At 58.9% G+C, this 390444-nt stretch carries 358 protein-coding genes, 3 tRNA genes, 1 other RNA gene and 5 pseudogenes (1 of these 367 only partly in view); 184 read left to right on the forward strand and 183 right to left on the reverse strand.

Translation table 11 applies throughout. The features are described from left to right. The 3 genes from rimM to ffh form a co-directional block, all read right to left on the reverse strand. Window positions 1–294, reverse strand: the 5' portion of a protein-coding gene (gene rimM / locus J2X66_RS09580) for a ribosome maturation factor RimM (RefSeq protein WP_008014731.1). The gene continues 243 nt to the left of window position 1, outside the view; 294 of the gene's 537 nt are visible here — the first part of the coding sequence; its start codon is at window positions 292–294; its stop codon lies off the left edge, out of view. 5 nt (window positions 295–299) lie between these two features. Further along, a complete protein-coding gene (rpsP, locus tag J2X66_RS09585; RefSeq protein WP_007944872.1) occupies window positions 300–551 on the reverse strand; it encodes a 30S ribosomal protein S16 in 252 nt (83 codons plus the stop codon). Between the two features lie 250 nt (window positions 552–801). After that, window positions 802–2178 (reverse strand): signal recognition particle protein, encoded by a 1377-nt coding sequence (gene ffh / locus J2X66_RS09590; RefSeq protein WP_027924907.1) that lies wholly within the window; start codon window positions 2176–2178, stop codon window positions 802–804. A 195-nt stretch (window positions 2179–2373) separates the two neighbouring features. Here ffh and J2X66_RS09595 point away from each other — a divergent pair, with 195 nt between their 5' ends. Next, window positions 2374–3186 carry a cytochrome c biogenesis protein CcsA gene (locus J2X66_RS09595; protein ID WP_310263493.1) on the forward strand — a complete coding sequence of 271 codons (813 nt, stop codon included), beginning with the start codon at window positions 2374–2376 and terminating at the stop codon, window positions 3184–3186. A 12-nt stretch (window positions 3187–3198) separates the two neighbouring features. After that, a complete protein-coding gene (locus tag J2X66_RS09600) occupies window positions 3199–4428 on the forward strand; it encodes a transporter associated domain-containing protein (RefSeq protein ID WP_310263496.1) in 1230 nt (409 codons plus the stop codon). Between the two features lie 119 nt (window positions 4429–4547). Here the strand turns inward: J2X66_RS09600 and J2X66_RS09605 are convergent, their stop codons facing one another. Genes J2X66_RS09605 through J2X66_RS09640 form a run of 8 tightly spaced genes read right to left on the reverse strand, consistent with a single transcriptional unit; the run spans window position 4548 to window position 9912 of the window. After that, complete coding sequence (locus J2X66_RS09605; RefSeq protein WP_310263498.1) at window positions 4548–4910, reverse strand: Mor transcription activator family protein; 363 nt, start codon at window positions 4908–4910, stop codon at window positions 4548–4550. Window positions 4911–4937: 27 nt separating this feature from the next. Next, window positions 4938–5255, reverse strand: coding sequence for a hypothetical protein (locus tag J2X66_RS09610; RefSeq protein WP_310263500.1), 318 nt, complete (start codon window positions 5253–5255; stop codon window positions 4938–4940). Between the two features lies 1 nt (window position 5256). Next, window positions 5257–6438: an AAA family ATPase gene (locus tag J2X66_RS09615; protein WP_310263502.1), complete on the reverse strand. Its 1182-nt coding sequence runs from the start codon at window positions 6436–6438 to the stop codon at window positions 5257–5259. Next, window positions 6438–8213, reverse strand: coding sequence for a DDE-type integrase/transposase/recombinase (locus J2X66_RS09620; protein ID WP_310263504.1), 1776 nt, complete (start codon window positions 8211–8213; stop codon window positions 6438–6440). The genes J2X66_RS09615 and J2X66_RS09620 overlap by 1 nt, the downstream gene beginning before the upstream one ends. 3 nt (window positions 8214–8216) lie before the next feature. Further along, the gene (locus J2X66_RS09625) at window positions 8217–9146 is read right to left on the reverse strand and encodes a hypothetical protein (protein ID WP_310263506.1); all 930 of its coding nucleotides are present in this window, start codon (window positions 9144–9146) and stop codon (window positions 8217–8219) included. 9 nt (window positions 9147–9155) lie between these two features. Next, entirely contained in the window at window positions 9156–9458 is a 303-nt protein-coding gene (locus J2X66_RS09630; RefSeq protein WP_310263508.1) for a helix-turn-helix domain-containing protein, read from the reverse strand. Then, window positions 9455–9667, reverse strand: a complete 213-nt coding sequence (locus tag J2X66_RS09635; RefSeq protein WP_310263510.1) for a hypothetical protein — start codon at window positions 9665–9667, stop codon at window positions 9455–9457. The genes J2X66_RS09630 and J2X66_RS09635 overlap by 4 nt, the downstream gene beginning before the upstream one ends. Before the next feature lie 8 nt (window positions 9668–9675). After that, complete coding sequence (locus J2X66_RS09640; protein WP_310263511.1) at window positions 9676–9912, reverse strand: DNA-binding protein; 237 nt, start codon at window positions 9910–9912, stop codon at window positions 9676–9678. 122 nt (window positions 9913–10034) lie between these two features. Between J2X66_RS09640 and J2X66_RS09645 the strand changes: the two genes are divergently transcribed. From J2X66_RS09645 to J2X66_RS09710, 14 genes are all read left to right on the forward strand, one after another. Continuing rightward, the gene (locus J2X66_RS09645; RefSeq protein WP_310263513.1) at window positions 10035–10454 is read left to right on the forward strand and encodes a helix-turn-helix transcriptional regulator; all 420 of its coding nucleotides are present in this window, start codon (window positions 10035–10037) and stop codon (window positions 10452–10454) included. A 16-nt stretch (window positions 10455–10470) separates the two neighbouring features. Then, window positions 10471–10956: a hypothetical protein gene (locus J2X66_RS09650; RefSeq protein ID WP_310263516.1), complete on the forward strand. Its 486-nt coding sequence runs from the start codon at window positions 10471–10473 to the stop codon at window positions 10954–10956. A 78-nt stretch (window positions 10957–11034) separates the two neighbouring features. Continuing rightward, a complete protein-coding gene (locus tag J2X66_RS09655; protein ID WP_310263518.1) occupies window positions 11035–11517 on the forward strand; it encodes a hypothetical protein in 483 nt (160 codons plus the stop codon). A 343-nt stretch (window positions 11518–11860) separates the two neighbouring features. Next, entirely contained in the window at window positions 11861–12424 is a 564-nt protein-coding gene (locus J2X66_RS09660; RefSeq protein WP_310263520.1) for a hypothetical protein, read from the forward strand. A gap of 100 nt (window positions 12425–12524) precedes the next feature. After that, window positions 12525–13031, forward strand: coding sequence for a structural protein (locus tag J2X66_RS09665; protein WP_310263523.1), 507 nt, complete (start codon window positions 12525–12527; stop codon window positions 13029–13031). Further along, window positions 13022–13240, forward strand: a complete 219-nt coding sequence (locus tag J2X66_RS09670) for a hypothetical protein (RefSeq protein ID WP_310263525.1) — start codon at window positions 13022–13024, stop codon at window positions 13238–13240. The genes J2X66_RS09665 and J2X66_RS09670 overlap by 10 nt, the downstream gene beginning before the upstream one ends. A gap of 25 nt (window positions 13241–13265) precedes the next feature. Beyond that, window positions 13266–13571 carry a DUF2730 domain-containing protein gene (locus J2X66_RS09675; protein WP_149420536.1) on the forward strand — a complete coding sequence of 102 codons (306 nt, stop codon included), beginning with the start codon at window positions 13266–13268 and terminating at the stop codon, window positions 13569–13571. Further along, entirely contained in the window at window positions 13568–13861 is a 294-nt protein-coding gene (locus J2X66_RS09680) for a hypothetical protein (RefSeq protein ID WP_046056673.1), read from the forward strand. Before J2X66_RS09675 ends, J2X66_RS09680 begins: the two co-directional genes overlap by 4 nt. A 2-nt stretch (window positions 13862–13863) precedes the next feature. Continuing rightward, entirely contained in the window at window positions 13864–14415 is a 552-nt protein-coding gene (locus tag J2X66_RS09685) for a phage protein Gp27 family protein (RefSeq protein ID WP_310263527.1), read from the forward strand. Beyond that, window positions 14412–16016: a hypothetical protein gene (locus tag J2X66_RS09690; RefSeq protein WP_310263529.1), complete on the forward strand. Its 1605-nt coding sequence runs from the start codon at window positions 14412–14414 to the stop codon at window positions 16014–16016. Before J2X66_RS09685 ends, J2X66_RS09690 begins: the two co-directional genes overlap by 4 nt. Further along, on the forward strand, window positions 16013–17461 hold the full coding sequence (locus J2X66_RS09695) for a DUF935 family protein (RefSeq protein WP_310263531.1): 1449 nt from the start codon (window positions 16013–16015) through the stop codon (window positions 17459–17461). Before J2X66_RS09690 ends, J2X66_RS09695 begins: the two co-directional genes overlap by 4 nt. Before the next feature lies 1 nt (window position 17462). Further along, the gene (locus J2X66_RS09700) at window positions 17463–18293 is read left to right on the forward strand and encodes a phage minor head protein (protein WP_310263534.1); all 831 of its coding nucleotides are present in this window, start codon (window positions 17463–17465) and stop codon (window positions 18291–18293) included. A 212-nt stretch (window positions 18294–18505) separates the two neighbouring features. Beyond that, on the forward strand, window positions 18506–18982 hold the full coding sequence (locus J2X66_RS09705; RefSeq protein WP_310263536.1) for a phage virion morphogenesis protein: 477 nt from the start codon (window positions 18506–18508) through the stop codon (window positions 18980–18982). Between the two features lie 109 nt (window positions 18983–19091). Next, entirely contained in the window at window positions 19092–20588 is a 1497-nt protein-coding gene (locus J2X66_RS09710; protein ID WP_310263538.1) for an alpha/beta hydrolase, read from the forward strand. A gap of 259 nt (window positions 20589–20847) precedes the next feature. On the opposite strand, the gene J2X66_RS09715 is transcribed toward J2X66_RS09710, so the two are convergent. From J2X66_RS09715 to J2X66_RS09730, 4 genes are all read right to left on the reverse strand, one after another. Next, a complete protein-coding gene (locus J2X66_RS09715) occupies window positions 20848–21345 on the reverse strand; it encodes an RES domain-containing protein (RefSeq protein WP_310263540.1) in 498 nt (165 codons plus the stop codon). After that, window positions 21345–21917: an antitoxin Xre/MbcA/ParS toxin-binding domain-containing protein gene (locus J2X66_RS09720; protein ID WP_310263542.1), complete on the reverse strand. Its 573-nt coding sequence runs from the start codon at window positions 21915–21917 to the stop codon at window positions 21345–21347. The genes J2X66_RS09715 and J2X66_RS09720 overlap by 1 nt, the downstream gene beginning before the upstream one ends. A 288-nt stretch (window positions 21918–22205) precedes the next feature. Next, window positions 22206–22565: a DUF6124 family protein gene (locus J2X66_RS09725; RefSeq protein WP_310263544.1), complete on the reverse strand. Its 360-nt coding sequence runs from the start codon at window positions 22563–22565 to the stop codon at window positions 22206–22208. Window positions 22566–22969: 404 nt separating this feature from the next. Continuing rightward, the gene (locus J2X66_RS09730) at window positions 22970–24037 is read right to left on the reverse strand and encodes a putative phage abortive infection protein (protein ID WP_310263546.1); all 1068 of its coding nucleotides are present in this window, start codon (window positions 24035–24037) and stop codon (window positions 22970–22972) included. A 249-nt stretch (window positions 24038–24286) separates the two neighbouring features. Here J2X66_RS09730 and J2X66_RS09735 point away from each other — a divergent pair, with 249 nt between their 5' ends. Then, on the forward strand, window positions 24287–24820 hold the full coding sequence (locus tag J2X66_RS09735; protein WP_310263548.1) for a hypothetical protein: 534 nt from the start codon (window positions 24287–24289) through the stop codon (window positions 24818–24820). Window positions 24821–24956: 136 nt separating this feature from the next. Here J2X66_RS09735 and J2X66_RS09740 read toward each other — a convergent pair whose 3' ends face one another. Together J2X66_RS09740 and J2X66_RS09745 are read right to left on the reverse strand one after the other, a co-directional pair. Beyond that, entirely contained in the window at window positions 24957–25781 is an 825-nt protein-coding gene (locus J2X66_RS09740) for a hypothetical protein (protein WP_310263550.1), read from the reverse strand. Further along, a complete protein-coding gene (locus J2X66_RS09745) occupies window positions 25781–26455 on the reverse strand; it encodes a hypothetical protein (RefSeq protein ID WP_310263552.1) in 675 nt (224 codons plus the stop codon). The genes J2X66_RS09740 and J2X66_RS09745 overlap by 1 nt, the downstream gene beginning before the upstream one ends. A 396-nt stretch (window positions 26456–26851) precedes the next feature. Between J2X66_RS09745 and J2X66_RS09750 the strand changes: the two genes are divergently transcribed. The 9 genes from J2X66_RS09750 to J2X66_RS09790 all read left to right on the forward strand — a co-directional run bounded on the left by J2X66_RS09750 (window position 26852) and on the right by J2X66_RS09790 (window position 33365). Further along, complete coding sequence (locus tag J2X66_RS09750; RefSeq protein WP_310263554.1) at window positions 26852–27853, forward strand: hypothetical protein; 1002 nt, start codon at window positions 26852–26854, stop codon at window positions 27851–27853. Window positions 27854–28010: 157 nt separating this feature from the next. Then, window positions 28011–28889 carry a phage protease gene (locus J2X66_RS09755; protein WP_310263556.1) on the forward strand — a complete coding sequence of 293 codons (879 nt, stop codon included), beginning with the start codon at window positions 28011–28013 and terminating at the stop codon, window positions 28887–28889. Window positions 28890–28898: 9 nt separating this feature from the next. Next, window positions 28899–29267 (forward strand): head decoration protein, encoded by a 369-nt coding sequence (locus J2X66_RS09760; protein ID WP_310263558.1) that lies wholly within the window; start codon window positions 28899–28901, stop codon window positions 29265–29267. Between the two features lie 11 nt (window positions 29268–29278). After that, a complete protein-coding gene (locus tag J2X66_RS09765; protein WP_310263560.1) occupies window positions 29279–30259 on the forward strand; it encodes a major capsid protein in 981 nt (326 codons plus the stop codon). Between the two features lie 3 nt (window positions 30260–30262). Beyond that, a complete protein-coding gene (locus tag J2X66_RS09770; protein WP_310263562.1) occupies window positions 30263–30697 on the forward strand; it encodes a DUF1320 domain-containing protein in 435 nt (144 codons plus the stop codon). Further along, window positions 30694–31182: a Gp37 family protein gene (locus J2X66_RS09775; protein WP_310263564.1), complete on the forward strand. Its 489-nt coding sequence runs from the start codon at window positions 30694–30696 to the stop codon at window positions 31180–31182. Before J2X66_RS09770 ends, J2X66_RS09775 begins: the two co-directional genes overlap by 4 nt. Then, window positions 31179–31412 (forward strand): hypothetical protein, encoded by a 234-nt coding sequence (locus J2X66_RS09780; protein ID WP_310263566.1) that lies wholly within the window; start codon window positions 31179–31181, stop codon window positions 31410–31412. Before J2X66_RS09775 ends, J2X66_RS09780 begins: the two co-directional genes overlap by 4 nt. 6 nt (window positions 31413–31418) lie before the next feature. Then, window positions 31419–32840: a phage tail sheath subtilisin-like domain-containing protein gene (locus tag J2X66_RS09785; RefSeq protein ID WP_310263568.1), complete on the forward strand. Its 1422-nt coding sequence runs from the start codon at window positions 31419–31421 to the stop codon at window positions 32838–32840. Then, a complete protein-coding gene (locus tag J2X66_RS09790; protein ID WP_310263570.1) occupies window positions 32841–33365 on the forward strand; it encodes a phage major tail tube protein in 525 nt (174 codons plus the stop codon). It begins immediately after the preceding gene. A 214-nt stretch (window positions 33366–33579) separates the two neighbouring features. Here J2X66_RS09790 and J2X66_RS09795 read toward each other — a convergent pair whose 3' ends face one another. Beyond that, on the reverse strand, window positions 33580–34101 hold the full coding sequence (locus J2X66_RS09795; RefSeq protein ID WP_310263572.1) for a hypothetical protein: 522 nt from the start codon (window positions 34099–34101) through the stop codon (window positions 33580–33582). A gap of 205 nt (window positions 34102–34306) precedes the next feature. On the opposite strand from J2X66_RS09795, the gene J2X66_RS09800 reads away from it, so the two are divergent. Further along, window positions 34307–34675 carry a hypothetical protein gene (locus J2X66_RS09800; protein ID WP_310263574.1) on the forward strand — a complete coding sequence of 123 codons (369 nt, stop codon included), beginning with the start codon at window positions 34307–34309 and terminating at the stop codon, window positions 34673–34675. A 125-nt stretch (window positions 34676–34800) separates the two neighbouring features. Here J2X66_RS09800 and J2X66_RS09805 read toward each other — a convergent pair whose 3' ends face one another. Together J2X66_RS09805 and J2X66_RS09810 are read right to left on the reverse strand one after the other, a co-directional pair. Further along, window positions 34801–35577, reverse strand: coding sequence for a hypothetical protein (locus J2X66_RS09805; protein WP_310263575.1), 777 nt, complete (start codon window positions 35575–35577; stop codon window positions 34801–34803). Window positions 35578–35657: 80 nt separating this feature from the next. Further along, entirely contained in the window at window positions 35658–37262 is a 1605-nt protein-coding gene (locus tag J2X66_RS09810; protein WP_310263578.1) for a hypothetical protein, read from the reverse strand. Window positions 37263–38036: 774 nt separating this feature from the next. On the opposite strand from J2X66_RS09810, the gene J2X66_RS09815 reads away from it, so the two are divergent. Beyond that, complete coding sequence (locus J2X66_RS09815; protein WP_310263580.1) at window positions 38037–38669, forward strand: hypothetical protein; 633 nt, start codon at window positions 38037–38039, stop codon at window positions 38667–38669. A 556-nt stretch (window positions 38670–39225) separates the two neighbouring features. Here the strand turns inward: J2X66_RS09815 and J2X66_RS09820 are convergent. Both J2X66_RS09820 and J2X66_RS09825 read right to left on the reverse strand, forming a co-directional pair. After that, window positions 39226–39495, reverse strand: coding sequence for a type II toxin-antitoxin system RelE/ParE family toxin (locus J2X66_RS09820; protein WP_083376335.1), 270 nt, complete (start codon window positions 39493–39495; stop codon window positions 39226–39228). Further along, on the reverse strand, window positions 39485–39676 hold the full coding sequence (locus J2X66_RS09825) for an antitoxin (protein ID WP_083376334.1): 192 nt from the start codon (window positions 39674–39676) through the stop codon (window positions 39485–39487). Before J2X66_RS09825 ends, J2X66_RS09820 begins: the two co-directional genes overlap by 11 nt. Before the next feature lie 562 nt (window positions 39677–40238). Between J2X66_RS09825 and J2X66_RS09830 the strand changes: the two genes are divergently transcribed. After that, complete coding sequence (locus J2X66_RS09830; RefSeq protein WP_310263584.1) at window positions 40239–40601, forward strand: DUF6124 family protein; 363 nt, start codon at window positions 40239–40241, stop codon at window positions 40599–40601. A gap of 109 nt (window positions 40602–40710) precedes the next feature. Here the strand turns inward: J2X66_RS09830 and J2X66_RS09835 are convergent, their stop codons facing one another. Beyond that, complete coding sequence (locus J2X66_RS09835) at window positions 40711–41034, reverse strand: hypothetical protein (protein ID WP_310263586.1); 324 nt, start codon at window positions 41032–41034, stop codon at window positions 40711–40713. A 159-nt stretch (window positions 41035–41193) separates the two neighbouring features. On the opposite strand from J2X66_RS09835, the gene J2X66_RS09840 reads away from it, so the two are divergent. Further along, on the forward strand, window positions 41194–41508 hold the full coding sequence (locus tag J2X66_RS09840; RefSeq protein ID WP_310263589.1) for a phage tail assembly protein: 315 nt from the start codon (window positions 41194–41196) through the stop codon (window positions 41506–41508). Between the two features lie 59 nt (window positions 41509–41567). Here J2X66_RS09840 and J2X66_RS09845 read toward each other — a convergent pair whose 3' ends face one another. Next, entirely contained in the window at window positions 41568–41828 is a 261-nt protein-coding gene (locus J2X66_RS09845) for a hypothetical protein (RefSeq protein WP_310263591.1), read from the reverse strand. A gap of 18 nt (window positions 41829–41846) precedes the next feature. On the opposite strand from J2X66_RS09845, the gene J2X66_RS09850 reads away from it, so the two are divergent. The 5 genes from J2X66_RS09850 to J2X66_RS09870 all read left to right on the forward strand — a co-directional run bounded on the left by J2X66_RS09850 (window position 41847) and on the right by J2X66_RS09870 (window position 47186). Beyond that, window positions 41847–44435 (forward strand): phage tail tape measure protein, encoded by a 2589-nt coding sequence (locus J2X66_RS09850; protein WP_310263593.1) that lies wholly within the window; start codon window positions 41847–41849, stop codon window positions 44433–44435. Then, window positions 44435–45316 carry a phage tail protein gene (locus tag J2X66_RS09855; protein ID WP_310263595.1) on the forward strand — a complete coding sequence of 294 codons (882 nt, stop codon included), beginning with the start codon at window positions 44435–44437 and terminating at the stop codon, window positions 45314–45316. Before J2X66_RS09850 ends, J2X66_RS09855 begins: the two co-directional genes overlap by 1 nt. Next, the gene (locus J2X66_RS09860) at window positions 45316–45522 is read left to right on the forward strand and encodes a tail protein X (protein WP_310263597.1); all 207 of its coding nucleotides are present in this window, start codon (window positions 45316–45318) and stop codon (window positions 45520–45522) included. The genes J2X66_RS09855 and J2X66_RS09860 overlap by 1 nt, the downstream gene beginning before the upstream one ends. Then, on the forward strand, window positions 45510–46544 hold the full coding sequence (locus tag J2X66_RS09865) for a late control protein D (protein WP_310263599.1): 1035 nt from the start codon (window positions 45510–45512) through the stop codon (window positions 46542–46544). Before J2X66_RS09860 ends, J2X66_RS09865 begins: the two co-directional genes overlap by 13 nt. A 90-nt stretch (window positions 46545–46634) precedes the next feature. Then, on the forward strand, window positions 46635–47186 hold the full coding sequence (locus J2X66_RS09870; RefSeq protein ID WP_310263600.1) for a phage baseplate assembly protein V: 552 nt from the start codon (window positions 46635–46637) through the stop codon (window positions 47184–47186). Between the two features lie 35 nt (window positions 47187–47221). Here the strand turns inward: J2X66_RS09870 and J2X66_RS09875 are convergent, their stop codons facing one another. Further along, window positions 47222–48181 carry a hypothetical protein gene (locus J2X66_RS09875; protein ID WP_310263602.1) on the reverse strand — a complete coding sequence of 320 codons (960 nt, stop codon included), beginning with the start codon at window positions 48179–48181 and terminating at the stop codon, window positions 47222–47224. Window positions 48182–48292: 111 nt separating this feature from the next. Here J2X66_RS09875 and J2X66_RS09880 point away from each other — a divergent pair, with 111 nt between their 5' ends. From J2X66_RS09880 to J2X66_RS09915, 8 genes are all read left to right on the forward strand, one after another. Beyond that, a complete protein-coding gene (locus J2X66_RS09880) occupies window positions 48293–48670 on the forward strand; it encodes a GPW/gp25 family protein (protein ID WP_310263605.1) in 378 nt (125 codons plus the stop codon). After that, the gene (locus J2X66_RS09885; RefSeq protein ID WP_310263607.1) at window positions 48654–49775 is read left to right on the forward strand and encodes a baseplate J/gp47 family protein; all 1122 of its coding nucleotides are present in this window, start codon (window positions 48654–48656) and stop codon (window positions 49773–49775) included. The genes J2X66_RS09880 and J2X66_RS09885 overlap by 17 nt, the downstream gene beginning before the upstream one ends. Then, window positions 49768–50307, forward strand: coding sequence for a phage tail protein (locus J2X66_RS09890; protein ID WP_310263609.1), 540 nt, complete (start codon window positions 49768–49770; stop codon window positions 50305–50307). Before J2X66_RS09885 ends, J2X66_RS09890 begins: the two co-directional genes overlap by 8 nt. Further along, a complete protein-coding gene (locus J2X66_RS09895) occupies window positions 50307–51476 on the forward strand; it encodes a glycine-rich domain-containing protein (protein ID WP_310263612.1) in 1170 nt (389 codons plus the stop codon). Before J2X66_RS09890 ends, J2X66_RS09895 begins: the two co-directional genes overlap by 1 nt. A gap of 119 nt (window positions 51477–51595) precedes the next feature. After that, on the forward strand, window positions 51596–51979 hold the full coding sequence (locus J2X66_RS09900; RefSeq protein WP_310263614.1) for a DUF4376 domain-containing protein: 384 nt from the start codon (window positions 51596–51598) through the stop codon (window positions 51977–51979). A gap of 2 nt (window positions 51980–51981) precedes the next feature. Beyond that, window positions 51982–52182 (forward strand): Com family DNA-binding transcriptional regulator, encoded by a 201-nt coding sequence (locus J2X66_RS09905; protein ID WP_310263617.1) that lies wholly within the window; start codon window positions 51982–51984, stop codon window positions 52180–52182. After that, entirely contained in the window at window positions 52143–52994 is an 852-nt protein-coding gene (locus tag J2X66_RS09910) for a DNA cytosine methyltransferase (protein ID WP_310263619.1), read from the forward strand. The genes J2X66_RS09905 and J2X66_RS09910 overlap by 40 nt, the downstream gene beginning before the upstream one ends. Before the next feature lie 378 nt (window positions 52995–53372). Beyond that, window positions 53373–54689, forward strand: coding sequence for an MFS transporter (locus J2X66_RS09915; protein ID WP_310263622.1), 1317 nt, complete (start codon window positions 53373–53375; stop codon window positions 54687–54689). 86 nt (window positions 54690–54775) lie between these two features. On the opposite strand, the gene purT is transcribed toward J2X66_RS09915, so the two are convergent. The 5 genes from purT to J2X66_RS09940 form a co-directional block, all read right to left on the reverse strand. Next, the gene (gene purT / locus J2X66_RS09920; RefSeq protein ID WP_140666515.1) at window positions 54776–55957 is read right to left on the reverse strand and encodes a formate-dependent phosphoribosylglycinamide formyltransferase; all 1182 of its coding nucleotides are present in this window, start codon (window positions 55955–55957) and stop codon (window positions 54776–54778) included. Window positions 55958–56056: 99 nt separating this feature from the next. Continuing rightward, on the reverse strand, window positions 56057–56524 hold the full coding sequence (locus J2X66_RS09925; RefSeq protein ID WP_310263625.1) for a VUT family protein: 468 nt from the start codon (window positions 56522–56524) through the stop codon (window positions 56057–56059). A gap of 86 nt (window positions 56525–56610) precedes the next feature. Continuing rightward, window positions 56611–56826, reverse strand: a complete 216-nt coding sequence (locus tag J2X66_RS09930; RefSeq protein ID WP_310263628.1) for a DUF1289 domain-containing protein — start codon at window positions 56824–56826, stop codon at window positions 56611–56613. Continuing rightward, entirely contained in the window at window positions 56823–57347 is a 525-nt protein-coding gene (locus tag J2X66_RS09935) for a gamma carbonic anhydrase family protein (RefSeq protein ID WP_027924900.1), read from the reverse strand. Before J2X66_RS09935 ends, J2X66_RS09930 begins: the two co-directional genes overlap by 4 nt. Window positions 57348–57400: 53 nt before the next feature. Further along, entirely contained in the window at window positions 57401–58000 is a 600-nt protein-coding gene (locus J2X66_RS09940) for a CoA pyrophosphatase (RefSeq protein WP_027924899.1), read from the reverse strand. A 146-nt stretch (window positions 58001–58146) separates the two neighbouring features. Here J2X66_RS09940 and J2X66_RS09945 point away from each other — a divergent pair, with 146 nt between their 5' ends. The 7 genes from J2X66_RS09945 to nagE all read left to right on the forward strand — a co-directional run bounded on the left by J2X66_RS09945 (window position 58147) and on the right by nagE (window position 66739). Next, the gene (locus tag J2X66_RS09945; protein WP_310263632.1) at window positions 58147–58698 is read left to right on the forward strand and encodes an NUDIX hydrolase; all 552 of its coding nucleotides are present in this window, start codon (window positions 58147–58149) and stop codon (window positions 58696–58698) included. 46 nt (window positions 58699–58744) lie between these two features. Beyond that, window positions 58745–59248: a murein L,D-transpeptidase family protein gene (locus J2X66_RS09950; RefSeq protein ID WP_027924897.1), complete on the forward strand. Its 504-nt coding sequence runs from the start codon at window positions 58745–58747 to the stop codon at window positions 59246–59248. A gap of 312 nt (window positions 59249–59560) precedes the next feature. After that, the gene (locus tag J2X66_RS09955) at window positions 59561–60292 is read left to right on the forward strand and encodes a GntR family transcriptional regulator (protein WP_027924896.1); all 732 of its coding nucleotides are present in this window, start codon (window positions 59561–59563) and stop codon (window positions 60290–60292) included. 23 nt (window positions 60293–60315) lie between these two features. Beyond that, window positions 60316–61422, forward strand: a complete 1107-nt coding sequence (gene nagA, locus J2X66_RS09960; protein WP_310263636.1) for an N-acetylglucosamine-6-phosphate deacetylase — start codon at window positions 60316–60318, stop codon at window positions 61420–61422. After that, the gene (locus tag J2X66_RS09965; protein WP_310263638.1) at window positions 61403–62425 is read left to right on the forward strand and encodes an SIS domain-containing protein; all 1023 of its coding nucleotides are present in this window, start codon (window positions 61403–61405) and stop codon (window positions 62423–62425) included. The genes nagA and J2X66_RS09965 overlap by 20 nt, the downstream gene beginning before the upstream one ends. Before the next feature lie 35 nt (window positions 62426–62460). Beyond that, window positions 62461–64977 carry a phosphoenolpyruvate--protein phosphotransferase gene (gene ptsP, locus J2X66_RS09970; protein WP_310263640.1) on the forward strand — a complete coding sequence of 839 codons (2517 nt, stop codon included), beginning with the start codon at window positions 62461–62463 and terminating at the stop codon, window positions 64975–64977. 46 nt (window positions 64978–65023) lie between these two features. Then, entirely contained in the window at window positions 65024–66739 is a 1716-nt protein-coding gene (gene nagE, locus J2X66_RS09975; RefSeq protein WP_310263642.1) for an N-acetylglucosamine-specific PTS transporter subunit IIBC, read from the forward strand. A gap of 162 nt (window positions 66740–66901) precedes the next feature. Here nagE and J2X66_RS09980 read toward each other — a convergent pair whose 3' ends face one another. Both J2X66_RS09980 and purL read right to left on the reverse strand, forming a co-directional pair. Beyond that, window positions 66902–67213 carry a YqfO family protein gene (locus tag J2X66_RS09980; protein ID WP_310263644.1) on the reverse strand — a complete coding sequence of 104 codons (312 nt, stop codon included), beginning with the start codon at window positions 67211–67213 and terminating at the stop codon, window positions 66902–66904. Between the two features lie 5 nt (window positions 67214–67218). Then, complete coding sequence (purL, locus tag J2X66_RS09985) at window positions 67219–71115, reverse strand: phosphoribosylformylglycinamidine synthase (protein ID WP_310263647.1); 3897 nt, start codon at window positions 71113–71115, stop codon at window positions 67219–67221. Between the two features lie 273 nt (window positions 71116–71388). Between purL and mltF the strand changes: the two genes are divergently transcribed. After that, window positions 71389–72849, forward strand: a complete 1461-nt coding sequence (mltF, locus tag J2X66_RS09990) for a membrane-bound lytic murein transglycosylase MltF (RefSeq protein ID WP_310263650.1) — start codon at window positions 71389–71391, stop codon at window positions 72847–72849. Window positions 72850–72909: 60 nt separating this feature from the next. Here the strand turns inward: mltF and pdxJ are convergent, their stop codons facing one another. The 8 genes from pdxJ to lptF all read right to left on the reverse strand — a co-directional run bounded on the left by pdxJ (window position 72910) and on the right by lptF (window position 81323). Continuing rightward, entirely contained in the window at window positions 72910–73653 is a 744-nt protein-coding gene (gene pdxJ / locus J2X66_RS09995; RefSeq protein WP_310263652.1) for a pyridoxine 5'-phosphate synthase, read from the reverse strand. A gap of 47 nt (window positions 73654–73700) precedes the next feature. Then, the gene (recO, locus tag J2X66_RS10000) at window positions 73701–74384 is read right to left on the reverse strand and encodes a DNA repair protein RecO (protein ID WP_310263654.1); all 684 of its coding nucleotides are present in this window, start codon (window positions 74382–74384) and stop codon (window positions 73701–73703) included. Window positions 74385–74551: 167 nt separating this feature from the next. Then, entirely contained in the window at window positions 74552–75454 is a 903-nt protein-coding gene (era, locus tag J2X66_RS10005) for a GTPase Era (RefSeq protein ID WP_027924886.1), read from the reverse strand. After that, complete coding sequence (rnc, locus tag J2X66_RS10010; protein WP_027924885.1) at window positions 75447–76136, reverse strand: ribonuclease III; 690 nt, start codon at window positions 76134–76136, stop codon at window positions 75447–75449. Before rnc ends, era begins: the two co-directional genes overlap by 8 nt. A gap of 184 nt (window positions 76137–76320) precedes the next feature. Then, a complete protein-coding gene (gene lepB / locus J2X66_RS10015; protein ID WP_310263658.1) occupies window positions 76321–77175 on the reverse strand; it encodes a signal peptidase I in 855 nt (284 codons plus the stop codon). A gap of 5 nt (window positions 77176–77180) precedes the next feature. Further along, window positions 77181–78980, reverse strand: coding sequence for a translation elongation factor 4 (gene lepA, locus J2X66_RS10020; RefSeq protein ID WP_027924883.1), 1800 nt, complete (start codon window positions 78978–78980; stop codon window positions 77181–77183). A 170-nt stretch (window positions 78981–79150) separates the two neighbouring features. After that, complete coding sequence (gene lptG, locus J2X66_RS10025) at window positions 79151–80212, reverse strand: LPS export ABC transporter permease LptG (protein ID WP_310263660.1); 1062 nt, start codon at window positions 80210–80212, stop codon at window positions 79151–79153. Further along, complete coding sequence (gene lptF, locus J2X66_RS10030) at window positions 80205–81323, reverse strand: LPS export ABC transporter permease LptF (RefSeq protein WP_027924881.1); 1119 nt, start codon at window positions 81321–81323, stop codon at window positions 80205–80207. Before lptF ends, lptG begins: the two co-directional genes overlap by 8 nt. Window positions 81324–81631: 308 nt before the next feature. Here lptF and J2X66_RS10035 point away from each other — a divergent pair, with 308 nt between their 5' ends. From J2X66_RS10035 to rlmF, 5 genes are all read left to right on the forward strand, one after another. Then, entirely contained in the window at window positions 81632–83122 is a 1491-nt protein-coding gene (locus J2X66_RS10035) for a leucyl aminopeptidase (RefSeq protein WP_310263664.1), read from the forward strand. Window positions 83123–83182: 60 nt separating this feature from the next. Next, the gene (locus J2X66_RS10040; protein WP_310263666.1) at window positions 83183–83611 is read left to right on the forward strand and encodes a DNA polymerase III subunit chi; all 429 of its coding nucleotides are present in this window, start codon (window positions 83183–83185) and stop codon (window positions 83609–83611) included. A gap of 8 nt (window positions 83612–83619) precedes the next feature. Continuing rightward, on the forward strand, window positions 83620–84009 hold the full coding sequence (locus J2X66_RS10045) for a DNA polymerase III subunit chi (RefSeq protein ID WP_310263668.1): 390 nt from the start codon (window positions 83620–83622) through the stop codon (window positions 84007–84009). 224 nt (window positions 84010–84233) lie between these two features. Next, window positions 84234–87080, forward strand: a complete 2847-nt coding sequence (locus J2X66_RS10050) for a valine--tRNA ligase (protein WP_310263671.1) — start codon at window positions 84234–84236, stop codon at window positions 87078–87080. 243 nt (window positions 87081–87323) lie between these two features. Next, window positions 87324–88346, forward strand: coding sequence for a 23S rRNA (adenine(1618)-N(6))-methyltransferase RlmF (gene rlmF, locus J2X66_RS10055; protein ID WP_310263673.1), 1023 nt, complete (start codon window positions 87324–87326; stop codon window positions 88344–88346). Window positions 88347–88486: 140 nt separating this feature from the next. Here rlmF and J2X66_RS10060 read toward each other — a convergent pair whose 3' ends face one another. After that, on the reverse strand, window positions 88487–88768 hold the full coding sequence (locus tag J2X66_RS10060) for an HU family DNA-binding protein (RefSeq protein ID WP_007905514.1): 282 nt from the start codon (window positions 88766–88768) through the stop codon (window positions 88487–88489). A gap of 394 nt (window positions 88769–89162) precedes the next feature. Here J2X66_RS10060 and yejK point away from each other — a divergent pair, with 394 nt between their 5' ends. Further along, complete coding sequence (gene yejK / locus J2X66_RS10065) at window positions 89163–90167, forward strand: nucleoid-associated protein YejK (RefSeq protein WP_007944833.1); 1005 nt, start codon at window positions 89163–89165, stop codon at window positions 90165–90167. Continuing rightward, entirely contained in the window at window positions 90167–90517 is a 351-nt protein-coding gene (locus J2X66_RS10070; protein WP_310263675.1) for a glutaredoxin family protein, read from the forward strand. Before yejK ends, J2X66_RS10070 begins: the two co-directional genes overlap by 1 nt. A gap of 56 nt (window positions 90518–90573) precedes the next feature. Here J2X66_RS10070 and J2X66_RS10075 read toward each other — a convergent pair whose 3' ends face one another. The 4 genes from J2X66_RS10075 to J2X66_RS10090 form a co-directional block, all read right to left on the reverse strand. Beyond that, window positions 90574–91509 (reverse strand): glutathione S-transferase family protein, encoded by a 936-nt coding sequence (locus J2X66_RS10075; RefSeq protein ID WP_310263678.1) that lies wholly within the window; start codon window positions 91507–91509, stop codon window positions 90574–90576. A gap of 88 nt (window positions 91510–91597) precedes the next feature. Continuing rightward, the gene (locus J2X66_RS10080; RefSeq protein ID WP_310263680.1) at window positions 91598–91918 is read right to left on the reverse strand and encodes a GIY-YIG nuclease family protein; all 321 of its coding nucleotides are present in this window, start codon (window positions 91916–91918) and stop codon (window positions 91598–91600) included. A 39-nt stretch (window positions 91919–91957) separates the two neighbouring features. Continuing rightward, window positions 91958–92428 carry a nuclear transport factor 2 family protein gene (locus tag J2X66_RS10085; protein WP_310263682.1) on the reverse strand — a complete coding sequence of 157 codons (471 nt, stop codon included), beginning with the start codon at window positions 92426–92428 and terminating at the stop codon, window positions 91958–91960. A gap of 157 nt (window positions 92429–92585) precedes the next feature. After that, window positions 92586–93218, reverse strand: coding sequence for a response regulator transcription factor (locus tag J2X66_RS10090; protein WP_310263683.1), 633 nt, complete (start codon window positions 93216–93218; stop codon window positions 92586–92588). 352 nt (window positions 93219–93570) lie between these two features. Between J2X66_RS10090 and J2X66_RS10095 the strand changes: the two genes are divergently transcribed. From J2X66_RS10095 to J2X66_RS10125, 7 genes are all read left to right on the forward strand, one after another. Beyond that, on the forward strand, window positions 93571–94200 hold the full coding sequence (locus tag J2X66_RS10095) for a DUF1120 domain-containing protein (RefSeq protein ID WP_310263685.1): 630 nt from the start codon (window positions 93571–93573) through the stop codon (window positions 94198–94200). A gap of 66 nt (window positions 94201–94266) precedes the next feature. Beyond that, window positions 94267–94887 (forward strand): DUF1120 domain-containing protein, encoded by a 621-nt coding sequence (locus J2X66_RS10100; RefSeq protein ID WP_310263687.1) that lies wholly within the window; start codon window positions 94267–94269, stop codon window positions 94885–94887. Between the two features lie 49 nt (window positions 94888–94936). After that, window positions 94937–95653 (forward strand): fimbria/pilus chaperone family protein, encoded by a 717-nt coding sequence (locus J2X66_RS10105; protein ID WP_310263689.1) that lies wholly within the window; start codon window positions 94937–94939, stop codon window positions 95651–95653. A 117-nt stretch (window positions 95654–95770) separates the two neighbouring features. After that, window positions 95771–98236 (forward strand): fimbria/pilus outer membrane usher protein, encoded by a 2466-nt coding sequence (locus tag J2X66_RS10110; RefSeq protein WP_310263691.1) that lies wholly within the window; start codon window positions 95771–95773, stop codon window positions 98234–98236. A gap of 10 nt (window positions 98237–98246) precedes the next feature. Then, a complete protein-coding gene (locus tag J2X66_RS10115) occupies window positions 98247–99383 on the forward strand; it encodes a DUF1120 domain-containing protein (protein WP_310263693.1) in 1137 nt (378 codons plus the stop codon). A gap of 82 nt (window positions 99384–99465) precedes the next feature. After that, window positions 99466–100089, forward strand: a complete 624-nt coding sequence (locus J2X66_RS10120; RefSeq protein WP_310263694.1) for a DUF1120 domain-containing protein — start codon at window positions 99466–99468, stop codon at window positions 100087–100089. 78 nt (window positions 100090–100167) lie between these two features. Further along, entirely contained in the window at window positions 100168–100818 is a 651-nt protein-coding gene (locus J2X66_RS10125) for a DUF1120 domain-containing protein (RefSeq protein ID WP_405046764.1), read from the forward strand. Window position 100819: 1 nt separating this feature from the next. Here J2X66_RS10125 and J2X66_RS10130 read toward each other — a convergent pair whose 3' ends face one another. Beyond that, window positions 100820–102130 (reverse strand): CynX/NimT family MFS transporter, encoded by a 1311-nt coding sequence (locus tag J2X66_RS10130; RefSeq protein WP_310263697.1) that lies wholly within the window; start codon window positions 102128–102130, stop codon window positions 100820–100822. Continuing rightward, window positions 102120–102779: a FadR/GntR family transcriptional regulator gene (locus J2X66_RS10135; RefSeq protein WP_310263698.1), complete on the reverse strand. Its 660-nt coding sequence runs from the start codon at window positions 102777–102779 to the stop codon at window positions 102120–102122. Before J2X66_RS10135 ends, J2X66_RS10130 begins: the two co-directional genes overlap by 11 nt. Before the next feature lie 211 nt (window positions 102780–102990). Here J2X66_RS10135 and J2X66_RS10140 point away from each other — a divergent pair. Next, window positions 102991–103346 (forward strand): annotated as a pseudogene (locus J2X66_RS10140) (transposase). A gap of 142 nt (window positions 103347–103488) precedes the next feature. On the opposite strand, the gene J2X66_RS10145 reads toward J2X66_RS10140, so the two are convergent. From J2X66_RS10145 to J2X66_RS10160, 4 genes are all read right to left on the reverse strand, one after another. Continuing rightward, window positions 103489–104253: an amino acid ABC transporter ATP-binding protein gene (locus J2X66_RS10145; RefSeq protein ID WP_310263701.1), complete on the reverse strand. Its 765-nt coding sequence runs from the start codon at window positions 104251–104253 to the stop codon at window positions 103489–103491. A gap of 10 nt (window positions 104254–104263) precedes the next feature. After that, a complete protein-coding gene (locus J2X66_RS10150) occupies window positions 104264–105361 on the reverse strand; it encodes an amino acid ABC transporter permease (protein ID WP_310263702.1) in 1098 nt (365 codons plus the stop codon). Window positions 105362–105371: 10 nt separating this feature from the next. Further along, window positions 105372–106553, reverse strand: a complete 1182-nt coding sequence (locus tag J2X66_RS10155; protein ID WP_310263704.1) for an amino acid ABC transporter permease — start codon at window positions 106551–106553, stop codon at window positions 105372–105374. A 65-nt stretch (window positions 106554–106618) separates the two neighbouring features. After that, on the reverse strand, window positions 106619–107650 hold the full coding sequence (locus tag J2X66_RS10160; protein WP_027924859.1) for an amino acid ABC transporter substrate-binding protein: 1032 nt from the start codon (window positions 107648–107650) through the stop codon (window positions 106619–106621). A 467-nt stretch (window positions 107651–108117) separates the two neighbouring features. On the opposite strand from J2X66_RS10160, the gene J2X66_RS10165 reads away from it, so the two are divergent. The 5 genes from J2X66_RS10165 (at window position 108118) to J2X66_RS10185 (ending at window position 113356) form a co-directional block, all read left to right on the forward strand. Next, on the forward strand, window positions 108118–108774 hold the full coding sequence (locus J2X66_RS10165) for an alpha/beta hydrolase (protein ID WP_310263706.1): 657 nt from the start codon (window positions 108118–108120) through the stop codon (window positions 108772–108774). 84 nt (window positions 108775–108858) lie between these two features. Continuing rightward, a complete protein-coding gene (gene rhlB / locus J2X66_RS10170; protein WP_310263709.1) occupies window positions 108859–110346 on the forward strand; it encodes an ATP-dependent RNA helicase RhlB in 1488 nt (495 codons plus the stop codon). 138 nt (window positions 110347–110484) lie between these two features. Next, entirely contained in the window at window positions 110485–111432 is a 948-nt protein-coding gene (locus J2X66_RS10175) for an ornithine cyclodeaminase family protein (protein ID WP_310263712.1), read from the forward strand. 79 nt (window positions 111433–111511) lie between these two features. Beyond that, window positions 111512–112639 (forward strand): FAD-binding oxidoreductase, encoded by a 1128-nt coding sequence (locus J2X66_RS10180; protein WP_310263715.1) that lies wholly within the window; start codon window positions 111512–111514, stop codon window positions 112637–112639. Window positions 112640–112729: 90 nt separating this feature from the next. Next, window positions 112730–113356, forward strand: a complete 627-nt coding sequence (locus tag J2X66_RS10185) for a transcriptional regulator (RefSeq protein ID WP_027924854.1) — start codon at window positions 112730–112732, stop codon at window positions 113354–113356. Window positions 113357–113473: 117 nt separating this feature from the next. Here the strand turns inward: J2X66_RS10185 and J2X66_RS10190 are convergent, their stop codons facing one another. The 6 genes from J2X66_RS10190 to J2X66_RS10215 all read right to left on the reverse strand — a co-directional run bounded on the left by J2X66_RS10190 (window position 113474) and on the right by J2X66_RS10215 (window position 118663). After that, window positions 113474–114250: an ABC transporter substrate-binding protein gene (locus J2X66_RS10190; protein WP_310263720.1), complete on the reverse strand. Its 777-nt coding sequence runs from the start codon at window positions 114248–114250 to the stop codon at window positions 113474–113476. A 234-nt stretch (window positions 114251–114484) separates the two neighbouring features. Then, complete coding sequence (moaE, locus tag J2X66_RS10195) at window positions 114485–114937, reverse strand: molybdopterin synthase catalytic subunit MoaE (RefSeq protein WP_054049707.1); 453 nt, start codon at window positions 114935–114937, stop codon at window positions 114485–114487. A 3-nt stretch (window positions 114938–114940) separates the two neighbouring features. Further along, complete coding sequence (gene moaD, locus J2X66_RS10200; protein ID WP_149628750.1) at window positions 114941–115183, reverse strand: molybdopterin converting factor subunit 1; 243 nt, start codon at window positions 115181–115183, stop codon at window positions 114941–114943. Beyond that, window positions 115180–115653: a cyclic pyranopterin monophosphate synthase MoaC gene (moaC, locus tag J2X66_RS10205; protein ID WP_310263728.1), complete on the reverse strand. Its 474-nt coding sequence runs from the start codon at window positions 115651–115653 to the stop codon at window positions 115180–115182. Before moaC ends, moaD begins: the two co-directional genes overlap by 4 nt. A 145-nt stretch (window positions 115654–115798) precedes the next feature. Then, a complete protein-coding gene (locus tag J2X66_RS10210) occupies window positions 115799–117193 on the reverse strand; it encodes a PhoH family protein (protein ID WP_310263730.1) in 1395 nt (464 codons plus the stop codon). A 345-nt stretch (window positions 117194–117538) separates the two neighbouring features. Further along, window positions 117539–118663, reverse strand: coding sequence for a polysaccharide deacetylase family protein (locus tag J2X66_RS10215; RefSeq protein ID WP_310263732.1), 1125 nt, complete (start codon window positions 118661–118663; stop codon window positions 117539–117541). 168 nt (window positions 118664–118831) lie between these two features. Here J2X66_RS10215 and yaaA point away from each other — a divergent pair, with 168 nt between their 5' ends. The 13 genes from yaaA to J2X66_RS10280 all read left to right on the forward strand — a co-directional run bounded on the left by yaaA (window position 118832) and on the right by J2X66_RS10280 (window position 136969). Further along, window positions 118832–119611 carry a peroxide stress protein YaaA gene (gene yaaA / locus J2X66_RS10220; RefSeq protein WP_027924847.1) on the forward strand — a complete coding sequence of 260 codons (780 nt, stop codon included), beginning with the start codon at window positions 118832–118834 and terminating at the stop codon, window positions 119609–119611. 825 nt (window positions 119612–120436) lie between these two features. Beyond that, a complete protein-coding gene (locus J2X66_RS10225; protein WP_310263734.1) occupies window positions 120437–121753 on the forward strand; it encodes a nucleotide sugar dehydrogenase in 1317 nt (438 codons plus the stop codon). Between the two features lie 151 nt (window positions 121754–121904). Continuing rightward, complete coding sequence (gene alg8, locus J2X66_RS10230) at window positions 121905–123386, forward strand: mannuronan synthase (protein WP_032833612.1); 1482 nt, start codon at window positions 121905–121907, stop codon at window positions 123384–123386. A 35-nt stretch (window positions 123387–123421) separates the two neighbouring features. Continuing rightward, the gene (locus tag J2X66_RS10235; protein ID WP_310263737.1) at window positions 123422–124591 is read left to right on the forward strand and encodes an alginate biosynthesis protein Alg44; all 1170 of its coding nucleotides are present in this window, start codon (window positions 123422–123424) and stop codon (window positions 124589–124591) included. A gap of 9 nt (window positions 124592–124600) precedes the next feature. Next, entirely contained in the window at window positions 124601–126112 is a 1512-nt protein-coding gene (gene algK / locus J2X66_RS10240) for an alginate biosynthesis TPR repeat lipoprotein AlgK (RefSeq protein WP_310263739.1), read from the forward strand. Beyond that, the gene (locus tag J2X66_RS10245) at window positions 126109–127596 is read left to right on the forward strand and encodes an alginate export family protein (protein WP_310263741.1); all 1488 of its coding nucleotides are present in this window, start codon (window positions 126109–126111) and stop codon (window positions 127594–127596) included. The genes algK and J2X66_RS10245 overlap by 4 nt, the downstream gene beginning before the upstream one ends. A gap of 26 nt (window positions 127597–127622) precedes the next feature. Then, window positions 127623–129212, forward strand: coding sequence for a mannuronan 5-epimerase AlgG (gene algG, locus J2X66_RS10250; RefSeq protein ID WP_310263743.1), 1590 nt, complete (start codon window positions 127623–127625; stop codon window positions 129210–129212). A 10-nt stretch (window positions 129213–129222) separates the two neighbouring features. Further along, entirely contained in the window at window positions 129223–130671 is a 1449-nt protein-coding gene (locus J2X66_RS10255; RefSeq protein WP_310263745.1) for an alginate O-acetyltransferase, read from the forward strand. Window positions 130672–130679: 8 nt separating this feature from the next. Beyond that, a complete protein-coding gene (locus tag J2X66_RS10260; protein WP_310263748.1) occupies window positions 130680–131804 on the forward strand; it encodes a mannuronate-specific alginate lyase in 1125 nt (374 codons plus the stop codon). Between the two features lie 149 nt (window positions 131805–131953). Beyond that, window positions 131954–133519, forward strand: coding sequence for an MBOAT family protein (locus J2X66_RS10265; protein ID WP_310263750.1), 1566 nt, complete (start codon window positions 131954–131956; stop codon window positions 133517–133519). An 11-nt stretch (window positions 133520–133530) separates the two neighbouring features. Next, complete coding sequence (locus J2X66_RS10270; RefSeq protein ID WP_310263753.1) at window positions 133531–134706, forward strand: alginate O-acetyltransferase; 1176 nt, start codon at window positions 133531–133533, stop codon at window positions 134704–134706. A gap of 17 nt (window positions 134707–134723) precedes the next feature. Further along, window positions 134724–135392 carry an alginate O-acetyltransferase AlgF gene (locus J2X66_RS10275; RefSeq protein ID WP_310263755.1) on the forward strand — a complete coding sequence of 223 codons (669 nt, stop codon included), beginning with the start codon at window positions 134724–134726 and terminating at the stop codon, window positions 135390–135392. 125 nt (window positions 135393–135517) lie between these two features. Further along, window positions 135518–136969: a mannose-1-phosphate guanylyltransferase/mannose-6-phosphate isomerase gene (locus J2X66_RS10280; RefSeq protein WP_310263756.1), complete on the forward strand. Its 1452-nt coding sequence runs from the start codon at window positions 135518–135520 to the stop codon at window positions 136967–136969. A gap of 92 nt (window positions 136970–137061) precedes the next feature. On the opposite strand, the gene J2X66_RS10285 is transcribed toward J2X66_RS10280, so the two are convergent. Then, window positions 137062–139884 (reverse strand): RHS repeat-associated core domain-containing protein, encoded by a 2823-nt coding sequence (locus J2X66_RS10285; RefSeq protein ID WP_310263759.1) that lies wholly within the window; start codon window positions 139882–139884, stop codon window positions 137062–137064. A 221-nt stretch (window positions 139885–140105) separates the two neighbouring features. Then, entirely contained in the window at window positions 140106–142934 is a 2829-nt protein-coding gene (locus tag J2X66_RS10290) for an RHS repeat-associated core domain-containing protein (RefSeq protein ID WP_310263761.1), read from the reverse strand. 166 nt (window positions 142935–143100) lie between these two features. Here J2X66_RS10290 and J2X66_RS10295 point away from each other — a divergent pair, with 166 nt between their 5' ends. Genes J2X66_RS10295 through J2X66_RS10305 form a run of 3 tightly spaced genes read left to right on the forward strand, consistent with a single transcriptional unit; the run spans window position 143101 to window position 144874 of the window. Then, on the forward strand, window positions 143101–143565 hold the full coding sequence (locus tag J2X66_RS10295; protein ID WP_310263763.1) for a multidrug transporter: 465 nt from the start codon (window positions 143101–143103) through the stop codon (window positions 143563–143565). A 32-nt stretch (window positions 143566–143597) separates the two neighbouring features. Beyond that, window positions 143598–144422: an SDR family oxidoreductase gene (locus J2X66_RS10300; RefSeq protein ID WP_310263766.1), complete on the forward strand. Its 825-nt coding sequence runs from the start codon at window positions 143598–143600 to the stop codon at window positions 144420–144422. A gap of 53 nt (window positions 144423–144475) precedes the next feature. Further along, window positions 144476–144874, forward strand: coding sequence for a DUF4440 domain-containing protein (locus J2X66_RS10305; RefSeq protein WP_310263768.1), 399 nt, complete (start codon window positions 144476–144478; stop codon window positions 144872–144874). A gap of 48 nt (window positions 144875–144922) precedes the next feature. Here J2X66_RS10305 and J2X66_RS10310 read toward each other — a convergent pair whose 3' ends face one another. The 4 genes from J2X66_RS10310 to J2X66_RS10325 all read right to left on the reverse strand — a co-directional run bounded on the left by J2X66_RS10310 (window position 144923) and on the right by J2X66_RS10325 (window position 149833). Continuing rightward, window positions 144923–145786 carry an HlyD family secretion protein gene (locus J2X66_RS10310; protein WP_027924601.1) on the reverse strand — a complete coding sequence of 288 codons (864 nt, stop codon included), beginning with the start codon at window positions 145784–145786 and terminating at the stop codon, window positions 144923–144925. A gap of 25 nt (window positions 145787–145811) precedes the next feature. Then, entirely contained in the window at window positions 145812–146012 is a 201-nt protein-coding gene (locus J2X66_RS10315) for a DUF1656 domain-containing protein (protein ID WP_008153498.1), read from the reverse strand. Continuing rightward, a complete protein-coding gene (locus J2X66_RS10320; RefSeq protein WP_310263773.1) occupies window positions 146002–148194 on the reverse strand; it encodes an FUSC family protein in 2193 nt (730 codons plus the stop codon). Before J2X66_RS10320 ends, J2X66_RS10315 begins: the two co-directional genes overlap by 11 nt. 139 nt (window positions 148195–148333) lie before the next feature. Then, complete coding sequence (locus tag J2X66_RS10325; RefSeq protein ID WP_310263775.1) at window positions 148334–149833, reverse strand: efflux transporter outer membrane subunit; 1500 nt, start codon at window positions 149831–149833, stop codon at window positions 148334–148336. A 180-nt stretch (window positions 149834–150013) separates the two neighbouring features. Here J2X66_RS10325 and J2X66_RS10330 point away from each other — a divergent pair, with 180 nt between their 5' ends. The 3 genes from J2X66_RS10330 (at window position 150014) to J2X66_RS10340 (ending at window position 153371) form a co-directional block, all read left to right on the forward strand. Beyond that, window positions 150014–150982, forward strand: coding sequence for a LysR family transcriptional regulator (locus tag J2X66_RS10330; protein WP_310263776.1), 969 nt, complete (start codon window positions 150014–150016; stop codon window positions 150980–150982). A 333-nt stretch (window positions 150983–151315) separates the two neighbouring features. After that, the gene (locus J2X66_RS10335; RefSeq protein WP_310263779.1) at window positions 151316–151693 is read left to right on the forward strand and encodes a DUF6124 family protein; all 378 of its coding nucleotides are present in this window, start codon (window positions 151316–151318) and stop codon (window positions 151691–151693) included. A 703-nt stretch (window positions 151694–152396) separates the two neighbouring features. Next, window positions 152397–153371: a D-glycerate dehydrogenase gene (locus tag J2X66_RS10340; RefSeq protein WP_310263781.1), complete on the forward strand. Its 975-nt coding sequence runs from the start codon at window positions 152397–152399 to the stop codon at window positions 153369–153371. Window positions 153372–153410: 39 nt separating this feature from the next. Here the strand turns inward: J2X66_RS10340 and J2X66_RS10345 are convergent, their stop codons facing one another. Next, window positions 153411–154313 carry a DMT family transporter gene (locus J2X66_RS10345; RefSeq protein ID WP_310263782.1) on the reverse strand — a complete coding sequence of 301 codons (903 nt, stop codon included), beginning with the start codon at window positions 154311–154313 and terminating at the stop codon, window positions 153411–153413. Window positions 154314–154451: 138 nt separating this feature from the next. Here J2X66_RS10345 and J2X66_RS10350 point away from each other — a divergent pair, with 138 nt between their 5' ends. Further along, a complete protein-coding gene (locus J2X66_RS10350; protein WP_310263784.1) occupies window positions 154452–155327 on the forward strand; it encodes an AraC family transcriptional regulator in 876 nt (291 codons plus the stop codon). 51 nt (window positions 155328–155378) lie between these two features. On the opposite strand, the gene J2X66_RS10355 is transcribed toward J2X66_RS10350, so the two are convergent. From J2X66_RS10355 to J2X66_RS10375, 5 genes are all read right to left on the reverse strand, one after another. Beyond that, on the reverse strand, window positions 155379–157808 hold the full coding sequence (locus tag J2X66_RS10355; protein WP_310263786.1) for a TonB-dependent receptor: 2430 nt from the start codon (window positions 157806–157808) through the stop codon (window positions 155379–155381). A gap of 153 nt (window positions 157809–157961) precedes the next feature. Beyond that, a complete protein-coding gene (locus J2X66_RS10360) occupies window positions 157962–158951 on the reverse strand; it encodes a FecR family protein (RefSeq protein ID WP_310263788.1) in 990 nt (329 codons plus the stop codon). Beyond that, the gene (locus J2X66_RS10365; RefSeq protein WP_310263791.1) at window positions 158948–159511 is read right to left on the reverse strand and encodes an RNA polymerase sigma factor; all 564 of its coding nucleotides are present in this window, start codon (window positions 159509–159511) and stop codon (window positions 158948–158950) included. The genes J2X66_RS10360 and J2X66_RS10365 overlap by 4 nt, the downstream gene beginning before the upstream one ends. 320 nt (window positions 159512–159831) lie before the next feature. Beyond that, window positions 159832–160239, reverse strand: coding sequence for an HPF/RaiA family ribosome-associated protein (locus J2X66_RS10370; RefSeq protein WP_027924590.1), 408 nt, complete (start codon window positions 160237–160239; stop codon window positions 159832–159834). Window positions 160240–160452: 213 nt separating this feature from the next. Further along, a complete protein-coding gene (locus J2X66_RS10375; RefSeq protein WP_310263794.1) occupies window positions 160453–161400 on the reverse strand; it encodes a LysR substrate-binding domain-containing protein in 948 nt (315 codons plus the stop codon). Between the two features lie 135 nt (window positions 161401–161535). Between J2X66_RS10375 and J2X66_RS10380 the strand changes: the two genes are divergently transcribed. Together J2X66_RS10380 and J2X66_RS10385 are read left to right on the forward strand one after the other, a co-directional pair. Then, window positions 161536–162912 (forward strand): L-serine ammonia-lyase, encoded by a 1377-nt coding sequence (locus J2X66_RS10380; protein ID WP_310263796.1) that lies wholly within the window; start codon window positions 161536–161538, stop codon window positions 162910–162912. A gap of 264 nt (window positions 162913–163176) precedes the next feature. Next, the gene (locus J2X66_RS10385; protein ID WP_310263797.1) at window positions 163177–163494 is read left to right on the forward strand and encodes a DUF3509 domain-containing protein; all 318 of its coding nucleotides are present in this window, start codon (window positions 163177–163179) and stop codon (window positions 163492–163494) included. Here J2X66_RS10385 and J2X66_RS10390 read toward each other — a convergent pair. Further along, on the reverse strand, window positions 163491–163991 hold the full coding sequence (locus J2X66_RS10390) for a phosphate-starvation-inducible protein PsiE (protein WP_027924586.1): 501 nt from the start codon (window positions 163989–163991) through the stop codon (window positions 163491–163493). The two genes, J2X66_RS10385 and J2X66_RS10390, sit on opposite strands and share 4 nt — an antisense overlap. 347 nt (window positions 163992–164338) lie before the next feature. Here J2X66_RS10390 and J2X66_RS10395 point away from each other — a divergent pair. After that, window positions 164339–164578: pseudogene (locus J2X66_RS10395) on the forward strand (YebG family protein); the annotation flags it as partial. A gap of 180 nt (window positions 164579–164758) precedes the next feature. Here J2X66_RS10395 and J2X66_RS10400 read toward each other — a convergent pair. Continuing rightward, on the reverse strand, window positions 164759–165778 hold the full coding sequence (locus J2X66_RS10400) for a Glu/Leu/Phe/Val dehydrogenase dimerization domain-containing protein (RefSeq protein WP_027924584.1): 1020 nt from the start codon (window positions 165776–165778) through the stop codon (window positions 164759–164761). A gap of 183 nt (window positions 165779–165961) precedes the next feature. Between J2X66_RS10400 and J2X66_RS10405 the strand changes: the two genes are divergently transcribed. Continuing rightward, window positions 165962–166765: a transglutaminase family protein gene (locus J2X66_RS10405; RefSeq protein ID WP_310263801.1), complete on the forward strand. Its 804-nt coding sequence runs from the start codon at window positions 165962–165964 to the stop codon at window positions 166763–166765. Between the two features lie 167 nt (window positions 166766–166932). Here J2X66_RS10405 and maiA read toward each other — a convergent pair whose 3' ends face one another. Genes maiA through hmgA form a run of 3 tightly spaced genes read right to left on the reverse strand, consistent with a single transcriptional unit; the run spans window position 166933 to window position 170193 of the window. Continuing rightward, on the reverse strand, window positions 166933–167568 hold the full coding sequence (maiA, locus tag J2X66_RS10410; RefSeq protein ID WP_310263803.1) for a maleylacetoacetate isomerase: 636 nt from the start codon (window positions 167566–167568) through the stop codon (window positions 166933–166935). A gap of 12 nt (window positions 167569–167580) precedes the next feature. Next, window positions 167581–168885 carry a fumarylacetoacetase gene (fahA, locus tag J2X66_RS10415; protein WP_310263804.1) on the reverse strand — a complete coding sequence of 435 codons (1305 nt, stop codon included), beginning with the start codon at window positions 168883–168885 and terminating at the stop codon, window positions 167581–167583. Between the two features lie 3 nt (window positions 168886–168888). Continuing rightward, complete coding sequence (gene hmgA / locus J2X66_RS10420) at window positions 168889–170193, reverse strand: homogentisate 1,2-dioxygenase (protein WP_310263807.1); 1305 nt, start codon at window positions 170191–170193, stop codon at window positions 168889–168891. Window positions 170194–170357: 164 nt separating this feature from the next. Between hmgA and J2X66_RS10425 the strand changes: the two genes are divergently transcribed. After that, window positions 170358–171161 (forward strand): IclR family transcriptional regulator, encoded by an 804-nt coding sequence (locus tag J2X66_RS10425; RefSeq protein WP_027924579.1) that lies wholly within the window; start codon window positions 170358–170360, stop codon window positions 171159–171161. A 51-nt stretch (window positions 171162–171212) separates the two neighbouring features. Here the strand turns inward: J2X66_RS10425 and J2X66_RS10430 are convergent, their stop codons facing one another. The 4 genes from J2X66_RS10430 to J2X66_RS10445 form a co-directional block, all read right to left on the reverse strand. After that, window positions 171213–174710, reverse strand: coding sequence for a dermonecrotic toxin domain-containing protein (locus J2X66_RS10430; RefSeq protein WP_310263810.1), 3498 nt, complete (start codon window positions 174708–174710; stop codon window positions 171213–171215). Between the two features lie 388 nt (window positions 174711–175098). Next, window positions 175099–177654 (reverse strand): LuxR C-terminal-related transcriptional regulator, encoded by a 2556-nt coding sequence (locus J2X66_RS10435; RefSeq protein ID WP_310263812.1) that lies wholly within the window; start codon window positions 177652–177654, stop codon window positions 175099–175101. Between the two features lie 139 nt (window positions 177655–177793). Then, complete coding sequence (locus J2X66_RS10440) at window positions 177794–179161, reverse strand: DUF1329 domain-containing protein (RefSeq protein WP_310263814.1); 1368 nt, start codon at window positions 179159–179161, stop codon at window positions 177794–177796. A 23-nt stretch (window positions 179162–179184) separates the two neighbouring features. Further along, window positions 179185–180978, reverse strand: coding sequence for a DUF1302 domain-containing protein (locus J2X66_RS10445; protein ID WP_310263816.1), 1794 nt, complete (start codon window positions 180976–180978; stop codon window positions 179185–179187). Window positions 180979–181636: 658 nt separating this feature from the next. Here J2X66_RS10445 and J2X66_RS10450 point away from each other — a divergent pair. The 5 genes and pseudogenes from J2X66_RS10450 to J2X66_RS10465 all read left to right on the forward strand — a co-directional run bounded on the left by J2X66_RS10450 (window position 181637) and on the right by J2X66_RS10465 (window position 185032). Continuing rightward, a complete protein-coding gene (locus tag J2X66_RS10450) occupies window positions 181637–182995 on the forward strand; it encodes a hypothetical protein (protein WP_310263818.1) in 1359 nt (452 codons plus the stop codon). A gap of 15 nt (window positions 182996–183010) precedes the next feature. Next, window positions 183011–183370, forward strand: a pseudogene (locus tag J2X66_RS30170) (S-type pyocin domain-containing protein); the annotation flags it as partial. Between the two features lie 39 nt (window positions 183371–183409). Continuing rightward, window positions 183410–183790: an HNH endonuclease gene (locus tag J2X66_RS30175; RefSeq protein ID WP_405046765.1), complete on the forward strand. Its 381-nt coding sequence runs from the start codon at window positions 183410–183412 to the stop codon at window positions 183788–183790. A 1-nt stretch (window position 183791) separates the two neighbouring features. After that, the gene (locus J2X66_RS10460) at window positions 183792–184052 is read left to right on the forward strand and encodes a bacteriocin immunity protein (protein WP_310263822.1); all 261 of its coding nucleotides are present in this window, start codon (window positions 183792–183794) and stop codon (window positions 184050–184052) included. A 212-nt stretch (window positions 184053–184264) separates the two neighbouring features. Then, complete coding sequence (locus J2X66_RS10465; RefSeq protein ID WP_310263824.1) at window positions 184265–185032, forward strand: N-acetylmuramoyl-L-alanine amidase; 768 nt, start codon at window positions 184265–184267, stop codon at window positions 185030–185032. Window positions 185033–185097: 65 nt separating this feature from the next. Here the strand turns inward: J2X66_RS10465 and J2X66_RS10470 are convergent, their stop codons facing one another. The 4 genes from J2X66_RS10470 to J2X66_RS10485 all read right to left on the reverse strand — a co-directional run bounded on the left by J2X66_RS10470 (window position 185098) and on the right by J2X66_RS10485 (window position 188463). Then, a complete protein-coding gene (locus tag J2X66_RS10470; protein ID WP_059181601.1) occupies window positions 185098–186009 on the reverse strand; it encodes an SDR family oxidoreductase in 912 nt (303 codons plus the stop codon). Window positions 186010–186120: 111 nt separating this feature from the next. After that, complete coding sequence (locus J2X66_RS10475; RefSeq protein WP_310263827.1) at window positions 186121–187023, reverse strand: alpha/beta fold hydrolase; 903 nt, start codon at window positions 187021–187023, stop codon at window positions 186121–186123. Beyond that, window positions 187023–187805 (reverse strand): class II aldolase/adducin family protein, encoded by a 783-nt coding sequence (locus J2X66_RS10480; protein ID WP_310263829.1) that lies wholly within the window; start codon window positions 187803–187805, stop codon window positions 187023–187025. Before J2X66_RS10480 ends, J2X66_RS10475 begins: the two co-directional genes overlap by 1 nt. Before the next feature lie 205 nt (window positions 187806–188010). After that, window positions 188011–188463 (reverse strand): flavodoxin, encoded by a 453-nt coding sequence (locus J2X66_RS10485; RefSeq protein WP_310263832.1) that lies wholly within the window; start codon window positions 188461–188463, stop codon window positions 188011–188013. Between the two features lie 101 nt (window positions 188464–188564). Here J2X66_RS10485 and J2X66_RS10490 point away from each other — a divergent pair, with 101 nt between their 5' ends. After that, window positions 188565–189041, forward strand: a complete 477-nt coding sequence (locus J2X66_RS10490; RefSeq protein ID WP_310263833.1) for a PAS domain-containing protein — start codon at window positions 188565–188567, stop codon at window positions 189039–189041. 54 nt (window positions 189042–189095) lie between these two features. After that, window positions 189096–189701: a hypothetical protein gene (locus J2X66_RS10495; protein WP_027924568.1), complete on the forward strand. Its 606-nt coding sequence runs from the start codon at window positions 189096–189098 to the stop codon at window positions 189699–189701. 3 nt (window positions 189702–189704) lie between these two features. Here J2X66_RS10495 and J2X66_RS10500 read toward each other — a convergent pair whose 3' ends face one another. Further along, on the reverse strand, window positions 189705–190664 hold the full coding sequence (locus tag J2X66_RS10500; RefSeq protein WP_310263836.1) for a MerR family transcriptional regulator: 960 nt from the start codon (window positions 190662–190664) through the stop codon (window positions 189705–189707). Between the two features lie 209 nt (window positions 190665–190873). On the opposite strand from J2X66_RS10500, the gene J2X66_RS10505 reads away from it, so the two are divergent. From J2X66_RS10505 to J2X66_RS10555, 11 genes are all read left to right on the forward strand, one after another. Next, window positions 190874–191443 carry an antibiotic biosynthesis monooxygenase gene (locus tag J2X66_RS10505; RefSeq protein WP_310263838.1) on the forward strand — a complete coding sequence of 190 codons (570 nt, stop codon included), beginning with the start codon at window positions 190874–190876 and terminating at the stop codon, window positions 191441–191443. Window positions 191444–191514: 71 nt separating this feature from the next. Next, window positions 191515–192225: a dihydromonapterin reductase gene (gene folM, locus J2X66_RS10510; protein ID WP_310263840.1), complete on the forward strand. Its 711-nt coding sequence runs from the start codon at window positions 191515–191517 to the stop codon at window positions 192223–192225. A gap of 21 nt (window positions 192226–192246) precedes the next feature. Further along, window positions 192247–192825, forward strand: a complete 579-nt coding sequence (gene folE, locus J2X66_RS10515) for a GTP cyclohydrolase I FolE (RefSeq protein ID WP_310263842.1) — start codon at window positions 192247–192249, stop codon at window positions 192823–192825. Next, complete coding sequence (folX, locus tag J2X66_RS10520; protein ID WP_027924563.1) at window positions 192825–193196, forward strand: dihydroneopterin triphosphate 2'-epimerase; 372 nt, start codon at window positions 192825–192827, stop codon at window positions 193194–193196. The genes folE and folX overlap by 1 nt, the downstream gene beginning before the upstream one ends. Before the next feature lie 68 nt (window positions 193197–193264). After that, window positions 193265–193561, forward strand: coding sequence for a DUF1244 domain-containing protein (locus J2X66_RS10525; protein ID WP_310263844.1), 297 nt, complete (start codon window positions 193265–193267; stop codon window positions 193559–193561). Next, entirely contained in the window at window positions 193554–193892 is a 339-nt protein-coding gene (locus J2X66_RS10530) for a HopJ type III effector protein (protein WP_310263846.1), read from the forward strand. The genes J2X66_RS10525 and J2X66_RS10530 overlap by 8 nt, the downstream gene beginning before the upstream one ends. 121 nt (window positions 193893–194013) lie before the next feature. Further along, on the forward strand, window positions 194014–195264 hold the full coding sequence (locus J2X66_RS10535) for an aspartate aminotransferase family protein (protein ID WP_310263848.1): 1251 nt from the start codon (window positions 194014–194016) through the stop codon (window positions 195262–195264). Between the two features lie 128 nt (window positions 195265–195392). Beyond that, on the forward strand, window positions 195393–196367 hold the full coding sequence (locus tag J2X66_RS10540) for an amino acid ABC transporter permease (RefSeq protein WP_310263851.1): 975 nt from the start codon (window positions 195393–195395) through the stop codon (window positions 196365–196367). A gap of 69 nt (window positions 196368–196436) precedes the next feature. Further along, complete coding sequence (locus tag J2X66_RS10545; protein ID WP_405046766.1) at window positions 196437–197165, forward strand: amino acid ABC transporter ATP-binding protein; 729 nt, start codon at window positions 196437–196439, stop codon at window positions 197163–197165. Between the two features lie 47 nt (window positions 197166–197212). Further along, window positions 197213–198046, forward strand: a complete 834-nt coding sequence (locus tag J2X66_RS10550; RefSeq protein ID WP_310263856.1) for a transporter substrate-binding domain-containing protein — start codon at window positions 197213–197215, stop codon at window positions 198044–198046. Between the two features lie 66 nt (window positions 198047–198112). After that, window positions 198113–199396, forward strand: coding sequence for an FAD-binding oxidoreductase (locus tag J2X66_RS10555; protein ID WP_310263858.1), 1284 nt, complete (start codon window positions 198113–198115; stop codon window positions 199394–199396). Window positions 199397–199489: 93 nt separating this feature from the next. Here J2X66_RS10555 and trxB read toward each other — a convergent pair whose 3' ends face one another. Beyond that, complete coding sequence (trxB, locus tag J2X66_RS10560) at window positions 199490–200452, reverse strand: thioredoxin-disulfide reductase (protein ID WP_027924556.1); 963 nt, start codon at window positions 200450–200452, stop codon at window positions 199490–199492. A 313-nt stretch (window positions 200453–200765) separates the two neighbouring features. Between trxB and cysZ the strand changes: the two genes are divergently transcribed. Next, window positions 200766–201518, forward strand: coding sequence for a sulfate transporter CysZ (gene cysZ / locus J2X66_RS10565; protein WP_310263861.1), 753 nt, complete (start codon window positions 200766–200768; stop codon window positions 201516–201518). 40 nt (window positions 201519–201558) lie between these two features. After that, window positions 201559–202758 (forward strand): glycosyltransferase family 1 protein, encoded by a 1200-nt coding sequence (locus J2X66_RS10570; protein ID WP_310263863.1) that lies wholly within the window; start codon window positions 201559–201561, stop codon window positions 202756–202758. Between the two features lie 116 nt (window positions 202759–202874). On the opposite strand, the gene J2X66_RS10575 is transcribed toward J2X66_RS10570, so the two are convergent. The 3 genes from J2X66_RS10575 to J2X66_RS10585 all read right to left on the reverse strand — a co-directional run bounded on the left by J2X66_RS10575 (window position 202875) and on the right by J2X66_RS10585 (window position 205226). After that, entirely contained in the window at window positions 202875–203978 is a 1104-nt protein-coding gene (locus tag J2X66_RS10575; protein ID WP_310263865.1) for an NADH:flavin oxidoreductase, read from the reverse strand. Between the two features lie 156 nt (window positions 203979–204134). Further along, complete coding sequence (locus J2X66_RS10580; protein WP_027924552.1) at window positions 204135–204617, reverse strand: glutathione peroxidase; 483 nt, start codon at window positions 204615–204617, stop codon at window positions 204135–204137. Between the two features lie 123 nt (window positions 204618–204740). Then, the gene (locus J2X66_RS10585; RefSeq protein WP_140666744.1) at window positions 204741–205226 is read right to left on the reverse strand and encodes a peptidylprolyl isomerase; all 486 of its coding nucleotides are present in this window, start codon (window positions 205224–205226) and stop codon (window positions 204741–204743) included. On the opposite strand from J2X66_RS10585, the gene J2X66_RS10590 reads away from it, so the two are divergent. Genes J2X66_RS10590 through J2X66_RS10600 form a run of 3 tightly spaced genes read left to right on the forward strand, consistent with a single transcriptional unit; the run spans window position 205195 to window position 208596 of the window. Continuing rightward, entirely contained in the window at window positions 205195–205533 is a 339-nt protein-coding gene (locus tag J2X66_RS10590; protein WP_310263869.1) for a DUF3565 domain-containing protein, read from the forward strand. The two genes, J2X66_RS10585 and J2X66_RS10590, sit on opposite strands and share 32 nt — an antisense overlap. A gap of 60 nt (window positions 205534–205593) precedes the next feature. After that, window positions 205594–207693 (forward strand): phosphate acetyltransferase, encoded by a 2100-nt coding sequence (gene pta, locus J2X66_RS10595; protein ID WP_310263871.1) that lies wholly within the window; start codon window positions 205594–205596, stop codon window positions 207691–207693. Next, window positions 207694–208596 carry an acyltransferase gene (locus J2X66_RS10600; protein ID WP_310263872.1) on the forward strand — a complete coding sequence of 301 codons (903 nt, stop codon included), beginning with the start codon at window positions 207694–207696 and terminating at the stop codon, window positions 208594–208596. It abuts the gene before it with no gap. Between the two features lie 66 nt (window positions 208597–208662). On the opposite strand, the gene cysN is transcribed toward J2X66_RS10600, so the two are convergent. From cysN to J2X66_RS10615, 3 genes are all read right to left on the reverse strand, one after another. Beyond that, window positions 208663–210561 carry a sulfate adenylyltransferase subunit CysN gene (cysN, locus tag J2X66_RS10605; RefSeq protein WP_310263874.1) on the reverse strand — a complete coding sequence of 633 codons (1899 nt, stop codon included), beginning with the start codon at window positions 210559–210561 and terminating at the stop codon, window positions 208663–208665. 9 nt (window positions 210562–210570) lie between these two features. After that, window positions 210571–211488 (reverse strand): sulfate adenylyltransferase subunit CysD, encoded by a 918-nt coding sequence (cysD, locus tag J2X66_RS10610; protein WP_010463281.1) that lies wholly within the window; start codon window positions 211486–211488, stop codon window positions 210571–210573. A 206-nt stretch (window positions 211489–211694) separates the two neighbouring features. After that, entirely contained in the window at window positions 211695–212453 is a 759-nt protein-coding gene (locus J2X66_RS10615; RefSeq protein WP_310263876.1) for a Nif3-like dinuclear metal center hexameric protein, read from the reverse strand. A 102-nt stretch (window positions 212454–212555) separates the two neighbouring features. On the opposite strand from J2X66_RS10615, the gene algW reads away from it, so the two are divergent. After that, window positions 212556–213716, forward strand: coding sequence for a Do family serine endopeptidase AlgW (gene algW, locus J2X66_RS10620; RefSeq protein ID WP_310263878.1), 1161 nt, complete (start codon window positions 212556–212558; stop codon window positions 213714–213716). Between the two features lie 121 nt (window positions 213717–213837). On the opposite strand, the gene hisC is transcribed toward algW, so the two are convergent. The 10 genes from hisC to J2X66_RS10670 all read right to left on the reverse strand — a co-directional run bounded on the left by hisC (window position 213838) and on the right by J2X66_RS10670 (window position 221775). Further along, window positions 213838–214890 carry a histidinol-phosphate transaminase gene (gene hisC, locus J2X66_RS10625; protein WP_310263880.1) on the reverse strand — a complete coding sequence of 351 codons (1053 nt, stop codon included), beginning with the start codon at window positions 214888–214890 and terminating at the stop codon, window positions 213838–213840. Between the two features lie 2 nt (window positions 214891–214892). Then, window positions 214893–216218 (reverse strand): histidinol dehydrogenase, encoded by a 1326-nt coding sequence (gene hisD / locus J2X66_RS10630; RefSeq protein ID WP_027924543.1) that lies wholly within the window; start codon window positions 216216–216218, stop codon window positions 214893–214895. 125 nt (window positions 216219–216343) lie between these two features. Next, complete coding sequence (gene hisG / locus J2X66_RS10635) at window positions 216344–216979, reverse strand: ATP phosphoribosyltransferase (RefSeq protein WP_007942738.1); 636 nt, start codon at window positions 216977–216979, stop codon at window positions 216344–216346. Window positions 216980–217105: 126 nt separating this feature from the next. After that, window positions 217106–218371: a UDP-N-acetylglucosamine 1-carboxyvinyltransferase gene (gene murA, locus J2X66_RS10640; protein ID WP_027924542.1), complete on the reverse strand. Its 1266-nt coding sequence runs from the start codon at window positions 218369–218371 to the stop codon at window positions 217106–217108. A gap of 22 nt (window positions 218372–218393) precedes the next feature. Beyond that, window positions 218394–218633 carry a BolA family protein gene (locus J2X66_RS10645; RefSeq protein WP_310263882.1) on the reverse strand — a complete coding sequence of 80 codons (240 nt, stop codon included), beginning with the start codon at window positions 218631–218633 and terminating at the stop codon, window positions 218394–218396. A 113-nt stretch (window positions 218634–218746) separates the two neighbouring features. Beyond that, a complete protein-coding gene (locus J2X66_RS10650) occupies window positions 218747–219052 on the reverse strand; it encodes an STAS domain-containing protein (protein WP_310263884.1) in 306 nt (101 codons plus the stop codon). After that, window positions 219049–219690: an ABC transporter substrate-binding protein gene (locus tag J2X66_RS10655; protein ID WP_310263886.1), complete on the reverse strand. Its 642-nt coding sequence runs from the start codon at window positions 219688–219690 to the stop codon at window positions 219049–219051. Before J2X66_RS10655 ends, J2X66_RS10650 begins: the two co-directional genes overlap by 4 nt. A gap of 11 nt (window positions 219691–219701) precedes the next feature. Next, window positions 219702–220169, reverse strand: a complete 468-nt coding sequence (gene mlaD, locus J2X66_RS10660) for an outer membrane lipid asymmetry maintenance protein MlaD (RefSeq protein WP_310263888.1) — start codon at window positions 220167–220169, stop codon at window positions 219702–219704. Then, a complete protein-coding gene (gene mlaE, locus J2X66_RS10665) occupies window positions 220169–220966 on the reverse strand; it encodes a lipid asymmetry maintenance ABC transporter permease subunit MlaE (RefSeq protein ID WP_123435318.1) in 798 nt (265 codons plus the stop codon). Before mlaE ends, mlaD begins: the two co-directional genes overlap by 1 nt. Beyond that, window positions 220966–221775 carry an ATP-binding cassette domain-containing protein gene (locus tag J2X66_RS10670; RefSeq protein ID WP_214380689.1) on the reverse strand — a complete coding sequence of 270 codons (810 nt, stop codon included), beginning with the start codon at window positions 221773–221775 and terminating at the stop codon, window positions 220966–220968. Before J2X66_RS10670 ends, mlaE begins: the two co-directional genes overlap by 1 nt. Before the next feature lie 277 nt (window positions 221776–222052). On the opposite strand from J2X66_RS10670, the gene J2X66_RS10675 reads away from it, so the two are divergent. The 10 genes from J2X66_RS10675 (at window position 222053) to J2X66_RS10720 (ending at window position 229079) form a co-directional block, all read left to right on the forward strand. Further along, a complete protein-coding gene (locus tag J2X66_RS10675; protein ID WP_310263894.1) occupies window positions 222053–223027 on the forward strand; it encodes a KpsF/GutQ family sugar-phosphate isomerase in 975 nt (324 codons plus the stop codon). Then, complete coding sequence (locus tag J2X66_RS10680; protein WP_027924535.1) at window positions 223027–223551, forward strand: HAD family hydrolase; 525 nt, start codon at window positions 223027–223029, stop codon at window positions 223549–223551. Before J2X66_RS10675 ends, J2X66_RS10680 begins: the two co-directional genes overlap by 1 nt. A 7-nt stretch (window positions 223552–223558) precedes the next feature. After that, complete coding sequence (gene lptC, locus J2X66_RS10685) at window positions 223559–224131, forward strand: LPS export ABC transporter periplasmic protein LptC (RefSeq protein WP_310263896.1); 573 nt, start codon at window positions 223559–223561, stop codon at window positions 224129–224131. Next, a complete protein-coding gene (gene lptA / locus J2X66_RS10690; RefSeq protein WP_027924533.1) occupies window positions 224118–224666 on the forward strand; it encodes a lipopolysaccharide transport periplasmic protein LptA in 549 nt (182 codons plus the stop codon). The genes lptC and lptA overlap by 14 nt, the downstream gene beginning before the upstream one ends. Continuing rightward, window positions 224666–225391: an LPS export ABC transporter ATP-binding protein gene (gene lptB / locus J2X66_RS10695; protein ID WP_027924532.1), complete on the forward strand. Its 726-nt coding sequence runs from the start codon at window positions 224666–224668 to the stop codon at window positions 225389–225391. Before lptA ends, lptB begins: the two co-directional genes overlap by 1 nt. A 183-nt stretch (window positions 225392–225574) precedes the next feature. Beyond that, window positions 225575–227068 carry an RNA polymerase factor sigma-54 gene (locus tag J2X66_RS10700; protein ID WP_310263900.1) on the forward strand — a complete coding sequence of 498 codons (1494 nt, stop codon included), beginning with the start codon at window positions 225575–225577 and terminating at the stop codon, window positions 227066–227068. Window positions 227069–227142: 74 nt separating this feature from the next. Further along, window positions 227143–227451, forward strand: coding sequence for a ribosome hibernation-promoting factor, HPF/YfiA family (gene hpf, locus J2X66_RS10705; RefSeq protein ID WP_310263903.1), 309 nt, complete (start codon window positions 227143–227145; stop codon window positions 227449–227451). 12 nt (window positions 227452–227463) lie between these two features. Continuing rightward, a complete protein-coding gene (ptsN, locus tag J2X66_RS10710) occupies window positions 227464–227928 on the forward strand; it encodes a PTS IIA-like nitrogen regulatory protein PtsN (protein ID WP_310263904.1) in 465 nt (154 codons plus the stop codon). 2 nt (window positions 227929–227930) lie between these two features. Next, a complete protein-coding gene (rapZ, locus tag J2X66_RS10715) occupies window positions 227931–228788 on the forward strand; it encodes an RNase adapter RapZ (RefSeq protein ID WP_027924528.1) in 858 nt (285 codons plus the stop codon). A 15-nt stretch (window positions 228789–228803) separates the two neighbouring features. After that, on the forward strand, window positions 228804–229079 hold the full coding sequence (locus tag J2X66_RS10720) for an HPr family phosphocarrier protein (RefSeq protein WP_310263906.1): 276 nt from the start codon (window positions 228804–228806) through the stop codon (window positions 229077–229079). A gap of 90 nt (window positions 229080–229169) precedes the next feature. Here the strand turns inward: J2X66_RS10720 and pmbA are convergent, their stop codons facing one another. Further along, window positions 229170–230516: a metalloprotease PmbA gene (gene pmbA, locus J2X66_RS10725; RefSeq protein WP_310263910.1), complete on the reverse strand. Its 1347-nt coding sequence runs from the start codon at window positions 230514–230516 to the stop codon at window positions 229170–229172. Between the two features lie 107 nt (window positions 230517–230623). Between pmbA and yjgA the strand changes: the two genes are divergently transcribed. After that, window positions 230624–231148, forward strand: a complete 525-nt coding sequence (yjgA, locus tag J2X66_RS10730; RefSeq protein ID WP_027924525.1) for a ribosome biogenesis factor YjgA — start codon at window positions 230624–230626, stop codon at window positions 231146–231148. Window positions 231149–231198: 50 nt separating this feature from the next. Here yjgA and tldD read toward each other — a convergent pair whose 3' ends face one another. From tldD to mreB, 8 genes are all read right to left on the reverse strand, one after another. After that, on the reverse strand, window positions 231199–232641 hold the full coding sequence (gene tldD / locus J2X66_RS10735) for a metalloprotease TldD (protein ID WP_123435310.1): 1443 nt from the start codon (window positions 232639–232641) through the stop codon (window positions 231199–231201). A gap of 18 nt (window positions 232642–232659) precedes the next feature. Continuing rightward, window positions 232660–233508 carry a carbon-nitrogen hydrolase family protein gene (locus J2X66_RS10740; RefSeq protein ID WP_310263913.1) on the reverse strand — a complete coding sequence of 283 codons (849 nt, stop codon included), beginning with the start codon at window positions 233506–233508 and terminating at the stop codon, window positions 232660–232662. A 79-nt stretch (window positions 233509–233587) separates the two neighbouring features. Continuing rightward, window positions 233588–237391: a YhdP family protein gene (locus J2X66_RS10745; RefSeq protein ID WP_310263915.1), complete on the reverse strand. Its 3804-nt coding sequence runs from the start codon at window positions 237389–237391 to the stop codon at window positions 233588–233590. A 75-nt stretch (window positions 237392–237466) separates the two neighbouring features. Then, complete coding sequence (gene rng, locus J2X66_RS10750; protein ID WP_027924521.1) at window positions 237467–238924, reverse strand: ribonuclease G; 1458 nt, start codon at window positions 238922–238924, stop codon at window positions 237467–237469. Window positions 238925–238981: 57 nt separating this feature from the next. Next, window positions 238982–239578 (reverse strand): Maf family protein, encoded by a 597-nt coding sequence (locus J2X66_RS10755; RefSeq protein ID WP_310263918.1) that lies wholly within the window; start codon window positions 239576–239578, stop codon window positions 238982–238984. A 42-nt stretch (window positions 239579–239620) separates the two neighbouring features. Next, a complete protein-coding gene (mreD, locus tag J2X66_RS10760) occupies window positions 239621–240112 on the reverse strand; it encodes a rod shape-determining protein MreD (RefSeq protein ID WP_310263920.1) in 492 nt (163 codons plus the stop codon). Next, on the reverse strand, window positions 240112–241233 hold the full coding sequence (gene mreC, locus J2X66_RS10765) for a rod shape-determining protein MreC (RefSeq protein WP_310264175.1): 1122 nt from the start codon (window positions 241231–241233) through the stop codon (window positions 240112–240114). The genes mreD and mreC overlap by 1 nt, the downstream gene beginning before the upstream one ends. Before the next feature lie 143 nt (window positions 241234–241376). Further along, window positions 241377–242414, reverse strand: coding sequence for a rod shape-determining protein MreB (gene mreB, locus J2X66_RS10770; protein WP_002555108.1), 1038 nt, complete (start codon window positions 242412–242414; stop codon window positions 241377–241379). 211 nt (window positions 242415–242625) lie between these two features. Here mreB and gatC point away from each other — a divergent pair, with 211 nt between their 5' ends. The 6 genes from gatC (at window position 242626) to J2X66_RS10800 (ending at window position 247828) form a co-directional block, all read left to right on the forward strand. Next, window positions 242626–242913 carry an Asp-tRNA(Asn)/Glu-tRNA(Gln) amidotransferase subunit GatC gene (gene gatC, locus J2X66_RS10775; protein ID WP_310263922.1) on the forward strand — a complete coding sequence of 96 codons (288 nt, stop codon included), beginning with the start codon at window positions 242626–242628 and terminating at the stop codon, window positions 242911–242913. Window positions 242914–242929: 16 nt separating this feature from the next. Beyond that, on the forward strand, window positions 242930–244381 hold the full coding sequence (gatA, locus tag J2X66_RS10780; protein WP_310263924.1) for an Asp-tRNA(Asn)/Glu-tRNA(Gln) amidotransferase subunit GatA: 1452 nt from the start codon (window positions 242930–242932) through the stop codon (window positions 244379–244381). Window positions 244382–244391: 10 nt separating this feature from the next. Then, window positions 244392–245837, forward strand: coding sequence for an Asp-tRNA(Asn)/Glu-tRNA(Gln) amidotransferase subunit GatB (gene gatB, locus J2X66_RS10785; RefSeq protein WP_310263925.1), 1446 nt, complete (start codon window positions 244392–244394; stop codon window positions 245835–245837). A gap of 127 nt (window positions 245838–245964) precedes the next feature. Then, the gene (locus tag J2X66_RS10790; RefSeq protein ID WP_027924515.1) at window positions 245965–246339 is read left to right on the forward strand and encodes a septal ring lytic transglycosylase RlpA family protein; all 375 of its coding nucleotides are present in this window, start codon (window positions 245965–245967) and stop codon (window positions 246337–246339) included. Window positions 246340–246389: 50 nt separating this feature from the next. Next, window positions 246390–247451 (forward strand): calcium/sodium antiporter, encoded by a 1062-nt coding sequence (locus tag J2X66_RS10795; RefSeq protein ID WP_027924514.1) that lies wholly within the window; start codon window positions 246390–246392, stop codon window positions 247449–247451. Further along, window positions 247448–247828, forward strand: a complete 381-nt coding sequence (locus J2X66_RS10800) for a carboxymuconolactone decarboxylase family protein (RefSeq protein WP_027924513.1) — start codon at window positions 247448–247450, stop codon at window positions 247826–247828. Before J2X66_RS10795 ends, J2X66_RS10800 begins: the two co-directional genes overlap by 4 nt. A 73-nt stretch (window positions 247829–247901) precedes the next feature. Here the strand turns inward: J2X66_RS10800 and J2X66_RS10805 are convergent, their stop codons facing one another. The 5 genes from J2X66_RS10805 to kdgD form a co-directional block, all read right to left on the reverse strand. Further along, window positions 247902–248843 (reverse strand): AEC family transporter, encoded by a 942-nt coding sequence (locus J2X66_RS10805; RefSeq protein WP_310263930.1) that lies wholly within the window; start codon window positions 248841–248843, stop codon window positions 247902–247904. Between the two features lie 167 nt (window positions 248844–249010). Continuing rightward, window positions 249011–250564 (reverse strand): galactarate dehydratase, encoded by a 1554-nt coding sequence (gene garD, locus J2X66_RS10810; protein WP_310263931.1) that lies wholly within the window; start codon window positions 250562–250564, stop codon window positions 249011–249013. Window positions 250565–250575: 11 nt separating this feature from the next. Continuing rightward, window positions 250576–251955, reverse strand: coding sequence for an MFS transporter (locus J2X66_RS10815; protein ID WP_310263934.1), 1380 nt, complete (start codon window positions 251953–251955; stop codon window positions 250576–250578). Between the two features lie 99 nt (window positions 251956–252054). Continuing rightward, window positions 252055–253500, reverse strand: coding sequence for an aldehyde dehydrogenase family protein (locus tag J2X66_RS10820; protein ID WP_123435297.1), 1446 nt, complete (start codon window positions 253498–253500; stop codon window positions 252055–252057). Window positions 253501–253560: 60 nt separating this feature from the next. Then, window positions 253561–254472: a 5-dehydro-4-deoxyglucarate dehydratase gene (gene kdgD, locus J2X66_RS10825; RefSeq protein WP_310263940.1), complete on the reverse strand. Its 912-nt coding sequence runs from the start codon at window positions 254470–254472 to the stop codon at window positions 253561–253563. Window positions 254473–254708: 236 nt separating this feature from the next. Here kdgD and J2X66_RS10830 point away from each other — a divergent pair, with 236 nt between their 5' ends. Then, window positions 254709–256013, forward strand: coding sequence for a phospholipase (locus J2X66_RS10830; RefSeq protein WP_310263943.1), 1305 nt, complete (start codon window positions 254709–254711; stop codon window positions 256011–256013). Between the two features lie 14 nt (window positions 256014–256027). After that, on the forward strand, window positions 256028–256219 hold the full coding sequence (locus J2X66_RS10835) for a hypothetical protein (RefSeq protein ID WP_310263946.1): 192 nt from the start codon (window positions 256028–256030) through the stop codon (window positions 256217–256219). 129 nt (window positions 256220–256348) lie between these two features. Here J2X66_RS10835 and J2X66_RS10840 read toward each other — a convergent pair whose 3' ends face one another. From J2X66_RS10840 to J2X66_RS10855, 4 genes are all read right to left on the reverse strand, one after another. Further along, window positions 256349–257098: a FadR/GntR family transcriptional regulator gene (locus J2X66_RS10840; protein ID WP_027924505.1), complete on the reverse strand. Its 750-nt coding sequence runs from the start codon at window positions 257096–257098 to the stop codon at window positions 256349–256351. Window positions 257099–257228: 130 nt separating this feature from the next. After that, window positions 257229–258956 carry an ABC transporter ATP-binding protein/permease gene (locus tag J2X66_RS10845; RefSeq protein ID WP_027924504.1) on the reverse strand — a complete coding sequence of 576 codons (1728 nt, stop codon included), beginning with the start codon at window positions 258954–258956 and terminating at the stop codon, window positions 257229–257231. Between the two features lie 96 nt (window positions 258957–259052). Beyond that, window positions 259053–259613 (reverse strand): response regulator transcription factor, encoded by a 561-nt coding sequence (locus J2X66_RS10850; protein ID WP_027924503.1) that lies wholly within the window; start codon window positions 259611–259613, stop codon window positions 259053–259055. Next, window positions 259606–260868 carry an ATP-binding protein gene (locus J2X66_RS10855; RefSeq protein ID WP_310263952.1) on the reverse strand — a complete coding sequence of 421 codons (1263 nt, stop codon included), beginning with the start codon at window positions 260866–260868 and terminating at the stop codon, window positions 259606–259608. Before J2X66_RS10855 ends, J2X66_RS10850 begins: the two co-directional genes overlap by 8 nt. 318 nt (window positions 260869–261186) lie before the next feature. Here J2X66_RS10855 and J2X66_RS10860 point away from each other — a divergent pair, with 318 nt between their 5' ends. After that, window positions 261187–261903: an SIMPL domain-containing protein gene (locus J2X66_RS10860; RefSeq protein ID WP_310263954.1), complete on the forward strand. Its 717-nt coding sequence runs from the start codon at window positions 261187–261189 to the stop codon at window positions 261901–261903. Window positions 261904–261931: 28 nt separating this feature from the next. Here the strand turns inward: J2X66_RS10860 and J2X66_RS10865 are convergent, their stop codons facing one another. Further along, a complete protein-coding gene (locus J2X66_RS10865; RefSeq protein WP_310263957.1) occupies window positions 261932–262324 on the reverse strand; it encodes a DUF6124 family protein in 393 nt (130 codons plus the stop codon). Between the two features lie 1381 nt (window positions 262325–263705). On the opposite strand from J2X66_RS10865, the gene J2X66_RS10870 reads away from it, so the two are divergent. The 8 genes from J2X66_RS10870 to J2X66_RS10905 all read left to right on the forward strand — a co-directional run bounded on the left by J2X66_RS10870 (window position 263706) and on the right by J2X66_RS10905 (window position 274472). Then, the gene (locus J2X66_RS10870) at window positions 263706–265331 is read left to right on the forward strand and encodes an ABC transporter substrate-binding protein (protein ID WP_310263960.1); all 1626 of its coding nucleotides are present in this window, start codon (window positions 263706–263708) and stop codon (window positions 265329–265331) included. A gap of 307 nt (window positions 265332–265638) precedes the next feature. Continuing rightward, entirely contained in the window at window positions 265639–267237 is a 1599-nt protein-coding gene (locus J2X66_RS10875; protein WP_027924497.1) for an ABC transporter substrate-binding protein, read from the forward strand. 170 nt (window positions 267238–267407) lie between these two features. Beyond that, a complete protein-coding gene (locus J2X66_RS10880; protein WP_027924496.1) occupies window positions 267408–268820 on the forward strand; it encodes an OprD family porin in 1413 nt (470 codons plus the stop codon). 78 nt (window positions 268821–268898) lie between these two features. Continuing rightward, entirely contained in the window at window positions 268899–270494 is a 1596-nt protein-coding gene (locus J2X66_RS10885) for an ABC transporter substrate-binding protein (protein ID WP_310263964.1), read from the forward strand. A gap of 74 nt (window positions 270495–270568) precedes the next feature. Then, a complete protein-coding gene (locus tag J2X66_RS10890) occupies window positions 270569–271579 on the forward strand; it encodes an ABC transporter permease subunit (RefSeq protein ID WP_027924494.1) in 1011 nt (336 codons plus the stop codon). 10 nt (window positions 271580–271589) lie between these two features. Then, the gene (locus J2X66_RS10895) at window positions 271590–272513 is read left to right on the forward strand and encodes an ABC transporter permease subunit (protein WP_310263967.1); all 924 of its coding nucleotides are present in this window, start codon (window positions 271590–271592) and stop codon (window positions 272511–272513) included. Between the two features lie 10 nt (window positions 272514–272523). Further along, on the forward strand, window positions 272524–273492 hold the full coding sequence (locus tag J2X66_RS10900; RefSeq protein WP_027924492.1) for an ABC transporter ATP-binding protein: 969 nt from the start codon (window positions 272524–272526) through the stop codon (window positions 273490–273492). Next, a complete protein-coding gene (locus J2X66_RS10905; RefSeq protein ID WP_059181621.1) occupies window positions 273492–274472 on the forward strand; it encodes a peptide ABC transporter ATP-binding protein in 981 nt (326 codons plus the stop codon). The genes J2X66_RS10900 and J2X66_RS10905 overlap by 1 nt, the downstream gene beginning before the upstream one ends. A gap of 97 nt (window positions 274473–274569) precedes the next feature. Here the strand turns inward: J2X66_RS10905 and J2X66_RS10910 are convergent, their stop codons facing one another. Then, on the reverse strand, window positions 274570–274824 hold the full coding sequence (locus J2X66_RS10910; protein WP_310263970.1) for a hypothetical protein: 255 nt from the start codon (window positions 274822–274824) through the stop codon (window positions 274570–274572). Between the two features lie 244 nt (window positions 274825–275068). Then, entirely contained in the window at window positions 275069–276652 is a 1584-nt protein-coding gene (locus J2X66_RS10915) for a peptide chain release factor 3 (protein WP_027924489.1), read from the reverse strand. Between the two features lie 365 nt (window positions 276653–277017). Between J2X66_RS10915 and J2X66_RS10920 the strand changes: the two genes are divergently transcribed. The 5 genes from J2X66_RS10920 (at window position 277018) to J2X66_RS10940 (ending at window position 282362) form a co-directional block, all read left to right on the forward strand. Further along, complete coding sequence (locus J2X66_RS10920) at window positions 277018–277734, forward strand: ABC transporter permease (RefSeq protein WP_027924488.1); 717 nt, start codon at window positions 277018–277020, stop codon at window positions 277732–277734. A gap of 20 nt (window positions 277735–277754) precedes the next feature. Next, window positions 277755–278648 (forward strand): glycine betaine ABC transporter substrate-binding protein, encoded by an 894-nt coding sequence (locus J2X66_RS10925; protein WP_310263974.1) that lies wholly within the window; start codon window positions 277755–277757, stop codon window positions 278646–278648. A 12-nt stretch (window positions 278649–278660) separates the two neighbouring features. Further along, on the forward strand, window positions 278661–279314 hold the full coding sequence (locus J2X66_RS10930) for an ABC transporter permease (RefSeq protein ID WP_310263977.1): 654 nt from the start codon (window positions 278661–278663) through the stop codon (window positions 279312–279314). Continuing rightward, window positions 279311–280468, forward strand: coding sequence for a betaine/proline/choline family ABC transporter ATP-binding protein (locus J2X66_RS10935; protein WP_008148962.1), 1158 nt, complete (start codon window positions 279311–279313; stop codon window positions 280466–280468). The genes J2X66_RS10930 and J2X66_RS10935 overlap by 4 nt, the downstream gene beginning before the upstream one ends. A 730-nt stretch (window positions 280469–281198) precedes the next feature. Further along, a complete protein-coding gene (locus J2X66_RS10940; protein ID WP_027924486.1) occupies window positions 281199–282362 on the forward strand; it encodes a type III PLP-dependent enzyme in 1164 nt (387 codons plus the stop codon). A gap of 58 nt (window positions 282363–282420) precedes the next feature. Here J2X66_RS10940 and J2X66_RS10945 read toward each other — a convergent pair whose 3' ends face one another. After that, window positions 282421–283188: a tetratricopeptide repeat protein gene (locus J2X66_RS10945; protein ID WP_310263981.1), complete on the reverse strand. Its 768-nt coding sequence runs from the start codon at window positions 283186–283188 to the stop codon at window positions 282421–282423. Further along, window positions 283185–283865, reverse strand: coding sequence for a Fe2+-dependent dioxygenase (locus tag J2X66_RS10950; protein ID WP_310263984.1), 681 nt, complete (start codon window positions 283863–283865; stop codon window positions 283185–283187). Before J2X66_RS10950 ends, J2X66_RS10945 begins: the two co-directional genes overlap by 4 nt. A gap of 207 nt (window positions 283866–284072) precedes the next feature. Here J2X66_RS10950 and J2X66_RS10955 point away from each other — a divergent pair, with 207 nt between their 5' ends. Together J2X66_RS10955 and J2X66_RS10960 are read left to right on the forward strand one after the other, a co-directional pair. Beyond that, window positions 284073–286391 carry a TonB-dependent siderophore receptor gene (locus J2X66_RS10955; RefSeq protein WP_310263987.1) on the forward strand — a complete coding sequence of 773 codons (2319 nt, stop codon included), beginning with the start codon at window positions 284073–284075 and terminating at the stop codon, window positions 286389–286391. Window positions 286392–286583: 192 nt separating this feature from the next. Further along, window positions 286584–289112 (forward strand): sulfite reductase flavoprotein subunit alpha, encoded by a 2529-nt coding sequence (locus J2X66_RS10960; RefSeq protein ID WP_310263989.1) that lies wholly within the window; start codon window positions 286584–286586, stop codon window positions 289110–289112. A 123-nt stretch (window positions 289113–289235) separates the two neighbouring features. Here J2X66_RS10960 and J2X66_RS10965 read toward each other — a convergent pair whose 3' ends face one another. From J2X66_RS10965 to ptsP (J2X66_RS10980), 4 genes are all read right to left on the reverse strand, one after another. Continuing rightward, window positions 289236–290777: an alkaline phosphatase D family protein gene (locus tag J2X66_RS10965; protein ID WP_310263993.1), complete on the reverse strand. Its 1542-nt coding sequence runs from the start codon at window positions 290775–290777 to the stop codon at window positions 289236–289238. An 82-nt stretch (window positions 290778–290859) separates the two neighbouring features. Further along, window positions 290860–292599, reverse strand: coding sequence for a PTS fructose-like transporter subunit IIB (locus tag J2X66_RS10970; protein WP_310263996.1), 1740 nt, complete (start codon window positions 292597–292599; stop codon window positions 290860–290862). A gap of 11 nt (window positions 292600–292610) precedes the next feature. Then, entirely contained in the window at window positions 292611–293552 is a 942-nt protein-coding gene (gene pfkB, locus J2X66_RS10975; RefSeq protein WP_310263998.1) for a 1-phosphofructokinase, read from the reverse strand. Beyond that, window positions 293552–296413 (reverse strand): phosphoenolpyruvate--protein phosphotransferase, encoded by a 2862-nt coding sequence (ptsP, locus tag J2X66_RS10980; RefSeq protein WP_310264001.1) that lies wholly within the window; start codon window positions 296411–296413, stop codon window positions 293552–293554. Before ptsP (J2X66_RS10980) ends, pfkB begins: the two co-directional genes overlap by 1 nt. Window positions 296414–296694: 281 nt before the next feature. Between ptsP (J2X66_RS10980) and cra the strand changes: the two genes are divergently transcribed. Beyond that, window positions 296695–297690 carry a catabolite repressor/activator gene (cra, locus tag J2X66_RS10985; protein WP_027924475.1) on the forward strand — a complete coding sequence of 332 codons (996 nt, stop codon included), beginning with the start codon at window positions 296695–296697 and terminating at the stop codon, window positions 297688–297690. Between the two features lie 3 nt (window positions 297691–297693). Further along, window positions 297694–298470 (forward strand): TatD family hydrolase, encoded by a 777-nt coding sequence (locus J2X66_RS10990; RefSeq protein ID WP_310264009.1) that lies wholly within the window; start codon window positions 297694–297696, stop codon window positions 298468–298470. Here J2X66_RS10990 and J2X66_RS10995 read toward each other — a convergent pair whose 3' ends face one another. The 6 genes and pseudogenes from J2X66_RS10995 to J2X66_RS11015 form a co-directional block, all read right to left on the reverse strand. Then, a complete protein-coding gene (locus tag J2X66_RS10995) occupies window positions 298471–298860 on the reverse strand; it encodes a hypothetical protein (protein ID WP_027924473.1) in 390 nt (129 codons plus the stop codon). 228 nt (window positions 298861–299088) lie between these two features. Next, window positions 299089–300018, reverse strand: coding sequence for a methyl-accepting chemotaxis protein (locus J2X66_RS30180; protein ID WP_405046767.1), 930 nt, complete (start codon window positions 300016–300018; stop codon window positions 299089–299091). After that, window positions 299995–301086, reverse strand: a pseudogene (locus J2X66_RS30185) (methyl-accepting chemotaxis protein); the annotation flags it as partial. The gene J2X66_RS30180 and the pseudogene J2X66_RS30185, both read right to left, overlap by 24 nt. A gap of 220 nt (window positions 301087–301306) precedes the next feature. After that, a complete protein-coding gene (gene ampE / locus J2X66_RS11005) occupies window positions 301307–302143 on the reverse strand; it encodes a regulatory signaling modulator protein AmpE (RefSeq protein ID WP_194940817.1) in 837 nt (278 codons plus the stop codon). Further along, window positions 302140–302700: a 1,6-anhydro-N-acetylmuramyl-L-alanine amidase AmpD gene (gene ampD, locus J2X66_RS11010; protein ID WP_310264015.1), complete on the reverse strand. Its 561-nt coding sequence runs from the start codon at window positions 302698–302700 to the stop codon at window positions 302140–302142. Before ampD ends, ampE begins: the two co-directional genes overlap by 4 nt. Before the next feature lie 64 nt (window positions 302701–302764). Then, complete coding sequence (locus J2X66_RS11015) at window positions 302765–304957, reverse strand: DUF1631 domain-containing protein (protein WP_310264019.1); 2193 nt, start codon at window positions 304955–304957, stop codon at window positions 302765–302767. A 273-nt stretch (window positions 304958–305230) separates the two neighbouring features. On the opposite strand from J2X66_RS11015, the gene nadC reads away from it, so the two are divergent. Further along, window positions 305231–306079, forward strand: a complete 849-nt coding sequence (gene nadC / locus J2X66_RS11020) for a carboxylating nicotinate-nucleotide diphosphorylase (RefSeq protein WP_310264021.1) — start codon at window positions 305231–305233, stop codon at window positions 306077–306079. An 83-nt stretch (window positions 306080–306162) separates the two neighbouring features. Here nadC and J2X66_RS11025 read toward each other — a convergent pair whose 3' ends face one another. After that, window positions 306163–306468: a DUF6388 family protein gene (locus J2X66_RS11025; RefSeq protein ID WP_310264023.1), complete on the reverse strand. Its 306-nt coding sequence runs from the start codon at window positions 306466–306468 to the stop codon at window positions 306163–306165. Between the two features lie 316 nt (window positions 306469–306784). Here J2X66_RS11025 and J2X66_RS11030 point away from each other — a divergent pair, with 316 nt between their 5' ends. Further along, window positions 306785–307261, forward strand: coding sequence for a hypothetical protein (locus J2X66_RS11030; protein WP_310264179.1), 477 nt, complete (start codon window positions 306785–306787; stop codon window positions 307259–307261). 9 nt (window positions 307262–307270) lie between these two features. On the opposite strand, the gene J2X66_RS11035 is transcribed toward J2X66_RS11030, so the two are convergent. From J2X66_RS11035 to rlmE, 16 genes are all read right to left on the reverse strand, one after another. Beyond that, window positions 307271–307346 (reverse strand) — tRNA-Thr (locus J2X66_RS11035). A gap of 131 nt (window positions 307347–307477) precedes the next feature. Continuing rightward, the gene (pnp, locus tag J2X66_RS11040) at window positions 307478–309583 is read right to left on the reverse strand and encodes a polyribonucleotide nucleotidyltransferase (protein ID WP_310264025.1); all 2106 of its coding nucleotides are present in this window, start codon (window positions 309581–309583) and stop codon (window positions 307478–307480) included. A 195-nt stretch (window positions 309584–309778) separates the two neighbouring features. Beyond that, window positions 309779–310048, reverse strand: coding sequence for a 30S ribosomal protein S15 (gene rpsO / locus J2X66_RS11045; RefSeq protein WP_003176135.1), 270 nt, complete (start codon window positions 310046–310048; stop codon window positions 309779–309781). 117 nt (window positions 310049–310165) lie between these two features. Continuing rightward, a complete protein-coding gene (truB, locus tag J2X66_RS11050; RefSeq protein WP_310264027.1) occupies window positions 310166–311083 on the reverse strand; it encodes a tRNA pseudouridine(55) synthase TruB in 918 nt (305 codons plus the stop codon). A gap of 3 nt (window positions 311084–311086) precedes the next feature. After that, entirely contained in the window at window positions 311087–311488 is a 402-nt protein-coding gene (rbfA, locus tag J2X66_RS11055; protein ID WP_007942872.1) for a 30S ribosome-binding factor RbfA, read from the reverse strand. A 159-nt stretch (window positions 311489–311647) separates the two neighbouring features. After that, the gene (gene infB, locus J2X66_RS11060) at window positions 311648–314176 is read right to left on the reverse strand and encodes a translation initiation factor IF-2 (protein ID WP_027924463.1); all 2529 of its coding nucleotides are present in this window, start codon (window positions 314174–314176) and stop codon (window positions 311648–311650) included. Window positions 314177–314203: 27 nt separating this feature from the next. Next, window positions 314204–315685, reverse strand: a complete 1482-nt coding sequence (gene nusA / locus J2X66_RS11065) for a transcription termination factor NusA (protein ID WP_007900474.1) — start codon at window positions 315683–315685, stop codon at window positions 314204–314206. Between the two features lie 47 nt (window positions 315686–315732). Beyond that, on the reverse strand, window positions 315733–316191 hold the full coding sequence (gene rimP / locus J2X66_RS11070) for a ribosome maturation factor RimP (RefSeq protein WP_010463487.1): 459 nt from the start codon (window positions 316189–316191) through the stop codon (window positions 315733–315735). 138 nt (window positions 316192–316329) lie between these two features. Then, window positions 316330–316406, reverse strand: a tRNA-Met gene (locus J2X66_RS11075). 96 nt (window positions 316407–316502) lie between these two features. Next, window positions 316503–316588, reverse strand: a tRNA-Leu gene (locus J2X66_RS11080). Window positions 316589–316610: 22 nt separating this feature from the next. Continuing rightward, entirely contained in the window at window positions 316611–316994 is a 384-nt protein-coding gene (gene secG, locus J2X66_RS11085; RefSeq protein WP_017336473.1) for a preprotein translocase subunit SecG, read from the reverse strand. A gap of 4 nt (window positions 316995–316998) precedes the next feature. Next, window positions 316999–317754: a triose-phosphate isomerase gene (gene tpiA / locus J2X66_RS11090; RefSeq protein WP_310264030.1), complete on the reverse strand. Its 756-nt coding sequence runs from the start codon at window positions 317752–317754 to the stop codon at window positions 316999–317001. A gap of 66 nt (window positions 317755–317820) precedes the next feature. Continuing rightward, window positions 317821–319158 carry a phosphoglucosamine mutase gene (glmM, locus tag J2X66_RS11095; protein WP_310264032.1) on the reverse strand — a complete coding sequence of 446 codons (1338 nt, stop codon included), beginning with the start codon at window positions 319156–319158 and terminating at the stop codon, window positions 317821–317823. Window positions 319159–319174: 16 nt separating this feature from the next. After that, window positions 319175–320026 carry a dihydropteroate synthase gene (gene folP, locus J2X66_RS11100; protein ID WP_059181636.1) on the reverse strand — a complete coding sequence of 284 codons (852 nt, stop codon included), beginning with the start codon at window positions 320024–320026 and terminating at the stop codon, window positions 319175–319177. An 8-nt stretch (window positions 320027–320034) separates the two neighbouring features. Then, complete coding sequence (gene ftsH, locus J2X66_RS11105) at window positions 320035–321945, reverse strand: ATP-dependent zinc metalloprotease FtsH (RefSeq protein WP_032833566.1); 1911 nt, start codon at window positions 321943–321945, stop codon at window positions 320035–320037. A 202-nt stretch (window positions 321946–322147) separates the two neighbouring features. Then, window positions 322148–322777 carry a 23S rRNA (uridine(2552)-2'-O)-methyltransferase RlmE gene (rlmE, locus tag J2X66_RS11110; protein WP_310264037.1) on the reverse strand — a complete coding sequence of 210 codons (630 nt, stop codon included), beginning with the start codon at window positions 322775–322777 and terminating at the stop codon, window positions 322148–322150. Between the two features lie 101 nt (window positions 322778–322878). Here rlmE and J2X66_RS11115 point away from each other — a divergent pair, with 101 nt between their 5' ends. Continuing rightward, complete coding sequence (locus tag J2X66_RS11115) at window positions 322879–323187, forward strand: YhbY family RNA-binding protein (RefSeq protein ID WP_007942889.1); 309 nt, start codon at window positions 322879–322881, stop codon at window positions 323185–323187. A gap of 9 nt (window positions 323188–323196) precedes the next feature. On the opposite strand, the gene J2X66_RS11120 is transcribed toward J2X66_RS11115, so the two are convergent. From J2X66_RS11120 to grpE, 8 genes are all read right to left on the reverse strand, one after another. Continuing rightward, window positions 323197–323601: an MFS transporter gene (locus J2X66_RS11120; protein ID WP_310264181.1), complete on the reverse strand. Its 405-nt coding sequence runs from the start codon at window positions 323599–323601 to the stop codon at window positions 323197–323199. A 28-nt stretch (window positions 323602–323629) separates the two neighbouring features. Continuing rightward, window positions 323630–324106, reverse strand: a complete 477-nt coding sequence (gene greA, locus J2X66_RS11125; protein ID WP_310264040.1) for a transcription elongation factor GreA — start codon at window positions 324104–324106, stop codon at window positions 323630–323632. Further along, window positions 324103–327324 carry a carbamoyl-phosphate synthase large subunit gene (carB, locus tag J2X66_RS11130; protein WP_310264043.1) on the reverse strand — a complete coding sequence of 1074 codons (3222 nt, stop codon included), beginning with the start codon at window positions 327322–327324 and terminating at the stop codon, window positions 324103–324105. Before carB ends, greA begins: the two co-directional genes overlap by 4 nt. Before the next feature lie 118 nt (window positions 327325–327442). After that, entirely contained in the window at window positions 327443–328579 is a 1137-nt protein-coding gene (carA, locus tag J2X66_RS11135; protein WP_123435250.1) for a glutamine-hydrolyzing carbamoyl-phosphate synthase small subunit, read from the reverse strand. Between the two features lie 259 nt (window positions 328580–328838). Further along, window positions 328839–329645: a 4-hydroxy-tetrahydrodipicolinate reductase gene (gene dapB, locus J2X66_RS11140; RefSeq protein ID WP_310264047.1), complete on the reverse strand. Its 807-nt coding sequence runs from the start codon at window positions 329643–329645 to the stop codon at window positions 328839–328841. A 9-nt stretch (window positions 329646–329654) separates the two neighbouring features. Beyond that, window positions 329655–330779, reverse strand: coding sequence for a molecular chaperone DnaJ (gene dnaJ, locus J2X66_RS11145; protein WP_310264049.1), 1125 nt, complete (start codon window positions 330777–330779; stop codon window positions 329655–329657). A 297-nt stretch (window positions 330780–331076) separates the two neighbouring features. Continuing rightward, the gene (gene dnaK / locus J2X66_RS11150; RefSeq protein WP_310264052.1) at window positions 331077–332993 is read right to left on the reverse strand and encodes a molecular chaperone DnaK; all 1917 of its coding nucleotides are present in this window, start codon (window positions 332991–332993) and stop codon (window positions 331077–331079) included. A gap of 102 nt (window positions 332994–333095) precedes the next feature. Beyond that, window positions 333096–333662 (reverse strand): nucleotide exchange factor GrpE, encoded by a 567-nt coding sequence (gene grpE, locus J2X66_RS11155; RefSeq protein WP_027924450.1) that lies wholly within the window; start codon window positions 333660–333662, stop codon window positions 333096–333098. Window positions 333663–333902: 240 nt separating this feature from the next. Here grpE and recN point away from each other — a divergent pair, with 240 nt between their 5' ends. After that, window positions 333903–335576: a DNA repair protein RecN gene (gene recN, locus J2X66_RS11160; protein WP_310264058.1), complete on the forward strand. Its 1674-nt coding sequence runs from the start codon at window positions 333903–333905 to the stop codon at window positions 335574–335576. 75 nt (window positions 335577–335651) lie between these two features. On the opposite strand, the gene fur is transcribed toward recN, so the two are convergent. Then, window positions 335652–336056 (reverse strand): ferric iron uptake transcriptional regulator, encoded by a 405-nt coding sequence (gene fur / locus J2X66_RS11165; RefSeq protein WP_003197684.1) that lies wholly within the window; start codon window positions 336054–336056, stop codon window positions 335652–335654. Between the two features lie 97 nt (window positions 336057–336153). On the opposite strand from fur, the gene J2X66_RS11170 reads away from it, so the two are divergent. After that, window positions 336154–336681, forward strand: coding sequence for an outer membrane protein assembly factor BamE (locus J2X66_RS11170; RefSeq protein WP_027924448.1), 528 nt, complete (start codon window positions 336154–336156; stop codon window positions 336679–336681). A gap of 59 nt (window positions 336682–336740) precedes the next feature. On the opposite strand, the gene J2X66_RS11175 is transcribed toward J2X66_RS11170, so the two are convergent. The 3 genes from J2X66_RS11175 to J2X66_RS11185 are packed head-to-tail and all read right to left on the reverse strand — an operon-like array spanning window position 336741 to window position 338893. Next, window positions 336741–337055 (reverse strand): RnfH family protein, encoded by a 315-nt coding sequence (locus J2X66_RS11175; RefSeq protein ID WP_310264063.1) that lies wholly within the window; start codon window positions 337053–337055, stop codon window positions 336741–336743. Continuing rightward, entirely contained in the window at window positions 337048–337482 is a 435-nt protein-coding gene (locus tag J2X66_RS11180; RefSeq protein ID WP_027924446.1) for a type II toxin-antitoxin system RatA family toxin, read from the reverse strand. Before J2X66_RS11180 ends, J2X66_RS11175 begins: the two co-directional genes overlap by 8 nt. 7 nt (window positions 337483–337489) lie before the next feature. Next, complete coding sequence (locus J2X66_RS11185; RefSeq protein ID WP_310264066.1) at window positions 337490–338893, reverse strand: sodium-dependent transporter; 1404 nt, start codon at window positions 338891–338893, stop codon at window positions 337490–337492. A gap of 118 nt (window positions 338894–339011) precedes the next feature. Between J2X66_RS11185 and smpB the strand changes: the two genes are divergently transcribed. Continuing rightward, entirely contained in the window at window positions 339012–339494 is a 483-nt protein-coding gene (gene smpB / locus J2X66_RS11190) for an SsrA-binding protein SmpB (protein ID WP_027924444.1), read from the forward strand. 51 nt (window positions 339495–339545) lie between these two features. Here smpB and J2X66_RS11195 read toward each other — a convergent pair whose 3' ends face one another. After that, window positions 339546–340313, reverse strand: coding sequence for a GntR family transcriptional regulator (locus tag J2X66_RS11195; protein ID WP_027924443.1), 768 nt, complete (start codon window positions 340311–340313; stop codon window positions 339546–339548). Window positions 340314–340576: 263 nt separating this feature from the next. Here J2X66_RS11195 and J2X66_RS11200 point away from each other — a divergent pair, with 263 nt between their 5' ends. The 17 genes from J2X66_RS11200 to J2X66_RS11280 all read left to right on the forward strand — a co-directional run bounded on the left by J2X66_RS11200 (window position 340577) and on the right by J2X66_RS11280 (window position 356716). Continuing rightward, window positions 340577–342271 (forward strand): lactate permease LctP family transporter, encoded by a 1695-nt coding sequence (locus tag J2X66_RS11200; protein WP_310264070.1) that lies wholly within the window; start codon window positions 340577–340579, stop codon window positions 342269–342271. A gap of 151 nt (window positions 342272–342422) precedes the next feature. Then, window positions 342423–343247, forward strand: a complete 825-nt coding sequence (locus J2X66_RS11205; protein ID WP_310264073.1) for a (Fe-S)-binding protein — start codon at window positions 342423–342425, stop codon at window positions 343245–343247. Continuing rightward, window positions 343244–344698 carry a LutB/LldF family L-lactate oxidation iron-sulfur protein gene (locus tag J2X66_RS11210; RefSeq protein WP_310264076.1) on the forward strand — a complete coding sequence of 485 codons (1455 nt, stop codon included), beginning with the start codon at window positions 343244–343246 and terminating at the stop codon, window positions 344696–344698. The genes J2X66_RS11205 and J2X66_RS11210 overlap by 4 nt, the downstream gene beginning before the upstream one ends. Beyond that, window positions 344698–345369, forward strand: coding sequence for a lactate utilization protein (locus J2X66_RS11215; protein WP_310264079.1), 672 nt, complete (start codon window positions 344698–344700; stop codon window positions 345367–345369). The genes J2X66_RS11210 and J2X66_RS11215 overlap by 1 nt, the downstream gene beginning before the upstream one ends. Then, window positions 345366–348176 (forward strand): FAD-binding and (Fe-S)-binding domain-containing protein, encoded by a 2811-nt coding sequence (locus J2X66_RS11220; RefSeq protein ID WP_310264082.1) that lies wholly within the window; start codon window positions 345366–345368, stop codon window positions 348174–348176. Before J2X66_RS11215 ends, J2X66_RS11220 begins: the two co-directional genes overlap by 4 nt. 197 nt (window positions 348177–348373) lie before the next feature. Then, complete coding sequence (locus J2X66_RS11225) at window positions 348374–348649, forward strand: hypothetical protein (RefSeq protein ID WP_310264084.1); 276 nt, start codon at window positions 348374–348376, stop codon at window positions 348647–348649. 281 nt (window positions 348650–348930) lie between these two features. Further along, window positions 348931–349182, forward strand: a complete 252-nt coding sequence (locus J2X66_RS11230) for a hypothetical protein (RefSeq protein WP_310264086.1) — start codon at window positions 348931–348933, stop codon at window positions 349180–349182. 114 nt (window positions 349183–349296) lie between these two features. After that, window positions 349297–349694, forward strand: a transfer-messenger RNA (tmRNA) gene (gene ssrA / locus J2X66_RS11235). Between the two features lie 166 nt (window positions 349695–349860). Beyond that, the gene (locus J2X66_RS11240) at window positions 349861–351072 is read left to right on the forward strand and encodes a phage integrase central domain-containing protein (protein ID WP_310264088.1); all 1212 of its coding nucleotides are present in this window, start codon (window positions 349861–349863) and stop codon (window positions 351070–351072) included. Window positions 351073–351267: 195 nt separating this feature from the next. Further along, window positions 351268–351987: a hypothetical protein gene (locus tag J2X66_RS11245; RefSeq protein WP_310264091.1), complete on the forward strand. Its 720-nt coding sequence runs from the start codon at window positions 351268–351270 to the stop codon at window positions 351985–351987. Between the two features lie 194 nt (window positions 351988–352181). Further along, window positions 352182–352373, forward strand: a complete 192-nt coding sequence (locus J2X66_RS11250) for a helix-turn-helix transcriptional regulator (protein WP_405046768.1) — start codon at window positions 352182–352184, stop codon at window positions 352371–352373. 1 nt (window position 352374) lies between these two features. Beyond that, the gene (locus J2X66_RS11255; RefSeq protein WP_310264093.1) at window positions 352375–352899 is read left to right on the forward strand and encodes a Rha family transcriptional regulator; all 525 of its coding nucleotides are present in this window, start codon (window positions 352375–352377) and stop codon (window positions 352897–352899) included. A gap of 299 nt (window positions 352900–353198) precedes the next feature. Further along, a complete protein-coding gene (locus tag J2X66_RS11260; protein ID WP_310264095.1) occupies window positions 353199–353414 on the forward strand; it encodes a hypothetical protein in 216 nt (71 codons plus the stop codon). Further along, window positions 353411–353653: a hypothetical protein gene (locus tag J2X66_RS11265; RefSeq protein ID WP_310264098.1), complete on the forward strand. Its 243-nt coding sequence runs from the start codon at window positions 353411–353413 to the stop codon at window positions 353651–353653. The genes J2X66_RS11260 and J2X66_RS11265 overlap by 4 nt, the downstream gene beginning before the upstream one ends. Then, window positions 353650–353958: a hypothetical protein gene (locus J2X66_RS11270; RefSeq protein ID WP_310264100.1), complete on the forward strand. Its 309-nt coding sequence runs from the start codon at window positions 353650–353652 to the stop codon at window positions 353956–353958. Before J2X66_RS11265 ends, J2X66_RS11270 begins: the two co-directional genes overlap by 4 nt. Before the next feature lie 3 nt (window positions 353959–353961). After that, window positions 353962–354924 (forward strand): toprim domain-containing protein, encoded by a 963-nt coding sequence (locus J2X66_RS11275; protein WP_310264102.1) that lies wholly within the window; start codon window positions 353962–353964, stop codon window positions 354922–354924. Then, window positions 354911–356716, forward strand: coding sequence for a DUF927 domain-containing protein (locus tag J2X66_RS11280; RefSeq protein WP_310264105.1), 1806 nt, complete (start codon window positions 354911–354913; stop codon window positions 356714–356716). The genes J2X66_RS11275 and J2X66_RS11280 overlap by 14 nt, the downstream gene beginning before the upstream one ends. Window positions 356717–357365: 649 nt before the next feature. On the opposite strand, the gene J2X66_RS11285 is transcribed toward J2X66_RS11280, so the two are convergent. The 16 genes from J2X66_RS11285 to J2X66_RS11360 all read right to left on the reverse strand — a co-directional run bounded on the left by J2X66_RS11285 (window position 357366) and on the right by J2X66_RS11360 (window position 380012). Further along, window positions 357366–357452, reverse strand: a complete 87-nt coding sequence (locus J2X66_RS11285) for a DUF2252 family protein (RefSeq protein WP_310264185.1) — start codon at window positions 357450–357452, stop codon at window positions 357366–357368. 350 nt (window positions 357453–357802) lie between these two features. Beyond that, a complete protein-coding gene (locus J2X66_RS11290; RefSeq protein WP_310264108.1) occupies window positions 357803–360229 on the reverse strand; it encodes an efflux RND transporter permease subunit in 2427 nt (808 codons plus the stop codon). A 7-nt stretch (window positions 360230–360236) separates the two neighbouring features. Beyond that, the gene (locus J2X66_RS11295; RefSeq protein WP_007973362.1) at window positions 360237–361193 is read right to left on the reverse strand and encodes a YCF48-related protein; all 957 of its coding nucleotides are present in this window, start codon (window positions 361191–361193) and stop codon (window positions 360237–360239) included. Between the two features lie 68 nt (window positions 361194–361261). Then, on the reverse strand, window positions 361262–362620 hold the full coding sequence (locus J2X66_RS11300) for a DUF1329 domain-containing protein (RefSeq protein WP_008055072.1): 1359 nt from the start codon (window positions 362618–362620) through the stop codon (window positions 361262–361264). Window positions 362621–362633: 13 nt separating this feature from the next. Continuing rightward, a complete protein-coding gene (locus tag J2X66_RS11305) occupies window positions 362634–364508 on the reverse strand; it encodes a DUF1302 domain-containing protein (protein WP_310264114.1) in 1875 nt (624 codons plus the stop codon). 379 nt (window positions 364509–364887) lie between these two features. Further along, window positions 364888–366447: a long-chain fatty acid--CoA ligase gene (locus J2X66_RS11310; RefSeq protein ID WP_310264116.1), complete on the reverse strand. Its 1560-nt coding sequence runs from the start codon at window positions 366445–366447 to the stop codon at window positions 364888–364890. A 268-nt stretch (window positions 366448–366715) separates the two neighbouring features. Then, a complete protein-coding gene (locus tag J2X66_RS11315) occupies window positions 366716–369436 on the reverse strand; it encodes a LuxR C-terminal-related transcriptional regulator (protein ID WP_310264119.1) in 2721 nt (906 codons plus the stop codon). A gap of 29 nt (window positions 369437–369465) precedes the next feature. Then, window positions 369466–370302, reverse strand: coding sequence for a poly(3-hydroxyalkanoate) depolymerase (gene phaZ, locus J2X66_RS11320; RefSeq protein WP_310264122.1), 837 nt, complete (start codon window positions 370300–370302; stop codon window positions 369466–369468). Between the two features lie 87 nt (window positions 370303–370389). Then, window positions 370390–372066 carry a class II poly(R)-hydroxyalkanoic acid synthase gene (gene phaC, locus J2X66_RS11325; protein ID WP_310264124.1) on the reverse strand — a complete coding sequence of 559 codons (1677 nt, stop codon included), beginning with the start codon at window positions 372064–372066 and terminating at the stop codon, window positions 370390–370392. An 85-nt stretch (window positions 372067–372151) separates the two neighbouring features. Then, on the reverse strand, window positions 372152–373768 hold the full coding sequence (locus J2X66_RS11330; protein WP_310264126.1) for a GMC family oxidoreductase N-terminal domain-containing protein: 1617 nt from the start codon (window positions 373766–373768) through the stop codon (window positions 372152–372154). An 11-nt stretch (window positions 373769–373779) separates the two neighbouring features. Next, window positions 373780–375213, reverse strand: a complete 1434-nt coding sequence (locus tag J2X66_RS11335; protein WP_102699722.1) for a coniferyl aldehyde dehydrogenase — start codon at window positions 375211–375213, stop codon at window positions 373780–373782. Between the two features lie 225 nt (window positions 375214–375438). Further along, window positions 375439–377019: an arylsulfatase gene (locus J2X66_RS11340; RefSeq protein WP_310264129.1), complete on the reverse strand. Its 1581-nt coding sequence runs from the start codon at window positions 377017–377019 to the stop codon at window positions 375439–375441. Between the two features lie 56 nt (window positions 377020–377075). Further along, window positions 377076–377909 carry an SDR family NAD(P)-dependent oxidoreductase gene (locus J2X66_RS11345; protein ID WP_008059174.1) on the reverse strand — a complete coding sequence of 278 codons (834 nt, stop codon included), beginning with the start codon at window positions 377907–377909 and terminating at the stop codon, window positions 377076–377078. A gap of 32 nt (window positions 377910–377941) precedes the next feature. Continuing rightward, on the reverse strand, window positions 377942–378364 hold the full coding sequence (locus J2X66_RS11350; RefSeq protein ID WP_095967153.1) for a MaoC family dehydratase: 423 nt from the start codon (window positions 378362–378364) through the stop codon (window positions 377942–377944). A 12-nt stretch (window positions 378365–378376) separates the two neighbouring features. Further along, window positions 378377–378817, reverse strand: coding sequence for a MaoC family dehydratase N-terminal domain-containing protein (locus tag J2X66_RS11355; protein ID WP_310264134.1), 441 nt, complete (start codon window positions 378815–378817; stop codon window positions 378377–378379). 10 nt (window positions 378818–378827) lie between these two features. Next, window positions 378828–380012 (reverse strand): lipid-transfer protein, encoded by a 1185-nt coding sequence (locus J2X66_RS11360; protein WP_310264136.1) that lies wholly within the window; start codon window positions 380010–380012, stop codon window positions 378828–378830. Between the two features lie 114 nt (window positions 380013–380126). Here J2X66_RS11360 and J2X66_RS11365 point away from each other — a divergent pair, with 114 nt between their 5' ends. Continuing rightward, window positions 380127–381140 carry an AraC family transcriptional regulator ligand-binding domain-containing protein gene (locus tag J2X66_RS11365; protein ID WP_310264138.1) on the forward strand — a complete coding sequence of 338 codons (1014 nt, stop codon included), beginning with the start codon at window positions 380127–380129 and terminating at the stop codon, window positions 381138–381140. 125 nt (window positions 381141–381265) lie between these two features. Then, the gene (locus J2X66_RS11370) at window positions 381266–382408 is read left to right on the forward strand and encodes an acyl-CoA dehydrogenase family protein (protein WP_095967156.1); all 1143 of its coding nucleotides are present in this window, start codon (window positions 381266–381268) and stop codon (window positions 382406–382408) included. A gap of 132 nt (window positions 382409–382540) precedes the next feature. On the opposite strand, the gene J2X66_RS11375 is transcribed toward J2X66_RS11370, so the two are convergent. Both J2X66_RS11375 and J2X66_RS11380 read right to left on the reverse strand, forming a co-directional pair. Next, on the reverse strand, window positions 382541–383662 hold the full coding sequence (locus J2X66_RS11375) for a CaiB/BaiF CoA-transferase family protein (protein WP_310264143.1): 1122 nt from the start codon (window positions 383660–383662) through the stop codon (window positions 382541–382543). A 429-nt stretch (window positions 383663–384091) separates the two neighbouring features. Beyond that, window positions 384092–384580, reverse strand: a pseudogene (locus tag J2X66_RS11380) (transposase); the annotation flags it as partial. Between the two features lie 1384 nt (window positions 384581–385964). On the opposite strand from J2X66_RS11380, the gene J2X66_RS11385 reads away from it, so the two are divergent. Continuing rightward, window positions 385965–387098 carry a polymorphic toxin type 44 domain-containing protein gene (locus J2X66_RS11385; RefSeq protein ID WP_310264146.1) on the forward strand — a complete coding sequence of 378 codons (1134 nt, stop codon included), beginning with the start codon at window positions 385965–385967 and terminating at the stop codon, window positions 387096–387098. Beyond that, a complete protein-coding gene (locus J2X66_RS11390) occupies window positions 387079–387471 on the forward strand; it encodes a hypothetical protein (RefSeq protein ID WP_310264149.1) in 393 nt (130 codons plus the stop codon). The genes J2X66_RS11385 and J2X66_RS11390 overlap by 20 nt, the downstream gene beginning before the upstream one ends. Window positions 387472–387832: 361 nt before the next feature. Here J2X66_RS11390 and J2X66_RS11395 read toward each other — a convergent pair whose 3' ends face one another. Further along, the gene (locus J2X66_RS11395) at window positions 387833–388324 is read right to left on the reverse strand and encodes a cysteine hydrolase family protein (RefSeq protein ID WP_310264151.1); all 492 of its coding nucleotides are present in this window, start codon (window positions 388322–388324) and stop codon (window positions 387833–387835) included. Between the two features lie 1306 nt (window positions 388325–389630). Further along, window positions 389631–390444: sulfatase-like hydrolase/transferase (locus J2X66_RS11400; protein WP_310264154.1), on the reverse strand; the 814-nt coding region annotated here is incomplete at its 5' end.

Consider the following 390444-nt stretch of genomic DNA (forward strand, 5'->3'; position numbering starts at 1 on the left):
TTCAGGGAACAGGTTGCGCGGCACACAGATCTCGTAACCGGCCAGAAGACGAGCTTCTTCACGATCATCAAGACCCTTGAGCTTCGCGACCAGGAACTTGTCGTTCCCACGTCCGCTGACCAGCTCGACCTGTTTCACATTACCTTCGCGCTTGAGCGTCCAGGTTTTGTACTGCAACAGGTTTTCTGTCGGATCAGTAAAGGAATACACCTTCACTTCGCCGCGAACGCCATGAACCGAATAAATTTTGCCGATAACGATCAAATCATCAGCAACAGCTGGCGTCGCGTTCATATTGCTCAGGCCGCAGCCTTAGCCGCGTCCTTCAACAACTGAGCAACACGCTCAGAAGGTTGTGCACCAACGCTCAGCCAGTAGGCTACGCGCTCTTGGTTCACGGACAGACGGACTTCTTGACCACGAGCAACAGGGTTGAAGAAACCAACCTGTTCCTTGTGCGAACCGTCGCGCGGGTTGCGGCTGTCGGTTACGGTCAAGTGGTAAAACGGGCGCTTTTTGGAGCCGCCAAGGGCAAGACGGATTGTTAGCATGTGAACATCGTTCCTGTAGTCGGTGCTGCAAATCTAAAGGCACAGCGGGCATAGGTGCCCGAAAGGCCGCATATTCTAAGGAATATCCGGACTTTTGCAAATGACTTTTTCCGGCGGCCTATCGGACGCCATCCAGATTTGCTATAGAGCCGTCGTTGAAAACGGCCAGTCAGCTCCCGCCAAGTGCGGGTTTGCTGGAGATCCCACTTCCGTGTGGGGTTGCGCCGACATGACTGCCGGCGCGAATTCTTTACATCTTGGGCATGCCGCCGCCGGGCAACATACCGCCCATGCCGCGCATCATTTTGGCCATTCCGCCTTTCGCGGAGAATTTCTTCATCATTTTCTGCATCTGCTTGTGCTGCTTGATCAAGCGACCGATGTCCTGCACCTGAGTGCCGGAACCCATGGCAATCCGGCGCTTGCGCGAACCGCTGATCATCTCAGGGTCGCGGCGCTCGGCCGGGGTCATGGAGTTGATGATGGCTTCCATCTGCTTGAATTGCTTTTCTGCCGCACCCTGGGCATTGCCCATCTGCGCCAGGTTCACACCGCCGATGTTCGGCAGTTTGTCCATGAGGCCGCCGAGGCCGCCCATGTTTTTCATTTGTTGCAGCTGATCGCGGAAGTCTTCGAGGTCGAAGCCTTTGCCCTTCTTCAGTTTCTTGGCCAGTTTGTCGGCCTTGTCCTTGTCGAGGGTGGCTTCGGCCTGTTCGATCAGGCTGAGCACGTCGCCCATGCCGAGGATGCGCGAAGCAATACGCTCAGGGTGGAACGGATCGAGCGCGTCGCTCTTCTCGCCCATACCGATGAACTTGATCGGCTTGCCGGTGATGGCGCGAACCGACAGCGCGGCACCGCCACGGGCATCACCGTCGACCTTGGTCAGGATCACGCCGGTCAGCGGCAGTGCATCACCAAACGCCTTGGCGGTGTTGGCGGCGTCCTGGCCGGTCATGGCGTCAACCACGAACAGGGTTTCGACCGGGTTGATCGCGGCGTGCAGCGCCTTGATCTCGCCCATCATCTCTTCGTCGATGTGCAGACGACCGGCGGTGTCGACGATGACCACGTCGATGAATTTCAGTTTTGCTTCTTTAATAGCCGCTTGCGCGATGTCGACCGGCTTCTGGCTCAGGTCGGACGGGAAGAAGGTCACACCGACTTCACCGGCAAGCATTTCCAGTTGTTTGATCGCCGCTGGACGGTAAACGTCCGCAGACACGACCATGACCGACTTCTTCTTGCGCTCTTTAAGGAAGCGCGCCAGCTTGCCGGCGGTGGTGGTTTTACCCGCGCCCTGCAAACCGGCCATCAGGATCACGGCAGGTGGAACGGCGCTCAGGTTCAGGTCTTCGTTGGCCGCGCCCATCAGGCTTTCGAGCTCGGCCTGGACGATCTTCACAAAAGCCTGGCCCGGCGTCAGGCTGCGCGACACCTCAGTGCCGACAGCGCGCTCCTTGACCGAATTGACGAAGTCTTTGACCACTGGCAAGGCGACGTCGGCTTCGAGCAATGCCATGCGCACTTCGCGCAAGGTGTCTTTGATGTTGTCCTCGGTCAGCTTGGCCTTGCCGGTGACATGGCGCAGCGTCTGCGAGAGACGGTCGGTTAAGTTTTCAAACATTGCGCGATCCTTTCAGGCCCTGTGTAGACCGGGATAATGGCGGCCCAGACCGGAATAAACATGTGCTCGGCGAGCCTGCGGCGTGGGCAGGTCGCGGATTATAGCGAAGACTGCGTCTGGCGGACACCTCACACTTTCGTGCGACGGGGGTTCTATGCCAAACTCAGCGCCTTTCGGGCTTGCCTAACAGGATTTATGCTCCCCTTGTCACCCAGTTTGCTTACCACCCTCGCCGCCGCCTGCTTATATGCCGCTGCGACTCTATATCAGGGCTCTCGTCTGGCCGCCGGCGCCAAGGCGAACAAGCGCCTGCTGGTCACGCTCGGCGTGCTGGCCGTACTGGCCCACAGCGCCAGCCTGTTCACCCACCTTCTGACGCCAATCGGCCTGGGCCTGGACTTTTTCAGCGCCGCCAGCCTGATTGCCGCGGCGGTCATTGCATTGACCCTGCTGGCCTGCTCACGAATCCCGGTGGAAAACCTGCTCATATTGCTGTTCCCGCTTGGGGCCGCGACCGTATTACTGGCGCAGTTCGCCCCGGCCGGCACCGTGCAGGTCATCGACGAAGAACCGGGCATCCTCGCCCATATCCTCTTGTCGATCCTCGCTTACGGCATGTTCACCATCGCGGTGTTCCAGGCGTTGCTGCTGCTGGTTCAAGACCACCAGCTCAAGCACAAGCCCCCCTCAGGGCTGATCAAGAACTTCCCGCCGCTGCAAACCATGGAAAGCCTGTTGTTCGGCTTCCTGTGGGCCGGCTGGACCCTGCTATCGTTGTCATTGATCTCCGGCTGGCTGTTTGTCGACAACCTGTTCGCCCAGCATCTGGTGCATAAAACCTTGCTGGCGTGCCTGGCCTGGATTGTCTTCAGCGTGCTGCTGTGGGGCCGTAACCGACTCGGCTGGCGTGGACACAAGGCGATTCGCTGGACCCTCGCCGGTTTCTGCCTGCTGATGCTGGCGTATTTCGGCAGCAAGCTGGTTCGTGAATACATCCTGCACATCTGACGAGCGGCATTAATGGACGACTTGCCCATAGGGCCGATGCTCGCGGTATTGGCCCTGCTGATTTTATGGTCGGGGCTGTTTACCGCCATCGAAGTGGCACAACAGCATTTGCTGGCCCAGCGCACCGCCTCGCGTTCGAGCGACAAACCGGTGGCGAAGCTGAGCTTCCCGCTCAATAGTCTGATTTTCTGCAATACCCTGTGTCGCGCGCTGGTCATGGTCATCAGCACCTTGCTCGCGATTTTCACCTGGTCGGCCAATGGTCCCTGGGCTGCCTGCATCGGCGCCGGCGCCGCACTGCTGATATTCGCCGACTACCTGCCGCGCACCTTCGCCACTCGCTACCCTGACGCCGTGCTGAACCTGGGCAACACCTTGCTCGGTGTTCCTCTGAAAATCATTTACCCGGCCGCCTGGCTGCTCAACGCCATCAGCCAGTTACTGATGCGACCGTTCGCCCGCAAAGTCAAAGTGGTACAGCAGAGCGAAGATGAAATACCCGGGGATCGCCACGACGATCACGACCACAGTGTCTGCCGCCCGCACCCGCTGTCCGGCATCCATGCGCTGGACAACATTACGGTCAACGACATTCTGGTACCGCGCAGTGACGTCGACGGCATCAACCTCGACGACCCGATCGAGGAAATCATCGAGCAATTGCGCCACAACAAGCGTACGCGCCTGCCGGTCTTCCACAGCGACATCAACCAGGTCGAAGCGGTGCTCAATACCCGGCACATTCGTCATTTGCTGCCGGATGCCAGCCTGACCATGGAAGCGCTGATGGCGGCCAGCCATGACCCTTATTTCGTCCCGGAAAGCACCCCGCTGCAGCTGCAATTGCTGAATTTCCACAAGCAGCAGCGCCGCTTGGGCATGGTGGTCGACGAGTACGGCGAAGTGCTTGGCATCGTCACCCTGGAAGACATTCTGGAAGAAATCGTCGGCGAGTTCGAAAGCCAGCACAGCCTCGACAATCCGCACATCCATCCGCAGACCGACGGGCGCCTGGTGATCGATGGTGCGGCGTCGATTCGCGATCTGAACAAGAGCCTCGGCTGGCATCTGCCTAGCGACGGTCCGAAAACCCTTAACGGGTTGGTGACCGAAGCGCTGGAAACCATTCCGGACAGCGCGGTCTGCCTGAAGATCGGTCGCTATCGCCTGGAGATTCTGGAAACCGAAGATAACCGCGTCACGCGGGTGCTGATCTGGCATACCAGCTCGGTGCCTGTTTAGGCCTGAGATAAATCCCAACGAGTAAGCGAGATAACTCCGGTCCATTCCGGGATAGGCGGGCACAAATCGGGACACCCTATGCAATACCCTTGCACCCCACGCAACATAAAAAGCCCCGCTCAGTCATCACCTGACGGGGCAAACATATCGACCTGGCGACGCGCAATCTCATCCTTGCGCACCGCCTTCACAATCTTATAAATCCACTGAAGCGACACCCCCCACTTACGCGCCAGATCGCTTTGATTGGTGCCGTTGAACTCCTCGTAGATCAGCCGATCCCGCCGACTCAACTTACTCGCCAGCCCCATCGGAAAATACACATTCTGCCCACCCCAATGCGCCGCCATACGATCGGCGACCTCCTTGGCCACATGGCGGGCGGAACCCTCATCCATCGACACCAACTCCCTCAGCGAAGCCGCAACGTGTTCAGTCAGATCAACCAGCAACTCCGGCCCCTTGCTTCGGAAGTCACTCATACATCCACCACCGCAGCAGGGCCAGACTCATAAATCCTGCTCCTTTACCGACGAAAACCAAGCCACATCAACGTCCCGAACCGTTACGGTATTGCAGGTAAATTGCCCCGCAGGCACATAGCGAATCCCCCGCAACTGATACCCAAACCTCTCCATAAACAGCTCGACACTGTCCTCTTCGATAAAAATCTTGTTATCCAGCAGCACCAAAAGCCTGATCGAAATACCGGCCTCACGGATTTCGCGAGTCAACTCATTAAAAGCGGAAAGCCTCGCCGGGAACGCCTCAGTCAAAATGCTCAACGGCTCACCCACGGATGCACCCACCAGATTCAAAGCATCCATCTCACACCCCCTTAACGACATCGGCAGTCACCATCGGCACCCCAAGCTGAACAGCCAGATTCATCGCCGCGATAACCAAATTGCCGATCGCCAAGGGGTAAAGCAGCGACACAGTCACGTCCCGCCCTCCATGACGTGCTGGCTGCGACAGCCGCGCAGCAATCGCCTGAATACCACCCTCATCAATAACCTCGCCGAGCGCTTTGCCCGCCCGGTCAAAACGGAACGTCAAAAACTCCTTTAGCCGCGAATGATCAACTGGCGTCAGCGTGACCCGCTCACACCGCTGCACCACCTCACGCACATCCGCATTACGCTCACTCAACTTCACCCCCAGCTCAGGCTGGCCAATCATGATAATGCTCACCAACTTAGTGAACCCGACCTCCAACTCCAGGATGCGCTTAAGGTGCTTCAGCGTCGGGACCGGCAAACTATGAGCCTCCTCAATCACCAAACAATGGCGATACCCGGCCGCATGCGACTCCTTCAACGCCTTATGCAACTGAGCGAACCGCGCCTCAGGACTGCTCTTGGGCTTAGCCAATGGAGCGACGGCCGCCATCATCGACTCGGCAATATGCGTGCTCTTCAGCGATTTACCCTTAACGTCATTGTCCTCGGACGCCAACACATACGGCTCAATGATCATCACCGGGTCATTATTCTCGGCAATGCGATTCACCAAATCCCGGCGAAGCGTACTTTTGCCAGCCCCCGATTCCCCTTCAACCGCCAGGAAACCACCATGGCGAGCCGTCTGATACATCACCTCACGCACATACCGAATATCCGGGCTCACCCACATATCCTGCGCACACTGCAACTCGTCAAACGGGTCCCGAAACAAACCAAAAGCCTTACGAGTCATCGCCTGTAACGTCTGCTTTGGCAGCAACATCAAATCGTCCTCCCCGGACGGCTCTTTCAAAAGGGCCGGACCGGCCGTGTCAGCGCACGGCGGTTCCACATCATCAAACGCATGGGCGACAGCGGCATCATTGGCCCCTGACTCAGTCAAAAACACCCGAATACGCCCCTGTAACTCGGCACAGTCCAGGCTGCGCGGCCAATACCCGTGATTCACCAACTGCGCAACCGTCGCACCGCTCAAGCGCAGAGACTTGGCCAACGCCGATTGAGGCTGGCCCACCGCCTGCAAAACCTTCTTCAGCTTCAACATCACTCACCCCCAACCGCCGCCCGAACCAGGCTGAACGGTGTACGCAAGACCTCAACGGGTCGATTCAGCTCGGCCTCAACGGCGTCCAGCTGCTCCTCAAAAACACCTTCCGGATACCGCTGCTGCAGCCAGCCAAACGTCTCGGCCGTCCAAAGATGGCCAAGGCGCGGGCGCAACAACTTCGCAGCCTCAACATGACTGAGCGGTACAAACTCAACGGAAGGTGCATCAACATTAAGCGCAGTGCCGCGCCGAGGCAGATAAGCCGGCAGCACCGTATCGTTCACATGTTTATGTGGATCAATCAGCCCACCGAACGGCACGGCCTTCGCCTTACGAGCAGCCTGCGCATCGGCCAGACTTGTCGTGCCAGTCGCCATTTGCTCCAACACCTTACGCGACACCTGGGCCGGCGTTTCGGCATGACGCTTGTACTGCTCACCGATCATCGCGGCCGACTCGGCAAACCCAAACGCATCCACCCCAATGCGCTCAATCACGTGATACCGCTCACGCCCGTCATCACCCACCAACACCGCAATCGCTGAATCCTTATCCCGCCAGCAATTGCGAGTGATCAGCAGCTTTTCGCCCACCATCACCCCGGGCACCGAACTCACATCAAACTGAGCACCCCGGAACGAAACCCGCAGCAAATTGCTCACTTTGCGGTCCTCCGGCGTACTCACCGCCAACTCGCGACACACCTCAACACCCGGTGCCAGACGCAACTGCTCCGGCGTAATCAACTGCCAAACCCCATAGCGAGTCCGCCGCGTGCGGGTATGAATAGACGTCGCATTGAAATACCGCATCCACTGGCCAGCCCACGCATTAATCTGCTCCAGACTATTCGCCGCCTGAAACTTCAAAGCACTTTCAAACTCCCGCTCAACAAGATTGTGCGCCTGTTCAACCTGACCCTTGGCCCGCGCATTACCGACCCGATTAATAATCAAATCAATCGACAAAACACGGCATAAATTTCTGAAAATGCCACTCGTCATCGCCGCCCCGGGATCCGTCATCAACACCCAAGGCACCCCATGAAAAGGGTCAGACTCACTGCGTTTCTGCATCGCATTAATCAACACACCGCACAGATTTTCAGCCGACTCCGCGCCCAACACATACTCCACATACAGCGTGCCGCTGGTGTGATCCGTAATCACATAGCGCCACAGCCGCTGGCGCTCGATCTTCTTCAAATTGGCGGGCTTACCGTCGTAAAACTCAGCCATATTCATCACCCGAGCGCCGTCATCGGCCAGATAAAACTGCGTCGAAATCGACGCATCAATCTGCCAAACATGATTAGGATGCTGGCTGGCCAACGACACCGCCGGCGCGTCTTGCAGCAACTGTTCGGGGTGCAACTTATAAGCACGCAACGCCCGGCTAATCGCGCTGCGGCTCAACGGCCGAAACTCCCCCGTCTCCTCATCCAACCGGCCAGCCTTCACCAAGTGATTACTGCGCAAGCGCTCAACGGCCCGCACAATCGTCGACAACTGCTTATTGTTGGCCCGGATCGACTCCATCAACACCGCCGAAATCAACCGCGCCTCCTCAAGCGGCAACGCACTACACCCCGAATCACTGCGACGTTTACGCGGCTTAGCCACACGCACCGTCTTCAAATGGCGTTGCAAGGTTGAAATAGAAACGCCCATCGCCATCGCACCGGCCTGATAGATAGCGGTACGCTCACCATGCGAAGCCGCATCAATGCGCTGTGCCACCTGCATCAACAACTGAATGTGGATCGGACTCATCAATCAGGCCTCCGCAGGCATCAGCCAGACCGCTGCGCCATCCACCTGATCAACCAAATTGAACTCACTTCGAACCGTCCCCAACGTGACCTCCAACTGCCGAATCAAACCGGACTTAAAAGCACGGTGATCCTCGCCGTCGACAGCCAACGCCCCAAGCTTGGCAAACCCCTCACGCAACGGCCCCAACACACTGGCCTCCGCCTCATAAGCAATCGCCGCCACTTCCCCACGTAAAGCCTTCGCCGCCTCATCCGCCGGCATCGCCTGAATCCGCTTACGTGTTAACTCCAACTCCCGCCGGGCCTTATCCAAATCAACAGTCTTCTTCGCCATCACCTCACTTTGCGCGGCGTAATCAGCACTCGACTCATCAAGGCGCCGACCCAGTGCCTCCTTCTCCTTGGCGTGCCGGGCAATAATCTCCTCGGCCAGCTCAACAAACGCCTCCTTATCACCGGCCTTCGCTACCTCAATCAGCGCCGCCTGCTGGTCCTGCGGCAAACGCCGATACTGACCCAACTCCCGGTAACCAATCCCCATCCGCGACATCGACTCCAAAGCCTCCTCACCGAAGGCCCGCAAATTCGCGATATCACGATCCACCTGATCAACCGAACGGCCCAACAACCCACAAAACTCAACCCACGTACCGCTCAGCAACCCTGCACCGTGCGGACTCTTACGCCCGGCCATCCCCCGATACAGCTTGTTCTCCTTCACAAACGCCACCTTCGAAGTCCGCACCGTGCGGGAAAACGCCTCAAACGCGCCTGCCATCTGCGCCTGGCCCAACAACTGATTCACCATGTCCCGCTCATCACTGTGCGAGGCATGAAGCACCGCCATAGCGTTCTGATCAGCCGTCAACATCGCCCCATTCAAAGCAGGCAACGCCAATGCCTCGACGGGAATGCTCTTCGTCCGTGCCATACAACCTCCTTAAACGATCGACCCAGCGGCAATCCGCTGATTGATTTCCTGCATACGCCCCGTCAAACGAACCATGTGCTCGGCATGTGCCTGCGCGATCTGCAACACACCCACCGAATGCGCAAAGCGCCCGTTATCCAGCTTCACCGCCAGACCTTCCTCAATCAGCGTCTGCATCGCTCGCGTGATATTGCTGGGGCTGTCCTGCGTCAGAAAAGCCAGCTCCGAATTACTCAAACCCGTCACCGTGTGGCCCTTCAACGCCTTCAACACGCGCAACACCCGCGCAGCTGCGGACACCGTGCGATTCATAAGCTCGCCTCCGACCCAAACATTTCAGGTAAATTGACACCCTCAATACCAATGGCATTAACCAGCGAACGGGTTAGGCCAGTATTGAAAACACCGAAAACGGTGTGGGTTCGTGGGTTTTTTGTAGGAAGTTTCTTTTTTTGCCCTGCACACCCACACAGCAGGGGTTTTAAAGCGGTAGATTCCAAATAACCGATATCATTTTTCATCGTGAGCCTCACGCCACACAGCAGGTCAGCTCAAGGGCCGTCGCCGGGTCATTACAAATTTCGCCGGCCTTAAGACCTAACTTGATCGCAATCTCGTGGGCCTGACCCCGCACACATTTCTTGCGTCCACCCAACACCTCGAACACCAGGTTGGGCGAAAAACGATTAGCGATTGCCCACTGGGTAATCGAAACACCTTTGGCCTTGAGCTCAGCTCGGGCCTGATCTGCTGTACGTAGCTCCATGGGTTCACTCCGGGGGGCTGCTGGCGCCGCTAAGGTGCCGATTAAATTGCCGTTCGTGGTCGGACGGTGTGAACCCATGATGGAACCAATCGGTTCCTTTTAAAAGGCTTTTTGGTAACCGAATGGTTTCTTTTTGTGAACGGCTGCGCGCAGAACGCACACGACTGGGCCTCAACCAGACCGACTTCGCGGCACTGGCCGGCGTGACCAAGAAAACGCAAATGCTCTACGAAGCAGACGAACGCGTGCCCGACGCTAACTACATGGCCGCCATCGCCAAAGGTGGCGCCGACCTGTACTTCATCATCACCGGGCAAAAAATCGCCGTCCCGCCACCAGCCGCGGCATGGGCCCCCATCGACAGCGAAAAACTCGGTCGAATCATCGAAATGCTAGAGGCCGCAGCCAAACAAGCCGGACGGCGCTGGCCGTCCAAAAAATTGGCCGAAGTCGCCGCAGAGGTCTACAACGCGCTAGGTGAAGATCAAGGGTTTGATGAACCACGCGTTGAGCGAATATTGAAGTTGGTAGTAAATCGCTAAATAGAAAAGGAGTTGTATGCCAAGCGAGGATGAAGACCTGGTAAAAAATCTGTCAGCCAGGCTTTCTGAGGAAATCGAAAATCTCCCCAGGGATGGAAAAGATCACGAACTCACCATCAAAATCAAAGGCAACCGGGGGCACATCAACCTTGGCCACCAGACCTTTGACATAAAAACCGCCAAAGAACCCCCACCAGAAGGCAGCGACCGCGCCCGAGAATGCCCGCAATGTCACCGCGGCACCTGGCGCTACACCCAACTGTGCATGCACTGCGATTACAACCTGCACCGCCACGACGAAGTCGCTGAACACGAAAAAGAACAGGCGCGCAAAGATCGAAACAACCTACAAATGTTGAAGATCTGCGTCACCTGCGTAGGCATCGCCGTGCTGAGCTTTTTCGTCAGAGATTTTCTGCCTGAAACGTTAAAACCTTGGGCCGTAGGCCTGACAGGCGTCTTTGGCTTCTTTGCATTCATGATCATGACCTCACACAAATAAAAAGGCGGCAGACAGCGCTGTAAACGCCGCCGAGTACACGGTCAAGGACGACCAAAGACACCCTAAAAGGAAGTTTTAATGACCGAGAAAAAACAGACCACGCCTTGGAAAGAGCGGCACACCGCCGAAAAAACCACACTGATCGTCGGCTGGTGTCTCATCGCAGTCCTCATGGTCTACGGGTTCCTACCGAGTAAACCCGAACCGACCGAACCCTCACAAACCCTCGTATCTGAAGCAGCACCTCCCACAGCCTTGCACACCATCGCCAGTGCAGAGGCCCTGACCAGCGCAACCCACTACCTGTCGCACTGGACAGCGCCATGGCTGAAGGCATACACCTACTCAAGGCCAACCAACTCCCTGAACTGGCTGCTCACAGCCGAGCATTCAAAGCCTTGCTTGAAGCCGGCCACGTCCAGTTTGGTCGTTCCGTGTTTCAACCGCTGGGCACGTGCAGCTCAGCGGCCGTCTTTGCCAACAGCTGGTGGCACGCGCAACTCATTGCTGCACGCCAAGGGGGGAACGAGTCTATTCCCGGCGCCATCCAAAGCAGCCTAAATGAGTACAAACTTAACCAAACCGAATGCCTGAAGCAGGCAGATCCTTCGACAAACGCTGCGTCGGTAAAATAAAAAAACAAACAGCGAGAAAGCGCTCTAGAGTGCTGACTTAAATAAAAGGCCATCAGGCAGCTACTTACTGAATAACCACAAAAGCATGGAGTCAGCGAATTGAAAAAAAATAATGATGACAATAATCGTCCATCCAAGGAACAGGGCAGCACCAACAAATCCGATCAGACAAATCGCAGACCATTCACGGATGAGCAAAGACGGCGAGGAAATAATGAAGTGGTAGACACTCTCTCCCCACCACCACGGCCTGGCAGAGGGAAATAAGGATGGGAGCGACAACCGATGATCTGGCCGACCGTTGGCACAACACGCTTTTCAGCGTGCGTCGCTCTATCCGTTATCACCAACGCCGTCGTGGGTTCTATGACAGGCTGGATAAAACATCCAATATGCTGTCCTTGATCTTCGGGTCCACCGCGATTTACGGCATCCTTCAGACGAACACCAAAACTTTGGCGCTCATTGCTTCCGCCGCAGTGACCGTTTTCGCATCCATTAACCTGGTAATTGGCAGTGCACAACGCGGCCGCGATCACACGGACTTCATGCGCAAGTATGTAGAACTGGAAAAACGCATGCTCGGCATCGAATCCGAAGAGCGGCTACTAGAAGTTGCTGCGGCGCGATTGAGTATCGAGGCAGAAGAGCCTCCAGTCCTGCATGTTTTAAATGCCATCTGCCACAACGAAACGATGCGGGCCATGGGATACCCAAAAGAGGATTTGCCAAAAATAGGTATCTGCCAAGCTTGGGTATCTCAAGTTTTTGATTTTTGCGAGAGCAGTATCCAAAACCCGAAGCGTGAAAGCGAACCCCAGCCCACTCCTTAAACCCGATTAAAAGCCCCTCCAGCCCACGCCGCCCACCATAGCGGCGTGTGCATATCCAGCGCCCCAAACCCCAGGGCGCCACGACCGGAGGCGTCCCCCCATGCGACCCGAACAACCCCGCGGCATCCGCAACTACAACCCCGGCAACATCCGCCACACCAACGGCACCCGCTGGCAAGGCATGGCCACCGTTCAGCAAGACAACCAATTCGTCCAATACCTAAACCCCCACTGGGGCATCCGCGCCATGGCCCGCGTCCTCATCACCTACCAAGACAAACGCCTCGCCACCAACGGCACCCGCATCGACACCGTGCGCGAAATCGTCGAACGCTGGGCGCCGCCCACAGAAAACAACACCGACGCCTACGTCATCAGCGTGGCCCGCGCCCTAGGCCTCGATCCCGAAGTCGACAGCGTCGACGTCTACGACTTCGACGTCATGCAGGCCTTAGTCACCGTCATCATCCGCCACGAAAACGGCGCGGGCCCGTTGCCAGGCGGCCGCTGGTACGGCGACGCCATCATCGCCGAAGGCCTGGCACTGGCCGGCATCGAACGCGGCACCACCCACGGCCAGACCATGGGAGCCACCGCATGCCACTGATCAACAACTGGCGCCGCAGCCACAGGCTCTACAGCATTCAGATCAGCCTGGTCATCGCCCTGGTCGCGCTCGCCCAACTGGACCTGTTGCCCCTCTGGCAACCCCAACTGTCATCCAAAGCCTACGCCGCCCTCAACAGCGCACTGGCCATCCTCCTGTTCGTCGCACGCCTGATCAAACAAGGCCCCGACCAACCAGCCCTGCGCTAAACCGCAAACCCACAGGCGGTGTTGAATGAACCTGAACGACCTCAACTTCGGCTTCCAGACCGTCCAGTGGCTGATCCTCACCGTACTGGGCGCCTACACCTTCATGACCAAACGCCAGGCCGCCAGCGCCCAGGAACTGCTCGAACTGCGCACCCGCATCGTCGCCCTCGAAGAACACATCCGGCACCTGCCAGACCCAACCGCCGTCACCGACCTATTGGGCGACATGAAAGCCGTACGCGCCGAACTGTCCGGCGTCAAAGACGCCCTCGGCCCCTTAGCCCGATCGCTCGACCGCATCAACGACTACCTGCTGCGAGAAAAAACATGACCCACTACGCCGACTTCCTACGCCAAGACATGCGCCTGGTCATCCTGCGGCTACTGGTCGAAATGCCCGGCTACCGCGCCAACAGCTCCGTCCTCAACACCGCCCTCGACAACTTCGGCCATACCGCCAGCCGCGACCAAGTCAAAACCGAACTGCACTGGCTCGCCGAACAAGGCGCCATGACCCTCGCCGACGTAGGCCCCGTACTCGTCGCCACCCTCACCGAACGCGGCCAAGACATCGCCGCCGGCCGCGCTCGCGTGCCCGGCATCAAACGGCCGGGGGCCTGACCATGGCCGGCAAATCCTCCATCAACCGCCTGCCGTCGGTGGTCAAGGCCTACATCCAAAAGCTCTTGCGCGAAGACCGCCTGACCCTCGACGCCATGCTCGCCGACCTCCAGGCACGCTTCCCCCAAGAAAAAGCCCCCAGCCGCAGCGCCCTGGGCCGCTTCAAAGTCGGCTTCGACGAACTCATCGACAAAGCCCGCCAACAACGCGAAATGGCCGAAGCCTTCGTCGGCGCTTTCGGCGAAGACGCCACCGACAAAACCGGCGCCTTACTCGTCGAAGCCATCTCAACCCTGACCTACCAAGCCGCCATGGGCGCCCACGAAAAAGACGACGTCACCATCGCCGAAGTCTCCGCCTTGGCCCGCGCCGCCAAAGCCACCATGGAAGCGCGAACCCTCAGCGTCAAAGAGCGCCAGGCCATTGAAAAAGCCACCCGCGAACGCCTGCTCCAAGAACAAGCCGCCGAACTCGACAACGCCGTCAAAGCCCAAGGCATGACCGAAGACCAGGCCCTGTTCTGGCGCCAGAAATTCCTCGGCGTCAAACCATGAAACCCTCATCCAGCACACTGCGCGTCATCGAATGGGACGAACTGCCGCCCAGCGTCCGGCAGATCCCCGAAGGCTACAACCCACTGCTCGAAGGCATCCTCATGGCCCACCAGTCCGATTGGCTGGCCATCGATGCGCACATCAAACTCTGTGAAAAAGGCCGCCGCACCGGCATCACCTTCGCCGAAGCACTCGACTCGGTCATCACCGCTGCCTCGCAAAAAATCGCCGGCGGCATGGACTGCTTCTACATCGGCGACACCAAAGAAAAAGGCCTGGAATTCATCGGCTACTGCGCCAAATTCAGCCGCGTCATCGCCGAAGCCCAGGCCTCGGGCGTCAGCCAAATCGAAGAATTCCTCTTCCAAGACCAAGACGACGCCGGCAACACCCGCCAGATCAACGCCTACCGCATCCGCTACGCCTCGGGCTTCAAAATCGTCGCACTGTCCAGCAACCCGGCCGGCGTACGGGGCTTGCAGGGCAAAGTCATCATCGACGAAGCCGCCTTCCACCGCGACGTCTCCGCCGTGCTCGACGCTGCCACGGCGCTGCTGATCTGGGGCGGGCGCATCGTCATCATCAGCACCCACAACGGCAAGGCCAACGCCTTCAACCAAATGGTCAGCGACATCCGCGACCAGCGCTACGGCAGCAGCGCCAAGGTCTTCCGCGCCACCTTCGACGACGCCGTCGCCAACGGTTTGTATGAGCGGGTGTGCTTCATGGCCGGCAAAGTCGCCACACCAGAAGGCAAGGAAGCCTGGTACAAACAAATCCGCAACGCCTACGGCCCACGCAAAGCGCAAATGCGCGAAGAGCTCGACGCCATTCCCCGCGACGGCAACGGCGTCTGCATCCCCGGTATCTGGATCGATGAAGCCATGCGCCCCGGTCGCACCGTCCTGCGCCTGGCACTGGACGACGACTTCACCCAACAGCCGGTCTACCGGCGCGAGGCCTACGTCAACGACTGGATCGAGCGCTACCTGGCACAATTGCTACAGCCGTTAAACCCCCAGCTGCGCCACTTCCTCGGCATGGACTACGCCCGGCACCGTGACTTCTCCATCATCTGCCCGATGTCCGTCGACCAGACGCGGCATCGCGACGTGCCGTTCGTGGTCGAGATGCACAAAGTGCCCACCCGGCAACAGCAGCAGATCCTGTTCTACATCCTGCGCCGGCTGCCGCGTTTTGTCGGTGCCGCACTCGACGCCACCGGCAGTGGCGAAACACTCGCCGAAGACACCGCCGATGAGTTCGGCCACAACCGCATCCAACAAGTAAAAATCACCCGCGCCTGGTACGGCGCCTGGATGCCCAAGTTCGTGCAACTGTTCGAAGACGGCACCGTCACGCTGCCCAAAGACGACTCCCTGCACCAGGACATCCGCGCCATCGAAACCGTCGACGGCATCCCCATGATCGTCAAAGCCCGCAAACAAGACCTCAAAGACCCCGACCTCTACCGCCACGGCGACTTCGCTGGCGCAGGCGCCTTGGCCAACTTCGCCACACTCGAAGTCGCCAGCGGTCCGGTCAACGTTAAATCTCGCCGCCCACGCCAAGGCCAACACATCACCCAGGGGTACGCATGAACACCAACGGCCTGTGGGTCAGCCCCACCGAATTCATAAGCTTCGCCGAAGCCAAACGCAGCACCAGGCTCAACCACCACATCGCCACCCGTGGCCGCGCCGAAACGGGCAGCGTCAGCGGCGCTAATCTGCCCAACCCAGACCCCATCCTCAAAGCCCAAGGCAAAGACATCACCGTCTACCGCGACCTGCGCAGTTCAGCCCTGGTCGGCGGCAACATCCGCCGCCGCAAGGCCGCGGTACTGCCCCTGGAACGCGGCCTGAAACGCGGCGAGGCACCGCCGAATGTCGAGCGCTTCATCACAGATTGGCTCACCGACCTCGACCTGGACCGCATCATTCGCGAGCTGCTCGATGCTCCGTTGTTCGGCTACCAACCCATCGAACTCATGTGGCAACCGCTCGGCCTGCACCAAGTGCCACAAGACCTGCTCGGCAAACCGTCCGAATGGTTCTTCTACGACAAAGACAACGCACTGCGCTTTCGCGCCAAAGACGCCGGCCAAGACGGCGAACTCTGCGACCCGCGACGCTTCATCGTCGCCCGCCAAGACGCCACCTACGCCAACCCCTACGGTTTCCCGGATCTGAGCATGTGCTTCTGGCCGGCCACCTTCATGAAAGGCGGGCTCAAGTTCTGGGTGCAATTCACCGAAAAATACGGCAGCCCCTGGGTCATCGGCAAACACCCACGCGGCGCCACCGACGGCGAAACTGAGCTGCTACTCAACAGCCTCGAAGCCATGGTCCAAGACGCCGTCGCCGCCATCCCGGATGATGCCAGCGTGCAAATCATCGAAGCCGCCGGCAAAGCCGGCAGCGCCGAGGTCTACCGCCAACTGCTGGAGTACTGCCGCAGCGAAATCAACGTCGCCATGCTCGGGCAAAACCAGACCACCGAAAAAGACAGCAACCACGCCAGCGCAACAGCCGGTGCCGAAGTCACCAAAGACATCCGCGACGGCGACGCCGCCATCGTCGCCACCGCGCTAAACGCCTGCATCCGCCAAGTCGTCGACATCAACTTCGGCACCGACGTCGTCGCACCGCTGTATGCGCTGTGGCAACAGGAAGAAATCGACAAAAGCCTGGCCCAGCGAGACAAGGCCCTGACCGACTCCGGCGTCAAATTCACCAACGCCTACTGGCAGCGCACCTACAACCTGCAAGACGGCGACCTGCAAAACGCACCAGGCACCACCGACTCAGCCGAATTCGCCGAGCCAGCCCTACGGCCGTTACTGGATCAACGTGCACTCGACCAAGCCATCGACAGCCTGCCCGCCGAAGTGCTCCAACAACACAGCGAACAAACCCTCAACGCAGTGTTGGCCGAAGCCTCGCCACAACACGAAGACCAGGCACCCGAACAACCGCTCGCGAACCTCTTGTTCATGGCCGACACCTGGGGCCGCCTCAGCGCCAACGCCGACCGGGAAGACTGACATGACCATCCCCGCGAAACGCCTCAACCCAGCCGACCTCAAAGCCATCTTCGGCCTCGAACCCGCCAACGCCATCGCCTATCTCAAGCAAAAGGGCTACGCCATCACCTGGCACTGGCAAGACATGCTCGACCAAGCCCACGACCAAGCCTTCACGGTCACCAAAGCCATGCGTCTGGACCTGCTGTCCGACATCCGCGTCGCACTGGAAACAGCCCTGCAACAAGGCCACACCCTCAAACAATTCACCGCAAACCTAACACCCATCCTCCAAGCCCAAGGCTGGTGGGGTAAACAAATCATCGTGGACAGCCAAGGCACCGCCGAACACGTCCAACTCGGCAGCCCACGCCGCCTCAAAACCATCTACCAAACCAACCTGCAAAGCGCCTACATGGCCGGACGCAAAGCCAGCATGGAACACACCACCAACACCCACCCATACTGGATGCTCATCGCCATCCTCGACGGCAAAACCCGCCCCAGCCATCGGGCACTCCACGGCCAAGTCTTCCGCCACGACGACCCCATCTGGTCCGCCATCTACCCACCCAACGGCTTCAACTGCCGATGCCGCGTCATCGCCCTAAGCGAAGCCGCCGTCAAACGCCGCGGGCTAGCTGTAATTTTCAGCCAAGGAAAGACATTCACCGAAACCATAGAAACCGGCACCAACAAACACACCGGCGAAATCAGAACCGCCACCGTCACAGGCATCCGCCTCACTAATCCCCAAGGCCACACCACCACATTCCGCACTGACCCCGGCTTCAACCACGCCCCCGGCACCGGCGTGGCTAACGCCCTAAAACACGAACAATCCAGCACCTAACCCATGCCAAATCCTACCCATACCCCCGTGTGCGAGCCTGCTCGCGAAAGCGCCAGTCCAACCAACACAGCCCCAAAACCCCAGCACCCACCGGCACCACACACCTGTGGCGAGGGGGCTTGCCCCCGTTGGGCTGCGCAGCAGCCCCAAATCTCTTCCCCACACCCATCCCATCTGACACACCTAAAACCCAAGGATCGAGCAGCCGCCCCATGTTCACCATCGAACTAGAAAACCACCAACTGCAACAAACCCTAAACAAAGTGGAAGAGACCATTGGCGACCTCGCGCCACTCATGTGCAGCATCGCCGCCGAACTCGCCAGCCAGACCGAAGATAATTTTGAAAATGAAGGCCGCCCCGGATGGGCCGAACTGTCAGACACCACCATCGAGAACCGCGCCAAACACGGCCACTGGCCTGGCAAGATCCTTCAAGTCAGTGCCGCCGGCCTGGCCGCCTCGATCACCACCCATGCCACCGATAGCTCGGCACTGGTTGGCAGCAACAAACCGTATGCAGCAATGATGCAATTCGGTGGGGAGCGGGCAGACTTTCCTCGTCTGTGGGGAGATGTTCCGGGGCGTTTATACCTGCCAATGAGTACCGACGGCGAATTACAACCCGAAACGGAAGAAGCAATTCTAGGGTTGGCGATGAATCATTTCGAAAAAGCGGTACGTTTCTAACACCTTCACGCCAGGTCCGAAACGCCAATATGGGTATAGCCGTGGCAGAATTTAATTTCTTTGCTAGTCTCCAACCAACATGTAGATTTTGAGATTCAAGGTGATCGCTATGAAGCTTAAAAAGCTATTCAAGCGGCTCTGGTTATTAAAGTCATTAAGAATAGCTACGATAATCGCAGTAACAATATCAATGGCTGTATCAGTAATGATATCAATACCTTCAGTGGTGGAGTTTTTAGCCCCGCCGATGCTTATTCCAAGTGTAGCTTCAACGCCAACGCCAACGCCAACGCCAACTTCACCGCCGATACCGAAACCCCTATCGATTCCAGAACCCAAATCATCGATAGGGAAAAAATCTAATTCGTCGATAGTCACTGATAGCCGGTATATTATTTTCAATGACAGCACAAAACGTTTCGGCACTCCCACCGATAAGTGGAGTGTCGATAGTGGGAAAATTGAAAATACCACCGCACTAAAAAATGAAAAACCCTACAACACTTATGCTATCCGCCCAAAACTTGACTTCTCTACCATCGATGTAGTTTCTCGCACAGATTCGCCCGTCACCAATACACTCCAACAATGGCAAGATCCACGTGAAGTAGACACCTCAGGCTATCATGGTGTACGAGTTAACTTCGCCACAGATCGGCAATACACCACTAACGACAACAACATAACCTTCACCTCAGAACCAGGGCGACTCAGTTATGGCTATTGCTATGTAAGTATCCCACCGCATCATAAAACTGGGGCTATCGAATCCCCATCCATTCTTAGACTTGAATTTGACGAAGACCCGCAAAAACACGTCATGATTCTGAAGACAGAACTACTATCACACGATATGTTCACTCGAGATATTGGATGGCTAGCACAAGTTTCAAAATCGGGAAGTGCCTTCGTTTTCATTCATGGCTTCAACGTTGGTTTCGATGATGCTGCGAAGCGGACAGCACAAATGGCTTACGATCTTAATTTTGACGGCGTTCCAATATTCTATAGTTGGCCATCTAGAAATTCAGCATCCTTGACCGCCTATGAGGCGGACGAAAGAAACATTGAGCTTTCGGAAGGTAAAATCAAGGATTTTTTGGTTGAGATTCTTTCAGATGCTAGATTTTCAAACGTTTTCGTTGTAGGCCACAGTATGGGAACGCGTGGGCTTGCCAAGGCGATTGGTGCAATAGCAGTAGAAAAACCGGAAGTCATTGGAAAATTGAAGGCAATAGTTCTTGCAGCTCCTGACATTGACGCTGAATTATTCAAGCAGCAAATTGCACCAAGACTTTTGAAGGCAGAGCGAAATATCACGCTGTACGCATCATCCAACGACAAAGCATTAGTTGCATCGCAAAAACTTCATGGGTACCCACGCGCAGGCGATAGTGGCTCTGGGCTGGTGATATTAAAGGGGATGGATACTATCGACGCATCCAACGTTGACACCAGCTTACTTGGCCACTCGTACTATGGGGACGTGCGCTCGATAATTGACGACATGCATTACATCATCCAAGAGTCTCTTCCCGTTAATAAAAGAGCCGGGTTGAGCCCTACAGGAAGCGCCCCTAACAAATACTGGCTATTCAAACCCTAGATTTCAGCCTGGATGATAGTCTGATTATCGGCAGCGAATAACTGGCGCGAGCGCCTCTCAGGACTACAGTCAGTTGCTCAGTGCATTGACTAGGCTGTACAACCCAAATGTCAGTCGGTAATCAAAGAAAGCACCACTGAACATTGTGACGAGAAAGCTGATTCCCACTGGGATGCGTAACAACCTAATGCCAAAAGGCAGAAGCCATCGGGTGATTCGACAGCTAGGCGGACACAGATCCATAGGGGCAAAACCGTCTTCAGGACAACGGCTTATTAAGCCGCCCATCCAGGGCAAAGGGTTCTTGCAGTACCAGCTCATACAACCCATCCGCGAGAGGTGGATTCATCAACAAATTCCAGCTATGCGGCGAAACACTAGAAGGCACCAACACAAACGGGTACTGCTTCAGCAACTCAGCACCGAACTGCTGCTGGCTACGGCTTGGGGTACCCGGTACCAGCCAATTAGGGTTGGCAATGCTCTCGGGCTGCACCACGTAAATCCTGGAGGTGTCCAGCACGCGCGCTTGCGTAAGACGATGGGGTTTACAATCCAGCGCATCGAAATCCTTATGCACCGCCACCTCAAGGATCGCCGTAGAAGCATCCAGTGCAGCATAAACCGTGGCCATCCCTTTAGGGTTCCAGCGCCCACCCACCTTTTCAGCCCCCACACCCGAATTCCAGGTGGCGGCATATTCAGCAGGATCAAGGCGCCAGAAGTGAATCTCACTGCTCAAAGGGTCTTTAGCCATCAATAGACCCCGTACTCGATGCGCGTCAGAAAGTCAGTCACCAACTCATACCCGACCGAATTCGAAATCAGGTCGATAGGCGTCTCACCATCCAGCCCCCGCGCAGGCTTGACCATCCACTGCTCGGCAAGCTCACGCGAACCCAACACATCCGTTGCCTTTTCCAACACCTCGGCATAATTAAGCGCGCGCGTGCTTTGCTCCGGGGTCAACACTTCATCGGGCGTTTTCAGTCGCCGCGCAAGCGTGCGATCAGAGGCGCCAACGATCTTCGACAACACACCGAATTGCTTATACACAGTGCTGTTGTCGATCATGTCCAGCACCGACTGCAGCGGAAAACCGTGCTTAACGGCCCTGTAGATCTCCATACGATCATCGCTGGTTTTGCCAGCAAGCAAGACTGCAACCATCGATGGCACGCGACTTGAACCCGCCAGGGTCACCGTCACCGTATGCTCGCCTCGGCTCATCACGACGACAGGCTGCGAAGTGCGTGGTTTGACCTTGCCTGTGTGGCTGTTAACTTTGACAAACTCACCACCTGCAACATCTTTTTTCTTGGCGCTCATGGCAGCCTCCGTCGCTGCGACATTTGGCATTTACTATAGTGCCAAGTGGCAGAAAATCCTAATCCAACAACGCGAGCCTAAAACACACCTTGGTAGGAGCAAAGCTTGCTCGCGATGAACGATTACGCGGTATCTCGGGCCTGACACAAAAACCAATCACCAGCCAGTAGCACCGAGAAACCTGTGGCGAGGGGGCTTGCCCCCGCTGGACTGCGCAGCAGGCCCATTTGTTGGGACCACTTCGCTGCCCAGCGGGACGCGACAAACTCCCTCTCTACAGGCCAGCGACTACTTAGGTGGCTCAACTTTATCCAACACCCCGTTCGCCGTGATCTCCGCCACCATGATGCTGTTGGAAATCCCCAGCAGCGCATAGCGTGACTCACCCTCCAGATGATCCACCAACTGATGAATCATCACATCGACAGCCGCCAGCGTCTCGACCAAAAAAACCGCCAGGGTTTCAGCCGTGGCCGTGGGGTCCACGGAAAACAGGGTACTGCGCGTTCGCTTGGTGGCTTTGATGTCGGCGTTCGACGGGAAGTGGAAGTTCAGAGCTCGCTCGGCGGCCTCATTGAGCTTCTTTGAATCGGGTTCGTACGGAGAAACCGGATCGGTATCCGGAGGATTCGGAGAAGGCTTGATCATTTTCTGAGTTTTCCTAAAGGTGTGCCAACCCTCTAGCGACTAACGAAAGGGGAGGCAGCTGCACGCAGGTTAGTCGACCGGCAAACTCAGAAATCCGGCGCGCCCAAGGGCGCCCTACGTACAGCCACCATCAAGTGCAGGCAATGAAAAACCTGCATGACAGATGCATGCACAACTGAGTTAACACGGGCGACTAAACCCGATCACTGATGGGCAGTGACACGAATTAAGTTACCGAGTGGCCCCAAAGCGCACAAGCCGGCGGATTCTGGCGCAGCTGTAGGCAACGGCGCAAGGTTTTGTAGCTTTCAGGACGTAACTTTGAGGTCGCTTAAACAAGCAACCTCCGATGAGGTTTAACAAAAGGTGAATACCTACGCACAAATCAAAATACTGCCCCGTGACTAGCTTTTCTTTCTGATCGCAGACGTATTTCGATTTACTCGATCCACCCTCATTTTCATTAGTTCATCGACATCAATATGTTCCAATCCTAAAAACGCCATGCCATTGAATTTTTGAGACATGTAACTTGCCCATGAACCAAAGTAGCTTTTTCCCAGCGGCTTTAGTAGCGAGTATTTTTCTACGTAGTATTTGAGATCCTCACCGTAGGGACCTAAACAGTTTATTTGCAGCATCGCCATTTCTGATTCGCTAAGCTGCGCGCGTACAATATTTGTGTAATTTCTTTTACGAAGATAATCCATGTAAAATTTTCTTTTGCCGGAAGTAAAAGAATCGTCTCTGACATCCGACTGTACGTCTTGACTGGTATCTATCATTTTCATGATCCAGTAAAGATTACGAAAATAATGACCAACGACACTTACATTATTGCTGCAAAACTGTTTGATTTCGCTTCGTATACTCTCATCTGTTGCGAGAGCTGGATTTAAACTTCCAGCTCTATAGGAGTTGGAGTGTTTGAATTTTTTCACAAACATATCAATTGCATCTCGCCCTTCGCTAATCTTTCCTTGCAGGCCAACGCTTTTGATATCCCCTAATATCTTCGCATGTACATCAAGCATACCAAACAAAGTTGATTCAAACATTTGTTTTGAATAGACAGCTGTTTGTTGCCTTTGCTCTTGTGTGGCAGTTTTAGCCTCAAGTTGGGCAGCTTTCATCTCGGCCCGCTGCAAAGACATCGTTTTCAGAACGGCCATCAACGCTAGAAAACTCAAAAGAGGATTCAAAAACCCACCCGCAAAATCCCCTAGCTGCCCCCAATAGCTTGCGGTTGCACTATTCACGACCACTAATTTTGGGATATCAATCCCCTCAAAAAAGTGGAAATACAAAGCGCCAAACACGCTCCCGCAAGCAATGACCGCAAGAAATGAAACGCCAACAAAGAAAAGGTTCTTCTTTACATAGCTAGCAGGGGGAGTTAAGGCATCAACGAACGTTGACGTAATTTTTTCCAAAACACCAACACAAGCCTTTAATACTTCCTTAAACGTCATACTCACTCCACAGAATCCAGCAAAAATAATCCGCCTACCCTGATTATCTAGGGTGCGCATCAGGGGGGGGGATTTTCAGATAATGGCACATAGCCAAGATTAACAAAAATTGTTCTTCTGGATAAATATTTCTCTCTTTGATGACCGCACCGCACGCCCGACATCGTATTTCGGCGACTCGTCATCAATCCCAGACATCTATGCTAGCCTAGCGACATCACTCAAGGTCGAAACATAGGAACAAATACAATGGAACTTCCCAACCTCAACTGGGGATCAGTAGCTGACTGGGCTGCGGCGTTCGGATCAGTATTCGCAGCGTTGGTGGCTCTCCATTTGGGACGGCAAGCAGGTCGAATCAAGCTCTCAGCTTTCTGTGGAATTAGGGTTATAGTTTCCGGAAGCAAGCAAGATCGTCTCGTCTCAATCATGGTCACGAATGTAGGGGACCGACCAGTACGAATTTCTACGATCGGCCTTAGCCATGGACTGTTTAGGAGGACCCACGGAATAATCAAGATTGGGGCGCCTACAGAATTCTGCGAAAGCCTCCTGCGCGTCCTCAACGACGGCGACCAAGCCCATTTTGGCTTTGCCTTAGACTCTGATACCAACTGGATCGCGTTTCAGGGGAGGGAGTTTCGTAACTGGATCGATCTTGCGACTTTCCGCGTGATGATTTATTGCACCAACGGGCAAAGTATAAAGGTCAAGCCAGAGTGCCAGTTGCTCGATGAAATCAGGACGCGAATGAAACAGCACGCGATGCAATCGCGTGCGTAAATTTGACGTAGCCTCAGATGGAACGATATCTAGGTTGCGACAGAATGGGCAATCAGTCGACGCTCTCGACCAAGCACGTACGACTGATTGCGGTTTCGCAATTAAGTTAAGCGCGTTTTCAACGCTCTTCGATCTGCTATATCGTTTTGAACCAAAACAGACCGATGCATACGACCAAAGTCAGCCCGATGGTGAAGCGGCCTGTTTTCTGGGGGCAGCAACGTCTAAAGGCCCAGCACAACGGACAGGCCTCTGCTTTTTTCTTCTCTGCTCTCAAATACGTATAAGCTTCGTTAAGGGCTGAAAACTTCGATTGCGAAGACTCTACTGCGTCCAAACGCTCCGCCAAGTAGTCAAACATCCTGTGCTCGAAGATATTACTCTTCCACGTCTCTACGACGGATAACGCCCGAACCTGCATCGGAAGTGAGACGCCTTCACGCTGGCCAGGATCAAAGTAATCAAATATAAAACCGAACTGTTCGTAAAACCGGTTACGTCGCGCCTTATTGTCACCGCGTGCCTGTCCAGTTAGCAGCTTGATGGGGTTAACCTCAGCGTCAGGCCACTGCTTTACCCATTCAACGATCACGTTCATCAAGTAGGTGCCAACCCGTTGCCCATACAACTCGGGCAAACCAAGAAAAACAGCACCGTTGGTCACCGAAGACGAGGTTAGAGAAACGGTATTCAGAAGACGCGAATAGCTGCCGTCAAATTGGCCATGGCCACTCTCGTAGGACGAGTGCCTGGCCGTGATTCTTTGATACGACAAACGGATTGACGCCTCGCAGATTTGACCGTCTAGAGGATCGCGCACATACACTTCTTCGCGCTCGACGACGATCCAACCAAGCGGCGACTCGTCAACGCGCTCTTTATCTCTGATCTCCAGAACCAAAATGCGTGGTTTCATACCTTTTCGCTCAGGCCAAGCCCTATCAAAAGAAGGCAGTGCCATCAGTTCGTCCGTTGCTGGTTGTCGGAAAGTGGGAAAAAAAGCTCATCTACTTTTGTAGTGATGCGTCCCACAATAGGCGCCAGCTCTTGCGCGAGCGATCTAATCGCATCAGCGGTATCGCCCATGCCTAGTTGGCCGGCCATGAACGCTACACCGTCGTTAAACAGCTGGTCGTGTTTCTCATCAGAGAACTCTTCACCGTCCTTCTGCGCACGCTCTGCATTGCTGATCAAAAGTACTCGAGCATGTTGGAGGGTTTGCTCATAATCGCGGTTGTTCATTTCGATCGCTGCGATTAAGCCCTTTGCGCGCATATAGAAGTGAACGACATCCTTTGCCAGTTCCCGCGGCAGAAGGTTTAGTGCTGGCGGCCCCGAGTCGAAAATAGGGAACGGATTTTTCCCAATTGGCAATATATTCAAGAAAGGTGTGCCCTCAGCGTGCGTCGACAACTCATCGCCGCATTCTTCTTTGAACAGCTCCCATGCACTGGCAATCTCTGTACGCAAGAGCATTAACGTCGTAATCATTCTCTCCCTGTCCGCCGCTTCCTCCTTCTTCAACGCCAATTCATGAGCATTAGTCGCCCCCTTCAACGTAAAGAAACCGCCAATAAATGCCCCTACAAGGCCTGAAACCATACTGATGTAAGCATCAGGGCTTCCCAAATCCATACGTTTCTTGCTCCAGTATTTTCATGCATAGGGTGCCGATTGCAGGAGCTCATCCTCGCTGCGTTCACCGGTTGTCCCCACGTCGAGTCGCGCTGAAACAGTCAGCAAGTCGTAAACGCTTTATAAAACCTGACAATAGCATTGCGCATCAATAGATCCCCTCGCAATGCCAAGCCGACCTCCTTCGGCCAATAATTCGGTCATCTCACTAGGCCTGCTAGAACCCAATCCAGCCACGTTCCACAACTGCGCATACCAGCGACCGAGGATGGCAGCCATCAAGATTCACCGAGTAAAGCCGACACAGAGGGATCAAAAAACACTTCCCTCGCAAGGAAGCGACCACAAAACTACGGCTTGGCAAACAAGCGTCTGGCCAACAAGGAGCTTTACCCAATGCTAGACCTCATCTACATCGTGGAAGAACCAACCACATCCAACCCAACCCAGGGCAGTGGCACCAGCTCCTCAGTAAATTTCACAATGCCTGGTCGTGACGGCAACATCGGTGGCATAACGGGTGGCGCGGCTCTCGCCGGTGTTACAGGCGCAGCAGCATTTGCAACCGGTGCGAGGTTACTCGTCGGCCCGATACTGCCAGCCGCCTTGATGGCCTCCGCATTGATTAGTGTTCCGAGTTTGCTGCCTTCGCTCACAAAGGAGCGCAGCGCAAAAAGCGAAGAGATAGAAGCAGCGAAGCTAGAAGAGGCACGTTTACTCGCCGCGTATGTACAACAACACTCATTGTCCCGCAGCCAAGCTAAGGCCGCAGGCTACCGCTTCCAGCCGGGCCATCCTGTCGTTGGCAAGACTTATCGGAAACACCCGCTGACCGACTACCCGAATCCGGATAACGGGAGTCTCTACATCCCAAGCGATAGCTACGATGCCATCCTTCTGGAAGAGCGCGAGTCGGAACTGATCAAGCTATTGGTTCACCTCGGGGCCACCAAAATCAGCATCACTAAAAAAGCTTCCGATAAAACCCGCAGCACCGTCACTGCTGAAGCATCGGTTCAAGTCGGCCCTATGGGTGGTGGCGACGTCAGTTACACAGGTAAGACCGAACGCGACACCGACACATTAGATACCCGTGAATTCTCACTAACCGGCAGGCCTTGGAAAGCCGACAGCAAAGTCGAACGTGAAAACTTCTTTTGGCTCTCCTATGAGCCCTCCTGGAAAGCCGTAGTGTTTGCCCGCGAAGTCGGCGGCTGCCTGACAGCCTCTCTGGAAATTAAAGAAAACACGTCATTTTCCACGGACAAAAACCTGGAACTGTCGGTCAAGGCAAAACTAGTTGAGGTCGGCGCGCAGGCAGGTATTTCGAATCTCGGGGCAGAAGAAAAAACATACTTCGTCAGGGCGGAATTCGCGCCGATAAACCATAGCGTTTGACCAAGAATCTAGCCGCTCAGGAGTGGCCTCGATAGAAGCCACTCCGTTCTTTTCTCGGGCGATTGCTCACTGCCACAACCTCTCTAAACTCGATTAAAAGCCCCACCACAAACGCCACCCCAAGCTGTGCGCACCATCTCCACCAAAGCGCACCTCGATGAACCCACTCCACATCTTCAAACCCGGCACCCACACCGCCCAATGCGGCACCACCCTCAACTTCACCGAAACCGACCTAGCGGCCACCGTCGCCGCTTACAACCCAGCCCTTCACGAAGCCCCACTGGTCATCGGTCACCCGCAACACAACGCACCCGCGGCCGGCTGGGTCAAATCTCTGTCCGCCACCGCCCACGGCCTCATCGCCGAGCCCCAACAAATCGACGCTACCTTCGCTGAGCAAATTGCCAAGGGCAGCTACAAAAAAATCTCCGCCTCCTTCTACCACCCAACCGCACCCAACAACCCGGTGCCCGGTGTTTACTACCTGCGTCACGTCGGTTTCCTCGGCGCCCAACCGCCGGCGGTCAAAGGCCTACGTCCCATCGAACTGGCCGAAGGCGAGCCCGGCGTTATTCAGTTCAGTGAAGCTTCGCTGCAAGCGCCATCGCCTAAACCGACCGGCGCAGTGCTCTCCGTAACGGACCCGCACACCATCGCACTCCAAGCGGAAAACAAGCGCCTCAAAGCAGAAATCGCCCAGCGCGATAACGCAGCTCGCATCGCCGCGCAAAGCGCCATCCACACCGCCAGCGTCGACTACGCCGAGAAGCTCGTGGCCGCAGGCATGAAGCCCGTCCACGCACCCACCATCATTGCCGCACTGGATTACGCAGAGTCGAGTGATAAGTCCCTGGAATTCGGCGAAGCCGACGCCCGCCAACCCTTAAGCGAAGGCCTCAAGTCCCTCTTCAATGACCTCGCCGGCGCCATCAGCTTCACCGAAGTCGCCACCAAAACCCGCGCCGACAACACCAACACCCCAACCACCGAAAACCCCTTACTCGCCGACGCCGAAGCCCGCGCCCAACGATAGGAGTCGCCCATGGCCACATTCACCCAACCCAAAGACTTGGGCGATTTACTGCTGATCGAAGTCTGCCCCGGCTGGACCAGAAGCCAAGCCACGCTAATGGCCGGTACCGACTACCTCCTAGGCCAGGTGCTGGCCAAAGTCGCCGGCAAATACCAAGCGCTCGATCTCGCCGGAACAGGCCCAGCCAAGAAAGCCACCGCCGTGCTGGCCGACCCCATCGACGCCACTGCAGCCGACCAGCCCGCCATCGTCATTGCCCGCGGCGCCGTCCTCGCCTTGGCCGAACTCATCTGGCCCGCAGGCATCACCGACGCTCAAAAAACCACCGCCCTCGACGAACTCAACGCCCAAGGCATCGTCGCCCGCGCCACCCTCTAACGGAGCCCACCATGAACCTGCAAGACCTGTTCAGCGTCGCCAACCTCACCGCCGCCGTGAACAAACTCCCGGTCATGCCCGGCAAGGTCGGCGCCATGGGGCTGTTCGACGAAAAAGGCGTCACCAGCACCACCGTCATCATCGACGAACGCGAAGGCCGGCTGGTGCTCGTGCCCAACACCTCGCGCAACGACGACCCGGCCCCCGTCAAAGGCAACAAACGCAAACGCCGCACCTTCGAAACCCTGCACCTGCCCATCAACCGGCCGCTGCTGCCCAGCCAATTGCAAGGCATCGCCGCCTTCGGCCAGGAAAGCGCCACCGCGCCCATGGCCACCGTCATCAACGACCACCTGCAAGACCTCAAAAACAGCATCGAAGCCACCCGCGAATTCCAGCGCGTCGGCGCACTGCGCGGACAACTGCTCGACGCCGACGGTTCGTTGTTGTTCGACCTGTTTGACGAATTCGACGTCAAACAGAAGAAGGTCACCGTGCCCCTCAGCAACCCCGAGACCAACGTGCGCAAGACCTGTCTCGACGCCAAACGCCACGCCGAGTCCAAGCTCGGCGGCGTCATGGTCACCGGCTTCCGCGCCTTCTGTGGGCCGGACTGGTTCGACGCTTTCACCGACCACGCCAAGGTCAAAGCCGCGTTCGCCAACTACCAGGAAGCCCAAGACCGCCTCGGCGGCGACCTGCGCACCGGCTTCACCTTTGGCGGCATCGAGTTCATCGAATACGACGTCACCGTCAGCGGCCAGCGCTTTATCCCGGCCGACATCGCCCAGGTCTTTCCCATGGCCCGCGGCGTCTTCCGTCTGTTCAACGCCCCGGCCAACTACAACGAAACCGTCAACACCCTGGGCCAACCGTTCTACAGCAAGGCCGAGCCACGCAAGATGGGCAAAGGCTGGGACCTCGAAGCCCAAGCCAACCCCTTGGCCATGTGCTTGTTCCCCGAAGCCCTGGTCGAACTGAAGGTGGGTTGACCCATGCGCTACTGCACCCGCGCCGACCTCGGCCACGCCATCCCGCAGATGACGCTCATTCAGCTCTCCAACGACGACCCGGCCGCCACGCAGCCCAACGACAGCGTCATCGACGACGGCCTGCGCCACGCGCAAGAACTGGTCGATGGCTACCTGCGTGGGCGCTACCACCTACCACTCGACCCGGTGCCCACCATGCTGCGCGACGCCGTGGTCTACCTGACGCGGCACTGGCTGTACCAGCGCCGCCCCGAAGGCGCGTTGCCCGATGCCGTCAAAGACAGCCGCAAAGACACCCTCAAACTGCTGGAAAACATCCGCGACGGCGTCGTCACCCTGGGCCTGCCCACCGGCCACGCCGCGCCAGAACCCGGCGAGATCCGCGTGCGCGCACGCCCTCAACAATTCACCACCGACACCTGGGGGCGCTACGGATGACACCGGCAATCCCCAAAACCCAAACCGAGCAACTGCTAGACGCCACGCTCGCCAAGCTGCAGCACGACGTCGGCCACGAACTGATGGTCGAGCTGTTCCCAGAAAACCCGCTGCAGTACCGCCTCAACCACCCACGCGGTGCCGTCTTGCTGGCCTACGGCAAGTCCACCTTTGGCGTCTCGGAGAGCACCGATGCGACCTTTCAAGCCCGCAACGTGGTGCTGCGCCTCACGCTGATCTTCCGCCAGCTCAACGGCACAACCGGCGTGGTCAGCTACCTCGACCGCATCCGCGCCTGCCTCACCGGCTGGTACGCGCCAAACACTGATCAGGCCTGTCGACCACTGTCCGAGCAGTTCATCGGCCACCAAAACGGCGTCTGGCAGTACGCCCAGGACTTCGCCATCCGCGCCACGCAACTGCAATTCATGCCTCCCGAACACGGGCCGCTGCTCAAACACGCTGCATTCGAGGAACACCCATGAACCTGACCCGTTATCGCTATACCGGCCCGCAAAGTGCCGCCTCCCTGCACGTGGGCGATACCGCCGAGCCACTCGACGTCCAGCTGCTGCCAAACAAGCCCGTCGAGCTGCCAGCCGATCACGAATACACCGTCGTGCTGTTAGCGCTCAAACACCTGACACCGCTACCGGCCCACACAAAGCCGGCCAACAAAACCGCTCTCGCGTCTCTAAAACCAGAGAAGGAATAAACGCCCATGCCAGCCAACTATCTACACGGCATAGAAACCACCGAAGTCGAGCGCGGGCCTCGTCCTGTGCGGGTAGTTAAATCGGCGGTCATCGCCTTGGTCGGCACCGCGCCGGCCGGGCCCGTCAACGAACTCACCCTGTGCCTCAACGACACCCACGCCGCCCAGTTCGGCACCCACCAAAACGGCTTCAGCATCCCCGAAGCCCTGCAAGGCATCTACGACTTTGGCACCGGCACCGTGCTGGTGGTCAACGTACTCGACCCGGCCATCCACAACGCCAAGGTCACCGACCAGCCCCAGCAATTTGCCGACAACGACCTGTTGCAACTGGCGCACGGCGCGTTGCAAACGTTGCAACTAAAGTCCGCCGACGGCTCAGTCACCCACGGGCAAGGCACCGACTACACCGTGAATTTACTCACCGGCCAAGTCAGACGCCTGGCCACCGGCAGCATCGCTGCCAACGCCCACATCAAAGCCGACTACACCTACGCCGACCCCAGCCAAGTCACCCCGGCCGACATCATCGGCGGCATCACCCTGGCCGGGCGGCGCACCGGGTTGAAGGCTTTTCAAGACAGCTACAACCAGTTGGGTTTCTTCCCCAAACTCTTCATCGCCCCAGGCTTCAGCACCTTAAAAGCAGTGACCGCCGACCTGGCCATCGCGGCCGGCCAGGTCGGCGGCGTCGCCTACGTCGACGCGCCCATCGGCGCCACCGTGCAACAAGTGCTCGCCGGGCGCGGGCCGTCCGGCGCCATCAACTTCAACACCAGCAGCGATCGAGTCCGCCTGTGCTACCCGCACGTCAAGGTCTACGACGCCACCCTAGGTGAACGCCTGCAACCGCTGTCCATCCGCGCCGCCGGCCTGCGCGCCAAAGTCGACCACGACCACGGCTACTGGTGGAGCAGCTCCAACCAACCGCTGCTGGGCGTCATCGGCCTGGAACGGCCACTCACCGCACGCATCGACGACGCCACCAGCGAGGTCAACCTGCTCAACGAAAACGGCATCACCACCGTCTTCAATTCCTTCGGCAGTGGCCTGCGCCTATGGGGCAACCGCACTGCGGCGTGGCCCTCCGTCACCCACATGCGCAACTTCGAAAACGTGCGCCGCACCAAAGACGTCGTCGACGAATCCATCCGCTACAGCGCGCTGCAATACGTCGACCAACCCATCACCACCTCACTCATCACCAGCCTCACCGAAAGCGTCAACCTGTTCCTGCGCAAACTCATCGGCGACGGCGCCTTACTCGGCGGCGAATGCTGGTACGACCCGGCGCGCAACCCGCACACCGAACTGGAACAGGGCCACGCACTGTTCAACTACAAACTCACCGTGCCGCTGCCGTTTGAGCGCGGCACCTTCGAAACCGAAATCACCGGGGAATACCTGGTCAACCTGGGGAACGCATAAATGGCAGGCTTTAGCGCACACCGTATTTCCAACGCCAACATCTACCTGGATGGCAGCAGCTTCTTTGGCAAGTGTGAAGAGATTGACTTGGGCACTATCAAAACCGTGATGAGTGACTTTCAGGGGCTGGGCATGGTCGGCCTGATCGAGCTGCCGGATGGCATCGACAAGCTGGAAGGGAAAATCACGTGGAACAGCCTGTATTTTGGGGCGGCCAGAAAGCTGGTTTCGCCGTTCAAAAGCGTGCAGTTGCAATGCCGGTCTAATGTGCAGGTGTTCAATAATGGCGGGCTGGTGGATGAGATTCCGCTGGTGACGACCATGACCATGACCGGGAAGGAGTACCAGTTGGGTACTCATAAACCGCGCGATCCGACCAAGTATGAGACGCCGTTTTCGGCGACCTACGTGCGGCAGATGATCAATGGGGATGAGGTGGTGTTGTTGGATTATTTGGCGAATATTTTTCGGGTTGGGGGTGAAGATCAGTTGGCGAGGTACAGCAGGAATCTTGGGATTTCTTGATAGCGCCCACAAAAAAGGCCGCTTGTGAAAGCGGCCTTTTGCGGTCAGAAAAACGGAAGGCAACGCTTATCGCGCGCGGCATCATCGCTCCCTAGGAGGATTACGATGTGATGGCGGCGGTGGTCGATCACTAGGTCTAGGGACATCGTGTCGAATGTTTCGCATCGGCGGTGGTGGCGGCGGTGGCGGCTTCGGCGGCTCAGACATATATCACCTAAGGGTGGTTAGCGATAAAAAACGGAATAAATGAAAGGATAGCAAGCACCGCGCATAGTGCTACGTATTTTGAAAGATGATCAATCTCTTGCGAGCGCTCATCATTATTTGTGGCGTTGATAGTGGCTCCTTCAACGTAGTAATCGTAGATCACTTTCTCGAAATAGCTATTCAAACCGTCTCTATCGATACCAAAGTAAGGCTTTAAATTATCCTGAAAATGCTCTTCCAGCCGTTTTAGAACAGGTAAAACATAGTCGAACCCACCCCGTATCCAAGCTTTCCGAAAATGCCACAAGGCCATCACAAACGAGATAAAAGCGCAGTCGTACAAGGCCCAAAAGAAAACATACGGCCAACCGTCGCCGGAGGGCGGCTTGCTCAGAAGAAACCCGAAAAAAGTCAGTAACCCAACAATCATCGCAAGCGGCAAATTTAGCCTCGTCAGTAACTTGTCCTTACGGTCAAGTTCGTGAAAGTACAGCTTTTCGTACAGGTCGAACCTTCCTTGATCGTCCATATCGTCGTCAAATCCTTGGGTTAGAGAGGTTTTTTCTCTGTCCACGCTATGTGGCAGTTATGCCGCGCTCGCCTTATGCCTTGAATACTCTACATTTAGGATCCAAAAAGACCTTCCCTTCGCACCATCTCCCAGATAGCCTACAGGCAGTGCTGGCACTCTGCCCAGACAATGGCGAAATATTGTATAGAAAGGGAATTTTGTAATGGATTTAAAAGTTATTGAAGTGAGAGCGCAAGGCGACGAAACGAAAGAGGTTGTCGTCATGCGAGCTCTAAAGGACTGCAATCTCAAGGGTTATATGATTTTTGATGAGACATTCAAGAGTGATGGTAGCACTAGTAATGTACATCGACATGTGTTCATTTTCCCCGGCTGGAAAGTAGAGAAGGACGACTATGTTTTCCTTAGTACAAGAGCTGGGACAAATAGAAAGGGAGCGACAACGGAAGGCTCGGCCGCACACTATTTTCACTGGAATCTGAATAGCCCAGTTTGGAATGAAAAGGGAGACAAGGTGCACCTTATTAATGTCGAAAACGCCATCACTTTTAAGGTTCCTAGCGTTGCATAGTTTTTCGTAGTGTTGTTAAGAAGCGCTCCGAACTCTGGGGCTTTTTCCACATACCTTTGCAGCAAAGCTAGCCCGCATTGGCATTCCGCTGTGGGTTACTTTCGTTTGCTTTGGAGTGGGGCTTCTCAACTCTTGGGCTTCAGCGGCACCGGGATTTCTTTGGCTAATGATGTGGCAACGCCGGGAGCAGTCGTGAGCAATCTTCCGCCATCGGCCGTTGTCTTGTTTCTATCATCCGAAAGGATCTCACGCATTAGTCTATTGGGGTCTGCGATCTCGCGTTTTAAGCGCTGCCATTCTTCCTTAAGGATGATCTTGGTGTTCTCCGCTGTTAAGTCTAGAGTCACTGCTATGGACTTGAATAGATCCTGATTGGAGTAAGTACCCCTTAGTGCGGCCATTGCTAGGTCTGCCATATGGACACGCAACTCATCCAGCGACGCCATCAACTTCTGATGCGCTTCTTCCTCGTTGTTCAAGCGCAATATGATGCGCATGTAAAGCTGATGGTGCTCGCTGTCACGAGCAGCGTTCTCGCCAAGGAAATGAATGCGAAACGATTCGCACACATTTAGCACTTCCGGACCATGATTGGGATGGTCGTCGTACTCTTTCCCGCACTTCCAATACAGCTGTTTCCATGCCTCCGCAGTTTCCAATGACAATGACATGTATCTGGATGCATCGTTGCGTAAATCGTCTATCCACTTCTGGCGCTTTTCGGCGATGAAGGTAGAGGCCGACCGAGCATTTGACAGGCACTGCACGTCTAGTGATCTGCGTGTATTCCAAAGGCTAACAAGCGCCGCAATTAGGGCAGCCAATAAACTGCCAATCACGGCCCATCCAGCTACCGGAATTCCTACGATGACTTGCCAACAGTCCATGAAAAAATTATTCAATTTTCAGTTCCTAAGCCAGGGTTCAGTTGCAGCAAAGAAGACTTTGACCTTGAGGGGATTTCCAAAAATATACTCCACCTTTATGCAGCGTTTAGAGCGAGATCAAAACTCTCAACATCATGCCTAAGAGCATGATCAAGATTTTTGTATATTCGACGAAGCTCTTGGTGGTAGCCCTCTTTAAGATACCCGTTTCCGAAGATCATCGAGTTGATGAATGCATGCGCCACGGTATCTGCATCTTTTCGGCTTTGAAATCTCCTAAATTTCTCAAGGATGATCTCAAGGACGTAACCCTTGAATCGATCATCGATCTTTGGAGACATGAGGATACTTTGAATGATGGTCCCCAGCGCTTCGGCAGCTTGCTTGGATATGTACTGACTGTCGAAGCCCTCCGCTTTACTGACCTGATCTGATATTAAAGCTTCCTTGACCTCAATACAGTCATCGACCCAGTTTGAAGTTATTGTGACGATCTCGCAGATCAAAAAATGAAACGGTGTGGGCCACTCATGGTTCAAGTCGTCAGTCTGCTGATCACGTAGCTGTTTCAATATCTTGTCAGTGAAATGAGTAAAGTAAAACAGCCAGAGATGATCCTGCATTCCCTGGTGGATGCCTTCATGAATCATGATCTCGAAAAGTTTGACCGCCGCATAGACTGGGCAACGGTATTTTCCTGATTGGTCGTAATAGCCCAATGACAGGTTATAAGCATCGATTAGCTTGAGGTCTTCATCAATGCACCTACACACGCTTTCTCCGATGGGTTTATACAAGGCCAGGCGCTCAGCAGTTGTTATATCGTTAAATAGAAAGTAAACAATACGATTCGAGGTCGGCAGAGCGAGTCGGTGACGGCCATTCAAGTTTTGATTGTTCTTCAATTCGCTGTACAAAAGACTATTGTTGTCAGCAATGAGCGCCGCGACGAACAGATCTGTAAAATCTTCCCGGATAACCTCGGGGATCGCCAAAATCCTCAAACAAAAATGGGGATGACTCACGCTTAGGTAGGCAACGAACTTAGGTTGATTAAGAACACTTTTTAAAACATCCCGAGCCCTGTCTGCAAGACACCCACGAGCAGCAAGCTTCGACTCAAGTTTGGTAATCGCCGAACGAAAAGTCGCTTGAATCAGGCCCTCGTTCACCGACCGAAAAATCGGGTTGCCATTCTCAATTTCCAACGTCAGTTTAAAAGGTGCAGGGCGTATTTTTTTGATCAATCGGACAAGTAAAGACCGGTGCTTAGCGAGTTTAAACAGCTTGAATAGGTGAGGTTCGATGAGGGTGAAAAGCTCGTCGTACCGCTTCGTCAGCAGGAAAGTGTTGACCAGTTCCTCGAAAGTTCCGAGTTTTCCTGTTGCCAGCTTTGGTGTTCGCGCGCGCAAAAGTATGTAGAGGCCTAACCCGAGTAGCAGAAGGTAGACTGCACTTCCCTTGTCTAATCCCCACTTCCAGGGCCCAAAACTGTAGTACAGGCCGATGGAACGAAGAAACTGCTCAAAGACAAGATAGTGGATAAGTAGGAATGCCCCGATAGCGACACCCCAGTCGAACCATGACATGCTCAGCCGAAAACGCAGGCGGTTACTGGCCGGGACAACGGCCCAGACAGCGGCCATCAAGCCCAATATTGTGATCAGAACGCTGGTGTCTATCGCAGAATTGTTTGGCATGGAAGCGCTAATTCAGTGAAGAAGATGGTGTGCATTGAACCATGCTGGACCGTAACTCGCGACGATAAAAATTAGGATCAATCAGCTAGGAGTCCTCATGGATTGGGAAAGAGTAAACGTCTGGACAAACACGCTTTACACGCTAATTCACTCATTGCACATGGCCAAGGAGGTCGCGTTTGGCGACCTTTCGACCATAGATGGACGCGCGAGAGATTCCGCAGACTGGGTATCACCGGACTGCTCGTATGCGTCCACTCTTCTAGCCCACCAGAGCCATGGGAAAACGTTAACGTTTCGGCGAGACCCAAATACGCATTTCAAACAGATATCTGAACAAGTAATTAAAATGTTAATCCAAGATCTTGTCGTGATTCTTGACGCTATGATGGATGAGGCGCTGATAGGACACGAAGAGACTGCAGGAAATTTTCCACAGTCTAAGGTGCAAAAATTGGCCACTCACCTTGATCCAAGGTACCAATGGTCGGCGTATGGATGCTACGAGTTGATCGCGGCAAGAAACGTTTTATGTCACGCCGGCGGAAAATGGAATGATAGATCTATCGCTATAGTTGCCCCCTTCGTCAGCCCTCCGCCTTCGGAAGGAGACGACCTGACTGTGGGCTACACGATGTTATTTAATTATCGTAAGGCTATGAGAACTTTTTTGAACCAAGTGTCCCCAGCAAAGAAGGTGACGTGAATCAGGCAGGCCGTGTTAACAAAACAACACCTATAGAGCCAATTAATTGATACGAAGGGGAGCCATTCATGACGCCAGAGCAGCTAGTTGAGAAGACTGGGGTGATCATAGCCCTGCTGGATAAAGTGCCCAAGCAGGAAGGTCAAATGCATTTTTTTGGCGCTCTTTCCGCGGCACGTGAGTTTCTACGAACCTACGCTGGACAGGAAAGCGACTTCTACAAGCAAGTAGGTAACTTTGATAAATACAGCACGGATTCGGGTATTCGAGGAGCAAGGGCAGTACTCAATGCATTCATTGTTTACGTGGAAGCAGGGCTCCATGACGTGTTGTCGCCCAAGAGACAGGCGGAAATCGATGTGGTTTCGGATTTTCTGCAGCAGGCACACGCGTTACTGGACAAATCCGAATGCCACCCTGCAGCCGCGGCTGTGTTGGTTGGTGCGACGCTGGAAGAGTTTCTCCGCACGTGGGTTGAGGACAAGCGGATAGACCTAAATGGCAAGAAACCAAGTATTAGCGGTTACGCACAGGCGCTTCGTGCATCCGAACTGATATCAAAACAAGATATGAAGGATATTGAGTCTTGGGGTGGGGTTCGCAATGCTGCAGCCCATGGCACATGGGATGAGGTGAGCGATCGGAAGCGAGTTTCGCTCATGCTTGAGGGAGTGAATCTGTTTATTAGGCAGCATAGCTAACTGCCAGGATTAGCCGCTTTGAGAGCACGCGGTGTGAATTCGTGAAGGCTACAACCCCTAACGCCATTACCTACAACCACAACAGAATCGCCCGGCTGACGCCCCAAGCGCCCATCGATACAGTATGTCCCGTCACCACCCGCAGTGACCGAGCGCAGCAGCTCGTAGCACGTTAGCTCATACGTGCGCCTTCAAAGGGACAGGCAGTCCATGCCTGACATTGATGGTCACTGTACGCCGGGTGCCTTCGGGCAACCGGGATTGCGAAGCTCCCCCAACCGGCTCCTTTCCCGGCGTACAGTGACCATCCTTTTTCAAGCCCGCACGGCCCCCAACCAAGAAGCGACACCACCTCAGCGTCATCCCCATCCGCCGGTGACCAACCCGGCATCGCCTACCAAAACCTCAGCCCAAAAAACACCACGTCATCGCGCATGCCATACATGATTGCAGGCGGACGGCGGATGTGGGCGCGCCGCGCCCGACAAAATGTCGGACGCTTCCTATTGGTTGGAAAACGTGCGCACGCCCCCTGGCAAACAGCCCTGATTGGGGGTCAGGGGTATTCCTGCCTGGCATGCAAAACGGTCACGATCTCGATTCGATCCGTCACCCGGTAGACCACCAGGTAATTGGGGTGCACAACAATTTCCCGCGTGCCGGGCACACGACCAAATCGATAAAGGTAGGGATGTTGCGGCAGGGCCGTAGTAGCGGCCTCAATGGCTTGGTACAGCTCGCTGGCGGCTACAACGTGTCGGTCGCCAATATAATCAAGGATTTGCCAGAGTTCAGCCCGCGCTTCGGGCCGCCACTCAACCAGCATCGCGCTTAGTGCGCTTGGATTCGATAAGGGCTCGCATATCAGCCATCACCTGATCGTGAGGGACATTCGGGCGTGGATCATCGAGCGACGCCTGCACTTTGGCACGGAACCAACGGTCGTAGCTGGCGGCCTGCTCTTCGGTTTCAAACTCTGAAACGATGGGGGAAAGTTCGGCGCTCATAGTGACCTCCGGGATCAATACCTAGCAGTCTAATCGGTATGTGGCTCGCTGTCGTGGCTGTAGAGATGAAGTGCAGCTCTGCAAGCGCCAGGCGCCCCCTCTCTCTACCAGACGGCAGCAACCACACTAAACCTCTCGCTTCCGACAGCCAACCCTAAAAAAATGTCAGACGTTTCGTCGATTTTTTTGAAAACTTTCACGCGTTTAGTAACGCGTGTTTAAAGACACTCGGTGTTACGTCCCGAAGGCTACAAGACCTTGCGCCGTTGCCTACGGTTCAGACAGAATCCGCCGGCTTGTGCGGCTATCGGGTGGGCTATATCGTTTCCCTGTCACTGAAAAACAGTGATCGGGTTTGGTAGCCCGCTACGAAACAGTCGCATGGCGACACCTATGCAGTCTCTTATTTGGGACTCGGCTTTATATGGTGGGCATGCGTGGGGCTCCTTTGCGAGCGCCGGGTTTCCTGTTTCGACCGGTCTACCAACCCGCGTATGGCCGCCACCCGTCGTTTGGTAGCGAGGGTGATGGCTCCTCAATATTCGAAACCGGAGTTCCATCTATGTTCAAAGTTACACCCAATCCGCCGGGCGCCGATCCGGCATCCCCATATGAGTCTGTCGACTCAAAAAAACTCAACGAGGCCGCCGAGCGCGCCCTTGATTTCTACCTCAATCCGGCAGCGCTCATGAACAATACTCCTCGCACACCCAGCACTATTTTTATGATCGCCCCAGACATCGACCACGAAACCTTGCTGGTCCAAACCTGTGAGAATCTGGCCTCGGCCAGTGTCATGGCCGGCGACGTGGCGGCACTGGTGGAAGGCCCTCACCGGCATACCCTGTTGGCGCTTCAACAGGTCATCATGCTGGGGGAACTGGCGGCGAACCGCATGCTGGATGCCTACGTCCCACCTAAGTAGTCACCCAATCTATAGCGAGGGGCTTGGCCCCTCGCTATAGAGGATTCGACGGTGTCGGCTTTAGACCAAGCCACAATTCACAAGCAGGCAGGACATCAGGGAGCTTTTCTCACTGAAGGGCGTTTGGAATCTCGCCGCGCAATGTCAGAGTCTGCAGGGTCGCTACATAGTGATCTGCATGTTCACCCGCTCTAATGAACCCCTCCGCTGCGAGCCACCCCAATGTGCTATTCAGCAGCTCTTCCTCAGGGGTTTCATTGTAGGAGCCCACAAAACCAATGAAACCACTAGGTGCAGGGCTGCTATCAAAAGCCCCTTTGGGAAGTCCAAACGTCTCGACGGTTATCTCGACTGGCACAGGGCATGCCGCTGCTAACGTATCCAGAATCTTTGAAACCAATCCGTTGAATTGCTGTTTTTTTGCATCACTCATATCAACCATCTCCTTTGGGCTGAGCCGCGTCATGGGCTTAGTATCTTAGGTCAGTTCCCCGGCAAACGCTGTCTCTTTAAATTCGATTAAAAGTCAGCACCACGGCCAGGTGCGATGCTCAGGGCTCTTGAACAACAGCCCGCCTTGGAGCATCAACAAATGGCCGACGTACTCAGCTTCACCCTCAAATTCCCCTTCAAAAGCGCCAGCGGCGACACCCTCACCACGCGGCCGATCACGCGCCTAAAACGCAAAGACATCAGCGCCGCCCAGGCCGTGACCAAAGACGAAGGCGTGATGGAAGATATGCTCGTGGCCAAGATGCTGGGCATTACCCTGGAAGACCTCGCCGAGTTCGACATCGCCGACTCCAAGTTAGCCACCGAGGTGTTGCGGGAAATGGCAGCCGCAGGCGACGTTGCTGCACGCCTGGGACGAGGCGCTGTTGCTGGTGCTGCGAATGCAGCCGTCTGAAATTGCCGGGCTCGACATGGTCGAGTACTGGCGCTGGGTAGACGTGTGCAGGCGTGAGATCAGTCGTCGGCTCGAACTCGCCGAGCAAGGCAGTAGCTGACCACCGTGACCAGGCCCACCGCCAACCCGGCCAACAACGCGCCGCCCGCCGCAATCGGGGCGGCCGCCAGGGCAAGCAGCGGCAGCGTCAAACAAAACACCAGCACCGCCGCCCACACCGGCAAGTGAACCAGGCACAGCCAGGCAAGCCCGATCACACCGGCGCCGATGGCCAGTGCATAAAGAATCTTGGCGGTGCGTAAAGCGGCTTTTTCAAACATGCCCAAAGCGTAGCAACTATGGCTAACGAAGTCCTCGTCGGGTTAAAAATTGGAGCAGTTGTCTCTGGCAGCCTGAATGCCGCCTTCGGTTCGGCCAAGTCGACCGTGCAGCAACTGGGCCGCGCCCTTGATGGCCTCACGGCCAAGCAGCAGCTGATGGGCCATGAGCTGTCGGCGTCGTTGGCCCGTGGCGGCACGGGTGTCGAGCGTTTGCGCCGGCAATACGATGCGGTGGGCCGAACCCTCGACCAGCTCAAGGTCAAACAGAACAGCCTCACCGCCAGCATCGCCCGTGGTGAAGCCCTCAAAACCAAACGCGGCGACCTGCGCAGCCAGGCCATGGAAGTCGCCGGCACTGGCGCGGCACTGGGCGCGCCGATTGTTCAGTCGATGAAAACCGCCATCGACTTTCAAGACCAGACCCGTGACATCGCCATCACCGGCGGCTTCGATCCAGCAGAGGAAGCCCGCCTCAGTACGGTGATGCGCGGTGCCGCGCTGAAGTGGAACCAGACCCAAACCGAAGTGGCCAACGGCACCGCCATTTTGATCGCGGGCGGCATTGCCAGTGCCAAAGAGCTGGCCGAGTACGCCCCTGTCATGGCCAAAACCGCCACCGCCACCCGTGCCAGCATGAACAACCTGGGCTCGGTGGCCATCGCCCTCAACGACAACTTGGGCATTGGCGCGGCGGGGCTGGAACGGTCGATGAACATGCTGGCGTTCGCCGGCAAAAGCGGCCAGTTCGAGCTCGCCGACATGGCCAAGTGGCTGCCGCAATTAACGCCTCAGTTGGCCGCCTTGGGCATTACCGGGGAGCGTGCGGTGGCCGAGATCGGCGCATCGCTACAGATCGCCCGGCGTGGTGCCGGCAGCAATGACGAGGCCGCCAACAACTTCAAAAACTTCCTGTCGAAGATTACCGCGCCCGACACGCTCAAGGCGTTCGAGAAGGCCGGCATTGATCTCAAGGGCAGCATGAAAGACCTGGTCAGCGAAGGGCTTTCCCCCGCAGAATCGATGATCAAAATCCTCACCACGCACTTGGGCACCAAGGCCCCGGCGGCCGCCGCCGAGTACGGCAAGGCGCTGCACATCAAGGATGAGCAAGAGCGGCAGACGGCCCTGGACCGGCTCGACGAGGCCTACAAACTCGGCGAGCTGTTCGCCGACCAGCAAGTGCTGTCCTTTGTCCGGCCGGCATTGGCCAACCAGCAAGACCTGAGCGGCATCAAGCAAGGCAGCAAGGCGGCCGCCGACAAAGGCGTGCTGGATGAGGACTGGACCAAGCGCATGGGCAGTTCTAAAGAACAACTGAAGGAACTGCGCATCAACCTGGCCGACATTGGCATCTCGGTCGGCAACGCGTTGTTGCCCGCGATTGTCGACGTCAGCCGCGCCGTCGTTCCGCTGATGCGTTCTTTCTCCGCGTGGGCAGGTGAACACCCGGCATTGATCAAAGGCGTGGTGGGGTTGGTTGGCGGTCTGTTGCTCGGAAAAATGGCCTTCATTGGCGTGGCGTACGGTGCCAATCTGGTGATGGCACCGTTCGTGGCCATGAGCACCGCCGTCAACACCTTGTCCGCCAAGTTCACCTTGCTGCGCGGCCTGTGGCAGATGGGCAAGTTCTCGCCCCTGATCACTGGTTTAAAACGTGCCGGTGGCGGGTTTCGTACGGTGGCGAAATACGGCGGCGCGTTTCTGCGCGGAGTGGCGTTGGCCTTGAGTAGCCCGCTGCGGGTCATCGCTCGCGGCGGTCTGTTCTTGGGCAAGGTCTTGGGCGGTACGTTGCTGTATGGGTTGAAGCTCGCCGGGCAGGCCGTGCTCTGGCTCGGCAGGGCCTTGATGATGAACCCCATCGGGTTATTGATCACCGGCATCGCCCTGGCAGCGTATGTGATCTATCGCCACTGGGCGCCGATCAAAGCGTTTTTCACCGGGCTGTGGGACGAGGTGAAAACCGGCTTCAGTGGCGGGCTGTTGGGTATCGTCGGGTTGCTGGTCAACTTCTCACCGGTCGGCTGGTTCTATCGCGCCTTTGCCGGCGTCATGACGTACTTCGGTGTTGAGTTGCCGGGTACGTTCACCGAGTTCGGCGGCATGCTCGTTACCGGCCTGGTCAACGGGATCAGCCAAATGGCCGGTGCGCTGAAAGACAGCGTCGTAGGCATTGGCTCATCCGTTAAGGGCTGGTTCACCGAAACCCTCGGCATCGAATCGCCCAGCCGGGTGTTCATCGGTTATGGCGCCAACATCAGCGAAGGCGCGGCCCTCGGCATCAGCGCCCAATCAGGCTTGGTCCGTGAGGCGGCATTGGGCATGGCGGCACAAAGCGCGGTCGACTTGGCGCCGCCTAATCCCGCGCAGGTGTCCAGGGCCAGCCTGATGGGCGCCGCTGGCGCAAGGTCAGCCGCAGGGGGCCAAGAAGCCGCGGGCCAAATGACCTTCCATTTTTCGCCGCAGATCCACCTGCCAGCCGGCGCCGGCATGGAGCAAATCAACCAAGGTCTGCACGCCAGTTACAGCGAATGGGTGCGGTTGATGGAACGCTACCTGCACGACAAGCGCCGCCGCAGTTACGGCCCCGCCGATGAGGTGACCGCCTGATGTTTGCCATCCTGGGCGATATCGAATTCACCGTCGCAGGCGGCATCACCGCCATGGCGCACAGCGGCTCCGCCAACTGGGCCGAACATGCGCGCATCCAAGGCAAGCCACTACTGGAATGGATGGGCGAAGGCCTGGATGAATGCAACCTGACCCTTGAATTACACCCCGTGCTCGGTGACCCCGAAGCTCGGCTGCGCGCATTGCACCAGGCCAAAAGCCAACACCAACCGTTGGCCTTCGTCATGGGCAGCGGCGAATACCTGGGCGCCTACGTCATCAAAACCCTCAACAACTCGCTGCGGCGCACCACGGCCACCGGGCAGATCAAAGCGGCCACCGTGCAGCTCAGCCTGACGGAATACACCGGCAGCTTCACCCGTAAAGTCGTGCGCCCCGGCCTACACGACGCCGCCCTGAGCGGGACATCCGCCGCCACCAGCGGCTCACCCGGATTGATCTCGCGCCTGATGCCATCGCCCAGCACCACGCAACAGGTGATCGCCCATGCGAGAACCGCCGGCAACATCCTCAAGGCAGGGCAACAGCTTTACCACGCGGTAAAAAACGAAACGCCCGACATGATCCTTAGCCAAGTGCCGCAATTACTCGGCATCACGGCACGGGCCATCGAGCCGTTGCAAGGCTTGGCCACCGTGGCGGGCTTACTCGACACAGGCGCCGATTTATCACGCCTGGGGGAGCGGGTACTGGGCAGCGTCATGGGCGCGCGCGCCAGTCTGACCCCCGTCCGCCTGGGCAACATCGCCAGCCGCTTTTCCGCCTCCCGCGAAGCCCTCGACCACGCCGTCAGCGCCATGGACGGGGCCAACACCCGCCTGGCCGGTTTGGCCGCGCACGTCTTGACCCGGAGGGCCTGATGTTCATCGTCCACACCACCACCGAAGGCGAGCGTTGGGACCAGTTGGCCTGGCGGTACTACGGCGACGCCCACCGTTATTTACCGATCGTCCAGGCCAACCCCCACGTGCCCATCAGCGCCACCTTGCCCGCGGGTTTGACCCTCGCCATCCCTGTACTGCAACCGCTGCCCACCACAGAAGACCTGCCTCCATGGATACGATGACGCCCAGCCAAGTGCCACACGCGCGCTTCGTGCTCACCTACCAACAGCGCAACATCACCCGCAACGTCAGCCAGCACCTGCTGTCCTTGTCCTACACCGATTTCCTCACCGGCCAGGCCGACAGCCTGGCGGTCGAACTCGAAGACACCGCAGGCAAATGGCGTGATCAATGGTACCCGGGCCACGGCGACAGCCTGGCCCTGTCCATCGGCTGGGAAGGCCAGCCCCTTCGTCAACTCGGCCATTTCGAAATCGATGAGGTCGAACTCAACGGCCCACCCTCGACCATCACCCTCCATGGTCTGGCCACCGGCATCAAAGCGGCCTTAAGAACGACCGAACACCACGCCTACGAGAACACCACCCTGGCCGCCATCGCCCAACAGATCGCCACCCGCCAGGGCCTGCAACTGATCGGCACCATCCAACCCATCCCACTCGACCGCCTGACCCAGCAAGACGCCGACCTGACCTTCCTGCGCAACCTGGCCACCGAGTACGACTACGCCTTCAAAGTCACCGGCCAACACCTGGTCTTCCACGCCATCAGTGAACTGGCCAACGCCGCACCGGTGGCAACGCTCGTCCTCCAAGACCTCAGCAACGTCAACCTGCGCGACCAAATCAAAAACGTCCCCCAATCCATCGAACTCAAACACAAAGACCCCGCCACCAAACACCTGCACACCGTCACACTCAACAACGATCAAACCACCGCAGCCCCCAGCAGCCTCAGCCAAATCACCACCAGCGGCGACACCCAAAAAACCCGCAAACGCAGCGCCTCCACCGACGCCGCCAACGCCAAAGCCCACGCCCAACTCGCCCAAGCCAACCGCGAACGCACCACCGGCAGCTGGGCCGCCATCGGCCGCCCAAACCTGCTCAGCGGCAACGTCATCACCCTGGCCGCCGCCGGCCAACTCGGCGGCCGTTACCTCATCACCTCATCCCAACACCGCATCACCCGCAACGGCGGCTACACCACCAACCAACACGTCTGCCGTATCCGCCCCCATTAACCCAACCCACCACAATCCCTGTGGGAGCGAGCCTGCTCGCGATGAGGCCAGCAAATTCACACCTCATTCACCAGACCAAAATGAGCCCCCATGCCTACCCAACTCGAATACGGCGAAGTCACCGCCCTAGACCACAAAACCTGCCGCCTGCGAGTCCGCCTAGCCGACCGCGACGGCCTCCAGACCTACTGGCTCAACGTCCCCCAGCGCAACACCCAAGGCACAAAACGCCGCCCACTCATGCCCGAACTGGGCGAACAAGTAGCGGTCCTGCTCGATGCAGAGGGCGTGGACGGCATCTATCTGGGCGGCCTCTACTCAACCGACGAACCCCCACCGGTGGTGGATGCGGACAAAGACTATGTGCGGTTCAGCGATGGGACGGTGTCGACTTACGACCGTGCGGCCGGGGTGATGACACTGGATTGCGTGGGGGCTTTGGTGGTGAAGTGCGGGCGCAACATCACGGTTGAGTCGGGTGAAGCGGTGGTGGTGAAAGCGCCTTCGGTGACGTTGGAGATTGCGCAGGTCACGTTGAATGGTGACCTGCAGATGGAAGGAAACCTAAGTGTGGGTGGCAACGTCGATGTGAAAGGTACTGTCATGGACGTTGGCGGGAACTCGAATCATCACGATCATTGAGTTCCTGTTCCGTGGATCGCCGAAATGGCAATGCCTCATGCTCTACCAAGCTTTCCATCAACTGAAAGCAATAAATCTCCTTCAAGATCAAGTCGCAAGGTATTCAATTCCGGCGTTTCTGGGTTGAAGCCCACATCGAAAAGTGAGGCATCGCAATAATCTATGGCGCGCAAGCCTGACTGAAATATCGGATACGAGATTTGTAGAGGGGTTCCGTTGGGACGAGTCAAGCTAACGGTTCCTTTTACCTGAATCAGTCCAGCTTCCGGCCCTGCCTGTTCGAGCGGTGTATCTTTGTTTATTACTGCTTCCTCTACCGTCACCCGACATTCAGCAGTCGCACCGTGAGCGAGCACAAATCGCGCCTCATGCATAAGTAGCATTACGCAGAGGAGGATGATTGGTTTTTGCGCAACTATCGCTTGCTCGTCGAAGCTCAACGCGTTCAACCGCAGAACGGCAAGCAAGTCATTTAACAACTGATCCCCGGTGAAAGCTGGATAGCTTACGATAAAGCTGACTAGATACTGGAAGGGAGCAAAGCCATCTTTACCGAGCTTAAAGAGTTGCAGCTGCGTGGTCTGGCTTTTCTTATCGTCTTTGAAGAACGTATCGATACGCGATTTGAGTCTTTCAGGGGTTACGTTGAATTTCTCTTTGAGGTCCTCAGGCTTACATTTGTCCACCTGATAGATCATGAGTTTTTTGATGTAAATAGGAATCGGGTTGGAAACATTCAACCCTTGCGCATCTGGCATCGCGTATTCCAAAAAGTATTTGAAGCTTAGGTAAATATTCTCCAGAGATTCGTTCAGTAAGCCTCGGTCTCTTGCGTCATTGTGAGCCACAAAATCTGCTGCTTCGCGAAAGACCCGGTGCCCCGCAGAGTAGGCACGCAGGCGCATGAAGAGGTTGTCGATATCATTCTCATCAAAATTACCGACTTGGATTTTATCGACCACCTTTTGAGCTTTTATTCTTTCGCTAGCCTTCATTATTTTCCTAATCCATCTCGTCCATACATCGAGTCTGCCATGCGGTAGGTCCGCTCGCATCTTTAAACCTGATTAAAAGCTGCAGGGCGTTAGCAGCATCATCATGGGCCCATGACAACGCCCATCCCCCACACCAGCATCACCGCCACCCACTGGCAGCCCGCCCTCGGTACCTCCGGCGAGGTGGTCGAGGGCCTGCGCGATATCGACCAGGCCATCCGCATCATCCTCAGCACGCCAAAGGACAGCGATCCCCATCGCCCAACATTTGGCAGCGACCTGCACCTGTACCTCGACTGGCCCACTAACCGCGTCACGCCCCACTTGGTGCGCGAGGCCGTCGACGCGATTCGACTGTGGGAACCCCGCGTCGCCGTGGTCCAGGTGCACATCCAGATCAATACCGCGCAGATCACCGTGCGGGTGCAATGGCGTGTCGCCGGCCAAGTACCCCAGTCGACCGAGGTGCCCTATGCGCGAACTGCCTAAACCCGAATTCATTAAAATCGACCCCGCCGCCCTAGAGGCCCATTTAATCGCCCGCTACGAGCAGAAGTCGGGCAAAACCCTGTACCCGGCCCAGATCGAGCGGCTGTACATCGACCAGATTGCCTACGCCGTGTCCCGGTTGCAGATGAGCATCCAGAACGCCGGCGAACAACTGCTGGTGCGCTTCGCCCGCGGCCCAATCCTCGACTACCTCGGCGAACTGGTGGCCACCCCCAGGCTGCTGGCCCAGGCCGCCCGTTGCACCCTACGTTTCACCATACCCGCAGCCGTGACCCGGCCGCTGCTGATCCCGATCGGCACTCGGGTCAGCACCCAAGACACCAAGCTCACCTTCATCACCGATCACGACGTGGTGATGGCCGTTAATCAAACCCACGTCACCGTCACCGCCACCTCCCTGATCACCGGAATACAAGGCAACGGCTGGACCGCCGGCCAGATCAGCGCCCTTGGCAACCCGCCCGCGGCAGGCCTGACCGCCAGCAACATCACGCTCACCACCCAAGGTGCCGAGGATGAAGACGACGACCGCTACCGCGAGCGCATCATCCTGGCCCCCGAGGCCTTCAGCAACGCCGGCAGCCGCGCCGCATATCGCTACCACACACTGGCGGTGCACCAGTCCATCATCGACGTCGCCGTGCATGGCCCAGACGAAGGCCAGCCCGACGGCCACGTCGCCCTGTTCCCGCTGACCACCCACGGCCTGCCCACGGACGATCTACTACAGCGCATAGAACACCAGGTCAGTGGCGAAAAACTTCGCCCGCTGTGCGACACGGTCAGCGCACAGTCACCCACCGAGGTCGTCTACCAGATCAAGGCAAACATCACCTTCTACGCCAACGCGGACCGCGGCGTCACCATGGCGGCCGCCCATACCGCCGCACAGACCTATGCCAATAAATGCCGCGCCGCACTCGGCCGCGATCTGGTGCCAGAACAACTCACCGCCGCGCTTCAAGTTCCCGGCGTGTACCGCGCCTACCTGCAACTGCCCACAGGCCTTCGCGAGCTAGAGGGCGATCAGTGGGCCAACTGCACCGCCATCCAATTGATCGATGCCGGGGTGGCCTATGACTGATCAGCCGCTGCCCCCCGCATTGGCCGGCGATGAACGTTTCGCGCTGCTCTGTGAATTACTTGATCAAGCATTGGCCGACCTGGACCTCAACGCCATGCTGGTCTACCTGATCGACCTGGCGAAGCCCACGCTACTCTCGACCCTGGCGGATCAGTTCTCCCTGCTCGACGAGGCGGCCTGGGGCTTGGCCGAATCCGAAGAAACCAAGCGCAACCTCATTAAAAACGCCGTTGAACTGCACCGTTTCAAGGGCACCCCATGGGCCATCCGCGAGGTCATCCGGTTGTTGGGCTTTGGCGAAGTCACCCTAAAGGAAGGGGCCGACGCTCAACCAGGTGCACAAGCGTGGCCGCTGTATCGGGTCGTTCTAAAACGCGTCGTCACCAACGATCAGGCGGTGCTGTTGCGCCGCCTGCTGCTGTCCATCGCCCCGGCACGCTGCCGCCTCGTGTCACTCGACTACCAGACCGTCGCCATCCGCTACAACGCCGTCGCGAGTTACGACGGCCAATACAACCATGGGAGCAGCTAATGGCTGACTTACGCGAATCAAAAGACTGGGCAAGCGGCATCTACCAGCTCGAAACCTCCGACCCCGTACTCGGCGGCCCGGAAGGCGTTTCCAATCAGCAGGCCAAACAACTGGCCAGCCGCACGCGGTGGCTCAGGATGAAAGTGGACGCCTTCATAGAGGGCTCGCTCGCCGTTGGAAAGGCCGTGCAACTGGCCACGGCCCGGACGATTTCCATCTCCGGTGCCGCCACCGGCAGGGTCACCTTTGACGGCAGTGCCCACGCCAACATCCCATTGATATTAAAAGACAGCGGCGTCACCGCAGGCACCTACACAAAGGTACTCGTCGACACCAAAGGCACCGTCACTTCAGGTTCAACACCCACCCATTTAGCCGACCTTGGCATTCCCTTCGCCACCCAGCGTGAAGCCGAGGTAGGCGCAGACACCAACAAACCGATGAATGCACTCAGGGTGTTCCAGGCCATCGCCATCAAGGTCGTTCAGGCGACAGCGAGCGCGCCGGGTATTGCGCGGCTGGCGACGCAATCGATGGTCAAGTCGGGCACCGACAACAGCGCCATGGTGACGTCTGAAACACTCGCCGCTCTGTTCCCGTTCCGTGGCCGAGCCGTCTACGAGACGCCAGGGGTGTTCACCTGGGAGGTTCCCGACGGCGTGACTAAGGCGTGGGTGGTGGTCATTGGAGGCGGTGGCGGCGGATCTTTATCCGCCTTTTACCCCGGCCCTGCGGGTGGCTCCGCTGGTGGTATTGCCAAAAAACTGATCAACCTTGCCGGCGTCAAGACGTTGATGGTCACGGTGGGGGCAGGCGGCATAGGCGCTTCGGTTAAGGGCGCTGGCGGCACCAACGGCGGCACATCGTCGATCGGCACCCTCATGTACGCAACAGGTGGCCACGGCGGAAGGGTCAATAGCGCTTCACACACCGCGGGCCATGGCTACGGTGGCGATGAAAATCACAGTATCGAACAGATTGGCCAGGTTCTTGGCCCATACAACTTCGCCGCTCATCGTGAGGGCGGCGAAAGCCAGTGGTTCTCACACACGTGGACCGACTCCCGAAAGCCGCGAAGGCCGGGGTATGGGGGCAACGGAGTGGGCGCGCGTAGTGGTAATGGCACTGCATCGGATGGTGCAGATGGTCAGGTAACGATCCAATGGTGATGAACATGTGGGCACGAATAGAAGGCACAACGGTGGTGGAAGTGACAAACGTCGATCCCCAAGGCAGGTTCCATCCCTCTTTAATATGGGTGGCGTGCGCAAAGGACACTCAGTCAGGCATGCAGTACGCCGATGGGCTGTTCACCGTGCCCCCCATCACGTTTGAAGGTCATGCCGCACACATTGCAAACGTGCGTTTTGAGCACGAAACAGCCGGCATCACCGTTAACGGCGTGAGCATTGATACCAACCGCGAAAGCCAGGCATTGATCACAGCAGCGGCACTGTCGGCGGTCATTGACCCGACTTACGTGTGCATCTGGAAGGCGCTAAGCGGTCCGGTCGAGCTGACGGCAACACAGCTGATTGCCGTCGCGACTGCCGTGCGTGCCCATGTCCAGGCCTGCTTTGATCGCGAATGTCAGTTACTTGAAGCATTGGCCGAAGGGACCTACACAGTCGACATGCTCGATCATGGCTGGCCAGCCGCACAAGGGGCATAACCATGCAGGAAATCCGCTGTGGCGAATGCCACCGCAAACTCGCCGCCGTGCGCGGCTTCATCGAACTACAAATCAAGTGCCCGCGCTGCCGGACACTCAATCACCTGAAGGCCCCGAGCCTCCTATCCGAATGCCCTGAGCATCTGCCCATAGAAGCGCAGAAATGCCCCAGCCCACCATTGGAAGCCTGTTCGCAGGCATAGGAGGTTTTGATGTCGGATTCGAAAACGCAGGCTACCGCACCGCCTGGCAAGTGGAACTCAACCCCATCAACCGGGCTGTCCTTGCCGATCGATTTCCACGCGCCACCCAATTCGAAGACGTGCGCCACTGCGGTGCCCACAACCTCAGCCCCGTTGACGTCATCACCGGCGGCTTTCCCTGCCAAGACATCAGCCTGGCCGGCGCCAGACCCAGCAATAAAGAAACCCGAGGCCTGCGTGGCCAACGCAGCGGCCTGTTCTGGGAAGTCATACGAATCCTCAAAGAGACACAACCTCGCTGGGTGGTGCTTGAGAATGTCGTTAACCTGCTCGCTATCAACGATAGCCAAGACTTTGAAACAGTCATCCGGGCCCTTGCGGACTGCGGGTATGTGGGATTTTGGCGAGTGCTTAATGCTCAATATTTCGGAGTCCCCCAGCAACGTCGTCGCGTATTCCTGGTCGCAGGTCATCGACAAATGCCCCCCCTCGAGCTGCTGGCTGACGCCGCGCCAGTGGAAGCAATACCTCCAGCGTCTAGCAAGATCGCGTGGCCACGCCCCGCGGATGCATGGGCTGCCAATACTCTATTGGCAAACAAAGCCGGCTCCCAAATCGCTATGGGCTGTACCACTTTCATCGCTCAACCGAACGGATGGCATCAGATGGCTGAGCGGCAGCGAGCGTCTGAAAATGATGGGCTTTGCCTCGGACTGGATGCGTCCAACCTTGCAGAGGCTTTCGCTGCCGGAAACGCCGTCGTTACGCAAATCGCGCAATGGATCGCCGAAAAACTAATTAAGGCACACTAAAAACAAAGGCAGCAGAGACCACCATCTCCGCTGCCTTCTCAGCAACTCAGTATTCGCAATTCCCTTGCACCACACGCAACAAACCTAAACTCCATTTACCTCGCCCTCGAGCCCGAGTTTTTCGCGCTCGGCATCAGGTGCCTGCCATCCTCTAATCACCCCGCCCTCCCCCTGTAGCAGCTGCCGGACGCGGCCTTCGGCAACGGCTACAAGAATTTGCGCTTGTTCGATCGTTAGGCGCCTTCCTATAATCGGGGCGCTTACCCAAGCCCCGCCTCACCCCAGTGCTACCCGCACTCCGCATCAAAACCCACATCCCTGGGTGTTCGACCATAATAATTCGCTCCACTGGGGCACATGACTGTCAGGGATAACCGCATGACGACCAGCACGACTTATACCGAAACCACGCCTGCGCAACCGACGAACTCCGCCACTCGGGTAGCCACCGCGAGCTTCATCGGCACCGCCATCGAGTTTTACGACTTCTACGTCTATGCCACTGCGGCCGCACTGGTGATCGGGCCGGTGTTTTTCCCGCAGACCTCCGGCACCGCGCAAATGCTGTCGGCGTTCCTCACCTTCGGCATCGCCTTTCTTGCGCGACCGCTGGGGTCAGCGTTGTTCGGCCATTTCGGTGACCGTATCGGGCGAAAATCCACCCTCGTGGCCTCGCTGCTGCTGATGGGCGTCTGCACCACGTTGATCGGCGTGTTGCCGGGTTACGACAGCATTGGCGCCTGGGCGCCGATCCTGTTGTGCGTGCTGCGCTTTGGCCAGGGTCTGGGACTGGGCGGCGAATGGGGCGGTGCGGCGTTGCTGGCGACGGAGAATGCACCCAAGGGCAAACGCGCCTGGTTCGGTATGTTCCCGCAGCTTGGCCCCTCGATTGGTTTTCTGGCGGCAAACGGGCTATTCCTGACCCTGGCCATGACCCTGAATGACGAACAATTCCGTTCGTGGGGCTGGCGGATTCCCTTCCTGCTCAGCGCCGTCCTGGTGATGGTCGGGTTGTACGTGCGTCTCAAGCTCCACGAAACCCCGGTATTCGCCAATGCCATGGCCCGTCAGGAACGGGTGAAAATCCCGCTGGTCGAGCTGTTCAGCCAATATTGGGCGCCGATGCTGCTGGGCGCCGGGTCGATGGTGGTGTGCTACGCGTTGTTCTACATCTCGACGGTGTTTTCGCTGAGTTATGGCGTATCGACCCTCGGCTATACCCGTGAAACCTTCCTCGCCTTACTGTGCTTCGCCGTGCTGTTCATGGCCGCAGCAACGCCGCTGTCGGCATGGGCCAGCGACCGTTACGGACGCAAACCGGTACTGATCATCGGTGGCGTGTTGGCGATTCTGTCCGGGTTCTTGATGGAACCGCTGCTGACCCACGGCTCGACCTGGGGTGTAGCGCTGTTCCTGTGCATCGAACTGTTTCTGATGGGTGTGACGTTTGCGCCGATGGGTGCGTTGCTGCCGGAGCTGTTCCCAACTCACGTTCGCTATACCGGTGCGTCGGCTGCCTACAACCTGGGCGGGATCGTCGGGGCCTCGGCGGCGCCGTTCTTTGCGCAGAAACTGGTAGCGATGGGTGGTTTGAGTTATGTCGGAGGGTATGTATCGGGGGCGGCGGTGCTGAGCTTGATTGCGGTGCTGTGCTTGAAGGAAACGCGTCACAACGATTTGAATCGGGTGGCCTGAAAGATCACCATCGCGGGCAAGCCCGGCTCCTACAGGAACCGCATTCTCTGTAGGGGCCGAACTTGCTCGCAATAGTCGCGCCTCGGTTACAGCTCGACTACAACAGCCTGAGCTGCACGGGTCGCTTTAGCTCGAGCCAATTCAATAGACTCATCCCGCGCCAACGCCACACCCATCCGGCGCTGACCATTCACTTCAGGCTTGCCGAACAAACGCAACGCCGTATCCGGCTCGCTCAATGCCGCACCCAGGTTAGCGAAAGCGGTCTGGGTCGATTGCCCCTCCACCAGAATCACCGCCGAAGCCGAAGGCCCGAACTGACGGATCAACGGGATCGGCAGGCCCAGAATCGCCCGCGCGTGCAGCGCGAATTGCGACAGGTCCTGGGAAATCAGGGTCACCAGGCCGGTGTCATGCGGACGCGGCGAGACTTCGCTGAACCACACCTGATCCCCTTTGATGAACAATTCAACGCCAAACAGACCACGGCCACCCAAGGCTTCGGTCACGGCTTTGGCAACGCGCTCGGACTCAGCCAAGGCAACCGGGCTCATGGCTTGTGGCTGCCAGGATTCCTGATAGTCACCCTTCTCCTGACGGTGACCGACCGGCGCGCAGAACGTGGTGCCGCCGACATGGCGCACGGTCAGCAGGGTAATTTCGTAGTCGAAGTCGATGAAGCCTTCGACGATCACACGACCTTTGCCGGCACGACCGCCTTCTTGAGCGTAGTCCCACGCGGTTTTGACGTCATCGGCGCTGCGCAACAGGCTCTGGCCCTTGCCCGACGAGCTCATCACTGGCTTGACCACGCACGGGAAGCCGAGGTCTTCAACGGCTTTGCTGTAGTCCTCGAAGGTGTCTGCGAAGTGGTACGGCGAGGTCGGCAAGTCCAGCTCTTCGGCGGCCAGGCGGCGGATGCCTTCGCGGTTCATGGTCAGTTGCGCGGCGCGCGCGGTCGGGATCACGGTGAAGCCTTCGGCTTCCAGTTCGACCAAGGTGGCGGTGGCGATGGCTTCGATTTCCGGCACGATGAAGTGCGGCTTCTCGGCTTCGATCACGGCACGCAGGGCAGCACCGTCGAGCATGTTGATTACGTGGCTGCGATGGGCGACTTGCATGGCCGGCGCGTTGGCGTAACGATCCACGGCAATCACTTCAACGCCCAGGCGTTGCAGCTCGATCACCACTTCCTTGCCCAACTCACCACAGCCACACAGCAATACGCGGGTCGCGGTTGGCGACAATGGAGTTCCGATACGGGTCATCTCAGGTCCTCAAGAAGCGGATCATCGAGGGATGCAACGCCTGGCGCGCTTCCCATGGGGAGAAAGCGCGGCATTTTACATGAACCGAAGGCTTTGGCTTCAGCTGACGACGGCCTGTTTGCGCAAGCGCCAGGCCATGATCAGCCACACGGCGGTCACGCCGGCGAACTTCGAGCCCATGGCGGTGAGGATCACGCCCGGGGTGAAGGCGTCGATCATGCCGAAGAAGATGAAGGTATCGAGAGGAATGCTCAGCGCCGAACTTATCCACAGGCGATCGTGCAGCGGGCGCTTGGTGATGCTGAACACCAGCCAGTCGATGCACTCGGACACCGCGAATGCCGTGGCGCTGGCCAATGCGATGGACGGATCGGAAGTGACGTAGGACAGCACCAGCGCGGCCAGCATCGCGGCGATGGCGCCGTGGCCGAAGCGGGTTTGCACCATGTCGCGCAGTACGAACACCAGCCCACCCCAGGCCGACCAGATGATGTCGAGGTGCGGGGCAGTGGAAAAGGCGTAGTTGATCAGCACGACGCTGCTGATGTAGGCGATCAGGAAGAGCATGGGGCGTGGGGATACCTGTCAATTTGGCGCACAGATTACTTCAGCCCTGCCCAACAACCAAACCCTGTAGCAGCTGCCGAAGGCTGCTACAGGTCCGGGTTTTTGCCGATCATCCAGAGCAGGCCGCTGGATTTGGCCCGCTCGTGACACAACCCCAACACCGCGCGGCGCTCGTCGTTGGTCATTCGGCTCCAGCGGGTGATCTCTTCCACCGTGCGCTGACACCCGGTGCAAATGTCATCATCGTCCAACGCGCAAATATTCACGCAGGGCGATAGCACCGGCCGTTCTGTGGCGCTCATTCTTCCTGCTCGGCCAGATCGCGGGCGTAGCGCTGCGAGTTATGCACATAGTGGGCGGCGCTGGCCTCGAGCATCTTTTTCTGCGGCTCGGTCAATTCCCGCACCACTTTGCCCGGAGACCCCATGACCAGCGAACCGTCGGGGATTTCCTTGCCTTCGCCGATCAGCGAATTGGCGCCGATGATGCAGTTCTTGCCAATTTTCGCGCCGTTCAGAATCACCGCATTAATACCGATCAAGCTGTAATCGCCCACGGTGCAGCCATGCAGCATGGCGTTGTGGCCGATGGTCACGCCGGTGCCGATGGTCAGCGGGTAGCCCATGTCAGTGTGCATCACGGTGCCGTCCTGGACGTTACTGTTCTTTCCGATCAGGATCAGTTCGTTGTCGCCGCGCAGCACGGCGTTGAACCAGACGTTGGCGCCCTCCTCCAGTTTGACCTTGCCCACCAGCACGGCATTGGGGGCGACCCAGCTCTGCGGATGGGTTTCGACGCGGGCGTCGCCCAGGCGATATTTCATCTTGTTGTCCTCAAGGCCAGGCAGGCTCGGTTCACGCCATACGAACGATGGCTTCAGGTGTTGATAAAACTCTTGGGCGGTTGATGCAGGCTGATTTTGGCGTCATAGAGCAGGTTGATCAACTCGACGATCATAATCGCCGTCAGGCCCCAGATTTTGTATTCGCCATAACGATAACTTGGCACGTACCAGCTACGGCCCTGGTAATCGATGCGGTGGGTGTGTTCGCGGGGGTCTTTGCGGAAGAATTCGAGCGGCACACTGAACACCGCGGCGATCTCGGCATCGTTGGCCCGGTACTCGACGAAGTCCGGAATCACGCCGACATAGGGCGTGACCTTGATGCCGTGCAGGGAGATCAGCGGGCTGAGCGGGCCGATGACTTCGACCAGGCCCGGCGGCAGGCCGATTTCTTCTTCGGCTTCACGGAGCGCGGTGAAAATCAGGTCGGGGTCTTCGGGGTCTCGGCGTCCACCGGGAAAGGCGACTTCGCCGCCATGGGTCGAGAGCCCGCTGGCGCGCAGGGTTAACAACAGTTCCGGTTCATCACTGCGAGTGATGGGCACCAGAACAGCGGCTTCGGGGAAACGCTTGTCGGTTTCCAGCGTTGTCGGCGTGTGGTTGCTTACCCGATGAAGTAGCTCGTCCAGCATGAGTGCTCTCGATCTGTGCCTTACCCTGCATCATGCACCAATCGAACCGACCGCCCAACCCCATAAACACGGCATGTCGCTAAACGACAACTTGCCGACAGACACCGCCGCACGCCAAGATAGGCGCAGCATTCAGGAACCCAAGCATGAAATTTTGCAGTCAGTGCGGCAACCCGGTAACCCAGCGCATTCCCGAAGGCGATTCACGCCTGCGGTTTGTCTGTGACAGCTGCGATACGATTCATTACCAGAACCCCAATATCGTCGCCGGTTGTGTCGCGACCTGGGGTTCGAAGGTGTTGCTGTGTCGACGCGCCATCGAGCCACGGCGCGGTTACTGGACCCTGCCGGCCGGTTTCATGGAAAACGGCGAAACCATCGAGCAGGCGGCCATTCGTGAGACTGCCGAAGAAGCCTGTGCGCGGGTACGCAACCTGAGCCTCTATACGCTGATCGACGTGCCGCACATCAGTCAGGTGCATGTGTTCTTTCGTGCGGAGCTCGCGGACCTGGACTTTTCAGCCGGCCCCGAGAGCCTGGAAGTGCAGCTTTTCGAAGAAGCCGACATCCCTTGGTCCGACCTGGCTTTCCGCACCGTGGGTCGTACCTTAGAATGCTTCTTCGCTGACCGGCGGACCGAGGATTACCCTGTGCGGTCCGAGTCGATCCCGCCACTTGCTCAGCCTGCCATCACTTAAAACATCTATAACTAAAATAGCCGACACCTCTAGGGATATCGTTTCAATGCGCTGGTTGCTTGCCGTGTTCTGTTTGTCGTTCGTCGCAATGTCGCAGGCTTCCGTAGCGGAAACCCTGGACGGCAAAGCCATCGAAAAAGTCCTGATTCTCAAGTCCGCCCACCAATTGCAATTGATCAATGGCGGCAAGCCGCTCAAGACCTATCGCATTTCCCTGGGCAAACATCCCAAGGGGCCGAAGCTGATGGAGGGCGATAAACGCACGCCAGAGGGCCTCTATTGGGTGGACTGGCGCAAAGTCAGCGACCGCTTCAATCTGGCGATGCACATCTCCTACCCGAACATCAGCGACTCCGCCCGTTCGCGGCGTGAAGGTGTCGATCCCGGTGGCATGATCATGATCCACGGCACCCCGGACACGGAAGATACCCCTGAAGACCTGTTCCACACCCTGGACTGGACGGACGGCTGCATCGCCATGCGCAACATGGACATGCGCGAAGTCTGGAACCTGGTACCGGACGGCACGATGATCGAAATCCGCCCGTAAACCCCGCTCCCTCACCACAAACGGCTACCTTCGGTCGCCAGCAAAAAATAATCTCAAAAGATCACAGCTTGAGACAACGCCTGCCGGGGTGATACCAATTCCCCGCGCAAGCGTCACCACAGACTGCGATCTTTGCGCTCAAAAGCCCCCTCGTTAATACCACTTCAATCCACCCGCCTATAAGTCCGCATAACAGGGCAGGCTTTTCCACGCCCGCAGCAAAGTGCTGGCATTGACATGGTATTTAAGTGGTATTAATTTCCAGCCCATTCACGGGCGACAACATTCCAATATCCGCCCCGGACTCCTGACATGAACGATCTCCAGGCCCTGCGCCCCGACGACACCCAACCCACGCCGTTGTACCTGCAACTGGCGCGCAATCTGGAAGCGGCCATCCATGCCGGCCAGTGGAAAGCCGAACAGGCCATGCCGTCGGAGCGAAGCCTCAGCGAAAGGCTCGGCATCTCCCGCGTCACCGCACGCAAGGCGCTGGAAGTGCTGTTCGAGCAAGGTTTGATCCGCCGCCACCAGGGCTCCGGCACGTTCATTACCCCACGCCTGGAACAACCGCTGTCGCGCCTTTCGGGTTTCAGCGAAATGCTCCGGCTCAAAGGCTTCGTTCCGGGGTCGCAATGGCTGGAACGGGAAATCACCCCGCCCACCCACGAAGAATTGATCCGTCTCGGTCTCTCGCCGAACGACAAAGTCGCGCGACTCAAACGCCTGCGCAAAGCCGACGACACCGTGATGGCGATCGAGATGAGCACCCTGCCCGCCTCGATCATTCCCAAACCGCAAGCCGTGGGCGACTCCCTCTACGAATACCTCGACGGCATCGGCAAACCGGTCGTGCGCGCGCTGCAACACATCCAGGCGATCAACGCCTCGGACGAATTCGCCGCCCTGGTCGGCATCGCCCCTGGCACCGCCATGTTGTTGATGACGCGGGTCGGTTACCTGGAAGACAACACGCCGATCGAAGTCACCGACACCTATTGCCGCAACGACTACTACGACTTTGTCGCAGAGCTTCGTCGATAACGTCACCAAGACCGAGAACCGACATGTCCGAAGACAACATCCTCACCGCCCACGGCTGGGTTCGCGGCCGGCTGATTCACCAACACGGCAAGGTCGTGTCGATCGAAGGCCAACCGTGCGATCCGGCAGACAACGACCTGCCTTATCTGCTGCCGGGTTTCATCGACCTGCATGTGCACGGCGGCGGCGGCAAAGACATCATGGAAGGCGCCACCGCCTTCGAGACCATCACCCGGACCCACGTGCGCTTCGGTACGACGTCGCTGCTGGCGACCACCATGACCGCGCCGAGCGAAGAAATTTCCAGCGTACTCAAAGCCGTCGGAGAGTTCTGCGAAACGCGCCCCAAAGGCAGCGCCCGGGTCCTCGGCGTGCACCTCGAAGGCCCGTACATCAACCCCGGCAAACTCGGCGCCCAACCGAATTTCGCCCACACCGCGTTGATGGCCGAAGTCGAAGAATATCTGGCACTGGCGCCGATCCGCGTGATTACCATCGCCCCGGAGATCGCCGGCCATGACACCTTGATCCGCGCCCTCAGCGCTCGCGGCGTGCGCATGCAGATCGGCCATACCCTCGGCAGCTACGAGGAAGGCGTCGCAGCGCTGGCAGCGGGTGCGAGCAGTTTCACTCACCTCTACAACGCCATGAGCCCGCTGCATCACCGCGAGCCAGGCATCGTCGGCGCAGCACTGGCCCACGCCAAATACGCCGAGCTGATTCCGGACTTGCTGCACGTACACCCCGGCGCCATCCGTGTGGCCCTGCGCTCGATTCCATGCCTGTATTGCGTGACCGACTCCACCGCCGCCGCCGGGATGCCCGACGGTGAATACAAGCTCGGTAGCCACACCGTGACCAAATGTCTGGGCGGCGTACGCTTGCCCGACGGCACCCTCGCCGGCAGCACCCTGACCATGGATCAAGCGTTGCGTAATCTGGTGAAGATCGGTGTGTCGATTGCCGAGGCCTCGCAACGCCTTTCGCAATTCCCCGCCGATTACCTTGGCCTTGAAGAACGCGGCCGCCTCATACCGGGCAGCTGGGCCGACTGCGTGCGGCTGGATCGCTCACTCACACTGACCGCCGTCATGGTCGAAGGAGAAGACATTGACTTCAAAAATGCTTGAAGAGGCGCTGTCCTCGTTCGAGGCCGTGCAAGCCCAATTGCAACAGCTCGACCCGCAGATGATCGAGATCGCCGGACGCCTGCGCCGTCAGCCGCCGCAAGTGGCAATGACCGTCGCCCGTGGCAGCTCCGACCATGCCGCCAGCTACTTCGCCTACCTGACCATGCAACTGCTGGGCATTCCGGTGGCGTCGTTGCCAATGTCAGTGGTGACCATGCAGCAAGCGCCGTTGAAAGTCAGCGGTCAGGTGGCGTTTGCCTTCTCGCAGTCCGGGCAAAGTCCTGATCTGGTGAACAGCCTGCGCCTGCTGCGCAAGCGCGGTGCCCTGAGCATTTCCATGGTCAATGCCGAAGGTTCGCCACTGGAAGCAGCCTGTGAATTCAGCCTGCCGTTGTTGGCCGGCACCGAAAGCAGCGTCGCCGCGACCAAGAGTTTTATCGCCACCCTCAGCGCCAGCGCTCGTCTGATCGCGCACTGGAAAGAAGATGTAGAAATGCTCGAAGCCGGCAACGCCCTGCCGGAAGGTCTGCGTGACGCCGCGCAACAGGATTGGAGCATGGCCATCGACGCCCTGCGCGATTGCCAACGCTTGATGGTGATCGGTCGCGGCGCCGGGTTCGCCATCGCCCAGGAAGCGGCGCTGAAATTCAAGGAGACCTCGGCGATTCAGGCGGAAGCGTTCAGCAGCGCCGAAGTCCGCCACGGCCCGATGGCCTTGATCGACGAAAATTATCCACTGCTGATCTTCGCCCCACGCGGTGCCGAACAGGCCGGTTTGCTGAGCCTCGCCGCCGACATGCGCCAACGCGGCGCCCGTGTATTGCTGGCCGCGCCCAATGACATCGCTGAACGCGACCTCACCCTGACCCGCGCCGAACACCCGGCCCTGGATCCGATCCTGGCGATCCAGAGTTTCTACGTGATGGCTGCCGGTTTGGCCGTCGCCCGTGGCATGGACCCGGACCAACCGCGTCATTTGAGCAAAGTCACGCGCACCCATTGATCCGAACCGTCGTTTTTTATTCATGAGACCGAGCCATGCATAACAACAATAAAGAGCTGACCCTCAGCGCCCCGCTCAGCGGCCCGGTGCTCACGCTCGCCAAGGTGCCGGACCCGGTGTTCGCCAGCGGCGCCATGGGCGACGGGATCGCCATCGACCCACTGAACGATACCCTTCACGCCCCTTGCGCCGGCGTCGTCGTGCACGTCGCCCGAACCGGGCATGCAATCACCTTGCGCGCCGATAACGGCGCCGAACTGCTGCTGCACCTGGGCCTCGACACCGTCGAGTTGCAGGGCGAAGGCTTCTCGATGCTGGTCAAGGAAGGCGCGCGGGTCAGCAATGGCCAACCGCTTTTGCGCTATGACCTGGACAAGGTTGCGCAGCAGTGCAAAAGCCTGGTCAGCCTGATGATCCTGACCAACAGCGGGGATTTTCAAGCACGGCCGATCACTCTGAAATCGGTCAAGGTCGGCGAGCCGTTGCTGCACATCATTCGCCGGCAGGCCTGCAGCGCGCTGGTCGAAACCGACGCCTCGGGCATCGAAGTAAATGGGCATGTCCACGTCGCCTTTCGCGGCGGATTACATGCGCGTCCTGCGGCGCTGATTCGCCAGACCGCGCAAGGTTTCAAGAGTAAATCGCAACTGTATTTCGGCGGTAAATCGGCGACCTGTGACAGCTTGATCGGGCTGATGGGGCTGGCGGTCGGTGAGCGGGATGAAGTACAAGTCAGTTGCCGGGGCGTGGACGCCGAAGCGGCACTGCAAGCCTTGTTGACCGTGTTATCCACCGCCCTGGCCGAAGACAGCCACGCTGCCGCGCCAACGCCGATTGCCCAACACAATCGTCCGGCCGAAGCCGGTGTGCTGCACGGTGTTTGTGCCGCGCCGGGTCTGGTGGGTGGGCCACTGTTTCGATTGAACGCCATCAGCCTGCCGGTTGACGCCGGGGGTCATGATTCCGAACAACAACAGGATGCGCTCGATACCGCGCTGACCCTCGTGCGCAGCGAAATCGACCACACCCTGGCCCAGGCCAAAAAGCACAAGAACGCCGACGAAGAAGCGATTTTTGCAGCACACCTGGCGCTGCTTGAAGATCCGGCACTACTGGACGCGGCGAATACCTCCATAGTCCAAGGCGTCGCCGCGACCCACGCCTGGAGTCAATCGATCGACGCCCAGTGCAAAGTCCTGCAACAACTCGGTAGCCCGTTGCTGGCCGAGCGCGCCAATGATCTGCGCGACCTCAAACAACGCGTGTTGCGCGCCTTGCTCGGCGAAGCCTGGCAGTACGACGTGCCGGCGGGCGCCATTGTCGCGGCGCACGAACTGACCCCGTCCGACCTGTTGCAACTCAGCCAGCAAGGCGTCGCCGGCTTATGCATGGCCGAGGGCGGCGCGACCTCCCACGTGGCAATTCTGGCGCGCGGCAAAGGCTTACCTTGCATGGTTGCACTGGGCTCGACGCTGCTGAATCTTGAGCAAGGTCAATCGGTGGTGCTGGACGCTGACGGTGCTCGTCTCGAACTGGCACCGACTGCCGAACGCCTCGCTGACGTGCATCAGGCGCAACTCGATCATCAGCAGCGCCGCGCTCTTCAACAGTCTCAGGCGCACACCCGTGCTCTGACGCTCGATGGACTGCACATCGAGGTGGCCGCCAATGTCGCCTCCAGCACAGAAGCGGCCGACGCGCTGGCCAATGGTGCCGATGGCGTCGGCCTGCTGCGTACCGAGTTTCTATTCGTGGATCGCAACACCGCGCCGGATGAACAGGAACAGCGCCTCGCCTATCAAGCCGTGCTCGATGCAATGGGCGAGAAATCGGTGATCATCCGCACCATCGACGTCGGGGGTGACAAGCAGCTCGATTACCTGCCCCTGCCGGCCGAGGCCAATCCGGTGCTTGGCCTGCGCGGAATTCGCCTGGCTCAAGTGCGCCCGGAACTGCTCGATCAGCAACTGCGCGCGCTACTTCATGTTCACCCGATATCGCGCTGCCGGATTCTGTTGCCGATGGTCACCGAGGTCGACGAGCTGCTGCACATTCGCAAGCGCCTCGAGGCGTTGTGTTCAGAACTCGGCGTGAGTGAACGCCCGGAGCTTGGGGTGATGATCGAAGTCCCGGCCGCCGCCTTAATGGCCGAGCACTTGGCCGAACACGCAGACTTTCTGTCCATCGGCACCAACGACTTGTCGCAATACACCCTGGCCATGGACCGCGACCACGCGGGCCTCGCTTCACGCGTCGACGCCCTGCACCCGGCACTGCTGCGCTTGATCGCACAGACCTGCGCGGGCGCGGCGGTGCATAACCGTTGGGTTGGCGTCTGCGGTGCACTCGCTTGCGATGCGCTGGCGACGCCTGTGTTGATCGGTTTGGGAGTCAGCGAATTGTCGGTGAGCCCGGTGCAAATCGGCGAAATCAAAGACCGCGTGCGCCACCTCGACGCTGCCGAATGCCGACGCATCAGCCACGACCTGCTCAAACTGAGCAGCGCTGCGGCCGTGCGTCACGCCTGTCACCAGCAATGGCCTCTGAGCTGAACAACAACTACAACTCTCAAATAAAAAGAGCACAGGGAGAACCGCCATGTACCAACACTTCATCGAAGGCCTGCAGCGCCTCGGGCGCGCATTGATGCTGCCAATCGCAATCCTGCCGATTGCCGGGTTATTGCTTCGCTTGGGCGATACCGATTTGCTGAACATCGCGATCATCCACGACGCCGGCCAAGTGATCTTCGCCAACCTGGCGATGATCTTCGCCATCGGCATCGCGGTCGGTTTCGCCAAGGACAACAACGGCACCGCAGGCCTGGCCGGGGTGATTGGTTACCTGGTGATGATCTCCACCCTCAAGGTGCTGGATGCGAGCATCAACATGGGCATGCTCGCCGGGATCGTCAGCGGCTTGATGGCCGGCGCGCTGTACAACCGCTTCAAGGACATCAAGCTGCCGGAGTACCTGGCGTTCTTCGGCGGCCGGCGCTTTGTGCCGATCGTCACCGGGTTTGCCGCCGTCGGCCTGGGCGTGATCTTCGGGTTGATCTGGCCACCGATCCAGCAAGGCATCAACAGCTTCGGCGCACTGATGATGGAGAGTGGAAGCTTCGGTGCTTTCATCTTCGGCGTGTTCAACCGCCTGCTGATTGTCACCGGCCTGCACCACATCCTCAACAACATGGCGTGGTTTGTCTTCGGCAATTTCACCGACCCGACCACGGGCGCCATGGTCACCGGCGACCTGTCACGCTACTTCGCCGGCGACCCGAAGGGCGGCCAGTTCATGACCGGCATGTTCCCGATGATGATTTTCGGCCTGCCCGCCGCCTGCCTGGCGATGTACCGCAACGCCCTGCCGGAGCGACGCAAGGTCATGGGCGGGATCTTCCTGTCGATGGCCCTGACCTCGTTTCTGACCGGCGTGACCGAGCCCATCGAATTCGCCTTCATGTTCCTCGCGCCGTTTCTGTTTTTGCTGCATGCGCTGTTGACGGGGTTGTCGATGGCCATCAGCAACGCGCTGAACATTCACCTCGGGTTCACCTTCTCTGGCGGCTTTATCGACATGGTTCTCGGCTGGGGCAGATCCACCAACGGCTGGTTGGTGATTCCCGTGGGGCTGGCGTACGCGGTGATCTACTACGGAGTGTTTGATTTCTGTATTCGCCGTTTCAATCTCAAAACGCCGGGGCGTGAAGAGGTGCCAGCGGGCGACAAGGTCGTGATTGCCGAGAATGAGCGGGCCGGTGCTTACATCAAGGCGCTGGGTGGCGCGCACAATCTGATCACGGTGGGCGCCTGCACGACACGGCTGCGCCTGGACATGGTGGATCGCAACAAGGCCAATGATGCCGACTTGAAAGCGCTCGGGGCGATGGCAGTGGTACGTCCGGGGAAAGGCGGGAGTTTGCAGGTGGTGGTCGGGCCGATGGCGGACAGCATTGCCGATGAAATTCGACTGGCGATGCCGGCGCTGGGACGCGCGTTGGTGTCCTCCCCTCCCGCTGTAATCGATGCGCCGAAACCTGCTGCGGTGACCGCTCCGGTAGCGCAGCAATGGCTGAATGCGTTGGGCGGCGGCGAGAACGTCTTACAGATGGACTGCATCGCCATGACCCGGATCCGGTTGTTGCTGGCGGATGGCAAGGCGTTGTCGGAGTGCGATTTGAAGGCGCTGGGGTGTCAGGGTGTCAGCCAACTTGAGGGCGGTGTTTGGCATCTGCTGATTGGCGACAAGGCATCGAGTTTGAGTGATGCGCTGGAGGTGTTGGTGAATCGCAGTGAGGTGAGTGCCAAGGTTTAGATCGTTGGCGCCTGACAGTCAGTCTTCGCGTGCAGGCTCGCTCCCACAATTGGATGGGGTGTATCTGGTGGAGATTGGTCGGCTTTCAGGCCGCCATCGCAGCCAACAAAAAACCCGCTGAACGCAAATTCAGCGGGTTTCTCATTTCAGCAGCCAGGAAGATCAGAAATCCTCCAACCGCCACACCTCATAAGCCGGCGTCTCATAGGGATGGCTCTCTTTCAAAGCCACCACCACCTTCCGTATCAGCTCATCGCTGACCACAAGCTCAACCTTCCATTCCTCAACCTGCTCGACCTGCCCCGCTTCGCCAATGAACGGCTGACTGCCATCCAACGGGCGAAACTGACCTAGGCCGAGCACCTGCCACGCGCAATGATCATAAGCGCCGATCTGTCCGCCACCGGCGGCGAATACGGCACTCTTGACCTGCTCCACATGACTGGCCGGAACAAAAAAGCTCAGTTTGTACACGAGGCTTAGTTAACCCACACGCGTGCGTTACGGAACATACGCATCCAAGGTGCGTCCTCGTTCCAGTCTTCTGAACGCCACGAGTTCTGCACAGCACGGAACACGCGTTCCGGGTGCGGCATCATGATCGTTACGCGACCGTCGCGGCTGGTCAAACCGGTGATCCCGCGCGGCGAGCCGTTCGGGTTGGCCGGGTATTTTTCGGTGACCTTGCCGTGGTTGTCGACGAAACGCATCGCCACGCAACCCGACAGATCCGCTTCCAGCAACGCTTCTTCGCTGGCGAACTCGGCATGGCCTTCACCGTGGGCGATCGCGATTGGCATGCGCGAACCGGCCATGCCCTGCAGGAAGATCGAGTTCGACTCCTGGACCTGAACCATCGCCACGCGCGCTTCGAACTGCTCGGAGCGGTTACGTACGAAGTGCGGCCAGAATTCGCTGCCCGGGATCAGTTCGTGCAGGTTGGACATCATCTGGCAACCGTTGCACACGCCGAGGGTGAAGCTGTCGTTACGTTCGAAGAAGCCCTGGAACGCATCGCGAGCACGGCTGTTGAACAACGCGGACTTGGCCCAGCCTTCGCCGGCCCCGAGGACGTCGCCGTAAGAGAAACCGCCGCAAGCGACCATACCTTTGAACTCGTTCAGGTCGACACGGCCGGCCAGAATGTCGCTCATGTGCACGTCGATCGTGTTGAAACCGGCGCGGTCGAACGCGGCCGCCATTTCCACCTGACCGTTGACGCCCTGCTCACGCAGTACGGCAACCTGTGGGCGAATGCCCTTCTTGATGTAAGGCGCGGCGACGTCCTGGTTGACGTCGTAGCTGAGCTTGACGCTCAGGCCCGGGTTGTCTTCTTCCAGCAGCACCTCGAACTCTTGCTCGGCGCAGTCGGCGTTGTCACGCAGACGCTGGATCTGGTAGCTGGTTTCAGCCCACTGACGTTGCAGCAGACGACGCTGACCTTCGAACACGGTTTCGCCGTTGAAGGTGATGTTGATCTGGCCATTGTTCATCGGCTGACCGATCACCGACACGCAGTCGCCCAGGCCGGCCGCGCTGAACTGCGCGAGGATGTCCGGGGTAGCGTCCTGACGAACCTGGATCACAGCACCCAGTTCTTCGTTGAACAGGATCGCGGCGATGTCGGCGGAAGTTTCTGCCAGGCCATCGAGGTTCAGGCTCAGACCGCAGTGACCGGCAAAGGCCATTTCCACCACGCTGGTCAGCAGACCACCATCGGAACGGTCGTGGTACGCCAGCAGGTGACCGTCGGCATTGAGGCCCTGGATCACCGCGAAGAAGGCCTTGAGGTCTTCGGAATCGTCAACGTCCGGCGCTTGCGAGCCGAGCTTGCCGTGCACCTGGGCCAGGATCGAGGCGCCCATGCGGTTCTGGCCACGACCCAGATCGATCAGGATCAGGTCGGTGGTGCCCTTGTTCATGCGCAGTTCCGGGGTCAGGGTCTGACGGATGTCAGCCACTGGCGCGAAACCGGTCACGATCAGGGACATTGGCGACGTTACTGTCTTGTCGACGCCTTCGTCGCTCCAGCGTGTGGCCATGGACATGGAGTCCTTGCCCACCGGAATGGTGATGCCCAGCTCAGGGCACAGTTCCATACCGACCGCTTTCACGGTGTCGTACAGACGCGCGTCTTCACCCGGATGACCGGCAGCGGACATCCAGTTCGCCGACAGTTTGATGTCGGAGATCTTGTTGATGCGCGAAGCGGCAATGTTGGTCAGGGTTTCGCCGATGGCCATGCGGCCCGACGCAGGAGCGTCCAGCAGTGCCAGCGGAGTGCGCTCGCCCATGGCCATGGCTTCACCGGTGTAGACGTCGAAGCTGGTGGCGGTGACGGCAACGTCGGCCACCGGAACCTGCCACGGGCCGACCATTTGGTCACGGGCCACGAGGCCGGTGATGGTACGGTCGCCGATGGTGATCAGGAAGCTTTTGCTCGCCACGGCCGGGTGATGCAGAACGCGCTCTACGCAGTCTGCAATCTCAAGTGTCGACGGATCGAAATCGTCGCCCAGTTCGTTTTCACGAACGGCCGAACGGTGCATGCGCGGGGCTTTGCCCAGCAGCACTTCGAGTGGCATGTCCACCGGGCTGTTGCCGAAATGGCTGTCGGTGACCGTCAGTTGCGGCTCGGCAGTGGCTTCGCCAACCACGGCGAACGGGCAACGCTCGCGTTCACAGATCGCCTGGAAGCGTTCGAAGTCGGCCGGGCCGACCGCCAGTACGTAGCGTTCCTGGGATTCGTTACTCCAGATTTCGTGCGGGGCCATGCCCGGCTCGTCGTTTGGAATGTTACGCAGTTCGAAGCGGCCACCACGGTTGCCGTCGTTGACCAGTTCCGGGAAGGCGTTGGACAGACCACCCGCGCCGACGTCGTGGATGAAGCTGATCGGGTTTTTGTCACCCAACTGCCAGCAACGGTCGATGACTTCCTGGCAGCGACGTTCCATCTCAGGGTTTTCGCGCTGTACGGAAGCGAAGTCCAGGTCAGCCGAGCTGGTGCCGGTGGCCATGGAGGAAGCCGCGCCGCCGCCCAGACCGATCAACATCGCCGGGCCGCCGAGCACGATCAGCTTGGAGCCAACAGTGATCTCGCCTTTCTGTACGTGTTCGGCACGGATGTTACCCATACCGCCAGCCAGCATGATCGGCTTGTGGTAACCACGAACTTCGTCGCCACGCGGGGTGGTGATCGACTGTTCGAAGGTACGGAAATAACCGGTCAGGGCCGGACGACCGAATTCGTTGTTGAACGCGGCGCCACCCAGTGGGCCTTCGATCATGATGTCCAGCGCGGTGACGATGCGCTCAGGCTTGCCGTACGGCACTTCCCACGGCTGTTCGAAGCCCGGGATTTGCAGGTTGGACACGGTGAAGCCGGTCAGGCCAGCCTTCGGCTTGGCGCCACGGCCGGTCGCGCCTTCGTCACGAATCTCACCGCCACTGCCGGTGGATGCGCCCGGGAACGGGGCAATCGCAGTCGGGTGGTTGTGGGTTTCGACTTTCATCAGGATGTGCACCGGTTCCTGCACCGCGCCGTACTGGCGGGTTTCAGGGTCCGGGAAGAAACGGCCGGCGACGTTGCCGACGATCACCGAGGCGTTGTCCTTATAAGCCGACAGAACGCCTTCGCTGTGCATCACGTAGGTGTTCTTGATCATGCCGAACAGGCTTTTTTCCTGGCTCTGACCGTCGATGTCCCAACTGGCGTTGAAGATCTTGTGACGGCAGTGCTCAGAGTTCGCCTGGGCGAACATCATCAGTTCGATGTCATGCGGGTTGCGCTTCAAGCCGACGAAGGCGGTGACCAGGTAGTCGATTTCGTCTTCGGCCAGGGCCAGGCCCAGCTCGGTGTTGGCTTTTTCCAGCGCGGCGCGACCGCCACCCAGCACGTCGATCGCAGTCAGCGGCTTCGGTTCGGCGTGGCTGAACAGGCCGGCGGCCTGTTCGAGGTTGGCCAGAACGATTTGCGTCATGCGGTCGTGCAGCGTATCGGAGATCAGCTGTGCTTCGGCGTCGCTGAACTGACCGGCCACGTAGAACGCAATGCCGCGTTCCAGGCGCTGGATCTTGCTCAGGCCGCAGTTGCGAGCGATGTCGCTGGCTTTACTGGACCACGGCGAGATGGTGCCGAAACGCGGCAATACCAGGAACAGACGACCGGTCGGCTCTTGTACCGGAACACTTGGGCCGTACTTCAGAAGGCGCGCGAGCACCTGCTGTTCGTCGCCGGTCAGGACGCCGGTCACTTCGGCGAAGTGAGCGAATTCAGCATACAGGCCGCTGACAGCCGGGACCTTCTGGCTCAGTTGCTCAAGGAGTTTGCTGTGGCGAAAGGCAGAAAGGGCAGGAGCGCCGCGCAGGATCAACATCTTCGGGACAGCCTCGGGAGGGGTGTGCTTTGAGGCCGTGCATTCTAGCCTAAACCGCCCGCGACATCACCCGAAACGGTACAGGCGGCTACACCCAAGTGTCGGACCGGGGATCCAGGCCTGAGAATGGCGCTCAAAAAGGGTTATTTTTTCTGTCACAAAATGCGGTTCGGGCCCATTCCTGCGGGCTCCGGAGCGGTTTTCAATTGCCTAGCAGACAAGCCCTTCTCTGTCGAGATATGGCGGCCGTGGTCCTTTGCGTATACTGCGCAGATGTTTTCCCCAACGGCTTTGCGTCCGCGGTACGCCAAATGGCTGATCGCAACCGGACTCTTCCTGATGCTCAGTGGCTGTGTTGATAAACCCAACACGCTGGAGCGCGTAAAGGAGGATGGCGTGCTGCGGGTGGTTACCCGAAACAGCCCCGCCACCTACTTTCAGGATCGTAACGGTGAAACCGGCTTCGAATACGAGCTGGTGAAGCGCTTCGCCGACGATCTGGGGGTGGAACTCAAGATCGAGACCGCCGACAACCTCGACGACTTGTTCAATCAGGTGGGCAAACCTAACGGCCCGGTGCTGGCTGCTGCCGGTCTGGTCAGCAGCGAGCAACGCAAAAAGCAGGTGCGGTTTTCCCACTCCTACCTGGAAGTCACCCCTCAGATCATCTACCGCAACGGCCAGTCACGGCCGACCGACGCGGGCGATCTGGTCGGCAAGAAGATCATGGTGCTCAAGGGCAGCACCCACGCCGAACAGTTGGCAGAGCTGAAAAAGAAATACCCCGGCATTGAATACGAAGAATCCGACGCGGTTGAAGTCGTCGACCTGCTGCGCATGGTCGATGAAGGCCAGATCGACCTGACGCTGGTCGACTCCAACGAAGTTGCGATGAACCAGGTGTACTTCACCAACATACGGGTCGCCTTCGACCTCGGCGACGCCAGTAACCAGAGCTGGGCCGTGGCCGCTGGCGAAGACAACAGCCTGCTCAACGAAATCAACGCCTACCTCGACAAGGTGCAGAAAAACGGCACCCTGCAGCGCCTCAAGGATCGCTATTACGGGCATGTCGACGTCCTCGGCTACATGGGCGCCACCACGTTCGCCCAACATTTGCAGCAGCGACTGCCCAAGTACGAACAGCACTTCAAGGCATATGCCAAGAAGGAACAAGTCGATTGGCGCCTGCTGGCCGCGATTGGTTATCAGGAGTCGCTGTGGCAACCGGCGGTGACGTCCAAGACCGGCGTGCGCGGCCTGATGATGCTGACCCAGAACACCGCACAGGCGATGGGCGTGTCCAACCGCCTCGACCCCAAGCAGAGCATCATGGGCGGAGCCAAGTACCTGGCCTATATGAAGGATCAACTGGACGAGTCGATTCAGGAGCCGGACCGCACCTGGTTTGCCCTGGCGGCTTACAACGTTGGCAGCGGCCACCTGGATGACGCGCGCAAACTGGCGGCGAAGGAAGGGCTGAACCCGGACAAATGGCTGGACGTGAAGAAAATCCTGCCGCGCCTGTCCGAGAAAAAGTGGTACAGCAAGACGCGCTATGGCTACGCCCGAGGCGGCGAGCCGGTGCATTTCGTGGCGAACATCCGTCGTTACTACGACATCCTGACGTGGGTCACGCAACCACAGCTTGAAGGTGACCAGGTGGCCGAAGGCAATCTGCATGTGCCGGGAATCGACAAGTCGAAACCGGCTCAGGAACCTGCGCCGCTCTAACAGCCGCCCCGAAACCAATGTGGGAACAAGCTCGCTCCCACAGGGTTTTGTGTCTGGGTTTTAGACTTTTGCGGCGGCCAGGATCAGCGCTTTCATTTCCGACACCGCCGACTTGAAGCCAACAAACAACGCATGCGCCACCAGCGCGTGGCCAATGTTCAGCTCGTTGATGCCTTTGATCGCCGCGACGGCTTCTACGTTGTGGTAATGCAAACCGTGCCCGGCGTTGACGATCAACCCCTGAGCCAGGCCAAACGCTACACCATCGGCTACGCGCTTGAGCTCTTCAGCCACGTCAGTCGGTGTTTCGGCATCGGCATAACGCCCTGTGTGCAGTTCGATCGCCGGCGCACCCACACGACGGGAAGCCTCAATCTGGCGCTCATCAGCGTCGATAAACAGCGACACTTCGCAACCGATTTTCGACAAGCGATCCACGGAGGCCTTGATCCGCGCTTCCTGCCCCGCTACGTCCAAACCACCTTCAGTGGTCAGTTCCTGACGGGTTTCCGGGACCAGGCAAATGTGCGCCGGGCGAATGTGCTCGGCGAACAGCATCATTTCTTCGGTGACGCCCATTTCGAAGTTCATGCGGGTTTGCAGCACGTCCTTGAGCAGCAGAACGTCGCGTTCCTGGATGTGCCGGCGGTCTTCGCGCAAATGCACGGTGATGCCGTCAGCGCCCGCCTCTTCCGCGTCCAGCGCCGCCTTGACCGGATCCGGATAGCGAGTGCCCCGGGCCTGACGCAGGGTGGCAACGTGGTCGATGTTCACGCCAAGAAGAATGCGATTGCTGGTGGTCACGGAAGCGCTCCTGAATTTAAAGATTCGGCGCACAGCATACGGGGAGACTACGGCTTGCGAAACAGCTCGCGACTGACTAAAGGACGACCGCCCAAATGCACGGCCAATGCCTGGCGCATCAGACGCTTGGCGGCGGACAGAGCGCCGGGCGCGGTCCAGTCGGCATCGGCCATGGCCAACAGCTCGGCGCCATTGAACAAACCGGGTTGCAGCAGATAGACCTGCTCCAGACCCGCATCCACCTGCAAACGGTAGAGACCGTCCGGCGCGATGGGTTCGCCATGGATGTCCATGGTCAGCGCAAAGCCGTAGCCGAGGTCGTCCAGCAGGCGCCATTCGAACGAGCGCAACAAGGGCTCCAGCGGACGACCTTCGGCCAGCGCTAGCAGGGTCGCGGCGTAGTGATCGAATACTCCGGGATGAGGGTCTTCGGAGGGCAATAGACGGATCAACAGTTCGTTGAGGTAGAGGCCGCTGAACAACGCCTCACCGCTGAGCCAGGTTGAGACACCGGCAGCTTCCATCCGCCCGACGTTCTTCAGCTCGCCACGTCCGCGAAACTCGACTTCCAGCGGCACGAACGGCCGCGCCAACGTCCCTGCCTTGCCCCGCGCACTGCGCAACACCGCCCGCAACCGACCTTGCGGCGTGAGGAAGTCGACCAACGCACTGTTTTCGCGGTAGGCGCGGGAGTGGAGGACGTAGGCGGGCTGGGCGGTGGGTTGGGACATGAAGTTCTCAATAACGGAACGCAGTTTTACAAACAGCCCAAAACCAATGTGGGAGCGGGCTTGCCCGCGATGGCGGACATACATTCAACATCTCTGCTGAACATTACATCCTCATCGCGGGAAAGCCCGCTCCCACAGGGTTTCTCTGGTGTATCAGAAACCGAGACTTACAGGTCGCCGTAACCCAGCGAACGCAACGCGCGCTCGTCATCGGACCAGCCGCCTTTCACTTTCACCCAGAGGTTGAGCATGATTTTGGAGTCGAACAGCAGCTCCATGTCCTTGCGCGCCTCGGTGCCGATGCGCTTGATGCGCTCGCCCTTGTCGCCAATGATGATCTTCTTCTGGCCGTCGCGTTCAACGAGGATCAAGGCATGAATGTGCAGGGTTTTGCCCTGCTGCTTGAACTCTTCGATTTCCACGGTGATCTGGTACGGCAGCTCGGCGCCCATCTGGCGCATGATTTTCTCGCGCACCAGTTCGGCGGCGAGGAAGCGGCTGCTGCGATCAGTGATCTGGTCTTCCGGGAAGAAGTGATCGTTTTCTGGCAGGTAACCGGCGATCACACGCTCCAGCGCTTCGAGGTTGTGCCCGTGCTGGGCCGAGATCGGCATGATCTGCGCGTTCGGCAGCTGTTCCTGCAACCAGCTCAGGTGCGGCATCAGCTCGGCTTTGTCTTCGATGCGATCAGTCTTGTTCAGTGCCACGATCAGCGGACCGGTCACGTACTGGACGCGCTCGAGAACCATCTGGTCTTCGTCGGTCCACTTGGTGCGGTCAACCACGAAGATCACCACGTCGACGTCTTTCAACGCCGCCGAAGCGGTCTTGTTCATGTAGCGGTTCAACGCCTTTTCGCCGCCCTTGTGCATGCCCGGGGTGTCGACGTAGATCGCCTGCACGGCACCTTCGGTCTTGATGCCCAGCATGTTGTGGCGGGTGGTTTGCGGCTTGCGCGAGGTGATCGCCAGTTTCTGACCCAGGATATGATTCAGCAGCGTGGACTTGCCCACGTTGGGACGGCCGACGATGGCAACATAGCCACAGCGAGTTGCGTTTGTATCAGTCATTGCCATTCTCCACACCCAGGGCAATAAGTGCTGCGGCGGCCGCTACCTGTTCGGCAATACGACGACTCACACCCTGACCTCGGCTTTTTTCATTCAGTAAGGTGATTTCACATTCGACGAAGAACGTCCGGCAATGCGGCTCACCCTGGATATCCACCACTTCGTAACGTGGCAGCTCACAACCACGCGATTGCAGGAATTCCTGCAGGCGGGTTTTTGGATCTTTGTTGGTGTCGACCAGCGTCAGGCCTTCGAACTCACCAGCCAGCCAGGCCAACACACGCTCGCGCGCCATGTCCATGCCGGCGTCGAGGTAGATCGCGCCAATCAGCGCTTCCAGAGCATCGGCCAGAATCGACTCGCGACGGAAGCCGCCGCTTTTCAGTTCACCGGAGCCCAGGCGCAGGTAGTCGCCCAGATCGAAACCGCGAGCCAGTACGGCCAGCGTCTCACCTTTCACCAGGCGTGCGCGCAAACGCGACAACTGGCCTTCGCGGGCCAGCGGGAAGCGATCGAACAGCGCCTCGCCAGCGACGAAGTTAAGAATGGCATCACCGAGGAACTCCAGGCGTTCGTTGTTACGCCCGGCAAAGCTGCGGTGAGTCAGGGCCAGAACCATCAGTTCCTGGTCCTTGAAGGTGTAGCCGAGCTGACGCTCGAGACGACTTAAGGAGACGCTCACGGTTTACCCACGCTGAGTTCGTGGTTGGATTCCACCGCCATCGCCGTGATACGGCGCAGGCCTGGGACAATTAACGCTGTGTTCAAAAATAACGTCCTGAATATCATTGGCTTCATGCTGCTGGCGCCGATTGTGCCGACTCCAGAAAAGCATTCGGCGCTGTGTTCAACAGCGCCGTGTGTGATTACTTGATCAGGCCAACCCGCGAGAAATTCGGCAGGTGACTGAGTTTGGGTTCCGGCCAGCTCATCCAGACTGCGAAGGCCTTGCCGACGATATTCTTGTCGGGAACCATGCCCAGCAGATCCTTGGGAATGCTTGGATCATCCCAGTAGCGACTGTCGTTGGAGTTGTCGCGGTTGTCGCCCATCATGAAAAAGTGCCCGGCGGGCACGGTCCACGAATGGTCCGGCGTGGCGCGATAGCGGCTCATTTCCTTGCGGATCAAGTGCTCGGCAACGCCGAGTTTTTCCTTGTAGAGCTCAGCGCTGCCCAGCGTGCCCGGCTCGGAGCCTACCAGCTGCTCGGCAATCGACTCGCCGTTGACGAACAGACGCTTGTCGGCGGTGTAGCGAATCGTGTCGCCCGGCAGACCTACTACACGCTTGATGTAGTTGACGTTCGGATCGCTCGGATAACGGAACACCATCACATCGCCGCGCTGCGGATCACCGACTTCGATGACTTTCTTGTCGATCACCGGCAGGCGGATCCCGTAAGAAAACTTGTTCACCAGAATGAAGTCGCCCACGTCCAGAGTCGGTTTCATCGAGCCGGACGGAATCTGGAACGGCTCCACCAGGAACGAACGCAGGACCAGCACGATGAACAACACCGGGAAGAACGACTTGCCGTATTCGACCAGCAGCGGCTCTTTGTTCAGTTTCTCGATCACCATCCCGTCAGGCTGGCTGACGCTGCCCTGATAGGAGGCAATGGCAGCACGCCGACGCGGCGCCAGGAAAACCAGATCGAGCAACGCCAACAGGCCGCAGACAAACACGGCGATGACCAGCAACAGCGGGAAATTTAGTGACATAGGACCTAACTATCCAACCTGAGCACTGCAAGGAAGGCTTCTTGTGGAATTTCCACGTTGCCGACTTGCTTCATGCGTTTTTTACCGGCCTTTTGCTTTTCAAGCAGTTTCTTCTTACGGCTAACGTCACCGCCGTAGCATTTGGCCAATACGTTCTTTCTGAGAGCCTTGACGGAGGTTCGCGCAATGATCTGCCCGCCAATGGCGGCCTGGATCGCGACGTCGAACATCTGGCGCGGAATCAGTTCTTTCATCTTCTCGGTCAACTGGCGACCTTTGTAGTGCGCGTTATCCTTGTGCACGATCAGCGCCAGAGCGTCGACCTTGTCACCGTTGATCAGCACATCCAGTTTCACCAGACTAGCCGATTGATAACGATCGAAATGATAATCCAGCGACGCATAACCCCGGCTGGTCGACTTCAGACGGTCGAAGAAGTCCAGGACCACTTCGTTCATCGGCAAATCGTAGGTCACCTGGACCTGGGAACCGAGGAACAACATGTCGTGTTGCACGCCACGTTTTTCGATGCACAGGGTAATGACGTTGCCCAGGTGCTCTTGCGGCACAAGAATATTGGCCCGCACGATCGGCTCACGCATGTCTTCGATCGAGGACAGGTCCGGAAGCTTCGACGGGTTATCGACGTAAATCGTTTCACCGGTTTTCAGCAACAGTTCGAAAATTACCGTCGGCGCCGTGGTGATCAGGTCCAGGTTGTACTCGCGCTCCAGGCGCTCCTGGATGATTTCCATGTGCAGCATGCCGAGGAACCCGCAACGGAAGCCGAAGCCCAGAGCGTCGGAGCTTTCCGGGGTGTACTGCAGGGACGAGTCGTTGAGCGTGAGCTTTTGCAGGGCTTCACGGAAATCTTCGAAGTCGTCGGAGCTGACCGGGAACAGACCGGCGTAAACCTGCGGCTGAATGCGTTTGAAACCTGGCAGCACGTCGACGTCTGGCGTCGAGCTCAAGGTCAGGGTGTCACCCACTGGCGCACCGTGAATGTCCTTGATGCTGGCGATGATGAAGCCTACTTCACCGGCCTTCAGGTCAACCGTCGGGGTGTGTTTCGGGTTGAAGACACCGACGCTGTCCACCAGGTGGATCTTGCCGGTGGATTTGACCAGGATCTTGTCGCCCTTCTTCACACGACCGTGACGCACGCGCACCAGGGAAACAACGCCCAGGTAGTTGTCGAACCAGGAGTCGATGATCAACGCTTGCAGCGGATCTTCGTAGTTGCCGGTCGGTGCAGGAATGGTCGCGACCAGGCGCTCGAGCACTTCGTCGACGCCCAGACCGGTCTTGGCCGAGCACTCGACCGCATCGGTAGCATCGATACCGATGATTTTTTCGATTTCTTCTTTGACGCGGTCCGGATCGGCCTGTGGCAGGTCGATCTTGTTCAGGACCGGCATGACTTCCAGGCCCTGCTCGATCGCCGTGTAGCAGTTGGCAACCGACTGCGCTTCAACGCCCTGACCGGCATCGACCACCAGCAACGCACCTTCACAGGCCGCCAGCGACCGGCTGACTTCATAGGTGAAGTCAACGTGGCCGGGGGTGTCAATGAAGTTCAGCTGGTACTTGATGCCATCGCGAGCGGTGTAATAAAGGGTGACGCTGTGGGCCTTGATGGTGATCCCGCGTTCACGCTCCAGGTCCATGGAGTCCAGTACCTGGGCTTCCATTTCGCGCTCGGCAAGGCCGCCGCACATCTGGATGAATCGATCAGCCAGCGTCGACTTGCCATGGTCAATGTGGGCGATGATGGAGAAATTGCGGATATGACTCAAATCACTCACGGATCAACACTCAAAAAGGCTGCAGGCATAGCCCGCCGAAAAATAGCCGGGAATTGTACCTGATCCACGGCGCAAGCGTCACGTTCGCAGGTCAGACGGCACGTACAAAAACGCCCCGGTCTTGCGACAGGGGCGTTTCAGATGGCGACGGGGTCAGGAAAAACCCCCGATCAACCGGCCCGGCGCAGCAGCCAGACGCCCGCCAGGGCACAGACACCGGCCGGAATCAGCACCGCAAACAGCGGCGAGAAACCGAACACCAGGCTCGAAGGCCCCAGCAAATCCTGGACGATACGGAAGGTGAAGCCCACCAGAACGCCGGTAAACACACGCTGACCGAGGGTCACAGAACGCAAAGGACCAAAGATGAAGGAAATCGCCATCAGTACCAGCGCCGCCGTCACCAGTGGCTGCAAGACCTTGACCCAAAACGCCAGCCAGTAGCGGCCATTGCTCAGGCCCTGATCCGCCAGATAGTGGATGTAACCCCACAATCCGCTGATCGACAGCGACTCGGGCGCCATCACCACGGTGTCCAGTAACTGCGGGCTCAGGGCAATATCCCAGCGCTCGACGGGGGTGGTGACCACTTCGGTGCTCTTGTCATGGAACACCGTGGTCGTGACGTCGCTGAGCTGCCAGTGATCCTTGTCGAACTCGGCACGCTTGGCGAAGCTTGACGACAGCATGTGCCGCTCCTTATCGAAGCGATAGCGGGTCACACCGTAAAGAATACCGTTAGGCTGCACCGAGTTGACGTGGATGAACTCATCACCCTGGCGGTGCCACAAGCCATGTTTGGCGCTTTGCGCATCGCCACTGCCCTGGGCCAGCGAGCGGTTGGCTTGTGCCGTGACTTCGGTGGCTGGCGCCACGTACTCGCCGACCAGCACGCCCACGACCATCAGGATCAGCATCGGCTTCATGACCGCCCAGACGATACGACCGATCGACACACCCGCAGCGCGCATGATGGTCAGCTCACTGTTGCTGGCCAGACTGCCCAGGCCAATCAGGCACCCGATCAGTGCCGCCATTGGCAACATGTCGTAAAGACGGCGCGGCGCCGTCAGCAAGACGTAACTGCAAGCATCCATCAGCGTATAGGTATCGCTGACTTCGCTCATCTCGTCGATGAAGGCAAACAGTGTCGCCAGGCCGAGAATGATCCCCAGTACCGCCAGGATGGCCATGAATACGCTGCTACCGATGTAGCGATCGAGCTTAACCACGAGCCACCTCCAGCGCGCTGCGGCGACTCGCCATCTTCAGGCGCAACGGCTCCCAGTAAAGCAACCCGAGACCAATGATCAGAAACACCCCGTGAACCCACCATAACCCCAGGGCCGGCGGGATCTTGCCCTTATCGAGGGCGCCACGGGCGGCAATCAGGATGGTCAAGTAAGCCATATAAAGAAGAATCGCCGGCAGCAGCTTGAGGAAACGGCCCTGGCGCGGGTTGACCCGCGACAACGGCACCGCCATTAGCGTCACGATGAACACCAGCAACGGCAAGGACAGACGCCATTGCAACTCGGCGCGCAAGCGAGTGTCCTCGGTCCCCATCAAGGAACGAGTGCTCATCGCATCACGGTCGGTCACTTCGTCACTGACGTCCGGCTTTGGCAGCAATACCCCGTACTCGTCGTACTTGATCGCACGATAGTCGGCCTGCCCCGGATTACCGTCGTAGCGATAACCGTTGTCGAGAATCAGGTAGCGGTTGCCGTCCGGGCGGATTTCCTGGCGGCCCTTCTCAGCTACCAGCACGGAAATCCCGCGATCCTTCTGGTCAGAGTTGGTGTTCTTTTGCGAAATGAACACACCTGCCAGATTGACGCGATCATCGGTCAACTGTTCGGTGTAGGTCACCCGGGTCCCGTCACGCAACGCCTGGAAGCGACCCGGCTCGAGGGTATCGAACTCGGTCAGCGCATCCTGTTTATTCAGCAGCAGCTGGAACTGATTGGCACCTTGTGGCGCCAGGCTCAGGCTCAGCCAGGCCACGATCAATGCCACCAGCGTGGCCGGAAACAGGGTAATGACAAACAGTCGCTGCTGGCTCATGCCGGTGGCCGACAGCACGGTCATTTCGCTTTCGAGGTACAGACGACCGTACGCCAGCAGGATCCCGAGAAACAGGCCCAGCGGCAGGATCAGCTGCAGGAAGCCCGGCAGGCGGAAGCCCATGATCAGGAACAGCGAGCCCGGATCCAGCAGGCCCGAGGCCGCCTGGGCGAGGTACTTGATGAAGCGACCGCTCATGATGATGACCAGCAGCACAGCGCTGACAGCGCTCAAGGTCAACAGGACTTCGCGGGACAGATAACGGAAGACAATCAAACCAGACACTCCAGGGTTGTCAGGCTAAGGCGGCCAAACAAGCAAACGTATCAGACAGCCTGCAGGGCAGAGCCGCCGAAAAAGATGGCGCATTATCCTGTGAATGAGTGCCCCTGTCACTGCGCATGCTCAAGCTGGCGTTCAATGCGTTGAAGATCGTACAACCGAGGGTTGTCAGGCGCAGGGAGCGAGGTTCAAACTGCGGCCTTTGTCGCGGGCCGTGACCCGCGTCTTACCATCTATATAAGCAAGCGTCTGTGCGTCGCCGTTTTGCCCACGCACGTTGACCATTATTCAGGGACCCGGACATGGAACTGGTTGTAAAAAGCGTTAGCCCAGAAACGTTGAAGACCGCCACGCTGGTCGTCGCCGTCGGCGAAGGCCGAAAGCTCGGCGCCGCGGCCAAACAGCTGGACGAACTGAGTGGTGGTGCGATCAGCGCTGTGCTCAAGCGCGGCGACCTCGCCGGCAAAGTCGGCCAGAGCCTGTTGCTGCACAGCCTGCCGAACCTCAAGGCTGACCGCGTGCTGCTGGTTGGCGTGGGCAAGGACGAAGAGCTGGGCGACCGCCCGTTCCGCAAAATCATTGCCGGCGTACTCAACACCCTGAAAGGCCTGGGCGGCACCGACGCCGTGCTGGCGCTGGACGAAATCGTGGTCAAGGGCCGCGACAGCTACGGCAAGACCCGCCTGCTGGCTGAAACGCTGGTGGACGGCGAATACACCTTCGACCAGTTCAAGAGCCAGAAAGCCGAACCTCGCGCCCTGAAGAAAGTCACCCTGCTGACCATCAAGGCTGCGCAGGCTGAAGTCGAGCGCGCCGTGGCTCACGCCACCGCCATCGCCAACGGCATGGCCTTCACCCGTAACCTGGGCAACCTGCCGCCGAACATCTGCCACCCGACGTTCCTCGGCGAGCAGGCCAAGAACCTCGGCAAAGAATTCAAAACCCTGAAAGTAGAAGTTCTTGATGAAAAGAAAATCAAGGAACTGGGAATGGGTTCGTTCTACGCCGTGGGCCAGGGCAGCGCCCAGCCTCCGCGCTTGATCGTCATGCAATACAACGGCGGCAAGAAATCCGAGAAGCCGTATGCCTTGGTTGGCAAAGGCATCACCTTTGACACCGGCGGCATCAGCCTGAAGCCAGGCGCCGGCATGGATGAAATGAAGTACGACATGGGCGGCGCCGCCAGCGTGTTCGGCACCCTGCGTGCCGCGCTTGAACTGAAACTGCCGATCAACCTGGTGTGCATCCTGGCGTGCGCCGAGAACATGCCGAGCGGTAACGCTTCGCGTCCGGGCGACATCGTCACCACCATGAGCGGCCAGACCGTGGAAATCCTCAACACCGACGCCGAAGGCCGTCTGGTGCTGTGCGATGCCCTGACCTACTCCGAACGCTTCAAGCCGCAAGCCGTGATCGACATCGCGACCCTGACCGGTGCCTGCGTCGTGGCCCTGGGCGCCCACACTTCGGGCCTGCTGGGTAATAACGACGAACTGATCGGCCAACTGCTGAGCGCCGGCCAGACCGCTGACGACCGCGCCTGGCAGTTGCCGCTGTTCGATGAGTACCAGGAGCAGCTGGACAGCCCGTTCGCCGACATCGCCAACATTGGCGGGCCGAAAGCCGGGACCATCACCGCTGCTTGCTTCCTGTCGCGCTTCACCAAGAACCTGAACTGGGCGCACCTGGACATCGCCGGCACCGCATGGACCAGCGGCGGCAAGGACAAGGGCGCCACTGGCCGTCCGGTTCCATTGCTGACCCAATACCTGCTGGACCGCGCCAAAGCCTGAAACCGATGAACCGGGGTGGCGTTGCCTTCGGGCAGCGCCGTGCCTGGCTCAGGAACCGCAATGACCAAAGTCGACTTCTATATCCTGCCCAGCGCCGATCCTTCGGCACGGCTGGATTTCGCCTGCAAGCTCACCGAAAAAGCCTGGCGCATGGGCCACCGTATTTACCTGCATTGCAGCGACGCTAGCCAGCGCGACGACCTTGATGCGCGCCTTTGGGCGTTCAAGGGCGAAAGCTTCGTGCCTCATGGGCCCGCCGACAGTGAACCGGACGGTTTGATTGTGCTGGGACTGGGTGAAGACTGCGGTCAGCACCAGGATCTGCTGGTCAATCTCGACCTGAAAGTGCCGGTATTCGCCAACAAATTCGCCCGCGTGGCGGAAGTGGTGGTGGAAGATCCGACGATTCGTGCGGCTGCGCGGGAGAGTTTCCGTTTCTACCGCGAACAGGGCTATCCTCTGCAAGACCACCGTTTACAGCGACTCTGAGCATTCCGATGGACACTCCGAAACCGCAGCAAAAGTCCGCGCACCTGCTGGACGACCTCGAGTCGATCCGCCAATTGCTCGGCGATGACAACCTGCAACCTCCACTGCTGACCGACACGGTCATCGACGATGATCAGGAACAGATTCCCATGTTGTTCGAGTCTGTCGGCAATGCGCCGCAGCCGGTCGAACCAACACCACCGCCCGCCCCTGCCGCGCAATCCGCGCCGAACACCAGCAAAGGCCCCGACGCCCTGCTGCACCTGGACGGCGAACTGCGCGCTGCGGCGATGTTGATCATGCAAGACGTGATCGACGACTTCGCCCCGCATATTGAAACCGAAATCAAACGCCGCCTTGATGCACGGATGGAACGGCTTCTCAGTCAATACGAATAACCAGAATTACCCCCAATCCCTGTGGGATCGAGCTTGCTCGCGATGAGACCATCACATTCAACATCCATGTTGACTGACCGACCGCCATCGCGAGCAAGCTCGATCCCACAGCAGATCAGCGCTGGATTTGACTGCGCCCTGTCCGCACCTGCTCGCCCTGCGCCCCATGCCCCGCTATACTTGCCGGCTTTTCCTGAATAAATGCCAATAGGGTCCCGCCGCGCATGGATAAGACCTACCAGCCGCACGCCATTGAAACTTCCTGGTACAACACTTGGGAGTCTGAGAATTACTTCGCCCCGCAAGGCGCGGGCGAGTCCTACACCATCATGATCCCGCCGCCGAACGTCACCGGCAGCCTGCACATGGGTCACGGCTTCAACAACGCGATCATGGACGCCCTGATACGTTTCCGCCGCATGCAGGGTCGCAACACCCTGTGGCAGCCGGGCACCGACCACGCCGGTATCGCCACGCAGATGCTGGTGGAGCGTCAACTCGAAGCCAAAGGCCAGAGCCGCCACGACCTGGGTCGCGAGAAGTTTCTCGAGAAGATCTGGGAATGGAAGGATGAATCCGGCGGCAACATCAGCCGTCAGATCCGTCGCCTCGGCTCGTCCGTCGACTGGAGCCGCGAGCGCTTCACCATGGATGACGGCCTCTCGGAATCAGTGAAAGAAGCCTTCGTGCGCCTGCATGAAGACGGCCTGATCTACCGCGGCAAGCGTCTGGTCAACTGGGACACCAAGTTGCACACGGCGATTTCCGACCTCGAAGTGGAAAACCACGACGAGAAAGGTTTCCTGTGGAACCTCAAGTACCCGCTGGCCGATGGCGTCAAAACCGCGGAAGGCAATGATTACCTGATCGTCGCGACCACTCGCCCGGAAACCATGCTCGGCGACGCCGCCGTCGCGGTAAACCCGAACGATGAACGTTACAAAGCCCTGATCGGCAAATTTGTCGAGCTGCCGCTGGTCGGCCGCCGCATCCCGATCATCGCCGACGATTACTGCGACCCTGAATTCGGCACCGGTTGCGTGAAAATCACCCCGGCCCACGATTTCAACGACTATGAAGTCGGCAAGCGTCACAACCTGCCGCTGCTGAACATCTTCGACAAGAACGCAGCCGTACTGCCAGCCTGTCAGGTGTTCAACCTCGACGGCACGCTGAACGAAAGCATCGACGGCAAGATCCCGGCCGAATACGCCGGCCTCGACCGCTTTGAAGCCCGCAAGCAAATCGTTGCTGCATTCGACGCCGCCGGCCTGCTGGTCAGCGTCAATGATCACGCCCTGAAAGTGCCGAAAGGCGACCGCTCCGGCACGATTATCGAGCCATGGCTGACCGACCAGTGGTACGTGTCGACCAAGCCGTTGGCCGAGCCAGCGATTGCAGCCGTTGAAGATGGCCGCATCCAGTTCGTGCCCAAGCAATACGAAAACATGTACTTCTCGTGGATGCGCGACATCCAGGATTGGTGCATCAGCCGTCAGTTGTGGTGGGGCCACCGGATTCCGGCCTGGTACGACGAGTCGGGCAAAGTCTACGTCGGTCGCGACGAAGCCGAAGTACGCGCCAAGAACAACCTCGGTCCGGACATTGCACTGCAACAGGATAACGACGTTCTCGACACCTGGTTCAGTTCGGGCCTGTGGACCTTCTCCACGCTCGGCTGGCCTGAGCAGACCGAATTCCTGAAGAAATTCCACTCCACCGACGTATTGGTGACCGGTTTCGACATCATTTTCTTCTGGGTTGCCCGGATGATCATGCTGACCATGCATTTGGTGAAGAACGAAGACGGCACGCCGCAGGTTCCGTTCAAGACCGTTTATGTGCACGGCCTGGTGCGTGATGGCCAAGGCCAGAAGATGTCCAAGTCCAAGGGCAACGTCCTGGACCCGCTGGACATCATCGACGGTATCGAACTGGAAGAGCTGGTGCAGAAACGCACCTCCGGCCTGATGCAGCCGAAACTGGCGAAGAAGATCGAGAAGCAGACCCGCGACGAGTTCGCCGACGGTATCGCCAGTTACGGCACCGACGCCCTGCGTTTCACCTTCTGCTCGCTGGCGTCCACCGGCCGTGACATCAAGTTCGACATGGGCCGAGTTGAAGGCTATCGCAACTTCTGCAACAAGATCTGGAACGCCGCGCGTTATGTTCTGGACAAGGGCGAAGACTGCGGCCAGAACGGCGAAGCCTACGAACTGTCCCTGGCGGATCGCTGGATCATCTCGCAGCTGCAACGCACTGAAGCTGAAGTGACCCGTCAACTCGACCAGTTCCGTTTCGACCTGGCGGCACAAGCCCTGTACGAGTTCATCTGGAACCAGTATTGCGACTGGTACCTGGAACTGTCCAAGCCTGTGCTGTGGGACGAAAACGCCCCGCTCGAGCGTCAGCGCGGCACCCGCCGTACACTGGTTCGCGTCCTGGAAGTGGCGTTGCGTCTGGCGCACCCGTTCATGCCGTTCATCACCGAAGAAATCTGGCAGCGCATCGCGCCGCTGGCCGGTATTCAGGGCAAGACGATCATGCTGCAACCTTGGCCAGTGGCCAATGAAGAGCGCATCGATCCGGCGGCCGAGAACGATATCGAATGGCTCAAGGAACTGATGCTCGGCACGCGTAACATCCGTGGCGAAATGAACATTGGTCCTGGCAAGCCGCTGCCGATCTACCTGAAGAACGTCAGTGCCGAAGATCAGCGCCGTCTCACCGAGAACGAAGCACTGCTGAAGAAGCTGGCTCGTCTTGAATCGATCACTGTGCTGGCTGCCGGCGAAGAAGCACCGCTGTCCGCCACCGCACTGGTGGGCGAGATGGAAGTGCTGGTGCCGATGGCTGGCCTGATCGACAAGGACGCCGAACTGGCGCGCCTGGACAAGGAAATCCTGCGCTTGCAGGGAGAAGTCCAACGCGTGGGCGGAAAACTGTCCAACGCCGGTTTCGTCGACAAGGCTCCGGCTGAAGTCATCGAGAAAGAGCGCGCCAAACTGGCTGAAGCCGAACAGGCTTTGGGCAAGCTGGCCGAGCAGCATGCGCGAATTGCCAGTCTGTAACGGCATATCGCAATGAAAGAGGGAGGCCCATGCGGCCTCCTTTTTTATGGCCCCCATATTCCCCTGTGGGAGCGAGTTTGCTCGCGATAAGGTCATTACATTCAACATTGAGTCGGCAGCTATACCGCCATCGCGAGCAAGCTCGCCCACAGGAGAATGTGGTGTTTGTCACAATTGGGTTCACAACGGCTGGATGTGGGACAATACCCGCCACTTTTAGCCATACCCGAATCGACAACGCCCATGAACGCCCCCCGCACACCAAGACCTGCGCGCAAAAAGCCTGACACCGCCACCCCGGCCAAAGCCGTGGAACCGCGTGAAAAAGCCAGCCTGCACCCGCGCAACCGCCATCAGGGTCGCTACGACTTCCCGGCACTGATCAAAACCACGCCGGAACTGGCGAAGTTCGTGATCATCAACCCGTACGGCAAGGAAAGCATCGACTTCGCCAGCCCCGACGCGGTGCGTGTGTTCAACCGGGCGTTGCTCAAGTCGTTTTACGGCATCGCGCATTGGGACATCCCGGCGGATTATCTCTGCCCACCGGTTCCGGGGCGTGCCGACTACGTGCACTTCCTCGCCGACTTGCTGGCCAGCGTCAATGACGGTGAAATCCCTCGCGGCGCGCCGGTCAAGGTGCTCGACATCGGCATGGGCGCCAACTGCGTCTATCCGTTGATCGGCTACAGCGACTACCGCTGGCACTTCCTGGGTTCGGAAATCGACCCGACGGCCGTCGCTGCCGCCAAAGCCATCGTGCAGTCCAACGGTCTGAACAAAGCCATCCAGTTGCGTCAGCAAAATAATCCCAAGCACATCCTGCTGGGCTTGCTGGAGCCGGGTGAACGCTTTGACCTGACCATGTGCAACCCGCCGTTCCACGCCTCGATGGACGAGGCGACCAAGGGCAGCGAGCGTAAATGGCGCGCCCTGGGCCGTGCCGACCCTAAACGTAAATTGCCGGTGCTGAACTTCGGTGGTCAATCGGCTGAGCTGTGGTGTGAAGGCGGCGAAGCGCGGTTTGTGACGCAACTGATCGCCGAAAGTGCAAGTTTCCAGCATAAAGTGCTGTGGTTCAGCACGCTGGTCTCGAAGGCTTCGAACCTGCCTGCAATCCAGACGGCACTGAAAAAAGCCGGCGTGCTGGAAAGCCAGGTGGTGGAAATGTCCCAAGGACAGAAGCAGAGCCGCTTCGTGGCCTGGACCTTCCAGACCAAATCCGAGCAGCAGGTCTGGCGCGAACGCTGGGTTAAAAAAAGCTGAGTAACTAACCGACACAAATCGACTGTAGGAGCGAGCTGGCTCACTCCTGCATTGGTTTAATGGTGCTGCAGGACAATAGGCAAATCGCAGATACAAAAAAACCGTGCCCGGATTGCTCCGGAGCACGGTTTTTTTAAGTCTTACTTGTTAACAGCGTCGGTCAGGCCTTTGGCCACAACCAGCTTGATAACTTTCTTGGCCGCGATTTCGATGGCAGCGCCAGTCGAAGGGTTACGGCCAGTACGGGCAGGACGCTCAGTCACTTTCAGTTTGCCGATACCTGGCAGAGTGATTTCGCCGCCGTTTTCCAGCTGATCAGCAACGATTTGGCCCAGTTGGTCCAGAGCGTTACGCGCGGTGGTTTTTGGCGCGTCGATAGCTTCAGCGATGTCGGCGATCAGTTGGTCTTTAGTAAGAGCCATGTAGTGTTCCTTCCCTATCAAATTCATATGGATTGCAGAGTGCAGTGTCAGCCATCGAGCCCGATCTTCTGGATCTGGCACCCTCGGCCAATAACCACTGGATCGGGGTTATAGATACCGAAATCAGGGTTTGGTTCGACCTGACAAATGCTGAATGCACGCTTAACGCAGTGACTTCGCGCAAGACGGGGCAAAACTAGCACAGAGACGGGGAAATATCCGCCTCTAGCTACCCATTTGGTCAGCTTTATTGCTCTAAAACGGGAAAAAACCCCATAAGCGCCGCCGGTCGCCCCGGATTTACCCTTCATGCCGCGCCAAAACCAGTGGTTGCGGTACACTTGGCACTTTTTCGGGGAGCACGCCCTCCTCTATTCAATCAGCCGAGAAGCCCATGCCGATCCGTCATTGCATCGTCCACCTGATCGACAAAAAACCCGACGGCACGCCCGCAGTTCTTCACGCCCGCGACTCTGAACTGGCCGAGTCGAGCGCCATCGAGAACATGCTTGCCGACCTCAACGAGAGCTACAACGCCAAGCAAGGCAAGGCCTGGGGTTTCTTCCATGCCGAATCCGGCGCGCACCCGTTCAGCGGCTGGCTGAAGGAATACTTCGAGGGCGGCAAGGACTTCACGGCATTCAGCCGGGTGGCTGTGGAACATCTGCAAAAGCTGATGGAAGAGTCGAACCTCTCAGTGGGCGGCCACGTGCTGTTCGCGCATTACCAGCAGGGCATGACCGATTACCTGGCAATCGCCCTCCTGCACCACAGTGAAGGCGTTGCAGTGACGGATCAGCTGGACGTGACCCCGTCCCGCCACCTGGACCTGGGTCAATTGCACCTGGCCGCGCGGATCAACGTGTCCGAATGGCAGAACAACAAACAGTCCAAGCAGTACATTTCGTTCATCAAAGGCAAGAACGGAAAAAAGGTTTCGGAGTATTTCCGCGACTTCATCGGCTGCCAGGAAGGCGTCGACGGCCCGGGGGAAACCCGCACCCTGCTCAAGGCGTTCAGTGACTTCGTGGAAAGCGAAGATTTGCCGGAAGAATCCGCCCGCGAGAAAACCAAGACCCTGGTCGATTACGCCAGCAGCCAGGCCAAGCTCGGCGAACCGATGGGCCTGGAAGAACTCTCGGAGCTGATCGACGAAGAGCGTCCGAAAGCGTTCTACGATCACATCCGCAACAAGGATTACGGCCTGTCGCCAGAGATCCCGGCAGACAAACGCACCCTGAATCAATTCCGCCGCTTCACCGGCCGTGCGGAAGGCCTGTCCATCAGCTTTGAAGCACACCTGTTGGGTTCGAAGATCGAGTACGACGAAGAAGCCGGTACGCTGATCATCAAGGGCTTGCCGACTCAGTTGACCGACCAGCTCAAGCGACGCAACTGATGCTGAACGGCATCCTGAAGAAATTCCTGCTGATTCTGCTGGTCGTTGTGGTTTACCAGAACTGGGGCAAGATCGAGCGGGTGTTCAACCCTTCGCAAGTCGTGTCTGAGCAGACACAGGCCAAGGCCGACGTCGTGCTCTATGCCACCGACTGGTGCGGCTACTGCAAACTGACACGGCGCTTTCTCGATCAGAAAGGCATTCCGTACAAGGAATTCGATATCGAGAAAGATACCGAGGCGCGCACGGCGTACGAGGCGTTGGGTGGTGGCGGGATTCCGATCATCGACGTGAACGGGACACTGATTCGCGGGTATGACCCGGACGCAATCCTTGCCGCACTGAAATAACTTATCCAATCCCTGTGGCGAGGGAGCTTGCTCCCTCGCCACAAGGAAGTTGGGCGTCAGTGTTTTTCGATGCGGAACCCAAAGCGCGGAAAGTGCACATGCACCACGCCGCCACGCTCGTCTTCACGGCGCAGGATCAACTCCTCGCTGCCCGCAAACAGCAATTCACCCACCACCGGATCAACGCCGTAATCAACGGCCGCGATCTTCACCTGCTGGCCAGGCTCAAACCCGTTCGGTTCTTCGAACTGCTCATCCGGCAATGCAGCCGGCGTGGCATTACGCGCCACCTCCAGTGCCTGCGCAGACGTCATCTCGCTGGACGCACCATGCCCGAAACCCATCACCCGCCCAAACCAGGCCGACACAGCCGGATAGGCATCAACCAGCGGAGAAGTCACCGGCGTTGCCTTGAGGAACCACAGCGAATGGGCCAAGGCAAAGTCGGCAATCGACGGTTCGCCAAACAGGAAATCACCCTGCTCGCGCTGCAGCTGTTGCTCTAGCCGCGCCATAATCGTCGGCCATTGATGTTTCGCCTGCTCGGCGGACAGCCTGGAAGCGCTGCCACCGCTGAACAACCCGGCGCGGTCGGCGAGGAATGCCTTGATCGCCTCTGGCGACAACTTGCCGAAACGCACCGCCACCGATTCCGGCTGAAAGACCAGGCTGACCGCATGCTGGAACACCACCGAATCCGCCCAGGACGCAAAGGTCGCGGCAATCATTTCCTGGCCTTCCGGGAAAAACGCCGGCAAGGCTTTTTCCTGTTCCAGGCGGCGGGCAATCAACGACGTGTCGCAATAGATATCCGCGCCGACCTGCAATACTGGCGTGCGGCGGTAGCCACCGGTCAGCGCAGTCAGATCGGGTTTTGGCATCACCGGCGATATGTGCACCGAGCGCCAGGACAACCCCTTGAAGCCCAACAACAGGCGGGCCTTTTCGGCAAAAGGGGACGTCGGGTAATGATGAAGAATCAACTCGGACATGCTCGGTTCCGCCGCACGAAGAAGGAACCCGCAGCTTAGCGCGCAATCGACAAGCGGCCTACAGATCTGCCTGATAGGAACTTATCAGTCAGTTTGATAAGCCCGCAGCGGCGCTCGCGACCAGACATTCCTTGGCGCTTTTGCGGAGTTTTTTGATCAGCCGTTCCTGGCGCAGCGCTTCGCTTTTATCGCGACAGACTTCTGTGTAGACGAGCGCCACGGCCGGGCTGGAGAGGAAAAACCGCGCCCCCTTGCCGCTCTGGTGAGTGGCGAAGCGGCGCACGGGATCGTCGCTGATGCCGCAGTAAAGCGAACCATTGGCTGCGCGAACGAGATAGACGAACCAGGGTTTGCTGGCGGGCAGCACGGGTTCGGCGGCAATGTCGGAAGATTCGCTGAGGGTGCTCACGTGACGATCATGGCTTGTAGGAAACAAGCCGCGATCTTATCAGCGACTGGCCTGGAATGCCTTCAGCCCCTTTAGGGCTTGAGCACGAACGGCGTTTCTGACCAGAGGCGTCCACCCCAGAATCAGCCCTTTGAAACCCAGCGCCTGCCGCGACCAGGCCCACAGGTCGAAGCTGTCGTGGTGCTCGCAAATCTTGCCGTCGCGAAACACGAAGCGTGCCTGAATGTCGTTGACCACAACGTTGCCGGTCTGGCTGAACAGATACGTCGCGACCCAGTGCGCAACGCCCGTGCGCTCGTCGGCCCGCACGTTGTCGAAGGTCAGGGAAAAGTCCTTGGCCCGAGTGGTGAGCATGCGCCACATGTCGCCCGCGTCGCGACCGCGCAGTTCGCCGAACGCCGGATCACTGAACACCACGTCGTCGGTGTAACAGGCGCTCATGGCTTCGGCATCCAGCCGCTGGAAGGCTTGGTAGAACTGGGTGATCAATGTGCGGTGGGCATCACTCATGAGCAGGCTCCGGACGTTTGAAGGATTGCCTGCACGATAGTCTGCAAAGACGGGGAATACCATGGGCATTCGTGGCGGGAATATCGGGACTGCCCGAGTGCATTGCCCTGCGCAACAGCAGACCAGGCGCGGCGGGAAAACTAATTGAGAACGCCCCCTAATGCACCATCCCACTCTCACGGGCATAGGCAAAAAGATCCACATCCGTGGAAATACCCAGCCGCTGCATCGCCATGCTTTTCTGTTTGCTGATGGTCGAAACGCTACGTTTGAAGTGACCGGCGATCTCACTGACGGTCATGCCACTGGCGAGCATTCTGACCACTTCGTGCTCTTTTGCGGAAAGCACAGCGGAACTCGACTGCCCCTGCGCGTCAGCCTGAAGCAGCGCGGTGCGCAACAACTCGCTGATATAACGGCGCCCTTCACCCACCGACTTGATCGCCAGGGGCAGTTCCTTCGCCGACGCGCCTTTGTCGATGATCGCCACCACGCCCAGTGCGAACGCCGCCCTCAGCGTGGTGACGCTGGCAAACATCGTGACCAGAATGATCGGCATCGTCGGGTAGCCACGTCGCACCCGGCTCAGCATTTTCAGCCCATCGGCCTGCAGGTTGCCCGGCATGCAAAAGTCGGTGATCAACAGATCACAAGGCGTCGTGCACAGCAGACTCAATAAACTGTCGGGACCATCCGCCTCCCCTACCACCACACATGTCCGGTTCAGATCGACGAGCATTCGCATGCCGATACGAACGACTGGATGGTCGTCAGCAATGATTACGCGCATTGTCGGATTTATCCTGTTAGGTGACTGGAATGCGCGAAAAATAGCGCCGTCCGGGTCCTACCACAACGCCCTTTCCCGAGCGTAAAACCACCTCACCCAATGTAATCGGGGGCCAGGTCTTTCTCCCACGAAACAAAAGGAACTGCCCTACATTTAAAAGCTACATCGGCTACACAGAAGGACTACAGATAACGCTACGCAGCAGGGCGATTTTTAGTCTGCATCACTCTTTCATACACCAACCCCTCCGTTTTCGTATTAGTTGCATTCCGCATGGCGACCTCGACCGATAGATTGCGCCCTGTCCGTATAGGGCAACTCCCAATCATCGCTCATCAAGGAAGAGCCATACATGAACACGCGTTTATCCCTTCAGACCGCGGCCTTGCTGCTGACCGTTTCCTCATCCGCCTTCGCTGCCTCCAGCACGGACCTGACCGTCAAAGGTCTGATCACTCCGAATGCATGCACGCCAGTACTGGCCGGGGGCGGTATCGCCGACCACGGCAAGTTTTCCGTACAAGACCTCAACCCCGACAAACACACTTACTTGCCTGAAATAATCATGCAAATGACTGTGAGCTGCGATGCGGCTACGCCGTTTGCCATAAACCCGATTGATAACCGTGCAGGCACAAGCACTGCAGGCAATTACTTTGGCCTGGGGCTGATCAATACCCACGAAAAGCTGGGCAACTTTCGCGTTGTTCCACGCAATGTGATGGCGGACGGCACCTACGCTCAAGCCATTCTCTCCACTGATGGCGGCGAGACCTGGCTTAAGGAAGGGTCTACAGCATTCTGGGGGGCCAACAACATCTGGAGTGTCGGTGCTCAGGGTGCCGTCATTGCGCCCATCGCGATGAAGGAGTTGAACATTGATCTCCATGTGCGTACCGGCATCGCCCCCGCCAACAGCCTGACCCTGACCGATGAAGTCACACTCGACGGCTCCGCAACCCTCCAGATCAAGTACCTGTAACCCTCCGTCATCAACGAGCAACGTCTGGCACACAGCGTTGCCCGCTCACTCAAAGGACGACCCATCATGGAAAGATGCTCCTTCGCTCTATTGGCTCCTCTGTTGCTCGTCTGCGCCCCCATGGCCCTCGCCTCCAGCAGCACAGAAATGAGCGTCACCGGCCTGATCACCCCCAGCGCCTGCACACCCAGCCTGTCCGGCGGCGGCGTCGTCGACCATGGCAAAGTCACGGTGAAAGACCTGAGGCCGGACCAGCCCACGGCCCTGGAAAACGGCACGCTGTATCTGGAGGTGAATTGCGATGCCGCCACGCCGTTTACCCTGACGACGATCGACAACCGCGAAGGCACGTCCGCCATTCACCCCAATAGTCACGGGCTGGGCGTCATCAACGGCGACCAGAACCTGGGCAGCGTTGCACTGGGCCTGTTCGATACGGTGGCCGATGGGGTTGCGGTGAAAACCATCATTTCCCTCAACGACGGTGCCACTTGGCGAGTGTCCTCTTACCTGGGGCACGCCGGCCAGACCGCGTTCGCGGCATTGAACGACCTCGGCACACCGATCGCCATCAAGGATTTGCGCGCACGGCTCACGGCGTTCACCACCATCGTGCGCGCAAATGACCTGACGCTGACCGATGAAATCCCCATCGACGGGTACGTCACCGTGCAACTGAATTACTGATCGACCGGAGTTCCCGGCTCCATTTTTCGAACAATCAACGAGACACGTCATGACGATGTTTTCCAAAGTCACCCGTCATCTGTTCCATTCTGGCATCGGCGCATTCACCCTGCTGCTGACCGCACACGCTCAGGCCGACGGCATGGTGCCGAACACTTCGGTGGTCATCATCAACGAGGCCGACGGCGAAGCGTCGGTGTCCGTGACCAACACCGATGCCAACCTGGCGTTGATGCACATCACCCTCGAAGACATTGCCGAAGACAGGGAGTCACTGGTGTTCGTGACCCCACCACTGGCGCGCGTCGAAGCGGGTAAAACTCAATTGGTGCGGTTCATTCTGCAATCGGAAAAGCCTCTGCTCACTCAGCGTTTGAAGCGCGTGATCTTCGAAGGTATCCCCCAAGGCAAAGCCGCCGCCGAGGCGGGGCAGGCACGGGTGGGCGTGACCGTGCGCCAGAATTTGCCGGTGATCCTGCACCCCAAAGGCCTGGCCCCCAATCGCACGCCATGGACCGACCTGCAGTGGTCGCTGAAGGACGGTCAACTGACCGTGCGCAACGACACGCCTTATGTGGTGCGTCTGGGCCAGGAAGTGCAATTGTTGCCAGCGGCGGGCAACGCGATGCTGCCTAAAACCTACGTGCTGCCCGGTGAGCACATCAGCATCAAGGTCGCCGAGGGCGCCGCCTCGCAGGTGCGTTTTCAACCGGCGACGGTCTACGGCTTTGCAGTGCCGCATTACGAGGCGCCCATCCAGTCCTGAACCACCCTGACGGCTTCATCAAGGAACGATGAGCGCCAATGTTTCAAGGCGACGGCCACTTGGCCGTTGCCACAGGCGCGCCTGTAACCGCACGCCGCAATAACCCAAGTGATCCTGATGAACACAGTATCGAATTACCGTGATGGCGAAGCCGTGCCCGTTATCCGGGACGGCGCTCGCCCTCACCCATGGCAGCGAACCACATTGGCGTTGCTGCTGAGCAACGCACTGATGATGCCCGACGCCTATGGTGACGTGTCGATGCCCGCGTCGTTCGACAAAGATACATTACTGCAGCGCGGCATCGATCCGGCGCTGGCGACGCTGCTGATGCAGGCGCCGCAGTTCACGGCCGGCCGCCACCCGGTCACGCTCATCGTCAACGGCCAGCGCCATGGCCGGGTCGATATCACGTTCGATCGCGAACGTGCGTTGTGCTTCGATCGCGCACTGCTCGATGCAGCGAACCTGAAGGTGCCCGATCGTTTGCTGGACGATGGCCCATGCCACGATTTTCTTGGCAGCGCGCCGCAGACCGTCATCGAACCCGACCCCGCGAGCCTTGCCCTGTCGTTGATCGTACCCACCGACGCAATACGCCCCAGTGCCCGGGATTTTTCCGGCTATCAAACCGGTGGTGTCGCCGGTTTGATCAACTACGACGTCACCGGTTTGCACAGCCGTTCTGCCGACAGCACCAGCCGCTACGCCTCGGCCAACACCGAACTCGGCTTCAATGCCGGTGACTGGATCGTGCGCAGCCGTCAGGTGCAGACCTGGCAGGACGATGTGTCCACAACGAGTCATATTGCGGCTTACGCCCAGCGGACTTTCGCCAGCCAGGAGGCAGTGCTGCAGGCGGGTCAGATCAACCTCTACAACCCAGTGCTCGCCGGCGCGCAGATCACCGGCGTGCAAGTGCTGAATGAACAAGCACTGCAGGTCGAAGGGCAAAGCGCGGTCATTGAAGGGATCGCCAACAGTCAGGCCCAGGTCGAGGTCCGGCAAAACGGTTCGCTGATCCATTCCACGGTGGTCCCCCCCGGCCCGTTCGTGCTCACCCATGTGCGGCGCCTCAACACGCGCTCCGACGTGGAAGTCACGATCAAGGAGACCGATGGCAGCGAGCGCAGTTTTACCGTGCCGGCCGCGATGTTGGGGGTCGACTTGCCAGCGCCCGGTTATTCGCTGGGTGCCGGTCAGGTGCGCAATGTGGGTGACGCGCAGGGTGGCGATCCCTGGGTCATCAGCGGCGGCTGGAGCGGTGCGTTCACCCCGCAAATGTCGCTCAGCGCCGGCCTGACCGGTGCCGCCGACTATCGCGCGGCGGGTGCCAGCGTCGGCCTGTCACCCGCGCCTGTCACCCAGGTGCAAGCCACGCTGACTGGCGCAGACGCCGGCGGCAGACAAGCCAGTCAGGGACTTCAAGTTGACCTGAGCGTCTCGCATCGGTTGAACGAACAATGGGCGCTCAATGCCGGCAGTTCTTACCGAACCCAGGGCTACCGGGAACTGGAAGAGGCGGTGTTCGCCAACACGTCCGACAACAGCCAATCCCGTTACCGCGATCAGCAAAGCGCGGCCCTGTCATGGTCGCATCCATGGCTCGGCGCCTTCAGCAGCGGCTTCAGCCGGTCCAGTTCGTTCGACGGTCAAAGCAGCAGCCGCGCACTCGCGTCCTGGGGCACCAGCATCGCTGGCGTATCCGTCTCGGCGACCGCCGAATGGCAGCTTAGCGGTTCGAACGGCAACGATGACAGCGTCTACCTTAACCTCAGCATTCCGCTGGGCGAAAACCGCCGGGCACGCAGCTGGGTACGCCGTTCCGCCGGCGAATACCGCAGCGGCGTGGGCTTGAGTGAACGGGTCAACGATCAACTGGATTACCGGGTTGGCGTGGAACACGACACGCGCGATAAACAGGTGCAATCCACGGCCGGCGTTTCGCTGCTCCCGCGCTACACCCAGCTCGATCTCAATTACACCCGCGCAGATGCCGAGCGCTCCAGCTACCAGGCCAGCGCTCGCGGTGGCGCCGTGCTGCACGGCGGTGGCGTGACGCTGTCGCCGTACCCGGTAAGCGACACTTTTGCGTTGCTGTCGGTCGGTGACATGGGCTCCATCAAAGTGTCGACGCCCAGCGGTCCGGTGTGGACCGACTGGCAAGGTCAGGCAGTGATCCCGCAAGTGAGGCCTTACGGCAAAAGCCCGGTGGAAGTCGACACCAAAACCCTGCCCCGCAACGCTGACATTAACAACGGCGTGGCGGTGATTTCGGCCGGTCGCGGCGCCGTCGACAACGTTGAATTCGGCATCACGATGACCCGTCGGGCCTTGCTCAAGGCCACTACCGCCAACGGCGCGCCCCTGCCGCGCGGTGCCTCCGTGAACACCGCGGATGGCGAATTCGTGACCTTGGTGCAGGACGGCGGCCTGGTGTTTTTGCCCAATGCTCTCGACCGCCGTGCGCTGTGGATCAGCGCGCCGGGGCTGGAGCGCTGCGAACTGCGCTTCGAACTGCCAACCGACGCCGACGCCAACGCGTACTACGAAACCGCCCCTGCCAAGTGCCAAGCACTCTGAGAATGACTTCATGACCCTGTCTCGCTACCTGCTATTGACCCTCGCCCCCCTGGCACTGAGCGGATTCACGCCACTGGCCTCGGCGTCCACGGACGACTGCCAGTTCAACCTGAGCCAGCCGGTGCTTGATTACGGGCTGATGAACCGGTCGATACGGCCTGATGCGGCATCGGAACGCAACCTTGGTGAACGCCAGTTCAGCCTGACCTTGAGCTGCGCGCAGCCCATCGACATGAGCCTGTTCTACCGGGCGATGGCCGCGACCGCCGGACGCTTTCACTTTGCTGAGCGCGGCAGCTATCAGATGCGTATTCGCGATGCCGTGCTCGATGGCCAATCGGTCGACATCGGGTTGATTGCCGGAGCCGGACAGCCACCGGCAGAAACGGCGTCGAGCCTGATCTGGCGACCGGAGCATGGGGTCGTCCCGGTGCAGGCCGGCGTGCCGGTGCAGGGGCGCAGTTTCTCGGCGCAGCTTGAGCTGACGGCCTGGGTTCAAGAGCAAGGCATGCAGGTGCGTGACGCGGTGACCTGGGAAGCCTATGGGGCATTCGACGTCGCCGGACTCACCCGTGAGGCGACCTTGCGCGCCCGATTCGCTCCGGCGGCCTGCGAACCCGTGCTGTCCAACGGCGGTGTGGTCGACTTCGGCACCCTGTCGAAAAAAGACCTGCACGCCGACAAGGACACACGCCTGCCGCCCAAGTCGTTGACGCTGATGGTCGGCTGCGACGCGCCGACGTCCCTCGCCTTGATCATGCATGACAATCGCTCAGGCTCGGCAACGCTCGACAGCGAGATCGACTACGGCCTGGGCAAGGACAGCCGCGGTAACAGGATTGGCCGTTTTTCACTGCACATCGACCCGGCCGACGCCCATGCCGACAGCTTCGCCCGCCTCTATCGAACCGAGTCCAGCAGCGCCGGCACGGCCTGGAGCACCGGCAGCGCCAACCCGGTCCCCATCGGCAAAAGCCGTTACCTGGCGTTTACCGACAACGCCGGCAGCGGCGCCGGCCCGGTGCTGATCCAGAACCTGAGCACCACGGTGACCGTCGACGCCGTCATCGCCCCCACCAACAGCCTGGACCTGAGCAGCGCCATCGACCTCGATGGCGCGGGGACGATCGAGATTATTTACCTGTAACACCCAACCCGATCCTGCTGGATCCGGGGCGCACTCGAGCGTCTCGGGGCAGACAGGGCACAACCTGAGAAGTGAGTAAACAATGATTAAACAGTACTTTGCAGCACTCTCCGCCACTGCGCTGATTGGCGTTGCACCTTATGCACTGGCGGCTTCAAGCACAGATTTGACGGTGACTGGCGCTATCACCCCGTCGGCGTGCACGCCGACGCTTTCCGGTGGTGGGATCGTCGATCATGGCAAGCTTTCAGCCAAAGACTTGAATCAGGACAAACCCACGACACTGCCTTGGCAGACACTGCAGCTCACCGTGAGCTGTGACGCAGCGACCGCGTTCAGGTTATTACCGACCGATAACAGGTCCGGAACGAGTGATGACAACAACGACTTCGGACTGGGCTTTATCAATGGTGATCGCAAGCTTGGCGGTTACGTTGTACGCATCAGGACTCCCATTGCAGATGGTGTTGCCGTCCAGTCATTGTCGTCCGCTACCAATGGAAATACCTGGTTCGCCAGCCCCGTTGTGTCGCCTAACCAGCTCTCGGCATTTGGCGCTGCAGGGGGCCCCACCACGCCGATTGCCATCAAGGATCTGCTGGCCGACCTTAGGGTATCGACTCAAATCGCCCGCGCCGACTCTCTGGACCTGACCAACGAAGTTGCTCTCGACGGCTCGGCCACCATCACCATCGCCTACCCATAACCCCGTAGCCGACCTTGCCCGAGGTCATGCTTCGGGCAAGGACTGATTCCGCTCACCAGACAAAGCGAAACCTGTTTCATGACAAAAACTCCACACGCTCTGACCATGGCGTTCATCGTCCTGACGTCACCGCTCACCTTCGCCACCTCATCAACCGACCTGACGGTCAGTGGCCTCATCACCCCGAACGCTTGCACACCGAACCTGTCCAGCGGCGGCCTCGTCGACTACGGAAAAATCTCTCGGCAGGATCTGAGTGTCGACAAACGCACGCGACTGCGCGACCAGACACTCGACCTCGACATCCAGTGCAATGCGCCCACGCGTTTTGCCCTGCTGATGCGCGACAACCGCGACGGCTCGGCCATCGTCAACAGCGAGATTTACTACGGCCTGAACCACGACCACAGCCACAATAAAATCGGCTTGTATTCGCTGAACTTCGATCCGGCCAGCACGGTGGTGGACGACCTGATGCAGGTCTATCGAACCGACTCGACCACGGGCGGCAAAGCCTGGAGCCCGTCGAACAGCCGGGCCATCCCGATTGGCTCCCGAAGCTATCTCGGCTTTACCGACAGCGCAGGCAGCAGCGCCGGCCCGATAGCCATCCGCAACCTGACCAGCCGGGTGACGGTCGAAACCGTCATCGCGCCCACCTCCGAGCTGGACCTGAGTGCCGAAGTGCAACTCGACGGTTCGGCGACCCTGGACGTTGTTTACCTGTAGTTCAGACTTTTTCGCTGACCACCTGCACGTACAGTGAACGTCCGGCGCCGAGACCCGCCACGATTGCGCCGAGGCCAATGACGCCGAAGATCCAGCCCAGCGCCGTCCAGCCGCCGGTCCAGTCATGCACGATGCCGACCGCGAACGGGCCCATCGAGGCCAGGGTGTAGCCGAACCCTTGGGCCATGCTCGACAGGTTGGCCGCGACATGCGAGTCCCGCGAGCGCAGAACGATCAGGGTTAACGCCAGGCTGAAGGTAGCGCCCTGCCCCAGACCGAGCAGAATCGCCCAGCCCCACAGGCCTTCGATCGGTGCGTAGAGACAGCCGAACAGACCACCAAGGGTCATCAGCATCACCACCACAATGGCCAGTCGCTGATCCTTGCCGCGTGTCGCCAGCCAAGGCGCCGCGAGAGAACTGGCCAACTGGACGATCACCGATCCTGACAGCACCAGACCGGCCTGGACCGGTGTCAGACCGCGACCGATCAGGATCGACGGCAACCAGCCGAACACGATGTACGCCAAAGACGATTGCAGGCCCATATACAACGTCACTTGCCACGCCAGCGGATCGCGCAGCAGTCCGCGAACGCGGTACGCGACGTTGTGTGCGCCCTGTTTCCGGCCACCCACTTGCGGCAGCCAGAAGATCGCCGCGACCAGCGCCGGCAGCACCCAGAAGCCCAGGCCCATGGCCCAGCTCTGGTCGAAATGCTCACTCAGTGGCACGGTGGCGCCGGCGGCCATCGCGGCGCCCAGGCACAACGCCATGGTGTAGACACCGGTCATGGTCCCGGCCTGTTTCGGGAAGTCGCGCTTGACGATGCCTGGCAACAACACACCGATCACGCCGATGCTCGCACCCGCCAGCACGCTACCGGCAAACAAGCCGATCTCGCCAAATGAACTGCGCAAAATGATCCCGCCCGCCAGCGTCAGCAGAATTCCCAACACCACACGCTCGGCGCCAAAACGGCGCGCCAGCACCGGTGCCAGAGGGGCGAACAGGCCGAGGCAGAGCACCGGCAATGTCGTCAGCAAACCGGCCTGGGCCGCAGACAATCCGAGGGCCTTCGAGATCTCGCTGAGCATCGGCGCCATGCTCGACAGCGCCGGACGCAAGTTCAGCGCCACCAGGATCAGACCCAGCAACAACAGCCATGGCCGACGCAGGACCGGGTGACGTTGCTGGACTTGCTCATCATCCGCTTCGGCGTCGATCAGCAACTCTTCGAGCTCCGCCGTGCGCTTGGATTGCGTGAGATCACTATCGCTGCTGGACATGGATTTCTCGGTTTCAAGGTTCATTGATCAACTGCCTCGACAGGGCTTTGGCCCGCTCCGGGTCACGTTGTTCGACGGCGTCCAGCAGTTCGATGTGCAGGTCGAACACCTCCTGGCGTCGGGGGGTGATGTTCAGGGTCTGGCGCAATTGCGCGCCGACGACGCTGGAGAAATAGCGGTACAACTCGCTCAGTGTCGGGTTGTGCGCGGCATCCACCAGACGGCGGTGGAACACCAGGTCGCAGGCGATGTAGCTGTCGAGATCGCCGTGGTAATGGCTGCCGCTGACGCCGAGCGCTTCGCGCAAGGCCACCAGGTCTTCATCTGTTCGGCGCAGTGCCGCGAGACCGATGGCTTCGACCTCAAGGATGTGCCGCGTCTCACGGGCCTGCTCGTGGGAGCAGCGGGACAGCGCTTTCATGGTGTCCAGCGGATCGATGACGGCCCGCAGGTAGCTGCCGTCGCCCTGACGGATTTCGATCAATCCGGAAAACGCCAACACGCGCATGGCTTCACGCACAGTATTGCGGCTGATGCCCAGTTCGGTCGCCAGTTCCGGCTCGGTGGGGAGTCGTTGGCCGACGACCCAGACACCTTGCGTGATGCGAAGGCGTAGCTGGTCCAGCGCTTGGTCGACCAAGGATCGCTTGGTCAATGGAGAAATGTCTGACATGTAATTCACCCTTTCATCCAATCATAGGATGAATTTTCTGACATGTTAATTAGCTTAGCCGGACAAGGCAACGGATTCACCGCAAACCTGCAGGAGCCGGCTTGCTGGCTATGGCGATCGTGCCGACACATTCGGAACTGAACTTTGGCAACGCCTCTTACTATTGCGCACTAGCCTTTTGTTTCTTTCAAAAACACAGGAGGGCAATGGAATGCCAGATCTTCCCCATGCCAATCGCTTGCGCGTCGGCCGCTATTCCCAAACCGGCCAAATTTATCTGCTGACGGTTGTCACCTGGAATCGCACCCCGTTTTTTACTGACTGGCGGACAGGACGTCTGGTGGTTGACCACTTTCGTCAGGCGCATACCGAAGAATGGGGCGATGCCCGAGGGTGCTGGCAACCAAATCGAGCGGCGCGCGGGCGGTAAACGTGCGGCTGAAGCGCAGAGGGGTGGTATGGCAGAGAGGTTTCCACGACCGTGCGATTCGCCGTGAAGAGGATCTGCAAGCGGGGCTTGTCACTCGCGTGCACGATTACCCATTGTGGGATGCCAAATGGCTATAGCCGGAAGACTCGGTAGCGGCTGTTATGCCGCCATCGCCAGCAAGCCGGCGCCTACAGGTTGGGCAGTTAGCAGTTGGAGCATTTCATCAGGCAAAAATAAACCCGGAACACTGTCCGGGTTTATTTCACTGCCAAGTGCCAATCAATGCAGAATCTGGCTCAGGAACATCTTGGTCCGATCATTCTGCGGGTTATCGAAGAAGTCGTTCGGCGCGGCCTGTTCGACGATTTCGCCCTTGTCCATGAAGATCACGCGGTTGGCCACGGTACGGGCGAAGCCCATTTCGTGAGTTACGCAGAGCATGGTCATGCCGTCTTCAGCCAGGCCGATCATGGTGTCCAGTACCTCTTTCACCATCTCGGGGTCGAGTGCCGAAGTCGGTTCGTCGAACAGCATGATTTTCGGTTTCATGCACAGCGCGCGGGCAATCGCCACACGCTGTTGCTGGCCACCGGACAGTTGCCCCGGGAATTTATGCGCCTGCTCCGGAATGCGTACGCGCTCCAGGTAATGCATGGCGATTTCCTCGGCCTGACGCTTGGGCATTTTGCGCACCCACATTGGCGCCAGGGTGCAGTTCTGCAGGATGGTCAGGTGCGGAAACAGATTGAAATGCTGGAACACCATGCCGACTTCACGGCGGACCGATTCGATCTGCTTGAGGTCGTTGGTCAGCTCCACGCCATCAACCACGATGCGACCCTGCTGGTGTTCTTCCAGTCGGTTGAGGCAACGGATGGTGGTGGACTTGCCGGAACCCGACGGGCCGCACAACACAATACGCTCGCCCTGCTTCACGTTCAGGTTGATGTCTTTCAACACGTGAAACTGGCCGTACCACTTGTTCACGCCCTGCATCTGAATAATGCCCTCAGGGCTCACAGGCTTCTTGATTGCTTCGCTCATTACAGAACTCCTAACGCTTGTGGCCAGTGTCGAGCTTGCGTTCCAGATGCATGGAATAGCGCGACATACCAAAACAGAAAATCCAGAACACCAGGGCCGCGAACACATAGCCTTCAGTGGCCATGCCCAGCCATTTCGGGTCGGCAGCGGCTTGTTTGACGCTGTTGAGCAGGTCGAACAGGCCGATGATGATCACCAGGCTGGTGTCCTTGAACAGCGCAATGAAGGTGTTGACGATGCCGGGGATGACCAGCTTCAGGGCTTGCGGCAGGATCACCAGGCCCATGCTGCGCCAGTAACCGAGGCCCATCGCGGCAGCCGCTTCGTACTGACCTTTTGGAATCGCTTGCAGACCACCGCGCACCACTTCGGCGACGTAGGCCGACTGGAACAGGATCACGCCGATCAGCGCCCGCAGCAACTTGTCGAAGCTCATGCCTTCGGGCAGGAACAACGGCAGCATCACCGACGACATGAACAGCACCGTGATCAAAGGCACGCCACGCCAGAATTCGATGAAGGTCACGCAGACCACGCGAATCGCCGGCATGTTCGAACGACGCCCCAGTGCCAGGACAATCCCCAGTGGCAAAGCGCCGGCGATACCGACGGTGGCGATCACCAGGGTCAGCATCAAGCCGCCCCATTGACTGGTCGCCACGCTGGTCAGGCCGAAGATGCCGCCATGCAACAGGAAGTAGGCAATGATCGGGTACAGCACCAGGAAGCTCAGGCCATACACCGCTTTACGGTGAAAGCGCGAGATGAACAACGGTGCGATACCGATGACCGCCAGCCACACCGTCAGGTCGACGCGCCAGCGCAGTTCCGGCGGGTAGTAGCCGTACATGAACTGGCCGAAGCGCTGTTGGATGAACACCCAGCAGGCGCCCTCCTTCGTGCAGTCGGCGCGAGTGGTGCCGACCCAGTTGGCGTCCAGGATTGCCCAATGCAGGATCGGCGGCACCACCAGGTAAATCAGATAGAACGCGAACAGGGTCAGCAAGGTGTTGAGCCAGCTGGAGAACATGTTCGCGCGCATCCATGCAATCACACCGATGCTACTGCTCGGTGGAGGCATGTCGGGTTTGAAAGTATGAGTACTCATGCGCGATTCCTTACCGCTCGATCAGCGCAATGCGCTTGTTGTACCAGTTCATCAGCAGGGAAATGCTGATACTGATCGCCAGGTACACACTCATGGTGATCGCAATCACCTCGATCGCCTGCCCGGTCTGGTTCAGCACCGTACCGGCAAACAACGACACCATTTCCGGGTAACCGATACCGGCCGCCAGCGAGGAGTTCTTCGCCAGGTTCAGGTATTGGCTGGTGAGCGGTGGAATGATCACGCGCAGGGCTTGCGGGATGATCACCTTGCGCAGGGTCGGACCGTTACGCAGCCCGAGCGAGTGCGCCGCTTCGGTCTGGCCGTGGCTGACCGACTTGATGCCCGAACGCACGATCTCGGCGATGAACGCCGCGGTGTACACCGTCAGGGCCAGGGTCAATGCCAACAGTTCCGGGATCAGTACCCAGCCACCCACGAAGTTGAAGCCTTGCAGCTTCGGCAACTCCCAGTGCAGTGGCGCGCCGAAGATCAAGGCGCACAGCGCCGGGATCACCAGGAACAGCGCCAGGCCAACCCAGAACTTGTGGAACGGGACGCCGGTCTCTTCGAAGCGCTTGGTGGCCCAGCGGCTCATCAGCACGATGGCGACAATGGCCACGACAATGCTCGCCACAAACGGCCAGAACCCGTCCGCCGTCAACGCGGCCGGCATGTTCAGGCCACGGCTGCTGACGAAGAAGGTGTCGCCGAAGTTATGGCTGTTGCGTGGCCCCGGCATGGTCAGGAAGACCGCGAAGTACCAGAACAGGATTTGCAGCAGCGGCGGAATGTTGCGGAAGACTTCCACATAAACAGTCGCCAGTTTGCTGATGATCCAGTTCTTCGACAGTCGTGACACGCCGACGATGAACCCGAGGATCGTCGCCAGGATCACGCCGATGAACGTCACCAGCAGCGTGTTGAGCAGGCCGATGACAAACACCCGGGCATAGCTGTCCGATTCGGTGTAGTCGATCAGGTGTTGAGCGATGCCGAAACCGGCACTGCGCTCCAGAAAACTGAAACCGGAAGTAATACCCCGGTGTTGCAGGTTGGTCTGCGTGTTATCGAACAGGTACCAGCCCATCGAGACCACCGCCACAATGGTGATGATCTGAAACAGCCACGCACGCACTTTGGGATCGCTGAGGCTGAGCCTCTGCTTTGGTGCGCCGATTGAATTTTGCATGAAGTGCCCCGGATGTAATGGAACAGAACATCACCCGGTGGTTGGCCCACCGGGTGATAGAACCATCAGCGCACTGGTGGTGCGTATTGAATGCCGCCGTTGGTCCACAGGGCGTTCATGCCACGGTCGATTTCCAGCGGAGTGCTCTTGCCGAGGTTTTTCTCGAAGACTTCACCGTAGTTGCCGACCTGGCTGACGATCTTGACGACCCAGTCCTTCGGCAGTTTCAGGTCCTTGCCGTACTCGCCATCAGCGCCGAGCAGACGAGCAACGTCCGGGTTTTTAGTCGACTTGGCTTGTTCAACCACGTTTTTGGAAGTCACGCCTGCCTCTTCGGCGTTGAGCATCGCGTAGCCAACCCAACGAACGATGGCCAGCCACTCGTCGTCGCCGTTACGCACGACTGGACCCAGAGGTTCTTTGGAAATGGTTTCCGGCAGAACCACGTAGTCTTTCGGCGAAGCCAGCTTGCTGCGCTGTGCGTAGAGCTGGGATTTGTCGGAGGTCAACACGTCGCAACGACCGGATTCCAGCGACTTGGCGCTTTCATCGGAGGTGTCGAAAGTGATCGGGGTGTATTTCAGGTTGTTGGCACGGAAGTAGTCAGATACGTTCAGCTCGGTGGTGGTACCGGCTTGAATGCAGATGGTTGCACCGTCCAGTTCCTTGGCACTTTTCACGCCCAGCTTGCTGTTGGCCAGGAAGCCCACGCCGTCGTAGTAAGTGATGAAGCCAGGAAACTTCAGGCCCATGCCCGCGTCACGGGAACTGGTCATGGTGGAGTTGCGCGACAGCATGTCGATTTCGCCGGATTGCAGAGCAGTGAAACGCTCCTTGGCATTCAACTGGCTGAATTTGACTTTGTTTGCATCGCCGAACACTGCAGCCGCCACGGCGCGGCAGTAGTCAGCATCGATACCAACGATCTTGCCGGTGGAGTCTGGAACCGAGAAGCCCGGCAGACCATCACTGACACCGCACTGTACGAAACCTTTCTTCTGCACTGCATCCAGGGTTGCACCCGCCTGAGCGAACCCACTGATACCGAGTACTGCGGTTGCAGTCACGATAGCCAGGGTGGATTTCAACATCTTCATTCAAACCTCCAGTTTTGCTCTTGTTGTGTCGGAGCTTGAGTCCTGCCGCACCCTTTTGAGGCGTAATCGACCCGAGTTGGCTTTTTTTGGGGTCAACCGACGTAGGACCTGCGCTATGAGTCTAGTAGGAGAAAATCCACATCATGGATAACTCACTTCTCACCAATCGGCCGAACGGGCTGTAGCCCTTTCACGTTCGCGAAGCCCGTAACGGCCACTGGCGAACATCCATCACCGGATTCTTTGCTATCTCCCCGTCAGCAGTACACTGATAGTGTTACCGCAAGCGGCGAGATGGGTTGCACCGCTTTCCCATAGCAAAGCCCGTACCAGACCGCTTGCTGAACCGATTGCGCGACAGGTCAATAGCAAAACTTGTAGCCTTGCGACATCTTCTTAACTGATCAACCTGAGGCGCACTGGGATCTCGCACCCAATAAGAGCGCACGCACAACAATGGAGCAGCCATGACCGAGCCCCTTATTCTTGAACCCGTAATGCCCGTAGACGCTTGCGTTATCTGGCTGCACGGCCTGGGCGCTGACCGTTACGACTTCTTGCCGGTCGCCGAAGCCCTGCAGGAAAGCCTGTTGACCACCCGCTTCGTTCTGCCCCAGGCGCCGACCTGTGCCGTCACCATTAATGGTGGCTACGAGATGCCGAGTTGGTACGACATATTGGCCATGAGTCCGGCGCGCGCGATCAACCGCGAGCAACTGGAAGAGTCAGCGCAACGGGTCATTAAATTGATCGACGCGCAGCGAGCCGTTGGAATAGACGCCTCGCGGATTTTTCTCGCCGGCTTTTCACAGGGCGGCGCCGTGGTGTTACACACCGCCTTCCTGAAATGGCAGGGGGCGCTGGGTGGCGTACTTGCCCTCTCCACCTACGCACCGACGTTCAGCGATGAACTCGCGCTTTCCGCCAGCCAGCAGCGTATTCCCGTGCTGTCTTTACACGGTCAATACGATGACGTGGTGCAAAACGCCATGGGCCGTTCTGCGTATGAGCATTTAAAGCAGCGTGGTGTCACCGTGACATGGCAGGAATACCCAATGGGCCACGAAGTGTTACCCGAAGAAATTCGCGATATCGGCACCTGGCTCGCCGAGCGCTTGCGTTAAAAGCCTTCCTTTGATCATCCCGCTACGCCGCGCCCGTTTCTTGCATTACACTGGCCGGCGTACATTCCTTAACCAATTGATGAGATGACCGTGCTCAAAGCACTCAAAAAGATGTTCGGTAAAAGCGAGGTTGAGCAGCTCGCCCCAGTCGCCAGCGCTCCGTCTCACATCCCCAGCCACCGCACCGACGGTCATCAGCCTGGCCGGACCGCTGCCGTAGCGGCACCGAAACACGAGCCAGTGACCACACCGGCCGCCCCTCCTGTCGAGGTCATCGCAGCGGAACAACCGCTCAGCGAAACCCCGAAACCTGCAAAACCGCGTCGTGAACCGAAGCCAAAAGCGCCGGTTATCCCTTGGAAACTCGAAGACTTCGTCGTCGAACCCCAGGAAGGCAAAACCCGCTTCCACGATTTCAAACTCGCCCCCGAACTGATGCACGCCATCCAGGACTTGGGCTTTCCGTACTGCACGCCGATCCAGGCGCAAGTGCTGGGCTTCACCCTGGCGGGCAAAGACGCCATCGGTCGCGCCCAGACCGGCACCGGCAAAACCGCCGCGTTCCTGATTTCGATCATCACCCAACTGCTGGAAACCCCGCCGCCGAAAGAGCGCTACATGGGTGAACCGCGGGCGCTGATCATCGCGCCAACCCGCGAACTGGTGGTGCAGATTGCCAAGGATGCAGCCGACCTGACCAAATACACCGGCCTCAACGTCATGACGTTTGTCGGCGGTATGGACTTCGACAAGCAGCTCAAGCACCTCGAAGCCCGTCACTGCGACATCCTCGTGGCCACCCCGGGCCGCCTGCTCGACTTCAACCAGCGCGGCGACGTGCACCTGGACATGGTTGAGGTGATGGTGCTGGACGAAGCCGACCGGATGCTCGACATGGGTTTCATCCCCCAAGTGCGTCAGATCATTCGCCAGACGCCACCGAAGAACGAGCGTCAGACGCTGCTGTTCTCCGCGACCTTCACCGAAGACGTGATGAACCTCGCCAAGCAATGGACCACCGAGCCGTCGATCGTCGAGATCGAGTCGCAGAACGTGGCCAGCGAAAACGTCGAGCAACACATCTATGCTGTAGCCGGTGCCGACAAATACAAACTGCTCTACAACCTGGTCAACGACAACGGTTGGGAGCGGGTGATGGTGTTTGCCAACCGCAAGGATGAAGTGCGCCGCATCGAAGAACGCCTGGTGCGCGATGGCGTCAACGCCGCGCAACTGTCCGGCGATGTACCGCAACACAAGCGCATCAAGACGCTGGAAGGTTTCCGCGAAGGCAAGATTCGCGTGCTGGTCGCCACCGATGTCGCCGGTCGCGGCATTCACATCGACGGCATCAGCCACGTGATCAACTTCACCCTGCCGGAAGTTCCGGACGACTACGTACACCGTATCGGTCGTACCGGTCGCGCCGGTGCCGATGGCGTGTCCATCAGCTTTGCCGGTGAAGACGATTCCTACCAGCTACCGTCCATCGAGGCGTTGCTGGGTCGCAAGATCAGCTGCGAAACACCACCGACGCATCTACTGCGGGCGGTTGAGCGCAAGCGCCCGTAACCGGGAACTTGCAGGAAGAGGCGCAGCCGGAAACGGACTGCGCTTTTTTTTCGGCCCGCTTTTTTACAAGCGCTTGCCCAATGCAACTAAAAGTCCATAATAGACAAATTAGTTTACTTGCAGCTTCCGGAGCCGACCATGTCCAGTACGCCTTATGTGATCACCCAGCCTCAGGCCCGCGAACTGCTGGCGAAGGTCGACGTGCCGCAAATCCTGCGCAAGCTGTTTCGCGATCTGGCGGCCGGGCAAGCGGTGCAACCGGCGCAGCAACTGGTGGAATTCCCTCAAGGGGCCGGCGACTTCATCAACTACCTCGGCGTACTGGCGCAAGATGGCGTCTACGGGGTTAAAACCTCACCCTACATCGTGCGCGAACAAGGCCCGCTGGTGACGGCCTGGACGCTGCTGATGTCGATGCAGACCGGCCAGCCGCTGCTACTGTGCGATGCCGGTGAATTGACCACCGCACGCACGGCGGCAACCACCGCCGTCGCTGTTGATGAACTGGCGCCTTTGACGGCGCAGCGCCTGGCGATCATCGGCAGCGGCAAAGTCGCCCAGGCGCACTTGCACTACGTCAAAGGCCTGCGCGACTGGCAGAGCATCAGCCTCTACTCGCCGAGCCTGAGCGAGCAAAATCCCGAAGTATTGGCGCAGCTCCAGCGTCTCGATCCTCGTCTGACCATTGTCGACAGCTGCGAAGCGGCCATTCACAACGCCGACGTGATCATGCTGTGCACCTCGTCCGCCGGCCCGGTGATCGACCCGGCTATTTTGAGCAAACCGGCGCTGATCACCTCCATCAGCACCAACGCCCCGCGCGCCCACGAAGTACCGCCGCAGAGCCTCAATGACATGCAGGTGTTCTGCGACTATCGTCTGACCACGCCGGGCTCGGCGGGCGAGATGCTGATTGCTGGCGAGCAGCATGGCTGGGACAAGCGCTCGATAGTCGGCGACCTGCCCGACCTGCTGAGCGGCAAGGTACAACGCCCCGACTACCACCGGACGGTGTTCTTCCGCTCCATCGGCCTGGGGCTGGAAGACATCGCACTGGCGAATGCCATCTATCACCTACAGCACTAACACCACGCCCCCTTGTGGGAGCCTGGCTCCCACAGGGTTCCTATATATCAATGGCATTTGCGCCCCACAGGAGACGTTCATGAGCCAGGCAGACTTCATCATCATCGGCGGCGGGATTGCCGGGGCTTCCACCGGTTTTTGGCTGTCGCAGCAGGCCAGGGTGATTGTGCTCGAACGCGAATCCCATCCGGCCTACCACTCCACCGGACGCTCCGCCGCGCTCTACACCGCCGCCTACGGCACACCCCAGGTTCGCGCGCTGACCCAGGCCAGTCGCGACTTCTTCGATGCGCCGCCTGCCGGCTTCTGCGAACACCCGCTGCTGACACCACGCGGCGAAATGACTGTGGACTTCACCGGCGACCCGGCCGAGCTCAATAATCAATACCTCAGCGCCAAAGCCACCGTGCCCGAGATGCAACTGCTCAGCGCCGATGAAGCCTGCGCACGCCTGCCGATCCTGCGGCGGGAAAAAGTCCATGGCGCGATCTACGACCCGACCGCCAGCGACATCGATACCGATGCCCTGCACCAGGGTTACTTGCGCGGCATCCGACGCAATAAAGGCGAAGTCATTACCGACACCGAAGTGCTAAGCCTGACCCGCGATGCCGACGGTGTGTGGCAAGTCACCACCAATGCCCAGACCTTCAGCGCCCCCGTCATCATCAATGCTGCCGGTGCCTGGGCTGACAAAATCGGTCAGCTGGCAGGTGCCAAGCCGCTGGGCCTGCAACCGAAACGGCGTGCGGCCTTCATCTTCGCCGGGCCCGAGGGCGTGGACATCCACCATTGGCCGATGCTGGTCAGCCTCGACGAGTCTTTCTACATGAAGCCCGACGCCGGTATGTTCCTGGGCTCGCCGGCCAACGCCGACCCGGTGGAACCGCATGACGTACAGCCGGAAGAACTGGACATCGCCATGGGCATTTACCAGATCGAAGAGGCCACCACCCTGACCATTCGCCGCCCGACCCGCACCTGGGCCGGGTTGCGCAGTTTTGTCAGCGACGGCGATTTACTGTCCGGCTTCGATCCGCAGGTCCCGGGCTTATTCTGGGTGGCAGCACAGGGCGGCTACGGCATCCAGACTTCGCCGGCCATGGGCCAGGCCAGCGCAGCGCTGGTACGCGGTGAACGCTTGCCCGAGCAGCTCACGCGTTTCGGTCTGGACGCCGACATGCTTTCCCTCGCTCGCCTAGGCTGATCGCCTGTTCAGGTGACGTGTCGCCACGATTACGGCAAACTTCCAGCGCCCGTTTTTACCGGGCGCTGACGCTGTCTGGAGCTCCACTGTATGAACGCACCTGAAAAAGACCCGGCGCTAGACAATTACCGAGCGATCGCCGATGCCATCGCCACGCTGTTCTTTCCTCATGCCGAGGTGGTGCTGCACGACCTGCGCACGCAGAAGATCGACTACATCGCCAACAACCTGTCAAAACGGGAAATCGGCGATGACGCGGCGCTGGAGGACATGCTTAGCGACGATGTCAGCGAAACCAACATTGGGCCGTACGAAAAGCTTAATTGGGACGGTCAGAAGATTCGCAGCTTGAGCACCGTATTGCGCGATAGCGAAGGTCATCCGCTGGCCGTGTTGTGCGTCAACCTGAACATCTCGCTGTTCGAGAATGCCAAGGCGGCGCTCGACCTGTTCCTGTCGCCGAGCAAGCTGATCCCGCAACCGGATTCACTGTTTCGTGATGACTGGCAGGAGCGGATCAATACTTTCCTGCATGCCTGGCTGCGTGAGCGCCAGCTGAGCCTGAACCTGCTGACACGCGACCACAAACGCGAACTGGTACTGGCGCTGCACGCCGAAGGCGCTTTCAAGGGCAAGAGCGCGTCGAACTACGTGGCCAATGTGCTGAACATGGGCCGGGCGACGGTCTACAAGCATTTGAAGGAGTTGAAGGGCTGAGCCCCTGAGGAATGTGTTGCTTGGAAGGGACTCATCGCGAGCAGGCTCGCTCCCACACTGAATCTGCGCCATGTGGAGATCAAATGTGGGAGCGAGCCTGCTCGCGAAAGCGGTTTTTCAGTCGCCGTAGATATCTGACTTGAAGTACTTGTCCGAAATCTTCTGATACTCACCACTCGCCCGAATGCCATCAATCGCCGCGTTCAATTCACTGACCAATTCAGTGTTGCCCTTGCGTACCGCAATCCCCGCGCCCTCGCCCACGTATTTCGGGTCCTTCAACTCCGGCCCGACAAACGCGTAACCCTTGCCACGCGGCATCGACAGGAAGTCATTCAACGGGATGGTGTCGGCAAAAATCGCATCGAGGCGACCGGCTGCCAGGTCCATATAGATCTCTTCGTTGTTGCCGTAGCGCTTGACGTTGATACCCTTCGGTTCGAACACCTCGGTGGCATAACGATCAGTGGTGGTCGCGCGCTGCACGCCAACGGTTTTGCCCTTGAGGCTGGCGTATTGGTCATCGACCACCGCGCCGTCCTTCATCACCAGGCGCGACGAAGTGAAGTAATACTTGTGGGTGAAGTCCACCGACTTCTTGCGGTCTTCATTGATGGTCATGGACGACAGCGCCATGTCGATTTTCTTCACTTTCAAGGAAGGAATCAGCCCGTCGAATTCGCCTTCGACCCATACACACTGGACCTTCATTTGTGCGCACAACGCGTTACCGATGTCGTAGTCGAAACCGACAATTTTGCCCTCGTCGGTTTTCGAGGCGAACGGCGGGTAAGCGGCTTCGATACCGATGCGCAGGGCTTTCTCGGCGGCAAACACGCTGGTGCACGCCAACAGGCTCAGGGCCAGACCGGTGATGAGGGGGAATTTCTTCATGTTCGTTCTCTCGCGGGTTGTTGTTGGTTTGGCAAGACAGAAGAAAGAGCAGAAACAGGGACGCCTTTTTTGTACTTATAATTCCATACTGGACTTTAATGTACAAAGCGTCAATCGGGTGTGCGCAGTTCGCTGCGGCCGGTGGTCGGGCAGTGAATCAGGGAATTTTGCGGTGGAGCTGATGGCCCCTTTGCGAGCCTGCTCACGAAGACTGGCTTGAGAACGCCGCAGCAATTACTTCTTCCAGCGATCTGCCGCCGCATGGTCGCTGTCACGCCCCTCAACCCAGCGCGGGCCATCGCTGGTGTTTTCCTTCTTCCAGAACGGCGCACGGGTTTTCAAGTAGTCCATGACAAAGGCGCAGGCATCGAACGCGGCCTGGCGGTGGGCGCTGGCGGCGCCGACGAAGACGATCGGTTCGCCCGGTTCCAGGGCGCCGATGCGGTGCAGCACTTCCAGCTTCAACAGCGGCCAGCGCTGCTCGGCCTCGAGGGCAATCTTGCCGAGGGCTTTTTCGGTCATGCCCGGGTAGTGCTCAAGAAACATCCCGGCCACATCGAGTCCGTCGTTGAAGTCGCGCACGTAGCCGACAAAACTCACCACCGCGCCCACGCCGACATTGGCAGCGTGCATGGCGTTGACTTCAGCGCCCGGATCGAACGCCGTGGACTGCACGCGAATCGCCATGGATCAGCCCCCGGTCACGGTCGGAAAGAACGCCACTTCATCGCCATCGCTCACCGGCTCGTCGAGCTGGCAAAGGTCTTCATTGCGGGCGCACATCAGGTTCTGCTCGCTCAATACGTCGGCACCGTCACGCTGGGCCAGCAGCGCACGCACGTCGTCGACCGTGGCGAAATCCCCCTCTACCTTGACCGAATCCACGCCGAGCGCTTCACGGTAGCGCGCGAAAAACTTCACGGTAACGTTCATGGTTGATCCGCCTGGAAATGACCGCTCTTGCCGCCGACCTTCTCCAGCAGGCGCACGCTTTCGATGGTCATGCCGCGATCCACGGCCTTGCACATGTCGTAGATGGTCAGTGCCGCCACGCTGGCAGCGGTCAGCGCTTCCATCTCGACGCCGGTCTGCCCGGACAACTTGCAACGCGCGATGATGCGCACGGTATCGTCACCTTCGGCACTGAGCTCGACTTTGACCCCGGTCAGCATCAGCGGATGGCACAGTGGAATCAGATCGCTGGTTTTCTTCGCCGCCTGAATGCCGGCGATACGCGCCACGGCAAACACATCACCCTTGGGGTGACCGCCGCTGACGATCATCTGCAACGTTTCGGGCAACATGCGCACCAGCGCTTGGGCCGTCGCTTCACGGAACGTCACGGCTTTTTCAGTGACGTCGACCATGTTGGCGCGACCTTGGGAATCGAGATGAGTCAGCACAGGGTTACTCCTGATCAGGAGCGTCGATTGTAAACCTGTGGGTCAATTTTTCGCACGTTTGATTATCGGCTCACTCCTACAGGGGGGATGTGTGTTGGGCTAAAAACCGGGCGACCTTTGGGGCCGTCCGGTTTGGTTGGAGCAGTTACAAATGCGACTCGGCGTATTCGGCCAGAATCGAACGAGGTACCCCTTGCAGGGTGATGTGCACACCGTTGGGGAAGTCTTTGAAGCGTTCGGTCAGGTACGTCAGCCCGGAACTGGTCGCGGACAGGTAAGGGGTGTCGATCTGCGCCAGGTTGCCCAGGCACACCACTTTGGAACCGGCGCCGGCACGGGTGATGATGGTTTTCATCTGGTGCGGTGTCAGGTTCTGGCATTCATCGATCAAAATCAGGCTCTGCTGGAAGCTGCGGCCTCGAATGTAGTTGAGGGATTTGAACTGCAACGGCACTTTGCTGAGGATGTAGTCGACGCTGCCATGGGTGTTTTCATCATCCATGTGCAAGGCTTCGAGGTTGTCGGTGATGGCGCCCAGCCAAGGCTCCATTTTTTCTGCTTCGGTACCGGGCAGGAAGCCGATCTCCTGGTCCAGGCCCTGCACGCTACGGGTCGCGATGATCCGGCGATAGCGTTTGCTGACCATGGTCTGCTCGATCGCCGCAGCCAGGGCCAGGATGGTTTTACCCGAACCGGCAGCACCGGACAGGTTGACCAGGTGGATATCCGGGTCCAGCAAGGCGTACAGCGCCAGGCTCTGATAGATGTCACGCGGTTTCAGGCCCCAGGCCTCCTGATGCAGCAGCGGTTCCTGGTGCAGATCGAGGATCAGCAGCTTGTCTTCGTCAATTTCCTTGATCCAGCCGACAAAGCCCTGTTCGTCGATGATGAACTCATTGATGTGCACAGCCGGCAGGTTGTCGATCATTCTCACCTGGTGCCAGGTGCGGCCGTGATCCTGGCGGGTTTCGACATTCTTGACGAGGTCCCAGAAGGAGCCGGTCATGTTGTGGTAACCGTTGGGCAGCAGCGATACGTCGTCAACCAGTTGGTCGGTGCTGTAGTCCTCGGCCGCAATCCCGCACGCCCGGGCCTTGAGGCGCATGTTGATGTCTTTGGTGACCAGTACGACGGGCAACTTGGGCGCGCGCGCGTGCAGGTCGATCAACTGGTTGATGATGATGTTGTCGTTCAGGTGTTCGGGAAGAATGATGTTCGGTTCGGTGCGTTTGCTCATCAGAATTGACAGCAAACCCTTGGGCCCACTTTTGCCACGCTGGATCGGTACACCCAGCTCGACGTCTTCAGGACTGGCATCGCCCAGTGTCTTGTCGATCAGGCGAATGGCCTGACGGCATTCCGCAGCCACGCTGTGATGCCCGCTCTTGAGCTTGTCGAGCTCCTCAAGGACGGTCATCGGGATGGCAACGTGGTGTTCTTCGAAGTTGAGCAGCGCGTTTGGATCGTGAATCAATACGTTGGTATCGAGTACATAAAGGATTGGCTGGTTGGAAGAAGAGCTACGTCCGTGATCATCCATACTCGGTCACCTTTGTGGGAGCCAGTAGACGCAATACCTTGGCGGTGCTGCGCCTCGAAGTGACTGCCGAATCTCACCTGCGGAGAGTCAAGTGACTGCAAACAAACGGGTCTTGGAAGACGCCACCTGTGTTGCAGGTTTCGGCGGTCTGTCTTCGTAATACTCCAAAACGTGTGACAGAAAAAAGTACTTTGACGCTTTTTTGAAGTTTATTTTTCAGAATGACCAATAGCACTTGGCGGACTGCCATCACCCCGTTAAAGTCGGAAGTCCGCCTGCATCGAAATCCCTCCCAAAAACGCCCCAAACCCAATGTTTACGGCGCTTGTGCCAATTCGCTGCGTTTCAGCGAAAGCCGTCCTGACAGTCTTCCCAACCGATCCCGCTTTGCGCCGTTTGCGTGATGAGCCAGGGCATCGCCGTTTTCACCGCGTCCTGTTTCACATTGAAATTGATTACACCGTGGCGCCACAGCAGCATCAGCGTCAACACCCGTTGCGCGCTCGGGCTGCCCTTGAGCTTGCCCGCCCCGTCCTGAGCATCGATATCCCACAACGCCACCTGCAAGCCCTGGGCATTGAAGAAGCCTTCGGCATCGGAGCGACGTTGCCCATCAGGTGGCCGAAACAGTGGCACGTAGTTTTCCGGCAACTTGCTCTTGACCAGTTCGACGCTGCGTCGCACCGAGTCCTGCCAGTCCTGCCAATGGCTGTGAGAGCGGAACTCCCAGCCCTGCACGCCGATGCATTGCTGTGAATACATCGCTTGCAGGCTGGCCACCGAGTCGGCAGCCAGGCGCGCCTGAATGTCCTTGCCGAGAACGAAGAACGTGCCGCTCATGTTCATCTTGCGCAGGTACTCGGCAGCCCACCCGGTGTTGTCCGGCGCAATGTTGGCGGCGCTGTCGAAGGTCAGCAAAAACAGCCGGTCATGCATGGCATCGCCAGTGTGCTCATAGTCGCCAAAACGATCGACTTCGCTGCTGGTCTGTGGAAACAGGGCGGCCTTGCGCAGTTGCTCGTCCAGGTACTGCGCATGGAACAACCGGCTCGGTTCGGCCCACTTGATGTAGTAGCTGTCGTCGCTCACCAGGAACTTGGCCGCTTGCCCGCGCAAGGTCTCCATGTCTTCGACCAGGAAACAGAAGGACGCATCCTGATCGCAGCTTTGCTGGGCGAAGTTGTAGTTGGTCAACAAGCGCTGCCACAGGCGCTGGCGCAGTTGGTTGACCGCTTCCAGATTGACTTTGCGCAACCCCAGGCGTTGGGCCAGTGCGGGTTCATCGAGCGACTCGCTGGCCAGCAATACTCGCGCAAACATGAGGATTTCGGCCCGCGACGCCACGTCGAACAGGGTCGGGCTGCTGAGTTTCTCAGGCCAGGTGCTGCGGTCCAGCGTCGCCAGATCACCGGGCGCCGCCAGCGCGCCAAAGCTCAATAGCCAGGCCGAGAATAGAAAAACGATACGCAATGGGATGTCTCCATAACAAAACCCGCGGCGCACTATATATCGAGACGATCAAAAGAACGCAGCCTCGCGTTCTGTCCACTGACACCACCCATCACCTATGACACCCATAGCTGGAGTCATCCGCCTCTACCCCCTAGAATCGCGCCCACGATTAAAGGAGACGACTTCATGCTGATGGTGATTTCCCCCGCCAAGACCCTCGATTACGAAACACCGCCGGCGACCCAGCGCTTTACCCAGCCGCAGTACCTCGATCATTCCCAAGAGCTGATCATGCAGCTGCGCGACCTGACACCGGCGCAAATCAGCGAATTGATGCACGTCTCCGACAAGATCGGCGGCCTCAACGCCGCGCGTTTCGGCAGCTGGACACCCGCGTTCACCCCGGAAAACGCCAAGCAGGCGCTGCTGGCCTTTAAAGGCGATGTGTACACCGGTCTCAACGCACAAACCTTCAGCGAAGCCGATTTCGATTACGCCCAGCAGCACCTGCGCATGCTGTCCGGCCTGTATGGCCTGCTGCGTCCGCTGGACCTGATGCAACCGTATCGACTGGAGATGGGCACCAAACTGGCGAATGCCCGTGGCAAGGACCTGTATGCCTTCTGGGGCACGCGCATCAGCGAATGGCTGAACGAAGCGCTGGCCGACCAAGGCGATGACGTGCTGCTGAACCTGGCGTCCAACGAATACTTCTCGGCGGTCAAACGCAACGCCTTGAACGCGCGCATCATCAATACCGACTTCAAGGACCTGAAGAACGGCCAGTACAAGATCATCAGTTTCTACGCGAAAAAAGCCCGCGGCATGATGAGCCGCTTCGTCATCGAAGAGCGCATCAACAACCCCGCCGACCTCAAGCAATTTGACGTTCAGGGTTACCGCTACAGCGCCGAACAATCGAAACCGGACAATCTGGTTTTCCTGCGCGATCACGCTCCCGAATAAAAGCACCAACCAGGCGCACGACTCTTTTAATCCTCGTCGTGCGCCGACGCCCGTTCGTCGAACAATCCTACCTCATATCGTCGAATTATTGACGCCAACAAACCATCACCATTTTTTCTAACTTTTGTTTCACTCGACTTCGGTGTTTTTTTTCAGTAGTGGCACTGAAAATTTTTATCGGTAGTGGCACAAAACTATCGAACTCGGTTAGCCCCCTATGTATCAAGGGTGAAACAGCAAGTGCCATCAATATGAAAGTAGTGCCATCTTTCTTAATATTTCAAGAAATTTCAGAATTCGCGATGAGTGGACTGGAACTATGTCCAAATGCGTAGCTCATACCACCGGTAACGATTATCAACGTGCTTGTACGAGATAACTTACGCAGACAAGCCATTCACATAGCGAAGTTGTCACATTAACTTCCGAAGATGAGTCGCTTATTTGGGCAACACATGAAGGACAGGAGATACGCAGCATTAATATCCCCTACAAGGCCAAGGCAGCGCCCCTATAAACGTGCTCTCCCGAGCACCCAACCGCTTGATTTACGGGCTTATCGCCTGGCATTGAGCGCGCAAGATCCTTGCACGAGCGTCCTCAGGCCAGAGGACCGGCTGCATAACAGGGCACGTCATAATAATAAGGCCTAGTTGCGCACATCTTGAGTGCACTTATTTAGACACTCGGAACTTAGTATGCCTGCACACGGCATTGTGGCGCCTGCAAGCCGCACTTTCGAGTGCACTATGACCGCTAAACACCTTTAACTCCGGCCATCTAATGGCTTGTGAATACAGTCTTGATAACAGTGAGGTAATTGCGATGCGCATCAGCATATTTGGTTTGGGTTATGTCGGCGCTGTCTGTGCCGGTTGCCTGTCTGCACGGGGCCATGACGTCGTTGGCGTCGATGTTGCCAAAGACAAAATCGATATGATCAATGCCGGCAAATCGCCGATCGTTGAACCGGGCCTGGGCGAACTTCTGCGCCAGGGTATCGATACCGGCAAACTGCGTGGCACGACCAACTTCGCCGAGGCGATTCGTGACACCGACCTGTCGATGATCTGCGTCGGTACGCCCAGCAAGAAAAACGGCGACCTGGAACTGAACTACATCGAAGCCGTGTGCCGCGAAATCGGTTTTGTCCTGCGTGACAAGACCACCCGCCACACCATCGTGGTTCGCAGCACCGTGCTGCCAGGCACCGTGGCCAACGTTGTGATCCCGATCCTCGAAGATTGCTCCGGCAAGAAAGCCGGCATCGACTTCGGCGTTGCAGTGAACCCAGAGTTCCTGCGTGAAAGCACCGCGATCGCCGACTACGACCTGCCGCCGATGACCGTCATCGGCGAGTTCGACAAAGCGTCGGGCGACGTTCTGCAATCGCTGTACGAAGAACTCGACGCGCCGATCATCCGCAAGGACATCGCCGTTGCCGAGATGATCAAGTACACCTGCAACGTGTGGCACGCCACCAAGGTCACCTTCGCCAACGAAATCGGCAACATCGCCAAGGCAGTCGGCGTCGATGGTCGTGAAGTGATGGAAGTGGTCTGCCAGGATAAAACCCTGAACCTGTCCCAGTACTACATGCGCCCAGGCTTCGCATTCGGCGGCTCTTGCCTGCCAAAGGACGTGCGTGCCCTGACCTACCGCGCCGGTTCCCTGGACGTCGAAGCACCGCTGCTGAACTCGCTGATGCGTAGCAACGAATCCCAGGTGCAGAACGCCTTCGACATCGTGTCCAGCCACGACAAACGCAAAGTCGCCCTGCTGGGCCTGAGCTTCAAGGCCGGCACCGACGACCTGCGCGAAAGCCCGCTGGTGGATCTGGCCGAAATGCTGATCGGCAAGGGTTATGACCTGAGCATCTACGACAGCAACGTCGAATACGCCCGCGTCCACGGCGCGAACAAGGATTACATCGAGTCGAAAATCCCTCACGTCTCGTCCTTGCTCAACTCCGACTTCGACGACGTGATCAACAACTCCGACGTGATCATCCTCGGCAACCGTGACGAGAAATTCCGCGCCCTGGCGCAGAACGCCCCGCACGGCAAGCAAGTGGTCGACCTGGTGGGCTTCATGACCAAAGCCACCAGCGTTTCGGGCCGCACCGAAGGCATCTGCTGGTAATACGGAATCCCGTCTCTGACACCGCGCTTTCGCGGATGAAACACCTGCAGGAGCCCGCCTTGCCGGCGATGACGGACTTGAAATCGCCATCGCCGGCAAGCCGGGCTCCTGCAGGGGCGCGGGGCTTGCAACTGACTTTAGGATTCCGATTATGCACAGGCTAAAGCACGGCCTACTTCAGGCCGCCGGTTGGCTGTTTTACCTAAGTTTACTGATGGGCATCGCCATGGCGCTGCCTGCGTCCACGTTCGACTCCGAGTCGAAGGACTTCATTTTCCTGATCGGCTTCATCGGGATCTGGCGTTACTCGATGGGTGCCACGCACTTTCTGCGCGGCATGCTGTTCCTGTACGTGGTCTACCCGCACCTGCGGCGCAAAGTGCGCAAGCTGGGCAAAGCGGCAGACCCGTCCCATGTGTTTTTGATGGTCACCAGTTTCCGTATCGACGCGCTGACCACCGCGCAGGTCTACGCCTCGGTGATTCGAGAAGCGATCGACTGCGGCCTGCCGACCACCATGGTCTGCTCCATCGTGGAAATGTCCGATGAGAAGCTGGTGAAGAGCCTCTGGTCGCGGATGAATCCGCCGGACCGGGTCAAGCTCGACTTCGTGCGCATTCCCGGCACCGGCAAGCGCGATGGCCTGGCTTATGGTTTCCGCGCCATTTCCCGCCACTTGCCGGACGACCGCGCCGTGGTCGCCGTGATCGATGGCGACACCGTGCTCGGCGAAGGCACAGTGCGCAAGACCGTGCCATGGTTCCAGCTGTTCGGCAACGTCGGCGGCCTGACCACCAACGAGTTCTGTGAAGTGCGCGGCGGCTACATCATGAGCGAATGGCACAAGCTGCGTTTCGCCCAGCGTCACATCAACATGTGCTCGATGGCCCTGTCCAAGCGCGTACTGACCATGACCGGCCGGATGTCGGTGTTCCGTGCCACGGTGGTCACCAACCCGGAATTCATCGCCGACGTGGAAAGCGACTCGCTGCAACACTGGCGCCTGGGTCGTTTCAAGTTCCTTACCGGTGATGACAAGTCGAGCTGGTTCAGCCTGATGCGCCTGGGTTACGACACCTTCTACGTGCCGGACGCCGCGATCAACACCGTCGAGCATCCGCCGGAAAAGAGCTTCATCAAGGCCAGCCGCAAGCTGATGTTCCGCTGGTACGGCAACAACCTGCGCCAGAACTCCCGCGCCCTGGGCCTTGGGATGAAACGCCTCGGCCTGTTCACCTCGGTGGTGCTGTTCGATCAGCGCGTGTCGATGTGGACGTCGTTGCTGGGCCTGACGGTCGCGCTGATTGCCAGCTTCAAATACGGCACCGCGTTCATCCTGGTGTACCTGCTGTGGATCGGCATTACCCGCCTGATCCTGACCGTGCTGCTGTCCCTTTCCGGTCACCGGATCGGCCCGGCCTACCCGGCGATTCTCTATTACAACCAGATCGTCGGCGCGCTGGTGAAGATCTACGTGTTCTTCCGCCTCGATCAACAGTCCTGGACTCGCCAGCCCACTTCTCTGACCCGTGATCTCGCCAGCTTTCAACGTTGGTTCAACACCTGGTCGTCTCGGACCATGACCTTCTCCGCCGGCAGCATTTTTGTCGCCGTGCTGCTGATGATGGTCTGACCCGCCCCTATTGAATTAACAAGGAAATCGCCCCTATGAATACCGCCGTCAACGCCAACGTAGTGCATGAATCCGAAGCCCAGCGCCAACACGCCCGAGTGAAAATCCCGGCCAAGCTGCGTTTCTTCGGTCCCGACCGGACGCCGGTTGAAGCCCGTGTGATCGACCTTTCCGCTGGCGGCCTGGCGTTCAACGCCGGTCAGCTGCCGCTGAAAATCGGTGATGTGTACAAGGCTCGCCTGCAATTCGTCATCGACAACCTCGGCCTGGCCATGGACGTGGAGTTGCAGGTTCGCTCCTTCGACCGCCAGACCGGCCGTGCCGGTTGCCAGTTCCAGAACCTAGAACCACAAGACATCTCCACTCTGCGTCACCTGATCACCTCTCACCTGGCCGGCGACATCGTCAGCATGGGTGAAATGCTGGCGACCCTGCAGCGCGACAACTTCACCAAGGCGCGCAAGGTCAAGGACGGCGGCCACGGCATGACCGCGTTCGGTCGTCTGCGTGCAGTGACTTTCAGCCTGGGGATTTTCATCGTCGGCGTCGCCGCATTCGGTTTCGTTTTCAAATCGGTGTACGGCATGTACTTCGTCAGCCACGCACAGGCCGGCCTGGTCAGCGTGCCGGGCATGAACATCACCATGCCGCGCGACGGCACCGTGCAGAGCCTGATCAAGGCTGACGGCGTGGCCGCCAAAGGTGCCCCACTCGCTACGTTCAGCACCAGCATGCTCGACGTACTCAAAGGACATCTGGACGAAGACCAACTGCAACCGGCCAAGGTTGAAGAACTGTTCGGCAAACAAATGACCGGCACCCTGACCTCGCCGTGCGATTGCACCGTGGCCCAACAAATGGTTGCCAACGGTCAATACGCCAGCAAGGGCGACGTGATCTTCCAACTGGTGCCGCGCAACACCGAAGCCAACGTCGAAGCGCGCTTCTCTTATCGCCAGTTCCGTGACGTGCGTCCGGGTACTCCGGTCAGCTTCCAGATCGCCGGCGAAGACAAAACCCGCACCGGCAAGATCGTCAGCAGCACCAGCCTGAAAAGCGCCGACCTGTCGTCCGACATTCGTGTGCTGATCCAGCCTGACGAAGCCCTGGACAGCAGCCTCGCCGGTCGCCCGGTGGAAGTGAACAGCGATCGTGGCCCGAACCTGAACTGGCTGATCGACAAAGCCATGGCCGCCGGTCTTTAAGTCGAGGACATGCCCGTGACGATTATCAGTTTCCTGAAAACACCACAAACCCTGTGGGAGCGGGCTTGCCCGCGATGGGATCAACTCGGTTTATCTGATGCACCGCAGCGCCTGCATCGCGGGCAAGCCCGCTCCCATACTGGATATGCGGTGTGTGCAATCGCGTTGGCAGTGAGCCTGGCCGGTTGCGCCGGCCTGCCCGACCAGCGTCTGGCCAACGAAGCCCTCAAGCGTGGTGACACTGCGCTCGCGCAGCAGAATTACAAGCAACTGGCCGACCTCGGCTACAGCGAGGCTCAAGTGGGCCTGGCCGATATTCAGGTCGACAGCCGCGACCCGGCGCAGATCAAACAGGCCGAGGCGACTTACCGCGCGGCGGCCGATGTCTCGCCAAGGGCGCAGGCTCGCCTCGGTCGCCTGTTGGTGGCCAAGCCGGGATCTACTGAAGCCGAACAGCACGAAGCCGAAGGCCTGTTGAAAAAGGCCTCGGCCAATGGCGAAGGCAACACCCTGATTCCGCTGGCGATGCTGTACCTGCAATACCCGCACAGTTTTCCCAACATCGATGCGCAGAAGCAGATCAGCCAATGGCGCGCCGAAGGCAAACCGGAAGCGGGTCTGGCGCAAGTGCTGCTCTATCGCACCCAAGGCACTTACGACCAGCACCTGGACGAAGTCGCCAGCATCTGCAAAGCCGCGTTGAACACCACCGACATCTGCTACGTCGAACTGGCCACGGTTTATCAGAAACAGGCCAAGCCCGAGCAACAGGCCGAGCTGATCAAGCAGATGCAAGCCGCACACGCTCGCGGCACCGTCTCCGCGCAACGAGTCGACAGCGTCGCCCGTGTACTGGCGGACCCGACCCTGGGCAAGACCGACGAGAAAACCGCGCAGTCGCTGCTCGAACCCATCGCTCCGGGCTACCCGGCGTCGTGGGTCACCCTCGCGCAATTGATCTACGACTTCCCTGAACTGGGTGACGTCGACCAGATGATGAAGTACCTGGACAACGGTCGCGCCGCCGACCAGCCGCGCGCCGAACTGTTGCTGGGCAAGCTCTATTACGAAGGCAAAATGGTCCCGGCCGACGCCAAGGTTGCCGAAGAACACTTCCAGAAAGCCGTCGGCCGCGAAGTCGCCGCCGATTACTACCTCGGCCAGATCTACCGCCGCGGTTACCTGGGCAAAGTCTATTCGCAGAAAGCCCTGGATCACTTGCTGACCGCTGCGCGCAACGGCCAGAACAGCGCCGACTTCGCCATCGCCCAGCTGTTTTCCCAAGGCAAGGGCACCAAGCCCAACCCGCTTAACGCTTACGTCTTCAGCCAGTTGGCCAAGGCTCAAGACACCCCGCAAGCCACCGAGCTTGCGCAAACACTCGAAGCACAACTGCCGCCTGCCCAGCTCGCCGAGGCCCAACGCCTGTTGAAACAAGAACAGGCCATTCGTGGGTCCTTGAGCCAGAACACGCTGGAACTGCATGCCCTGCAAGAAGAAGACGGCGAGGAATCCCTATGAAGTTGAATCCATTCATGAAGGCCGGCATCGGCCTCACGTTCGCGCTGATCTGGTCTTGCCCGACACTGGCCGCGATCACTGAAACCAAAAACTTCGGCCTCGAAGTGAAAGTCACAGGCCAGTCCGAAGCCGACAGCGACCTCGGCACCCAGAGCGGCGGCGACGTCAACGGCGTCGGTCTCGACCTGCGCCCATGGATCTATGGCGAGAGCGGCGCGTGGAGCGCCTATGCCATGGGCCAGGCCGTGACCGCCACTGACATCATCGAAACGGACACCTTGCAAGGGACCGCCAGCGATGGCACCACGCCGACCACCAATGATGATCGCAAGACCAAGAAAAACTATTTGGCGATGCGCGAATTCTGGGTCGGCTACAGCGGCCTCACGCCGTATCCCGGCGAGCAGTTGAAGCTCGGTCGCCAACGCCTGCACAACGCCGACGGCCAATGGCGCGACACCAACATCGAAGCCCTGAACTGGACCTTCGACACCACCCTGTTGCGCGCCAACATGGGCGTCGCCGAACGCTTCAGCGAGTACCGCACCGACCTCACGGAACTGGCCCCCAAAGACAAGGATCGCCTGCACGTCTACGCCGATGCCGAGTATCAGTGGACACCGGGGCAGTGGGCGGGCATTCGCGCTCATCACACCCACGATGACGGCAAACTCGACTACCCGCAGCCGGGCGTACCCACCGATTCGCTGGACAAGAAACAGAACGGTGACCTCACCTGGCTGGGCCTGACCGCCGACAGCGACGCCTACAACTGGCGCAACACCAACACCGTCAATTACTGGGGCAGCATCACCGGCATGAGCGGCGACACCGACACGGTCAACCCGCTGAACGCCAACGGCACGCCTCCGACCGAAGCCAAACGCGGCCAAGACCTCAATGGCTGGGCCACGGATGTCGGCGTGCGTTTGCGCCTCGATCCGCAATGGCAAGTCGGTGCCGCCTATGCCCGCGCCAGTGCCGAGTACGAACAGAACGGCCTGGAAAGCAACCGCTCGAACTACACCGGTACCCGCTCGCGCGTTCACCGTTTCGGCGAAGCCTTCCGTGGCGAAATGCAGAACATGCAGACCGCGACCCTGTTCGGTTCGTGGATGCTCAACGACGAATACGACGCCAGCGTGATCTACCACAAATTCTGGCGCGTCGACGGCAACAAGCCGATCGGCAGCAACGGCATCAACGCGGTCGAGAACAACACCGACGACCCGACCGGCGCGATTCTCTCCACCACGTCCCTGCCGCTGAACGATGGCGAAAAAGACCTCGGTCAGGAAATGGACCTGGTCGTCACCAAGTACTTCAAGCAAGGCCTGTTGCCGGCGGCGTTGAGCCAATCTATCGACGAGCCTTCGGCCCTCGTGCGTTTCCGTGGTGGTGTGTTCAAGCCGGGTGATGCGTACGGCAAGGAAGTCGATTCGTACATGCACCGCGCATTCATCGACGTGATCTGGCGCTTCTGATGCGAACCGCGAAGGGAGTGCCCGACATGAACAATTCGAAGCGAGGTTCGATCTCCTTGCTGGCCGGCGCGATGCTGCTGGCCAGCGCGGCTGCCTTCGCCAATGTGGAACCGGTCGTGCCCGTGCAGAAAGGGCAACCGGCGACCGTTGCCAAAGGTTTGCAACAGGCCAAGACCTACACCGTCAGCAGCGCGCCGACCGCACCGCTGGAGCTGGCCAAGCCAAAACTGCCGGACCTGTCCGGCTACACCGCCGAAGCCATCGCCGCGAAAATCGTGCGCACCAAGGCTGGCAAGATCAGCGTGCGCCGGATGATGCAGGAAGACGCCCTGAAGGACTTCATCGGCGGCGACAACAAGATGGCCGAGTGGGTGGTGCGTCAGCACGGCATCCCGCAGGCCATCTTTGTCGACGACGGCTACATGAACCTCAAGGACCTGGCGAAGAAGCTGCCCAAGCAGTACTTCAGCGAAACCTCGCCGGGCGTATTCCTGGCGAAGTTGCCGATTGTGGTTGGCCGTCACGGCATCCTCGAAATCGACAAGCAGACCCAGGAACTGCGTCTGTCCCAAGAGGCGGGTTCGTTCCTGGTCAACGACGGCCAGCTGTTTGTGCGTGACACCAAAATCACAGGCTGGCGCGAGAAGGACAACGGCCCGGCGACGTTCACCTCGCCCAAGGAATTCCGTCCGTTCCTGCTGTCCTGGGGCGGCACCGAAACCTACATTGCCAACAGCAAGATCGCCAGTTTCGGCTACGCCAACAGCAAGTCCTACGGCGTGAGTATTTCCCAGTACACGCCGAACATGGCCAAGGTCTTGAAGCGCCCTGAACCGACCGGCTGGATCGTCGGTTCCGAGTTCTCGGACATGTGGTACGGCTTCTACTGCTACGAAACCCGCGACTTCGTGGTCAAGGGCAACACCTACAAAGACAACATCGTCTACGGCATTGACCCGCATGACCGTTCGCACCGTTTGATCATTGCCGACAACACCGTCTACGGGACCAAGAAGAAGCACGGGATCATTATTTCCCGTGAGGTCAACGACAGCTTCATCTTCAACAACCGCAGCTACGACAACAAGTTGTCGGGCCTGGTGATCGACCGTAACAGCGTGAACAACCTGATCGCCTACAACGAAATCTACAAGAACCACACCGACGGCATCACCCTCTACGAGAGTGCCGACAACCTGATCTACGGCAACAAGGTGATCAGCAACAAACGCCACGGCATCCGTATTCGTAACAGCGTGAACATCCGCCTCTACGAAAACCTGTCCCTGGCCAACGGCCTGACTGGCGTCTACGGCCACATCAAAGACCTGAGCGACACCGACCGCGACATCAAGCTCGACCCGTTCGACGCCGAAGTCTCGCTGATCGTGGTCGGCGGTGAACTGGCCGGCAACGGCAGTGGCCCGCTGTCCATCGACTCGCCGCTGAGCGTCGAGTTGTATCGCGTGTCCATGCTCGCCCCGACCAAATCCAGCGGCATCAGCTTCAGCGGGATTCTGGGCGAGCGTCAGGATGAAATTCTCGACTTGCTGGTGCGCCAGCAGAAAGCCGTGCTGATCGACCCTGTCGAACGCCAGACCGAAATGCGGGACTGAGGATAATTTTATGCACCCACACTTGATCAAATTACTCAGCTTGTCGGCCCTGACCGCCGGCATTCTCGCGGCCAGCGCTGGTGTTCGTGCGGACGACGCTCAAGCGCCGAAGTTTGCTGCCGAACCGTGCTGCAACCTGTGCCCCGAAGCCCATGACGCGAAGAATTACACCACGCGTTATCAACAAAACTTCACCACCCTGGTGCAGGCTCAGGGCGACTGGCTGTTCCGTACGCAGGAAGACTTGCGCACCGAATTCGACACCTCCCCCGCCGGCTACAAACGCCTGAAAGAACTGCACGATGCGTTCAAGAGCAAAGGCGTGGAGCTCGTTGTTGTTTATCAACCCACTCGTGGCCTGGTGAACCGCAACAAGCTCAACCCGGAAGAAAAAGCCAAGTACGATTTCGACAAGGCGCTGAAAAACTACAAGACCATGCTCGGGCGTTTCGCTGCCATGGGGTATGTGGTGCCGGACCTGTCGCCGCTGACCAACGAATCGCTGCCCGACACCCTGCCCGCCCACGACTTCTACTTCCGCGGTGACCAGCACTGGACGCCGTATGGCGCCCAGCGCACAGCGAAAATCGTCGCGGAGAAGGTCAAGCAGATTCCGGCGTTTGCCGATATTCCGAAACGTGAATTCGAGACCCACAGGTCGGGTCGCATGGGCAAGACCGGAACATTGCACAACATGGCCGGTCAACTCTGTGGCACCAGCTACGCGATCCAGTACATGGATCAATTCACCACCGAGCCCAAGGGCGAAGCCGCCGACGGCGATCTGTTCAGCGACGCCGGCAATCCGGAGATCACCCTGGTAGGCACGAGCCACAGTGGCAAGAACTACAACTTCGCCGGTTTCCTCGAAGAGGCCATCGGCGCCGACATCCTCAACGTGGCGTTCCCCGGCGGTGGCCTGGAAGGTTCGATGCTGCAGTACCTGGGCAGCGAAGAGTTCCAGACCAAGCCGCCAAAGATCCTGATCTGGGAATTCTCGCCGCTCTATCGCCTCGACCAGGAAACCATCTACCGCCAGATGATGGCGCTGCTGGACAACGGTTGCGAAGGCAAGGATGCACAGATGTCCGGCAGCGCCACGCTGAAACCGGGCAAGAACGAATTGATGGTCAACAGTAAAAACCTGAACCTGCAAAACAGCAGCCACCAGGTCGACATCCGCTTCGCCGATCCGTCGGTGAAAACCCTGCAAGCCACCCTCTGGTACATGAACGGTCGCCATGAGGACATCAAGATCGAAAAGCCGGAAACCTCCGACACCGACGGGCGTTTCGCCTTTGAGTTGCGCACGGACGAAGACTGGGCCTCGCAGAATCTGCTGGCCGTCGAAGTCCAGGGCCCTGAAGCCGGTGCCGCGCCGCAAAAAGTCGAAGCGAAAATCTGCAAACGCAACGTGTTCCCGAGTGCTGAGCAGCGAACTGCTCAGGCCGGGCAATGAGGTCTGCCATGCGAAACCGAACGTTGAAAAATCTGCTCGCGCCATCGCTGTTGACTCTGGCGATGTTCGCCGGTGCCACCCAGGCCGCCGCCCCCCTGCGCCCGCCACAGGGTTATTTCGCACCGATTGAGAAAGTCAAAACCGGCGATAGCAGTGAAGGCTGTGATGCAATGCCGACGCCGTACACCGGCTCGCTGCAATTTCGCAGCAAATACGAAGGCTCCGACAAGGCCCGTTCGACCCTGAACGAGCAATCGGAAAAAGCCTTCCGCGACAGCACCGCCGACATCACCAAGATCGAACGTGGCACCAGCAAGCGCGTGATGCAATTCATGCGTGACGGTCGCCCGGAACAACTCGAATGCACCTTGACCTGGCTGACCGCCTGGGCCAAGGCCGACGCGTTGATGTCCAAGGACTTCAACCACACCGGCAAGTCCATGCGCAAATGGGCGCTGGGCAGCATGGCTTCGTCGTACATCCGCCTGAAGTTCTCCGACTCGCATCCGCTGGCCAACCATCAGCAAGAGTCGCAGTTGATCGAAGCCTGGTTCAGCAAAATGGCCGATCAGGTGGTCAGCGACTGGGACAACCTGCCGCTTGAGCAAACCAACAATCACTCGTACTGGGCGGCCTGGTCGGTGATGGCCACGTCGGTCGCGACCAACCGCCGCGACCTGTTTGACTGGGCCGTGAAGGAATACAAGGTCGGCGCCAACCAGGTCGACGCGCAGGGTTTCCTGCCGAACGAACTCAAGCGCCAGCAACGTGCCCTCGCCTACCACAACTACGCCCTGCCGCCATTGGCGATGATCGCCAGTTTCGCTCAGGTCAACGGTGTGGACTTGCGCCAGGAAAACAACGGCGCGCTGAAACGCCTGGGTGATCAGGTACTGGCCGGGGTGAAAGACCCGGACATCTTCGAGAAGAAGAACGGCAAGGAACAGGACATGACCGATCTCAAGATCGACTCGAAATTCGCCTGGCTCGAACCGTTCTGCACGCTCTACACCTGCGCGCCGGATGTGCTGCAACAGAAACACAAGATGCAGCCGTTCAAGACCTTCCGCCTCGGTGGGGATTTGACCAAGGTCTACGACCCGGCCAATGAAAAAGGCAACAAGGGTTCCTAGCGCCAGACACAAATCCCCTGTAGGAGCCGGCTTGCTGGCTCCTACAGGGGATCGCGGTGGTTTTGAATGCAATACATCCCCCGGTTTTCGGTGGGGGGTTTGGGGGGGCCGTTGGCCCTTGACTGTTGGTTAAACATGGAGAGATCGGGATGGTATTTTCATCCAATGTGTTCCTGTTTCTGTTCTTGCCGATCTTTCTCGGCTTGTACTACTTGAGCGGAATACGCTATCGCAACCTGCTGCTGCTGATCGCCAGCTACGTGTTCTATGCCTGGTGGCGCGTGGACTTCCTCGCGCTGTTCGCCGCCGTCACGCTGTGGAACTACTGGATCGGCCTCAAAGTCGGTGCCGCAGGCGTGCGGACCAAACCGGCCCAGCGCTGGCTGTTGCTCGGCGTCGCCGTCGACCTGTGCATCCTGGGCTACTTCAAGTACGCCAACTTCGGCGTCGACAGCATCAACGCCATGATGACGTCGGTCGGCCTGTCGCCGTTCATCCTCACCCACGTGCTGTTGCCGATCGGGATCTCGTTCTACATCTTCGAGTCCATCAGCTACATCATCGACGTCTACCGTGGCGACACTCCGGCGACCCGCAACCTGATCGACTTTGCGGCGTTCGTAGCGATCTTCCCGCACCTGATTGCCGGCCCGGTCCTGCGTTTCCGCGACCTCGCCGACCAGTTCAACAACCGCACCCACACCCTGGATAAATTCTCCGAGGGCTGCACGCGGTTCATGCAGGGTTTCATCAAAAAGGTCTTCATCGCCGACACCCTCGCTGTCGTCGCCGATCATTGCTTCGCCCTGCAAAATCCGACCACGGGCGATGCCTGGCTCGGCGCACTGGCCTATACCGCGCAACTGTATTTCGACTTCTCCGGCTACAGCGACATGGCCATCGGCCTGGGCTTGATGATGGGTTTCCGCTTCATGGAAAACTTCAAGCAGCCGTACATCAGCCAGTCGATCACCGAGTTCTGGCGGCGCTGGCACATCAGCCTGTCCACCTGGCTGCGTGACTACCTGTACATCACGTTGGGCGGTAACCGCAAAGGCACGCTGATGACCTATCGCAACCTGTTCCTGACCATGCTGCTCGGTGGTCTGTGGCACGGCGCGAACATCACCTACATCGTCTGGGGTGCGTGGCACGGCATGTGGCTGGCGATTGAAAAAGCGCTGGGCCTGAACACCTCGCCGCGCAGCATCAACCCGATCCGCTGGGCGCTGACGTTCCTGCTGGTGGTGATGGGCTGGGTGATCTTCCGCTCGGAAAACCTGCACGTCGCCGGCCGTATGTACGGCGCGATGTTCAGCTTCGGCGAATGGTCGCTGTCGGAACTCAACCAGGCCAGCCTCACCGGCCTGCAAGTGGCAACCCTGGTGGTGGCTTACGTGACGCTGGCGTTCTTCGGCATCCGTGATTTCTACACCAACCGTCCGCCAGAGAAGACCAAGCCTGCCGTCAACGTCGAGACCGATGGTCCTGCCGCTGCGACCCCTGGAACGATCAAAGCCGTACCGGGCGACAACCCGGCCAGCATCCATCAACCGGGTTACACCGTTGGCGTCGAAGCCACCGTGCAACCGGCCTACTGGAGCGCTGACTGGTCGCGTTATGTGATGCGCGCCCTGGTGCTGCTGCTGTTCATCGCTTCGATTTTCAAACTCTCGGCGCAAAGCTTCTCGCCGTTCCTTTACTTCCAGTTCTGAGGGATCTGACCATGACCCGCTCATTACGCATCTTCTACATCGCCCTGTTCCTGTTGACCCTGTTGGCACTGGGCCTGTGGTCCACGCGCAGCTTCTTCGGCTTCAGCACCAATGCCGAGGCGACGGTGCTCAACGGCCGCTGGACCAAAGCCGTGGAGACGCACTACGACGACGAGTTTCCGATCAAGCGCCTGGGCACCAACCTCTGGGCCGCGCTGGATTTCAAACTGTTCAACGAAGGTCGTCCGGGCGTCGTGCTCGGCCGCGATCAGTGGCTCTACAGCGATGAAGAGTTCAACCCGATCGTCAACGAAGAGCTGAACCTGCAAGGCAACTACGCGCTGGTCGAAGGCGTACGCCAGACCTTGAAAGAGCAAGGCGTGCAACTGGTGATGGCGATCGTGCCGGCCAAGACCCGCCTGTACCCGGAACACTTGGGTGAGGTGAAGCCTTCGAGCATTCACGCCAACCTCTACAAGGACTTCCACGCCCGTGTCGCGGCCGACAAGATCCTCGCCCCCGACCTGCTCGGCCCGCTGCAAAAGGCCAAGCAGAACGGTCAGCAAGTGTTCCTGCGCACCGACACTCACTGGACACCGGAAGGCGCACAAGTCGCCGCCGAGACCCTGGCGAAAACCATCGCCGACAAACTCCCGCTGAGCGGCGAACCGCAAAACTTCGTCACTGAACCTGCGGAAAAAGTCACGCACAAGGGCGACCTGCGCCTGTTCCTGCCGCTGGACCCGCTGTTCGAAAACCTGATGCCGGCACAAGAACCCCTGCAGAAGCGCAACACCGTGGCGGCTGGAGATCAGCCGGCCGGTGACGACGCCCTGTTCGCCAACACCGAAGTGCCGGTGGCCCTGATCGGCACCAGCTACAGCGCCAACCCGAACTGGAACTTCGTCGGTGCGCTCAAACAAGCGCTGCGCAGCGACGTGGTCAATTACGCCGAAGACGGCCACGGCCCGATCCTGCCGATGCTCAGCTACCTGAAAAGTGATGCTTTCAAGAACAGCCCGCCACAGGTGCTGATCTGGGAGTTTCCTGAACGCTATCTGCCTGTGAACAACGAAATCGGCGACGCCGACCCGCAGTGGGTCGCAGAGCTCAAAGAAGCCGGCGCCCGCCAACAAAACGTAGCCGCAAACACTAAATCCGAGACGCCCGACCGGGCGCAAAACTGAAAGAGAGAGGTACTTCCATGACTTTCACTACTACTCCTCGCCGTCTCGCCGCTCGCTCCTTAAAGGCAGTTGCTTTGGCCGCAACCTTCAGCGTGTTGTCCATGAACGCCTTCGCCGGTGGCGACGCCGCACTCTATGGCCCGACCGCCCCCAAAGGCTCGAGCTTCGTACGGGTCTATAACGCCGGTAACGCTGAAGTCAGCGCCACCGTCGGCAGCACCAACCTGAGCGACGTCGCACCGCTGTCCAGCACCGACTTCAGCTTCATGCCGGGCGGCGACTACAGCGCCAAGGTCGGCAGCCAGACCCTGCCTGTGAAACTCGCCGGTGACCACTATTACACCTTGGTCAACAACGCTTCCGGCGCGCCACAACTGATTGAAGAACCGCCGTTCAAGAACAAGCAGAAGTCCCTGGTGCGTCTGCAGAACCTGAGCGACAAGCCGCTGACCCTGAAAACCGCTGACGGCAAGACCGACGTGGTGCCAAGCGTGGCCGCCAAGGGCCGTGGCGAGCGTGAGATCAACCCGGTGAAAGTCAGCCTGGCGCTGTTTGAAGGCGACAAAAAAGTCAGCGATGTAAAACCGGTTGCCCTGGAACGCGGTGAAGCCGCCGTGCTGTACGTCACCGGCAGCGGCAGCAGCCTGTCGCCAGTCTGGGTAAAACGCCCGGTCTCGACGCGCTAAGCATTTTGCCCGACTGACGCAGTTCCCTGTGGGAGCGAGGTGTCAGTCGGGACACGGAATAAGAACAAGAGTGAAACGACAGAACGTTCGTAGCTCTAACCAATCGATTTTAAAGGAGTAACAACATGATTCCGGTGATCTTGTCAGGTGGTAGCGGCTCACGTCTTTGGCCGCTTTCGCGTAAACAGTTTCCCAAGCAATTCCTGGCCCTGACCGGCGAGCACACGCTGTTCCAGCAAACCCTGGAACGCCTGGTGTTCGAAGGCATGGACAGCCCTATCGTGGTGTGCAACAAGGACCACCGCTTCATCGTCAACGAGCAGTTGAGCAACCGTAAACTCGAAGCCCAGCGCATCCTGATGGAACCGTTCGGTCGCAACACCGCGCCAGCCGTGGCCCTGACCGCGATGATGCTGGTCAATGAAGGTCGCGACGAGCTGATGCTGGTGCTGCCGGCCGACCACGTGCTGGAAGACCAGAAAGCCCTGCAACGCGCCCTGGCCCTGGCCACCGTCGCAGCGGAAAACGGCGAAATGGTGCTGTTCGGCGTCCCGGCCACCAAACCGGAAACCGGTTATGGCTACATCAAGTCGACCAATGATTCGCTGTTGCCCGAAGGCGTCAGCCGCGTTTCGCACTTCGTCGAAAAACCTGATGTGAAACGCGCTACCGAGTTCGTCGAGTCCGGCGGTTATTTCTGGAACAGCGGCATGTTCCTGTTCCGCGCCAGCCGCTTCCTCGAAGAACTGAAAAAGCACGACCCGGACATCTACGACACCTGCCTGCTGACCCTTGAGCGCAGCGATCACGACAACGACACCATCACCCTCGACGAAGCCACCTTCGCCTGCTGCCCGGACAATTCCATCGACTACTCGGTGATGGAAAAAACCCAGCGCGCCTGCGTCGTGCCGCTGACCGCTGGCTGGAGCGATGTCGGTTGCTGGTCGTCGCTGTGGGAAGTCAATGAAAAAGACGCCAACGGCAACGTCACCAAAGGCGACGTGGTCATTCAGGACAGCAAAAACTGCATGATCCACGGCAACGGCAAACTGGTGTCGGTGATCGGCCTGGAAAACATCGTGGTGGTCGAAACCAAGGACGCCATGATGATTGCGCACAAGGACTCGGTCCAAGGCGTGAAACAGATGGTCAACACCCTCAACGAGCAGGGTCGCAGCGAAACCCAGAACCACTGCGAAGTCTATCGTCCGTGGGGCTCCTACGACTCGGTGGACATGGGCGGCCGCTTCCAGGTCAAGCACATCTCGGTCAAACCGGGCGCGTGCCTGTCGCTGCAAATGCACCACCACCGCGCCGAACACTGGATCGTGGTCAGCGGCACCGCTGAGGTGACCTGCGATGAGAACGTGTTCCTGCTGTGCGAGAACCAGTCGACCTACATCCCGATCGCCTCGGTCCACCGTCTGCGCAACCCGGGCAAGATTCCACTCGAGATCATCGAAGTGCAGTCGGGCAGCTACCTGGGTGAAGACGATATCGAGCGGTTCGAAGATATCTACGGTCGCTCCACCCCCATCGAGCGCGGCGTGTCGGTGAAAACCATCGCGCAGTAAGCGTTCAGCAAGACAAAAGCCCCCATCCAACCCGCTGCGTCCCCTATCCGCAGCGGGTTGGGCGGGGGCTTTTTTGCTGACGTGATGCCAAATCACATTTTCAATGGATTTCTACTTTGCTTTGCAAATGTTTTCCATTTCTCTAACGACTGGCCAGGCAGCGGTTTCAATTTGCCTGTTTTAAAATAATCACTTTGTAATTCGCTCCTTGTCACATGGCCTGAATCGATCATGAATTTAGCCATGTTCCCACCCCAATGTTGAGCCTCTCCACCTACGCTCGTTGTGAAATAACCCGTTTTGTAGTCCGCCCCGGGGTACATGGCATTAAAGACCTGATGGGCAAAGTAGTCGGTAATGTTTTCGTCATAATTACTGTTACTGACAGACGTATCCGTCTCTTGCTGAAAACCTACATGTCTGTGCGAAGAAGCATGCAAGGCTTCGTGAACAACCGTCGAGCGAATTTTATCTACATCAAGCTGACCATTTTCAGAATAATCCGGTGCGGTTACTCCCATATAAATTATTCCGTCTGGCGACGTCCAGGCGGCAGGATTGGCACGAAGCTCTACCTGATTGAACTGCATCGTTCTATTGCCAGGAACAGACCTGATTTTTTCAAAAAGTTCTTCGTGCGTTACATCCACTACTTTTAGAGGGCTAACCGATACACCAAATAATTGACCGATCGTTTTAGCAAGCTGAGCCGTGTCGACATAGTCATTTGTTTTCCATGGCTTTGAGGCCTGATTCGCTGGCATTTGCGGCCGCGCCAATACAATTGGCTCAAAAAGCGTCTGAGCCTGCGCGACTTGCCCTGGCAGTGGTGGCCGAGGTGGAACGGGACCAGCGCCAGGCGGAGGTGGGGGTGGCAGTGCCGCCGATCCCGGTGGAACAGGTGGCCGTGGAGGTGCCGGGGGTGCGCCTGGTACATTAGGCGCCCGTCCATCGACATCGATCAACGTGACTGGGTTGTTTCTAACCATTCGATACAGGTTCAAACCATCTACCGGGCCTGCCGGATCCGGATTAAGCCAACGCTGCAACCACGTTAAGTAGTATCTGAATCCGTAGTAATAAAGCTCCGTAGCATCCCGTTCCTTCCCCGAATACCGAACGGTTTTGTAATCCCCATCGGTATCGTTCGGACCCGCAGACCAGGCGGTTTCACCAAAGGGGTGATAGGTTTCTCGACTGATGATTCGCGCGTCATCGGCGAGTTCCAGCGTGCAGGATTTCAAGTAGTCGACGAAGTTGTAGCGGTACTGATCGTTGGTCACACCGGACGGTGGAGCAGTTTCCCAATGTAACACTCGAACACTATTGAGCCCGGCCTGCGCACTGATGACCTGCCGCACCTCCCCGGTACCGCTATCGGTGCGCAATTCAAGTCCCGGCAAGTAACGCACTTCAGCCACCACGGTTCGGGCATTGGTATTCAGTGAGCGGATTTTGCGCACGCGCTGACCACCGGCATCGTAGACATAGGACTCCCGATCATTGAGCCCTGAGGCACGCTCCACCGGACTGACCGATTGCAACTGATTGCGCAAATCCCATGTCAAAAAACGCCCCTGATCCAGCTCCAGCAAATTGCCTCGGGCGTCGAATGCCGCGGCGATTTCTTCCTCGGTCGGCTCCACTCCGTTGCGCCAGGGCAAACAGCGATTGCTGGACCGCGAAGCTTTCAGTTCACGCCCCGGACTTTGCGAGCCGACATGTGCCAGCTTCAGCAAATTGCCAGCCTCGTCATACCTGTAGGTTTGCTCGTAGTTGCTGAGCGCCGCGGGATCGTTGCGCCCAACGGATGCCGGCCCTTGGTTGGGACCGCCCGCCTCCCAGCCAGTCGCCTTGATCAATTGATACAGACTGTCGTAGGTAAATCGACTGACGGGGTCGATGCGTTGATTGTTGAAAAAACGCACCGGCAACGCCTTGTCTTCGATACTCAGCACATTGCCCATTCGGTCGTAGACGTAAAACAGGTGTTGCAGCAAGCCGCTGTGCTCGCTGTGCGCCCGACGCTCGATCAGACGCCCGTCTTGCGCAGAATACTTGAGGGTCGTCTGTACGTTGTTACCCGCCACTTCGCGAGTGATCTGTCCTTGGGCGTTGTATTCGATCTCGCTGACCAGTGTTTGCCAGGTCGGCTTGCCCGCCAGTTTCAGGGCGCTGTGGAGTAGTCGGCCATCAAGGGTGAAGCCAAAGGTCTGACGGTTCTGCCTGGCATCAACCGACTCCAGCACATTCCCCAGCGGACCGAATTGCCACGTCGAGACCGCTCCATCGCCGCGCTCCAACAACTCATCGCGAGCAGCAAACAGTTCTGGCCAATCAGGCGCGACCACATCCTCGGTAAAGTGCTGAACTTGCCTGGTGCATTGACCGGTGATCGCAAACGCCTCAAACAATACGGTCCCGCCGGGGCCATCCTGTCGAATCAGTTGCCCGGCCAGGTTGTGGTCCTGGTGCCCCTGACCGGGACGACCATATTCCATGCGCTCGGCACAACGTCGGGGTGCTGTGGCGACGTGTTCAAACACCGCCACGGGACGCAGCCTTTCGTCGTATTCAACTTCGCGTCGTGTGCCGCGACTGTCCCAGCCTTGCAGCATTTCATTGGCCAGCCCCATAAGACTGATCTGCGACCCGGCATCCACGCTCTGCGTCGATACCGCAACACCGGACAGCGAATACACCGTCACGAGATTGGCGGGCGCCAGCGGATCTTGCTCCTGTAACCCCCAAAGCCGCGGGTCCCACTGCATGATTGGGTGCCCGGCGGCATTGTGGAGCGTGCGATTGATGCGTGCCTGAGTCGGCTCGCCTTCAACCTCGCGCCAATAATCAATGGAACGGATCGTCAGCGCTTGCGGGTCGACGACCGACACTTTGGGGGTTTTAGAGTGCATGCCGACGTGTCCCTGTGAGCCAGCGGTTATCTGACCCCTCGCGCCACGGCACGGCTACTGTCAGAAATTACAGTTGCGACCAACGGCAACAATGACAGATCCGCGAATGGCGAGCTGGCGCCCATCGCGCAGTGATTGATCGATAACACAACAAGCCCCTGTCCAGCCCACTGCGTGAGCTATCACCAGTGGCTTGGGCAGGGGTTTCTACTGAGCTTTTATTAAGCGGTGACGACCTTCTTGCTCATGGTCTTTCGGACCTTGGTGCGCTCGAAAACATTCACGGAGGACTTCGCCCCTCCAAAAAAGCTTTTCTTGCCCGGGGAGTACTTCCCAATCCCCACTGCGCCCTGAAGAGTTTGATAGTGAATGTCCCACGTGCGTAGCTTTCGGTCGTACCTCATAAAGGCAAACCCGGTTGTTTCTGTGACCACATTGTTGTTTTCATCAACGTCAAATCCGTAATCCGGAAACTCCATGGCTGCACTGAGTCCCATTCCATGTTCGGCGGCGGGTAACTTGTTGTATTGGGCATCTTCCTTCGAGCCCTCCACATGCCTTACGCGCAACACATTGGCGTTGAGTTGATCCACGGTCAGTGAACAACCACTGAAACCCGGTGTAAAAACAAACTCGGGGTCCGTGCCTTTAGGGTGGACCGGTATGTCCACGTACCCTCCCTGCGGAGCCCAATAGGCGGAGACTGAACTGGACTGATCAGGTATTTCACCCGAGGCGATGTCGACGACCTTGAGTGCATTGAACTCGCCCTTCGCCGCACCGGCATACGTCATCCGCTGCATTGAAAAGATAAAACTGGCGCCCCCTGCCTTTTGCACCAGTTGCGAACCAACCTGGGGGGAGTAAGCGACTTTCGTTGACATCAGCAAGTCAGTATTGACACTCACCCGACTAAACTCCGGTACTGATAATGCCTGGCGGATATCCGTCGGTTGCCCCGTGAATGGCACCATGGAGACAGGTTTCCCCGCATCAACTGGCCGGGCGCCCGACACCTTGCGTTGATCTCCCACTGCGATCACCGGCTCCCAAAGACCGCTTGCCTGCTTCTTGCGCGTCACAGCCCCATCATCATCGATAAAACTCACTGGATTGTTTCGGGTCATCCAATACAGATTCAAACCATCGACAGAGCCTGCCGGGTCGGGACTCAACCAACGCTGCAACCACGGGATGTAATAGCGAAACCCATAGTAATAAAGCCCTGTCGCATCCCGTTCCTTGCCTGAATACCGAATGGTTTTGTAGTCGACTGCAATGGCATCTGCGCCGGCAAACCACGCCGTCTCACCGAAGGGATAGTAGATTTCGCGGCTGATGATTCGTCCGTCATTGGCCAGTTCCACCGTGCAAGAATTCAGGTGATCGACCAGGGTGTACCGATACTGATCGTTGATGCCGGACGGTGGATCGCTTTCCCAGTGCAACACCCGAACGGAATTAAGGCCGGCCTGCGCGGTGATGACTTGCAGCCTCTCACCGGTGCCACTGTCGTTACGCAGTTCCAGCCCGGGTAGATAGCGCACTTCGGCTATCACGGTTCTGGCATGGGTCTGCAACGAGCGAGTTTTTCGTACCCGTTGGCCACCGCCATCGTAGAGATAGGACTCAACGTCATTGCGTCCGGAATCGCGCTCCACCGGGCTGACCGACTGCAACTGATTGCGCAGGTCCCACGTCAAAAAACGCCCCTGATCCAGCTCCAGCAAATTGCCCTTGGCGTCGAATGCCGTCCTGATTTGTTCTTCCGTGGGGGGCACGCCGTTACGCCAGGGCAAACAGCGATTGCTGTACCGCGCAGCTTTCAGATCACGTCCCGGACTTTGCGAGCCGACATGTGCCAGCTTCAGCAAATTCCCGCTTTCGTCATAACGGTAGGTTTGCTCGTAGTTGCCAAGCGCCGCGGGATCGTTGCGCCCAACGGATGCCGGCCCTTGGTTGGGAGCGCCCGCCTCCCACCCCGTCGCCTTGATCAATTGATACAGACTGTCGTAGGTAAATCGACTGACGGGGTCGATGCGCTGATTCGCGAAATAGCGCGTCGACAAGGCCTTGTCCTCGATGCTCAGCACATTGCCCATTCGGTCGTAGGTGTAGAGCAGGTGTTGCAGCAATCCGCGGGGCTCGCTGTGCGCCCGGCGCTCGATCAGAAGCCCGTCTTGCCGAGAATATTCGAGGATCGTCTGTACGTTGCTACCCGCCACTTCGCGAGTGATCTGTCCTTGGGCGTTGTATTCAATCTCGCTGACCAGTGTTTGCCCGGAGGGCTGGCCTGCCAGTTTCAAGACACTGTGGCGCAGTCGGCCATCAAGGGTGAAACCAAACGTCTGACAGTTCTGCCTGGCATCAACCGACTCCAGCACATATGCGAGAGGACCGAATCGCCAGGTCGAAACAGCACCATCGCCAGGCTCCAACAAATCATTGCGTTCAGCAATCGACGCTGGCCAATCAGGAGCGATGGCATCCTGTGAGAAGTGTTGAACGTGCCTGGTGCATTGGCCGGTGATCGCAAACGCCTCAAACAATACGGTCCCGCCGGGGCCATCCTGTCGAATCAGTTGCCCGGCCAGGTTCTGGTCCTGGAGTCCCTGACCGGGACGACCATATTCCATGCGTTCGGCACAACGTCGTGGTGCCGTGGCGACGTGTTCAAACACCGCCACGGGACGCAGCCGTTCGTCGTATTCAACTTCGCGTCGTGTGCCGCGACTGTCCCAGCCTTGCAGCACTTCATTGGCCAGGCCGAAGAGACTGATCTGCGAACCGGCATCCACGCTCAGCGTCGATACGGCCACATCGGACAGCGAATACACCGTGACGAGATTGGCGGGTGCCAGCGGATCTTGTTCCCGTAATCCCCAAAGCCTGGGATCCCACTGCATGATCGGGTGCCCGGCAGCATCGTGGAGCGTGCGATTGATGCGTGCCTGAGTCGGCTGGCCTTCAACCTCGCGCCAATAATCAATGGAACGGATCATCAGTGCTCGCGAGTCGACGACCGACACGGTGGGGGTTTTAGAGTGCATGCCGGAGCGTCCCTGTAAGCCAGAGGTCAGCTAATCGCTTGTGACGCGGGTCGGCTACTGTCAGAAATTACAGTTGCGACCAACGGCAACAACGCTTGATCCGCGAATGTCCATTCGCCCGCCCCTTCGGTAGGATGGAGGTCATGAGTTCAAGGAGCGTACCTACATGTTCATCGGCGTCCTGCTGGTCATTACCTGGCTGATCCTGCTGCTGCGCTACCCGTCCAAGGCGTTTCCCGTGTCCGTGGCGGCCGCCGTCGGTTTGGGCCTGGTGGCCACCTGGGTGATCTGGCTCGACAACCGCGAGGTCAAGCAACTCGCGCGGCTGGAGCTACGCATTGCCTACGCGCCCGAGCAGTGCCCGGCGGATCGTCCGTTACAGCTGAAAATGAACAACGGCAACGACGTGCCACTGACCGAATTGCGTTGGCGCATCGCCGCGTATGCGCCGGGTGACACGGTCAATCTGGCCGACAACCAATACGAAGCCCCGCGATATCGTGGCCCCGGCGAGCTGCAGGCCGGCGCCAACTGGGAAGACTGTTTGCCACTGCCGCCATTGCGTCCCGGCTATCGCCCGCAAACCCTGGAGTTTCGCGCCGAGCGTTTGCAGGGTAGTTTCTCCGATTAATCCCACTTCTTATTTTGCACAAGGACCGCGCCATGCCCGTTGCGTTGATTACCGGTTGCTCCAGCGGCATTGGCCGTGCCCTTGCCGACGTGTTCAAAAATGCCGGCTACGAAGTCTGGGCCAGTGCCCGAAAGAATGAAGACGTGGCCGCGCTAACCGCCGCCGGTTTCACCGCCGTGCAACTGGACGTCAATGATGGCGCCGCGCTCGAACAGCTGAGCGAGCAGATCAATCAGCAACATGGCGGCCTCGACATCTTGATCAACAACGCCGGTTATGGCGCGATGGGGCCGCTGCTCGATGGCGGTGTACCGGCAATGCAGCGGCAGTTCGAGACCAATGTATTTGCCATTGTCGGGGTCACACGCGCGCTGTTCCCGGTGCTGCGTCGCGCCAAGGGGTTGGTGGTGAACATCGGCAGTGTTTCAGGGGTTCTGGTCACGCCGTTTGCGGGTGCCTATTGCGCTTCAAAAGCGGCGGTTCATGCCTTGAGCGATGCGCTGCGCATGGAACTGGCGCCGTTCGGTATTCGCGTGATGGAAGTCCAGCCGGGCGCCATCGAATCCAGCTTCGCTAAAAATGCCGGGCATGAAGCCGAACAATTGATCACCGAGCAATCGCCGTGGTTTCCCCTGCGCGAAGGCATTCGTGCGCGGGCCAAGGCGTCTCAGGACAAGCCGACGCCGGCCCGGGAATTTGCGCAGGGGTTGCTCAAGGCGGCGCAGCAGGGCAAGCCACCGCGTTTGATTCGATTGGGCAATGGCAGTCGGGCGTTGCCGTTGTTGGCGGGTTTGCTGCCAAAAGGGTGGCTGGAATCAGGGTTGATGAGGCGGTTCGGGTTGCGTAGGCAGCTCTGAGACCGGGCCGATGACGTCCGAACAAACACAGAACATTTCAGGAACACACTTCAATGACCGACTACACCCACTACTTCGACGAAGTCATCCAGGCCCACGTCGCCATCGAACAATGGCTGGCCGAAGAACGAGACGACTCGGAACTTGAACAACTGCTGAGCCGGTTTTCACCGCAGTTTTCCATGATCTCGCCATTGGGCCGAGTGCTGGATTTCGAGGCATTGAGCGAGCTGTTTCAACTGGCGGGCGGCAAGAAGCTCGGGTTCAGGATCGAACTCAGTGAATTGCGCGGTGTGGCGCTGTATGACGGCGGCGCGGTGGTGAGTTATCGCGAGCAACAGACCGATGCCACCGGGCTGCATTCGGATCGGCGTTCGACCGTGGTGTTTGAGAAAGACGCCGATGACCGGCTGATCTGGCGGCACTTGCATGAGACCTTTTGCAAGGGCTGACTCGCTCGCTTCTTGTGGCGAAGGGGCTTGCCCCCCGTCGCCACAGGGTTACTCGCCAACTGCTGGGTTAACCACCACCGTACACGTAATCCCCGCCGCCAACAGCACCCCCTCCGGCACTTCATCAATGTGAATCCGCACCGGCACTCGCTGCGCCAATCGCACCCAGTTGAACGTCGGGTTCACATCGGCAATCAGTTCTCGACTCTCCGGGTTATCCCGATCGTAGATGCCGCGAGAAATACTCTCCACATGCCCCTTCAGCACCTCGCCGCTCATCAACTGCATATCGGCCTTATCGCCCACGCGCACGTGCGGCAATTTGGTTTCTTCGAAGAAGCCATACACCCAGAACGAGTTCATATCGACCACGGCCATTTTCGCTTCGCCGATGCGCGCGTAGTCGCCACGATGGACGTTGAGGTTGGTCACGTAACCGTCCACCGCCGCCCGCACTTCGGTGCGTTTGAGGTTCAGCTCGGCAGCTTCGAGCTGCGCCTGCGCGTGTTGATAATCGGCCAGCGCCGAGTCCGCGATGTTGCTGGCGTCGTCGCGATTTTCCCGGGAGATCACCAGGTTGTCCATGTCCGCACGGCGGCGGGCGTTGACCTTGCGCATTTCCCACGTGGCCTTGCGTGAAGCCACCAGCGACTGCGCCTGCTTGACCGCGATGCGGTAGTGCTCGGGATCGATCTGCATCAGCAGATCGCCCTTCTTCACTTGTTGGTTGTCACGCACCGGCACGTCCACCACTTCCCCGGTGACGTCGGCGGCGACATTGATGATGTCGGCGCGCACCCGGCCATCGCGGGTCCACGGGGTGTCCATGTAATGCACCCACAAGGTCCGGCCGATCCATAGTGCGAGGGCCAGCACCAACAGGGTCGCGAGCAGGCTGAAAAGCTTTTTCATCAGGGCCTTCTTCAGAGATAGAGAGTCAGTGATAAACAGTCAGCGCCAGGGCGCCGAACAGACAGGTAAACAGGCTCAGGCGCAGCAGCGCCGGGTGCCAGAAGAAGCGGTACAGGTCGAACCCGGACAAGAACCGGTCCAGCGCCCAGGCCAGTGCGGCGGCGATGAAAAACATCAGCGTCATGGTGGGCATGTACACGCCGTGGAAGGCGATTTCACGAGGCATGTTCAAGTCCTTGGGGCGCAGTTTTCGTGTAGGCCACGAGCGGCGATTGCGGGTCCAGTAATGAGGTGCGAATGAAGTGCAGGTAACTCTTCACCCGGCGCAGGGCCGAGGTGTCGAAGTGCGGTGCGAAAGGTTCATCCGTGGCTTGCACGCGGCTGATCGCATGGTCGACCGCGATCAAACTGCGCTCCAGATTGTTCTGGCTCGGTTGCAGGAACAGCCGCACCAGCGAACGCCCCATCACGCGGATCGCCTGACGCCACGGTTGCGATTCGGCATACGCCGGATGCACGGGCAGAATCGCCTGTTCCTTGCGCAACTCGATGATCGCGTGGCCGACTTCCAGCACCACGAACATCCAGCGCAGCAAGTTGCTTTGTACCTGCGGTTGCCCCGCCGCAAGGCCATACGCCTGATGCAGCAAGTCCCGTGTTCGGCTCTCAAAACTCGACGCCAAACCCTTGAGTTTGCCGCTGATCGCATACACCACTTGCCCACGCAGGTCCTGCTCCAGCCGTCGCCACAACCAGCGACTGTTCGGTGGCAAAATAATCGCCCCGGCCGCGGCGCAGACCAGCATGCCGAGCACCATGGCGATGTAGTCGTTGATGAAAGCGTAAGGGTTGTAGACCGTGAGGTTGTCCGGCACCGAACCGGTGCTGAAAAAGATCAGCAAACCGAGACCGACACCGGCGTATTGCGGTCGCGACGTAAGGAACGAACCGAGCACGATCACCGGCGCGAGCATCACGCACAGCAACGGGAAACCGTCGATCCACGGGAAGATGAAAAACATCTCGACGAAACCGATCAGTGCGCCAAGGAACGTCCCGCAGGCCATCTGAAACGCCATGCGTTTCGGGTTCGGCGTGGCGGCTGAAAGGCCGACAGTTGCCGCCGCAATCAAGGTCATCGTCGCGCCGCTGGGCCATGCGGTCGCCACCCAATAGCTGCCGAGCACCACCAGAATGAACGCCGCCCGAATCCCCGACGCCGCCGAGGCCATCCAGTTGGTTTGCGGGGTGAACGGTTCGTCCCATTGCTCGCGCGCATGGCTGTGCTCGGCGAGTGAGGCGTGGGTCTGTGCATAACTGTGCAGGTCGTCGACGAAGCGATAGAGCAACTCGTACGCGGTGTGGAAATCCAGCAGTTCGGCGTCGCTCGGGTTGCTCTCCTGAAAGCTCGCGCGCAAGCGGCGAACCCGCGCGGGCAAACCTTCTTTATAAGCGCTCAACTCGACGACCAGGCGTGCCGCGTCCGCGTCGGTCAGGGCGCGTCCGCTGAAACCGTCGAGCACTTCCGCCAGGTCCTGCAAACCCGGTTTGATCGCGGCGACCGCAGGTTCGGCGCCGCTGCTGCGCAAGCGTTCGAGCAACTGATGCAAGGCGTTGAAGCGGGTGGTGATGCCCATGAACTCGCTGTTCAAGCGATTGAGCCGACCGTTGCGTCGACGCATGTGCGGGTCTTCGAACACGGTCACGCTGCGCAAGCCTTCCAGCCCCACCGCTTCAGCGATGAAGCGCACGTTGCTGGCTTCAAAAGCCTCCCGTTTGCTGCGACCGCGCAAGCCATCGGTGACGAACCGGGCAAACACGCCGAAGCGCTGGTACAAGGCGTTTCGCATCGCCGCGCTGGCGGTTTGCGGCAGGATCGCGGCGCTGACCAGCGTCGAGCAGAGAATGCCGAGGGAGATTTCCAGCACCCGCCAAACGGCGGCCATGAACGCCCCGTCCGGGTGCGCCAGCGCAGGTAATCCGACCATCGCGGCGGTGTAGCCGGCCAACACAAAACCGTAGGCGCGAAAGTTACGATACCGCGCCGCACCGGCCGTGCAGATGCCAACCCAGATCGCCAGCGAGCCGAGGAACAGTTCGGTGTTTTGCGCGAACAAGGCAATCAACGCGACCATCACCGCCGAGCCGGTCAAGGTGCCCAGAAAGCGGTAAAAACTCTTGGCGAACACCTGACCGCTTTGCGGCTGCATGACGATGAACACGGTGATCATTGCCGTGCGCGGTTGCGGCAATTCCAGGCGCATCGCCAGCCACAAGGTCAGGAAGGCGGCGAACAACACCTTGAAGATGTAGACCCAGGTCACACCATCGCTGCGTGCCCAGTCGAAAAAGCCCCGGCGCCATTCAAGGGAATATAGCCAGCGCAAGGGTGCGGGCAAGGGGGTCATGAAATCCTGCTCATTGAGATTCGATTCAGATGCAGAATCTGTAGGAGTGAGCCTGCTCGCGATGGCGCAGTGTCAGGCGACACATACATTGACTGACACGGCCTCATCGCGAGCAGGCTCACTCCTACAGGGGCCGTGTTCACTTCAGGAGACTCGGGGTTTTCGGGGCCTGGGTCTGGCTATCTTTCGGCACATCATTACCCGCCCCCAGCCCGCCACCCAACGCCGTCACCAGTTCCGCATGAGCACTCAACCGCGCCGCCTGCACCTGCTGCTGAACCTGCTGCTGCTTGAACAATAACGTCTGCGCGTTAAGCACATTGAGGTAGTCGGTCAACCCGCGTTGATAGGCGATCATCGCGATGTCATACGTTTTCTGCGCCGTGGCCACAGACTCAGCGGCGAAAGCCTGTTGCTTGTCCATCGACTCGCGACGGATCAACTGATCGGAGATGCTTTTCAGCGCATTGACCAGCGTCTGGTTGTACTTGGCCACGGCGATGTCATACCCCGCCGAGGCTTCGCCCAACTCGGAGCGCAAACGCCCACCGTCGAAAATCGGCAACGAGATCGCCGGGCCAACGCTGTAGTTGAGTTTCTTGCCGGTTAAAAACTCCAGCGCTCCACCGCCCGTGGCCATGTAGCCGAGGCTGCCGACCAGATCGACGTTGGGATAAAAACCGGCGTGGGCGACATCGATACCGCGAGCCTGCGCCGCCACTTGCCAGCGACTGGCAACCACGTCCGGGCGTTGGCCGAGCAATTGCGCGGGCAACGACGATGGCAGTTTCAGCGCCGCACCCAACGACAGCGTTGGTCGCTGCAATTGCGCGCCTTCGCCCGGCCCCTTGCCTGCCAGGGCCGCGAGCTGATTGCGGCTGAGGGCGATTTCTTCGTCCAGCGCATCGATCTGGCGATGGGTTTCCGGCAACGGCGTTTGTGCCTGACTGACTTCAAAGTGCGTACCGATGCCACCGTTCAGACGCTTCTGTGCGAGGTCGAGAATCTGCTGTTGCTGCTGCAGTGTCGCTTCAACAATGTCGCGCTGGGCGTAATGCAACGACAGCTCGATGTAGGCGCGCACGATGTTGTTCTGCAATTCGAGCTGCGCCAGACGCGCTTCGGCGGCGCTCATGTGCGCCATGTCCACGGCGCGCTCGGTGGCATTGCTTTCGCGGCCCCAGAGGTCGAGCGCGTAGCTGAAGCCCAGCGCGGCGTTGTTGTCCCAGGTGGTCGTGTTGGCCAACTCGCCCGGCCCGTAAAACTGATCGGTGGGCCAGTTGTGGCGCTTGAGGGTGGATTCGCCGTTGATTTGCAACGATTCGGCGGACTCGGCGATGCCGGCCATGGATTTGGCCTGGCGCACCCGCGCCGCCGCCATGGCCATGCTCGGGCTGCCTTGCACGGCGAGGTCGATCCAGCGGTTCAGTTGTGGGTCGCCATAGGCCTGCCACCATTGAGCGGTGGGCCAATGCGCGTCCTGCGCAGCGTGTTGAATGGCTTCGTCGGTGGCCAGTGAGTCAGCCTCCAGTGCCTTGCCCTGCGGGGCAATACCTCCGGTTCCGATGCAGCCGCTGATTGCCAGGGTTAAAGCCAAAACACTGAGCGTCTGAAGCGCTCTGCTGATGCGACGCGGCACTGCTGCGATTTCCTGAGGTGGGGGGTGTTTCGGAGATGCGCAATTCTAGGGGGCGGCCGGAACGGCGATAAGCTGGGATTCTTGTGAATCTTTGTTACCGTTCACGCGATAATCCCTTGGTCGGGGTCTCAGACCTTGAAACCTTGTGTCACAATTTGCCATCTCCCTTGAGAGCACCCCATGGACACTTTGCAAAACATGCGCGCCTTCAGTTACGTGGCCGAGGCCGGCAGCTTCACCGCTGCCGCCGTGCAACTGGACACCACCACCGCCAACGTCTCGCGCGCGGTCTCCAACCTGGAAGCCCACCTGCAAACCCGCCTGCTCAACCGCACCACTCGCCGCATCGCGTTGACCGAGGCCGGCAAGCGCTACCTGTTGCGCTGCGAGCAGATCCTCGCCTACGTCGAAGAAGCCGAAGCCGAGGCCAGCGACGCCCATGCGCGGCCGGCCGGGCAGCTCAAAGTGCACACCATGACCGGCATCGGTCAGCACTTCGTGATCGACGCCATCGCCCGTTATCGCAAGACGCACCCGGACGTCACCTTCGACCTGACCATGGCCAACCGCGTGCCGGACTTGTTGGATGAGGGCTACGACGTGTCCATCGTCCTCGCCAGCGAACTGCCGGATTCCGGCTTCGTGTCCCAGCGGCTGGGTATCACCTACAGCATTGTCTGCGCCTCGCCGGCGTACGTGAAAGCCAACGGCTGCGCGCAGAAGCCCAGCGATTTGCTGAACCACATGTGCCTGCGCCTGGTAAGCCCGGTGATCCCGCTGGAAAAATGGGCCTTCGACGGTCCCGACGGCCAGGAGACCGTGACGATTAACAGCTCGCCGTTTCTGGTGAACTCGGCAGACGCGATGAAGACCGCGATCACCAGCGGCATGGGTGTTGGCGTGCTGCCGGTGTATGCGGCGATTGAAGGCTTGCGCAACGGCTCGCTGGTGCGGGTGATGCCGAACTACCGCTCGCAGGAACTGAACCTGTATGCGATCTACCCTTCGCGGCAATATCTGGATGCGAAGATTAAAACGTGGGTTGAGTACTTGCGCGGGTCGTTGCCCGAAATTCTGGCGGCGCATCAGGCGGAGTTGGCGGCGTATGAATTGAGCGGGAGCCTGGGTGGGGCTCGGCTGGCGAACTGACTCCACGGTCCTACAGACGCGCTGATTTTGGGGAAGGATTCCGACGCGTTCTGTCGGTTGTTGGGTCAGACGGGAAATGGGTAGGCTTTGGGTGTCGCTGCCAAATCAGCGATCAGGTCTGGAAAACCTGACAACCCTCCATCACACCTCATGGCATACTGCGGCGCTTTTTTTTGCACGCAGTTCTTTGTTATGGCGGCTGTGCGCGGGAGACCTTCGGGTCTGCCGGGTGTGATGGTGGTCCGGTTTTTCCAGTCCGCGCACAGTTGCCACCCTTTCGCCTGGAAATCGAAAGATGGCAGCTCCATTTCATCGCCATTGAGTAACTTCCATATGATTAAAGAAACTCCGAATCCCCCGGAAACCGACGACGTTTCCCCCTACGAATCCGTCGATTCCAAAAAATTCCACGACGCCGCCGAACGCGCGCTAAATCACTACCTCAACCCTGCAGTACTGAAGTCACCGCCCACCCGCAAACCCAGCACCATGTTCATGCTTGCACCGGACCTCAAAGACGAAGATCTGCTGGCCCACACCTGTGAAACCCTGGCCCAGGCCAGCGTCATGGCCGGCGATTTTGCCGCCTACCTGGAAGGCCCGCACCGCAACACCGCCATGGCCATCCAGCAGATCGTCATGCTCGCCGAACTGGCGGCAAACCGGATGATGGACAACCTCGTACTGCCCAAACCCGCGTCACATCGCTAATCCCCCAGTAAACGCCAATCCCTATGGAAGCGAGCCTGCTCGCGAATGCGATTTAACATTCAACATCAATGTTGTCTGGCATACCGCTTTCGCGAGCAGGCTCGCTCCCACAGTTGGGTTGTGTACACCTGATGGAGATTGGTCGGCTGTCAGGCCGCCATCGCTGGCAAGCCAGGCTCCTACATACATCGGTGTACACCCACCGCTCCTCACCACTCAACAGGCCGAGCGTTAGCTCGCCTGAAAGCTTTTGATCTTTGGCTTTTGATCTACCGCCCCCTCGGGAGGCTGAGTGGAGGTGTGCATCCGGGGAGTGGCGCGCAGCGCCGTTCGACGCAGTCGAACACGCTGCATGTAGGTCGTAGCGAAGCCAACCTGCGGGCAGTGTCCCCGGATGGATACCGGAGCGAAGGAACGCCGAGCCTAAGCGAGGGGCCGGACGCTCGGGGCGAGCCTTTTTGGGTACTTCTTTGGCGTTTGAAAAAAGTGCCTCGCCGTAAGGGCGAAACCGCCAGCGGCCGTTACCGCAGGAATGGATATGTACACTAAGAAAGAGAATGGTCGTCTGTCAGGACGCCTTCGCGAGCAGGCTCGGCTCCTACAGTTATGGTCGATGTATATCCGGTAATCCGGGCACTCGCACAACAGCGGGGAAGAATGTTAGCGTGCTTGGCATTCTCCACGCCCGACGAGCCCTCCTCCCATGAAAAAGACTGTCCTCGCCTTCAGCCGTGTCACGCCGCAAATGGTTGAACGCCTGCAACAAGACTTCGACGTGATCGTGCCGAATCCGAAAAACGGCGACATCAATGCCCAATTCAACGAAGCCCTGCCCCACGCCCACGGCCTGATCGGTGTCGGTCGCAAACTCGGTCGTGCACAACTGGAGAACGCCGCCAGACTGGAAGTGGTGTCCAGCGTCTCGGTCGGCTACGACAACTACGACGTTGCCTACTTCAACGAACGCGGGATCATGCTCACCAACACCCCGGACGTGCTCACCGAAAGCACCGCCGACCTGGCGTTTTCACTGCTGATGAGCAGCGCTCGTCGTGTTGCCGAACTGGACGCCTGGACCAAGGCCGGACAATGGCAAGCCACCGTCGGCGCGCCGTTGTTCGGCACTGATGTACACGGCAAAACCCTGGGCATCGTCGGCATGGGCAACATCGGCGCGGCCATTGCCCGCCGGGGTCGCCTGGGCTTCAGCATGCCGATCATCTACAGCGGCAACAGCCGTAAGACCGAGCTGGAACAAGCGCTCGGCGCGCAGTTCCGCACGCTGGATCAACTGCTGGCCGAAGCCGATTTCGTCTGTCTGGTGGTGCCGCTCAGCGAAAAAACCCGGCACCTGATCAGCCACCGTGAACTGGCGCTGATGAAGCCGAGCGCGATTCTGGTGAACATCTCGCGTGGCCCGGTCGTCGACGAGCCGGCCCTGATCGACGCGCTGCAAAACAACCGCATTCGCGGCGCCGGTCTGGACGTCTACGAGAAAGAACCGCTGGCCGAGTCGCCGCTGTTCCAGCTGAAAAACGCAGTGACATTGCCGCACATCGGTTCCGCCACCCACGAAACCCGTGAAGCCATGGCCAACCGTGCATTGGCCAACTTGCGCAGCGCCTTGCTGGGCGAGCGCCCGCAAGATCTGGTCAACCCGCAAGTCTGGAAAGGCTAATGACAACGGGCAGACGTTTTTAAGCGTCTGCCCGTTCGTTCAAGCCAGTTTGCCATTCCCCTGCAATGCTGGTGGCTTGGGCTTACGAAACACCAATACGTTGCCCAGCATTACCAGGACCAGGCCCACCAAGGCCGGTGCGGTCCATTGGTAGCCTTCGGCAAACGCCGACACGTTCAACGCCACCACCGGGAACAACACGGTGCAATAGGCCGCGCGTTCTGGCCCCATGCGGCCCACCAATGTCAGGTAAGCGGTGAAGCCGATCACGGAACCGGGAATGACCAGGTACAACAACGAGCCGATGTAACGCGTGCTCCATTCGATGTCGAACGGAATGCCTTTGACCAGGCACCACACCGACAACATCGCCGCGCCATACGCCATGCCCCAGGCGTTGGTGGTCAGCGGTTTCAGACCGGCCTTCTGTTGCAGGCTCGACAGCATGTTGCCGGCCGAGAAGCACAGGGTTCCGAGCAGCGCCAGGCCCAGGCCGAGCAAGGTTTCCGGGCTTGCGGTATGACCGGCCAGCTCAGGCCAGAACAGCAGGCCAAGTCCGAACAAACCCAACGCACCGCCCATCAGCACATTGCGGGCGATTTTCTGGCCGAAGAACACCCGCGCATTCAGGGCGTTCCACAACGTTGCGGTAGAAAACACCACGGCGACCAGGCCGCTGGGAATCCACTGGCTGGCCGTCAGGAAACACATGAAGTTGACGCAGAACAGGCACAGCCCCTGCGCCAGACAAATCAAGTGCCCGCGCCGGTTCATCACTTGCAGACGTCGACTCAACAGCAGCAGTGCAAACAACACCAGCGCCGCGAGGCCGAAGCGATAGACGATCGACACCGGAATCGCGACCACGCCCAATTGCCATTTCAAGGCAATCCAGGTGGTGCCCCAGATCAGCACGGTCAGCAAGTACAACGACAGATTCATGGCAAACACTCCTCAATAGAGGCTCAGTGTCCTGCGGGCGCTCGGATCGCACTTGCATAAACTTGCGCTTTTGTCGGCCCGGAGGCTGGCAGGCCAAGGTCTACGGAGTAGGATGCAAGGCGTTGGAGAGAACCGATCATGCCCGCACTGGAAACGCTGCAAGTCTTTCAAGCCCTCAACCGCTCGCCCAATGCTCGCCTTGAGCACAGCGCCGAGCTCGGTGACGGCATGGCTGCAGCCTTGTGGAGCAACCATCACGACGCCCAGGACTACGAAGCGCCGAGCCATCACACGCTGTCGTGCTACATCGCCGGCGGCACCGGCACCTTCCGCCGCGACCAGCCCGGCACCAAGGGCGGCCCGGACAAGCTGTGCATCCTGCCAGCGGATCACCAGTCAGGCTGGGTGATCAATGGCGACATTCGCCTGGCCCACCTGTATTTCAGCCCCGAACAATTCGCCCTCGGCTGCGTCACGCTGCTGGACCGCGAACCGCGTGAACTGCAATTACGCGAAGGCACTTTCCTCGACGATCCAGCGCAAGCCCGACGCTTTCGACAGATGCTCAGCCTCAACTGGGATGAACCCGGCGAACGTTTGCTGACCAGCAGCCTGGCCCATGAAATGCTCAGCCACGTATTGCTTGGCCAGGTCGGCATGCGCGAGGGGTTGCGGCTCAAGGGTGGACTGGCGGCGCATCAGCGACGGCAGTTGGTTCAGTTCATCGATCATCAATTGGCCGAGGCCATCAGCCTTGGGCAACTGGCTGCGCTGTGTGCGCTGTCGGAATATCACTTTGCGCGGATGTTTCGCGAGAGCTTTGGTTTGCCGCCGCATCAGTATGTGCTGGCTCGCCGATTGAGCCGGGCGCGGGAGTTGTTGCGCTCGACGTCGCAGCCGTTGGGAGAGATTGCGTTGGCGTGCGGGTTTGCCAGTGCGAGTCATTTCACCAATCGGTTTCGGCAGGCTTTGGGTGGGACGCCTGGGGAGTATCGGCAGGCGTTTTTGCGCTAATCCTGAAGATTATTGGCGCCTGCTCGCGAAGAACGATGACGCGGTTCGGGATCAAAACTCCAACGTGCTCGACAACAACACCTGCCGCGAATCCCCCATCGACACAAAGAACCGGCTCGCCGCCGAGGTGTAGTACGTGCGGTCAAACAGGTTCTTCACGTTGAGCTGAAACTTGACCCGCTGCCCTTCAACCTTGGTGTCGTACGTGGCGAATGCATCCGCCACGGTGTAGCTCGGCAGGTCAAAATCGTTCACAGCATTCCCCGCTCGCTCACCGACATAACGCGCCCCGGCGCCGACCCGCAACTGATCGCCACCGACAATGGTGCCGAAGTCATAGACCGCCGACAGCGAGCCGCTGTTCTTGGCGACGTTTTGCAGCTGCTTGCCTTTGTAGTCAGGGTCTTCGGTGACTTCGGCATCGGTGTAGGCGTAACTGCCGATCATGCTCCAGCGGTCCGTCAGTTGTCCCGTCACGTCCACTTCCAGGCCACGGGAACGCACTTCGCCAGCAGCGCTGTAGATCGTCACCGGGCCTTCGGAGTTGGCCACCAGCACGTTGCGTTTCTTGATGTCGAACAGCGCGATGTCACCGGTGATGCGCCCCGGCATGTCGAACTTGGCACCGATTTCCCAGGCCTTGGCTTCTTCCGGCGCGATGCTGCCATCGAGTACGGTGCTGCTGCCGCTCAAAGGCGCGATGGTGGAGTTGGGTTTGAACGATTCGGTGTAGCTGCCGTAGAACGACAGTTCATCGGTGTAGCGATAGACCAGCCCCGCGCGCGGTACCCACTTCTGGCCGTTGCTGTCGGTATTGGCCTTGAACGGCACGCCTTTGCCGGCGTATTGGTCGTACGCCTGGAAGCGCCCACCCGCGACGAAGATCCATTGATCGGTGAGGTGAATCGAGTCCTGCAGGAAGATCGAATCGCTGCGCAGTTCATCGGTTTGCGCGCTGTCCGCCGGGCTGACGGTGGTGCCGGCGACTTCGCGACCGTAGACCGGATTGACGTAACTGAAGGTGCTCAGGCTTTTCTGACGGATCAGGTCTTCGCGGTAGATCTTGCGGTACTCGTCATCGACGCCGAACACCAGGTCGTGTTTCATCCCGGCGAACTCGACATTGCCTTCGAGGCTGGCGGTGGTGAAGCGGTCGGTGCTGATCGCGTTCTGCGTGCCGTCCATGCTGCGGGTCAGCGTGCCTTTTTTGGTGTCGATGGCGGTGACGCGCACCTGGCTGGCGTCGTAGGTTTCACGGTTCCAGCTGTAGCCGAAATGGGCGGTCCAGTTGTCGTTGAGTTCGTGATCGGCCTCGAAGTGGTACAGGTCCGAACGGCCTTCCATGTTGTTGAACGGCTCGTCGAGGCGCTCGTTGCGTGAGATGTCCAGTGGGTGATTAGTGCGCGGATCGATGATCGTGCCACGGTCAAACGGGGTCAGGAATTCGCGGTGTTCGTAGGAGAACAGCAGCTTGGTGCTTTCGCCAAACCAGGCCAGCGACGGCGCCACCAGCGACTCGCGGTGGGTTCCGAAATTGCGCCAGTAATCTTCATCTTCGTGGTCCAGCACCATGCGGTAGGCGAGGCCGGAGGTGCCAAGTGCGCCGGTGCTGTCGAGGCTGCCACCGCTGCCGTTTTTGCCATCGCCATAGGTCGAACCGCGCAGCGTCAGGGCGTTGTATTGCTCAAGCTCCGGCTTCTTGCTGACCAGATTGACTACCCCGCCCGGGTCTTGAATGCCGTACAGCAGCGAGGCCGGCCCCTTGAGCACTTCGACGCGATCGACGCTTTCATTCATGCCGCGACCCTGCACGATCGGCATGCCGTCACGCATGATCGAGCCGTTACGGTTGTCACCGAAACCGCGCGTCATCACCGAATCCTGAGTGCTCGCCAGCGTGTTGCCCTGGGTGATGCCGCTGACGTTGGCCAGCGCGTCATCCAGATTGCGCGGCAACTGATCGCGGATGACCTGGGCCGAGACGACGTTGACGGTCTGCGGGATTTCCTGGAGCAAGGCCGACGAGCGCATCACCGAACTGGTGGGCGGCGGCTGATAGCTCATGGATTGATCGGCAACCGAGGTGATGGTAGTCGCGCCCAGGCTCAAGGTGCCGGCCGTGGGCACGGGTTCCAGCATCAGGGTTTTGGCATCGGTGCGGCGGAAGGTGAAGCCCGAGCCGCTGAGCAAACGTTGCATGGCTTGCTCGGCGCTCAACTGGCCGTTAATCGACGGGGCGGTGAGGCCGTACGGCGCTTCATCGGTGTAGACCACGCTGATGCCGGTGACCCGACTGAAGTCGCTCAGGGCCTGGGGCAGTGGTTTGGCGGCGATGGCAAAACTGAACTGGGCGCTCTGTTGCGTGTTGTTGGCTTCAGACGCCGAGGCGATGCTCGATGGCAGCAAGGCCAGCGCCGACATACTCAGTGCCGAAACACCCAACCACTGTTTGACCGAACCCGATTTTGCCCTGGACTTCATTGCTCATGACCTGTGTAGAACCATTACGGATGCGAATGACTCGCAATTTCAGTCACTACACGGATGTCGGTTGGGTTTACCTCATCAAAATGTTGAAAATATTTTTGTTTGAGGGATGTGGTGGTGGGTCTGCCCGCAATGGGGCCAGAGGCTTTAGCGCAAAATAATCAGATGCCCCAACACGTTGTGCTGCTCAAACCCCAATACCCCCTGCAACGAACTCAACACCGCTTGCGGATCCTTGCTCGCAAAGCTGCCACTGATTCGCCGTGCCGCCAGCTCATTGTTGAGCAATACAATCCTCCCCGGGTAATAGCGACCGAGGTCCTGCACCACCTCCGCCAACGTCGCCTTGTAGTAATTGAGCCAGCCCTGACGCCAGGCCAATTGCGCCTCGCTGTCGACCGCATGCCGTTGTTGCGCCGCGCCATCGCCATAGGCCACTTGCTGGCCGGCGGTCAGAATTTGCGGCTCGGCGTCCTTCTTCGCCGTCACGCCGACCCGTCCGGACAACACCGTAACCTGAGCACCCTGCGGTTGCAGACGCACTTCAAACTGCGTGCCCAGTACTTTCGCCTGGCCCTGTTCAGCGTCGACCACAAACGGATCGCCCGTATGCGTCACGCTGAAAAACCCGGCGCCGCGTCGCAACTGGACGTGCCGCTCACCGCGACTGAAATCCACGGCAATGGCACTGTCGGCATCCAGCGTGACGTGCGACTGATCCGCCAATGTCACGGTGCGAATTTCCCCCGGCGCCGAGACATAGTCCGCCCCCAGGTCGTCAATCCATCGCACTGGCTGCCAACCCGCGTCGAGTCCCATCATCAGCAACAGGCACGCCGCCATCGCCAACGCCCCCGACCATCGCCGAAGGCTGTGGCGGCGCGATTGATTCATGGCATTGAGATAACCCTGCAAGGCGAAAGCGTCTTCATCGGCCAGGGTTCGCGCCGGCGACTCGCTCAATTCCCACAGCACCTGCGCCTGTGCATAAGCCTCGGCGTGAGCGGGATCAGCCTGCAACCAGTGACTGAACGTGAGTTGATCGCCACTGCTGGGCTGGTCATGCAGCAAGCACAGCCACGCGAAGGCGGCCTGTTCCTGAGCGGGCGTCGGGGTGACGCGTTGAAGCTGATTCACGGTGCTTTCCCTGGCGTGCGCGTGGGCGGTTCCCGCAGGCTGGCCTTGCAGGCTTCGAGGGCGCGCATCATATGTTTTTCCACGGCGCTTTGGGACAAGCCCATGGCCTTGGCGATTTCGGCGTACTTGCGACCGTGGATGCGGTTGAGCAGGAAGATCTGCCGCGTGCGTTCCGGCAAGGCGCGCAGCGCCGCTTCGACGTGACGCAAATCGTTGCCAGCTTCGAGGGCGGCTTGCGGCTCACTGCCATGGCTGTCTGGCGCGTCCGGCATCCAGCCTTCATTGACCCGCACCCGCGTGCCTTCGCTACGTAAATGGTCGATGGCGATGTTGCCGGCGCAACGTAGCAGATAGGTGCTGAGTTCCTCGACCTGCACCAGCGGCCGACGCCAGAAACGCAGGAACAAGTCCTGCACCAGGTCCGCCGCCGTCGCCCGACACCCCACGCGCCGGTTCACCAAGGCTTCCATCTGCGAACGCTGGGAAAGAAACACGTGGAGGAAATGCGCGCGCGCCCCGCGGTATTCATCGTCGTGAGATTCGGGTGGGAGGGTGATCATTGGGTCAGCCTTGCGCACATTCGGCGACGGCCAATCGAGAGAGAACCGGGAGCGTGGGGGTGTCTGTCATGGTGCGACCTTGAAACCGGTAAGGCCGCGTGAAAGTCATGGGGCCAGCGAGGGCGCAATATTAATGATAAATATTCTCATACGCAAAGAGATCCGATTGTCGGATACGGATCGCGCACATCCTGTAGCAGCTGCCGAAGGCTGCTACACAGAACGTGTACCGCCGGAAGCCCGCGAAACCCGGAAACAAGAACGGGCCTGCATCAGCAGGCCCGTTTTCAGGGGTGGAAAGATAAAAAGCGAATCAGCTGTCAGCCGTTTTGCGCAGCTTGCTCGTTCTCGAGAAATTCTTCCTCAAGCAGCTCATCGGCTGCTGCTCGTTCGAACGGCACCACAGCGGCACGTGGTTTGCCTCGCAGTTTGCCGAACAGGTGTTCCAGCGCATGTTCGAGTTTTTCGGCCGCGCCGTCGATCGCCAGTTCCAGATTATCGGCTTTATGGGTGACAGAAATCGGTTGGTGGCCTTTTGGCCGCGCTTCCAGCTGGCAGCGCATGTCGTGCGGTCCGGGCTTGTCGCCGTTTTCGTCTGACAGGTGGACCTCGACGCGGGTCAGGTCCTCTGCATAACGTTCGAGCGTGCTCTCAATGGTAGTACGTACCCACTCCTCCAGTCGGATGCTGCTTTGAATATGGTTATCGCTGTTGACTTGGATTTGCATAGTTCATCCCTTATTTCAGCTAGCTCGCGAGAGGCCTTTCGGCTAGCCCTTGGGCGTCATCACCGTGACCTCTTACTTACACAATCGGTCTGCGCGCAGAACAATTCAACCCCTAAAAAAAGATAAATATGGATTCGCAAAAAAACCCGGACAACGAGCAAAAGCGCTGTTAAGGTCGGGAGTTGGGTCGACACGCTTCTTTGTCATAATTGCTCACATCTGCTGCTCTGCCAGCGGGTGCACACTTCGAAAGATCCCCGCCTCCTCCACCAGCCAGTCATGCACCGCGCGCACGCCCGGATGGCTCAAGGCCCCCGGCGCATACAGCAGCATGTAGCGCTTGTGATTGGGCACCGCCAGCCCGAACGGCACGATCAATGTCCCCCGCTCCAGCTCATCGTTGAGCAATGTGCGTCGCGCAATCGCCACGCCCATCCCGGCAATGGCCGCTTCAATGGTCAGGTGATTGCGATTGAAGGTGTGCCCGCGCCGCACGTCGGCGCCCTCGAAGCCGATGGCATTCAAGTAGAACTCCCATTCCGCATATTCATAGCTGCCACGCCAGGCGGTGATGTCGTGCAACAAAGGGAAATGCACCAGGTCCGCCGGGCCATGCAGCGGCGGTCGGCCTCGCAGCAGACTCGGGGCGCAGACCGGGAAAATCTGCTCGTCGAGCAAGGCTGTGGATAACAGGCCGGGGTAGCTGCCATCGTTCAGGTCGATGGCCAGATCGAAATCACCTTCGTGCAGCGGTACGCTGCTGTCCTCGGCCACCAGACGCAACTGGATGTCCGGGAAACGCTGCTGCAAACGTGGCAAGCGAGGGGTCAGCCATTTGCTCAGGAATGACGGAATCGAGCGCAACCGCAACGTTCCACTGATCATTCCGGCGTCCAGACGGCGCAATTCCGCATCGATGCTGCCATACGCCTCGTTAACAGTAATGGCCAGGCGCTGGCCTTCAGCGCTCAATTCCACACCTCGCGCACGACGGTGAAACAGACGGAAACCCAAACGCTCTTCCAGTTGCCGGATTTGCTGACTGACCGCACCCGGCGTGATGTGCAGTTCTTCGGCGCAGCGGGTGAACGACAAGTGCCGCGCGGCACAGGAAAACACGTGCAGCCAGACGTAGGTCTGGGCGTGCAATTGACGACTCATCGTTTAGTCCTGCTAAAGGCTGTCTTAGGAAGTTTCGTTGGTCACGGCAGAGCGAGGTTGGCAGTATCGCCTACATTGCGCTTGTCCTACAAAAATGGCAGCGATTTCTCTTCCGTTGCTTGTATAGGGTTTAGCATGGCTATCAGTGTTTTCGATCTTTTCAAAGTCGGTATCGGTCCGTCCAGCTCCCACACTGTCGGCCCGATGCGCGCCGCCGCGACCTTCGCCCAGGCGCTGGTTGACCAGCATGTTCTGGACGCCGTACGTCGGGTAGAAATCCGCCTTTACGGCTCCCTGTCAGCCACCGGCGTTGGCCACGCCACCGACCGCGCCTGCGTCATGGGCCTGATGGGCGAATGGCCGGACAGCATCGATCCCACGTCCATCGACAGCCGTATCCAGACCTTGCGCGAAACCGGTGAATTGTCCCTCGCCGGCACATCCACAATTGCCTTCAACTGGCAGCACGACCTCCTGCTGCTGGACGAGAGCCTGCCCTACCACCCCAACGCGATGTCGCTGACAGCGTTCGGCGAATCCGGGGAACTCTACGAACAAACGTACTACTCGGTGGGTGGCGGTTTCATCATCGAAGCGGCCCAAGCCGAGTCTGGCATCGCGCCTGCCAGTGACGTAGTGCTGCCGTACGATTTCTCCAGCGCCGCCGAATTGCTCCGGCTCTGCAACCAGCACGGTTTACGCGTTTCCGAATTGATGATGGCCAACGAATTGGCGTGGCGCAGCGAAGCCGAGATCCGCCAGGGTTTGCTGCACATATGGTCGGTGATGCGCGAGTGTGTTGAGCAGGGTTTGCGTCACGAAGGCATCCTGCCGGGTGGCCTGAACGTGCCCCGTCGTGCGGCGAAACTGCACCGCAGCCTGCTGGAAATCGGCAAGCCAAATGTCATCACCTCCACCCTGTCGGCCATGGAATGGGTCAACCTGTTTGCCCTCGCCGTGAACGAAGAAAATGCCGCGGGCGGGCGCATGGTCACGGCACCGACCAACGGTGCGGCGGGGATCATTCCGGCGGTGCTGCATTACTACATGAAGTTCAACCCGGACGCGTCGGACGACGACGTGGTTGCGTTCTTTCTGGGCGCGGCGGCAGTCGGCATTCTGTGCAAGAAAAACGCCTCGATCTCCGGCGCGGAAGTCGGCTGTCAGGGCGAAGTCGGTTCGGCCTGCGCGATGGCGGCCGCGGGTCTGGCCGACGTGCTCGGTGCCACCCCGGAGCAACTGGAAAACGCCGCCGAAATCGGCCTGGAACACAACCTCGGCCTGACCTGCGACCCGGTCGGCGGCCTGGTGCAAGTGCCGTGCATCGAGCGCAACGCGATTGCCGCGGTGAAAGCAATCAACGCCACGCAAATGGCCCTGCGCGGCGACGGCAAGCACTTCATTTCCCTGGACCGGGTCATCCGCACGATGCGCGATACCGGCGCCGACATGCATGACAAATACAAAGAGACGTCACGCGGCGGTTTGGCGGTGAGCTGGGTGGAGTGCTGATTGCACTGTCTGCGGTCATCTGCGCATTCATGCCCTGAAACGGGCAGCTAAAAAGAAAGCGGGCGGCCTGATTGTCGGGGCGCCTGCCTGCTTTTTGCCGTGATCATTGTCCGACAATTTTTCCGGCATGCCCCTTGCTACGTCACCTCTGAGGCAAAAGGACTGTTGAAACCTCAGCGAGCGATCGGCCGATGGTCCGGTACTGCGAACCAACCCGAACATGGCCGGTCAACAACTGCACGTTCAATCAGGCGGTGACGCATCATGGACAACCCCTTTCAGGTCATTACCGATGCCTTTGCACCGGATTACCAGATTAACCTGAGCATTCAGGGTCTGGACGGCAGCATCATGCTGACCCTCTCCAACAGCGGCCGCGTGGTCGCCAAACGGATGATCAGTGCCGAACAACGCAATGACCCCAAGCGCCTGAAACGCCTGGTGCAAAGCATTCAGTTCGGCATCGCCATCGAGCAGGGCCACAGCGCCATGACCATCCTCGAAGCCATGACCGACGGCGACAGTCGCTCCCTGCCACCACCGCCAGTCAAAGGCCGGCCGCGACCTTCGGTCCGGCTTTAAAGCTCGCCCTTCTCCACTTCGGGATGTTCACTGGAACCCGCTCCGACCTTGCGTTGCGGGTGTTCGATCTTCACCGAAGGAAATTGCGACGAGGCGTAGCGCACCACCAGAATCGAAAACGCCAGCAGCAGAATCCCGCCGCACAGGTAGATAATCCCCACGTCCGGCGGATTGTGGTGCGAGACGTTGGAGATCAGCAGTCGCGTCAGTGCGGTGATCGCCACGTAGATCAGGAATCGCACCGGCATGTGGTTGGTCTTGAAGTAAATCCCGACCATCGCCCCCAGTTCGAGGTAAATGAACAGCAGCAAGATGTCGTCGATCTTGATGTGCCCAGCTTCGATCATCTGCAAGAATTCCATCACCGCTGCGTAAGCGGTCACAGCACCGATGGCGAACAGCGCCAGGTAGTGGAACGTCTCGACGAACAGATTGCCCAGGGACTCGGCCAGTTGGTGCACGTTCTGCCGCAGGTTCTCGGCCCAGTTTATTTTCACGATGATGCTTCCTTAGCTCGGTTCGAGCGGATGATGCTGGATTGACGTGACGGTTGTTCTGCATGCAGAAAAAAGGCCAGTCGCTCTCGGTGAGATGGTGATGAGTTGTTGCTGGACACTTTTGTGGTGTATTCATTGACGCCATCGCGAGCAAGCTCGGTTCCCACAGGGGATCTGTGGCGTCCACAAAACCACTGTGGGGGCGACATCGTTCACCTGACAAACGCCAATTTCGGTCTACATTAAAAAGCCACTACCCAAAGCGCAGGGATTCGCTTATCCTTTTAGCTGTATATAAATACAGTGGTCGAAACAGACAACTAATGTGAAGGCATGTGAGGTGGTGAATGGCCGTCGAAGTGGTATACCGCAGCAGCCGAGATCTGGAGCGCTTGTTCATGGATAAAGCCGAAGCTGACCGTCATGACAAAATGCTCGAACTGGCTGAATTGCTGGCTGAAGTGTTGCAAAAAGCCGTTCCGTCCCTGACCGAACAGCAAGTGGAAGAAGCCGGGATCTACATGGCGAAGAATCGCGATGTGTTCGCCAAGGCATTCAAGAGCCAGCCGGATGCGTTGTCCGAACTGCTGAATGCGCCGGTTGAAGTGGTTGCACAGGCTGAACCTGCCGAGTTGACTGAAGCCGCTGAGCCGACGCCGGCCAAGCCCGCCAAAGCGGCCAAGACGCCGAAATAATTACGCCTGAATTGAATAGGCCCTGAGTCGAATGACTCAGGGCCTTTTTCATGTCCGGGATAACAGAATGGCTCAGCGGTACAACACCTTCTCTGCCAATTCGTCCGCCACCCGCGCCGGCGAACGTTTTTCCGCTTGGGCATGGGCGAAGACTTCGGTCAGCCGTGAGGCGATTTTCGACAGGTGCGCGGTGATGGTCGTCAGTTCTTCGCCGCGGTGTTTGAGCGAAACGTAGATCAGCCCACCGGAATTGATCACGTAGTCCGGCGCATACAGAATGCCGCGCCGCTCCAGTTGATCGGCGACTTCCAGGTGCGTCAGTTGATTATTCGCAGAGCCGGCCACCGCCGAGCAGCGCAGTTGCGTTACGGTGTGGCTGTTGAGCACGCCACCCAGGCCGCACGGCGCAAGGATGTCGCACGGCGTGCTGAGCAGTGCGTCGTTGGCAATCGGGTGAGCGCCCAATTGCTCCATCGCCAGTTGCACCTTGCCGTGATCGATATCGCTGACCAGCAGTTCCGCGCCAGCCGCGTGCAGTTGTTCGGCGAGCGCATAACCGACGTTGCCCAACCCCTGGATTGCCACGCGCAGGCCTTCCAGGTTATCGCTGCCCAGACGGGCCATCGCGGTCGCTCGAATACCGGTGAACACGCCCATGGCCGCATGCGGCGCAGGATCACCGGCCGACGTGGTGCTGGTGACATGTTGGGTTTGCTGGGCGATACAATCCATGTCCGCCACCGAGGTGCCGCTGTCGATGGCGGTGATATAGCGGCCGTCGAGCTGATCGATACAGCGTCCGAACGCCTCAAACAACGCGGCGCGATTTTCCACATGGATCGGGCGAACAATCACCGCCACGCCGCCGCCCTGGGCGAGCCCGGCCAGGGCCGCCTTGTAACTCATGCCTTGCGCCAGGCGTATGGCATCCTCGACCGCGGATTCGTCGCTGGGATAGGCAAGGTAACGACAACCGCCCAGGGCAGGCCCGAGCCGGCTGTTATGAATAGCAATGACCGCCTTCAACCCGGTGACCGGGTCGACGCTCAGATGCAGCGATTCAAGGCGAGTGCTTTGCATGAGAGCGAACATCGTGGGGCTCCCGAATCACTTCTTGTAGTCGCCAGTATAGGCTTGCGCCCAAAAATTGCAGAAGCGCACCGGAATAAGCGGCGCTGCTTTGCAGGCTTTCGGACATAACCTGAAACCGTATGTGTGCAGTACTGGACGAATGTCGGAGACGGGGCTAAAACGAGGCATCTGCCGGAGATTTTGATGACGCCCCGCCAACGCTTCTTCGATTGCCTGCAACGTTCACCGCCCGCGCTGTTCGAAGCGGCGCTGTGGATGGCGGTCGAGCACGACTCAAGGCTGAATCCCGAGGCCGTGCTGGCCGACTTCAGTGACCTGACACAGCAAATCAGCCATGGCTTGCCGATGTTACCCGTCAGCGAACTGGCCCAGCCGTTGTTGCGGCGGATGAATGACCTGGGGTTCGCGCAGGACGATTTCACGCCACTGCGCCCGCAAGTGGCCCTGCTCAATAAAGTACTGGAACTGCGGCGCGGCCAGCCGCTGTCCCTGGGGCTGATTGCGCTGGAATTGGCCAAACGCCTGGAGATCCCGCTGGTGGGGGTCAACTTCCCCGGGCACTTCCTGCTGCGGGTGCCAGGCGCCGACCACCTGCTGGACCCTTGTGGCGGACGTCGTTTGTACCCCAACGACTGCCGGGAGCTGCTGCAACGTCAGTACGGTCCGAACATGAAACTCGGCGCCGACCATTTACTGACAGCGGACCCGGTGCAGATGCTGCAACGCCTGTCGCGAAACCTGCGTCAACTGCACCTCTCCCACGATGACTACATAGGCGCCTTGGTCGACGCCGAACGAGTGCTGGAACTGGGCGATGCCAGCGCCGCCGATTACCTGGCCCGGGCCAGCCTCTATCAGCGCCTGGACTGCCCGAATGCCGAGCGTTTCGATCTGGAGCATGCGCTGTTGCTCAGCGACGACCCGATCCAGCGGATTCGCCTGACCGAACGCCTGGGGCACCTGCCGCCCAACTCAATCGTCCACTGAGAACCCCTGTAGGAGTGAGCCTGCTCGCGATAGCGGTGTGTCAGTCAACATCGATGTCGACTGACAGATTGCTATCGCGAGCAGGCTCACTCCTACAGTTTGATTTCGGTATGGCCTGCATTTATGCCTGCCACAAGCCCGCGCCCACATATTGATCGAGTGAGGCTTTATGGGGTGTCTGGCTGGTTGGCCGGGTGGGCCTTGATGAACGCTGGATGCGTGGCTGCCAGCGCCGCGACCCGGCGAATCCGTGGATACGCTTCGAGGGCGATGTTGAATCGCTCGGCCGCGTACAGCTGAGGGATCAGATAGACATCCGCCAATCCCGGCTCATCGCCAAAGCAATACCCTTGATCCCCGATCAACTGCTCCACCGTCGCCAGCCCCTGGCTGATCCAGTGTCCGATCCACTCCACCACGTGCGATTCGTCATGGCCCAACTGGCGCAGTTTGTTGAGCACGCTGACGTTGTGCAACGGATGCACATCGCAACCGATCACCGCCGCCACACCGCGCTCGTGCGCACGGGCGGCTAGGTGCTTGGACAACAGCGGCACCTGTGGATAACGTTCGTCGAGGTACTCGATGATCGCCGACGACTGAATCAACAGGTCGCCTTCATCCGTGCGCAAGACCGGCACCCGGCCTTGCGGGTTGATGCCCAGGTAGGCCGGCTGACGATGTTCGCCACCTGGCGGTGCAATCAGGTTGATCGGCAGGGCCTGGTAATCCAGGCCCTTGAGCGCCAGCGCAATACGCACCCGATAGGACGAAGTCGAACGGTAGTAGGTATAGAGTTCCATCACCCGATCCTCTTAACGCGCCGGCAGTACTTTGCCGCGGCATTCGCCGAAACCGATGGACGCGAAACCCTCACGGCGGCAACGGCCACGCAGGATGATCTCGTCGCCGTCTTCAAGGAATTTGCGCACTTCACCCGATGCCAGTTCGATCGGCTTTTTACCGCCCTCGGTGATTTCCAGCAGGCTGCCGAACTGACCGTTTTCCGGGCCGGACAAGGTGCCTGAACCGAACAGGTCGCCGGCCTGCAACTGGCAGCCGTTGACGCTGTGGTGCGCAACCATTTGCGCCACAGTCCAGTACATGTGTTGGGTGTTGCTGAGCGTCAGGCGATGGGCCGGCAGGTTTTGCTCGCGCAGGCCTTCGGTGAGCAGCAGCACTTCGAGCTCGATGTCGAAAGCGCCTGCGCTCTGGTCGCGCGCGTCGAACAGGTACGGTAGCGGCTGCGGATCGCCTTCAGGGCGCGCAGGCTGGGCGAGACGGAACGGCTCCAGCGCTTCGGCGGTGACGACCCACGGCGAGATGCTGGTGATGAAGCTTTTTGACAGGAACGGGCCAAGCGGCTGGTATTCCCAGGCTTGAATGTCACGCGCCGACCAGTCATTGAGCAGGCAAAAACCGGCGATGTGATCGGCTGCATCACCGATGGCGATCGAGTCGCCCATCTCATTGCCCTGGCCAATCCAGATGCCCAGCTCCAGTTCGTAATCCAGACGTGCGCACGGGCCAAACGTTGGTTCGGTCTGACCGGCCGGCAGGGTCTGCCCTTTCGGACGACGAACGTCAGTCCCGGACGGGCGGATGGTCGAGGCGCGACCGTGATAGCCGATCGGCACGTACTTGTAGTTCGGCAGCAGCGGGTTGTCAGGGCGGAACAGTTTGCCGACATTTTGCGCGTGCTCGATGCCTACATAAAAGTCGGTGTAATCGTTGATTTTCGCCGGCAGGTGCATCGTGCAATCAGCCGCCAATGGCAGCAGTTTTGCGCCTTGGGCTTCGATCTTGCCGTGCAGCGTGCTGCCGTCCTTGAACAGTTCGATCAAGCGTTCACGCAGGGCAACACGTGCTTGGCGACCGAGTTCGAAAAAAGCATTCAACTGACCGCCACGGGTCGCTTCGACCGCTGCTTTGGCTGCGCCGTCGAACAGGCCGGCATCCAGTGCTGCCTCCAGATCAAAGATATGCTCGCCAATCGCCACGCCGCTACGCGGGGCCGAGCCGTTCACGCTGAACACGCCCAGAGGCAGGTTTTGCAGCGGGAAATCGGTATGGCCGTTGGCGGAGGCAACCCAGCTACGAGTGATGGAAGTCTGAGTCATGGGTTATCTCCGGGTCGGGTCGAAAGTGGCGGGCAGCGTGGCCCAGCAGGCATCGTAATTAGTTTGCAGTTGCGGGCAGTTGAGGGCAAAACGGCTCGGGCGCAAGACCTGGCTGGTCTCAAACATGAACGCCATGGTGTTGTCGATTTTCGCCGGCGCCAGCTCCGCATTGATGGCCTTGGTGCAGGTTTCGCCGTCCGGGCCGTGAGCGCTCATGCAACTGTGCAAGGACGCGCCACCGGGCACGAAGCCTTCGGCCTTGGCATCGTAAGCGCCCTGGATCAGGCCCATGAATTCGTTCATCAGGTTGCGGTGGAACCACGGTGGACGGAAAGTTTTCTCGGCGACCATCCAGCGCGGCGGGAAGATCACGAAGTCGAGGTTGGCCAGGCCATGCACGCTAGTTGGCGAAGTCAGGACCGTGAAAATCGACGGGTCCGGGTGATCGAAACTAACCGTGCCTATGGTATTGAATCGGCGCAGGTCATATTTGTACGGCACGTTATTGCCATGCCAGGCGACCACATTCAGCGGTGAATGATCAAGCTCACACCCCCACAACTGACCGAGGAATTTTTGCACCAGTGTGGTCGGTTGCTTGAGGTGTTCGTAGTGCGCAACCGGTGTCAGGAAGTCCCGCGGGTTAGCCAGGCCATTGCTGCCGATCGGCCCCAGGTCCGGCAGACGCAATGGCGCGCCATGGTTCTCGGCGATGTAACCGCGCGCTTGTGGGTCGAGCAGTTCGACGCGGAATTTGAGCCCGCGCGGCAGCACAGCAATCTCCAGCGGCTCCAGCTCCAGTACGCCAAGTTCAGTGGCAATGCGCAAACGGCCAAGCTCAGGCACCAACAACATTTCGCCGTCAGCGTTGAAGAACACGCGCTCCATGGAGCGGTTGGCGCGATAGCTATGGATGCTGATTCCGGCCGGTTTTTCCGCGCCCGAGTTGGCCGCCATGCTCACCAGCCCATCGATGAAATCGGTTGGCTCGGTCGGGATGTCCAGCGGATTCCAGCGCAGGCGGTTGGGGGTCACTTCACCCAATGGGCCGCCAGCCAGTTGCCGCTCCAGTTTGACGAACGCCGGATGATTGGCAGATGGCTGAATGCGATACATCCAGGTCCGCCGCGCTTCGCTGCGAGCCATGGTAAACGCAGTGCCGGAGAACAATTCGGTGTAGAGGCCATACGGGGCTTTTTGCGGGGAGTTCTGGCCGACGGGCAGTGCGCCGGGCAACGCCTCACTGCTGAATTCGTTGCCGAAGCCGGACTGATAAGCCAGCGCTGTCGCGGTTGAATCAGGGTTCATGGAGCCTCCTGAACGGGGACTAGGCGATGGCCTGTCACTCTGTTGCAGAGGTTCGGCACGCCAGGGTTATTTTTATCGTAATTTGATTACGCATAACGTAATTTGATTGATATTGACCGTCAAGCTATAAAGACGCCCATTCGTCCCGGGATCAGACCGCCTCCATGGAAACGCCGCGCAACAACGACAAACAGAAAGTCCGCTCGGCCGAGGTCGGCACTGACATCCTCAAGGCCTTGGCCGAGCTGTCGCCCTCAACCTCCCTGTCGCGCCTGGCCGAACACGTGCAGATGCCGGCCAGCAAGGTTCATCGTTATTTGCAGGCGCTGATCGCCAGCGGCTTTGCCGAGCAGAACCCGGCCACCAACCATTACGGTCTCGGCCGTGAAGCCTTGCGTGTCGGGCTCGCTGCACTCAACAGTATGGACGTGCTGAAAGTCGGCGCCCTGCCCCTGGCCGAGCTGCGCGATGAGCTGAATGAAACCTGCTTTCTGGCGGTATGGGGCAATCAGGGCGCGACCGTGGTCCACATCGAACCGGCGGTGCGTGCGGTAACGGTGGTGACGCAATTGGGTTCGGTGCTGCCATTACTCAGCTCGTCCACTGGCCTGGTGTTTGGCGCTTATCTACCGAAACGGGAAACCGTGGACTTGCGCAATCAGGAACTGCACAACGCCACGGACCACATATTGGCGGACGATCAAACCTATACGGCCTTGTGCGAACAGATCCGCGAGCGTGGCCTGCATCATGTGCATGGGTTGTTGATGCCTGGGGTGGATGCCTTGTCGGCACCGATCTTCAACGCCGTGGGGAATGTCGCGGCGGTCTTGACCATTGTCGGCCCGACCTCGTTGTTTCACGCCGACGAAAACGGCCCGGCGGCGCAGCGGTTGCTGGCGGCGACGCGGGCCGTGAGCTGGCGGATGGGGTATGAGGCATCACCGATGTCTCAAGACCGGAGCTGATCAGCTCCGATCATTCATCCTCAGGATAACGCCTTGATGTGGGTCCGACCGTCAACCGATCACGTGGGTCGTACTCTCGGGGGTCCAGTGCGGCACAGCCACCGCAGTGACATAACTGATCCCAACCGGCACGCCCGTGACGGCCGAGAGTACGTCGCTCAGATCCCTGATTGAGGACAGCAGGCCAAGTGCTGAGGCCGCCGATCCTGCCGAGGCGACTTTACCCAGGTACATGACGATTGCCCCACGCCAGGCGGTAGCAAAATGTGCATTGGCGCCTGCAGAATCGCCATGGCTGGATGCAATGATGCCTTGCACGATCGAATGACTGATCTTCAACACGCTGACGACGAAACCCACCGGCGGGACAAAGATCGAAATCACATCCAATGCCACTTCGAGAAGAATCTTTGTCTCCTGCCAGAACGCTTCGGCTGGCGAAGTGGTCAGCACATCCAGATCATCAAGTGAGCGATCAATCAGGCTTTCGTATTCGGCCTTGAAGTTGTAGACCGGATAAGTACCGCCTAAACCGGGCACTGGCTGCGAATCTCGCGGATCACGGGACTTGCTGATGTAAGCGCCAACCCTGTCCCTCCCACGCAAACCGGCCAGACTCAGAAGATGCTCACCCAAAAGGCGATCATTCTCGATAGCCTTGGATAAATCACCGACCCAGATAAAGGCTTTACCGGGCGAATTCGGGACATAGGCGAACTTCACATGCCCTTCACCAAAAACATACCCTCCCGCGATGCGCGCACCTTCAAGCCAGAATTCGTAAACCCCTTCGCCAGGATAACTACTGGGGGAAACACCGTGTGGCGTCCTTGTGTCGCGATCCAGCCCCTTTATCGACTCGATCAACCAGTCATAATGACCCGATGGCAACGTGCCATTTAGCTTTTGCGTCAGCGCCGCCCTGAACATCTCGTTTTTCTTGAGTTCCCGATACAGGTTTGCGCGCAGATCAATATCCGATTTCCATAGAAAGTTTGATTTCAGATAATGGCTGTAATGCTCGCCTGGCATCAGGTCGATAAGCTTATTGAGCGTACTGGAATTCAGCTCAGTCATTGGCTCGCCCGTGTCCTTCCACCAGAACTCAGACACCCTGATACTGTCTCTGAGCGTATTCGAACCCGGCAGAAAAATTTTCTCGAACACATTCCCATCGCTGCGCCACAGATGCCAATTGATAAATAATTGCGTCAGCGTCATTGCGCCCATATGAAATTTCACCATGACGCGATCAGGATCGATCTGACGATCGCCAGTACGTCCCAGCTGTTCATTTAACCGACTCATGACCAATTCACGAGCGAACTTGTGAAAGCCCTCAATATGAAATTTGTCTTTTGACGCGTCATAAATGGCCTTGAAGTCGGTGTTCAAACGATTGAACAAGTGGCGATCAGATGCACCCGCATTTCGGTACCAATGGGGTGTGACAGCCTTTTCTTCGGCGTCTTCCCAGTCAAGGACGCTTTGAATACTGCCCTTTAACCCATCGCTTTCAACCCACGCAACCAGATTGACCTGGTCCCACCATGCTCGGCCCTGAATCCTTTCCCTCGGTTCACCACGCGGCCATTCCTTGCCGAATACTTCATGCTCAAGGTTATGCCGGTCACTTTCGTGCACTTGGGTTCGAAGGTAGGCGCGTCCCTCCTCTTCCAGTGCCCACAATCCTATGTACCGTTGCAAACTGTCCCGATTGGAGAATTCGTACCAGTCTTTATTCGTCGGCGAACCGGGTGCATAAAGCACGTAAGTTTTGAGATTCGCATCGCCTCCTTTCCTCCGGTAGACAATGAGATCCTTCAAGGGCTTGAAGTTATAGAAAGCTCTTAACGCGATACCAGACGCTTCAATAGATGGATCGCCAAAATTGAAGCGCTGAACAATATCCTGCGCAGTCGAGGTGATGTGCTTTTGCAGGATGGCGCCGAACAGCGTCAAGGCCGTCTTTCGACCCAGCACTTCCCGCATCGCTTCCTTGACGTTCGGCTGGCCATACACTCGCTGCCGTGCGGGTCCATACGCCAGACGCAGATCCAGTGTTTCAATGGCCCGCATTATGTTTTCAGGCGTCAGCCTGGCGAGACCATAGTCCTTCTCCAGCGTAAGCGTGTAGCGCCCTGCCCGATCATGCGCCCCATACATGAAAGCCTGGGTCAGCGTCTTCCGTTCACGGTGTTCGATCCGTTTGCCATCCGCCATCCTGACCGAATGCTGAATATTCACAAACACCGTGTCAGGGTCGATTCGTTCGTCGGTTCCCGGCGAGATGAATGCCTCTACGGCCTGTCGGGCATACGCTTTGAGACTCGCCACGTCTTGGGTCAACTCATGAAGTTGAATCTGGCTTTCAAGCAGGTTCTTCTCCAGACCGACATATAACTCCTGATTGGTGACATAGGCTTTTTTAAACCATTCAGGGCGGGCATTCTCCAGCATCGCCTTGATCAAGAGCACATTTCGCACGTTTTCAGAACGTACCACCGCCTCCATGGACAGAACGTTAGCCAGCGGCTGCCATGCCGCTTCGGTATGCGCGCCGACGGTCACTAACTGTCGCACTTGATGGATGAGATCACGACGCTGCCTTACCAGCAGGCCGCCATTGCAATGCTCAAACAGATCTTCAAGGATTCTCGCGTAACGCATCACTGGAGCAGTCGACACCAGAGCGCTCTCCTCCTCCGACAGCCCCTGCAACAGTTCTGCACGGCTCGACGCATCGGCCATCCGTTGTTGCAACGTTTGATGAAAGGCGCTCACGGTGTTGAATTTTTCTAATCCACCGAACGGTGAATAAAAAACAACCTCTTGACTGCCTGCTTGGTTCAGCTCATTTGCGATAGCGCCGGAAAGAGAAATAACAAAGGTGGATGCCAGCGTCGAGAAACCTCCCTGTTGTTTTTCAACCGAAACGGCATAGCAGGAACTTGGCAGTCCCGAACCGATTAAGCCATTGATGGTCACGACGTCACTTTTGGACAACAGGTTCTCGCTGGCCGCCAAGTCCAGCTCGCGCCAGAAAAGTCGCGCCTGAAGATTGCGCAACTCCCGTTTAGGTGGTGGCAAAGCACGCCCTCTGCTATCAACACCCATGGAGACGTTCCAATATTTATCTAATTCTGAACTGCATTTCTCAGGCAGGTTCTGCATCAGTTCGGCCATCATTCTTCCGACGTTTGCCACATCCAGATACTTCAGCCTGAACGTTTCACTGCCAATATTATCGAGCTCATACATACCGTATTTGTCAGCCGTATATTGGGGTGACCTGCCGCGCTTCAAACACTCCAAAAATACATCGAATAGATTGCCGGTGGGCTCCGAAGTAGATGCCACTGCCCCCGACCGAAGATTAATAAAACGGCGCGCTATGGAGGCATCTGAATCCAGCTTCTTAAACTCGTCTGCCAGGCAAATATGAAGAATCGCCTTGAACACAGGGATTTTTTTGAGTGCCTCGATCAAATGGGTACGCGCTTCATGCACTTGTTCCAGCGTTATATTTTTTTCCTGTTCGCTTTGCATTACCAACCTCTTTTAGTTTGATTACAAATACGGCACATCACTGCCGATCAACTTGAGATCAAACTAAAACAGATAGCCCCACCATTAAAAACCCAGAACACTTTTCAATACTTGTATCAGACACTTAATTACAAAATAGACACATAAGGAAAACACACAACACCTGAATCAGTCTCTCCAGCAAAGAAGCCTTGCGCTCAGCCATCGTTAGACTAAAAACAACAACACCCCCACCCATTAATCTTAAAGCAACAATAAAAACACCATCCTTTACATATAAAAGGAAACATCTCCCATCGCAGTTTTCTTCCACCAAAAGATAGTTTTATAGCAGAGCCGGCTCTTTGCACGCCGTGAGCTTCGTGCCCGATTGCAGACAGTCTTTCACTCAATCCAACAGACCGACACTCTTGGCTTTCGCAACCGCTTGCGTCCGGCGCTCCACACCCAACTTCCCGTGAATTCTCCGTGCATGTGTTTTCACCGTGTGCAAGGAGATAAACAACTGCTCGGCTATTTGCTGATTCGAATTGCCCAGCGCAATCAGCTTGAGCACTTCCACTTCACGCTGACTGAGTGGATTGATTTCACTCACCGGCAGATTTTTTTCCGAACGGTCCCAAGCATCCTCCAGTACCGGCAAAAGATCAGGCTGACGCAATTGCAACTCACTGAGCGCCTGGTGAAGGCTATGGTGCCTGGAAAGATTCAATCCTTTGCGCAACTCACCCCGGGCGCCGACCATGTCACCGTTCTGCCACGCGACTTCAGCCGCGGCGAACAGCAATTCAACCTCCAGCGCCCGCATGCCTGCGCGTTGCGACTGTTCAAGTGCCTGGGCGAAATGGTTCAGCGGGTCTTTGGCCTGGTGCAGAGCGACCTTTGCCAACACCAATAGATAATCGATACGCGCAATCAACATCAGGGTCGCGGGAGGCGCCTGTCGCGCATGCGGACCACGATAGTGGCGCAGTACACGACTGAGCGCCTCATGAGCCAGTTCCGGGCGACCCTGCTGAAGCCAGAATTGACTGCTGATCTGCAACAGCACACCGCGATAAACGGTGTCAGGAATCTGCCGTTGCTGCATCAAGCGCTCGGCATCGCGCAGCTGGACAAAGGCTTGGGCGTAGTCGCGCTGATTGGCGGCCACCTGCGCCAAACCGAGGAAACCGTAGAGCACCCGTTTGTCGTGGTTGCGCAAACAGATGAGCAGCCCTGCTTCGAAATAGGCGGCAGCCTGCGCATCCAGGCCCTGGCACAAACTCAAGCGTCCACGGTGCAAGGCAATTCGCCCGAGCAGGGGCTCGGCGATCCGCTGCTGTTGAGTGAGCAAGCCCTGAACGTTGGCGAGCAACTGGTCGGCTCGTTGAGGGGCTCCACGCTGCTCCAGCAATTGCGCATGATCGAGCTCCAGCAGCCCTTCGAAAACCAGCGAGCCTTGCGCCCGCGCCAGGCACAACGCATCGCGGTTTATCGCCTGCGCCACTTCGAGCTCACCCTTGAGCAGGGCCTGTTGCGTCAGACCCGAAAGGCACATCAAGCGCACGGTCCACAGGTCAGGACTGAGCTCACTCAGCGCCTCAACAAAATGCGCGCGCGAGCCCTCCATACGCCCCTGCAAATGCAGCAACCAGCCCTGCTGCGCCTGCCACCGTGCGATCAGTTGTCGCTGCTGGACCGCCGAGGGTTGTGGGGTAAAGCGCGACAACTGTTCGATACAAACGGCGGCTTGCTCGAATCGTCCGGCAAACAACAATGCCGCAGTGATCAAACCGACCAGTTGCGCTGAGCCGAACATAAGCTCTGCGCCTTGATGCTCATACAAACGCAACAACAGCACGACCGTCTGCTCCTCGAACAAATGCTCGAAACTGAAGTGCTGCAGCAGACTCACCGCGACCTCAAATTCTTCAGCCAGCAGGGCCTGCTCGAACGCCGCTTTCCAATCCAGTTCAGCGGCGAACCACTGACAGGCGCGGCGATGCCAGGAGCGTCCGGCCGGCCATTGTTCATCTCGCATCAATTGCATGAGTGGAGGGAAGATCTGCAGCCAGTCGGCCGAGTCCTGCCAGGGCTCGATAAACCCCCCCATATCCTGCAACGTCTTCAGGCATTGCGCGCCCTCCCCTGCGCCAAACAGGTGATCGCACAGACGTGCATTGAAGCGGGGCAAATGCGCGAGTACCCGCCAGGCCTCCGTCAACTCAGGGGTCAGGCTGGTAAACAGTTCGTGTTCGAGGTAATCGAGCAATGTGTCAGGTCGGCTGTGATGCGGGTCGTTACGCGACCAGTCGCATTTTTGCAGCAGCGCAACGCGTACTCCAGCACACCAACCTCCGCTGAGCTGGATAATCTTGCTGGCGGCGGTGCTGGCATCGGCCGGTGTCAGGTGGCGCAACAGCGAGGCAACCTCAGTTTGGTTGAAGGCCAGCGTGGCGCGCTCGCATTCGTACAATTCGTCATCGAGCAGCAACCGCGGCCAGTTGCATTGCGGGCGACGGCGGGCGCCCAGCCACCAGGTCAGCGCCGGGCTGCTGACGGCCAGCATGCGATCCAACAGCTGATCGAGTTCCGGGTTCGGAACGCGGCAATAGTCATCGAGAAACAGCCAGGTCGGCGCCTGCAATCGAGCCAGAGCGCCAAGCATCGCCGGCTCTTCTGACGAAGCCAGCCCCAGCGTTTCTGCCACGCTCTGACGAAAATCCGCCGCGCTCATCATCTTGCCCGACAGCGGCAACCAGCACACCCGGCACTGCGCCGGCGCCTGCAACAGACAGTCGGCAAGCAGCGCCGACTTGCCACTGCCAGCGGGTGCGCAGATCAATTTCACCCGCGCGGTAGACGCCAGCAACGGCTTGCTCAAGCGCTCACGCGACAGGTGATGAGAAGACAGACGGGGCAGGAATCCGGAACGGTCCAGACACGGAGTCATGGCGGTCATTGCAGCGTGCCTTTTTATAATTGTGAGGCCACCCTAGACCTGTCTAACCCGCTTGTTGAGAAGTATTCAGGGCGTTGATCGACAGCCATAAAAAAGGCGACCCATCGGTCGCCTTTTGCACGGTGAATGGATAAAGCCCTTACCGAACCCCCTCCGCACGCAGCGCCGATGGCGTGTAATCGGCGATCTTGGCTTCGAAGCCAAACTCGAAGCTGTGCTTCTCTTCGTTCTTCATCCCCAGCGCGATGTATCGGCCGGCGATGATGTCGTAGAGCGCTTCCAGCGTGTACGCCTGAGCCTGGTGATCGTAGTAATACTGAGCATGCCCTTCAGCCACTCGCCACAGTTGCCCGCGACCGTCGTAGTGATCCGCCAGCGCCACTTGCCAACTGTCTTCGTCGATGTACATGTGACGCTTGGCGTAAATGTGGCGCTCGCTCGGCTTGACCGTGCCGACCACTTCCCAAACGCGGTGCAGTTCATAACGGGTCAGGTCCTGATTGATATGGCCGGCCTTGACGATGTCGTCGTATTTGAGGTTTGGCGAGTCGAGTTTGTAGCTGTTGTACGGAATGTACATTTCCTTCTTGCCGATCAGTTTCCAGTCGTAACGATCCGGCGCACCGGAGAACATGTCGAAGTTGTCGGAGGTGCGCAGACCGTCAGCGGCGGTGCCCGGGCCGTCATAGGCCACTTGCGGGGCGCGACGTACACGACGCTGGCCGGCGTTGTAGATCCACGCCAGACGCGGTTCCTTCACCTGATCGAGGGTTTCGTGCACCAGCAGCACGTTACCCGCCAGACGCGCTGGCGCGGTGACCGACTGTTTGAAGAAAGTCAGCACGTTGGCGGATTTGTCCGCGTCGAGGTCCTTCATCAGTTGCGGGACGGCGATTTCTTCCTCGAAGCGGATCGGCGTGTAGCTGCCGTTCGTTTGCGGGGTCACCTGGGTGATGATGCGTTTGAGGTTACCGCCGTGGTAACGGGTGATGTGGTTCCACATCACTTCGACGCCGTTCTTGGGAATCGGGAACGCGTAGTAGCGGTTGCCGGTGAAACCGGCCAGGCCGTTACCATCGTTGATGGTGGTCACGTTCAGTGCACTGCGCTTGGCCGACTCGTAGATTTCCGGCGGCACGGCCACGGTGCGGTGGGTCGGGTAGACCGGGATCTTGTAGGTGTCCGGGTAGCGCTTGAACATCGCCACCTGGCCTTCCGACAGTTTGTCCTTGTACTTGTCGACGGTCGCCGGAGTGATCACGAACAGCGGTTTTTCGCTGGCGAACGGGTCAGCGAGAAAGCCTTTGCTGTCCACTGCACCAGCGTTTTTTGGAAGGCCACCGGTCCAGGCCGGAATCGAGCCGTCGGCGTTACCGGCCTTCTCGGCGCCCAGCGGCGTGAGACTGGTACCCAGTTTGTTGGCTTCATCCGGCGACACTGCCGCCATCACGTTGGCGGCCAGCAAGCTCAGGGCCAGGGCGCTGCATTGCAGAATCATCTTGCGCATTGAAATCATCCTTCTCAGCCAGATCAGAAGTTCACGCCGAAGCTCAGCGCCACGAAGTCGCGGTCTTCGAGGACGTTGTAGTCACCGCCGAAGAAGTCGGTGTAACTGAGGCTCGCGGTATAGGTGTTGCGATAGTCGGCATCGACGCCGACGCTGACCGCCTTGACGCCTTCGTTGAACAGCCCGTTGGGGCCGTAGCCAGCAACGTCATGCGACCAGGACAAGTTGGGCTTGAGGTTGACCCCGGCGAACACGTCGGCGTAATCAAGGATCGCCCGGGCGCGGTAGCCCCACGAGGTCGAGGTGACAAAACCTTCGGTGTCGCCACCAAAACCGTACTGGCCGTACACCGAGTCGCGGCCGTAACGCAACTGACTGCGCCCCTCCAGACCACCGACGTGAACCACGGCCGCTTCGCCCACCACGGTCAGTCGTTGCGCGCCCAGTACCTGGTCGAAGAACTGCGTCAGGGTGCTCTGGACTTGCGTGACTTCCTTGCGGCGGTAGCCTTTGTTGTCAGCGCCAGGCGTGGTGGCAATCGGTGATGCGGCACCGCCGGCAATCGGGTTGATCAAGGCCAGGGTCAGGTCGTTGGTGTTGACCTGTACCGGGGCGTTGGGGCGATAGCTGATCTCACCGCTCCACGCCGTGCCGGTCGGCAAGGTGGTGGAGAAGCTCGCGCCATACAGACGAATGTCTTCCGGGTAATCGAGGTAATAATGGCCGCGACCGAGCATCACGCTCTGCGCCAGCCCCGAACCGCTACCGGGTGCCAGACGGTTGGCGATACCGACCATGCCCGGCAAGCTGGCCAGTGTCGACGCGCCGGCCGTGACAGTGCCCACCGTCGGTGTGCGGCTGTGGTAGTTCATGAAATACAGGCCGTACTCGGTGTCATCACCGAGCCAGCGCAACGCGGTGCCCCACTGCCCGGAGTCCCGCGCATCGCGGTCGCCACCACGGGGAACGACCACGCCTTCGCGGGTCACTTGAATCGGTTGGCCAAACGCGGCTGCCAGCGGCGCCAAAGGAGCAATCGCCGGGCTGCCGACGGTGTAGTTGTTGTTGCAACCATCGGCCGCCACGTCGACAGCGAAGAACGTGCCGCAGTTGTCGAGAACGGTCTGGTCCCACTCCAGTTGATAGAACCCGTCGACCGAGAGCTGATCCGTCAGGCCCTGGGAAACGTACAGCATGTTCACGGGAATCAGGCCTTCCTTGATCTCGGCGCCGGGACGACGGAATGCGGAAACGTCGATCGGGTTGATGCTGTTGATCGAGTTGCCGATGAAAGTACTTTCCCCCCAGCTCACCACTTGCTTGCCGGCGCGCACGCTGCCTGGCAGATCGGCAATGGCGTAGTTGTGATAAACGAAGGCGTCGAGGATTTGCGCGCCGGAAGACTTGGCGCCTTCCTTGCGGCCGTGGTCACTGATTTGTTTGAACGGACGATCTTCATCCTGCAATTCGAAGTCGTACCAGTACTTGCCCCGCACGAACACACCGCTGTCGCCATACTTCAATTCGAGGTCGTGGATGCCCTTGACGATTTTGGAGAAGGTTTCGCCCTTCCCGAAGTTCTGCCGGCCGTCATCACCGGTCGATGACTGCCCGGTCCCGCCGTTGACGGTGCCCACCAACGACTTCTCGGCATCGCGCATGCCCCAACTCGCGCCGACGGACAGTGAGGAGTCAAACGTGCCCTCGATCTCGCCGATATTGAATGAAACAGCCTGCGCCTGGGCACAGCAACCCAAGGCCACCGCAGCGGCCAGCGCTTGCGGTTTGAAGATGGCGCGCATTGTTGTTTTTGTCATGCGTCTTCCCCGGTGAGTGACAGAAGGCCCCACCCTACTGCCGCAACCGGGGAGCGATAAGCGCACCAAGGAGGTATTCGCGGTGTACCTCTAAAGGATGAATGACCAGACGGGGCGCGGCTTTGCGCCGGGCATGGATGGGCTGGATGGAGGGTTATCAGTCAGACGCATGGGCCAGGTGACCACCGCCCTGTAACAACTGCTACAGGGCGGTGGCCAGCCGGGACTGTTACCCAGGCTGCAACACTGCATGTCGCGAATCGCTATTTTTCCTTTGGGCTCAACGGCTTATTCTTGCCGGGCTTTCACGGTGACCCGCCGGACAGCACGAAGCCATGGCGTGTGATCAACCCACGCCATCGGCGACAGAATCCAGATGAATCGATGCTTTTTCGATTGATCGCCCCGTGTACACAGACGTTGATTTGTAGCTCCTGATCCAACGTCTTACTTGGCCGCTGCGTTTGCAGCGGCCTTTTTTATGGGTAAAAAAAAAAGAATTTCCCTAATTTAATGCGGGATAAATCTTTCGATCCGGAAGGATATAACAACTACTTACCACCTAAAAAGAAAGTGCCTACACGCTTCACAGACCCAATATTTTCACCTCTGACATAAGCTTTTTTCAGCGAGCAACAACCACTCATGGAAGAACAACATGTCAGAGAAGCAAGGTCCCCCACATGAATTACCGGTATCACATGTTATCGGAGAGCTTGGCAAAATTGACTTGCCAACCACTTATGTTGGTGCACAGCCGAAGCCTGGAACAGATCCGAAAGGCGGCGGATTTCGAGTGCCGCCGACACGCCCCGGAATTGGCTCGGGCCTCACGTTAAACGAAGGACTTCGGCGCGAAACCCGCGACAACATCAAAGTTACGGAGAACTCCGTAAAAAATGAACACAGTGCAAAACTTCAGAACTTGACAGGAACGACCGAAAGCGACTTGTCAAACCTGAGAGTTCAACATCCAGCATCAGTAGCAAGTCCTGCACAAGCGTATCAACACGAACTCAACATCAGAAATTTACTAATCCAACAAAAGACAGCTGAACTTCACGTTCAAACCTCAGCTGCCAACTCCTTCTATGGACATAGTCCCATCAACAAAACAATTGGTGACTACCTAGCTAAAGCTCAAACACTTGAAAAACCTATAACACCCTACGGACCTGTTTATGCGAGGTGGGTCACCTCCTATAAAGCCGCTTACTCTGCAAACTTCCTGTCAGAGCAAATTCGACTTCTACATACCCAACACTTACATGTGCAGAACCTTCTTGCTGCTGCTCAGGCGCAAGAACAACGACAGCTAGAAGCGGAACGCGAAGCTCATCGAGTGGCGGCAGAGTTGGCTCGTGTAAATGAGGAGGCGGCCGCTAGAGCTCGTGAGCAAGCGCGACTTGCCGCTTTGGAAAACGCACGGCAACTGGCAGCTGAGCAGGCTCGGATTGCGGCAGAAGCAGCAACACAGCAGGTTGCCGCTGAACGCGCTCTTCTAGAAGCACAAGCCGAGGTCAAACGGCAGGAAGAAAAAGAAGAAAAAGAAGCCGATGCCAAAAAGAATGCGCAAGAACTCGAACGATTCAGAGCGATGGTTGCGATGTTCGAATCGTGGGAAGCCGCCAAAGCCAGTCGGCCGTTTCCCATATCAGGCCGGTCTGCCGCAGCGGGCCCGGTATTCACCTTGTCAGAGGGGCGTCTCGCCGCTGGCGCCGCAACAACTCAAGCCGTCAGGTCCGCACTGCACACCGCAGTTGCCGCAGCAACAACGGCAGGCACCGCAGCGGCAAGCGCCATACTAGTGGGGTTTGCAGCACTACTATTCCCCTCGCCACTGGCTGACGGTGAAAGCCGTGAACTGAGCACCCCGCTTTCAAAACTTGTCCCTGACAACTTCCATGCCTGGAGCCTCGCGCTTTCGGAGTACCAGCCCGACGATCTCCACGCCTTGAGCATCCCACTCTCGGATTTCGCACAGATCAATGCAGATGACTTGTATGCCATTGCCTAAGTCAATGGAGACGTCAGGCTGCCGGTGGCGATCGGCTCCAGAACAGCGGGGAACATAACCGAATTCTTTGTCGCTGCCACGAACGACATAACGTTGCCGGGCAACGTTCCGGTGCGACTCGCCACTTACGATCCTGCCGTTAATGCCTACAGGTCTTACAACCCGGATGCCCCATCAATCGGTATGACCTGGACACCGATCGTTACGCCGAACGACGCGTCAACCACCCTCCCCGCCAGCGAACGGAACATTGCTGTTTACGACGGCACTACCTTAACGGCGCTTGAAGGAAGGACAGATTCATTTCCGGAGCTTGACCTCTACAGCTTTGGTGGATTCATTACTGTCTTTCCGGCGGATTCGGGCATCCCGCCGATCTTTACGATGTTCAAAGATCGAAGGGATGATCCTGGAATGGCCAGTGGTTATGGAGAACCAGTGTCGGGAATGTGGCTGGAACCCGCGTCGCAGGGCAATGGCGCAGTGATTCCGATTTGGATCGCGGATAAGCTTCGGGGACAAGAGTTTTCAAGTTTCAGGGCTTTTAGAGAGCAGTTTTGGAGAGCTGCCATTGACGACCCTGAACTCGTCACACAGTTCACGGCCAACAACATGCATGAAATGAAAAATGGAAGAGCCCCTTTTTCTCGTAGAAGTGACAGATCAGGTGGCAAAATAAAGTTTGAACTCCACCATTTGAACCGTATTTCTAAAGGTGGCGACGTCTACGACATCGATAACATCCGAATTGTTACTCCAAAACGTCACTCTGAGCTTCACAAAGGAGGAAACTGAAATGAAAAAATTTAACATCTCCGACTACACCGAAGCAGAGTTTCTCGAATTTATAAATGTAATCTGCTGGTCTGAGCACCCAACGGAAAAAGATCAAGTCGATGCGGTTCTTTTATTTGAGGTACTAACAGAACATCCAGACGGATCCGATTTGATTTACTACGCGGACTCAGAGGAAGAATCCACACCTGAAGCCATCATTGAAAAAATAAAAGCCTGGCGAGCCGCCAACGGCAAACCTGGTTTCAAAATAGAAGAATAGAAATAATGCAGTGGAGCAGGCAGACGTACCTGACTCCACTTTCAAAGCTGCCACTGCGCACCCCACATTTCCACTACTTACACATTTTTCGGAAAACGACTACAAGCTTCTGTAACCACACGAAGTGTCCCGACCATTAAGGTTAATTACAACTCAGCCATACATTCGTATCGCGCGCTGACTTCAACTTAATTAACCACGAGTCGCTTTTCATGAAACCCATCATCTACAACAAACACCACGCCACCCAGAGTTCCAACAGCCGAGTACGGTTTCTAATCTTTCACTACACGGCGGGCAACTTCTCCAGTTCGGTCAATGCATTGACCGGCCCGAATGTCAGCGCACATTATCTGGTTCCGGACATCACCGATCCGAGCTACTTGAACGCAGGTTATACCGGACAGGAAGTCTTCAGCCTCGTCGACGAAACCAAACGTGCCTGGCACGCGGGTGTCAGTCAGTGGGGCAACCGCAGCAGTCTGAATGACACCTCTATCGGTGTCGAAATCGTTAACCTGGCGACGTTCAGCCAGGGGGTGTTCAATTTCCCGCCGTATCAACCAGAACAAATTGTCGCGATTGAACAACTGGCGGTGAACATCCTTGAGCGCTATCCGGATATCAGCCCGACCCATGTCCTGGGTCACTCTGACGTTGCGGTCGGTCGCAAGAGTGATCCGGGGCCGAAATTTCCCTGGCATGCCCTGTATTTGAAAGGCATTGGTGCCTGGTTCGACGACGCGACCCGCGACGCCTATCTGCAGCAATACAACGAAACCGGCATTCCAGCCCGAACCGAATTGCTCAAGCAGTTCAAAACCTATGGCTATGACGTTTCAAATGCGTCTACCGAACAAGGCTTCACGCAATTGGTTCGAGCCTTTCAGCTGCACTTTCGCCCTGAAACATACGACGGAATCATGGACGTGCAAACGGCGGCGAATCTGGCCGCGTTGGTTCGCAAGTACTTTGCTTGATAACCGATGCAACCCCGAACACTAAGCACCAGCAAGGTCGTCAACGGTGACCTTGCTGGTCTCCATCAAAGGGAATACTTCTGCAAATTCCCCATCATTTCCTTCAGCGCTTCAATATTGTCCTTAGGATGCGCCGCCCCCTCGAAATCACAAATCTGCTCCCACTGCGCCGCCACATCCTCCGGCGAGAACCCCACCCGCGGATCAAACCCGGCGCCGAGGCTGCGTTCCCAGCGCACCTTGCCCATCCAGCCGCCACCGACTTCAAACAACCCGGAAGTCTCCTTGCAGTTTTCACTGGCCAGGTACACCACCAGCGGGCTGACCAGTTCCGGTTTGAGTTGTTCGAACACTTGCGGTGGGATGAGGCCTTCGGTCATGCGCGTGCCGCCAGTCGGAGCGATGGCGTTGACCAAAATGTTGTTCTTGCGCCCTTCAATAGCGAGGGTGCGAGTCAGGCCGTAGAGGCCGAGTTTGGCCATGCCGTAGTTGGACTGGCCGAAGTTGCCGTAGATGCCGGAGGTCGACGCGGTGAAGATCACGCGGCCATAGTTTTGCTCGCGCATGTGCGGCCAGGCGGCGCGGGTGACTTTGTAGGCGCCTTCGACGTGGACGCGGTAAACCAGGTCCCAGTCGGCGTCATCCATCTTGTGGAAAGTCTTGTCGCGCAGGATCCCGGCGTTATTGACCACCACATCGACACGGCCGAAAACATCGAGCGCGTGCTGGACGATTTTGTCGCCGTCGGTGACGGAATCATGGTTGGCTTCGGCAATGCCGCCGGCCTCGCGAATCTCGGCCACCACGCGGTCTGCTGCGGACGCGTTGGCGCCCTCACCTTGCGCCGAGCCGCCGAGATCGTTGACCAGCACTTTGGCGCCCTGTTTGGCGAACAGCAGCGCGTGTGCCCGGCCCAGGCCGCCGCCTGCACCGGTGACGATCACGACTTTATCTTCGAAGCGCACAGACTCATTCATGGGGGGAACTCCAGCAGGCCAGGGACAATAAGCCCGAGTGTCAGGCACGGCGCTGCGGGTCACAATGAACAGGGGTGAGGCTGAATGGTGCCCGATAAGGCAGGGGGATAATCAGGAGTAGGCGAACCGGCGCGGCGGCAAAATCAGCCGATCACGAAACTCCAGATAGTGCTTGAGCACCTGCGCCGGCGCTTCGGTCTGTGGGTAATGGCCAATCTCGGCCAGCAGGACCGTGTCCGGGTTGGGAATCAGTTCCCGATAGCGCGCGACCATGTGTGCACCGGAAATGGGGTCGACCTCGCCATCAATCACGCGCAGCGGCACTTCACCGCGCTGCATGGCGCCGACCCAACGCTCTCGCTGGACGCGACGTTCGGGAATGTAGGTAATGAGTTTGTGCATGATCCGCTGGCCGTGATTGCTGTCGATCAGCCCCCAGAAATCATCCATTTCACTTTCAGTCGGGCGGGTCATCCGCCCGAAAATCTGCCGAAAACTCTTCACCAGCGCGTCACGCGTGAAGGCGCGGCCAATCATCCAGCCCAAGGGGCTGAGCAGCAGCTTTTGCGCCAGCAGCGGACGATGGGTTTCGGGAAACAGACCACCGTTGAGGAACACACAACTGGCGAGGTGAATGCGGGTTTCGTAATGCCGGGCCAACAGTTCCTGCGCCACGCTGTCACCATAGTCGTGAGCCAGCACATGCACCGGTTGCGTGACACTCAAATGCGCCAGCAACGCCTGTTGCAAGTCGGCTTGTTCGAGCAGGCTGTATTCGTGGTCCACCGGTTTGGCAGAGTCACCAAAGCCGAGCATATCGCAGGCAATCACTCGATAGCGTTGCGCCAGTGGCTGCCACAAGTAATGCCAATCCCAACTGGCAGTCGGAAAGCCATGGATGAGCAACAGCGGCTCACCCTGCCCGGCCGTCCAATAGCGAATGGACTGGCCACGGAATACGAACGTCTGGCCGCGTTTGCGCCAGACACACAGGGGGATCTCGGCGAGTGGCATTAGAGTTTATAACCCGGGTCTTGTTGATCGAGTTTGCGTAGCAGCGCCGGCCAGGCCAGCGCGCCACCCATCCCTTGAGCGCTTTTGGTCACGCCGGCGATCATCGCCTTGGCGCCCGCCAGAATCTGCGGTTCGATGGCGATCAATTCGGCGCCGCCATTCTGCGCCAGCACCTGGATATCGCAGGCGCGCTGGAAGGTAAACATCATCAGAAACGTATCGGCGATGGTGCCGCCACAGGTCAGCAGACCGTGGTTGTGCAGCATCAGGAAATTGTTTTCACCGAGGTCGGCTTGCAGGCGTGCCTTCTCTTCATGGTTCAGCGCCACGCCTTCATACGCGTGGTAAGCCAGGCTGGACAGGACAAACAAGGATTGCTGACTGATCGGCAGAATGCCCTGCTTTTGCGCCGAGACTGCAACACCCGCCGCGGTGTGGGTGTGCAGTACGCACACCACATCGTGGCGAACTTCATGCACGGCGCTGTGAATGGTGTAACCCGCCGGGTTGATCTCGTAAGGACTGTCCATCAACTTGTGGCCGGCCTGATCGACCTTGACCAGGCTTGACGCGGTGATTTCGTGAAACATCAGCCCGAACGGGTTGATCAGAAAATCTTCGGTGCCCGGCACCTTGGCCGAGATGTGCGTAAAGATCAGATCGTCCCAGCCATGCGCGGCGACCAAACGATAACAGGCCGCCAGATCGACGCGAGTTTGCCACTCGGCGACACTGACCTGACCTTTGACACTGTGGGGTGACTGGACGGGAGCAACATTCACGGCAAGACCTCCTGTTCTTATTGTTCTGCTGTCGTCACAGCAGTCTAGTCAGCCCCCGGGCTTGGTGTAGTTGCATTGGCAGCCAGCTTGATGGCCTAGCGAGTCAGTGGCGCAATGAGTCTGGATCCATGTCAAAGGATCGACGCCAGTAACCCTGTAGCGAACAGGTTTAGCGATCTCGTCAGAAGTATGACGAGCCTCATCTTCAGCGCAGAACGCTGACCAGGTCTGCGAGCCAGGGCTCGGCATCGGTTTCCGGGGTCACCGTTTCGCTGGCGTCCAGACGCAGCATCGGCAGCACTTCGCGCAGCCCCAACTCACCGAACAATTCGCGCATTTGTTCGCCGCCGCCACAGAACGTATCGCCATAGCTCGCATCGCCCAAGGCGATGACCGCTCCCGGCAGGCCGCGCCAGGCGCCGGGCAGTTGATCGCGAATCATCGAATACAACGGTTGCAGGTTGTCCGGCAATTCACCCATGCCGGTGGTCGACGTCACCGCCAGAAACGCTTGCGGTTCGAAAGCCAGGACATCGGCCAGTGACGCGCGCGGGTTGTGCAGGGTTTCGTGACCGGCAGCCTTCAAAATACGTGCGGCGTGACGGGCGACTTCTTCAGCCGTGCCGTACACCGAGCCGGAAATAATGGCGACTTTCATCAATCTGATCCTGAAACTGAGTGAAAGACCGGATATTAACAGCAGGACCTGCATTGTTCTTTTAGAATGCACTACACCCTCAAACCGGAAAGGACTCTCCGATGATCAATGCTCAACTGCTGCAAATGGTGATCAACGCTTCCAACGACGGCATCGTGATCGCCGAAAAGGAAGGCGAGCAGGACAACATCCTGATTTACGTCAACCCGGCGTTCGAACGACTGACGGGTTACACCAGCGAAGAAATCCTCTATCAGGATTGTCGTTTTTTGCAGTCGGGTGACCGGGATCAGGAAGCGCTTCCAGCCATTCGCGAGGCATTGCGCAAGGAGGGGTCCTGCCGGGAAATCCTCAGGAACTACCGCAAGGACGGCACACCCTTCTGGAACGAACTCTCTCTATCGACGATGAAAAACCCGATCGACGGGCAAACTTATTTTGTCGGTGTGCAGAAGGACGTTACCACCCAAGTCAAAGCGCAGCAGCGCGTCGAGCAACTGGAAGCACAGTTGGCGGAGGCGCTCGCCGAACTGTCTGCACTAAAGGCGACGAACGGCGCGAACAAAACTGCGAATTAAGTGTCATTAACTACAATCACCAATGACTTTGTATCTATACATTTCGAGCAAGCCATGCAGCGCGACGCACTCCTCACTCAGGATGAGCTGGATTTCATCCAGACCATGCAACACAACCCGCAGCTCAATGTGCGGGATGCGACGTCGAGCCTGCTCGTCAACGGTGGTTCGCAGATACGTGATTTGCTCACGCGCCTCGCCGCTCATGAGCAAGTTACCATCCAGGCCAATTTCGAAAACCAGCAAATGACCTTCCCCCTGCACCTGGTGGAAGACGAGTTTCATGCGCTGCATTTACGTCTGGGTGTGCCAAGCATTTACGAAGACGGGCCAATGGTCCGTCCTTGGCGCCTGGTTCTGGAAGAACCGGTGGCGCTGGAAAACGCCAAAGGCCAGCCAGGCACGATGTATGTGCATGAAGTGTCGTGCAAAGGGGTTTTGCTGGAAGTCCGCAACAAGACCAAGCCACCCAAGCATTTTGCCTTGTGGTTCAGCCCGTCTGGCTATGAACGGATTGCATTACGCGGCAGCTTTGAGCGTGAGACCGAACAGGGTTTTTACGCTTATGAGTTGAGTCAGTCTGACAAGGACGAAACCGAACGTCTGCGCCAGTACATCCTTCAGCAACATCGCCTGACACACCCCGCTCTACATATCTGAATCTCAGGTATCCAGATTTCCCGCCAGGAACTGCTTCAGACGCTGGCGCATCACCGCCCCCTCACTCCCCAGACAACCGATCGATGACCCGGCCAGGCTTTCCTGAGCCAGTTCCGACGTGTCGCCGGCGAGCAACAACCGACAATCCAGGCTCATGGCCAGGCGATTTAGCCGCCGGGGCAATTCTGTGGTCGGCGCGTGATTGGACACCAACACCAAGGCCAGGGGTTTGACCCGCTCACAGATCAGGGTCAACTCGTCGAAAGGCTGACCAATCGCCAGCAGCTGAATCGCCGAATCAACGCTGCTCAAGTACAGCGCGGTGACCAGGACTTCCAGCTCACGGGCCTGATTGGCCAAGGCGCAGACGATGATTCGACGCGGTTGCATGACACGCACCAGCAGCATGCGTTGCAACACACGAGAACGTAGAAAACCATCCAGAAAAAGCCACTGGCTGGTCTGGCCGAAGGCTTCATGTTGCTGCAGCAATTGCTTCCAGAGCGGCAGAAAAATGTCCTCAAACACCACTGAGAGCGGGTAGCTGGAGAAGATCTGCCCATAAACCTGCTCCAGCTGAACCTCGTCAAAGGCTTTCACCGCGGCCAGGACTTGTTCCTGCCATTGGATGTAGTCAGCCTGAACGAGTTCGTCGGGAATGATCTGCGCCAGTGCCTTGAGCGGTTCGATCTTGGCCAGGATCTTGCCGACTTTGCTGACTGCGACGCCGCGCTCGATCCAGTCGAGAATGCTACGAACGCGCTCGATATCGGCCATCGAGTACAAGCGATGCCCACTCTCGGTGCGCGAGGGCTGGATCAGACCATAACGCCGCTCCCAGGCACGCAGAGTAACCGGGTTGACACCCGTCAACCGCGCCACCTCGCGAATAGGAAAGAGTTCTTCACGATCCAGGGAAATATTCGATTGCGAGACAGAAGTAACGTCAGTCAGAACCGGCATCAGAAAGTCGACGTCCAAAAGCAAATTGGATCCCATTTTAACCCGCCTCCCCCCCGACTGTTCAAGGCATTAATTAAAGACAAACGTCTTTGGGTCTTGGCCATAATCAGGAATAATCCTTGCTTGTCTCAAGTCGCAGCCCACCACCCCGGTGCTGTGCATGGCGAAACGCCTACCCGGTGTACCGCAAACGTTTACGGAGATACATGATGTCTACCTCACCCGTCACCCTGATGGTTGCGCGTCGCATGGCCGAAGGGCGCTATCAAGACCTGATGGCCTGGTTGCGCGAAGGCGAGCAACTGGCTACCGATTTTCCCGGTTATCTGGGCTCTGGCGTGCTCGCTCCGCCGCCCGACGATGACGAATTCCAGATTATTTTCCGCTTTGCCGATGAGCAGACCATGCACGCCTGGGAACACTCTGCGTCGCGCGCAGCCTGGCTGGCACGGGGCAGTGACCTGTTTGCCCACAAGACGGAACATCGCGTCAGCGGGATCGAGGGCTGGTTCGGCGCGGTCGGTCAGCGCCCGCCCCGCTGGAAACAGGCGGTAGCGATCTGGCTGGCGTTCTTTCCAGTGTCCCTGTTGTTCAACTTTATCCTGGGGCCTTTGCTGAACGAAGTGAGCCTGCTGCCACGGGTGCTTGTCAGCACGCTGTGCCTGACGCCGTTGATGGTCTACTTCTTCATTCCGTTGTCGACCCGCCTGCTGGCCAGCTGGCTGAATAGCACACCGGCACGGCCATTGACTGTCCAGCCTTCCACACAGAACCGCTAAGCCGTCACCAACCTAGGTACACGCCTCCCGTCGCTGTTATAGTTTTGCTCTTACCGCGACGCGAGCCGTTCATGACCTCTTCCGCAGCCCCCATCCTCATCACCGGTGCCGGCCAGCGTGTCGGCCTGCACTGTGCGCAGCGTTTGATCGAAGACGGCCAACGGGTGATCTTCAGCTACCGCAGCGAACGCCCGGGCGTCCAGGCATTGCGCGATCTGGGCGCTCTCGCTGTGTTTGCCGACTTTTCCACTGAAGCCGGGATCCTGGCGTTCATCAGCGAGCTGAAAACCCACACTGACAGCCTGCGGGCGATAGTCCATAACGCCTCCGAATGGCTGAGCGAAACACCGGACAACGACGCCGCAGCCTTCACCCGCATGTTCAGCGTGCACATGCTTGCGCCTTACCTGATCAACCTGCACTGTGCCGACTTGCTGCAACGCTCGCACCCGGCGGACATTGTGCACATCAGCGATGATGTGACCCGCAAGGGCAGCAGCCGGCACATCGGCTACTGCGCCAGCAAAGCCGGGCTCGACAGCCTGACCCTGTCCTTCGCCGCGAAATATGCGCCGACAATCAAGGTCAACGGTATCGCTCCCGCCCTGCTAATGTTCAACCCCGAGGACGACGCGGCTTACCGCGCCAAGGCACTGGCCAAGTCCGCGCTAGGCATCGAACCTGGCAGCGAAGTGATCTACCAGAGCCTGCGCTACTTGCTCGACAACTCTTATGTCACCGGCACCACCCTGACCGTCAATGGCGGAAGGCACCTCAAATAAGATGCCCCGCGAGGATGTTCCATGACGCTGATCCTGCCCCAAAACGCACTGTCCCAAAGCTACCGCGAGATTCTCATCGATCTCGGTGAAAACCCGGATCGCGAAGGCCTGATCGACACCCCGGCGCGCGCAGCCAAAGCCATGCAGTACCTCTGCCATGGTTACGAACAAAGTGTTGAAGAGATCGTCAATGGTGCACTGTTCGCCTCTGACAACGATGAAATGGTCATCGTCGACAACATCGAGCTGTACTCGCTCTGCGAACATCACCTGCTGCCCTTCATCGGCAAGGCCCATGTGGCTTATATTCCAACGGGCAAGGTGCTGGGCCTGTCGAAAATTGCGCGACTGGTGGACATGTTCGCCCGGCGCCTGCAAATCCAGGAAAACCTCACCCGGCAAATTGCCGATGCGGTGCAACAGGTGACTGGCGCGGCAGGCGTCGCGGTGGTCATCGAAGCCAAACACATGTGCATGATGATGCGCGGTGTCGAGAAACAGAATTCAACCATGAACACCTCGGTGATGCTCGGCGCCTTTCGCGAGTCGAGCAACACCCGCCAGGAGTTCCTGCAATTGATTGGACGGAGCACGTCGTAATGCCACAACTTCAACCAGGCATGGCACGCATCCGGGTCAAGGACCTGTGCCTGCGGACTTACATCGGAATCAACGAGGATGAAATCCTCAACAAGCAGGATGTGCTGATCAACCTGACCATCCTGTATGCGGCCCAGGAAGCAGTGCGCGACAACGACATCGATCACGCGCTGAACTACCGGACCATTACCAAGGCAATCATCGCCCACGTTGAAGGCAATCGCTTTGCCCTGCTGGAACGCCTGACCCAGGAAATCCTCGATCTGGTCATGGCCAACACGTCGGTGCTGTACGCCGAAGTTGAAGTCGATAAACCTCACGCCCTGCGATTCGCCGAATCGGTGTCGATTACGCTTGCAGCGAGCCGCTGACCGCGTCTGGCGCATTGTTCGTCAGACTTTTATCATCCGCGCCACGATTGGATTGCACAGAGCCCGCCATGAACGATCAACAACGCCTGGAACTTGAAGCCGCCGCCTTTCGCCGGCTGTTGGCCCATCTGGACAGCCGCAAGGATGTGCAGAACATCGACCTGATGAACCTCTCGGGTTTCTGCCGCAACTGCCTGTCCAAGTGGTACAAGGCCGCTGCCGACGAACGCCAGATCGACGTCAGCCTCGATGACGCCCGCGAAGTGGTTTACGGCATGCCGTACGCCGAATGGAAAGCCCAATACCAGCAAGAAGCCAGCGCCGAACAACAAGCGGCGTTCGCCAAAGGAAAACCCAATGAGTGATTTGAATACCCTGCGCGCCAGCCTCAAGAGCGGCGAACACGTCTTTGCCGACACCCTGGCCTTCATCGCCGCCAATTATGACTATCAGCCACAGGCCTTCAACAACGGTGGCGTAGAGAACGCGGCCGGTCAGAACGAAGGTTCGTGCAAGACCTTGGGTCTGGCGCTGCTGGAAGGCCTGAGCGACGAAGAAGCGCTGCTGGCGTTTGGCGAGCATTACCGCTCGGTAGTTGCAACGCCTGAAGGCAGCGACCACGGCAATATCCGTGCATTGATGGCTCATGGGCTGGCCGGTGTGAAGTTCACTCAGCAACCGCTCACTCGCCGCTGATTCACGCCTGACTGCACATCCCGACTTTTAAGATTGACCCGGCCACTTTATTTCGTTTGCCCCAAACCGCTGCTCACGGCTTAGATAAAAAGAAGCATCCCTTCTTCAGAGTCGGTCATCCATGAGCAGCGAATCCATCAGCCGGTCGATCAACATCGTTCATCCTGTCACGCTCAGCCACGGCAAAAATGCCGAGGTCTGGGACACCGATGGCAAACGCTACATCGACTTCGTCGGCGGCATCGGCGTGCTGAACCTCGGCCATTGCCACCCGCGCATCGTCGACGCCATTCGCGAACAAGCCACCCGCCTGACCCACTACGCGTTCAATGCCGCGCCGCATGCGCCCTACCTCGAACTGATGGAGCGCCTGACCGCGTTCATGCCGGTGGATTACCCGGTCAGCGGCATGCTCACCAACAGCGGCGCGGAAGCAGCGGAAAACGCCTTGAAGATCGTCCGTGGCGCCACCGGGTGCACTGCCGTGATCGCCTTTGACGGCGCCTTCCACGGCCGTACCCTCGCCACCCTCAACCTCAACGGCAAGGTCGCCCCCTACAAACAGAAAGTCGGCGTGCTGCCCGGCCCGGTGTTTCACTTGCCCTACCCGAGCAAGGACAACGGTGTGACCTGCGCCGAAGCGCTGAAAGCCATGGACCGACTGTTCAGCGTCGAAATCGATGTTGAAGACGTGGCCTGCTTCATCGTTGAACCGGTGCAGGGTGAAGCAGGCTTCCTCGCGATGGACGTGGAGTTCGCCCAAGCGCTGCGCACGTTCTGCGATGAAAAGAACATCCTGCTGATCGCTGATGAAATCCAGTCCGGCTTCGGCCGCACCGGCGAACGCTTTGCGTTTTCGCGACTGGGCATTGAGCCGGACCTGATCCTGCTCGGCAAAAGCATTGCCGGAGGCGTGCCGCTGGGCGCGGTGGTCGGGCGCAAGGCATTGCTCGACACGCTGCCCAAGGGCGGTCTGGGCGGCACTTACTCGGGCAATCCCATCGCCTGCGCTGCCGGGTTGGCGACACTGGATGAAATGACGGATGCCAACCTGCAAGCCTGGGGCGCGCAGCAGGAAGAAGCGATCGTCAGCCGTTACCAAGCCTGGCGCGACAGCAAACTTTCACCGTACCTGGGGCGTTTGACCGGTGTCGGCGCAATGCGCGGTATCGAGTTGGCCCATGCCGATGGCACACCGGCGCCAGCCCAGTTGACGCAATTGCTGGCGTTGGCACGAGAGGCAGGCTTGCTGCTGATGCCCAGCGGCAAGTCGCGCCACATCATCCGCCTGCTGGCACCGCTGACCACCGAAGCCTCGGTGCTGGAGGAAGGGCTGGACATCCTTGAGGCCTGCCTCGCGAAACTGTCCTGATAGCAAAATGAGCTCAGGGACTGACATAGCGAATTATGGTCGCTTGTTGTCCCTGAATTCGCGTCGCAATACTGACCAAAACCCCTTTACCTAGCGAGATCGTCACCACCTACAAAACCGAGGCAGTTATGTATCACGACAATATAATTTATAAGAAAAAGTCTAACGATCCTCAATTCCTGCTCGGCGTAGCCGTGGTGCTGTTTCTCGGCTCCTACCTGATGAACCTGGGTAACAGCGCCCTCAGTCATTTTCTGCAACCGCTACTAGGCAATGCCCCGGACAGCCTGACCGCTCGTAACATCGCCATTGGCCTGGGCATCGCCGCACTGGGCACGCTGAACTTCCATGTGCTCGGGCGCTTGAAGTTCAAGGTACAAACCACCGTGGTGTGGATCGAGTTGCTGATTCTTTTTCTGGCATTCTTCGACACCTTCGACCTCTCCTACAGTTTCATTCTCGACAAAGTCGGCTTCCTGATCCTCCAGGGCGCCGCCACCACCTTGTACATCTCTGCCGTGGCCATTGTGATCGCGTTTGTACTGGCGTTGATCGGCGCGGTGGCGAAGCTGTCGAACAACGGCCTGGCCAATGCGTTCGCGTCGTTCTACACCTCGTTCTTTCGTGGCGTACCGCTGCTGATTCAGATCTACCTGATTTACCTGGGTCTGCCGCAACTCGGCTATGTGGTTGACGCCGTACCGGCCGGCATCCTTGCGCTGTCGCTGTGCTACGGCGCCTACATGACCGAAATTTTCCGTGCCGGTATCCAGAGCATTCCGGTCGGTCAGTGGGAAGCGTCACGAGCGCTGAACATAAGCCCGTTCAAAACCCTCAGCCGCGTGATCATGCCCCAGGCCTTGCGGGTGATTATTCCACCGACCGGTAACCAATTCATCGCCATGCTCAAGGACAGTTCGCTGGTGTCGGTGATCGGCGTCTGGGAACTGATGTACCTGGCCAAGACCCAGGGCCGCGCAGACTTTCGCCATCTGGAGATGTTGATTACCGCCGCAATGATTTACTGGGCGCTGTCGTTCATTCTCGAACGGGTGCAGGCGCGGATTGAAAAACGGGTCAACCGTTCCACGGCAAGGGGCTGATAGGTGATGAGTCGAACCAATATCGCTGAACAACTCAACCTGGCCGCGGCTGTACAGACCGGCCCTTCGATGATTTCGATCACCGGCCTGAACAAGTGGTACGGCAATTTTCACGCCTTGCGCGATGTCGACTTGAATGTCGCCACCGGTGAAATTCTAGTGGTGTGTGGACCGTCGGGTTCTGGCAAGTCGACGATGATTCGCTGCATCAACCACCTGGAAAATTTCCAGAAAGGCCACATCCAGGTCAACGGGATCACCCTCACCAGCGAAGCGGAAAGTGTCAGCGCCGTGCGCAGCGAAATCGGCATGGTGTTTCAGAGCTTCAATCTGTTCCCGCACTTGAGTGTGATGGACAACCTGACACTGGCCCCGCAACTGGTGCAAGGCGTGTCGTCTAGCGAGGCGAAGAAACGCGCACAGGTTTACCTCGAGCGTGTGCGCATTGCCGAACACGCGCACAAATATCCGTCGCAACTGTCCGGAGGTCAGCAGCAACGCGTGGCGATTGCCCGAGCGTTGTGCATGAATCCAAAAGTGATGCTGTTTGACGAACCGACCTCCGCGCTGGACCCGGAAATGGTCCATGAAGTGCTGGACGTCATGAGCGAACTGGCCACCGACGGCATGACCATGATCTGCGTGACCCACGAGATGGGCTTTGCCAGCAAGGTCGCGGACCGCGTGCTGTTCATGGATCAGGGCCAAGTCATCGAACAAGCCACCCCTGCCGAGTTTTTCAACAACCCGCAGACCGAACGCGCGCAGAAATTTCTGTCGCAAATCATCGGTCACTGAGAAGCGATTTACCCCCCGCATAACAATAACGAAAAGTGGAGATGGACATGCTCAGTAGAAAACGCGCAATCACCCTCGCTGCCTCCCTGTCACTGTTGTTTGTCGGCGTCGCCAATGCCGGAGCCGTGCTGGACAAGATCCAGAGCAGCAAGACATTGACCGTCGCCACTTCGGCGACCTGGCCACCGCAGGGATTCATTAACGACAAGAATGAAATCGACGGTTTTGACATCGACGTTTCCAAAGAGATCGCCAAGCGTCTCGGCGTCGAAGCCAAATTCATCACACCCGACTGGGACGTAATTACCGCAGGCAAGTGGAATGGCCGATGGGACGTGTCTGTGGGATCGATGACCGCGACCAAAAGTCGTGCGCGGATTCTCGATTTCCCGGGGACCTATTACTACGTTCCCTATGTGTTTGCAGTGCACAACAAATCCACGGTCACCGACCACAAAGCCCTCAATGGCAAAACCATCGGTGTCGAAGGTGGCACCACGTCCGAGGATTATTTCAGCCAGGCGCTGGCCATCGAAACCACCGACGTGCCGCCCGTTGTCTACGACGTCAAAACCGAGAAAATGAAGACTTACTCCGGCTCCGTCGGCCCACTCGACGATCTGCGCCTGGGTGACGGCACTCGGCTTGATGCCATCCTCACACAACGCAGCACGCTGGATGCAGCGGTCAAGAAGGGGTATCCGTTGCGCTCCGTCGATAACGCCGTGGTGTTCTACGAGCCGCTCGCCGTTGCCACCGACAAGGGTGACCCGGAGTTGAAGGCCAAGCTGGGTGAAATCATCGGCGAAATGCACAAGGACGGCACGCTGACCAAGCTGTCGGACAAGTGGTACGGCGTCGATTACTCGACCATCAAGTAAACGCTCCCCTTCTGTGGGAGCGAGCAGGCTCGCTCCCACAGAGAACCGACTCTTCAAGGATTGACCATGTCCTTCCCCACTACCTGGTATTCCCGGACCTCGCTGCCCCGTGCAGCCAGGTCCGAATTGAACACGGACGAAACCTGCGACGTGTGCATCATCGGTGCCGGCATCGCCGGCCTCACAGCGGCCCTTGAGCTGACCCGCCGCGGCAAGCGCGTGATCATCCTCGAAGCCCATCAGGTCGCTTGGGGCGCGTCTGGACGTAATGGCGGCGTGGTCTCGCCGGGCTGGGCGGAAGGGTCTGGTGCGATTCGCAAGAAACTTGGGCTGGAACACGCCAGGGCGCTGTTCCAGATGTCGGTCGAAGGCGTGGAGATTGTCCGCCGCAACATTGCTGAACTGGCCCTGAGCGGTTGCACGCCGTCCGCCGGCACGATTCGGGTCAAGCGCTACGACGACGGTGCTGGCGTGAAAAACCACATTGACGCCATGCGCCGCGATTTCGGGTATGAACTCAACTTTCTCGACACCGCGCAAATCCGCGAGCGGGCACACACGCTGCGCTATTTCCAGGGTGTCGAAGACCCGAACGCCATGCATTTCCACCCGCTCAATTATTGCCAGGGCCTGGCCCTGGCCATCGAAACGGCGGGAGGCAGGATTTTCGAACAATCGAAGATGCTCGCCTGGCACCGTGAGGGCAGCGACAACATCATCAAGACCGGACATGGCACCGTGTGCTGCAAGGACCTGGTGTTCTGCGCCGGCGGTTATGGCGGCGCAGAGTTGCAAAAGCTCAGCCGCGCGTACTTGCCCATCGCCACCTATGTGGTGTTGACCGAACACCTGGGCGACTCGATCAAAAACGTCCTCGACTCCGGCGCGGCTTTTTCCGATGACCGGCGCGCGTCTGACTATTACCGCATCGTCGAAGGCGACCGACTGCTTTGGGGCGGACGCATTACCACCCGCAACGAACAGAATGAACAAGCCTTGGCAGCGATGCTCAAGGCCGACATGGTGTCGGTCTACCCGCAACTGGCACCGGTAAAGATCGAATTGGCCTGGTCCGGTCTGATGGGTTATTCCACCAATAAAATGCCCAACCTGGGGTTATTGGAACCAGGTGTTTGGGCCTGTACTTCATTTGGCGGTCACGGTCTGAATACCGGCTCGATTGGTGGGCGGGTGATCGCCGAGGCGGTGTGCGGCGAAACGAAGCGGTATGAGTTGTTCAAGCCTTACCTGCTGGACTGGAATGGCGGGCCGTTCGGGCGCGTGGCCGCCAATGCGATCTATCAATCGTTGAAGGTGATGGATTTCGTTCAGGAGCGGCTCAAGGGCTGAAGGTCTGACGCCTCCCACAGGTTCTTTGCCTGGCTACAAAAATGTGGGCAAAAAAAAACCGGCTACAAGGCCGGTTTTTTCATTTCAACGATCTCAGAACGTGGCGTTCTGCAGGTCGTCCAGGTAACGCTCGGTGTCCAGTGCCGCCATGCAGCCAGCGCCGGCCGAGGTGATGGCCTGACGGTAAACGTGGTCAGCCACGTCACCGGCGGCAAAGATACCTTCGACGCTGGTCGCTGTGGCGTTGCCTTCACGGCCGCCCTGCACCACCAGGTAGCCGTCTTTCAACGTCAACTGACCTTCAAACAACGAGGTGTTCGGGGTGTGGCCGATGGCGATGAACACGCCGTCGACTTTCAACTCGTCGAAGCTGCCGTCGTTGTTCTTCAGGCGGGCACCGGTCACGCCCATGTTATCGCCCAGGACTTCGTCCAGGTTCGAGTTCAGTTTCAGCTCGATCTTGCCTTCGGCAACCCGGGCATTGAGCTTGTCGATCAGGATCTTCTCGGCGCGGAAGGTTTCGCGACGGTGGATCAGGGTCACCTTGCTGGCGATGTTGGCCAGGTACAGGGCCTCTTCAACTGCGGTGTTACCGCCGCCGACCACAGCCACTGGCTTGTTGCGATAGAAGAAACCGTCGCAGGTCGCGCAGGCCGACACGCCTTTGCCCATGAACGCTTCTTCGGACGGCAGGCCCAGGTAACGAGCGCTGGCGCCGGTCGCGATGATCAGTGCGTCGCAGGTGTACTTCGCACTGTCGCCGATCAGGGTGTACGGCTTGGAAGCAAAGTCCACAGCATTGATGTGATCGAAAACGATCTCGGTCTCAAAACGCTCGGCGTGTTCTTTCATGCGTTCCATCAGCGCCGGGCCGGTCAGGCCGTGGACGTCGCCCGGCCAGTTGTCGACTTCGGTGGTGGTGGTCAGTTGACCGCCGGCTTGCATGCCGGTGATCAGCAGCGGCTTGAGGTTGGCACGGGCGGCATAGACCGCAGCGCTGTAACCGGCAGGGCCGGAACCGAGAATAATCACTCGCGAATGACGGACTTCAGACATGACCTGCTCCTGTTGACCGGCCCTGAACAACGAGCGCGGAACGCCGGGTTGCCGGCGGGAATAAAAAAGGACCGTGGTTAACCTTGGGGAAGGCTTGAGTACGACAGTCCTGCAAAAAGATTGGGTGCAGCGTATCGAGGGGGCGAAGATTAAGGAAATACGGTTTAACAATCCAGCTCATAGGAGGTCTCTATCCCACTGCGGCGACTATATAGGCGTCTTTGTTACAGTGAATGTCGATACCGCCGCCGCGCTTTCCCCCTTTCGGCAAAGCCGGTAAGGTCGGCGCGTTTCCCTCTGCCCGGAGCACGTTATGCCCGCACCCGTCCTGTCCGGACCGCAATACCTGCGCGAAGGCCTCAAGTTGGTCCTCAGCCCCAGCCTGCGTTTATTCGTGTTGTTGCCGCTGGCCATCAACCTGGTGCTGTTCGTCGGATTGATTTATCTGGCCGGCCATCAATTCAGTCTGTGGGTCGATACGCTGATGCCGACCCTGCCCGACTGGCTGAGTTTTCTCAGCTACATCCTCTGGCCGATTTTTGTGGTGCTGGTGGTGTTGATGGTGTTTTTCACCTTCACCATGCTCGCCAACGTCATCGCCGCGCCCTTCAACGGCTTCCTCGCAGAGAAAGTCGAAGTGGTGGTGCGCGGCACCGACGATTTCCCCTCCTTCAGCTGGGGCGAACTGATCGCCATGATCCCGCGCACCCTGTCCCGGGAGATGCGCAAACTCGGCTACTTCCTGCCCCGGGCGATCGGCCTGTTCATCCTGTCCTTCATCCCGGTGGTCAACATCATTGCCGCGCCGCTGTGGCTGCTGTTCGGGGTGTGGATGATGGCGATCCAGTACATCGACTACCCGGCAGACAACCACAAGCTGGGCTGGAACGAGATGCTCGCCTGGCTGCGGCAGAAGCGCTGGCAGAGCATGAGCTTTGGCGGCAGCGTGTACCTGGTGCTGTTGATCCCGGTGGTCAACATTCTGATGATGCCGGCCGCCGTGGCCGGGGCGACACTGTTCTGGGTGCGTGAGCGCGGCGCGGAGAATCTGGTGGCCCAGCGCTGATCAGGTCATAAATCCATCATCAAAGCGCCATAATGACGACATGGCCTCAGCCCACACTGAGGTCATGACGACAGCTCTGCATATCACCCTGATCACTGAAACATTCCCTCCGGAAATCAACGGCGTGGCCAATACCCTTGGCCGTTTGTGCGACGGTTTGCGCGCGCGCGGGCATCAGGTGGAATTGGTCCGGCCACGCCAACTGTGTGATCTGCAGATGAGCAGTGACGATGATTTGCTGTTGTGCCGCGGCTGGCCGCTACCGGGCTATCCCGGCCTGCAATGGGGCCAGTCGTCGATGCACAAGTTGCTCAGGCGCTGGACCCGGCATCGCCCGGACGTGCTGTACATCGCCACTGAAGGGCCCCTGGGCTTGTCTGCATTGCGTGCGGCACGGCGGCTGGGGATTTCGGTGGTCAGCGGCTTTCACACCAACTTTCAGCAGTACTCCAATCAATACGGACTGGGGTTGCTGACGCGATTGCTGACGCACTACCTGCGCTGGTTCCACAACCGTTCGACCCTGACCCTGGTGCCGAGCCCCAGCCAGCGCATGGAGCTTGAGCGTCGCAGCTTCGAACGCCTGGCATTGCTCTCCCGGGGGGTCGACAGCCAATTGTTTCATCCGAGCAAAAGGCTGGCATCGCTACGGGAACAATGGGGATTGGCCGAGAACGACATCGCGATCATTCATGTCGGGCGCTTGGCCCCGGAGAAAAACCTCGGCTTGCTCAAGCGCAGTTTCGACGCACTGAAGGCCACTTATCCCCAGCGCAACCTGCGTTTGATCGTGATCGGCGACGGCCCGCAACGAGCGCCACTGGAGCAGGAACTGCCCGAGGCGGTTTTCTGCGGTTCGAAACGCGGCGAAGCGTTGGCCAGTCACTACGCATCCGGTGACGTATTTCTGTTTCCGAGCATGACCGAAACCTTCGGCAATGTGGTGCTTGAGGCATTAGCGTCGGGATTGGGGGTGGTCGCTTACGATCAGGCGGCCGCCGCTCAACATATCCGTCATGGCTATAACGGCGTACTGGCGATGCCGGGGGATGAAGAGGCGTTCTGTGATGCGGCAGCGTGGCTGCTGGAAGAGCACGAGACCTTGCGCTGCGTGCGCCTGAATGCGCGCCAGCATGCGAGCCGACAGGGTTGGGCGGCGATTATCGAGCAGTTCGAGGGGCAGTTGCGGGGGGCTTGTGTGGGGGAGTTAGTGGTGCCGACTGCATCGACTGTCCCTTGATGTTTGGTGACATTGGGTCAGTCATCGCGAGCAGGCTCACTCCCACAGGGGTTCTGCGTCGTGCACAAAACCTGTGGGAGCGAGCCTGCTCGCGAAGAGGCCCTTCCAGTCGCTGCTTAAACCAGGGTCATCAACGCCTCACGGCTGAACGGCAGGATGTCTTCTTCACGACCATCACGCACTTTCTGCGCCCAATCCGGATCAACCAGCAACGCACGACCCACCGCCACCAGATCGAATTCGTCATTGTTCAGGCGTTCCAGCAGTTTCTCCAGGCTCGCCGGCTGGGCGATCTTGTCAGTGTTGACCATGAACTGCAGGAACTCGCCATCCAGACCCACGCTGCCCACGGTGATGGTCGGCTTGCCCGTCAATTTGCGAGTCCAGCCGGCCAGGTTCAGCTCGGAACCGTCGAATTCCGGCTCCCAGAAACGGCGCGTCGAGCAGTGAAAAATATCCACGCCAGCGTCGGACAACGGCTTGAGAAATTCGCCCAGCGCTTGCGGGGTTTGCACCAGACGTGCGGTGTAATCCTGCTGCTTCCATTGCGAGAAACGGAAGATGATCGGGAAACCTTCACCAACCGCGGCGCGCACGGCTTGAATCAGTTCGATAGCAAAACGTGAACGGTTGGCCAGATCGCCACCATATTCGTCGGTGCGCTGGTTGCTGCCTTCCCAGAAGAACTGGTCAACCAGATAACCGTGTGCACCGTGGATTTCCACGCCGTCCATGCCAATGCTCTGGGCATCCTTGGCGGCTTGGGCGAACGCGGCGATCACGTCCTGGATATCCTGTTTGGTCATGCCGTGAACCACGACCTGACCGTCTTTCAGTTTTTCCGACGGGCCGTAACCCGGCACGCTCGCATCCGGCTCGGTGCCGATACGGCGTACGCTACCGACATGCCACAGCTGTGGAACGATCTTGCCGCCTTCGGCATGCACCGCGTCGACGACTTTCTTCCAGCCGGCCAGCGCGGCTTCACCGTAGAAATGCGGCACGTTCGGGTAGCCGTTTGACGCCTTGTGACCGACGGTGGTGCCTTCGGTGATGATCAAGCCCACGCCTGCGGCGGCGCGGCGACGGTAGTACTCGATCACTTTGGAATTAGGCACGCCACCCGGCGAAAACGAGCGGGTCATCGGCGCCATGACGACGCGGGTCGGCAGTTCGAGGGTGCCGAGGTGAAACGGTTTGAACAGGGCTTTAACGGGCATGGGGCACTCCACGAAAATGATATCGACGGGATGGAATTTTATGACGGCGATAATATGTGCAGTTCAAAGCCAAGCCCAGCACTATTGATCTGAGTGATTAAAGGTCAAAAGGCAGGCATAAAAAATCGCAGCCCGAGGGCTGCGATTTTTGGGGTATCAGCTCAGCGCTTTTTCAATCGCATGCACGATCGTCGGATCATCCGGCGCCGTACGCGGGGAAAACCGCGCGAGCACACGACCGTCCTTGCCCAGCAGGAATTTTTCGAAGTTCCAGGTAATGTCACCCGGGAATTCCGCGCCCTCGCCCGCCAGCAGGCGGTACAGCTGATGACGCTCATGACCGTTGACTTCCAGCTTGCTGGACAACGGAAAAGTCACGCCATAGTTGAGGCTGCAAAATTCCTGGATTTCCTGCTCGGAACCCGGCTCCTGCCCGGCAAACTGGTTGCAAGGCAAGCCGAGTACGCTGAACCCCTTACCTTTGTATTGCTGGTAGAGGTTTTCCAGCGCCGCGTACTGTGGGGTCAAGCCACATTTGGAGGCCACGTTGACCACCAGCACGACTTGCCCTTTGAAAGGCGCCAGCGGTAGCTCCTGTCCATCCAGGGCTGTCAACTTAAGGTCGTGAAAAGCACTCATGACGAACTCCAAATTCCCGTGTTCTTCTCGAAACAGCCACTTGGCAATGCCGCCAAGGACAGCCGCCGACTAAAAAGGCGCCCTCGGGCGCCTCTCCAGTACTCGAAAGCTTAGCGCAGAAAATCAGTGGTGATGGCCACCTTCGCCATGGACGTGACCATGAGCGATTTCTTCCTGGCTGGCGTCACGGATGTCGATGATCTTGACCTGGAAATTCAGGCGCTGACCGGCCAACGGGTGGTTGCCGTCGACGGTGACTTCGTCGCCGTCCAGGTCGCGAATGGTGACGATCTGCATCTGGCCGTCCGGAGCGGAGGCGTGGAACTGCATGCCCACTTCCAGTTCGTCGACGCCTTCAAACATGCTGCGGCTCAGGGTGCTGACCAGTTCGGCAGCGTACTCGCCGTAGGCGTCTTCAGGTTCAACGGCTACGGTCAGCTCGTCGCCGACAGCTTTGCCTTCCAGAGCCTTTTCCAGGCCCGGGATGATGTTACCTGCGCCTTGCAGGTAGACCAGCGGCGCGCCACCGGCGGAGCTGTCGATGACCTCACCAGCGTCGTTGGTCAGGGTATAGTCGATGGAGACAGCCTTATTGGCGGCGATCAGCATGGGGCGAGACCTTTTGCATAAGAATGAAGAAAGGCCAAGTTTAGCGAAGCCATCGCCCGAAAGCGAACACAACCCGGACGGAAGGTTGGCGACGCCAGCCGCAACGGTCACCGGTTTCCATCAGGATGAGGACGGGCATTGGGTGGCCGAGCTTTCCTGCGGCCACACCCAGCACCTGCGCCACCAGCCACCGTGGCAATCGCGTGCCTGGGTCCTGGATCCCGCGCAACGTATTGAAAAAATAGGCCAGCCCTTTGATTGCGGTTGGTGCGCACAAGGCCCGGTTAGCGATAACCTTGGCGACTGAATTTCGGTAGATCGTCAGGTATGAACGATCGCCTTTGCCATGCTCCCTTAGAGAATCCGCATGCAAACTTTTTTTATCGCACCCACCGATTTTGGTGTGGGTCTGACCTCCATCAGCCTCGGGCTGGTGCGCACCCTTGAGCGTGCGGGCCTCAAGGTCGGTTTTTTCAAACCGATTGCCCAGCCCCATCCAGGCGACACCGGCCCGGAGCGGTCCACCGAACTGGTGGCCCGCACCCACGGTTTGCGGCCGCCGCAGCCACTCGGCCTGGCGCACGTCGAGCGCATGCTCGGTGATGGCCAGCTGGATGAGCTGCTCGAAGAAATCATCACCCTTTATCAGCAAGCCGCCGTCGGCAAGGACGTGCTGGTCGTCGAAGGCATGGTCCCGACCCGCAGCGCCAGTTACGCCGCGCGGGTCAATCTGCATTTGGCCAAGAGCCTGGATGCCGACGTGATTCTGGTCTCCGCGCCAGAAAGCGAAGCCCTGACCGAGCTCTCCGGCCGTGTGGAACTGCAGGCCCAACTGTTCGGCGGGCCGAAAGACCCAAAAGTGCTCGGCGTGATCCTCAACAAGGTCAAGACCGACGAAAGCATGGACGTCTTCGCCTCGCGCTTGAAGGAGCACTCGCCGTTGTTGCGCAGCGGCGATTTCCGTTTGCTGGGCTGCATCCCGTTCCAGCCTGAATTGAATGCGCCGCGCACCCGTGACGTCGCCGACCTGATGGGCGCACAAATCCTCAATGCCGGCGATTACGAAACCCGGCGCATGACCAAAATCATCATTTGCGCCCGCACCATGCGCAACACCGTGGAGCTGCTCAAGCCCGGCGTGCTGGTGGTGACGCCCGGTGATCGCGACGACATCATCCTCGCCGTCAGCCTCGCGGCCATGAACGGCGTGCCGCTGGCCGGCCTGCTGCTGACCAGCGACACCCTGCCCGACCCGCGCATCATGGACCTGTGCCGTGGCGCCTTGCAGGCCGGTTTGCCGGTGCTGTCGGTGAGCACTGGCTCCTACGACACCGCGAACCAGTTGAACGGTTTGAACAAGGAAATCCCGATCGACGACCGCGAGCGTGCGGAGATCATCACCGACTTCGTCGCCAGCCATCTCGATGCCAACTGGCTGCACCAGCGCTGCGGTACCCCGCGTGAGATGCGCCTGTCGCCCGCCGTGTTCCGTTATCAATTGATCCAGCGTGCCCAGGCGGCGAACAAGCGCATCGTGCTGCCAGAAGGCAGCGAGCCGTTGACCGTACAAGCCGCGGCGATCTGTCAGGCCCGTGGCATTGCCCGTTGCGTGTTACTGGCGAAACCGGCGGACGTCGAAGCCGTCGCCCGCGCCCAAGGCATCGAGCTGCCACCGGGGCTGGAAATTCTCGACCCGGACCTGATCCGCGAACGCTATGTCGAGCCGATGGTTGCCCTGCGCAAAAGCAAAAGCCTCAACGCGCCGATGGCCGAGCAGCAACTGGAAGACACTGTGGTGATCGGCACCATGATGCTGGCACTGGATGAAGTCGACGGCCTCGTCTCCGGGGTCATTCACTCCACCGCCAACACCATCCGCCCGGCCCTGCAGCTAATTAAAACCGCGCCGGGCTGCACCTTGGTATCGTCAGTGTTCTTCATGCTGTTCCCCGAAGAAGTGCTGGTCTACGGCGACTGCGTGATGAACCCGCACCCGAGCGCCAGCGAACTGGCCGAGATCGCCCTGCAAAGCGCCGACTCGGCGGCCGCGTTTGGCATCACTCCGCGCGTGGCGATGATCAGCTATTCCAGCGGAGAGTCCGCCAGTGGCGAAGAAGTCGAGAAGGTCCGCGAGGCGACGCTGCTCGCCCACGAACAGCAAAACTCGCTGCTGATCGACGGCCCGCTGCAATACGACGCCGCCGCCAACGAAACCGTCGCCCGGCAACTTGCCCCCAACAGCCAGGTCGCCGGTCGCGCGACGGTGTTCGTGTTCCCCGACCTGAACACCGGCAACACCACCCACAAAGCCGTGCAGCGCAGCGCCGACTGCGTGAGTCTCGGGCCGATGCTGCAAGGCCTGCGCAAACCGGTGAACGACCTGCCGCGCGGTGCGCAAGTCGATGACATCGTCTACACCATCGCGTTGACCGCGATCCAGGCTGCCAACCGACCTATGGATGTTTAAATGCTGGATTCCCTGCCTGCCGCCATGCGCGGCGTGATTGCCTCGTTGTTGTTGGCCCTCAATACCATTCTGCTGTGCTCGTTTCTGTTCTGTGTGGCGATTTTCAAGGTGCTGCCGTTCGCCATCACCCAGCGCTTCACGCGCTGGCTGATGAGCCACACCCATGAAGCGTGGATCAGCAACAACAAGGCCTGGATGAATCTGGTCTGCCGTACCCGCTGGCACCTCAGTGGCCTGGAAAGCCTGGACTATCGGCACTCGTACCTGATCACCAGCAACCACCAGAGCTGGGTCGACATCATGGTGCTGCAATACGTGCTCAACCGGCGCATCCAGCCGCTGAAGTTTTTTCTCAAGCAGGAGCTGATCTGGGTGCCGGTGATTGGTCTGGCGTGGTGGACGCTGGGCTTTCCGTTCATGAAGCGCTATTCCAAGGCGTACCTGGAAAAGCACCCGGAGAAGAAAGGCAAAGACCTGGAAACCACCCGCAAGACCTGCGCGAAGTTTCGCAACAGCCCGGTGGGGATTTTCAACTTCGTCGAGGGCACGCGCTTCACCGAAGGCAAGCATGCCCAGCAGAAATCACCGTTCAAGTATTTGCTCAAACCCAAGGCCGGTGGCATTGCGTTTGTGCTGGATGCGATGGGCGAGCAGCTGGAGTCCATCGTCAACGTGACGATTCACTATCCGGGCGGCCGTCCGGGCTATTGGGATTTGCTCTGCGGGAATGTGAAGGACGTGGTCGTGCATTTTCAGGAGCTGAAGATTCCACCTCAGTTTATCGGCAAGAACTACGACCAGGATGGCGAGTATCGGTTGCAGTTTCAGGGCTGGATCAACCAGTTGTGGCTGGATAAGGATGCATTGCTTGCGCAGATGCACCACGAATACCCGTCTAACTGATCACCCGACACAAAAAAACCCGCCGATGATCACTCATCGGCGGGTTTTTTATGGCCGGCTTGGCGCTTAGATCGCGCCGCGGCTACGCAGCAGATCCAGCACCTGCTTGACGCTCTCTTCCAGCGACAACGACTGGGTATCGACCACAAGGTCAGCATCCAGTGGCACATCGAACGGGAAGGAATCGCCCGGGATGTTATCCCCGCCCGCCGCGTACAGACCCTGCGGGTCACGCTCGGCGCAAACAGCCGGCGAAGCCTGGACGTAAACGGTCAGCAAACGCTCTCTGCCGATCAGTTCCCTGGCCTGCTCACGACCTTCAGCACTCGGCGCAACAAACGCTGCGAGGGTCAGCAAACCGGCTTCGTTGAACTGACGCGCAACGTGTGCCGCACGACGCCAGTTCTCGGTGCGCCCGGCGCGATCCTGTGGCAGACCTTTGTTCAGGTCATGACGCAGGTTCTGGCCATCGAGCACAAACACTGCACGGCCCATGTCGAACAACTTGCGTTCAACCGCGTAGGCCAGGGTGCTTTTGCCTGCGCCCGACAGGCCGCTGAACAACACGGTGGCCGGCTGCTGGCCGAAGCGCTGGGCGCGTTCTTCAGTGGCGACGTGAGCGAGCTTGCCATGGTGTGTAGCGCTGCCATGGGCCACCGGCTGAGCGATGATCATGCCGGCGGCGACGGTGCCATTGGTCAAACGATCAATGACGATGAACGAACCGGTGGTGCGGTTACTTGCGTAACCGTCCAGCGCGATGGCCGCGTCGAGGCTGATCTTGACCCGACCGATTTCGTTCAGTTGCAAGGCGCTGGCCTGACCTTCTTCCAGGGTGTTCACGTCAACGCGGTTGACGATGCTGGTGATCGAACCCGGCACGTACGTGGTAGCGCGCTTGATGTCGTATTTCTTGCCCGGCAGCATCGGCTCTTCGGCCATCCACACCAGCATGGCGTCGAAGGCGTCAGTCACTTGCGGCAGGTTGTCGGCGTGTACCAGCAAGTCGCCGCGGGAGATGTCGATTTCGTCTTCCATGGTCAGCGTCACCGCTTGACCAGGACCGGCGTGCTCCAGCTCACCTTCGAAGGTGACGATGGATTTCACGCGGCTGCTCTTGCCCGACGGCAGCACCACGACTTCGTCGCCCTTGTGCACGACGCCGCTGGCCAGGGTGCCGGCGAAACCACGGAAGTTCAGGTTTGGACGGTTGACGTACTGCACCGGGAAACGCAGGTCGGTGTAGTTGCGGTCGCTGGCGATTTCGACGGTTTCCAGAATTTCCATCAACGACTGGCCGGTGTACCACGGCGAGCGCTCGGACTTGTTCACCACGTTGTCGCCCTTGAGCGCCGACATCGGCACGAAGGCCATGGTGGTCGGCTTGAAGGCGATGCCTTCGGCGAACTTCAGGTAATCGGCCTTGATCGACTCGAAGACGTTTTCGTCGAAGCCGTTGAGGTCCATCTTGTTGATGGCCACAACGATGTGCTTGATGCCCAGCAACGAGGCGATAAAGCTGTGGCGACGGGTCTGGGTCTGCACGCCGTAACGGGCGTCGACCAGGATGATCGCCAGGTCACAGGTGGATGCACCGGTGGCCATGTTGCGGGTGTACTGCTCATGGCCGGGGGTGTCGGCGATGATGAATTTGCGCTTGGCGGTGGAGAAATAGCGGTAAGCGACATCGATGGTGATGCCCTGCTCACGCTCAGCCTGCAGGCCGTCGACCAGCAACGCCAGGTCGATGTCATCACCGGTGGTGCCGACTTTCTTCGAGTCGCGGGTAATGGCTTCCAGGTGATCTTCGTAGATCATCTTGGAGTCGTGCAGCAAGCGCCCGATCAGGGTGCTCTTGCCGTCATCGACATTGCCACAGGTCAGAAAGCGCAGCATTTCCTTGCGTTCGTGCTGGCCCAGGTAGGCGAGGATGTCCTCGCTGATCAAATCAGATACGTGCGACATGACAACCCCTTAGAAATAACCCTGACGTTTCTTTTCTTCCATCGAGCCTGCGCCATCGTGGTCGATGACCCGGCCCTGGCGTTCGGAAGTTCGCGTCAGGAGCATTTCCTGAATGATGTCGGTCAGGCTGGTCGCCTCGGACTCGACCGCACCGGTCAGCGGGTAGTCGCCGAGCGTACGGAAACGGACCTTCTTCTTGACGATGCGCGCCTTGTCTTCATCGCTCAGGTGATTGAGCAGGCGTTCGTCGTCGATCATGATCCAGGTGCCATTCATTTCGATGACGTCGCGTTCGGCGGCGAAATACAGCGGCACAATCGGGATGCCTTCGAGGTAGATGTACTGCCAGATGTCCAGTTCGGTCCAGTTCGACAAGGGGAAAACGCGGATCGATTCGCCCTTGTTGACGTTGCCGTTGTAGACGTTCCACAGCTCTGGACGCTGGTTTTTCGGGTCCCAGCGGTGCTTGGTGTCGCGGAAGGAGTACACGCGCTCTTTGGCGCGGGATTTCTCTTCGTCACGACGGGCACCACCGAAAGCGGCATCGAAACCATACTTGTCGAGGGCCTGCTTGAGGCCTTCGGTTTTCATGATATCGGTGTGCTTGGCGCTGCCGTGGGTCAGCGGATTGATGCCCTGTGCAACGCCGTCAGGGTTGACGTGCACCAGCAGGTCAAGGCCGAGCTCTTCGACCATGCGGTCGCGGAACGCGTACATTTCCTTGAACTTCCACCGGGTGTCGACGTGCATCACCGGGAACGGCAGCTTGCCCGGGAAGAATGCCTTGCGCGCAAGGTGCAGCATCACGGCGGAATCTTTACCGACGGAGTACAGCATCACCGGGTTATCGAACTCGGCGGCGACCTCGCGGATGATGTGGATGCTTTCGGCCTCCAGCTGTTTCAGATGCGTCAGTTTGTCGACCATGGCTACTCACGAAAACGATCTTATGGACGGCCAGCGGGCCGTGTTCGAGCGAGGAATCCTAGCACAGCGACCTCTTCTAATCAGGACGCCAACTAGATCGAAAGGGTATATGAATATACCCCCTCGTTTGGGCGCCACCGCCCATGCGCAAGCCAGTGCCCTCCCACATTCTTGAAGGGTGCTGTTCACAGAATTTGCACAAACCCTCAAATAGGATTGGGGCAATCAATGAAGATATGTTCGAGGGCAAACCGGCGCGCCAGATAATCGCCGAGTGCCTGGACACCATAACGCTCGGTGGCGTGATGGCCGGCGGCGATGAAGCTGATGTCGTTTTCCCGTGCGCTGTGAAAGGTCTGCTCGGAGGCTTCGCCACTGAGGTAAAGATCGACACCGGCCAACACTGCCTGATCGATGTAACCCTGACCGCCGCCCGTGCACCAACCGACCCGGCGAATCATCTCGCTGCCTTCGATCAGCAGCGGCTCGCGGCCCATGACTTCCTGGACGCGACGGGCGAAATCACGCGGCGTCATCGGTTCGCTCAACGAACCGACCAGGCCAACAACTTTAAGGTTGTCCGGATCCAGCGGCCCCTCGACGGTAATGTCGAGCTGACGTGCCAGTTGCACGTTGTTGCCGACTTCCGGGTGCAGGTCCAGTGGCAAGTGATAAGACAGCAGGCTGATGTCGTGCTTGAGCAAGGTTTTCAATCGACGCTGTTTCATGCCGGTGATGCACGGGTTCTCGCCTTTCCAGAAATAACCGTGATGCACCAGCACCAGATCGGCCTCGGCTTCGACCGCCGCGTCCAGCAGTGCCTGGCTCGCCGTGACGCCACTGACAATGCGCATCACTTGCGGCCGGCCCTCGACCTGCAAGCCGTTGGGGCAGTAATCGGCAATTTTGGTGCTGGAGAGGTAACGGTCGGCTTCTTCGACCAGGGTGCTCAGGGCGACGGCCATAAAAGACTCCTAAATATCCCGTTCAGAGGCGCGCTTGGCCTCGTATAATGCGCGACATTATGGGCGGTCTCATACCGCCTGCAACCTTTCAGGAAGTGCTTAATGCTCAAGGCGCTGCGTTTTTCCGGCTGGCCGCTGTTGGCCGGCGTGCTTATCGCTCTTTTGATAATTCAGCGTTACCCGCAGTGGGTCGGGCTTCCGAGCCTCGACGTGAACTTGCAGCAAGCACCGCAAACCACCGGTGTACAACAGGGGCCGGTGTCCTATGCCGACGCCGTGGTTATCGCCGCGCCAGCGGTGGTCAACCTGTACACCACCAAGGTCATCAACAAACCGAATCACCCACTGTTCGAAGACCCGCAGTTTCGCCGCTTCTTCGGGGACAACTCGCCCAAACAGAAGCGTATGGAGTCGAGCCTGGGTTCCGGCGTGATCATGAGCCCGGAAGGTTACATCCTGACCAACAACCACGTCACCACGGGGGCCGACCAGATCGTCGTGGCGCTCAAGGATGGCCGTGAGACCCTGGCCCGCGTGATCGGCAGCGACCCGGAAACCGATCTCGCGGTATTGAAGATCGACCTGAAGACCCTGCCGGCCATCACCATCGGCCGTTCCGACAACATCCGCATCGGGGACGTGGCGCTGGCCATCGGCAACCCGTTCGGTGTCGGCCAGACAGTGACCATGGGCATCATCAGCGCCACCGGCCGCAACCAGCTGGGCCTGAACAACTATGAAGATTTCATCCAGACCGACGCCGCGATCAACCCCGGCAACTCCGGCGGTGCGTTGGTGGACGCCAATGGCAACCTGACCGGCATCAACACGGCTATTTTCTCCAAATCCGGCGGCTCGCAAGGCATCGGGTTTGCGATCCCGGTGAAACTGGCGATGGAAGTGATGAAGTCGATCATCGAGCACGGTCAGGTGATTCGCGGCTGGCTGGGCATTGAAGTGCAACCGTTGAGCCAGGAACTGGCGGAGTCGTTCGGTCTGTCGGGACGTCCGGGGATTGTGGTCGCGGGGATTTTCCGTGACGGTCCGGCGCAAAAGGCCGGCCTGCAATTGGGGGATGTGATCCTCAGCATTGACGGCGAACCGGCCGGCGATGGTCGCCGTTCGATGAACCAGGTCGCGCGGATCAAGCCGACGGACAAGGTCACGGTTCAGGTAATGCGCAATGGCAAGGAGCTGAAGCTCACTGCTGAAATCGGCCTGCGCCCACCACCGGCACCGGTCAAAGAGAAAGAAGAAGAGTAACAGCCCCCCAGATCCCTTGTGGGAGCGTGGCTTGCCCACGATGGCAACACTGCGGTGTATCAGTTACACCGCGTTATCGTTCATCGCGGGCAAGCCACGCTCCCACAGGGGCGGTGGTGGTTTAAAGCTCGCCGAGGCCGTCGATCAGCGCCTGGTTCTGCTCCGGCGTGCCGATGGAGATCCGCAGGAACTGGGCAATCCGTTCCTGCTTGAAGTGCCGAACGATCACGCCTTGCTCACGCAACTTCGCCGCCAGCCCTGCCGCATCGTGCCGGGGGTGACGGGCAAAAATGAAGTTCGCCGCCGACGGCAACACCTCAAACCCTTTCGCCTCCAACTGCCCGATCACCTTCTCACGACTGTCGATGACCAACCGGCACGTCTTGTCGAAGTACTCGCGATCCTCAAACGCCGCCGCAGCCCCGACAATCGCCAGGCGATCCAGCGGATAAGAGTTGAAGCTGTTCTTGATTCGCTCCAGCGCCTCGATCAAGTCCGGATGCCCCACCGCCAGGCCAACCCGCAGGCCGGCCAGTGAACGGGATTTGGACAGGGTCTGAGTCACCAACAGGTTCGGATAACGGTCCACCAACGTGATCGCCGTCTCACCGCCAAAGTCGATGTAGGCCTCATCCACCACGACCACTGAATCCGGGCTGGCCTTGAGGATCTGCTCGACGGCGTCCAGCGCCAGCAGGCAACCGGTCGGTGCATTCGGGTTCGGGAAGATGATCCCGCCGTTCGGCTTGGCGTAGTCGGCCGGGTTGATCTGGAACTGTTCGTCCAGCGGCACCGCGTCGAACCTGATGCCATACAACCCGCAGTAAACCGGATAGAAGCTGTAGCTGATGTCCGGGAACAGCAGCGGCTGATCGTGTTGCAGCAGACCGTGAAAGATGTGCGCCAGGACTTCATCGGAACCGTTGCCGAGGAACACCTGATTGCCTTGCACGCCGTAGTACCTGGCAACAGCCTGCTTGAGCAGGTCGCTGTTCGGGTCCGGGTACAAACGCAGGTTGTCGTTCAGTTCGGTCTGCATCGCAGCCAACGCTTTGGGCGATGGACCGTACGGGTTTTCGTTGGTGTTGAGCTTCACCAGTTTCGTCAATTTTGGCTGCTCGCCCGGCACGTAAGGCACCAGGCTCTTGACGAAGGGGCTCCAGAATTTACTCATCTTCAGTTCCCCTGCTTGTCGTCAATGATGCGGTATTCGGCGCTGCGGGCGTGGGCGGTCAGCGACTCGCCACGGGCCAGTACGGAAGCGGTCTTGCCCAACTCGGACGCCCCTTGCTCGGAACAGAAGATGATCGAGGAGCGTTTCTGGAAGTCGTACACACCCAGCGGCGAAGAAAAACGCGCGGTGCCAGACGTCGGCAACACGTGGTTCGGACCGGCGCAGTAGTCGCCCAAGGCTTCGGAGGTGTGGCGGCCCATGAAGATCGCGCCCGCGTGACGGATCTGCGGCAACCACGCCTGCGGATCAGCGACCGACAACTCAAGGTGTTCCGGTGCGATGCGGTTGGCCACTTCGATGGCTTGTTCCATGTCGCGGACCTTGATCAACGCGCCCCGGCCATTGATCGAGGTTTCGATGATCTCGGCGCGTTCCATGGTTGGCAGCAGCTTGGCGATGCTCGCGGCGACCTTGTCGAGGAATTCGGCGTCCGGGCTGACCAGAATCGCCTGGGCGTCTTCATCGTGCTCGGCCTGGGAGAAAAGGTCCATGGCGATCCAGTCCGGATCGGTCTGGCCGTCGCACACCACGAGAATCTCGGACGGACCGGCGATCATGTCGATACCGACCTGACCAAACACATGACGCTTGGCGGTGGCGACATAGATGTTGCCCGGGCCCACTACTTTATCGACCTTCGGCACGCTTTCGGTGCCGTAAGCCAGCGCGGCAACCGCTTGGGCGCCGCCGATGGTGAACACGCGGTCGACGCCGGCAATGCAGGCCGCAGCCAGTACCAGCTCGTTGATTTCACCGCGCGGGGTCGGCACCACCATGACGACTTCGGTCACGCCTGCCACTTTGGCCGGGATCGCGTTCATCAGCACCGAAGACGGATACGACGCTTTGCCGCCCGGCACATACAGACCGGCGCGATCCAGCGGCGTGACCTTCTGGCCCAACACCGTGCCGTCGGCTTCGGTGTAGCTCCAGGAATCCTGTTTCTGCTTTTCGTGGTAGCTGCGCACGCGGGCCGCGGCTTTTTCGAGGGCTTCACGCTGCGGCACGGTGATCCGGGTCAGGGCCAGTTCCAGGCGCTCACGCGGCAGGATCAGGTCGGCCATCGAGGCGACTTCGAGACCATCGAACTTCTGGGTGAATTCCACCAGCGCCGCATCGCCACGCTCGCGCACGGCTTTGATGATGTCCAGCACCCGCTGATTGACCGAGTCGTCAGACACACTTTCCCAGCTCAGCAGATGATCCAGATGATGTGCGAAATCCGGGTCAGCAGCGTTGAGTCGGCGAATTGCAGTCGGTGCGGTCATAGCGAGAGCCTCATAGGAATGGCAAAAACTCAGGTGCCCTAACTTAGCAGTCGTTTCCGCTTGGGCACCTGAGATTCTGGCTATGAGGCGGATAGACGGGCGCGACTTAACGTCGCGCAGGTGAATCAGCCGCGGTGTCGAGACTCCACTGCCTTGCGCAGGGTGTCGATCAACGCCTGGATACGGGCGTGCTGCATTTTCATCGAAGCTTTGTTGACGATCAGCCGGGAGCTGATGTCGGCAATGAAATCCTGGGGCTCCAGGCCATTGGCGCGCAGGGTGTTGCCGGTGTCGACCACGTCGATGATCTTGTCGGCCAGACCAATCAGCGGCGCCAGTTCCATCGAGCCGTACAGCTTGATGATGTCGACCTGACGACCCTGCTCGGCGTAGTAACGCTTGGCAACGTTGACGAACTTGGTGGCGACCCGCAGGCGACCTTTTGGCTCGACATCGCCGACACGGCCGGCGGTCATCAGCTTGCACAGGGCAATGCGCAGGTCCAGAGGCTCGTACAGGCCCTGGCCGCCATACTCCATCAGCACATCTTTACCGGCGACGCCGAGGTCCGCGGCACCATGCTCGACATAGGTCGGCACGTCGGTGGCGCGCACGATCAGCAGACGTACGTCAGGCTGGGTCGTGGGAATGATCAGCTTGCGGCTCTTGTCCGGATTCTCGGTCGGCACGATGCCCGCTTCAGCCAGAAGCGGCAGGGTGTCGTCAAGGATGCGGCCCTTGGACAGTGCGATGGTCAACATGGGAAACGTCAGTCCTTATCAAGGTACTCATGCCCGGTCGCAAATGGCGCCGGACACACATCGAGCCGGAAACCGGCTCGACTTCAACAATTCAACGGGCATGTCCTTATGCCCATGCAGCAACTACTAGCCCGGTACGCGGCGGATCTTGGCGCCGAGCATCTGCAGTTTCTCTTCGATGCACTCGTAACCACGGTCGATGTGGTAGATGCGGTCGATCAGGGTGTCGCCTTCGGCGATCAACGCCGAGATTACCAGGCTGGCCGAAGCGCGCAGGTCGGTGGCCATGACTGGCGCGCCTTTGAGCGTCTCGGTGCCGGTAACGATGGCAGTGTTGCCTTCGACCTGGATCTTGGCGCCCATGCGGTGCAGTTCGTAAACGTGCATGAAGCGGTTCTCGAAGATCGTCTCGATCACCGCACCGGTGCCTTCGGCAATGGCGTTGAGGGAGATGAACTGCGCTTGCATGTCGGTCGGGAACGCCGGGTACGGAGCGGTCCGCACGTTAACGGCTTTTGGCCGCTTGCCGTGCATGTTCAGCTCGATCCAGTCTTCGCCGCAGGTGATTTCGGCACCCGACTCGCGGAGTTTTTCCAGAACGGCTTCGAGGATGGTCGGATCAGTGTCCTTGACCTTCACACGACCGCCGGTCACCGCAGCCGCCACCAGGTAGGTGCCGGTTTCGATGCGGTCAGGCATCACTTTGTACGTGGTCGGGTGCAGACGCTCAACGCCATCAATGGTGATGGTGTCGGTGCCGGCGCCAGTGATCTTGGCACCCATGGCAATCAGGAAGTTCGCCAGGTCGATGACTTCAGGTTCGCGAGCGGCGTTCTGCAACACGCTGCGGCCCTTGGCCAGAGCGGCCGCCATCATGATGTTTTCGGTGCCGGTCACGCTGACGGTATCGAAGAAGAAGTGCGCGCCGCGCAGGCCACCTTCAGGCGCCTTGGCCTTGATGTAGCCGCCTTCGACGTCAATGACTGCGCCCATGGCTTCAAGGCCACGGATGTGCAGGTCGACCGGACGCGAACCGATGGCGCAACCGCCAGGCAGTGCGACTTCGGCTTCACCGAAACGGGCAACCATCGGGCCCAGCACCAGGATCGACGCACGCATGGTTTTAACCAGTTCGTACGGTGCGATCAGGGTCTTGATGGTGCGCGGGTCGATTTCGACGCTGAGTTTCTCGTCGATCACCGGCTCGATGCCCATGCGACCGAACAGCTCGATCATCGTGGTGATGTCGTGCAGGTGCGGCAGGTTGGCCACGGTTACCGGGCCATCACACAGCAGGGTAGCAGCCAGGATCGGCAGGGCAGAGTTCTTTGCCCCGGAGATGCGGATTTCGCCATCAAGACGAACGCCACCGGTAATAATCAATTTATCCATAAGAATCTCGACGCCCTTGGGCTCAGGTGCGCTCGGCCCAGGCCGTGCTGCTGAAAAATTTCATAGTGACCGCATGGATGCTGCCATCGGTGATCCATGGGTTCAAATGGGCATAGATCTGCTGCTGACGCTTCACCGGGCTCAACGCCGCCAGTTCATCGCTAATCACGTTCAGCTGGAAATTGCAGCCTTCGCCCTCAACTTCTACCAACGTTCCGGGCAGCTTTCCTTCAAGGAAGCTCTTCACTTCTACGGCCTGCATGCTCAACCTCAATCGGCGCCCTGTGCGCACGGGTCGGACATCATACAAAAAAGCCCCGCGCCTGCGAACCCCGCGAAGCAGGACTCTGACGGGGGGCTTCTTTATAGATGCGGTCAGGGGTGCGCCAACAGCTCGGTCAATTCGCTGACCTGAGCGATTTCACGCATGTCTTCGGGCATCCCGCGGATGCTCAGCGCCTTGCCGGCCGCCTCTGCATCACGCATGAAGCACAGCAGCAGCGACAAGCCGACGCTGCTGGACTTCAACACAGCCGAGCAGTCGACCACCAGCGCGGTAGCCGCGCTAGATTTAATCAACGCCTGACCCTGCTTGCGCAAGCCAGGGGCCGTGAGGTAGTCCAGCATGCCACTCAACCGCAGCTCGCCGGATTCGCTCATGCGAATGGCCGACACACTCATTGGGCTGACTTCTCGGTCGACGCCTTGGCTTTGGCAACTTCCCCGGCCCAACCGTTGATGGTCTTGTCCAGGTCATTACCATTGCGCTGCATCGCATCAGCGAACTGATCACGGAACAGCTTGCCGATGTTAATGCCATTGATGATGACGTTGCGCAGCTTCCACTCGCCATTGATCTTTTCCAGCGTGTAAGACACTGGATAGATCGCGCCGTTACTGCCTTTGACGGTCATGCCAACGCTGGTGCGATCGCCCGACTCGTCTTTGGCCGGGTCAACGGTGATGCCCTGGTTGTTGTATTCAAGCAACGCATTGCCATAAAACTGGAACAGGCCCTTCTTGAAGTTTTCTTCGAAGGTTTTCATCTGTGCCGGTGTGGCTTTCTTCGAATACTTGACCGTCATGATGCTTTTGGAGATGCCCTCGGCATCCACCACTGGCCCGACGATGGTGTTCAACGCTGTATAGAAGTCCTGCGGGTCTTGCTTGTACTTCTCTTTGTTGGCCGACAGATCGGCCAGCATCCGGTTGGTGGTGTCCTGTACCAGATCGTGCGCGGAAGGCGCCGCCACGGCGTTAGCCATCAACGGCAGCGCCGCGAGTACTACCAACAGGCCACGTCGCAAGGTAGAGATCATTCAAAAGCTCCTCATTTGGCGTCTTTGCTAACGGTATTGAGCAGGAATTTACCGATCAGGTCCTCAAGCACCAGCGACGACTGGGTGTCGTGGATGGTCCCGCCATCCTTGAGCAAGGCTTCTTCGCCGCCCACGCTGATGCCGATGTACTTCTCGCCCAACAGGCCAGCAGTCAGGATAGATGCAGTGGAATCAGTCGGCAGGTTATCTACGCGCTTTTCCAGTTGCATGGTCACCCGACCGGTGAACGTGTCGCGGTCCAGATCGATCGCCGTGACCTTGCCGATGGTCACACCGGCCATGGTCACTTTAGCTCTGACCGTCAAACCGGCGATATTGTCGAAGTACGCATAAAGTTTATACGTGTCGGTGCTCGGGCTCGGGGACAGACCACTCACCCGCAACGCCAGCAGCAACAAAGCCAGGATGCCAGCCAGCAAGAAAAGGCCGACACCGATTTCCAGGGTGCGGTTTTGCATCAGAAATCTCCAAACATCAAGGCGGTCAAAATAAAGTCCAGGCCGAGTACAGCCAAAGAGGCATACACCACGGTTTTGGTAGTGGCACGACTGATCCCCTCGGAAGTGGGCTCACAGTCATAGCCTTGGAATACGGCGATCCAGGTCACGACGAACGCGAAGACGATGCTTTTGATGATGCCATTGAGCACGTCATCAGTGAACGTCACGCTGTTTTGCATGTTCGACCAGTACGAACCTTCATACACACCGAGCCAGTCGACGGCCACCCAAGAGCCGCCCCAGATACCCACCACACTGAAAATCATTGCCAGCACCGGCAGGGAAATGAAGCCAGCCCACAGGCGTGGGGCAACAATATATTTGAGCGGGTCGACACCAATCATTTCCAGACTGGACAACTGTTCGGTGGATTTCATGTTGCCGATTTCCGCCGTCAGCGCCGAACCGGCGCGCCCGGCAAACAGCAACGCCGTCACCACCGGCCCCAGTTCTCGCAGCAGCGTCAGCGCAACCATCTGCCCGACCGCCTGTTCCGAGCCGTAGCTGGACAGGATGTTGAAGCCTTGCAGCGCCAGCACCATGCCGATGAACACGCCGGAGACGACAATGATAACCAGGGACATCACGCCCACTGAGTGCAATTGCTTGACCAGCAGACCAAAGCCGCCGCCAATGCCACCGCGACCGAGCAAGGCATGAAACAGGAAGATCGTCGAACGACCGAACACCGCCAGCACATCGATGGCGGCGTGGCCAAACCGGCGCACGCGCTCTATTAATGAAATCTTGCGCATCAACGCTTCCCCAGAAGATCTGCGCGGTAATCCGTCGCTGGAAAGTGGTATGCGACCGGGCCGTCGGGTTCGCCGGTCATGAATTGACGGATCCGCGGTTCCTGCGAGTTCATCAGTTCCTCGGGAGTCCCTTGCCCCAACACCTGGCCTTCGCCGACAACATAGATGTAGTCGGCGATGCTGGCGGTTTCGGCCAGATCGTGGGAGACCACGATGCTAGTGATGCCCAGCGCATCGTTGAGCAGGCGGATCAGGCGCACCAGTACGCCCATGGCGATGGGGTCCTGGCCGACAAAGGGCTCGTCGTACATGAGGATCTGCGGATCGAGGGCAATCGCCCGGGCCAGCGCAACACGACGCTTCATGCCGCCGGACAACTCGTCAGGCATCAGGTCGATGGCGCCACGCAAGCCCACGGCCTGCAATTTGAGCAGGACGATGTCGCGGATCATTTCTTCCGGCAGCTCGGTATGAACGCGCAGCGGAAAGGCGACGTTCTCGAACACATCGAGGTCGGTAAACAGGGCGCCACTCTGGAACAGCACGCCCATGTGTTTGCGCGCATCGAACAGATCACTGCGCGACAACTTGGGCAGGTTCTGGCCGTTGACCCAGACTTCGCCCTTGGTGGGACGCAATTGTGCGCCCATCAATCGCAACAGCGTGGTTTTGCCACACCCGGAAGGCCCCATGATGCCGGTGACCTTGCCGCGCGGGATACGGATATCGACGTTATTGAAAATGCTGCGCGTACCGCGCTTGAAGGTCAGTCCCTTCAGCTCGACCGCGTAGGCGTTATCGGCACTCATCTAAACTCCTTGCGATGCAGCCTCTCACTCGGACGCCTGGCTCTCTGACGAAAGCACATACCTCCCCGGGCAGGCCGAACTGGCGGCGAACTATATCACTGCAAAGGCCTGCCCCCCAAGGCCCAAGCCCGACCATGTTCAGTAACAAGACAGGCAAAAAGCCTCGTTTAGAGGGGATTCGGTTACAGGGAATGACAAAGCGTGACGAACTAGCGTGAGGGTTTTGATCATTACCGCTATAATCGCCGCCTTTTCATCAGGCTATACGATTTCTGACATGAGCCAATCCAGCGACCTGATTCAATCAGCACAACGCACCATCCGCCTCGAACTGGAAGCCGTAGAAGGCTTGCTGCCCCACATCGACGCTGATTTCGTACGCGCTTGCGAGATGATTCTGGCCAGCAAAGGCCGCGTGGTGGTAGTCGGCATGGGTAAATCCGGGCACATCGGCAACAAGATCGCCGCCACCCTGGCCAGCACCGGCACCACGGCTTTTTTCGTGCACCCGGCCGAAGCCAGCCACGGCGACATGGGCATGATCACGCGGGACGACATCATCCTGGCCCTGTCGAACTCCGGTTCCACCAACGAAATCGTCACCCTGTTGCCCCTGATCAAGCGTCTCGGCATTCAGTTGATCAGCGTGACCGGCAACCCGGAATCACCGCTGGCCAAGGCTGCCGAGGTCAATCTCAACGTTCACGTCGAACACGAGGCCTGCCCGCTGAACCTGGCACCCACCTCCTCTACCACTGCCGCCTTGGTCATGGGCGACGCCCTGGCCGTTGCGTTGCTGGAAGCGCGCGGTTTTACCGCTGAAGACTTCGCCTTTTCCCACCCCGGTGGTGCGCTGGGCCGGCGTCTGCTGCTGAAAGTGGAAAACGTCATGCACGCCGGGCAAGAGCTGCCACAGGTTCACCGCGGCACTTTGCTCAAGGACGCGCTGATGGAAATGACCCGCAAGGGTCTGGGCATGACCGTCATTCTGGAAGCCGACGGCAAGCTGGCCGGGATCTTCACTGACGGCGATCTGCGCCGCACACTGGATCGCAGCATCGACATCCACAGCGCCACCATTGACCAGGTCATGACCGCACACGGCAAGACCGCCCGCGCCGAAATGCTCGCCGCCGAGGCCCTGAAAATCATGGAAGACCACAAAATCAACGCGCTGGTCGTGGTCGACAGCGAAGACCGCCCGGTCGGCGCCTTGAACATGCACGACTTGCTGCGCGCAGGAGTAATGTAATGAGTTCGGACCTGCTGCAACGCGGCAAACAGATCAAACTCGCCGTGTTTGACGTCGACGGCGTGCTGACTGACGGACGCCTGTACTTCCTCGAAGACGGCAGTGAGTTCAAGACGTTCAACACCCTCGACGGTCAAGGCATCAAGATGTTGATGGCGGCAGGCGTACAGACGGCTATCATCAGCGGCCGCAAGACCCCGGTGGTCGAACGACGAGCAAAAAACCTCGGCATCCCGCACCTTTATCAAGGTCGCGAGGACAAACTGGTGGTGCTGGACGAACTTCTGGCCCAACTCAACCTAAGCTATGAACAAGTGGCCTACCTCGGTGACGACCTGCCGGACCTGCCGGTGATTCGCCGCGTCGGCCTGGGCATGGCGGTAGCCAACGCTGCCAGCTTCGTGCGTGAAAACGCCCATGGCATTACCGTCGCCCGTGGTGGCGAGGGTGCCGCTCGCGAATTCTGCGAATTGATCCTGCGCGCCCAGGGCCGCCTCGATGCGGCCAACGCCGCGTACCTGTGAGCCCATTATGCTGAGCAAAAAGTTTCGTAACATCCTGTTGTTCAGTTGCATCGCGGCGCTGTTCGCTGCAGTCGGCTACTGGAACATCAGCCCGGAACGCTTTCTCGACAAGACAGTTGCCCCTGTCGACGAAAGCGCGATCGACTATTACGCACTCAACGCCCACAGCGTGCAGTACCTGCCGGACGGCAAATTGCAGTACGAAATGACGTCCGACAAGGTCGAACACCTGAAAGCGTCCGAGGTCACACTGCTGACCAACCCCGACCTGAACATGTTCCGCGGCACCCAGTTTCCCTGGCACGTCCAGAGCGAACACGGGGAAGTCAACCCAGACGGCACCCAGGTCGAGCTGATCGACTCGGTACGCATTACCCGTTTCGACGAAAAAAACCGCAGGACCCTGATTACCACCACCCGTATGACTGTGTTCCCGCAGCAGCAATATGCGCAGACCGACCAACCCGTTAGAATCGACGGCGCTGGCGGTGTATCGACAGGCAACGGAATGAAAGCGTACTTGAAAGAAAGCAGGATACACCTGCTATCTAACGTAAGAGGACAGTATGAGGCTCGTTAAAACCCTCCCTATTTTGCTCAGTCTGGGCGCAGCACTGGGAAGCGTGAGCGCCTGGGCTCTGCCGAACGATCAAGAGCAGCCAATCCGCATTCAGGCCGACGATGCCCAACTGGACGATAAGAATGGCGTTGCCACCTATAAAGGTGACGTGATCATCACCCAGGGTTCGATGATCGTTAAGGGCAACACCGTGACCATCACTCGTACGCCGGCTGGCGACATCGACGTGGTGACTTCGGTGGGCAATCTCGCCTACTTCGAGCAACTGCAGACCGCTGGCGACACCAAGCCTGTCCAGGGTTGGGGTGTGACTATCCAGTACCACGCCGCGCAAAACCGCGTCGTGCTGATCGACAAGGCAAAAGTTGTCGACAAGGACAACAACACCACCCAGGGCGAGAAAATCGTCTACGACACAGTCAAGAAGCTTGCGAGCGCTGGCCGTGCGACAGGCAACAAGGTCACCGAGGCGCGTCCACGCATCGACATGGTGATCCAGCCGAAGAAGAAAACCGACGAGCAGAAGGCCCAGTAATGGCAACTCTGAAAGCTCAGCATCTGGCCAAGAGCTACAAGAGCCGCCAGGTCGTGCGCGACGTCAGCCTGTCGATCGACAGCGGTCAAATCGTCGGCCTGCTGGGTCCCAACGGCGCCGGCAAGACCACTTGCTTCTACATGATTGTCGGCCTGGTGCAGGCCGATCAGGGCCGTGTGCTGATCGATGATCTGGACGTCAGCCACCAGCCGATGCACGGTCGCGCAAAGGCTGGTATCGGTTATCTGCCGCAAGAAGCGTCGATCTTCCGCAAACTCTCGGTGGCCGACAACATCATGGCAATCCTCGAGACCCGCAAGGAACTCGACAAGGCCGGGCGTCGCAAAGAGCTGGAAAGCCTGCTGCAGGAATTTCACATCAGCCACATCCGCGACAACCTCGGCATGAGCCTGTCGGGTGGTGAACGCCGCCGCGTGGAAATCGCTCGCGCACTGGCCACCAATCCGAAATTCATCCTGCTCGACGAACCTTTCGCCGGCGTGGACCCGATTTCGGTCGGCGACATCAAGCAGATCATCTACCACCTCAAGGCCAAAGGCATTGGCGTGCTGATCACTGACCACAACGTCCGTGAAACCCTGGATATCTGCGAAACAGCCTACATCGTCAACGATGGCCAGCTGATTGCCGAAGGCGACTCCGCCACTATCCTGGCCAACGACCTGGTTAAAGAAGTTTATCTGGGCCATGAGTTCCGCCTGTAAGCGTTGAGGTGTCTGGCTAGCCGACTGAGCGCTTACGACGATAAAAATCAACAGGTTTTTATTGTTACAGCGCTCTAGGCAAACACTTCAGTTTCAGGCATATAATTTGCTTATGTTTGGCGCTCCGGCGCCCTGTAGTGGATGGCGCATGTGCGCCGGCGAATAAGGTGTTAAGCCCCTGCCATGAAACCATCGCTAGTCTTGAGAATGGGCCAGCAGCTGACGATGACACCGCAGCTGCAACAGGCCATCCGCCTGCTCCAATTGTCGACCCTGGACCTGCAACAGGAAATCCAGGAGGCCCTGGAGTCCAATCCGATGCTCGAACGCCAGGAAGAAGGCGACGACTTCGACAACGCCGACCCCTTGGCCGACAAAGCCGAACAGCAACCCAATGCCGATGTTTCGGAACCCTCCTACCAGGAAACCGCCCCGACGGTGGACAACCTCGAGGAAGGTGACTGGAACGAGCGCATCCCCAACGAACTGCCCGTCGACACAGCCTGGGAAGACGTCTACCAGACCAGCGCCAGCAGCCTGCCGAGCAACGATGACGACGAATGGGACTTCACCACTCGCACTTCGGCTGGCGAGAGCCTGCAAAGCCACCTGCTCTGGCAACTGAACCTGGCACCGATGTCCGACACCGATCGCCTGATCGCCGTGACCCTGATCGACTGCATCAACAATCAGGGTTACCTGGATGAAACCCTCGAGGAGATCCTCGAAGCTTTCGACCCGGAACTGGACATCGAACTGGACGAAATCGAAGCCGTCCTGCACCGCATCCAGCAATTCGAACCGGCCGGCATCGGCGCGCGCAACCTGGGCGAATGCCTGCTGCTGCAATTGCGCCAATTGTCCGCCAAGACGCCTTGGCTGGCCGAAGCCAAGCGCCTGGTCAGCGACTACATCGATTTGCTCGGCAGTCGCGACTACAGCCAACTGATGCGCCGCATGAAGCTCAAGGAAGATGAACTGCGTCAGGTCATCGAACTGGTCCAGAGCCTCAACCCGCGCCCCGGCTCGCAGATCGAATCCAGCGAAGCCGAGTACGTCGTTCCAGACGTGATCGTGCGCAAGGACAACGAACGCTGGCTGGTGGAACTTAACCAGGAGTCGGTGCCAAGGCTGCGGGTCAACGCCCAGTACGCTGGGTTTGTCCGTCGCGCCGACACCAGCGCTGACAACACCTTCATGCGCAATCAATTGCAAGAGGCCCGCTGGTTCATCAAGAGCCTGCAAAGCCGCAATGAAACCCTGATGAAAGTCGCCACCCAGATCGTCGAACATCAACGCGGCTTCCTGGAGTACGGCGACGAAGCCATGAAGCCGCTGGTCCTGCATGACATCGCTGAAGCGGTAGGCATGCACGAGTCGACGATTTCACGGGTGACCACGCAAAAATTCATGCATACCCCACGGGGCATATATGAGCTGAAATACTTTTTCTCCAGTCACGTCAGCACCTCCGAAGGCGGCGAATGCTCCTCCACGGCGATCCGCGCGATCATCAAAAAACTGGTTGCCGCGGAAAATCAGAAAAAGCCGTTGAGTGACAGCAAGATCGCTGGTTTACTGGAGGCACAAGGCATTCAGGTGGCTCGCCGCACCGTCGCCAAGTACCGCGAATCCTTAGGGATCGCGCCTTCGAGCGAACGCAAGCGGTTGATGTAGAGCCACGCCACAGCGTTCCAGTGGTAGATCATCTGATCTACCGCTTTATGCACTGGCAACGAAGGAGAAGCTGTATGCAAGTCAACATCAGTGGACACCAACTGGAAGTGACCGAACCCCTGCGCATCTACATCGGCGAAAAACTCGAACGATTAGAGCGGCATTTCGACAAGATCACCAACGTGCAGGTCACGATGACGGTCGAGAAGCTGAAGCAGAAAATCGAAGCCACCCTGCATATTCCCGGCAATGAAGTGGTCGCCAACGCGGAACATACCGATATGTACGCGGCGATCGACGCATTGACCGACAAGCTGGATAAACAACTCAAAAAGCATAAGGAAAAGACCCAGAGCCTCCTCCAGGGCGCGACCGGTCGTTAACATCCCCAACCCATGATCCGACTTGAAAACATCCTGACCCCCGGCCGTTCCCTCGTGAACGTGCCGGGCGGCAGTAAAAAGAAAGCACTCGAACAAATTGCCAACCTGATTGCCCGGGAAGTGCCGGATCTGGAGATGCAAGATGTCTTCGAGGCTTTGATTGCCCGTGAAAAACTCGGCTCGACCGGTTTTGGTAACGGCATCGCCATCCCCCACTGCCGCCTCAAAGGTTGCGAATCGCCCATCAGCGCCTTGATGCACCTAGACGCCCCAATCGATTTCGACGCCATCGACGGCGCTCCGGTTGACCTGCTGTTTGTACTGCTGGTCCCGCAAGCGGCTACCGATGCGCACCTTGAACTGCTCCGCCAGATCGCCAGCATGCTCGATCGCAAGGAGGTGCGGGAAAAACTGCGTAGTGCTCAGAGCAACGAAGCCTTGTATAAGGTTGTTCTGGAAGAGCAAAACGGTCACTAATCATGCGCTTGATCATCGTCAGTGGCCGTTCCGGCTCAGGTAAAAGTACCGTACTCGATGTTCTCGAGGACAACGGCTACTACTGCATCGACAACCTGCCCGCCGGCTTGCTGCCGGAACTGGCCGAACGCGCACTGATTCATACCGAACTGGCACAGCCGCTGGTCGCCGTGTCCATCGATGCACGTAACCTGCCGAGCCACCTGTCACGCTTTCCCGAACTGCTCGAAGAAGTCCGTAGCCGGCATATCAAGTGCGATGTGCTGTACCTGGACGCCGACGAAGAAACCTTGCTCAAACGCTTTTCCGAAACCCGCCGTCGTCACCCGCTGAGCACCCCTAACCGTTCGTTGGCCGAGGCGATCGAGGACGAAAGCAATCTGCTGGGTCCGATCGTCGATCTGGCCGACCTCAAGATCAACACCACGAATCTGAACCTGTACCAGCTGCGCGACACCATCAAGCTGCGCCTGCTGAACCAGCCGGAAGCCGGTACTGCCTTTCTGGTCGAGTCGTTCGGATTCAAGCGTGGCATGCCGGTAGACGCGGACCTGGTGTTCGACGTGCGTTGCCTGCCCAACCCTTACTGGAAGCCGGAGCTGCGTGCGCAGTCGGGGCTCGATCAACCGGTGGCCGAGTACCTCGCCGCTCAACCGGATGTCGAAGAAATGTTCCAGGACATATCGTCGTATCTGCTCAAGTGGCTGCCGCGCTTTGCCGCCAGCAACCGTGCTTATGTCACCATTGCCATTGGCTGCACCGGCGGGCATCACCGCTCCGTCTACCTGACCGAACGTCTGGGCCAGGTTTTGCAACAATCCCTGAAGAACGTCCAGGTCCGCCACCGCGACCTCAGCTAAAGGATTCACACCGCGATGCCTGCTCTGGAAATCGAAATCATCAACAAGCTGGGCCTGCATGCCCGTGCTTCTGCAAAATTCGTCGGGGTCGCCGGTGAGTTCAAGGATTGCACGATCAGAGTAGGACGCACTCCGGAATCCACGGTCGACGGCAAAAGCATCATGGCAATGATGATGCTCGCTGCGGGCAAGGGCACCAAAATCCATATCAGCACCGAAGGCGAAGACGCGCAAAGGGCACTGGATGCGTTGAGGGACTTGATCAACCGTTATTTCGACGAAGGCGAGTAAACGCCAGTCCAGACCAAAGCCGCTCAGTAACCCGATAAAAAAAGGCGCACCACCCAATCAGGTGGCGCGCCTTTTTTGTGACGAGCGAGTTTAGCTGCCCGCCACCGTCATGCGCTCGATCAAAACAGAACCCGTACGAATGTTACTGCGCAACTCCAGGTCATTACCGACCGCAACGATTTGCTTGAACATGTCACGCATGTTGCCGGCAATGGTCACTTCTTGCACCGCGAACTGGATTTCGCCGTTCTCGACCCAGTAACCCGCTGCACCACGGGAGTAATCGCCGGTGACCATGTTCAGACCCTGGCCCATCAGTTCGGTCACCAGCAGGCCACGACCCATGCGACGCAGCAAAGCAGCCTGATCTTCATCACCATGGGTGACGAACAGGTTATGCACGCCGCCGGCGTTGGCGGTGCTCGGCATCCCGAGTTTACGCCCGGAATAGGTGCCAAGGATGTACGACACCAACTCACCCTTTTCGACAAACGGCTTGGCGTAGGTCGCCAGGCCATCGCCGTCAAACGCGGAACTGCCCATGGCACGCATCAAGTGCGGACGCTCGTCGATGGTCAACCATTCCGGGAACAGCTTCTGACCCAGTGTGCCTTCAAGGAACGATGATTTGCGGTAAAGGCTGCCGCCGGAAATTGCCGACAGGAAGCTGCCGAACAAACCACCCGCCAGCTCGGCGGAAAACAGCACCGGCACCTCGCAAGTCGGTACCGGACGCGCGCCCAGACGGCTCGCCGCCCGTTGCGCGGCACGCTGGCCAATGCTCGCCGGGTCGGCCAGCAAATTGCCCTGACGGTTCACGTCGTACCAGTAATCACGCTGCATCTGACCATCGGCCTCGGCGATCATCACGCAGCTCAGGCTGTGGCGGGTCGATGCGTAGCCACCGATAAACCCGTGGCTGTTGCCGTACACACGGCAACCCTGATGGGTGCTGAGTGTGGTGCCGTCGGCATTTTTGATCCGGCTGTCGGTGGCAAACGCAGCGGCTTCGCAGGCCAGCGCTTGTTCGATGGCTTGTTCCGGGGTGATGTCCCATTGGTGGAAAAGGTCGAAATCCTGCAGGTCGCGAGCCATCAGCGCGGCATCAGCCAGGCCCGAGGCTTCGTCTTCGGAGGTGTGCTTGGCGATGGCCAGCGCCGCCGCGACGGTTTCGCGAATCGCGTCGGGACCGCTCGCCGACGTACTGGCCGAGCCTTTGCGCTGACCGACGTACAAGGTGATGCCAAAGCCCTGATCGCGGTTGAATTCGACGGTTTCGACCTCACGCTGACGCACCGAAGTGGACAGACCCTGCTCCAGGGACACGGCAACTTCGCAGGCGCTGGCGCCCTGACGCTTGGCCTCAGCGATGATCTGCTCGACTTGTTCTTGCAGTGCCGGCAACGCTTGTGGGCCGACGCTTTCAACTGCACTCATGCTGTTCTCCACTCAAATTCTGCTTTCGGTAAGGCCTTCGAGCGACCGGGCCGGACAAGTGGCCCCCGACTGGTTATCATGGCGGCGTTTCTTTGCGGACGGCCACCATGGTTGATTCTTACGACGACTCCCTCGATACGGGAGAAAAAAGCAAATCCCAGGTTAAACGCGAGCTTCATGCTCTGGTTGACCTTGGCGAGCGCCTTACAACACTCAAGCCTGACTTGCTGGCAAAACTGCCGTTGACCGACGCTATGCGTCGGGCCCTGGCCGATGCGCCCAAGCACACCGCGAATATCGCGCGTAAACGGCACCTTATGTTCATCGGCAAACTGATGCGCGACCAGGACACTGCCGCCATTCTGACCCTGCTCGATCAACTCGATGCCTCCACCCGGCAGTACAACGAACGTTTCCATGGCCTGGAACGTTGGCGCGATCGCTTGATCGCGGGCGACGATGCAGTCCTGGAGAAGTTCGTGCTCGACTACCCGGAGGCTGATCGTCAGCAATTGCGCTCCCTGATCCGTCAGGCCCAGCACGAACTGGCAACCAACAAGCCACCGGCATCGAGCCGTAAAATCTTCAAGTACATCCGAGAGCTGGACGAGACTCAACGCGGTCTGCGCTAAGTCCCGAATCGGGTGAACCGCACGCGGTTCACCCGAAGCTCCATCCCTGCTTACGATCCTGTGCCACCCACAGTGATCGCATCGATTTTCAGCGTTGGCTGGCCGACACCCACCGGCACCGACTGCCCATCCTTGCCACACGTCCCCACGCCGCTGTCCAGCGCCAGATCGTTACCGACCATCGACACCTTGCTCATGGCTTCCGGACCGTTGCCGATCAACGTCGCGCCTTTGACCGGGGCGGTAATCTTGCCGTCTTCGATCAGGTACGCCTCGCTGGTGGAGAACACGAACTTGCCGCTGGTAATGTCCACCTGGCCACCGCCGAGGTTGGCACAGTAGATGCCGCGTTTCACCGAAGCGATGATTTCCGCCGGATCGCTTTCGCCCGCCAGCATGTAAGTGTTGGTCATGCGTGGCATTGGCAGGTGTGCGTAGGATTCACGACGACCGTTACCGGTACGGGCCACGCCCATCAGGCGCGCGTTGAGCTTGTCCTGCATATAGCCTTTGAGTACGCCGTTTTCGATCAGCGTGGTGCACTCGGTCGGGGTGCCTTCGTCGTCGACGCTCAGGGAGCCACGACGGCCCGCCAGCGTGCCGTCATCGACGATGGTGCACAGCTTGGAGGCAACCATCTCGCCCATGCGCCCGCTGTAGGCCGAACTGCCCTTGCGGTTGAAGTCGCCTTCCAGACCGTGGCCGACCGCTTCGTGCAACAGCACGCCGGACCAGCCGGAACCCAACACCACCGGCAACGTGCCAGCCGGTGCCGGAATGGCCTCAAGGTTGACCAGAGCCTGACGCAACGCTTCACGGGCGTAGCCCATGGCGCGGTCGTCACTGAGGAAATAACGGTAATCGGTACGTCCGCCACCGCCATGCCCACCGCGCTCGCGGCGACCGTTTTGTTCAACGATCACGCTCACGTTGAAACGCACCAGAGGCCGTACATCGGCGGCCAGGCTGCCATCGGTGGAGGCCACGAGGATGCGCTCCCAGACGCCGGCCATGCTCACGGTCACTTGCTGGATGCGTGGATCGAGGGCGCGAGTGGCTGCATCGATGCGCTTGAGCAGTTCGACTTTCTCGGCGCGGGAGATCACTTCCAGCGGGTTGTCCGGTCCGTATAACTGGGCAACGTCCTGGGTGGTGAACGCCTGCACCGTGCCATTTTGCCCGGCGCGGGAGATCGAACGCGCGGCACGGGCCGCGGCACCGAGGGCTTCCAGGGTGATGGCATTGCTGTACGCAAAACCGGTTTTTTCACCTGATTGCGCACGCACGCCGACGCCTTGGTCGAGGTTGAAGCTGCCCTCCTTGACGATCCCGTCTTCCAGCGCCCATGACTCGGAAATCTGCCCCTGGAAATACAGGTCGGCGGCATCGATGCCCGGGCCGGCCAGATCACCGAGTACGCCTTGCAGGCTCTCGATCGTTACGCCACCGGGCGCCAGGAGGTGTTCACTGACTGAGGACAACAACTCGCTCATATGCTTTACGCCTTAAATTCATCGTTCTGAGGCAGGTCGCTGGGCGCCCTGCGAGAAAAAGTGCCGGTGGCTGGACACCGGCATCCGCGCCCTGATGGACGCCTGTTCGCTGCTATCGCGTTCCGCCAGCAGCACGGCCTCGCCTTGATCCTGTTGTGCCAGCACGCGGCCCCAGGGGTCGACGATTGCGGCATGCCCCCAGGTTTCTCGCGGCCCCGGATGCGTTCCACCCTGAGCGGCCGCCAGCACATAACATTGGGTCTCGATGGCCCGGGCGCGAATCAGCACATCCCAATGCGCCGCGCCGGTCACCGCCGTAAACGCCGACGGCGCGGTAATCAACTCTGCCCCGGCAGCCCGTAATTCGCTGTACAGCTCCGGGAAGCGCAGGTCGTAACACACCGTCAGGCCGACTCGCCCGACCGGCGTATCCGCAACCACCACGCCATTGCCATAAGCATAGTCATCGGACTCACGATAACGCCCGCGATTGTCCGCCACGTCCACGTCAAACAAGTGCAGCTTGTCGTAGCGCGCTACTGTTTCGCCATGATCGTTCACCAACAACGAGCAGGCATGCACCTTCGCCGTCGGTTGATCCACCGGCGGCAACGGCAATGTGCCTGCCACTATCCATAACTTGAGGTCGAGGGCGGTCTGTTTCAACCATGGCAGGATAGGGCCTTCACCCAATGCCTCGGCGCGGCCGATGTCGGCAATGTCGCGACGGCCCATGGCGGCGAAGTTTTCCGGCAGCACGGCGAGTTGCGCACCACCGGCCGCTGCCTGTTCAAGCAGCCCGCGAGCCTGAGCCAGATTGGCCAGCACATCGCTTTGGCTGACCATTTGAATCACCGCTACTGACATGGAGCGCTCCTGCATCGCATTTCATGAGAACAGGCGCCCATGCTACTCCATCCTTGACGAGTGCTTTTTCAAAAGCGACTTAAAAAGGCTTGTCGTAGGTAATCTGCGGCTCTTTCCACGGGCCCTTGACGGTGTATTTCACGCTGGCAAATCGGGAAACACGGTCACCGATCAGTTTGTCGATCAGGAACAGCGCGCCGCCAACAGCCGGCGCGCCGACAATCAACGCCGCAATCGGCAAGTTGTTGGTCACCGGCAAGGTCACCAGCAACTTGGCGTCGATCTGATCACCCACCAGGTTCAAGGTGCCATCCAGTTCCACGTTGCTGGACGGACCGGTCATCCGGATCGGCTCGCGGGTGACGTAGACGCCATTGGTCCCGACCAGCAATCCCTTGACCCGGTCATAACTCAGGCCTTTGCCGAACAGGTCGGAAAAGTCCAGGCGCAGCCGGCGACCGATGGAGTTGAAGTTCAGCAGGCCAAAGACCTTCAGGGCCTGGGCACTGCCCTCGACTTCAACAAACTGGCCCTTGGTCAGCGACGCATCCAGGGTGCCGGAGAAACGCTTGCTGGCCAGCCAGGCCGGTGAACCCGGCCAGCGACCGTCAACATCCATATGAAACTCTTCGCTGGTGACACTCGGCGCAAACCCCCAGCCCTTGAGGACATCAGCGAGATTCTTGCCGCTGATCCGCCCCTTGTACCAACTGCTGGAGCTACCGGGCACACCTTCCCAGCCGCCACTGCCTTGCAACAGAATCCCTTTGAGGCCCATGTCGAGGTTGTTGAGTGCAATACCTTTGGCAGTCGGACGGATTTTCAGCGACCAGCCACCCACCAGATCCTGCCCTAGGAGAAGCTGGTTGATGGTGATGTCCAGTGCCGGAATCTTTGTCGGGTCGACCGTAGCCAGTGGATCGGGCGAGTTCTCGTCGGCCACCACCTTCGGATCCGGTGCGGGCAGCCGCACGTACTGCAGATTGACCGTGATCGGTGCGCCTTTCGCATCGGGAACACCAACGGCGCCCTTGACCTGCTGGCTATCGAGTTGCAACGCCCAACTGGCAGGCTTTCGGTTCACTTGCACGGACGCCTGATCGAGGGTCGTGCCCAGAGCGCTGAGCTTGCCAATCTTTAAGTCTGCACTGCTGAAGAACTGCTTGGCACTGCCCCCCGGATCCTGACCGGCGTACTTGCCCACCAGATCCTGCCAGGGACCGACATCCAGCTCCGACAGCACACCGCGCACCCGCAGGCCTTTGGCGCCGGGCAATACGGCATCGCCACCACCGAGGAACAACTCACCACGACCGTCGGCAAAACTACCGCTGGGGGCGGCAAACGTGAAGTTTGCCAGCTGACCATAGTTGACCCAGTAGCGCCGCTCTGGCCCTTGCAGGGTCATGCGGAATGTCGTGTCACGACTGTCATCGGCCGTCATGCCGAACGGGGCCGGCAGATCGACCTTCACGCCCTTCAGGCTGGAATTGACCATCAACTGACTGTCAGCACCGTCCAGGTTCAGCTGCAATTGATACGGGATGACCCCGGAAACCGGCAACGGTTGAGTCACGCTCAGCCAGTCCGTGAGTTTCTTGACCTCGACCTGACCGGAAGCCGTGACGCGCGTCTTGATGTTACCCGCGCTGCCATCGGCGAAAATTCGTGCGGTGACAGGCCTGTCAAAAGCCCGCGCGCTAATGTTCTGTCCGCTCAAACCCTTGGTGCTGTCAAAGCGGAAATCACCCTTGAGTTGAGTCAACTCCAGCGCTGGATCGGCCAGTTTCAGACGCGCCTGGGCGGTCTTGAAGTCGACCAGAATCTTCGGTTGCTCGCCTTTGGCCAGCGGGATATCCAGGTTCAACTTGCCTTGCAGATCGCCCTCACCTTCCCACTTGGCAAAGGTTTCAGCGGTGCCGATTGGCGCTTCCTGAAGAATTTTCAGGCCATCGCCCAAGCCGCCAGCGAATCCGCCGTCGAGGAACAGATGGACGTTTTTGCCATCAGGTACATGGGGAATATTGACGTAAATGTCGCTCACCTGAGTGTCGAGCAACTGCCCTTTGCTGGCCAGAATCCGCACGCCACTGTCTTCCACGAACACATCACCGGTGACCTTGCTCACATGCGGCCAGCCCGGCTGGAACGCCAGTTCGGCATCGTGCACCTTGAAGAACAGGCTGATGCTGCGGGCAGTGTCGGCCGCACCATGGTTCAGCGAGCCCTGATACTGGAAGAAACCTTCGTCTACCGCGCCCTTTAGAATGGCCGTACGCAACCATTCGTCAAGCGCAGGGCTGAGCATGGTCGGCAGGTACTTGGCGGTGTAGCGACCGTCCCCCTCGACCATGCCGACCCGCAGGTCCATGTAGTCTTCCTGGGTGTGATCAAAATGCAGGCGGATCAGGAAGTCACCGGCAATCTTGCCCTCTTCGCCAAGAACCTTGAGGTACGGCGCGATCAGGGTGAAGCCTTCTTTGTCGAGCTTCCAGGTCAGCGTCGCGTTGGCCTGAAGGTATTGCCATGGCTTGGCGAAAATCGGGTCCAGGTGCAGGACAAAGTCCTTGCTGTCCATGCGCAACTCACCCTTGCCGAGGTCGCCGCTGATGCTGCCGCTGACATTTCGCGCCGCCGGTGCGCCGTGATAGGCATCAAAACCGACCCGATCAAGATTCGCGGCGAAGCTGAACTTGCTGTCGTCAGTGGCATTGGGCCGCATGTCGATCAGCACATTGCGCAGCCCACCGGTCACTTTGAGCTTTTCCACCGCCGTAGCGACACCTTCGGGCAGTGGGCCCAGGGCGTTCAGCAATGGCGTGAGCGGAGTGAGGTCGACGCGGTCAGCTTGCAGGTGCCAGAGTTCTTCGACCTTGTCGGTAGCTGAGGTTTGTGTGAGTTGCAGATGCGACTCCCAGCGCGTCTCGCCAAAGTTCATGGCGAGGGAATCCAGCGTCACCACGACGCCTTCAGTGCTGCGCTGGAAATAGCCATTGAGCGCCAGATTGTTGATCTGGATCGGTTTGCGTTCGGCGTAGGCGCCTTTGACTTGCGGTGCGTTCAAGCGAATGGCCGCGGATTGCAGTTCGCCCTTGCCCCAATTGATCCAGAGCTCGCCACCGGCCTTGATCTCGGAAAAATTCCATTGCTGGGTGAGGCGCTCGGGCAGCCATTTCGACCAGTCGCTTTGCGGCAGGCTCAAGTAAGCCTCGGCTTCACCGTCCTTCCACTGACTGGCCTGAATGCGGGTGCGCAGGCTCATGGCAACTGGCTGGCCATCGGGCAAGGTCATTCGCGCATCAAGGCGCTGGCGAGAAGCACCGGTTTTCAGATTAAAGCCGACGTAGGTCAAGGTCAGCGGCGGCTGACCCAGGGGCTGCAAGGTCACCTGACTGTCGATCACCGACAGCTGTTGGACCATTTGCATGCGGTTGAGCAGTTGTTCCGGATCAAGCGGCTGATCCTTCTGCACCGGCAAACCTTCCAGCACCCACTGGCCGTCGTCGCCTTCCTTGAGGCTGATCTTCAAACCATTGAGTTCAAGGTGAGCGAGGCGCACCTGGCGCGCCAACAGGCTTTCCCAAATGTCCGGCACCGCACGCACCTGGTCCAGGTGCAGGGCATTGGCGCCTTCGCCGACGGTCACGTCATGAGCCAGCAGGATCGGCGCAAAACCACTCCAGTTGCCTTCCAGCTTTCCGATTTGCAGCGGCATGCCCAAGGCCTCGGTGGCTTTGGTTTCGACGTCGACACGGTATTCGGCCACCAGAGGCGTCAGCTCTCGGCCGAGGCTGACGTACAACGCCATCAACACCAGTACCAACGCGCACAGGCCCAGACCCCAGCGGGTCATTGCAACCAAAATGCGTGTCAGACGTTCCATGTCAGGTGGCTCCCATGGCAAAAATACTGCAAAAAGCTGAGGCCAGCCGTTCTAGTAAGGTTGAAACACCGCGATTCAGAGCAACACCACGTCGTATTGTTCCTGGGAATACATGGTTTCCACCTGGAATCGGATGGTGCGTCCGATAAACCCTTCCAGCTCGGCCACGTTGCCTGACTCTTCGTCGAGCAAACGGTCGACGACTTTCTGGTTCGCCAATACACGATAGCCTTCCGCTTGATAGGCGCGCGCCTCGCGGAGGATTTCTCGGAAAATTTCGTAGCAGACCGTTTCCGGCGTCTTCAATTTGCCGCGGCCCTGACAGCTGCTGCACGGTTCGCACAGCACCTGTTCGAGACTTTCGCGGGTGCGCTTGCGGGTCATCTGCACCAGGCCCAACTCGGTGATGCCGATGATGTTGGTCTTGGCGTGGTCGCGTTCCAGCTGTTTCTCGAGCGTGCGCAACACCTGGCGCTGGTGTTCTTCGTCTTCCATGTCGATGAAGTCGATGATGATGATCCCGCCCAGATTGCGCAGGCGCAGTTGACGGGCAATGGCGGTGGCGGCTTCGAGGTTGGTCTTGAAGATGGTTTCTTCAAGGTTGCGATGGCCGACAAAGGCCCCGGTGTTGACGTCGATGGTGCTCATGGCTTCCGCCGGGTCGACCACCAGGTAACCGCCGGATTTGAGCGGGACTTTGCGCTCCAGGGCTTTCTGGATTTCGTCTTCGACGCCATACAAATCGAAAATAGGCCGCTCGCCCGGGTAATGCTCCAGGCGATCGGCAATTTCCGGCATCAGTTCGGCGACGAACTGCGTGGTTTTCTGGAAGGTTTCCCGGGAATCGATGCGGATCTTCTCGATCTTCGGGCTCACCAGGTCACGCAGGGTGCGCAACGCGAGGCCGAGGTCTTCGTAGATCACACTCGGCGCGGCAATGGTTTTGATTTGCTCGTTGATCTGATCCCAGAGACGGCGCAGGTAGCGGATGTCCATGAGGATCTCATCGGCGCCCGCCCCTTCGGCAGCGGTGCGCAATATGAAACCGCCGGCTTCCTTTATGCCTTCTTTGGCCACGCAATCGGTGACCACTTGCTTGAGGCGCTCGCGTTCGGCCTCGTCTTCGATCTTCAGCGAAATACCGACGTGAGCGGTACGCGGCATATACACCAGATAGCGCGATGGAATCGACAGCTGCGTCGTCAGACGTGCGCCTTTGGAACCGATCGGGTCCTTGGTGACCTGGACCACCAGACTCTGGCCTTCATGAACCAGGGCGCTGATGCTCTCGACCGCAGGGCCTTCACGCAGGGAAATTTCCGAGGCGTGAATGAATGCTGCGCGGTCCAGGCCGATGTCGACGAACGCCGCCTGCATGCCTGGTAAAACCCGTACGACCTTGCCTTTATAGATGTTGCCGACGATCCCGCGTTTTTGCGTACGCTCGACGTGGACCTCTTGCAGAACACCGTTTTCGACCACCGCCACGCGTGATTCCATCGGCGTGATGTTGATCAGAATCTCTTCACTCATGGCAGGGTCTCGTTCAGGCATGTTCACAATAATGGCTGCATCTTGTCAGTACGACGCTCAGCGCGCGTCAAGTGTTTGCCAACAGGGTATGCCGAAATGGCCGAGCAGTTCTGCGGTTTCGCACAGCGGCAACCCGACGACCGCCGAATAACTGCCATTGAGCCCGGCAACAAATACCGCACCCAGGCCCTGAATGCCGTAGCCACCCGCCTTGTCGCGTGGCTCGCGGCTGGCCCAATAGGCTGCCGCTTCGTCGCGACTGATGTTGCGAAACCGCACCAGGCTGCGCACCACCCGGGACTCGCAGCGTTCGGCATCGAGTACGGCAATGGCGGTCAGCACCTCATGTTCACGACCGGCCAACAGCATAAGCATGGCGCACGCATCGGCTTCGTCCACCGGTTTGCCAAGAATTTTGCCTTCCAGCACCACGGCAGTGTCGGCGCCCAACACGCAAAAATCAGCGTCGGACACGACGGCTCCGCGCCCGGCCTCGGCTTTGCCGCGCGCGAGGCGCTCGACATAGGCCGATGGGGATTCTTGAGGCAAGGGGGTTTCATCGATGTCCGCGCTGATGGCAGAGAACGGCACGCCGATCTGCGTGAGCAGTTCACGCCGACGCGGCGAGCCTGAGGCGAGGTACAGCTGCTTCATCAAGACATCTCCCTGTCTAGTGCGGGCCAATGCCTGACCGAATTAATTGATTTTGTAGCGCCGACGCAGACCACGCAAACCGTAGCTGACCCAAGGCCACAACAACGCGCTGACCAGTGCCGGCAGCACCAGCGCCAGGGTGGGCTGACGGTTACCGGTCAGGGCGCTCAGCCACAGCTGAACAAGTTGCGCCAGGCCGAAAATCACCAGGATCACCAGGCTCTGTTGCCACATCGGGAACATGCGCAAGCGCTGCTGCAACGACAGTACCAGGAAGGTAATCAACGTCAGGATCAATGCGTTCTGACCAAGCAACGTGCCGTACAGCACGTCTTCAGCCAAGCCCAGGCACCACGCGGTGACCATGCCGACTTTTTGCGGCAGGGTCAGCGCCCAGAACGCGAGCAGCAACGCCAGCCACAAGGGGCGGAGGATTTCCATGAACTGCGGCAGCGGCGAAACGCTGAGCAACAGGCCGATAGCGAACGTCACCCAGACAATCCAGCTATTTCGAGAGGCTTTGACGCCGGCCATTATTCTTGTCTCCCAGTGGCAGCCGGTTCGGGGACAGGCGGTTTGGCAGCAGGTTTCACGGCCGGCGGTTTGCTGGCAGCAGGTGGCTTGGAAGCGGGGGGTTTAGTCGGTTTTGCCGGGGTTGCCGGAGCCGCAGTTGCTGGAGCCGGTGCAGCCGCCGGAGTGGCGGCAGGTGCAGCAGGCGCCACGGTTGCCGCCGGAACCGGTTTAGGCACGGTGGCCGGAATGATCGGACCGCCGCCGTGCTGATCCAGCGCCTCTTGTGCCTGGGCCGCTTCGTTGGCGCGCTCTTCGGCCGTACGGCCATCGCTGAACACCAGCAGCAAATAACGGCTGCGGTTCAGCGCGGCGGTTGGCACGGCACGCACGATGGCAAATGGCTGGCCGGAATCGTGAATCACTTCCTTGACCGTCGCCACCGGGTAACCCGCCGGGAACCGCTGACCCAGACCGGAGCTGACCAGCAGATCACCTTCCTTGATGTCGGCGGTATCCGCTACGTGACGCAACTCCAGGCGCTCCGGGTTGCCGGTGCCGCTGGCAATCGCCCGCAGACCGTTGCGGTTCACCTGCACCGGAATGCTGTGCGTCGTATCGGTCAGCAGCAAGACACGGGAGGTGTAGGGCATCAACTCGACCACCTGCCCCATCAGGCCGCGGGCATCGAGCACCGGCTGGCCAAGGATCACACCGTCGCGCTCACCCTTGTTGATGATGATGCGATGGGTGAAAGGGTTCGGGTCCATGCCGATCAACTCGGCCACTTCGACCTTTTCGTTGACCAGCGCGGAAGAGTTGAGCAACTCGCGCAGGCGAACGTTCTGCTCGGTGAGGGCGGCAAGCTTCTGCATGCGACCCTGCAACAGCAGGTTTTCGGTCTTGAGTTTTTCGTTTTCGGCAACGAGCTCGGTACGGCTGCCAAATTGACTGGCCACACCCTGCCATAGCCGCTGCGGCAGGTCGGTGATCCAGTAAGACTGCATCAGCACCAGCGACATCTGGCTACGCACTGGCTTGAGCAGTGTGAAGCGGGCATCGACCACCATCAGCGCGATCGAAAGCACGACCAGCACCAATAAGCGCACGCCCAGTGAGGGACCTTTGGAAAAAAGCGGTTTAATAAGCCGCTCCTCCCAGGCAAATGTTCTCTTTACTCATACGGCATCAAACCGGCCTGGATGCAGACTGACAGAAGATAAGCGCCAACAGGCAGCACTGCAAAGTGCCGCCTGCGCGCTCAACAGCATAGAGGCAATCCGGCGACTTATTCGCTGGAAAGCAGGTCCATGGTGTGTTTATCCATCATTTCCAATGCACGGCCACCGCCGCGAGCAACGCAGGTCAGCGGGTCTTCGGCAACGATCACCGGCAGACCTGTTTCCTGGGCCAGCAACTTGTCGAGGTCGCGCAGCAAGGCGCCACCACCGGTCAGTACCAGACCGCGCTCGGCGATATCGGACGCCAGCTCCGGAGGCGATTGCTCCAGTGCACTTTTCACAGCCTGAACGATGGTGGCCAGGGACTCTTGCAGAGCTTCCAGCACTTCATTGGAGTTCAGGGTGAACGCACGTGGAACGCCTTCGGCCAGGTTACGGCCACGAACGTCGACTTCACGCACTTCGCCGCCCGGGTAGGCCGTACCGATTTCCTGCTTGATGCGCTCGGCAGTGGATTCGCCGATCAGGCTGCCGTAGTTGCGACGCACGTAGGTGATGATCGCTTCGTCGAAGCGGTCGCCGCCAACCCGTACGGATTCGGCGTAAACCACACCGTTCAGGGAGATCAGGGCGATTTCGGTAGTACCACCACCAATATCGACCACCATCGAACCGCGTGCTTCTTCAACCGGCAGGCCGGCACCGATCGCAGCAGCCATCGGCTCTTCGATCAGGAACACTTCACGAGCACCGGCACCAAGGGCCGACTCACGGATAGCTCGACGCTCAACCTGGGTGGATTTGCATGGAACGCAGATCAGCACACGAGGGCTAGGCTGCAGGAAGCTGTTTTCGTGAACCTTGTTGATAAAGTATTGCAGCATCTTTTCGCAGACGCTGAAGTCGGCAATTACGCCATCCTTCATCGGACGAATGGCAGCAATGTTGCCCGGCGTTCGGCCGAGCATGCGCTTCGCCTCGGTGCCGACAGCGACGACACTTTTCTGGTTACCGTGTGTCCGAATTGCCACAACCGATGGCTCATTCAGGACGATACCGCGCTCGCGCACGTAAATAAGGGTGTTGGCAGTGCCCAGGTCAATGGAAAGATCGCTGGAAAACATGCCACGCAGTTTCTTGAACATGGGAAAGGGACCCTAGGCAACGCGTGGGTAAAAAAGTGCGGCAAACTCTAACAACGACAGGGATTTTGGGCAAGGCGCCAATATGTTAAATTGGCCGCTTTTCTGTGCACCAACCCCCACAATCGCGGCCTTACGACCGTAGAAATGCGGTAGTGTTCCGACAATCTAACACACGGACGCCGTCCGTTCTGTATTCCACTGGAGAATCGCAATGGCGCTTGAACGCTCCGACGTGGAAAAAATCGCTCATTTGGCCTGCCTTGGCCTTAATGATGCCGATCTTCCACACATCACTTCGGCCCTGAACAGCATTCTGGGCCTGGTCGACGAAATGCAGGCGGTCAATACCGACGGTATCGAGCCGCTGGCCCACCCATTGGAAACCAGCCAGCGCCTGCGTGCAGACGTCGTGACCGAGACCAATCATCGCGAGGCCTATCAGTCCATCGCACCAGCGGTCGAAAACGGCCTGTACCTGGTTCCGAAAGTCATCGACTAAAGGGAAAGAGCCTGCAATGCATCACATGACTCTGGCCGAGATCGCCCGCGGACTCGCCGAAAAAAAGTTTTCTTCCGAAGAGCTGACCAAGACCCTGCTGGCGCGTATCGCCCTGCTTGATCCTCAGCTCAACAGTTTCATCAGCCTCACCGAAGACCTGGCGCTCCAGCAGGCGAAAGCCGCTGACGCACGCCGGGCCAATGGTGAGAGCGGCGCCCTGCTCGGCGCGCCGATTGCGCACAAGGACCTGTTCTGCACCCAGGGCATCCGTACCAGCTGCGGCTCGAAGATGCTCGACAACTTCAAAGCCCCGTACGACGCCACCGTCGTCGCCAAGCTGGCGGCTGCCGGGACCGTGACCCTGGGCAAGACCAACATGGACGAATTCGCCATGGGGTCGGCCAACGAGTCGAGCTACTACGGCCCGGTGAAAAACCCATGGAACCTGGAATACGTGCCTGGCGGTTCGTCCGGCGGTTCGGCAGCCGCAGTTGCTGCGCGCCTGCTGCCTGCAGCCACCGGCACCGACACCGGCGGCTCGATCCGTCAGCCAGCGGCCCTGACCAACCTCACCGGCCTGAAACCGACGTACGGTCGTGTTTCGCGCTGGGGCATGATTGCCTACGCCTCCAGCCTCGATCAGGGCGGCCCGATGGCGCGCACTGCCGAAGACTGCGCGATTTTGTTGCAAGGCATGGCCGGCTTCGATCCAAAGGACTCCACCAGCATCGACGAGCCGGTGCCGGATTACAGCGCCAGCCTCAACGGTTCGCTGCAAGGCCTGCGCATCGGCGTACCGAAAGAGTATTTCAGCGCCGGTCTCGACCCGCGCATTGCCGAGCTGATCCAAACCAGCGTCAAGGAGCTGGAAAAGCTCGGCGCGGTGATCAAGGACATCAGCCTGCCAAACATGCAGCACGCGATTCCTGCGTACTACGTGATCGCGCCAGCAGAAGCCTCGTCCAACCTGTCGCGTTTCGACGGCGTGCGCTTTGGCCATCGTTGCGAGAATCCGAAAGACCTGATCGATCTGTACAAGCGTTCCCGTGGCGAAGGTTTCGGCCCGGAAGTGCAGCGCCGGATCATGGTCGGTGCCTACGCGCTGTCGGCCGGTTACTACGACGCCTACTACTTGAAGGCACAGAAAATCCGTCGTCTGATCAAGAACGACTTCATGGCCGCCTTCAATGAGGTCGACATCATCCTCGGCCCAACCACGCCGAACCCGGCCTGGAAGCTCGGCGCCAAGAACAGCGACCCGGTCGCTGCCTATCTGGAAGACGTCTACACCATCACCGCCAACCTCGCGGGCCTGCCAGGCTTGTCCATGCCGGCCGGTTTCGTCGATGGCCTGCCGGTGGGCGTGCAACTGCTCGCTCCGTATTTCCAGGAAGGTCGCCTGTTGAACGTTGCCCACCAGTATCAGTTGAACACTGACTGGCACACCCGCACCCCAACCGGCTTCTGAGGAGACACACATGCAATGGGAAGTCGTGATCGGGCTGGAGATTCATACCCAGCTCACCACCCGGTCGAAAATCTTTTCCGGTAGTTCCACCACCTTCGGTTCCGAGCCGAACACACAGGCCAGCCTGATCGACCTGGGCATGCCCGGCGTATTGCCGGTGCTGAACCAGGAAGCGGTGCGCATGGCGGTGATGTTCGGTCTGGCGATTGACGCCGAGATCGGCCAGCACAACGTGTTCGCCCGTAAAAACTATTTCTACCCGGATTTGCCGAAGGGCTACCAGATCAGCCAGATGGAATTGCCGATCGTCGGCAAGGGCCACCTGGATATCGCCATGGAAGACGGCACGATCAAACGTGTCGGCGTGACCCGTGCGCACCTGGAAGAAGACGCCGGTAAAAGCCTGCACGAAGAGTTCAACGGTGCCACCGGCATCGACCTGAACCGTGCCGGCACGCCGCTGCTGGAAATCGTCTCCGAGCCGGACATGCGCAGCGCCAAGGAAGCCGTGGCTTACGTCAAGACGATCCACGCGCTGGTGCGTTACCTGGGCATCTGCGACGGCAACATGGCCGAAGGCTCGCTGCGTTGCGACTGCAACGTGTCGATCCGTCCCAAAGGCCAGGTTGAGTTCGGTACTCGCTGCGAGATCAAGAACGTCAACTCGTTCCGCTTCATCGAAAAAGCGATCAACAGCGAAGTGCAGCGTCAGATCGAGCTGATCGAAGACGGCGGCAAAGTGATCCAGCAGACCCGTCTGTACGATCCGAACAAGGACGAAACCCGTCCGATGCGTAGCAAAGAGGAAGCCAACGACTACCGTTACTTCCCCGATCCGGACCTGCTGCCGGTTGTCATCGAAGATTCGTTCCTCGACGACGTGCGCGCGACCCTGCCGGAACTGCCACCGCAAAAACGCGAGCGTTTCCAGGAGCAATTCGGTCTGTCGGTCTATGACGCCAGCGTGTTGGCGACCAGCCGCGAGCAAGCCGATTACTTCGAGAAAGTCGCGAGCATCGGCGGCGACGCCAAACTGGCGGCGAACTGGGTAATGGTCGAGTTGGGCAGCCTGCTCAACAAGCAAGGCCTGGACATCGAATCCTCGCCGGTTTCGGCCGAGCAACTGGGCGGCATGCTGCTGCGCATCAAGGACAACACCATCTCTGGCAAGATCGCCAAGGTCGTGTTTGAAGCGATGGCCAACGGCGAAGGCAGTGCGGACGAGATCATCGACAAGCGCGGCCTCAAGCAAGTGACCGACACTGGCGCGATCTCGGCGGTGCTGGACGAAATGCTCGCGGCCAATGCCGAACAGGTTGAACAGTACCGAGCGGCAGACGAAGCCAAACGCGGCAAGATGTTCGGCTTCTTCGTCGGCCAGGCCATGAAAGCCTCCAAAGGCAAGGCCAACCCGCAACAGGTCAACGAACTGCTGAAAAGCAAGCTCGAAGGCTAACCACTGTGATCGCTCCCACGCTCCGCGTGGGAGCGCCTCATTGGACGCTCTGCGTCCGCTTTTGTGACGCGGAGCGTCATGGCTGCATTCCCACGCAGAGCGTGGGAACGATCATGGGGGTCACCTAATGAAGCGTCTACTCGGTGCCTGCGCCCTGCTCGCTCTGCTGGCCGGTTGCGCCAGTAACGATGTCATCGATCCACACGGTTACGACAAGACCGGTACGGCGTCCTATTACGGCGCCAAACACCAAGGTAAACGCACCGCCAGTGGCGAGCGTTTCGACAAGAATTCCATGACCGCCGCCCACCGCCAGCTGCCCTTCGGCACGCGGGTGAAGGTCACCAACCTGAACAACGACAAGTCCTGCGTAGTCCGCATCAACGACCGTGGGCCGCATACCCGCGGACGCCTGATCGATCTGTCCCATGCAGCCGCCGAACGCCTGGGCATGATCAGCAGCGGTACTGCCAAGGTTCGCGTGCAAGCCCTCGACGACTGACAGACGGAGCACCGACCATTTTCGGACTTGCCGATGTACCCCTGATCAGCCTGATTGAACTGCTCAGCGGCCTGGTTCTACTGATTATCGGCGCGGAGCTGATGGTGCGCGCCGCCGTGCGTCTGGCAGCGCGACTGCATGTGCGCCCACTGATCATCGGCCTGACCATCGTCGCCCTCGGCAGCAGTGCGCCGCAGATGGCCGTCAGCCTGCAAGCCACCCTGGCGGACAATGCCGACATTGCCGTCGGCAGCGTGATCGGCAGCAGCATCTTCAACATTCTCGTCACCCTCGGGCTCTCGGCGCTGATCATTCCGCTGCGGGTTTCGCGCCAACTGGTGCGCCTGGATATTCCGCTGATGATCGGCGCCAGCCTGCTGGTGTTCGTGCTGGCCTGGAATGAACAACTGACCCGCACCGATGGCATGATCCTGCTGGCGGCGCTGGCGCTGTACCTGGGCTTGCTGTTGCGCCAGTCGCGGCACTCGGCCCGCCCGCCATCGAGCGATCCCCTCAGTCAGGCCGCGCCCTGGTTCAGCAGCCTGCTGATGATCGTGGCGGGGCTGGCGATGCTGGTCTACGCCGGACATCTGCTGCTGGGCGCCGCCGTGGTGGTGGCAACCGACCTTGGATTGTCGGAACGGATCATCGGCCTGACCATCGTCGCCATCAGCACTTCCCTGCCGGAACTCGCCACCTCCCTGATCGCCGCCCTGCGCGGTCAGCGCGACATTGCCGTGGGTAACGTGATCGGCAGCAACCTGTTCAACCTGTTGGGCGTGCTCGGCGTGACAGCGTTGATCGCGCCGTCACCGCTGTCGGTATCACCCAACGCCCTGGATTTCGACTTGCCGGTGATGCTCGGCGTCGCGGTGTTGTGCCTGCCGTTGTTCTACACCGGCTACCGGGTGACCCGGGCCGAAGGTTTGCTGTGCCTGGGTTTGTACCTGGCTTACGGGCTGCACGTGGTGTCGTTCACCACCGGCATGCCGCTGGCCGGCAAGCTCGAACACCTGATGCTGTTTTTCGTTCTGCCGGCGCTGGTGGCGTTTTTGCTGTTCACGTCGCTGCTCGCCTGGCGTCGCCAACACCACAAGAGGGATGTGCCATGACCGACAATAAAAAACCTGGCGTTGAAGTCCGCCGCCAAGTGATGGGCGACGCTTTCGTCGACCGCGCACTGGGCAATGCCACCGAATTCACCCAGCCGTTGCAGGATTTCGTCAATGAACACGCGTGGGGCGCTGTGTGGAACCGCGAAGGCCTGGAACTGAAAACCCGCAGCCTGATCACCCTCGCCGCGCTGACCGCGCTGAAGTGCCCGCAGGAATTGAAAGGCCATGTGCGCGGTGCATTGAACAACGGCTGCACCGTGGAAGAGATTCGTGAAACGCTGCTGCATTGCGCGGTGTATGCCGGTGCGCCAGCGGCGATAGATGCATTTCGGGCGGCGCAGGAAGTGATTGAGAGTTATCAGAAGCCGGAATAAAAATCCGGCATTTGTGGTGATTGTTCAGCCGTCATCGCGAGCAGGCCCTGAAAAACAACCCAAAATCCCAGGGCTAGATCCACCCACCCCACTGCAACAAAAAGATCCCGACGTTGGTGGTCACCGCCGCCATCAACGTGGTGATGACGATGATCGCCGCCGCCAGTTCATGATTCCCCTCAGCCTGACGGGCCATCACAAAACTGGCCGCCGCCGTCGGGCTGCCAAAGTACAAAAACAGAATCCCCAACTCCGCCCCACGAAAGCCCCACAGCCACGCCCCAAGGGTCGTCAGCACCGGCAGGCCGATCATCTTCACCAGGCTGGAACTGAGCGCCATATCGCCGCTCTTGCGCAGCGCCGCCAGCGACAGCGTGCCGCCAATGCAAATCAATGCCAGCGGCAACGTGGTCTGCGCCAGGTACTGCCCGGACGTCTCCAGCCACCCCGGCAAACCGATCTTGAAATAGGCAAACGGCGCCGCCGCGAATACGCTGATGATCAGCGGATTGCCCATCACGCTTTTGCAGATGCTCCACGGATCGGACTTGATTACCGGGCTGTACACCGCCAGCACAATGGTCGACAGCGTGTTGTAGAACAGGATCACCAGCGCCGCGAGAATCGCCCCGAGGGAAATCCCGTAGGCGCCGTACATGCTCGCCGCCAGCGCCAGGCCGATCACCCCGTTGTTGCCGCGAAAGGCGCCCTGGGTATAAATCCCCCGGTCTTCACGCGGGCACTTCCAGATCGCCCAGACCCAGGCAATGGCGAAACTCACCAGCGTCGCAATCGAGAAGTAGATCAGCAGCGCCGGTTGCAGCGCGGCATGCAGGTCGGCATGCAGGATGCCCAGAAACAGCAACGCCGGCATGGTGACGTTGAACACCAGAGCCGACGCGGTGTGGATGAAATTGTCGTTGATCCAGCCAATGCGCTTGAGCAGCACACCCAGAAACAGCATGGCAAACACCGGCGCGGTGATGTTCAGTGTTTCGAGGAAGATTGCCAGCATGCCGGGGGGAACCTTGGGTGAGCGTCGTTAGGGGGCTAATGATAAGCCACTTTCACCCCGATCGTTCCCACGCTCTGCGTGGGAACGCCTCTTGTGACGCTCCGCGTCACGCTTTGGGACGCAGAGCGTCCCTGAATGCATTCCCACGCGGAGTGTGGGAACGATCATTACGTGATCGGTGCAGGGTTAAACAGGGTGATGTCGTTATGCAGCTTGTGCTGCTCGGCCCACGTCTGTTTCTTGCCGCTGGCAACGTCCAGGTAGTAGTGGAACAACTCCCAGCCGAGGTCTTCGATCGACGCCCGTCCGGTGGCAATCCGCCCGGCATCGATGTCGATCAGATCCGGCCAGCGCTGCGCCAGTTCCGTACGGGTCGACACCTTCACCACCGGCGCCATCGCCAAGCCATACGGCGTACCACGGCCGGTGGTGAACACGTGCAGGTTCATCCCCGCCGCCAATTGCAACGTCCCGCAGACAAAGTCACTGGCCGGGGTGGCGCAGAAGATCAGGCCTTTGCGTTTGAAACGTTCACCAGGGCCAAGCACCCCGTTGATCGCGCTGCGGCCGGACTTGACGATCGAGCCCAGGGATTTCTCGACGATGTTCGATAACCCGCCCTTCTTGTTGCCCGGCGTGGTGTTGGCGCTACGGTCCGCTTCGCCCTTGGCCAGGTAGCGGTCGTACCAGTCCATTTCCCGCACCAGTTCCTGAGCGACTTCTTGAGTCTCCGCTCGGGAGGTCAACAAGTAGATCGCGTCGCGCACTTCAGTCACTTCGGAAAACATCACCGTCGCACCGGCACGCAGCAACAGGTCCGAGGCATAACCCAGTGCCGGGTTGGCGGTGATGCCGGAGAACGCATCACTGCCACCGCACTGCATGCCGAGGATCAGCTCGGACGCAGGCACGGTTTCCCGGCGACGCTGATCGAGCTTCTTCAAACGGGTTTCAGCCAACGCCATGATCTGCTCGATCATCTCAGTGAAACCGTGACTCGAATCCTGCAAGCGGTACAACCACGGCTCGCTCAGATCCACCGAGCTGTCGTTCTCGTGCATCACCTGCCCGGCCTGCAATTTCTCGCAACCCAGGCTGATCACCAACGCTTCGCCACCCAGGTTCGGGTTACGCGCCAGGTTGCGCACGGTACGAATCGGAATGTACGCATCAGCCGCCGTAATCGCCACACCACAGCCGTAGCTGTGGGTCAGCGCGACCACGTCATCAACGTTCGGGTACTTGGGCAGCAACTCGTCCTTGATGCGCTTGACCGCATGATCCAGCACACCGGTGACGCACTGAACGGTCGTGGTAATCCCCAGGATATTGCGTGTGCCGACAGTGCCGTCGGCGTTGCGATAACCCTCGAACGTATAGCCGTCGAGCGGGGCTTGCGCCGCCGGCACTTCGGTGGACAGCGGCAAGCTGTCCAGCGGCGGCGCGGTGGGCATGCGCAGTTGATCTTCCTTGACCCAGCTGCCGCGCGGAATCGGCTGCAACGCGTAGCCAATAGTCTGGCCGTAACGAATCACCTGCCCGCCTTCGGGAATGTCTTCCAGCGTGACCTTGTGGCTCTGTGGCACGAAGTCCACGGTCACCAGGCCATCGGGGAACTCGGTGCCGGCCGGCACGCCCTGGTCATTGACCACGATCACTACGTTGTCCCGCTCGTGCAGGCGGATGTAGCGCGGCGAGTCGGAATGTTCAATCAACTGCATGACGCCGCTCCTCAGGAATGCGCTTGTGACAATTTGTTGTTTGTTTCAGGACCGCTGACAGGCGGCTCCTTGAGTACCACGCGTTTGATCGGACCCACGATCACCAGGTAGCTGAACACCGCCACCAGTGCGTTGCAACCGACAAACACCAGTGCCCATTTGAACGAGCCGGTGGAGCTGATGATGTAGCCGATCACGATTGGCGTGGTGATCGACGCGATGTTGCCGAACATGTTGAACAGGCCGCCACTCAAACCGGCGATCTGCTTTGGCGAGGTGTCGGACACCACGGCCCAGCCCAACGCGCCCACGCCTTTGCCGAAGAAGGCCAGGGCCATGAAGCCCACGACCATCCATTCGATGTCGACGTAGTTGCAAGCCACGATGCTGCTGGACACCAGCAGGCCTGCGATGATCGGCGCCTTGCGGGCGAAGGTCAGGGAATGACCTTTGCGCAGTAGGTAGTCGGAAATCACACCGCCCAACACACCACCGATAAAACCGCAGATCGCCGGCAACGAGGCAATGAAACCGGCCTTGAGGATGGTCATGCCGCGTTCTTGCACCAGATACACCGGGAACCAGGTCAGGAAGAAGTAGGTAATGGCGTTGATGCAGTACTGGCTCAGGTACACGCCGAGCATCATGCGATTGGTCAGTAGCTGACGCACGTAGTCCCATTTCGGGCCTTCAGCCGGTTTGCCGGTGGCTTGCCCTTTGCCTTTGTCCTGGTCCATGTCGACCATGCCGCCGTTCTCGGCGATGTGCTTGAACTCGGCCTCGTTGATCATCGGGTGCTGACGTGGACTGTGGATAACTTTCAGCCAGATCAGCGAGAACACGATGCCGATGCTGCCCATCACCACAAACACATGCTGCCAGCCAAACGTGTAGACGATCCAGCCCATCAGCGGTGCGAACAGAACCGTGGCGAAGTATTGCGCCGAGTTGAAGATCGCAGACGCAGTACCGCGTTCAGCGGTCGGGAACCAGGCCGCCACGATGCGTGCGTTACCGGGGAAGGACGGCGCTTCGGCCAGGCCGACCAGAAAACGCAGCATGAACAGCGCAACGATCGCCGTGGACATGCCGAATTCACCGACGTAGCCCTGGAGCACGGTGAACAGCGACCAGGTGAAGATGCTCAGTGCGTAGACTTTTTTCGAGCCGAAACGGTCCAGCAGCCAGCCACCGGGAATTTGCCCGGCCACGTAGGCCCAACCGAATGCAGAGAAGATATAACCGAGAGTGACCGCGTCGATGCCGAGGTCTTTTTGCAGGCTGGAGCCCGCAATGGCGATGGTAGCCCGGTCAGCGTAGTTGATCGTGGTCACCAGGAAAAGCATGAGCAGGATCAAATAGCGGACATGGGTCGGCTTGGTCGCTTGCATGTAGATGTACTCCCACTGATTATTTTTATGCGGGTAAAACATTCTTTGGTCTTGTGCCGCGCGAGGCCTCAGGCAAGGGCCTCGTGCGGATACAGCGGGTTACGATCCGATATAAGAAGTCTTCACGACTGTGTAGAACTCTTGCGCATAGCGACCTTGCTCGCGGGATCCGTAGGATGAACCTTTACGCCCGCCGAATGGAACGTGGTAATCCACGCCAGCGGTCGGCAGGTTGACCATCACCATCCCGGCCTGGGAGTGGCGCTTGAAGTGGTTGGCGTACTTCAGCGACGTGGTCGCGATGCCCGCCGACAGACCGAACTCGGTGTCGTTGGCCATGGCCAGTGCTGCTTCGTAATCGGCGACACGAACCACGTTGGCCACCGGGCCGAAGATCTCTTCGCGGCTGATGCGCATCGCGGCTTCGCTGTCGGCAAACAGGGTTGGCGCGAGGTAGTAGCCTTCGGTATCGCAAGTCACCAGACCACCGCCGCTGACCAGACGTGCACCTTCGGACTGGCCGATGTCGATGTACTTCATGTCTTGCTCAAGCTGAGCCTGGGAAACCACGGGACCAATGTCAGTACCGGTTTTCAGCGCATGGCCGACCTTGATCGACTTCATGCGTTCGGCCACGGCTTCGACGAATTTGTCGTGGATACCGGCGGTCACGATGAAACGGCTGGAGGCGGTGCAACGCTGACCGGTGGAGTAGAACGCGCTCTGCACCGAGAGCTCGACCGCTTGCTTGAGGTCAGCGTCGTCGAGAATGATCTGCGGGTTCTTGCCGCCCATTTCCAGCTGAACCTTGGCCTGACGCGATACACAGCTGACCGCGATCTGACGACCGACACCGACGGAACCGGTGAAGCTGATGCCGTCGACTTTCGGGCTCTGCACCAGCGCATCGCCAACCACTCGACCGCTGCCCATCACCAGGTTGAACACGCCGGCCGGAAAGCCTGCGCGGGAGATGATTTCAGCCAGGGCCCAGGCGCAACCCGGCACCAGATCGGCCGGCTTCAACACCACGCAGTTGCCGTAGGCCAGTGCCGGGGCGATTTTCCACGCAGGGATGGCGATCGGGAAGTTCCACGGGGTGATCAGGCCAACCACGCCCAATGCTTCGCGGGTTACTTCAACGTTCACACCCGGGCGTACCGACGGCAAATAGTCGCCGGACAGGCGCAGGGTTTCACCGGCGAAAAACTTGAAGATGTTACCGGCGCGGGTTACTTCGCCGATGGCTTCAGGCAGGGTCTTGCCTTCTTCACGGGCCAGCAAGGTACCGAGTTCTTCGCGACGGGCGAGGATTTCAGTGCCGACTTTATCCAGCGAGTCGTGACGTGCCTGAATGCCCGACGTCGACCAGGCCGGAAACGCAGCGCGAGCGGCGTCGATGGCGGCGTGGACTTGAGCCAGATCGGCTTTGGCGTAGTGACCGATGGTGTCGGTCAGTTCGGACGGGTTGATGTTGGCGCAGTAATCACTGCCCGCCACCCATTCACCGTTGATGTAGTTATCAAAACGCTTTGCATCTGCCACAACAATTCTCCTCACGCAAAAGGCCGCTGATCACTCAGCGGCCCTGTTAAATCGGATGTGTTACTGCGCACCTTGCTTGTCGATCAGCGCGGCGAGCATTTCGTACTCTTCGGCCGTCAGATCGGTCAGCGGTGCACGCACAGGACCTGCGTCGTAACCGGCAATTTTTGCCCCGGCCTTGACGATGCTCACCGCGTAGCCGGCTTTGCGGTTACGGATGTCCAGGTAGGGCAGGAAGAAGTCGTCGATGATCTTGCCAACGGTGGCGTGATCTTCGCGAGCGATGGCGTGGTAGAAATCCATCGCGGTTTTCGGGATGAAGTTGAACACCGCCGAGGAGTAAACCGGCACGCCCAGCGCCTTATAAGCGGCGGCGTAGACTTCAGCGGTCGGCAAGCCGCCCAGGTAGCTGAAGCGATCGCCGAGGCGACGACGGATCGACACCATCAGTTCGATATCGCCCAGGCCATCCTTGTAACCGATCAGGTTCGGGCAGCGCTCGGCCAGACGTTCCAGCAAAGGAGCGGTCAGGCGGCAGACGTTACGGTTGTAGACCACCACGCCGATTTTCACCGATTTGCACACGGCTTCAACGTGGGCGGCAACGCCGTCCTGGCTGGCTTCGGTCAGGTAGTGCGGCAGCAGCAACAGGCCTTTGGCGCCCAGGCGTTCGGCTTCCTGTGCGTACTCGATGGCTTGACGGGTCGAACCGCCCACGCCGGCCAGGATCGGCACGCTGGTTGCGCAGGTGTCGACGGCAGTCTTGATGATTTCCGAATATTCGCTGGCCGCCAGAGAGAAGAACTCACCGGTGCCGCCCGCGGCGAACAACGCCGTGGCGCCGTATGGGGCCAGCCATTCGAGACGCTTGATGTAGCCCGCGCGATGGAAATCGCCCTGAGCATTGAAATCGGTGACCGGGAAAGACAGCAGGCCGGAAGAGAGGATGGACTTCAGTTCTTGTGGATTCATTATTCGAACACCCTGAGTAGCAACGTATGTGTGTGAGGAAACCGTTCAGCTTTCGCCGAGTTGTAGGTCATCGTACAACTTAAATAATAACCGTCAACTGCATTTCATCGCCGTCGGCATTTTTATGTAGGAGAGGTTCTTTCCTTGACGTAGGAAATTTCTCGGCTAAGATCGATTTAACTGTATATGTATACAGTTAATTTGAAATCTGCCTACGACATATCAAGGAGCTAGAAATGTCAGGTCTACACACTCAATCCCAGGAAAAACCCAAGCAGGTCATTGCCGTTCTGGATGATCTTTTCAGTGAGCACGGCATTGCCATCAGTGGCCATGAATTGCTGGCGCTGCACTTGGGCACACCTCACAACCACGCCTCTCAACCGTCCGCCTCCCCTTCCGGCAAAGCCTTGAATGGCAAGCCGCAACTGAGGTTCGAGGGTGGTGAACACACGGCTATCGGGGATGGCACGCTGCTGCGTTTCATCAAGGATGCCCCCGCGATCCCGGCCTCACAGGTCGAACTGCATTTGCCCAACGGGCTGGCGCTGACCTATGGCCAGGTTGTTGCCCTGGGCGGTGATTTCTACGGAATTCCCGAGCAACCGATCAGCGAAGGCGCCACCGCCCCGGACCGAATCCAGCGCTTCTCCAACGCATTCAACTCGCTCGCGGTGCTGCCGGCCGCGAATGCCGAGGCCAAGCTGATCCTCGGGGTCATGCAAAAGGAAATCGCCGCCGTGAAGCAGGCGATCCAGGACGGCAAACAGCCTCACGAAGTCTATGACGCCCTCGGAGATACGTTGTCGGAGGAGTGGAACAAGATCACCGGCGGCGGCAGTTTCGTCTCGGCGCTATTCCCGTTGGGGCGTTATCTGAAACTCGCCGCCAACAATACTGACCACTTTGCCGAAGGGGCACTGGCAGCCTATATCGCCGGCCACACCGCGGCCGTGCAGCAAGCCGTGCTGGCGAAAAACAGGGGTGATGAAAAACAGTTGGAAATCGCCTACGCGATGAATGCGTTTGCCGATCATTACCTGACTGACCTGTTTTCCGCGGGCCACCTGCGTGTGCCGCGCAAGCAACTGGCGGCGGTGGTCACACCCAGTGACCTCGGCTCGTTGATCACCCGTTTCATGCACGACGAAGACAGCAAGTTCGGCCTCAATGTGCTTAATGGCAACGCCGATCAATGGCGCGCGTATGGCGACAAACGCTATTTCGACGCGATCGACAGCGCCAATCGCGTGCAGGTCAATCAAGCGGTTCAGCTGTCTGCGGATGAGATCTTCGCGGCGTACCTCAGCGGTGTCGCTCCATCGCCCAGCAACTTCAGCGCCTTGAAAAAGCTGCCGGACTTGCAAGCCGTGCTGAACCCGACCGGCAATTTCTCGCCGCTGTTCAGGGTCGAGGGCAGCAAGGTGCTGCGACGCAAGGACGTCAACAACCTGAACGACACCGCCACCATCGACGACTGGTGGGGCTGGAGCACTTACTTGCTGCTCAAGGACTACACACCCACCGGCAACGTTGCCTGATAAGGAGATCCATGATGACGATCAAATTGAAACTGGAACTGGCTTCGGGGCAGTCGATGAAGGGGGCGCCGCTGGAGTTGTTGTCCAAGGGCGTGGTGATTGCGCGGGCGGTGGTGAATGAACGGGGGGATGTGGTGTTTGATGCCAAGCCCGGGGCGGCTGGATTGGCAGTGAGGGTGGATCGTTCAATCCTGCGTATCAGCTAACTTTTTCATCAGGGTTGAAGGCCCTATCGCGAGCAAGCTCGGCTCCCACAGGTTTTCACAAGACACTGTGGGAGCCGGGCTTGCTCGCGATGGCATTCCAGCAGACAGCAGAAAATTCCGACCGGAAAATCAACCCCGCTGCGCCTCAGCCTCTTCATGCGCATGACGCAACCGCTCGCGGCTATTCGTCAGGTGCAAACGCATTGCGGCCCGCGCCGCATCGGAATCCTGACGGGCGATGGCGTCGTAAATCTCTTCGTGTTCACGGCTCAGGCGATTCATGTAGTGCTGCTGGTCGTCATGGGCCAGGCGCGCCGAGTTCAGCCGCGTGCGCGGAATGATGCTGGTGCCGAGGTGGGTCATGATGTCGGTGAAGTAACGGTTACCGGTCGCCAGCGCGATTTGCAGGTGGAACTGGAAGTCCGAGGCGACCGCATCGCTGGCATGCGAAGCGCTTTCATTGAGGGCGTCCAGCGCAGCTCTCATCAAACCGAGTTGCTCGTCGCTGCGGCGTTGCGCGGCGAGGCCGGCGGATTCCACTTCGAGGCTGATGCGCAACTCCAGAATCGCCAACACGTCACGCAGGGTGACCACCGTCGCCGGGTCGATGCGGAAACCGCTCGGGCTCGGGGTATCGAGCACAAAGGTGCCGATGCCATGGCGGGTTTCAACCTGCCCGGCCGCCTGCAAACGGGAAATCGCCTCGCGCACCACCGTGCGGCTGACGCCATGGGCATCCATGATCGCCGACTCGGTGGGCAATTTGTCGCCGCGCTTGAGGTGACCGTCGCGGATCTGCTCGGACAGCACCGTCACCAACTCCTGTGCGAGGCTGCGGCGCTTGCGAGGGAGGCGTGGTGCGTCGATCGGGTTTTCCATGGTGAACATCTGTCTCGAAAATTCGGCTGAAACCGCATCATAGCTCAACGCGGTTGTACGATCACCGTCAGCATCCACTATCCCCTGTGGGAGCTTGCTCGCGGGCTCACTCCTACAGGGATTGTGGTGTTTATGCGGTCACGGTCTGGTCCACCAAATGGCCGTTCTCGATTCGAACATGCCGTGGGTGGAAGCGCTTCAGGCTGCTGCGATGCCCGACGCTGATGATGCTCAGCCCCGGCAACTCATCGATCAACGCTTGATACAGCGACCCTTCATCCTCTTCATCCATCGCCGAAGTGGCTTCGTCCATGTACAGCCATTGCGGTGCATACAGCAGCGCTCGGGCAAACGCCAAACGTTGCTGTTCACCTGGCGAGAGCATGCGCTGCCAGTGGTTTGCTTCATCCAGACGTGCAACAAGATGCGGCAAACGGCAGGTTTCCAGCACATGGACGTAGCGTTCCTGCGGATAGATATCACCCGCCTGCGGATAACTCAGCGCCTCACGCAAGGTGCCAATCGGCAAGTACGGCTTTTGCGGCAGGAACAGATAGCGTGCCGACGGCAGACGGATACTGCCGTGGCCGGCTGGCCACAGATGCCCCATCGCACGCAGCAAGGTCGACTTGCCGCTGCCGGAACGGCCGCTGAGCATCACGCGATCGCCCTCTTCCACCGTCAGGTCGGCGTTGGTCAGCAGGTGACGACCGTCCGCCAGATCGAGGCCGAGGTTATGGATCTTCAGTTCATCGCCCTGATTCTGTACGTCGATGGCCGGTTGGCGCTCTTCGTTGTCGGTCATGGCCTGACGAAAACTCAGCAGACGATCACAGGTCGCGCGCCATGAAGCGAGGTCCTGATACGCGCTGATGAACCAGCTGAAACTCTCTTGCACGTTGCCGAACGCCGAGCTGATTTGCATCAGTTCACCGAGTTCGATCTTGCCGGCGAAGTAACGCGGCGCAGCGACCATGAACGGGAAAATGATCGCGGCCTGGCTGTAACCGGCGGTGAAAAATGTCAGGCGCTTGGACACTTTCATGATGTCCCAGAAGTTGTGCCAGACCATTCCAAAACGGCTGCTCAAGCGACGATTTTCATTCGGCTCGCCGTTGTACAACGCAATACTTTCGGCATTCTCACGAACCCGGACCATGGAGAAACGCAGGTCGGCTTCGAAGCGTTGTTGTTGGTTGTTCAGGCCGATCAAGCGACGACCGATCAAATGCGTCAGCCAGCTACCGACCACGGCGTAGACCAGCACACACCAGAACATGTAGCCGGGAATGGTAAAACCGAACACTTCAATGCTGCCCGAAACGCCCCACAAAATGATCGAGAACGACACCAGGCTGACGACATTGCGGATCAGCCCGATGCCCAGGCTAAGGGTGTTGGCCGTAAAGTTGTTGAGGTCTTCGGAAATCCGCTGGTCCGGGTTATCGGTGTAACCGCCCTGCTCCAGCTGGTAGTAGTTTTTGTTGCCGAGCCAGCGGGCAAAGTGTTTCTCGGTCAGCCAGGCTCGCCACCGGATCGTCAGCATCTGTGTCAGGTAGAGCCGGTACACCGCCCCGACAATCGCCACGGCGGCAATCGCGCAGAAATACAGAATCAGCTGCCAGAACGCCGCTTCATCCTTCTTCTGCAAGGCGTTGTAAAAATCCTTGTACCAGGTGTTGAACCACACCGAGATCCCCACGCTGATCAACGACAGGGCAATCACCGCGATCAGCAGCGTCCAGGCCTTGCCCTTCTCTTCACTTTGCCAATAGGGCGTGATGATCGCCCAGACCTTGCGGAAAAACTGCCCGCGCACGGCATCGTTGACCGCGGAATATTCAGCGTTCTGATTCATGGATAAGGCTCGATAAAGAAAAGTACACACACGAACCGATCATAGTTGATCGGTTCGGGTTATCGCGAGGGGTGGCGATGATCGTTCAGCGCCCGTTCAGCGGCGCACCGGACGTTTCTGCAGTTTGCGCTGCAGGGTACGGCGGTGCATGCCCAGGGCGCGGGCCGTGGCCGAGATGTTGCCTTCGTGCTCGGTCAGCACGCGCTGGATGTGCTCCCACTGCAAACGATCCACCGACATCGGGTTTTCCGGCACCAGGGTATCGAGATCGGCGTGTTCGGACAGCAAGGCTGCCAGCACGTCGTCGGCGTCGGCCGGTTTGCACAGGTAATTGCAGGCACCGCGCTTGATCGCCTCGACGGCGGTGGCGATGCTCGAATAACCGGTGAGGATCACCACGCGCATTTCCGGGTCCAGTTCCAGCAGCTTGGGCAGCAAGACCAGGCCCGAGTCGCCATCCATTTTCAGGTCCAGCGCGGCGTAATCCGGCAAGTCGGCCTGGGCGATGGTCAGGCCTTCTTCGGCAGAGCCGGCGGTGCTGACGCGAAAACCACGGCGGGCCATGGCGCGGGCCATCACGCGGGTAAAGGTTGCATCGTCGTCGACCAACAGCAAATGCGGCAGTTCTTCGCCTTCAACCTGGATATCGTCACTCATGTTCGTCTCCTCGGGCGACACGGGGCAGGCGCAGCTCGGTGAGCGTGCCGCCTTCCTCATGACTGTAGAGTTTCACTGAGCCGCCGGCGCGTGTCACGCTGGCCTTGCTCAAAAACAGGCCCAGGCCGAAACCTTTGCCCTTGGTGGTAAAAAACGGTTTGCCGATCTGTTCGGCGATGGCCAACGGCACACCGGCACCGTGATCGCGGATGCTGATGGTCAGGTCTTCGGCGTTCCAGTCCAGCGTCACCTGCAGCCCTTCAGGGCACGCATCAGCAGCGTTGTTCAACAAATTCAGCAGCGCCTGGGTCAGGTCCGGTGGCGGTGCCATGCGCGGCACAGTGCCTTGGCCCAGGCGCTGGAAGCGGTAACTGGCTTCCGGGCGCATCAGGTGCCAGCGGTTCAAGGCTTCGTCGAGCCAGTCGGTGACGTCCTGCATCTCCACCGCCAAACGGCGATTGGCCTCGGCGGCGCGCACCAGTTGCTGCAAGGTTTCTTTGCACAGCTTGACCTGATCCTGCAGCACGCTCAAATCGTCCTGCAACAACGGGTCGTGATGATCCTGCCGCATTTCCTTGAGCAACACGCTCATGGTCGCCAGCGGCGTGCCCAATTCATGCGCCGCGCCGGCGGCTTGCGTCGCTACCGCCAGCAATTGCTGGTCACGCAGACCTTCTTCACGCCGAATCGCCCGCAGCTCTTCCTGACGGCGCAGCTCTTCGGCCATGCGCGCGGCGAAAAACGTAATGACCGCCGCCGCCAGTGCGAAACTCAGCCACATCCCGTAGACCTGCAGGTTCTCCCGGGCGATCGGGAAGGTTTGCAGCGGATAGAACCGCGCGAGCAGCAAGGTGTACATCGTCAACGCGATACCCGACAAAATTACCGAATAGCGCCATGGCAACGTCACCGCGGCGATGGTCAGCGGCACCAGGTAATACGAGACGAACGGGTTGGTCGAGCCCCCGGAGAAATACAGCAGGGCACTGTGGATAAACAGGTCGCAGGCCAGTTGCAGCGCATATTCCAGCTCGGTGACCGGCCACGTCGTGCGCAGCCGAACCGCGGTGAATGCGCACAACAGCGTCGAGCAACCGAGGGTCATGGCCAGTTGCACCCAGGGCAGCGGCAGCAGTTCGAGCCAATAGGCCAACCCGACGGAACCGGCCTGAGCGGCGAGCACTAACGTGCGGATGAACGTCAACCGCCAGAGGTTCTGGCGAGTGGCAGAAGTGATTTGAACGGGGGCGAGCATGAGCTCTCCTGATGAGCGCTCCAGGCGGATCGCACGGAGTATAACCAAGCACGGGGGCTGACAGGCAAAAGTGCGGCAAACGGCCACATGGCAGAAAGATCTGCGGCGTCTATAAGGCCGCTATCGCGAGCACGCTCGCTCCCACCTTGAAATGCATTCCCCTGTGGGAGCGTGGCTTGCCCGCGATTGACCGCGCAGCGGTCACCTGTCGCTATCTGTATAGAAGTTGTAACTGTGCGAACCGGATCATTAAAGCTAGAGTCTGATGGTTTCACGCAGGCTCGGACCTGACACCTGCGCATCGCCCAAGGAGCTTTCATGCACACATTTCGCCGCAGCGCCGCCCTCCTCGCCCTGAGTGCCGGCACCCTCGCCAGCCTCCCGACCCTGGCCGCCGACGAGCTGCATTACAACCAGATTTCCCTGCGCGCCGAAGTCAGCCAGGAAGTGGCCCGCGACCTGATGATCGTGACCCTTTACACCGAAGACCAAAACACCGACCCGGCCAAACTCGCCGCCGACGTCAGCACCACCATGAACAAAGCGCTGGCCCAGGCCAAACAGGTCAAAGACATCACCCTGCGCCAGGGCAGCCGCAACAGCTACCCGATCTACGACACCAAGGGCCAGAAAATCACCGGCTGGCGTGAACGCGCTGAACTGCGCCTGGAAAGCTCCGACTTCGCCGCCCTGTCGAAACTGACCGGCGAACTGCTCAGCGACCTGAAAATGGGCGGCATGGACTTCGCCATCGCCACGCCGACGCGCAAGGCCAGCGAAGACGCACTGCTTAAAGAAGCCGTGACCGCCTTCAAGGCTCGCGCGCAACTGGCGACCGATGCGCTGGGTGGCAAGAGCTACAAGATCGTCAGCCTGAACCTGAACAGCAACGGTTATCCACAGCCGTACATGCGCGGCCCGATGATGATGAAAGCGGCCGCGATGGATGCCGCACCGGTGACACCGGATGTTGAGGCGGGCACCAGTCAGGTCAGCATGACGGCGGATGGCGCGATTGAAGTGTTGATGCCTTGATTTGATAAGACGTACATAAAAACGGCGATCACTGGAGTGAACGCCGTTTTTTGTTGCCTGCGAGAAGTCTGGTTGAATCCTTCAGGTTATATGGTGACTGGCCCAGCATGATGATCTGCTGAATCGCCAACACCGTATTACGCTGCGGGCCGATCAGGTTCGCGGCGAAATCACTGGTCATGACACTGGCGGAGGCCAGTGATTCGCAGGCTTGGGCCAGCAGGCTTTCGGTGTCCATGTTCGGGGCGATCATGTACATCGTGCTGGGACGGCGGGGTTTTTCGGTGTATTGGGATGGGGAATCGAGGTAGTAGTCGAGGGCGCGTTTTATGGCTTCGTGGTCTTTGAGTAGCGTTTCGGCGCGTATGTCTTCGGCTTCGGTTTCGGGGGTGATGGGTGGATCAGGGATTAACTTATCCATGGAAACTCCTACTGGTAACGGGAGCCTTCCCTTCGCCGGATCTCAAGCGGCAAAGAGGTGGCAGCTATGTGCAGAGTGAGATCACCGGTAGTAGGCACCCGGCCAGACCGAAGTCTGCCCGCACACAGCCGCCATAACGCATTTATAGGCAGCAGATAAGCTGGCGCCAATTATGGTGGCATTGGCGCTAGATGAATACTAATAGCCGGGGATCTCACACCCGGTCGCTGATTTTGCAGCGACAGCCAGAGGTTAGAGACAAGGCTTCCTACCCGACAACCTGAAAAATGCGTGGGAAAGCGCTGTGTTTTTTACACATCTTTCAACACGCAAAAATGGAACGCAGAGCGTCCCTGGCGGCATTCCCACGCAGGAGCGTGGGAACGATCAGTCGGCGTACACCCGCCGCTTCTCACCACTCAACAGGCCGAGCGTTAGCTCGCCTGCAGCTTTTGATCTTGATTCACCCGCCCCCTCGGGAGGCTGAGTGGAGGTGTGCATCCGGGGAATGGCGCGCAGCGCCGTTCGACGCAGTCGAACACGCTGCATGTAGGTCGTCGCGCAGCAGACCGGAGGGCAGTGTCCCCGGATGGATACCGGAACGAAGGAACGCCGAGCCTAAGCGAGGGGCCGGACGCTCGGGGCGAGCCTTTTTTGCTTACTTTTTTTGGCGTTTGAAAAAAAGTGAGTCGCCGTAAGGGCGAAACCCTAAGTGGCCGTTACCGCAGAAATGGATATGTACACCAAGGCAGAGAATGGTCGGCTGTCAGGACGCCATCGCGAGCAAGCTCGCTCCCACAGTTTAATCCGCGTACATCCATGACAATTGCGGCGCTACCGATAAAAACCACGGTTGCACCCAGTACCACCCATAAACACTCGGCCCACGACCGTGCGCCAACTGTCGCCAAAAATGTACTGATTAGACCAACAACCAAGATGTTCACTGACAAACACCTGCCAGTCAAACTGCACCCACCCCCACAACAAACCCGTTAAACAACAAATACCTACCACACGGTCCCAAACTCAACAGCCCCCACGCCCGGCGCAAAATATTCTCAATCCCAAAAAGCCACCCACCCAACCCATTCACCCCCCAAAACGTGGGTATAAATAAGTAACACCACGCTCCAACCGGGTGCGCAAGCCCCGCCAATCGCCCCGCCGCGGTGCGCCGGTTGCACCGAAAAAAACCTGCGCAAACGGTCAAATGCGCCTGAATTTATACAAATGCGACATTAAGGTACGTACGTGCCACTGTTTAACGCCTGTGGTCGCTCTGGATCTTGCATTGGGTACGGCCCCTGCATAAGTATCCGCAGGTCGACTCACGAGGTCGTCCTCTAATTCCAAAAATGACAACAATCATGAGGCCACCATGCTTAAACACGCGGTCATTCCGTTTTTAGTCGGCGCCAGCTTGTTAGCTAGCGCACCCTTCGCCCAAGCCGCGACTAACCTGGTGTTCTGCTCCGAAGGGAGCCCGGCCGGTTTCGATCCAGGTCAATACACCACCGGAACCGACTTCGACGCCTCTGCAGAAACCATGTTCAACCGCCTGACCCAGTTCGAGCGCGGCGGCACCGCCGTGATTCCTGGCCTGGCGACCAGCTGGGACATTTCCCCGGACGGCCTGACGTACACCTTCCACCTGCGTGACGGCGTCAAGTTCCACACCACCCCGTACTTCAAGCCGACTCGTGAGTTCAACGCCGACGACGTGCTGTTCACCTTTAATCGCATGATTAACAAGGATGACCCGTTCCGTAAGGCGTACCCGACTGAATTCCCGTACTTCACCGACATGGGGATGGACACCAACATCACCAAGATCGATAAAGTCGACGACAAAACCGTCAAGTTCACCCTGAAAGAAGTCGACGCCGCGTTCATCCAGAACATGGCCATGAGTTTCGCGTCCGTCCAGTCCGCCGAGTACGCCGCGCAGCTGCTGAAAGAAGGCAAAGCCGCCGACATCAACCAGAAGCCGGTCGGCACGGGTCCGTTCGTGTTCAAGAGCTACCAGAAAGACTCCAACATCCGCTACACCGGGAACAAGGACTACTGGAAGCCTGACGACGTCAAGATCGACAACCTGATCTTCGCCATCACCACCGACCCGTCGGTGCGTATCCAGAAGCTGAAGAAGGGCGAGTGCCAGATCACTCTGTTCCCACGTCCAGCCGACTTGAAGGCGCTCAAAGAAGACAAGACCCTGAAAGTACCTGATCAGGCCGGTTTCAACCTGGGTTACATCGCCTACAACGTGATGGACAAGATCAAGGGCAGCGACGAGCCGAACCCGATGGCCCAACTGAAAGTGCGTCAGGCACTGGACATGGCCGTCAACAAGCAGCAGATCATCGACTCGGTTTACCAGGGCGCAGGCCAACTGGCCGTCAACGCCATGCCGCCAACCCAGTGGTCTTACGACACCACCATCAAAGATGCTCCGTACAACCCTGAGAAAGCCAAAGAGCTGCTCAAGGAAGCCGGCATCAAGGAAGGTACCGAGATCAACCTGTGGGCGATGCCGGTACAGCGTCCTTACAACCCGAACGCCAAACTGATGGCTGAAATGCTGCAGTCCGACTGGGCCAAGATCGGCATCAAAGCCAAGATCGTGACCTACGAGTGGGGCGAGTACATCAAGCGCTCCAAAGGCGGCGAAAACGGCGCGATGCTGATTGGCTGGAGCGGCGACAACGGTGACCCGGACAACTGGCTGAACGTGTTGTTCGGCTGCGACTCGCTGCAAGGCAACAACTTCTCCAAGTGGTGCGACAAGAAGTTCGACGGCATCGTTAAAGAAGCCAAGCGCACAACCGACCAGGCCAAGCGCACCGAACTGTACAAACAGGCGCAACACGTCCTCAAAGATGCAGTTCCAATGACACCTATCGCTCACTCGACGGTGTTCCAACCAATGCGCAACGAAGTGAAGGATTTCAAGATCAGCCCGTTTGGCTTGAACTCCTTCTACGGCGTCAGCGTCAGCAAATAAGGTTTTGCAACGGCGACGTTTTTGACGTCGCCGTTGCTTTATCTGCCGAGAAAGCAGGAAAACTCTTACATCCGTTTCCTCCGCGTACTACGGCGGTGGAGTCGGACGCGTTGCCATTTCCTACGAGTCTTTAGGACTCTACGCATTTACTGCCAGATCCACGGCTCATACCGTCGGGTTCTGACCAGCTCATGCGTGGGCTCTCGGTTATTGCTGAAAGGCATGGTTTGAAGTCAGTGATCCTCCACGTCCCAGGACGGGACGGCGGCTCATTGTCAAAACACTCGTGATTACAAGAGGGAGCGTCATGCGCCATTCCTTGGTTTTATCCGCATTACTGGGCACCGGCCTGTTGGCCGCCACATCCATCCAGGCCGCCAATAACAGCCTGGTGTTCTGCTCTGAAGGCAGCCCCGCCGGTTTCGACACGGCGCAGTACACCACTGCGACCGATAACGACGCCGCCGAGCCGCTGTACAACCGTTTGGCAGAGTTTGAAAAAGGCGCGACCAATGTCGTACCGGGCCTGGCCACTCGTTGGGATATTTCCGAAGACGGCCTCAAGTACACCTTTCACCTGCGCGAAGGGGTGAAGTTTCATACCACGCCCTACTTCACGCCGACCCGCGACTTCAATGCCGATGACGTGCTGTTCACGTTTAATCGCATGCTCGACCCGCAACACCCTTTCCGTAAGGCTTATCCGACCGAGTTCCCGTATTTCAACGGGATGAGCCTGAACAAGAACATCGCCAAGGTCGAAAAGACCGGGCCGCTGACCGTGGTCATGACGCTCAACAGCGTCGACGCCGCGTTCATCCAGAACATCGCCATGAGCTTCGCCGCCATCCTGTCCGCCGAATACGCCGACAAGTTGCTGGCCGTTGGCAAACCGAGCGACATCAACCAGAAGCCGATCGGCACTGGCCCGTTTGTGTTCAAGAGTTACCAGAAAGACTCCAACATCCGTTACACCGGCAACAAGCAGTACTGGGACCCGAGCCGGGTCAAGCTCGACAACCTGATTTTCGCCATCAACACCGACGCCTCGGTGCGGGTGCAGAAACTCAAGGCCAACGAATGCCAGATCACCCTGCACCCTCGCCCTGCCGACGTGACCGCGCTGAAGCACGATGAAAAACTCAAGCTCATCGAGAAGCCAGGTTTCAACCTCGGTTACATCGCCTACAACGTTCGGCACAAGCCTTTCGACCAGCTCGAAGTGCGACAGGCGCTGGACATGGCGGTGAACAAGCAAAGCATTCTCAACGCCGTCTACCAGGGTGCCGGGCAGTTGGCCGTCAATGCCATGCCGCCGACCCAATGGTCGTACGACGAAACGATCAAAGACGCCGCCTACAACCCGGAAAAAGCCAGGGAATTGCTCAAGGCTGCCGGCGTGAAGGAAGGCACTGAAATCACCCTGTGGGCGATGCCCGTTCAACGCCCTTACAACCCGAACGCCAAGTTGATGGCCGAAATGCTCCAGGCTGACTGGGCAAAAATCGGCCTCAAAGTGAAGATCGTCAGCTATGAATGGGGCGAGTACATCAAGCGCACCAAGAATGGCGAGCACGACATCAGCCTGATCGGCTGGACCGGGGACAATGGGGACCCGGACAACTGGCTCGGCACGCTTTACAGCTGCGACGCCATTGGCGGCAACAACTACTCCATGTGGTGTGATCCGGCTTACGACAAGCTGGTCAAGCAGGCCAAGGTCGTCACCGACCGCGACCAACGCACCATCCTGTACAAACAGGCGCAGCAGTACCTCAAGCAGCAGGTGCCAATCACGCCAGTCGCCCACTCGACGGTCAACCAGCCGTTAAGCGCCAAAGTCGAAGGGTTCAAAGTCAGCCCCTTCGGCCGCAACGTGTTCTCGGGCGTCAGTATCGACCAATAACCGATTAGCCAGAACGCTGGGGGCGTATTACGCCCTCACGCAAGCGTGTTGCCGTAATTCGCCAATCCGGCCTTCAGCAAACGTTTGCGATGCCTTGAATGTGTTCAAAACCAATAGCCGGATCACCAATAAGACCGGCATTAAAAAAAAGAAAGTAAGGAGCTTCACCCATGAAACTGAGCAGCACCGCGTTATTGGCCTTGGCCATCAGCAGCGTAACCGCCTCGGCGTACGCAGAAACCCAGAGCCAGGCATTCACCCCGGTGACGGTTAACACCAAAAGTGCACAAGCTGATGCAACTGGCTTCGTCGAAGGTCAATCCATCTCCGGCACCACGCGCAACTGGTACGCCAACGAACAACTGAAACGTGGCGGCAAGTTCACTTACCGCAAAGACGGTGTAGCCACCCCCACTGATCGTCGTATCAACTGGGTTCAAGGCACCATCGTCAAGTACAACTCCGGTTTCACCGAAGGCACTGTAGGTTTCAGCACCGAAGTGGCCGCCTACAACGCTGTTGCTCTGGAGCGCGATCGCGAGAACCTGGCCTCCAACAACGGTGGCGCACCGGGCTCCCGCCCAGGCGCGGGCAACAACCGTACCCTGACCAAAGAAGGCGGCGACGCTCAAGGTCAGTGGAGCAAGCTGGGCCTGGCCAACGTCAAGGCTCGCATCTCCAACACCACCCTGACCGCCGGCCGCATGAACTTCAGCAGCCCGCAGGTCGATGTGATCGGCAACCGTGCCCTGCCTTCGAGCTTCCAGGGCGTCGCGGTCCACAGCGAAGAACTGAACAACCTGGCTTTCGACCTGGGAACCTTTGACCGCGTTTCGCCGCGTACTGAAGAAAGCCTCAGCAAGTTCCGCTCCGAATATCAAAACATTACGGCTGAGACCGATCACGTTAATACGGCCGGCCTCACCTATACCCCTTTCGCCAGCCTGACCACCAGCCTGTGGGCGACCCAGGCCGAAGACTTCTGGAACCAGTACTACTTCGGCGCCAGCCACGTGTTGGGTGACAGTTCGGTACTGAGCCTGACCACCGGCCTGAACTACTACAAGACCGTCGACGAAGGTAAGAGACTGCTGGGCGAAATCGACAACCAGGCCGGCTCCCTGTCGTTTGGCCTGACTCACCAGGCTCACACCCTGACCTTCTCGTACCAGGAAATTAACGGTAACGAGTACTTCGACTACCTGCACGAAACCAACGGCATCTACCTGGCCAACTCCCTGCTGTCGGACTTCAACGGCCCGAACGAGAAATCCTTCCAGATCGCCTACGGCCTGAACATGGCTGAATACGGCGTGCCAGGCCTGAAGTTCAACATCTACCAGGCGCGTGGCTGGGGCATCGACGGTACTCACTACACCGGTACCGCCTATGACGTGAAAAACATGGACGGCGAGACCCACTACGAATACGGCATCGGTTCTACGTACGCCATTCAGAGCGGCCCACTCAAGGCCACCACTGTTCGCGCGACCTACACCGCTCACCGTGCCAGCGAAAACCAGGGTGATGGCAGCATCAACGAGTTCCGTCTCGTGACGACCATTCCGTTCAACATCCTGTAATGCACCTGCCCAACCGCTGATTCAGTGACGAATCAGCGGTTGGGCATTAGTCCTTTAACTGATTGCAGAGGGTTCTTGATGAAAATGCTTCCCCTACGTGCGGCCATCGCTGCCGCGTTGCTGAGTGTCGCTGTTGGCGTCGCTGCCAAACCCCTGGTGGTCTGCACCGAAGCCAGTCCGGAAGGCTTCGATATGGTCCAGTACACGACTGCAGTCACAGCCGACGCCGTGGCTGAAACCATCTTCAACCGTCTGGCGGACTTCAAGCCGGGCACCACTGAAGTGATTCCGGCACTGGCCGATTCCTGGGACATCAGCGAAGACGGTCTGAGCTACACGTTCCACCTGCGCAAAGGCGTCAAGTTTCACACCACCGATTACTTCAAGCCGACGCGCGACATGAACGCCGACGACGTGGTCTGGAGCTTCCAGCGTCAGCTGGACCCGAACCACCCATGGCACAAACTGTCGAGCGTGGGCTTCCCGTACTTTGAAAGCATGGGCTTCAAGGAACTGCTCAAAAGCGTAGAGAAAGTCGACGACAACACGGTCAAGTTCACCCTGACCCGTCGTGAAGCGCCGTTCCTGGCCGACATCGCCATGGCCTTCTCCTCGATCTACTCCGCCGAATACGCCGACCAGTTGCTCAAGGCGAACAAGGCCGGCGACCTGAACAACAAGCCAGTCGGTACCGGCCCGTTCGTTTTCCAGCGCTACAACAAAGATGCCCAGGTTCGCTTCAAGGCCAACCCGGACTACTTCCGTGGCAAGCCACCCGCTGATGCGCTGATCCTGGCCATCGCCACCGACAACAACGTGCGCCTGCAAAAGCTCAAGGCTAACGAGTGCCAGGTTGCGCTGTATCCGAAACCGGATGACATCCCGAGCATCAAAAAAGACGAAAAACTGAAAGTCGATGAAATGAACGCGATGACCGTTTCGTACATCGCCATGAACACCTCGCACAAATACATGAGCGATGTGCGCGTGCGCAAAGCCATCGACATCGCGTTCGACAAGGCGGCCTATGTCAACGCGCTGTTCGGCAAAGGCAATGCGACTGTCGCGGTCAACCCGTACCCGGACACCCTGCTGGGCTACAACCACAAGCTGACCAACCCGCCGCGTGACCTGGACAAGGCCCGCGCCTTGCTCAAGGAAGCAGGCGTACCGGAAGGCACAACGTTTACACTGTTCACCCGTAACGGCGGCGGGCCGACCAACCCGAACCCGATGCTGGGCGCGCAGATGATGCAGGCTGACCTGGCCAAGGTCGGCATCAAGATCGACATTCGCGTCATGGAATGGGGCGAAATGCTCAAACGTGCGAAAAACGGCGAGCACGACATGGTTTCCGCCGGATGGGCGGGTGATAACGGCGATCCGGATAACTTCCTGACGCCTATGCTGAGTTGCGAAGCAGCCAAGAACGGCGAAAACTACGCGCGCTGGTGCAACGAGAAATTCCAGACGCTGATCGATGAAGCCCGAGCTAAAGTGAACCCGACGGAACGTGCGGCGCTCTACGAGCAAGCCCAGGAGGTTTTCAATCAGGACCAGCCATGGATCAGCATGGCGCACACCCGTATGTTTACTGCAATGCGCAACAACGTAGAGGGCTATCACATTAGCCCGCTTACCACGAATAACTTCGCCACCACCCAGGTGAAGTAAATAAGAAAACTCCCGGTGTCCCTGACTCCAGGGACACCAGGCACGCCTAACCGGCTGATGAGGTACACCACAAGATGTTTAGTTTTATTGCCCGCCGATTGGGGTTATTGATCCCCACGTTCTTCGGCATCACCTTGCTGACTTTCGCGTTGATTCGCATGATTCCAGGCGACCCCGTGGAAGTAATGATGGGCGAACGCCGAGTCGACCCCGAAATGCATGCTCAGGCAATGGAACGCCTTGGTCTGAACAAACCGCTGTATGCCCAATACCTGGACTACGTCGGCAAACTGGCTCACGGCGACCTCGGCGAATCGCTGCGTACCCGTGAAAGCGTCTGGAGCGAATTCACCTCTCTATTCCCTGCGACCCTGGAACTGTCCATGGCCGCCCTGCTGTTCGCCGGCATCCTGGGCCTCCTGGCCGGGGTGATCGCGGCACTCAAGCGAGGATCCCTGTTCGACCATGGGGTGATGGGCATCTCCCTGGCGGGATATTCGATGCCGATCTTCTGGTGGGGCCTGATCCTGATCATGTTTTTCTCGGTGAGCCTGGGCTGGACCCCGGTATCCGGGCGGATCGACCTGCTCTATGACATCGAGCCGCGCACCGGCTTCATGCTCATCGACACACTGCTGGCCGATGACGTCGGTGCGTTCTTCGATGCCCTGCATCACCTGATCCTGCCGGCCATCGTGCTGGGTACCATCCCGCTGGCCGTTATTGCGCGGATGACCCGTTCTTCGATGCTCGAAGTACTGCGTGAAGACTACATCCGTACCGCCCGCGCCAAAGGCCTGTCGCCTTCTCGCGTGGTGTTCGTGCACGGTCTGCGCAACGCGCTGATTCCGGTCCTGACCGTGGTCGGCCTGCAAGTCGGCACATTGCTGGCCGGTGCGGTCCTGACCGAAACCATCTTCTCGTGGCCCGGCATCGGTAAATGGCTGATCGAAGCCATTGGCGCCCGAGACTATCCAGTCGTGCAAAACGGCATCCTGTTAATCGCCTGCCTGGTGATTCTGGTCAACTTCGTGGTGGACATCCTCTACGGCTTTGCCAACCCACGCATCCGTCACCAGCGCTGAGATCATGACCATGACCACTCCAGCTACAACGCAAAATCAAGCGGTAACAGTCGATCAAAGCCTGCTGTATCCGTCCCCGTACAAAGAATTCTGGCACGCGTTTTCCCGCAACAAGGGCGCCGTCGCCGGCCTGATGTTCATGATCCTGGTGATTTTCTGCGCGATCTTCGCGCCGTGGGTTGCCCCGCATAACCCGAGCGAGCAATACCGTGACTTCCTGCTGACCCCGCCAGCCTGGCTGGAAGGTGGGCAGATCCAGTTCCTGCTCGGCACCGATGAACTGGGTCGCGACCTGCTGTCGCGCCTGATCACCGGTTCGCGTCTGTCGTTGATGATCGGTTTGTCGTCGGTGGTGATGTCGCTGATTCCGGGGATCCTGCTGGGCCTGTTCGCCGGTTTCTTCCCGCGCTTGCTCGGCCCGACCATCATGCGTCTGATGGACATCATGCTGGCCCTGCCGTCCCTGCTGCTGGCCGTGGCGATTGTCGCCATCCTCGGCCCTGGCCTGATCAACACCGTGATCGCCATCGCCGTGGTGTCCCTGCCGTCCTATGTTCGTCTGACCCGCGCTGCGGTGATGGGCGAACTGAACCGCGACTACGTGACCGCTGCGCGCCTGGCCGGTGCCACGCTGCCCCGCCTGATGTTCATCACCGTGCTGCCTAACTGCATGGCGCCGCTGATCGTTCAGGCGACCTTGAGCTTCTCCTCGGCGATTCTCGATGCCGCCGCATTGGGCTTCCTCGGCCTTGGCGTACAACCGCCAACCCCTGAGTGGGGCACCATGCTGGCCTCGGCCCGCGACTACATCGAACGCGCCTGGTGGGTAGTCAGCCTGCCTGGTTTGACCATTTTGCTCAGCGTGCTGGCAATCAACTTGATGGGCGACGGCCTGCGCGATGCGCTGGACCCGAAACTCAAGAACGCCGCCTGAGGAGATTCAAATGTCACTGTTAGAAATCAAGAATCTCAACGTTCGCTTCGGCGACAAGAACGCCGTTCCGGTGGTCGACGGGCTCGACATCACCGTGGAAAAAGGCGAAGTCCTGGCCATCGTTGGCGAATCGGGTTCCGGCAAGTCCGTGACCATGATGGCGCTGATGGGGCTGATCGAGCATCCAGGGATCGTCACTGCCGACGCCCTGAATTTCGACGGCAAGAACATGCTCAAGCTGAGCAACCGTCAGCGTCGACAAATCGTCGGTAAAGACCTGGCCATGGTCTTCCAGGACCCGATGACCGCGCTGAACCCGAGCTACACCGTCGGTTTCCAGATCGAGGAAGTGCTGCGCCTGCACCTGAAAATGTCCGGCAAACAAGCGCGCAAGCGTGCCATCGAACTATTGGAAAAAGTCGAAATCCCGGGCGCTGCAAGCCGTATGGACGCCTACCCGCACCAACTGTCCGGCGGTATGAGCCAGCGTGTTGCGATCGCCATGGCGATTGCCGGCGAACCGAAACTGCTGATCGCTGACGAACCGACCACGGCACTCGACGTAACGATTCAGGCGCAGATCATGGACCTGCTGCTGGCGTTGCAGAAAGAGCAGAACATGGGCCTGGTGCTGATCACTCACGACCTCGCGGTCGTGGCTGAAACCGCCCAGCGTGTGTGCGTGATGTACGCGGGCCAGGCGGTTGAAGTCGGCCAGGTGCCGCAGCTGTTCGACATTCCGGCGCACCCGTACAGCGAGGCGTTGCTCAAGGCAATTCCGGAACACAGCCTGGGCGCCACACGCCTGTCGACCCTGCCGGGTATCGTTCCCGGCCGCTACGACCGTCCGCAGGGTTGCCTGCTGTCACCGCGTTGCCCGTATGTGCAAGACAGCTGCCGCGCCACGCGCCCGGCCCTGGACCCGAAAAGCCACAGCCTCGCCCGCTGCTTCTACCCGCTTAATCAGGAGGTGGCGTAATGGCCGTCGTACTTACCGCCCGCGACCTGACCCGTCACTACGAAGTGTCTCGCGGCCTGTTCAAGGGCCATGCGACCGTGCGCGCCCTCAACGGCGTGTCGTTTGAACTGCACGCCGGCAAGACCCTCGCCGTGGTTGGTGAATCGGGCTGCGGCAAATCCACCCTGGCCCGTGCGTTGACCCTGATCGAAGAGCCGTCCTCCGGCTCCTTGAAAATCGCCGGCCAGGAAGTCGCCGGTGCCGACAAGGCCCAGCGCAAGCAACTGCGCAAAGACGTGCAGATGGTGTTCCAGAGCCCGTACGCCTCGCTCAACCCAAGGCAGAAAGTCGGTGACCAGCTCGGCGAACCGCTGCTGATCAACACCAACCTGTCGGCGGCCGAACGTCGCGAAAAAGTCCAGGCCATGATGAAGCAGGTGGGCTTGCGTCCCGAGCACTACCAGCGTTATCCGCACATGTTCTCCGGCGGTCAGCGCCAGCGGATCGCCTTGGCCCGCGCGATGATGCTGCAGCCTAAAGTGCTGGTAGCGGACGAACCGACTTCGGCGCTGGACGTGTCGATTCAGGCGCAGGTACTGAACCTGTTCATGGACTTGCAGCAAGAGTTCAACACTGCCTACGTGTTCATCTCCCACAACCTGGCCGTGGTGCAACACGTTGCCGATGACGTGATGGTGATGTACCTCGGTCGCCCGGTGGAAATGGGTCCGAAGAACGACATCTACGAGCGTCCGCTGCACCCTTACACCCAGGCGCTGTTGTCGGCCACACCGACGATTCACCCGGACCCGAACAAGCCGAAAATCAAGATCGTCGGCGAGTTGCCTAACCCGTTGAACCCGCCGTCGGGTTGCGCTTTCCACAAGCGCTGCCCATACGCCACCGAGCGCTGCAGTACCGAAGAGCCAGCCCTGCGCCCTCTCGATAACCGCCAAGTGGCTTGCCACTACGCCGAGCAATTCCTCGACGGCGCGGCATAACAATGTGGGAGCAGATTTGCTCCCACAGCAATACCGGACCTCTTCTACAACGACTGCGCATCAGTTGGAGTAGAAGGGGTTTTCTTTTGCCTTCCGTTCAAGACTGGCTGTCACCTTCATCCTCGTCGGTGTCGGGCTCTTCAGTGGTCGAGTCGTCATCGCCCTCGCTACCGCCCTGATCTTTGTCCCCAGCCTCGGAGTCAGATTTGGCAATCATCATCCCGGCATGTATCACCTGCCCGCTCGACACCTGTTCGCCATGCTCCGGGCACTCCGCCCACGCCGCCGACATGCCCACGGACAACATCACTAAAACCTTAAGCAACAGCACAATGCGTTGAAAAATGTTCATAGCCGAATCCATCCTTTTTGGGGTGATGCTTGGGTGCCTGACTGGCGCTGAATGAAATCTAGTTCCGATCAGTGCGGTTCACCAGACAGGACGCTAACGACGGGCTGGAAATGCCCGTGATCGGCAGATTGGTTTTGAATAACAGTTATCTCGAATCGTTATTGCTCTCACAAGGGGATTTGCGTCAGGCAACAAAAAACCCCGCAGCTTTCGCAACGGGGTTCTGTGTGTTTCGACTCAGCGCTTAGTGATGCTCACGCGTCGCACGGAATTTCACGTCCGGCCAGCGCTCCTCCATCAGTGCCAGGTTGACCCGGGTCGGGGCCAGGTAGGTCAGGTGACCACCGCCGTCGATCGCGAGGTTTTCCACCGCCTTGTTGGAGAATTCCTCAAGCTTCTTCTTGTCGCTGCAATCGATCCAGCGCGCGGAATAAACGGTGATCGGCTCGTAGGAGCACTCAACCTTGTATTCCTCTTTCAAGCGGCTGGCGACCACATCGAACTGCAGCACACCGACGGCGCCGAGGATGATGTCGTTGCTGCGCTCAGGGAAGAACACCTGGGTCGCGCCCTCTTCCGCCAACTGCTGCAAGCCTTGACGCAGCTGCTTGGATTTCAACGGATCACGCAGGCGTACGCGACGGAACAGTTCCGGGGCGAAGTGCGGGATACCGGTGAAGCCCAGGGTTTCACCTTCGGTAAAGGTGTCGCCGATCTGGATGGTGCCGTGGTTGTGCAAACCGATGATGTCGCCGGCAAACGCTTCTTCCAGCTGCTCACGCTCGGAGGAGAAGAAGGTCAGCGCGTCACCGATCCGCACATCCTTGCCGGTGCGTACGTGGCGCATCTTCATGCCTTTTTCGTACTTGCCGGAGCAGATACGCATGAAGGCGATACGGTCGCGGTGTTTCGGGTCCATGTTTGCCTGGATCTTGAACACGAAACCGGTGAACTTCTCTTCAACCGGCTCGACGGTGCGCTCGTTGGCGACACGGGCCAATGGCTTCGGCGCCCAGTTGACCACGGCGTCGAGCACATGATCGACACCGAAGTTGCCCAGTGCAGTACCGAAGAACACCGGCGTCAGTTGGCCGTCGAGGAATTCCTGCTGGTTGAACTCGTGGCAGGCGCCCTGCACCAGCTCCAGCTGATCGACAAAGCGATCGTACTCGTCGCCCAAATGTGCGCGAGCTTCATCGGAATCGAGCTTCTCGATGATTTTCACATCGGTGCGTTCGTGGCCGTGACCGGCGGTGTACACGATGATGTAGTCGTCGGCGAGGTGATACACGCCTTTGAAATCGCGGTAGCAACCGATCGGCCAGGTGATCGGCGCAGCCTTGATCTTCAGGACCGCTTCGATCTCGTCGAGCAGTTCAATCGGGTCGCGAATGTCACGGTCGAGTTTGTTGATGAAGCTGACAATCGGCGTGTCACGCAGACGGCAAACGTCCATCAGCGCGATGGTCCGTGGCTCTACACCCTTACCGCCGTCGAGAACCATCAAGGCCGAGTCCACCGCCGTCAGGGTGCGGTAGGTGTCTTCGGAGAAGTCTTCGTGGCCCGGGGTGTCGAGCAGGTTGATCATGTGGTCGCGATACGGGAACTGCATGACCGACGTGGTAATGGAAATACCCCGCTGCTTTTCCATTTCCATCCAGTCGGAGGTGGCATGGCGGTCGGACTTGCGAGACTTCACCGTGCCCGCAATCGCAATCGCCTTGCCCATCAGCAAGAGCTTCTCGGTAATGGTGGTTTTACCGGCATCGGGGTGGGAAATAATGGCGAAAGTGCGGCGTTTCGCGACTTCGGCGGCCTGTTTGGTCATGGGAAATCGCCTGGCAGGTGATTCAAAAAAGGGCGGCGAGTATAGCGCAAACCGAGCCTTACAGACCACCGCTCGCCCTGTCGCTAATGGCGATTGACCGACCCGCGGGGACATCAAGGGTGGCTAAATGCTGTTAATTATGGAACCTTTTAAAAGGTGCAGACGTCCACTCCCCTGTTACGGCACTCGTATCAGGGGCTGAAAAATCAGCAAGTTGGCCTGACGAGGCTGCGCTTATGGCTCGATCTCATGCGGTTCTACTTGCATGAAGAGCTGCTTCTCGCGAACGTTGATGACCCGGCAGCCAGTGATGGCATTGCCACTCGGGACTGCGTTCGCCGACAAAGAAAAAAAGGAGTCCGCCTGTGGCTATTCGCTATGGCAAAGGGCTGATAGGAGGTGCGGTTGTCGTCGCCCTTCTGGCCCTGCTGGTCCATTGGATTGGCATCAACACGATCGAACATTACCGCGACGATTTGTTGTTTTACCTGCAAGCTCATCTGATTCTCGTCCTTGTTTCCATGCTGGCCGCCCTCGTTGTGGGCATTCCCGCCGGTATCTTCCTCAGCCGTCCGTCCATGGTGGACCGAGCTGAGCGCTTCATGCAGCTCTTCAACATCGGCAACACCGTGCCGCCGCTCGCCGTACTGGCCATCGCCCTGGGGATTCTGGGCATCGGCAGCGGCCCCGCGATCTTCGCCCTGTTCCTCGCCTCGCTGTTGCCGATTGTGCGCAACACTTATGAAGGCCTGAAAAACGTTCAGGGTTCACTGAAAGAAGCCGCTGTCGGCATCGGCATGACCCCGACCCAAGTGCTGTGGCGGGTCGAACTGCCAAACGCCGTCCCGATCATCGTTGGTGGCGTTCGCGTGGCCCTGGCGATCAACGTCGGGACGGCTCCGCTGGCGTTCCTGATCGGCGCCAACAGCCTGGGCAGCCTGATTTTCCCCGGCATCGCCCTGAACAATCAGCCGCAACTGCTGCTCGGCGCGGCCTGCACCGCCCTGCTGGCCTTGCTGCTCGACGGCCTGGTGACACTCGCCAGCCGCCTCTGGCTCGAACGCGGCTTGCGCCCGTCTTAAGCCTCGGCAAAGGAATCAATATGAAAAAAATATGCTTATTTCTAGGCTGCGTCCTGCTGTTCGCAGGATTTGCCCAAGCCGCTGAAAAGCCGGTCATCCGCATCGGCGCCCGTGTGTTCACCGAACAAACCCTGCTCGCGGAAATCACCTCCCAATACCTGCGCACCAAGGGTTACGACACTCAAGTAACCGGCGGACTGGGCAGCAACCTCGCTCGCAGCGCCCACGAAAGTGGCCAGCTGGATTTGATGTGGGAATACACCGGCGTGTCGCTGGTGGCTTACAACCACATCACTGACAAGCTCGACAGCGCTCAGTCCTACGCCAAGGTGAAAGAACTCGACGCGAAAAAAGGCCTCATCTGGCTCACCCCGTCGAAATTCAGCAACACCTACGCCCTGGCCCTGCCAGAAAACACCGCCAAGGCTTACCCGCAGATCAACACCATCAGCGAGCTGAACACGGTGCTGCAAGCTGAGCAAAAGGACAATCATCTGGTCGCGCTGGACACCGAGTTCGCCAACCGTTCCGACGGGCTGAACGGCATGGTCGACCTCTACGGCATGAACCTGACGCGCAAAAACATCCGGCAGATGGATGCTGGTTTGGTCTACACCGCCCTGCGCAATGGCCAGGTATTTGCCGGTCTGGTCTACACCACCGACGGTCGTCTTAACGCCTTCAAGCTGAAACTGCTAGAAGACGACAAGCACTACTTCCCGGACTACACCGCCGCGCCGGTGGTACGTCAGGTGTACCTCGACGCCCATCCGAAACTCGCCGAAGAACTCAAGCCGCTGGCTGAACTGTTCGACGACGAAACCATGCGCCAGCTCAACGCGCGGGTCGATGTCGATCACGAAAGCCCTTCATCCGTTGCCGCCGATTTCCTGCGCCAACACCCCATCAAATAAGGAGGAAAAGCCATGGAATTTCTCAACGCCTTTTCCCATCTCGACTGGCCATTGGTGCTGCACCTGACCTGGCAGCACATCACCCTGGTAGGCATCGCCGTGACCCTGGCGATTCTGGTCGGCGTGCCGCTGGGCATTCTGATGACGCGCTTTGCGACGCTCGCCGGCCCGCTGCAAGCCAGCGCCACGGTGCTGCTGACCGTGCCGTCGATTGCGCTGTTCGGCCTGCTGCTGCCGTTTTACTCCAAATTCGGCCAGGGCCTGGGCCCGATGCCGGCGATCACGGCCGTGTTTCTGTACTCGCTGCTGCCGATCATGCGTAACACCTACTTGGCGCTGACCGGCGTCGAACCGGGCATTCGCGAAGCCGCCCGCGGCATCGGCATGACCTTCGGCCAGCGCCTGCGCATGGTCGAGCTGCCCATCGCAGTGCCGGTGATCCTCGCCGGCGTACGCACTGCCGTGGTCATGAACATCGGTGTCATGACCATCGCGGCGACCATCGGCGCCGGTGGCCTCGGTGTACTCATTCTCGCTTCCATCAGCCGCAGCGACATGTCGATGCTGATTGTCGGCGCCGTGCTGGTCAGTCTCCTGGCCATCTTCGCCGACCTGCTTCTGCAATGGCTGCAACGCACGCTGACTCCAAAAGGACTGCTCAAATGATCGAACTTCAAAACCTCAGCAAGACCTTCCAAAGCAACGGCAAAGATGTGAAAGCCGTGGACTCGGTAAGCCTGACCGTCAATGAAGGCGAGATCTGTGTGTTCCTCGGACCATCGGGCTGCGGCAAAAGCACCACGCTGAAGATGATCAATCGTCTGATCAAGCCGACCTCGGGCAAGATCCTGATCAACGGTGAAGACACCACCGACCTCGACGCCGTGACCCTGCGCCGCAACATCGGTTATGTGATCCAGCAAATCGGCCTGTTCCCGAACATGACCATTGAGGAAAACATCACCATCGTTCCGCGCCTGCTGGGCTGGGACAAACAGAAATGCCACGACCGCGCCCGCGAGTTGATGAGCATGATCAAGCTGGAACCCAAGCAATACCTGAATCGCTATCCGCGCGAGTTGTCCGGCGGTCAGCAGCAGCGGATCGGCGTGATTCGTGCCTTGGCGGCGGATGCGCCATTGTTGCTGATGGACGAACCCTTCGGCGCGGTCGACCCGATCAACCGCGAGATGATCCAGAACGAGTTCTTCGAGATGCAGCGCGCGCTGAACAAGACCGTGATCATGGTCAGCCACGACATCGACGAAGCGATCAAGCTGGGCGACAAGATTGCGATCTTCCGCGCCGGCAAGCTGCTGCAGATCGATCACCCGGACACGCTGCTGGCGCACCCGGCGGATGATTTTGTCAGTAACTTCGTGGGTCAGGACAGCACGCTCAAGCGTCTGTTGCTGGTGAAAGCCGAGGACGCGGCGGACAACGCGCCGTCGGTAAGCCCGGAAACGCCGGTGGCTGAAGCCCTGGAGTTGATGGACGAACTCGACCGTCGTTACGTCGTGGTCACCTGTGCAGACAACAAGGCACTGGGTTATGTGCGTCGTCGCGATCTGCACCGTCAGACCGGCACTTGCGCGCAATACCTGCGTGAGTTCAACGCCACGGCGGCGTTTGACGAGCATTTGCGCATCCTGCTGTCGCGGATGTACGAGTTCAACCGCTCTTGGCTACCGGTGATGGATGCGGAGCGGGTGTTCCTGGGAGAAGTGACGCAGGAATCGATTGCCGAATACTTGAGCTCCGGTAAATCCCGTGGGGGCAAGACCAGCATTGTTTCGCCGGCTGAGACTGCGGTGGCCTGATCCCTTTCTACTGATCGTTCCCACGCTCCGCGTGGGAATGCATCCAGAGACGCTCCGTGTCTCAACGGCTGGACGCAGAGCGTCCGGGGCGGCATTCCCACGCAGAGCGTGGGGACGATCATTCCACCTCAAATATCCCTGCTCAGGGAACATCACACTGTCATGCAGGTCGGTTACATCAGTAGCTATCCAGGACCGCACGACGGAAGCGTGCAAAAACGCGACATTTTTTGTTGATCTCAAGCCCCTCACGCCCTAAAGTTCGCGCCGAACGTCCATGCTGGAAACGATCCATCCGGCTCAAGTACTGACGACGAGACAGCAAGGCCAAGGGAAGCACCGCCTCCCGTGGCCTTTTTGCTTTCGGCGACATGCCTTGGGAAGTAGGCGAACCAAAGTGGGGATACGGAGGACGTTCAGGAGGGTGTGTCATCAATGAAATCACGAGTGCGCCGGAGCCTGCTTTTGCGCAGGGCAAGGCGCGAGGCCCGCGGTTTGGTTGTTCCAAATAAGGGACGAGCAACGCAGCCCTGCGCAAAAGCAGGCCCGGCCCTTCGGGTTGTGCCTGAGCGCGCGCCATGCTGCGTTGCAGGCCTTGCGAAGGGAATGACCATTAGCGGCGGCCTGCGCCTTGCCTGGCACGCGCTCAGGCGCAACGCACTCGCGATTTCATTGATGACACACCCTCGCACCCATTGTTAATTTCAGTTTGCCAGTAGGAGTTCCCAGCATGTCGATCAACGTCGAAGACTATTTCGCGCGCGATACCTTCAACAAAATGAAGGCCTTCGCCGACAAACAAGAAACCCCGTTCGTGGTGATCGACACCGCGATGATCAGCCAGGCCTATGACGACCTGCGCGCCGGTTTCGAATTCGCCAAGGTCTACTACGCCGTCAAGGCCAACCCGGCCGTCGAAATCATCGACCTGCTCAAGGAAAAAGGTTCGAACTTCGACATCGCGTCGATCTACGAGCTCGACAAAGTGATGAACCAGGGCGTTGGCCCGGATCGCATCAGCTACGGCAACACCATCAAGAAATCCAAGGACATTCGCTACTTCTACGAGAAGGGCGTGCGTCTGTATGCCACCGACTCCGAAGCCGACCTGCGCAACATCGCCAAGGCTGCACCGGGTTCGAAAGTCTACGTGCGCATCCTCACCGAAGGCTCGACCACGGCTGACTGGCCTTTGTCGCGCAAATTCGGCTGCCAGACCGACATGGCCATGGACCTGCTGATCCTCGCCCGTGACCTGGGCCTGGTGCCGTACGGCATCTCGTTCCACGTCGGCTCGCAACAGCGCGACATCAGCGTCTGGGACGCAGCGATCGCCAAGGTCAAAGTGATCTTCGAACGCCTGAAGGAAGAAGACGGCATTCACCTCAAGCTGATCAACATGGGCGGCGGCTTCCCGGCCAACTACATCACCCGCACCAACAGCCTGGAAACCTACGCTGAAGAAATCATCCGTTTCCTCAAGGAAGACTTCGGTGACGACCTGCCGGAAATCATTCTGGAACCGGGCCGTTCGTTGATCGCCAACGCCGGCATCCTGGTCAGCGAAGTCGTACTGGTCGCGCGTAAATCCCGCACGGCGGTAGAACGCTGGGTGTACACGGATGTGGGCAAGTTCTCCGGTCTGATCGAAACCATGGACGAAGCCATCAAGTTCCCTATCTGGACCGAGAAGAAAGGCGAGATGGAAGAAGTGGTCATCGCCGGACCGACCTGCGACAGCGCCGACATCATGTACGAAAACTACAAGTACGGTTTGCCGCTGAACCTGGCCATCGGTGATCGCTTGTACTGGCTGTCGACCGGTGCGTACACCACCAGCTACAGCGCGGTTGAATTCAATGGCTTTCCGCCGCTGAAGTCGTTTTACGTGTAAGCGCTACGCGTAGAAATCAAAAAGCCCATGACCTGTCATGGGCTTTTTTGTGTCTGCGTTACAGCGGTGTCAGTTGCTGCTCAAGTTCGATTACACGCTGAGCATATTCAGGCGCCAGTGCGCGAAATTGTGAATTTTCTGCGCTTGCCAGGCTGTTGCTCGCCACTCTCAGGAAATTCAGATTTCCACTCGCCAATGCCTTGCGCAACCAGATCAACGCCTCTTCGGCGTTCCCCGCCTCGGCCAGCACAGCGGCATAACTGAACTGCCCACGAAAATCTCCGCCGACCGCCGAACGTCGATACCAGTCACGAGCTGCCGTTAGATCCCTCGGACAAATCCGCCCTTCTTCCAGATAACGCCCAAGCAGGTTCATCGATTTCGCATGCCCCAGTTCGGCGGCACGGCGATACAGATTCAGCGCTCGTTGCGGGTCTTCAATCACACCCCGCCCGGTCGCCAGCAGATTGGCGTAGTTATACATCGCCCAATCCAGCCCGGCTTCGGCAGCGATTCGGTAATGCCGCGCGGCAACCGAGGCATCCGCCGCGCCGCCCCAGCCGTGTTCGTGACAACGGCCAAGCATGTTGCGCGCCATCAGGTGCCCGCCACGGGCGGCGATTTCGAACCAACGCAATGCCAACGGCTGATCCTGCGCGATGCCGTTGCCGTCCAGCAGGATTTGCCCAAGCAGCGCCTGAGCATCGAGTACGCCTTCGCGAGCCGCGATCAAAATTGCCTGGGCCGCGCGCGCCGGACTTTCCGCCAGCATGGCCTTGAGCGAATCACCGTCGAGAACTTCCTCCCTGCGCAGTTGATAAGTCATACCTCGACCCAACGACGCAACAGGTTGTGATACGTGCCGGTGAGGCGGATCAGCGAGGGGTGATCGGGCATGTCCTGGGTCAACTGCTGGATCGCGCCGTCCATCTCGAACAGCAAGGCGCGCTGACTGTCTTCGCGCACCAGGCTTTGCGTCCAGAAAAAAGACGCGTAACGCGTACCGCGGGTGACCGCGTTGACTTTGTGCAGGCTGGTACCGGGATACAAAACCATGTCGCCGGCGGGCAGCTTCACCCGTTGTGTGCCGAAGGTGTCCTGGATTTCCAGCTCACCGCCGTCGTAGTCCTCAGGCTCGCTGAAAAACAGCGTTGCCGACAGATCAGTGCGCACGCGCTCGATGCTGTTTTTGGGCTGGCGCACCGCGTTATCGATATGGAAATCGAAACTGCCGCCGGCCGTGTAACAGTTCAGTAACGGAGGAAAAACCTTGTGCGGTAACGCCGCTGACATAAACAGCGGGTTTTTCCACAGCCGCTCCAACATCGCCGCGCCGACTTCCTTGGCCAGCGGATGGCCTTCAGGCAGCTGCAAATTGTGCTTGGCCTTGGCCGACTGATAGCCGGCGGTGATCTTGCCGTCCGCCCAATCGGCCTGGGCCAGAGCCTCGCGAATGCGCTGCACTTCTTCTTTCGCGAACAAGCCGGGAATGTGCAGCAGCATGGCAAAGGCACCTGGGACCAAAGGGGTGCTAATGGTATTGATTCTTATTGCCCATGTAAAACCTTAACGACGGACGAAACAGCAAAAACCGTAAGGTTAAATTGTAAAGAATGTAAATTCTTCGCGAATAATAACGTTTCGCAATTGATACAAATACGCGTCTACCCTATATTCCGCGTCCTCAAATCCTTGGGGAGGGGAATTCAAATGTCACGTCAACAACCACACGTACCGGTCAGTTCACCACGTTTGCTCGCATCGGCCATTGGCATGGCGATTACTGCCGGCTCCGCGGGCCATATGGTTTTCGCGGCGGAAAAAGCCGACGAAAAAGCACCGGGTAATGTGATTTCGCTGGGCGCGACCGCCATCACTGGCGAGGCCCAGGACGAGACTTCCTACAACGTCGAAAAAGCCTCCTCGCCCAAGTACACCGCGCCGCTGGTAGACACCCCGCGCTCGATCACCGTCATCCCGCAACAAGTCCTGAAGGACACCGGCGCGATGAACATGCAAGACGCACTGCGCACCGTTCCGGGCATCACCTTTGGTGCCGGTGAAGGCGGCAACCCGCAGGGCGACCGTCCGTTCATTCGTGGCTTCGACGCCCAGGGCGACACTTACCTGGACGGCGTGCGCGACACCGGTTCGCAGAGCCGCGAGATCTTCGCCGTCGAATCGATTGAAGTCAGCAAAGGCCCGAACTCGGCCATTGGCGGCCGTGGCGCTGCCGGCGGCAGCATCAACCTGGTGAGCAAAAAAGCCCACTTGGGCGACTCGAATGACGCTGGTTTTACCTGGGGTTCGGACCAGACCCAGCGTTTCACCCTGGACAGCAACTACCAGTTCACCGACACCGCCGCCGGCCGTCTGAACCTGATGAGCCACGAAAGCAACGTCGCCGGCCGTGACAGCGTCGACTACGACCGCTGGGGCATCGCGCCGTCGCTGGCCTTCGGCCTGGGCACCGACACCCGCGTTAACCTCGACTATTACCATCTGGAAAGTAACGACACCCCGGACTCGGGCATTCCGTACACCATCCCGGTGGCCGGTTCGGCTGCGCGCACCAAGTCCAATCCGGACAAACCGAACGATGGCGGCGACAGCTCAAACTTCTACGGCCTGAACGACCGTGACTTCCGCAAGGGCCGCACCGACACCGCGACCTTCGCCATCGAACACGACCTGAACGACGCGCTGACCGTCAAGAACACCCTGCGTCACGGCACCAGCATGCAGGATTACATCCTCACCCAGCCGGACGACAGCAAGGGCAACGTCAACAATGGCAGCGTCTGGCGTCGGGCCAACACCCGTGTCAGCAACACCGAGACCACGACCAACCAGACCGATCTGTTTGGTGACCTGTACATCGCCGGGTTCAAGAACAGCTTCGCCACCGGTATCGAGTTCACCCACGAGGAAAACCAGAAGTCCTCGTACAACGTCAACACCGACACCACCCCGCGAACAGCCGCCGCCACCACCAACTGCTCCCCGGCATTGATCGGCGCGCCAAGTGGTTACAACTGCACCTCGCTGTCCAACCCGAACCCGAAAGATCCTTGGAACGGTGCGATCTCGCGTAACTACGCCGGCACCGACACCAAGGCCAACACCTATGCGCTGTATGTGTTCGACACCCTGGAATTGTCCCCGCAGTGGCTGGTGAACATGGGTCTGCGCTACGACCATTTCGACACCGACTACAAAACCTTCAACAGTTCCAGCGTGACCACGTCCAAGGGCGATGACACCAGCGAGTTCGTCACCGGTCAGTTCGGTGTGGTGTACAAACCGGCGGAAAACGGCAGCATCTATGCGTCCTTCGCGACGTCGGCCACGCCACCGGGCAACACCCTGGGCGAAGGTTCGGAAGGCAACCCGCTGGGCGGCACGCCGGATCGCAACGGCAACCTGCTGAAAAGCGACCTGGAACCGGAAACCACCAAGAACTACGAAATCGGTACCAAGTGGGACTTGATGAATGATCGCCTGTCCCTGACCGCCGACATCTTCCGCACCGAGAAAGACAACGCCCGCGTTCAGGTCGACACCACGAGCTATGAAAACGCCGGCAAAACCCGCGTGCAAGGTGTCGAACTGTCGGCCACCGGCAAGCTCACCGACCAATGGCAAGTGTTCGCCGGTTACGCCTACATGGACAGCGAGCAAGTCGACGGCGGCCCGCTGGGCGCCGCCAACGATGGCAACGAACTGCCTAACACACCGAAAAACAGCGCCAGCCTGTGGACGACCTATCAGGTCACGCCGAAGCTGACCATCGGTGGCGGTGCGTTCTATGTCGACGATGTCTTCGGCAGCGTGGCCAACACCACCATGGTTGATTCCTACGTTCGTTACGACGCGATGGCGGCCTACAAGCTGAGCAAAAACGTCGATCTGCAACTGAACGTACAGAACCTGACCGACGAAACGTACTACGACAAGGCCTTCTCGACCCACTTCGCCAACCAGGCGGCGGGCCGTACGGCATTGCTGAGCACCAACTTCCACTTCTGATTGCAGTCACTACAACACCTGTAGGAGTGAGCCTGCTCGCGCCTACAGGAATGTGGGTGAAGGCTGAAATCAGGGTCGGGCCCCGTTCATCTCCATGAACGGGGCTTTTGTGCGTAAAAAAGAATGTTTCTCGACAACCCACGGCATAATGCGCGCCGTGATGACAATTTTTAAACGAACAAGGCGAGTGACGTGTTGAAGAAAACCCTGTTCCAGTTGCACTGGTTTTTCGGCATCAGCGCCGGGCTGGTCCTGGCCCTGATGGGCATCACCGGGGCAACGGTGTCGTTTCAGGATGAAATCCTGAACGTGCTCAACCCCTCCGTGTTGCAGGTCGAGAAGCAGGTCGCCGGCGTCCTGCCGCCCGTCGAACTGGTCGAGCGCATCGAAGCCGCGTCCGGCAAAAAAGTCTCGATGCTTTCCGTCGAGACCGACAGCGGCCATGCAGCCAAGGTGTTTTTCACCCCGCCACCGGGCCAGCGCCGTGGCGAGATGCGCTACGTCGACCCGTATACCGCCGAACTCATGGGCGATGCCACCGGCCAGGATTTCTTCGGCTTCGTGCTGCAATTGCACCGCTTCCTGGCCATCGGCGACACCGGTCGCAACATCACTGGCGCGTGCACGCTGATCCTGGTGTTCTTCTGCCTTTCCGGCCTGTACCTGCGCTGGCCGCGCCAGTGGAACAAATGGCGGGCCTGGCTGACCCTGGACTGGAAGAAAAAAGGCCGCAGCTTCAACTGGGATTTGCACTCGGTCGCCGGCACCTGGTGCCTGGTGTTTTACCTCTTGGCGGCACTGACCGGGTTGTCCTGGTCGTATGAGTGGTACAGCAAAGGCCTGACCCGATTGCTCTCCGACGCCCCGCAAAACGAGCGCGTGCGCGGTGGTCGTGGTCCGGCGCCAAGCGGTCCGGCGCCCACCGCCGACTACGCGGCCATCTGGAGCAGCATCTACAGCGCCGCAGGCCCGGCACTCAGCGCCTACAACATCCGTATGCCGCCTGTGGCCGGCCAGCCGGCGACGGTGTTCTACCTGCTGAAAACCTCCCCCCACGACCGCGCCCTGAACCAGATCACCCTCGATCCGGCGACCGGCATCGTCAAGCAGCACGACCGCTACAGCGACAAGAGCCTCAAGGCGCAATGGCTGACCAGCATTTATGCACTGCATGTCGGCAGCTACTTCGGCATTGTCGGGCGAATCATTCTGACGATTACCGCACTGACCATGCCGTTGTTTTTCGTCACTGGCTGGATGCTGTACCTCGATCGTCGCCGCAAGAAAAAGCAGATCAAGGACGCGCGCATAGGTCTCGAACAACCGGGCAGCGATGCACCGGCATGGCTGATCGGTTTCGCCAGCCAAAGTGGATTTGCAGAACAATTGGCGTGGCGGACCGCCGGCCAATTGCAGGCCGCCGGCGTGCCGGTGAACGTGCAGCCGCTGGCGAGTGTCAGTGAACAGGATCTGCTGAATTCCACTAACGCGCTGTTCGTGGTCAGTACCTTCGGCGACGGTGAAGCACCGGACAGTGCGCGAGGGTTCGAACGCAAGGTGCTGGGTCGGGCGTCGAGCCTTGAGCGCTTGAACTACGCCGTGCTCGGCCTGGGTGATCGCCAGTACCAACACTTCTGCGGCTTCGCCCGACGCTTGCACACCTGGCTGGGCGAGCACGGCGGAAAAACCTTGTTCGCCCCGGTGGAAGTCGACAGCGGTGATCCGTACGCCTTACGCCACTGGCAACAACAACTGGGCCTGTTGACCGGGCAAGCACCGGTCGACACCTGGCAGGCACCGAGCTACGACCACTGGACGCTGACCCGCCGCGAATTGATGAACCCGGACAGCATTGGCTCGCCGGTGTACTTGCTGGGCCTCGCCGCCCCGTCCACCAGCAGTTGGCTGGCGGGTGATCTGGTGGAAGTACTGCCTCGTAACTGCCCGTGGGCCATTGAGCACTTCCTTGATGGCCTGGGCTTAGACGGGCGCGCTGCGGTTGCATTGGATGGCTTGTCACAACCGTTGGAGCAAGCCCTCGCCACGCGTCAGCTGCCGGAGAACCGAGCCCATCTGGTCGGCCTGCACGCTCAGGCCCTGCTCGATGCGCTGGTGCCATTGGCCATGCGCGAATACTCCATTGCTTCGATTGCGGCTGACGGCATTCTGGAACTGATCGTGCGCCAGGAAATGCACACCGATGGCAGCCTGGGCATCGGCTCCGGCTGGCTGACCGAACACGCTCCCGTGGGGGGCACCATCCGCCTGCGAGTGCGGCGCAACAGCGGGTTCCATCTGCCAGTCGAGCCGGTGCCGATGATCCTGCTGGGCAACGGCACCGGTCTGGCCGGGTTGCGCAGTTTGCTCAAGGCGCGCATTGCCGACGGACAACAACGGCACTGGCTGCTGTTTGGCGAGCGCAATCGGGAACACGATTACCTGTGCCGCGATGAGCTGGAGGAGTGGTTGATTTCAGGCGATCTGGAGCGACTGGATCTGGCGTTCTCGCGAGATCAGGCCGAGAAGATTTATGTTCAGGATCGCCTGCGTGAGTCGGCGGATGAGTTGAAGCAATGGCTGGCTGATGGCGCCGTCATCTACATCTGCGGCAGCTTGCAGGGGATGGCGTCGGGTGTGGATCACGTGCTCAATGAAGTGCTCGGGAGCGCGGAGGTCGATCGCCTGATCGAACAAGGCCGCTACCGCCGCGACGTCTACTGAATCCCCGCACTTCCTGTAGGAGTGAGCCTGCTCGCGATGAGGCCATCACATTCAACAGCATCGTTGACTGTGAGGTCGCCATCGCGAGCAGGCTCGCTCCTACAGGGGGCTGGCGTACAACCATCAGACCGGCTGCACTTTCTGCTCAAACACACTGACCCCATCCAGATCCCGCAACACCACGCTCATCTCCCCCGTCTGCCCATCAATATTCACCTCGCCAAAAAACTGAAACCCGGCAAACGGTGAAGTGTTCTGCGCCGGCGGCGCCTTCTGGAATACCACCTGCGGCCCGAACGTCTTATCCAGAGGATTCGGCCCAAAACTCCCGGCGTTCAGCGGCCCGGCGACAAACTCCCAGAACGGTTCAAAGTCCTGAAACGCGGCACGATCCGGGTGGTAGTGATGCGCCGCGCAGTAATGCACATCCGCCGTCAAAAACACGAAGTTGCGCACCTGTTGCGCCCGCAGGAAACCCAGCAATTCAGCGATTTCCAGTTCACGCCCCTGGGCCGGTCCCGGGTCGCCATTGGCGACCGCTTCCCAGCGCGCCACACCCGGGCTGACTTCACCGTCGGGCACGTCCAAACCAATGGGCATGTCGGCGGCGATGACTTTCCATTGGGCTTGCGAGCCTTTCAATACCTGCTTGAGCCAGTCCAGTTGCTCGCGCCCGAGAAAGGGTTTTGCCGCGCCGAGGTTGTCGTCGTTGGCGCCGCGGTAACTGCGCATGTCGAGTACAAACACATCGAGCATGGGCCCATAGCTGAGCTTGCGATAAATCCGCCCACCGTTATCGGCGCTCTGCAAACGCATCGGAGCGTATTCGAGCCAGGCTTGTCGCGCGCGGCCAACCAGGTTGTGGATATCTTTCTCCTGATAGCGCGCATCGAGTTGCTTGCCAGGCGACCAGTTGTTCACCACTTCATGGTCGTCCCATTGCCAGATCTGCGGAACCTCGGCGTTGAAGCGACGGATATTTTCGTCCATCAAGTTGTAGCGATAGTTACCACGAAAATCGTCGAGGTTTTGCGCCACCTTGCTCTTGGCTTCGGTAGTGATGTTGCGCCACACCCGACCACTTTCAGTAGCCAGTTGCGCGGGCACCGGGCCGTCAGCGTAGATGGTGTCGCCGCTGTGGATAAAGAAGTCCGGCAGGCGCAATCGCATGGCTTCGTAGATGCGCATGCCGCCGATGTCCGGGTTGATGCCGAAGCCCTGGCCGACGGTGTCGCCACTCCAGACAAAACGGAGGTCGCGACGGGTTTGCGGCACGCTGCGCAAATGGCCAAACCAGGGTTCGCTGGCGACACCGCTTTGGGCATCTTCGAAGGTCACGCGATAGAAAATCGCCTGATCGGCAGGCAGGCCGGTGAGTTCGACCCGCGCAGTGAAATCGGTGCGCGCATCCGCCAGTGGCGAGACAAATCGGCGCGGGTTGCTGAACAGGCTGCGGGTGTCCCATTCCACAACCATCCGCGCGGGGCGGTCGCTGCGGCTCCAGACCATCGCCCGATCGCCCAGCAGGTCGCCGGACTGCACGCCGTCAGTGAGTTGCGGACGATCCTTGACCGAGGCGATCACGGCCGGCGCCAGCGCCGGCAATAACAGCCCGGCGCCCACCGCTTGCATGACCCGACGGCGACCGAGGTCGAATTCGCTCATGGTGTTCTCCCTGAAAAGGAAAACTAAAGCACATGCCCATGAAACCGGTGTGACACATAACTACCTTGTAGGAGGGTGGTGGTCAGGCGTTGGCGGGCTCCAGTGCCTGCTCCACCGTTTCAGGCCGTTTGAGCAGCGCATACGCCACCGCCGTCAGCAGGCTCCCGGCGACAATCGCCAGCAAGTACAACAGCGCATGATTGATCGCATTCGGGATCGCCAGCACAAACAAACCACCGTGCGGCGCCATCAGCTTGCAGCCGAAATACATCGACAACGCCCCGGTCAGTGCACCACCGGCAATGCTCGCCGGGATGACCCGCAGAGGGTCTTTCGCCGCAAACGGAATCGCGCCTTCAGAGATGAAGCACAACCCCAGCACCAACGCCGCTTTACCGGCCTCGCGCTCGGTCTGGGCAAACTTGCGCCGTGCGATGATCGTGGCGATGCCGAGGCCAATCGGCGGCACCATGCCGGCGGCCATGGTCGCGGCCATCGGTGCATAGCTCTGTGACGCCAACAGGCCCACCGAGAACGCGTAAGCCGCCTTGTTGATCGGCCCGCCAAGGTCCACGCACATCATGCCGCCCAGCAACACACCGAGCAGAATCGCGTTGGTGGTGCCCATGCTATCGAGGAAGTGGGTCAGCCCTTCGAGCATCCCGGCCACCGGTTTGCCGACCACGTAAATCATCACCAGGCCGGTGAACAGACTCGCCAGCAACGGGATGATCAGGATCGGTTTCAGCGCCTCGAGACTCTGCGGCAAACGCGCGTAGCGGTTGATCGCCTGCGCCGCATAACCGGCGATGAAACCGGCAATGATCCCGCCGATAAAACCGGCCCCGAGGGTACTCGCCAGTAGACCGCCAATCATCCCGGGCGCCAGGCCCGGCCGGTCGGCAATCGAGTAGGCGATGTAACCCGCCAGCAGCGGCACCATCAACTTGAACGCGGTTTCGCCGCCGATCTGCATCAGCGCTGCCGCCAACGTGCCCTGCTCCTTGAAGGCGGTGATGCCGAACACAAAGGACAACGCGATCATCAAGCCGCCCGCCACCACCATCGGCAGCATGAACGACACACCGGTCAACAGGTGTTTATAGACGCCGGTTTTCTCTTGTTTGACCGGGCCGTTGGCGCCGCTGGCAGCGCTTTCCTGCCGACCTTCGGCCAGTGCATTGTTCAGCGTCGCCTCGGCCTGTTTCAGCGCAATGCCGGTGCCGCAGCGGTAAATTTTCTTGCCGGCGAAACGCTCAGTGGCGACTTCGATATCACAGGCCAGCAGCACCACGTCGGCATCGGCAATCGCCGCCGCGCTCAACGGATTGCGCGCACCGACCGAGCCCTGGGTTTCCACTTGCAGGTCGTAACCCAGACGCTTGGCGGCTTGTTGCAGGGCTTCGGCGGCCATGAACGTGTGCGCGACGCCGGTCGGGCACGCGGTGATCGCGACCAGTCGAGGCGCGTTCTTAGTGAGGACGGCGGACTCGGCGACCGCGTCAGGGGCAACGTACACCTGAGCTTCTTGAGCACCGCGCCGCAGCACCGCTTCAACATCTTGTAGGGCTTGCGCCGGGGTGCTCTGGAACACGCGTTTGCCGACGAATCGCGTCATGTCCACCGGCACGCTGGTCACCAGCAACACCCACTCCGCACCCTCGATCGTGGCCGCCGACAGCTGACGCTCCGGATGCGTCGCATCCACCACTTCAACGCACGTCATCCAGCCCTGTCGCTGAGCCGCCGCATCGAGCAAACGGGCGCACAGCACACTGGTGACCATGCCGTTCGGACAGGCCGTAACAATGGCTAACTTCATCACAAACCCTCTTATTGTTCTGTCAGGGGGCGCACGCGCACGCCCTGTTCGAGCTGCGCCAATTGCGCGGCATCGCCGATGCCGAAACCGATCTGGGTGACCGCCATCGCGGCAATCGCCGTGGCGGTGCGCAGGGTCTGTGCAGGCGTGTCGGCGCTGAGCAAACCATGGAGCATGCCAGCCAATAACGAATCGCCCGCGCCCACCGTGCTGGCGACGCTGACCTTGGGCGGCGTGGCATGCAGCGCCGAACCGACACTGAACCAGTTCACGCCATCAGCCCCGTGCGAGATCACCACGTGCTCGATGCCTTGAGCATGCAAGCGGCTCGCGGCCTGGGCCTGTGCCGCGACCGAGACAACCTCGCATCCCAGCGCATCGGCCAGCTCTTCGGTGTTGGGTTTGATCAGCCACGGGCCGGCCTTGAGCGCCGCCCGCAACGCCTCGCCGCTGGTGTCGAGGGCGACGTTTAACCCGAGTTTTTTCAAGCGCATGATCAACGCCTGCAACCAGTGCGCACTGACGCCCAGCGGCAAGCTTCCGGCGACGACCACAGCATCATGGCCGGGTGCGATCTGCTCAAGACGATCAAGCAACGCCTGCTGCGCCGCTTCACTCACGCGCGGCCCCGGACCGTTGACATCGGTGATGCGCCCGTCGCTTTCCGCCAGTTTGATGTTGCTGCGAATCTCGCCGGGAACGCGGATAAACGCGTCGACAAAACCACGTCTGGCAAACAGGGTTTCGAACGCCTGCAGATTGTCTTCCCCGAGGAAACCGCTGACGGTGAGCTGATGACCAAGGTCCGCGAGCACTTGCGCCACGTTTATGCCTTTACCGGCAGCGTGTGTGTGCATCGCGTCGCTGCGGTTGACCTGGCCGGGTTCAAGACGCGGCAACTGGACGGTCAGGTCCAGCGCCGGGTTGAGGGTCAGGGTTAAAATCCGGGCCATTACAGAGCCTCCACTAATGCGCGCACTTCATTGGCGCAGCCCACGGCCAGGGCCTGTCGAGCGAGAATTTGCGTCTGGGCGAGGCTGAGTTCGCGAATGCGCGCCTTGACCTCGGCAATGCTACGCCCAGACACGCTGAGTTCGTCCACACCAAGCCCGACCAGTACCGGCACCGCCAGTGGGTCCGCCGCCAACTCGCCGCACACACCGACCCATTTGCCATGGGCATGCGCCGCGCGCACGGTGATGTCGATCAGTTGCAGCACCGCCGGGTGCAAGCCGTCAGCCTGGGCGGACAAGGTCGGATGACCACGGTCGATGGCCAGGGTGTATTGGGTCAGGTCGTTGGTGCCGACGCTGAAGAAGTCGACCTCTTTGGCCAGCACCGGCGCCAGCAATGCCGCCGACGGCACTTCGATCATGATCCCCAGTTGCAGGTCGGCGACCGGGATTTCCAGGCGCAAGCGCTCGGTCATGTCCCGCGCCTGACGCCATTCATCGACGCTGCCGACCATTGGAAACATGATCCGCAGCGGACGGTTATCGGCGGCCCGCAGCAGGGCGCGCAATTGCGCTTCCATGATTTTCGGGCGCTGCAGGGTCAGGCGAATACCGCGTACGCCGAGGAACGGGTTTTCTTCTTTGGCGATCGGCCAATACGGCAGCGGTTTGTCGCCACCGACGTCGAGGGTGCGCACCACCAGCGGCCGACCGGCCAGGCCGTCGAGGACGCGACGGTATTCGACTTCCTGAGTGGCCTCATCGGGCGCTTGCGTATGGGCCATGAAAATCAGCTCGGTGCGCATCAAGCCAATGCCTTCGGCACCCTGCTCTACCGCACTGACTACACCGGCGCTCTCGCCAATGTTGGCGAACACTTCGACCGCGTGGCCATCGGTGGTCAGCGCCGGTTGATGACGTTGTTCAGCGGCCACTTTCAAGCGCTGTTCGCGGGTGTCGCGTTCTTCGGTGGCGCGTTGCAAGGTCAGCGCATCGGCGTCCACATGCAGGCGCCCGCGTTGGCCGTCAATCAGCAACCGCGTGCCCGGCGCCAACAGCAACACCGCCGCGCCAGCACCGACCAGCGCCGGAATTCCCAGCGCCCGGGCGACAATCGCGCTGTGCGCCGTGGCGCCGCCGCGAGCCGTGAGAATGCCGGCGACGCGGGCCGGATCGAGACGCGCGACGTCTGACGGACCGACTTCGTCCATCACCAGAATGTAGGGCTGGTCCGGCTCACTCGGGGTTTCGACGCCGCTCAGTTGCGCCAACACGCGCCGGCCGATGTCGCGCAAGTCCGCCGCACGCTCGGCGAGCAACGTATCCTGCAACGACTCCTGCTGCCTGGCCGCCGCTTCGATCACCGCCATCCACGCCGCTTCGGCGCTTTCGCCTTGCTTGAGGCGAGTGTCGACTTCATCGGTCAGTTCCGGGTCGTCGAGCATTTCCTGATGGGTGATGAAAATCTCGCGAATCGCCTTGGAGGTGCTGCGCTCGATCAGGCCTTCGATGTCGCGACGTACCTGCGCCAGCGCCTGTTTGAGACGCTCGCGCTCGACGGCGGCTGACTCACCGCGCAGCGGGTATTCGATGGTTTGCAACACTTGAACATGCGCCGGGCCGATGGCAATGCCCGGGGCCGCGGCGATGGCTTGAATCAGGCTGCCGGACGCCGGGGCAAGCAGCACTTCGGCTATCTCGGCGATTTCTTCGCGCTGCTGGCTCACGGCTGGCAACGGCTCGATTTCTTCGCCGAGGCCTTCTTCGATGGCGGCCAACAAGGCCGGCAAGGCATCGGCGGCGATGCTCGGTTCGGCGATGAACTCCAGCACCTGCCCCCGACGGGCGCCGAGGCTGAGCAGTTTGCTCAAGCTTTTCACCGACACCGCGCTGTCCTGGCCGTCGACGATGCGCACGCGAATTTCGCCTTCAAAACTTTTCGCTAACTGGGCGAGGATCTTCGCCGGGCGCGCGTGCAAGCCGTGGGCGTTGGCCAGTGCGATGCGCGCGCTCGGCCAGTCCGCCGGCAATTCACCGCCAAGGACTTCGAGCACTTTGCGGCTGCTGGTGGCGCGGCCCAGTTCGTGGCCACGGCCTTCAATCAGCAACGCACACAGACGTTCGAGCAAGGCCTGATGGGCTTCACCGAGGCTGGCCAGGCAGAACAGACCGCTGAGCGGCTGGCCAAGGTAGCGAATCGGTTTGTCCGGGGTGACGAAGGCCAGACCCGGGCGCTTGACCGTTTGTTCGCTGTGTAACCACCACAAGCCATCGCCCAGCGGCAACGCTTCGACCTGTTGCAACACGGCGGAGAAACCGTTGCTCACGCAATCTGCCTGACGCAGCAAACGCGCACCGCGCCAGACCAGTTCTTCGAAGTCATCGGCCGACACACCCAAGCCGATCATCTGCGCATCCAGCGCCAATTCCTGCGGCGCGCCTTGCAGCAGTTTCAACAAGGCCTCGGCGGAGCTTGCGCGACGCAGGGCCTGGCCCAGGTCGGTTTCGCCGAGGGCGCGGGTCAACAGTTGCAGCAAGCGTAAATGTTCGTCGGACTTGGCCGCGATGCCGATCGCCAGGTACACGATCTGGCCGTCGCCCCAATCCACGCCTTCGGGAAACTGCATCAGCCGCACGCCAGTGGAAAACACCAGGTCGCGGGTTTGCGGTGTACCGTGAGGGATGGCAATACCTTGACCGAGAAAAGTCGAGCCCTGAGCCTCACGCGCCTGCAAACCGGCCAGGTACCCGTCGGCGACCAGGCCATCGGCAACCAGATGCTCGGCCAGTAGCTGCAACGCAGCGGATTTATCCACAGCCGACTGGCCCATGGATATCTGCTCTAGAGTGAGCTCGAGCATGCTTTCTCCTTTTTGGCGTCTGAGGGCGCCAGGTATTGTTTTGAATGAATCAGCTTAAGCGCTTAACCGTCACTTTTGGCGGTTTCACGGCAGAACCGGCCAAGAGTGCTTATAACCCTGAAAATACGCCTGCTGAAACGTTTAATCTAGAACACTTGGCACGTTACTCGATAATGCCTCATCCTTGAAGCCCAACTTGTCGGATGTGCGTGAACAATAGTCGCCTGCCGGATTCGGGTAGGATTGACGGAAATGTCGGCCGAAAAACAAGGAAACCCGCGTTGAAACTCAGTGATATCGCACAGTTGGCCGGTGTGTCCGTAACCACCGCCAGTTATGTCATTAATGGCAAAGCCGAACAGCAACGCATCAGCAGTGCCACCGTCGAGCGCGTGCGCGCGGTCGTCGAACAGCATGGCTTTACACCCAATCCTCAAGCGGCCGGGTTGCGCAGCCGGCACACGCGCACCCTGGGTTTTATTCTGCCGGACCTGGAAAACCCCAGTTATGCGCGAATCGCCAAACTGCTGGAACAAGGCGCCCGGGCGCGCGGCTATCAGTTGCTGATCGCCAGCTCCGACGATGCGCCCGACAGCGAGCGGCAATTGCTCAAACTGTTCCGCGCCCGGCGCTGCGATGCGCTGATCGTCGCCAGTTGCCTGCCGACTGATGACGACAGCTATCGCCAGTTGCAGGCCAAAGGCATGCCGATCATCGCCATCGACCGGGTCATGGAGCCCGAGCATTTTTGCTCGGTGATCAGTGACGACCGCGAGGCCAGCCTGCAATTGACCCGCAGTCTCCTGGACCCGCTACCCAAGCAGATCGCCTTGATTGGCGCGCGTCCCGAGTTGAGCATCAGCCAGGAACGCGCTGCCGGCTTCAAAGAAGCGCTGCACGGGTTCGAAGGCCAGGTGCTGATCGAGCACGGCGAATCGTTCAGCCGCGAGTGCGGCAAGCAATTGATGGAAGAAATGCTCCAGCGTCTGGGGCATTTGCCAGACGCCCTGGTGACCACCTCCTACGTGTTGCTTCAGGGGGTGTTCGATGCCTTGCATGACTTCCCGCTAAAAACCCGTCCGTTGCGCCTGGGGACATTCGGTGACACCCAGTTGCTGGACTTCCTGCCGCTGCCGGTCAACGCCATGGCCCAGCAGCATCAGTTGATCGCCGATAAAGCCCTGGCGCTGGCGCTGGCCGCCATCGAGCAGTCCGATTACCAACCCGGCGTGCAGGCCATCGCGCGGACCTTCAAGCAGCGTATTCACCGGGACTGAACCGTGGAGCTGATCGACACCCACACTCATCTGGATTTTCCGGATTTCGACGCGGATCGTCAGGCGTTGCTGGCCGAAAGCCGCGCCTTGGGCGTGCGTCGAATGGTGGTGTTGGGGGTGTATCAGGCGAATTGGCAGCGAGTCTGGGACCTGGTGCAAAGCGATCCCGACTTGCATGCGGCATTCGGTTTGCACCCGGTGCATCTGGAGGACCATCGACCTGAAGATCTACAAGAACTCGGTGACTGGCTGACGCGCTTGGCCGGTCATCGGCAGTTGTGCGCCGTGGGCGAGATCGGTCTGGATTACTTCATCGAAACCCTGGACCGCGAGCGCCAGCAAGCGCTGTTCGCCGCGCAACTGCAACTGGCGGCGGACTTCAATCTGCCGGCGCTGATCCATGTGCGGCGCAGCCACGCGGCGGTGATTGCCACGCTGAAACGCTTTCGATTGAGTCGTGCCGGGATCATCCACGCCTTTGCGGGCAGCAAAGAAGAAGCGCGCGAGTACATCAAGCTTGGTTTCAAACTGGGTCTGGGTGGCGCCGCGACCTGGCCACAGGCGCTGCGCATGCACCGTGTGCTCGCCGAATTGCCACTCGGGTCCGTGGTGCTGGAAACCGATTCACCGGACATGGCACCGGCCATGTTTCCCGGCCAACGCAACAGCCCGGCGCACCTGCCGGCGATCTGCTCGGCGCTGGCGCAGATCATGGCGATCAGCCCTGAGCAATTGGCCAGCGCCAGCACGGCCAATGCCTGCGAACTGTTCAACTGGTAATCAGTCGGCGTGGGCCTTGGCGGCTTCCAGAATCAGCGTGATGTGTTGCCGGTGATGGGCGAACTGTATGACGACGAAGTAGAACAAAATGGCGGCCAGCGAAAAATTCAGCTGTTCGACGACGCTGAGCATGCCGATCCATTCCATGACCAACGCCACCAGGATCGCGGTGCACACCATCACCAGGGTACTCGCCCGCAGCAAACCGAGTGAATCGAGCGATTTGAAGCGTTTGATCTGTTTCGGGTCGCTCAATTGCAAGGCTTTGTGGCAGTGCGTGCAGGCGAATGATTCGTTGATCGCAATCGCGTTGAGTTGCCAGGCTTCCAGCCGCAGGGTGCTCCCGCAGTGAGCGCAGTGCCCCTGAATTCCCAGTGTTGCAACAGACATTACCGCGCCTCCTCAGGGCTGGCCAGAGTGAATGATCTTCCTTCATTGAAGACGAAAAATCAGAGCTCGGAGGAAAAGAGGACAAATCTCATCCGCAACGGAAACAAATATTACAGATTGTTCGCAGAACCTGTAGGAGTGAGCCTGCTCGCGATAGCAGTGTGACAATCAACTAATTTGCTGAATGTTTGACCGTTATCGCGAGCAGGCTCACTCCTACAAGGGGCTTTACACCCGGAAGGCGCTGATCAGGTGCTTGAGTTCCACCACCTGGGCCGACAACGCGCGGCTGGCATCCTCGGTCTGGTGCGCCCCTTCGGCGGTGCGCTCGCCTGCGCGGTTGATCTCGACGATGTTCTGATCAATGTCGTGGGCGACGGCAGTCTGCTGCTCGACCGCAGCAGCGATCTGCTGGTTCTGGTCCACGATCATGCCGACGGCGCCGAGGATGTTTTCCAGCGCCTGCTGGACCTTTTCCGACTGCCCGACCGTGCCATCGGCCACCTGATGGCTGATGCCCATGGCCTTCACCGCCGCGCCGACGCCGCTGTGAAGCTTGGTGATCATCTGCTCGATCTCTTCGGTCGATTGCTGGGTGCGCTTGGCCAGCGTGCGGACCTCATCGGCCACCACCGCAAACCCGCGGCCCTGCTCACCGGCCCGAGCGGCTTCAATGGCCGCATTGAGGGCCAGAAGATTGGTCTGTTCGGCGATGCTCTTGATCACTTCCAGCACGCGGCTGATGGACTGGCTGTCGCTGGCCAGTTGATTGATCACGATCACTGACTGATCGATCTCACTGGCCAATTGCGCGATGCTGCCTTGTTGGGACGCCACCAGACCGCGACCGCTGATGGTCTCGTCGTTGACGCTGTGGGCGCTGCTGACTGCGGCAGCGGCACTGCGCGCTACCTCAAGGGAGGTGGCCGACATCTGGTTCATGGCCGTGGCGACCTGCTCGATCTGCGAACGTTGCCCGGCCACCGCCAGGTTGCTCTGGGTAGAAACGCTTTGCACCTGCCCGGCCTGGCGCTCGACCTCATTGACGGTCTTGCCGACGCGTTCGATCAGGTCATGAATTTTCTTCACCGTGCCGTTGAACACCTCGCCCAACTCGCCGAGCTCATCGCGACTTTCTGCGCGGAAGGTCACCGTCATGTCGCCCGCAGCAACCGTGTCCATCATGGCGCCAAGACGCTTGAGGGTGGTGCGGGTCGACGCATAAAAGCCGCCGTAAAGGTAGAAAATCAACACAAACACCACCGACAACGCCACAGCCTGCAAAACCATATGGGTGCGGTTCTGCTCCAGTCGCTGCTGCAACTGAGTACCGAGGAACTTCAGGGTGGCTTCGTTGAGTTGATAGGTCTGGTCCATCAGGCCGGTGACCTGATCGTAAAAGCCCTGCCAGGGTGCATCGAGGGTGTCGGCCATCACCACTTGTTCTTCGAACAGCTCGCTGGCTTTTTTCAGCGAGGCCTTGCTGCTGTCAGCTTGAGCGGCCAGGGTTTCCCGTGCCGCTTTGCTGGAACCCAGTGCGTCCTGCAACTTCAGGCCGTATTCACCCTGGAGCTTTTCGATCTGCGCCAACAGTTCATCGAATCGAGTGCTCGACGCCGAGTTGAGAAAGCCTTGGCCGAGGGAAAAGGAACCCATCGCCCGGCCTTCGCCGAGCAGTTGGGTCACCGGAGGAGTGACGTTGGTAATCAGTTCGCTCAGTTGGCGCATGTCGCTTTGGCTGTCGCGACTGAGGCCGGCCTGAGTGGCGATGATCTGGCTGAAAATCTGCGCGTTGCCCAGCAGTTTGCCGATCATTCCGCTTTTACTTTGCAGGGAGGTTTCCGTTTGCTGGGCCTTGAACGCGGCGATCATTTCATCGCGTTTACCGTCGAAAACCGTGATCTGCTCAGGATCAGTGGTCATCGCGGTCAGCCCTTGCAGGCGCGCCAGAATGCTTTGCTCCAAGGTGCCGATCTTCGACTCGACGTTGCCGGCTTTGCCGGACTGGCCGAGCGTGACGTTGATCTGTACCAGATTGTTCAGGGTCTCCAGGTCACGCCGCAACGTCATGCCGCTGCCCAGCAGGTCGAGGCTTTGCAGCTCGACTTGCGTGCCCTGAAATTCGCGATAGGAGTCGCGCACCAGATAAAAGTTGGTGACCAGCATGGGCACAAGGAACAGCACGCTGATCAAGCTGAACTTCATGCCGAAGCTCAGGCGGTTCATCAGTGCGACGGCGGGATAGAGCAAGCTCTTCACTGGAAGTCTCCCATTGCATTCTTATTTTTATTTGGCAGGCGCGACTCGGCGGCAGATAGCCACTATTCAGCGCTATCCCTGTATATCTTAAATCGGCAGGGGGTTTTGTAACTTAAGGTTAACGAGGGCAGGCAAATCCCGGTAGCCGCTGGCGCAGGCTGCGTCAGCGGCTACCGGGATTGAGATGCTAAGGGAGGACTGTCCACAGCGCAAAACCGGCGTACCAAAGCACTGCCGCGCGCAACAGTAGCTCCCAGATCCGGTCCAGACTGTTGATGCCATCCGGTCCGACGACCGGTGCAGGGATTTCACCGGCCACCATGCCGACCTTCTCGATCAGTTGAGCGGCGCTGATGTTCCAGTTCAGCAACTCATGCAACATCACCCGGCCGACCGCCACAAAGTTGCCGACCAGTGCAAAACTTGCCGCCAGCAACCGCACGGGCACCCAATCAAAGGCGTGACGCAATTGTGCCGCGCGTTCGACCACGGCCGGGTTCTGTCCATGCTCTTCGGCCAGCGCCAGCAAGCGATAGCTCAGGGCGGCCACCGGACCCAGCAGGAAGTACCAGAAAATGACCGCAAAGAAACTCTGGTAAGCCTCCCAGAGGAGGTGCGCTTCGACCCGTTCCAGCAATTGCTCGCCGCTTTCGGCGCAAATATCAAGGTCTCGTTTGGCCACATGCGCGGCGGCTTGCAGGTCTTCCCGGCGCCAGGCATCGCGAAACGGCCCCAGCCCGGCCAGCAGATCACCGCGCCCCAGGCTGTAAATCACCACCAGCAAATGCACCGGTAACGCCAACAGACCATAGGCCACGGGCTCCAGCACCACCAGCAACAACCCCAGCAGCGCGACCGGCAACAACACCATAATGACCAAAATCAACCATGGCCGGTTGATCAGGCGTGGCATGACCTCAAGCTTGTTCAGCTCGCGCACCCAACCGCCATCACGCTGTACCCGATGGCGCAATGCCGAGAACTTCTCGATCCATACCGCCAACAGCAACACCAGAAAACTCATTGTCCTTCCTCTTTTGCCAGGGCCGCGCGATAGCGTGCCCAGTCGAACGCCGGTCCTGGATCGGTCTTGCGCCCCGGGGCAATGTCGCTGTGCCCGCAAATGCGCTGCGCAGTGATGTCGGTGTAGGCGCTTTGCAGCTGCCGGGTCAAGGCCGTCAGCACCTGATACTGAGCTTCGGTGAAAGGCAGATCATCCGTGCCTTCGAGTTCGATGCCCACGGAAAAATCGTTACAGGTTTCCCGGCCCTCGAAACTCGAGATGCCGGCGTGCCAGGCGCGCTCAAGACAAGAGACAAACTGAGTGACAGTGCCGTCACGCTCAATCAGAAAGTGCGCTGACACCCGCAAGTCAGCAATACCTTCAAAATAAGGATGCTCCGTGACATCCAGACGATTCTGGAAGAATTCCTGCACTTTGCCGGTCGCGAACTGCGCTGGCGGCAAGCTGATGTTGTGGATCACCAGCAGGGAAATTTCGCCCGAGGGGCGCGCATTGAAGTTGGGTGAGGGGCATAAACGCACGTCCTGGCACCAACCGCTCGCGGGGTCCAACTGCATACAGGTTCCTTCAGCGACGACTGTGTTGGTGCCCAGTATGCCGCGATAGCCCACCGGGACGCGATCACTTGCCGCGATTGAGGCGGCGCAGGTTACCGAGCACCGAGGCCAGCGCCCGGTCAAACAGCAACGTATTGTCCAACGCGCGCACCGCGCCGCGACGAAATTCCAGAGCCAGGCCCGCACGGCTGCGCTCCAACACTTTCAGGCCGGTGCGATTGACGAAGATGTAGTTGCCGGTGGCTTCAATGATCGCGGCCAGTTTACAGCGCAGGGGGTTTTCGTCGTCCTCCAGAAACTCCACCCAGCAGCCGGGATGCAGTTGATCCACTTGCAGCAGGCTGGCGTCATCCGCCGGCAAACGGGCGGACATCTCGACCGGTCCTTCGTCTGCGGTTTGCAGGGCGATTTCCTGCGTCATCCAGACCATCACCGGCGCCTCGACAGACGCGTCGTTTGCCTGCCCCGGATACATGAACAGTTGAACGTGCAAGGTTTCCAGCTCGCTGAAAAACTCGCTGGTGGCGAAAGGATCGAACGCCGAGCTGCTCAGCCCGTCACGCAATGACTTCAGTAGCCCAGGCACCAGCGCCAGCAGACGCTGGCTCGCATCGGGCTCGTCGTGACGCTGCACACTCCAGATCAGTTGCTCCATGGTGTGGAGGTCCGCACGCCATTCAGCCGAGTGCTCACCGTGTTTGAGGCAAGTCAGCAGCAGCACTTGGCTCCAGGCCTCCTGGACAAACACCACCACCGCTTGCGGCAGCACTTTGCCCAACAACGCCTGATTCAGGGCCTGCTCGACACGCTTGCGAGCCAGTTCGGTCCTGGCACGGCCCTCTTCGGCATCACGGGTGCGCTGCTCCAGTAACTCACTGCGACGGCGCTCATCACTGGTGAAGGCGAGAAAATCCGCCAGCAGCTCGGAAAAAATCGCCGGGTCGTCAGCAAAGTCGTTCAACAGATGCTGCACCACCTGTTCGATGCGCAGGTACAGGCTGTCGCGCTCATGGTCCTCGCACTCACCCCAGCCCATGGCCGCGGCGGCGATTTCGTTGAGCAAGCGTCGGGCTGGATGGCTGCTTCGGCTGAAGAAACTCTTGTCGAGCACCGCCACTTTCAGCATCGGGATCTGCAGGCGACCGATCAGCGCCTTGAGCGAATCCGGCAGGTTACGGTCATCGAGCATGCATTCAAACAGCATGGCAATCAGGTTGATCACATCTTCATCAGCGACCCCGACCACGCGCGACGTGCCGCTTTTGACACTGCCCCGTGTCAGCAGTTGTTCGAGCTGGTTACGCAGATCGAAATCGTCCTGAGCCGTCAGGGCCGGCACGTGTTGCTGCAGGTGCGAGAGCATGCGCAACAAGTCCTGCGTGGAAATGGGTCGTGTCTCGGCGCTGGCCTCAAGGGTCGGCGCGACACTGCCGCGCACAGGCAGCAGCAGTACCTGCAAGGCAGCAAAAACCTCGTCGATCTGTGCCGTGTCCGAGTGGCTGTTCGCCTGTGAAGGCTGGTCATCCGCGCTGGACATCGTACGATCTGCCGCACGCCGCGTGGGAGCCGGCTTGAGCTCGGGCAATACGCCGGTGGCGGCAAGTAACTGATTGGATTGAGCGTAGAGCTGATCGGCGCTACTGAGCACATAGCGCTCGAACAATTTGAGGATGATCAGCTTGACCTTGATCTCCACCCCCAGGTTGCGCCCGGCCTGCAAGAAATACTCGCACAGCATCGCCGGGCCCACGGGGTTGCGCTGATCGTCCAGCGGTTTACCGAGCAACACACCGAGCCGCGTGGTGAGCTGACCGAGGGCAACACCTTCACGGTTCAGCACTTTATTGACCATCGCCTCCACCGCGACGCTGCGCTCCCTGTCGTCGGGGCGTTGTGTCGAGGCGTCAAGGGTCAATGCCTGGGGCAATGCAGCCTGAGTCGTGTCGTATTGAGTGAGGCTGACAAACGCCTCGAAGAAGTGCTCGAGGAACCCACGCTCGATGCTTTTACGCTTGAGGCGCAAATCGCGCATGGCTTCAAAATAGAGGTTCTGCTCGACGTCATTGCGGGCCCGATCGGCCATTTCGAACAAGGTGTCGTCGGCATTATCGAACAGATCCTGCAATCCCTGCCGAAGCTGCAGTGCAGCCTTGTCGCGAACCTGAAGCAGAATCACAGGCAGGCGGGCGAGCGGCGAATGAGTCGCCTGATCGGTAGCGCCTTTGTGAAAAGGCACTACGTTCCCGTCGTTGTGCATCCAAGCCTCCTGAAAGGGTGATGTTCCGGACGGAAAACAATCCGAAAACACGTCAAAGCCATGACGTCAAAAGCAAGGCGAATTATCTTGCAAAAAGCACCTGCTGTGCCAGCAGACTCGTCATCTCCCTTCAAATAGACGCAGCGGCCGGGCGGCGACTTAGGCGATAAATCGACCAAATGCACGCTTGCGCGCAAACGGAAAGCCTCTGACTCCTTGGGTTGGCTCGTGCCATACCCCTATAATCGGACCACTTTGTTTGTGGAGTCCGTTATGCCGAATCTACGTCTCGCCGACTTGACCGCCGAAATCGAAGCCAACGTACGTCGTGCGTTGCTCGAAGACATCGGCAGCGGCGATATCACCGCACAGTTGATCCCAGCCGAACGCCTGGCGAAAGCCACCATCATCACGCGTGATGCCGCCGTCATTGCCGGCACGGCGTGGGTCGATGCAGTGTTCCGGCAACTGGATCCACGGGTCGCGGTGCATTGGCAGGTGCGTGATGGCGAACGGGTTCAACCCAATCAGGCGCTGTTTCACCTCGAAGGTCCGGCGCGCTCACTACTCACAGGCGAACGCAGTGCGCTGAACTTCCTGCAATTGCTGTCGGGCGTGGCCACGCGTGCGCAGCATCTGGCGGACTTTGTTGCCAGCACCCGGGTCAAGTTGCTCGACACTCGCAAAACCCTGCCGGGTCTGCGTCTGGCGCAAAAATACGCCGTGACGTGCGGCGGCTGCCACAACCACCGCATCGGTCTCTACGACGCCTTCCTGATCAAGGAAAACCACATCGCTGCCAGCGGTGGCATCCCTGAAGCCATTAATGCCGCGCACAAGATTGCCCCGGGTAAACCGGTGGAGATCGAAGTGGAAAGTCTCAAGGAACTCAAGGAAGCGTTGGCGGCGGGTGCCGACATCATCATGCTCGATGAGTTGAGCCTGGATGACATGCGTGAAGCTGTGCGCCTGAACGCGGGCAAGGCAAAACTGGAGGCCAGCGGCGGGATCAACGAAAGTACGCTGCTACCAATCGCCGAAACCGGGGTGGATTACATTTCGATTGGTGCGATGACCAAGGACGTGAAGGCTGTCGACCTGTCGATGCGCCTCAGCCTCTAAAACGCAGCTACGAGCGGTAAGCTCCAAGTTTCAAGCAGTTTTGCTTTTACTTGCAGCTTACCGCTTGAAACCTGAAGCGGCTCTCAGACCACCAGATTATTCATCTCGCAGTACTCTTCCCACTCAACGCCCAGCACCTCGGCTGCCTCCTTGTGCAGCGCCAGGCGCGCAGCCTCGAACTCTTCCGGGGTCGAGGTGTACTTGAGCGTCAATTCCCACGGCTGCAAGCCCTGTGACTCTGCCTCATCCTCGAACGCCCATTGAATCTGGTCTTTCTGATCGTCGGCCGGCAGGTCCTTGATCTCTTCGGCGAGCTGGGGCGAATCCAGCAAATACTTTTTGAGCGCTTCTGCGTGTCTGGCTTCTTGGGTCAATTCTTTAACGGTCATGTCGTTCTCGCTGATCTGGGGAATGGAAGATGGATCTGGATCATCAAGGATCTCTCTGACGCAAAAAACCGTGTGAAGCCCGGTTTGTCTGGCCTTCAGAACCATTCGGGGATCATCTGAAAACTGCAAGGTGATGCGTGTGCAGGCTCCGAATATAGGACGTTTGGTTGGCGATTTATATGGACTTGTACATCAAATCTACAAAAAAACGCTGAAGGGGCCTTTTTGAAAATATTGTCTCGCGTCGCCGGAACAACGCTATAACGGCAAAGTCATAGCGATGTGCCATATAGGCACTTCACAAGGAAGCCTAGTGATGTCCAGTCTTGCAAAGCATTCATCTGCCCTTCTCGCAACCAGCACGGCGGCCCTACTTCTCGCCGGCCTGGCACTGTCCAGTACCGCTCACGCCGGTTTGGAGTTCAGCACCAACAGTTCCAGCTCAAGCGACAAATTCCTCACCTTTCACAATTTGTATGGCAAAGATGTGATGACGAGGAGCGATATCAGTATCGACATGGTGACGCAATTACAGAGCACCGCTAAAACCAACACGACTGACATCCAGAACCTTGAGAAAACCGTCAAGGAACAATCCAGACTGATCGAAGAACTCAAAAAGAATGCGGGGTCCGGTTCAAGCTCGAGTGCCAGCGAAACCGCTAACCTCAAGCGAACCGTCAGCGAGCAGGACAACGCCCTGAAAAAACTCGCCAGTCAAATAGACGATCTCAAGCGCACCAGCGATCAGCTCAAACGTACCGTGGATGACCTGAGTAGAAAGGTGAAATAACAGCGGGGATGGTGCCCGAGACAGGAGTCGAACCTGCGACCTTCGCGTTACGAGTGCGCTGCTCTACCAACTGAGCTACACGGGCAGTGGGCTAAACCTAGCACCGGGTTCGAGGGCCAGCAACTTCACACCCTGTTTTGCAGACAAAAAAATGCCCCGCAGTGTTCACTGCGGGGCATTTTTTATAACGTTGAAGCGGTCAGGCGTGGGGAGTGATTAAACGCCCGAAGCCTTGGCTGCTGCTACGTCTTTGATGGACAGCTTGATACGGCCGCGGTTGTCCACGTCCAGTACCAGCACTTCCACTTCCTGACCTTCTTTCAGGATGTCGGTCACTTTCTCAACACGAGCGTCGCTCAACATGGAGATGTGAACCAGACCGTCCTTGCCAGGCAGGATGTTGACGAATGCACCGAAGTCGACGATGCGCTCAACCTTACCCACGTAGATCTTGCCGATTTCAGCTTCTGCGGTGATGCCCAGAACGCGCTGACGTGCTGCTTCAGCCGCTTCCTTGGTTTCGCCGAAGATCTTGATCGAGCCGTCGTCTTCGATGTCGATCGAAGCCTTGGTCTCTTCACAGATCGCACGAATGGTCGCGCCACCTTTACCGATGACATCACGGATTTTGTCGGTGTCGATTTTCATCGCGATCATGGTCGGAGCGTTTTCCGACAGTTCGGTACGCGACTGGCCAATGATCTGATTCATCTGACCGAGGATGTTCAGGCGCGCTTCCAGGGCTTGGCCCAGAGCGATCTCCATGATTTCTTCGGTGATGCCTTTGATCTTGATGTCCATCTGGAGCGCGGTAACACCTTTGGCGGTACCCGCTACTTTGAAGTCCATGTCGCCGAGGTGGTCTTCGTCACCCAGGATGTCGGTCAGGACGGCGAACTTCTCGCCTTCTTTAACCAGCCCCATGGCGATACCGGCAACCGGTGCCTTCATTGGAACGCCAGCGTCCATCAGGGCCAGGGAAGCGCCGCAGACCGAAGCCATGGAGCTCGAACCGTTGGACTCGGTGATTTCCGATACAACACGGATGGTGTAAGGGAACACGTCGGCAGCAGGCAGCATGGCCGCAATCGAACGACGGGCCAGACGGCCGTGACCGATTTCGCGACGACCAGCGCCACCCATGCGACCACACTCACCTACCGAGAACGGAGGGAAGTTGTAGTGCAGCATGAACGGGTCTTTTTTCTCGCCTTCCAGGGTGTCCAGCAGTTGTGCGTCACGGGCAGTGCCCAGAGTTGCAACAACCAGAGCCTGGGTCTCGCCACGGGTGAACAGAGCCGAACCGTGGGTCTTAGGCAGAACACCGACTTCGATGTTCAACGGACGTACGGTCTTGGTGTCGCGACCGTCGATACGTGGCTTGCCGTTTACGATGTTTTCGCGAACGGTGCGGTATTCGATTTCGCCGAATGCTGCTTTGACTTCGCTGGAAGAAGGCTGGCCTTCTTCACCGGACAGCTTGGCAACCACCTGGTCTTTCAGTTCGCCCAGACGAGCGTAACGATCGGCCTTGATAGTGATGGTGTAAGCCTGGGAGATCGCGTCGCCGAACTCGGCACGGATAGCGCCCAGCAGAGCGGTGGCTTCTGGCTGTGGAGCCCAGGCCCAGGTCGGCTTGGCAGCTTCAGCGGCCAGTTCTTTCACAGCTTGGATCACAACCTGGAACTCGTCGTGAGCAAACAGTACCGCGCCCAGCATCTGGTCTTCGGTCAGCTCTTTGGCTTCCGATTCAACCATCAACACGGCTTCCGAAGTACCGGCAACGACCATGTCCAGGCTCGAAGCTTTCTGTTGTTCGTAAGTCGGGTTCAGCAGGTAACCGGTGCTTTCGTGGAACGCAACGCGGGCAGCGCCGATCGGGCCATCGAAAGGAATGCCGGAGATGGCCAGGGCAGCCGAGGTACCGATCATCGCAGCGATGTCCGGATCGGTCTTCTTGCTGGTGGAAACGACGGTGCAGACAACCTGCACTTCGTTCATGAAGCCTTCTGGGAACAGCGGACGGATCGGACGGTCGATCAGTCGGGAAGTCAGGGTTTCTTTCTCGGAAGGGCGGCCTTCGCGCTTGAAGAAACCGCCAGGGATCTTACCGGCAGCGTAAGTCTTTTCCTGGTAGTGAACGGACAGAGGGAAGAAGCCCTTGCCTGGATCGGCTTGCTTGGCACCGACTACGGTCACCAATACGCTGACGTCGTCGTCAACGGTGACCAATACTGCGCCGGAGGCCTGACGGGCGATACGGCCAGTCTCGAGGGTAACGGTCGACTGACCGAACTGGAATTTTTTGATTACCGGGTTCACGGTGTCCTACCTTCTTTTGTGGCTCTTGGGGAACTTGTCTTCTTGCGAAATTCTTGGGCAATGTCGGGAATCGGCCCAACGCCTGTCCAGGGTAAAACGTGTGTCCAGATAAAACTTGAGGCTGGGAGCCTGCCATGCGCCAGCGGGAAACCCGCTGACGTACGACAGACAACCAACCTCTAGCGCAATCGCTTATTAGCGACGCAGACCCAGGCGACCGATCAGAGCCTGATAACGACCCAGATCCTTGCCTTTCAGGTAGTCCAGCAGCTTACGACGCTGGTTTACCATGCGGATCAGACCACGACGGGAGTGGTGATCTTTACCGTTGGCCTTGAAGTGACCTTGCAGCTTGTTGATGTTGTGGGTCAGCAGTGCAACTTGCACTTCTGGCGAACCAGTGTCACCAACAGCTTGCTGGTAGTCAGCTACGATTTGAGCTTTTTCTTGAACGTCGAGAGCCATGAGGCAATCCTTTTATCAGGAAACTGTTTCAAAGAAACAGCTTCAACAGGCCAGGGACAAATCCCTGTATCTAAAAATGAGTAGTGACCGTGCCTGTTGACAGCCACCCTCGTCCGGTCATTCTGACCGAATCAGTCGACGTGGCGCGATGCGCCCGTCTTCGCTCACTTCACCGATACCGATGAAGCGACCATTGTGATCCTGTACCCGTACCATGCCGAACTTCGGTGCATCCGGGGCTCGAACCGGCTGGCCGTTAAGCCAGTAGAACGAGCTGTGCTCCGAGAACTGCAACAGCGGCCAATCCAGCAGACCGCTGTCCGATGGCATCAGGAAGCGATCAACCGCTTCATTGCCGCCTTCGGCATGTACCGCTTCCAACTCTTCCAGCGTGACCGTCTGCGCCAGCGTGAAAGGCCCGGCCTGGGTACGTCGCAATTCAGCAACGTAAGCGCCACAACCGAGTTTCTCACCGATATCCTCCACCAGGGTGCGGATATAGGTGCCTTTGCTGCAATCCACTGCAAGCCGCGCAGTATCACCTTCGAAGGCCAGCAACTCCAAGCGCGCAATAGTAACAGAACGCGGTTCGCGCTCCACTACTTCGCCAGCACGGGCCAGCTTGTACAGCGGCTGCCCGTCACGCTTGAGCGCCGAGTACATCGGCGGTATCTGGCTGATTTGTCCGCGAAAACCGGGCAAAACAGCTTCGACATCGGCGCGACCAACGGTCACCGGGCGCTCCAGCAAAACTTCACCTTCGGCATCGGCCGTGGTGGTGGTTTTGCCCAATTGCGCCAGGGTTTCGTAACCCTTGTCGGAGTCGAGCAGGTACTGCGAGAACTTGGTCGCCTCACCGAAGCACAACGGCAACACGCCGGTGGCCAGCGGATCAAGACTGCCGGTGTGCCCGGCCTTCTCGGCGTTCAGCAACCAGCGAACCTTCTGCAACGCGGCATTGGAGGTGAACCCCAGCGGCTTGTCGAGCAGGATAATGCCGCTGACGTTACGACGGATACGTTTGACCTGAGCCACCGATTACTCCTTGGCGTCTTCGGGTTCAGCCGCTACAGGGTGCTGATTGTCTTCAGCCACCGCACGCTCGATCAGGGCCGACAGATGAGCGCCACGCACGACGCTTTCGTCGTAGTGGAAGTGCAACTGAGGAACGCTGCGCAACTTCATTTCGCGAGCCAACTGCATACGCAGGAAACCGGCGGCGGAGTTGAGCACCTTGATGCTTTGTGCGATGTCTTCGGCATTGTCCTGCCCCATCACGGTGATGAAGATCTTGGCGTGACCGACGTCACGGCTGACTTCAACAGCAGTAATGGTGACCAGGCCGACGCGCGGGTCTTTGACTTCACGACGGATCAACTGTGCCAGCTCACGCTGCATCTGATCGCCGATACGTTGGGTACGGCTGTATTCTTTTGCCATGTCTTGTTACCTGTTACTGCCCCACGGTGAAACCCGAGGGGTCTGAAAGCGGCAAACGCCCGGCCTGACAAAAGCCAGACCGGGCGTTGCGTTTAGAGTCCTGACGCGGTGCCGCGCATTTGCATGCGGCGGCTTGGCGTGGCCCTTGAAGTGCGCGAGTTAGAGGCTGCGAGCAACCTGAACCTTCTCGAAGACTTCGATCTTGTCACCGACTTTAACGTCGTTGTAGCTCTTCACGCCGATACCGCATTCCATGCCGGCACGTACTTCGGAAGCGTCATCCTTGAAGCGGCGCAGGGATTCCAGTTCGCCTTCGAAGATAACGATGTCTTCACGCAGTACACGGATTGGACGGTTACGGTGAACAACACCTTCGATAACCATGCAACCGGCGATCGCGCCAAACTTCGGCGAACGGAACACGTCACGCACTTCAGCGGTACCCAGGATGTTCTCGCGAACATCGCTGCCCAGCATACCGGTCAGGGCTTTCTTGACGTCTTCGATGATGTCGTAGATCACGTTGTAGTAACGCATATCCAGACCTTCCTGCTCGACGATCTTGCGAGCGCCGGCATCGGCACGCACGTTGAAGCCGAACAGTACAGCGTTGGAAGCCAGTGCCAGGTTGGCGTCAGACTCGGTGATACCACCGACACCGCCACCGACAACACGCACTTGCACTTCGTCGTTACCCAGTCCGTTCAAGGCACCGTTCAACGCTTCCAGCGAACCACGGACGTCGGATTTGAGGACGATGTTGAGCGTCTTCTTCTCTTCCTGACCCATGTTTTCGAAGATGTTTTCAAGCTTGCCGGCGTGAGCACGGGCCAGTTTGACTTCGCGGAACTTGCCTTGACGGAACAGAGCCACTTCACGGGCTTTCTTCTCGTCGGCAACCACGCTCATCTCGTCGCCAGCGTCCGGGGTACCGTCCAGGCCGAGAATCTCGACAGGGATGGAAGGACCGGCTTCCTTGATCGGCTTGCCGTTCTCGTCGAGCATGGCACGTACACGGCCATAGTTCGAACCAACCAGCACCATGTCGCCTTGGCGCAGGGTACCGTCTTGAACCAGAACGGTTGCAACCGGGCCACGACCTTTGTCGAGACGCGATTCAACCACAACGCCACGGCCTGGAGCCGACGGAGTTGCTTTCAATTCCAGCACTTCGGCTTGCAGCAGAACAGCTTCGAGCAACTCGTCCACGCCAGTACCGACTTTCGCCGAAACCGATACGAACGGGGTGTCGCCGCCCCACTCTTCCGAGGTCACGCCGTGAACCGACAGTTCGCTACGGATGCGATCGAGATCGGCGCCAGGCTTGTCGATTTTGTTCACTGCAACAACCAGCGGCACACCGGCAGCCTTGGCGTGCTGAACGGCTTCAACGGTCTGCGGCATAACGCCATCATCCGCTGCAACCACCAGGATCACGATGTCGGTCGCCTTGGCACCACGAGCACGCATTGCGGTAAACGCGGCGTGACCCGGGGTGTCGAGGAAGGTGACCATGCCGCGTTCGGTTTCAACGTGGTATGCACCGATGTGCTGGGTGATACCGCCGGCTTCGCCTGCAGCTACCTTGGCACGACGGATGTAGTCGAGCAGCGAGGTCTTACCGTGGTCAACGTGGCCCATGACGGTCACGACTGGTGCACGGGAGAACGCTTCACCTTCAAACTTCAGGGACTCGGCCAGGGAATCTTCCAGGGCTGTGTCGCTGACCAGGGTCACTTTGTGGCCCAGCTCTTCAGCAACCAGTTGGGCAGTTTCCTGATCCAGTACCTGGTTGATGGTCGCTGGAGTACCCAGTTTGAACATGAACTTGATGATTTCAGCAGCCTTGACCGACATCTGCTGGGCGAGATCGCCAACAGTGATGGTCTCGCCGATCTTCACTTCGCGCACAACAGGGCCGGTTGGGCTCTGGAAACCGTGGGCGTTGCGTTTCTTCAGCTTGGCCTTGCCGCGACCACCACGACGGAAGCCATCGCTTTCTTCGTCGGTAGTACGTGGCGCAACACGTGGAGCAGGCGCTTTCTCTTTGACCGAAGCACGATGCGGAGCGTTTTTGCGCTCGCCATCGCCACTGCCGCGACGATTGTTATCGTCGGCACGTGGTTTGTCCGGACGGCGCTGTTCGTTCTGCTTGTTGCGAACGTCAGCAGACGGTGCTGGTGCAGCGGCCACAACCGGCGCGCTTTCACGCACGGGTTCGGCAACTGCAGCAGGCGCTGCAACAGCGTCGGTCGTAGCGTTTTGCGCAGCAGCAGGCTGGCGACGCGCTTCTTCTTCGGCGCGACGCTTGGCTTCTTCTTCAGCCTTCTGACGGGCAGCGTTTTCTACTGCGCGACGTTCTTCCAGTTCGCGTTTGCGCTCGGCTTCGATTTCTTCCGGGCTGCGCTGTACGAAAACTTTCTTTTTGCGGACTTCAACGCTGATGCTTTTGCTGCCAGCAACACGCAGGGTGCTGGTGGTTTTACGCTGCAGCGTGATCTTGCGTGGTTCTTCCACTTTCGCCTTGTGACTGCTTTTCAAGTGAGTCAGCAACGATTGCTTCTCACTGTCAGTCACACTTTCTTCGGCGGCGGTGTGCGGCAGACCTGCCTCACGCATCTGCTGCAACAGGCGCTCTACCGGTGTTTTGACCTCATCGGCCAGTTGTTTCACCGTGACTTGCGTCATGCACTTCTCTCCTCAGGCCGCGCCTAATTACTCGAACCAGTGGGCTCGGGCGGCCATGATCAACTTGCCGGCACGATCATCGTCAATGCCGTCGATGTCGAGCAGGTCGTCAATAGACTGCTCGGCCAGGTCTTCGCGGGTAATTACGCCGCGCACCGCCAGTTCCATCGCCAAATCCTTGTCCATACCCTCAAGCGAGAGCAGGTCTTCGGCCGGATGGGCGTCTGCCAGCTTTTCCTCAGTAGCGATGGCTTTGGTCAACAAACGATCCTTGGCACGAGCGCGAAGCTCGTTGACGGTTTCTTCGTCAAAGCCGTCGATGTTGAGCATTTCTTCCAACGGTACGTAGGCAATCTCTTCCAGGCTGGTGAAGCCTTCATCTACCAGCACCTGTGCCAGGTCTTCGTCGACTTCCAGCTCGTCGATGAAGTTGCGCAGGATGTCGCCGGTTTCTGCTTGCTGCTTAGCCTGGATGTCCGATTCGGTCATCACGTTCAGGGTCCAGCCAGTCAATTGGCTAGCCAGACGCACGTTCTGACCACCACGACCGATGGCCTGAGCCAGATTGTCTGCGCCAACGGCGATGTCCATTGCATGGGCATCTTCGTCAACGATAATTGCTGCAACCTCTGCCGGGGACATGGCATTGATCACGAACTGAGCCGGGTTGTCGTCCCACAGGACGATGTCCACACGCTCACCGCCCAACTCACCCGACACTGCCTGGACGCGCGAACCGCGCATACCGATGCAAGCGCCCTGCGGGTCGATGCGTTTGTCCTTGGAGCGGACCGCGATCTTGGCGCGCGAACCCGGATCACGGGACGCAGCCATTACTTCGATCAGGCCTTCAGCGATTTCCGGCACTTCGATGCGGAACAACTCGATCAGCATTTCCGGCGCGGTACGCGACAGGATCAGCTGCGGGCCGCGGTTCTCGGTGCGGATTTCCTTGAGCAGCGCACGTAGACGCACGCCGACACGGAAGGTTTCGCGAGAGATGATGTCTTCACGAGCCAGCAACGCTTCAGCGTTGTTGCCCAGGTCGACGATCACGTTGTCGCGGGTCACTTTCTTCACGGTGCCGGAGATGATTTCCCCCAGGCGCTCGCGATAGGCGTCAACGACTTGAGCGCGCTCGGCTTCACGAACTTTCTGCACGATGACTTGCTTGGCAGTCTGTGCAGCGATACGGCCGAACTCGATGGATTCGATTTTTTCTTCGACTACATCGCCAACCTTGGCACCAGGATGCGTTTCGGCAACCTTGCTCGGCCAGGTTTCAATGGCCGGATCGTCCAGGTCTGCTTCTTCGACAACCGTCCAGCGACGGAATGTCTCGTAAGCACCGGTGTGGCGATTGATTTCCACACGCAGATCGACTTCGTCCTCAAAACGCTTTTTGGTAGCAGTGGCCAGGGCCAGCTCCAGCGCTTCAAAAATTACGTTTGCCGGTACGCCCTTTTCATTGGATACCGACTCAACAACCAGCAGTACTTCTTTGCTCATCGTACGCCTCGCCTTTCGCAAGCCATTGGATCCGCGGGATCCGCGTCTCAGTCAAAACTGGGAATAATGTTGGCCTTGTCGATCATATCGATCGGCAACAGGAACTCATGGTCTTCTACCTGCACCACGACGTCCTGCTCTTCTACACCGCGCAGAAGGCCCTGAAAGTTGCGTCGTCCTTCAAAAGGCGAGCGCAGCTTGATCTTCACTTGTTCACCGGCAAATTTTGCAAACTGCTCAATAGTGAACAGCGGGCGTTCCATGCCAGGCGAGGAAACTTCAAGGGTGTATTCAACGGCGATCGGATCTTCAACATCCAGGACACCGCTGATCTGACGGCTGACAATGGCGCAATCGTCCACCAGCACACCGCCCTCTTTATCGATATAAACGCGCAACATCGAGTGACGACCTTGAGCCGAAAACTCAATACCCCAGCATTCATAGCCCAGGGCCACGACCACCGGGGCCAACAAGGCCTGCAACTCTTCTAGCTTGCTCGACACCTGAACCCCCTCGTGCATGTATGTGCATGCTATGCAAAATAAAAAAATGGGCGAAACGCCCATCCTTGAAACGCCGTCGAACAGCGGCGTAGAAAGTATCCAGCTAACAAAAAGCCCCTGAAAAGGGGCTCCTTAAACTGGTTGCGGGGGCCGGATTTGAACCGACGACCTTCGGGTTATGAGCCCGACGAGCTACCAGACTGCTCCACCCCGCGACAAAGCTGGGGCGGAAGTATACGACCGATCCCTAACAGGGTCAATGTAACCTTCCACCTACAAGAAAGCCCGCAACAGCGGGCTCTCCTGATAATTGGTACCGAGAAGGGGACTCGAACCCCTACACCCTATGGGCACAACCACCTCAAGGTTGCGTGTCTACCAATTCCACCACCTCGGCAATACTACGTTTGAAACCCTTCTTACTTTTGCTCTTGAGCTGGAGGCACGTCAGTCGCTGGAGTAGCCGACTTTTGCTCTTGAAGCACCGGTACATCATCAGAAGCCGGTTGTTGCTTTGGAACTTCCAACACCGCTGGGTTTGGCAAACCTACTTGAGTCAGCTGGTGAGCTTTCTCTTTAGCAAAGTAACCTAACCCTAAGCTGGTTATGAAGAAACCTGCGGCAAGTATAGCAGTAAACTTACTAAGAAAGGTAGAGGAACCTTGGCTTCCGAACACAGTATTTGAAGCACCTGCTCCGAAAGACGCGCCAGCATCCGCACCTTTACCCTGCTGCAGCAATACGAGAGCAACTACGCCCAATGCACCCAGCAGATGAAAAACGACTACGACTGTTTCCAGCATTTTTTCAGTTTCCCGCGGCGCGACAGATCGCACCGAACTCATCTGCATTCAGGGAAGCCCCACCAATGAGACCCCCATCGATATCCGGCATGCCGAACAGTTCGACCGCATTGGCCGCCTTCACGCTGCCGCCGTATAGAAGCCGCACACCTTGCGCGACTTCAGAATTCTTTGCCGCCAACTGCGCGCGAATGGCTGCATGCACATCCTGCGCCTGTTGCGGCGAAGCAGTCAGCCCGGTGCCAATGGCCCAAACCGGCTCGTAAGCGATCACTGCTTTTGCAAATACACCGACACCCAGCTCATCGATGATGCTGTCCAGCTGAGCCGAGACAACTTCAATCGTTTTCCCGGCTTCGCGCTGCTCAAGGGTCTCCCCTATGCACAACACCGGGATCAAGCCAGATGCCTGTGCCGCTGCGAACTTGCGGATCAGCACTGCATCCTGCTCGCCCAATATCTGGCGGCGTTCGGAGTGCCCGACAAGTACCAGGGTACAACCTGCATCCACCAACTGACTCGGTGCAATTTCACCGGTCAATGCGCCTTGCATGGCTTCCACCGCAGAATTCTGCGCGCCGACCGAAATCGACTTGCCTTTCACGCCATCAATCACTTGATTGATGAACAAGCTAGGCGGGAATACCGCTACATCAACACCGCTCGGCAAGGCCAGATGACTAAGGCCGTCAATCAGCTCAGCGACGCTGGCGCGGGTACCGTGCATCTTCCAGTTACCAGCTACCATAGGGCGACGCATGCTGTACCTCGTCGGTCAAAGTGGGCGCAGATGTTACCCAACACAATCAAGGCTGGCAAGCCGAATTCAGGCAGAAACTTCAGTAACGAGTTTTGCCAGCTCTTCGGCATAACCGCGAACCTGCGTTTCGTCCTCGCCTTCGACCATGACACGCACCAACGGCTCTGTCCCGGACTTGCGCAACAGCACCCGACCACGACCGGCCATCACCTTGGTAACACGGTCGCTGGCTTCCTTGACCGCAGGATGATCGAGCGGACTCGCACCACCGCCAAAACGGACATTGATCAGCACCTGAGGGCACTTGCGCAGCGCTTGACGGGCCTGAGCCAGCCCTTCGGAGCGAGTCTTCAACGCCATCAACACCTGCAGTGCAGCAATGATCGCATCACCGGTCGTGGTGTGATTGAAGCAAACGATGTGCCCCGAGTTCTCACCGCCCACCAGCCAGTTACGCTCAAGCAAGTCAGCGATGACATAGCGATCGCCAACGTTGGCACGCACAAATGGAATAGACAGATCCGCCAGGGCCAACTCCAGCCCCAGATTACTCATCAACGTGCCGACCACACCGCCTTGCAGCTTGTCGCGCTCATGCAGATCGCGGGCGATGATGTAAAGCAGCTCGTCACCATCAACAATGGCGCCGGTGTGATCGACCATCAGGACACGATCACCGTCACCATCGAACGCGATACCCAGGTCGGCATGTTCAGCCAATACGGCAGCCTGCAATTGACCCATATGGGTAGAACCACAATTGTCATTGATGTTCAGACCGTTCGGCTGCGCGGACAGCACCACAACATCAGCACCCAACTCACGGAATACGCTTGGGGCAACCTTGTAGGTCGCACCGTGAGCGCAGTCGATCACGATCTTCAGGCCCGCGAAACTGGTGCCGGTCGGGACGCTGCTTTTGCAAAATTCGATGTAACGGCCAGAAGCGTCGTTGATGCGCGAGACTTTGCCGATCTTGCTCGACTCAACCACGGTCATCGGGGTGTCGAGCAACTCTTCAATCATCAGCTCGACTTCATCCGGCAGCTTGGTACCCTTTCCGGAGAAGAACTTGATGCCGTTGTCATCGTGAGGATTGTGCGAGGCACTGATCACGATACCGGCTTCAGCGTGAAAGGTACGCGTCAGGTAGGCGATCGCCGGGGTTGGCATCGGACCCAGAAGCATGACATCAGCACCTGCCGACGTCAGCCCGGCCTCGAGTGCAGATTCAAACATGTAGCCCGAGATCCGGGTGTCCTTGCCGACCAATACCTTGCAAGCGCCCATTTTTCGGAATGCCATACCCGCAGCCCAGCCGAGCTTGAGCATGAAGTCAGGAGTAATCGGGTATTCACCGACACGACCACGAATACCGTCGGTACCAAAGTATTTTTTGCTCATAAGTGCTCCATCATTCTTATTCGGCTGATTCCACCGCGGCGATCATCCGCACTACGTCCACTGTTTCAGCTACATCATGGACGCGCAATATACGCGCCCCGTTGGCTGAAGCCAGCGCTGCGAGTGCAAGACCACCATAAAGTCGCTCACCAACCGGCCGATTCAAGGCCTGGCCAATCATGCTCTTTCGCGAAACCCCGACCAACAGAGGCCGCCCCAAGGCATGCAAGGCTTCCATATGCTTAAACAAGCTTAGATTGTGCTGCAAGGTTTTCGCGAAACCAAAACCCGGATCAAGAATAATCCGCTCCGGCGGGATGCCCGCCAACGCGCACTGAGCCATTCGCTCAGCGAGAAAATCACCGACTTCCCTGGTGACGTCCTCGTAATGCGGATTGTCCTGCATGTCGCCCGGCTCACCGAGCATATGCATCAGACACACGGGCAATCCGGTGGCTGCGGCCGCATCCAGGGCACCGTCTCGACGCAGCGAGCGCACATCGTTGATCAACCCCGCCCCCAACCGCGCTGTCTCGCGCATGACCGCTGGAGTGGAGGTATCGACGGAAATGATCACATCCAGTTCGCGATGGATGCGCTCAACGATAGGCGCTACCCGCTCCAACTCCTCAAGCGGTGAAACCGCCCGGGCGCCTGGGCGGGTTGATTCGCCACCGACATCAATCAGTGTCGCACCCGCCAATACCATCGACTCGGCGTGGCGCAGGGCCGCATCGAGCTGGCTGTATCGGCCGCCGTCGGAAAAGGAATCAGGAGTGACATTGAGAATACCCATGACATGCGTCTGGGCCAAATCAAGAACCCGGTTGCCGCAAGGCAACCGGGTCGAGGACTGAACAGAAGTCATTTCAAACCTTATACGTCAGCAGCCGGACCGCCGATCGGTGTTTCCGGACGCTCGTCCTGCACCACCGGAGGTGTCCCGGAAGTACCGGTACCACCAGACCAGTCACGAGGTTCGCGAGGCGCACGACCGGCCATGATGTCATCGATCTGGTCAGCATCGATCGTCTCGTACTTCATCAGGGCATCCGCCATGGCATCAAGCTTGTCGCGGTTGTCCGTGAGGATCTGCTTGGCCGTGCCGTAGCACTGATCAATGATGCTGCGCACTTCAGAGTCGATCAGCTTGGCTGTCTCACCGGAGAAGCTCGCACTCTGACCGCCGCCGCCGCGACCGAGGAACACTTCGCCCTCTTCTTCGGCATACATCAAAGGACCAAGTTTTTCCGAGAGGCCCCACTTGGTCACCATGTTCCGCGCAATCTGGCTGGCACGCATGATGTCGTTGGACGCACCCGTGGTGACGCCATCGAAGCCCAAGGTCATTTCTTCAGCGATACGGCCACCGTACAGCGAGCAGATCTGGCTGATCAGTGCACGCTTGGACAGGCTGTAACGATCTTCTTCCGGCAGGAACATGGTCACACCCAGCGCACGACCGCGCGGAATGATCGAGACCTTGTAGACCGGATCATGCTCTGGCACGACGCGACCCACGATAGCGTGGCCGGCTTCGTGATAAGCGGTGTTCTGCTTTTCCTTCTCGGACATGACCATCGATTTGCGCTCGGCGCCCATCATGATCTTGTCTTTCGCCAGTTCGAACTCTTTCATTTCAACGATACGCTTGCCGGCACGCGCAGCAAACAAAGAAGCTTCGTTCACCAGGTTGGCCAGGTCAGCACCGGAGAAACCAGGCGTACCGCGAGCAATCACCGCCGGAGCAACGTCGTCGCCCATTGGCACTTTGCGCATGTGAACTTTAAGAATCTGTTCACGACCACGAATGTCTGGCAGACCGACCACAACCTGACGGTCAAAACGGCCTGGACGCAGCAACGCAGGGTCCAATACGTCCGGACGGTTGGTTGCAGCGATAACGATGATGCCGTCGTTCATTTCGAAGCCGTCCATCTCTACCAGTAACTGGTTGAGAGTCTGCTCGCGCTCATCGTGACCACCGCCCATGCCGGCGCCACGGTGGCGACCAACGGCGTCGATTTCATCGATGAAGATGATGCACGGCGCGTGCTTCTTGGCCTGTTCGAACATATCGCGAACACGGCTGGCACCGACACCGACGAACATTTCAACGAAATCGGAACCGGAGATAGTGAAGAACGGCACTTTTGCTTCGCCGGCAATCGCCTTGGCCAGCAAGGTTTTACCGGTACCCGGAGGACCGACCATCAGTACGCCGCGAGGAATACGACCACCCAGGCGCTGAAACTTGCCCGGATCACGAAGGAACTCGACCAGCTCGCCGACTTCTTCCTTGGCTTCGTCGCAACCGGCAACGTCAGCCAATGTGGTTTTCACCTGATCTTCGGAAAGCAGGCGCGCCTTGCTCTTACCGAAGCTCATCGGCCCGCCCTTGCCGCCTGCACCGCCCTGCATCTGCCGCATGAAGAACATGAATACAGCGATGATCACGAGGATCGGGAAGCTTGCGACCAGGAGTTGAGTCCAGATGCTTTGCTGTTCAGGCTGCTTGCCTTCGACCACGACGTGGTTGTCCACGAGGTCGCCGATCAGACCGTTGTCCTGGATAGCCGGACGAATGGTCTTGAAGCTGTCGCCATCGTTGCGTTTACCGGTAATCACGTAGCCGTCAACCGCTACGCGCTCGACCTTGCCATCCTTGACCTGCTGGATGAAGTCGGAATAGTTGAGGGTCTGCGGCTCGTTAGGACTGGAGAAGTTGTTCATCACCGTCACCAGGACAGCCGCGATGATCAACCACAGGATCAGATTCTTTGCCATATCGTTCAATTAACTACCCTCTGAAGCAAGCTCCGCTAATGGCGCGCGCTTCGCATGATATTCACCGGCCTAACTTACTACATTACCTACGACTCTGGCAGGCGCCGTCTGTAACCCTTTGTGAAACACTTTCTACACAATATTCGCTAATGCTCACGGGGCGAAATACGAAAAACCTATCGCCCCGCCAAAAAACCTCGTTTTACTCACTCCGCCCGCGGTAACCCCAAGCCAGCATGTATTGCTCGCGGGAACTGCCTCGAGACGAGTCTGGCTTGATCATCTGAATCTTGTCGAATTTCCGACGAGCATCCTTCAGGTAAACATCAAACCCTTCGCCTTGAAAAATCTTGATCACGAAATTACCACCCGGCTTGAGTATCCGTTCCGCCAAATCAAGCGCCAGCTCGCAAAGGAACATGGCTTTTGGCATGTCCACTTCAGGCGTACCACTCATATTGGGGGCCATATCGGAAATCACAAGGTCCACCTGCGAATTACCCACGGCTTCAAGGATCCGCGCGAGCACTTCGTCCTCGGTGAAGTCACCCTGGATGAAAGTCACGTCCGGAATGCTGTCCATCTCCAGAATGTCCGAGGCGATCAGACGCCCCTCACCACCGATCAGACGGCTAGTCACCTGCGACCACCCCCCGGGCGCTGCACCCAGGTCGACCACGCTCATGCCGGGACGGATCAGCTTGTATTTCTCCTGGACCTCCAGAAGTTTGTAACTCGCGCGCGAGCGGTAGCCATCCTTCTGCGCCTGCTTCACATAGGGATCGTTGACATGTCTTTTCAGCCAACCAAGGCTTGTCTTGGAACGCGCCATTGGGCACCTCGATGATAAGGGTCGTGATTAGTTGGGCGGATCCACGAGCCCTCGGGTAAAATGGCCGCCATTTTACAGAATCCAGACGAAAGGGTCAGATTATGCCGCTCACTCAAGAGCAGAAGAAACAGTACAAATCCATTGGCCACCATCTGAAACCAGTTTTGATTGTGGCTGACAACGGTTTGACTGAAGGTGTGTTAGCCGAACTTGAACGCGCTTTGGCGGATCACGAGCTGATTAAAATCAAGCTCAACATCCTTGATCGCGAATCGCGCCTGGCGTCCATTGCAGAACTCTGCAAGGTTGGCAAAGCGGATCTGGTTCAAGTCATCGGCAAGATGGCACTGATTTACCGCAAGAACTTCAGCGTCAACAAGCAGCTGTCGAACGTCCATCGCTTCAAGTGATGGCAAGGGTCAAGGGTGTGCTTCGCGCACCCTGCCACTCCATCCCGGCACCGGTTGCAACACCAGCACCAGCCCGGAAAACCCCAGAACCAGAAAGCTGAACACCTGCCAACGCAGCGCCTCCGGCCAACCAAAGCGCACCGCGAAAAACATCGCGCACGCGCACAGCGCCATCAGCAGCAGTTGCCCACGAATATCGCACCACAGACTGGAAAGGCCATCGGCCTGTACCAACACCAACGCCTGAAAAATCACACACGCTGCGGCAAATCCCACCACCAGCGCATTCAGCATGCCTGCAATTTCGTCGATCAGTAGCGGCGCCAGACCTATTTGGCCCAGCGCCGGCACCAGACCGATATGCAACAACCACAAGCCGCCGACCCACAACATCTGAGTCAGCTGCCAAACCATGGCGCCCGCGCGTAGCGGGCGCAGGCCTTTAGATGTGGCGGACTTCGACAATCTCGTACTCGATCACGCCACTCGGCGTTTTCACGGCAACCACATCACCCTCTTCCTTGGCAATCAAGGCGCGGGCCAGCGGCGAACCGACGGAAATCTTGCCGAGTTTGAAATCAGCCTCGTCCTCACCCACGATGTGGTAAGTGACGCGCTCATCCGTCTCGACGTTGGCGATTTCAACGGTCGTGCCGAAAATCACTTTGCCGGTATGAGGAATGGTCGTGACGTCGATGATGACCTGATTCTGAATCCGGCCTTCGATGTCACGAATCCGCGCCTCAACCATCCCTTGCTGCTCACGGGCAGCGTGGTATTCGGCGTTTTCCTTCAAGTCTCCCAACTCGCGGGCCGTTCCGATGTCCTGGCTGAGCTTTGGACGAACGACCTTGGTCAGGTGAGCGTGTTCCTCTTCCAGGGCTTTCGCGCCCTGGACGGTCATTGGGTATTTGATCATGCCTTCAATCCTGCGTGTAGATCCTGCAAGCGGCGCACGGTCTTCTCGGGACCGAACTTCAGCGCTTCGCAGATGGCTTCGCCAGCAGCAATAGTCGTGGTGCAGTAAATCTTGTGCTGCAGGGCATTACGACGAATGGAGTACGAGTCGGCAATCGACTGGCGACCCTCGGTGGTGTTGATGATCAGGGTGACTTCGTCATTCTTGATCATGTCGACCACGTGCGGACGACCTTCGGTCACCTTGTTCACACGGCGCACTTTCAGGCCTGCGGCTTCGATCAGCTTGGCAGTACCGGCAGTGGCGACCACTTCGAAACCCAAGTTGATCAGATCACGAGCTACACCTGCAACCAGTGGCTTGTCGTCGTCACGAACGCTGATGAACGCGGTACCACCGGTCGGCAGCACTTCGCTGGCGCCCATCTGGGCCTTGGCGAATGCTTCACCGAAGGTGTCGCCCACGCCCATCACTTCACCGGTGGACTTCATCTCTGGGCCCAGGATCGGGTCCACACCAGGGAATTTGGCGAATGGGAACACCGCCTCTTTCACGCTGTAGAAGTTCGGGATGATTTCTTTGGTGAAACCGATTTCCTTCAGGGTTTTACCGGCCATGACGCGAGCCGCGATCATTGCCAGGGAAACACCGATGCACTTCGATACGAACGGTACGGTACGGGAAGCACGCGGGTTGACTTCGATGACGTAGATGTCTTCGCCTTGCAGCGCCAACTGAACGTTCATCAGGCCGACCACGCCCAGTTCCAGGGCCATTTTCTTGACCTGTTCGCGCATCTCGTCCTGGATGTGGCCAGGCAGCGAGTACGGCGGCAGGGAGCACGCGGAGTCACCGGAGTGAACGCCAGCCTGCTCGATGTGTTGCATGATCGCGCCGATCACCACGTCGGTGCCGTCGCAGACCGCATCCACGTCCATTTCGATGGCGCAGTTGAGGAAGTGGTCGAGCAGCACCGGGCTGTCGTTGGACACTTTCACCGCATCGCGCAGGTAGCGCTTGAGCTCTTCTTCTTCGTAGACGATTTCCATCGCACGGCCGCCCAATACGTAGGACGGACGCACCACCAGCGGGTAACCGATCTTGGTGGCGGCACGAATCGCTTCGTCTTCGCTGCGCACGGTGGCGTTTGGCGGCTGACGCAGGTTCAGGCGCTCAACCATTTGCTGGAAGCGCTCACGGTCTTCGGCACGGTCAATTGCGTCAGGGCTGGTGCCGATGATCGGCACGCCAGCTTCTTCCAGGGCACGCGCCAGTTTCAGCGGGGTTTGGCCGCCGTACTGGACGATCACGCCTTTCGGCTTCTCGACGCGGCAGATTTCCAGCACGTCTTCCAGGGTCACTGGCTCGAAGTACAGGCGATCGGAGGTGTCGTAGTCGGTGGAAACGGTTTCCGGGTTGCAGTTGACCATGATGGTCTCGTAACCGTCTTCGCGCAGGGCCAGCGCCGCGTGTACGCAGCAGTAGTCGAACTCGATGCCCTGGCCGATACGGTTTGGACCGCCGCCGAGGATCATGATCTTGTCGCGGCCCGATGGCGCGGCTTCGCACTCTTCCTCGTAAGTCGAGTACATGTAGGCGGTGTCGGTGGCGAACTCGGCCGCGCAGGTATCAACGCGCTTGTAGACCGGGTAAACCTCGAGCTTGTGACGATGGCGACGCAGCGCCTTCTCGGTCACGCCCAGCAGCTTGGCCAGACGCATGTCGGAGAAGCCTTTGCGCTTGAGGCGGAACATCACGTCGCGGTCGATGCTGGCCAGCCCCAGGGTCTTGACCTTCTCTTCTTCCTTGATCAGATCTTCGATCTGCACCAGGAACCACGGGTCGATCATGTTCATGCCGAAGATGTCTTCGACCGACAGACCGGCGCGGAAGGCGTCAGCCACGTACCAGATACGCTCAGCGCCCGGCACGGTCAGTTCGCGCTTGAGCACGCTCATGCTTTCCGGGTTGCTCAGGTCGAGCTTCTCGTCCAGGCCGCAAACGCCCACTTCCAGACCGCGAAGGGCTTTCTGCAGGGATTCCTGGAAGGTCCGGCCGATGGCCATGACTTCACCGACCGACTTCATTTGAGTGGTCAAGCGGGCGTCGGCTTTCGGGAATTTCTCGAAGGCGAAACGTGGCAGCTTGGTCACGACGTAGTCGATGGACGGCTCGAAGGACGCAGGTGTAGCGCCGCCCGTGATTTCGTTCTGCAATTCGTCCAGGGTGTAGCCGATCGCCAGCTTGGCAGCGATGCGCGCAATCGGGAAACCAGTGGCTTTCGAGGCCAGTGCCGAGGAACGGGATACCCGCGGGTTCATCTCGATCACGACCATACGGCCTGTGTCCGGGCAGATGCCGAACTGAACGTTGGAGCCGCCGGTTTCCACGCCGATCTCACGCAGTACCGCCAACGAGGCGTTACGCATGATCTGGTATTCCTTGTCCGTCAGGGTCTGTGCTGGCGCAACAGTGATCGAGTCACCAGTGTGCACGCCCATCGGGTCAAAGTTTTCGATGGAGCAGACGATGATGCAGTTGTCCTTCTTATCGCGGACAACCTCCATCTCGTACTCTTTCCAGCCGATCAGGGATTCGTCGATCAGCAGCTCTTTGGTTGGCGACAGGTCCAGACCACGGGCGCAGATTTCTTCGAATTCTTCACGGTTGTAAGCAATACCGCCACCGGTGCCACCCATGGTGAAGGATGGGCGGATGATGCACGGGAAGCCCAGGCGTTCGAGAACGGCGTTGGCTTCTTCCATGCTGTGGGCGATACCCGAACGCGGGCAGTCCAGGCCGATGGACTTCATCGCCTTGTCGAAGCGCGAACGGTCTTCAGCTTTGTCGATGGTGTCCGCGTTGGCGCCGATCATCTCTACGCCGAACTTCTCCAGAACGCCTTCGCGCTCCAGGTCCAGGGCACAGTTCAGAGCGGTCTGGCCACCCATGGTTGGCAGCAGCGCGTCCGGACGCTCTTTCTCGATGATCTTGGCAACGGTCTGCCATTTGATCGGTTCGATGTAGGTGGCGTCGGCCATGTCCGGGTCGGTCATGATGGTCGCCGGGTTGGAGTTCACCAGGATGACGCGGTAACCCTCTTCGCGCAGGGCTTTACAGGCCTGGGCGCCGGAGTAGTCGAATTCGCAGGCCTGGCCGATAACGATCGGGCCAGCGCCGAGAATCAGGATGCTTTTAATGTCTGTACGTTTTGGCATGGGTTTGTCACTCAAATCCGCAGGTCAGTCGGCAAGCCGTCTTGTTCAATCTTTGAAGCCTTGAGGGGGCCGCCGGTGTCGGGACCGCCCTCAAGCCTTGCACCATCAGGGCGAGCGATCAGCGTCGCTTGGCCATCTCGTTGATGAAGCGATCGAACAATGGCGCTACGTCGTTCGGGCCAGGGCTGGCTTCCGGGTGACCCTGGAAGCTGAAGGCGCTCTTGTCAGTACGCTCGATGCCTTGCAGGGTGCCGTCGAACAGCGATTTGTGGATCGCACGAACATTGGCCGGCAGGGTCGCTTCGTCTACGGCAAAACCGTGGTTCTGGCTGGTGATCATCACCACACCGCTGTCCAGGTCCTGGACCGGGTGGTTGGCACCGTGGTGACCATGGCCCATTTTCAGGGTCTTGGCGCCGGAGGCCAGCGCCAGCAGTTGGTGACCGAGGCAGATGCCGAACACCGGGATCTCGGTTTCGAGCACGTCCTTGATCGCCTGGATCGCGTAGTCGCATGGCTCCGGATCACCAGGGCCGTTGGACAGGAACACGCCGTCCGGCTTCATCGCCAGCACATCGGCAGCAGGCGTTTGTGCAGGCACCACGGTCACACGGCAACCACGCGCGACCAGCATGCGCAGGATGTTCAGCTTGACGCCGTAGTCGTAGGCGACCACGTGGTACGGCAGTTCGGAAGCGTCGATGGTTGCGTGGCTGTCGGTTTTCAGATCCCAGACAGTCGAGCGCCATTCGTACTGCTCTTTGGTGCTGACGACTTTGGCCAGGTCCATGCCTTTCAGGCCGGGGAAACCCTGTGCGGCGGCGATGGCGGCGGCTTCGGAAATGTTGTCACCGGCCATGATGCAGCCGTTCTGTGCGCCTTTCTCACGCAGGATGCGCGTCAGGCGGCGGGTGTCGATACCGGCGATAGCCACAACGTTGTTGGCTTTCAGGTAATCAGACAGGGACATCGTGTTACGCCAGTTGCTCGCAACCAGTGGCAGGTCACGAATGACCAGGCCAGCGGACCAGACGCGGTCAGACTCGGCGTCTTCCGGCGTGGTGCCAGTGTTGCCGATGTGCGGGTAGGTCAGGGTAACGATCTGTTGGGCGTAGGAAGGATCGGTAAGGATTTCCTGATAGCCGGTCATTGCGGTGTTAAACACCACCTCACCAACGGTTTGACCGTCGGCTCCAATGGCTTCGCCGCGAAAAATGCTGCCATCAGCAAGGGCGAGTATGGCTGGCTTAGTCAAGAAGACCTCCCGTAAATAAAGCCTGAAAGGGCGATCGCAGGTTGTAAAAAAGCGGAGTGACGTATGGACACGTCACCCCGCTTCTTCACCGAATAATTCTGCGCGCTTTTAGTGGACACACTAAAGCTGTAGCTTACAGAAAAAGGCCTTTTTGGTCTACCGCCAATGAGCCCGAAAGGCTGGAGAATGCGACAGGACGTCGCCTGGCAGTGCAAAACCGGGCTCAAACGCTGGGTCTGAGCCCGATTTCGGGCGCATATTAACGCAAATCGAGTACGTCTTGCATGTCGTAAAGGCCTGGCTCACAACCCTCCAGCCACAACGCAGCACGCACCGCTCCCTTGGCAAAGGTCATGCGGCTGGACGCTTTATGCGTGATTTCCAGACGCTCACCTTCGCAAGCGAACAGCACCGTGTGATCGCCGACCACATCACCGCCACGAACCGTGGCAAAACCGATCGTTTCACGCTCACGCGCGCCGGTATGACCTTCGCGACCATAGACCGCAACCTTCTGCAGATCACGATCCAGGGCACTGGCAATCACTTCACCCATGCGCAACGCAGTGCCTGAAGGCGCATCGATCTTGTGCCGGTGATGCGCCTCGATGATTTCGATGTCAGCGTCATCACCCAGCACGCGCGCCGCCATGTCGAGCAACTTCAGCGACAGGTTGACACCGACACTGAAATTGGCCGCGAACACGATAGGAATGTCTTTGCCCGCTTCGGCCAGCAACTGCTTCTGCGCAGCATCCAGCCCCGTCGTGCCGATGACCATGGCCTTGCCAGCCTTGCGGCAGAACGCGAGGTTCTTCAGCATGACTTCCGGCAGCGTAAAGTCGATCAACACATCGAACTCATCAGCGACCGACTCCAGATTGCCGGACAACGGCACGCCGATGCGGCCCAGCGAGGCCAGCTCGCCGGCATCCACACCAACCAGTGTGCTGCCGGGGCGCACGATGGCCGCCGTCAGACCGGTCAGCGGCGCGCGCTGTTGCACGGCCTCGACCAGAATTTTGCCCATGCGCCCGGCAGCGCCCATCACAGCTATACGTCGCATGCCGACTCCTTACAAATCGCCGAAGAAGCGCTTCACGCCTTCAAACCAACCGGTGGTTTTCGGCGAATGGCTGTTGTCGTCCGCCAAAGAGCTGCGGAATTCTTCCAGCAGTTCACGCTGACGACGACCCAGGTTGACCGGGGTTTCGACCGCCACGCGGCACATCAGGTCGCCGGCACCGCCGCCACGCACTGGCGCAACGCCTTTGCCGCGAACGCGGAACTGCTTGCCGGTCTGGGTCCCCTCAGGGATTTTCAGTTTGACTCGACCATCAAGGGTCGGAATCTCCAGCTCGCCGCCCAACGCCGCATCGACAAAACTGATCGGCACTTCGCAGAACAGGTGCTTGCCGTCGCGTTGGAAGATCGCGTGCTCGCGCACATTGATCACCACGTACAGGTCGCCCGTCGGGCCACCCTGAGCGCCCGCCTCGCCTTCGCCAGACAGGCGAATGCGGTCACCGGTATCGACACCGGCCGGCACTTTGACGGAAAGGGTTTTGTACTCTTCGACACGCCCTTCGCCATTGCAGGAGTTGCACGGGTCGGAAATGATCTTGCCTTGTCCATGGCAACGCGGGCAGGTTTGCTGCACCGAGAAGAAGCCTTGCTGCATACGGACCTGGCCGATACCGCCGCACGTCGGGCAAGTGACTGGCGAGGAGCCTTTCTTGGCACCCGAGCCGTCGCACGGTTTGCAGTTGACCAGCGTCGGAACGCGGATATTCACGGTAGTACCGCGCACCGCTTCTTCCAGGTTCAGCTCCAGGGTGTAACGCAAGTCGCTGCCGCGCTGGGCACCGCCACGGGAACCGCCGCGACCGCCTCCGAAGAAGTCACTGAAGACATCGCCAAAGATGTCGGAGAAGTTCTGACCGCCAAAACCGGCACCGCCACCGCCCATGCTTGGGTCGACACCGGCATGACCGTATTGGTCGTAGGCCGCGCGCTTGCTGGAGTCGGACAATACTTCGTAGGCCTCATTGGCCTCCTTGAACATCTCTTCCGACGCTTTGTCATCGGGATTACGGTCCGGGTGATGCTTCATCGCCAGGCGGCGGTAGGCCTTCTTCAGGTCTGCTTCGCTTGAGCTGCGCTCAACACCCAATACTTCGTAATAGTCACGCTTTGCCATATGTCTTTGCACTCTTGAGGACGTTCGGCAAACCTCTCCTGAGCCTTGCCAAACTCGTTGAGCCCCAATACAGGCCCGGACCCAACTCACGTCAATTCAACGATCCTGGTCTTTGATTCATCGCGGTACTTTCGGCTCGAAAAGCAGGAGCATTCCCGGCCATACCAGCAGCACGCGAACGTTGTCGCATGCTGTAAAAATTCGCGTATTCCAGACACGCCAACGCGGGAGCAAGCTCCCGCGCGGCGACATCCTACCAGTCACCGCCTGAAGGCAGTCAACCGGGCGACCAACAACTTACTTGTGGTCTTTTACTTCTTCGAACTCGGCATCGACAACGTCGTCAGCTTTTTCAGCTTTTTCGTCTTGCGGTGCAGCGCCTTCAGCAGGCTGAGCCTGTTCGGCATACATCTTCTGCGCCACTGGAGCGGAGACTTTCGACAGCTCTTCAACCTTGGCGTCGATAGCAGCCTTGTCGTCGCCTTTAATGGCGGCTTCCAAGGCAACCACTGCCGCCTCGATTGCAGTCTTCTCTTCAGCGCTCACTTTATCGCCAGCGTCAGCGACCATTTTGCGCGTCGAGTGAACCAACGCATCACCCTGGTTGCGAGCGGTTGCCAGCTCTTCGAACTGACGATCTGCGTCGGCGTTGGTTTCAGCATCGCGAATCATCTGCTGAATCTCTTCCTCGGACAGACCAGAGTTGGCCTTGATCACAATCGACTGAGTCTTGCCGGTGGCCTTGTCTTTGGCGCCTACGTGCAGGATGCCGTTTGCGTCGATGTCGAAAGTCACTTCAATTTGTGGCACACCGCGTGGCGCTGGTGGAATCTCGGCCAGGTCGAACTTGCCCAAAGACTTGTTCTGAGCGGCTTGTTTACGCTCACCTTGCAGCACGTGAATGGTCACAGCGCCCTGGTTGTCGTCGGCAGTCGAGAACACTTGCGATTTCTTGGTAGGAATCGTGGTGTTTTTCTCGATCAGCGCGGTCATCACGCCGCCCATGGTTTCGATACCCAGGGTCAGCGGGCTGACGTCGAGCAGCAGAACGTCTTTAACGTCGCCAGCCAATACCGCGCCCTGGATAGCAGCACCCATGGCAACGGCTTCATCCGGGTTCACGTCTTTACGTGCTTCTTTACCGAAGAACTCGGTCACCAGCTTCTGAACCAGTGGCATACGGGTCTGACCGCCGACCAGGATCACGTCGTTGATGGCGCCAACGTCGATGCCGGAGTCTTTCAGCGCGATGCGGCAAGGTTCGATGGTGCGCTGAACCAGGTCTTCCACCAGCGCTTCGAGCTTGGCGCGGGAGATTTTCACGTTCAAGTGCTTAGGACCGGTGGCGTCTGCAGTGATGTACGGCAGGTTCACGTCGGTCGACATGCTAGACGACAGTTCGATCTTGGCTTTTTCAGCGGCTTCTTTCAGGCGCTGCATCGCCAGCGGGTCACCTTTGAGGTTCATGCCGCTTTCTTTCTTGAATTCGTCGACGAGGTAGTCGATCAGACGAATGTCAAAGTCTTCACCACCCAGGAACGTGTCGCCGTTGGTGGCCAATACTTCGAACTGGTGCTCGCCATCAACTTCAGCGATCTCGATCACGGAAACGTCGAAAGTACCGCCGCCCAAGTCGTAAACGATCACGGTGTGATCGCCTTTCGCCTTGTCCATACCGTAAGCCAGAGCGGCTGCGGTTGGTTCGTTGATGATACGTTTTACGTCCAGGCCCGCGATGCGGCCGGCATCTTTGGTGGCTTGACGCTGGCTGTCGTTGAAGTAGGCCGGAACGGTGATCACCGCTTCAGTTACTGGCTCGCCGAGGTAGTCTTCGGCGGTCTTCTTCATTTTCTTCAGAATTTCAGCCGAGATTTGTGGCGGCGACATTTTCTGGCCGTTCACTTCTACCCACGCGTCGCCGTTGTCAGCCTTGGCGATTTTGTACGGGACCATCTTGATGTCTTTCTGTACGACTTCTTCGTCGAACTTACGACCGATCAGACGCTTCACCGCATACAGGGTGTTATGCGGATTGGTCACAGCCTGACGCTTGGCCGATTGGCCAACTAGAATTTCGCCATCGTTGGCGTAAGCGATGATCGACGGCGTAGTACGCGCGCCTTCAGCGTTTTCAATAACTTTGGCTACGCCGTTTTCCAGCACGGAGACGCAGGAGTTGGTAGTCCCCAGGTCGATACCGATAATTTTGCCCATGTTCACTCTCCCGAAACTTTGGATTTGGATGCCGCAGCAGTGGTGGCTAACTGCGGTAGCACTTAAACGCTTGACTTATAAATGGGGGCCTTGCGGCCAATTTCAAGCCTGCTCGTCAATCGAAGGCGAAACTGGTGCCGGGGCCTTGCTGACCACGACCATGGCCGGGCGCAGCAGACGACCATTGAGCTGATAGCCCTTCTGGAACACCTTGAGCACGCTATTGGGCTCGACATCAGCGCTTTCCTGCATGGCCATGGCCTGATGCTGAACAGCGTTGAACGGTTCGCCATGCGGATCGATCGCTTCCAGCTGATAGCGCTTCAGGGTGTCCTGGAACATTTTCAGGGTCAGCTCGATGCCTTCACGCATTGGGCGGATGCTTTCGTCGTCCGGGTTGGACAACTCCAGGCCACGCTCCAGGCTGTCGATGATCGGCAGCAAATCGCCTGCAAACTTTTCGAGGGCGAATTTGTGCGCTTTTTCTACATCCTGCTCAGCGCGACGGCGGACGTTCTGCAGATCGGCGGCAACACGCAAAGCCTGATCCTGCGCGCCTGCCAGTTGCTCTTCGAGCACTTGTACACGAGCCGCCAGGTCATCACCCGAAGCCGCGGAGCCTTGGTTGGCATCTTGATTTTGCGTATCCACTGTCTGTTCGTCAGCCATAGATTTCTCCTTTCAATATCGTCCGTGAGCTCAACTCACGCTTCTGTCCCGGTATATGGGGCCGCAAAAATCAGCTTCAAGGGGCTCGTTGCGATTAACCCTACAAAAAGCGCTGCATTGCGATTACCCGACGCACTAAGCATTTCGTCAGACCGAGCAAATCGAGCTAAGCGAGGGCATTGTCAGGCGCAAATAAAACACTGTATAAATAACCAGACCTAAAGCCTGGGAGCGGCCTTTATGCTGGTGCACCTGTCCGTACATAACTACGCCATCGTTGAACACCTCGATCTCGAACTCGATCGCGGGATGAGCGTGATCACCGGGGAAACCGGTGCCGGCAAGTCGATCATGCTCGACGCCCTGGGCCTGACCCTGGGTGATCGCGCCGACAGTGGAGTAGTCCGCCCTGGCGCAGACAAGGCCGACATTCTGGCGACCTTCGACCTGGTCGATATCCCGGAAGCCAGCGCCTGGCTCGCCGAGCGCGACCTTGAAAGCGATGGCCCGTGCATCTTGCGACGGGTGATCACCGCCGAAGGCCGCTCCCGGGGCTACATCAACGGCACGCCCTGCCCGCTCGGCGACCTGAAGGCCCTGGGCGAACTGCTGATCGATATCCACAGCCAGCATGAGCACCAATCGCTGCTCAAGACCGACACCCATCGCCGACTGCTCGATGAATACGCCGGGGCCACGGACCTTGCACGCCAAGTGCAGTTGGCCGCTCAAAGGTGGCGCCAGACCCGCCAGGAACTGGAGCGCCTTTCCAACTCCGGCGACGAGCAACGCGCCCGCCATCAATTGCTCAGCTATCAGCTTGAAGAGCTGGAAAACCTTGGGCTCGGCGAAAACGAGCTGGAACAACTGGAGCATGAACACAAGAACCTGACCAACGCAGAAACCCTGCTGGGCATCTGCCGGCAAGTGGTCGAGCAGTGCAGCGAAAGTGATTCTGGCAATGTCCTAAATGCCCTCACCGCAAGCCTCAATCGCCTCTCAAGCGTCAACAACTCGATCGGCGCATTGGGCGAAGCCAGCAGCCTGCTGACCAGCGCACAGATTCAGGTAGAAGAAGCAGTGGGCGAATTGAACCGCTTCCTCGACAACTTCGACGCCGACCCGGCGCGCCTGCAATACCTGGAAGAACGCCTCGATGCGATCTACACCATGGCGCGCAAACACCGCATCCAGCCGACCGAGGTCGCGGAGATGCAGCAGCGACTGCTGGATGAAATCGAAACCCTGAATGCCAACGATGAATCCATCGAACGGCTGAGCGATGAACTGGCCTCTTTTGCCCGTCATTATCAGGAGAAGGCGCGCGAGCTGAGTGATTTGCGCCATCAAGCATCGAGCAGCCTGGCCAGCGCCGTTGAGCAGGAAATCCAGCGACTGGGCATGCCCGGCGGTCGTTTCACCATCGAGTTGCGCCCCAACAGCAGTGATGAGCTGCTGCCCAATGGCCTGGAACAGGTTGAACTGCTGGTGAGCGCCAACCCCGGCCAACCATTAAAAGCCTTGGCCAAAGTGGCTTCGGGCGGTGAGCTGTCGCGGATCAGCCTGGCGATTCAGGTGATCACCGCACAGACCTCTCGTGTCCCGACACTGGTGTTCGACGAAGTAGACGTGGGCATTGGCGGCCCGACCGCCGAGATCGTAGGTCAGTTGTTGCGGCGCCTCGGAGAGCGTGGGCAAGTGCTGACCGTCACTCACTTGCCACAAGTGGCCGCTCAGGGTCACCAACATTTATTTGTGCACAAGGTGCGGGGCGAAGAGGCGACCCATACAGCCGTCTCCAAGCTGAGCAAAAATGATCGCGTCGAAGAAGTGGCGCGGATGCTGGGCGGCATAGACCTGACCAAAGAATCCCTGGCACACGCGAAAAAGATGGTCGTCACCGCAAAGATTTAAGAACGGCAGACAGCACGAAGGCGACCCAGGGGTCGCCTTCGTTCGTTTCGCGAATATGAAATTCGCGCGACATGCTTACTTTTTCTTGCGTACGTACAGCACCAGATTGTGATCAACCATCTCGAAACCATACTTGTCGACGATGGCTTTCTGCAGGCGCTCGATTTCTTCGTCGAAGAATTCGATCACTTCGCTGGTTTCGACGTTGACCATATGGTCGTGATGCTTGCCGTCATCCAGCTCGAAGACCGCATGGCCTCCGTCGAAGTTGTGCCGCACCACAAGGCCAGCCGCCTCGAACTGAGTCAGTACACGGTAAACCGTGGCCAGACCGACGTCCTCACCAGCCTCCATCAGTGCCTTGTAAACATCTTCGGCACTCATGTGGCGCTGCTCGGCGGAATCGAGCATTTGCAGAATTTTGACCCGTGGAAGGGTCACTTTGAGGCCGGCTTTGCGTAGTTCGCTATTTTCAACCATGGTCAGCTTTCTCGCGATGCTGCTTCGCAGCTTCTCTTAATGCGGGTATGATCGGCGTTTACGTTGTCCCAGCCAAGATAGTGGAAGTCGCCCACCGATGCAAAACACCAAGCTCTTGCTAACCAGTTTCACCTTTGTGGGACTGCTCGCACTCGCCGGTTGTTCATTCCCCGGGGTTTACAAAATCGACATCCAGCAGGGCAATGTCGTCACGCAGGACATGATAGACCAGTTACGCCCGGGAATGACCCGCAAGCAAGTACGGTTTATCATGGGTAACCCTCTGCTGACCGACACGTTCCATGCCGATCGCTGGGATTATCTGTACAGCCTGCAACCGGGTGGCGGTGAACGCCAACAGGAACGCATCAGCGTTATCTTCAACCCAAATGACCAGCTTGTCAGCCTCTCTGGTGATTTCATGCCAGGCGTGAGCCGTGACGAAGCCATTCTCGGTAAGGACAGCGGCACGCAAGTCGCTGCACCAGCAGAAAACGCCGAGAAGCCAAAACCGGAAAAACCGGTCAAGCCAGGTTCGTTGCTGGACCAGATCCAGAAGGACGTCGACGGTGTAGAAACCGTTCCAGTCCCGACGCCAACACCGCTGGACACTTCGCCGCAATAATTTGCGACGCAATAAAAAACCCGGAATTTCCGGGTTTTTTATTGCCTGGCATTAGCGAATCACTGATTCCGTGCTTTGGCCTCGGCCGCCTTGGCGGCACGCAAGCGACGAACCTCCTTGGGATCCGCCAGCAATGGCCGGTAGATCTCGATGCGATCACCCGCTTGAACCGGACGCACCTCGGGATCAGCAATGACCTTGCCGAATATACCCACCGGGCAAGTGCCCAGATCCAGTTCCGGAAACTGCGCATCCACCGCTGATTTGCGCAACACCTCGCGCACCGACGTGCCGTCAGGCACAGCGACCGTCAGCAATACCTGACGATCAACCGCGGCATACACCACTTCGACCTCAATCACCGACTCAACCATGAATCTGCTTGGCGCGCTGGCAGAACGCGTCCACCAGCGTGTTGGCCGCCTGATTGAACAACGGCCCCAACGTCGCGCGAACAATCGGTCCGGCATAGTCGAACGACAGATCCAGACTGATTTTGCAGGCCTTATCCGTCAGCGGCTTGAACACCCAGATACCGTGCAACTGAGTGAAAGGCCCCTCTTCAAGGTTCATCTCGATCGACTGCCCGGGCACCAACGTGTTCCGAGTAACGAAATGCTGGCTCAAACCACCCTTGGCTACACCGACGCTGGCGCGCATGTGTTCCGGCGAGCTTTCCAGGACTTCGGCTGCCGAACACCACGGCAAAAACTCGGGATAACGCGCTACGTCGTTGACCAGGTCATACAGCGCCTGCGCCGGGTATGGCAGCAGGGCCGAGCGTTGAATATGCGTCGTCATGTCAGCGTCACTTCCACAGCTGGGCGGCAAACACTACAAGAATGCCGATGGGCGCCACATAGCGCATCAAGAACAGGGACAGGCCAAACAGTATCGGGCTGCGGATCGACAATTCGTCGCGCACCGCTTCACGCCCCATGATCCAGCCTGCAAACACCACGAAACACAAACCACCGAGTGGCAACATGATCCGCGAGGTGAAGAAGTCGATCACACCAAAGAAGTCCAGGCCGCCGGCCGCGCCCCATTGGTAGAGGTGGAACATCCCGCCCTCGTTCACGAAAAACTTGGCTTGCTTCCAGATATTGAAAGAGAACACGGTGCCCAAACCAACGAACCAACAAGTAAACGCCAGCCAGAACGTGACCCAGGCGCGGCTGATCTTGGTGCGCTCAACCAGATACGCGACCATCGGCTCGAGCAGCGAAATCGCCGAACTCCAGGCAGCAACTGCGACCAGCACGAAGAACACTACGCCCATCAACTGGCCAAACACCACGTTACCAAAGGCAAAAGGCAGGCTGACGAACATCAGGCCAGGGCCTTCGCTCGGGTTCAGGCCCGCGGCGAACACAATCGGAAACAATGCCAGACCGGCCACCAGGGAAACGAACGTATCGAGCAGTGCCACGCCAACCACGGTGCCGGAAATCGACGAGTTCTTCGGCATATAAGCGCCGTAGATCATGATCGACCCAACGCCCACGCTCAGCGAGAAGAATGCATGGCCCATGGCGGGCAGCAAGCCGTCGAGGACTTTTTCCGGGTGGAAGTCGAACATGAAATGCACGCCCTCCATGAAATGCCCGGTGGTCATGCTGTAACCCAGCAGCACGATGATCATCACAAACAGCAGCGGCATCATGATCCGCAAGCTGCGCTCAAGCCCGGCGACCACGCCTTTGGCGATCACTACGGCGGACAGCAGCATGAAAATCGTGTGCCAAAGTGTCAGGCGCCACGGGTCGGCGATCACATTGCCGAAGTACGCGCCGACCTGATCGGCCGTCACCCCCTGGAAGTCACCACGCCCCATGTCGATGATGTAATCCAGCGACCAGCCGCCGACCACACTATAGAAAGACAGGATCAGCAACGCCGTGATCATCCCGGCGAAGGCGCCCCAGGACCACTTGCCTGAATGCCCCGCCTCCAGCGCCAGCACCTTCAAGGCATTGGCCGGACTTTGCCGGGCACGACGGCCGATCAGGGTTTCGGCCAGCATGACCGGCACGCCGATCAGCGCGATACAGGCCAGGAACATCAGCACGAAAGCGCCGCCGCCGTAGACGCCAACCATGTACGGGAATTTCCAGATACTACCCAGGCCCACGGCCGAACCGGTCGCGGCGAGTATGAAGACCCAGCGGCTAGCCCAACTGCCGTGGACAGAAACCTTGTCTGTCGACATCGTTATCACGCCCAAGCGTTCAAAAAAGAGGCCGCATTGTCCGGGATTCAATCAACCTGCTCAAGCACGTAGCGATACCGTAGCCGACTCGCTTGCAACTCCCTATAATGCCGCCCCTATGGCTAAACAGAAGAAACACCCAACAGGGACCATCGCGCAAAACAAAAAGGCGCGACACGATTACTTCATCGAGCATAAGTTCGAGGCTGGTCTGGTCCTGGCCGGCTGGGAAGTAAAAAGTCTGCGGGCAAGCAAGCTGCAACTGGTCGACAGTTACGTGCTGCTCAAGGATGGCGAAGCCTGGCTGCTTGGTAGCCACATCACGCCGTTGATGACGGCCAGCACGCACGTCATCGCTGATCCGACCCGTACCCGAAAATTGCTCCTCAACCGGCGCGAACTGGAAAAGCTGGCGGCCGCGGTGCAGCAAAAAGGCTATGCCTGTGTGTGCCTGTCCTGGTACTGGAGCAAGCACATGGTCAAGTGCGAGATCGCACTAGGCAAGGGCAAGAAGGAATACGACAAACGCGATACCGAACGCGAACGCGACGCCGGTCGTGAACTGGCGCGTGCGGTGCGCAACAAAGGCAAGGAAGATTAACTTCCTACCCTGATCATTCCCGCGCTCTGCGTGGGAATGATCGTTTGCTGACTACATCCCCTTGCGCCGCTCCGCCCGAGCCATGCGCTGCACTTCCTGACGCACCTCTTCCAGCACTTCCTGCACATACAAAATATGGCGACTGGAAACTTCCCGCGCCTGCTCCGCCCGCCCTTCGATAATCGCCATGTACAACTCCCTATGCTGCGTGATCAGCATGTCGCGGGTTTCTGTGCGCTGCTTGTACATGCCACCAATGTTGGTCACCACGTTGCGCTTGAGCAGGTCGAACAACCCACGAATCGTGTGTAGCAACACCGCGTTATGACTGGCTTCCGCGATGGCCAGGTGGAAACTGGCATCCGCCGCACCCTCTTCGGCCCGACTTACATCGTCATGACGCGAATAACAGTCCTGCAGCACCTCAAACGCCGCCGTCAGCCGCTCACGATCGACATCGGTGGCGCGCAAAGCCGCGTAATAAGCGCAGGACGCTTCCAGGGTATGACGAAACTCCAGCAGATCGCGCTGCGCCTCGGGGTTGTTTTCCAGCAGATGCAGCAATGGATCACTGAAGGTCGACCCCAGCGAATCGACGACATAATTGCCACCGCCCTGACGACTGACCAGCAAGCCCTTGGCTGCCAGTTTCTGAATCGCCTCGCGCAACGAAGGGCGTGACACGCCGAACTGCTCGGCCAGTGCACGTTCGGCCGGCAAGCGCTCACCGGACTTCAGCGTGCCTTCAAGGATCATCCCCTCGAGCCGCTCGACAATATCGTCAGACAAACGGCGCTGACGTATCTGATCAAACCCCATAACTCACTTCTCCACGATCCCGACCGCTCGCCGGGCTCTCTATTCTGGCCTATTGGCGCGGCGTCAGCACCTGCCAGGAAGACGCTCGATCAAGCCGGTCAGCGACATTACACACGGCGTATTCGACAAAAGTTTTAGGGCGGCAAATTGACACACCGCACAGAAGGCTTTTACCCTAGCCAACAGCGATTGTAAATTGGTATTACCAATTAACCAAGAACGCTGCCCAGTGCCTGACCAACAACAATTAGGGGCCACCCCATATGCAAACCTGGCAACAGCTCTATACCCCGCTCGGCAGTCTCGGCATCTCCGCCCTCGCGGCCGTCATCCCCATCGTATTTTTCTTCCTGGCGTTGGCGGTGTTCCGCCTCAAAGGCCATGTGGCCGGCAGCATCACCTTGGCGTTGTCGATTGCCGTGGCGATCTTTGCCTTCCAGATGCCGGTTGACATGGCGTTCGCCGCGGCCGGTTATGGCTTCGCCTACGGTCTGTGGCCCATCGCCTGGATCATCGTGGCGGCTGTGTTCCTGTACAAACTGACGGTCAAGAGTGGCCAGTTCGAAGTGATCCGCAGCTCGGTACTGTCGATCACCGACGACCAGCGCTTGCAGGTGCTGCTGATCGGGTTCTGCTTCGGTGCATTCCTCGAAGGCGCTGCCGGTTTCGGTGCACCGGTGGCGATTACCGCCGCCCTGCTCGTCGGTCTGGGCTTCAATCCGCTGTACGCGGCCGGCCTGTGCCTGATCGCCAACACCGCGCCCGTCGCATTCGGTGCCTTGGGGATTCCGATCATCGTGGCCGGGCAAGTGACCGGTATCGACGCATTCAAGATCGGCGCCATGACCGGTCGCCAGCTCCCGCTGCTGTCGCTGTTCGTGCCGTTCTGGCTGGTGTTCATGATGGACGGCATGCGCGGCGTGAAGGAAACCTGGCCTGCCGCGCTGGTGGCCGGTTTGAGCTTCGCCATCACCCAATACTTCACGTCCAACTTCATTGGCCCGGAACTGCCGGACATCACCTCGGCCCTGGTCAGCCTGATTTCCCTGACCCTGTTCCTGAAAGTCTGGCAGCCGAAACGCGCTGCCGGCCAACACATTGCCGGTGCCGTCTCGGCGTCCGTAGTGACCGCCAGCGTCGGTGGTTTCGGTCAGCCGCGCACCACCGTGGCCTCGCCGTACAGCCTCGGTGAAATCTTCAAAGCCTGGTCGCCATTCCTGATCCTCACCGTACTCGTCACCATCTGGACCCTGAAGCCGTTCAAGGCGATGTTCGCGGCCGGCGGTTCGATGTACAGCTGGGTGTTCAACTTCGCCATTCCGCACCTGGATCAAATGGTGATCAAGGTGGCACCGATCGTGGCAGCCCCGACGGCCATCCCGGCAGTGTTCAAGCTCGACCCGATTTCCGCGACCGGCACGGCGATCTTCTTCTCCGCGCTGATCTCGATGCTGGTGCTGAAGATCAATTTCAAAACTGGTCTGACCACTTTGAAAGAGACCTTCTACGAACTGCGCTGGCCGATTCTGTCCATCGGTATGGTGTTGGCGTTTGCCTTCGTCACCAACTACTCCGGCATGTCGTCGACCATGGCGTTGGTGTTGGCAGCGACGGGCGCAGCGTTCCCGTTCTTCTCGCCGTTCCTCGGCTGGCTGGGCGTGTTCCTGACCGGTTCCGACACCTCGTCCAACGCCCTGTTCAGTTCGTTGCAAGCGACCACTGCGCACCAGATCGGTGTCAGCGATGTGTTGCTGGTGGCGGCAAACACCAGCGGCGGCGTGACCGGCAAGATGATCTCGCCACAATCGATCGCCGTGGCCTGCGCCGCGACCGGCCTGGTGGGCAAGGAATCGGATCTGTTCCGCTTCACCCTCAAGCACAGCCTATTCTTTGCAACGATAGTCGGCTTGATCACCCTGGCTCAGGCCTATTGGTTCACCGGCATGCTGGTGCACTAAGTACTACAGGTTAAAACGCAAAAACCGACGCCGGACCACGATTCCGGCGTCAGCAATTCACCACCTGGTCTGCAAGGCTGCTGAAAGCTTCCCGCTTTATATTCAGCAGCCTCAGCGGACGGATAACCGGGACCACCCGGAGACACGCCTGATGAGCGAGCTTTTTTACAACGCTGTGCCGAACGCGACCCGCGTCGCCCCGCCACTGCCCGAGCCTCGGCAATACCCCAGCGAGAAACCGTCACGGGTGTACCTGTTCGGGACTTGCGTAGTGGACTTGTTCTACCCGGAAGCCGGGATGGACGCGATCCACTTGCTGGAACGCGAAGGCATTCGTGTCGAGTACCCGCAAGGGCAAAGCTGCTGCGGACAACCCGCCTACACCTCGGGTTACACCGAGCAGGCCAGGACCGTGGCGCGTTCGCAACTGGCGCTGTTCGCCGGGGATTTTCCGGTGGTGGTGCCGTCGGGATCGTGTGCCGGGATGTTGCGCGAACACTATGCCGACTTGTTCAAGGACGAGCCGGACACGTTGAAGCAAATCCAGGCGCTCGCCGCCCGGACGTACGAACTGGCCGAGTTCCTGCTGTTTGTCTGCAAGGTGCAGCTCAAGGACAGCGGTGAGCCGGTCAAAGTGGCGTTGCACACGTCGTGCTCGGCACGCCGGGAAATGAACACCCACCTGCACGGTCGCGAGTTGTTGGCGCAATTGAGCAACGTGGAGCGGGTCAATCACGACCACGAAAGCGAATGTTGTGGCTTCGGTGGGACGTTCAGCGTCCGTATGCCAGACATTTCCGGCGCGATGGTGGCGGACAAGACCCGGTCGTTGAAGGAATCTGGCGCGCACAAGGTACTCAGTGCCGACTGCGGTTGCCTGATGAACATCAACGGCTCACTGGAGAAACAGCAGGAAGCATTGCGCGGCCAGCACCTGGCCAGTTTCCTCTGGCAGCGAACCGGAGGTGCCCGATGAGCACTTCCACGATTATTCCGACGGTCAGCGTCGACGAAGATTTTCGCGCCCGGGCTCACAAGGCTTTGGACGACAAGCAACTGCGAAACAACTTTCGCACTGCGATGGATTCACTGATGACAAAACGGGCAGCGTCCTTCAGCGATGCCCACGAGAGAGAACATTTGCGATCGCTGGGCAATGCTGTCCGCGCCCGCGCGTTATCCAAGTTGCCCGACTTGCTCGAGCAGCTTGAACAGAACCTGACCCGCAACGGTGTGACAGTGCACTGGGCGGAAACGGTGGACGAGGCCAATGGCATCGTCCTCTCGATCATCCGCGCTCACGAGGGGCGGCAAGTGATCAAGGGCAAATCGATGGTCAGCGAAGAAATGGAAATGAATCATTTCCTCGCTGATCAGGGCATTGAATGCCTGGAATCGGACATGGGCGAGTACATCGTCCAGCTCGACCACGAGAAGCCTTCACACATTATTATGCCGGCGATCCACAAGAATGCCGGCCAGGTCGCGTCCTTGTTCCACGACAAACTTGGCGTGGAATACACCAAGGACGTTGACCAACTCATTCAGATCGGTCGCAGAGTCTTGCGGCAGAAATTCTTCGAAGCGGACATCGGCGTCTCCGGTGTCAACTTCGCCGTGGCCGAAACCGGCACCCTGTTGCTGGTGGAAAACGAAGGCAACGGGCGCATGACCACGTCGGTGCCACCGGTGCACATCGCCGTGACCGGTATCGAAAAAGTCGTGGAAAACCTGCGCGATGTGGTGCCGCTGCTGTCACTGCTGACCCGCTCGGCGCTGGGCATTCCGATCACCACCTACGTCAACATGATCTCCGGGCCGCGCAAGGCGCATGAACTCGACGGTCCTCAGGAAGTGCACCTGGTCTTGCTCGACAACGGTCGCAGCCAGGCATTTGCCGACAGCGAACTGCGCCAGACCCTGAACTGCATCCGCTGCGGCGCCTGTATGAATCATTGCCCGGTCTACACCCGCATCGGCGGCCACGCGTATGGGGAGGTTTACCCTGGGCCTATCGGAAAAATCATCACGCCGCACATGGTCGGCCTGGCGAAAGTCCCGGATCACCCCAGCGCTTCCTCCCTTTGCGGTGCGTGCGGCGAAGTCTGCCCGGTAAAAATCCCGATCCCTGCATTGCTGCGCCGCCTGCGGGAAGAGAACGTCAAAGCCCCGGACAGCCCGCATCAAGTCATGCGCGGCCAAGGCAGCAAGTATTCGCGCAAGGAACGGTTCATCTGGAATGCCTGGGCGAAGCTCAACAGTTCGCCGACGTTGTATCGGCTGTTCGGTTACTTCGCCACACGATTGCGCGCGCTCACGCCGAACAATATCGGCCCGTGGACGCAGAACCACAGCGCCCCCAAACCCGCCGCCCGCTCACTGCACGACATGGCCCGCGAGCATTTGGCCAAACAGGGAGACCGTTGATGAGCGCCAGACAAAACATCCTCGCCAAGTTACGGAAAAGTCTGACCGGCACTACGCCGGTGCCTGACGAGTTCGACGTCGAACTGGTGACAGCGCCTTACACCTACACCGCCGAACAACGCATCCCGCAGCTGCGCAAATTGATGGAAGCGGTGCACACCGAAATCCACCTGACATCGGGCGAAGGCTGGCCTTCGCTGCTGGCCCAGTTGTTGCAGGATCGTCAGTTGCCCAGCCTGTTGATCGCGCCGACTACACCTCACGGGGAACACATCACTCAGCATTGGGCGAAAAATCCGGGGCTGCCAGCGCTCAAAGCCTACGACCGCCCGATTGAAGAATGGAAAGCCGAGTTGTTCAACGAGACTCCGGCCAGCCTCACCGGCACCCTCGGTGCAATCGCGGCCACCGGTAGCCTGATTCTGTGGCCGACGCGGGAAGAACCGCGCTTGATGAGCCTGGTGCCACCGGTGCATTTCGCCCTGCTCAAGGCCAGCGAAATCCGCGACAACTTCTATCAGGTACAGCAGGAATTCAACTGGGGCAAAGGCATGCCGACCAACGCCTTGCTGGTGTCCGGCCCGTCGAAAACCGCCGACATAGAACAGATCCTCGCCTACGGCGCGCACGGTCCGAAAGACCTGGTTGTATTGATCCTGGAGGACCAATGAGTCTACCGGCGGCTTTCCTGAGAGATGCACAGCAACTGATTCCCCAAGCGCGACGTTTCGACGACCCGCTGTCGACATTGGCCTTCGGCACTGACGCCAGTTTCTATCGGCTGATTCCGCAACTGGTAATTCGCGTCGAGTCGGAAGATGAAGTGGTGGCACTGCTCAAACTGGCGCAACGGGATCAGGTCCCGGTGACCTTCCGCGCTGCCGGCACCAGCCTGTCTGGCCAGGCCATCAGCGATTCGGTGCTGCTCGTGTTGGGGGATAACTGGAACGGTCGCGAGATCCGCGGCCAAGGTACGCAAATCCGCCTGCAACCGGGCGTGATCGGCGCACAAGCCAACGCCTGGCTGGCCCCGTTCGGACGCAAGATCGGCCCGGACCCGGCCTCGATCAACGCCTGCAAAATCGGCGGCATCGTCGCCAACAACGCCAGCGGCATGTGTTGCGGCACGGCGCAGAACACGTATCACACGCTGGCCGGCATTCGGCTGGTGCTGGCCGATGGCAGTCGCCTCGATACCGAAGACGCGGCCAGCGTGGCAGCGTTTCGACAAAGCCATGCCTCGCTGCTTGAACGTCTGGCCACGTTGGGCCGCGAGACGCGCGCCAATGCCGAACTGGCGGCAAGAATCCGCCACAAATACCGCCTGAAAAATACCACCGGACTGTCACTCAATGCCTTGGTGGATTTCGACGAGCCTGTGGATATCTTGAGCCACTTGCTGGTGGGCTCCGAAGGAACCCTCGGCTTTATCAGCGCGGTGACTTACGACACGGTGATCGATCACCCGAACAAAGCCTCGGCGCTGATCGTGTTCCCGGACGTGGAAACCTGCTGCAACGCCGTGACCGTGCTGAAAAGCCAACCGGTGTCGGCCGTGGAACTGCTGGACCGTCGCAGCCTGCGCTCAGTGCAGAACAAACCCGGCATGCCCGCTTTCGTACAACAGTTGTCGAACAACGCTTGCGCACTGCTGATCGAATCCCGCGCCGCATCATCCACTTTACTGCAAGAACAACTGACGCAGATCATGGCGTCGCTGACCTCGTTCCCGGTGGAAAAACAGGTCGACTTCACCGAAGACCCGGTGGAAAACGCTCGCCTCTGGGCGATCCGCAAAGACACCTTCCCCGCCGTCGGCGCCGTGCGCAAAACCGGCACCACGGTGATCATCGAAGACGTGACCTTCCCGGTGGAACAACTGGCCATCGGCGTCAATCGCCTGATCGAGTTGTTCGACAAACATCACTACGACGAAGCGATCCTTTTCGGACACGCACTGGAAGGCAATCTGCACTTCGTCTTCACCCAAGGCTTCAACAACCCGGAAGAAGTCGCACGCTATCAAGCGTTCATGGACGACGTGGCGCAGTTAGTGGCGGTTGAATTCGGCGGTTCGCTGAAGGCTGAACACGGCACCGGGCGCAACATGGCGCCGTTCGTCGAGCTGGAATGGGGCAGCGATGCCTATCAGTTGATGTGGCAACTCAAACGCCTGCTCGACCCCAACGGCATTCTCAACCCGGACGTGGTGCTCAGCGAAGATCCGCAGATCCACCTCAAGCACCTGAAACCGTTGCCGGCCGCCGATGAGATTGTGGATAAATGCATCGAGTGCGGTTTCTGCGAACCGGTGTGCCCGTCGAAAGGCCTGACCCTGAGCCCGCGCCAGCGCATCGTGATCTGGCGGGATATTCAGGCGAAAAAACGTGCAGGCGTCGACACCACCGAACTCGAAGCCGCTTACGAATATCAAGGCATCGACACCTGCGCGGCCACCGGTCTTTGCGCGCAACGCTGCCCTGTTGGCATCAATACCGGCGAGCTGGTGAAAAAACTCCGCAGCCGCAACGCAACGCGTACGAAAACCGCCAACTGGCTGGAAGGTAATTTCGCCACGGCACTGCAAGGTGCGCGTTTCACCCTGCACGTTGCCAATGGCGCACGGATGCTGCTGGGAGCGCCACGCCTGGCGAAGCTGTCGGCGACGCTGACGAAGCTGTCCAAAGGGCAGGTCCCGCAGTGGACCAACGCCATGCCGCAGCCGGAAAAAGCCATTCGCTTCAGCCCGACCGTGTCGGACGAACGCCCTCGGGTGGTGTACCTGGCAGCATGCGTGTCACGGGTCATGGGCCCGGCAGCGGGTGATAAAGAGCAGATGTCGCTGTACGACAAAACCCGTGGGCTGCTGGAAAAGGCCGGTTACCAAGTGGTCTTCCCGGACAATCAGGACAACCTCTGCTGTGGTCAGCCATTCGCCTCCAAGGGTTACGCCGAACAGGCCGAACACAAACGCCAGGAACTGATCGGCGCCCTGCTGCACGCCAGTCGTGGCGGGCTCGATCCGATTTACTGCGACACCAGTCCGTGCACGTTGCGCCTGGTTCAGGACCTGGGCGAAGTTCGACTGGACCTGTACGACCCGGTGCGTTTCATCCGTACGCATTTGATGGACCGCCTGGATTTCACACCGCAGGAAGCACCGATTGCGGTACACGTCACGTGCAGCACCCAGCACCTGGGCGAAAGTCAGGCGTTGATTGATCTGGCGCGCAAGTGCAGTAAAACCGTGGTCGTTCCTGAAGGGATTCACTGTTGCGGGTTTGCCGGTGACAAGGGTTTCACCACGCCGGAATTGAATGCTCATTCGTTAAGAACGCTCAAGGACGCGGTGCAGCATTGCAGCGAGGGGATCTCGACCAGTCGAACCTGTGAGATCGGGCTGACTCAACATGGCGGCATTGATTACCACGGGCTAGTCTATCTGGTGGACCGCGTTACCCAGGCTAGGGCGACCTGAGCAGGACCTCAAGGAAGGCGCATTCAGGCGTCTTTTTGAGTACTTCTTGCCAGAATCGACAGCAGTACCGCAAAAGTTTAGAACCCTGATGTGCCGCCGCAGTCCACTGATCAAGTCCTGCAAACGTGGGACCCTCCCAACACTCGGCAGCCCGTCCTGATGGTCAGAATGACTGACCTCAGTTCAAGGAGATACACATGAAACGTTCTGTACTGTTTGGTCTGTTCGTTACTGCCTCACTGCTGGCTTCCCCATCGTTTGCCGCCGAAAAAGATCAATGCGCGGTCAATCTGCAAACCATCAAAGACGCCGAAGCACAGATTCCTCAGGAAATGTCTGACCAGGTAGCGGACTCCGTCAAGCAAGCCCAAGCGGATCATGCAAAAGGCACCAAGGAAGGTACTGACGATTGCATCGCCGAGACCAACGACACCATCAAGATGATCAAGGACGCGAACAAAGGCGGGAAGTAACCCGGCTCTGGGCCGACCTTCGGGTTGACATACTGGCTCTAACCGATACACATCCAAAACCCGCCAATTGCGGGTTTTGGTGCATTTAGGGTTTGGTAATCCCTGTTAGTGCCATTGCTTCCATCAATCAATTTTTTCATCGCTTTTTTTTTGCACAAACCGAATTCCTGTGCCGCGCCGTAGTCTTTTGAATAAGCCCATCAATCGTGGCTGATTTTCAGACTCGGCCGAGCCGCCCGCCCAAACGGCAGCACCGAGACCATCTGTTGGAGGAGATACTCATGAAACGTACCGCACTCGCTGGTCTGTTCATATCCGCTGCAATGTTGGCCTCTCCGGTATTTGCTGCGGACAACAACCTGTGTACGAGCAAGCTGCAAGAGCTGGAAGCCAAAGTGAATTCGCTGCCAGCGACCGCCACCAATGCGCCGGAGATCAAAAGACTGTTGGCCAGCGCCAAAGCTTCACAAGCCGCCAAAGATGACAAAAAATGCGCCACCGAGGCCAGTCAGGCATTGGCGATGGCCAATTGAACGACGAACCAATCCATGATCAATCGAAGCCCACCTTGCGGGTGGCCTTCTGAAGCATGTTGGCGTACACTGCACAGGCCTGTTGCTCACTTTGATTCACCGAGCAACAGGCACGGGGCCGTTTAGGATTCGACGCCGGTCGCGAAACTTTAGGTGCATGCCGAGTTGGTAACAGAACTCGTAAATCCACTGTTGCAACTACTTATAGTTGCCAATGACGAAACCTACGGCCAGGAATTCTCTCTCGCTGCGTAAGCAGCTTTAGATCCTGAGCTTCTGGTACCTTCGGGTCCAGCAATCACCAGGGGATGTCTGTAAACCCAAAGTGATTGTCATATAGAACAGAATCGCCGTGCAGTACGTTGTGGACGAAGCGGCTAAAACTTACACAACTCGCCCAAAGCACCCTGCCCTTCGGGTCGCTGAGGGTTAACTTAATAGAAACGGCTACGCATGTAGTACCGACAGCGGAGTACTGGCGGACGGGGGTTCAAATCCCCCCGGCTCCACCAAATAGCAATTTAGACCTGTCTCAGACAGTCTACGAAACACCCCAAGAAGCCCGCCCCGCGCGGGCTTTCTTGTTTCTGGCTGTACCTCCTAACCTACCCCTATAAACATTGCCCGTGTATCCTGCCGTGTACCTTTTAAAATAATTGAAACTAGGGGATACACGCATTGAAGCGTAGCGAGATCAAGCGCCGCCCGTTGGCTGATACGGTCATTTCTACCCTCGAACCTGAGGTAAAGGAGTATCGCGAAAATGACGGAGATAGCTTGTACCTGCGCGTACGACCAGACGGAAATAAGTCGTGGCAATTGCGCTACAAAAAAGCTGATGGGAAATGGTCTTGGTTGGGGCTGGGAAGCTATCCAGGTATAAGCGGCGCAATGGCCCGTAAGAAAGCGGCCGAACTGCGAGCAGACGCTGCACAGGGCAGTAACCCACTTGCAACCAAGCGTGCAAGAAAAGCGGCCGAGGACGAAGCTGCCAGTCATACTTTTGAGTCGCTAGCCCGGGAGTGGTACGCGGCCAAACGCAAGAGCTGGAGCGATGGCACCGCAGTACGAACCATTGGAGCCTTGGAGCTTCACGTGTTCCCAGTCTTTGGAAAACGCATCTATCGTGAAATCCTGCCAATGGAATGGATGGAGTTTTTACGGGCCATGGAGCAGAAAGGAATCATTGAACAGACCAGCCGCGTCCGTGGTATGTGCCGTGAGATCTACGACCTGGCACGCGTTACTGGTCGTGCAACGCATAATCCGCTGGAGGGGCTGCACAAATTTCTCCAGACCAAGTCTGCTGAAAACTATGCCCATGTATCCCCAGAGGAGTTACCGCCACTCCTTAGGGCCATCCGTGCATACCCAAGTGCCACTGATATTCGTATCGGCCTTCACCTTCTGTCCATGCTCGCTTGCCGTCCTTCTGAACTACGCGAAGCGCGTTGGTCAGAGTTCGATCTGGACAAATCACTATGGTCGATCCCTGCTGAACGCATGAAACGTCGGCGTGAACATCTGGTGCCGCTGCCAACCCAAGCTGTCGAATTGCTGCGCAATTTGCAGACGCTGACAGGAGCCTATCCGATGTTATTCCCGGGCCGGAGCGATACAACCAAAGCCCGCTCGAATACGGTGTTCTTAATGGCATTACGTCGACTCGGATATGAAGGTCGCCAAACGGGGCACGGTTTCCGTCACATTGCATCGACAATTTTGAACGAGCACGGGTTTGAGGAAAACCACATTGAAGCCCAACTTTCCCATGTGAAAGAAGGGATAGCGGGTGTCTACAACAAAGCCGTCTACCTTCCTCAGCGGACAACCATGATGCAATGGTATGCGAACCATCTCGACAGCATGGCTGCTGGCACGGTCAGCTAGTTTGACCTCGACAAGCGTGCACACTCTGAACTTTCTAACCCACATAGACAGATATAGACTGAGAGCTATTACTGTTCGGATAGCCAGTATTCTGGCATTCAAACATTCTCGAGCAGCCTAGCCTTGCAGAGCGAAAAGCGGAAACCCATCCGCCTGGCTGGCCGATCATGAATTGGGTGCAATGGGCGCGACCAAATGAGTGATTTACCAAGCCAGGTTAAGGCGATCAGCTTTTATGCGCAGGAATATATCAACGACGTTGATCGTCTCGTTGAACGGTTCCCGGTCTTCGAAACACCTGCCTTGGCGGAAGTGGCGAAAACCATGAAGCTCACGCTGATAGAAACGTCACGAATGACCTTATCTCTTGTCCAGCTAGCTTTAGCCTCTGACGAGTCTAGAACGGCAATTCAAGAGGAGCTTGATCGCGGGGCCTTCATAATCAGCTCTCTTCGAGAGCAGATTCTTTTTCTAATGACAGCTTCGGCCGGCATTAACAAACAGCTCGACGAAGCTGGCAACGCGGTGGCCCTCAAAGCTGAACTTAATCTAGAGCGCATTTACCGGCAGGATGCCGAGAGAAGAGCGGAGATGGCAGAGACCACGCTCGACAACCTAATCCAAAACTTGGAAAGAGTCGCTGCCGGATCAAATCACAAAAAAACAGACAATCAACCCCCGCAATTGACAGGCCTAACATTCCCATACGCAACAAAAGAACTGCAAGCAATGCACAAAGCTGCTTTGAAATACTGGGCGGAATACACACCAGACAAACGCCAGCCGACGCAAATCGAAGTGCAACTAGAGCTCTGCGAGTTGCTCGGGCTTGTCGTTGGCAATGACGCTACACCGCCACGCAAGACCATTGCACTTGCTGGCGCCATCAAGCCAGACGTGCCTCTCAACGTCTAACGCGAGTCGGTGACAGAAGAATTGACAGTATGTCATGCCATTATGTCACCCCTATCTGACATGGCCCTGCGCCAATCAACCTACTTCCCGTCTATATCAATAACGGGAAACAAATTGTGCATACCATTCACTCGCTTCAACAAACCTCTTTAGCCACTGGGCAAAACTTCGACCCGGCGATAACCTTGATTCGAATGCCGGATCTGGAAGCCATTACAGGTCTTGCCCGCCCTACGATCTACAAACGCCTCAAAGACGATCCAACCTTTCCTCGCCCTGTGCCACTGAGCAATAGCAAATCGCGTGGTTCTCCCGTCGGTTTCGTGCTGGCCGAGGTACAGGTTTGGGTTCGCCAGCGTATCGCCCTGCGCAATGAGGCTTCGTAACATGAAACAAAGCACGATCCTCGTAGATAAATACGAAGACTCACAAGTTAATGTTACCGCCACCCCACTGGCTCAATATCAAGGCGAGCTCCGTGTGGATAGTCGCGTGCTGGCCGAGCAGCTGGGTACGAAGCACAAAAGCAGCATTGAGCTGATCGACAAATACGCCGACAAGATCCGTCGTTTTGGCCATCTTCCGTTTCAAACCGAAGTTGGTAAGCGCGTGCAGGGTGGCGGCAAAGCCGAACGCTTCGCCCTGCTGAACGAGGATCAAGCTTTCTTCCTCCTGGCGCTGTCTCGCAACACTGATCGCGTAGTAGCGTTGAAGTCGAGTCTGGTCATGGCGTTTCGCGAAGCACGTTATGGCATGGCCTGCCAAACACTGCAGGCTCGCATACGGGAAGCAAGTCAGAGCGGTCGCCGGCTGGCTCACTGGCGCTATGAAAAGCCGGGGGCCTATCAACATGTCGCGCACTTGCGGGAGCAACTGCAGCTCACCCTTGGCCTGGAGGATGTGCGCCCATGACTACCCCACAGCCATTTCTTCCCCTTGCGATGCACCCCCATAAGCGTTATGGTTTGCCCGTCGTTGCAAAATCAATGACCGACCTTGGCGGGTCGATGAGCAAAAGGCGCAACAGCGCCCCCATTTCGATTGCAGGCGCTTTTTTTGTGCCCGCACTCTCGTGTTATGGCGGGTTGCGCAGGAGCACCTTCGGGTGCGTCGGGTTCCTTTTGCCCCGATCCGCCAATCCTGTGCAACTCGCCACCCTTCTCTGCTTGGCGGCAGGCCGCGGTGGCTCCTCAGCAAAAGGAGCTACACCTATGCAGCACATCCACTCCCTCAATCCATCCAGCAACAGCCTGGCCATCGCCATCGCCATCATCGGCGCCGAGCTGATCGTCTATCGCGTCAATCGCTTGCCTGAGCAACGTGCTCACCTTCTTGGCTTGGTGCAAATGGCCGATACCCTCGGCGTACTGAGCAGCACCGACCGCGCCACACTCGCCATATCCCTGACCGACGGGATGGCGCAATGAACAACCTCCGCCAAATCACCGACGAAGCGCTCGACCTGATTGATGCCACCACCGATCACATCGGCTGGCTGACCGCCCTGATGACGGCCATTCGTGCCGACGCGAAACACAACAAGGGCCGCGACCTCGAAAAGCTGACCGGTTTGGGCCATTACCTGAGCATCGATTGGGACCACTATCTGGACGGGCAATCCAAGCGCCTGCGCGGTCAGCTTGATGTGATGGAGGCGTCCCTATGAACACCTTCAACTGCCTGCCTGATACACCGATTGTCGACCTGAACAGCGATCAACGCCGCACGCTGATTGACCTCATTACAGTCGAGCGCAGTCACGCGTCCCACTGGTGGTCGATGCTCAACGAAATGCGCTGCCGTGGGGAGTTGCCGCATTGGGTGAAAGAGCAAGCCGTCGGGTCGGCACCGGATCATGACCGTTGGTTAACTGATTGCTACTCCACCAACAAAGCGTTGTTCGGGCGCACCTCTGTGCGCGGTGAAGCCAGCCAGCAGATGTTTCGCTGCCACCCTGATCTGAGGGGCTAAATCATGACGAATTTTCAACACTGCCAAACGGCGGTGACGCCCTCGGCTTGCCTGAAGAAAGTCAACCAGCCATCTAGCGTCCCTCCTCACAAGGCCGCGCCGGTCCTGTTTCGCGACACCCTTCAGTCTGTTTATGGCTCACTCGATTGGCTACCGGAGCCAGATGGTCTGATTCATCGCTTTCACGTTCCCGGCGATAGACAAGGCAGCGAAAACGGCTGGTATGTCTTGTACCTGGACGGGATTATTTCGGGCGCGTTTGGCAACTGGAAATCTGGTGCTACTCACACTTGGTGCAGCCGTGAACCTGCCAATCCGCGCGAAGCCGAGCAAGTGCGCCAGCACATCGAGCAGGCCAAACGCCAACGCGAAGCCGAACAGCAACAACGCCAACTCAAGGCAGCGATTCGGGCTCAGCGTTGGTGGCGCGATGCGCGACGTGCTGATCCGGCCCACCCGTACCTGATCACCAAGGGCGTCCGTCCGCATGGCTTACGCCAGAGTGGTGACGCCTTGCTGGTGCCGCTGTATGTGGCTGGCGAGTTGGTGAACCTGCAGCGCATTGCCACGGACGGCAGCAAACGCTTTTTGGCAGGTGGCCGGATCAAGGGCAGCTATTCGCCTTTAGGCGTCATCGTCCCGGGCCAGCCGCTGTGCATCTGTGAGGGCTGGGCCACTGGGGCCACGCTGCACCAACATGGCTACGCCGTGGCTTGCGCCATGAACAGTGGCAACCTCAAGCCCGCTGCTCTGGCGTTGCGCACCCGCTACCCAGAGCAGCCCATCCTCATCGCTGGCGACGACGACCGGCTCACCGACGGCAACCCCGGGCGCACGGCTGCCAATGCCGCCGCCGCGCTCGTGGGTGGCCAAGTGGCGTTCCCAGAATGGCCAGCAGACGCCCCCGTCGACCTCACCGACTTCAACGACCTCGCCAATTGGAAACGCGCCCATGTCCCTGCCTGACAGTAACGTGATCAGCCTTCGGCCTGATGCGCCGACCATTGCACCTGAGCGCCCGTGCTGGGCCGTGTACGAGCAGTGGGTGACCAATGAGAAGGGCCGCAAGTTGCGCCCCGGCGTGTACCGCCACGGCTTTAAACGCGCAGCGGGCCAAGATGAGGACGACACCGACAGCGACACCAACGACCGCCCGATCATTGATGAATGGATCGCCAGCCCGGTGACCGTAACAGCGCGGACCACTAACAGCGATGACGGCAGCGAGGGGCGTTTGCTGCGCCTGTTCACTGACAGCGGCATCAAGGAATGGATCATCCCCATGGAGGTGTTCGGTGGCAGTGGCGAGGATGCCCGCCGCCAGCTGTTCGGCATGGGCGTCATCATTGCGTTAAAAAAGCGTGGCGCCTTTATGGAGTACCTGCTGGAGCAACGCCCGGAAGAAGTCTTTGCCACCACCAGTCGTCCGGGTTGGCACGAGTCGGGCGCTTTTGTTTTGCCGGGGCGCACCCTCGGCAGCGACAAGGTGCGTTATCAGGCCAGCAGCAAAGGCCAGAACCTGTTCAGCGCGCGTGGCGAGCTGGCACTCTGGCAAAGCGAAGTCGCCGCCAAGTGCGCGGGCAATCCGGTGCTGACGTTGGCCATCGGTTGCGCGCTGGCCGGGCCATTGCTGAGTCTGGTCGGCGTGCTCGGCGGCGGTGTGCACCTGGTAGGCGACAGCTCCAGCGGCAAGTCCTTGGCGCAGTTGATTGGCTCATCGGTGTGGGGTAACCCCGGTGTGTTCGCCGCCAGTTGGGACATGACCAAGGGCGGCTTGGAGATCGAGGCGGCCGGGCGCAATGACACCCTGTTGCCGCTGGACGAAATCAAACGCGCCGATCCCAAGCGCGTGCAGGAAATGGCCTACTCGCTGGCCAACGGTCAAGGCAAAGGCACCATGACCCGCGAGCGTGAAGGTCGGACCAAACTGAGCTGGCGCCTGCTCACCCTGTCCAGTGGTGAACGCTCCTTGTCCGAGCACGCCGCCATTTCCGGCAATGCCGCCCACGCGGGTGCTGAACTGCGCATGGTCGACGTGAATGCCGGTACCCGCGCCCATCGCGCCTTCGACGAGTTGCACGGTCTGGAGGGGGCCGACTTTCACCGGCTGCTCACTGTGGCCGTGGGTGCCCACCATGGCCATCTGGGGTCGGCCTTCGTCGAGCAGTTGCTCGCCAGCGATGACCGTCCCGGCCTGTTGGAGCACTTCGCCAACGTGCGCGCCAAGTTCGTCGAGGACAACGCCCAGGCCGGCCGGGTGGCCGACCGCTTCGCCGTGATTGCCCTGGCCGGGGAAATGGCCATCGCCTATGGCCTGTTGCCATGGGCACCGGGCAGTGCCCTGACCGACTGCCAGTTGCTGTATGGCGAGTGGCTGGCGCGGGTCGGCAGCGGCAATGCCGAAGACCGGCAGATCCTCGCCGGCATCCTCGACTTTATCGACAAACACGGCAGCAGCCGCTTCTCCGATGTGGACGACCACACACCCGACTCCAAGGTGTTCAACCGAGCCGGGTATTGGGAGGTATCCCTGGGTAAACGTCTGTACCTGTTCAACAAGTCAGCGCTGGTCGAAGCAGCCAACGGTTATGGCCTCAGCCGTGTGGTCAAGGCGCTGGATGGCGTCGGTGCTTTCGCCAAGCGCGACACCGACCGAGACAGTCGCAAGACCAAAAAATATCGCCTGCCCGGTGGCGGATCAGCGCGCCTGTATGTCGTCGACGCCGAAGCCATGGACCTGGAGGCCGCCCATGTATGACCACTCAACCTCAATGGCCGACTTCACAGGAACCTAGTTTTGTGGGGAACAGTGGGAACAGCCAATGTTTCCGGGGCTTTGGGGCGTTCCCCCTTATAGAGATGTTGGGGAACAGGGGGAACACACACCTGTTTTTCTATAAACGACCGTGCTTCTACCCAGCGATCTGGCGGGAGGTGCTCGGCACATAAGGCATGGCCAGCCGCCGATCTACCTCACCTAATTATTTTTTGGAGAACCACCCATGACGAACAACATTCAAGCCACGAAACCCAACAACGCCAAATTGCTGAAGGAGCTGGAGAGCAAGAAAGCCGAGTGAGAGCGGGAAGTTAACGTGCTCAAGGCATAGAGCGAGCCGTTGCGGGAGACACTCGATGGCATACCGTAATGCCTTGACGACTGCACTCAAGCACGGTGGAGCCGCGAGTGCTTCACAGGTGAAACCGGCCGAAGAGAAAGTGGATCCCTACCGCACATGAGCGCAATGGGCGGCGCAGGTACTGACCACGCATTACCTTTCCCGAGTGTATGCACTGGTTCGCCAAATCAGCGAGAAGGACGTCGAGACGGCTCAAAGGGAGGTTTTCGAAAGTTCGGTGATGGATGATGTGGTGGCCGTGGAACGGCAATCCCGCAGGCTTGCACCTCAAATACCAGTGGTTGGGGTTGTGGCCAAGTCATGCGCCATCAAGCCCGCAGAGCCGCGTAAAAATGTGAAGGGGCGACGCAGCATATTCCCGTAGCGCACAGGTACCAGTTTGGGTAAGCGGTAGCCTCCGCCAGCAGTTCAATGGGGCCACGATGTTTACGCGGCGGTTTCCACAAGGCGAGTAACGAATGCGGCAAGCTCTCTCTCAATCGCTCACCCGCGCTCATACGCTCCTTACGCGAGCGAAAAACGGGTTTATCCATTGTGGCGATGAGTTTGTTAACTGTTACGTTGGCTGACTTTTTCTTACGGGGCGACATACCCACTTCTTTGCAGCAGCAAAGGGGCAGATGCCCAAGCGTATCGATACAAGCGTAGCCCCCTGACCCCACCCAAAAAAGACGGCCCGAAGGCCGCCAAAGTACTGCATGGAGTTAGTTTGCGGCTGGCTGCTCAGGATGCTTGCCGGCGGGCACCTGCGGTAGCAGCCATGCCGCCAGTGCCGGTAGCAACAGGATGGCGCCCCAAACGTTGACCAGGAACATGAACGCCAACAGCACGCCCATGTCGGCCTGGAACTTGAGGGTGGAAAACACCCATGTGGACACGGACACCGTCATTGTCATGGCGGTGAACAACGAGGCAGTGCCACGCTGCTTCAGCGCTTCGACAAACGCCTGACGCAGGTCCGAATGACGTGAATGCATTTCGTGCTTGATCCGCTCGAACAAGTAAATGCCGTAATCCACGCCGACCCCGACGCCCAGGGCCACCACCGGTAGCGTGTTGACCTTGAGACCGATACCCAGCCATGCCATCAACCCGTTGCACAGCACCGTGACCAGCGCCAGCGGAAGGATGATGCACAGGGTGATACGCAGCGAGCGAAAGCTCAGCAGGCAGAGTAAGGTCACCGAGCCGAAAAGCGCGAGATTCACCCACTTGTCCGCCGCCTCGACCGCCTCATTGGTCGCGGCCATTACCCCGACATTGCCACTGGCCAGTTGAAAACGAAGGTCATCGCCGTCGTGGGTTACCTTGAACGCCTTAATCCGTTCGATGATGTTGCTGATAGTCGAGGCCTGGTGATCTTCGGTGTACAGCGAGATCGGCATGGCACTGCAGGTGGAGTTCATCAGTTCATTGCCAAGGCGTGTGGCGAAACCCACGCCTTGGGCAATTTGCGCCTGCTCCTCGGGAATGGTGCGCCATTTGATGAAGGTTTCCGCGTAGCCCTGGGTGATCTGCCCGACATAGCCCGCCAGCCCTCGCACCGTACCGACGCCCGGGGTCTGCTTCATCTCGAATTCGAAATCTTCGACTTTGCCCAGAATGTTGCGATCAACACAGGGTGACTCGTTGCCCTTTGCCTCAACCACCACCTGCAACAGATCAACGCCGATGGCGAAGTTACGGGTGACCATCGCCACGTCCTGGTTATAACGCGAATCGGCACGCAGCTCCGGGACACCCTGCCCCGTGTCTCCCACCTTCAACTTTCCCGCCTGCCACATGCCGACACCGAGCAGAACCACCGCAATCAGGATGACCGGCACACTGCCCTTTCGGGTTGCCAATCCCCCCAGGTGCTCCCACAGCCAGTCCCCAGAGGTTTCCTTGCCCCGCAGGCGCTCGGCATCCCTGGCCGAAATACGCATGTAAGACAGCAGGATCGGCAACAGCAGTTTGTTGGTGAGGATCATCAGGCTGACCCCCAACGTCGCGGTGATGGCCAGTTCCCGCACCATCTCGATCTGCACGAAGGCGATTACCAGGAACCCCAGTGCATTGGCCAGCAGCGCCATGGCACCTGGAATGAAGAGTTTCTGGAAGCAATTGCGCGAAGCGGTGATGCTGTCGTGACCGCGCAATACCTCCAGTTTCCAGGCGTTGGTCATCTGCACCGCATGGGAGACACCAATGGAGAAAATCAGGAACGGCACCAAAATCGACATGGGGTCGAGTGCCAACCCCAACAGCGGCAGCAGACCCAGTAGCCATACCACCGGGACCATGGCGCAAACCAATGCCCAGGACGTCAGCATCAGCGAGCCGCAATACCAATAAAGCAACAGTGCGGTGATCACGAAGGCCACGGCGAAGAACAGCAGCACCCCGGCGGCACCGTCCGCGATATCCCCGGTCGACTTGGCGAAGCCAATGATGTGCACACTGACGCCATCTTTTTCGTGCTTGGCGCGAATCGCCTCGAGGGACTGGCTGACCGCTTGCAGATCCAGGCGCAAGCCGGTCTCCGGGTCCACTTCCTGCAAGTTCGCCACCACCATGGCGGCGCTCAAGTCATTGGAGACGATACGGCCGACCCAATCGGACTTCAGCACATTTTCGCGCACCGCCTTCAGTTGCTCTGGAGTACCGGAGAAGTCGGCCGCAACAATGTTGCCGCCCCTGAAGCCGTCTTCTACCACCTCGTTGTAGCGCACATTGGAGGTGAACAACGAAGTGACCGAACTACGCTCGACGCCCTTGATGTAGAAAACTTCCTCGGTGACCTGATGCAAGCTCTCCATGAATCCGGGGTCGAAGATCTCGCCCTTTTCGTTCTTCAACGCCAGCAATACTTTGTTGGCGCCGCCGAAAACCGACTGATACTTGAGAAAGGACTGCATGTACTCATGCTGCAGCGGGATCATCTTGGAAAAGCCCGCCTCCACACGCAGTCGTGTGGCGGTGAAGGTAAACAGCAGCGTCAATAGAATGAAAAAAATCAGAAGCGGGCGACGCAAGTGAAAAATCCACCAGGACACCCGACCGACCAGACTACGGGAGAAGTGGTGGCGATCGAGCACCTGAACGTCGCCCACAAGCTCGAGCCCCTGATTGTCGTGGTACTTACTCATAGAAACCTCAATTGGCTGTCGCTTGCGTCAAGCTCAGAGACTGAACACCGGCATCGCCCACGGCCAGGGCACCGCCGGTCACGGCAACTATCTGCGAGAGCCCGCCACGGGCGGCATGACTCAGCTCAAAGCTTTTGCCATCGTCGTTACTCAGTGCCAGCAACCCGGCATTGCCGACCAGGGCGATACGCCCGTCAGGCAAAACCTGCCCCCCTTGCAGTGCAACCTTGGCGTCCAGGGGAATCAGCTGCCAGGTATCTCCCCGGTCGTTTGAGCGATACAGGTTGCCGCGCATGCCGAAAGCCAACAGCGCACCACTTGGCGTCTGCAGTCCGCCAAAAAAAGAACCCTCGTAAGGGGATTGCAACGCTTCCCAGTTCAGCCCCAGGTCACGCGAGCGCAGCAGGGTGCCGGATTCGCCGAAAAGGAACAGGTCACCACCGACCTTCAGCACTTTGGCGATGTGCCGATCAAAGTCCTCCCCCATCACCGTTTTCTTGCTCCAGCTCAAGCCAGCGTCGACGGATTCCAGATAGTGACCGAATGCGCCATAGGCGACGAAATGCTGGCCGCCCAGGTAGGTGACACCGAGCAGCGAATCATGACCGATACCGTCCACCCCTACGGCTGTCCATTGCTGACCGCCATCGGTGGTGCGCAACAGGGTCGCGCCATGTCCAACGGCGATACCCAGTCGGTCGTTGGCGAAAGCAAGCCCGGTCAGCGTTCGATCGGCTGACGTATGAATGCCCTGCCAATGTTGCCCATCATCCGCGGAACGAAGGATCCAGCCGCGCTCGCCGGCACTGAACAGTTGACTGCCCACGCGCTGGATATCGAGCAGGATGATTCGCTGTGAATTGATCCCGGTCTGGATCGAGCCAGGCGTCTCGGCATGTACAGCAGATGCCGCGATGAGTGCCGCCCACAACACCCTGTGAACGGACTTGCCCAAAATAGCCATTGGCCGCTCCTCTCTTGTATTTGTAATCGACGACCCGCAACCGGGTCGCCTTGAGACTGCCTGAGGGCTTAGTGACCAGCGCGACGCAGGGCATCGGGCTGGAAGTCGGCCTGACGTCCCTTGACGCCGAACTTCCAGGGTTGCTTGACCTCATTGTCCAGGCCCGAGACCATGTAGTTGCCGTTGCTCAGGTCATGGAAGATGTTGGCGCGGTACCACGGCACACCGACGTCATAGAACTGGATCATCGGGTGCACGCCAATGCGCCATAGCTGGCCGCGAGTGTCGTAGGCGTCTTCGAGCAACACGGTCCAGCTGTCCTCGTCGAGATACATCACGCGCTTGCCGTAGATATGCTTCTGCCCGGCCTTGAGCGTGCCCTCGACGACCCAGGTACGGTGGAGTTCGTAGCGCATCAGGTCGGCATTGACGGTGCCTTTTTGCAGGATGTTTTCGTATTTCAGCGACTTATCGGACAACTTGTAGTCGTTGTACGGAACATAGATTTCCTGCTTGCCGACCAGTTTCCAGTCATAGCGGTCGGGCGCGCCGTTATAGCCGTCGTACTGATCGGTCACCCGCATGCTCTCGGTGCCATCGCTGACGTTGTCATACGCCAGATCCGGCGCGCGGCGCACACGACGGGCACCGGCGTTGTAGATCCAGGCCGAGCGCGCTTCCTTGACCTGATCCACCGGTTCACGCACCAGGTAGACCGTGCCCTGCAACGTGGCCGGTTCGAGGAAGTAGCCCAGGAAGGAAAACAGGTGGTTGTCCATACTCCGATCCATGTTCTGGTCGAACACGCGGTTCTCGCGGAAACCAACCTTGTAGAACTCGCCGCTGCTACGTACCGGGAACCAGTGATAGGTTCGCTCGAAGCCACCGCCCAAGTAGCGAACCAAGTGGTTCCAGATTGCTTCCTGACCGTTCTTCGGGATCGGGAACGGTATGTTCGAGCCATTGAGGTTGCTCAAACCGAAACCCTGCAACTCGACCTGAGTGGACTGAGTCTTGGCTTTGGCGGTGACTTCAGCCGGCAGTGCGGCGGTGCGCCGGGTCTGGTAGATCGGCATCTTGAAGTTGTCATACTTCTTCAACAAAGCCAGGGTGCCGGGCGACAGCTTGTCTTTGTATTGATCGGCATTGGCCGCGGTGATCACCATCTGCGGCTTGTCTTGCGGGAACGGATCAACGTAGCCCTTCTCCGGACTCCAGCCTGCCGGAGGAGCCGTCAGGCCGCCCTGCCAGGCTGGAATGCTGCCATCGGCATTGCCGGCCTTCTCGGCGCCAACCGGAGTGAGGTCGTTACCCAGGCGAGCAGCCTCTGCATCGGTCAATTTGGCGAAAGCGTCGTTCCCGCCAAGCAACAGTGCGATGGCAATAGCCAGGGCACGCGGGGTGTGGCAAGTCTTTATTGTTTTCATGCCTTGTTCCTCATCAGAACTTGTAGCTGTAATTCATCGAGTAGTAGTCCCGGTCACGCAACGGGTCGTACTTGGCGTCGTTGTTGTACGTCACATAGTTGAACTCCAGGCTGTGGGCCTTCAGGTAGTCGAAACGAACGCCGGCACCGACGGTAAACCGGCCTTCGTTGAACTGACCGTCCATCGAAACCCCTTCCACGTCCTGCCCCAGAAACAAACTCGGATAAGTGCTGACGCCTACGCCCAACAGGTCCGGGTACTCCAGTTGCCCTCGCAATCTGTAGCCCCAGGCGAAGTCGGTGATGTAACCGTCGTTCTTGCAGCCGTCGGGTTGCGGGTTGGTCGCAGTGCCGCAGAGGTTCCCGCCATAGCTGGGCGCCGAACCCGGGCCAAAGATGAAACCGCGACCGTAACGAATGTCGCTGTCACCCTGAGGGATGTCGTTCCACTGGAAGGCAACTTCACCGGCCACCTGCAGGCTCGAGGCGCCCAGAACGTTGGGGAACAGGTTGATGCCGTTGATCTGCAGCTGGGTTTTATCGAAGCGGTCATACCCGGTGATATAGGCATTCGGGCCAGCGGCTCGCGCGCCCGCGCCTTGCGGCCCCACCCCTTGGGCAGCGGCGGCAAGCAGGTCGTTGCCGTTACGTTGTACCGGCGTGTTTGGCGAGTAGCTCAGTTCCGCACCGACCGACCAACTGGCCAACGTGGTGGCGGCGCTCAGGCCATACAGGTGGATGTCTTCGGGATACTCCCAGAAGGCAGTCGTCGAGGTCGCACCGAACGGCAGATTTTCATGGACCTGCACCGGGTTGAGGAAGGGTGCGCGCGCCCCGGCGGGGATCCGGCCCCAATCGCCGCTGTGGGCGGAAATGATTGGCGTACGCGAGTGGATGGTCATGGCGTAGGCACCGAGCTCGGTGTCGATCGATTCGACCAGATAGTGCAGCGCCACACCCCATTGCCCCGAATCCCGGGCTTCATCGCCAGTGCTCAGCGGGACGTTCATGCCATTGCGAAAGCCGACCGGGTTGCTGACGTTAGGCAGCGACGTGGCCATGGTGCAACCACCCGGATGAGTCGAAATGATGGTTTCGGTGGTCGACCAGTAGTTGCCACAGCCCTCAACGGCAGTAGGCTCCCACTTGAACTGGTAGAACGCATCCAGCGACAGCCCGTCACTCAAACCGAAGCTGCCGGAAATCATCCACACCGGCAGCAACGCTTCCTTGATCTCGGTGCCCGGACGGCGCAGTGAAGGAACGTCGATCGGGTTAATCTGGTTGAGCCCCTGAACAAAGATGCTCTCGCCCCAGTTCAGCACCTGACGACCCAGGCGCACCTGCAGCGGGTGATCGTCCAGGTGGTAGGTGTCGTAGACATAGGCGTCGAGCAGGTAAACGCCTTTGTTCCTTTGCAGGTCGTCAAAGCCGTTATCGGACAATGGCTTTTTCTGGTAACCGTTGGCCTGGTTGCCAAAGTGCACGTCTTCGTCTTCCAGCGCCTGGTCGTACCAGCCCTTCACGCGCAGCATGCCGCCCATGTCGCCGTTGTGCAGGTTCAGTTCGGTGAGGAACTTGCCGATGGTAGAAAACCGGTCGCCGCGATCGTAGTTGAGGTTGCCGCCATCGGTATTGGAGCCGCCCAGGCCGTCGGTCTTGCCGATCACCTGTCCGTCGAGTCGACTGTACAACTCGTTATCGCGCCCTTCGGCACGCCAGCTGCTGCCAACGGAAAGTGTGGTGTCGAGGCTCCCCGACCAACCGCTCTCGGTATCAAAATTGAATGCCTGGGCATTGCCGGCGCCCACTCCGAGAATTCCAAGCACGACTGCCTGACCAAGCTGATGCCGGACAAAGCCTGTTTGTGGCGAACTTATTCTTATCATTGTTCACATTCCTAAATAATCCCGACGCTACGGTTCAACCCACCACTCTTTGGCTCCTGGATTCCCTGTGAAAAACCTCCCTCCCCAACCACCCGGCCGCCAGAGACTGGCCGGACAAGTAAACATTGACTGCGCAGCGCTTAACCCTCCCGAGATGGGAGGGGGTTGGGAGGGAGGCAGGAAAGGGGGGGCACACAGCACTGGCGAATGGGAAATGCAGGCGCACGCCGCTGCCGGCTGTTGCGCACAACAGCCGGGGCGAATCAAGCAGGAAGGGAGAAACAGCCGGGTCGCAAAGGCTGTCCACAAGAGTTCATCGATGACTTGGCAGTTGCCGGCTCAAGTCATCCATGGTCGATTGCGCCCGGAGATGGGTCGCTCAACCAACACGCCGCGAACTGCCCTGCCAGAACGGTTCACGCAGTTCACTCTTGAGCACCTTGCCAGCGCCCGAGAGCGGTAACGCAGCACGGAACTCCACGCTTTTCGGCGCTTTGTAGCCGGCGATTTGACGCTTGCAATGGGCGATCAATTCTTCGCCATTCGGTTCAGTGCCAGGCTTGAGTACCACCACGGCATGCACCGCCTCGCCCCATTGCTCGCTAGGGATCCCGATCACCGCACACATGGCGATATCCGGATGGTTGCACAAGGCATTCTCGACCTCCGCCGAGAACACGTTTTCGCCACCGGTGACGATCATGTCCTTGAGGCGGTCGACAATGAAGATGTAGCCATTTTCGTCCATCCTGGCCCCGTCCCCCGTACGCAACCAGCCATCGCCAGGCAGAGCCGCCAGGGTTTGCTCGGGTTTGTTCAGGTACCCGCTCATTGCATTCGGGCCCCGAACGACGATTTCACCGATGCTGCCACGTGGCACCTCACGGCCATCGTCGTCGACGATCTTGACTTCCACCGCCCGGGTGGCGCGACCACAGGAGCGCAGCATGCCGGCAGCGGCGGCCGCCGCGGTGTGCTGAGCCGGGCCGAGCAGCGAAACAATGGGCGACATCTCCGTCTGGCCATAAGCCTGGAACAACTGCAGTTGCGGCAGCATGGCCTGCAGGCTCCACAGCGTCTGCTCCTGAATGGGCGAAGCGCCGTACACCAGGTGCTGCAACGAGGACAGGTCGTAATTGCCCACCTCGGGATGATTGATCAACAACTGAATCATGGTCGGCACCAGCATGGCCACCTGAATGCCATGACGCTGAATCGCCGCCATCGCTTCGATCGGCTGGAACGCCGGCAGAATGACGTGAGTCGCGCCTTCGAGCACACCGACATAACCGGTGGACATGTCCGCCAGATGGAACATCGGTGCTGCGCGCAGCATGACCGAATCAGGCGGTACCAGGCCCTCGACATCCAGCGCAATCTGGCTGCTCCAGAAGGCCGTATGACTGATCATCACGCCCTTGGGGAAACCCGTGGTGCCGCCGGTATAGAACACGCCAAGGAGTGAATCGCCGCCACGGCGGGCATCCTCCACGGGCGAGGCCTGGGCAATCAGCGCTTCATAATCCAGCATCGCATCTGGCGTGGTGCCGTCACCGACGTAGATGACATGACGCAACGAAGGAACCTGCCTGGATAACCGCAGACCGATGTCCTTGAAGGTCTCGTCAACCAACAGTACCGAGGTTTGCGAATCGGTCAGCGCATAAGCGTTCTCCTCCGCACTCCAGCGTGTGTTGCAAAGATTGAGAACGGCATCTGCCCAGGGTACGGCGAAGCAATATTCGAGGTAACGATCAGAGTTCAAACCCAGCATGGCGACGCAATCGCCGCTCTGTACGCCAAGCTCACGCAACGCCCCGGCCAGTCTCGCAACACGCTCGACAAACTGGCGCAGAGTGCGACTGCGATCGCCGTAGATCGTCATTAATCGCTCGGGCGCGCACTGTAGATTACGGTGCAAGGGCTGAGTGAAGTACATGGTCTCTCCTGAAGTTGCAGCTATTGTTATTGTCCGTGCCTTGACGGCAGGAGACGGCAATGCCGGGCGCTCACCGCTTGGGTGCAGGAGCATTGCAGGTCTGGAGCCATCAGCGCTCACATGAACCCTGCATGCACGGTTTCACCACCGTTACCCGGCACCCTACCCTAAGGTAAAAACCGGTAACCCTCCCATCTAGGGAGGGGTGGAGGCGCGGTTCACCGGTTCAATACCTGGACTTTTGCGAGGATGCCAAGGCTATGCTGCGCTAGTTAAGCAACCCGACTTGCCGCGCTTTGCTCACTGCATCCTCGCGAGAAAAGGCACCCAACTTGCCGAAGATATTCTTCAGGTGCCACTTGATGGTTCCAGGCGAAAGATCGAGGGCTTTGGCGATGCTCTTGGTTGACAGCCCACGGGCCAGATGTTCGACCACTTCAAGCTCACGGGGCGAAAGGATATCGCTGCCAGGCGAAGGCGCCCGACCACCCTCACCTGTCCCGCTCGAGAGGCTCTGCGAATTGGCGCCGTGCATCAGACAGTGTTGAATGTAGTCACGCTCCAGCGCTGTCAGCGCATCGACACTAAGCGATTGCAGCAGGCGCAGCCCCGCCGTTCCTTCATCAAGAAACACCCGGAACATCCCGTATTCGCAGGCATTGCGCAGTGCCGTGGACATGTGGCGCTGGGCCTCTTGTGGTTCATGGAGCGCGGTCCTGGCAATAGCGACACGGATTCGCAGCACGGTAGCTGGTTGTAACTGCCCCCACTCCTGACAGACCAGTGCCCAGCTTTCCCCTACCTCGACCGCGCATCGATAGTCGCCTTCGGCCAGGGCCAAGGCCGTGTGTGCCATTGCGCTGGCCAGGGGGATCTCCGCCCAGGCACAACCGCGCTTGTCCAGATAAGGCATGGCCAGCGCGCGCAGTCTGCGAAACAGCTCGCGCGCGCGGGCCAGATCATGCTGATGGCAGGCAATACGTATCTGCTCGGCAAAACGCCACGCCTGCAGGCGATCAAGGCCAATGCTTTCGGCGATCTCGCCCAATCGATCGAGGGTGGCGTGGGCCGCCTCCAGCCTGCCCGCAGCACACTGCAAATGCGACTGGGCAAGGTAGGTATACAAAATGCAGTCAGAGGTCCCCAAGACCTCGGCGACCCCGAAACAGCCTTCAACGTAATCCTCAGCGGCTTCCAGGCTGTTCAAGTGATAGCAGGTCAAGGCCAGGGTGGACTTGATGAAGATGGCGACATCCTGAGCCAGTGACTCGTTGCGCGTCACTTGCACCAGGACACCTTCGAGATCGCGCCGGGCCTGGTTCATATCGCCCTGGACAAAAAAACTGAGGCCACACAGTGCATCGAAAAACGGCCGGGCCCGAGGGCCTTGCGCGCGCCGGAGCAGACCTCGCGTGCTGTAGACCAGATCCCGTACAAACACTGTACGACCCGCTTTGAGCAATGCCACGCCGCCAAGGGTATAGAGCATCAGCAGGTGAAAGTGGCGCTGGCTGGGCGGCTGCGCCATCAAGGGTTCGAGCAGCGCCAGTACACCGGTCGTATCGTCCCTCCTGAGCAGGTACATGGCCCTTAGCAATTGCAATTCAGTGTCTATTTTCGGCCGGCTGACTTCAGGGTGTGATTCGATCGAGGCGAGTGTGAGTTCGAATCTCTCCATGCGATTGCAGGTGAGTTCTGCCCAGGCAACCGCCAGGAGCAGGTCAATCTGCTTGGACCAGGCTTCACGCGGCAACTCGTCGGCCAGCTGCAGCAGTTGTGCAAAATGCGCGTCACCGATCAGCGACCTCGCCGCCCGTGCCAGCAACTGCACGCTGCCCTCAAGATCCTGGGCTGCCTGAGCATGACGAATCGCCTCGACGTACAAACCGTGGTCAGCAAACCATTGGCTGGCGGCGTGATTGACCCGAATCACCTCCACAACCGGCAGCTCATTGCGGCGCCGTTGCAGATACCCGGAAAACATCTGGTGGAAACGGAACCACTGCAGGCGACCCTCGAGGTCGATCGGCAACAGGAACAGATTCTGCTCGAGCAATATGTCAAGCACCCCCGCGTTCTCCGGGCTGCCCGTCAATGCGACGCACAGCTCGCGATTGAATCGTCGGCAGGTCGAAACCTGGACCATGGCAGCGATTTGCCCGGCAGAAAGCACACGACTGATGCAGTCATCCAGATAGGCATCGAGACCTGACTCATCGATCGCCATGACCATGCCGCCACAGGCTCGCAGGCTCTGTTCAAAATTACCGCTGTGGCGAAGTGACAGGACACCGATCTGCAGGCCCGCAGCCCAACCGTCCGTCAGCTCATACAGACGTTGCTGCTGCTCGCCGGACAGGTTTTCGAGACCATTGAGCTCAAGCAGACTGAACTGCTCCTCGGCCGTCAGGCGCAAGTCGGCAAAATCAATCTGGGTCAGCTGCCCCTTGATGCCGATCGCCAACAGATTGAGCGCCGGACGCTGGCGCGTGGTGATCACCAGATGGAAATTGTCCGGTGCCAGATCGATCAGTCGCTGGATCATCGCCAACGCTGGCTGCGCTGGGAGGAAATGCAGGTCTTCGAGGAAGAGATAAATGGATCGAGGATGCTCGTAGAGCGCGTTGACCAGCAGTGACAGCAACACCTCCAGCGAACGCTGGTCAGTCCGCTCGCTCAGGCCAATGATGTCGTCGCCGACAGCCAGGCCCGCGGCCCCCAGGCTGGCGACCAGATACGCCGCCCAGAGCGTCTCGTCGTCGGCCCCCAGGTTGAACCAGGCGACGTCCAGCCCCGCACCGATCAAGCGCTGGCGCCATTGCGCCGCCAGCGTGCTCTTGCCACTGCCCGCAGGTCCCAGTATCAAGGTCAATTTACGCTCGCGTCCTGCCTCGATCAGTTCCAGCAGACGCTCGCGCGGCAGCGACCGGGGATCGATTCGGGGCGGCGACCATTTGGTGCGGATGAGTATCGTGTTGGAGGATTTCATAAGGCTAGCGAACCAATGAACTGCTCATGTCACGCTTGATGAATTCTAGCGCGCTGCCGTTCCTGCGCGAGGAAGGACGAGATGATCGGCGCAACGGTTTGCGCCCGGGCCACCAGGAACAGATGGCCATCGCCGATCACATGCAACTGCGAATTGGGAATGCGCCTGGCCAGCAGGCGCATGTTGGGCAGCGGAATGATCGGGTCGTCATCGCCGGCCAGAATCAGGGTCGGCTGATGGATCCGATGCAGCCAGTGAATGCTGGTCCAGCCCAGGCCCGCCAACAGTTGCAGGTAGTAACCGCGCCTGCCGCCGGAGCGCACCTTGCTGGCGAACGCTTGTGCCAGTGCAGGGTCATGGCGAAAAGCACCGCCATAGATGTCCGGCGCGATCCGCGCGCCATAGGACGGCTGGATGTAACGGCGCGGAGTGGCCATCCTCCACAGCACTTTGGGTTTGGCTGGCAGCATGGCCATGCCCGCACACGTGGCGGCCAGGATCAGTTTCTTGCAACGCTGTGGAAAGTCGTGGGCGAACTGTTGTGCCAGCGCTCCCCCCCAGGACACGCCGATCACGTTGACCTGGCCAACGTCCAGATAATCGAGCATGCGCGAAACCCGTTTCGCCAGGTCAGAAAACCGGTAAGGCAAGCTCGGCAGGGAGGAGCCGCCGACGCCGGGCACGTCGAAGGCGATCACTTCCATGTCCGGATCAAGCGCCCGGACGAATGGAAACAAAAGCTCCAGGTTGGCGCCAATGCCATTGAAGACTAGCAACGGCGGCAGATCGGCCTTGCCTGGACGAATGGCAACGCGCAGATGCCCGCCATCCAGTTCGATGGTGCGATAGACAAAGGGCTGTGACATGTTACGGAGGTTCCTTCTGCGGCGCCGGGCCAAGGGATCTGGAACGTGGACAGGACGGGACGCAAGCGCCCGTCCGGCTACAGCGAGTCAGCGCACGTGCACGTAGGTGCCAGGAGCCGCTTCAGCCGCGACATAAGCCTTGTTGCCAAGTTTGACGGGGGCCTTCCTGCTCTGACCGGAGCGTGCTTGCAACCAGGCCAGCCAGTGAGTCCACCAGGAGCCGGTCTCTTTAGTGGAACCTTCCAGCCAATCCTGGGCATCAACCGGCAGGCTGCTGCCGGTCATGAAGCGGGCCTTGGGGTTACCCGGCGGGTTGAGGATGCTCTGGATATGCCCGCTGTTGGACACCACGAACTCACCCTGGCCGCCGAACAGGTGCATCGAGCGGTAGCAGGCATCCCATGGGGTGATGTGGTCGGTCAGGCCCGCCATGCAATAGAAATCGCTGGTGACCTGCTTGAGATCAATTGGAGTGCCGCAGACCTCCAGGGCGCCGGCACGGGCCAACGGGTTGGTCTGGTACATCTCGATGAATTCGCCGTGCAGCGCGGCCGGCAGGTTGGTGGTGTCGTTGTTCCAGTAGAGGACATCGAATGCAGGCGGCTCGTTACCGAGCAGGTAGTTGTTGATCCAGTAGCTCCAGATCAGGTCGTTGGGGCGCATCCAGGCGAAGACTTTTGCCAGCTCACGACCTTCCAGCACACCCGCTTGATATGAACGACGCTTGGCCGCCTCCAGGGTTTTCTCATCAGCGAACAGCGAGACCTGGGTGTCGGGGCGAATATCGAGCATGCTGACCACCAGGGTGAACGCATTCACCTTGCTCTCGCCCAGTGCCGCGTAGTGGCCCAAAAGCGATGACATGGTACTGCCTCCGGAGCACGCGCCAAAGGTGTTCAGATCAGTGCTGCCGGTAATCGCCAGCACTGCGTCGACCGCCTCTTTCAGGGCTTCGACATAGGTGGACAAGCCCCACTCGCGCTGCGCCTTACCCGGATTGCGCCAACTGACGGCAAAGGTCTGGATGCCACTGTCAAGAAGGAAAGCAATCAGGCTCTTCTGCGGCGCCAAATCAAACAGGTAGAACTTGTTGATCTGGGGCGGCACCACCAGCAACGGGCGTTCCAGCACCTGCTCGCTTCGAGGTTTGTACTGAATCAGTTCCAGCACCTCGTTTCGAAACACCACCGCGCCAGGCGTCGTGCCCAGATTGCCGCCCACCTCGAAAGCCGCCTTGTCCACCTGGCTGGGCATGCCACCGTTTTCAATCAGATCGCGGGTCAAGTGCGCGAATCCATCCAGAATGCTCTTGCCACCGGTTTCAAAGAAACGCTTGAGGGCCGCAGGGTTGGCCAGGGTGTTGGTCGGCGCCATCGCCTCGGCCAGCAGGTTGATGACGAACTGGCCACGGCTGGCATCCTGATCGCTGAGGTTGCTGCTACTGATCCAGTCGTTCATTTCCCGGCACCAGGCCAGATAGGCTCGCATATAGCGACGATACAGCGGGTTGCCCTGCCAGGCTGGCTCATCGAAACGCTTGTCCCCCGCCGCCGGCTTGAGATCCGAACGGTCGAGCAGGATGTTTTTCAGTTCCATGCCGAACGCAGCCATGTGTCGGGCGCTGTGCACGGGTTGCTTCAACACTTGTTGCAGGACCATGCGAGCGCTGCTGAGTATGTCGCGCCCGCGAGGGCCGAACGCTGGATTCAGGCTAAGCGTGTGCTTGGCGGCTTGCAGGGAGAGCTCTTTATCATTTTTGTCCATTGTGACACCCCATGCTTGACACTAGGCCCCTTGGTGGCTCGGGGCCTTGATCGCTTCGTGGAAGTAACTCGAATCACAGACAGGCTCACAGGTGACGCGCGTCTTCCTTGAGCATGGCGGCGGCCTTTTCACCGATCATGATGGTCGGCGCGTTGGTATTGCCCCCGGGAATGGTCGGCATGATCGAGGCGTCTGCAATCCGCAAGCCTTCGACACCGCGCACTCGCAGACGCGCATCGACTACGGCCAGGGGGTCACTGTCAGGGCCCATCTTGCAGCTGCCTACCGGGTGATACTGGGTATCCGCGCGACGGCGAATGTCCTGCTCGATCTGCCGGTCGTCATTCCAGTCGACGGGATAGATCAGTTGCGGCCCGAAACGGGCGAAATGGGTGGACTCGAGGATCCGGGCCTGGGTCTTCGCCGCCTGGATCAACAACTCGATGTCTTCCCGTCGATCGAAAAAGCGTGGGTCGATGACCGGCGCGTCGAGCGGATCGCGGCTGCGCAGGGTCACGGTGCCTGTGCTTTTCGGGCGCAGTACCTCGATATGGCAGCTGTAGCCATAACCCCAATGCAGGTGACGACCATGGTCGTCGACCACGGCGGTGACGAAGACCATCTGCAGGTCCGGTTTGTCCAGCGCCGGATCGGAGCGCAGGAAGGCGCCGGCCTCGGCGAAATTGGTGGTCAGCATGCCGCTGCGCTTGCTCGCCCACTCCACGGCAGCAGCCGCCAGCTTGACGCTGGAACCCACGGTGAGGCCCAGGCAACCCTCCGGATGACTGACCTTGTACGGCACCGTGTAGTCGATGTGATCCTGCAGGTTCTGGCCGACGCCTGGCAGGTCCACCAGCACCGGGATACCCAGCCGGGTCAACTCCCCGGCCGGCCCGATGCCCGACAGCATCAAGGCCTGTGGAGTACCAAAGGCACCAGCGGCGAGAATCACTTCACGGCGGGCACGCACTTCCTGCACATCCTTGCCGTTGTGGTAACGCACACCCACGCAGCGCTTGCCCTCGAAGATCAGGCTGTGGAACGGAGCGTTGAGGTAAAGCTGAAGATTTTTCCGTTCAAGGATCGGCCACAGGTAGCCCTTGGCCGCGCTGCAGCGTTCTCCGTCCTTCTGGGTCACCTGGTAGCGGAAACAACCGTCCTGCTGGCGACCGTTGTAGTCGTCAGTACGGGCGATGCCCTGCTCCTCGGCGGCACTCATGAAGACTTCGCACAGCGGGCTCGGCGACTTCAGTTCAGCGACATTCAGCGGGCCGCCAGCGCCATGGAACTCGGTCTCGCCAAAGCGCTCGTTGTGTTCCGACTTCTTGAAATACGGAAGAACCTCCTCATAACTCCAGCCGGGGTTGCCGAGGTTCTCCCAATGGTCATAGTCCCAGCGATGGCCGCGGACGTAGACCATGCCGTTGATCGAGCTGGACCCGCCCAACGCCTTGCCACGCGGCTGGTAACCCTTGCGCCCGTTGAGCCCCGGTTGGGGCACGGTTTCGTAGGACCAGTTATGAAAACCTTCACGCATCATCACCACTACGCCCGGTGGTGCCTGAATCAACACTTTCTTGTCACTGCCGCCGGCCTCGAGCAGGCAAACACTGACCTGAGGATCTTCACTGAGGCGCGCCGCCACCGGACAGCCACCCGAGCCGCCACCCACCACCACGTAATCGAACACATTCTGACTCATATCAATCTTCCTCAAGACTTCACATCCGCATCCGGCTTGCCCAGGTAAAACGCCAGCGCCAGGCTCTGCAGCCGGCCGCCAAAGGGTGGATGGAAGAGATGGGTGGGAAACCAGGTACGCCTCTTGAACACGGTGCGCGCGTGACTGAGCTCGCGAAACCCTTCTTCTGCGTGATAGTTGCCCATACCGGAATTTCCCGTGCCACCGAAAGGAGCACCGTGGTTGAAAGCGTGCCAGCCCCAATCGTTGATGGTCACGCCACCGGAATGGGTCCGTTTGAGCAATCGATCGATGCTCGTCGTGTCGGTTGAAAAAATGTACAGCGCCAGGGGACGTTGCCCGCTGTTGATGTGGGCCACCACACCGGTGAGGCTGTCATAACCCAATACCGGCAACAGCGGACCGAAAATTTCTTCCTGCATCACCCGCATTTCCGGCGTCACCCCCGTCAGGATGTGCAACGGCATCCTGCGCCCCGGGGCAACCTCGCCACAGACAATGATCCGGGCGCCCTTGGCCCGCGCATCTTCAAGCAGGCCCTGGAGGCGCTGAAACTGACGATCATCGATGATCGAACTGTAGTCATCGTTAGCGGCAGGCCGTTCGCCGTACAGCGCCTGGAACTGGCGGCGCACTTCGCCGACGAAGCGCTCGATATCGTCCTGGGGAACCAGGGCGTAGTCCGGTGCGATGCAGATCTGCCCGCCATTGGTGCCCTTGCCGTGAACGATACGTCGTGCGGCATCGCTCAGGTTGTAGTCAGCCAGCACCACCGCAGGCGACTTGCCACCCAACTCCAGTGTCACCGGCGTCAGGTTTGCTGCGGCGGCACGCATGACCAGACGCCCGACCCCGGGGGACCCGGTGAAGATGATGTGGTCGAATGGCAGCGAAGAGAAAAAGCCCGGGTCTTCAAGCTCACCACCGACCAGGGCCACTTGCGAGTCGTCGAACACCTCTGCCAGCAGACGCTTGAGGACCTCGTTGGTGTGCGGGTTGAACTCGGACATCTTGAGCATCACCCGGTTGCCTGCGGCGAGCGCACTGACCAGACCCGCAATGGCGATGTAAACCGGAAAATTCCATGCCGATATGACCCCCACCACGCCTTTCGCCTGATACTCCACCCACAACTGATTGCCCTTGAACAGCAGCTCTGTGGGGCGTCGGCTTGGCTTCATCCAGCTCCCCAGATGCTTGAGGGTGTGATTGATGTGCAAGATGCAACCCATCAGGTCCAGGAACTTGGTGTCGACGGCGGAGCGATGGCCAAAATCGGCGCTCATCGCCGCGACAATGGCGTCCTGGTAACGCCGTAGCTGGGTGCGCAGTGCGATCAGATTGGCCTGGCGCTCAGCCAGCGAGGAATGAGGTTGAGCACGGAAAGCCTCACGCTGGGTATTGAACACGCGGGCCACTCGCTGAACCGCCATTTCCTGGATCATGCCTTGATTCCTCTGAACTGAAGACCACCAACACCCACTGTCGCGTTCAACCTCAGGTATCGCTGCGTGAACAGAGGGTATGGCCGTCACTGTGGACTTCAAATAGCCGAAGACATCAAAGCTATTGCACTTGACCTCAGTTGCTGGCCGCCTTGCCTGGCACGACACTCGGGTAAAATCTTCGTCGCGCCAATAAAAATGCCACCCGGAGGTGGCATCGATGGGTTACTGCTGCTTCTGCTGCCGCGCGTTCTCTTCGATCTGCGCATCCACCCGCTTGCGCACCTGGTCGATACTGAAGCTGGCCGGTTTCTGGCTGGGCGGGTACTCGACGAAAGTTTGCAGGAACTTCGCGGCTTTCATCGTGGCCACACCAAGCAGGTAGGCGTTCTTGATTATCCAGTCGTAGTACTGATTGGAAACAACGTCCGCCCTTTCATAGGGGTCCATGCGCAAGTTGAAGATCTTCGGCGCCCGCAGACAGACGAAAGGTTCGCTCCAGACCTCGAAACCTCCTGGCTTGCGCTGCTCGCAGAACACCGCCTTCCAGTCACCGAAACGCGACGCGACCAGCACGCCGTCGTCGTTGAAGTAGTAGAACTCCTTGCGCGCACCGCTCTTGGCCTTGCCGGTCAGATAGTCGAGCTGGTTGTAGCCGTCCAGGTGCACCTTGAAGTTCTTGCCCGAAAAATTCGCCCCCTTGAGCAGGCGTTCCTTGACGTCGGTATCACCCGCTACCGCCAGCAAGGTCGGGAACCAGTCGAGTCCGGAGAACATTTCAGTGGACACTTCACCCGCCTTGATCTTGCCCGGCCAACGAACCATCGCCGGCACACGGAACCCGCCTTCCCAGTTGGAGTTTTTTTCGTTGCGGAACGGTGTGGTTGCCGCGTCCGGCCAGGAAAACTGATTCGGACCATTGTCGGTGGTGTAGACGACAATGGTGTTGTCGGCGATCTTCAGGTCGTCGAGGGTTTTCAGCAGTTTGCCGACGTCACCGTCGTGCTCGAGCATGCCGTCCGCGTACTCGTTGCCGGGCATGCCACTCTGGCCTTTCATCGAGTCGCGCACGTGGGTAAACAGGTGCATGCGGGTGGTGTTCATCCACACGAAAAACGGCTTGTCTGCCTTGACTTGTCTCTCCATGAACGCTTGAGCAGCGGCGGTGGTTTCGTCGTCGATGGTTTCCATGCGCTTGGCGGTCAGTGCGCCGGTGTCTTCAATCTTGCCATCGGCATAGGAATGGATGACCCCACGCGGTGTCGCTGCCTTGACAAAGTCCGGATCATCTTTAGGCCAATTGGCACGCTCGGGTTCTTCTTCGGCGTTGAGGTGGTACAGGTTGCCGAAGAACTCGTCAAAACCGTGATTGCTCGGCAGGAACTCATCGCGATCGCCCAGGTGGTTCTTGCCGAACTGACCGGTCGAATAGCCCCGAGCCTTGAGTGCCTGAGCAATGGTAATGTCGCGCGCCTGCAGGCCGACTGGCGCCCCGGGCATTCCGACCTTGGTCAGGCCGGTACGCAACGGCGTCTGGCCGGTGATGAACGAAGAACGTCCTGCGGTGCAACTGTTCTCCGCGTAGTAGTCAGTGAACATCATGCCTTCGTTGGCAATGCGATCGATGTTCGGTGTTTTGTAGCCAACCACGCCGTGGCTATAGGCACTGATGTTGGTCTGGCCGATATCGTCGCCGAAGATCACCAGAATATTGGGTTTATCCGCCGCCCCGGCTGTCGCCGAAAGGCCTATCAACGAGACGCCCACCAGGGCTATCCGCGACAACCACGCGCGCTTGTCTTTCATGATTTGTCCTTGTTGTTTTGACTGAATGCTTCGGATTGCCCGGACAGCGGTGGCGCTTAGATTCCGGTCAGACCGCCGCTACAGATCAACGTCTGGCCACTGACATAGTCGGACTCGGGGATGCAGAACATGTACACCGAGCCGGCAGCTTCTTGCGGGGTGCCGGCACGCCCCAACGGAATGCTGCGCTCGAGCATGGTCATCAGGTCAGGGTTGATACCGACCTTGATCTCGCGACCTTCGATCTCGGCGGTGGCGTTACCGTCGGCGGTGGCTTCGGTCAGACGAGTCTTGATAAAGCCGTAGGCCACGCAGTTGACGGTGGTGTTCAGGCGCCCCCACTCCTTGGCCAGCGTCATGGTCATGCCGGTGATACCGGCCTTGGCGGTGGAATAGTTGGCCTGACCGGCATTACCGAACAACCCGGCAACGGAGGAAATGTTCACCACTTTGCGAATGTTACGCAGGCCGGCGTCCTGTTCAGCCTTGACCAGGCTGCGGATGACCGGCTGCGCCGCGCGCAGGATGCGAAAAGGCGCGGTAAGGTGCACATCGAGCATGGCGTACCACTGCTCGTCAGTCATCTTCTGGATCACGCTGTCCCAGGTGTAGCCCGCGTTGTTGACGATGATGTCCAGCCCCTTGTAATGCTCGACCGCGGTGCCGACGAAGCGCTCGGCGAAGTCAGGCGCTGAAACGCTGCCGATACAGGCGACGGCTTCACCGCCCATGGCCTTGATGGCCTCGACCACTTCCTGAGCCGGCTCGGCGTCGAGGTCATTGACCACCACGCGGGCACCATCGGCTGCCAGCTTCAAGGCGATGGCGCGGCCGATGCCACGACCGGAACCGGTAATCAGGGCAACTTTACCTTCGAGTTTCTTGCTCATCTGTCTCTTCCGCAAAAGGTTGATAAAAGGGGTTAGCCAATGGCGATGGCGATCAACGCGTCGCCGACGATCTTGACCTGTCCGTACTGGTTGACCGTGGCCACCTCGACCCTGGCGCAACGTTCGCCGTTGACTTCGACGATCTCGGTTACCTGGCCCTTGCAGGTGATGACGTGCCCCAGGTGAGTGATGCCCTGGAAGCGCACGCCAAAGCTGCGCAGCCGGCTTTGCGGCACCCACTGGGTCAGCAGGCGACCCAGCCAGGCCATACTCAACATGCCGTGGGCAAACACGTCCGGCATGCCGGCCTTGCGGGCGAAATCCACGTCGATGTGAATCGGGTTGAGGTCGCCCGAGGCGCAACCGAACCGCGCCAGCGTGGTGCGGTCGACCGCCGCCAGCGTCAGGGGTGGCAGCCGGTCACCGACCTTCACGTGTTGCAGTGAATGACTCATGGTCGGGACTCCTCAGTTGCGGACCACGAGCACGGTGCGCAACTCGGCGACCAGCTCGTTTTTGTCGTTATGGACTTGCGAGGTCTTGACCAGGAACTCCAGGGCGCCGTATTTCTTGTCGAAAATATCGGCGATCCGCGACTTCACGGTGACCGTTTCCCCAGCACAGACCGGTTTGTGATAGGTGAAGCTCTGTTCACCGTGAAGAATTTTCGCGATCGGGATTTCCAGATCCGCCAGCATGCTGTCCACGGTGCCGGCATCCAGCTCGGCCCCGAACAGGAATGTCGGCGGGACCAGCACGTCACAGAAGCCGGCTCCTTGGGCGGCAGCGAGATCGGTGTACAACGGATCGGTTTCGCCAATGGTCCGGGAAAATGCGCAAAGACGCCCGCGCTCAAGCGTCATCGTGGTGGCGGCCAGTTCGTGGCCGATCCACTTCTTGTCGATCATCCGTCGCTCCTCAGACTTTTTCGTAGAGGGTGACGACGCAGGCGCCGCCCAACCCGAGATTGTGTTGCAGAGCCAGACGCGCGCCGTCTACCTGACGTGGACCCGCCTCGCCACGCAACTGCTGGACCAGCTCGGTGCACTGGGCCAGGCCGGTGGCACCCAGTGGATGGCCTTTGGAGAGCAACCCGCCGGAAGGATTGGTGACGAATTTGCCGCCATAAGTGTTATCGCCATCCTCGACAAAACGCTCCGCACCGCCGATCGGGCACAGGCCCAGCGACTCGTAGGAGAGCAGCTCGTTCTGTGCGAAACAGTCGTGCAACTCGACGACCTGGATATCTTGCGGACCGACACCGGCCGCCTCGTAGACATTCTGCGCAGCCGTGCGGGTCATGCCGAAACCGACCACTTCGCGCATGTCTCTCGCATCGAACGTCCTAGCCGTGTCGGTGGTCATGGATTGCGCACGAATGCGCACTGCGCCCTTCAGGCCGTGGCGCTTGAGGAAGTCCTCCGAACAGAGGATCGCCGCCCCGGCGCCGCAGGTCGGCGGGCAAGCCATCAGGCGCGTCAGCACGCCAGGCCAGACGGCAGGCGAGTTCATCACGTCTTCGGCGCTGACTACGTTACGGAACAACGCCATCGGGTTGTTGGCGGCATGGCGGCTGGCTTTGGCGCGGATCTTGGCAAAGGTTTCCAGACGGGTGCCGAACTCCTGCATATGCGCCAGGCCAGCACCACCGAAGTAGCGCAGCGCGAGCGGGATGCCGGCGTGCCCGACCAACTCATCGGTGGCCAGGTCGAAGCGCTCGAAGGGGCTGGGGCGGTCGCTAAAGAGCGTGCCCAGCGCACCCGGACTCATTTGCTCAAAACCCAGCGCCAGGGCACATTCCGCCGCACCGCCGCTGACTGCCTGATTGGCCAGGAACAGCGCGCTGGAACCGGTGGAACAGTTGTTGTTGACGTTGACAACCGGGATACCGGTCATGCCGACTTCGTAAAGCGCGCGCTGGCCTGCAGTGGAGTCACCATAGACGTAACCGACGTAAGCCTGCTCTATCTGCGCATAACCCACGTCGGCATCGACCATCGCGGCACGTAAGGCAGCAGCGGCCATTTGCGGATAGGGCGCGTTGGCGCCCGGCTTAACGAAAGGGATCATGCCGACCCCAATCACATAGACATTGCGACTCATAGCGGCTTTCCTGAATTTAAGTTGCGGCACGGTGTGACTTTGTGGGCTTAATGTGATGGCCGTGCGCAAAACCGCCAATGTCATAGCGCCGCAAATGACTTGCAGAATCCACCAATGTCGAATCCAACCCCCGTTACCTTCGCCTCCGTTTTCGTCTCCTCCCTGCTTGCCGCAGCCCGTGATCGCGGCTACGAGATCGAGGGCTTTCTACGCGACGCAGGGATCGATCCACAGCAGCCTCAGGACTTGGACCACCACGTCACCGTCGACCAGTACGTTGCGCTGCTGCGCAAGACCATCAAGGGTCTCGATGACGAAGGCATCGCGCTGTTTTCGCGAAAATTACGCCGCGGCAGCTTCATGCTGATGATGCGTTCAGCCCTGACCGGCGACACTCTGTTCGGCGCCCTGCGGGAATTCACCCACACCCTGCGGCTCCTGCAAGACGACCTTGACCCGGTGCTGCTGGACGACGGTCGGCACGTGCGGGTCGAACTGCACTTCCTTACCACTCAGGTCGAGTCCCGCGATTTCGCCCACGTGCTTTTTTTGCGACTGATCTGGCGCGTCATGGCCTGGCTGGAAGGCGGGAGCCTGCGCCCCGTCGGTATCGACGTGGCATTCACACAACCTGAATCGGTTGGCGACTACCGCAAGCTCTTCCCTACCGAACTGCGCTTCGGCACAGCCTTCTCGACTATCTGGTTCGACTCCCAGGCACTACAGGCACCCGTACGTCGTGACAGTTCTCATCTGCATGAATACCTGGACAAGGCCCTGCTCGATCTTCTGGTGCCCGCCATACCCGCACGCGTCAGCGACCGGGTGCGGGTCTATCTACGTGAAGAACGAGCACACCATAGCGGCTGGCCAGACCTTGAACAGACCAGTGCCGCCCTGCACTGCTCGGCCAGTTCATTGCAACGTCACCTGGCTCAGGAAGGCGCCTCTTTCCAGAACATCCGCGATAGCCTGCGCCGCGACTGGGCGATCTACCGACTGAAAACGAGCAAGCTGCCGACACCGGTGCTGGCAGAGGAGCTTGGCTTCGCCGACAGCGCCTGCTTCCAGCGCGCCTTCAAGCGCTGGACCGGCCAGACTCCGGGCCAGGTTCGCAAGGGCAACTGACAGATTGAGGCCAAGTGCAACAGCTTTGGGGCTAGCGGCTATTTGCGCGCACAGACCCTCGTTCTAGGCTCGCTTTTCGCACGCTGCCATCAGTGGCGAAGCCCAAAATTGCGGAGACCGAGCTTATGCTGCCCCAACTGCACCAACATTCCTGGATGGATAGCGACATCGAGGCCTATCGCGACCAGGTACGTCGCTACATCGCCAATGAGATGACACCGCACAACGATGCCTGGCGCGAACAGGGCTACGTGCCGCGCGAGATCTGGCAGGGCTTTGGCGAGATGGGTTTTCTGCTGCCGGAGATCAGTGAGGAATACGGCGGTGCTGGCGCGCCGCTGTCCTATCAACTGGTCGCCCTGGATGAACTGGCTCGTGCCGGAATGCCGCCCAGTACTGCGGTGCACTCCATTGCCACCCACTACATCCTCGACTACGGCACCGAAGAGCAGAAGCAAAAATGGATTCCCCGCCTGGCCAGCGGCGAGCTCTTCGCCGCCATCGCCATGACCGAACCCGATTGCGGCTCCGACCTCAAGACCCTGCGCACACGCGCCCGCCGTGATGGCGACGAGTACGTGATCGATGGTTCCAAGACGTTCATCACCAACGGCTACAGCGGCAACCTGGTGGTGATCGCCGTGCGCACTTCCGACGATGGCGCCAAGGGCATTTCACTGGTGGTGATCGAGACAGAGAACCTCAAGGGGTATAGCGTCAACAAGCTGAAAAAGATTGGTCTGCATGGTTCGGACACTTGCGAAATGTTTTTCGATAGCGTGCGCGTACCGGTCGCCAATCTGCTCGGCCCGGTCGAAGGCAACGGGTTCATCCAGCTGATGAGCCAACTTTGCTATGAACGCATGTTGCTGGCTGTTCCCGCTGTGGCGGTCATGGAACGTGCGCTGGAGCTGGCCACAGACTACGCCAAGGAACGCCGGATGTTCGGCCAGAAACTGTTTGACCTGCAGAACACCAAGTTCAAGCTTGCCGAGTGTGCCACCATCACCCACATCGCCCGCACATTCGTCAACGACTGTACCCAGCGCCTGCTCGACGGCAAGCTCGATCCTCAGGCCGCCTATATGGCCAAGTTGTGGTGCAGCGATATGCAGTGCAAGGTTACCGACGAACTGCTGCAATTGTTCGGTGGTTACGGGTATATGGACGAATACCCTATCGCCCGGATGTTTGTCGATTCGCGCGTACAAAAGATCTACGGCGGTGCCAATGAAGTCATGAAGGATCTGATCGCTCGTCAGCTGTAGGTCTGGGCTGCGCCTTTTTCTTTGGCCGCCTCCCCTCCCTAGGGTCTGCTTATTTTGTCAAATGAAAAGCCCGCTTATCGAAGCGGGCATTTACTGTTGTTGCCTCCCTCCTCCAGGTCCTAAAGGCAGCCTTTAGGCTAACACTCCCGACCGACGCAGTTGCTCCAGCCGATCTACTGCCACCGTCGCTAAAAGCGGTGCTTGTTCCTGACGACCGACTTGAAGAATCGCACCAGGGGTACGAGAGAAGCGTGGCGCCGGGTTGGCCTGGACAATCGGCTGAGTCTGAAAAGTATTGCGTGCAACATTGTGCGGATGAACGGCCGCTTCCATGGGTGAAAGCACGGGAGCGAAGCACACATCACTGCCTTCCAACAACGCGCACCAGTGCGCACGCGGCTGGCTGCGGAACCTCGAGGTCAGGCGCTCCTTGAGCGCGGGCCACTGAGCGAGGTCATACTGAGCCTTGACCGCGACATCCGATAGTTGCAACCGCTCCATCAGCTGCGCATAGAAGTGAGGCTCCAACGGCGCCAAGGAGATCCACTCGCCGTCGGCGCACTGGAACAGGTCATAGAACGGCGAATCATAGAACGCGCTGGGTTGCGAACCACCGATCTGCCCAGCGGCATGAATGAAATGCGCAATTGAACCGAGCACCGCAACCATATCGACGATCGCTGCATCGACGACCTGCCCCTTGCCGGAACTGCGCGCCTCGAAAGCTGCTGAAACGATACCGAAAGCCATGCCAAGAGCACCAATGGCATCCCCAGCCAAGGTCGCCGGTGGACGTTGCGGATCACTGCGCCCACCGGTTAGACCGAGCAACCCGGTCAGTGCTATGTAATTCAAATCATGACCTGCGGTCTGAGCCAAGGGGCCGTCCTGCCCCCAACCAGTCAAGCGACCGTAGATAAGACGCGAATTCTTCGCCAGGCATTGTTCAGGCCCGAGCCCCAGACGCTCCATGACACCCGGACGGTTGCCCTCGATCAGGGCATCAGCCTCGCCCAACAGATCCAGAGCCAGGGCGACCCCTTCCGGCTGCTTGAGGTCGACGACCACCCGATGCTTCCCGCGCTGGAGGATTTCGAAGTCGACATCCCCACCCAATTGCTTTGTGAGGGCGACGCCCCCCTTACGGGCAATCACTGTAACTTCGGCGCCCATGTCAGCAAGGAGCATCCCCGCCAGCGGCCCCGGCCCTATCCCTTCAAACTCTACGATTTTAAGCCCGGCTAATGGTCCCATCACTTTCCCCATCAGTATTCACAATTCAATTCACTCGGAAGGCCCACCCTGTCTATGACAGGCCGGAGATCATGGCGACAGGGAAGCCTATGGAGGAGACGGCGCGCTGCCTATAGCCGCACAACCCAAGACGGTTGCATTAAACTTCAACGTCAACGTGGCCACATTCATTTCACTAGCTAGGTTTGTAACGTTGTGAAACGGCAGTTTCATTCCCCAGCTTAGCGGACGCTGAAACCTACATTGCCCAGTTCGAAGAGCGGATTGAGGCTGCCTCTCATACACTTGCCCAAGATGGTGGAACCCCGGAGGTTAATTAAGCAGCTCGTAAGATGTCGCCTATGAGGCCAGCCTACATTCGCGACCTGATTACACCCGACGAAACTGAGCATTGATCATCATCTGTTCTAACAAGCATTGGGTGACCGGTTCATCACCCGGTACACCGCGCTGCCGCTGGCATCCGCTTTGATGATGCTGGCGTCCACGGCAAAGCCTTCACCTTTGACCAAGCCTGCGTCCATGCAACGACGCAGCACTTCATTGAACAGCCAGCGAAAGAGATCGCTGTCCCGAAAACGGCCGTGTCGATTTTTGGAAAAGGTCGAGTGGTTGGGGATTTCGTCTTCAAGGCTCAACCGGCAGAACCAGCGATACGCCAGGTTCAAATGGGCCTCTTCGCACAACCGCCGCTCTGAGCGAATGCCGTAGCAATAGCCGACGATCAGCATGCGGATCATCAGCTCGGGATCAATCGACGGACGCCCGATCGGGCTATAAACATCGGCGAGGTAATGGCGCAGGTCGCTCAGATCGAGACACCGATCAATGCTGCGCAGAAGGATTGGCTGGAATGTGATCTTCAAGGTTGAACGAGTAAAACAGCCGATCCTGACCACTCGATAACTGTCCCATCATGCTGCGTGCTTCCCTGCTGGCCAATGCAGATATTTTGCCGCAGGCCAGATAGAGGAGCTACTTTTTCAACAGAATCGGCCAATAACGGACGTGGGATGATGACCGCTTCGCCTCCCTGAGCACCAACTCGAAGGTACCTCCTAGCACCGTTAGATACGGGTTCAATTCGGTCACGGTTCAGACAGACAGGCGTTAGATTTAAAGATTCGCATAACCGCCCGCACGCCACGAACGGCGGAACCTGCGAGACGATTGCACAATTTGTTAATGCCGAGGTTTGAAACGGCGAGTGAGAGCGTTTTTAGCGTCCTGGCAATGCTTAGCCCCAACGTGGAAAACAACGATGGCGGGGGGCAGCTGCAGCCGAGGGTAATGGCGCAGATCTGCTCCATCCACCACTGGTGGTCGGACCTCAAATTGAGGGTGGAGAGATGCATCCAGATTTGGACGCATCTCTACTTGAGGCCGGAAAGCCTGCGCAGTAGATACCTCAATTCCAAGGTATGTAGATCTCGCTCACAGTTGGTGGATGGGACGGGCAGTCGACCAGCGAAATTCTGAGGGTTAAAGGTGGGATTTTCCCACTTTGGGTAACGCTCGCACCGTTACCTGATCATTAGCGGCGATGCGCTCAAATCTGAGCGTATCCCCACCCTGCGATGCAGGCCGGCCCCCCCTGCATCGCAGGATGTATCTAGACCGAGCCGAAAAAGGACGTACTACAGGTTGACCGGCTTTAGATCGGAAGATTCTGGTACTGCGCTGGAACGCACAGAACACAAGGCTTTCGGGGTTATTCAAGAAACAACCATAGTCGAGGATTAAAAGTGGGCAACTGAAGCTATTTTTTCCGTCCCGGCGAGACCTGCCTTTGCAGACAGCAGGTCTTTGAGGTCACGGCTCAGGTTGACCGGTGTTAGATCCGGAGATTCTGATAATCCTCTGAAGGCCTTACACAGCAAGGCCTGCGATGCCCTTCAAGAAACAACCATACGAGAGGATTAAATCTGTGGAAAAAGTCCATCGCACAGCAAGACAGGAGCAAGATGCCAGGAAGAGCAAAAAGCGCAGAGAACCACGCCGTGTCGAGACTGGGGCCGAAAACAGAAATTAATCTTATAAGAGGATTTAATACGACGAAGCTGATGAACCCGAGGCCGGCTCGGGCCTCAACGGGGGCCTTTCATCGACAAACCTAACCTCTGTTGGGCGCGACCAAATCTACAATATGACCGGAAGCAATCGGCCAGAACCGGTTGGGCGAGCGTCTAAACTCAGACCTTTCCTACAGACTCCCCTCCACTTGGTGCGGTAATCTCCCGGGGCCTACAAAACGCTTTTGGCCTCCACTCGGAGGCTTTTTATTGCACGACAAGGATGACGAATGACTCCCTCCGCTCGATTGGGTGACAAGCATGTCTGCCCAATGCCCGGTCACGGCACTACCCCGATTGCTTCCGCCAGTGGCGACGTAAACATCAACTTCATGGGATCTGCGCGGGTTGGCGATACCTGTGGCTGTGGAGCCGTAATCACCACAGGGTTCCCCTCCATTCAAGTGAACGGGCGCCCTATGGCCCACTTAGGCAGCCCAACCAGCCACGGTGGAACGATCATTACCGGGTCAGGCGATGTCGGTGGCGGTTTTGTCATGGGCGATGCTGGTGGTGCAACCATCATCAACTTCATGGCACTGGGAGCGTTCCGTCCAGATGGCACTGTGGATGATGAGAAAATGGCCACACTGCTCGCTGATCCAAAGTTGAAAGAGAAAGCGATTGCCGCAAACGCGTTGGTAGATTCCAAAGCCGTCCCGAAAAAGCCAGAGGCAGAGCCAGAACCGAAAGCCCCCGTTGCGTGCAAAGACCCTGACATGATGGAACAGGTGGCCAGCTATATTGCCGGGGAAATGAACCGCAACATCACACACCCATCCGTGCTGAAAATGAAGAAGCTAACCAGCTTTGACGCGGAAGCGGAAAATGCAAAATTTCAAAAGCTCCCTTGGTATGCACGCCTTTCACCACCTAATTTCCAAGCGATGGAGCTTGGTAACACTTCTGCTGCGATGGCCCTTTGGACTGAGCGGGTTGGTCAAAATCGGCCATGGGACCACAAAGTGACGATTGGGCAAAAGTTCGACGGGACTTGGCAAAAGCAAGGTCAACTGGACTACTTCTACGATATCTGGTCGAACATCCACTATGGCTACATAGGTCGCGCTGGTGGCCTTTCTGAAAGCGTTCTTCTGGACGGCGCTGGGCTTGAACAGATTGCATCAGACTCTATTCGAAAAGTTCAGAAGTGGGACGAACGAAAAGGGCCTCATCGTTCAGCAGACATCGAAGGAATGCGGGCTTGGGACGACATAGGCGACCGAGTCTCTATCGGCATTGGAGTCAAACTGTACAAGCAGCACCCAAACGGCAGGATTACGGCAAAGATGCTCATGGACGAAGTTTTAGCACTACCGCGTTCAAGCTGGGGAGATGGCACCCGTGACCACGTCTGCAAATAAACCGAAACGGCATTGCTGGCGCTGGGTGATGGCGCTACTACTCGCTCCCATCGTATTTTGGTATGTCGCCACACCCCAAGTGAGCTTCCATTTCTCTGACAAGGGACAGGGGCGTCTCGGATACATTTTGAATGTTCAGCACGACATCTCAAAGGGCGAGATCTATCCCGGTGAAGCAACAGGTGGGGCTGGGCACATCTTCCCGAACAACCAATTTTTTATGGAGTTCAATTGGAACAACGGTGGAATATCGCACTGCATCCGGGTTAAACCGAAGTGGCCGACCACCGATGTCTACATCGGGGCAGATGGTGCTATCGACAGCCGCACTGATGGCAAATTTATTGAAGCATGTGGGCCACTCCCAAAATAGAAAACTCCGAGAACCAGGCCCTTTCTGCGACGTGATGGTTCAGGGCTAGGAGAGGCTGCTTCCGGTCTCTGGACAGCCCCTCTGACGGCCGATAGGTGGTGCACGACGACACCTGCAACGTCGAAGACCATACGCCTTTGTCGGGCCATTCAGAAAAATCAATGGGTCCTCCCGAAGGGGTGGGGCTAGGGGGTAATTCGGACCCCGCGCCTTCGGTATATATGACCTATTTTCGGTGGTTGGTTGTTGTTTTGTCGATCACCGCAAGCCCCGCCCCCTATGGGACCTGCGGTCCCATACATCGCAACAACTCAGGCCAGTCATATCGATGGGTGAATGGCCTAGGTTGGACTAGGGTACATCACTCGTGAGTTGTGGGCCGCAGCTCAGCGAGTATTTCAGCCGATGAGGAGATTTGTCCAAAATGGTGCTTCCAAAGTTTAATTCCTAGCTGTCCAGACCTGTCGAGCGATGAGCCAACGGTTAGATCAGTAATCAATGTTGGGCGCAGGCCCAAATCGAAGAGAGCAAAACCCGCGGCTAACACACAGGTCTCTGTTTGGATTCCACAGACTAGTACGCGATCTGGATTGAGAGACTTTAGGTAGGTCAGTGTCGCTTCGGAGGGCGCGTAACCATATTTGATGAAGACATGATCGGTGTCTATGAGGCTCTTGTCATTCACAGCGGGGCACCACCCGAGTTGCTCATAGAAAGGAGTACATTTCTCATCGTACAACTCGATGGTCGCGATAGCCGGAACATGTTGGGTTAATGCCCTGATACCACTTAAAAGCCAATCGGGAGGGGAGAAAGTGGATTGGACATCCACGACAAGAAGAATTTGCCGCATGGCTCTATCCTTATGCTCGGCAGATTACCCTATCACTGTAGCTGTCGACTGTGGGAAAACCTTTCAGCCAAGATTAGCATCGTGCATGGGAGCACCTTGCCTTCCATACACTCGACGACTATTTCAACGTCGATAGGATTGAAGGGCCGGGTAGGGATGCACTTACGCCGCGCCACACCACATAGTGCTCAATCCTTCCCCGAAACACGCCGGGGACCCTGGAAATTTCGTCGAGAGACGGGTGCTGAAACTCGCGCCAATTCGTTAGCGGCACCTCGCCAAAGTTAGTTAACTGGTTAACTCGTTTAGCTAACTAAGCTGAAAGCCTTGCAAAACATGGCTTGTAGCCCGGTTAACCAATCATTTTTGCTGGTTAACTCGGCTATCCGTCCAGTCGCTTGAGAGCCAAGCGGGCCGTGGCTTTCAGAGCGGTTAACTAAGGAGTTAACCGACTAAAATACTCGGTTAACTGGTTAACCGCTAGAAATGAGCGACTAAATCGTCTGAAAATCAAGCGGAGCGGGGCTTTCAGGCAGTTAACCTAGGAGTTAATCGACTGAATTACTCGGTTAGCTCGGTTGGTTAACTGGGCTGAAAGCCTTGGAAACCATGGCCTGTAGCCTAGTTAACTTAGCATTTGAGCTGGTTAACCCGACTGTGGAGCAAGGTGGCAGCTGACAGTGGTTGAGGCAGGTACGTTTTAATTGTGGCCATACCCCACGTTTAAACAGTCCGGCCCAAAGTGATTCCGTAACTTCATTTCGACCAATTACAACGGGAATATTCGGGGGTGTCATTCCTCAAAACGACACCCACCAACGCGGAGACTGTGTCGCATTTTGGTTTTTACTGAACGGCTGTCTTTTCAGCTGGACTGTCAGCTAATTCGGCCATTGCTGTTCCCCCAAAAAAACACTGGGGTACAAGTTCCCCCGCTCATCCCCCCGGAAACATTGGCTGTTCCCACTGTTCCCCCGTTCCCCCGTTTTTTGAATTCAGTCACACATTGGATGACGAATAGTTGCGACAGATTGGGGGGAGTTAATCTGTTGCATCGACCGGTTGAATCCACAACCCAAAGCTGACGGTGATCACAGGTAAGAATCGCCCCCAAATAGTTAATCCGGTTGCTGTTTTTTGCCAAAATGAAAAAGCCCGCGTGGGCGGGCTTTGGGACTCACAATAAACGTCTCGGCCCCATCAGCTCACTAGGTATAGCGTGAGTTGGAAACAAACAACTGAGCGCCGAAGGTGTGTAATAGAGGGGGGCGTCCGCCCACTCGCGGACGCAAGGGAAGAGCCGTTACTATTTCTTCTGCTTCATTTTTTCATCAATTTCTTTGTCTACATCGGCACGAATCTGATCGATGCTGAAGCTCGCCGGGCGCTGGCTTGGCGGGTATTCGACAAACGTCTTCAGGAAGGCTGATGCTCTTTGAGTGCCGTCAAATAACAGGTAGTCGTTCTTCGTGAGCCAATCATAGTATTGGTCAGACACGACGTCGGCACGCTCAAAGGGGTCCATCCGCAAGTTGAAGAGTTTGGGAACGCGTAGGCAGCTAAATGGTTCGCTCCAGACCTTAAATCCACCCGGGGCACGTTGTTCACAAAAAACGATCTTCCAATTGTCGTAACGCATGCCCACCAGATCGCCGTCATCGCTGAAATAGTAGAATTCATTACGAGCACTTTGGTTGGTCTTGCCGGTCAGGTAGTCGAGCTGGTTGAAGCCATCCAGATGGACTTTGAAGTTCTTTCCTCCTACATCAGCGCCTTTGAGCAGGCGGTCTTTAATATCGGTATCCCCCGCTGCGGCCAAGAGTGTCGGAAACCAGTCCAGCCCAGAAAACATTTGCGTAGAAACCGTTCCGGGTTTTATTTTTCCAGGCCAACGTATCAAAGCAGGAACCCGGTAAGCACCTTCCCAGTTCGAGTTTTTTTCATTACGGAACGGGGTGGTCGCCGCATCCGGCCAAGACCACTGGTTAGGGCCGTTGTCGGTGGTGTAGATCACGATAGTGTTGTTGTAGTGGTCTAATGAAACCGGACACCCATTTAGGCGAGAATGCTCGCCCGATCGAGGTGTCAGATGACCAAACAACGCCGTTCCTTTTCTGCTG

Origin of the sequence: Pseudomonas sp. 3296 (genome assembly GCF_031456615.1) — a bacterium.
In the GTDB taxonomy this organism is placed as follows: domain Bacteria; phylum Pseudomonadota; class Gammaproteobacteria; order Pseudomonadales; family Pseudomonadaceae; genus Aquipseudomonas; species Aquipseudomonas mucoides.

Excerpts from the sequence above, each read along its gene's own strand:
- rpsP (WP_007944872.1), bottom strand. The coding sequence starts at position 551 with ATGCTAACAATCCGTCTTGCCCTTGGCGGCTCCAAAAAGCGCCCGTTT.
- ffh (WP_027924907.1), bottom strand. The coding sequence starts at position 2,178 with ATGTTTGAAAACTTAACCGACCGTCTCTCGCAGACGCTGCGCCATGTC.
- J2X66_RS09595 (WP_310263493.1), top strand. The coding sequence starts at position 2,374 with ATGCTCCCCTTGTCACCCAGTTTGCTTACCACCCTCGCCGCCGCCTGC.
- J2X66_RS09600 (WP_310263496.1), top strand. The coding sequence starts at position 3,199 with ATGGACGACTTGCCCATAGGGCCGATGCTCGCGGTATTGGCCCTGCTG.
- J2X66_RS09605 (WP_310263498.1), bottom strand. The coding sequence starts at position 4,910 with ATGAGTGACTTCCGAAGCAAGGGGCCGGAGTTGCTGGTTGATCTGACT.
- J2X66_RS09610 (WP_310263500.1), bottom strand. The coding sequence starts at position 5,255 with ATGGATGCTTTGAATCTGGTGGGTGCATCCGTGGGTGAGCCGTTGAGC.
- J2X66_RS09615 (WP_310263502.1), bottom strand. The coding sequence starts at position 6,438 with ATGTTGAAGCTGAAGAAGGTTTTGCAGGCGGTGGGCCAGCCTCAATCG.
- J2X66_RS09620 (WP_310263504.1), bottom strand. The coding sequence starts at position 8,213 with ATGAGTCCGATCCACATTCAGTTGTTGATGCAGGTGGCACAGCGCATT.
- J2X66_RS09625 (WP_310263506.1), bottom strand. The coding sequence starts at position 9,146 with ATGGCACGGACGAAGAGCATTCCCGTCGAGGCATTGGCGTTGCCTGCT.
- J2X66_RS09630 (WP_310263508.1), bottom strand. The coding sequence starts at position 9,458 with ATGAATCGCACGGTGTCCGCAGCTGCGCGGGTGTTGCGCGTGTTGAAG.
- J2X66_RS09635 (WP_310263510.1), bottom strand. The coding sequence starts at position 9,667 with ATGAAAAATGATATCGGTTATTTGGAATCTACCGCTTTAAAACCCCTG.
- J2X66_RS09640 (WP_310263511.1), bottom strand. The coding sequence starts at position 9,912 with ATGGAGCTACGTACAGCAGATCAGGCCCGAGCTGAGCTCAAGGCCAAA.
- J2X66_RS09645 (WP_310263513.1), top strand. The coding sequence starts at position 10,035 with ATGGTTTCTTTTTGTGAACGGCTGCGCGCAGAACGCACACGACTGGGC.
- J2X66_RS09650 (WP_310263516.1), top strand. The coding sequence starts at position 10,471 with ATGCCAAGCGAGGATGAAGACCTGGTAAAAAATCTGTCAGCCAGGCTT.
- J2X66_RS09655 (WP_310263518.1), top strand. The coding sequence starts at position 11,035 with ATGACCGAGAAAAAACAGACCACGCCTTGGAAAGAGCGGCACACCGCC.
- J2X66_RS09660 (WP_310263520.1), top strand. The coding sequence starts at position 11,861 with ATGGGAGCGACAACCGATGATCTGGCCGACCGTTGGCACAACACGCTT.
- J2X66_RS09665 (WP_310263523.1), top strand. The coding sequence starts at position 12,525 with ATGCGACCCGAACAACCCCGCGGCATCCGCAACTACAACCCCGGCAAC.
- J2X66_RS09670 (WP_310263525.1), top strand. The coding sequence starts at position 13,022 with ATGCCACTGATCAACAACTGGCGCCGCAGCCACAGGCTCTACAGCATT.
- J2X66_RS09675 (WP_149420536.1), top strand. The coding sequence starts at position 13,266 with ATGAACCTGAACGACCTCAACTTCGGCTTCCAGACCGTCCAGTGGCTG.
- J2X66_RS09680 (WP_046056673.1), top strand. The coding sequence starts at position 13,568 with ATGACCCACTACGCCGACTTCCTACGCCAAGACATGCGCCTGGTCATC.
- J2X66_RS09685 (WP_310263527.1), top strand. The coding sequence starts at position 13,864 with ATGGCCGGCAAATCCTCCATCAACCGCCTGCCGTCGGTGGTCAAGGCC.
- J2X66_RS09690 (WP_310263529.1), top strand. The coding sequence starts at position 14,412 with ATGAAACCCTCATCCAGCACACTGCGCGTCATCGAATGGGACGAACTG.
- J2X66_RS09695 (WP_310263531.1), top strand. The coding sequence starts at position 16,013 with ATGAACACCAACGGCCTGTGGGTCAGCCCCACCGAATTCATAAGCTTC.
- J2X66_RS09700 (WP_310263534.1), top strand. The coding sequence starts at position 17,463 with ATGACCATCCCCGCGAAACGCCTCAACCCAGCCGACCTCAAAGCCATC.
- J2X66_RS09705 (WP_310263536.1), top strand. The coding sequence starts at position 18,506 with ATGTTCACCATCGAACTAGAAAACCACCAACTGCAACAAACCCTAAAC.
- J2X66_RS09710 (WP_310263538.1), top strand. The coding sequence starts at position 19,092 with ATGAAGCTTAAAAAGCTATTCAAGCGGCTCTGGTTATTAAAGTCATTA.
- J2X66_RS09715 (WP_310263540.1), bottom strand. The coding sequence starts at position 21,345 with ATGGCTAAAGACCCTTTGAGCAGTGAGATTCACTTCTGGCGCCTTGAT.
- J2X66_RS09720 (WP_310263542.1), bottom strand. The coding sequence starts at position 21,917 with ATGAGCGCCAAGAAAAAAGATGTTGCAGGTGGTGAGTTTGTCAAAGTT.
- J2X66_RS09725 (WP_310263544.1), bottom strand. The coding sequence starts at position 22,565 with ATGATCAAGCCTTCTCCGAATCCTCCGGATACCGATCCGGTTTCTCCG.
- J2X66_RS09730 (WP_310263546.1), bottom strand. The coding sequence starts at position 24,037 with ATGACGTTTAAGGAAGTATTAAAGGCTTGTGTTGGTGTTTTGGAAAAA.
- J2X66_RS09735 (WP_310263548.1), top strand. The coding sequence starts at position 24,287 with ATGGAACTTCCCAACCTCAACTGGGGATCAGTAGCTGACTGGGCTGCG.
- J2X66_RS09740 (WP_310263550.1), bottom strand. The coding sequence starts at position 25,781 with ATGGCACTGCCTTCTTTTGATAGGGCTTGGCCTGAGCGAAAAGGTATG.
- J2X66_RS09745 (WP_310263552.1), bottom strand. The coding sequence starts at position 26,455 with ATGGATTTGGGAAGCCCTGATGCTTACATCAGTATGGTTTCAGGCCTT.
- J2X66_RS09750 (WP_310263554.1), top strand. The coding sequence starts at position 26,852 with ATGCTAGACCTCATCTACATCGTGGAAGAACCAACCACATCCAACCCA.
- J2X66_RS09755 (WP_310263556.1), top strand. The coding sequence starts at position 28,011 with ATGAACCCACTCCACATCTTCAAACCCGGCACCCACACCGCCCAATGC.
- J2X66_RS09760 (WP_310263558.1), top strand. The coding sequence starts at position 28,899 with ATGGCCACATTCACCCAACCCAAAGACTTGGGCGATTTACTGCTGATC.
- J2X66_RS09765 (WP_310263560.1), top strand. The coding sequence starts at position 29,279 with ATGAACCTGCAAGACCTGTTCAGCGTCGCCAACCTCACCGCCGCCGTG.
- J2X66_RS09770 (WP_310263562.1), top strand. The coding sequence starts at position 30,263 with ATGCGCTACTGCACCCGCGCCGACCTCGGCCACGCCATCCCGCAGATG.
- J2X66_RS09775 (WP_310263564.1), top strand. The coding sequence starts at position 30,694 with ATGACACCGGCAATCCCCAAAACCCAAACCGAGCAACTGCTAGACGCC.
- J2X66_RS09780 (WP_310263566.1), top strand. The coding sequence starts at position 31,179 with ATGAACCTGACCCGTTATCGCTATACCGGCCCGCAAAGTGCCGCCTCC.
- J2X66_RS09785 (WP_310263568.1), top strand. The coding sequence starts at position 31,419 with ATGCCAGCCAACTATCTACACGGCATAGAAACCACCGAAGTCGAGCGC.
- J2X66_RS09790 (WP_310263570.1), top strand. The coding sequence starts at position 32,841 with ATGGCAGGCTTTAGCGCACACCGTATTTCCAACGCCAACATCTACCTG.
- J2X66_RS09795 (WP_310263572.1), bottom strand. The coding sequence starts at position 34,101 with ATGGACGATCAAGGAAGGTTCGACCTGTACGAAAAGCTGTACTTTCAC.
- J2X66_RS09800 (WP_310263574.1), top strand. The coding sequence starts at position 34,307 with ATGGATTTAAAAGTTATTGAAGTGAGAGCGCAAGGCGACGAAACGAAA.
- J2X66_RS09810 (WP_310263578.1), bottom strand. The coding sequence starts at position 37,262 with ATGCCAAACAATTCTGCGATAGACACCAGCGTTCTGATCACAATATTG.
- J2X66_RS09815 (WP_310263580.1), top strand. The coding sequence starts at position 38,037 with ATGACGCCAGAGCAGCTAGTTGAGAAGACTGGGGTGATCATAGCCCTG.
- J2X66_RS09820 (WP_083376335.1), bottom strand. The coding sequence starts at position 39,495 with ATGCTGGTTGAGTGGCGGCCCGAAGCGCGGGCTGAACTCTGGCAAATC.
- J2X66_RS09825 (WP_083376334.1), bottom strand. The coding sequence starts at position 39,676 with ATGAGCGCCGAACTTTCCCCCATCGTTTCAGAGTTTGAAACCGAAGAG.
- J2X66_RS09830 (WP_310263584.1), top strand. The coding sequence starts at position 40,239 with ATGTTCAAAGTTACACCCAATCCGCCGGGCGCCGATCCGGCATCCCCA.
- J2X66_RS09835 (WP_310263586.1), bottom strand. The coding sequence starts at position 41,034 with ATGAGTGATGCAAAAAAACAGCAATTCAACGGATTGGTTTCAAAGATT.
- J2X66_RS09840 (WP_310263589.1), top strand. The coding sequence starts at position 41,194 with ATGGCCGACGTACTCAGCTTCACCCTCAAATTCCCCTTCAAAAGCGCC.
- J2X66_RS09845 (WP_310263591.1), bottom strand. The coding sequence starts at position 41,828 with ATGTTTGAAAAAGCCGCTTTACGCACCGCCAAGATTCTTTATGCACTG.
- J2X66_RS09850 (WP_310263593.1), top strand. The coding sequence starts at position 41,847 with ATGGCTAACGAAGTCCTCGTCGGGTTAAAAATTGGAGCAGTTGTCTCT.
- J2X66_RS09855 (WP_310263595.1), top strand. The coding sequence starts at position 44,435 with ATGTTTGCCATCCTGGGCGATATCGAATTCACCGTCGCAGGCGGCATC.
- J2X66_RS09860 (WP_310263597.1), top strand. The coding sequence starts at position 45,316 with ATGTTCATCGTCCACACCACCACCGAAGGCGAGCGTTGGGACCAGTTG.
- J2X66_RS09865 (WP_310263599.1), top strand. The coding sequence starts at position 45,510 with ATGGATACGATGACGCCCAGCCAAGTGCCACACGCGCGCTTCGTGCTC.
- J2X66_RS09870 (WP_310263600.1), top strand. The coding sequence starts at position 46,635 with ATGCCTACCCAACTCGAATACGGCGAAGTCACCGCCCTAGACCACAAA.
- J2X66_RS09875 (WP_310263602.1), bottom strand. The coding sequence starts at position 48,181 with ATGAAGGCTAGCGAAAGAATAAAAGCTCAAAAGGTGGTCGATAAAATC.
- J2X66_RS09880 (WP_310263605.1), top strand. The coding sequence starts at position 48,293 with ATGACAACGCCCATCCCCCACACCAGCATCACCGCCACCCACTGGCAG.
- J2X66_RS09885 (WP_310263607.1), top strand. The coding sequence starts at position 48,654 with ATGCGCGAACTGCCTAAACCCGAATTCATTAAAATCGACCCCGCCGCC.
- J2X66_RS09890 (WP_310263609.1), top strand. The coding sequence starts at position 49,768 with ATGACTGATCAGCCGCTGCCCCCCGCATTGGCCGGCGATGAACGTTTC.
- J2X66_RS09895 (WP_310263612.1), top strand. The coding sequence starts at position 50,307 with ATGGCTGACTTACGCGAATCAAAAGACTGGGCAAGCGGCATCTACCAG.
- J2X66_RS09900 (WP_310263614.1), top strand. The coding sequence starts at position 51,596 with ATGCAGTACGCCGATGGGCTGTTCACCGTGCCCCCCATCACGTTTGAA.
- J2X66_RS09905 (WP_310263617.1), top strand. The coding sequence starts at position 51,982 with ATGCAGGAAATCCGCTGTGGCGAATGCCACCGCAAACTCGCCGCCGTG.
- J2X66_RS09910 (WP_310263619.1), top strand. The coding sequence starts at position 52,143 with ATGCCCCAGCCCACCATTGGAAGCCTGTTCGCAGGCATAGGAGGTTTT.
- J2X66_RS09915 (WP_310263622.1), top strand. The coding sequence starts at position 53,373 with ATGACGACCAGCACGACTTATACCGAAACCACGCCTGCGCAACCGACG.
- purT (WP_140666515.1), bottom strand. The coding sequence starts at position 55,957 with ATGACCCGTATCGGAACTCCATTGTCGCCAACCGCGACCCGCGTATTG.
- J2X66_RS09925 (WP_310263625.1), bottom strand. The coding sequence starts at position 56,524 with ATGCTCTTCCTGATCGCCTACATCAGCAGCGTCGTGCTGATCAACTAC.
- J2X66_RS09930 (WP_310263628.1), bottom strand. The coding sequence starts at position 56,826 with ATGAGCGCCACAGAACGGCCGGTGCTATCGCCCTGCGTGAATATTTGC.
- J2X66_RS09935 (WP_027924900.1), bottom strand. The coding sequence starts at position 57,347 with ATGAAATATCGCCTGGGCGACGCCCGCGTCGAAACCCATCCGCAGAGC.
- J2X66_RS09940 (WP_027924899.1), bottom strand. The coding sequence starts at position 58,000 with ATGCTGGACGAGCTACTTCATCGGGTAAGCAACCACACGCCGACAACG.
- J2X66_RS09945 (WP_310263632.1), top strand. The coding sequence starts at position 58,147 with ATGAAATTTTGCAGTCAGTGCGGCAACCCGGTAACCCAGCGCATTCCC.
- J2X66_RS09950 (WP_027924897.1), top strand. The coding sequence starts at position 58,745 with ATGCGCTGGTTGCTTGCCGTGTTCTGTTTGTCGTTCGTCGCAATGTCG.
- J2X66_RS09955 (WP_027924896.1), top strand. The coding sequence starts at position 59,561 with ATGAACGATCTCCAGGCCCTGCGCCCCGACGACACCCAACCCACGCCG.
- nagA (WP_310263636.1), top strand. The coding sequence starts at position 60,316 with ATGTCCGAAGACAACATCCTCACCGCCCACGGCTGGGTTCGCGGCCGG.
- ptsP (WP_310263640.1), top strand. The coding sequence starts at position 62,461 with ATGCATAACAACAATAAAGAGCTGACCCTCAGCGCCCCGCTCAGCGGC.
- nagE (WP_310263642.1), top strand. The coding sequence starts at position 65,024 with ATGTACCAACACTTCATCGAAGGCCTGCAGCGCCTCGGGCGCGCATTG.
- purL (WP_310263647.1), bottom strand. The coding sequence starts at position 71,115 with ATGTTGATCCTGCGCGGCGCTCCTGCCCTTTCTGCCTTTCGCCACAGC.
- mltF (WP_310263650.1), top strand. The coding sequence starts at position 71,389 with ATGTTTTCCCCAACGGCTTTGCGTCCGCGGTACGCCAAATGGCTGATC.
- recO (WP_310263654.1), bottom strand. The coding sequence starts at position 74,384 with ATGTCCCAACCCACCGCCCAGCCCGCCTACGTCCTCCACTCCCGCGCC.
- era (WP_027924886.1), bottom strand. The coding sequence starts at position 75,454 with ATGACTGATACAAACGCAACTCGCTGTGGCTATGTTGCCATCGTCGGC.
- lepB (WP_310263658.1), bottom strand. The coding sequence starts at position 77,175 with ATGTCACTAAATTTCCCGCTGTTGCTGGTCATCGCCGTGTTTGTCTGC.
- J2X66_RS10035 (WP_310263664.1), top strand. The coding sequence starts at position 81,632 with ATGGAACTGGTTGTAAAAAGCGTTAGCCCAGAAACGTTGAAGACCGCC.
- J2X66_RS10040 (WP_310263666.1), top strand. The coding sequence starts at position 83,183 with ATGACCAAAGTCGACTTCTATATCCTGCCCAGCGCCGATCCTTCGGCA.
- J2X66_RS10045 (WP_310263668.1), top strand. The coding sequence starts at position 83,620 with ATGGACACTCCGAAACCGCAGCAAAAGTCCGCGCACCTGCTGGACGAC.
- J2X66_RS10050 (WP_310263671.1), top strand. The coding sequence starts at position 84,234 with ATGGATAAGACCTACCAGCCGCACGCCATTGAAACTTCCTGGTACAAC.
- rlmF (WP_310263673.1), top strand. The coding sequence starts at position 87,324 with ATGAACGCCCCCCGCACACCAAGACCTGCGCGCAAAAAGCCTGACACC.
- J2X66_RS10060 (WP_007905514.1), bottom strand. The coding sequence starts at position 88,768 with ATGGCTCTTACTAAAGACCAACTGATCGCCGACATCGCTGAAGCTATC.
- yejK (WP_007944833.1), top strand. The coding sequence starts at position 89,163 with ATGCCGATCCGTCATTGCATCGTCCACCTGATCGACAAAAAACCCGAC.
- J2X66_RS10070 (WP_310263675.1), top strand. The coding sequence starts at position 90,167 with ATGCTGAACGGCATCCTGAAGAAATTCCTGCTGATTCTGCTGGTCGTT.
- J2X66_RS10075 (WP_310263678.1), bottom strand. The coding sequence starts at position 91,509 with ATGTCCGAGTTGATTCTTCATCATTACCCGACGTCCCCTTTTGCCGAA.
- J2X66_RS10085 (WP_310263682.1), bottom strand. The coding sequence starts at position 92,428 with ATGAGTGATGCCCACCGCACATTGATCACCCAGTTCTACCAAGCCTTC.
- J2X66_RS10090 (WP_310263683.1), bottom strand. The coding sequence starts at position 93,218 with ATGCGCGTAATCATTGCTGACGACCATCCAGTCGTTCGTATCGGCATG.
- J2X66_RS10095 (WP_310263685.1), top strand. The coding sequence starts at position 93,571 with ATGAACACGCGTTTATCCCTTCAGACCGCGGCCTTGCTGCTGACCGTT.
- J2X66_RS10100 (WP_310263687.1), top strand. The coding sequence starts at position 94,267 with ATGGAAAGATGCTCCTTCGCTCTATTGGCTCCTCTGTTGCTCGTCTGC.
- J2X66_RS10105 (WP_310263689.1), top strand. The coding sequence starts at position 94,937 with ATGACGATGTTTTCCAAAGTCACCCGTCATCTGTTCCATTCTGGCATC.
- J2X66_RS10110 (WP_310263691.1), top strand. The coding sequence starts at position 95,771 with ATGAACACAGTATCGAATTACCGTGATGGCGAAGCCGTGCCCGTTATC.
- J2X66_RS10115 (WP_310263693.1), top strand. The coding sequence starts at position 98,247 with ATGACCCTGTCTCGCTACCTGCTATTGACCCTCGCCCCCCTGGCACTG.
- J2X66_RS10120 (WP_310263694.1), top strand. The coding sequence starts at position 99,466 with ATGATTAAACAGTACTTTGCAGCACTCTCCGCCACTGCGCTGATTGGC.
- J2X66_RS10125 (WP_405046764.1), top strand. The coding sequence starts at position 100,168 with ATGACAAAAACTCCACACGCTCTGACCATGGCGTTCATCGTCCTGACG.
- J2X66_RS10130 (WP_310263697.1), bottom strand. The coding sequence starts at position 102,130 with ATGAACCTTGAAACCGAGAAATCCATGTCCAGCAGCGATAGTGATCTC.
- J2X66_RS10135 (WP_310263698.1), bottom strand. The coding sequence starts at position 102,779 with ATGTCAGACATTTCTCCATTGACCAAGCGATCCTTGGTCGACCAAGCG.
- J2X66_RS10145 (WP_310263701.1), bottom strand. The coding sequence starts at position 104,253 with ATGAGCGAAGCAATCAAGAAGCCTGTGAGCCCTGAGGGCATTATTCAG.
- J2X66_RS10150 (WP_310263702.1), bottom strand. The coding sequence starts at position 105,361 with ATGAGTACTCATACTTTCAAACCCGACATGCCTCCACCGAGCAGTAGC.
- J2X66_RS10155 (WP_310263704.1), bottom strand. The coding sequence starts at position 106,553 with ATGCAAAATTCAATCGGCGCACCAAAGCAGAGGCTCAGCCTCAGCGAT.
- J2X66_RS10160 (WP_027924859.1), bottom strand. The coding sequence starts at position 107,650 with ATGAAGATGTTGAAATCCACCCTGGCTATCGTGACTGCAACCGCAGTA.
- J2X66_RS10165 (WP_310263706.1), top strand. The coding sequence starts at position 108,118 with ATGACCGAGCCCCTTATTCTTGAACCCGTAATGCCCGTAGACGCTTGC.
- rhlB (WP_310263709.1), top strand. The coding sequence starts at position 108,859 with ATGACCGTGCTCAAAGCACTCAAAAAGATGTTCGGTAAAAGCGAGGTT.
- J2X66_RS10175 (WP_310263712.1), top strand. The coding sequence starts at position 110,485 with ATGTCCAGTACGCCTTATGTGATCACCCAGCCTCAGGCCCGCGAACTG.
- J2X66_RS10180 (WP_310263715.1), top strand. The coding sequence starts at position 111,512 with ATGAGCCAGGCAGACTTCATCATCATCGGCGGCGGGATTGCCGGGGCT.
- J2X66_RS10185 (WP_027924854.1), top strand. The coding sequence starts at position 112,730 with ATGAACGCACCTGAAAAAGACCCGGCGCTAGACAATTACCGAGCGATC.
- J2X66_RS10190 (WP_310263720.1), bottom strand. The coding sequence starts at position 114,250 with ATGAAGAAATTCCCCCTCATCACCGGTCTGGCCCTGAGCCTGTTGGCG.
- moaE (WP_054049707.1), bottom strand. The coding sequence starts at position 114,937 with ATGGCGATTCGCGTGCAGTCCACGGCGTTCGATCCGGGCGCTGAAGTC.
- moaD (WP_149628750.1), bottom strand. The coding sequence starts at position 115,183 with ATGAACGTTACCGTGAAGTTTTTCGCGCGCTACCGTGAAGCGCTCGGC.
- J2X66_RS10210 (WP_310263730.1), bottom strand. The coding sequence starts at position 117,193 with ATGGATGATCACGGACGTAGCTCTTCTTCCAACCAGCCAATCCTTTAT.
- yaaA (WP_027924847.1), top strand. The coding sequence starts at position 118,832 with ATGCTGATGGTGATTTCCCCCGCCAAGACCCTCGATTACGAAACACCG.
- J2X66_RS10225 (WP_310263734.1), top strand. The coding sequence starts at position 120,437 with ATGCGCATCAGCATATTTGGTTTGGGTTATGTCGGCGCTGTCTGTGCC.
- alg8 (WP_032833612.1), top strand. The coding sequence starts at position 121,905 with ATGCACAGGCTAAAGCACGGCCTACTTCAGGCCGCCGGTTGGCTGTTT.
- J2X66_RS10235 (WP_310263737.1), top strand. The coding sequence starts at position 123,422 with ATGAATACCGCCGTCAACGCCAACGTAGTGCATGAATCCGAAGCCCAG.
- algK (WP_310263739.1), top strand. The coding sequence starts at position 124,601 with ATGCCCGTGACGATTATCAGTTTCCTGAAAACACCACAAACCCTGTGG.
- J2X66_RS10245 (WP_310263741.1), top strand. The coding sequence starts at position 126,109 with ATGAAGTTGAATCCATTCATGAAGGCCGGCATCGGCCTCACGTTCGCG.
- algG (WP_310263743.1), top strand. The coding sequence starts at position 127,623 with ATGAACAATTCGAAGCGAGGTTCGATCTCCTTGCTGGCCGGCGCGATG.
- J2X66_RS10255 (WP_310263745.1), top strand. The coding sequence starts at position 129,223 with ATGCACCCACACTTGATCAAATTACTCAGCTTGTCGGCCCTGACCGCC.
- J2X66_RS10260 (WP_310263748.1), top strand. The coding sequence starts at position 130,680 with ATGCGAAACCGAACGTTGAAAAATCTGCTCGCGCCATCGCTGTTGACT.
- J2X66_RS10265 (WP_310263750.1), top strand. The coding sequence starts at position 131,954 with ATGGTATTTTCATCCAATGTGTTCCTGTTTCTGTTCTTGCCGATCTTT.
- J2X66_RS10270 (WP_310263753.1), top strand. The coding sequence starts at position 133,531 with ATGACCCGCTCATTACGCATCTTCTACATCGCCCTGTTCCTGTTGACC.
- J2X66_RS10275 (WP_310263755.1), top strand. The coding sequence starts at position 134,724 with ATGACTTTCACTACTACTCCTCGCCGTCTCGCCGCTCGCTCCTTAAAG.
- J2X66_RS10280 (WP_310263756.1), top strand. The coding sequence starts at position 135,518 with ATGATTCCGGTGATCTTGTCAGGTGGTAGCGGCTCACGTCTTTGGCCG.
- J2X66_RS10285 (WP_310263759.1), bottom strand. The coding sequence starts at position 139,884 with ATGCACTCTAAAACCCCCAAAGTGTCGGTCGTCGACCCGCAAGCGCTG.
- J2X66_RS10290 (WP_310263761.1), bottom strand. The coding sequence starts at position 142,934 with ATGCACTCTAAAACCCCCACCGTGTCGGTCGTCGACTCGCGAGCACTG.
- J2X66_RS10295 (WP_310263763.1), top strand. The coding sequence starts at position 143,101 with ATGTTCATCGGCGTCCTGCTGGTCATTACCTGGCTGATCCTGCTGCTG.
- J2X66_RS10300 (WP_310263766.1), top strand. The coding sequence starts at position 143,598 with ATGCCCGTTGCGTTGATTACCGGTTGCTCCAGCGGCATTGGCCGTGCC.
- J2X66_RS10305 (WP_310263768.1), top strand. The coding sequence starts at position 144,476 with ATGACCGACTACACCCACTACTTCGACGAAGTCATCCAGGCCCACGTC.
- J2X66_RS10310 (WP_027924601.1), bottom strand. The coding sequence starts at position 145,786 with ATGAAAAAGCTTTTCAGCCTGCTCGCGACCCTGTTGGTGCTGGCCCTC.
- J2X66_RS10315 (WP_008153498.1), bottom strand. The coding sequence starts at position 146,012 with ATGCCTCGTGAAATCGCCTTCCACGGCGTGTACATGCCCACCATGACG.
- J2X66_RS10320 (WP_310263773.1), bottom strand. The coding sequence starts at position 148,194 with ATGACCCCCTTGCCCGCACCCTTGCGCTGGCTATATTCCCTTGAATGG.
- J2X66_RS10330 (WP_310263776.1), top strand. The coding sequence starts at position 150,014 with ATGGACACTTTGCAAAACATGCGCGCCTTCAGTTACGTGGCCGAGGCC.
- J2X66_RS10335 (WP_310263779.1), top strand. The coding sequence starts at position 151,316 with ATGATTAAAGAAACTCCGAATCCCCCGGAAACCGACGACGTTTCCCCC.
- J2X66_RS10340 (WP_310263781.1), top strand. The coding sequence starts at position 152,397 with ATGAAAAAGACTGTCCTCGCCTTCAGCCGTGTCACGCCGCAAATGGTT.
- J2X66_RS10345 (WP_310263782.1), bottom strand. The coding sequence starts at position 154,313 with ATGAATCTGTCGTTGTACTTGCTGACCGTGCTGATCTGGGGCACCACC.
- J2X66_RS10350 (WP_310263784.1), top strand. The coding sequence starts at position 154,452 with ATGCCCGCACTGGAAACGCTGCAAGTCTTTCAAGCCCTCAACCGCTCG.
- J2X66_RS10355 (WP_310263786.1), bottom strand. The coding sequence starts at position 157,808 with ATGAAGTCCAGGGCAAAATCGGGTTCGGTCAAACAGTGGTTGGGTGTT.
- J2X66_RS10365 (WP_310263791.1), bottom strand. The coding sequence starts at position 159,511 with ATGATCACCCTCCCACCCGAATCTCACGACGATGAATACCGCGGGGCG.
- J2X66_RS10370 (WP_027924590.1), bottom strand. The coding sequence starts at position 160,239 with ATGCAAATCCAAGTCAACAGCGATAACCATATTCAAAGCAGCATCCGA.
- J2X66_RS10375 (WP_310263794.1), bottom strand. The coding sequence starts at position 161,400 with ATGAGTCGTCAATTGCACGCCCAGACCTACGTCTGGCTGCACGTGTTT.
- J2X66_RS10380 (WP_310263796.1), top strand. The coding sequence starts at position 161,536 with ATGGCTATCAGTGTTTTCGATCTTTTCAAAGTCGGTATCGGTCCGTCC.
- J2X66_RS10385 (WP_310263797.1), top strand. The coding sequence starts at position 163,177 with ATGGACAACCCCTTTCAGGTCATTACCGATGCCTTTGCACCGGATTAC.
- J2X66_RS10400 (WP_027924584.1), bottom strand. The coding sequence starts at position 165,778 with ATGTTCGCTCTCATGCAAAGCACTCGCCTTGAATCGCTGCATCTGAGC.
- J2X66_RS10405 (WP_310263801.1), top strand. The coding sequence starts at position 165,962 with ATGACGCCCCGCCAACGCTTCTTCGATTGCCTGCAACGTTCACCGCCC.
- maiA (WP_310263803.1), bottom strand. The coding sequence starts at position 167,568 with ATGGAACTCTATACCTACTACCGTTCGACTTCGTCCTATCGGGTGCGT.
- fahA (WP_310263804.1), bottom strand. The coding sequence starts at position 168,885 with ATGACTCAGACTTCCATCACTCGTAGCTGGGTTGCCTCCGCCAACGGC.
- hmgA (WP_310263807.1), bottom strand. The coding sequence starts at position 170,193 with ATGAACCCTGATTCAACCGCGACAGCGCTGGCTTATCAGTCCGGCTTC.
- J2X66_RS10425 (WP_027924579.1), top strand. The coding sequence starts at position 170,358 with ATGGAAACGCCGCGCAACAACGACAAACAGAAAGTCCGCTCGGCCGAG.
- J2X66_RS10430 (WP_310263810.1), bottom strand. The coding sequence starts at position 174,710 with ATGCAAAGCGAACAGGAAAAAAATATAACGCTGGAACAAGTGCATGAA.
- J2X66_RS10435 (WP_310263812.1), bottom strand. The coding sequence starts at position 177,654 with ATGACCGCCATGACTCCGTGTCTGGACCGTTCCGGATTCCTGCCCCGT.
- J2X66_RS10440 (WP_310263814.1), bottom strand. The coding sequence starts at position 179,161 with ATGCGCAAGATGATTCTGCAATGCAGCGCCCTGGCCCTGAGCTTGCTG.
- J2X66_RS10445 (WP_310263816.1), bottom strand. The coding sequence starts at position 180,978 with ATGACAAAAACAACAATGCGCGCCATCTTCAAACCGCAAGCGCTGGCC.
- J2X66_RS10450 (WP_310263818.1), top strand. The coding sequence starts at position 181,637 with ATGTCAGAGAAGCAAGGTCCCCCACATGAATTACCGGTATCACATGTT.
- J2X66_RS30175 (WP_405046765.1), top strand. The coding sequence starts at position 183,410 with ATGGCCAGTGGTTATGGAGAACCAGTGTCGGGAATGTGGCTGGAACCC.
- J2X66_RS10460 (WP_310263822.1), top strand. The coding sequence starts at position 183,792 with ATGAAAAAATTTAACATCTCCGACTACACCGAAGCAGAGTTTCTCGAA.
- J2X66_RS10465 (WP_310263824.1), top strand. The coding sequence starts at position 184,265 with ATGAAACCCATCATCTACAACAAACACCACGCCACCCAGAGTTCCAAC.
- J2X66_RS10470 (WP_059181601.1), bottom strand. The coding sequence starts at position 186,009 with ATGAATGAGTCTGTGCGCTTCGAAGATAAAGTCGTGATCGTCACCGGT.
- J2X66_RS10475 (WP_310263827.1), bottom strand. The coding sequence starts at position 187,023 with ATGCCACTCGCCGAGATCCCCCTGTGTGTCTGGCGCAAACGCGGCCAG.
- J2X66_RS10485 (WP_310263832.1), bottom strand. The coding sequence starts at position 188,463 with ATGAAAGTCGCCATTATTTCCGGCTCGGTGTACGGCACGGCTGAAGAA.
- J2X66_RS10490 (WP_310263833.1), top strand. The coding sequence starts at position 188,565 with ATGATCAATGCTCAACTGCTGCAAATGGTGATCAACGCTTCCAACGAC.
- J2X66_RS10495 (WP_027924568.1), top strand. The coding sequence starts at position 189,096 with ATGCAGCGCGACGCACTCCTCACTCAGGATGAGCTGGATTTCATCCAG.
- J2X66_RS10500 (WP_310263836.1), bottom strand. The coding sequence starts at position 190,664 with ATGCCGGTTCTGACTGACGTTACTTCTGTCTCGCAATCGAATATTTCC.
- J2X66_RS10505 (WP_310263838.1), top strand. The coding sequence starts at position 190,874 with ATGTCTACCTCACCCGTCACCCTGATGGTTGCGCGTCGCATGGCCGAA.
- folM (WP_310263840.1), top strand. The coding sequence starts at position 191,515 with ATGACCTCTTCCGCAGCCCCCATCCTCATCACCGGTGCCGGCCAGCGT.
- folE (WP_310263842.1), top strand. The coding sequence starts at position 192,247 with ATGACGCTGATCCTGCCCCAAAACGCACTGTCCCAAAGCTACCGCGAG.
- folX (WP_027924563.1), top strand. The coding sequence starts at position 192,825 with ATGCCACAACTTCAACCAGGCATGGCACGCATCCGGGTCAAGGACCTG.
- J2X66_RS10525 (WP_310263844.1), top strand. The coding sequence starts at position 193,265 with ATGAACGATCAACAACGCCTGGAACTTGAAGCCGCCGCCTTTCGCCGG.
- J2X66_RS10530 (WP_310263846.1), top strand. The coding sequence starts at position 193,554 with ATGAGTGATTTGAATACCCTGCGCGCCAGCCTCAAGAGCGGCGAACAC.
- J2X66_RS10535 (WP_310263848.1), top strand. The coding sequence starts at position 194,014 with ATGAGCAGCGAATCCATCAGCCGGTCGATCAACATCGTTCATCCTGTC.
- J2X66_RS10540 (WP_310263851.1), top strand. The coding sequence starts at position 195,393 with ATGTATCACGACAATATAATTTATAAGAAAAAGTCTAACGATCCTCAA.
- J2X66_RS10545 (WP_405046766.1), top strand. The coding sequence starts at position 196,437 with ATGATTTCGATCACCGGCCTGAACAAGTGGTACGGCAATTTTCACGCC.
- J2X66_RS10550 (WP_310263856.1), top strand. The coding sequence starts at position 197,213 with ATGCTCAGTAGAAAACGCGCAATCACCCTCGCTGCCTCCCTGTCACTG.
- J2X66_RS10555 (WP_310263858.1), top strand. The coding sequence starts at position 198,113 with ATGTCCTTCCCCACTACCTGGTATTCCCGGACCTCGCTGCCCCGTGCA.
- trxB (WP_027924556.1), bottom strand. The coding sequence starts at position 200,452 with ATGTCTGAAGTCCGTCATTCGCGAGTGATTATTCTCGGTTCCGGCCCT.
- cysZ (WP_310263861.1), top strand. The coding sequence starts at position 200,766 with ATGCCCGCACCCGTCCTGTCCGGACCGCAATACCTGCGCGAAGGCCTC.
- J2X66_RS10570 (WP_310263863.1), top strand. The coding sequence starts at position 201,559 with ATGGCCTCAGCCCACACTGAGGTCATGACGACAGCTCTGCATATCACC.
- J2X66_RS10575 (WP_310263865.1), bottom strand. The coding sequence starts at position 203,978 with ATGCCCGTTAAAGCCCTGTTCAAACCGTTTCACCTCGGCACCCTCGAA.
- J2X66_RS10580 (WP_027924552.1), bottom strand. The coding sequence starts at position 204,617 with ATGAGTGCTTTTCACGACCTTAAGTTGACAGCCCTGGATGGACAGGAG.
- J2X66_RS10590 (WP_310263869.1), top strand. The coding sequence starts at position 205,195 with ATGGAGACAGCCTTATTGGCGGCGATCAGCATGGGGCGAGACCTTTTG.
- J2X66_RS10585 (WP_140666744.1), bottom strand. The coding sequence starts at position 205,226 with ATGCTGATCGCCGCCAATAAGGCTGTCTCCATCGACTATACCCTGACC.
- pta (WP_310263871.1), top strand. The coding sequence starts at position 205,594 with ATGCAAACTTTTTTTATCGCACCCACCGATTTTGGTGTGGGTCTGACC.
- J2X66_RS10600 (WP_310263872.1), top strand. The coding sequence starts at position 207,694 with ATGCTGGATTCCCTGCCTGCCGCCATGCGCGGCGTGATTGCCTCGTTG.
- cysN (WP_310263874.1), bottom strand. The coding sequence starts at position 210,561 with ATGTCGCACGTATCTGATTTGATCAGCGAGGACATCCTCGCCTACCTG.
- cysD (WP_010463281.1), bottom strand. The coding sequence starts at position 211,488 with ATGGTCGACAAACTGACGCATCTGAAACAGCTGGAGGCCGAAAGCATC.
- J2X66_RS10615 (WP_310263876.1), bottom strand. The coding sequence starts at position 212,453 with ATGGCCGTCGCCCTGAGCACCCTGGTCGAAGAAGCCGACCGTTACCTC.
- algW (WP_310263878.1), top strand. The coding sequence starts at position 212,556 with ATGCTCAAGGCGCTGCGTTTTTCCGGCTGGCCGCTGTTGGCCGGCGTG.
- hisC (WP_310263880.1), bottom strand. The coding sequence starts at position 214,890 with ATGAGTAAATTCTGGAGCCCCTTCGTCAAGAGCCTGGTGCCTTACGTG.
- hisD (WP_027924543.1), bottom strand. The coding sequence starts at position 216,218 with ATGACCGCACCGACTGCAATTCGCCGACTCAACGCTGCTGACCCGGAT.
- hisG (WP_007942738.1), bottom strand. The coding sequence starts at position 216,979 with ATGTTGACCATCGCACTGTCCAAGGGCCGCATCCTTGACGACACCCTG.
- murA (WP_027924542.1), bottom strand. The coding sequence starts at position 218,371 with ATGGATAAATTGATTATTACCGGTGGCGTTCGTCTTGATGGCGAAATC.
- J2X66_RS10645 (WP_310263882.1), bottom strand. The coding sequence starts at position 218,633 with ATGCAGGCCGTAGAAGTGAAGAGCTTCCTTGAAGGAAAGCTGCCCGGA.
- J2X66_RS10650 (WP_310263884.1), bottom strand. The coding sequence starts at position 219,052 with ATGAGTGTGTCGGCCATTCGCATGAGCGAATCCGGCGAGCTGCGGTTG.
- J2X66_RS10655 (WP_310263886.1), bottom strand. The coding sequence starts at position 219,690 with ATGATCTCTACCTTGCGACGTGGCCTGTTGGTAGTACTCGCGGCGCTG.
- mlaD (WP_310263888.1), bottom strand. The coding sequence starts at position 220,169 with ATGCAAAACCGCACCCTGGAAATCGGTGTCGGCCTTTTCTTGCTGGCT.
- mlaE (WP_123435318.1), bottom strand. The coding sequence starts at position 220,966 with ATGCGCAAGATTTCATTAATAGAGCGCGTGCGCCGGTTTGGCCACGCC.
- J2X66_RS10670 (WP_214380689.1), bottom strand. The coding sequence starts at position 221,775 with ATGAGTGCCGATAACGCCTACGCGGTCGAGCTGAAGGGACTGACCTTC.
- J2X66_RS10675 (WP_310263894.1), top strand. The coding sequence starts at position 222,053 with ATGAGCCAATCCAGCGACCTGATTCAATCAGCACAACGCACCATCCGC.
- J2X66_RS10680 (WP_027924535.1), top strand. The coding sequence starts at position 223,027 with ATGAGTTCGGACCTGCTGCAACGCGGCAAACAGATCAAACTCGCCGTG.
- lptC (WP_310263896.1), top strand. The coding sequence starts at position 223,559 with ATGCTGAGCAAAAAGTTTCGTAACATCCTGTTGTTCAGTTGCATCGCG.
- lptA (WP_027924533.1), top strand. The coding sequence starts at position 224,118 with ATGAGGCTCGTTAAAACCCTCCCTATTTTGCTCAGTCTGGGCGCAGCA.
- lptB (WP_027924532.1), top strand. The coding sequence starts at position 224,666 with ATGGCAACTCTGAAAGCTCAGCATCTGGCCAAGAGCTACAAGAGCCGC.
- J2X66_RS10700 (WP_310263900.1), top strand. The coding sequence starts at position 225,575 with ATGAAACCATCGCTAGTCTTGAGAATGGGCCAGCAGCTGACGATGACA.
- hpf (WP_310263903.1), top strand. The coding sequence starts at position 227,143 with ATGCAAGTCAACATCAGTGGACACCAACTGGAAGTGACCGAACCCCTG.
- ptsN (WP_310263904.1), top strand. The coding sequence starts at position 227,464 with ATGATCCGACTTGAAAACATCCTGACCCCCGGCCGTTCCCTCGTGAAC.
- rapZ (WP_027924528.1), top strand. The coding sequence starts at position 227,931 with ATGCGCTTGATCATCGTCAGTGGCCGTTCCGGCTCAGGTAAAAGTACC.
- J2X66_RS10720 (WP_310263906.1), top strand. The coding sequence starts at position 228,804 with ATGCCTGCTCTGGAAATCGAAATCATCAACAAGCTGGGCCTGCATGCC.
- pmbA (WP_310263910.1), bottom strand. The coding sequence starts at position 230,516 with ATGAGTGCAGTTGAAAGCGTCGGCCCACAAGCGTTGCCGGCACTGCAA.
- yjgA (WP_027924525.1), top strand. The coding sequence starts at position 230,624 with ATGGTTGATTCTTACGACGACTCCCTCGATACGGGAGAAAAAAGCAAA.
- tldD (WP_123435310.1), bottom strand. The coding sequence starts at position 232,641 with ATGAGCGAGTTGTTGTCCTCAGTCAGTGAACACCTCCTGGCGCCCGGT.
- J2X66_RS10740 (WP_310263913.1), bottom strand. The coding sequence starts at position 233,508 with ATGTCAGTAGCGGTGATTCAAATGGTCAGCCAAAGCGATGTGCTGGCC.
- J2X66_RS10745 (WP_310263915.1), bottom strand. The coding sequence starts at position 237,391 with ATGGAACGTCTGACACGCATTTTGGTTGCAATGACCCGCTGGGGTCTG.
- rng (WP_027924521.1), bottom strand. The coding sequence starts at position 238,924 with ATGAGTGAAGAGATTCTGATCAACATCACGCCGATGGAATCACGCGTG.
- J2X66_RS10755 (WP_310263918.1), bottom strand. The coding sequence starts at position 239,578 with ATGAAGCAGCTGTACCTCGCCTCAGGCTCGCCGCGTCGGCGTGAACTG.
- mreD (WP_310263920.1), bottom strand. The coding sequence starts at position 240,112 with ATGGCCGGCGTCAAAGCCTCTCGAAATAGCTGGATTGTCTGGGTGACG.
- mreB (WP_002555108.1), bottom strand. The coding sequence starts at position 242,414 with ATGTTCAAGAAACTGCGTGGCATGTTTTCCAGCGATCTTTCCATTGAC.
- gatC (WP_310263922.1), top strand. The coding sequence starts at position 242,626 with ATGGCGCTTGAACGCTCCGACGTGGAAAAAATCGCTCATTTGGCCTGC.
- gatA (WP_310263924.1), top strand. The coding sequence starts at position 242,930 with ATGCATCACATGACTCTGGCCGAGATCGCCCGCGGACTCGCCGAAAAA.
- gatB (WP_310263925.1), top strand. The coding sequence starts at position 244,392 with ATGCAATGGGAAGTCGTGATCGGGCTGGAGATTCATACCCAGCTCACC.
- J2X66_RS10790 (WP_027924515.1), top strand. The coding sequence starts at position 245,965 with ATGAAGCGTCTACTCGGTGCCTGCGCCCTGCTCGCTCTGCTGGCCGGT.
- J2X66_RS10800 (WP_027924513.1), top strand. The coding sequence starts at position 247,448 with ATGACCGACAATAAAAAACCTGGCGTTGAAGTCCGCCGCCAAGTGATG.
- J2X66_RS10805 (WP_310263930.1), bottom strand. The coding sequence starts at position 248,843 with ATGCTGGCAATCTTCCTCGAAACACTGAACATCACCGCGCCGGTGTTT.
- garD (WP_310263931.1), bottom strand. The coding sequence starts at position 250,564 with ATGCAGTTGATTGAACATTCCGACTCGCCGCGCTACATCCGCCTGCAC.
- J2X66_RS10815 (WP_310263934.1), bottom strand. The coding sequence starts at position 251,955 with ATGCAAGCGACCAAGCCGACCCATGTCCGCTATTTGATCCTGCTCATG.
- kdgD (WP_310263940.1), bottom strand. The coding sequence starts at position 254,472 with ATGAATCCACAAGAACTGAAGTCCATCCTCTCTTCCGGCCTGCTGTCT.
- J2X66_RS10830 (WP_310263943.1), top strand. The coding sequence starts at position 254,709 with ATGTCAGGTCTACACACTCAATCCCAGGAAAAACCCAAGCAGGTCATT.
- J2X66_RS10835 (WP_310263946.1), top strand. The coding sequence starts at position 256,028 with ATGACGATCAAATTGAAACTGGAACTGGCTTCGGGGCAGTCGATGAAG.
- J2X66_RS10840 (WP_027924505.1), bottom strand. The coding sequence starts at position 257,098 with ATGGAAAACCCGATCGACGCACCACGCCTCCCTCGCAAGCGCCGCAGC.
- J2X66_RS10845 (WP_027924504.1), bottom strand. The coding sequence starts at position 258,956 with ATGAATCAGAACGCTGAATATTCCGCGGTCAACGATGCCGTGCGCGGG.
- J2X66_RS10850 (WP_027924503.1), bottom strand. The coding sequence starts at position 259,613 with ATGAGTGACGATATCCAGGTTGAAGGCGAAGAACTGCCGCATTTGCTG.
- J2X66_RS10855 (WP_310263952.1), bottom strand. The coding sequence starts at position 260,868 with ATGCTCGCCCCCGTTCAAATCACTTCTGCCACTCGCCAGAACCTCTGG.
- J2X66_RS10860 (WP_310263954.1), top strand. The coding sequence starts at position 261,187 with ATGCACACATTTCGCCGCAGCGCCGCCCTCCTCGCCCTGAGTGCCGGC.
- J2X66_RS10865 (WP_310263957.1), bottom strand. The coding sequence starts at position 262,324 with ATGGATAAGTTAATCCCTGATCCACCCATCACCCCCGAAACCGAAGCC.
- J2X66_RS10870 (WP_310263960.1), top strand. The coding sequence starts at position 263,706 with ATGCTTAAACACGCGGTCATTCCGTTTTTAGTCGGCGCCAGCTTGTTA.
- J2X66_RS10875 (WP_027924497.1), top strand. The coding sequence starts at position 265,639 with ATGCGCCATTCCTTGGTTTTATCCGCATTACTGGGCACCGGCCTGTTG.
- J2X66_RS10880 (WP_027924496.1), top strand. The coding sequence starts at position 267,408 with ATGAAACTGAGCAGCACCGCGTTATTGGCCTTGGCCATCAGCAGCGTA.
- J2X66_RS10885 (WP_310263964.1), top strand. The coding sequence starts at position 268,899 with ATGAAAATGCTTCCCCTACGTGCGGCCATCGCTGCCGCGTTGCTGAGT.
- J2X66_RS10890 (WP_027924494.1), top strand. The coding sequence starts at position 270,569 with ATGTTTAGTTTTATTGCCCGCCGATTGGGGTTATTGATCCCCACGTTC.
- J2X66_RS10895 (WP_310263967.1), top strand. The coding sequence starts at position 271,590 with ATGACCACTCCAGCTACAACGCAAAATCAAGCGGTAACAGTCGATCAA.
- J2X66_RS10900 (WP_027924492.1), top strand. The coding sequence starts at position 272,524 with ATGTCACTGTTAGAAATCAAGAATCTCAACGTTCGCTTCGGCGACAAG.
- J2X66_RS10905 (WP_059181621.1), top strand. The coding sequence starts at position 273,492 with ATGGCCGTCGTACTTACCGCCCGCGACCTGACCCGTCACTACGAAGTG.
- J2X66_RS10910 (WP_310263970.1), bottom strand. The coding sequence starts at position 274,824 with ATGAACATTTTTCAACGCATTGTGCTGTTGCTTAAGGTTTTAGTGATG.
- J2X66_RS10915 (WP_027924489.1), bottom strand. The coding sequence starts at position 276,652 with ATGACCAAACAGGCCGCCGAAGTCGCGAAACGCCGCACTTTCGCCATT.
- J2X66_RS10925 (WP_310263974.1), top strand. The coding sequence starts at position 277,755 with ATGAAAAAAATATGCTTATTTCTAGGCTGCGTCCTGCTGTTCGCAGGA.
- J2X66_RS10930 (WP_310263977.1), top strand. The coding sequence starts at position 278,661 with ATGGAATTTCTCAACGCCTTTTCCCATCTCGACTGGCCATTGGTGCTG.
- J2X66_RS10935 (WP_008148962.1), top strand. The coding sequence starts at position 279,311 with ATGATCGAACTTCAAAACCTCAGCAAGACCTTCCAAAGCAACGGCAAA.
- J2X66_RS10940 (WP_027924486.1), top strand. The coding sequence starts at position 281,199 with ATGTCGATCAACGTCGAAGACTATTTCGCGCGCGATACCTTCAACAAA.
- J2X66_RS10945 (WP_310263981.1), bottom strand. The coding sequence starts at position 283,188 with ATGACTTATCAACTGCGCAGGGAGGAAGTTCTCGACGGTGATTCGCTC.
- J2X66_RS10950 (WP_310263984.1), bottom strand. The coding sequence starts at position 283,865 with ATGCTGCTGCACATTCCCGGCTTGTTCGCGAAAGAAGAAGTGCAGCGC.
- J2X66_RS10955 (WP_310263987.1), top strand. The coding sequence starts at position 284,073 with ATGTCACGTCAACAACCACACGTACCGGTCAGTTCACCACGTTTGCTC.
- J2X66_RS10965 (WP_310263993.1), bottom strand. The coding sequence starts at position 290,777 with ATGAGCGAATTCGACCTCGGTCGCCGTCGGGTCATGCAAGCGGTGGGC.
- J2X66_RS10970 (WP_310263996.1), bottom strand. The coding sequence starts at position 292,599 with ATGAAGTTAGCCATTGTTACGGCCTGTCCGAACGGCATGGTCACCAGT.
- pfkB (WP_310263998.1), bottom strand. The coding sequence starts at position 293,552 with ATGGCCCGGATTTTAACCCTGACCCTCAACCCGGCGCTGGACCTGACC.
- ptsP (WP_310264001.1), bottom strand. The coding sequence starts at position 296,413 with ATGCTCGAGCTCACTCTAGAGCAGATATCCATGGGCCAGTCGGCTGTG.
- J2X66_RS10995 (WP_027924473.1), bottom strand. The coding sequence starts at position 298,860 with ATGTCTGTTGCAACACTGGGAATTCAGGGGCACTGCGCTCACTGCGGG.
- J2X66_RS30180 (WP_405046767.1), bottom strand. The coding sequence starts at position 300,018 with ATGACGGTGACCTTCCGCGCAGAAAGTCGCGATGAGCTCGGCGAGTTG.
- ampE (WP_194940817.1), bottom strand. The coding sequence starts at position 302,143 with ATGAGTTTTCTGGTGTTGCTGTTGGCGGTATGGATCGAGAAGTTCTCG.
- ampD (WP_310264015.1), bottom strand. The coding sequence starts at position 302,700 with ATGCAGTTGGACCCCGCGAGCGGTTGGTGCCAGGACGTGCGTTTATGC.
- J2X66_RS11015 (WP_310264019.1), bottom strand. The coding sequence starts at position 304,957 with ATGCACAACGACGGGAACGTAGTGCCTTTTCACAAAGGCGCTACCGAT.
- nadC (WP_310264021.1), top strand. The coding sequence starts at position 305,231 with ATGCCGAATCTACGTCTCGCCGACTTGACCGCCGAAATCGAAGCCAAC.
- J2X66_RS11025 (WP_310264023.1), bottom strand. The coding sequence starts at position 306,468 with ATGACCGTTAAAGAATTGACCCAAGAAGCCAGACACGCAGAAGCGCTC.
- J2X66_RS11030 (WP_310264179.1), top strand. The coding sequence starts at position 306,785 with ATGTCCAGTCTTGCAAAGCATTCATCTGCCCTTCTCGCAACCAGCACG.
- rpsO (WP_003176135.1), bottom strand. The coding sequence starts at position 310,048 with ATGGCTCTCGACGTTCAAGAAAAAGCTCAAATCGTAGCTGACTACCAG.
- rbfA (WP_007942872.1), bottom strand. The coding sequence starts at position 311,488 with ATGGCAAAAGAATACAGCCGTACCCAACGTATCGGCGATCAGATGCAG.
- infB (WP_027924463.1), bottom strand. The coding sequence starts at position 314,176 with ATGACGCAAGTCACGGTGAAACAACTGGCCGATGAGGTCAAAACACCG.
- nusA (WP_007900474.1), bottom strand. The coding sequence starts at position 315,685 with ATGAGCAAAGAAGTACTGCTGGTTGTTGAGTCGGTATCCAATGAAAAG.
- secG (WP_017336473.1), bottom strand. The coding sequence starts at position 316,994 with ATGCTGGAAACAGTCGTAGTCGTTTTTCATCTGCTGGGTGCATTGGGC.
- tpiA (WP_310264030.1), bottom strand. The coding sequence starts at position 317,754 with ATGCGTCGCCCTATGGTAGCTGGTAACTGGAAGATGCACGGTACCCGC.
- glmM (WP_310264032.1), bottom strand. The coding sequence starts at position 319,158 with ATGAGCAAAAAATACTTTGGTACCGACGGTATTCGTGGTCGTGTCGGT.
- folP (WP_059181636.1), bottom strand. The coding sequence starts at position 320,026 with ATGACTTCTGTTCAGTCCTCGACCCGGTTGCCTTGCGGCAACCGGGTT.
- ftsH (WP_032833566.1), bottom strand. The coding sequence starts at position 321,945 with ATGGCAAAGAATCTGATCCTGTGGTTGATCATCGCGGCTGTCCTGGTG.
- rlmE (WP_310264037.1), bottom strand. The coding sequence starts at position 322,777 with ATGGCGCGTTCCAAGACAAGCCTTGGTTGGCTGAAAAGACATGTCAAC.
- J2X66_RS11115 (WP_007942889.1), top strand. The coding sequence starts at position 322,879 with ATGCCGCTCACTCAAGAGCAGAAGAAACAGTACAAATCCATTGGCCAC.
- J2X66_RS11120 (WP_310264181.1), bottom strand. The coding sequence starts at position 323,601 with ATGGTTTGGCAGCTGACTCAGATGTTGTGGGTCGGCGGCTTGTGGTTG.
- greA (WP_310264040.1), bottom strand. The coding sequence starts at position 324,106 with ATGATCAAATACCCAATGACCGTCCAGGGCGCGAAAGCCCTGGAAGAG.
- carB (WP_310264043.1), bottom strand. The coding sequence starts at position 327,324 with ATGCCAAAACGTACAGACATTAAAAGCATCCTGATTCTCGGCGCTGGC.
- dapB (WP_310264047.1), bottom strand. The coding sequence starts at position 329,645 with ATGCGACGTATAGCTGTGATGGGCGCTGCCGGGCGCATGGGCAAAATT.
- dnaJ (WP_310264049.1), bottom strand. The coding sequence starts at position 330,779 with ATGGCAAAGCGTGACTATTACGAAGTATTGGGTGTTGAGCGCAGCTCA.
- dnaK (WP_310264052.1), bottom strand. The coding sequence starts at position 332,993 with ATGGGCAAAATTATCGGTATCGACCTGGGGACTACCAACTCCTGCGTC.
- grpE (WP_027924450.1), bottom strand. The coding sequence starts at position 333,662 with ATGGCTGACGAACAGACAGTGGATACGCAAAATCAAGATGCCAACCAA.
- recN (WP_310264058.1), top strand. The coding sequence starts at position 333,903 with ATGCTGGTGCACCTGTCCGTACATAACTACGCCATCGTTGAACACCTC.
- fur (WP_003197684.1), bottom strand. The coding sequence starts at position 336,056 with ATGGTTGAAAATAGCGAACTACGCAAAGCCGGCCTCAAAGTGACCCTT.
- J2X66_RS11170 (WP_027924448.1), top strand. The coding sequence starts at position 336,154 with ATGCAAAACACCAAGCTCTTGCTAACCAGTTTCACCTTTGTGGGACTG.
- J2X66_RS11175 (WP_310264063.1), bottom strand. The coding sequence starts at position 337,055 with ATGGTTGAGTCGGTGATTGAGGTCGAAGTGGTGTATGCCGCGGTTGAT.
- J2X66_RS11180 (WP_027924446.1), bottom strand. The coding sequence starts at position 337,482 with ATGACGACGCATATTCAACGCTCGGCCCTGCTGCCATACCCGGCGCAG.
- J2X66_RS11185 (WP_310264066.1), bottom strand. The coding sequence starts at position 338,893 with ATGTCGACAGACAAGGTTTCTGTCCACGGCAGTTGGGCTAGCCGCTGG.
- smpB (WP_027924444.1), top strand. The coding sequence starts at position 339,012 with ATGGCTAAACAGAAGAAACACCCAACAGGGACCATCGCGCAAAACAAA.
- J2X66_RS11195 (WP_027924443.1), bottom strand. The coding sequence starts at position 340,313 with ATGGGGTTTGATCAGATACGTCAGCGCCGTTTGTCTGACGATATTGTC.
- J2X66_RS11200 (WP_310264070.1), top strand. The coding sequence starts at position 340,577 with ATGCAAACCTGGCAACAGCTCTATACCCCGCTCGGCAGTCTCGGCATC.
- J2X66_RS11205 (WP_310264073.1), top strand. The coding sequence starts at position 342,423 with ATGAGCGAGCTTTTTTACAACGCTGTGCCGAACGCGACCCGCGTCGCC.
- J2X66_RS11210 (WP_310264076.1), top strand. The coding sequence starts at position 343,244 with ATGAGCACTTCCACGATTATTCCGACGGTCAGCGTCGACGAAGATTTT.
- J2X66_RS11215 (WP_310264079.1), top strand. The coding sequence starts at position 344,698 with ATGAGCGCCAGACAAAACATCCTCGCCAAGTTACGGAAAAGTCTGACC.
- J2X66_RS11220 (WP_310264082.1), top strand. The coding sequence starts at position 345,366 with ATGAGTCTACCGGCGGCTTTCCTGAGAGATGCACAGCAACTGATTCCC.
- J2X66_RS11225 (WP_310264084.1), top strand. The coding sequence starts at position 348,374 with ATGAAACGTTCTGTACTGTTTGGTCTGTTCGTTACTGCCTCACTGCTG.
- J2X66_RS11230 (WP_310264086.1), top strand. The coding sequence starts at position 348,931 with ATGAAACGTACCGCACTCGCTGGTCTGTTCATATCCGCTGCAATGTTG.
- J2X66_RS11245 (WP_310264091.1), top strand. The coding sequence starts at position 351,268 with ATGAGTGATTTACCAAGCCAGGTTAAGGCGATCAGCTTTTATGCGCAG.
- J2X66_RS11250 (WP_405046768.1), top strand. The coding sequence starts at position 352,182 with ATGCCGGATCTGGAAGCCATTACAGGTCTTGCCCGCCCTACGATCTAC.
- J2X66_RS11255 (WP_310264093.1), top strand. The coding sequence starts at position 352,375 with ATGAAACAAAGCACGATCCTCGTAGATAAATACGAAGACTCACAAGTT.
- J2X66_RS11260 (WP_310264095.1), top strand. The coding sequence starts at position 353,199 with ATGCAGCACATCCACTCCCTCAATCCATCCAGCAACAGCCTGGCCATC.
- J2X66_RS11265 (WP_310264098.1), top strand. The coding sequence starts at position 353,411 with ATGAACAACCTCCGCCAAATCACCGACGAAGCGCTCGACCTGATTGAT.
- J2X66_RS11270 (WP_310264100.1), top strand. The coding sequence starts at position 353,650 with ATGAACACCTTCAACTGCCTGCCTGATACACCGATTGTCGACCTGAAC.
- J2X66_RS11275 (WP_310264102.1), top strand. The coding sequence starts at position 353,962 with ATGACGAATTTTCAACACTGCCAAACGGCGGTGACGCCCTCGGCTTGC.
- J2X66_RS11280 (WP_310264105.1), top strand. The coding sequence starts at position 354,911 with ATGTCCCTGCCTGACAGTAACGTGATCAGCCTTCGGCCTGATGCGCCG.
- J2X66_RS11285 (WP_310264185.1), bottom strand. The coding sequence starts at position 357,452 with ATGCTGCGTCGCCCCTTCACATTTTTACGCGGCTCTGCGGGCTTGATG.
- J2X66_RS11290 (WP_310264108.1), bottom strand. The coding sequence starts at position 360,229 with ATGAGTAAGTACCACGACAATCAGGGGCTCGAGCTTGTGGGCGACGTT.
- J2X66_RS11295 (WP_007973362.1), bottom strand. The coding sequence starts at position 361,193 with ATGGCTATTTTGGGCAAGTCCGTTCACAGGGTGTTGTGGGCGGCACTC.
- J2X66_RS11300 (WP_008055072.1), bottom strand. The coding sequence starts at position 362,620 with ATGAAAACAATAAAGACTTGCCACACCCCGCGTGCCCTGGCTATTGCC.
- J2X66_RS11305 (WP_310264114.1), bottom strand. The coding sequence starts at position 364,508 with ATGATAAGAATAAGTTCGCCACAAACAGGCTTTGTCCGGCATCAGCTT.
- J2X66_RS11310 (WP_310264116.1), bottom strand. The coding sequence starts at position 366,447 with ATGTACTTCACTCAGCCCTTGCACCGTAATCTACAGTGCGCGCCCGAG.
- J2X66_RS11315 (WP_310264119.1), bottom strand. The coding sequence starts at position 369,436 with ATGAAATCCTCCAACACGATACTCATCCGCACCAAATGGTCGCCGCCC.
- phaZ (WP_310264122.1), bottom strand. The coding sequence starts at position 370,302 with ATGTCACAGCCCTTTGTCTATCGCACCATCGAACTGGATGGCGGGCAT.
- phaC (WP_310264124.1), bottom strand. The coding sequence starts at position 372,066 with ATGGACAAAAATGATAAAGAGCTCTCCCTGCAAGCCGCCAAGCACACG.
- J2X66_RS11330 (WP_310264126.1), bottom strand. The coding sequence starts at position 373,768 with ATGAGTCAGAATGTGTTCGATTACGTGGTGGTGGGTGGCGGCTCGGGT.
- J2X66_RS11335 (WP_102699722.1), bottom strand. The coding sequence starts at position 375,213 with ATGATCCAGGAAATGGCGGTTCAGCGAGTGGCCCGCGTGTTCAATACC.
- J2X66_RS11340 (WP_310264129.1), bottom strand. The coding sequence starts at position 377,019 with ATGAAAGACAAGCGCGCGTGGTTGTCGCGGATAGCCCTGGTGGGCGTC.
- J2X66_RS11345 (WP_008059174.1), bottom strand. The coding sequence starts at position 377,909 with ATGAGCAAGAAACTCGAAGGTAAAGTTGCCCTGATTACCGGTTCCGGT.
- J2X66_RS11350 (WP_095967153.1), bottom strand. The coding sequence starts at position 378,364 with ATGAGTCATTCACTGCAACACGTGAAGGTCGGTGACCGGCTGCCACCC.
- J2X66_RS11355 (WP_310264134.1), bottom strand. The coding sequence starts at position 378,817 with ATGATCGACAAGAAGTGGATCGGCCACGAACTGGCCGCCACCACGATG.
- J2X66_RS11360 (WP_310264136.1), bottom strand. The coding sequence starts at position 380,012 with ATGAGTCGCAATGTCTATGTGATTGGGGTCGGCATGATCCCTTTCGTT.
- J2X66_RS11365 (WP_310264138.1), top strand. The coding sequence starts at position 380,127 with ATGTCGAATCCAACCCCCGTTACCTTCGCCTCCGTTTTCGTCTCCTCC.
- J2X66_RS11370 (WP_095967156.1), top strand. The coding sequence starts at position 381,266 with ATGCTGCCCCAACTGCACCAACATTCCTGGATGGATAGCGACATCGAG.
- J2X66_RS11375 (WP_310264143.1), bottom strand. The coding sequence starts at position 383,662 with ATGGGACCATTAGCCGGGCTTAAAATCGTAGAGTTTGAAGGGATAGGG.
- J2X66_RS11385 (WP_310264146.1), top strand. The coding sequence starts at position 385,965 with ATGACTCCCTCCGCTCGATTGGGTGACAAGCATGTCTGCCCAATGCCC.
- J2X66_RS11395 (WP_310264151.1), bottom strand. The coding sequence starts at position 388,324 with ATGCGGCAAATTCTTCTTGTCGTGGATGTCCAATCCACTTTCTCCCCT.